420 protein-coding genes, 8 pseudogenes and 2 riboswitches (2 of these 430 cut by a window edge) are annotated in these 454,180 nt (G+C 71.3%); of the genes and pseudogenes, 165 read left to right on the top strand and 263 right to left on the bottom strand.

The window, feature by feature from the left end; translation table 11 throughout:
• The 6 genes from O7601_RS20930 to O7601_RS20905 all read right to left on the bottom strand — a co-directional run.
• Window positions 1-934, bottom strand: partial view of a Na+/H+ antiporter subunit D gene (locus O7601_RS20930; RefSeq protein ID WP_281562788.1) — the 5' portion only. 638 nt of this gene lie to the left of the window's left edge; 934 of the gene's 1,572 nt are visible here — the first part of the coding sequence; its start codon is at window positions 932-934; the stop codon falls past the left edge of the window.
• Window positions 931-1,395, bottom strand: coding sequence for a Na(+)/H(+) antiporter subunit C (locus O7601_RS20925; protein WP_281562787.1), 465 nt, complete (start codon window positions 1,393-1,395; stop codon window positions 931-933). The genes O7601_RS20930 and O7601_RS20925 overlap by 4 nt, the downstream gene beginning before the upstream one ends.
• Window positions 1,392-4,217, bottom strand: a complete 2,826-nt coding sequence (locus O7601_RS20920; protein ID WP_281562786.1) for a Na+/H+ antiporter subunit A — start codon at window positions 4,215-4,217, stop codon at window positions 1,392-1,394. Before O7601_RS20920 ends, O7601_RS20925 begins: the two co-directional genes overlap by 4 nt.
• 105 nt (window positions 4,218-4,322) lie before the next feature.
• A complete protein-coding gene (locus O7601_RS20915) occupies window positions 4,323-5,252 on the bottom strand; it encodes an ion transporter (RefSeq protein ID WP_281562785.1) in 930 nt (309 codons plus the stop codon).
• Window positions 5,253-5,366: 114 nt separating this feature from the next.
• Window positions 5,367-6,398, bottom strand: a complete 1,032-nt coding sequence (locus tag O7601_RS20910) for a PHB depolymerase family esterase (protein ID WP_281562784.1) — start codon at window positions 6,396-6,398, stop codon at window positions 5,367-5,369.
• A gap of 179 nt (window positions 6,399-6,577) precedes the next feature.
• On the bottom strand, window positions 6,578-6,703 hold the full coding sequence (locus O7601_RS20905) for a hypothetical protein (RefSeq protein ID WP_281562783.1): 126 nt from the start codon (window positions 6,701-6,703) through the stop codon (window positions 6,578-6,580).
• 10 nt (window positions 6,704-6,713) lie between these two features.
• On the opposite strand from O7601_RS20905, the gene O7601_RS20900 reads away from it, so the two are divergent.
• A complete protein-coding gene (locus O7601_RS20900) occupies window positions 6,714-6,890 on the top strand; it encodes a hypothetical protein (RefSeq protein ID WP_281562782.1) in 177 nt (58 codons plus the stop codon).
• Window positions 6,891-7,049: 159 nt separating this feature from the next.
• Here the strand turns inward: O7601_RS20900 and O7601_RS20895 are convergent, their stop codons facing one another.
• The 3 genes from O7601_RS20895 to O7601_RS20885 all read right to left on the bottom strand — a co-directional run bounded on the left by O7601_RS20895 (window position 7,050) and on the right by O7601_RS20885 (window position 10,709).
• Complete coding sequence (locus O7601_RS20895; RefSeq protein WP_281562781.1) at window positions 7,050-7,745, bottom strand: M15 family metallopeptidase; 696 nt, start codon at window positions 7,743-7,745, stop codon at window positions 7,050-7,052.
• A 175-nt stretch (window positions 7,746-7,920) separates the two neighbouring features.
• Window positions 7,921-9,099, bottom strand: a complete 1,179-nt coding sequence (locus O7601_RS20890; RefSeq protein ID WP_281566991.1) for a serine hydrolase — start codon at window positions 9,097-9,099, stop codon at window positions 7,921-7,923.
• Between the two features lie 242 nt (window positions 9,100-9,341).
• The gene (locus tag O7601_RS20885) at window positions 9,342-10,709 is read right to left on the bottom strand and encodes a serine hydrolase (RefSeq protein WP_281562780.1); all 1,368 of its coding nucleotides are present in this window, start codon (window positions 10,707-10,709) and stop codon (window positions 9,342-9,344) included.
• Between the two features lie 312 nt (window positions 10,710-11,021).
• Here O7601_RS20885 and O7601_RS20880 point away from each other — a divergent pair, with 312 nt between their 5' ends.
• Complete coding sequence (locus O7601_RS20880; protein ID WP_281562779.1) at window positions 11,022-11,855, top strand: hypothetical protein; 834 nt, start codon at window positions 11,022-11,024, stop codon at window positions 11,853-11,855.
• Between the two features lie 186 nt (window positions 11,856-12,041).
• Here the strand turns inward: O7601_RS20880 and O7601_RS20875 are convergent, their stop codons facing one another.
• Window positions 12,042-12,764, bottom strand: a complete 723-nt coding sequence (locus O7601_RS20875) for a MerR family DNA-binding transcriptional regulator (protein ID WP_281566990.1) — start codon at window positions 12,762-12,764, stop codon at window positions 12,042-12,044.
• Window positions 12,765-12,946: 182 nt separating this feature from the next.
• Between O7601_RS20875 and O7601_RS20870 the strand changes: the two genes are divergently transcribed.
• The gene (locus O7601_RS20870) at window positions 12,947-15,220 is read left to right on the top strand and encodes an excinuclease ABC subunit UvrA (protein WP_281562778.1); all 2,274 of its coding nucleotides are present in this window, start codon (window positions 12,947-12,949) and stop codon (window positions 15,218-15,220) included.
• Between the two features lie 173 nt (window positions 15,221-15,393).
• On the opposite strand, the gene O7601_RS20865 is transcribed toward O7601_RS20870, so the two are convergent.
• Together O7601_RS20865 and O7601_RS20860 are read right to left on the bottom strand one after the other, a co-directional pair.
• Complete coding sequence (locus tag O7601_RS20865) at window positions 15,394-15,816, bottom strand: protein-tyrosine phosphatase family protein (RefSeq protein WP_281562777.1); 423 nt, start codon at window positions 15,814-15,816, stop codon at window positions 15,394-15,396.
• Window positions 15,817-15,890: 74 nt separating this feature from the next.
• The gene (locus O7601_RS20860; protein ID WP_281562776.1) at window positions 15,891-16,694 is read right to left on the bottom strand and encodes a DedA family protein; all 804 of its coding nucleotides are present in this window, start codon (window positions 16,692-16,694) and stop codon (window positions 15,891-15,893) included.
• Between the two features lie 79 nt (window positions 16,695-16,773).
• Here O7601_RS20860 and O7601_RS20855 point away from each other — a divergent pair, with 79 nt between their 5' ends.
• A complete protein-coding gene (locus O7601_RS20855; RefSeq protein WP_281562775.1) occupies window positions 16,774-17,469 on the top strand; it encodes a carbon-nitrogen hydrolase family protein in 696 nt (231 codons plus the stop codon).
• A gap of 40 nt (window positions 17,470-17,509) precedes the next feature.
• Here the strand turns inward: O7601_RS20855 and O7601_RS20850 are convergent, their stop codons facing one another.
• From O7601_RS20850 to O7601_RS20830, 5 genes are all read right to left on the bottom strand, one after another.
• Entirely contained in the window at window positions 17,510-19,039 is a 1,530-nt protein-coding gene (locus tag O7601_RS20850) for a serine/threonine-protein kinase (RefSeq protein ID WP_281562774.1), read from the bottom strand.
• A gap of 158 nt (window positions 19,040-19,197) precedes the next feature.
• Window positions 19,198-19,404: a hypothetical protein gene (locus tag O7601_RS20845; RefSeq protein ID WP_281562773.1), complete on the bottom strand. Its 207-nt coding sequence runs from the start codon at window positions 19,402-19,404 to the stop codon at window positions 19,198-19,200.
• Between the two features lie 2 nt (window positions 19,405-19,406).
• A complete protein-coding gene (locus O7601_RS20840) occupies window positions 19,407-20,462 on the bottom strand; it encodes a LacI family DNA-binding transcriptional regulator (protein WP_281562772.1) in 1,056 nt (351 codons plus the stop codon).
• Between the two features lie 268 nt (window positions 20,463-20,730).
• On the bottom strand, window positions 20,731-21,618 hold the full coding sequence (locus tag O7601_RS20835; protein ID WP_281562771.1) for a helix-turn-helix transcriptional regulator: 888 nt from the start codon (window positions 21,616-21,618) through the stop codon (window positions 20,731-20,733).
• 132 nt (window positions 21,619-21,750) lie between these two features.
• Window positions 21,751-21,990 (bottom strand): DUF397 domain-containing protein, encoded by a 240-nt coding sequence (locus O7601_RS20830; protein ID WP_281562770.1) that lies wholly within the window; start codon window positions 21,988-21,990, stop codon window positions 21,751-21,753.
• A 252-nt stretch (window positions 21,991-22,242) separates the two neighbouring features.
• Here O7601_RS20830 and O7601_RS20825 point away from each other — a divergent pair, with 252 nt between their 5' ends.
• Both O7601_RS20825 and O7601_RS20820 read left to right on the top strand, forming a co-directional pair.
• Window positions 22,243-22,890: a GGDEF domain-containing protein gene (locus O7601_RS20825; protein WP_281566989.1), complete on the top strand. Its 648-nt coding sequence runs from the start codon at window positions 22,243-22,245 to the stop codon at window positions 22,888-22,890.
• A 90-nt stretch (window positions 22,891-22,980) separates the two neighbouring features.
• The gene (locus O7601_RS20820; protein WP_281562769.1) at window positions 22,981-23,631 is read left to right on the top strand and encodes an NAD(P)H-dependent oxidoreductase; all 651 of its coding nucleotides are present in this window, start codon (window positions 22,981-22,983) and stop codon (window positions 23,629-23,631) included.
• Window positions 23,632-23,696: 65 nt separating this feature from the next.
• Here the strand turns inward: O7601_RS20820 and O7601_RS20815 are convergent, their stop codons facing one another.
• Window positions 23,697-24,179, bottom strand: coding sequence for a type II toxin-antitoxin system PemK/MazF family toxin (locus tag O7601_RS20815; RefSeq protein ID WP_093402297.1), 483 nt, complete (start codon window positions 24,177-24,179; stop codon window positions 23,697-23,699).
• A gap of 75 nt (window positions 24,180-24,254) precedes the next feature.
• Window positions 24,255-24,611: a DUF2267 domain-containing protein gene (locus tag O7601_RS20810; protein WP_281562768.1), complete on the bottom strand. Its 357-nt coding sequence runs from the start codon at window positions 24,609-24,611 to the stop codon at window positions 24,255-24,257.
• 380 nt (window positions 24,612-24,991) lie between these two features.
• On the opposite strand from O7601_RS20810, the gene O7601_RS20805 reads away from it, so the two are divergent.
• Entirely contained in the window at window positions 24,992-25,450 is a 459-nt protein-coding gene (locus tag O7601_RS20805) for a hypothetical protein (RefSeq protein ID WP_281562767.1), read from the top strand.
• Between the two features lie 17 nt (window positions 25,451-25,467).
• On the opposite strand, the gene O7601_RS20800 is transcribed toward O7601_RS20805, so the two are convergent.
• The 8 genes from O7601_RS20800 to O7601_RS20765 form a co-directional block, all read right to left on the bottom strand.
• Window positions 25,468-26,013 (bottom strand): hypothetical protein, encoded by a 546-nt coding sequence (locus O7601_RS20800; RefSeq protein ID WP_281566988.1) that lies wholly within the window; start codon window positions 26,011-26,013, stop codon window positions 25,468-25,470.
• Window positions 26,014-26,015: 2 nt separating this feature from the next.
• Window positions 26,016-26,765 (bottom strand): response regulator transcription factor, encoded by a 750-nt coding sequence (locus tag O7601_RS20795; protein ID WP_281562766.1) that lies wholly within the window; start codon window positions 26,763-26,765, stop codon window positions 26,016-26,018.
• A 183-nt stretch (window positions 26,766-26,948) separates the two neighbouring features.
• Complete coding sequence (gene pstB / locus O7601_RS20790) at window positions 26,949-27,812, bottom strand: phosphate ABC transporter ATP-binding protein PstB (RefSeq protein ID WP_281562765.1); 864 nt, start codon at window positions 27,810-27,812, stop codon at window positions 26,949-26,951.
• Window position 27,813: 1 nt separating this feature from the next.
• Window positions 27,814-28,728, bottom strand: coding sequence for a phosphate ABC transporter permease PstA (gene pstA / locus O7601_RS20785; protein ID WP_281562764.1), 915 nt, complete (start codon window positions 28,726-28,728; stop codon window positions 27,814-27,816).
• Complete coding sequence (pstC, locus tag O7601_RS20780) at window positions 28,725-29,717, bottom strand: phosphate ABC transporter permease subunit PstC (RefSeq protein ID WP_281562763.1); 993 nt, start codon at window positions 29,715-29,717, stop codon at window positions 28,725-28,727. Before pstC ends, pstA begins: the two co-directional genes overlap by 4 nt.
• A gap of 85 nt (window positions 29,718-29,802) precedes the next feature.
• On the bottom strand, window positions 29,803-30,879 hold the full coding sequence (pstS, locus tag O7601_RS20775) for a phosphate ABC transporter substrate-binding protein PstS (protein WP_281562762.1): 1,077 nt from the start codon (window positions 30,877-30,879) through the stop codon (window positions 29,803-29,805).
• 213 nt (window positions 30,880-31,092) lie between these two features.
• Entirely contained in the window at window positions 31,093-31,737 is a 645-nt protein-coding gene (locus O7601_RS20770) for a PhoU domain-containing protein (protein WP_281562761.1), read from the bottom strand.
• Between the two features lie 149 nt (window positions 31,738-31,886).
• On the bottom strand, window positions 31,887-33,248 hold the full coding sequence (locus O7601_RS20765) for a hypothetical protein (RefSeq protein ID WP_281562760.1): 1,362 nt from the start codon (window positions 33,246-33,248) through the stop codon (window positions 31,887-31,889).
• 104 nt (window positions 33,249-33,352) lie between these two features.
• Between O7601_RS20765 and O7601_RS20760 the strand changes: the two genes are divergently transcribed.
• The 7 genes from O7601_RS20760 (at window position 33,353) to O7601_RS20730 (ending at window position 39,240) form a co-directional block, all read left to right on the top strand.
• On the top strand, window positions 33,353-33,955 hold the full coding sequence (locus O7601_RS20760; RefSeq protein WP_281562759.1) for a class I SAM-dependent methyltransferase: 603 nt from the start codon (window positions 33,353-33,355) through the stop codon (window positions 33,953-33,955).
• 80 nt (window positions 33,956-34,035) lie between these two features.
• Complete coding sequence (locus O7601_RS20755; RefSeq protein WP_281562758.1) at window positions 34,036-35,781, top strand: ABC transporter ATP-binding protein; 1,746 nt, start codon at window positions 34,036-34,038, stop codon at window positions 35,779-35,781.
• Window positions 35,778-37,523, top strand: a complete 1,746-nt coding sequence (locus O7601_RS20750; protein ID WP_281562757.1) for an ABC transporter ATP-binding protein — start codon at window positions 35,778-35,780, stop codon at window positions 37,521-37,523. The genes O7601_RS20755 and O7601_RS20750 overlap by 4 nt, the downstream gene beginning before the upstream one ends.
• A 39-nt stretch (window positions 37,524-37,562) precedes the next feature.
• Window positions 37,563-37,898 (top strand): hypothetical protein, encoded by a 336-nt coding sequence (locus O7601_RS20745; RefSeq protein WP_281562756.1) that lies wholly within the window; start codon window positions 37,563-37,565, stop codon window positions 37,896-37,898.
• Window positions 37,899-37,901: 3 nt separating this feature from the next.
• Entirely contained in the window at window positions 37,902-38,162 is a 261-nt protein-coding gene (locus O7601_RS20740; protein WP_281562755.1) for a hypothetical protein, read from the top strand.
• Window positions 38,159-38,815 carry a hypothetical protein gene (locus O7601_RS20735; RefSeq protein WP_281562754.1) on the top strand — a complete coding sequence of 219 codons (657 nt, stop codon included), beginning with the start codon at window positions 38,159-38,161 and terminating at the stop codon, window positions 38,813-38,815. Before O7601_RS20740 ends, O7601_RS20735 begins: the two co-directional genes overlap by 4 nt.
• Window positions 38,812-39,240 (top strand): hypothetical protein, encoded by a 429-nt coding sequence (locus O7601_RS20730; protein ID WP_281562753.1) that lies wholly within the window; start codon window positions 38,812-38,814, stop codon window positions 39,238-39,240. Before O7601_RS20735 ends, O7601_RS20730 begins: the two co-directional genes overlap by 4 nt.
• Window positions 39,241-39,360: 120 nt before the next feature.
• On the opposite strand, the gene O7601_RS20725 is transcribed toward O7601_RS20730, so the two are convergent.
• Window positions 39,361-40,728 (bottom strand): hypothetical protein, encoded by a 1,368-nt coding sequence (locus O7601_RS20725; protein WP_281562752.1) that lies wholly within the window; start codon window positions 40,726-40,728, stop codon window positions 39,361-39,363.
• 141 nt (window positions 40,729-40,869) lie between these two features.
• Here O7601_RS20725 and O7601_RS20720 point away from each other — a divergent pair, with 141 nt between their 5' ends.
• From O7601_RS20720 to O7601_RS20710, 3 genes are read left to right on the top strand one after another with little or no spacing between them, the layout of a single operon-like run.
• Window positions 40,870-41,007, top strand: a complete 138-nt coding sequence (locus O7601_RS20720) for a hypothetical protein (RefSeq protein WP_281562751.1) — start codon at window positions 40,870-40,872, stop codon at window positions 41,005-41,007.
• On the top strand, window positions 41,004-42,188 hold the full coding sequence (locus O7601_RS20715; RefSeq protein WP_281562750.1) for a helix-turn-helix domain-containing protein: 1,185 nt from the start codon (window positions 41,004-41,006) through the stop codon (window positions 42,186-42,188). The genes O7601_RS20720 and O7601_RS20715 overlap by 4 nt, the downstream gene beginning before the upstream one ends.
• 50 nt (window positions 42,189-42,238) lie before the next feature.
• Window positions 42,239-42,424, top strand: a complete 186-nt coding sequence (locus tag O7601_RS20710; protein ID WP_281562749.1) for a hypothetical protein — start codon at window positions 42,239-42,241, stop codon at window positions 42,422-42,424.
• A gap of 41 nt (window positions 42,425-42,465) precedes the next feature.
• Here O7601_RS20710 and O7601_RS20705 read toward each other — a convergent pair whose 3' ends face one another.
• Both O7601_RS20705 and eccB read right to left on the bottom strand, forming a co-directional pair.
• Window positions 42,466-43,041: a dihydrofolate reductase family protein gene (locus O7601_RS20705; RefSeq protein ID WP_281562748.1), complete on the bottom strand. Its 576-nt coding sequence runs from the start codon at window positions 43,039-43,041 to the stop codon at window positions 42,466-42,468.
• A gap of 120 nt (window positions 43,042-43,161) precedes the next feature.
• On the bottom strand, window positions 43,162-44,538 hold the full coding sequence (eccB, locus tag O7601_RS20700) for a type VII secretion protein EccB (protein ID WP_281562747.1): 1,377 nt from the start codon (window positions 44,536-44,538) through the stop codon (window positions 43,162-43,164).
• 111 nt (window positions 44,539-44,649) lie between these two features.
• On the opposite strand from eccB, the gene O7601_RS20695 reads away from it, so the two are divergent.
• Together O7601_RS20695 and O7601_RS20690 are read left to right on the top strand one after the other, a co-directional pair.
• Window positions 44,650-45,369 carry a spermidine synthase gene (locus tag O7601_RS20695; RefSeq protein ID WP_281562746.1) on the top strand — a complete coding sequence of 240 codons (720 nt, stop codon included), beginning with the start codon at window positions 44,650-44,652 and terminating at the stop codon, window positions 45,367-45,369.
• A 111-nt stretch (window positions 45,370-45,480) separates the two neighbouring features.
• The gene (locus O7601_RS20690; RefSeq protein ID WP_281567097.1) at window positions 45,481-45,720 is read left to right on the top strand and encodes a hypothetical protein; all 240 of its coding nucleotides are present in this window, start codon (window positions 45,481-45,483) and stop codon (window positions 45,718-45,720) included.
• Window positions 45,721-45,836: 116 nt separating this feature from the next.
• Here O7601_RS20690 and O7601_RS20685 read toward each other — a convergent pair whose 3' ends face one another.
• Window positions 45,837-46,994: an acyl-CoA desaturase gene (locus O7601_RS20685; protein WP_281562745.1), complete on the bottom strand. Its 1,158-nt coding sequence runs from the start codon at window positions 46,992-46,994 to the stop codon at window positions 45,837-45,839.
• Window positions 46,995-47,010: 16 nt separating this feature from the next.
• Window positions 47,011-48,099 carry a ferredoxin reductase gene (locus O7601_RS20680; protein ID WP_281562744.1) on the bottom strand — a complete coding sequence of 363 codons (1,089 nt, stop codon included), beginning with the start codon at window positions 48,097-48,099 and terminating at the stop codon, window positions 47,011-47,013.
• 84 nt (window positions 48,100-48,183) lie between these two features.
• Between O7601_RS20680 and O7601_RS20675 the strand changes: the two genes are divergently transcribed.
• Complete coding sequence (locus O7601_RS20675; RefSeq protein ID WP_281562743.1) at window positions 48,184-49,431, top strand: helix-turn-helix domain-containing protein; 1,248 nt, start codon at window positions 48,184-48,186, stop codon at window positions 49,429-49,431.
• Window positions 49,432-49,475: 44 nt separating this feature from the next.
• Here the strand turns inward: O7601_RS20675 and O7601_RS20670 are convergent, their stop codons facing one another.
• From O7601_RS20670 to O7601_RS20630, 9 genes are all read right to left on the bottom strand, one after another.
• The gene (locus O7601_RS20670; protein WP_281562742.1) at window positions 49,476-51,050 is read right to left on the bottom strand and encodes a Na+/H+ antiporter; all 1,575 of its coding nucleotides are present in this window, start codon (window positions 51,048-51,050) and stop codon (window positions 49,476-49,478) included.
• Between the two features lie 84 nt (window positions 51,051-51,134).
• Window positions 51,135-51,923, bottom strand: a complete 789-nt coding sequence (locus O7601_RS20665; RefSeq protein ID WP_281562741.1) for an IclR family transcriptional regulator — start codon at window positions 51,921-51,923, stop codon at window positions 51,135-51,137.
• Complete coding sequence (gene pcaC / locus O7601_RS20660) at window positions 51,920-52,300, bottom strand: 4-carboxymuconolactone decarboxylase (protein WP_281562740.1); 381 nt, start codon at window positions 52,298-52,300, stop codon at window positions 51,920-51,922. Before pcaC ends, O7601_RS20665 begins: the two co-directional genes overlap by 4 nt.
• Entirely contained in the window at window positions 52,300-53,079 is a 780-nt protein-coding gene (gene pcaD / locus O7601_RS20655) for a 3-oxoadipate enol-lactonase (protein WP_281562739.1), read from the bottom strand. Before pcaD ends, pcaC begins: the two co-directional genes overlap by 1 nt.
• Complete coding sequence (pcaB, locus tag O7601_RS20650; RefSeq protein WP_281562738.1) at window positions 53,076-54,500, bottom strand: 3-carboxy-cis,cis-muconate cycloisomerase; 1,425 nt, start codon at window positions 54,498-54,500, stop codon at window positions 53,076-53,078. Before pcaB ends, pcaD begins: the two co-directional genes overlap by 4 nt.
• The gene (gene pcaG, locus O7601_RS20645; protein WP_281562737.1) at window positions 54,475-55,044 is read right to left on the bottom strand and encodes a protocatechuate 3,4-dioxygenase subunit alpha; all 570 of its coding nucleotides are present in this window, start codon (window positions 55,042-55,044) and stop codon (window positions 54,475-54,477) included. The genes pcaB and pcaG overlap by 26 nt, the downstream gene beginning before the upstream one ends.
• Window positions 55,037-55,753: a protocatechuate 3,4-dioxygenase subunit beta gene (gene pcaH / locus O7601_RS20640; protein WP_281566987.1), complete on the bottom strand. Its 717-nt coding sequence runs from the start codon at window positions 55,751-55,753 to the stop codon at window positions 55,037-55,039. Before pcaH ends, pcaG begins: the two co-directional genes overlap by 8 nt.
• Before the next feature lie 130 nt (window positions 55,754-55,883).
• On the bottom strand, window positions 55,884-56,648 hold the full coding sequence (locus O7601_RS20635; RefSeq protein ID WP_281562736.1) for a CoA-transferase subunit beta: 765 nt from the start codon (window positions 56,646-56,648) through the stop codon (window positions 55,884-55,886).
• A gap of 76 nt (window positions 56,649-56,724) precedes the next feature.
• Window positions 56,725-57,543 (bottom strand): CoA-transferase, encoded by an 819-nt coding sequence (locus tag O7601_RS20630; protein ID WP_281562735.1) that lies wholly within the window; start codon window positions 57,541-57,543, stop codon window positions 56,725-56,727.
• Between the two features lie 343 nt (window positions 57,544-57,886).
• On the opposite strand from O7601_RS20630, the gene O7601_RS20625 reads away from it, so the two are divergent.
• From O7601_RS20625 to O7601_RS20615, 3 genes are all read left to right on the top strand, one after another.
• A complete protein-coding gene (locus O7601_RS20625) occupies window positions 57,887-59,347 on the top strand; it encodes a benzaldehyde dehydrogenase (protein WP_281562734.1) in 1,461 nt (486 codons plus the stop codon).
• Between the two features lie 17 nt (window positions 59,348-59,364).
• Complete coding sequence (locus O7601_RS20620; RefSeq protein WP_281562733.1) at window positions 59,365-60,534, top strand: 4-hydroxybenzoate 3-monooxygenase; 1,170 nt, start codon at window positions 59,365-59,367, stop codon at window positions 60,532-60,534.
• A gap of 212 nt (window positions 60,535-60,746) precedes the next feature.
• Window positions 60,747-62,609, top strand: coding sequence for an adenylyl cyclase (locus O7601_RS20615; RefSeq protein ID WP_281562732.1), 1,863 nt, complete (start codon window positions 60,747-60,749; stop codon window positions 62,607-62,609).
• 46 nt (window positions 62,610-62,655) lie between these two features.
• On the opposite strand, the gene O7601_RS20610 is transcribed toward O7601_RS20615, so the two are convergent.
• The 5 genes from O7601_RS20610 to O7601_RS20590 form a co-directional block, all read right to left on the bottom strand.
• Window positions 62,656-63,174 (bottom strand): GNAT family N-acetyltransferase, encoded by a 519-nt coding sequence (locus tag O7601_RS20610; RefSeq protein WP_281562731.1) that lies wholly within the window; start codon window positions 63,172-63,174, stop codon window positions 62,656-62,658.
• Window positions 63,175-63,394: 220 nt separating this feature from the next.
• Window positions 63,395-64,339 carry an AMP-binding protein gene (locus tag O7601_RS20605; protein WP_281562730.1) on the bottom strand — a complete coding sequence of 315 codons (945 nt, stop codon included), beginning with the start codon at window positions 64,337-64,339 and terminating at the stop codon, window positions 63,395-63,397.
• Window positions 64,336-64,800, bottom strand: coding sequence for a MaoC family dehydratase (locus O7601_RS20600; protein ID WP_281562729.1), 465 nt, complete (start codon window positions 64,798-64,800; stop codon window positions 64,336-64,338). Before O7601_RS20600 ends, O7601_RS20605 begins: the two co-directional genes overlap by 4 nt.
• On the bottom strand, window positions 64,797-65,969 hold the full coding sequence (locus O7601_RS20595; RefSeq protein ID WP_281562728.1) for an acyl-CoA dehydrogenase family protein: 1,173 nt from the start codon (window positions 65,967-65,969) through the stop codon (window positions 64,797-64,799). Before O7601_RS20595 ends, O7601_RS20600 begins: the two co-directional genes overlap by 4 nt.
• A 24-nt stretch (window positions 65,970-65,993) precedes the next feature.
• Complete coding sequence (locus tag O7601_RS20590; RefSeq protein ID WP_281562727.1) at window positions 65,994-67,142, bottom strand: acyl-CoA dehydrogenase family protein; 1,149 nt, start codon at window positions 67,140-67,142, stop codon at window positions 65,994-65,996.
• Window positions 67,143-67,231: 89 nt separating this feature from the next.
• Here O7601_RS20590 and O7601_RS20585 point away from each other — a divergent pair, with 89 nt between their 5' ends.
• From O7601_RS20585 to O7601_RS20575, 3 genes are read left to right on the top strand one after another with little or no spacing between them, the layout of a single operon-like run.
• On the top strand, window positions 67,232-67,897 hold the full coding sequence (locus O7601_RS20585; protein WP_281562726.1) for a TetR/AcrR family transcriptional regulator: 666 nt from the start codon (window positions 67,232-67,234) through the stop codon (window positions 67,895-67,897).
• A gap of 43 nt (window positions 67,898-67,940) precedes the next feature.
• On the top strand, window positions 67,941-69,359 hold the full coding sequence (locus O7601_RS20580; protein WP_281562725.1) for an aldehyde dehydrogenase family protein: 1,419 nt from the start codon (window positions 67,941-67,943) through the stop codon (window positions 69,357-69,359).
• A complete protein-coding gene (locus O7601_RS20575) occupies window positions 69,356-70,432 on the top strand; it encodes a zinc-binding dehydrogenase (protein ID WP_281562724.1) in 1,077 nt (358 codons plus the stop codon). The genes O7601_RS20580 and O7601_RS20575 overlap by 4 nt, the downstream gene beginning before the upstream one ends.
• Window positions 70,433-70,484: 52 nt before the next feature.
• Here the strand turns inward: O7601_RS20575 and O7601_RS20570 are convergent, their stop codons facing one another.
• Window positions 70,485-70,766, bottom strand: a complete 282-nt coding sequence (locus tag O7601_RS20570; protein ID WP_281562723.1) for a hypothetical protein — start codon at window positions 70,764-70,766, stop codon at window positions 70,485-70,487.
• A pseudogene (locus O7601_RS29515) lies at window positions 70,763-71,146 on the bottom strand (hypothetical protein). Before O7601_RS29515 ends, O7601_RS20570 begins: the two are co-directional and overlap by 4 nt.
• Before the next feature lie 502 nt (window positions 71,147-71,648).
• Here O7601_RS29515 and O7601_RS20555 point away from each other — a divergent pair.
• A complete protein-coding gene (locus O7601_RS20555) occupies window positions 71,649-73,070 on the top strand; it encodes a helix-turn-helix transcriptional regulator (RefSeq protein WP_281566986.1) in 1,422 nt (473 codons plus the stop codon).
• Here the strand turns inward: O7601_RS20555 and O7601_RS20550 are convergent, their stop codons facing one another.
• The 3 genes from O7601_RS20550 to O7601_RS20540 form a co-directional block, all read right to left on the bottom strand.
• A complete protein-coding gene (locus O7601_RS20550; RefSeq protein WP_281562720.1) occupies window positions 73,071-73,637 on the bottom strand; it encodes an NUDIX hydrolase in 567 nt (188 codons plus the stop codon).
• A gap of 172 nt (window positions 73,638-73,809) precedes the next feature.
• Window positions 73,810-74,412: a hypothetical protein gene (locus tag O7601_RS20545; protein WP_281562719.1), complete on the bottom strand. Its 603-nt coding sequence runs from the start codon at window positions 74,410-74,412 to the stop codon at window positions 73,810-73,812.
• A gap of 81 nt (window positions 74,413-74,493) precedes the next feature.
• Window positions 74,494-75,780 carry an MFS transporter gene (locus O7601_RS20540; RefSeq protein ID WP_281562718.1) on the bottom strand — a complete coding sequence of 429 codons (1,287 nt, stop codon included), beginning with the start codon at window positions 75,778-75,780 and terminating at the stop codon, window positions 74,494-74,496.
• Window positions 75,781-75,924: 144 nt separating this feature from the next.
• Here O7601_RS20540 and O7601_RS20535 point away from each other — a divergent pair, with 144 nt between their 5' ends.
• Genes O7601_RS20535 through O7601_RS20515 form a run of 5 tightly spaced genes read left to right on the top strand, consistent with a single transcriptional unit; the run spans window position 75,925 to window position 77,735 of the window.
• On the top strand, window positions 75,925-76,293 hold the full coding sequence (locus tag O7601_RS20535; RefSeq protein ID WP_281562717.1) for a Rieske 2Fe-2S domain-containing protein: 369 nt from the start codon (window positions 75,925-75,927) through the stop codon (window positions 76,291-76,293).
• Window positions 76,206-76,487 carry a hypothetical protein gene (locus O7601_RS20530; RefSeq protein ID WP_281562716.1) on the top strand — a complete coding sequence of 94 codons (282 nt, stop codon included), beginning with the start codon at window positions 76,206-76,208 and terminating at the stop codon, window positions 76,485-76,487. The genes O7601_RS20535 and O7601_RS20530 overlap by 88 nt, the downstream gene beginning before the upstream one ends.
• Window positions 76,484-76,711 carry a hypothetical protein gene (locus tag O7601_RS20525; RefSeq protein ID WP_281562715.1) on the top strand — a complete coding sequence of 76 codons (228 nt, stop codon included), beginning with the start codon at window positions 76,484-76,486 and terminating at the stop codon, window positions 76,709-76,711. Before O7601_RS20530 ends, O7601_RS20525 begins: the two co-directional genes overlap by 4 nt.
• Window positions 76,708-77,466 (top strand): ferredoxin reductase, encoded by a 759-nt coding sequence (locus tag O7601_RS20520; RefSeq protein ID WP_281562714.1) that lies wholly within the window; start codon window positions 76,708-76,710, stop codon window positions 77,464-77,466. The genes O7601_RS20525 and O7601_RS20520 overlap by 4 nt, the downstream gene beginning before the upstream one ends.
• Window positions 77,391-77,735 (top strand): IclR family transcriptional regulator C-terminal domain-containing protein, encoded by a 345-nt coding sequence (locus tag O7601_RS20515; protein WP_281562713.1) that lies wholly within the window; start codon window positions 77,391-77,393, stop codon window positions 77,733-77,735. The genes O7601_RS20520 and O7601_RS20515 overlap by 76 nt, the downstream gene beginning before the upstream one ends.
• A 21-nt stretch (window positions 77,736-77,756) precedes the next feature.
• On the opposite strand, the gene O7601_RS20510 is transcribed toward O7601_RS20515, so the two are convergent.
• Complete coding sequence (locus O7601_RS20510) at window positions 77,757-78,224, bottom strand: MarR family transcriptional regulator (protein WP_281562712.1); 468 nt, start codon at window positions 78,222-78,224, stop codon at window positions 77,757-77,759.
• Window positions 78,225-78,307: 83 nt separating this feature from the next.
• Here O7601_RS20510 and O7601_RS20505 point away from each other — a divergent pair, with 83 nt between their 5' ends.
• From O7601_RS20505 to O7601_RS20490, 4 genes are all read left to right on the top strand, one after another.
• A complete protein-coding gene (locus O7601_RS20505; RefSeq protein WP_281562711.1) occupies window positions 78,308-79,234 on the top strand; it encodes an SDR family NAD(P)-dependent oxidoreductase in 927 nt (308 codons plus the stop codon).
• Between the two features lie 24 nt (window positions 79,235-79,258).
• Window positions 79,259-80,140 carry an amidohydrolase family protein gene (locus O7601_RS20500; RefSeq protein WP_281562710.1) on the top strand — a complete coding sequence of 294 codons (882 nt, stop codon included), beginning with the start codon at window positions 79,259-79,261 and terminating at the stop codon, window positions 80,138-80,140.
• A gap of 16 nt (window positions 80,141-80,156) precedes the next feature.
• A complete protein-coding gene (locus O7601_RS20495) occupies window positions 80,157-80,609 on the top strand; it encodes a MaoC family dehydratase (RefSeq protein ID WP_281562709.1) in 453 nt (150 codons plus the stop codon).
• A 110-nt stretch (window positions 80,610-80,719) separates the two neighbouring features.
• Window positions 80,720-82,246, top strand: coding sequence for a long-chain fatty acid--CoA ligase (locus tag O7601_RS20490; RefSeq protein ID WP_281562708.1), 1,527 nt, complete (start codon window positions 80,720-80,722; stop codon window positions 82,244-82,246).
• Here O7601_RS20490 and O7601_RS20485 read toward each other — a convergent pair.
• The 16 genes from O7601_RS20485 to O7601_RS20410 all read right to left on the bottom strand — a co-directional run bounded on the left by O7601_RS20485 (window position 82,243) and on the right by O7601_RS20410 (window position 100,962).
• Window positions 82,243-83,124 (bottom strand): PaaX family transcriptional regulator C-terminal domain-containing protein, encoded by an 882-nt coding sequence (locus O7601_RS20485; RefSeq protein WP_281562707.1) that lies wholly within the window; start codon window positions 83,122-83,124, stop codon window positions 82,243-82,245. The two genes, O7601_RS20490 and O7601_RS20485, sit on opposite strands and share 4 nt — an antisense overlap.
• Before the next feature lie 37 nt (window positions 83,125-83,161).
• Window positions 83,162-83,962, bottom strand: coding sequence for an ABC transporter ATP-binding protein (locus O7601_RS20480; protein ID WP_281562706.1), 801 nt, complete (start codon window positions 83,960-83,962; stop codon window positions 83,162-83,164).
• The gene (locus tag O7601_RS20475; RefSeq protein WP_281562705.1) at window positions 83,955-84,779 is read right to left on the bottom strand and encodes an ABC transporter permease; all 825 of its coding nucleotides are present in this window, start codon (window positions 84,777-84,779) and stop codon (window positions 83,955-83,957) included. Before O7601_RS20475 ends, O7601_RS20480 begins: the two co-directional genes overlap by 8 nt.
• Complete coding sequence (locus O7601_RS20470; protein WP_281562704.1) at window positions 84,776-85,576, bottom strand: ABC transporter permease; 801 nt, start codon at window positions 85,574-85,576, stop codon at window positions 84,776-84,778. Before O7601_RS20470 ends, O7601_RS20475 begins: the two co-directional genes overlap by 4 nt.
• Before the next feature lie 66 nt (window positions 85,577-85,642).
• Window positions 85,643-86,614, bottom strand: a complete 972-nt coding sequence (locus O7601_RS20465; RefSeq protein ID WP_281562703.1) for an ABC transporter substrate-binding protein — start codon at window positions 86,612-86,614, stop codon at window positions 85,643-85,645.
• Between the two features lie 184 nt (window positions 86,615-86,798).
• A complete protein-coding gene (locus O7601_RS20460; protein WP_281562702.1) occupies window positions 86,799-89,717 on the bottom strand; it encodes a LuxR family transcriptional regulator in 2,919 nt (972 codons plus the stop codon).
• A gap of 65 nt (window positions 89,718-89,782) precedes the next feature.
• Window positions 89,783-90,394, bottom strand: a complete 612-nt coding sequence (locus O7601_RS20455; RefSeq protein WP_281562701.1) for a TetR/AcrR family transcriptional regulator — start codon at window positions 90,392-90,394, stop codon at window positions 89,783-89,785.
• Window positions 90,395-90,579: 185 nt separating this feature from the next.
• Window positions 90,580-91,860: an ABC transporter substrate-binding protein gene (locus tag O7601_RS20450; protein ID WP_281562700.1), complete on the bottom strand. Its 1,281-nt coding sequence runs from the start codon at window positions 91,858-91,860 to the stop codon at window positions 90,580-90,582.
• A 64-nt stretch (window positions 91,861-91,924) separates the two neighbouring features.
• Window positions 91,925-93,031: a branched-chain amino acid ABC transporter permease gene (locus O7601_RS20445; protein ID WP_281562699.1), complete on the bottom strand. Its 1,107-nt coding sequence runs from the start codon at window positions 93,029-93,031 to the stop codon at window positions 91,925-91,927.
• Entirely contained in the window at window positions 93,028-93,906 is an 879-nt protein-coding gene (locus tag O7601_RS20440) for a branched-chain amino acid ABC transporter permease (RefSeq protein ID WP_281562698.1), read from the bottom strand. The genes O7601_RS20445 and O7601_RS20440 overlap by 4 nt, the downstream gene beginning before the upstream one ends.
• A gap of 16 nt (window positions 93,907-93,922) precedes the next feature.
• Window positions 93,923-94,642: an ABC transporter ATP-binding protein gene (locus tag O7601_RS20435; protein ID WP_281562697.1), complete on the bottom strand. Its 720-nt coding sequence runs from the start codon at window positions 94,640-94,642 to the stop codon at window positions 93,923-93,925.
• Window positions 94,642-95,424 (bottom strand): ATP-binding cassette domain-containing protein, encoded by a 783-nt coding sequence (locus tag O7601_RS20430; protein ID WP_281562696.1) that lies wholly within the window; start codon window positions 95,422-95,424, stop codon window positions 94,642-94,644. Before O7601_RS20430 ends, O7601_RS20435 begins: the two co-directional genes overlap by 1 nt.
• 87 nt (window positions 95,425-95,511) lie before the next feature.
• Window positions 95,512-96,633, bottom strand: coding sequence for an acyl-CoA dehydrogenase family protein (locus tag O7601_RS20425; protein WP_281562695.1), 1,122 nt, complete (start codon window positions 96,631-96,633; stop codon window positions 95,512-95,514).
• Window positions 96,630-97,787 (bottom strand): acyl-CoA dehydrogenase family protein, encoded by a 1,158-nt coding sequence (locus O7601_RS20420; RefSeq protein WP_281562694.1) that lies wholly within the window; start codon window positions 97,785-97,787, stop codon window positions 96,630-96,632. Before O7601_RS20420 ends, O7601_RS20425 begins: the two co-directional genes overlap by 4 nt.
• 116 nt (window positions 97,788-97,903) lie before the next feature.
• Window positions 97,904-98,752 (bottom strand): alpha/beta hydrolase, encoded by an 849-nt coding sequence (locus O7601_RS20415; RefSeq protein WP_281566985.1) that lies wholly within the window; start codon window positions 98,750-98,752, stop codon window positions 97,904-97,906.
• 176 nt (window positions 98,753-98,928) lie between these two features.
• Window positions 98,929-100,962 carry a cellulose binding domain-containing protein gene (locus tag O7601_RS20410; RefSeq protein ID WP_281562693.1) on the bottom strand — a complete coding sequence of 678 codons (2,034 nt, stop codon included), beginning with the start codon at window positions 100,960-100,962 and terminating at the stop codon, window positions 98,929-98,931.
• 403 nt (window positions 100,963-101,365) lie between these two features.
• Here O7601_RS20410 and O7601_RS20405 point away from each other — a divergent pair, with 403 nt between their 5' ends.
• Window positions 101,366-102,448, top strand: a complete 1,083-nt coding sequence (locus tag O7601_RS20405; protein WP_281562692.1) for a glycoside hydrolase family 19 protein — start codon at window positions 101,366-101,368, stop codon at window positions 102,446-102,448.
• A gap of 45 nt (window positions 102,449-102,493) precedes the next feature.
• Here the strand turns inward: O7601_RS20405 and O7601_RS20400 are convergent, their stop codons facing one another.
• The 4 genes from O7601_RS20400 to O7601_RS20385 all read right to left on the bottom strand — a co-directional run bounded on the left by O7601_RS20400 (window position 102,494) and on the right by O7601_RS20385 (window position 106,003).
• Complete coding sequence (locus O7601_RS20400) at window positions 102,494-104,122, bottom strand: isovaleryl-CoA dehydrogenase (RefSeq protein ID WP_281562691.1); 1,629 nt, start codon at window positions 104,120-104,122, stop codon at window positions 102,494-102,496.
• Window positions 104,119-104,718: a TetR/AcrR family transcriptional regulator gene (locus tag O7601_RS20395; RefSeq protein ID WP_281562690.1), complete on the bottom strand. Its 600-nt coding sequence runs from the start codon at window positions 104,716-104,718 to the stop codon at window positions 104,119-104,121. Before O7601_RS20395 ends, O7601_RS20400 begins: the two co-directional genes overlap by 4 nt.
• Before the next feature lie 142 nt (window positions 104,719-104,860).
• Window positions 104,861-105,742, bottom strand: coding sequence for a helix-turn-helix domain-containing GNAT family N-acetyltransferase (locus O7601_RS20390; protein WP_281562689.1), 882 nt, complete (start codon window positions 105,740-105,742; stop codon window positions 104,861-104,863).
• Between the two features lie 30 nt (window positions 105,743-105,772).
• Window positions 105,773-106,003, bottom strand: a complete 231-nt coding sequence (locus O7601_RS20385; RefSeq protein ID WP_281562688.1) for a hypothetical protein — start codon at window positions 106,001-106,003, stop codon at window positions 105,773-105,775.
• A gap of 232 nt (window positions 106,004-106,235) precedes the next feature.
• On the opposite strand from O7601_RS20385, the gene O7601_RS20380 reads away from it, so the two are divergent.
• On the top strand, window positions 106,236-108,980 hold the full coding sequence (locus O7601_RS20380; protein WP_281562687.1) for a beta-L-arabinofuranosidase domain-containing protein: 2,745 nt from the start codon (window positions 106,236-106,238) through the stop codon (window positions 108,978-108,980).
• Between the two features lie 322 nt (window positions 108,981-109,302).
• On the opposite strand, the gene O7601_RS20375 is transcribed toward O7601_RS20380, so the two are convergent.
• Complete coding sequence (locus O7601_RS20375; RefSeq protein WP_281566984.1) at window positions 109,303-110,298, bottom strand: LacI family DNA-binding transcriptional regulator; 996 nt, start codon at window positions 110,296-110,298, stop codon at window positions 109,303-109,305.
• Between the two features lie 213 nt (window positions 110,299-110,511).
• On the opposite strand from O7601_RS20375, the pseudogene O7601_RS20370 reads away from it, so the two are divergent.
• Window positions 110,512-110,757, top strand: a pseudogene (locus tag O7601_RS20370) (RICIN domain-containing protein); the annotation flags it as partial.
• Window positions 110,758-110,960: 203 nt separating this feature from the next.
• On the opposite strand, the gene O7601_RS20365 reads toward O7601_RS20370, so the two are convergent.
• From O7601_RS20365 to chvE, 12 genes are all read right to left on the bottom strand, one after another.
• Window positions 110,961-113,057 (bottom strand): RICIN domain-containing protein, encoded by a 2,097-nt coding sequence (locus O7601_RS20365; RefSeq protein ID WP_281562686.1) that lies wholly within the window; start codon window positions 113,055-113,057, stop codon window positions 110,961-110,963.
• 380 nt (window positions 113,058-113,437) lie between these two features.
• Window positions 113,438-114,940: an L-arabinose isomerase gene (araA, locus tag O7601_RS20360; RefSeq protein WP_281562685.1), complete on the bottom strand. Its 1,503-nt coding sequence runs from the start codon at window positions 114,938-114,940 to the stop codon at window positions 113,438-113,440.
• A gap of 27 nt (window positions 114,941-114,967) precedes the next feature.
• Window positions 114,968-115,957 (bottom strand): galactofuranose ABC transporter, permease protein YjfF, encoded by a 990-nt coding sequence (yjfF, locus tag O7601_RS20355; protein WP_281562684.1) that lies wholly within the window; start codon window positions 115,955-115,957, stop codon window positions 114,968-114,970.
• Window positions 115,958-116,033: 76 nt separating this feature from the next.
• The gene (locus tag O7601_RS20350; RefSeq protein WP_281562683.1) at window positions 116,034-117,107 is read right to left on the bottom strand and encodes an ABC transporter permease; all 1,074 of its coding nucleotides are present in this window, start codon (window positions 117,105-117,107) and stop codon (window positions 116,034-116,036) included.
• Window positions 117,104-118,645: a sugar ABC transporter ATP-binding protein gene (locus O7601_RS20345; RefSeq protein WP_281562682.1), complete on the bottom strand. Its 1,542-nt coding sequence runs from the start codon at window positions 118,643-118,645 to the stop codon at window positions 117,104-117,106. Before O7601_RS20345 ends, O7601_RS20350 begins: the two co-directional genes overlap by 4 nt.
• Before the next feature lie 174 nt (window positions 118,646-118,819).
• The gene (locus O7601_RS20340; protein WP_281566983.1) at window positions 118,820-119,812 is read right to left on the bottom strand and encodes an ABC transporter substrate-binding protein; all 993 of its coding nucleotides are present in this window, start codon (window positions 119,810-119,812) and stop codon (window positions 118,820-118,822) included.
• A gap of 129 nt (window positions 119,813-119,941) precedes the next feature.
• Window positions 119,942-120,634, bottom strand: a complete 693-nt coding sequence (locus O7601_RS20335) for an L-ribulose-5-phosphate 4-epimerase (RefSeq protein ID WP_281562681.1) — start codon at window positions 120,632-120,634, stop codon at window positions 119,942-119,944.
• Complete coding sequence (gene araB / locus O7601_RS20330; RefSeq protein WP_281562680.1) at window positions 120,631-122,301, bottom strand: ribulokinase; 1,671 nt, start codon at window positions 122,299-122,301, stop codon at window positions 120,631-120,633. The genes O7601_RS20335 and araB overlap by 4 nt, the downstream gene beginning before the upstream one ends.
• A 118-nt stretch (window positions 122,302-122,419) precedes the next feature.
• Complete coding sequence (locus O7601_RS20325; protein ID WP_281562679.1) at window positions 122,420-123,745, bottom strand: ROK family transcriptional regulator; 1,326 nt, start codon at window positions 123,743-123,745, stop codon at window positions 122,420-122,422.
• Window positions 123,746-123,828: 83 nt separating this feature from the next.
• Window positions 123,829-125,076 (bottom strand): multiple monosaccharide ABC transporter permease, encoded by a 1,248-nt coding sequence (gene mmsB, locus O7601_RS20320; protein WP_281562678.1) that lies wholly within the window; start codon window positions 125,074-125,076, stop codon window positions 123,829-123,831.
• Window positions 125,073-126,620: a multiple monosaccharide ABC transporter ATP-binding protein gene (gene mmsA / locus O7601_RS20315; protein ID WP_281562677.1), complete on the bottom strand. Its 1,548-nt coding sequence runs from the start codon at window positions 126,618-126,620 to the stop codon at window positions 125,073-125,075. The genes mmsB and mmsA overlap by 4 nt, the downstream gene beginning before the upstream one ends.
• Window positions 126,621-126,700: 80 nt before the next feature.
• Window positions 126,701-127,831, bottom strand: coding sequence for a multiple monosaccharide ABC transporter substrate-binding protein (gene chvE / locus O7601_RS20310; protein WP_281562676.1), 1,131 nt, complete (start codon window positions 127,829-127,831; stop codon window positions 126,701-126,703).
• A gap of 678 nt (window positions 127,832-128,509) precedes the next feature.
• Here chvE and O7601_RS20305 point away from each other — a divergent pair.
• Window positions 128,510-128,971 (top strand): VOC family protein, encoded by a 462-nt coding sequence (locus tag O7601_RS20305; protein ID WP_281562675.1) that lies wholly within the window; start codon window positions 128,510-128,512, stop codon window positions 128,969-128,971.
• Window positions 128,972-128,982: 11 nt separating this feature from the next.
• Here O7601_RS20305 and O7601_RS20300 read toward each other — a convergent pair whose 3' ends face one another.
• Together O7601_RS20300 and O7601_RS20295 are read right to left on the bottom strand one after the other, a co-directional pair.
• Window positions 128,983-129,783 carry an inositol monophosphatase family protein gene (locus tag O7601_RS20300; RefSeq protein WP_281562674.1) on the bottom strand — a complete coding sequence of 267 codons (801 nt, stop codon included), beginning with the start codon at window positions 129,781-129,783 and terminating at the stop codon, window positions 128,983-128,985.
• Between the two features lie 81 nt (window positions 129,784-129,864).
• Window positions 129,865-131,013, bottom strand: coding sequence for a serine hydrolase domain-containing protein (locus O7601_RS20295; RefSeq protein WP_281562673.1), 1,149 nt, complete (start codon window positions 131,011-131,013; stop codon window positions 129,865-129,867).
• A gap of 272 nt (window positions 131,014-131,285) precedes the next feature.
• Between O7601_RS20295 and O7601_RS20290 the strand changes: the two genes are divergently transcribed.
• Both O7601_RS20290 and O7601_RS20285 read left to right on the top strand, forming a co-directional pair.
• Window positions 131,286-132,311 (top strand): LacI family DNA-binding transcriptional regulator, encoded by a 1,026-nt coding sequence (locus tag O7601_RS20290; RefSeq protein ID WP_281562672.1) that lies wholly within the window; start codon window positions 131,286-131,288, stop codon window positions 132,309-132,311.
• Between the two features lie 74 nt (window positions 132,312-132,385).
• Window positions 132,386-132,598, top strand: a complete 213-nt coding sequence (locus O7601_RS20285) for a hypothetical protein (RefSeq protein ID WP_281562671.1) — start codon at window positions 132,386-132,388, stop codon at window positions 132,596-132,598.
• Between the two features lie 58 nt (window positions 132,599-132,656).
• On the opposite strand, the gene O7601_RS20280 is transcribed toward O7601_RS20285, so the two are convergent.
• Complete coding sequence (locus tag O7601_RS20280; RefSeq protein WP_281562670.1) at window positions 132,657-133,871, bottom strand: low temperature requirement protein A; 1,215 nt, start codon at window positions 133,869-133,871, stop codon at window positions 132,657-132,659.
• A gap of 359 nt (window positions 133,872-134,230) precedes the next feature.
• Here O7601_RS20280 and O7601_RS20275 point away from each other — a divergent pair, with 359 nt between their 5' ends.
• A complete protein-coding gene (locus O7601_RS20275; RefSeq protein WP_281562669.1) occupies window positions 134,231-135,427 on the top strand; it encodes an epoxide hydrolase family protein in 1,197 nt (398 codons plus the stop codon).
• Between the two features lie 26 nt (window positions 135,428-135,453).
• Here O7601_RS20275 and O7601_RS20270 read toward each other — a convergent pair whose 3' ends face one another.
• The 8 genes from O7601_RS20270 to O7601_RS20235 all read right to left on the bottom strand — a co-directional run bounded on the left by O7601_RS20270 (window position 135,454) and on the right by O7601_RS20235 (window position 143,043).
• Complete coding sequence (locus tag O7601_RS20270) at window positions 135,454-136,527, bottom strand: oligopeptide/dipeptide ABC transporter ATP-binding protein (protein WP_281562668.1); 1,074 nt, start codon at window positions 136,525-136,527, stop codon at window positions 135,454-135,456.
• On the bottom strand, window positions 136,524-137,507 hold the full coding sequence (locus O7601_RS20265) for an ABC transporter ATP-binding protein (protein ID WP_281562667.1): 984 nt from the start codon (window positions 137,505-137,507) through the stop codon (window positions 136,524-136,526). The genes O7601_RS20270 and O7601_RS20265 overlap by 4 nt, the downstream gene beginning before the upstream one ends.
• Window positions 137,504-138,394 (bottom strand): ABC transporter permease, encoded by an 891-nt coding sequence (locus O7601_RS20260; protein ID WP_093402188.1) that lies wholly within the window; start codon window positions 138,392-138,394, stop codon window positions 137,504-137,506. The genes O7601_RS20265 and O7601_RS20260 overlap by 4 nt, the downstream gene beginning before the upstream one ends.
• Window positions 138,391-139,335, bottom strand: a complete 945-nt coding sequence (locus O7601_RS20255; protein WP_281562666.1) for an ABC transporter permease — start codon at window positions 139,333-139,335, stop codon at window positions 138,391-138,393. The genes O7601_RS20260 and O7601_RS20255 overlap by 4 nt, the downstream gene beginning before the upstream one ends.
• Window positions 139,336-139,353: 18 nt before the next feature.
• The gene (locus O7601_RS20250) at window positions 139,354-140,889 is read right to left on the bottom strand and encodes an ABC transporter substrate-binding protein (RefSeq protein WP_281562665.1); all 1,536 of its coding nucleotides are present in this window, start codon (window positions 140,887-140,889) and stop codon (window positions 139,354-139,356) included.
• Window positions 140,890-141,222: 333 nt separating this feature from the next.
• Window positions 141,223-141,843 carry a M23 family metallopeptidase gene (locus tag O7601_RS20245; RefSeq protein ID WP_281562664.1) on the bottom strand — a complete coding sequence of 207 codons (621 nt, stop codon included), beginning with the start codon at window positions 141,841-141,843 and terminating at the stop codon, window positions 141,223-141,225.
• Between the two features lie 43 nt (window positions 141,844-141,886).
• Window positions 141,887-142,351, bottom strand: a complete 465-nt coding sequence (locus O7601_RS20240) for a universal stress protein (protein ID WP_281562663.1) — start codon at window positions 142,349-142,351, stop codon at window positions 141,887-141,889.
• Between the two features lie 236 nt (window positions 142,352-142,587).
• Window positions 142,588-143,043, bottom strand: a complete 456-nt coding sequence (locus O7601_RS20235) for a MerR family transcriptional regulator (protein ID WP_281562662.1) — start codon at window positions 143,041-143,043, stop codon at window positions 142,588-142,590.
• Window positions 143,044-143,084: 41 nt separating this feature from the next.
• Here O7601_RS20235 and O7601_RS20230 point away from each other — a divergent pair, with 41 nt between their 5' ends.
• Complete coding sequence (locus O7601_RS20230) at window positions 143,085-144,257, top strand: MFS transporter (RefSeq protein ID WP_281562661.1); 1,173 nt, start codon at window positions 143,085-143,087, stop codon at window positions 144,255-144,257.
• A gap of 93 nt (window positions 144,258-144,350) precedes the next feature.
• Entirely contained in the window at window positions 144,351-144,806 is a 456-nt protein-coding gene (locus O7601_RS20225) for a GNAT family N-acetyltransferase (protein ID WP_281562660.1), read from the top strand.
• A 612-nt stretch (window positions 144,807-145,418) separates the two neighbouring features.
• Here the strand turns inward: O7601_RS20225 and O7601_RS20220 are convergent.
• From O7601_RS20220 to O7601_RS20175, 10 genes are all read right to left on the bottom strand, one after another.
• Window positions 145,419-148,214, bottom strand: a complete 2,796-nt coding sequence (locus O7601_RS20220) for a DEAD/DEAH box helicase (RefSeq protein WP_281562659.1) — start codon at window positions 148,212-148,214, stop codon at window positions 145,419-145,421.
• A gap of 222 nt (window positions 148,215-148,436) precedes the next feature.
• Window positions 148,437-149,423 carry a zinc-dependent alcohol dehydrogenase family protein gene (locus tag O7601_RS20215; protein WP_281562658.1) on the bottom strand — a complete coding sequence of 329 codons (987 nt, stop codon included), beginning with the start codon at window positions 149,421-149,423 and terminating at the stop codon, window positions 148,437-148,439.
• Window positions 149,420-150,262, bottom strand: a complete 843-nt coding sequence (locus O7601_RS20210) for a carbohydrate ABC transporter permease (RefSeq protein ID WP_281562657.1) — start codon at window positions 150,260-150,262, stop codon at window positions 149,420-149,422. Before O7601_RS20210 ends, O7601_RS20215 begins: the two co-directional genes overlap by 4 nt.
• Complete coding sequence (locus O7601_RS20205; RefSeq protein ID WP_281562656.1) at window positions 150,259-151,191, bottom strand: sugar ABC transporter permease; 933 nt, start codon at window positions 151,189-151,191, stop codon at window positions 150,259-150,261. The genes O7601_RS20210 and O7601_RS20205 overlap by 4 nt, the downstream gene beginning before the upstream one ends.
• A 59-nt stretch (window positions 151,192-151,250) precedes the next feature.
• On the bottom strand, window positions 151,251-152,618 hold the full coding sequence (locus tag O7601_RS20200) for a sugar ABC transporter substrate-binding protein (RefSeq protein WP_281562655.1): 1,368 nt from the start codon (window positions 152,616-152,618) through the stop codon (window positions 151,251-151,253).
• 55 nt (window positions 152,619-152,673) lie between these two features.
• A complete protein-coding gene (locus O7601_RS20195) occupies window positions 152,674-153,435 on the bottom strand; it encodes a DeoR/GlpR family DNA-binding transcription regulator (RefSeq protein WP_093402455.1) in 762 nt (253 codons plus the stop codon).
• Between the two features lie 222 nt (window positions 153,436-153,657).
• Entirely contained in the window at window positions 153,658-154,440 is a 783-nt protein-coding gene (locus tag O7601_RS20190; protein WP_281562654.1) for a hypothetical protein, read from the bottom strand.
• Window positions 154,440-154,949 carry a sigma-70 family RNA polymerase sigma factor gene (locus O7601_RS20185; protein ID WP_281562653.1) on the bottom strand — a complete coding sequence of 170 codons (510 nt, stop codon included), beginning with the start codon at window positions 154,947-154,949 and terminating at the stop codon, window positions 154,440-154,442. Before O7601_RS20185 ends, O7601_RS20190 begins: the two co-directional genes overlap by 1 nt.
• A gap of 90 nt (window positions 154,950-155,039) precedes the next feature.
• Complete coding sequence (locus O7601_RS20180; protein ID WP_281562652.1) at window positions 155,040-155,714, bottom strand: hypothetical protein; 675 nt, start codon at window positions 155,712-155,714, stop codon at window positions 155,040-155,042.
• Between the two features lie 286 nt (window positions 155,715-156,000).
• A complete protein-coding gene (locus tag O7601_RS20175) occupies window positions 156,001-156,414 on the bottom strand; it encodes a hypothetical protein (RefSeq protein WP_281562651.1) in 414 nt (137 codons plus the stop codon).
• A 393-nt stretch (window positions 156,415-156,807) separates the two neighbouring features.
• Between O7601_RS20175 and O7601_RS20170 the strand changes: the two genes are divergently transcribed.
• Both O7601_RS20170 and O7601_RS20165 read left to right on the top strand, forming a co-directional pair.
• Window positions 156,808-157,161 carry a DUF4212 domain-containing protein gene (locus O7601_RS20170; RefSeq protein ID WP_210936938.1) on the top strand — a complete coding sequence of 118 codons (354 nt, stop codon included), beginning with the start codon at window positions 156,808-156,810 and terminating at the stop codon, window positions 157,159-157,161.
• A complete protein-coding gene (locus O7601_RS20165) occupies window positions 157,158-158,843 on the top strand; it encodes a sodium:solute symporter family protein (protein WP_281562650.1) in 1,686 nt (561 codons plus the stop codon). The genes O7601_RS20170 and O7601_RS20165 overlap by 4 nt, the downstream gene beginning before the upstream one ends.
• Before the next feature lie 535 nt (window positions 158,844-159,378).
• Here the strand turns inward: O7601_RS20165 and O7601_RS20160 are convergent.
• Window positions 159,379-160,410 carry a transposase gene (locus O7601_RS20160; protein WP_281562649.1) on the bottom strand — a complete coding sequence of 344 codons (1,032 nt, stop codon included), beginning with the start codon at window positions 160,408-160,410 and terminating at the stop codon, window positions 159,379-159,381.
• 341 nt (window positions 160,411-160,751) lie between these two features.
• Here O7601_RS20160 and O7601_RS20155 point away from each other — a divergent pair, with 341 nt between their 5' ends.
• The 3 genes from O7601_RS20155 to O7601_RS20145 all read left to right on the top strand — a co-directional run bounded on the left by O7601_RS20155 (window position 160,752) and on the right by O7601_RS20145 (window position 163,088).
• Window positions 160,752-162,029, top strand: coding sequence for a multidrug effflux MFS transporter (locus O7601_RS20155; RefSeq protein ID WP_281562648.1), 1,278 nt, complete (start codon window positions 160,752-160,754; stop codon window positions 162,027-162,029).
• Window positions 162,030-162,117: 88 nt separating this feature from the next.
• Window positions 162,118-162,516, top strand: a complete 399-nt coding sequence (locus tag O7601_RS20150) for a sigma factor (RefSeq protein WP_281562647.1) — start codon at window positions 162,118-162,120, stop codon at window positions 162,514-162,516.
• Window positions 162,495-163,088 (top strand): hypothetical protein, encoded by a 594-nt coding sequence (locus tag O7601_RS20145; RefSeq protein WP_281562646.1) that lies wholly within the window; start codon window positions 162,495-162,497, stop codon window positions 163,086-163,088. Before O7601_RS20150 ends, O7601_RS20145 begins: the two co-directional genes overlap by 22 nt.
• 83 nt (window positions 163,089-163,171) lie before the next feature.
• Here the strand turns inward: O7601_RS20145 and O7601_RS20140 are convergent, their stop codons facing one another.
• The 3 genes from O7601_RS20140 to O7601_RS20130 form a co-directional block, all read right to left on the bottom strand.
• Complete coding sequence (locus O7601_RS20140; RefSeq protein WP_281562645.1) at window positions 163,172-165,433, bottom strand: catalase; 2,262 nt, start codon at window positions 165,431-165,433, stop codon at window positions 163,172-163,174.
• Between the two features lie 103 nt (window positions 165,434-165,536).
• Window positions 165,537-166,034 (bottom strand): SRPBCC family protein, encoded by a 498-nt coding sequence (locus O7601_RS20135; protein WP_281562644.1) that lies wholly within the window; start codon window positions 166,032-166,034, stop codon window positions 165,537-165,539.
• Window positions 166,031-166,393, bottom strand: coding sequence for a metalloregulator ArsR/SmtB family transcription factor (locus tag O7601_RS20130; RefSeq protein ID WP_281562643.1), 363 nt, complete (start codon window positions 166,391-166,393; stop codon window positions 166,031-166,033). The genes O7601_RS20135 and O7601_RS20130 overlap by 4 nt, the downstream gene beginning before the upstream one ends.
• A 171-nt stretch (window positions 166,394-166,564) precedes the next feature.
• Between O7601_RS20130 and O7601_RS20125 the strand changes: the two genes are divergently transcribed.
• From O7601_RS20125 to sthA, 6 genes are all read left to right on the top strand, one after another.
• Window positions 166,565-166,879: a hypothetical protein gene (locus tag O7601_RS20125; protein WP_281562642.1), complete on the top strand. Its 315-nt coding sequence runs from the start codon at window positions 166,565-166,567 to the stop codon at window positions 166,877-166,879.
• On the top strand, window positions 166,879-167,838 hold the full coding sequence (locus O7601_RS20120; protein WP_281562641.1) for a TIGR03557 family F420-dependent LLM class oxidoreductase: 960 nt from the start codon (window positions 166,879-166,881) through the stop codon (window positions 167,836-167,838). Before O7601_RS20125 ends, O7601_RS20120 begins: the two co-directional genes overlap by 1 nt.
• A 98-nt stretch (window positions 167,839-167,936) precedes the next feature.
• A complete protein-coding gene (locus O7601_RS20115) occupies window positions 167,937-168,329 on the top strand; it encodes an SCO5389 family protein (protein WP_281562640.1) in 393 nt (130 codons plus the stop codon).
• Window positions 168,319-169,464, top strand: a complete 1,146-nt coding sequence (locus tag O7601_RS20110; RefSeq protein ID WP_281562639.1) for an LLM class flavin-dependent oxidoreductase — start codon at window positions 168,319-168,321, stop codon at window positions 169,462-169,464. The genes O7601_RS20115 and O7601_RS20110 overlap by 11 nt, the downstream gene beginning before the upstream one ends.
• A gap of 21 nt (window positions 169,465-169,485) precedes the next feature.
• Complete coding sequence (locus O7601_RS20105) at window positions 169,486-170,460, top strand: ATP-binding protein (RefSeq protein WP_281562638.1); 975 nt, start codon at window positions 169,486-169,488, stop codon at window positions 170,458-170,460.
• Between the two features lie 131 nt (window positions 170,461-170,591).
• The gene (sthA, locus tag O7601_RS20100) at window positions 170,592-171,995 is read left to right on the top strand and encodes a Si-specific NAD(P)(+) transhydrogenase (RefSeq protein WP_281562637.1); all 1,404 of its coding nucleotides are present in this window, start codon (window positions 170,592-170,594) and stop codon (window positions 171,993-171,995) included.
• 339 nt (window positions 171,996-172,334) lie between these two features.
• Here the strand turns inward: sthA and aceB are convergent, their stop codons facing one another.
• Both aceB and aceA read right to left on the bottom strand, forming a co-directional pair.
• A complete protein-coding gene (gene aceB / locus O7601_RS20095) occupies window positions 172,335-173,945 on the bottom strand; it encodes a malate synthase A (protein ID WP_281562636.1) in 1,611 nt (536 codons plus the stop codon).
• Window positions 173,942-175,213: an isocitrate lyase gene (aceA, locus tag O7601_RS20090; protein WP_281562635.1), complete on the bottom strand. Its 1,272-nt coding sequence runs from the start codon at window positions 175,211-175,213 to the stop codon at window positions 173,942-173,944. The genes aceB and aceA overlap by 4 nt, the downstream gene beginning before the upstream one ends.
• 217 nt (window positions 175,214-175,430) lie before the next feature.
• Between aceA and O7601_RS20085 the strand changes: the two genes are divergently transcribed.
• A complete protein-coding gene (locus O7601_RS20085; RefSeq protein ID WP_281562634.1) occupies window positions 175,431-176,825 on the top strand; it encodes a short-chain fatty acyl-CoA regulator family protein in 1,395 nt (464 codons plus the stop codon).
• 78 nt (window positions 176,826-176,903) lie between these two features.
• Complete coding sequence (locus tag O7601_RS20080) at window positions 176,904-177,749, top strand: endonuclease/exonuclease/phosphatase family protein (RefSeq protein ID WP_281562633.1); 846 nt, start codon at window positions 176,904-176,906, stop codon at window positions 177,747-177,749.
• A 12-nt stretch (window positions 177,750-177,761) separates the two neighbouring features.
• On the opposite strand, the gene O7601_RS20075 is transcribed toward O7601_RS20080, so the two are convergent.
• The 3 genes from O7601_RS20075 to eda all read right to left on the bottom strand — a co-directional run bounded on the left by O7601_RS20075 (window position 177,762) and on the right by eda (window position 180,444).
• On the bottom strand, window positions 177,762-178,619 hold the full coding sequence (locus tag O7601_RS20075; protein WP_281562632.1) for a DUF4253 domain-containing protein: 858 nt from the start codon (window positions 178,617-178,619) through the stop codon (window positions 177,762-177,764).
• 86 nt (window positions 178,620-178,705) lie between these two features.
• Window positions 178,706-179,803: a sugar kinase gene (locus tag O7601_RS20070; protein ID WP_281562631.1), complete on the bottom strand. Its 1,098-nt coding sequence runs from the start codon at window positions 179,801-179,803 to the stop codon at window positions 178,706-178,708.
• 2 nt (window positions 179,804-179,805) lie between these two features.
• Window positions 179,806-180,444 (bottom strand): bifunctional 4-hydroxy-2-oxoglutarate aldolase/2-dehydro-3-deoxy-phosphogluconate aldolase, encoded by a 639-nt coding sequence (eda, locus tag O7601_RS20065; protein WP_281562630.1) that lies wholly within the window; start codon window positions 180,442-180,444, stop codon window positions 179,806-179,808.
• Between the two features lie 46 nt (window positions 180,445-180,490).
• Here eda and O7601_RS20060 point away from each other — a divergent pair, with 46 nt between their 5' ends.
• Window positions 180,491-181,267, top strand: a complete 777-nt coding sequence (locus tag O7601_RS20060; RefSeq protein WP_281562629.1) for an IclR family transcriptional regulator — start codon at window positions 180,491-180,493, stop codon at window positions 181,265-181,267.
• A 123-nt stretch (window positions 181,268-181,390) separates the two neighbouring features.
• Here O7601_RS20060 and O7601_RS20055 read toward each other — a convergent pair whose 3' ends face one another.
• From O7601_RS20055 to O7601_RS20045, 3 genes are all read right to left on the bottom strand, one after another.
• Window positions 181,391-182,767, bottom strand: coding sequence for a glycosyl hydrolase family 18 protein (locus tag O7601_RS20055; RefSeq protein ID WP_281562628.1), 1,377 nt, complete (start codon window positions 182,765-182,767; stop codon window positions 181,391-181,393).
• Between the two features lie 263 nt (window positions 182,768-183,030).
• A complete protein-coding gene (locus tag O7601_RS20050) occupies window positions 183,031-184,404 on the bottom strand; it encodes an endo-1,4-beta-xylanase (protein WP_281562627.1) in 1,374 nt (457 codons plus the stop codon).
• A 242-nt stretch (window positions 184,405-184,646) separates the two neighbouring features.
• Window positions 184,647-186,326: a cellulose binding domain-containing protein gene (locus O7601_RS20045; protein WP_281562626.1), complete on the bottom strand. Its 1,680-nt coding sequence runs from the start codon at window positions 186,324-186,326 to the stop codon at window positions 184,647-184,649.
• 562 nt (window positions 186,327-186,888) lie between these two features.
• On the opposite strand from O7601_RS20045, the gene O7601_RS20040 reads away from it, so the two are divergent.
• From O7601_RS20040 to O7601_RS20005, 8 genes and pseudogenes are all read left to right on the top strand, one after another.
• A complete protein-coding gene (locus O7601_RS20040) occupies window positions 186,889-187,488 on the top strand; it encodes a DUF4956 domain-containing protein (RefSeq protein ID WP_281562625.1) in 600 nt (199 codons plus the stop codon).
• Window positions 187,485-188,315, top strand: a complete 831-nt coding sequence (locus tag O7601_RS20035) for a polyphosphate polymerase domain-containing protein (RefSeq protein WP_281562624.1) — start codon at window positions 187,485-187,487, stop codon at window positions 188,313-188,315. The genes O7601_RS20040 and O7601_RS20035 overlap by 4 nt, the downstream gene beginning before the upstream one ends.
• A gap of 125 nt (window positions 188,316-188,440) precedes the next feature.
• Window positions 188,441-188,734: pseudogene (locus O7601_RS20030) on the top strand (chitobiase/beta-hexosaminidase C-terminal domain-containing protein); the annotation flags it as partial.
• A 12-nt stretch (window positions 188,735-188,746) separates the two neighbouring features.
• On the top strand, window positions 188,747-190,426 hold the full coding sequence (locus O7601_RS20025) for a CotH kinase family protein (protein ID WP_348650269.1): 1,680 nt from the start codon (window positions 188,747-188,749) through the stop codon (window positions 190,424-190,426).
• Between the two features lie 171 nt (window positions 190,427-190,597).
• Window positions 190,598-191,380, top strand: coding sequence for an SDR family oxidoreductase (locus O7601_RS20020; protein ID WP_281562623.1), 783 nt, complete (start codon window positions 190,598-190,600; stop codon window positions 191,378-191,380).
• Between the two features lie 131 nt (window positions 191,381-191,511).
• A complete protein-coding gene (gene nudC / locus O7601_RS20015; protein WP_281562622.1) occupies window positions 191,512-192,453 on the top strand; it encodes an NAD(+) diphosphatase in 942 nt (313 codons plus the stop codon).
• A gap of 88 nt (window positions 192,454-192,541) precedes the next feature.
• Complete coding sequence (locus O7601_RS20010; protein ID WP_281562621.1) at window positions 192,542-194,218, top strand: ABC transporter ATP-binding protein; 1,677 nt, start codon at window positions 192,542-192,544, stop codon at window positions 194,216-194,218.
• Window positions 194,215-195,966, top strand: coding sequence for an ABC transporter ATP-binding protein (locus O7601_RS20005; RefSeq protein ID WP_281562620.1), 1,752 nt, complete (start codon window positions 194,215-194,217; stop codon window positions 195,964-195,966). Before O7601_RS20010 ends, O7601_RS20005 begins: the two co-directional genes overlap by 4 nt.
• Window positions 195,967-195,983: 17 nt before the next feature.
• On the opposite strand, the gene O7601_RS20000 is transcribed toward O7601_RS20005, so the two are convergent.
• From O7601_RS20000 to O7601_RS19955, 10 genes are read right to left on the bottom strand one after another with little or no spacing between them, the layout of a single operon-like run.
• Window positions 195,984-196,967, bottom strand: coding sequence for an LLM class flavin-dependent oxidoreductase (locus tag O7601_RS20000; RefSeq protein ID WP_281562619.1), 984 nt, complete (start codon window positions 196,965-196,967; stop codon window positions 195,984-195,986).
• Window positions 196,964-197,290, bottom strand: a complete 327-nt coding sequence (locus O7601_RS19995; protein WP_281562618.1) for a TIGR04076 family protein — start codon at window positions 197,288-197,290, stop codon at window positions 196,964-196,966. Before O7601_RS19995 ends, O7601_RS20000 begins: the two co-directional genes overlap by 4 nt.
• Window positions 197,287-197,661: a nuclear transport factor 2 family protein gene (locus O7601_RS19990; RefSeq protein WP_281562617.1), complete on the bottom strand. Its 375-nt coding sequence runs from the start codon at window positions 197,659-197,661 to the stop codon at window positions 197,287-197,289. The genes O7601_RS19995 and O7601_RS19990 overlap by 4 nt, the downstream gene beginning before the upstream one ends.
• A 5-nt stretch (window positions 197,662-197,666) precedes the next feature.
• Window positions 197,667-199,340 carry a DUF885 domain-containing protein gene (locus O7601_RS19985; protein WP_281562616.1) on the bottom strand — a complete coding sequence of 558 codons (1,674 nt, stop codon included), beginning with the start codon at window positions 199,338-199,340 and terminating at the stop codon, window positions 197,667-197,669.
• Complete coding sequence (locus tag O7601_RS19980) at window positions 199,337-200,575, bottom strand: amidohydrolase family protein (protein WP_281562615.1); 1,239 nt, start codon at window positions 200,573-200,575, stop codon at window positions 199,337-199,339. The genes O7601_RS19985 and O7601_RS19980 overlap by 4 nt, the downstream gene beginning before the upstream one ends.
• A 10-nt stretch (window positions 200,576-200,585) precedes the next feature.
• The gene (locus tag O7601_RS19975; RefSeq protein ID WP_281562614.1) at window positions 200,586-201,554 is read right to left on the bottom strand and encodes an ABC transporter ATP-binding protein; all 969 of its coding nucleotides are present in this window, start codon (window positions 201,552-201,554) and stop codon (window positions 200,586-200,588) included.
• Window positions 201,551-202,531, bottom strand: coding sequence for an ABC transporter ATP-binding protein (locus O7601_RS19970; protein WP_281562613.1), 981 nt, complete (start codon window positions 202,529-202,531; stop codon window positions 201,551-201,553). Before O7601_RS19970 ends, O7601_RS19975 begins: the two co-directional genes overlap by 4 nt.
• Window position 202,532: 1 nt before the next feature.
• Window positions 202,533-203,450 (bottom strand): ABC transporter permease, encoded by a 918-nt coding sequence (locus O7601_RS19965; protein ID WP_281562612.1) that lies wholly within the window; start codon window positions 203,448-203,450, stop codon window positions 202,533-202,535.
• Window positions 203,447-204,532: an ABC transporter permease gene (locus tag O7601_RS19960; RefSeq protein WP_281562611.1), complete on the bottom strand. Its 1,086-nt coding sequence runs from the start codon at window positions 204,530-204,532 to the stop codon at window positions 203,447-203,449. The genes O7601_RS19965 and O7601_RS19960 overlap by 4 nt, the downstream gene beginning before the upstream one ends.
• A gap of 10 nt (window positions 204,533-204,542) precedes the next feature.
• Complete coding sequence (locus tag O7601_RS19955) at window positions 204,543-206,150, bottom strand: ABC transporter substrate-binding protein (protein ID WP_281562610.1); 1,608 nt, start codon at window positions 206,148-206,150, stop codon at window positions 204,543-204,545.
• Window positions 206,151-206,460: 310 nt separating this feature from the next.
• Between O7601_RS19955 and O7601_RS19950 the strand changes: the two genes are divergently transcribed.
• Together O7601_RS19950 and O7601_RS19945 are read left to right on the top strand one after the other, a co-directional pair.
• Window positions 206,461-206,997, top strand: a complete 537-nt coding sequence (locus O7601_RS19950; protein WP_093402122.1) for a cupin domain-containing protein — start codon at window positions 206,461-206,463, stop codon at window positions 206,995-206,997.
• 68 nt (window positions 206,998-207,065) lie between these two features.
• Window positions 207,066-208,121 (top strand): acyltransferase domain-containing protein, encoded by a 1,056-nt coding sequence (locus O7601_RS19945; protein ID WP_281562609.1) that lies wholly within the window; start codon window positions 207,066-207,068, stop codon window positions 208,119-208,121.
• Between the two features lie 16 nt (window positions 208,122-208,137).
• Here O7601_RS19945 and O7601_RS19940 read toward each other — a convergent pair whose 3' ends face one another.
• The 5 genes from O7601_RS19940 to rpsD all read right to left on the bottom strand — a co-directional run bounded on the left by O7601_RS19940 (window position 208,138) and on the right by rpsD (window position 213,832).
• Window positions 208,138-209,361: a low temperature requirement protein A gene (locus O7601_RS19940; RefSeq protein ID WP_281562608.1), complete on the bottom strand. Its 1,224-nt coding sequence runs from the start codon at window positions 209,359-209,361 to the stop codon at window positions 208,138-208,140.
• A 98-nt stretch (window positions 209,362-209,459) separates the two neighbouring features.
• Window positions 209,460-210,056 carry an AAA family ATPase gene (locus O7601_RS19935; RefSeq protein WP_281562607.1) on the bottom strand — a complete coding sequence of 199 codons (597 nt, stop codon included), beginning with the start codon at window positions 210,054-210,056 and terminating at the stop codon, window positions 209,460-209,462.
• Between the two features lie 103 nt (window positions 210,057-210,159).
• On the bottom strand, window positions 210,160-211,041 hold the full coding sequence (locus tag O7601_RS19930) for a hypothetical protein (protein WP_281562606.1): 882 nt from the start codon (window positions 211,039-211,041) through the stop codon (window positions 210,160-210,162).
• A 112-nt stretch (window positions 211,042-211,153) separates the two neighbouring features.
• Window positions 211,154-212,968 carry a copper resistance CopC family protein gene (locus tag O7601_RS19925; RefSeq protein WP_281562605.1) on the bottom strand — a complete coding sequence of 605 codons (1,815 nt, stop codon included), beginning with the start codon at window positions 212,966-212,968 and terminating at the stop codon, window positions 211,154-211,156.
• Window positions 212,969-213,223: 255 nt separating this feature from the next.
• Window positions 213,224-213,832 carry a 30S ribosomal protein S4 gene (rpsD, locus tag O7601_RS19920; RefSeq protein WP_281566981.1) on the bottom strand — a complete coding sequence of 203 codons (609 nt, stop codon included), beginning with the start codon at window positions 213,830-213,832 and terminating at the stop codon, window positions 213,224-213,226.
• A 39-nt stretch (window positions 213,833-213,871) separates the two neighbouring features.
• Between rpsD and O7601_RS19915 the strand changes: the two genes are divergently transcribed.
• The 6 genes from O7601_RS19915 (at window position 213,872) to O7601_RS19890 (ending at window position 218,748) form a co-directional block, all read left to right on the top strand.
• On the top strand, window positions 213,872-214,591 hold the full coding sequence (locus O7601_RS19915; RefSeq protein WP_281562604.1) for a DUF2470 domain-containing protein: 720 nt from the start codon (window positions 213,872-213,874) through the stop codon (window positions 214,589-214,591).
• Between the two features lie 37 nt (window positions 214,592-214,628).
• A complete protein-coding gene (locus tag O7601_RS19910) occupies window positions 214,629-215,444 on the top strand; it encodes a hypothetical protein (RefSeq protein WP_281562603.1) in 816 nt (271 codons plus the stop codon).
• Between the two features lie 123 nt (window positions 215,445-215,567).
• Window positions 215,568-215,990: a helix-turn-helix domain-containing protein gene (locus O7601_RS19905; protein ID WP_281562602.1), complete on the top strand. Its 423-nt coding sequence runs from the start codon at window positions 215,568-215,570 to the stop codon at window positions 215,988-215,990.
• Window positions 215,991-216,019: 29 nt separating this feature from the next.
• On the top strand, window positions 216,020-216,766 hold the full coding sequence (gene modA / locus O7601_RS19900) for a molybdate ABC transporter substrate-binding protein (protein WP_281566980.1): 747 nt from the start codon (window positions 216,020-216,022) through the stop codon (window positions 216,764-216,766).
• A 21-nt stretch (window positions 216,767-216,787) separates the two neighbouring features.
• A complete protein-coding gene (locus tag O7601_RS19895) occupies window positions 216,788-217,606 on the top strand; it encodes an ABC transporter permease (RefSeq protein ID WP_281562601.1) in 819 nt (272 codons plus the stop codon).
• Between the two features lie 23 nt (window positions 217,607-217,629).
• Window positions 217,630-218,748 (top strand): ABC transporter ATP-binding protein, encoded by a 1,119-nt coding sequence (locus O7601_RS19890; protein ID WP_281562600.1) that lies wholly within the window; start codon window positions 217,630-217,632, stop codon window positions 218,746-218,748.
• A 70-nt stretch (window positions 218,749-218,818) separates the two neighbouring features.
• Here the strand turns inward: O7601_RS19890 and O7601_RS19885 are convergent, their stop codons facing one another.
• Both O7601_RS19885 and O7601_RS19880 read right to left on the bottom strand, forming a co-directional pair.
• Window positions 218,819-222,034, bottom strand: coding sequence for a HEAT repeat domain-containing protein (locus O7601_RS19885; protein ID WP_281562599.1), 3,216 nt, complete (start codon window positions 222,032-222,034; stop codon window positions 218,819-218,821).
• Between the two features lie 53 nt (window positions 222,035-222,087).
• Window positions 222,088-223,032 (bottom strand): DUF4062 domain-containing protein, encoded by a 945-nt coding sequence (locus O7601_RS19880; protein WP_281562598.1) that lies wholly within the window; start codon window positions 223,030-223,032, stop codon window positions 222,088-222,090.
• A gap of 212 nt (window positions 223,033-223,244) precedes the next feature.
• Between O7601_RS19880 and O7601_RS19875 the strand changes: the two genes are divergently transcribed.
• Window positions 223,245-224,288: an SCO2521 family protein gene (locus tag O7601_RS19875; protein ID WP_281562597.1), complete on the top strand. Its 1,044-nt coding sequence runs from the start codon at window positions 223,245-223,247 to the stop codon at window positions 224,286-224,288.
• On the opposite strand, the gene O7601_RS19870 is transcribed toward O7601_RS19875, so the two are convergent.
• From O7601_RS19870 to O7601_RS19840, 7 genes are all read right to left on the bottom strand, one after another.
• Window positions 224,289-225,257: an SCO2522 family protein gene (locus O7601_RS19870; RefSeq protein ID WP_281562596.1), complete on the bottom strand. Its 969-nt coding sequence runs from the start codon at window positions 225,255-225,257 to the stop codon at window positions 224,289-224,291. It abuts the gene before it with no gap.
• A complete protein-coding gene (locus O7601_RS19865) occupies window positions 225,257-226,186 on the bottom strand; it encodes an SCO2523 family variant P-loop protein (RefSeq protein WP_281562595.1) in 930 nt (309 codons plus the stop codon). The genes O7601_RS19870 and O7601_RS19865 overlap by 1 nt, the downstream gene beginning before the upstream one ends.
• On the bottom strand, window positions 226,187-228,028 hold the full coding sequence (locus O7601_RS19860; protein WP_281562594.1) for an SCO2524 family protein: 1,842 nt from the start codon (window positions 228,026-228,028) through the stop codon (window positions 226,187-226,189).
• Window positions 228,029-228,224: 196 nt separating this feature from the next.
• A complete protein-coding gene (locus O7601_RS19855) occupies window positions 228,225-229,019 on the bottom strand; it encodes an SCO2525 family SAM-dependent methyltransferase (RefSeq protein ID WP_281562593.1) in 795 nt (264 codons plus the stop codon).
• Between the two features lie 228 nt (window positions 229,020-229,247).
• Entirely contained in the window at window positions 229,248-229,925 is a 678-nt protein-coding gene (locus O7601_RS19850; protein WP_281562592.1) for a hypothetical protein, read from the bottom strand.
• Between the two features lie 116 nt (window positions 229,926-230,041).
• On the bottom strand, window positions 230,042-232,405 hold the full coding sequence (locus O7601_RS19845) for a tetratricopeptide repeat protein (protein WP_281566979.1): 2,364 nt from the start codon (window positions 232,403-232,405) through the stop codon (window positions 230,042-230,044).
• Between the two features lie 188 nt (window positions 232,406-232,593).
• Window positions 232,594-233,214, bottom strand: a complete 621-nt coding sequence (locus tag O7601_RS19840) for an L-threonylcarbamoyladenylate synthase (protein ID WP_281562591.1) — start codon at window positions 233,212-233,214, stop codon at window positions 232,594-232,596.
• Window positions 233,215-233,299: 85 nt separating this feature from the next.
• Here O7601_RS19840 and O7601_RS19835 point away from each other — a divergent pair, with 85 nt between their 5' ends.
• The 15 genes from O7601_RS19835 to O7601_RS19765 all read left to right on the top strand — a co-directional run bounded on the left by O7601_RS19835 (window position 233,300) and on the right by O7601_RS19765 (window position 247,071).
• A complete protein-coding gene (locus O7601_RS19835; RefSeq protein ID WP_281562590.1) occupies window positions 233,300-233,698 on the top strand; it encodes a hypothetical protein in 399 nt (132 codons plus the stop codon).
• A gap of 209 nt (window positions 233,699-233,907) precedes the next feature.
• Window positions 233,908-234,594: a helix-turn-helix domain-containing protein gene (locus O7601_RS19830; protein WP_281562589.1), complete on the top strand. Its 687-nt coding sequence runs from the start codon at window positions 233,908-233,910 to the stop codon at window positions 234,592-234,594.
• A complete protein-coding gene (locus O7601_RS19825; RefSeq protein WP_348650207.1) occupies window positions 234,591-235,250 on the top strand; it encodes an arsenate reductase ArsC in 660 nt (219 codons plus the stop codon). The genes O7601_RS19830 and O7601_RS19825 overlap by 4 nt, the downstream gene beginning before the upstream one ends.
• Window positions 235,251-235,272: 22 nt before the next feature.
• On the top strand, window positions 235,273-236,016 hold the full coding sequence (locus O7601_RS19820) for an MIP/aquaporin family protein (protein ID WP_281562588.1): 744 nt from the start codon (window positions 235,273-235,275) through the stop codon (window positions 236,014-236,016).
• Between the two features lie 55 nt (window positions 236,017-236,071).
• Window positions 236,072-236,479 (top strand): arsenate reductase ArsC, encoded by a 408-nt coding sequence (locus O7601_RS19815; RefSeq protein WP_281562587.1) that lies wholly within the window; start codon window positions 236,072-236,074, stop codon window positions 236,477-236,479.
• A 130-nt stretch (window positions 236,480-236,609) separates the two neighbouring features.
• Window positions 236,610-237,020, top strand: coding sequence for a DUF1330 domain-containing protein (locus O7601_RS19810; RefSeq protein WP_281562586.1), 411 nt, complete (start codon window positions 236,610-236,612; stop codon window positions 237,018-237,020).
• Window positions 237,021-237,051: 31 nt separating this feature from the next.
• On the top strand, window positions 237,052-237,627 hold the full coding sequence (locus tag O7601_RS19805) for a GNAT family N-acetyltransferase (protein ID WP_281562585.1): 576 nt from the start codon (window positions 237,052-237,054) through the stop codon (window positions 237,625-237,627).
• Window positions 237,628-237,727: 100 nt separating this feature from the next.
• A complete protein-coding gene (locus O7601_RS19800; protein WP_281562584.1) occupies window positions 237,728-238,441 on the top strand; it encodes a siderophore-interacting protein in 714 nt (237 codons plus the stop codon).
• A gap of 25 nt (window positions 238,442-238,466) precedes the next feature.
• Window positions 238,467-239,636 (top strand): siderophore biosynthesis protein, encoded by a 1,170-nt coding sequence (locus O7601_RS19795; RefSeq protein WP_281566977.1) that lies wholly within the window; start codon window positions 238,467-238,469, stop codon window positions 239,634-239,636.
• The gene (locus tag O7601_RS19790; RefSeq protein ID WP_281562583.1) at window positions 239,633-241,255 is read left to right on the top strand and encodes an IucA/IucC family siderophore biosynthesis protein; all 1,623 of its coding nucleotides are present in this window, start codon (window positions 239,633-239,635) and stop codon (window positions 241,253-241,255) included. The genes O7601_RS19795 and O7601_RS19790 overlap by 4 nt, the downstream gene beginning before the upstream one ends.
• Complete coding sequence (locus O7601_RS19785) at window positions 241,252-242,919, top strand: IucA/IucC family protein (protein ID WP_281562582.1); 1,668 nt, start codon at window positions 241,252-241,254, stop codon at window positions 242,917-242,919. Before O7601_RS19790 ends, O7601_RS19785 begins: the two co-directional genes overlap by 4 nt.
• A complete protein-coding gene (locus O7601_RS19780) occupies window positions 242,916-244,043 on the top strand; it encodes an alanine racemase (protein WP_281562581.1) in 1,128 nt (375 codons plus the stop codon). Before O7601_RS19785 ends, O7601_RS19780 begins: the two co-directional genes overlap by 4 nt.
• Window positions 244,044-244,176: 133 nt before the next feature.
• Complete coding sequence (locus O7601_RS19775) at window positions 244,177-245,274, top strand: iron ABC transporter permease (protein ID WP_281562580.1); 1,098 nt, start codon at window positions 244,177-244,179, stop codon at window positions 245,272-245,274.
• Between the two features lie 25 nt (window positions 245,275-245,299).
• Window positions 245,300-246,289: an ABC transporter substrate-binding protein gene (locus tag O7601_RS19770; RefSeq protein WP_281562579.1), complete on the top strand. Its 990-nt coding sequence runs from the start codon at window positions 245,300-245,302 to the stop codon at window positions 246,287-246,289.
• Window positions 246,286-247,071: an ABC transporter ATP-binding protein gene (locus O7601_RS19765; protein WP_281562578.1), complete on the top strand. Its 786-nt coding sequence runs from the start codon at window positions 246,286-246,288 to the stop codon at window positions 247,069-247,071. Before O7601_RS19770 ends, O7601_RS19765 begins: the two co-directional genes overlap by 4 nt.
• A 173-nt stretch (window positions 247,072-247,244) precedes the next feature.
• Here O7601_RS19765 and O7601_RS19760 read toward each other — a convergent pair whose 3' ends face one another.
• The 6 genes from O7601_RS19760 to metH form a co-directional block, all read right to left on the bottom strand.
• Complete coding sequence (locus O7601_RS19760; RefSeq protein ID WP_281566976.1) at window positions 247,245-248,240, bottom strand: ribonucleotide-diphosphate reductase subunit beta; 996 nt, start codon at window positions 248,238-248,240, stop codon at window positions 247,245-247,247.
• A 35-nt stretch (window positions 248,241-248,275) separates the two neighbouring features.
• Window positions 248,276-250,603 (bottom strand): ribonucleoside-diphosphate reductase subunit alpha, encoded by a 2,328-nt coding sequence (locus tag O7601_RS19755; RefSeq protein WP_281566975.1) that lies wholly within the window; start codon window positions 250,601-250,603, stop codon window positions 248,276-248,278.
• A 187-nt stretch (window positions 250,604-250,790) separates the two neighbouring features.
• Window positions 250,791-250,997, bottom strand: a riboswitch (cobalamin riboswitch).
• 130 nt (window positions 250,998-251,127) lie between these two features.
• Entirely contained in the window at window positions 251,128-251,460 is a 333-nt protein-coding gene (locus O7601_RS19750) for a hypothetical protein (RefSeq protein WP_281562577.1), read from the bottom strand.
• Window positions 251,457-251,669, bottom strand: a complete 213-nt coding sequence (locus tag O7601_RS19745; protein WP_281562576.1) for a hypothetical protein — start codon at window positions 251,667-251,669, stop codon at window positions 251,457-251,459. The genes O7601_RS19750 and O7601_RS19745 overlap by 4 nt, the downstream gene beginning before the upstream one ends.
• 53 nt (window positions 251,670-251,722) lie before the next feature.
• A complete protein-coding gene (locus O7601_RS19740; protein ID WP_281562575.1) occupies window positions 251,723-252,865 on the bottom strand; it encodes a helix-turn-helix transcriptional regulator in 1,143 nt (380 codons plus the stop codon).
• A 228-nt stretch (window positions 252,866-253,093) separates the two neighbouring features.
• Window positions 253,094-256,609 carry a methionine synthase gene (gene metH / locus O7601_RS19735; RefSeq protein ID WP_281562574.1) on the bottom strand — a complete coding sequence of 1,172 codons (3,516 nt, stop codon included), beginning with the start codon at window positions 256,607-256,609 and terminating at the stop codon, window positions 253,094-253,096.
• Between the two features lie 303 nt (window positions 256,610-256,912).
• Here metH and O7601_RS19730 point away from each other — a divergent pair, with 303 nt between their 5' ends.
• Both O7601_RS19730 and O7601_RS19725 read left to right on the top strand, forming a co-directional pair.
• Complete coding sequence (locus O7601_RS19730; RefSeq protein WP_093402074.1) at window positions 256,913-257,782, top strand: PAC2 family protein; 870 nt, start codon at window positions 256,913-256,915, stop codon at window positions 257,780-257,782.
• Between the two features lie 128 nt (window positions 257,783-257,910).
• Window positions 257,911-258,702: a GntR family transcriptional regulator gene (locus tag O7601_RS19725; RefSeq protein ID WP_281562573.1), complete on the top strand. Its 792-nt coding sequence runs from the start codon at window positions 257,911-257,913 to the stop codon at window positions 258,700-258,702.
• Between the two features lie 473 nt (window positions 258,703-259,175).
• On the opposite strand, the gene mshC is transcribed toward O7601_RS19725, so the two are convergent.
• The 4 genes from mshC to O7601_RS19705 all read right to left on the bottom strand — a co-directional run bounded on the left by mshC (window position 259,176) and on the right by O7601_RS19705 (window position 262,756).
• The gene (mshC, locus tag O7601_RS19720) at window positions 259,176-260,465 is read right to left on the bottom strand and encodes a cysteine--1-D-myo-inosityl 2-amino-2-deoxy-alpha-D-glucopyranoside ligase (RefSeq protein WP_281562572.1); all 1,290 of its coding nucleotides are present in this window, start codon (window positions 260,463-260,465) and stop codon (window positions 259,176-259,178) included.
• Window positions 260,466-260,530: 65 nt separating this feature from the next.
• Complete coding sequence (locus O7601_RS19715) at window positions 260,531-261,349, bottom strand: SCO1664 family protein (protein ID WP_281562571.1); 819 nt, start codon at window positions 261,347-261,349, stop codon at window positions 260,531-260,533.
• On the bottom strand, window positions 261,346-261,927 hold the full coding sequence (locus tag O7601_RS19710) for a DUF3090 domain-containing protein (protein WP_281562570.1): 582 nt from the start codon (window positions 261,925-261,927) through the stop codon (window positions 261,346-261,348). Before O7601_RS19710 ends, O7601_RS19715 begins: the two co-directional genes overlap by 4 nt.
• Before the next feature lie 118 nt (window positions 261,928-262,045).
• Window positions 262,046-262,756 (bottom strand): histidine phosphatase family protein, encoded by a 711-nt coding sequence (locus O7601_RS19705; protein WP_281562569.1) that lies wholly within the window; start codon window positions 262,754-262,756, stop codon window positions 262,046-262,048.
• A 469-nt stretch (window positions 262,757-263,225) separates the two neighbouring features.
• Here O7601_RS19705 and O7601_RS19700 point away from each other — a divergent pair, with 469 nt between their 5' ends.
• Window positions 263,226-263,816: a hypothetical protein gene (locus tag O7601_RS19700; RefSeq protein WP_281562568.1), complete on the top strand. Its 591-nt coding sequence runs from the start codon at window positions 263,226-263,228 to the stop codon at window positions 263,814-263,816.
• 289 nt (window positions 263,817-264,105) lie between these two features.
• On the opposite strand, the gene O7601_RS19695 is transcribed toward O7601_RS19700, so the two are convergent.
• Window positions 264,106-264,942 carry an undecaprenyl-diphosphate phosphatase gene (locus O7601_RS19695; protein WP_281562567.1) on the bottom strand — a complete coding sequence of 279 codons (837 nt, stop codon included), beginning with the start codon at window positions 264,940-264,942 and terminating at the stop codon, window positions 264,106-264,108.
• Window positions 264,939-265,991 carry an LLM class F420-dependent oxidoreductase gene (locus O7601_RS19690; RefSeq protein ID WP_281562566.1) on the bottom strand — a complete coding sequence of 351 codons (1,053 nt, stop codon included), beginning with the start codon at window positions 265,989-265,991 and terminating at the stop codon, window positions 264,939-264,941. Before O7601_RS19690 ends, O7601_RS19695 begins: the two co-directional genes overlap by 4 nt.
• A gap of 139 nt (window positions 265,992-266,130) precedes the next feature.
• On the opposite strand from O7601_RS19690, the gene O7601_RS19685 reads away from it, so the two are divergent.
• Window positions 266,131-267,102: an aldo/keto reductase gene (locus O7601_RS19685; RefSeq protein ID WP_281562565.1), complete on the top strand. Its 972-nt coding sequence runs from the start codon at window positions 266,131-266,133 to the stop codon at window positions 267,100-267,102.
• A 55-nt stretch (window positions 267,103-267,157) separates the two neighbouring features.
• On the top strand, window positions 267,158-267,349 hold the full coding sequence (locus O7601_RS19680; protein ID WP_210935797.1) for a DUF5703 family protein: 192 nt from the start codon (window positions 267,158-267,160) through the stop codon (window positions 267,347-267,349).
• A gap of 70 nt (window positions 267,350-267,419) precedes the next feature.
• On the opposite strand, the gene O7601_RS19675 is transcribed toward O7601_RS19680, so the two are convergent.
• Both O7601_RS19675 and O7601_RS19670 read right to left on the bottom strand, forming a co-directional pair.
• Window positions 267,420-268,073 (bottom strand): hypothetical protein, encoded by a 654-nt coding sequence (locus tag O7601_RS19675; protein WP_281562564.1) that lies wholly within the window; start codon window positions 268,071-268,073, stop codon window positions 267,420-267,422.
• Between the two features lie 34 nt (window positions 268,074-268,107).
• Window positions 268,108-269,436 (bottom strand): M20/M25/M40 family metallo-hydrolase, encoded by a 1,329-nt coding sequence (locus O7601_RS19670; protein ID WP_281562563.1) that lies wholly within the window; start codon window positions 269,434-269,436, stop codon window positions 268,108-268,110.
• Between the two features lie 114 nt (window positions 269,437-269,550).
• On the opposite strand from O7601_RS19670, the gene O7601_RS19665 reads away from it, so the two are divergent.
• From O7601_RS19665 to O7601_RS19655, 3 genes are all read left to right on the top strand, one after another.
• Complete coding sequence (locus O7601_RS19665) at window positions 269,551-270,150, top strand: hemerythrin domain-containing protein (RefSeq protein ID WP_281562562.1); 600 nt, start codon at window positions 269,551-269,553, stop codon at window positions 270,148-270,150.
• A gap of 77 nt (window positions 270,151-270,227) precedes the next feature.
• Window positions 270,228-271,226: a LysR family transcriptional regulator gene (locus O7601_RS19660; RefSeq protein ID WP_281562561.1), complete on the top strand. Its 999-nt coding sequence runs from the start codon at window positions 270,228-270,230 to the stop codon at window positions 271,224-271,226.
• A 19-nt stretch (window positions 271,227-271,245) separates the two neighbouring features.
• Complete coding sequence (locus tag O7601_RS19655; RefSeq protein WP_281562560.1) at window positions 271,246-271,482, top strand: hypothetical protein; 237 nt, start codon at window positions 271,246-271,248, stop codon at window positions 271,480-271,482.
• A gap of 61 nt (window positions 271,483-271,543) precedes the next feature.
• Here the strand turns inward: O7601_RS19655 and O7601_RS19650 are convergent, their stop codons facing one another.
• From O7601_RS19650 to O7601_RS19640, 3 genes are read right to left on the bottom strand one after another with little or no spacing between them, the layout of a single operon-like run.
• Entirely contained in the window at window positions 271,544-271,894 is a 351-nt protein-coding gene (locus O7601_RS19650; RefSeq protein WP_281562559.1) for a DUF3140 domain-containing protein, read from the bottom strand.
• The gene (locus O7601_RS19645; protein ID WP_166458402.1) at window positions 271,894-272,058 is read right to left on the bottom strand and encodes a hypothetical protein; all 165 of its coding nucleotides are present in this window, start codon (window positions 272,056-272,058) and stop codon (window positions 271,894-271,896) included. Before O7601_RS19645 ends, O7601_RS19650 begins: the two co-directional genes overlap by 1 nt.
• Window positions 272,059-272,072: 14 nt before the next feature.
• The gene (locus O7601_RS19640; RefSeq protein WP_281562558.1) at window positions 272,073-274,619 is read right to left on the bottom strand and encodes an ATP-dependent Clp protease ATP-binding subunit; all 2,547 of its coding nucleotides are present in this window, start codon (window positions 274,617-274,619) and stop codon (window positions 272,073-272,075) included.
• Between the two features lie 114 nt (window positions 274,620-274,733).
• Between O7601_RS19640 and O7601_RS19635 the strand changes: the two genes are divergently transcribed.
• From O7601_RS19635 to O7601_RS19615, 5 genes are all read left to right on the top strand, one after another.
• Window positions 274,734-275,123 (top strand): hypothetical protein, encoded by a 390-nt coding sequence (locus O7601_RS19635; RefSeq protein WP_281562557.1) that lies wholly within the window; start codon window positions 274,734-274,736, stop codon window positions 275,121-275,123.
• 147 nt (window positions 275,124-275,270) lie between these two features.
• Window positions 275,271-275,531, top strand: a complete 261-nt coding sequence (locus tag O7601_RS19630) for a hypothetical protein (RefSeq protein WP_092379879.1) — start codon at window positions 275,271-275,273, stop codon at window positions 275,529-275,531.
• 8 nt (window positions 275,532-275,539) lie between these two features.
• Complete coding sequence (locus O7601_RS19625; RefSeq protein ID WP_281562556.1) at window positions 275,540-276,490, top strand: hypothetical protein; 951 nt, start codon at window positions 275,540-275,542, stop codon at window positions 276,488-276,490.
• Window positions 276,483-279,152, top strand: coding sequence for an FtsK/SpoIIIE domain-containing protein (locus O7601_RS19620; protein WP_281562555.1), 2,670 nt, complete (start codon window positions 276,483-276,485; stop codon window positions 279,150-279,152). Before O7601_RS19625 ends, O7601_RS19620 begins: the two co-directional genes overlap by 8 nt.
• Window positions 279,149-279,817: a hypothetical protein gene (locus O7601_RS19615; RefSeq protein WP_281562554.1), complete on the top strand. Its 669-nt coding sequence runs from the start codon at window positions 279,149-279,151 to the stop codon at window positions 279,815-279,817. The genes O7601_RS19620 and O7601_RS19615 overlap by 4 nt, the downstream gene beginning before the upstream one ends.
• Window positions 279,818-279,917: 100 nt before the next feature.
• Here the strand turns inward: O7601_RS19615 and O7601_RS19610 are convergent, their stop codons facing one another.
• Window positions 279,918-281,231 carry a cupin domain-containing protein gene (locus tag O7601_RS19610; RefSeq protein WP_281562553.1) on the bottom strand — a complete coding sequence of 438 codons (1,314 nt, stop codon included), beginning with the start codon at window positions 281,229-281,231 and terminating at the stop codon, window positions 279,918-279,920.
• Between the two features lie 9 nt (window positions 281,232-281,240).
• Window positions 281,241-281,483, bottom strand: coding sequence for a hypothetical protein (locus tag O7601_RS19605; RefSeq protein ID WP_281562552.1), 243 nt, complete (start codon window positions 281,481-281,483; stop codon window positions 281,241-281,243).
• 201 nt (window positions 281,484-281,684) lie between these two features.
• Between O7601_RS19605 and O7601_RS19600 the strand changes: the two genes are divergently transcribed.
• A complete protein-coding gene (locus O7601_RS19600) occupies window positions 281,685-282,422 on the top strand; it encodes a PIG-L deacetylase family protein (protein WP_281562551.1) in 738 nt (245 codons plus the stop codon).
• A 71-nt stretch (window positions 282,423-282,493) separates the two neighbouring features.
• Here the strand turns inward: O7601_RS19600 and O7601_RS19595 are convergent, their stop codons facing one another.
• From O7601_RS19595 to O7601_RS19575, 5 genes are all read right to left on the bottom strand, one after another.
• Window positions 282,494-282,922 carry a DUF2267 domain-containing protein gene (locus tag O7601_RS19595; RefSeq protein WP_281562550.1) on the bottom strand — a complete coding sequence of 143 codons (429 nt, stop codon included), beginning with the start codon at window positions 282,920-282,922 and terminating at the stop codon, window positions 282,494-282,496.
• 466 nt (window positions 282,923-283,388) lie between these two features.
• Entirely contained in the window at window positions 283,389-284,264 is an 876-nt protein-coding gene (locus O7601_RS19590; protein WP_281562549.1) for a DUF72 domain-containing protein, read from the bottom strand.
• Window positions 284,265-284,305: 41 nt separating this feature from the next.
• Window positions 284,306-284,704: a TraR/DksA C4-type zinc finger protein gene (locus tag O7601_RS19585; RefSeq protein WP_093402778.1), complete on the bottom strand. Its 399-nt coding sequence runs from the start codon at window positions 284,702-284,704 to the stop codon at window positions 284,306-284,308.
• Between the two features lie 122 nt (window positions 284,705-284,826).
• Window positions 284,827-285,468, bottom strand: coding sequence for a uridine kinase (locus tag O7601_RS19580; RefSeq protein ID WP_281562548.1), 642 nt, complete (start codon window positions 285,466-285,468; stop codon window positions 284,827-284,829).
• A gap of 55 nt (window positions 285,469-285,523) precedes the next feature.
• Window positions 285,524-286,135 (bottom strand): winged helix-turn-helix domain-containing protein, encoded by a 612-nt coding sequence (locus tag O7601_RS19575; protein ID WP_281562547.1) that lies wholly within the window; start codon window positions 286,133-286,135, stop codon window positions 285,524-285,526.
• A 380-nt stretch (window positions 286,136-286,515) separates the two neighbouring features.
• Between O7601_RS19575 and O7601_RS19570 the strand changes: the two genes are divergently transcribed.
• A complete protein-coding gene (locus O7601_RS19570; protein WP_281562546.1) occupies window positions 286,516-286,905 on the top strand; it encodes an ankyrin repeat domain-containing protein in 390 nt (129 codons plus the stop codon).
• Between the two features lie 94 nt (window positions 286,906-286,999).
• Here O7601_RS19570 and O7601_RS19565 read toward each other — a convergent pair whose 3' ends face one another.
• From O7601_RS19565 to secA2, 4 genes are all read right to left on the bottom strand, one after another.
• Window positions 287,000-287,755, bottom strand: coding sequence for a class I SAM-dependent methyltransferase (locus tag O7601_RS19565; RefSeq protein ID WP_281562545.1), 756 nt, complete (start codon window positions 287,753-287,755; stop codon window positions 287,000-287,002).
• Window positions 287,756-287,860: 105 nt separating this feature from the next.
• Entirely contained in the window at window positions 287,861-288,361 is a 501-nt protein-coding gene (locus tag O7601_RS19560) for a DUF2231 domain-containing protein (protein ID WP_281562544.1), read from the bottom strand.
• Between the two features lie 80 nt (window positions 288,362-288,441).
• Window positions 288,442-289,182 carry a GAF and ANTAR domain-containing protein gene (locus O7601_RS19555; protein ID WP_281562543.1) on the bottom strand — a complete coding sequence of 247 codons (741 nt, stop codon included), beginning with the start codon at window positions 289,180-289,182 and terminating at the stop codon, window positions 288,442-288,444.
• Between the two features lie 190 nt (window positions 289,183-289,372).
• Window positions 289,373-291,667: an accessory Sec system translocase SecA2 gene (gene secA2 / locus O7601_RS19550; protein ID WP_281562542.1), complete on the bottom strand. Its 2,295-nt coding sequence runs from the start codon at window positions 291,665-291,667 to the stop codon at window positions 289,373-289,375.
• Between the two features lie 319 nt (window positions 291,668-291,986).
• Here secA2 and O7601_RS19545 point away from each other — a divergent pair, with 319 nt between their 5' ends.
• The 3 genes from O7601_RS19545 (at window position 291,987) to ctaD (ending at window position 295,877) form a co-directional block, all read left to right on the top strand.
• Entirely contained in the window at window positions 291,987-292,970 is a 984-nt protein-coding gene (locus tag O7601_RS19545) for a glucosyl-3-phosphoglycerate synthase (protein ID WP_281566974.1), read from the top strand.
• An 85-nt stretch (window positions 292,971-293,055) separates the two neighbouring features.
• Window positions 293,056-293,784, top strand: coding sequence for an ATP-binding protein (locus O7601_RS19540; protein WP_281562541.1), 729 nt, complete (start codon window positions 293,056-293,058; stop codon window positions 293,782-293,784).
• 89 nt (window positions 293,785-293,873) lie between these two features.
• Entirely contained in the window at window positions 293,874-295,877 is a 2,004-nt protein-coding gene (ctaD, locus tag O7601_RS19535; protein WP_281562540.1) for a cytochrome c oxidase subunit I, read from the top strand.
• A 64-nt stretch (window positions 295,878-295,941) separates the two neighbouring features.
• On the opposite strand, the gene O7601_RS19530 is transcribed toward ctaD, so the two are convergent.
• From O7601_RS19530 to O7601_RS19515, 4 genes are all read right to left on the bottom strand, one after another.
• On the bottom strand, window positions 295,942-296,883 hold the full coding sequence (locus O7601_RS19530) for a SigB/SigF/SigG family RNA polymerase sigma factor (protein ID WP_348650206.1): 942 nt from the start codon (window positions 296,881-296,883) through the stop codon (window positions 295,942-295,944).
• A gap of 153 nt (window positions 296,884-297,036) precedes the next feature.
• On the bottom strand, window positions 297,037-298,407 hold the full coding sequence (locus tag O7601_RS19525; protein ID WP_281566973.1) for a hypothetical protein: 1,371 nt from the start codon (window positions 298,405-298,407) through the stop codon (window positions 297,037-297,039).
• 134 nt (window positions 298,408-298,541) lie between these two features.
• Complete coding sequence (locus tag O7601_RS19520; protein ID WP_281562538.1) at window positions 298,542-299,711, bottom strand: thiamine pyrophosphate-binding protein; 1,170 nt, start codon at window positions 299,709-299,711, stop codon at window positions 298,542-298,544.
• Between the two features lie 22 nt (window positions 299,712-299,733).
• Window positions 299,734-300,852, bottom strand: a complete 1,119-nt coding sequence (locus O7601_RS19515; RefSeq protein WP_281562537.1) for a Vms1/Ankzf1 family peptidyl-tRNA hydrolase — start codon at window positions 300,850-300,852, stop codon at window positions 299,734-299,736.
• A 147-nt stretch (window positions 300,853-300,999) separates the two neighbouring features.
• On the opposite strand from O7601_RS19515, the gene O7601_RS19510 reads away from it, so the two are divergent.
• Window positions 301,000-301,539, top strand: a complete 540-nt coding sequence (locus O7601_RS19510; protein ID WP_281562536.1) for a hypothetical protein — start codon at window positions 301,000-301,002, stop codon at window positions 301,537-301,539.
• A gap of 74 nt (window positions 301,540-301,613) precedes the next feature.
• Here O7601_RS19510 and O7601_RS19505 read toward each other — a convergent pair whose 3' ends face one another.
• The gene (locus tag O7601_RS19505; protein ID WP_281562535.1) at window positions 301,614-301,958 is read right to left on the bottom strand and encodes a DUF3817 domain-containing protein; all 345 of its coding nucleotides are present in this window, start codon (window positions 301,956-301,958) and stop codon (window positions 301,614-301,616) included.
• A gap of 87 nt (window positions 301,959-302,045) precedes the next feature.
• Between O7601_RS19505 and O7601_RS19500 the strand changes: the two genes are divergently transcribed.
• Together O7601_RS19500 and O7601_RS19495 are read left to right on the top strand one after the other, a co-directional pair.
• Complete coding sequence (locus O7601_RS19500) at window positions 302,046-303,524, top strand: glutamate--cysteine ligase (protein WP_281562534.1); 1,479 nt, start codon at window positions 302,046-302,048, stop codon at window positions 303,522-303,524.
• An 85-nt stretch (window positions 303,525-303,609) separates the two neighbouring features.
• Window positions 303,610-304,731 carry a hypothetical protein gene (locus tag O7601_RS19495; protein ID WP_281562533.1) on the top strand — a complete coding sequence of 374 codons (1,122 nt, stop codon included), beginning with the start codon at window positions 303,610-303,612 and terminating at the stop codon, window positions 304,729-304,731.
• A gap of 140 nt (window positions 304,732-304,871) precedes the next feature.
• Here O7601_RS19495 and bla read toward each other — a convergent pair whose 3' ends face one another.
• Window positions 304,872-305,732: a class A beta-lactamase gene (gene bla, locus O7601_RS19490; protein WP_281566972.1), complete on the bottom strand. Its 861-nt coding sequence runs from the start codon at window positions 305,730-305,732 to the stop codon at window positions 304,872-304,874.
• A 257-nt stretch (window positions 305,733-305,989) separates the two neighbouring features.
• Between bla and O7601_RS19485 the strand changes: the two are divergent.
• The 4 genes and pseudogenes from O7601_RS19485 to O7601_RS19470 form a co-directional block, all read left to right on the top strand.
• Window positions 305,990-306,337, top strand: a pseudogene (locus O7601_RS19485) (serine hydrolase); the annotation flags it as partial.
• A gap of 151 nt (window positions 306,338-306,488) precedes the next feature.
• Entirely contained in the window at window positions 306,489-306,917 is a 429-nt protein-coding gene (locus O7601_RS19480; RefSeq protein WP_281562532.1) for a hypothetical protein, read from the top strand.
• A 23-nt stretch (window positions 306,918-306,940) separates the two neighbouring features.
• Window positions 306,941-307,135, top strand: a complete 195-nt coding sequence (locus O7601_RS19475; protein WP_348650268.1) for a helix-turn-helix transcriptional regulator — start codon at window positions 306,941-306,943, stop codon at window positions 307,133-307,135.
• Window positions 307,132-308,124 (top strand): NAD(P)-dependent alcohol dehydrogenase, encoded by a 993-nt coding sequence (locus O7601_RS19470; RefSeq protein WP_281562530.1) that lies wholly within the window; start codon window positions 307,132-307,134, stop codon window positions 308,122-308,124. The genes O7601_RS19475 and O7601_RS19470 overlap by 4 nt, the downstream gene beginning before the upstream one ends.
• 26 nt (window positions 308,125-308,150) lie before the next feature.
• On the opposite strand, the gene O7601_RS19465 is transcribed toward O7601_RS19470, so the two are convergent.
• The 3 genes from O7601_RS19465 to argG all read right to left on the bottom strand — a co-directional run bounded on the left by O7601_RS19465 (window position 308,151) and on the right by argG (window position 311,237).
• Window positions 308,151-309,131 carry a hypothetical protein gene (locus O7601_RS19465; RefSeq protein ID WP_281562529.1) on the bottom strand — a complete coding sequence of 327 codons (981 nt, stop codon included), beginning with the start codon at window positions 309,129-309,131 and terminating at the stop codon, window positions 308,151-308,153.
• Window positions 309,132-309,326: 195 nt separating this feature from the next.
• Window positions 309,327-309,671, bottom strand: coding sequence for a hypothetical protein (locus O7601_RS19460; protein ID WP_281562528.1), 345 nt, complete (start codon window positions 309,669-309,671; stop codon window positions 309,327-309,329).
• Between the two features lie 117 nt (window positions 309,672-309,788).
• The gene (argG, locus tag O7601_RS19455) at window positions 309,789-311,237 is read right to left on the bottom strand and encodes an argininosuccinate synthase (RefSeq protein ID WP_281562527.1); all 1,449 of its coding nucleotides are present in this window, start codon (window positions 311,235-311,237) and stop codon (window positions 309,789-309,791) included.
• 414 nt (window positions 311,238-311,651) lie between these two features.
• Between argG and O7601_RS19450 the strand changes: the two genes are divergently transcribed.
• Both O7601_RS19450 and O7601_RS19445 read left to right on the top strand, forming a co-directional pair.
• Window positions 311,652-312,266, top strand: a complete 615-nt coding sequence (locus O7601_RS19450; protein WP_281562526.1) for a GNAT family N-acetyltransferase — start codon at window positions 311,652-311,654, stop codon at window positions 312,264-312,266.
• A gap of 126 nt (window positions 312,267-312,392) precedes the next feature.
• On the top strand, window positions 312,393-312,743 hold the full coding sequence (locus O7601_RS19445) for a UBP-type zinc finger domain-containing protein (protein WP_281562525.1): 351 nt from the start codon (window positions 312,393-312,395) through the stop codon (window positions 312,741-312,743).
• Window positions 312,744-312,797: 54 nt separating this feature from the next.
• Here O7601_RS19445 and O7601_RS19440 read toward each other — a convergent pair whose 3' ends face one another.
• Window positions 312,798-313,706 (bottom strand): LysR family transcriptional regulator, encoded by a 909-nt coding sequence (locus tag O7601_RS19440; RefSeq protein WP_281562524.1) that lies wholly within the window; start codon window positions 313,704-313,706, stop codon window positions 312,798-312,800.
• An 81-nt stretch (window positions 313,707-313,787) separates the two neighbouring features.
• Between O7601_RS19440 and O7601_RS19435 the strand changes: the two genes are divergently transcribed.
• A complete protein-coding gene (locus O7601_RS19435; protein ID WP_281562523.1) occupies window positions 313,788-314,744 on the top strand; it encodes a DMT family transporter in 957 nt (318 codons plus the stop codon).
• 87 nt (window positions 314,745-314,831) lie between these two features.
• Here the strand turns inward: O7601_RS19435 and O7601_RS19430 are convergent, their stop codons facing one another.
• Entirely contained in the window at window positions 314,832-316,607 is a 1,776-nt protein-coding gene (locus tag O7601_RS19430) for a cellulose binding domain-containing protein (RefSeq protein ID WP_281562522.1), read from the bottom strand.
• Window positions 316,608-317,040: 433 nt separating this feature from the next.
• On the opposite strand from O7601_RS19430, the gene O7601_RS19425 reads away from it, so the two are divergent.
• Entirely contained in the window at window positions 317,041-317,790 is a 750-nt protein-coding gene (locus O7601_RS19425; protein ID WP_281562521.1) for an inositol monophosphatase family protein, read from the top strand.
• Here the strand turns inward: O7601_RS19425 and O7601_RS19420 are convergent.
• Window positions 317,777-318,904, bottom strand: a complete 1,128-nt coding sequence (locus tag O7601_RS19420) for an IS701 family transposase (protein ID WP_281566971.1) — start codon at window positions 318,902-318,904, stop codon at window positions 317,777-317,779. The genes O7601_RS19425 and O7601_RS19420 overlap by 14 nt on opposite strands.
• A 99-nt stretch (window positions 318,905-319,003) precedes the next feature.
• On the opposite strand from O7601_RS19420, the gene O7601_RS19415 reads away from it, so the two are divergent.
• Complete coding sequence (locus O7601_RS19415; RefSeq protein WP_281562520.1) at window positions 319,004-320,299, top strand: hypothetical protein; 1,296 nt, start codon at window positions 319,004-319,006, stop codon at window positions 320,297-320,299.
• 65 nt (window positions 320,300-320,364) lie between these two features.
• On the opposite strand, the gene O7601_RS19410 is transcribed toward O7601_RS19415, so the two are convergent.
• From O7601_RS19410 to glgX, 4 genes are all read right to left on the bottom strand, one after another.
• Window positions 320,365-320,988, bottom strand: coding sequence for a hypothetical protein (locus O7601_RS19410; protein WP_281562519.1), 624 nt, complete (start codon window positions 320,986-320,988; stop codon window positions 320,365-320,367).
• Window positions 320,989-321,503: 515 nt separating this feature from the next.
• Complete coding sequence (treZ, locus tag O7601_RS19405) at window positions 321,504-323,228, bottom strand: malto-oligosyltrehalose trehalohydrolase (protein ID WP_281562518.1); 1,725 nt, start codon at window positions 323,226-323,228, stop codon at window positions 321,504-321,506.
• A gap of 16 nt (window positions 323,229-323,244) precedes the next feature.
• Window positions 323,245-325,530, bottom strand: a complete 2,286-nt coding sequence (gene treY / locus O7601_RS19400) for a malto-oligosyltrehalose synthase (protein ID WP_281562517.1) — start codon at window positions 325,528-325,530, stop codon at window positions 323,245-323,247.
• Window position 325,531: 1 nt separating this feature from the next.
• A complete protein-coding gene (gene glgX / locus O7601_RS19395; RefSeq protein ID WP_281562516.1) occupies window positions 325,532-327,649 on the bottom strand; it encodes a glycogen debranching protein GlgX in 2,118 nt (705 codons plus the stop codon).
• Between the two features lie 358 nt (window positions 327,650-328,007).
• On the opposite strand from glgX, the gene O7601_RS19390 reads away from it, so the two are divergent.
• The gene (locus tag O7601_RS19390) at window positions 328,008-329,417 is read left to right on the top strand and encodes a glycosyltransferase family 4 protein (protein ID WP_281562515.1); all 1,410 of its coding nucleotides are present in this window, start codon (window positions 328,008-328,010) and stop codon (window positions 329,415-329,417) included.
• A 113-nt stretch (window positions 329,418-329,530) separates the two neighbouring features.
• Here the strand turns inward: O7601_RS19390 and O7601_RS19385 are convergent, their stop codons facing one another.
• A complete protein-coding gene (locus O7601_RS19385) occupies window positions 329,531-330,016 on the bottom strand; it encodes a DinB family protein (protein ID WP_281562514.1) in 486 nt (161 codons plus the stop codon).
• 185 nt (window positions 330,017-330,201) lie between these two features.
• Between O7601_RS19385 and O7601_RS19380 the strand changes: the two genes are divergently transcribed.
• The 5 genes from O7601_RS19380 (at window position 330,202) to O7601_RS19360 (ending at window position 333,809) form a co-directional block, all read left to right on the top strand.
• A complete protein-coding gene (locus O7601_RS19380; protein WP_281566970.1) occupies window positions 330,202-330,771 on the top strand; it encodes a hypothetical protein in 570 nt (189 codons plus the stop codon).
• Between the two features lie 190 nt (window positions 330,772-330,961).
• The gene (locus O7601_RS19375) at window positions 330,962-331,618 is read left to right on the top strand and encodes a response regulator transcription factor (protein WP_281562513.1); all 657 of its coding nucleotides are present in this window, start codon (window positions 330,962-330,964) and stop codon (window positions 331,616-331,618) included.
• Between the two features lie 148 nt (window positions 331,619-331,766).
• Window positions 331,767-332,753, top strand: coding sequence for a M14 family zinc carboxypeptidase (locus O7601_RS19370; RefSeq protein WP_281562512.1), 987 nt, complete (start codon window positions 331,767-331,769; stop codon window positions 332,751-332,753).
• A complete protein-coding gene (locus O7601_RS19365; protein WP_281562511.1) occupies window positions 332,726-333,055 on the top strand; it encodes a hypothetical protein in 330 nt (109 codons plus the stop codon). Before O7601_RS19370 ends, O7601_RS19365 begins: the two co-directional genes overlap by 28 nt.
• Window positions 333,056-333,140: 85 nt before the next feature.
• Entirely contained in the window at window positions 333,141-333,809 is a 669-nt protein-coding gene (locus O7601_RS19360) for a fasciclin domain-containing protein (RefSeq protein ID WP_281562510.1), read from the top strand.
• 80 nt (window positions 333,810-333,889) lie between these two features.
• Here the strand turns inward: O7601_RS19360 and O7601_RS19355 are convergent, their stop codons facing one another.
• The 9 genes from O7601_RS19355 to O7601_RS19315 all read right to left on the bottom strand — a co-directional run bounded on the left by O7601_RS19355 (window position 333,890) and on the right by O7601_RS19315 (window position 345,387).
• Window positions 333,890-335,173: a citrate synthase gene (locus O7601_RS19355; RefSeq protein ID WP_281562509.1), complete on the bottom strand. Its 1,284-nt coding sequence runs from the start codon at window positions 335,171-335,173 to the stop codon at window positions 333,890-333,892.
• Between the two features lie 248 nt (window positions 335,174-335,421).
• Window positions 335,422-337,551 (bottom strand): sulfatase-like hydrolase/transferase, encoded by a 2,130-nt coding sequence (locus O7601_RS19350; protein WP_281562508.1) that lies wholly within the window; start codon window positions 337,549-337,551, stop codon window positions 335,422-335,424.
• Window positions 337,548-339,053, bottom strand: a complete 1,506-nt coding sequence (locus O7601_RS19345; protein ID WP_281562507.1) for a class I SAM-dependent methyltransferase — start codon at window positions 339,051-339,053, stop codon at window positions 337,548-337,550. The genes O7601_RS19350 and O7601_RS19345 overlap by 4 nt, the downstream gene beginning before the upstream one ends.
• 10 nt (window positions 339,054-339,063) lie before the next feature.
• Window positions 339,064-339,213, bottom strand: coding sequence for a hypothetical protein (locus O7601_RS19340; RefSeq protein ID WP_216592457.1), 150 nt, complete (start codon window positions 339,211-339,213; stop codon window positions 339,064-339,066).
• Between the two features lie 274 nt (window positions 339,214-339,487).
• Entirely contained in the window at window positions 339,488-340,711 is a 1,224-nt protein-coding gene (locus O7601_RS19335; RefSeq protein ID WP_281562506.1) for a dolichyl-phosphate beta-glucosyltransferase, read from the bottom strand.
• Window positions 340,712-340,716: 5 nt separating this feature from the next.
• Window positions 340,717-342,825, bottom strand: a complete 2,109-nt coding sequence (locus tag O7601_RS19330; protein WP_281562505.1) for a glycosyltransferase family 39 protein — start codon at window positions 342,823-342,825, stop codon at window positions 340,717-340,719.
• A gap of 45 nt (window positions 342,826-342,870) precedes the next feature.
• Window positions 342,871-344,307 carry a HAMP domain-containing sensor histidine kinase gene (locus tag O7601_RS19325; protein ID WP_281566969.1) on the bottom strand — a complete coding sequence of 479 codons (1,437 nt, stop codon included), beginning with the start codon at window positions 344,305-344,307 and terminating at the stop codon, window positions 342,871-342,873.
• A 17-nt stretch (window positions 344,308-344,324) separates the two neighbouring features.
• The gene (locus tag O7601_RS19320; RefSeq protein ID WP_281562504.1) at window positions 344,325-345,071 is read right to left on the bottom strand and encodes a response regulator transcription factor; all 747 of its coding nucleotides are present in this window, start codon (window positions 345,069-345,071) and stop codon (window positions 344,325-344,327) included.
• A 91-nt stretch (window positions 345,072-345,162) separates the two neighbouring features.
• Window positions 345,163-345,387, bottom strand: coding sequence for a hypothetical protein (locus O7601_RS19315; RefSeq protein ID WP_099846198.1), 225 nt, complete (start codon window positions 345,385-345,387; stop codon window positions 345,163-345,165).
• Window positions 345,388-345,551: 164 nt separating this feature from the next.
• Between O7601_RS19315 and O7601_RS19310 the strand changes: the two genes are divergently transcribed.
• From O7601_RS19310 to O7601_RS19300, 3 genes are all read left to right on the top strand, one after another.
• Window positions 345,552-346,499 carry a serine/threonine-protein kinase gene (locus tag O7601_RS19310; protein ID WP_281562503.1) on the top strand — a complete coding sequence of 316 codons (948 nt, stop codon included), beginning with the start codon at window positions 345,552-345,554 and terminating at the stop codon, window positions 346,497-346,499.
• Window positions 346,500-346,558: 59 nt separating this feature from the next.
• Window positions 346,559-346,981 (top strand): OsmC family protein, encoded by a 423-nt coding sequence (locus O7601_RS19305; protein ID WP_093402731.1) that lies wholly within the window; start codon window positions 346,559-346,561, stop codon window positions 346,979-346,981.
• 336 nt (window positions 346,982-347,317) lie between these two features.
• Complete coding sequence (locus tag O7601_RS19300; RefSeq protein WP_281562502.1) at window positions 347,318-348,172, top strand: hypothetical protein; 855 nt, start codon at window positions 347,318-347,320, stop codon at window positions 348,170-348,172.
• A 40-nt stretch (window positions 348,173-348,212) separates the two neighbouring features.
• Here O7601_RS19300 and O7601_RS19295 read toward each other — a convergent pair whose 3' ends face one another.
• The 3 genes from O7601_RS19295 to O7601_RS19285 form a co-directional block, all read right to left on the bottom strand.
• Entirely contained in the window at window positions 348,213-348,659 is a 447-nt protein-coding gene (locus tag O7601_RS19295; protein WP_281562501.1) for a response regulator, read from the bottom strand.
• 204 nt (window positions 348,660-348,863) lie between these two features.
• Window positions 348,864-349,910, bottom strand: a complete 1,047-nt coding sequence (locus O7601_RS19290; protein ID WP_281562500.1) for a cobalamin-dependent protein — start codon at window positions 349,908-349,910, stop codon at window positions 348,864-348,866.
• A complete protein-coding gene (locus O7601_RS19285) occupies window positions 349,907-351,661 on the bottom strand; it encodes a PP2C family protein-serine/threonine phosphatase (protein ID WP_281562499.1) in 1,755 nt (584 codons plus the stop codon). The genes O7601_RS19290 and O7601_RS19285 overlap by 4 nt, the downstream gene beginning before the upstream one ends.
• 255 nt (window positions 351,662-351,916) lie before the next feature.
• Between O7601_RS19285 and O7601_RS19280 the strand changes: the two genes are divergently transcribed.
• A complete protein-coding gene (locus O7601_RS19280; RefSeq protein WP_348650267.1) occupies window positions 351,917-352,258 on the top strand; it encodes an STAS domain-containing protein in 342 nt (113 codons plus the stop codon).
• A gap of 64 nt (window positions 352,259-352,322) precedes the next feature.
• Window positions 352,323-352,667 carry an STAS domain-containing protein gene (locus O7601_RS19275; RefSeq protein ID WP_281562497.1) on the top strand — a complete coding sequence of 115 codons (345 nt, stop codon included), beginning with the start codon at window positions 352,323-352,325 and terminating at the stop codon, window positions 352,665-352,667.
• A 278-nt stretch (window positions 352,668-352,945) separates the two neighbouring features.
• On the opposite strand, the gene O7601_RS19270 is transcribed toward O7601_RS19275, so the two are convergent.
• Both O7601_RS19270 and O7601_RS19265 read right to left on the bottom strand, forming a co-directional pair.
• Window positions 352,946-353,527, bottom strand: coding sequence for an HD domain-containing protein (locus O7601_RS19270; RefSeq protein ID WP_281562496.1), 582 nt, complete (start codon window positions 353,525-353,527; stop codon window positions 352,946-352,948).
• Window positions 353,524-354,651, bottom strand: coding sequence for a helix-turn-helix transcriptional regulator (locus tag O7601_RS19265; RefSeq protein WP_281562495.1), 1,128 nt, complete (start codon window positions 354,649-354,651; stop codon window positions 353,524-353,526). Before O7601_RS19265 ends, O7601_RS19270 begins: the two co-directional genes overlap by 4 nt.
• A gap of 171 nt (window positions 354,652-354,822) precedes the next feature.
• Here O7601_RS19265 and O7601_RS19260 point away from each other — a divergent pair, with 171 nt between their 5' ends.
• Complete coding sequence (locus O7601_RS19260) at window positions 354,823-355,236, top strand: hypothetical protein (protein ID WP_281566968.1); 414 nt, start codon at window positions 354,823-354,825, stop codon at window positions 355,234-355,236.
• A gap of 387 nt (window positions 355,237-355,623) precedes the next feature.
• On the opposite strand, the gene O7601_RS19255 is transcribed toward O7601_RS19260, so the two are convergent.
• Window positions 355,624-355,920 (bottom strand): hypothetical protein, encoded by a 297-nt coding sequence (locus O7601_RS19255; protein WP_281562494.1) that lies wholly within the window; start codon window positions 355,918-355,920, stop codon window positions 355,624-355,626.
• A gap of 214 nt (window positions 355,921-356,134) precedes the next feature.
• Between O7601_RS19255 and O7601_RS19250 the strand changes: the two genes are divergently transcribed.
• Entirely contained in the window at window positions 356,135-357,112 is a 978-nt protein-coding gene (locus O7601_RS19250; RefSeq protein ID WP_281562493.1) for a DUF2267 domain-containing protein, read from the top strand.
• A gap of 62 nt (window positions 357,113-357,174) precedes the next feature.
• Here O7601_RS19250 and O7601_RS19245 read toward each other — a convergent pair whose 3' ends face one another.
• The 5 genes from O7601_RS19245 to O7601_RS19225 form a co-directional block, all read right to left on the bottom strand.
• Window positions 357,175-358,476 (bottom strand): NAD(P)/FAD-dependent oxidoreductase, encoded by a 1,302-nt coding sequence (locus O7601_RS19245; protein WP_281562492.1) that lies wholly within the window; start codon window positions 358,474-358,476, stop codon window positions 357,175-357,177.
• 125 nt (window positions 358,477-358,601) lie between these two features.
• Window positions 358,602-358,880 (bottom strand): DUF6510 family protein, encoded by a 279-nt coding sequence (locus O7601_RS19240; RefSeq protein ID WP_281562491.1) that lies wholly within the window; start codon window positions 358,878-358,880, stop codon window positions 358,602-358,604.
• Window positions 358,881-358,893: 13 nt separating this feature from the next.
• Window positions 358,894-359,616 (bottom strand): ferredoxin reductase, encoded by a 723-nt coding sequence (locus tag O7601_RS19235; RefSeq protein WP_281562490.1) that lies wholly within the window; start codon window positions 359,614-359,616, stop codon window positions 358,894-358,896.
• An 8-nt stretch (window positions 359,617-359,624) separates the two neighbouring features.
• Entirely contained in the window at window positions 359,625-360,224 is a 600-nt protein-coding gene (locus O7601_RS19230; protein WP_281562489.1) for a sulfite oxidase-like oxidoreductase, read from the bottom strand.
• 78 nt (window positions 360,225-360,302) lie between these two features.
• On the bottom strand, window positions 360,303-361,316 hold the full coding sequence (locus O7601_RS19225) for a TerC/Alx family metal homeostasis membrane protein (protein ID WP_281562488.1): 1,014 nt from the start codon (window positions 361,314-361,316) through the stop codon (window positions 360,303-360,305).
• Between the two features lie 242 nt (window positions 361,317-361,558).
• On the opposite strand from O7601_RS19225, the gene O7601_RS19220 reads away from it, so the two are divergent.
• A complete protein-coding gene (locus O7601_RS19220) occupies window positions 361,559-362,725 on the top strand; it encodes a CaiB/BaiF CoA-transferase family protein (protein ID WP_281562487.1) in 1,167 nt (388 codons plus the stop codon).
• A gap of 129 nt (window positions 362,726-362,854) precedes the next feature.
• Here O7601_RS19220 and O7601_RS19215 read toward each other — a convergent pair whose 3' ends face one another.
• Window positions 362,855-363,265, bottom strand: coding sequence for a DUF2267 domain-containing protein (locus O7601_RS19215; RefSeq protein ID WP_281562486.1), 411 nt, complete (start codon window positions 363,263-363,265; stop codon window positions 362,855-362,857).
• 145 nt (window positions 363,266-363,410) lie between these two features.
• On the opposite strand from O7601_RS19215, the gene O7601_RS19210 reads away from it, so the two are divergent.
• Window positions 363,411-363,683: a DUF2795 domain-containing protein gene (locus O7601_RS19210; RefSeq protein ID WP_210825339.1), complete on the top strand. Its 273-nt coding sequence runs from the start codon at window positions 363,411-363,413 to the stop codon at window positions 363,681-363,683.
• Window positions 363,684-363,909: 226 nt separating this feature from the next.
• Here the strand turns inward: O7601_RS19210 and O7601_RS19205 are convergent.
• Together O7601_RS19205 and O7601_RS19200 are read right to left on the bottom strand one after the other, a co-directional pair.
• Window positions 363,910-364,170, bottom strand: a pseudogene (locus tag O7601_RS19205) (hypothetical protein); the annotation flags it as partial.
• 123 nt (window positions 364,171-364,293) lie between these two features.
• Window positions 364,294-364,836 carry a TetR family transcriptional regulator gene (locus O7601_RS19200; RefSeq protein WP_281562485.1) on the bottom strand — a complete coding sequence of 181 codons (543 nt, stop codon included), beginning with the start codon at window positions 364,834-364,836 and terminating at the stop codon, window positions 364,294-364,296.
• Between the two features lie 66 nt (window positions 364,837-364,902).
• Between O7601_RS19200 and O7601_RS19195 the strand changes: the two genes are divergently transcribed.
• The gene (locus O7601_RS19195) at window positions 364,903-366,021 is read left to right on the top strand and encodes an alpha/beta hydrolase (protein WP_281562484.1); all 1,119 of its coding nucleotides are present in this window, start codon (window positions 364,903-364,905) and stop codon (window positions 366,019-366,021) included.
• 67 nt (window positions 366,022-366,088) lie between these two features.
• Here O7601_RS19195 and O7601_RS19190 read toward each other — a convergent pair whose 3' ends face one another.
• The 4 genes from O7601_RS19190 to O7601_RS19175 all read right to left on the bottom strand — a co-directional run bounded on the left by O7601_RS19190 (window position 366,089) and on the right by O7601_RS19175 (window position 371,052).
• Window positions 366,089-367,060: a pirin family protein gene (locus O7601_RS19190; protein WP_281562483.1), complete on the bottom strand. Its 972-nt coding sequence runs from the start codon at window positions 367,058-367,060 to the stop codon at window positions 366,089-366,091.
• 227 nt (window positions 367,061-367,287) lie between these two features.
• Window positions 367,288-367,920, bottom strand: coding sequence for a hypothetical protein (locus O7601_RS19185; RefSeq protein WP_281562482.1), 633 nt, complete (start codon window positions 367,918-367,920; stop codon window positions 367,288-367,290).
• 13 nt (window positions 367,921-367,933) lie between these two features.
• A complete protein-coding gene (locus tag O7601_RS19180) occupies window positions 367,934-369,718 on the bottom strand; it encodes a DUF4012 domain-containing protein (protein WP_281562481.1) in 1,785 nt (594 codons plus the stop codon).
• An 80-nt stretch (window positions 369,719-369,798) separates the two neighbouring features.
• Window positions 369,799-371,052, bottom strand: coding sequence for a glycosyltransferase family 4 protein (locus O7601_RS19175; RefSeq protein WP_281562480.1), 1,254 nt, complete (start codon window positions 371,050-371,052; stop codon window positions 369,799-369,801).
• A 162-nt stretch (window positions 371,053-371,214) separates the two neighbouring features.
• On the opposite strand from O7601_RS19175, the gene O7601_RS19170 reads away from it, so the two are divergent.
• Window positions 371,215-371,769: a low molecular weight phosphatase family protein gene (locus O7601_RS19170; RefSeq protein ID WP_281562479.1), complete on the top strand. Its 555-nt coding sequence runs from the start codon at window positions 371,215-371,217 to the stop codon at window positions 371,767-371,769.
• Here O7601_RS19170 and O7601_RS19165 read toward each other — a convergent pair.
• Window positions 371,750-373,216 (bottom strand): polysaccharide biosynthesis tyrosine autokinase, encoded by a 1,467-nt coding sequence (locus tag O7601_RS19165; protein ID WP_281562478.1) that lies wholly within the window; start codon window positions 373,214-373,216, stop codon window positions 371,750-371,752. The genes O7601_RS19170 and O7601_RS19165 overlap by 20 nt on opposite strands.
• Window positions 373,217-373,587: 371 nt before the next feature.
• Between O7601_RS19165 and nhaA the strand changes: the two genes are divergently transcribed.
• Window positions 373,588-374,919 carry a Na+/H+ antiporter NhaA gene (nhaA, locus tag O7601_RS19160; RefSeq protein ID WP_281562477.1) on the top strand — a complete coding sequence of 444 codons (1,332 nt, stop codon included), beginning with the start codon at window positions 373,588-373,590 and terminating at the stop codon, window positions 374,917-374,919.
• 13 nt (window positions 374,920-374,932) lie between these two features.
• Here nhaA and O7601_RS19155 read toward each other — a convergent pair whose 3' ends face one another.
• From O7601_RS19155 to O7601_RS19115, 9 genes are all read right to left on the bottom strand, one after another.
• Window positions 374,933-375,220 carry a DUF1622 domain-containing protein gene (locus O7601_RS19155; RefSeq protein WP_281562476.1) on the bottom strand — a complete coding sequence of 96 codons (288 nt, stop codon included), beginning with the start codon at window positions 375,218-375,220 and terminating at the stop codon, window positions 374,933-374,935.
• Window positions 375,221-375,222: 2 nt separating this feature from the next.
• Window positions 375,223-375,573 (bottom strand): DUF1622 domain-containing protein, encoded by a 351-nt coding sequence (locus O7601_RS19150; protein ID WP_281562475.1) that lies wholly within the window; start codon window positions 375,571-375,573, stop codon window positions 375,223-375,225.
• A gap of 95 nt (window positions 375,574-375,668) precedes the next feature.
• Window positions 375,669-376,256 (bottom strand): TMEM165/GDT1 family protein, encoded by a 588-nt coding sequence (locus tag O7601_RS19145; protein ID WP_281562474.1) that lies wholly within the window; start codon window positions 376,254-376,256, stop codon window positions 375,669-375,671.
• 269 nt (window positions 376,257-376,525) lie between these two features.
• Window positions 376,526-377,491, bottom strand: coding sequence for an L-histidine N(alpha)-methyltransferase (gene egtD, locus O7601_RS19140; RefSeq protein WP_281562473.1), 966 nt, complete (start codon window positions 377,489-377,491; stop codon window positions 376,526-376,528).
• A 54-nt stretch (window positions 377,492-377,545) separates the two neighbouring features.
• Window positions 377,546-378,292, bottom strand: a complete 747-nt coding sequence (egtC, locus tag O7601_RS19135) for an ergothioneine biosynthesis protein EgtC (protein ID WP_281562472.1) — start codon at window positions 378,290-378,292, stop codon at window positions 377,546-377,548.
• A 22-nt stretch (window positions 378,293-378,314) separates the two neighbouring features.
• Window positions 378,315-379,649 (bottom strand): ergothioneine biosynthesis protein EgtB, encoded by a 1,335-nt coding sequence (egtB, locus tag O7601_RS19130; protein WP_281562471.1) that lies wholly within the window; start codon window positions 379,647-379,649, stop codon window positions 378,315-378,317.
• Window positions 379,646-380,881 carry an ergothioneine biosynthesis glutamate--cysteine ligase EgtA gene (gene egtA, locus O7601_RS19125; RefSeq protein ID WP_281562470.1) on the bottom strand — a complete coding sequence of 412 codons (1,236 nt, stop codon included), beginning with the start codon at window positions 380,879-380,881 and terminating at the stop codon, window positions 379,646-379,648. The genes egtB and egtA overlap by 4 nt, the downstream gene beginning before the upstream one ends.
• A 286-nt stretch (window positions 380,882-381,167) precedes the next feature.
• Window positions 381,168-381,923, bottom strand: a complete 756-nt coding sequence (locus tag O7601_RS19120) for a hypothetical protein (protein ID WP_281562469.1) — start codon at window positions 381,921-381,923, stop codon at window positions 381,168-381,170.
• 19 nt (window positions 381,924-381,942) lie between these two features.
• Window positions 381,943-382,572 (bottom strand): RNA polymerase sigma factor, encoded by a 630-nt coding sequence (locus O7601_RS19115; protein WP_281562468.1) that lies wholly within the window; start codon window positions 382,570-382,572, stop codon window positions 381,943-381,945.
• Between the two features lie 475 nt (window positions 382,573-383,047).
• Between O7601_RS19115 and O7601_RS19110 the strand changes: the two genes are divergently transcribed.
• Both O7601_RS19110 and O7601_RS19105 read left to right on the top strand, forming a co-directional pair.
• Complete coding sequence (locus tag O7601_RS19110; RefSeq protein ID WP_281562467.1) at window positions 383,048-384,421, top strand: serine/threonine-protein kinase; 1,374 nt, start codon at window positions 383,048-383,050, stop codon at window positions 384,419-384,421.
• A 105-nt stretch (window positions 384,422-384,526) separates the two neighbouring features.
• Window positions 384,527-385,789: a nucleotide sugar dehydrogenase gene (locus O7601_RS19105; RefSeq protein ID WP_281562466.1), complete on the top strand. Its 1,263-nt coding sequence runs from the start codon at window positions 384,527-384,529 to the stop codon at window positions 385,787-385,789.
• 20 nt (window positions 385,790-385,809) lie between these two features.
• On the opposite strand, the gene O7601_RS19100 is transcribed toward O7601_RS19105, so the two are convergent.
• Complete coding sequence (locus O7601_RS19100; protein WP_281562465.1) at window positions 385,810-386,517, bottom strand: DUF305 domain-containing protein; 708 nt, start codon at window positions 386,515-386,517, stop codon at window positions 385,810-385,812.
• Window positions 386,518-386,656: 139 nt separating this feature from the next.
• Here O7601_RS19100 and O7601_RS19095 point away from each other — a divergent pair, with 139 nt between their 5' ends.
• Both O7601_RS19095 and O7601_RS19090 read left to right on the top strand, forming a co-directional pair.
• Window positions 386,657-388,114 carry a hypothetical protein gene (locus O7601_RS19095; RefSeq protein ID WP_281562464.1) on the top strand — a complete coding sequence of 486 codons (1,458 nt, stop codon included), beginning with the start codon at window positions 386,657-386,659 and terminating at the stop codon, window positions 388,112-388,114.
• Window positions 388,115-388,251: 137 nt separating this feature from the next.
• A complete protein-coding gene (locus O7601_RS19090) occupies window positions 388,252-388,473 on the top strand; it encodes a DUF2188 domain-containing protein (RefSeq protein WP_164447321.1) in 222 nt (73 codons plus the stop codon).
• Between the two features lie 75 nt (window positions 388,474-388,548).
• Here the strand turns inward: O7601_RS19090 and O7601_RS19085 are convergent, their stop codons facing one another.
• The 3 genes from O7601_RS19085 to O7601_RS19075 all read right to left on the bottom strand — a co-directional run bounded on the left by O7601_RS19085 (window position 388,549) and on the right by O7601_RS19075 (window position 392,006).
• Entirely contained in the window at window positions 388,549-389,367 is an 819-nt protein-coding gene (locus tag O7601_RS19085; RefSeq protein WP_281562463.1) for a MerR family transcriptional regulator, read from the bottom strand.
• A gap of 68 nt (window positions 389,368-389,435) precedes the next feature.
• The gene (locus tag O7601_RS19080; RefSeq protein WP_281562462.1) at window positions 389,436-391,046 is read right to left on the bottom strand and encodes an asparagine synthase-related protein; all 1,611 of its coding nucleotides are present in this window, start codon (window positions 391,044-391,046) and stop codon (window positions 389,436-389,438) included.
• Between the two features lie 3 nt (window positions 391,047-391,049).
• Complete coding sequence (locus O7601_RS19075) at window positions 391,050-392,006, bottom strand: DUF5715 family protein (RefSeq protein ID WP_281562461.1); 957 nt, start codon at window positions 392,004-392,006, stop codon at window positions 391,050-391,052.
• A gap of 324 nt (window positions 392,007-392,330) precedes the next feature.
• Here O7601_RS19075 and O7601_RS19070 point away from each other — a divergent pair, with 324 nt between their 5' ends.
• Entirely contained in the window at window positions 392,331-394,031 is a 1,701-nt protein-coding gene (locus tag O7601_RS19070) for a DEAD/DEAH box helicase (RefSeq protein ID WP_281562460.1), read from the top strand.
• Between the two features lie 107 nt (window positions 394,032-394,138).
• On the opposite strand, the gene O7601_RS19065 is transcribed toward O7601_RS19070, so the two are convergent.
• The 3 genes from O7601_RS19065 to O7601_RS19055 all read right to left on the bottom strand — a co-directional run bounded on the left by O7601_RS19065 (window position 394,139) and on the right by O7601_RS19055 (window position 396,935).
• A complete protein-coding gene (locus O7601_RS19065; protein WP_281562459.1) occupies window positions 394,139-395,155 on the bottom strand; it encodes an ABC transporter substrate-binding protein in 1,017 nt (338 codons plus the stop codon).
• Between the two features lie 108 nt (window positions 395,156-395,263).
• A complete protein-coding gene (locus O7601_RS19060; protein ID WP_281562458.1) occupies window positions 395,264-396,148 on the bottom strand; it encodes an ABC transporter permease in 885 nt (294 codons plus the stop codon).
• Window positions 396,126-396,935: an ABC transporter ATP-binding protein gene (locus tag O7601_RS19055; protein WP_281562457.1), complete on the bottom strand. Its 810-nt coding sequence runs from the start codon at window positions 396,933-396,935 to the stop codon at window positions 396,126-396,128. Before O7601_RS19055 ends, O7601_RS19060 begins: the two co-directional genes overlap by 23 nt.
• A gap of 738 nt (window positions 396,936-397,673) precedes the next feature.
• Here O7601_RS19055 and O7601_RS19050 point away from each other — a divergent pair.
• The 4 genes from O7601_RS19050 (at window position 397,674) to O7601_RS19035 (ending at window position 402,730) form a co-directional block, all read left to right on the top strand.
• Window positions 397,674-398,579, top strand: coding sequence for a LysR family transcriptional regulator (locus tag O7601_RS19050; protein ID WP_164447332.1), 906 nt, complete (start codon window positions 397,674-397,676; stop codon window positions 398,577-398,579).
• 233 nt (window positions 398,580-398,812) lie between these two features.
• Window positions 398,813-399,919, top strand: coding sequence for a glycerate kinase (locus O7601_RS19045; protein WP_281562456.1), 1,107 nt, complete (start codon window positions 398,813-398,815; stop codon window positions 399,917-399,919).
• 210 nt (window positions 399,920-400,129) lie between these two features.
• Window positions 400,130-401,530 (top strand): hypothetical protein, encoded by a 1,401-nt coding sequence (locus tag O7601_RS19040; protein WP_281562455.1) that lies wholly within the window; start codon window positions 400,130-400,132, stop codon window positions 401,528-401,530.
• 117 nt (window positions 401,531-401,647) lie between these two features.
• The gene (locus tag O7601_RS19035) at window positions 401,648-402,730 is read left to right on the top strand and encodes a tartrate dehydrogenase (RefSeq protein WP_164447335.1); all 1,083 of its coding nucleotides are present in this window, start codon (window positions 401,648-401,650) and stop codon (window positions 402,728-402,730) included.
• A 69-nt stretch (window positions 402,731-402,799) separates the two neighbouring features.
• Here the strand turns inward: O7601_RS19035 and lon are convergent.
• Window positions 402,800-405,144 (bottom strand): annotated as a pseudogene (lon, locus tag O7601_RS19030) (endopeptidase La).
• Between the two features lie 265 nt (window positions 405,145-405,409).
• On the opposite strand from lon, the gene O7601_RS19025 reads away from it, so the two are divergent.
• Window positions 405,410-405,757, top strand: a complete 348-nt coding sequence (locus tag O7601_RS19025; protein WP_281562454.1) for an Lsr2 family protein — start codon at window positions 405,410-405,412, stop codon at window positions 405,755-405,757.
• 143 nt (window positions 405,758-405,900) lie between these two features.
• Here O7601_RS19025 and O7601_RS19020 read toward each other — a convergent pair whose 3' ends face one another.
• Together O7601_RS19020 and O7601_RS19015 are read right to left on the bottom strand one after the other, a co-directional pair.
• Complete coding sequence (locus O7601_RS19020) at window positions 405,901-407,148, bottom strand: hypothetical protein (RefSeq protein ID WP_281562453.1); 1,248 nt, start codon at window positions 407,146-407,148, stop codon at window positions 405,901-405,903.
• Between the two features lie 299 nt (window positions 407,149-407,447).
• Window positions 407,448-408,320 (bottom strand): DUF2726 domain-containing protein, encoded by an 873-nt coding sequence (locus O7601_RS19015; RefSeq protein WP_281562452.1) that lies wholly within the window; start codon window positions 408,318-408,320, stop codon window positions 407,448-407,450.
• Between the two features lie 204 nt (window positions 408,321-408,524).
• Between O7601_RS19015 and O7601_RS19010 the strand changes: the two genes are divergently transcribed.
• The 3 genes from O7601_RS19010 to O7601_RS19000 all read left to right on the top strand — a co-directional run bounded on the left by O7601_RS19010 (window position 408,525) and on the right by O7601_RS19000 (window position 410,529).
• Complete coding sequence (locus O7601_RS19010) at window positions 408,525-409,250, top strand: helical backbone metal receptor (protein ID WP_281562451.1); 726 nt, start codon at window positions 408,525-408,527, stop codon at window positions 409,248-409,250.
• Between the two features lie 165 nt (window positions 409,251-409,415).
• Window positions 409,416-409,985, top strand: a complete 570-nt coding sequence (locus O7601_RS19005; protein WP_281562450.1) for a hypothetical protein — start codon at window positions 409,416-409,418, stop codon at window positions 409,983-409,985.
• Window positions 409,986-410,148: 163 nt separating this feature from the next.
• Entirely contained in the window at window positions 410,149-410,529 is a 381-nt protein-coding gene (locus O7601_RS19000; RefSeq protein ID WP_281562449.1) for an FKBP-type peptidyl-prolyl cis-trans isomerase, read from the top strand.
• Window positions 410,530-410,623: 94 nt separating this feature from the next.
• Here O7601_RS19000 and O7601_RS18995 read toward each other — a convergent pair whose 3' ends face one another.
• The 5 genes from O7601_RS18995 to pdhA form a co-directional block, all read right to left on the bottom strand.
• Window positions 410,624-410,974 (bottom strand): anti-sigma factor antagonist, encoded by a 351-nt coding sequence (locus O7601_RS18995; RefSeq protein WP_281562448.1) that lies wholly within the window; start codon window positions 410,972-410,974, stop codon window positions 410,624-410,626.
• A gap of 193 nt (window positions 410,975-411,167) precedes the next feature.
• Window positions 411,168-412,427 carry an Ig-like domain-containing protein gene (locus O7601_RS18990; RefSeq protein WP_281562447.1) on the bottom strand — a complete coding sequence of 420 codons (1,260 nt, stop codon included), beginning with the start codon at window positions 412,425-412,427 and terminating at the stop codon, window positions 411,168-411,170.
• A gap of 296 nt (window positions 412,428-412,723) precedes the next feature.
• Window positions 412,724-414,136 carry a dihydrolipoamide acetyltransferase family protein gene (locus O7601_RS18985; RefSeq protein ID WP_281562446.1) on the bottom strand — a complete coding sequence of 471 codons (1,413 nt, stop codon included), beginning with the start codon at window positions 414,134-414,136 and terminating at the stop codon, window positions 412,724-412,726.
• The gene (locus O7601_RS18980; RefSeq protein WP_281562445.1) at window positions 414,133-415,149 is read right to left on the bottom strand and encodes an alpha-ketoacid dehydrogenase subunit beta; all 1,017 of its coding nucleotides are present in this window, start codon (window positions 415,147-415,149) and stop codon (window positions 414,133-414,135) included. The genes O7601_RS18985 and O7601_RS18980 overlap by 4 nt, the downstream gene beginning before the upstream one ends.
• On the bottom strand, window positions 415,149-416,315 hold the full coding sequence (pdhA, locus tag O7601_RS18975) for a pyruvate dehydrogenase (acetyl-transferring) E1 component subunit alpha (protein WP_281562444.1): 1,167 nt from the start codon (window positions 416,313-416,315) through the stop codon (window positions 415,149-415,151). The genes O7601_RS18980 and pdhA overlap by 1 nt, the downstream gene beginning before the upstream one ends.
• A 104-nt stretch (window positions 416,316-416,419) precedes the next feature.
• On the opposite strand from pdhA, the gene O7601_RS18970 reads away from it, so the two are divergent.
• On the top strand, window positions 416,420-416,926 hold the full coding sequence (locus tag O7601_RS18970; protein ID WP_281562443.1) for an Lrp/AsnC family transcriptional regulator: 507 nt from the start codon (window positions 416,420-416,422) through the stop codon (window positions 416,924-416,926).
• Window positions 416,927-416,931: 5 nt separating this feature from the next.
• On the opposite strand, the gene O7601_RS18965 is transcribed toward O7601_RS18970, so the two are convergent.
• Both O7601_RS18965 and O7601_RS18960 read right to left on the bottom strand, forming a co-directional pair.
• Window positions 416,932-417,903, bottom strand: coding sequence for a DNA primase small subunit domain-containing protein (locus O7601_RS18965; RefSeq protein ID WP_281562442.1), 972 nt, complete (start codon window positions 417,901-417,903; stop codon window positions 416,932-416,934).
• 43 nt (window positions 417,904-417,946) lie between these two features.
• Window positions 417,947-418,816, bottom strand: coding sequence for a metallophosphoesterase (locus tag O7601_RS18960; protein ID WP_281562441.1), 870 nt, complete (start codon window positions 418,814-418,816; stop codon window positions 417,947-417,949).
• A 91-nt stretch (window positions 418,817-418,907) separates the two neighbouring features.
• A riboswitch (ZMP/ZTP riboswitch) is annotated at window positions 418,908-418,997 on the top strand.
• A gap of 18 nt (window positions 418,998-419,015) precedes the next feature.
• Between O7601_RS18960 and O7601_RS18955 the strand changes: the two genes are divergently transcribed.
• Complete coding sequence (locus tag O7601_RS18955; protein WP_281562440.1) at window positions 419,016-420,452, top strand: glycine hydroxymethyltransferase; 1,437 nt, start codon at window positions 419,016-419,018, stop codon at window positions 420,450-420,452.
• 51 nt (window positions 420,453-420,503) lie between these two features.
• On the opposite strand, the gene O7601_RS18950 is transcribed toward O7601_RS18955, so the two are convergent.
• The gene (locus tag O7601_RS18950) at window positions 420,504-420,764 is read right to left on the bottom strand and encodes a hypothetical protein (protein WP_093402670.1); all 261 of its coding nucleotides are present in this window, start codon (window positions 420,762-420,764) and stop codon (window positions 420,504-420,506) included.
• 85 nt (window positions 420,765-420,849) lie between these two features.
• Window positions 420,850-421,959, bottom strand: coding sequence for an alpha-hydroxy acid oxidase (locus O7601_RS18945; protein WP_281562439.1), 1,110 nt, complete (start codon window positions 421,957-421,959; stop codon window positions 420,850-420,852).
• Between the two features lie 129 nt (window positions 421,960-422,088).
• Between O7601_RS18945 and O7601_RS18940 the strand changes: the two genes are divergently transcribed.
• Window positions 422,089-422,499 (top strand): MmcQ/YjbR family DNA-binding protein, encoded by a 411-nt coding sequence (locus tag O7601_RS18940; RefSeq protein ID WP_281562438.1) that lies wholly within the window; start codon window positions 422,089-422,091, stop codon window positions 422,497-422,499.
• 589 nt (window positions 422,500-423,088) lie between these two features.
• On the opposite strand, the gene O7601_RS18935 is transcribed toward O7601_RS18940, so the two are convergent.
• Both O7601_RS18935 and O7601_RS18930 read right to left on the bottom strand, forming a co-directional pair.
• Complete coding sequence (locus O7601_RS18935) at window positions 423,089-423,319, bottom strand: hypothetical protein (protein ID WP_281562437.1); 231 nt, start codon at window positions 423,317-423,319, stop codon at window positions 423,089-423,091.
• A 917-nt stretch (window positions 423,320-424,236) separates the two neighbouring features.
• A complete protein-coding gene (locus O7601_RS18930) occupies window positions 424,237-424,563 on the bottom strand; it encodes a hypothetical protein (RefSeq protein ID WP_281562436.1) in 327 nt (108 codons plus the stop codon).
• Here O7601_RS18930 and O7601_RS18925 point away from each other — a divergent pair, their 5' ends adjacent.
• Window positions 424,564-425,493: a sialidase family protein gene (locus O7601_RS18925; protein WP_281562435.1), complete on the top strand. Its 930-nt coding sequence runs from the start codon at window positions 424,564-424,566 to the stop codon at window positions 425,491-425,493.
• A 379-nt stretch (window positions 425,494-425,872) separates the two neighbouring features.
• On the opposite strand, the gene O7601_RS18920 is transcribed toward O7601_RS18925, so the two are convergent.
• Genes O7601_RS18920 through O7601_RS18880 form a run of 9 tightly spaced genes read right to left on the bottom strand, consistent with a single transcriptional unit; the run spans window position 425,873 to window position 433,877 of the window.
• On the bottom strand, window positions 425,873-426,196 hold the full coding sequence (locus O7601_RS18920; RefSeq protein WP_210935969.1) for an antibiotic biosynthesis monooxygenase family protein: 324 nt from the start codon (window positions 426,194-426,196) through the stop codon (window positions 425,873-425,875).
• A complete protein-coding gene (locus O7601_RS18915) occupies window positions 426,196-427,443 on the bottom strand; it encodes a beta-ketoacyl synthase N-terminal-like domain-containing protein (RefSeq protein WP_281562434.1) in 1,248 nt (415 codons plus the stop codon). Before O7601_RS18915 ends, O7601_RS18920 begins: the two co-directional genes overlap by 1 nt.
• A gap of 37 nt (window positions 427,444-427,480) precedes the next feature.
• On the bottom strand, window positions 427,481-428,755 hold the full coding sequence (locus O7601_RS18910) for a beta-ketoacyl-[acyl-carrier-protein] synthase family protein (RefSeq protein WP_281562433.1): 1,275 nt from the start codon (window positions 428,753-428,755) through the stop codon (window positions 427,481-427,483).
• Complete coding sequence (locus O7601_RS18905) at window positions 428,752-429,150, bottom strand: cupin domain-containing protein (protein ID WP_093402661.1); 399 nt, start codon at window positions 429,148-429,150, stop codon at window positions 428,752-428,754. The genes O7601_RS18910 and O7601_RS18905 overlap by 4 nt, the downstream gene beginning before the upstream one ends.
• Window positions 429,143-429,916 carry an SRPBCC family protein gene (locus tag O7601_RS18900; protein WP_281562432.1) on the bottom strand — a complete coding sequence of 258 codons (774 nt, stop codon included), beginning with the start codon at window positions 429,914-429,916 and terminating at the stop codon, window positions 429,143-429,145. Before O7601_RS18900 ends, O7601_RS18905 begins: the two co-directional genes overlap by 8 nt.
• The gene (locus tag O7601_RS18895; RefSeq protein WP_281562431.1) at window positions 429,913-431,292 is read right to left on the bottom strand and encodes an acetyl-CoA carboxylase biotin carboxylase subunit; all 1,380 of its coding nucleotides are present in this window, start codon (window positions 431,290-431,292) and stop codon (window positions 429,913-429,915) included. The genes O7601_RS18900 and O7601_RS18895 overlap by 4 nt, the downstream gene beginning before the upstream one ends.
• A gap of 13 nt (window positions 431,293-431,305) precedes the next feature.
• Window positions 431,306-431,863: an acetyl-CoA carboxylase biotin carboxyl carrier protein gene (gene accB / locus O7601_RS18890; RefSeq protein WP_281562430.1), complete on the bottom strand. Its 558-nt coding sequence runs from the start codon at window positions 431,861-431,863 to the stop codon at window positions 431,306-431,308.
• Entirely contained in the window at window positions 431,860-433,554 is a 1,695-nt protein-coding gene (locus tag O7601_RS18885) for an acetyl-CoA carboxylase carboxyltransferase subunit alpha (protein WP_281562429.1), read from the bottom strand. Before O7601_RS18885 ends, accB begins: the two co-directional genes overlap by 4 nt.
• A complete protein-coding gene (locus O7601_RS18880; protein ID WP_281562428.1) occupies window positions 433,551-433,877 on the bottom strand; it encodes a TcmI family type II polyketide cyclase in 327 nt (108 codons plus the stop codon). Before O7601_RS18880 ends, O7601_RS18885 begins: the two co-directional genes overlap by 4 nt.
• Window positions 433,878-434,276: 399 nt before the next feature.
• On the opposite strand from O7601_RS18880, the gene O7601_RS18875 reads away from it, so the two are divergent.
• The 6 genes from O7601_RS18875 to O7601_RS18850 all read left to right on the top strand — a co-directional run bounded on the left by O7601_RS18875 (window position 434,277) and on the right by O7601_RS18850 (window position 439,582).
• The gene (locus O7601_RS18875; RefSeq protein ID WP_281562427.1) at window positions 434,277-435,119 is read left to right on the top strand and encodes a BTAD domain-containing putative transcriptional regulator; all 843 of its coding nucleotides are present in this window, start codon (window positions 434,277-434,279) and stop codon (window positions 435,117-435,119) included.
• 91 nt (window positions 435,120-435,210) lie between these two features.
• Window positions 435,211-435,558 carry a TcmI family type II polyketide cyclase gene (locus O7601_RS18870; RefSeq protein ID WP_281562426.1) on the top strand — a complete coding sequence of 116 codons (348 nt, stop codon included), beginning with the start codon at window positions 435,211-435,213 and terminating at the stop codon, window positions 435,556-435,558.
• 12 nt (window positions 435,559-435,570) lie between these two features.
• On the top strand, window positions 435,571-436,920 hold the full coding sequence (locus O7601_RS18865) for an NAD(P)/FAD-dependent oxidoreductase (protein WP_281562425.1): 1,350 nt from the start codon (window positions 435,571-435,573) through the stop codon (window positions 436,918-436,920).
• A 220-nt stretch (window positions 436,921-437,140) separates the two neighbouring features.
• Entirely contained in the window at window positions 437,141-437,905 is a 765-nt protein-coding gene (locus O7601_RS18860) for a helix-hairpin-helix domain-containing protein (protein ID WP_281562424.1), read from the top strand.
• A gap of 177 nt (window positions 437,906-438,082) precedes the next feature.
• The gene (locus tag O7601_RS18855; RefSeq protein WP_281562423.1) at window positions 438,083-439,288 is read left to right on the top strand and encodes a low temperature requirement protein A; all 1,206 of its coding nucleotides are present in this window, start codon (window positions 438,083-438,085) and stop codon (window positions 439,286-439,288) included.
• 87 nt (window positions 439,289-439,375) lie between these two features.
• Window positions 439,376-439,582, top strand: coding sequence for a hypothetical protein (locus tag O7601_RS18850; RefSeq protein ID WP_281562422.1), 207 nt, complete (start codon window positions 439,376-439,378; stop codon window positions 439,580-439,582).
• 84 nt (window positions 439,583-439,666) lie between these two features.
• Here O7601_RS18850 and O7601_RS18845 read toward each other — a convergent pair whose 3' ends face one another.
• The 5 genes from O7601_RS18845 to O7601_RS18825 form a co-directional block, all read right to left on the bottom strand.
• Window positions 439,667-441,238 carry a hypothetical protein gene (locus O7601_RS18845; RefSeq protein WP_281562421.1) on the bottom strand — a complete coding sequence of 524 codons (1,572 nt, stop codon included), beginning with the start codon at window positions 441,236-441,238 and terminating at the stop codon, window positions 439,667-439,669.
• Window positions 441,239-441,427: 189 nt separating this feature from the next.
• The gene (locus tag O7601_RS18840) at window positions 441,428-443,518 is read right to left on the bottom strand and encodes an amino acid transporter (RefSeq protein ID WP_281562420.1); all 2,091 of its coding nucleotides are present in this window, start codon (window positions 443,516-443,518) and stop codon (window positions 441,428-441,430) included.
• A gap of 55 nt (window positions 443,519-443,573) precedes the next feature.
• Complete coding sequence (locus O7601_RS18835; protein WP_281562419.1) at window positions 443,574-443,969, bottom strand: hypothetical protein; 396 nt, start codon at window positions 443,967-443,969, stop codon at window positions 443,574-443,576.
• A 335-nt stretch (window positions 443,970-444,304) separates the two neighbouring features.
• The gene (locus tag O7601_RS18830; protein ID WP_093402648.1) at window positions 444,305-445,093 is read right to left on the bottom strand and encodes a DUF5995 family protein; all 789 of its coding nucleotides are present in this window, start codon (window positions 445,091-445,093) and stop codon (window positions 444,305-444,307) included.
• A gap of 105 nt (window positions 445,094-445,198) precedes the next feature.
• Window positions 445,199-448,072: a LuxR family transcriptional regulator gene (locus O7601_RS18825; RefSeq protein ID WP_281562418.1), complete on the bottom strand. Its 2,874-nt coding sequence runs from the start codon at window positions 448,070-448,072 to the stop codon at window positions 445,199-445,201.
• Here O7601_RS18825 and O7601_RS18820 point away from each other — a divergent pair.
• Window positions 448,071-449,390 (top strand): annotated as a pseudogene (locus O7601_RS18820) (adenylate/guanylate cyclase domain-containing protein); the annotation flags it as partial. The gene O7601_RS18825 and the pseudogene O7601_RS18820 overlap by 2 nt on opposite strands.
• Window positions 449,391-450,107: 717 nt before the next feature.
• Here O7601_RS18820 and O7601_RS18815 read toward each other — a convergent pair.
• Together O7601_RS18815 and paaI are read right to left on the bottom strand one after the other, a co-directional pair.
• A complete protein-coding gene (locus tag O7601_RS18815; protein WP_281566967.1) occupies window positions 450,108-450,674 on the bottom strand; it encodes a dienelactone hydrolase family protein in 567 nt (188 codons plus the stop codon).
• A gap of 190 nt (window positions 450,675-450,864) precedes the next feature.
• Window positions 450,865-451,227: pseudogene (gene paaI, locus O7601_RS18810) on the bottom strand (hydroxyphenylacetyl-CoA thioesterase PaaI); the annotation flags it as partial.
• A gap of 279 nt (window positions 451,228-451,506) precedes the next feature.
• Here paaI and O7601_RS18805 point away from each other — a divergent pair.
• Together O7601_RS18805 and O7601_RS18800 are read left to right on the top strand one after the other, a co-directional pair.
• Window positions 451,507-452,265, top strand: coding sequence for a class I SAM-dependent methyltransferase (locus O7601_RS18805; RefSeq protein ID WP_281562416.1), 759 nt, complete (start codon window positions 451,507-451,509; stop codon window positions 452,263-452,265).
• Between the two features lie 204 nt (window positions 452,266-452,469).
• Complete coding sequence (locus O7601_RS18800) at window positions 452,470-453,114, top strand: MBL fold metallo-hydrolase (protein ID WP_281562415.1); 645 nt, start codon at window positions 452,470-452,472, stop codon at window positions 453,112-453,114.
• Between the two features lie 19 nt (window positions 453,115-453,133).
• Here the strand turns inward: O7601_RS18800 and O7601_RS18795 are convergent, their stop codons facing one another.
• Together O7601_RS18795 and O7601_RS18790 are read right to left on the bottom strand one after the other, a co-directional pair.
• Window positions 453,134-453,469 carry a hypothetical protein gene (locus O7601_RS18795; protein WP_093402817.1) on the bottom strand — a complete coding sequence of 112 codons (336 nt, stop codon included), beginning with the start codon at window positions 453,467-453,469 and terminating at the stop codon, window positions 453,134-453,136.
• A 120-nt stretch (window positions 453,470-453,589) separates the two neighbouring features.
• Window positions 453,590-454,180: the 3' end of an MFS transporter gene (locus tag O7601_RS18790; protein WP_281562414.1), read on the bottom strand. Its footprint extends 663 nt past the window's final position; only the last 591 of its 1,254 coding nucleotides appear in the window; the start codon falls outside the window, past its right edge; the stop codon is at window positions 453,590-453,592.

The raw sequence follows: 454,180 nt of genomic DNA, 5'->3' as shown, positions 1-454,180 counted from the left end.
TGTAGCCGATGTGGCTGATCAGCGTGAACGACAGCAGCCGCTTGATGTCCGACTGGGCGACCGCGCCGAGGATCCCGACCAGCATGGTCAGCACCGCCGTCACCAGCAGCAGCGTGGCCGTGCGGCCACCGGGGAACAGCAGGGTCTCGGTACGGATGATCGCGTACACGCCGACCTTGGTGAGCAGGCCGGCGAAGACCGCGGTGACCGGTGCCGGTGCCGTCGGATAGCTGTCCGGCAGCCAGGCCGACAGCGGGAAGACCGCCGCCTTGATGCCGAAGGCCAACAGCAGCATGCCCTGCAACAGCAGGCGCAGATCGTCCGGCAGGGTGTCCAGCCGGTCGACGAGTTGGGCGAGATTGAGGGTGCCGGTCGAGGCGTAGACCAGGCCGATCGCGATCAGGAAGATCACCGAGGAGAGCAGGCTCACCACCACGTAGGTGGTGCCGGCGCGGATCCGGTTCTCCGTGCTGCCCAGGGTCAGCAGCACGTAGCTGGCGACCAGCAGGATCTCGAAACCGACGTAGAGGTTGAACAGATCACCGGAGAGGAACGCGTTGCAGACACCGGCGGTCAGCACCAGGTAGGTCGGGTGGTAGACCGACAGCGGCGTCTCCTCGTGGCCGTCGGCCATACCCTGCCCGATCGAGTAGACCAGCACGCAGAGCGTCACCGCGGCCGAGACCACCAGCATCAGCGCGGCCAGCTGGTCGGCGACCAGCACGATGCCCAACGGGGCGACCCAGCCACCCACCTCCACCACCAGTGGGCCGTGCAGGCTGGACTGCACCAGCAGCGCCGCCGACACCGCCACGGTGGCGACGAGCACGGTGAGGCTCACCCACCGCTGGGCGTGTGGACGGCCGAGCAGCAGCAGCGTCAGCGCCGCGCCGAGCAGTGGCATCACCACCGGCAGCGGTACGAGGTAGGTCATCCGGCCCGCCCTGCTTGCACCACGTCGGCGACCGGCCGGGCATCGTCGGCCGGCCCGTCGTCGCCGTCGCCGACCTCGGTGTCGGCGGTGCCCGGTCCCTCGTCGCGGATCGCGAGATCCATGATCCGGCGGTCCTCGACGTCGTCCTGCACCTCGTCGTGCCCGTTGAGGTGCCAGCTGCGGTACGCCAAGGCGAGCAGGAACGCCGTCATGCCGAGGGTGATGACGATGGCGGTGAGAATCATCGCCTGAGGCAGCGGATCACTCATCTGTTCCGGCTCGGTGGTGCCGACGATCGGCGCTCCACCGGCCCGTCCGCCGGTCAGCAGCAGCAGGTTGGCGCCGTTGCCGAGCAGGATGACGCCCATCAGCACCCGGGTGAGGCTGCGTTCCAGCAGCAGCGTCACGCCGGCGGCGACGAGCACGCCGACCACGATCACGTAGGTGAGGTTGGCGCTCACACCAGCTCCTTTTCCCGGCTCTCGGCGGTCTCGGTCTCGCTCTGTCGGTCCATCTCCGCGCCGAGGCTGCGCAGGATGTCCAGCACCAGGCCGACGACGATCAGGTAGACACCGATGTCGAAGAAGACCGACGTGACGAAGTGGACGTGTCCCAGCACCGGCAGGTGGAAATCGAGGACCGCGCTCTGGAGGAACTCGCCGCCGAGCAGCATCGCGCCGACGCCGGTACCGACGGCGACGAAGAGCCCGGCACCGAGCACCAAGCCGGCGTCGACGGGCGCGGCGCCGTTGAGTTCGGTGCGCCCGCCGGCCAGGTAACGCACGGCCAGCGCGAGACCGGCGACCAAGCCGGCGGCGAAACCACCACCCGGGGCATTGTGACCACTGAACAGCAGGTAGATGGAGAAGAGCACGATGGCGTGGAACAGCAGCCGGGTCACCACCTGGAGGACGACCGACTGTGCCCGGGTGGTGGCACCGCCTGTCAGCCAGCGGGGCCGGGCGGACTCCGCCCGGCCGCTGCCGGGAATGTCGGCCCGCCGGTGCAGGTCACCGGCCCGCCGGAAGATCAGGCTGGCCACTCCGGTGGCGGCCACCACCAGCACGGCGATCTCACCCATCGTGTCCCAGGCCCGGATGTCGACCAGGGCCACGTTGACGATGTTCTTCCCGCCGCCGTACGACACCGCCTCGTCGGGAAAGCCCACCGAGATCGGAATGGCCTGGCGCGAACCCGTGGCGACGTACGCCATGCCGGCGGTGACCGCGCCGACGGCGACGCCGATCGCGACGCGACCGCGCCGGCTGGCGCGGATCGGCCGCTCCGAGAACTTGACCGGCAGGCGACGCAACACCAGCACGAACATGACGATGGTAACGGTCTCCACCAGAAACTGGGTCAGCGCCAGATCGGGGGCGCCGTGCAGGATGAACAGCAGCGCGGTGCCGTAGCCGGCCACGCCGACCAGGATCATCGCGGTGAGGCGGCGCAGGGCGCGGGCGGCGAGCACCGCCGCCACGATCACCACGGCGGCGGCCACCCCCTGGAGCGGGGTGTCCCAGACGTGGAACCGCTGCGGCCAGGGCGCACCGATCAGCAGCGCCCCGCCGGGCAGCAGCACCAGCACCACCAGGATGACGCCGAGGTAGAACGGCAGCGAACCACGTTGGGTGGCACCGGTCAGCTCCACCGCCAGCCGGTCGACGGCACCGATGACCCGTGTGTAGACGGTGGCGCTGTCGAAGGGCAGCCGCAGCGCGGCAGGCACCCGTTCGCGGCGGCGCAGCAGGTGGAACAGCCCGGCACCGCCGGCCACCGCCAGCACCGACAACCCCAGCGCCGGGGTCAGCCCGTGCCAGAGCGCCAGGTGGTAGCCCGGCTCGGCGCTGGGGAACCGATCGGCGTACGGGGCGAGCAGCCGGTCCACCGCCGGGGCGAGCAGTCCGGCCGCGGCGCCCGCGAGGGCCAGCGTCGCCGCCGGGGCGAGAAACGGCCAGGACACCGTCGCCACCTCGGACGGCGCGAGGTCGGGCTTGCTGGCGAAGGCTCCCCAGAGGAACCGCAGCGTGTACGCGACGGTCAGCGCCGAGCCGAGCACCACAGCGGCCAGCACCGCCAGGTCGAGCCCGCCGCCGTGCAGCAGCGCCTCGACGGCGGCTTCCTTCGCCACGAACCCGACCATCGGCGGCAGGCCGGCCATCGACGCCGCCGCGAGCGCGGCCACCCCGGCGAGCGCCGGTGTCCGCCGACCCAACCCACTGAGTTCGCGCAGGTCCCGGGTGCCGGCGGCGTGATCGATGAGCCCGACGGTGAGGAACAGGGTGGCCTTGAACAGGGCGTGCGCGAGCACCATCGCCGCACCGGCCAACGCGGTGTCGCGGGTGCCGGCGCCGAGGATCACCGTCAGCAGGCCGAGCTGGCTGACCGTGCCGTACGCCAACAGCAGCTTGAGGTCGGTCTGGCGCAACGCCGCCCACCCGCCGAGGAACATGGTGACCACGCCGGTGGTCAGCAGCACCGGTCGCCACGGGGTGACCTCGGCGAGCGCCGGACCCAGCAGGGCGACCAGGAACACGCCGCCTTTCACCATCGCGGCGGCATGCAGGTACGCGCTGACCGGGGTCGGTGCCTCCATCGCACCCGGCAGCCAGAAGCTGAACGGGAAGATCGCCGACTTGCTGAGCGCGCCGAGCAGGATCAGCACCACGGCGACAGCGAGGTAGCCGCCGTCGGGCAGGTTGCCGGCGATCTCGGACCAGCGGTAGCTGCCGGCGTGCCGGCCGAGCATGACGAACCCGGCGAGCATCGCCAGGCCGCCCAGCGTCGTCACCAGCAGGGCCTGCATGGCGGCCCGCCGGCTGGCCCGCTTTGCCGGGTCGCTGCCGATCAGCAGGTACGAGAAGACGGTGGTCAGTTCCCAGAACACGTACAGCAGCAGCAGGTCATCGGAGACGACCAGGCCGAGCATCGCGCCGGCGAAGGCGACGAACACGGCGGCGAAGCGGCCGAGACCAGGGTCGTCGGTGTGGAAGTAGCGGGCGCTGTAGGCCAGCACCAGCGCGCCGACCCCACCGACCAGGACGACCATCAGCCAGGACAGCGTGCCCATCCGGAGGGCGAGTTCGAGCCCGAGTTGCGGCACCCACGCCACCGTCTCGACCACCGGCACACCGTCGCGTACCCCTGTGGTGTGCGTGAGCGCCCACACCAGCGTCGCGCCCGGCACCAGCGCCACCAGGTAGAGAGCGTTGCGCCCGCACAGCCGCACCAGACCCGGGGCGATCACCGCTGTCAGCGCATGGACCGCCACCAGTGCCAGCACACAGCCTCCCCAGAGATCATCAGACGGTGTAACGACCCTATCCGGTGACGCCCGTTATCGGCGACCGTCGTGATCATGATCAAACGCGGACGCGAGGGCGGCTGGTCACTCCTTGCCGGCCCGGCGGAGTCTGCCGTCGTCGCGGTCGATGCGCAGCTCGCGTTCGAGCTCGACGACGAGCGTACGCAGGTCGTCGAGGCGTTGACTGATCGCGATCCGGTCCACCTCGTCGGGCACGCCGTCACCGTCGGAGTCGTAGCCGGGGCCCAACCCTTCGGTCATCTCCAGCCGGCGTGCCTCCTCCATCGAGTTGACGAAGACCGCGATCAGGATGTTGAGCAGCAGGTTGACGGTGATCACCACGTAGCTGCCGTAGTACAGCACCGTCCAGGGCGACAACTCCATCCCCTGCTCGATGAGGTCGGGCAGGGTCTCCAACGACAGCAGGACGAACAGCGTCAGCAGGGAGCGGCCGATGTCGCCGTACTGCTCCGGATAGACCTCGCCGAAAATCAACCAGCCGGCCATGCCGTACACGTAGAGCGTCACCACGGCCAGCGCGAAGAAGCCACCGATGCCGGGCAGGCTGCGCCACAACGCCGAGACGATCGTGCGCAGTCCGGGTGAGAACCGCACCAGCCGGACGATCCGCAGCACCCGGACCACCCGCAGCAGCGCCGAGTCGCCGTGCAGGCCGGGGACGAAGATCGCGGCGACCACCAGGAAGTCGAAGACGTTCCAGCCGTGCCGGAAGAAGTCCTGCGGGCGGCGACCGTACGCCAGGATCCGAATGGTGATCTCGGCGACGAAGACCGTCCGGAAGCCCCACTCCAAAGCGCGCAACGCGGTGCCGGCCGGGCCCAGGTCCGGGTACGTCTCCAGGCCGAGGACGATCCCGTTGGCGAGGATCACCACGACGATGGCGATCTCGAACGCGCGGGACGCGGCGAGCCGGGCGCAGCAGGCGAACAGCGCCTTGCCGCGTGGGTTGCGGGCCGACCCGCCTCGCGGAGCCGGCACGGGCGTACCACTCATCGTGCGACCGGCCCCGGTGCGGACACCAGGGCCGGCACGGCCACCCCGTGCGTCATCGGCGTGCTGACGTACGGCAATCATGGACGACAGCCTACGGTGCGACGAAGGCCACGCTCAGCCGCCCAGCCGGCGCACCATGTTCATCACCGTCTCCACCTGGGCACCGCCCTTGATCGGGTAGTTGGTGGCACCGAGGTAGCCCCACCAGTCCCAGCATCCGTTCGGGTTGCTGGCTGCGGTGATGGCCTGCGGGTACAACACGATCGTGGCGTTGGTGTCGGCGTACTGGTTGAGGTTGGCCCGGTCCACGAACGCGGTGCCGACCCGGCTGTGGCCCTGTAGGCAGCCGTGCAGCGCCACCAGCAGCCGGCAACTCGCGCCTGAGGCGCAGGACGACGGGACGTAGGCGAAACCGTTCGCGTCCATGCTCAGGCCGTTGGCCCAGCCACCCGGTGCGAAGCTGTTCTGGCTGAACCGCACAAGCGTGCCACCGAGCGGCCCGGTGTTCGGCGGCTGGACCGACCCGAAGAGTTTGCGCAGGAAGGTCTGCTGGGGATCGGTGCCGCAGTCGTTCAGGTACGGCGCGGCCGTGGCCGTGCAGCCCACCGTGCCGTAGGGCGTGACCCAGCCGTGCCCGGCGGCCGAGCCGCTGTCGTACTGGACGCTGGCGCCGAAGTGCCGCTGATAGCGGACCAGGTCGTCACTCACCGACCGCTTCACCGTGCCGTCGGAGCCACCATGGAAGACGTAGACCGGCTCGCCGGACAGCCCGCTGACCGGGTCGACCCAGCCGTATCCGGCCCAGGTCCGGGTGTACGCCTGCAACGCGCTCAGGTATGTCGGGTAGATGTTGTCGCCGCAGCCGTACAGCGCCTGCGCGACGTTGTTCTGGGCGCAGTAGTAGGGGCCGGCGGCGAACAGCGCCGCTCCCCTGATCCGCTGCGAGTAGGCCACCTGGATCTGGTTTGCCAGGTAGGCGCCGGAGGAGACACCGGCGACGTACACACCCGAGATGCGGTACGTCGACAGGCTTCCGGACACGGGACTCTTGGTGTGTGGGGTGCCGGCGGCGTGGGCGGGTGCCACCGGTATGAGCAGCAGAGCCGCGACGGCGGCGGCGAGCAGCCGCGAGACAGGTCTGATCATGACGCTCCCTGGGGGTCGGTGAGCGCCGGCGGTGGTGTCGGCGTACGGCGACGCTAGCGTGACCTGCGTCACCGCCGACATGAGAGCAACCCACACCTCGCCGCGCCACAGAGTGGTGCCGGCCACCGTCCCACCCCCCACCGGTCGCCGCTGATCAGCCTGGCGAGCGCGATCAGCGATCAGGCGGTGGTGCCGAGCCGCAACCAGAACCGAACCCGCTCGGCGACGTGGTCCCGCCCGCCGAGGGCAGCGCGGACCTCGGCGGTGAACGCGGCCCGGCCCGGTGCCGGGGGCAGCCGTGTCACGGTCCATGAGGTGGACAGCGACGGCGACGGTCGACGCGCCGACCGTCCCTTCACCGAGGAGCCGGTCCAGCGCGGGCAGATCCCTGTCGCCGCGAGCCATTCTGCCGACGGCATAGCCCACCCCGCCACGCACCATCCATACAAGACCTTGGACATTTTCCGTTGGCGGCTGACTGTTGGCGGCTGACGGAAAATGTCCAAGATCTCATAATTCGCTTCTCAGCTACCGGGACAGAGACTCGGCTCGGTCGGTATGCCCGCGTCGCACTCGTAGACGAGACCCCGGGTACGTCGTCAGCACCGAGGGCTGAGCCGTGCGTGATGGCTCGGGCGACCCGTGACAACGTCAGCCGGCTGAGGAACGGGTCACCGGCAGGTCGAAGTAGGTGTCGGGCCAGGGTTCGTCGCGGTAGCGGAAGTGCCACCACTCCCGGTCGTAGCCGACGAAACCGCCCTCGGTCATCAGTTGCCGTAGCTGTCGCCGGTTCTCCCGCGCGGTGCGACCGACGCGGTCCGAGTCGGTGTGCGACAGCGGGTCGAAGCAGTCGAAGCCGGTGCCCATGTCGACGCTGTTGTCGGCGAAGCGCTGCGCACGCGGGGCAGTGCAGGACACCAACGGCTGTCCGGGGCGATATGGAGCATTCTCGGTTGCCGGCACGTCGACAAGCGTGAGGTCGACGGCACTGCCCCTGCTGTGTGCGCTCGGTGCGCCGAGGTAGCCGCGGTCGACCAGTTCCGCCTTGGCCACCCGAGGGTAGAACTCGGCCCTCATGGTGTCCTGCCCCGGCTGGCCGGCCCACTCCAGGAAATCCTCGGTGGCCCGCTGTGGGCGGTAGCAGTCGTACACCTTGAGGCTGCGCCCGACCGCGAGCGCCGCGTCCTGCACCCGGCGCAGCGCCTCAGCGGCGCGCTTGGTCAGCAGGCACAAGGGTTCCTGGTAGCCGGCGACGCGGCGGCCGACGAAGTTGTACGCCGTGGCGTACCGGATGTCGGTGCGGATGCGATGGTCGACATCGGACAGCACCACGAGGCCCGGCGACACCGACGGCGACGATGGTGGAGGAGGCGTCGGCTCCGGTTCGTCGCCCCGTCCGCAGGCACCGGCCATGACCGCCAGTGTGACCGTCAGGCTCACCCGTGCGAGGCAGCGCGACGATGCCGAGCCCGGCGGCGTCCGCACCGGGCCACCCCTCGGCCAGCGCCGTCGCCGCGTCACCTCAAGGCCGGCCGGTGGTGCGGTGCCGCCACCGACGGCGGCCGATCAGGCCGCCCGCGAGCAGCGTCACCCCGACGGCGAGGCCGATCAGGGAGGCCGACCGCAGGCGACCGGCCAGGGCCGCCGAGCGCGATGTCTCCGCCCCGGAAGCGCCGCCGGGCAACGCCTGCGGGGGCACGGCGGCCGGTGGGGCCGAGGCGGTGGCCGCACCCGGGCTCACCAGCACCCCGACCGATGCCGCCGGAGGCAGCTCGAATCCCCAGTCGAGCAGGGCGGCGCCCTGTTGCCAGCCCCGCTTGTCGATCACGTCCGCACCCAGCAATGTCACCACGAGCCGGCGTCCGCCTCGCTCGGCCATCCCGACGTAGGTGTGTCGGGCCAGATCCGTGTAGCCGGTCTTGCCGCCCAACGCGCCGGGATAGTGGTGGAGCAGCTGGTTGTCGTTGTCGATGGTGAAACCCTTGGCGCGCTGTCTCGGCTGGGCCGGAATGGTCGCCTCGCGGGTGGCCACGTAACGCCGGAAACGCGCGTCGGCGAAACAGGCCCGGGTGATCAGAGCAAGATCGTACGCGCTGGTGAACTGCCCGGGACCGTCCAGTCCGGAGGGCGTCGCCGCGTGCGTCTGGTACGCCCCGAGCAGTCTCGCCTGCTCGTTCATCGCCCGCAGCCCGCCGGTCATGCCGTCCGCGCCGCCACCGAGCCGGGCCAGCGCGTTCGCCACCTCGTTTCCCGAGCGCAGCAGCAACCCCAGCCAGAGCGTCTCCACCCGGTACCGGCCGCCCGCCACCAACCCCACCGCCGAACTGCCCGGCTCGATGTCAAGATCACCCGCGGTAATGGTGACGACGTCACCCGGGTCGAGTTTCGCCAGCATGGTCGCGGCCAGCAACAGCTTCTGCACGCTGGCCGGGGTCGCGTACTCGTGCGGACCGCAGCCACCCAGCACCTCGCCGGTGTCCAGGTCGGCCACCAGCCAAGAGGTGGCGGCCACCTTCGGCGGTTTCGGTACGCCCGGGGGCACCACCAGACCGGACGTGGCCAGTCGAGGCCCGCCGACGGCCCGCTGCACCGGGTCCGGGGAGGGTGTCGCCGCAGGGGTGGGACCGGGAGCCGGCGGCGCCGAGCGCGGACACGGGACCGGCGCTGCCGCGTGGGCGTCGACGATGGGCACCAGTGGCATCGCCAGCAGCGCCACCGCCACCGCCACCGTAACTGCGGAAGCTCTCACAACAGGCGACACTATCGGGTGAATTCCGACGAGTCCCGCGAATCGACCAGCACCACCCCGCCGCCCGCACCACCCACCTCCCAGTTCCCCGCTCCGGGTTCCCGCCACGGGGTTCCCGACGGGCGTGGGGTCAGGGAGGGCGTGGGGTGGGTCAGGGATGGCCGGAGGTGGCGACAGGGCCGAGGGAAGCGCGATCAGGGACGGGGTCCAGCGGTGTCAGGGGCGGCGGGAGGGCCGGAGGTAGGGGTGGGGGCGGGGACAGCGGCGGACGTGGTCCGGGATCGCCGGGTGGCGATGACCGCCAGGGTTATCGCGAGCGCTCCGACGGCCAGCGCCAGAACCATTCCCGCGCCCGGCCCGTCGTCGACCGCAGCGGTGCCGGCCGGGCGAGCGGTGCCGACAGGCAGACCAGTGTCGGCCGGCCCGGGCGGCGTCGGAGACGGTTCGGCGTCCACCTCCCCCGGCGCCACCAGGCGGCCGACACTGGCCTGCCGAGGCAGCGCGAAGCCCCAGTCGAGCAACGCGGCACCTTGCTCCCAGCCGCGTTGCGGTCGCGGCTCGGCACCGAGCAGCGTGACGACCAGTCGGCGACCATCCCGCTCGGCCGCACCCACGTAGGTGTGCCGGGCGTAGTCGGTGAAGCCGGTCTTGCCACCGAGCGCACCGGGGTAGCGGTACACCAGTTGGTTCTCGTTCTGGATCTCGAAGCCCTTGCCCCGCAATGCCTTCTGCGCCGGAATGCGGGCGCGCTCCGTGAGCACGTACCGCCGGAAGGCCGGATCGGCGAAGCAGACCCGGGCGATCAGGGCCAGGTCGTACGCGCTGGTGAACTGGCCGGGGGCGTCCAGCCCGGACGGGGTGACCGCGCGAGTCTGCCCCGCACCGAGTCTGCGGGCCTGCTCGTTCATCGCCCGGACGCCACCGGCCGCGCCGTCGGCACCACCGCCGAGGCGGGCCAGCGCGTTCGCCGCCTCGTTGCCGGATTGCAGCAGCAACCCCAGCCACAGTGTCTCCACCCGGTACCGGCCGCCCGGCAACAGCCCGACGGCCGAACTGCCGGGGGCGATGTCCAGATCCTCCTTGGTGACCGTGACAACCCGGGCCGGATCAAGTATGGGCAGCATGGTCGCGGCCAGCAACAGTTTCTGCACGCTGGCCGGGGTCGCGTACTCGTGCGGACCGCAGCCACCCAGCACCTCGCCGGTGTCCAGATCGGCCACCAGCCACGAGGTCGCCGTCACCTTCGGCGGGGCCGCCGCGCCGGGCGGCACGATCAATCCAGAGGTGGCGAGCGCGTCTCCGCCGACCACCCGGTGTTCCGGAACGGGCGGCGGCGGCGTCGGTCTCGGCGACCGGGTCACCTTCGGCGCCACCGCCTTCGGGCAGGGCACTGCCATCGACGCGGCGGGCCCCGGCGCGGATGACGGCGCAACGACAGCGGCCGGTAGAGCGGCCGAGCCCAGCGATCCGGAACCGCCAGTGATCGCCGCGACACCATGAGTCGCCGGAATCGTCGCGGCAGCGAGGGCGGCACAACCGGCGGCGAGGGCCCGGATTCTCATGAACACGCAGACTAACGGCAGGATCCTCGGTGCCGCCCACCCCGCCCGGCCGGTTCGGGATGGGCGGAGGGCAGCGGTCGTCGCTGGAAGACGTTGAACCGATCGCTCGCACCCCCCGTATCCACGACCGAACACATGAAACGCCCGGACCTGCGACGGGAGCGCTCCCGCAGTTCGGTCCGACGTCATCCGTGAGAGTCCTCGGTATGCGGGGCGGGGGCCGGCCGCCGCTGCCGATCGGCTTTCCGGGCATCCCATTGCGCGTCAGCCGACGGGCCGACCCGTCGGGCGGTCAATCATGAGGAGAGAAGCATGGTCAGGCGTACGCAGCGGCACCGCAAGCACGCTGCCCTGAAGCTCGGCGGCGTCGGTGTCCTGGCGGTGGTGCTCCTGGGCGGCGGTCTGACGCTGGCCTCCGCCAACGACGCAGCCGGGCCGCAGACGGCAAACTGCCCGACGGTACGGGACAAGCTGTCCAACGTGCCCGCCGCCGCCGTTGCCGGAGTCGAACAGGAACTGGCCAACCTCGACAAGCAGATCGCCGAGGCGAACGCCCGCCTCGCCCAGCAGGCGGCCAGCCCGCAGGGCGGCCCCAACTTCATCCAGAACGCCATCCTCGGCCCGCTGGCCAGCAAGCGAACGGCGGCCCTGGATCGCATCGGCATCAACATCAACCGCGTCGGCGGCCAACGCCCCGATCTCGCCAACCTCGCCACCTGCGGACTCAACGCCGCAGGGGTGCCCAGCGCCGTCAACGGGAGCGCGGGCAACGGGAGCGCGGGCAACGCCGGTGACGGCAACGGCAACGCCGGTGACGGCAACGGCAACGCGGGGGCCGGCGTGGCGCAGCGGGTGAGCTGCCCGACGGTGGCCGACCGGCTCCCGGCCGTGCCGGCGCAGGCCGCAGCGGAGGTGCAGCGGGAACTCGCCAACCTGGACAGCCAGATCGCCGACGCCGACGCCCGCCTCGCCCGGCAGGCGGCCAACCCGCAGGGCGGCCCGAACTTCGTGCGCAACGCCATCATCGGCCCGCTGGAGGACCGGCGTGTCGCCGCGATCAACCGGATCGCCACCGCGATCGGCCGGGTCGACGGCAACCGGCCCGCCGATCTGGTGAACCTGGCCCGGCCCTGCTCGGCGGGCTGACCACCTGACCTACCCGAGGAGAGCGGGCCGGGTGGTGACACGGCTGGTCCACCGTCGAACACCACGTCGACCCGCAACGCCCCGCCCGTTGCCGTCAGGGGATTGCCTTGAGGCGGTGATGTCACGCAGATACGAAACGTCTGAGTGACATCACCGCCTTTGGTCCATGTGCCTACTTCAGTAGTGTCAGCCGGCCAGGTGGCACAGATAGTCGTGCAGGGTCGCCGAGGCGGCCAGCCGTCGCCGGCTGCGGTGGTGCAACTCCTGCTCGCGGCGGGCCAGCTCGGCGCGGACCCGCTGAGGGCTACCGGTGGTCCGCATCTCATCGAGCACCGCCGTGATGATCTCGAACTGGTACGCGCCCCGGCGTAGCAACGCCACCACCTGTGCGGCGCGCTGCTCGGCCTCGTCGTACACCCGGTAGCCGGTGCCCGCCTCGCGAGCCGGACGCAGCAGGCCGCGATCCTCCCACGAGCGCAGTTGCGAGGTGCGGACGCCGACCAGGTCGGCGACGACGCCGACCCGTACCGCCCGGCGTGGCACGGCGGTGTGCCGGCGCGGACTGGACACCACGGTCTCGAACGCGCCGAGCACCGTCCGGATCTCCGCCCGTTCGCGGTCCAGTTCGGCATGGCCGGCGTCCAGCGACGCCAGCGCCGTCGGCACGTCACCCCGGTGGACCGCCGCCATGATCTCCCGGGTACGCGTCCAGCCGTGTCCGTCGGCCACCGCGCGGGCCACCGTCAGCGCCCGCGCATGCGCGTCGGTGAAGATCCGGTAGCCGCTCTCGGTGCGGTCGACCGGGGGCAACACGCCAAGATCGACGTAGTTACGCACTTGCTGAACGGAGACACCCGCCCGCGCGGCGAGATCCACCGCGCGCAGCCGCCCGCTGCCCCGACGATTCATCACCGGTTCCGCCTAGCCTCTCACGTCCGTTTGAGACTTGCCGCCATCTATCGGACCCACTTCACGCTCGCTTTGTCGCAAAAGTCTCCACGTGCAGGTTAATGCGACAATTGAACCTTGGCCAGGCCACCGGAAGCCAGTTCCCGGGCGGGAATCCGTCCACGATCTCGCGAAGGGTTCGCATGCAGCAGCCAGCACGGTCCGCCGCCGACAGCCACGACATCATCGAGGTACGCGGGGCTCGGGAGAACAACCTCGATGACGTCTCGGTCGACATACCCAAGCGTCGGCTTACCGTCTTCACCGGCGTCTCCGGGTCCGGCAAGTCCTCGCTGGTCTTCGGCACCATCGCTGCCGAGTCCCAGCGACTGATCAACGAGACCTACAGCGCCTTCCTCCAGTCGTTCATGCCCAGCCTCTCCCGGCCCGACGTGGACTCGCTGCGCAATCTCACCCCGGCCATCGTGGTCGACCAGGAGCGGATGGGCGCCAACTCGCGCTCCACGGTCGGCACCGCCACCGACGCGTACGCCATGCTGCGCATCGTGTTCAGCCGGTTGGGTGAGCCGCAGGTCGGCGGGGCCGGCGCGTTCAGCTTCAACCTGGCCGAGGGGATGTGCCCCACCTGCGAGGGCCTGGGCCGGGTCTCCGATCTCGACGTCAACGAACTTGTCGACGTGGAGAAGTCGCTCAACGACGGCGCGATCACCGTGCCGAACTTCGCCGTCGACACGTGGTACTGGCAGGCCATCGTCGGCGCCGGCCTGTTCGACCCGGACGTCAAGCTCCAGGACTTCACGCCGCAGCAGTGGCAGGACTTCCTGCACAAGCCCGCCACGAAGATCAAGGTGGGTGGCACCAACCTGACCTACGAGGGTCTGATCGTCAAGGTGCGCCGGCTCTATCTCGCCAAGGACCGGGAGTCCATGCAGCCGCACATCCGGGCCTTCGTCGATCGGGCGGTCACCTTCACCACCTGCGCCGGCTGCTACGGCACCCGACTCAACGCGGCAGCGCTGTCCTGCCGCATCGCCGGGCGCAACATCGCCGAGTGCGCCGCCATGCAGATCAGCGACCTGGCCGAGTTCATCCGCAGCATCGACGACCCGTCGGTCGCCCCGTTGACCGTCAACCTTCGGGAACTGCTGGACTCGCTGGTCGAGATCGGTCTGGGATATCTCAGCCTCGACCGGGAGTCGGCCACCCTCTCCGGTGGTGAGGCGCAGCGGGTCAAGATGGTCCGGCACCTCGGTTCCAGCCTCTCCGACATCACGTACGTCTTCGACGAACCCACCGTCGGCCTGCACCCGCACGACATCGCCCGGATGAACGACCTGCTGCTGCGGCTGCGGGACAAGGGCAACACGGTGCTCGTGGTCGAACACAAACCGGAGACCATCGCGGTGGCCGACCACGTGGTCGACCTCGGTCCCGGTGCCGGCACCGCCGGTGGCCGCATCTGCTACACCGGCGACGTGGCCGGCCTTCGCCGTTCCGACACCCTCACCGGACGACACCTGGACCATCGGGCGCGACTGCGGGAACCGGTCCGTACGCCTCGGGGGCATCTCGCGATCCGGCACGCCGACCTGCACAACCTGCGTGACGCCAGCGTGGACATCCCGCTCGGCGTGCTGACCGTGGTCACCGGGGTGGCCGGCTCCGGCAAGAGTTCCCTGGTGCACGGCTCACTGCACGGCCGCGACGGTGTGGTGGTCGTCGACCAGGCGCCGATCCGTGGCTCCCGGCGCAGCAACCCGGCCACCTACACCGGCCTGCTCGACCCGGTGCGCACCGCCTTCGCCAAGGCCAACGGGGTCAAGGCCGCCCTGTTCAGCGCCAACTCCGAGGGCGCCTGCCCCACCTGTAAGGGCATCGGGCTGGTCTACACCGATTTGGCGATGATGGCCGGCGTCGCCTCCGTCTGCGAGCAGTGCGAGGGTCGCCGGTTCACCGACGAGGTGCTGACCTACCGGCTGCGCGGGCGCAACATCAGCGAGGTGCTCGGCATGTCGGTGGCCGAGGCCCGGGAGTTCTTCCCCGGCGGACCGGCCCGGGTGATCCTGGACCGGTTGGCCGACGTCGGGCTGAGCTACCTCACCCTCGGTCAGCCGCTGACCACGCTCTCCGGCGGCGAGCGGCAACGGCTCAAGTTGGCCATCCACATGGCCGACAGAGCCGGCACCTACGTGCTGGACGAGCCCACCACCGGGCTGCACCTGGCCGACGTCGACCAGCTGCTCGCGCTGCTCGACCGGCTCGTCGACGCCGGCAACACGGTCATCGTCATCGAGCACCACCAGGCGGTGATGGCCCACGCGGACTGGCTGATCGACCTCGGTCCGGGCGCCGGTCACGACGGCGGTCGGATCGTGTTCACCGGCACCCCCGCCGACCTGGTCGCGCGCGGCGACACGCTCACCGCCCGCCACCTGCGCGACTACGTCGCCGCCTGACCACCGCCGGAGCCGGTACGCCCGCCGGCCGGCTCCGGCACCCGTGGTCCGACCAGGGGTGCCGATCGCCGGGCGTCGACGCCGCGGAGACGACGCGCCGGTCACCGCCACCCGGCGTCTGCGGTTGTCGGATCGCCGCCGGTGCGCACCGGACATCTGCGTGATCGGTCCCGCTACGCCGCCGACAGCCGACGCAGCCAGCGCCGTTGCCAGGGAGTCTCCACCGCACCCGGCCGGTAGGCGGCGCGTACCCAGGCGACCGCGTCCTCGGCGGGTAGCCCGTCGAGGATGGCCAGCGCCGCCAACGCGGTGCCGGTCCGTCCCGTGCCACCCCGGCAAGCCACCTCCACCCGCTGACCGGCGTACCCACGGCGCAGCGCCTCGCCGAACGCGTCCAGTGCGTCGGCCCGATCCAACGGAACCCAGAAATCCGGCCATCGGACCCGCCGGTACGTCCAATCGGGCATCGGCCCGGGAGCGAGCAGCAGGCTGAAGTCGGCAGGTGGGGCGGGGTCACCGATCCGGCGGCCCCGCATCCGCACCCCACCGGGCAGTTCCACCACACCGATCTCGTCCGCCCAGTCTGATCCGCGCACCGCACCTCCTCGGGAGCAACCGACACCTTCGGCGCCGCTGCGGCGGGCGGGTCGTCCACACCGCCGAGCAGGAATCAGCGCCGGAGTTCCTGATCGCTCGGTGGGTGGCCGTCCGACCAGACGCTGCGGTAGATGGTGCCCCGCCCGTCGGGATCCGGCACCCCGGCGGGCGTCGCGTCGGTCAGGCCGGCGCCGCTTTCGTTTGACCGCAGTCCGCCGGCTCGACGCGAGCGGCGCAACCGGGTGACGACGAACCAGACGACACCCACCGCCGTGGCGGCGATGACCACGTTCTGCAGGATGCCGGCGTACCCCTCGACCAGGTGCCAGTTGTCGCCGAGCAGGAAGCCGGCCATCACGAAGGTGGTGTTCCAGATCAGGCTACCCAGCGTGGTGTAGATCGCGAAGGTGAGCAGCGGCATGCGTTCCACCCCGGCCGGGACGGAGATCATGCTCCGGAAGATCGGGATCATCCGTCCGAAGAAGACTGCCTTGACACCGTGCCGCAGGAACCACTCCTCGGTCCGGTCGATGTCGCGGAGTTTCACCAGCGGCAGCTTCGCCGCGATGGCCCGCGTCCGCTCCCGGCCCAGCGCGGCGCCGACCCAGTAGAGCGCGAGCGCACCGAGCAGCGAACCGAGTGTCGTCCAGAAGATGGCCCCGACGACGCTCATCCGTCCCTGCGCCGCGACGAAACCGGCGAGCGGCAGGATCACCTCGCTGGGGATCGGGGGGAACAGGTTCTCCAGCGCCACGGCCAGCCCCGCCCCCGGGCCGCCGAGCCGCTCCACCAGATCGGTGACGAAGCCGACCAGGCCGTCCTCGGGTGGTGCGGACTGGCCGACGACCGAGGGCGAAGCGTACCGGACATGCGTCATGTCCCACACGCTACGAACCTCAGCTGAGAGTCGCCGCACCGGCGTCGACTTTCCTGACTGCGGAGCCTAGGCTGCGCGGGTGTCGCGCCCTTCGCTGGCCATCGCCGTTGCCCAACCCCAATGCCTGGCGTACGACGTCGACACCAACGTGGCGACGCACGCGGCGATGGTCCGTACCGCCGCGGCCCGGGTGGTGATCTTCCCGGAGCTGTCGCTGACCGGTTACGAGCTCGACGCCACGCCTGTCGACCCGTCGGACCCCCGGCTCGCGCCGCTGGTCAGCGCATGTGCGGCCACCGGGACGCTCGCGCTGGTCGGGGCACCGGTGGCCGGGGAGTACATCGCCACCCTCGCCGTGGACGGCGTCGGGACCCGGGTGGCGTACCGCAAGATGTGGCTCGGAGATGTCGAGGCCCGCCGGTTCCGCCCCGGACCGGCACCGGTCGTGCTGGACGTCGACGGCTGGCGCATCGGCCTGGCGATCTGCAAGGACACCGGAATCGCGGAACACGCGGCCCGCACCTGTACTGTCGGCGTCGACGTGTACGCGGCCTCGATCGTCGACCACGCAGCCGAGGCGCACGTGCCGGACCAGCGGGCGGCGCGAATCTGCACGACCCACCGGATCGTGGTCGCGGTCGCCAGCTTCGCCGGCGCCACCGGCGGCGGCTACGCCGAGACGGCCGGACGGTCGACGATCCGGGCGCCGGACGGTTCGGTCCTCGCCCGCGCCGGGACCGCAGCTGGCGAATTCGTGCGGACGACCCTGACCTGATCCGGGCTGAGCGGCGGTGCCGGTCGACGCCGGATGGGGATCAGCTTTCCGGCAGGTTCGCCTCGAACCGGTCCAGCACGTCGTCCACCCGGTCGGCCAAGTCAGCCGGGAGCCGGCCGCGGTCCACCTCGTCGTCGAGACGCTTGCGCAGATCCTCCAGCCGCTTCTCCTGGTCCTTTGGCTGGCCGCCGGCCAGTTCGGTCAGCTCTTTGCGCAGCCGGTCGGCGGCCTTACGGTCGATCTCTCCGGTGAGCTGCGCCTCGGTGAGCAACGCGATGAGTTCGACCGCCGCCCGTCCCAGGCTCACCGGCTCCGGCCGGTTGGCCGGCGAGCTGGCGGCGGGTCGTGGTGAGGCGGGCGCGGAGGAGGTCGGCGGGGCGGCAGGCGGCGTGGTGGGACTCGCCGTCGGCTGCCGGTCGCCGCGGTCGCCGAGGACGATGGCCACGCCCATCCCCAGGAGCAGGACCAGCGCGAATGTGACCAGCGCGCCCACCGGCGGGCCGCTGTGCCCCCGTCGGCCCGGCGGCCGTCCGGGTGCCGGCCGGGGTCGGCCACGGCCAGGCGGTGCTCCGCGCGTCGCGGATCGTGGTGCGACGCCGGACACGGTCTCGGGCCGGATGGTCGGTTCGATCAGGGTCGGTGGATGCTGGTGCACCGGCCGGGTCTCCGCCGCCTGCTGCCCGCCGACGCCCGGCCCGTTGACCGGTACGTCGACCGTGGCCGCCGTCGCCCCGACGGCAGCGACGCGGAACCGGGTGGCCAGTCGGCCGGCCGTGGGGCGTCGTTCCGGATCGGGGTCGAGGCAGGCCAGCACCAGATTGGCGAGGTCGGCCGGCAGGCCCGGCACCCGCGGGGGTGCGACGGCAGGCCGGTTGGCGTGCACCCTGACCGCGTCCGGCCAACTGCGCACGGGCAGCGGGACGTCACCGGTGAGGGTGCGGTACAGCAACGCTCCGAGGGCGTACACGTCGCTGGCCGGATGGGGCGGGTCGGCGCTCAACCGTTCCGGCGCGAGGTAGGCGGGCGTACCCATCAGCGGGCCGCCCGCCGGGCGGGCGCCGGGCGATGGCACACCGGCGAGCGCGGCGATGCCGAAGTCGAGCACCTTGGCACCGTTGTCGGTGAGCATGACGTTGCCCGGCTTGATGTCGCGGTGCACCACACCCAGACGGTGCGCGGCGGCCAGGGCGGCGGCCACCTCCGCGGCCATCCGCAGGGCCGGCCGCCAGGGCAGCGGCCCGTCGGCCAGCCGGTCGGCGAGATTCCGCCCGTCGACCAACTCCATCACCAGGTACGGCACGACGTTGCCGTCGGCCAGAGTCGCCTCGCCGTAGTCGTACACCTGGGTGACGTGCGGGTGGGCCAGGCGTGCCGCGGCACGGGCCTCCCGCCGGAGGGTGGCTCGTAGGTCCGGGTCGACGGCGAACGTCCCGGCGAGGACCTTCACCGCGACCGACCGACCCAGGACCTCGTCGTCGGCGCGCCACACCTCGGACATTCCGCCGAGGCCGATGCGATCGTGCAGCACGTAGCGGTCGTGCAACCGCAGGCTGGGGGTGAACGGCGACATGGGCCTCCAGTCTGCCTGCTGCACCACCCGGCGCACCACCCGTCCTGGTCGCGGGCCGGTCGTGCGGCGAGTGGACCGGGTAGGGGCGGACGCCGGCAGCCGCCCGCCGACGAGCCTCGACGCCCCTGGCTGGTCTGGCCAGGGGCGTCGTTTCCGCCCTACGTGCGGCAGGCGGGCCGGGCGGGCACGGGACGCGGCTGGATACGGTCGGCGAGTCGGCGCAGCGCCCCGGCGGCGAGCCGGCGGGTGACCACCAGCCGCGCCGGCCGGGGTACGTCGGGTCGGACCGGTGCGTCCGGCCGGGCGGACATGACATGACGGGTCACCGCGTCGACGGCCATGACGAAGCCAGTGGGCTGTTCCATGGTCAACTCCTCGGGGCAGGTCCGGAGCTGCTCCGGACGACGAGCGTGGTGGGTAGCAGAATCTGGCCCGCGGCGGCGTCAGCGGGCGGGTCGAGCAGCAGCGTGGCGGCGCTTCGGCCCTTCGCCTCACCGGGTTGGCGGACGGTGGTCAGGCCGGCCGGAGCGGCCTCGGCGACGTCGTCGAAGCCGGTCACTGAGACTCGCCGCCCCCGCTCGCCGTCGGCGCTCAGGGCGTCGAGCGCACCGAGGGCGAGCACGTCGGAGCAGGCCAGCACCGCGGTGGGCGGTTCGGGCAGCTGCGTCAGCGCGCTGACTGCGTCGGCACCTGCGGCCCGGGTGTTGTCGGTCGCGGTGAGCACGGTCAGGTCGGGCCACGTGACGCCTACCGCGGCGAAGCCGTCGGCGAAGCCGGCCAGCCGGTCCCGGGTGGTGGGGTGCGGCACGTCGGCCACGTCGGCGACCCGCAGCGGTCCGGCCGGCGCGCCGGGCAGGACGTCGTCGCCGAGCAGGGCGACCCGGCGGTGACCGAGCGCGGTCAGGTGTGCCGCGGCGGACCGGGCGGCGGAGCGCTCGTCGATGCCGACCCAGAGGTCCCCGGCCCGGGGCCGCGACGAGGTGGTGACGAAGGGCAGCCCACGGCCGCGAATCGTGTCGATGATCCGCTCCTCGTCACCGGCGCAGTAGACGCAGAACGCGTCGACGGCGGCGTTCTCCACCGCCGTACGCGCGCCGACCGCATCGTCGGGCAGCGGTATCAGCAACAGGTTGCTGTCGTGGCGTTCGGCCGCCTCGGCGACGCCGGTCAGGAAACGGACGGCGAAGGGGTCGGTGAACGCGTACGACAGCCGGGAGGTGAACAGCACCCCGATGGCGCCGACGAACCCCCGCCGCAGCGACCGCGCGGTCGGGTCGGGCCCCGGGTAACCCATCTGCCGCGCGGTCTCCAGGATGCGCTCACGCAACTGCGGTGAGAGCTGATCCGGGCGGCCGTAGGCGTTGGAGACGGTGCTACGCGAGACACCGACGGCCTCGGCCACGGCCCGCAAGGTCGGCTTCATCCGCACACCCCTGTTCTGGATCGATCCAGCAACTGGATCGATCCAGACACTAACCCCCACACCCCCACCCCCGTCAACCCCCACCCCCACCCCCGTCAACCCCCACCCCCACCCCACCCCACCCCCACCCCACCCCACCCCCACCGCGCGTTGATCATGAAGTTATCGCCCGGGCAAGCGCTTACCCGTCGCAACAACTTCATGATCAACACGGATCCGGCGGGGGGGCACCAGGGGGCGGTGGGGGGTGGGGGGGTGGGGGGGTGGGTCAGTTGGGGGCGAGGTCGGCGATCATTCGCTCGAGGATTTCCGGCGTACGCTCCGGCGGCTCGGCCTCGACACAGAGGCGCTCCATGGCCACCGCGTAGAAGTCGAGGTCCTCGCGCTTGTCCAGGTAGATGGCGCTGGTCAGCTGCTCGATGTACACGATGTCGGGCAGATCCTGATCACCGAAGCGCAGGATCGTGAAGGCGCCACCAGCGGCGGCGTGCCCACCGGCGGCGAACGGGATCACCTGGAGCCGCACGTTCGGCGTACGCGTCGCCTTGAGTAGCGCCTCAAGTTGGCCGCGCATCACCCGGGGGCCACCGATCGGCCGGCGCAGCGCCGCCTCGTCGACGACCGCCCACAGGCGCGGTGGGCGCGGCCGGGACAGCAGTTCCTGCCGGCGCATCCGCAGATCCACCCGGCGGTCGATCTCGTCGGGACCGGCCGTGCTGTGGCCGAGCAGCACCACGGCTCGGGCGTACTCCGGGGTCTGCAACAGTCCCGGGACGAACTGGACCTCGTAACTGCGAATCAGGGCGGCCGCCGCCTCCAGGCCGAGGTACGACTGGAACCACGACGGCAGGACGTCGCCGTAGCGGTGCCACCAGCCCGGGTTGTTCGCGTCCCTGGCCAGTTTGAGCAACGCCGCTCGCTCCTGCTCGGCGGTGACGCCGTAGAGCGTGAGCAGATCGGCGACGTCGCGCTCCTTGAAGCCGACGCGACCGAGCTCCATCCGGCTGATCTTCGACTCGGAGGATCGGATCTCCCAGCCGGCGCTCTCCCGGGTGACCCCCCGCGACTCCCGCAACCGTCGCAGTTGAGCCCCGAGCAGCATCCGCAGCACGGTCGGGCCGGCCGCCGGGCCCTCCTCGGCGGAAACCATGGTCACCTACCGTCCTCCGCATGCTGTAAGCGGCCGAACCGGTGGACCGACTCGACCGACGTGTAAGCATGCCATGAACCGTCAGTGAGGTGAACCGCCCATCCCGTGCGAGAAGAATCCCGTCGATGGGATGCGGGGTCAGCCGATCAGGTGATCGAAGTCACCATCCCGGGCGCCAAGCACGAACGCGGCGATCTCGTCCACCGTGTAGATCAGCGCGGGTCCTTCCGGGTGCCGGGAGTTACGCAGGGCGATGCCTGCCCCACCCGGCAGCTCCGCCAGCTCGACACAGTTCCCACTGGGATTGCTGCGCCGACTCTTCTGCCAGGCGAGGGGAGGCAAATGGTTGACGGAAACACCGTTGGGCGGCTGCTGCATGAGGGGCTTCTGTTCTCTCCGATTGGCGCCGGTGCCGTGGGAGGAGCGGTAGCGGCTTGACGGATGTCGGCTCGTTATGCACGTGCATCTGCTATTGCATCTGCAATGGACACCGGGGATGATAACGCACGTGCGTGATGCCTACCTGCTCACGTTCTGTCCCGCGAACCTGACAACCATCAGGGGAAACGAGGTGTCTGGCAGCATCCGCCGATCGGTGTCGGGCGCGTGTCGAGGAGAGGGGAGATGGTGGTGCCGGATCCGCTGACCGTCGCGTCCGGCATCTGCGCCGCAGGAGCCTTGCTCTCCTCCTGGCAGTTGGGACGCCGGGCCGTGCGGGCCGAGGCGGAGATCGGGCGTCTCCAGGCGGAACTCACCGCCGAGCGACACGCCGCCAGCCACGACCCGCTGACCGGTCTACCGAACCGACGGGCCTTCTACCGCCTCGCCGCGACGCTGCTCACCGACCGCTCCGGCTGCCACCTGATCGCCGTGGTCCTCGATCTCGACGACTTCAAGCAGATCAACGACCGGTACGGACATGCCGCAGGCGATCAGGTCCTGGTCAGCGTCGCCGAGCGACTGGCCACCTTCGCCGGCGACAACCTGGTGGCCCGCCTCGGCGGTGACGAGTTCGCCGGGCTGTTGACCAGCCCGACCGTCGACCGACGGTGGATCGACCACGCGACCCGGCGGCTGTACGACATGCTGGCCGCGCCGATCCCGATGGGCGCCGTAACCCTCCGGGTGACCGCCTCGGTCGGTCTGGCACCCGTGCAGGACAGCCAGCTCACCGAGGCGCTCAACCGCGCCGACGCGGCGATGTACGAGGCCAAGGCGCTCGGCAGCGGCCGACCGGGTCGGGCCCTGCGCGACACCGCGTACCTCGCCGAGTGCTGACGCCGCCCCGGTCGCGGCGCCGGCCCAGGCGTCACCGGTCCACAGGTGGGTACTCCACCCGGATCAGGCTCGTACGGCGGAGGGAAGATCATGGCGGACATCCGGGCGTTGGTCCTCAGCTGCACGCTCAAACGCTCCCCCGCCCGGTCCAGCTCCGAGGTGCTGGGCCAGGAGGTGCTCGACGCTCTCGGCGAGCAGGGGGTCACGGGCGAGCTGATTCGGGTGGTGGACCACGACGTCCGCTTCGGTGTCTCCACCGACGAGGGGGATGGCGACGCCTGGCCGCAGATCCGGGCGAAGCTGATGGCCGCGCAGATCTTCGTGATCGCCACGCCGATCTGGCTCGGTCAGCCGTCGAGCGTGTGCAAGATGGTCCTGGAACGGCTCGACGCCGAGCTCAGCGAGACCGACGACCAGGGCCGGCTGGTCACCTACGGCAAGGTCGGCGCCGTGGCGGTGGTCGGCAACGAGGACGGCGCGCACCACACGATCGGGCAGGTGCAGCAGGCGCTCAACGAGGTCGGCTTCACCTGCCCAGCGGCTGGCGGGACGTACTGGGTCGGCGAGGCCCTGCACAAGACCGACTACATCGACGTGCGCCCCAAGCCCGACACCACCGGTCGGGCCACGAAGGCGCTGGCGCTCAACAGCGCCCACCTGGCACGGTTGCTCGCCGAACAGCCGTACCCGCCGTCGGACGCCCGCGACGCCGCGGTCGACCCGGCCCAGCGATCCGGCTGAGGCCACCGGTCCGGCCCGGGCCAGCGGTCGGACCGACACCACCGGCTCCGCGGCGAGTCGGCCGGTCAGCGCCAGCCGTACCCGGCGCGCAGGGCTTGGCCCACCCGGTCGAACCGGGCCCGGTCCAGCACCGCGCCCTCGCGCCGGATGCTGTCCTCCCGCATGGTCAGCACCCGGTCCAGGCGCACCCAGCTCGGCCGCCGGTCACGGTCCCAGTCGCCCGGCCCGAGGGCCAGCCAGTGCCGGTCACCGTGTCGGTCCTGCTGGCTGGAGAGCATCAGCCCGAACAGGGTCCGGCTGTGCCGGCCCACCACCAGCACCGGCCGGTCCTTGCCCTGCCGAGGGTCGTCCTCGTAGGACACCCAGGTCCAGACGATCTCCCCCGGATCGGCCTGGCCATCGGGCTCCGGGGCGTACGACAACTCGCGGCGCTGCAACGCGCTGACCTGGCGCCGCCGCGCGAGCCTGGCCGGGGACGGACCGGCCGCGCGCGGCCTCGGGATGACCGCGCCGACACGGGACGCCATGCTCCTGAACAGACCTGCCACGGCGGCAGCCTATCCGCTGCCACCGGTCCCCCGGCCGGCAGGGAGTGCGCCCTGAGCCGCGCGACGGCCGGGGCCTCATCCGATGATCGGGTCACTGCCACCGCCAGCGGTGCGCATCCGTCCCACCATCTCCTGGAACTCACCGACGGTCACCGTCTCGCGCAGGGTGGCGAACACGGCCGCGGCCCCGGCAGCCGCCGTGCCCTCGTCGACTCCGGCCCGCTCACCGACCCGGCGGAGGAAGTCCGCCGGCCCGCCCGGCGGCACCGCGTCGGTCAGCTCGGCCGGCAGGTACCCGGTCGGGTCCGTCGGCGGCGAGCCGGTCATCCGCTCCACGACGGTCTGCAGAACCGCGCGCGCGACGCTGGCCGCGGGTTCGGGCGCCAACCCGGATCGACGGGACACCGCGGCGACGAACAGCGGAAACCGCACGGCGCCCTCCTGTCGTCGGCGGCGCGCTGGTTACCCCCGCCGGCACCCGACAAACTCCCGCCCCGGATGCCCGGGTCGGTCCGGTGCGATGCCCGGGCGGGCCCGCCCGGAACCGACCAGGTGCGAGGCCGGCGGGACGAGCGCCGCCCGGAGGTCCCTCGGCCACCGGGTACGGCTCGCAGGCACACGTCGCGCCCCCGTTCGCCACCACGTGTGCCTGCCCGAAAGACCATGCTGGCAACCCGCCGGGCCGGAGCTGTCCGGCCGCTGGGGTTGCCAGGCGAATGCCATCGTACGCGTACAGTTAGGAGTCCTGTCAATGCTGGATTCCATGTCCAGCCCTCGTGTAAATATGGTGTTCCGCCGTGCGAGGAGCCTCCATGCCTGAGGAGCCGGACCACCCCGGCGAGACCTTTGCCGACCGTCTCGACTGGCTGTTCCGCACCACCGCGGACCCGACCGGCAAGCCGTACAGCGTCCGCCATGTCGCCGCCGAGTTGACCCGGCGCGGCTGCCGGATCTCCCACACCCACCTCAACAACCTGCGCCAGGGCCGGGCACCGGACCCGCGACGGTCCGTGGTGGAGGCGATAGCCACCTTCTTCGGTCGCCCGCCATCGTTCTTCACCGGTCGGCCGGTCGACCGGGAGCTACCCGACGACGACCTCATCCACCTGCTGGCCGACCCGTACCTGCGGCAGGTGGCACGGCGGCTGGTCGACGCCCGCCTGTCGCCGGAGGGACACGCCGTCGTGGTGGCGGTGATCGAGCAGGTCCGCCGGCTGGAGGCCGCGGCCGGGAACCGACGCGGCGCAGCCACCCCCGTCGCCCGAAGCTGAGTGGCGCCGGCCACCGGTCACGGGTCCGGCTGCGCGCTCACTCTTGCGGCTGTCTCCGGGCCTCGGTGCCGTGCCTCCCGCCAACGCGCGGCGCGTACCCGGTCCATCGTGTAGCACAGCTCCCGAGGGGCCTCCGGCCGGCCGGGCACCCGGTCGAACGGGAATCCGCGACCGGCGTAGTCGTAGTGGGCCTTGAGCAGCCGGGTCAACCCCGCCATCGCACCGATGATCTTCTTGCGGGGCCGTCCCGTGGCCTCGGCCAGGTCGCCCACCGTGAACAGCCGCTCCGGCTCGGCGGCGAGCGCGTCGAGCACGGCGGCGACCGTGCGATGGGTGGCGCTGCGTCCTTGGCTGAGCCGGCGCAGATCCTCGACCGTCCAGTCCGACTCCGCCGGGCGGGGCATCGGGTCGGCCCGCCGACGGGGCACCGGCCCCACCCGGTGCCGGGCGTCGAGGTCGGCCAGCAGACGGGCCACGTGCGGAACGTACGCCAGCGGGACCGCCACCAGCACCATCCCCTCCGTCGGCGTCCCCGACGGCGGGTACGACGGCAGCGCCGGCATGTTCACGACGTCGACGGCGTTGCGGTGGCCTGGGCGGGCACGAACCGATAGCCCAGGCCGCGTACGGTCACGATCATCGGTGCCCGGTCACCGTCCAGCGCCAGTCGCCGACGCAGCCGCTTGATGTGCACCGTGAGGGTGTTCGACGTGTCGTCGGAGATACCACCCCAGACGGCGGCGAGCAGTTGCTCGCGGGTGACCGTCCGCTCCGCGTGGCTCATGAAGAAGTAGAGCAGTCGGAACTCCTTCAACGGCAGGGCAACCGTCCGGCCGTCCAGGCTCACCTCGAACGTCGCCGGATCCACCCGCAGTCCGCCCAGCTCGATCGGCGGATCGAGCGCGCCGGCGGTCTCCGGGCGGATGGCCCGCAGGATCGGCAGTACCTCCTCGGCGCGGTAGGGACGCCGTACGCAGGCGGTGGCACCGGCCTTGAGCGCGGCGGCGGCCACCCCACCGTCCTCGTCACCCACCCCGACCACCGTGGGGATGCCGGCTCGGCGGGCCAGCAGCCGCACCATCTCGGTGCAGCTCATGGTGGACAGGCCGGCGGCGACCACTGCCGCGTCCGGTTGCAGCGCCCCGGCGGCCAGCAGCGCCTCGGCGGCGTGCGCGAAGTGGTGGCCGCGTACCCGGTGGTCGGCCAGCTGGGCGACCAACGCGGCACCGACGCTCTCGTCGTCGTCCACCACGAGCAGCACGAAACGCCCGTCGGATCGATGGTCACCCCTGGTGGCCTCGACGAGATTGTTCATCGCACACCGGCTCCGGTTCAGTTCAGGCCCGCCGCGACACCCTCGGTCGCGCAGGGCGATCCCCCGCACTACAGGTCGACGACGGTCGGCAGGACGCGGCTGAGCGTCACGACGAGCCAGCCACAACCCGGTGGGTCACCCTTTGAACAACGGCGACCCACCGTCGACCGTCGCGTTCGGCACTCAGCCGAAGCGACCGGTGATGTAGTCCTCCGTACGCTTGTCGGCGGGGTTGGTGAACAGCTTGCCGGTCTGGCTGAACTCGACAAGCCGCCCGTGCCGCTCCTGCGCCTCGTCGACCTCGGCGGTGAAGAAGGCGGTGTAGTGGCTGACCCGGGCCGCCTGCTGCATGTTGTGCGTGACGATCACGATGGTGTAGTCGTTCGTCAGCTCGAAGATCAGGTCCTCGATCTTCGCCGTGGCGATCGGGTCGAGGGCCGAGCAGGGCTCGTCCATCAGGATCACCTCGGGCTTGACGGCGATCGTCCGGGCGATGCAGAGCCGCTGCTGCTGGCCGCCGGAGAGCGCCAGAGCGCTCTTGCGCAGCTTGTCCTTTACCTCGTCCCAGAGCGCGGCCTTGGTCAACGCCTCCTCGACGTGGTCGTCGAGCCGGCCCTTGATGCCGTTGATCCGCAGCCCGTACGCGACGTTGTCGTAGATGGACTTGGGGAACGGGTTGGGCTTCTGGAACACCATGCCGATGCGGCGGCGCACCTGGATCGGGTCGACGTCCTTGGCGTACAGGTCCTGGCCGTGAAACAGGACGTCGCCGCTGACCCGGGCACCGGGGATCGGGTCGTTCATCCGGTTGAGCGCCCGCAGCACCGTCGACTTGCCGCAGCCGGAGGGCCCGATCATCGCGGTGACCTGGTTCTGCTGGATCGGCATCGTGGTGCCGCGGACCGCCTCGTAGCTGCCGTAGTAGACGCTCACGTCGCGCAGCTGCATCACGGACGCGTTGGCGGACTCCGCGCCGGAGACGGTGGTGCCGGGAGCGTGCACCGCCACGGACGGGCGGGTGGTGAGGTTGGTGTCGTTGCTGGCCATGTCAGCGCTCCTTGATGGCGAACCGGCTGGAGATGAATCGGGCGATGATCGTGAAGCCGAGCACGATCACGATGAGCGTCAGCGCCGCACCCCAGGCCCGGTTCTGGGCGGCCTCGAACGGCTGGCTGGCGTTGCGGAAGATCTGCGCCGGCAACGCCGTGTTGGAGCCGTCGAAAAGGTTCCAGTTGGGCGAGAAGACGATTCCGGTGACGATGATGATCGGTGCGGTCTCGCCGGCCGCGCGGGCGACGGCCAGCAGCGAGCCGCTGGTGATGCCGGAGATCGCCGCCGGCAGCACCACGGTCAGCGTGGTCTTCCACTTGCGGGCACCGAGCGCCATGCTGGCCTGCCGCAACTCGTCGGGGACCAGCCGGAGCATCTCCTCGCTGCTGCGGATGACGACCGGCAGCATCAGACAGGCCAGCGCCAGCGCGCCGGCGAAGCCGGTCTGCTCACCGACCAGCAGCACCCAGGAGATGTAGATGAACAGGCCCATCACGATCGACGGCACGCCGGTCATCACGTCGGACATCAGCCGGATGATCCGGGCCAACGGCCGCTGCTTGCCGTACTCGTTGAGGTAGATCGCGCCGAAGACGCCGAGCGGGATCGCCATCAGCGCGGCCATCCCAGTGATGAGCAGCGTGCCGACGATCGCCGGGCCCATGCCTCCGCCGTCACGGCGGTAGGAGTTGGGGATGTCCTCGTTCAGGAACGACAGGCTCATCACCCCACCGCCCTTGGCGATGACCGTATAGGTGACCAGGGCCAGCGGGATGACGGCGAGCAGCACGGCGACCCAGATCGCCGCCGTGGCGAGGTGATTGGTGAACCGGCGGCGGCCGGAGAGCGCCGCCCGGGTCAGGTCGGGCCCGCCGGCGGCCGGGCGGGCGGCGGGTGGTGCGGTGAGAGTCACGCGACGCTTCCCTTCATCCGGGCCTCGGCCCGACGGACGACCACCTGGGCGAGCACGTTGATCAGCACCGTCATCGCGAACAGCACCACGCCGAGACCGATGAGCGCGGCGGTGAAGGTGCCGGTGGACTCGCCGAACTGCTGCACGATGACGGCGGCCATCGAGTTGCCGGGGGCGAAGAGGTTGGCGGTGATGTTCGTGGCACCGCCGATGACCAGCGCGACCGCGATCGTCTCGCCCATGGCCCGGCCCAGGCCGAGCATCACCGCGCCGACCACCCCGCCGAAGCTGTGCGGGAAGACCGCGCCCCGGATCATCTCCCAGCGGGTGGCGCCCAGAGCGAGGGCCGCGTCCTTGTCGGCACGCGGCACCGTGCTGAACACCTCGCGGGTGATCGAGGTGATGATCGGCGTGACCATGATCGCCAGGATCAGGCCGGCGGTCATGAAGTTGCGGCCGCTGCCGACCGGGCCGAAGAGGCGGCCGAGCAACGGGATGCCGCCGAGGACGTCGTGCATCCACTGGTAGATCGGGACCAGCGCGGGCGCCACGACCAGAATGCCCCAGAGGCCGAAGACCACCGACGGCACGGCGGCCAGCAGGTCGATCACGGTCACCGCGGGGCCGCGCAGCCGGCGCGGGGCCAGCTCGGTGAGGAACAGCGCGATGCCGACCGAGACCGGCACCGCGAACAGCAGCGCGATAAGCGACGAGACCGCGGTGCCGTACGCGAACGACAGCGCACCGAAGATGGCGTCGCCGGTGGCCGGGTTCGGGTCCCAGACCCGCTCGGTGATGAAGCGCAGGCCCATCGCGTCGAACGCGGGCCAGGCCTCCCGGACGGTGGTGATCAGGATCAGCCCGAGGATGGCCAGCACCAGCAGGCCGGTGGCGAGCGTCCACCAGGAGAAGACGCGGTCGCCGAGGGCGCTGCTGCCCCGCTGGGTCAGCGTCGGCTTGGCTGCCGGGGGATTGTTCGTCAAGGTCATCTTCACTCCAGCTCAGGTACCCCGCTAGGGACGGGATCGACGTGATCCCGTCCCTAGCTGGAACGCCCTAGCGATCTTGATTTGATCAGCCCTGGATCTTCTCGACCTGGGCCAGTGCCTTCTCCTTGAGCGAGGCCGGCAGCGGTGCGAAGTCGACCTCCTCGGCCAGTTCCTGGCCGTCGTTGAGCAGGAAGGTGAGGAAGCCCTTGACCAGCGCGGCCTTGTTCGCGTCGTCGTAGGAGGTCTTGACGATGATGAACGTCGGCGCGGTGATCGGGTAGGCGGAGGCACCGGCGGCGTTGAGCGGGTTGTAGCTCAGGTCCTCGGCGATCTCGGCACCCTCCAGGCCGGCGGTGGTGCCCTCCAGCGACGGCTCGACGAACTGGCCGTCCTTGTTCTTGATGGCGGCGTACTTCAGGCCGGTGGCCTTGGCGTCGCTCAGGTCGACGTACCCGACGGCGCCGTTGGTCTGCTTGACGATCTGCGCGACACCGGTGTTCTTCTCGCCACCCTGGGTGCTGGCCGGCCAGGCCACCGTGTCACCACTGCCCAGCTTCCAGGTGCCCGCCGCCGCGGCGTCGAGGTACTTGGTGAAGTTGCTGGTGGTGCCGGAACCGTCCGAACGGTGCGCAACGGTGATCGGCGTGTTGGGCAGCTCGACACCCGGGTTGTCGGCCTTGACGGCCGCGTCGTCCCAGGTCTTGATGTCGGTCTGGAAGATCTTGGCGAGCGTCTCCGGGCTGAGCTGGAGCTTGTCGACGCCCTCAAGGTTGTAGGAAACCGTGATCGGGGCCGCCACCGTCGGCACGTACATGAACGAACCGGCGGTCACGCCGTCGGTGTCCTTCACCAGGCTGTCGGTGCCGGCAAAGTCGACCAGGCCCTCACCGAACTGCTTTTTGCCGGTGCCGGATCCGGTCGCGTTGTAGGTGACCGTCACGTCGGATGCCTCGGCCTTGAAGGCTTCGACGACCTCTTGGTAGTAAGCGTCCGGGAAGCTGGCGCCCGACGCCTTCAACTCGCCGGACAGGTCGGCGTAGGCGCCGTCGCCGCCACTGCCGCCCGGCTCCGAGCTGCTGTCATTGCTACCACAGCCGGTAAGCGCGAGCGCGGCAAGCGCGACGCCGGCAAGGACGCGCCGCGAAAGCACGTTGCGGTTCACCAGGTAAGCCTCTCTATCGGGGTGCATCAGCCCGTCCGGGCCGTACGCGAGTCAAGCTAGGAGGCCCAGGTAGCCGGACTCCCGGACCCAGGTGAACGAAAAGTGAACTTGCCGGCTTGGTGGGGGCCAACGGGAAGCCGGGATGTGACGTTGCGGACGCGGCGTACCGGATGTCCGGAAAATTGGCCCGGCCGCCGGCCGTCGCGTACCGCGTCAGAGCCGGATGGTGCCGGTCACCAGGTAGACGACCTGGCGGGCGACGTTCACCGCCTGGTCGGCGTAGCGCTCGTAGTAGCGGCCGAGCAGGGCCAGGTCGATAGCGGACTCCACCCCGTACGGCCAGCCGGAGACCAGCAGCGACAGCAGGCGTTCCTGCGCGGCGTCGACCTCGTCGTCGTCCAGCCCGAGCTGCATCGCGTCGAGCCGGTCCCGGGTGGCCAGCACGAGCGCGCACTTGTCCGCCACCCGCGCCGCCGCCTCGGCCAGCGCCGTCATCACCGGCATCGCCGGCTCCGGGACCACCCCGATCGGGTGCCGACGCAACGCGACCTTCGCGACGTGCACCGCGAGGTCGCCCATCCGTTCCAGGGCACCGGCGATCCGCAACGCGCACACCACCAGGCGCAGATCCGAGGCGACCGGCTGGTGCCGCACCAACACCTCGGGGATCATCGCCTCCACCTCGGCCCGCCGGGCGTCCAGCACGGCGTCACCGGCGAGCACCGTCTCGGCCGCGCCCCGGTCCACCGCCAGCAGCGCGGTGCTGGCCCCCCGGATCGCCGCGCCGGCGTCCCGACTCATCAACGCCAGGACACCGGTGAGCCGGTCGAGCTGCTCGTCGAAGCTGTCCCGGCTCATTGCGCGTCCCTCCCGTCGGGTCACCCGGTCACGGTGACGCCCGAGACCGGCGCGGCAGCCGGCCGATCCTGGACAGCAACCTACCTGCCCCCGGGCAGCGCCACCCGCCGCGCCACCCGGAGGCCACCGGCAGGTCTCGCCGCACCGGGTCAGTCGGCCAGCACGTCCAGGAGCAGGGCCGCCGTCCAACTGAACGCCGGTGAGCCCAGGCCGGCGCCGGTGTCCGGGTGAAAGTACTCGTGGCAACCGGCCGCCGCGACCAGGTCGATCATCGAGGAGCGCAGCCCGGCCGCCAACCGGTCGTGTCCGTGCCGCACCAGTCCATGCCGGACCAGCCAGGTGATGTTCATCCAGCTCGGGCCGCGCCAGTAGCGCAGCGGCTCGAAGTCGGCACCGGTCCGGTCGTGGCTGGGCAGTGGTCGGGTCATCCGGGCGGCGAGACCGAAGCGGGCCGAGCGGGCCTCGGCGAGCACCGCGTCGACCTGTCGCGCCGGCAGGCCGGGCAGGATCAGCGGGGTCAGGCCGAGCACCGTACGGGCCGGCGTCAATCGGCCGGTCCGCAGGTCACGCGGATGGAAGGTGCCACTGTCCGGGTCGTACAGCCGGGTCACCACAGCCTCGGTGATGGCGACAGCCCGCTCCCGGTGCGGGCCCGGGTCGACGCCGATCACCTCGGCGATGCCGGCGAGCGCCACCTCCGAGGCGCCCATTGCCGCGTTGAACAGCGGACACTCGACCAGGAACGGATGCCGGTCGGCCAGGCTGTCGTCGCGGTAACCGCCCGCCCGGTAGGCGGTGACCATGGTGACGTACCGCGCGTAGTCCAGGTCGGTGGGTCGGTGGGCGGGATCGGCGTGCACGGTGTCGCGCCGCCGGTACGCACGCATCACCGCCGCCTCCGCCGGCACCGCCGACATCGGCCCGTCCCAGGCCGGGCTGTTGTCCAGTCCGGACTCCCACGGGTGCACGATGCTGGCCAACCCGCCACCAGCGACATCGCGACAGGTGGCGAGGTAGCGCTGCTGCGCCACCAGGCGCGGATAGAGCCGTCGCAACGCGACGCGGCTCGCCTCCGACGGCACGCGACAGTAAGCGTGCCAGGCGGCCAACGCGTGCACGGGCGGCTGCACCAGCCCGGAGGTGGCCACCGGCGGTGTCCCCTCGACGGTGTTCGACGACCAGAACCCGGCGCCGGGAAAGTAGGCGCCGCCAGCCACCGCCGGGTTGAACACGATGTGCGGCACCCGACCGTCGCCCCACTGGGCGCGGAACAGGGTGTCCAGCTCCGACCAGGTGCGGTCGGGGCGGAGTTGGGCCCAGCCGATCGAGATGAAGGCCGAATCCCAGCTCCACTGGTGCGGGTACAGGGTGCGCGACGGCACCGTGTGGTCGTGTTCCCAGTTGCCGTCGAGAGTGCTCCGGGCCAACTCCCACAGCCGGCCGTGCTCACCGACGGCATCAGCGGCCACAGCCGGGCTCGGCCCGGCCGGCGGAACAGTTCGGTTCACCATGAGTCACGACATGGTAGCGCGCGAGTTGGTCTCCGGACACCTGCCGTTGGTCCTGTTCCGGCGGTCGGACGGCTGCCCTGAGCCGGTCCGGATACGGTGCAGACATGACCAACAGGACCCGATGGGCCACCGACACCGGTCCCGAGCACTCGCAGTGGTACGTCAACCGGTTCCGGCAGTTGGCGGCCGAAGGCGCGGATCTGGCTGGTGAGGCCCGGCTGCTCGACACGCTGGTGCCGCCGGCCTCCCGGATCCTCGACGCCGGCTGCGGCACCGGTCGGGTCGGCGCCGAGTTGGCGGCGCGTGGTCACACGGTGGTCGGGGTGGACGCGGACCCGGTCCTGATCGACGCGGCCCGGGCCGACCACCCCGCGCCCAGTTGGCTCGTCGCCGATCTGGCCGAGTTGGACCTCGCGGCGGCCGGCGAGAGCGAGCCGTTCGACGCGGCGGTGCTCGCCGGCAACGTGATGGCCTTCGTCGCCGCCGGCACCGAACGCCAGGTGCTCAGCCGGGTCGCCGCGCACCTGCGCCCGGACGGTGTGGTCGCGGTCGGATTCGGCACCGACCGGGGGTATCCACTCACCGACTTCGACGCCGACGCGGTCGCCGCCGGACTGCGCCTGGAACACCGCTTCGCCACCTGGGACCTGCGCCCGTGGCGCGAGGACGCGGACTTCGCCGTGACCATCCTGCGCCGCCCCGCCTGATCGCCACTCCCCCGCCGTCCGCCGCGCCGACGCCCGATATTGCCGTGGAAGCGCTCCGAGCCGGACCGTAGCCTGGAACGATGCCCCCACAGCTCCCTCATGCCGAGCCGGGCACGCCGGACACGAGGGGGCCACTGAGATACATCTGGTGGCTGGTCCGCTGTCAGCCGTGGCGGGTGCTGCGTGGCGGCCTCATCGGCACCGCCTGGATGCTCGGGTTGTCGGTCCGGCCATACCTCGTCGCCCGCGCCATCGACGACGGGTTACGGCCCGCCGGCCACCGGGCGCTGCTGTGGTGGGTGGCCGCGATCGTCGTCGCCGGGTTGGGCCTGGCCTACCTGGGCATCATGCGGCACCGCACGATGACCTTCGTCCGGGAGGACGCCTCGGCCCGGTCCGCCGCCGTCCTGCTGCGTCACCTGTCCCGCATCGGTGCCGTGCTGCCTCGCAGGCTCGCCGCCGGCGAGGTCGCCACCGTGGGCGGCGCGGACATCATCCACACCTCGGGGGTGCTGACGATGACCGGGCCCGGCGTCGGGGCCGTCCTCGCGTACGTCTTCGTCGCCTTTCTCCTGTGGTCGGTGTCTCCGATGCTCGCGGTGTTCGTGCTGCTCGGCGTGCCGACGGTGGTGCTGCTGGTCGGGCCGCTGCTGCGCCGCCTCGAACGGGTCGAGTCGGTCTACCGTCACCAGCAGGGCCTGCTCACCACCCGGGCCGCCGACATCGTGGCCGGGCTGCGGGTGCTCGCCGGGGTCGGTGGGCGGGGACTGTTCGCCCGCCGGTACACGGCCCGCTCCCAGCGGCTGCTGACCGAGGGGTACCGGGTCGGCGCCGTGAACAGCTGGATCGAGTCGCTGACGATCGTCATTCCGGGCGTGTTCCTGGCCGCCGTGGTGTGGCTGGCGGCGCGGATGGCGGCAGCGGGTGACATCACCATCGGGCAGACGGTGGCCGTCTACGGGTACGTGGCGGTCCTGATCGTGCCGGTGTGGTTCCTGCTCGAAGGCGGTTACCAGGTGATCCGGGGGCGGGTCGCCGCCCGCCGGATCATCGCACTGCTCAACCTCAGACCGGACGAGGCCGGTCCACCGTCACCGGCCGGCGGGACGCAAGCCGCGCCGGACCGACCCGCCGACCTGCATGATCCCGCCACCGGGCTGACCGTACCCGCCGGACGGCTGCTGGCCGTCGCCGCCGACGACCCGGCCGAGGCCGTCGCGCTGGCCGACCGGCTCGGGCGGTTCGTCGCCGGCGAGGTGACCTGGGGTGGCGTGCCGCTCACCAGCATCGCGCTGGACGAGGTGCGGGCGCGGATCCTGGTCGCCGACCACGACTCCTATCTCTTCGCCGGAACACTGCGCGAGATCCTGCGCGTCCGGGCGGACACCAGCGACGCCGACCTGTTCACGGCGTTGCGTACCGCGTCGGCGGTGGACGTGGTCGACGCCCACCCGGACGGGCTCGCGATGCCGGTCGGTACCCGGGCCCGGACCCTCTCCGGCGGCCAGCGGCAACGCGTACGCCTGGCCCGCGCTCTGCTCGCCGAGCCGGACGTGCTGATCCTCATCGACCCGACGTCGGCCGTGGACGCGCACACCGAGGCGCGCATCGCGCGGCGGCTGCGGGCGGCGCGGGCCGGACGGACCACAGTCGTGCTGACCACCTCACCGCTGCTGCTCGGGCGCGCCGACCTGGTCGCACACCTGCGCCACGGCCGGATCACCGCCGCCGGCAGTCACGTCGAACTGCTCGCACAGGATCCGAGCTACCGGGCCCTGGTGTCCCGGGACGGCGAGTCCGTCGACGCCGACGGGTCACTGCGGTGACCGGGCTGCCCGTCGCGGACCGGAAGGTCGTCCGTCGCGCGGCGCTGGGCCTCATCGCCGCGGACCGCCGCGCGGTCGCCGTCGTCCTGGTGCTGCACGGCGCCGCCGCGGTCGCCGGGCTCGCGCCGCCGTGGCTGTTGGGCAGGATCGTCGACGAGGTCACGGCCGGTGCCGGCGCCGCCGCCGTGGACCGTCTGGCCCTCGCGATCGGCGGCTGTGTGCTGGCCCACGGGCTGCTCGCCCGCTACGCCCAGTACGTCGGCCACCGGTTCGGTGAGCGCGCCGTCGCCCGGCTCCGCGAAGCATTCGTCGCGCGAGCGCTGGACCTGCCCATCTCCGTCATCGAACGGGCCGGCACCGGTGAACTCGCCACCCGCAGCTCGGTGGACGTGACGACCGTCGGGACGACGGTACGGGACGTGATGCCCGTCATGGTCATCGCCGGGACGCAGTTGTCGCTGCTCTTCGGTGCGATCTTCCTGCTGCATCCGCTACTCGGCCTGGTCGCCCTGACCGGGCTGCCGTCGATCGTCGCGGTCACCCGCTGGTATCTGCGTCGCGCCAGGCCGGCCTACCTTGCCGAAGGGGCCGCGACCGCCGAGCTGACCGAGGCGTTGACCACGACCGCCGAGGGTGCCCGCACGGTCGAGGCGCTCCGCCTCGGTGCCGACCGCATCGCGTACGGCCGGCAGCGCATCGGCCGGGTGTGGGCCACCCGTCGGGCGACCCTGGCCCTCCGGTCGGTCTTCTTCCCGGTGGTGGAGGCGAGCTACGCGCTGCCGATCGCGGTGGTGCTGCTGTTCGGCGGCTTCCTGCTGGACCGTGACCTGGTGACCCTCGGCGAGGTGGTCGCGGCGGCGCTCTACCTTCAGCAGGCGATCGAGCCGCTGGATCGGCTGCTGCAATGGATGGAGCAGGCCCAACGCGGCCTCGCCTCGTTCGCCCGGGTGCTCGGTGTCGGCCAGCAGACCGAAGCCGCAGCCGGCACACCGCGACCACGCGTGCCGGCCCCCGCCCGGTCCGGACGGCTCGTCGTACGCGGAGCCCACTTCTCGTACGCCGACGGTCCCGACGTGCTGCGCGGGATCGACCTGGTGGTACGCCCCGGCGAACGCCTCGCCATCGTCGGCCCTTCCGGGGCGGGAAAGTCCACGCTCGCCCGGCTGCTCGCCGGAACCGACGTGCCGCGCGAGGGTGTGGTGAGCCTCGACGGCCTGGCCGTCACGGACCTCGACCCGGCCGAGCGTCGTCGCCGGATCGCCCTGGTCACCCAGGAACACCACGTCTTCATCGGCACGCTGCGCGACAACCTCGCCTTCGCCGCCCCCGACGCGTCCGACGAGCAGATGCGCGCCGCACTGGTCGCGGTGAGCGCCGACTGGTACGCCGACCTGCCCGACGGACTCGACACGCAACTCGGTGACGGGGCTCGTGAACTCAGTGCCGCCGACGCCCAGCAACTCGCGCTCGCCCGGCTCGTGCTCGCCAACCCGCAGATCCTGATCCTCGACGAGGCCACGGCCGCGCTCGACCCGACGACCGCCCGGCGTACCGAGCGGGCCCTCGCCGCCGTGGCCAGCGGGCGTACGGTCATCGCCATCGCGCACCGGCTCAACACCGCGCACGACGCCGACCGGGTGGCCGTGCTGGAGGACGGCCGGATCACCGAACTCGGCGGCCACGACGAACTCGTCCGCACCGGTGGCGCCTACGCCGCGCTCTGGCGGTCCTGGCACGGCTGAGCCCGTCCCGCCCGGCCGCAGGGCTGCGGAGGACGATTCATGTTGGATAGTGTCTGCCTCGCCACGAAACGTGACCGACCAGCAACCCGTACGGTGGACCGGAAGGACGGCATGGCCAGCATCGAGCAAGTGAAGGCCGAGCTCGCCCAGGCAGCCGAGCAGTGCAACGCGACGACGAACCAGATCCGGTCCGCCATCGACGGCACCGAACAGGTGATCTCTCGGCTACGCGCGGTCGCGGCCGGCACCGGTCATCCCGCCATCGCGGAGGCGATCAACCGGGCTGAGCAGAGCAAGCAGCGGCTGGTCGAGGCGGCGACGGTGCTCCAGGGCAGCACCCAGGCGGCTCGACAGTACATCAGCATCCTCGGGTGACCTATGAGCATCGGCGAGGTCAAGGCCGCCCTCGATGAGGCGAACCACCTGCTCGACCAGGGCAGGGCCACGATCGAAGGCGTCGGCGCGGCCCTGGACGAGGTATCCGGGCTGGTGCTCGCCACCCTGCACGACAGCCGACGGGCCGAGGCGGAACAGGCCCGTACAGCGATCGCGGACGCCATCCGCGAGGTCGCGTTGATCCTGCGAGTCATCGGCGCGGCCCGGGAGAACGGCAGCGCATACCGGAAGCTGCTGGGATGAGCGGCCTGCTCGCTCAGGTCATCGCCCAGCTCAGATCCGCAGTGGACCAACTGGACGGCCTCGCGGTGCAGGCGACCCGCGCCGCCACGGACGTGGCCGGGGCGAACACCCGTTACGCGACGGCCGGCAAGGGCTCCGACCATCCGAGCATCCGCGCGGCGGTGAGCCACAGCCGCACCGGTGTCGACAAGGCCCACCGGCTCGCCCGGCTGAGCAGCGAGGCCGCCCGGAATGTCACCGCGTACCTGAACGCCATCGCCCCCGGGTCGGTGCCGCAGACGACAACCGCCACGTCCGGCCCACCCTCCGGCGAAGACCTCCTGTTTGACAGCGACCGCCGCGACCTCGGCCGCCAACGGATGCGGGGAGTCCTGAACCGGTCCGTACGGAAGGCGGACGAGCTACAGGACAACGCCGCCAACGCGACGGACGCCGCACAGCAAATGGTCAAGTTGCTCCGGGGCCCCAAGGGCTCCGACGGGACGCACTCCACCGGGACCAATGTCCTCACGATCCGCAACCAACCAGCACGACCGAAGATTGACAGCGCAGAGGCCGCCGGGAATCTTGTGATAGTCGGCCTGCTGGTAGGCGTGGGCGCGCGATGGTTCGCGAGGACGATCGGCAAGACGATAGCGAGGTTGAAGCGTTGACAGTCCAGGCGCTGAGCGATCTGATCCGGGCGTTGGCCCGAGCTGACTGGGATGCCGCCGAGGCTCTCGTCGCCGAGATCGGCCGGGGTGGCTGGGTCGGCGGCCTCCAGGTCATCGGAGCGGCATTCACCCTCGCCGTCCATCGGCACTTTTCTACCGAGGCCACTCCCAGCGATGTGGCCGCCTGGGTGTCCGTGACCCGGGCCCGCTATCCGGACGGGGACACACTGCCGGCCCTGGAGATGGAGGGTCTGATCCGCGCCGCCCTCGGCGAACCGGAGCTGATCGACAACATCCCCGCCGAGACCATGCTCGCGGCCGAGGTCTTCGTCCTCGGACAGCTTCTGCTTGAGCGGCGGCTGACGCCCGCAGAGCTCGACGAGTTCGTGGCAGAGGCGAAGGAAGTCGCGGCAGAGTACATGTAGACCTACCGCGCGGGGCGTCTCTGCGAGGGATCTTGGTCCGATCCTGCCCACTGATGGGCGATTTCGGACCAAGAATCGCACGTTGACAGGTCGCGGAGCTCAGCAGGTTTCGCTGCCGCCTCACGCGGAGATGAGTTGCCTGGCGTCCAGGCAGAAGCGACGGACGGCGGGGGTACGACGATAGGGAGTGAGGGCGCCGACCAGATTGCGTACGTGTTTGGTGCACCTGGCGGAGGTGACCTGACCCGTGAGCGTTTGGACGGCCCGCTCGCCAAGAGCAAGTGCCTTGTCGAGGTCGGGCTGCACCTGCCGCACGTAGGTGGTGGCGAGCAAAGCGTTGCGCAGGGCAGCTTCCCGGCTGTACTCGCTGCTCTGTAGCCGCAGCGCTGCTCGCAGGTGCTCCCGTGCACGGGACCAGTGTTCGAGTTTGACGTAGCAGTATCCAGCCTGCGCGTGAGCCTGCGCCTCGTTGATCCAGTAGGACCAGTCCGGGTCGCCGTACTCCGGTGGGCTGTCCGTCAACCGGTCGAAGGCGCTGTCGAGCGCCCGACGGGTGTCGGTCACCGACTGGTTGTTGGCGTACGCCTCCGCAGCCCTCAGGTCGAGAATCGTCGACACCTTCGGGCTCGATTGCGGATAGCTCGCTCGCGCGGTCTCGGCAAGAGTGATGGCCTGACGGAGTTGACCGAGGTCTTTGGCCTGGCAGGACATGAACCCGAGGATGTTTGCCCCGAGGCCGCGGTCGCCGGCCGTATGGGCCTGGTAGAGCCCGGCGATCCAGAATCGCTGGGCCTGGCTGTGATGGCCACCGTCGAACGAGAGCCAACCAGCAAGCCGCAGCAGTTCCCCCGCGGTGGAGTGGAGGCGTCGGCCGACGCTGTCGGTGTAGCTGCGATCGCGCAGCACATCGACCACCGTGCTCAGCTGCTGGCGGACCATGCCGAGGGTCTGGCCGCTGCCGAGATGATCGTCCATGCGACGGAGGCTGGCGGTCACCGTGTCCAGGTGGTCGACAACCTCGCCGGAGATCGGTCGGCCTCTGGACGACGCCACTGCTCGCGGAGGTTGGGAGATCAGCCATTCGTGCGCAGGTGAGGTCAGTGCGGAACCGAGCAGAGTGAGAAACATCCGTCGGTGCATCATCCCCTCAGGTTCGTTCACCACCTCGGCGGCCCGCAAGGCCCCGGCTGGGCACCAGGGCAGTTCCAGACCGGCCGAGGCGGGTACGGCCTCGAAACCGTCATCGGGCCAGCCCAGCTCATCGCGAGTGATCGTCCGTTGCAACTGCTCGGACAGCAGGGCGGCGGTCAGCGAGGGCCAGGGGTTACGAGGCGCGTCGCCCTTCTTCCATTTGTACGGAGTCTTGACATGCAACCGCTCCGTGCGGCCATGCCGTTCGGCGCACTCATTCAGACGTCGGGCGAGTTGTTCGGGCTGCCAGCCCACCTCGGCCAGCAGCCGGGTGATCGCCTCTCCGCTGGATACCACACCTCACCCCTCACCTGCGACGGTCGTCACACGGAGAGTAACGGAGGGGTGCGGACGAAAGCGCCCTCGCCACCGGTCCGCACCGGTAGGCACCCCCACGCACCTCCTCAGATGACTGTCGCGATCGGCTGAACTGACCACATGAGAGTGGCGATGATGGTGCTCGGCGGCGTACTGCTGGGGTTTCTCGCCGGGCTGTTCGCGTTCAAGGTGAAGGCGCGGTGGTGTCCGCGCTGCGGAGCGTCCACCGAGGCGATCGGTCCGGCGGCGCGGCGATGACCGGCGGTGGCCGGCAGGAGTTGCCGATCGGGCGGCGCATCGCGCAGCTCCGGGTCCGCCGTGGGATGAGTCAGCAGGTCTTCGCCGACCGGATCGGCAAGTCGAAAAGCTGGGTCGACAAGATCGAACGGGGTGCCCGCCGGCTCGACCGGCTGTCGGTGATCGAGACGGTCGCCGAGGCGCTCGGGGTCGCCACCGGCGTGCTGGTCGGCCGGGACACCCCGCCGCCGGCGGTCACCGAGATGAGCGTCGCCGTGGAACGGCTGCGCGAAGCCCTGACCCGCTACGGACCGGCCACCGCCGGCGTCACCCCGGCGGGCCTTGGCCGTCAGGTCGAATACGCGCTCGCCGCGTACCGGCACGCCCAGTATCCCCAGCTGCTTCGGATCCTGCCCGACCTGCTCGCCGACGCGCGACACGCCTCGGGCGTCGGCATGCCGGCGTCCACTGACGACCTGCTGGTGCGGGTGTACCGGCTGACCGCGCAGGTCCTGGTCAAGCTCGGTGAACCCGACCTGGCCTGGCTGGCCGCCGACCGCGCGATGACCGCTGCCGGCGACGACCCACGGCGTACCGCGATTGCGGTGGTCGGCCTGGCGCAGGCGCTGCGTGCCGTGCGGCGCGGCCGGCTGGCGCTGGCCGTCACCCGTACCGCCCTGCACCGGCTCGACCCGACGCCCTCCCCCACCAGCCGACCGGATGACGTCGCCCCCGCCGGCATTCTGCTCCTCGAAGCCGCCCTCGCCGCCGCCACCTGCGGCGAGGCGACCACCGCCGGCAGCCTCACAGACCAGGCCGCCCGCCTCGCCCACCGGCACGGCCATGGTGGCGGGTTCGGGCCGATTGTGGTCGACCTCGCCCGCGCCCTGGTTGCCACCGGCCTCGGTGACAACGGCCTCGCCATCGCCACCCACAAACTCGCCGTCAGCAGCGATGCCTGGCATCGGCTGCCCGCCGAACACCGCGCCGGTCACCTGATCGACATCACCCGCGCGCACCTGGCCCTTGGCGACCCTCAGGCCGCCGGACGCGCCCTGACCACCGCCGACCGCATCGCTCCTGCCGAGACCCGCGTGCGGCCTGCCGGACGCGCCGCGCTCACCGCCGTGCTTCGCGCGGGTACCTTCCCAACCGACGTCATCCGGCTCGCCACACTCGTCGGCCTGACCCGACAGCCGTGACCCGCGCCCCGTCCGGAGACCCACATGGTGCACGAACAGCCGAGGAGCAGTTGCGCGCCCGCATCGATGCCGACCAGGTGGATGTCGCCGCCCGCCGGTGGCGACACGACCATGTTGCCCGGGCGCTCACCACCTTCGCCGCCGTGACCGGCGCTCATCTCGTCGACGCGTCGCAGCCGCCTGAGCAGGTGGCCGAGGCCATCACCATGAGCGTCCGGTCAGTGCCCAGCCGCTGACCCGCCTCGGTTACCGTCCCACCGGCGGGCCGGTCGGCTGGTCAACGGGCGATGTCGTAGACCAGCTTCTGGATGCCGTTGGCGTAGGACTCGCTCTCGACGAGCTTGAGGTTCTGCTTGTCCCGGTCGGTGTCGCTGAAGAGCCGCTTGCCCGCACCGAGCAGCACCGGAAAGACCAGCAGGTGGTAGCGGTCGATCAGGCCGGCGTCGGATAGGTTGCGGTTCAGCGTGGCGCTGCCGTGGATGCTGATCGGGCCGCCCTCGGTCTGCTTGAGCGCGGCGACGTCGTCCAGCGACCGGAGAATGACGATCTCCCCCCAGTTGGACACCAGGTCCTGCTCCTTCAGGCTTGTCGACACGACGTACTTCGGCATCGCGTTGTAGCCGGCGAACTCCTCGGTCATCTTCGGCCACACCGGCGCGAACGCCTGGTAGCTGACCCGGCCCAGCATCATCGCGGTGGCCTCGTCCTGCTCACGGCCCTTGATCTCGTAGGCCGCCTCGTCGAACGCGATGTCGTTGAAGGTCCAGCCCGAGTTGCGGTAGCCCGGTTCTCCGCCGGGGGCCTCGATGACGCCGTCGAGCGAGACGAACGCGGTGGCGATCAGGGTACGCATCTGGTTGCTCCTTGAGGTCGGTCTGACGTGCCGTCGTCAGTGCGACGAGCGAGAGTCTCCGGATTCGACAACCCACGCCAAGAAATTTCCTACCACTTCCGGGGCGGGTGTCCGAGCACGTCAGGCGGGGGTGGCGCGCTGACGGGCCACGCCCGGGTCGAGCGGCGCGCCGGCGGGTACGAGGCTGACCACGCCGGCGGGCAGCCGGACGGGTCGCACGTCCGCGTAGCCGAGCATGCCGGTCACCTCGGGGCCGGCGAGCGCGTACCGGCGGCCGAGGTCGGTCACCACGGAGATCGCGCCGCCGGTGGCACCCGGCATGGCGACCGATTCGACGAGCGCGCCCCGCCCCGGCTCCACCACCACCTGGTCCGCGGTCGTCGACTCGGCCGGCTGTTCGGGGCCGGAGGCCAGCGTCGGCAGTTCCACACCCCGCCGCACCTCCACCGCGCCGGTGTCATCACCCACCCGTACGCAGATCGTGGCCGGCTCCGGCGTGGCCAGCCGGGGCGGAGCAACCGGCGGCGCGTCGGGACCGGCGGGGACGAGGTCTGGCACCTGGGGCAGGGCGGCGAACCGGCCGAGGCTGATCTGCTCCGGCTCCCGCTGACCGGTGCGGGCGAGCAGCAGACCGGCCTGTAGCTCGGTGATGCCGGCGAGCCCGTCACGCAGCACCACTGCGTACTGCCGCCCGCCGCCGGAGTTGCTCACCACCAGGACGTCACCGATTCGGGCGCCGGCGACCAGGGTGGATCGCCGACCCAGGTCGGGCGGTTCCGGTGGGGCCAGGTCGAGACCGGCCGGCACCGAGTTGAGCAGCGCGGCGGCCACCGGGACGGACCGGGAACGGGTGGTCACCAGCGCGGCCAGCACCCGGTCGGTGTCCCGGATCAGGTGTCGCTGCTGCTGCCATAGCAGGTGCAGCCGGCCGTCGGGAGCACGCAGCAGCAACGCGTCCCGGCCCAGCGGCTGGCCGCCGGTGCCGCCGGTGCCCACCAGCAGCACCGAGCGTGCCGCCGCTGCGGGCTCGGTCGGGGGCACCGAACAGACCGACCACGGTGCGGTGGCCAGCCGGGCCGCCGGGGGCAGCGAGTCGGGAGCGTCGCGGATGCCCAACGGCAACCCCCTCGGCACTCCGTCGATCGACCGCCGGGACACCAGCACGGTCTTCGGCCGCTGCGCGCCGATGATGAGCAGCGCGGAGGCGTAGTTGAGCACCGGATGCAGCTTTTCCTCCCGGTAGACGAACCGGGCGCCGGACTCCTTTTCCACGATGACCACACCGGCGTCGCGCCACTTCACGCCGCCGCCGGTGAAGAGGCCGTACAGCGCGGCGGCCCCCAACCCGATGACCGCCACCAGGACGCCGGCCATCCCGGCTCCGGCGAGCCGGCGCATCGGGGACTGCGCCGGATCGGTCTCTCGCGTCACCAGCGCGGCCACCGTCCGCTGGACAGTGAACTGGTACGAGTGCAGCTGATCCTGCCGCGACGGCATCGCTTCCCCTCCGGCGAGACGAACCGGGCACAGGATATGCGTTGCGTCGATGTCCCGGGGACCGGGCGTCACGCCGCTCGCGGCAGCTCACCGGCCGGTAACATGCCGGCGGTGAGCGTACGTTTCGAGGAACTGGCCTGGCGTCCGACACCGATCGGCGAGATCAGTCTGCGGCGGCGTCGCGATCCCCGGCTCGGCCTGGAGGTGTACGAGGTCAAGCTCGGCGACGAGTTCCTGATGTCCAGCCTGTTCACCGCCGGTGAGGTCGAGCTGGCCCGGTTGGGGTTGGCGTCGCTGGCCGGTGACCGTCTCGACGTCGTCGTCGGCGGGCTGGGCCTGGGCTACACCGCCCGCACCGCGCTGGCGGACGATCGGGTCGCCTCCCTGCTGGTGGTGGAGGCGGTCGAGGACGTCATCGACTGGCATCGGCGCGGCCTGCTGCCCTTCGCCGCCGGACTGGCCACGGACCCGCGTACCCGGCTGGTGCGGGCCGACTTCTTCGCCCGGGTGGCCGGTCCGGAGGGCCTCGACCCCGACGACGCCGGGCGTCGCTTCCACGCGGTGCTGCTCGACGTCGACCACTCTCCCCGGCATCCGCTGCATCCGAGCCACGCCGCCTTCTACCGGCCGGAGGGGTTGCGCCGGCTGGCGCGGCTGCTGCATCCGGGCGGCGTGTTCGCCCTCTGGTCGGACGATCCTCCGGACCCGGAGTTCGCAGCCCACCTGGCCGCCGTCTTCCCCACCCACCACAGTCACGTGGTGCGGTTCGCCAACCCGCTTACCGGCGGGGCGTCGGCCAACACCGTCTATCTGGGGCAGCTCCCCGACTGAGCGCTGCCCCGATCACGCTCCTCGGGAACCTCCGCCGCGTTCCCGAGCACCGTGCGCGGTAGCACGCCCAGGGCGGCCGGGTTGGGTACCCACACAGATGGCATCGTCCGGGTGGAAACGGGTAGCCGGTTCGGCAACGCCCGGACCGGCCGGGCGGCCGGTTGGGAGGTAAAGATGCGCGCCCTGCTCTGGGTCGTCGGCGTGATCGCCGGTGCGCTGGTCCTGCTCGGGCTGCTTCTCGAAGCGGTCCGCTGGCTGGTCATCATCGGCCTCATCGCGCTCGCCGCGGTGATCGTGCTGGCCTTCGTCAAGGGCCGCCAGTCCACCCACAACTACCCCAACCGTCGCTGACCCACCCCCGCCTCACCCCGAGGGACGCCCCTGGTGAGCAACTTCAGGGTTGTAGTTGGGTCAGCGGGGCTCTCAGCCAGCAACAACCCTGAAGTCGCACGAGGTTGGACGCGGGGTCAGGCGGCGATGAGGGTGGGGGTGGGGTGGTTGGCGGAGTCGTCGAGCGGGGTGGCGGGGGCGGCCGGCTGGCGGCGGTTCGGCAGGGCGAGCCGGAAGACCTTCTTCCACGCGGAGAAGACCTGCCGGGGCAGCGAGCCGGTGGTGTACTTCAGCCCGTACCTGTCGAAGAGCGCCCGCACCTCCGGCGCGATCTCCTGGTAGCGGTTGCTCGGCAGGTCGGGGAAGAGGTGGTGCTCGATCTGGAAGGACAGGTTGCCGGTCATGATGTGCATCAGCCGGCTGCCGCTGATGTTGGCCGAGCCGAGCATCTGCCGCACGTACCACTCCCCCCGGGTCTCGCCCTCGATCGAGGTCTTCTCGAAGGTCTCCACCCCGTCCGGGAAGTGACCGCACATGATCACCGAGTGGCTCCACAGGTTGCGGATCAGGTTCGCGGTGAAGTTGGCGGCCAGGGTGTGCAGGAACGACGGGCCGGACAGCACCGGGAAGAGCAGGTAGTCCTTGAGGAACTGACGGCGGATCTTTCGGCCGACCGCGCGGAGCCTGGTCCGGAACTCGGGGTCCTTGTGCCCCCCGTTTTTCAGCTTGTTCCCCAGGTCGAGGTCGTACGCGGCGATGCCGTACTCGAAGAAGCAGGCGTTGAGGAAGTTGTAGAGCGGCTGCCCGAGGTGCGCCGGGTGCCAGGGCTGGTCCTCGTCGACCCGCATGATGCCGTAGCCGAGGTCGTTGTCCTTGCCGACCACGTTGGTGTACCTGTGGTGCAGCTCGTTGTGCGACTGCTTCCACTGGTCGGCCGGGGCGACGTGGTCCCACTCCCAGCTGGTCGAGTGGATCTTCGGATCGCGCATCCAGTCCCACTGGCCGTGCAGGACATTGTGCCCGATCTCCATGTTCTCCAGGATCTTCGCCACCGACAGCCCGGCGGTGCCGACGATCCAGGCCGGCGGGAACAGCGAGAACAGCAGCACCACCCGACTGCTGATCTCCAGCTTCCGCTGGGTCGAGATGACCTTACGGATGTAGGCGGCGTCCCGTTCGCCCCGGGAGGCGATCACCCGTTCCCGGATGGCGTCGAGTTCCTTGCCGAGGGTCTCGATGTCCTCGGCGGTGAGGTGGGCGATCGGGTTGTCGGCCTTCTTCTGCATCACGGTCACGGCGGTCGGTCTCCGATCAGATCTCGAGTTCGCACGGGCCGGCGGCGGCAGACACGCAGGTCTGCACGCGTACGCCGTCGCCCGGCAGGGCGGTGGTGAGCTGGCCGTTACGTAGGTCGCGGACCGCGCCCTGGCGCAGCGGCAGCACGCAGCCGAAGCAGATGCCCATCCGGCAGCCCGACGGCATGAGCACCCCGGCACTCTCGCCGGCATCCAGCAGCGGGGTGGCGCCGGCGGCCGCCACGGTCACCGACGAACGCGTGAAGGTGACGGTCCCGCCGTCACCTGCGGTGATCACCGTGGGACGGAACCGCTCGGTGTGCAAGCTGGCGGCGTGCCCGCGAGCCGACCAGTGTTCCTCAGCCGCGTCGAGCAGCCCGAGCGGACCACACGCCCAGGTCTGACGTGCCAGGTGGTCGGGGACCAGGGTGTCCAGCTCGGCCACGTCCAGCAGGCCCTCGACCTCGGTGTGCCGCTCGATCAGTCGGATGGCACCACGCTCGGCCAGGCCGCGAAGCTCCGCGCCGAAGACCACGTCCGCGGCGGTGGGCGCCGAGTGCACCAGCACCACGTCGCTGCCGGCCAGGGCACCCGAGCGCAGCATCCCGGCCACCGGGGTGATGCCGCTGCCCGCGGTGAGGAACAGCACCCGCGACGGTACCCGCTCCGGCAGCACGAAGTCGCCGCGCGCCTGGTCGAGCTGCACGATCGTGCCCGGTCGGATGCGGCGGACCAGATGGTTGCTGACCACGCCGTCCGGGATCGCCTTCACCGTCACCGAGAGCGGCTCGGTGCGCCGGCCGGGGGCCGAGGTGACCGAGTAGGCGCGCCACTGGCGCACCCCGTCGACGTCCACACCGAGCCGGATGTACTGGCCGGGGACGTGGCCGCGCCAACTACGGCCGGGTTGGATCAGCAGGGTCGCCGCGTCCGGGGTTTCCGGATGCACGGCGACGATCCGGCCGCGCAGGTCGGCCCCGGCGCGAAGCGGGGCGACCAGGTCGAGGTAGTCGCTGGGCAGCACCGGTGTGGTCACCGTCTCGGCGAGCCGCCACAGGCGGCGCCGAAAAGATCTCGTGTCCGGTGGCGGGACGGTGGTGGTCATACGACGATGGTCGCGGCCCGCTGGCATAAACTCTTGGTCTGCGAAGGTAAAGCGATCCACCCCATTTGTGCGGAGAGAACAACCGTGGCGGAACCATCCGGAACGACCAATCGGGCGGCCCGCATCGAACTGGACCAGCGGGTGGCCCGTGAACTGCGCGACCGGCTGCCGCTGGTGGCCGGGCAGACCGTGACCGCGATCACGGCCGAGGTGCCCAGCTACTCCGGCACCCTGACCGGACAGATGCGGGACAAGATAGAGAACGCGGTGCAGATCGCGTTGGGCACCTTCCTGCAACTGCTCGAACAGTCCCAGGCCGCCGACCGTTCGCAGGTCAACGACCCGAGCACGCCGCTGGTCCCGGCGCTGGAGGCCGCGTACGCCCTGGGCAGCGGCGAGGCCCGGTCTGGCCGCAGCGTGGACGCGCTGCTGGCCGCGTACCGGGTGGGTGCCCGGGTCTCCTGGCGGGAGCTGGCCACCGCCACCGTGGCGACCGGGCTGCCCGCCGCCACGGTCGCCGAGTTCGCCGAGTTGATGTTCGCCTACATCGACGAGCTTTCCGCCGCCAGCGTCGCGGGTCATGCCGACGAGCTGGCCAGCGTGGGCCGGGCCCGACGGCGCAACCTGGAACGGCTCACCCAGCAGTTGCTCGCCGGTGAGGCGGAGGACGTGCTGCTGCGCAGCGCCGAGCGGGCCGACTGGCCGGTGCCGCAGACCCTCACCGTGGCGCTGTTGCCGCAGGCGAAGCTGCGCGGAGCGCTCGCCCTGCTGGGCGAACACACCCTGGAGAGCACCGAGGAAATGCCGGCCGGCGAGCCCGGCGAGGAGACCGCGGTGCTGCTCGTACCGGACATGCACGGTGACCGGCGCCGGCAGCTCGCCCGGGTCTTGCACGGACGTCACGCGGTGCTCGGGCCCTGCCGTCCCTGGGCCCGGGTCAGCTCGTCGTACCGGCGGGTGGTGCGGGTGGTCGCGCTCGGTATCGACCGACCCGCCGACGGTGAACCCCTGGACACCGAGGCGCACCTGGCCGAGCTGCTGCTCAGCGCCGACGTCGAGGCGCTCGCCGATCTGCGTGCCCGGGTCCTGCAACCGCTCGCCGCGCTGCCCGCCGCCACCGCCGAGCGGCTCACCGAGACGCTGCGTTCCTGGCTGCTGCACCAGGGACGGCGGGACGACGTCGCCGCCGACCTCTTCGTGCACCCGCAGACTGTGCGCTACCGGATGGGTCAACTGCGCCAGCTCTACGGCGACCGACTCACCGACCCACGCAGTCTGCTCGACCTCACGGTCGCCCTCGCACTTCCGGCGGGCGGGGCCGCAGCCGGCTGATCGGGGCGGCGGCCAGCTGCGCGAGCCCGCTGGCCGCGCAGCTGTCACTCGGAGGCCATCGGGCCGAGCAGTCGGATCTCCTCGACGTCCAGCCGGGCCTGCAACTCCTGCAACACGGTATCGTCGATCTCCCGCCGGTCGCGCATCGTGGTGATCTCGCGTCGCTTGTGTTCGAGGGCGGCCAGGCGCAGTTGCCGCTCGACCTCCCGGTCGGTGAGCGACTCGTCCTCCGGCTCGGCCTGCATCGCGTTCAGATGACCCGCGTACTCGGCCCGGAGCCGGTGCAGGATCTCCGCCTCGGCACCCACCCGGTCGGCGAGGTCCGGCAGCGCGTCGAGGGTGGATCGGGTGGCATTCAGCTGCGCCTGGCGCGACTCCTCGACCCGTTCCGGATCACCGCGCAGTCCGGCCCAGGTCATCAGGAACGGCAGGGTGGTGCCCTGCACGAGCATGGTCACCAGGATCACCGTGGCGACCGCGAAGATGATTAGATCCCGTTCCGGCACCGGGCTGCCGTCCTGCGCGGTCAACGGCACGGCGAGCGCCGCCGCCAGCGAGACCGCCCCCCGGAAGCCGGCCCAACCGGCTACCGTACGCACCCGCCAGTTGACCTGGCGGGCGAGCTGCGACTCGCGCCGCTCCACCAGCCGGGCCAGGCCGGCGATCAGGTGCAGCCACAGCATCCGCACCGCCACCAGCACCCCGGACACCACGAGCGCGATCACGACTGCCCGGCCCAGGGAGACGCTCGTGACGTTCTCCACCGCACGCGGAATCTGCATGCCGACCAGCACGAAGAGTCCACCGTTGACGAGGAAGGTGGTCAGGTCCCAGAAGGACAGTGCGAGGATCCGGGACCGGGCCCGGATCACGCGGGGACTGGCGTAGGAGAGCATCAGACCGGCGACCACCACCGCGAGCACCCCACTCTCGTGGATGCTGTCGGCGAGCAGGAAGGCGGCGAACGGGGTGAGCACACTCAGCGCGCCCTCCCGCAGCGGATCGTCGATGCGCTTGCGGATCAGGATCACCACCGTGCCGACCACCATGCCGGCGGCGATGCCGCCGAGGAAGGACAGGCCGATCCGCTCGACGAGTTCGAAGGCGTTCGGTGCGGCGCCCCCGCCGAGCAGACCGAGCGCGATGGCGAACAGCACCAGGGCGGTGCCGTCGTTGACCAGGCTCTCCGCGCGCAGGGTGGTCAGCAGCCGGCGAGGCATCCGTTTGGCCAGTCCGGCCACCGCCGCGGCGTCGGTCGGGGCGAGCACCGCGCCGAGCACCCAGGCCACCGCCGGGTCGACGCCGAAGCGCTGCACGACCAGCGACACCGCGACCATCGTGACCCCGACCAGGCCGACCGCCAGCAACGCGATGACCACGATGTTCGCCCTGATCTCCCGCAGGCTGGTGACCAGGCTCTCCCGGTACAGGATCGCCGGCAGGAACAGCAGCAGCACCACCTCGGGTGCCAGGACCACGTGCGAGAACGGGGGCAGCAGCGCCACCAGGGCACCCAGGCTGATCAGCAGCACCGGTGGGGCGACCCGGTACCGGCCGCCGATGGTGGTGCCGACCAGCACGACGACGCCCAGCGTGATGACCAGCAGCAGCTCGCGCACCTCGCCCCCCCGTTCGTCGTCCCCCACATGGTGGTACGCGGACGGGCCGCCCCGGGCCGATTCGCCGTAGCGCACGGACCGGGGTCAGCGACCGGGACCGGCGCTCAGGTCCTCCTCGATGCGCTTGGCCGTGGCCAGCAGCGGTGGCAGCAGCTCCTTGCGGATCATCTCGAACGAGCCGCGGCTGGCATGGGCGGAGACATTTACCGCGGCCACCACCGAGCCGTTGTCGCCGTGGATCGGCGCGGCCAGCGACCGCAGCCCCTCCTCCAGCTCCTGGTCGACGAGGGCGTACCCCTGGTTGGCGATCCTGGTCAGGAGGTCACGCAGCTTCGCCGGATCGGTCACGGTGCGCCGGGTCAGCGGACGCAGCTGCGCCGTGGCGAGATAGTCGTCGAGCCATCGGGGCGGCTGCCCGGCGAGCAGCACCCGGCCCATCGACGTGGCGTACGCGGGGAACCGGGTGCCGACACTGATCCCCACCGTCATGATCCGTTTGGTGGGCACCCGGGCGACGTAGACGACCTCGTCACCGTCGAGGACCGACACGGAGCAGGACTCGTGCACCTGCGCCACCAGCGCCTCCATGTGCGGCTGGGCCACCTCGGGCAGGCTCAGGCTGGACAGGTAGGCGTAGCCGAGGTCGAGAATGCGCGGACGCAGGGAGAACAGCCGCCCGTCGGTGCGTACGTAGCCGAGTTCGACAAGGGTGAGCAGGAAGCGGCGGGCGGCGGCCCGGGTCAGCCCGGTGGCCCGGGCCACCTCGCTGAGGGTCAGCTGCGGATGTTCGGCGTCGAAAGCCCGGATCACCGCCAGACCGCGCTCCAGCGACTGGACGAACTCGCCGGGTCGGGCCGACGCCTCGTCGTTCACGGGGCCTCCTGCCGCAGCGTCTCCTGGGCCACCTTGAACGCCCGGTTCGCCGCCGGCACACCAGCGTAGACGGCCACCTGGAGCAGCACCTCCTTCACCTCGTCGGGGGTGAGGCCGTTGCGCAGGGCGGCGCGTACGTGCATGGCGAGTTCCTCGTCGTGGTGCAGGGTGGCCAGCACGGCGAGGGTGATGCAGCTGCGGGTATGCCGGTCCAGCCCCTCCCGGGTCCAGATCTCACCCCACGCGTACCGGGTGATCAGGTCCTGGAAGTCGGTGGTGAACTCGTCGGTGCCGGCGATGGCCCGGTCGACGTGGGCGTCGCCGAGCACCTGCCGGCGTACCGTCATGCCGGCCTCGTACCGCTGCTGGTCGGTCATCAGCTCACCGCGCCTTTCGGGTCGAGGTGGTCCACGAGCAGTCGGGTTACCGCCTCGGGTTGCTCGACGTTCGCCAGGTGCGCCGCGCCGTCGAGCACCACCAGGCGGGCCGACGGGATCCGCTCGGCGATGGCGGCCGCCTGCTCCGGCGGGGTCGCCGGATCGTCGGCCGCGCCGACCACAAGCGTCGAGGCCCGTATCGCGGCCAGGTCCGGCCGCAGGTCCATCGCGGCGATGGCCGCGCAGCAGCCGGCGTACCCGGCGGCGGGCGTGCTGACCAGCATGTCCCGGTAGGCGGCGACGGTGTCCGGGTGGGTCGCGGCGAAGGCGGGGGTGAACCAGCGCTCGACGATCGCGTCGGCGATGCTGTCCAGCCGACCGGCACGGACGGCGGCGGCCCGAGCCCGCCAGCCGTCCGCCGGCCCGAGCAGTGCGGAGGTGCACAGCAGGGCGAGGCGGTCGATCCGCTCGGGGGCGTGCGCGGCCAGCCACATGCCGACCATCCCGCCGAGGGAGAGCCCGGCATAGTGGACCCGGGTCACGACCAGGTCGTCCAGCAGCCGTAGCACCTTCCGGCCGAGCAGGTCGATGGTGTACGGCCCGGCCGGCACCGCCGAACCGCCGTGGCCGAGATGGTCGTAGCGGACCACGCGGTACCGCTCCGCCAGCGTCGCCACCTGCGGCTGCCACATCGCGCCGGTGGTGCCCAGGGAGCTGCCGAGCAGCAGCACCGGCGCGTCCGGCGGGCCGTCGACGGCGTAGTGCAGCGCGCCGGTCACGGCTGCGTCTCGCGGTGCGGTCCGGCGGTCGCGGTCGGGCCGTGCCACGCCTCGCGGTGCGGTCCGGCGGTCGCGCTCGGGCCTCGGATCGCCGCGCGGTGCAGGTCGAGGGCGCGGTCGATCAGCTGACCGGTGCTGCCGAGCCAACCGGCCGGGTCGAGGGCGGCGTCGACGTCCGCCACGGACAGGTGGGCGCGCAGTTCCGCCTCGGCCAGCAGCGCTGCCCGGAAGTCGGGGCGGCCGGCGGCGCGGCGGACCAGGTCGTGGGCGGCGGCCCGGCCCAGGGCCGGTGCCAGCCGGGCGGCGACCGCCTCGGCGAGCAGCAGACCGCCGGCGGCGTCCAGGTTGGCCCGCATCCGCTGCGGACGTACGTCGAGACCGGCGAGCATCCGCGCGGTACGCGCGGCGGCCCCGCCGGCGAGGTGCGTCAGGTCGAGCAGGGGTTCCCACTCGGCGTGCCAGCCACCGGCGGCCCGCTCGTGTTCCTGGCCGGCGGCGGCGAACAGCGTGCCGACGAGCCCGGGGCCACGCCGAGCCGCGGCGCAGACCAGCACCGAGTCCACCGGGTTCCGCTTGTGCGGCATCGCCGACGAGCCGCCCCGCTCCACGCCCCCCTCGACCACCTCGCCGACCTCGGTCTGCGCGAGCAGGCCCACGTCGAGGGCGATCTTGCCGGTGGCGGCGAGCAGCCCGCCGAGGGCCGCGGCCAGGTCGAGCAGGGGCTGACGACGGGTGTGCCAGGGCAGCGGGCTCGCGGCCAGGCCCAGTCGCGCGGCGAACCGGTCGACCATCTCCGGCCCGGCCGTGCCGTAGGCGGCGAGGGTGCCGACCGCCCCGCCGAGCTGCGCGGGCAGACCGGCACGCGCCCTGGCCAGCCGGCTGCCCGCCTCGACCAGGCCGACCAGCCAGCCGGCTGCCTTGAGCCCGAAGGTGGTCGGTGCGGCCTGCTGGCCGAGGGTACGGGCGGGCATCAGGGTGTCGCGGTGGCTCCGGGCCAGCGCGGCGGCGGCGTCGGCGGCGTCGGCGAGGTGCCGCAGCAGCGGCTCGGCGGCCCGGGCCGCCACCAGCGACAGGGCCGTGTCGAGCACGTCCTGGCTGGTGGCACCGTGGTGCACCCAGGGCCGGGCCGGCTCGGCGACCGCAGCGGTCAGCTCCCGCACCAGCGGGACGACGGGGTTGCCGGCCGCCTCGGCCGCGGCACCGAGGGCGGCCGGGTCGTACCGCTCGGCGCGGCACTGGCGGACGATCTCGTCGGCGGCCGGTGCGGGCAGCAGCCCGACGTCGGCGCCGGCCCGGGCCAGGGCCGCCTCGGCGTCCAGCAGCGCCCGCAGCAGGGCGTGGTCGCCGAGTTCGGCGTCGACCTCGGGTGTGCCGGAGAGCCCGCGCAGCAGTGCCTCAGACGGCGAAGAAGACGGTCTCATGCTCTCCCTGAAGGCGGATGTCGAACTGGAACCCGTCCGTGGCCGGCCGGGCCAGCAGCGTGTCACGACGCTGCGGGTCGACGGTACGCAGCACCGGGTCGCTGGCGTTGGCCGCCTCGCCGGGAAAGTAGACCCGGGTGACGAGACGGTGCAGCAGCCCCCGCCCGAACACCGACAGCGTCAGGTGCGGTGCCTCGGTGTCGCCGTCGAAGGTGGGCAGCGGCCCCGGCTTGACGGTGTGCAACGCGTACCGGCCCTCGGTGTCGGTCTCGGCCCGGCCGAAACCCCGGAAGCCGGGGACCGACGATGGCCGGGCGCCACGCGGATCGTCGGGATGGTCGAAACGCCCGTCGGGATCGGCCTGCCAGCTCTCCACCATCGCGTCGACCACTGCCGCGCCGGTGCCGTCGACGATCCGGCCCCGCAGCCAGAACGCCCCGGGCGTGCCCTCCGGGACCACGTACGGCCCGTCGGGCCAACGCAGGCCGATGTGCAGGTACGGCCCGACGGTCTGGGCGGGCGTGACGCCCAGGGGCTCACTCATCGTCGTCCTCGTCCTCGAACACGGTGGCCGCCCGGCCCCGCAGCACGATGTCGAACTCGTAGGCCAGCGCCCACTCGGGGCGGGTGGCGGTGTGGTCGTAGCGGGCCACCATCCGTTGGCGGGCCCGCTCGTCGCGGACCGAGTTGAAGATCGGGTCCTGGAAGAACAGCGGGTCGCCGGGGAAGTACATCTGGGTCACCAGACGCTGGGTGAAGGCGCGGCCGAAGAGGGAGAAGTGGATGTGCGCGGGCCGCCAGGCGTTGTCGTGGTTGCGCCACGGGTAGGCGCCGGGCTGCACGGTGACGAAGCGGTAGCGGCCGTCCGCGTCGGTCAGGGCGCGTCCGACGCCGGTGAAGTTCGGGTCCAGCGGCGCCGGCCAGGTGTCGGCGGCGTGCCGGTAGCGGCCGGCGGCGTTGGCCTGCCAGATCTCGACGAGGGTGTACGGCACCACGCGGCCGTCACCGTCGAGGACCCGGCCGTGCACGATGATCCGCTGCCCGAGGGGCTCCCCGTCGTGCTGGCGGGTCAGGTCGTGGTCAAGTTCGCCGATGCGGCCCTCGCCCAGCAGTGGGCCGGTCACCTCGGTGAGCCGCTGCGGCAGGTAGGTGAGCGGCTGCTGCGGTGCCCGCCCCACCGTGGACAAATAGCCCGCACTGAGCAGCGGCGGGTGAGCGTCGACGTCGTCGCGCCGGTAGCTCGGCAGGATCATTTTCCGCTCGGCGTCCTGGGTCAAGGCCGCTCCTCCCCTTCAGTAGATCCGAGTATCCGCGACCCGAAGGATTCGAGCGGGTGCCCGCCGACGACCGCACCGCCCGGCGGTTCGGGCTGAGGCTGGCCGGTCATGCCGCCGCCCGCATTGTCGCTTCGAGGGCGCGCAGCACGGTGAGTTCCTCGGCGGTCGGTGGCTCGTTGGTGCTCAGGTCGCCGGCGACGGCGAGCGGCCAGCCGGTGGCCTCGCGGACCCGCTCGACGGTGACGCCCGGGTGCAGCCGGGTGAGGGTGAGTTCGCAGCTGTCCGGGTCGGCCTCAAGGACGCCGAGGTCGGTGATGACGGTGCGGGGTCCACCGCCGCGTAGACCGAGCCGTGCCCGGTCGCCGGGGCCGCCGCCGTAGCCGACCGAGGTGACGAAGTCGACGCGCTCGGTGAAGGTACGCCGGCTCTGCCGGACGATCACCACCACCTCGCCGCAGGAGGCGGCGATCTCGGGAGCGCCACCGGCACCGGGCAGGCGCACCTTCGGGTCGGTGTAGTCGCCACCGATGACCGTGGTGTTGATGTTGCCGTACCGGTCGAGCTGCGCGGCGCCGAGGAACCCGACGTCAACGCGCCCGGGTTGCAGCCAGTAGTTGAACACCTCGGGCACCGGGATCACCGCGTCGGCGGTGTCGGCGAGCACGCCGTCACCGATGGAGAGCGGCAGCCGATCGGGTTTGGCGCCGAGACAGCCGGACTCGTAGATCAGCACCAGGTCGGGCGCGTGGGTGGCGCGGGCCAGGTTCGCCGCGGTGCTGGGCAGGCCGATCCCGACGAAGCAGGCGGTGCCGTCGCGCAGTTGCCGGGCCGCCGCCACTGTCATCATCTCGTCGGCGGTGTACTGACTCATGCCGGCCCTCCGCTGCGCTGCGGGCCGACATGAGGCACCGACGCACTGAGTTGATGATTCGCTCGCTGACGCTCGCTCATGCCTTCGCCCCCGCGTTCTGGACCTGCCGTTCGATCCAGTCCTGGAAGGTGGCACGGTCCCGGCTGATCTCGTCCCAGGCGACGTAGCAGGCGTTGTCCCGCACCGAGTAGCCCTGCGCGTACGAGGGATGGGCACCCCCGGGGACGTGCGCCACGGCGGTGATCACCCAGCCGGGTAGCACCACCTGACCGGGCACCGGGGTCAACTCGTCGACGATCTCCTCGACGGTGACCAGGGACCGGCGGGCGGCCAGCACCGCCTCCTTCTGCACGCCGGTGATGCCCCACATCTGCACGTTGCCGGCGCGGTCGGCGCGCTGGGCGTGCACCACTGTCACGTCGGGGTTGAGCGCGGGGACCGCGGTCAGCGTCTCCCCGGTGAACGGGCAGTCGATGCTGCGGATGTTTCTGGTGTGCCGGGGCAGGTCGGTGCCGGTGTAGCCGCGTAGCACGGCGAACGGCAGGCCGGAGGCACCGGCGACGTAGCGGTTGGCCATCCCGGCGTGGCTGTGTTCCTCCAGCTCAAGCGGGACGGGCCAGGAGTTCTGCACGGCGTCGCGGAAGCGGTGCAGCGACCCGACGCCGGGGTTGCCGCCCCAGGAGAACACCAGGCGGCGGGCACAGCCGGCACCGATGAGCTGGTCGTAGATGACGTCGGGGGTCATCCGCACCAAGGTCAGGTCGCGCCGCTCCTGCCGGATGATCTCGTGGCCGGCGGCGAACGGGATCAGGTGGGTGAATCCCTCCAGCGCCACCGTGTCCCCGTCGCGGACCAGCTCTGCGATGCCGTCGGCCAGCGGGACGAGCTTCGCCATGGGCCTCCCTGCCTCCTGTGTCACGCACCCACCGACCGCTGTTCGGCATGCGGACCGGCGTACTTATCTCGAACGTAATCGGAGTCGACGACGTTCGTCAACGCGCTCCCGGCCGGCCGGATCAACCGGTCCGACCTGCCGCAGAAATGTTGCGGTGATCCGTTGACGCGAGCCGAGTCCCGTGCAAATGTCCTTGATGAGAACGCTTGTTCGGCAGGCGAACATGCGACGTGTGTAGTCGGCCCTGGCTACCGCCGGGCCGTCGCACGTACCAGGCGTGGCCGGAACCACCCCGCTGGTCACCGCCCGTGGCTGTCCCACCTGCGACGCAAGGAGGATCACCATGCCACTGCTCGACACCGACACCTGGCACGGCCGGATCTACAGCGACGGCTGGGTGCGGGCCTCCGGCGGCACCGCCACCGTTCGCGCCCCCGCCACCGGGGAGGAGATCGGCCAGGTCGGTGTGGCCGACGCCGACGACGTCGCGCGGGCCAGCATCCGGGCCGCCGCCGCGCAGCGGGCCTGGGCCGCCACCAGCTACACCGAGCGGGCCGCCGTGCTGCGCCGGGCCGGCGCGTTGTGGGAGCAGCACGCCGCCGAGGTCGGCGACTGGGTGGTCCGCGAGTCCGGGTCGATCCCGCCGAAGGGCGGCCTGGAGACCGGCACCGCCGCGCAGGAGTGCTACGAGGCAGCCACGCTGCCCTCGCAGGCGCTCGGTGAGATCATCCCGAGCGCCCAGCCCCGACTGAGCCTGGCCCGCCGGCTACCGGTCGGCGTGGTGGGCGTCATCTCGCCGTTCAACGCTCCGCTGATCCTGGCGATCCGCTCGGTTGCCCCGGCGCTGGCGCTGGGCAACGCGGTGGTGCTCAAGCCGGACCTGCGTACGGCGGTCTGCGGTGGGCTGTCCATCGCCCGGGTCTTCGAGGAGGCGGGGCTGCCCGAGGGCCTGCTGCACGTGCTGCCGGGCGGCGTCGCGACCGGCGAGGCGCTGGTCGCCGAGCCGCGCGTACGGGTGATCAGCTTCACCGGGTCGTCCGCCGCGGGCCGCAAGGTCGGTGAGGCCGCGGCCCGGCACCTGAAGCGGGCGCACCTGGAGCTGGGTGGCAACTCGGCGCTGGTGGTGCTCGACGACGCGGACCTGGACCTCGCCGTCTCGGCCGGCGCCTGGGGTTCCTTCCTGCACCAGGGGCAGATCTGCATGACCACCGGCCGGCACCTGGTGCACAAGAGCCTCGCCGAACGGTACGTCACCGAGTTGGCCGCCAAGGCCGACCGCCTGCCGGTCGGTGACCCCGCCAAGGAGCAGGTGGCGCTCGGGCCGATCATCGACGAGGCGCAGCGCGACAAGATCCACGCGCTGGTCACGTCGAGCGTGGACGCGGGTGCCCGGCTGGCTGCCGGTGGCAGCTACGAGGGGCTGTTCTACCGGCCCACCGTGCTCGCCGATGTCACCCCGACCACCCCGGCGTACGCGCAGGAGGTGTTCGGCCCGGTCGCCCCGGTCCTCGCCTTTAGCGACCTGGACGAGGCGGCGGCGCTGGCCGGCGCCAGCGAGTACGGGCTGTCGCTCGGCATCCTCAGCCGCGACGTGATGAAGGCGATGGCGTTGGCCGAGCGCATTCCCAGCGGCATCGTGCACATCAACGACCAGACCGTCAGCGACGAGGCGGTGGCGCCGTTCGGCGGGGTCGGCGCGTCCGGCACCGGTTCCCGCTTCGGCGGTGCGGCGGCCAACGTCGAGGCGTTCACCGAGACGCAGTGGCTCACCGTGCAGGGCGACATCACCCGCTATCCCTTCTAGGCCCCCAGGAGGCATGGATGCGCACCCAGGTCGGCATCGTCGGAGCGGGACCGGCCGGTCTCATGCTGTCGCACCTGCTGCACCGGCACGGGATCGACTCGGTGGTGCTGGAGAGCCGCAGCCGGGAGTACGTGGAGCAGCGGCTACGCGCGGGCGTGCTCGAACAGGGTTCGGTCGACCTGCTGCGGGACACCGGCCTGGGAGCGCGCCTGGACCGGGAGGGGATGCGGCACGAGGGCATCGAGCTGCGCTTCGACGGCGAATCGCACCGGGTGCCGATGACCGAGCTGACCGGCCGGGCGATCACCGTGTACGGCCAGCAGGAGGTGGTCAAGGACATGATCGCCGCCCGGCTGGCGGCGGGCGGGACGATCCTGTTCGAGGCACCCGCCGACCGGCTGTCCGGGCTGGACACCGCCCCCGTGATCCACTTTCGGCACCAGGACCGGGCCGAGGAGCTGCACTGCGACTTCGTGGTCGGTTGCGACGGCTACCACGGGATCAGCCGACCGACGGTGCCCGACGGGCTGCTGACCACCTACGAGCGCACCTACCCGTTCGCCTGGCTGGGCGTGCTCGCCGCCGCCCCGCCCGCGGTGGAGGAGCTGATCTACGCCCATCACGAGCGCGGCTTCGCCCTCTACAGCATGCGCTCGCCGCAGATCTCCCGGCTGTATCTCCAGGTGCCGGCCGAAGAGGACATCGCCGACTGGCCGGACGAGCGGATCTGGGCCGAGCTGCGGACCCGGTTGGAGACGGTGCCGAACTGGACGCTCAACGAGGGGCCGGTGCTGGAGAAGTCGATCACTCCGCTGCGCAGCCTGGTGGTCGAGCCGATGCAGTGGCAGCGGCTGTACCTGGCCGGCGACGCGGTGCACATCGTGCCGCCTACCGGGGCCAAGGGCATGAACCTGGCCCTCGCCGACGTCGCGTTGCTCGGTGACGCCTTCGTCGCCTGGTACGCCGACGGCAGCGGCGACCTGCTGGACGGCTACTCGCGTACCGCGCTGCGCCGGGTGTGGCGGGCACAGCAGTTCTCCTGGTGGATGACCTCGATGCTGCACCGACTCAACGCCGACGACCCGTACGAGGCGAAACTCCAGTCGGCGGCCCTGCGGTACGTCACCACCTCCCCGGCGTACGCGACAAGCCTCGCGGAGAATTACGTCGGCCTTTCCGAGGTCTGAGATACCTCTCCGTCGGGGGGCGCCGGAACGGTGTCGATCGTGGATTCACCCGCTCCGGGGCATGGCGCGCGGCGGCGTTACGGGGTAGAAACATCTGGACCCCGTTTCTTCACACCGTGATACAAGTCCGCTCGATGAGAGAGCGCTCTCACGAATTGGTCCATCGTGTCGTCGGGCTCGCCATCGATCGGCCCGACGGGAAGGACGAAAGCATGCCGACCCCATCACCGCACCGACGACTCGGTCGGGCACTGGCCTTCGGGCTGGCGCTGACCACCGCCGCGGTCGCCACGAACACCCCGGTCAGCGCGGGCCCGCCCCGACCAACCCAACCCACCTTCGGGCCCAACGTCACGATCTTCGACCCGAGCATGCCGGTCAGCCAGATCCAGGCGACCCTCGACGCGGCACACGCCGCACAGGTCGACAACGAGATGGGCACCACCCGGCACGCCTACCTGTTCCGGCCGGGCCACTACGGCACCACCGAACAGCCGCTCCAGATCAAGGTGGGTTACTACACCGAGATCTCCGGCCTGGGCGCCTCCCCCACCGACGTAGTGATCAACGGCAAGGTCGAGGCGTACAACCGCTGCCTCACCGAGGGCGGCACCGCCAACTGCATCGCGCTCGTCAACTTCTGGCGCACGCTGAGCAACCTGTCGCTGCGCATCAACGCCGCCGGCCAGGACGACTGCCGCGCCTCGGCCAACTTCTGGGCGGTGTCCCAGGCCGTGTCGATGCGCCGGCTCGACATCAGCGGCGGCGGGCTGTCGCTTATGGACTACTGCACCAACGGGCCGCAGTACGCCAGCGGCGGCTTCATCGCCGACTCCCGGCTGCCGGCCACCACAAACGGCTCACAGCAGCAGTGGCTGACCCGCAACAGCGAGGTCGAGAGCTGGTCCAACGCCGTGTGGAACCAGGTGTTCGCCGGGGTGGTCGGCGCACCCGACGACACCGGCTTCCCCGACCCGCCGTACACCACGCTCGACACGACCCCGCTGAGCCGGGAGAAGCCGTACCTTTTCGTCGACGCCAGGGGGAAGTACCAGGTTCGGGTGCCGACCGTGCGCCGCGACACGCGCGGCATCACCTGGGGTGCCCGGATGACGCCGGGACGGACCATCCCGATCAGCGACTTCTTCGTCGCCCGGCCGTCCGACCCGGTGCACGTCATCAACCGGGAACTCGCCCGGGGCCGGCACCTGCTGCTGACCCCCGGGGTGTACGATGTGGCCCGCAGCATCGAGGTCCGCCGGCCCGACACGATCGTGCTCGGCATCGGGCACGCCACCCTCACCGCGGTCAACGGCGCGGTGCCGCTCAACGTCGCCGGGGTGCCCGGCGTGGTCGTCGCCGGGGTCACCATCGACGCGGGTCTGAAGGAATCACCGGTGCTGCTGCGGGTCGGTCGCGAGCACGGCCGCAACCACAGCACCCCGCGTAACCCGATCACGCTGTCCGACGTGTACTTCCGGGTCGGCGGCCCGCACATCGGCAAGACGGACACCGCGCTGGAGGTCAACAGCGACCACGTGCTGATCGACCACACCTGGGTGTGGCGGGGCGACCACGGTGTCGAGGGCTTCACCGAGGGCGTCAACGGCGACACCGACCGCTGGCGGACCAACACCGGTCGCTACGGCGTCGTCGTCAACGGCGACCACGTCACCGCCACCGGCCTGTTCGTCGAGCACTTTCAGCGGTACAACACGGTGTGGAACGGTGAGCACGGCACGACGATCCTCTACCAGAACGAGCTGCCCTACGACCCGCCCACCCAGGCGGACTGGCACAACGGCAAGGTCAACGGGTGGGCCGGATACAAGGTCGGCGACCGGGTCCGCCACCACACGCTGCACGGTGGCGGGGTGTACGTGTTCAACCAGAACAACCCGTCGATCCGTACCGAGAACGGCTTCGAGGTGCCGGTACGCCCCGGCATCCGGCTGCACCACATCATGACGGTGAACCTCAGCGCCGGCACCATCGACCACGTGGTCAACGGCGTCGGCGAGGCGGCCGACATGGACCGGGTCGGCGCTCCGGTCTACCTGGAGCAGTACCCGTAACACCGCAGGCGGGGGCCGGCCGCTCGCCGGTCCCCGCCGACGCGGTTCAGTCCACCACCGGGCTGCGGCGCTCCAGCAGGACGACGTCGCGCCAACGGCCGTGGTGACGGCCCACCCGTTCGCGGGTGCCGACCACCCGGAAACCGGCCCGCCGGTGCAGCGCCAGGCTGGCGGCGTTCTCGGGAAAGACGCCGGACTGGATCGTCCAGATGCCCGCCGCGTCGGTCGACTCGATGAGCGCGTCGAGCAGCAGCCGGGCCACGCCCCGCCCCTGGGCGACCGGGTCGACGTAGACGGAGTGCTCCACCACCCCGGCGTAGACCGCCCGCGCCGAGGTCGGTGACACGGCGATCCAAGCGATGAGCGTCCCGTCCCCGTCGACCGCCACCAGCCGGTGGGCCGGCAACCGGCCGGCGTCGAAGTCGGCCCAGGACGGCGCGACGGTCTCGAAGCTGGCGTTCCCGCCGTCCAGCCCGGCCTGGTAGATCGCCAGTACCCGGTCGGCGTCGTCCGCCGTCATCGGGCGCAGCCGCACCTCGGCCGGCACCAGCTCGTCTCGGATCATGGGCGAATCGTAGGCGAGGACGCCGGGACGGCCCGCACGCCGATCGGCACCGCGCCGCAGCACCGCCACCTCGGCCGCTGTGCGAGATCGACCTCGACGCACTCTGGGCCAGGGTGTGCCGGTTCTGGATCACCGTCGAGCCGTACTGCCCGGACCGGTCGCGGGTCGAAGCACCACTCGCCGCTCGTGCCCGACCCGGCGACCGCTGCGGGCCACCGCACTAGCTTCCGGGCCCTCGCCGGTACCGCTCGCCGGGGCAGCCCAGTCGGCGCGAGCGGAGCCGCCGAGCGGTACGCACCCGGCCGGTGGACGCATCCGGCCTCCCGGACGAGTCGTGCTCCCCGTCCGCCACGTGGACGACCGCGTCGAAGGTGCTGGTGAAGCGCTGCCGCAGGGACGGTGGCAGGGGTGCCCGGCTGACCCAGCGGCGCAGCCGGGGCAGCGAATCCCGGCCCCGGGCCGCGTCGAGCAGCGCCGCGTACATCGCCGACGTGCCGTGGAAGACGGTGACCTGCTCGCGCAGCATGAGATCCAGCGCCGCCGGGCCGGTGAAGCGGCCCAGCAGCACCAGGGTCGCTCCCGCCCGGAAGGTGCCGGTCAGCGTGACGGCCTGACCGAACCGGCCGCCCAGCGGCAGGCAGCCGAGCACCACGTCGGTGTCGTCCGGATCGGCCTCGGTGCGGCCGGCGGGGTCGAGGTCGGTGTCCGCGAGCCCGCCGGTAGGGCCGGGTGGGACGTCGCCGAGATCCTCCAGCCGGGGCACGTCGGACGGGCCCCGGCCGGGACCGACCGTGAGCAGCGGGACGCCGGCCCGTACGCTGATCCGCCGCCCGGCGGCCAGGTGCGAGGTGTGGCAGACCAGCAGCCGCGCCGCCCGGGCCAGGTGGACGGCCTGCGGACCGACCGGCACGCCGACCGGTACGGCGACCGCACCGGCGGCGAGGGCACCGAAGTAGACCCGGGGGAAGTCCACCACGTTCGGCGCGAGCAGGGCCACCGCGTCGCCGTTGCGCACCCCGGCGGCCCGCAGCCCGGCGCCGTAGCAGCGGGCCTCCAACCACAGCTCGGCGTACGTGACCCGGACCCGGCCGTCGATCACGGCGACCGTGTCGGCGTGCCGGTCGGCGGAACCGGCCAGCACGGTCGCCGGGGAGAGCGCGGTCATCGGGGCGGGTCCGTGTACAGCCGGCTGACCGTTTCGGCCACGCAGACCGGCTTGCCACCGCCGTCACCCGCCACGGTCGCCGTGGCCACCAGCTGCGCTCCGCCCTCGAACGGGCTGACCTGGTCGATCGTCGCGACGACCCGCACCGAGTTGCCGACGCGCACCGGTGCCGGGAACCGGACCCGGTTGAGGCCGTAGTTGACCCCCATCCGCACCCCGTCCACCCGGTACAGGCCGCCGACCAGGGCGGGCAGCAGGGCGAGCGTCAGGTAGCCGTGGGCGATGGTGCCGCCGTACGGCCCGGCCGCCGCCCGTTCCTGGTCGAGGTGGATCCACTGGTGGTCGTCGGTGGCGTCGGCGAACCTGTTGACCCGGCGTTGGTCGATGGGGAACCACGGGCCCGGCCCGAGTCGCTCGCCGACCGCGCCGGCCAACTCGTCGATGCTGGCGAAGCGCCTCATCCCAGGTGCCCTCCGAGCTTCGTGTAACCGCGCAACAGGTCGCGGGAGATGATCAGTCGCTGCATCTCGTCGGTGCCCTCGAAGATCCGGTACAGCCGCACCTGCCGGTACCAGCGTTCGATCGGCAGCTCGCGGGTGTAGCCCATCCCGCCGTGGATCTGCATGACCCGGTCGACCACCCGGTTGACCATGCCGGCGCCGTAGAGCTTCGCCATCGAGGAGGCGTGCCTCGGGTCCAGGCCGGCGTCGACCGTCCAGGCCGCGCGCAGGATCAGCCAGCGGGCCGCCTCCAGCTCGGTCTCCGAGTCGGCGATCATCCACTGGATGGCCTGGTTGGTGCCGATCTTCGAACCGAAGGTCTCTCGGGTGTTGGCGTGGTCGATGGCCATCCGCAGCGCGCGTTCGGCGATGCCGACGGCGTGTGAGGGGATCGTGTAGCGGCCCTTGCCGATCCATTGCATGGCGAGGGTGAAACCCTGCCCCACCTCGCCGAGGATGTTGCGGTTCGGCACCCGTACGTCGTCGAAGAACAGCGAGGCGGGCCCGCCCTCGCCCATGGTGGGGATGAACTCCGACCGCCAGCCCATCGCCCGGTCCACCAGGAACGCGGTCGCCCCGCCGTCGCGGGCCCCGCGCTCGGGGTCGGTGACCGCGATGACGATGGCGAAGTCGGCCTCGTTGCCGCCGGTGATGAAGGTCTTCTCGCCGTTGAGGATCCAGTCGTCGCCGTCGCGGCGGGCCCGGAACCGGATGTTCGCCGCGTCGGAGCCGGCGCCCGGCTCGGTGATGGCGAAGCAGGAGTTCCGCTCCCCCTCGATGGTGGGCAGCAGGAACTCCTGCCGCTGTTCCTCGGTGGCGTGGAAGAGGATGTTGTCCGCCTCGCCGCCGAAGCGGAACGGCACGAAGGTGCGGCCGATCTCCGTCCAGATCAGCGACTGGACGACGGCGGGCAGGTCCATGCCGCCGTACTCCGCCGGCGTGGCCAGCCCCCAGAAGCCGAACTTTCGGGCCTTGAGCTGCAACTCCCTCAGCTCGGAGCGTTCCAGGCCGGGCTGGTGGGCCCGCTCGCGGCGCAGCAGCTCCTGCTCCAGCGGCATGACCTCGCGGGTGATGAAGTCGCGGGCGGTGTCGCGGATGGCCCGTTCCTCGTCGGACAGCCCGAAGTCCATGTGCTCACGGTTCCTCTCCCGAATTCAGAAGGCGTTGACGCCGGTGAGCGCCCGCCCGATGAGTAACTGCTGGATCTGGCTGGTGCCCTCGTAGAGGGTGGTGACGCGGGCGTCGCGCAGGTACTTGCCGACCGGGTACTCGTCGATGTAGCCGTACCCACCGAAGACCTGGATGGCGTCGTTGGCCGCGCGGACGGCGGCCTCGCTGGCGAACAGCTTGGCCATCGACGCCTCGGTGGCGAACGGCTGGCCCCGGTCGATCAGGTCGGCGACCCGCCAGACCAGCAGCCGCGCCGCGGCGGTGTCGACCGCGATGCCGGCGAGCAGCTGCTGCACGAGCTGGTGCCCGGCGATCGGCTTGCCGAACTGCGTGCGGGCTCCGGCGTAGCCGACGGCCGCGTCCAGGCAGCCCTGGGCGATGCCGACGCAGCCGGCCGCTACCGACATCCGTCCCTTGGCGAGGGTGGCCAGCGCCAGCTTGAAGCCGGCACCCTCCGCGCCCAGGCGGGCGGTGTCGGGCACCCGGACGGCTTCGAGGACGAGTTCGGCGGTCGCCTGCCCACGCAGGCCCAGCTTGCCCTTGATCTCCGACCGGGTCAGGCCAGGGCTGTCGGTCGGCACCAGGAACGCGGTGATGCCCCGGTGGCCCGGGCCGCCGGTACGGGCGAAGAGCAGCGCCACGTCGGCGGTGGTGCCGTTGGTGATGAACGTCTTGCGGCCGGTCAGCAGCCAGTCGTCGCCGTCGCGGACCGCGCGGGTGGTCAGCGCCGCCGCGTCCGAGCCGCTGTCCGGTTCGGTGAGCGCGAAGCAGCCGAGCGCGGCGCCGGAGCAGAGCGCCGGCAGCCACCGTTCCCGCTGCTCCGGGCTGCCGTGGCTGGCGATCGACTTGGCGACCAGGCCGAGCGAGACCGACACGATGCCCCGGACGGCGGAGTCGCCCCGGCCGAGTTCCTCAAGCACCAGGCAGTACGCGAGGTGGTCGCCGCCGGATCCGCCGTGCTCCTCGGCGATGGTGAGGCCGAGGAAGCCGACCTCGCCGAGCTTGCCGACGATGCCGGGGTCGACCGCCTCGCGTCGGTCCCAGGCCGCCGCGTGCGGCACCACCTCGCGGTCGACGAAGTCGGCGGCGAGCGCCCGGACCGCGACCTGCTCGGGCGAGAGGTGAAGGTCCATGGCAGTAAACTAGCGGTGCAAGTTTTATGCTGTCCAGACCCCGGTGTGGCAAAGTTCCCCGCGAGCCACCCACCAGAAGGAGGACGCCCATGCCCCGGCCGCGACAGGCCCTGCTCAGCCGGGAGCGGATCGTCGAGGCCGCCGCCGCGTTGATCGACGCCGAAGGGCTCGACGCGTTCTCCACCCGACGGCTCGCCGCCGCGCTGGGCGTGCGCGGGCCCTCGCTGTACAACCACTTCGCCACCAAGGACGAGATCCTCGACGCGGTCGCGGACAGCATCACCGGCCAGGTCGACGTGTCGTTCTTCGGTGAGGTCGACTGGCGCGAGGCGTTGCGCCGCTGGGGGCACTCCTACCGGGCCGCCCTCGCCGCCCATCCGAACATCGTGCCGCACCTGGCGCGCGGACCCGGTCGACGCCCGGCGGCTCTGGCCATGGCCGACGCCGTCTACGGCGGGCTGGTCGCGGCTGGCTGGCCACCCGCCCGGGCGACGCACATCGGCGCGCTGATGCGCTACTTCGTGATGGGTTCCGCGCTCAGTTCCTTCGCCCAGGGCTTCGTGGAGGATCCGGGGCTCTACGCCGAGCAGTACCCGCACCTGAGTCAGGCCCACCGCCTGGCCGAGCACCAGCACCAGGTCGACGAGGGCGCCTTCACCCTGGGCCTGGAGGCGCTGATCGACGGGCTGTCACAGACCTACGAAGGCGTCGTCGGCCCGCTGCCACCCCTCCCGCCGGGCGGCCCGGCGTACTAGAGTCCAAACTTGCACCGCTAGTTTTAGTCGAGGTGAGGAGCCCATGGAATCCGTACGGACCGACTTCTACCTCGACGGCAGTTGGGTGCGCGCCGAGGGCGGCCAGCCGCTGGAGGTGCACAACCCGACGACCGAGCAGGTCATCGGCACCGTCCCGGCCGGCACGGCCGAGGACGTCGACCGGGCCGTGGCCGCCGCGCGGGCCGCCTTCGAAGGCTGGGCGGCGACCGACCCCGCCGACCGGGCCGCCCACCTCGACCGGCTGCACGCCGCCCTGACCGCCCGCGCCGACGACATCGCGCACACCGTCGCCACTGAACTCGGCACCCCACTGAAGGTCGCCACCCGCGTCCAGGCCGGGCTGCCGCTGACCGTGCTGCGCAGCTACGTCGACCTGGCCGCGCACCCGCCCGCGCCGCAGACCGTCGGCAACTCCCTGGTGGTACGCGAACCCGTCGGCGTGGTCGGCGCGATCACCCCGTGGAACTACCCGCTGCACCAGATCGTCGCCAAGCTCGCACCCGCCCTGGCCGCCGGCTGCACGCTGGTGCTGAAGCCGAGCGAACTGACCCCGCTCACCGCGTACCTGCTCTTCGACGCCATCGACGAGGCCGGCCTGCCGCCCGGCGTGGTCAACCTGGTCACCGGCACCGGGCCGGTGGTCGGCGAGGCCCTCGCCGGGCATCCCGGCGTGGACCTGGTCTCCTTCACCGGCTCCACCGCCACCGGCCGGCGGATCACGCACCTGGCCGCCGACCGGATCGCCCGGGTGTCACTGGAGCTGGGCGGCAAGTCGGCGAACGTGGTCCTCGACGACGCCGACCTGGCCGGCGCGGTCAAGGTTGGCGTCGGCAACGCCTTCCTCAACTCGGGGCAGACCTGCACCGCCTGGACGCGGATGCTGGTGCACCGGGACCGCTACGACGAGGCCCTCGACCTGGCCGCCAAGGCGACCGACGGCTACCGGCTCGGCGACCCGCTCGACCCCGCCACCCGGCTCGGCCCGCTGGTCTCCGCCCGACAGCGCGACCGGGTACGCGACCACATCACCCGGGGCCTCGCCGACGGCGGCCGGCTGGTGGCCGGCGGCCCCGACGCCCCGGTCCCGCAGCGGGGCTGGTTCGTCGCCCCGACAGTCATCGCCGACGTCGATCCCGACAGCGCCCTCGCGCAGGAGGAGGTCTTCGGGCCGGTCCTGGCGGTCATCCCGATCGACGACGACGACCACGCGGTACGGGTCGCCAACAACTCCCGCTATGGGCTGGCCGGCGCGGTGTGGTCCGGCGACGAGGAGCGGGCGCTGCGGGTTGCCCGCCGGCTGCGTACCGGCGCCGTCGACATCAACGGCGCACCGTTCAACCCGCTCGCCCCGTTCGGCGGCTACAAGCAGTCCGGCCTCGGCCGTGAGCTGGGTGTGCACGGGCTTGAGGAGTTCTGCGAAGTGAAGGCGATCCAACGGTGAGGGGCCTGGTGGTCCGGGGCGTCGGCACGCCACCCCGGGTGGAACAGGTCTCGCCGCCTCCCATCGGCCCCGGCCAGGTACGGGTGGCGGTCCGAGCGGCCGGGGTCTGCCACTCCGACCTGTCCATGGTCGACGGCACCATCGCCGCGCCGTACCCGCTGCTGCTCGGCCACGAGGCCGCGGGCGTGGTGGTCAAGGTCGGCGCCGACGTCGACCGGATCGCCGTCGGTGACCACGTGGTGCTCGACTGGGCTCCCCCGTGCCGGTCCTGCTGGTACTGCGGGCACGGCGAACCGTGGCTCTGCGAACGCTCCGGCATCCCCGCCGCCACCGTCGGGCACACCATCGACGGCGAGCCGCTGCACGTCACCCTCGGCCTCGGTGCGCTCGCCGAGCAGGTGGTGGTGCCGCAGCAGGCCGTTGTCGCCGTACCGCCGGACCTGCCCTTCCCCACCGCCGCGCTGCTCGGCTGCGCGGTGCTCACCGGCGTCGGCGCGATCCGCCGTACCGCCGACGTGCGGCCCGGCGACTCGGTCGCCGTCATCGGTCTCGGCGGCGTCGGCCTCTCCGCGGTCGCCGCCGCCCGCGCGGCAGGTGCCGCCCGCGTCATCGCCGTCGACGTCGCACCCGCCAAGGCCGAACTGGCTCACGCCGCCGGCGCCACCGACTTCCTACTCGCCGACGACACCCTCAGCCGCGCGGTACGGTCGCTCACCGACGGCCGGGGCGTCGACCACGCGGTCGAGTGCGTCGGCCGGGCCACCACCATCCGCGCCGCCTGGCGGGCCACCCGCCGTGGCGGGCAGGTCATCGTGGTCGGCATGGGCGGCAAGGACGACATGCTCGCCCTCAGCGCCCTGGAGATCTTCCACTCCGCCCGCACCCTGCGCTCCTCGGTGTACGGCTCCTCCGACCCGGACCGCGACGTGCCCGAGCTGGCCCGCGCGGTGCTCGACGGCACCTTCGACCTCGACTTCCTGGTCACCGACCGGATCACCCTCGACGACGCGCCGGAGGCGCTGGCCCGGATGGCCCGGGGCGAGGGCGCCCGCACAGTGGTCCTGTTCGACTGACGCGTGCGGTGCGGACTCTCCGGACGCCGGCCTGATCGGGCGTCGTCCGAGATCATCTGGCCCGGTCTGGTTTGGCTGGCACAGTTGCGGTACTCCGCTGGGGCACGTCCGGCGGCTGTCTGGTCCAGCCGATGAAGCGGCGGTGCAGTGCGCCAGCCGGCGCCCAGGGCATGTCCTCGGCTGCCTGCACGAGATAGCCACCGAGGTAGAGGGCCAGCGACACCGGAGCATCCGCGTACTCCGCGCGCAGCTCCCGCCGCCGGGTCGGACACGGCCAAGGCAGGTCGCAGCCGCCGCAGCTCCAGATCGGCAGCACCGGGCCGTGGGTGCTCACCGCACACCGCCCAGGAACCGGGCGACGCTCACGTGGGCCTGCCGGCTGGTCGCCCACTCCACCTGCCAGCAGGGGTACGGGGCAAGCCGCGACCACCACGCCCGGCAGCCGATGCACATGCCGTCGAGCCCGCGCACATGGACCGCAAGGATCGCCTGCTCCGGGCCGCCGATCACTGCTCACCCTCCTGCGGCCAGTGCCCCCGATTGATCGGAATCCGATGCCGGGCACGACACGGCAGATCGGCACCACAGCGACAGGTACGCCGCCACAGTTGCCAGGACCAGACCGGCCGATGCCGGCGGGCGAACGTCAACGCGGTGGCCGACAGGTACTCGTCGTACGAGACGCGCCGACTGCTGGAAGTTGACCGGCTGAATGAATCCGCCATCGCTCGGCTCACCGAACTTTCCCTGGCTCAGGCCTGCTGGCTGGCTTGCCGGGCGTTTCCAACGCCGCCTCAGGGCTGCCGTCGGGCCGCAGGCGTGCCGCATGGTCGAGTAACCGTTGCTGCGCTGCCGCCTGCTCGACGTCCTGGTACCGCTGGCCGGTCCCCGGCGGTGGTGGCGGTTCAGGACGCCGCAGCAGCCATCGCATCAGCCCATACAGGTGCGATCGGAGGGTCACAGTCCCCCCTCGCTCAGGGTCACGAGGGCGGACCGGGTGAGAGCTTCTGGGCCGTGGAGGGTGCCTTCCCACACCAGGCCCGGCGCGTGGTCGGCGTCGAAGTTCATGTGCGAGACGATTCCGCCGGACTAGCTGCGGCGGCCATGTCGGCTGGTCATGTCACGGTGATATGGGCTGCCTCGACCAGCCCGGAGAACGACCATAGGCTCCACGTTGAGCACCATGAGTAGTCGACTCACGACGCTGGGAGCCGCTGTGCTGCTCGACCATCTTCGGATTCCTGATGACCTCTGGTCACGCGAGGACGTACGTACGGCACTGGCTACCCGCGATGTTGGCGCACTGTTTCGGCTGTTCTCCCGGCACACCGGGGCGAGCCAGACGCGCATCGGTGCCGCCGTAGGCCTGGAGCAGGGTTACGTCAGCCGGATCATCGCCGGCCGGCGGGTGACCTCCATTGAGGTGCTGGAGCGAATCGCCGACGGCTGCGGTATGCCCGACGAGTCACGGATGACGCTTGGTCTCGCTCCGCGCCGGCGGTCATGTCGCCCTGACATGGTCAATCGTCGGGACGGCCGGCAAAGTGATGTGCCGGCCAACCGCTCCTGGCGTGAGGATGTGCGCGCTGTCGCGCAGCTATGGGAAGGCGACGTGAACCGTCGAGAAGTACTCCGCCAGACCGTGTTCAGCTCCGCCGCGTACACCTTGCCAGCGCTGCGTTGGTTCACCGCCACCAGCCCGCAACCCGTCGCGCAGGAGGGCCGCCGAACGGTCGGTAAGCCCGACATCGACACCATCCGCGAGATGACCGCCACATACCGACGGCTCGACAACCAGTACGGCGGCGGCCACGCCCGCGAGAATGTAACCCGCTACCTTCACCAGGAGGTCACGCCCCTGCTGACGGAGGGCCGATACGACCCGCAAACCGGCCGCAAGCTGCTCACCGCCGTTGCCGAGTTGACGCAGCTCGCCGGCTGGCAGGCGTACGACATGGCCGAGCACGGCCTCGCCCAGCGATACCTCACCCATGCCCTCGACCTGGCCCGCACCGCCGACGATCCCGGCTTGGGTGCCGAAATCCTCGCCGCGATGAGCCACCAAGCCACCTACCTCGGCCACACCGCCACCGGCATCGACCTCGCCCGGGCAGCCCGACACACCGCAGACCGCGCCGGAATCACCGTCCTGACCGCCGAAGCGCTGGTCATGGAAGCCCACGCCCACGCCGCCTCCCGCGACTCGGCCGCCTGCGCCACCGCACTGCACCAGGCGGAACGAGCCCTCGACCGAGCCGACCGCAGCAGCGACCCGCAGTGGCTCGGCTACTTCGACGAGGCGAATCTGTCAGCCAAGTTCGGCCACTGCTTCACCGCACTCGGCCATCACCGCCATGCCGAACGCTTCGCCGCCCGCTCGCTGCTGATGGACGAACTCTACGTACGCGGCAAAGCCTTCAACCTCGCGCTCCTGGCCACCATCCAGGCCCGCCACAGCGAGCCCGACCGCGCCAGCGCCATCGGCGGACAAGCCCTCACCCTTACCACGCAACTGAAGTCCGCCCGCGCCGTCCGCTACGTGCGTGACCTGCAATCGGACCTCATGGCACACCGCCGCCGACCAGCAGTCCGGAACCTCATCACCCGCATCGATGCTGTCCTCGGGCAGCGCCGCTGACTACAACTCGCCGTGAGCCTTACGCGCGACCAGTTCCAATACGGCAATGACCGTACCGGCACCCACGATCTCGCCCTGGGAGACGAGATGCCGGGCCTCCTCAAGCGGGATCCAAGCCACCCGCTCGGCCTCGTTCACGTCCACCGGCGCGCCGATGTGCTCCGCATCACGGGCAAGAAACAGCAGGTTCTCCGCGTCTGCGGTCGCCACCCACGGCTGGAACGACAGCAGCGACTCCACCGCACCCGGACGCCAACCGGTCTCCTCCTCAACCTCCCGGACCGCACACGCCGCCGGGTCCTCCCCCTCATCGACGTAGCCACCGGGCAGCTCCCACACCCACCGATCAAACACGAACCGATGCCGCCGCATCAGCAACAACCGCTCCTGACCGTCAAGCACCGCAGCCATCGCCGACCGAGGCGCCCGGATCACGTACTGCTCGAACCGCACCCCATCCGGCAACTCCACATCAGCGATGCTCAACCGCGCCCGCCGGCTACCATCCACCACCCGCTCACCGTGGATCGTCCACCGCGTCGACCCGATGCACTGTTCCTCCACCATCCGGCCAGTATCCGCGACCAACGGGGTGGAACGCTGCCGTCCGGCGTGTTGCTTGGCTAAGCGTGAGTGCAACTTCCCTGTTGTTGTCGTCTCCGTTCGCTTCGAGGCGACAGTTTCCCCGTTGTTGTCCTATCCGCAGGGCCAGTGGCTACGGCCGGCACTGGTCTTGGCACTAGTTGCCCCCGACACCGACGCATGATCGATCCACCGATTCCTGCCAACGAGTGTGCTGAAGTGCCACGGGGATCGACACTTGGCTGAACCGTCCGTCATCGGTCTGAACCACTATCTGGAGCGCAACGGGCTCAGCCGGAATGCCGATGGCACAGTCCAATGTCGCGGTGACGTCAACTCTCAACCAGGCGGCGGGTTGGATCCACCGTTGCTTCTCGATGGCCCGCAGGGTGAGCCCTTGCTGGTCCCCCGTCAGATCCTGGACATTGATCGACCGCGGACCGGCATTCACGACCGCCATCTGCCCGTCGACACGCACTCGCTGCCCGTCAACACCAGCCGTCATCAGACCTGTCGTTTCGGCGAGCACCAACACCGAAATGTCCGAAGCCTCCGCCTGATCCTGCTGCGTGAGAACCCACTCGTGCGTAACGGTGCCCCCAATCACGCCTCCCAGTAGGAACAAGCCCAGCGCGACCAGGACCGGCACCCGGGCGGATACTCCCAACCGCCGCCACCAGTACCGCGGTCCGCCGCCGGACCGGAGCGACCGCTCGCCGATCACGTCCAGGTCGATCACCCGCTCCTCGGACCCTTTCACTCGGGCACTGTACCGATCGTGCATGGATCTCGATCCGAGTCTCGCTTACCGCCGGCTCCAGCGCCCCATCGGACCGCAGGATCAGCGCGCCTCGTCGCGTTCGGCGGCGTCTCTCTCGGCGGCGTCGATGTTGGCGTCGGTGACGACGAACATGCCGAGCAGCAGGGTCAACGTCAGCGACCCCAGGATGGCGAAGACCGCGCGGAGGCCGAACGCCTCGGCCAGCAGACCCCCGACCAGCGCGCCGGCCGGCATGCTTCCCCAGGCCAGCATGCGGTAGCCGCTGTTGACCCGGCCGAGCAGCCGGTCCGGGGTGATGCGTTGGCGTAGCGAGATGGTGATGACGTTCCAGGTGGCGAGCAGGATCCCGCCCACGAAGAAGACCGTGCCGATCACGAAGGGGTTGGTGCTCAGCGCCGGTACGCCGACGACGGCGGCCATCGCCAGCACGGAGAGCGCCAGGGTGCGGGACCGCCCGAGCCGTTGTTCGATCTTGGCGGTGGCGACCGAGCCGAGCACGATGCCGGCGGCGATGGTGGTGAGCAGGACCCCGTACCCGGGTTCGGTGAGGCCGATGGCCGAGTCCGGGCCGACCGCGTAGAGCACCAGCACGGCGAAGATGCCGCTGGTGATGAAGTTGCTGGTCCCGACCATCGTGGCCAGGGTGCGCAGCAGCCGGTGCCGCCAGAGGAAACGCAGCCCCTCGGCGATGTCGGCCCGCATCGTGGTCGGGGCGTCGCGTTCGATCCGGAACCGGCCGGCGACCAGGAGCAGCGCGGCGACGGCAAGCGCCCACAGCACCGCCGGCCCGGCGAGCGCCAGGGCCACTCCGGCGGCGATCAGGAAACCGGCGAGTGGCGGGCCGATGAACTGGTTGGCGGCGAGTTCCACGGCGGCCAGTCGGCCGTTGGCCCGGGGTAGCTGGTCGCGGGTGACCACCTGGGGCAGGATCGACTGGGCGGAGGTGTCGTAGAGGGTCTCGGCGACGCCGAGGCCGAGTGCCACCAGGTAGATCAGCCAGATCGACCCGGCGTCGAAGGCCGCCGCCAGCGCCAGTGCGCCGATGAGTGCCGCGCGCAGGGTGTTGGCGGCGAGCATCACCCGCCGCCGGTCGAGCCGGTCGGCGAGGGCGCCGGCCGGCAGCGCGAACAGCAGCCAGGGCAGGCTGTACGCGGTGGCGACCCCGGCCACCAGCAGCGGTGAGCGGGTGTAGCCGACGGCGACCAACGGCAGCGCGATCTTGACGATCCCGTCGGCCAGGTTGGACACCGCCGACGCCGACCAGAGCCGCCAGAACCGAGCCCCCAGGCCGCCCTCGTCCGGGCGGGGAGCTGCATCCGTACGCACTGGTTCCTCGACCCCCGTCACGCCGACGATCATCGCAGCGTCGCGGCGACCGGCGAAAGGCCGCATGGCCTTTCACTGAGTGAAATAGGCGCTGCCGGTCACCGGTCGGGTCACGGGATCATCCGACCGCGCCCCCGGTCCGTCGGCGAGAGAGGTGGGGTCACCATGGCGTTCGCCCGCAACCAGTGGTACGTGACGGCCTACCGCAACGAGGTCGGGCGGGACCTGCTCGCCCGCACCGTGCTGGGTGAGCCGCTGGTTCTCTACCGCACCGAGTCCGGGGAGGCCGTGGCGCTCGCCGACAGGTGCGTGCACCGTCGCTACCCGCTGTCGGAGAGCCGCCTCGACGGCGACACCATCGTCTGCGGCTATCACGGTTTCACCTACGACCAGGCCTCTACCCGCCCGCCGAGGGCGAGGACAGCGACGCCTTCCACGCCGAGATCGTGTACGCCATCACGCCGTCGACGGAGCACACCACCTACGACTTCTGGGCGGTCGCCCGCGACTTCGCCATCGACGACGAGTCGGTGAGCGAGTACCTGCACCAGAGCAACCGCACGGTGGTCATGCAGGACGTGACGGCGCTGAACATCCTGGAGCAGGTGATCGCGTCCGAGCCGGACAAGTACCAGGAACTCAGCATCAACATCGACACCGGCGGGCTCGCCGCCCGACGGCTTATCGCCCGGATGGTCGATGCGGGGACGGTGGGGGCGCCCCGATGACCGAGCCGGCCAGCATGCTCACCGGCGACCGGATCTACCGGATCCACTGGATGCCGGGCACCGACACGCTGCGCGGAATCTGCCACTGCGGTGCCGAGCGCGTCGCCGAGGAACCTGTCGAGCTGTGGGAGTGGCTGCTCGCCCACCCGTACGGTCATCAGCCGCCGGAGGCGGTCGCACCGACCCCGCACGCCGCACCGACCCGGTCGGTGGTGCCGGCATGACCGCCGACGAGTTGGACGGCGCGGAGCTGGTGGTGGCCGAGCGGGACCGGCCGGCGGAGGGTGTCGCCGTGCTGGGCCTGTGCCGCCCCGGCGGCGGTGACCTGCCCGCCTGGTCGCCGGGTGCCCACCTCGACCTGGAACTCGGGCCAGGGCTGGTGCGCCAGTACTCGCTCTGCGGCGACCCGGCCGACCGGGCCACCCTGCGGGTCGCGGTCCAGTTGGAGCCGCAGGGGCGCGGTGGCTCACGGCACGTGCACGAGCGGCTCACCCCGGGCGCGACGGTCCGGGTGCGCGGGCCACGGAACAACTTCCCGCTGGTGGCGGCGGCGCGCTACCTGTTCGTCGCCGGTGGCATCGGCATCACCCCGATCAGGCCGATGGTCGCCGACGCCGACGCCGCAGGAGCCGACTGGCGACTGGTGTACGGCGGACGCAGCCGCGCCACGATGGCGTTCGCCGACGCGCTGCGGGAGAAGTACGGCGACCGGGTGCGCCTGTTTCCCCAGGACGAGACCGGCCTGCTCGACCTGGACGAGCTGCTGGGACAGCCGGTCGACGGGCTTGTCTACTGCTGTGGGCCGAACTCGTCTTCATCGAACGGATCGCCGGGCGGCACGCGGTGCCGGTGCTCACCCGGGTCGGGGGCCGCTTCGCGTTGCACGCCACCGGCGTCGGGCTGGTGCTGCTCGCGTACGCGCCGGCCGAGGTGCAGGAAAAGGTGCTGGCGACGCCGTTGGAGCGGTACACCCCGCTGACCGTCACCGATCCCGGGCGACTGCGACGCGGGCTGGCCGAGGTGCGCCGCACCGGGTACGCGGTCAGCGACCGGCAGGTCACCATGGACGCCCTCTCGGTCGCGGCGCCGATCTGCGGACCGGAAGGCTCGGTGGTCGCCGCGATCTCACTCGTGGTCGCCCAGCACCGGGCGGACCCGGTGGCGCTGGCGCCGCTGGTCCAGGCGGCCGGCCGGACCATATCCCGATCCTTCGGCACCTCGTACGGTTCGCGGCGGTCTGCCGGGTAGGTCGGTACGCCCCGACGGCGCTCAGTCGGGAAACGCGAGCAGGCGCAGCAGACCGGCCAGCCGCTCGTGCTCCTCGGGGGTCACCGTGGCCAGCAGCCCCAACTCGACGGCACGGGCGGCCTGCTGGGCACGGGAGAACAGATCCCGGCCGGCGTCGGTCGCGACGACGACGTTGGCCCGCCGGTCGGCGGGATCGGTGCGGCGCTCCACCAACTGACGCTTTTCGAGCCCGTCGACAAGCGCGACGACCTGACTCGGGTCGAGGCGGAGGAACTCGGCCAGCTCCCGCTGGGTGGGCCGAACCCCGTCCGCGGCCAGCGCGAGCACGGAGTAGGACCGCGCCTTGAGCCCGTGCTCGGCGAGCGCGGCGTTGGCCGCCGCGAGCGTGAGCGCGTTGGCGCGGGCCAGCAGAAAGACCAGGTCACCGCCGAGCACGCTGTCCCGCAGGGCGTCCCGCCCCGGCGTCCGGGTCTTCCCGCTAGCGCACATGGCGACGATGGTAGCGCGTTTCACCAATGATTGACATTTTCAACGGTCCGTGCTCAGATCGGGTGAACACGAAGGAGTTCCCCATGTCCCTGGACGGCAAGGTCGCCATCGTCACCGGATCCGGCCGCGGTCTCGGCCTCGCGTACGCGCAGGAGCTCGCCCGACAGGGCGCCGCAGTGGTGGTGAACGATGTAGACGCGCAGGCCACTGCCGACGCCGTCGCGTCGATCGAGGCGCTCGGTGGCCGGGCCGCCGCGGTGGTCGCTCCGGTCGGCCCGACCGAGACCGCCGAACGGTTGGTCGCTGCCGCCGTCGAGACCTTCGGTCGACTCGACATCCTGGTCACCAACGCCGGGGTGCTGCGCGACACCGTGCTGTGGAAGATGACCGACGAGGACTTCGACACCGTCATCAACGTGCACCTGCGCGGCACCTTCACCACGGTGCGCGCGGCGGTGCGACACATGCGGACGGCCGGCGAGGGTGGCCGCATCATCTGCATCGGCTCCCCCACCGGCCAGCGGGGCAACTTCGGCCAGACCAACTACGCCGCCGCCAAGGCGGGCATCGTCGGCATGACGCGCACCTGGGCACTGGAGCTCAAGCGGGCCGGCATCACCGCCAACACCGTGGTTCCGGTGGCCGCGACCGCCATGACCGCAACGGTTCCCTATTTCGCCGCCGCCGTGCAGGCGGCCGAGCAGGGCGAGCCGATGCCGGCGTTCTTCCGGCACGATCTCGGCTTCGGCACGGCGGACGACGTCGCCGGGCTCGTCGCGTTCCTCGGCTCCGACGCGGCCGGCGGGGTCACCGGGCAGGTGATCGGGGTGGGCGGCGACCGGCTCCAGGTCTGGACCCACCCGGAGGCGGCGCTTACCGCTCACCGCGAGGGCGGCTGGACGTACGTTGCTCTGCTCGAAGCCTGGCCGGTGACGTTCGCCGGGGCGCTGCAGAGCGTCGGCGAGCGGTTCCCGGAGCTCCCAGAGGAGTTCAAGACCGCAGGCTCCTGACCCGCCGGACGAAAGTTCCCCATCATGTACCAACCCGCCATCGACCTCGACGCCATCAGCGCGATCGACATGCACGTGCACATCGAGGTCGACGAGCACGGCCACAATTCGCTGCCCGACGACCTGGTGGCGGCGGTGTCGAAGTACTTCAAGGCCGACGGGCCGCGCCCGGCGATCGAGGCGGTGGCGCAGTACTACCGGGAACGCCAGATGGCGGCAGTGGTGTTCACCGTGGACGCCCGCACCCAGTTGGCGCACCAACCGCTGTCGAGCGTGGAGATCGCCCGCGCCGCGACGGAGCACGCCGACGTCCTGATCCCGTTCGGGTCGGTCGACCCGCGCACCGGGACGGCGGCGCTCGACCTCGCCAGTCGGCTGATCGAGGACGAGGGCGTACGCGGCTTCAAGTTCCACCCCACCGTGCAGGGCTTCGATCCGAGCGACGAGCAGTACGCCCCGTTGTGGGGTCTGCTCGAAAGGGCCGGCGTGCCGGCGCTGTTCCACACCGGGCAGACCGGCATCGGCGCCGGGATGCCGGGCGGCTACGGCTTCCGGCTCGGCCTGTCGAACCCGATGCTGCTCGACCCCGTCGCGGCCGAGTTCCCGGACCTTCAGATCATCATGGCCCACCCATCGGTGCCCTGGCAGGACGAGGCGCTGTCGGTGGCCACCCACAAGCCGAACACCTGGATCGACCTGTCCGGCTGGAGCCCGAAGTACTTCCCGGCCGAGCTGGTGCGGTACGCCAACTCGCTGCTCAAGCGCCGGGTGCTGTTCGGCACCGACTACCCGCTGCTCACCCCGGACCGCTGGCTACGGGATGTGCGCGCCACCGACCTCAAGCCCGAGGTGCTCCCCGGCATCCTGAAGGGCAACGCCGTCCGGCTGTTGCGCCTGTCCAGCTGACGACGAGAGGACTTTCATGACGACGACGATCACCTACGAGCAACTCGCCGACCTTGCCGGTACCGACCTCGGTTACACCGACTACCGGACGGTCACCCAGGATCAGGTGAACCTCTTCGCCGACGCCACCGACGACCACCAGTGGATCCACGTCGACCCGGAGCGGGCGAAGAACGGCCCCTTCGGCGCGCCGATCGCCCACGGCTTCCTCACGCTCTCGCTGGCGGTGCCCTTCTGGACCGAACTGCTCGACGTGAAGGGGGTCACTACGAAGGTCAACTACGGCCTGGACAAGGTGCGTTTCCCGGCCCCGGTCACGGTCGGCTCGCGGGTCCGCATGACCGCGACGGTCGCCGAGGTCGTCGAGGTGTCCGGCGGCTACCAGATCGCCGTCGACCAGACGATCGAGGTCGACGGCGGCACCACGCCGGCAGTGGTGGCGCGCGGCCTGTACCGCTTCTACGCCTGACCGCCAGCGGCACGCCGGCAAGGCCAACCGCCACCGGCACGCCGGCCGACCAGCGGTAGGCCGACCGGCCACGCATCGACGCACCATCCGCCACCATCGGGAGACCGCTGATGCACGAACAAGGGATCGGTGCCTGGCTGGCCAAGCGCCGGCTCAAGTCCCCCGACAAGCTCGCCCTCGTCCACTGCGAGGGCTTCACCGTGACGTACCGCCAGTTCGCCGACGGCACCGACCGGGTCGCCGCGCTGCTGCGGCGGCTCGGCGTCGGCAGGGGCGACGCGGTGGCCTACCTGGGCGAGAACAGCCCGGATTTTCTCCAGGTGATGTTCGGCGCGGCGCGGCTGGGTGCCGTCTTCGTGCCGGTCAACACCCGGCTGGCACCGCCCGAGGTCGCCCACGTGCTGACCGACTGCGGCGCGCGGGTGCTGATCCACGATCCCGAGTTCGCCGAGCGGGTGGCCGCCGCCATCGGCACCGGGCCGTCCCCGCGCGTCGTCGTCACCGGCGAGGGTACGGCCGACCGACCGGGACTGACCCGGCTGCTCGCCACGAACACCGCGGACGCCAGCGCCGCCGTGGCGGTGAGCCTGGACGACCCGGCCGCGATCATCTACACCTCGGGCACCACCGGGCGGGCGAAGGGTGCCGTGCTGACCCACGGCAACCTCACCTGGGTCGCGCTCAACTGCGTGGTCGACTACGACGTCGTGTCGACCGACGTCGCGCTGATGATCTCGCCGTTGTTCCACGTCGCTTCCCTCGGCATGGGGGCGCTGCCGGTCATCCTCAAGGGCGCCACACTCGTGCTGGAGAAGGGCTTCGAGCCGGGACGCGCGCTCGCCCAGATCGAGCGGCACGGCGTCACCATGCTCAGCGGTGTGCCGACCACCTACCAGCTGATGGCCGACCACCCGACCTGGGCCACCACCGACCTGTCGACGCTGCGCAAGCTGACCTGCGGCGGCTCGGCCGTGCCCACCCGAATTCTCAACGCCTACGAGGAGCGCGGTCTGTCGTTCTCGCAGGGCTACGGCATGACCGAGGCGTCGCCGGGCGCGACGTCGCTGCCCCCGGCGATGACCCGCGCCAAGCAGGGCAGCGTGGGCCTGCCGCACTTCTTCACAAGCGTGCGGATCGCCGACGAGTACGGCGCACCGATCACCGGCGACGGCATCGGTGAGATCCAGGTCTGCGGCCCTAACGTCTTCCCCGGCTATCACCTGCTGCCGGCGGCGACGGCCGAGGCGTTCACCCCGGACGGTTGGTTCCGCTCCGGCGACCTCGGTTACCTCGACGCCGACGGCTACCTCTACATCTCGGGCCGACTCAAGGACATGATCATCTCCGGGGGCGAGAACATCTACCCGGCCGAGATCGAGGTCCTGCTCGGCGAGATCGACGGGGTGACCGGGGTCGCGGTCATCGGCGTACCGGACGCGCGATGGGGCGAGGTGCCGTGGGCGATCATGACGGTGCGCGAGGACGCCACCGTCGACGTGGCCACGGTCCAGCAGTTCCTCGACGGCCGGGTCGCCCGCTACAAGGTGCCCAAGAACGTGGTCATCGTCGACGAACTTCCCCGGACCGCGTCTGGGAAGGTGCGCAAGGGCGACCTGCGGCGCCGGTTCGCGCGTTAGGCCCGGCTGCGCCGTGCCGGATCGCCACCCGCCCTCGCCGCGACACCCCCGACGTTCCTGGCCACCGCACCGGTGCCACCGGCGACGAGGGCGGCGAACTCCTCGGCGGAGGCCGCGGCCAACCGCTGGTGCATCCGCCGGTAGACCTGCGTCGACCGCCCGGCCGGCCACTGCTCGTCCATGAACTCGCGGGGCAGCCTCGGGTCCGCGCGCAGCAGCGCGAGCCAATCGGCCACCAGCATGGTGCGGGTGGTCAGCGCGCTCGCCGCCTGGGTCGCGGCGCCTGGGTCGCCCCACACCTCGATGAACGCCAGATGTTCCCGCCGGATCGCCTCGATGTCCCAGGCCGCGCGGACACTGTCGGCGATCGGAAACCCGGCGAGTTCCCGGGCGTGGAAGGCGATTACCGTCTTGGGGGGAAGGTCCTGGCACAGCGGCTCCAGCGACCCGGCGAGGTCGACCTCACCGGGTGCCAGCCAGAGCCCGTCGCGCAGCGGCGCGAACCCTTCCCAGGTGAGGGTGGAACGCAACCGGTGGCGCAGGGTCCGCTGCCCCTCGGGAATCGTGAACGTGACGAGGGTCCAGCCGGTGCCCTGCGGATCGAACGGGCGCGGGCCACGGACGCGGGCGGTGGCCTCCCGCAACACCGCCACCCCGTGCTCGGTGAGCGAGAACAGGATCTCCCGGCCGCTCTTGCTGCGGTCCAGCATGCCGGTCTGCACCAGCCGGTCGAGGGTCGCCCGCGTCGCCGGCGCGGCGACGCCGGCTCCTTCGAGCACCCCGATCAGGACGCTGGCGCGAATCGGGCCGACCGCGTCGTCGACGACGTGCTCGCCGAAGAACGCGAGCAGCAGCTGCTTCGGCTGACGACTGCGCACAGCTTTCCCTCTCGAGCGAATCCACCCCTCGGCACGGTCACGGGGCGACGGTCTGCCCGCGCTTCGCACGCTGGATCTGGTCGTAGACATGCGTACGCAGCTCCGTGAAGCGCGGTAGCGCCCGAGTGCTGATCTGGTCGCGCTCCGGCGGGAGGTCGACCGTCAGATCCTCCTGTACCCAGGTCGGCGACGCGGACAACACCAGCACCCGTTCTCCCAGGTAAACCGACTCGTCGATGTCATGGGTAACGAAGAGAACCGAAATCTTACGGCTCGCGTGCAGCTCGCGGACGAGGTCCTCCAGGTCCGCGCGGGTCTGCGCGTCGACCGCGGCGAACGGCTCGTCCATGATCAGCACCTCGGGCTGGTACGCGATGGCCCGCGCGATCGCCACCCGTTGCTGCATGCCACCGGAGAGCTGCCACGGGTGGCTGCGGGCCGCGTGCGCCAGCCCGACCGCCTCGATGGCGTCGGTGACGAGCTTGTCGCGGGCCTGGCGCGACAGCCGCTTGTGGCGTAGCGGCAGCTCGACGTTGCCCCGGACGGTCAACCACGGATAGAGGCTGCGACCGTACTCCTGGAAGACGACGGCCATCGCCGGGCTCGGGCCGGTCACCGGCGCCCCGTCCATCTCGACCAGGCCGCTGGTGGGCCGCAGCAGGCCGGCGAGACATTTCAACAGGGTCGTCTTGCCGCAGCCCGACGGCCCGACGATGCAGACCAGCTCACCGGAGCGCATGGTGAAGCTGATGTCCCCGATCGCCTCGACCTCGCCGTTCGCGGACTCGTAGACCTTGCGCAGGTGCTCCACCCGCAGCAGGGTGCTCCGGTCAGGCACGGTTGACCTCCCTGATTCCGTGGTACCAGCGCAGCACCCGTCGCTCGACGACACCGAAGGTCGCGGCGAGGAGCACGCCGACGAGGCCGAGCAGGAGAATGCCGCTCCACATCTCGGCGATGAGGTAGTTGCGTTGGAAGTAGGCGATCCGATAACCCAGTCCGGCGGACGAGGCGAACATCTCCGAGATGACCATCAGGATCAGCGCGACCGAGAGCCCCTGCCGGACCCCGGTCATGATCCGCGGGCTGGCGGCCGGGAGCACGAGGAACCGGAGCCGCTCCCACCAGGTGATCTGGAACGAGTCGGCGGTCTCGGACATCACGCTGTCGGTGGCCCGGACACCGTCGATCGTGTTCAGCAGGATCGGCCAGACCGCGCCGGAGACGATCACCACCACCTTCATCGTGTCGGTGATGCCGAGCAGCAGCATCACGACCGGGATCAGCACCGGCGGCGGGATGGCGCGGAAGAACTCCAGCAGCGGTTCGAGCAGTTCCCGTAGCCACTGGAACAGCCCGATGAGCGTGCCGGCGGCGACGCCGATCACGATCGAGGCGGCGATGCCGAGGGCGAGCCGGTAGAGGCTCGGCAGCACGTCGTCGACGAACGCGGGGCCGATCCAGGTCTCCCGGAAGGCTTCGAAGATCGTGAGAGGGCCGGGGAAGAACCTGTTGGTCGACGAGGTCGACGCCAGTCCCCAGATCACCAGCAGCAGGAGAGGCAGTCCGAGTGGGTAGAGGAAACCCGCGGCGACGCGGCGCCCGAGGCCGCGCCCGCGCGAGCGCTGGGCGATCCGGCCGCTGTGCACGGTCACAGGACCTCCTCACCGCGTACGGACTGGTGCCACGACAACGAACGCCGCTCGATGAACCGGAAGACGAGATTCACCACGAGCCCGAGCAGGCCGGTGACCACCACGAAGGCGTACAGGCCGACCGAGTCACCGGCGGACCGGGACAGCTCGATCATCCGCCCCAGACCGGGATTGCCGATCACCATCTCGGCGGTGATGGCCAGGATGAGGGCGACCGCCGCGGCCAGCCTGATGCCCGTCATGAGGTACGGCAGGGCGGTCGGCAGCACCAGGTACGACAACCGCTCGCGGCGGGTGAGTCCGAAGCTGCGGGCGGTGTCCCGGGCGACCGCGTCGACGTCGGCGACGCCGTAGATCACCTGCACGAAGACCTGCCAGAACGACGCGTAGATGATGATGAGCAGGGCCGCCTGCATCTGGATGCCGAACAACAGCACGGCGAGGGGGATGAGCGCCACCGACGGGATGGGCCGCAGGAACTCCACCACCGTGTGGGTGGCGCGGCGCAGGAAGGGCACCAGGCCGACGATCGTGCCGAGGACGACCGCGGCGGCGGTGGCCACGGCCAGCCCGATCGCCCAGGAGGTCATGGTGTACCCGAGCCGACGCCAGAAGGCGAGGTCACGGAACTCCTCGGCGAGCCGGGCGAGCACGTCCGTGACGTACGGCAGGTACTGCGAGTTGATCAGGCCGAGGGTCGGTACCAGCTGCCAGATGACGAGGAACCCGGTCAGCCCGACAACGCCCAGCATCACCTTGCGCAGCGAACGGGTACGCCGCAGGGACAAGACGTGCATGTTGCTCCCGTGGTCGGCGGCGACGCCCTTCCCGGCCGGTCACCGGGAAGGGCGGGACCGCGCCGGCTACTGCTGTTGGATGAGGCGATCGAAGTTGGGCTGCTGGTCGAGCACCTGGTACTTGCCGGCGAGCGTGGCCAGCGACTCCAGGCTCGCCCGGTCCAGCTCCCAGCCGAACTCCGGCAGCTTCACCGAGTCCGCGACCGCCTCCGGAAGCTCCAGGTTGTCCTTGATCGCCTGGCGGACGGCCGCCTCGTTGGCGGAGTCCTGCGCCCACGCGAGGGTCTCCTTCATCGCCGCGGTGAAGTCGGCGACCAGTTCGGCCTCGGAGTCCATCTGCTCCTTCGTCGTGATGGCGGTGAGCGTCGCGAGCCCGGGGACGACCGCCTGGTACGGCGCGACGACGAAGGTGTCGCCACGGTTACGCAGCTGGGTGACGAAGGGCTCCGGCACCCAGGCGGCGTCGATGTTGTCGGCTTCCAGCTGCGCCGGGACGTCGGGGAAGGCGACCTCGACGAACTTGATGGTGGAGGGGTCACCACCGTCCTTCTCCACCGCGGCCATGATCGTCACGTCGCCCGCCGCGCCCAGGCTGTTCACCGCCACTCGCTTGCCGGCCAGCTCCGCCGGCCTGGTGATGCCCGACTTGGCCGAGGCCACCACGGCGTTGATGTCGTCACCCTCGGCGTAGGACGACGCATAGTTGCCGATGATCACGACGCCGAGATCCTGTAGGTCGGCCCGGAACGGGCCGAACGGCTGACCGATGGCGAAGTCGATGTCGCCGTTGATGAGCGCGGGGATGGCCTGTGCGCCGCCCTGCGCGGGCAGCACCTCGACCGACAGCCCGTGCTTTTCGAAGATCCCGGCCTTCATGCCGCCCCACAACGCGGCGGTCTCGGTGATCGGCAGGGCCGCGACACGAATCTGGCGAAGTTCGCCGCTGTTCTCTCCCGAGGGGGTGGCATCCGAGTCCGTACATCCAGCGAGCGCGATCGCGACGCTGGCGATCAGCCCGAGCGTGAACAGCTTCTTCATCGACAAGGCCCTTCCTGGAGCGGGAGTGGTGGGCGCGTCAACACCGACAGGTGCCTTGGGACCTGCGGCGGGCTCGATGTGAGTGAGATCACCCGGCCGTGTTGGCCATCGTGGGTCACCCACCCTTAAATGTCAAGAAACCCTGACGCTCGTCATGGATCAGTTGAATATCGGTTTTGCCACGTCAGCCCAATGCACGGACCAGCTCGGTGCGGGAGCGGATGCCGAGCCGGTGGTAGATGTTGCGCAGGTGATGGTCGACGGTCCGGGTGGACAGGAACATCTGCCTGGCCACCTCCTGGTTGGTGGCACCGGAGGCGACCAGGTGGGCGACGCGCAGCTGCTGACCGGTGAGCAGCCGCACGGCGCACGGGTCCGGCGTGCCGACGGACTCCCCCGCCGCGCGTAGCTCCACGGTGGACTGCCGGGCCCACGCCTGCGCACCGAGCAGAACGAAGGTCTGTCGGGCCCGGTGCAGGTGACCGCGAGCCTCGCGGGGACGGCGGGCGTGGCGCAGTTCCCGGCCGAAGAGCAACTCGGTACGCGCCCGCTCGAAGGTGGCGGCATCGCACGGGTGCAGGGACAGCGCGGCGCGGAAATGCCGCTCGGCCTCGGCGCTACCGCGCGTGGCCAGCAACGCGTGGCAGCGGGCCGACAGTGCCCGGCGCAGCGGGCTGGCGGTGCTGCCGGCCCAGCGGTCGAAGACGGTGAGCGCGGCCCGCGCCCGGGCCTGCCGGCCATCGTGCGCGGCGGCCTCCACCAGGTACGGCGTGGCCATCACCTGGACGAGAACCTGGCCACGCCCGGTACCGGGGCGAGCCAGCGCGGCCAGCCGGTCTGCCGCGTCGGCGTACCTGGCGTCGACCAGGTCCAGCATCGCGAGTGCCCACTCGGCGAGGGCGTGCGGGCGACTGCCCGGCACGGCGACGTCGCCCAGCTCAGCGACGTGGCCGAGACTGGCCTCGTGGTCGGACCGCACGGCCGCGAGCACGGCGAGCAGGCCGAGATGGACACCGGCGCTGGTGTGCTGGCCGGCGGCCCGCGCCACCCGCAGCCCTTCCCGGCAGCTCTGTGTCGCGGCCTCGTGGCGGCCCAGCCAGTACTCGCTCATCGCCCGTAGTTCGAGCGCCCTGGGCAACAGGGACATCTCGCCCCGGTCGGCCGCCAGCTCGACGGCGCGGTCGGCGAGCCGGTACGCCGCGGCGTCCACCGCGACCAGCAGGCCGGCCACGGCCGCGCCGGTCAACGCGGTCGGGGTCACCGCCGCATCTGTCAACCGCCCACCGAGCACCACCGCCCGGCGCAGCAGCGGTCCGGCGTGGGCGTGGTCACCGCGCAGCGTGGCGGCGACCCCGACGACCAGGGTGGTCAGCAGGTCCGCCCACGGTGGATCCCCGTCCCGGCGCAGTGTCGCCATCCGGCGGGCCACCTCGGCGTAGCGGTACTGGTCGCCGCAGAAGCAGACGGCCTCACCGGCGCGGACCAAGGCGACCAACGCCGACTCACGGTCCACCTCGGCCAATGCGCTGGCGGCGGACAGCAGGCTCGGCAGCGCGGCCGGCGCCGACCCGCAACGCAGTCGAATCTCGCCACGCAGCAGTTCGGCGAGTCCCCCGATGGCGGTGGCCAACCCCCGGTCGCACACCGCCGCGCTGCCGGCGACCCGCCCGGCCGGCGCGGGCGGGTCACCGTCCGGCGGCGCACCGGCCACGATGTCGCGCCTGACCGAGGTGGGTGACCCCCCGTCCGGCAGTGCCGCTGTCGGGCCGGGCGCATCAGCGACGCGGTGCAGCAACGCGCGGGCCCGGCCGGGATCGCCCGCCTGCCAGGCGTAGCGGGCGGCGGTGACCTGTCTGCTGGCGGCGAGCACCGGATCGTCGCTGAGGTCGGCAGCCCGGGCCAGCGCCGTCGCCGCGGTGAGAGGGTCCACGCGGTCGTCCACCGCGTCCGCCAGTTCCGTGGCCAGCGCCGGTGCCGGTCCATCGGTCGCCGCCGCCAGGTGCAGGGCCCGCCGCAGTCGGGCCCCGGTGCCGTCGAGCGCGGCGGCGAGCAGCAGATGAGCCTCGCGGCGCGCGGTTACCGAGGCGGTGGCCTCGACCATGGCGCGGGTCAGCGACCGGGGAAATGCGGCGCCACCCGGCGCGGTGAGTCGGATCAGGCCGGCGGCCTCGGCCGGCGCGAGCGCCGCGAGACTGTCGCCGACCGCGCGCAGCGCCCGGCCCAGGGTCACCGGGTCCGCGACGTCGGCCTGCTCGGAAGCGGCGGGAGCGGTCGCGGCGAGCGCGGCCAGCAGCAGCGCGCGCCGCGTGTCGCCGGGCAGGCGGAAGAGCACGCCACGGTAGGCCCGGACCAGGCCGCCGTCGGCCGGCGGGGTGGTGGGCAGCGGTTCCGCACCGTGCCACTGGCCCTGGGTCAGCGAGTCCGCGAGGTCGACCAGGGCCTGCGGGTTGCCAGCGGCGAGGGCGTTCAGTCCGGCCAGCACCGGGCCGGGTGGTGGCGGCCCCGGGCGGCGCGCGGCCAGCAGGGCGTGACTGTCCGGTTCGTCGAGCGGCAGCAGCCGGCGGCCGGGTATCGCGTCCGCCCCGCTGTCGCTGCCGGCGGTGAGCAGCAGGACGACGGGCAGCTGCGGCAGTCGCCGGGCCACCAGGGTCAGCAACCGCGCCGTCGGCGCGTCGCCCACGTCGACGTCGTCCATGGTGCACAGCAGCGGACCATCGTGGGCGGCCTCGGCGAGCAGCCCGAGTACGGCGTGGGAGAGCACCAACTGGTCCTGGTCGCGACAGCCTTCACCGGCCACGGCCCGGCGCAGCACCTGCCGTTGCCGCTCGGGCAGCGCGCCGTCGCCGTCGAGCACCGGATCGAGCAGCCGCTGCAACCCGGCGTAGGGCAGCATCGCCTCGTCGGGCAGGCCGGTGGCGGCGAGCAGCCGGCGGCCCCGGCCGTGCCGGTGGGCGTACGCCAGCAGCGTGCTACGCCCGGAGCCGGGTTCGCCGTGCAGCAGCAGCGCCTTGCCGGCCGGTGCGGCGAGCAGACTCCGGATCTCCCGGCACTCCGCCTGCCGGCCCCGTAGCACAGCTATTTGCACCGTCGATGCATTAATCATGCATCGAGTTTCGCCTATCCGTCGGCGCTTGAGAAGAGGGAATTGTCGGGGTGGTTCCGCCGAGGTCAGCCGTCGGCCGGCTCGGCGAGCAGCGCGCCGACGGTGCGGGCCATCACCGCGCGGGCGGCGTCCACGCCCAGCCCGAGCCCGTCGCGCAGGGTCGACCACGCCGGCCAGGTGCTCGCCGCCACCACGGCGTTGACCACCTGGGTCCGGGCCGACCCGGCGCGGGCCAGTTCGTCGGCGAACAGCTGCTCGACCTCGTCGCGTACCCGGGCGATGTGTTTGAGCCGGTTACGGCGCAACTGGGCGGAGACCGGCTCGCGCATCTGTGCCGCCCGAGCCGACGGCGCGATCAGTTGCAGCAGCTTCGCCCGCTGCCGGCAGAACGCGTCGACCCGCTTGGCCAGCGGCAGCGTGGGCGAGATCGGCCGCCACGCGGCGTCCTGTTGGCGCAGCAGCTCCGCCCCGCTGGCCTCGAACAGGGTCTCCATGTCCTTGAAGTTGGTCCAGAGCGTACGCAGGGAGATGCCGGCCCGCTCGGCGATGCGCTCGCCGGTCGGGCGCAGGTCTCCCTCCGAGATGAGCGCGAGATGCGCCTCGACGATCGCCGCCCGGGTGCGCTCGGCCCGGGCGGTGCGCCCGTCGACCCGGCCGGCCGCCTCGGCACTGACCATCCCCGCCGTCCCCCTCACCCCTGGCGTCGCGTTCGTGCGAGCCGAGTCTAGGCGTTCGCTGAGACCCTGCCCGGACGTGCCTGACCGATCGCGGCGGTGTCGCGGCGGGCCGGCGCGGGCTGGCTCATCTCGCCGGTGTGCGCCGCCCGGAAGCCCGGGGCCCGGGCGGCGCACACGCGAGCGGATCAGGCGGTCGGCACGCCGTTTGCCGGTGGCGGCACCGGCGGCGTGGTGTACTCGTTGACCGGCCCGTCGGACTCGTCGGTCTCGTACGTCGGGCCGAAGTAGCGCTGCTCTCCCCCTTCGACCCGGCTCAGCCGGCCGCCGCCGTAACCGGAGTGGTCGGTGGCGGAGAACCGCAACGGCGCCACGCCGGGCCCCTGGTAGCCGCCCTTGCCGACGGCCTCGACCAACGACTCGCGGGTCAGATCCTTGCCGGCAGCCTGGAGCACCTGCACGAACAGGTAGCCCACCGCCATACCGTAGACCGCGTTGCCGTCGAACTCCGCACCGCCGTTGTGCTCTTGGTTAATCTTGGTGAACAGCTGGATCCACGGATCGTCGCTGTCCCCCTGCATCGGCAGGTAGTTCAGGCCGATCAGGCCCTCCAACAGTCCGGCGGCGTCGCCGAGCTGCCGGGACAGCGTCGGCAGGTCCGCGCCCACGTTCGACACCACCCACTGCGGCCGGAAGTCCAGCCGGGCCGCGGTGCCGACGGACAGGGCGGTGAAGCCGGGCACCGTGGCCAGGATGACCACCTGGCAGCCGGCCGCCTTGAACGCACCGATCTGCGGCGCAACGTTCGTGTTGCTGGTGACGTACGTCTGGCGGGCCGCCACGCCGTCGGCACCGAGCACCTTCTCCACCCCGGCCAACGCGTCGCGGCCGAAGTCGTCGTCCTGCCCGAGGAAGCACACCGTGCGCCCGGGCAGGGCGGTCTTCACGTGATTTGCCAGGATCTTGCCCTCGACCGTGTAGTCGGGGTTGAAGCCGAAGGTGTTCGGGTAGCGGTCGGGCTGGTCCCAGCTGCGGCTGCCGGAGGCGACGAAGAGATCGGGTACCCGGTTGGTGTGCAGGAAGTCCAGCACGCCGGTGTGGGTCGGCGTGCCGAGCCCGTTCAGGATGGCGAAGACCTTGTCCTGGAGAACGAGCTGCCGGACGACCTGCTGGGTCGTCGCGGGGTTGTAGCCGTCGTCCATGATCTTGTAGCTGATCTTGCGGCCGTGCACGCCGCCGTTGGCGTTGACGTAGTCGAAGTACGCCTTCGTCGCCGGGGCGATCTTCGAGTAGCCGGCGGAAGCCGGACCGGTCAGCGGCATGTGGGTGCCGACGACGATCTCCGTATCGGTGACGCCGGGCACCGGCGCGCCCGCACCGGGACCGTCGTCGGAGCCGCAGGCGGCGGAGGTGAGCAGCAGGGTGAGGGTGGTGGCGATCACGAGACCGCGCCGTGCCGTGCTTCGCATGGGACACCGACCTTTCATCGGTCCGGTTGTGCGAAATGGATGGTTGGGTGAGTAGGTGCGACGGTTACGACCGCCCGACCGGCCGTCGGGCGCGCAAGGCCCGGGCCAGCCGGGACAACAACCCCTGTACACCGCCCGGCGCGACGATCATGACCGCGATCAGCGTGCTACCGAAGATCGCCAGCGGCAGATTGCCCTCCAGTCGCTGCGCCGCGGCCGGCGAGAGGGTGAACAGGTTGGTCAGGGAGTGCGTCAGATCGGGCAGGGCGACCAGCAGGAAGGCGCCCCAGGCCGCCCCGGCGATTCGACCGAGACCGCCGATGACCACGGCCATCAGCAGGAACAGCGACAACGTCAGGCCGAACGCGCCGGGTGACACGCTCTGCGCGAGCATCGCCAGCAGGGCGCCGCCGAGGCCGGCGCTGGCCGCGCTGACCACGAACGCGACGACCTGGGTACGCGCCACGTGGATCCCGGCCAGCCGGGCGGCGACCTCGTCGTCGCGTACCGCCCGGAACGAGCGGCCGTAGCGGCTGCGGACCAGGTTCGCCAGCAGCACCAGGCAGACCAGAGCCGCCGCGGCGGCCACCCAGAGCTGCCACCGCTCGTGCGGGAAGTAGCTGCCCAGCGCGGCCGGGGCCGGAGCCACCGGCACCGCCAGGCCCTGCTCGCCGTTGAAGACCCCGTCGAAGGTGACGGTCAACGCCGGCACCACCACCGCCACGGCCAGGGTGAGCCCGGCCAGGTACGGCCCGCGCAGCCGGGCGGCGGCGACCCCGACGACCGCGCCGACGACGAGGGTGGCCAGCACCGCCACCACCAGCGACACGACCAGCCACCCGCCGGCGGTGAGGCCCCGCTCGGCGAAGGCGTTCTGCACCAGGGCGAGGGTGTACGCGCCGGTGGCCATCAGCGCGCCGTGTCCCAGCGAGAGCTGCCCGCAGAGCCCGGTCAGGACGGTCAGCCCGGCCGTGGCGCAGAGGTAGGCCGCCACGGTGGCCAGTTGGAAATTGCGGAACGAGTCGAGCTGGTAGCTGACCATCAGCACCAGCAGGGCGACGCCGGCCGCGACGGCGAGGTGACGGACCAGGGTCGGCAGTGACCGGCCGGGCCGGGCGGCATCGGCGGCGGCGTGCCGGGCGGACGGCGTCGCCGCCCGGGTGGCGCTCACACCCGCCTCGCGGTGACTGCGGCGAACAACCCGCCGGGCCGCAGCAGCAGCACCGTCAGCAGCAGTGCGAGCACCGCGAGCGGGATGAGGTCGCCGCCGGCATACCCGCTGACGTAGGACAGCAGCAGGCCGACGCCGAGACCACCGACGACCGCGCCGGGTGGACTGTCCAGCCCGCCGAGCACCGCGGCGGTGAACGCGGAGACGAAGACCAGGTCCATCGCGTGCGGATGCAGGCCCAGTCCGGTGGGGATGACGAGCATCGCGGCCAGGGCGCCGACACCCGAGGCCAGCGCCCAGCCGAGGGTGAGCATGCCGCCCACGTTCACCCCGAGCAGCCGGGACACCTCGGGTGCGAACGCCGCGGCGCGCATCCGCAGCCCGATCGCCGTCCGGGTGAACACCCAGACCAGGGCCGCGCCGACCACCCCGACGGTGGCGAAGACGAACAGGTCGTACGGGGACAGCACGGCGGTGCCGCCGACCGTCAGCGCGGTCCGGCTGAACGGTGTCCGGGCGGGTAGGTACTCGTTGCCGTACACCATCCCGAGGATCGCCTGGATCAGCAGGACCAGCCCGAGCGCGACGATCACCGGATTGAGCGGTGACCGGTGGTCCACCAGCCGCATCACCGCGACGTCCACGACCGCGCCGAGCAGCAGCCCGGCGAGCAGCGCCGCGCCGAAGCCGAGCCAGTACGAGCCGGTCACGGCGGTGACGCTGTACGCGACGTACGCGGCGGCCACCGCCATCGCGCCCTGGGCGAAGTTGACGATCCGGCCGGCCCGCCAGATGAGCACCAGGGCGAGGGCGAACGCGGCGTAGACCGCGCCCCTCGACAGGCCGTCGAGGGTGAGGAAGAGGAAGCGGTCCACGGTCCTCCTTGTCGCTTCAGAATCCGAGGTAGGCGTGGCGCAGGTCGGCGTCGTCGCGCAGCCGGGCGGCCGGGGCGGCCAGGACGACCCGACCGAGCGACATCACGATGCCCTGGTCGGCGACGGCCAGGGCGCTGCGCACGTTCTGCTCGACCAGCAGCACGGTCAGCCCGCTGTCGTCGCGCAGCTGACGCAGCAACGCCATGGTCTGGGCCACCACCCGTGGTGCCAGACCGAGCGACGGCTCATCCAGCAGCAGCAGGCGGGGCCGGCCGACCAGGGCCCGACCGAGGGCCAGCATCTGCCGTTCGCCACCGGAGAGCTGGTGGCCGAGGTGTCGCCGCCGCGCGGCCAGCGGCTCGAACAGCTGATAGACCTCGTCGAGGGCGCGCGCGGCGTCGCTGCGGTCCCGCCGCCACAACGCGCCGAGGCGCAGGTTCTCCTCCACGGTGAGTTCGCCGATCACGCCGCGTCCCTCCGGCACGTGCGCCACGCCGCGCCGCACGAGCTGCTCGACCGGGGTGCCGCGCAGGTCGCGGCCGTCGAGGAGGATCCGACCTGCGGTCGGACGCAGCATGCCCGACAGGGTGCGCAGCAGGGTGGTCTTGCCGGCGCCGTTGGCCCCGATGACGGCGGCGATGGTGCCGCTGGGCACCCGCAGGTCGACCTCGTGCAGCACCGGGATCGGCCCGTAGCCGGCGGCCAGGGCCTCGGCGGCGAGCAGGTCGGCGCCCATTACGCGGCCTCGTCGAGGCTGGCACCGAGGTAGGCGTCCACCACAGCCGGATCCTCGCGGACCGCCTCGGGCGGCCCGCTGGCGACGACCCGCCCGAAGTCGAGCACCACGATCCGGTCACAGACCGCCATGACCAGGTCCATGTGGTGTTCCACCAGCAGCACCGCACAGGGGTCGGTGGCCCGGTGCGGCAGCCCCCGGATCAGCTCCGCGAGGCTGTCCACGTCATCGGCGCCGAGGCCGCCGGCCGGCTCGTCGAGCAGCAGCAGCCGGGGACGGGCGGCCAGCGCGCGGGCGAGCGCGACCCGCTGGCGTACCGCGAACGGCAGGGTGTCCGGCGCGGCGTCGGCGTACTCCGTGATGCCCAGATCGGCCAGGACGGCGCGGGCGTGCTCGCGCAGCCGGCGCTCGTCGCGGTCGCTGCGCGGCAGACCCAGCAGGGCCGGTATCAGCCCGGTCCGGGCGGTGTGGGTGGCCCCGGCCATCACGTTCTCCAGCACGGTGAGCCCGGCGAACAGGCCGGTGCCCTGCAACGTCCGGGCGATGCCCAGCCCGGTCAGCCGGTGCGGCCGTGGTCGAAAGGGCCGGCCGTCGAGGGTGAGCGTGCCGGTGTGCGCGGTGGCGAAGCCGCAGACGACGTTGAACAGTGTGGTCTTACCGGCCCCGTTGGGACCGATCACCCCGACCACCTCGCCCGGCCCGACCGTCAACGAGACGTCGTCGAGGGCGATGAGGCCGCCGAAGCGGACGCCGACCTGGTGCAGTGCGAGACCGTCCGCCATCAGCCCGCTCCTCGCCTCGCCGCCATATTATTACACTCGGAGTGTACGTTTCTCGCGTGTTTCGTCAACACCCTCGATGCCTGGTTGTTACCTGTCGGTACAGCGATTCGTGACGCGGTCGGTGGCGCCCGGCGCGGGCAGGTCGACCAGCCGGGCCAGGGCGGCCCGGTGCCGGTCGGCGGTGCCGAAGGCGATCGCGGCGCTCTTGGCCCGCTTGAGGTAGAGATGGGCCGGGTGTTCCCAGGTGAAGCCCAGGCCACCGTGCAACTGGACGCAGGTCTCCGCCGCCCGGACCGCCACCGGGCCGCAGTACGCCTGGGCCAACGCGGCTGCCAGCGACGCCTCGGAGCCGGCGGCGTTGCCGGCCGCGTACCGGGCCACCGCCCGAGCCTCGGTCAGCTCCACCCAGAGGTCGGCCAGCCGGTGCTTGACCGCCTGGAACGAACCGACCGGTCGGCCGAACTGTCGGCGCTGCCGCACGTAGTCCACCGTCGTGTCCAGACACCACTGCGCCACCCCGACCTGCTCCGAAGCGAGCAGCGCCGCCCCCGTGGTCAGCGCCGCCCGCACCGTCGTGGCGGCCACCTCGCCCGCCGCGACCCGGCGGGCGGGCGCGGCGGTGAACTCGATGTCGACAAGCGGCCGGGTGGCGTCCAGCGACACCACGGGAGTCGTCCGCACCGCCGGATCCGCGGCGTCCACCGCGTACAGCCCGTCGCCGGTCGGGACCAGCAGCAGGCCAGGCGGCGCGGTGTCGGCGACGCCGGCCACCCGGCCGGACAGCGTCGGCCCGGGGCCGGCGGTGACCGCGCCGGGAGCCGCGTCGGGCGCGGTGGCGAGACCGACGGCCAGCGCCACGTCGCTTTCGGCGGCCGCGATCTGGCGCAGCAGCGTGGACTCGCCGCAGGCGAGCAGCGCCCGGGTGGCCACGACGGTGCCCAGGAAGGGCACCGGCGCGACCGCGCGGCCCAGTTCCTCCAGCACCACCGCGACCTCGCGGAACCCGGCTCCGGCGCCACCGTGCTCGGCCGGCACCACCAGGCCGGTCACCCCGGTCTGGTCGACCAGCCGACGCCACAGCGCCGCGTCGTACGGTGCACCGGCGTCGACGGCGGCGAGGGTGCGCTGCCATGGTGCGTGCGTGGCCAGCAGGGCGCGGACGCTGCCGCGCAGCGTCTCCTCGTCGGCGTCGTAGAGCAGGTCGGTCATCGGTCCACCCGGGGCTCGGCGGGCAGCCCGAGCACCCGCTCGGCGATGATGGTGCGCAGGATCTCCGACGTGCCGCCCTCGATGGAGTTGCCCCGGGCGCGCAGGTAGCGATAGGTGGCGGTGCGACCGAGCAGGTCCGGGGCCACCGGCCGACGCATCGTCCAGTCGTCGTGCCGCAGCCCCTCGGCGCCACGCAACTCAACCTCCAGGCCGCTGATCCGCTGACTGAGCTCGGCGAAGGAGAGCTTCACCGCCGAGCCCTCGGGGCCGGGTTGGCCGGCGGCGATCAGCTGGCGCAGCCGCAGCGCGGCCAGCCGGGCGGCCTCGGCGCGTACCCACGCGCGGAGCACCTCCTCGTGCAGGCCACCGGTGCGCAGGTCCGGTCGCTCCCGCCAAAGCCGGGCCAGCACCCCGACCATCCCGCCCTCCCGCGGCAACGGCCGGCCGCCGATGGCGACGCGTTCGTTCATCAGGGTGGTGCGGGCGATCCGCCAACCGTGCCCGACCTCGCCGATCCGATGGGCGTCGGGTATCCGGACCCCGGTCAGGAAGACCTCGTTGAACTCCGCCTCGCCGGTGGCCTGCCGCAGCGGCCGGACCTGCACCCCCGGCGCGGTCATGTCACAGACGAAGTAGGTCAGCCCGTGATGCTTGGGTACGGCCGGGTCGGTGCGGGCCAGCAGGATCGCCCAACGCGCCTCGTGGGCCAGCGACGTCCACACCTTCTGGCCGTCGACCACCCAGCCGTCGCCGTCGGGCACCGCCCGGGTACGCAGGCTCGCCAGGTCGGAGCCGGCATCGGGCTCGCTGAACAGCTGGCACCACACCTCCTCGCCGGTCCACAGCGGTCGCAGCCAGCGCTGGCACTGGGCCTCGCTGGCGTGCCGCAGCAGGGTGGGCGCGGCCATGCCGAGCCCGATGGTGTTACGCCGGGGCTGGTTGTCCGGCGCGCCGGCCTCGGCGAAGGCGTCGTCCACCACCGCCTGAAGGTGCGGCGGTGCGCCCAGGCCACCGCGACCGGGCGGGTGGTGCACCCAGGCCAGTCCGGCGTCGAAGCGGGCGCGCAGGAAGCCGGTGCGGTCACCGCTCGGGTCGTGCGTCCGCAGGAACGCGGCGACCAGCCCGCGCAGCCCGTCGGCCGTGTGGTCGGACACCCGCCACCTCCAATATTATTGCACTGCTAATGCAATATAAGGCCGCCGGTCCAGGGGACGGAAGACCGGCGGCCGGACGGCCGGGGCGGACGCGACGCGACCGCCCCGGGCCAACCTCAGTGCGGGCAGGTGTCGCGGTACTCCTCGATCGCCAGACCGCTCGGCCCCGGGCAGAGGAACTGCTCGTACCGGGTGTCGTCGTCGACGAACCGCTTCAGCCAGGCCACCATCTGCTTGGCGGTGGGAGTGTTCACCGTGTTGGGAAAGAAGTGACCCTCGCCGTTCAGTTCGAGGTACGCCTTCTCGGCCGACGCCGGGATGCTGTTGTAGAACGGCTCGGAGTGCGACGAGACCGAGGCCACGGTGTCGTACTCGCCGCCGACGATCAGCGTCGGCACCCGCAGGTTCGACCAGTTCTTGTCCAGGTTCCACGGCGCCAGCGGCACCGCGGCCTGCAACGACGGCCGGCTCGCCGCGGCCTCCAGGCTGCCGCCGCCACCCATCGAGTGTCCGGCCACGGCCAGCCGGCCGGCGTCGATCCGGCCGCGCACCGAACTACGCTCGGTCAGGTAGTCCAGCGCGGCCAGCAGCTGCCGACCCCGACTGGCCGGTTGATCGAACCGGCTGATGGTGTCGATGCCGATGACCACGAAACCGTGCGAGGCGATCCGCGGGCCCAGCCAGTCCAGGCTCGACCAGGAGGCGGTGTAGCCAGGCGAGATGGCCACCGCGCCAAAGGTGCCCGCAGTGGTGGTGGTCGGGTAGTAGATGACGCCGCCGCCGAAGCCGCCGACAAGCGAGGAGACGCTCGTCGACGAGGTGGCGAAGGGGCCGCGGCTGGCCTCCAGGATCGCGTTTGTCGGCGCCGGACCCCGCTCGTACGGGTTGGCGGCCTGGACCGGGGACGAGGCGGCGACGACGCCACCGGTGGCCACGACGGCGGCCATCGCCAGCCGGGCCAGCATTGAGAGGGAACGGGGACGGGTGGTGGTGGTAGATCGCACGTCGGATACTCCCTTGGGTTGGAGTGGTATCGACTGCGATCAGTCTTTGGGGCGCCCCACCAGCCCCGCATCGGCAAAATCACCAGTCCCGGCGTCGTCGGTGGGGCGCACTGCCGCCACCGACGACGCCGGTGGCCTCACAGGACGTTGCAGAGGGTGCCGTTGAGCCGGAAGGCGGTAGGTGTGACGTTCGGCCCGCTGTACTCTCCGACGAAGCCGGCACTCGTGCCACCTCCGGCGGGTATCCGGCGGTTGTCGTCGGTGCTGGTGGCCCGGACGGCGGTGTCGACCTGCTCCCAGTTCGCACTCCAACCGCTGCCCACCCGCTGCCACGTCGTCGGCCAGGCCCAGGTAAGCGTCCAGCCGTCGATGTCGGTGTCGGCGTTGTTGACGATGTCGACGTTCGCCACGTAGCCGTTGCCCCAGTCCGTGGTGCGGGTGAAGCGGATGCCGCAACTGCTGCTGGCCGGGCCACCGGTGGTGAAGGTCAGCGGCGGCGACGCCCACGAGACCCGGCCCGCGGTGTCCCGGGTCAGCACGTTGACCGTGTACCTGCGCCCGGGGACGAGGTTGTCGACGGTCAGCGAGGTGCCCGAGGTCTCGCCGAACTGCTCACTGACCGCGCCGTGCTGCCGGTACACCTCGTACTTGGCGATCGGGCTCGCGCCCCGGGTCGCCGCCGGCCAGGAGATCGTCGCGGTCCGGTCGGTGACGTCGGTGGCCGTCGGCTGCCCGGGTGCGCCGGGGCGCCCGGTGGCCGGGGCAGCTGACTCCACCACGAGCGTGGTCAGCGAGTACGGCGGCAGCGTCCGACTCGTCGCGCTGCCGGACCGGCTGGTGGTGATGGCGGTGGCGCCGTTGGTGTGGGTGTGCGCCGTCGGCACCCCGCCCGACGGGGCGAAGCCGGCATAGTCGATGGCGACCTCGTGGGCGTTGTCCGGATCCCGGTTCACCAGCAGCACCGCGACCTCGCCGTTGGCCCGGCGCACCGCGTGCGCGGCGACCAGCGGCTCGTCGCTGGCCGCCCGGATGAACTGGTCGCCGGTGCGGGCGAAGCGGCTCATCATGGACAGCCCGTGGTACGCGGCGAAGGGCGTGTTCAACGGCGGCTCGCAGACCGATCCGTCCGAGGTACAGGTGCCGCTGGAGAGCATGCCGAAGTCGCCGTAGTCGGTCTGCCCGGCCACGGTCGACACCTGCCCGATGCCGTTGCGCACGTTCCACCAGTGGACGGTGAACACACCGTTGGCCAGCAGCCCGCTGTACGCGTCGGCGAGGAACAGCGCGGCCGGCTGGCTGGTCATCCCCTGGGAGGTGACGTTCACCTCGGTGAGGCTGATGCCGATGCGACCGGCATCCGGGCCGGCATACCTGGTGATCTGCTCCCGGAGCAGGTGAACCGCGTCGGTGATGTGGCTGGTCCGGGACAGCGACTCGGCGGCGCTGCCGCCCGGGTACCAGTGCACGTCGACGAAGTCGATCTTCTGGCCGGCGATGTCCAGCACGGTCTGGTTCCACGGGCCCGGGTCGTCGCCCGCGGTCAGGCCGTCCGGCCAGTTCGCCGGCATGGTGAGCACCGCGCCGACCTTGATGCTCGGGTCCACGGCCTTCATCGCGTCCGCGTACTCGACCACCAGGTTCGCGTAGTAGGTGGCGCTCTTGTCGGGGTGGTGGTCGGCCTCCCACGCCGACCCGTAGTGCCCGTTGCCGTAGTTCTCGTTGCCGACCGTCCAGTACCGGGCGTCGTAGCCCTTGGTCACGTTGGCGTACCGGACCCACTCGGCCGCTTCCTCCGGGGTGCCGGTGCCGTAGTTGGCGATGATCATCGGCTGGGCGCCGGCCCGCCGCACGCCGGCCATGAAGGTGTCGAAGTCGGTGCCGGGGGCGACGTAGCCGCCGGGGGCGGTGTGGTCCCGCCAGTGGTAGATGTCGGCGTAGGAGCCACCGGGATAGCGCATCATCTGCACACCGGCCGCCCGCAGCAGGTCCGAGGTCTCGGTGGTGCCGAGCTGCGAGTCCCAGATGGCGTGGTTGACGCCGAGAGCGGTGCCGGGCACGGTGGCCAGCCCGGCCCGCGCGTTCACTGTCACTTCCACCGGCGCGGTCGCCGCGACGGCGCTGGGCTGGTCGATGCCGACGAGTGCGGCGCTGCCGAGCAGCAGACCCAGCACGACAAGGGCATGCCCGCGTCGGGCTGATCGCCTGGGTTTGGCCAGGGGTCGAACGCCGTGCCTGTCCGAGATCTTCATGATCTTCCTTCGTTGGTCACGCGGAGGTCCGCCGGCCCCGAGCCCGACGTGCCGGGCTCGGGACCCGCGAAACAGAGACGAATCCCCTCTTCGGCCGTCGTCCCCCCGGAACCAGTGGTGGCTCCGGCTGCCCATCGGGTGACGGCCATTCACACGCGCGACAACGCATCGGCGTCCAAGAATCCCACAGCAACCGGCCCGGCTCAACGCCCGGTTCACTGCTCGGAATTATTAGTAAGGTTTATGAACAGTTGGTGTTACCATCATGTCCGTCGATGAGCGTTCCGCCCTTCGACGTCCCCTCCCTTCGGAAAGGAGTGATCGCATGTCGAGATGGCGCGCCCTGGCCGCGTTCGCGGCACTGACGCTCACCGGCGCGCTGCTGGCGGTCATCCCGTCGACCGCCGCCTCCGCCGCAGCCTGTGCCGCCGGGTGGCGGTCCACCGCGGTCTACACCTCAGGCATGCAGGTGTCCCACAACGGCCGCAACTACCAGGCGAAGTGGTGGACCCAGAACGAGGCGCCGCCCGGCACCACCGGTGTCTGGCAGGACCTCGGCGCCTGCGGCGGCAGCACCCCGCCGCCCACGGGCGGCACCTGCAACCATCCGAACTGGACCGCCGGCACCTGGTACCCGGCCGGCAGCATCGTGCGGTACACCAACGGCCAGTACTACATCGCCGAGCACGACAATCCCGGCTACGACCCGATCATCAGCACCTGGTACTGGGACCCGTACACCTGCTCGGGTACGCCGCCCACCAGCAGCCCGCCGCCGACCAACCCGGGCGCCTTCGTGGTCAGCGAGGCCCAGTTCAACCAGATGTTCCCGGGCCGAAACCCCTTCTACACGTACTCCGGCCTGATCAACGCGCTCAGCGCCTACTCCGCGTTCGCGCGTACCGGCGGTGCCACGGTGCAGCGCCAGGAGGCGGCGGCCTTCCTGGCGAACGTGTACCACGAGACCGGCGGCCTGGTGCACATCGTGGAGCAGAACACCGCCAACTACCCGCACTACTGCGACAGCGGCCAGCCGTACGGCTGCCCGGCCGGCCAGGCCGCGTACTACGGTCGGGGGCCGATCCAGCTGAGCTGGAACTTCAACTACAACGCGGCGGGCAACGCCCTCGGGCTGCCGCTGCTGACCAACCCGTGGCTGGTGCAGAACGACGCCGCCGTGGCCTGGAAGACCGCCATCTGGTACTGGATGACGCAGAACGGGCCCGGCACGATGACCGCGCACACCGCGATGGTCACCGGGGCCGGCTTCGGGCAGACCATCCGCAGCATCAACGGCTCGATCGAGTGCAACGGCGGCAACCCCGCCCAGGTGCAGAGTCGGGTCACCCGGTACCAGCAGTTCGTGGGCATCCTCGGGGTGCCCGCCGGAGCGAACCTCTACTGCTGATCCTCGGCTCCGGCGTCGCCGCCCACCGCGGCGGCGCCGGACCGGTCAGCCCACCTTCGGGGTGGCCCGGTCGATGATCGCGGCGAAATCGACGCCGGCCGGCAATGTGCCGTACGCATGCCCCCAGTCACCGCCGAGCCGGGAAGCGCAGAACGCGTCGGCCACCGCCGGGTGACCGTGGCGCACCAACAGCGCCCCCTGCAACACCAGCGCCAACTGTTCGACCACCCGACGGGCGCGTACCTCCAGATCGGCCGGATCGGCCAGGGCGGCCCGGACCTGGCGGACCGCGGCGTCGAGCCGGGCGTCGGCGCCCGTGGCGGCGTCCACCTCCGACTGGAACGCCGCCATCACCTCGGGCTGGCCGGTCAGCGCCCGCAGCACGTCCAGCGCGGCGACGTTCCCGGAGCCCTCCCAGATGGAGTTGAGCGGCGACTCGCGGAACAGCCGCGGCATCCCGGACTCCTCCACATAGCCGTTGCCGCCCAGACACTCCAGGGCCTCCGCGGCGTGTCCGGGCCACCGCTTGCACACCCAGTACTTGCCCACCGCGAGGGCGATCCGCTTGAACGCCGTCTCGGCCGCGTCGCCCCGCGCGGACCGGTCGGTCGCCCCGGCGAGGCGCATCATCAGCACGGTGGCGGCCTCGGACTCCACCGCCAGGTCGGCCAGGACGTTGCGCATCAGGGGCTGGTCCACGAGGTAGCGGCCGAAGGCCCGGCGGTGGGCGGCGTGATGGGCGGCGGTGACGACACCGTGCCGCATGCCGGACGCCGCACCGATCACGCAGTCCAGCCGGGTCAGGTTGACCATGTCGATGATGGTGCGCACGCCCCGGCCCTCGTCGCCGACCCGCCAGGCCACCGCCTCGTCGTACTCCACCTCGGCGGAGGCGTTCGAGCGGTTGCCCAGCTTGTCCTTCAGCCGCATCAGCCGCATCGGGTTCCGGGTGCCGTCGGGAAGCACCCGCGGGACCAGGAAGCAGGTGAGCCCGCCCGGCGCCTGGGCGAGGGTGAGGAAGAGGTCGCACATCGGTGCCGAGGTGAACCACTTGTGCCCGACCAGCCGGTAGCTGCCCTCGGCCGTCGGACGTGCCGTGGTGGTGTTCGCCCGCACGTCCGACCCGCCCTGCTTCTCGGTCATCGACATGCCCGCCAGCAGCCCCTGCTTGCCCTGCGGTGCCCGCAGCCCGAAGTCGTAACCGCGGGCGGTGAGCAGCGGTTCGTAGCGGGCGGCCAGGTCGGGAGCGTGCCGCAACGCGGGCACCGCCGCGTACGTCATCGAGATCGGGCAGCCGTGCCCGGCGTCGGGCCGCCAGACGTGGAACTTCGCGGCCCGGGCCACGTGCGCGCCGGGCCGCTCGTCGCCCCAGGGCGCGGCGTGCAGGCCGTGCGCCACGGCGGTACGCATCAACTCGTGCCAGGAGGGGTGGAACTCCACCTCGTCGACGCGGTTCCCATAGCGGTCGTGGGTACGCAGCACCGGCGGATGTTCGTTGGCCAGCCGGCCGTGCTCGATCGCCTGCTCGGTGCCGGCCAGCCGGCCGAGTTCGTGTACTTCAGCCGTGGCCCAGGCGGCCTCCTCCCGAGCCAGCGCGTCGAGCAGGGCGGGCTCGTCCGCCGTGTCGTGGCCGACCAGCGGCGGCACCTGGTTGAACACCTCGTGTGTGCTCACGACGGGACTCCCAACGCGCGGTGGATGAAGGTGATCAGGCCGCCGATGGTGTCCGGGCCGGCGACACCGGCGGCCAGCGGGCCCACCATCGCCTCGGCCAGCGCGCCGACCACGGCGGTGGAGGTCAGTTCGGGATTCTGCGCCGGCAGTTCACCGCCGGCCACGCCGTCGGCGATGTAGCCGGCCAGCAGCGCCGCGTGGGCGCGCCGGAACGCCAGCCGCTGCTCCTCCACCGCCGGGTCGACCGGCTCGGCGAGCAGGGCGTACGCCAGCCGTGGCGACCGTAGGGCCCGGCCGGCGAAGGTCTCGATGACCGCGCGGACCCGCGCCGCGGCCGTACGCTCGGCCGCGGCGGCCCGGGTGACGGCGTCGATCTCGCGCTGGCTGGCGGTGCGGAACACCTCGGCGAAGAGGTCGGCCTTGGCCGGAAAGTGGCGGTACACGCTGCCGGTCGCCAGCCCGGCCCGCGCGGCGACGGCGGCGACCGAGCAGCCGGAATAACCGTGTTCGGCCAGGATGCCGGTCGCGGCGGCCACGATGCGTTCCCGCGAAGCGGTCAGCCGCGCCTGCACCCGCTCCGTGCTCCGGTAGACCACCAAAGGATTGAACCATCATTCATTTCTTGCCGGCAAGCACCCGCCCCGGGTCGGATGGCTGGCGAGCAGTGCCGCGTGCTCGCGGATGGTGAACCGCGGTTACGGACCGCCGAACTTGAGCGGGTGCGTGCCAGCGCGCGTCTCAGCGCAGCGGCTTGGCGAACCAGTGGTGGGCGTACGGGTTGTCGTTGTAGCGCGGGATCTCCTGGTAGCCCTGGGCGCGGTAGAGCCGCATCGCCTCGGTCAGGGTGCGGTTCGTGTCGAGGCGGATGCTGGCGGCGCCGGCCGCCACGGCATGCCGCTCCAGCTCACCAAGCAGGCGACGCCCGACGCCGAGCCCGCGCACCGAGGCCGACACCCAGAGGCGCTTGATCTCGGCGGGCTCACCCGGGGACAGCCGTAGCCCACCGCAGCCCACCGCCTCGGTCGAGATGGTGGCGATCAGGAACAGCCCGTCCGGAGGCACGTACTCCTGCTCGTCGGTGCCGCCCTGACCCAGCTCGAAGCCGGCGTCGAACCGGGTAGCGAGTTCCCGCGCGTACGCCCGCAGGCAGGCGCGGGCCCGCGGCTCGCCGGGATGGCAGGGTTCGATGGTGACCAGCGACGCCATCAACAGGCGCTCGACCTCGGCCATGGCGCAGGTGAGCCGGGTGCGTTGGCCGTCGCTGAGCGGCGCGAGGACCGACCAGGCCAGCTCGTCGGACCTGCCGTCCAGCAGGTGCCACTCGGCGCGCCCGGCGTCGGTGAGGCGAACGGCCCGCACCCGACCATCCCCCTCAGCTGGCCCCACCACGACGAGGCCCGCGCCCTCCAGCGTCCGTAGCAACCGGCTGAGGTAGCCGGCGTCGAGATCCAGCCGGGTCCGCAGGGCCGCGACCTCGGCACCGTCGGGGCCGACCTCCCAGAGCAGCCGCGACTGCGCCAGGGGCCGGTCCCGAGCGAGATAGCTGTCGTCAAGCGCGCCGACGCGCTGGGTCACTGTGCGGTTGAAGCGCCGCACCACGTCCACAAGTACACGATCCACGATTGCTGACTTTAGTCAGCTATTGCGGGGTCAACAGTCGCCGGGGCACTCCGGGTGCGACGAACGGCGCAAAGTCCGCCCGGCCAGGGCCACCAGCCGTAGCAGGACCCGCAGCGCGACGGCGGCGGCGCCCAGTGCCATCGCCGCGACGACCGCGCCGGTCGCCGACGCAGACCAGTCCCGTTGCGGGGCCAGCAGGGGCACCAGGAGCGCGCCAACCGGCAGGAGGAACCCGACGGCCTCGACCGGATCGAGGGCCAATCCCGGTCGCCCGCAGCCCACTTGTCGACGTCTTGCGGTAGCCATACAGAATCGCGTATGTTAACGATAACATCGATGGGCTTGGCGCAGCCGCCACCGCAGCAAGCGCGCCGGGTCCGGTCGTTGCGCGCCGCGCGCCGCGCATCGACCTCATCGCACCGCTACTCGCCGCCCCGGTCGGCCACCACCAACAGGTCGGGCGGCACTCCCCCATGCCACCACGGAGGTCGTGATGCCCTACCCGTCCCTCAACCGTCGACACGTGCTCCGGGCCGCCGGCGCGGCCGCCGTCGCCGCCGCCGTCGGCCCCGCACTGGCCAACGGCACCGCCAGTGCGGCGCTACCCCCGGCGCGACCCGACCTCGGCGTCGCCGCGTACGCATTCGAGCCGGGCCAGGTGCGGTTGACCGCCAGCCGCTGGCTGGACAACCAGAACCGCACGGTCAACTATCTGCGCTTCGTCGACGTCAACCGGCTGCTCTACAACTTCCGCGCCAACCACCGGCTGTCCACCGCCGGCGCCGCGGCTCTCGGCGGCTGGGAGGCACCCAACTTCCCGTTCCGCACCCACTCCCAGGGCCACTTCCTGAGCGCCTGGTCGTACCTGTGGGCCGTGCTCGGCGACACCACCTGTCGGGACAAGGCCAACCACATGGTGGCCGAGTTGGCCAAGTGCCAGGCCAACAACGGTGCCGCAGGCTTCAACACCGGCTACCTCAGCGGCTTCCCCGAGTCCGACTTCACCGCGGTGGAGAACCGCACGCTCAACAACGGCAACGTGCCGTACTACGCCATCCACAAGACCCTGGCCGGGCTGCTCGACGTGTGGCGGCACATCGGCAACAACCAGGCCCGCGACGTCCTGCTGGCGTTCGCCGGCTGGGTGGACTGGCGCACCAGCCGACTGAGTTCGGCGCAGATGCAGGCCATGCTGGGCACCGAGTTCGGCGGGATGAACGCCGTGCTGACCGACCTGTACCAGCAGACCGGCGACGCCCGTTGGCTGACCACCGCCCAGCGGTTCGACCACAACGCCGTGTTCAACCCGCTCGCGGCCAACTCCGACCAGCTCAACGGGCTGCACGCCAACACCCAGGTACCGAAGTGGATCGGCGCGGCCCGCGAGTTCAAGGCCACCGGCACCACCCGGTACCGGGATATCGCCAGCAACGCGTGGAACATGACGGTCAACGCGCACACCTACGTCATCGGCGGCAACAGCCAGGCCGAACACTTCCGGGCGCCCAATGCCATCGCCGGCTACCTGCGCAACGACACCTGCGAGGCGTGCAACACGTACAACATGCTCAAGCTGACCCGGGAGCTGTGGCTGCTGGACCCGAACCGGGTCGCGTACTTCGACTTCTACGAGCGGGCACTGCTCAACCATCTGATCGGGGCGCAGAACCCGGCCGACAACCACGGCCACATCACGTACTTCACCCCGTTGAACCCCGGCGGGCGGCGAGGCGTCGGACCGGCGTGGGGCGGCGGCACCTGGAGCACCGACTACAACTCCTTCTGGTGCTGCCAGGGCTCGCAGCTGGAAACGAACACCACCCTGATGAACTCGATCTACTTCCACAACGACACCACGCTCACGGTGAACCTGTTCATGCCCTCGGTGCTGACCTGGTCGCAGCGCGGCATCACGGTCGCCCAGAGCACCACCTACCCGGTCAGCGACACCACGACCCTCACCGTGACCGGCGACGTCAGCGGGTCGTGGACGATGCGGATCCGCATCCCGGCCTGGACGCAGGGCGCGACGATCAGCGTCAACGGCGCAGCACAGAACATCACCACCACCCCGGGCACGTACGCCACCCTCACCCGATCCTGGACCTCCGGCGACACGGTGACGGTACGGCTACCGATGCGCGTGATCGTGCAGCCGGCCAACGACGATCCGAACGTGGTGGCACTGACCTACGGGCCGGCGGTGCTCTCCGGCAACTACGGCAACACCGCGCTCTCCGCTCTGCCCGCCCTGGCCACCACCTCGGTCAACCGGACCAGCACCTCGGCACTGGCCTTCACCGCCACCGCCAACGGCGCCACGGTCAACCTGATCCCGTTCTACGACGCGCACGGGCACAACTACACCGTCTACTGGAACGCCAGCGGCCAGTCCCCGGACACCGGGACGGCGACGTTCCGACTGGCCAACGCCGCGAGCGGCCTGGTGCTCGGCATCGAGAACATGTCCACCGTCGACGGGGCGCCCGCGTTGCAGTGGGACGACAACGGCACCGCCGACCACGACTGGCAGCTGGTCGTCGACGGCAACGCGGTCAAGTTCCGCAACGCCAACAGCGCCAAGGTGCTCGGCGTGCAGAACATGTCGAGCGCCGACAACGCACAGGTCCTGCAATGGTCCGACACCGGCACGGCCGATCACCGGTGGACGATCGTGGACGTCGGCGACGGGTCACACAAGATTCGTAACGGGCACACCGGCAAGCTGCTCGCCACCCTCAACGGTTCCACCGCGCAGGGCGCCCGGGTCGTCCAGGATCCGGACAACGGCACGCCGGACAACCAGTGGCGGTTCGTGCCCAACGGCGCTCGCCGGATCCAGAACCTGGCCACCGGTCTCGTGTTGGGCGTGCAGGACATGTCCACCGCCGACGGTGGCCTGGTGATCCAGTGGGGCGACACCGGCACCGCCGACCACCTCTGGACCGCGATCGTGGACAGCGGCGGCTACCTGCGGCTGCGCAACTCCCACAGCGGCAAGGTGCTCGGCGTGGAGAATGGCAGCAGCAGCAACGGCGCCCGCGTGGTGCAGTGGGCCGACAACGGTGCGGCCAGCAACCGATGGCGGCTGCGGTACGCCGCGAACGGCTACTTCCGGATCCAGTCCGCCAACAGCGGGCGGGTCCTCGGCGTCACCGGCGCCTCGTCCAGCCAGGGTGCCCAGATCGTGATTTGGGACGACAGCGGCGCGGGCGACCACCGTTGGCGCTTCATCTGAGCCTGACCGCTGTCACCGAGGCCGCCGGGCACGACCTACCGCGGGGTCGTGCCCGGCGGCCTCGCCCGTTATCGCATCCACCGCCATAGCTTGAGCATGTTATCGATAACATGCTAGGGGCAGGGAGCCACGGGCACGCTCCTGTTCCAGGTCACCGACCACCGGGCCGAGGCAGCCATCGCGCCGACCCGCCTGGCGGCTTGTCCGGGTCGGCATCCGCGAGACGCCGCGCGCTGTCTGTCCGCGCGGAAGGGCACGTCGATGAAATCCAGAACCGGAGGCACCAAACTTCTTGATCACCCCCCGAGGGGTTCGGGGTGGGTCAGGGGCGGGGGGCGGGGGGTGGGGCGACGCTGCGGCGGGCCACCAGGGTCGGGGCGATGGTCCGGCGCAGGGCACCACCGCTGACCGACTCGATCTGGGTGAGCAGCATCTCCAGGCTCGCCCGGGCCACCGCGCCGAAATCCGGTCGCACGGTGGTCAGCGGCGGAATGAAGTAGGCGGCCTCCGGTACGTCGTCGAAGCCGACAACGCTGATGTCGTCCGGCACCCGGCGGCCGTGCTCGTGCAGGGCACGCAGCACCCCGAGGGCCAGGTGGTCGTTGGCGGTGAAGACCGCGGTGACGTCGGGCATCCGGGCCAGCATCTGCCCGCACCGGTAGCCGGCCGCCGCAGACCAGTCCGCCGGTACCAGCGGCGGGATCTCCGCGCCGGCCGAGGTCAGCGCCGCCCGCCAGCCCTCGATCCGGCCGGCACTGTCGAACCAGTCCGACGGACCGGAAACGTGCCAGACCGTACGATGGCCGGCGTCGAGCAGGTGCTGGGTGGCGGCCCGGGCACCGGCCGCCTGGTCCACCGTCACCAGCGGCATCGGCCGGTGCGGATCCCCGTCCACGGTCACCAGCGGCACGTCCTTGGGCAGGCGCTCCAGCGCCTCGCCGGCCGACTCCACCGGCGCGATCACCACGATGCCGGCGACCCGGTGGGCCAGGTGCCGCTCCACCACCGCCGAAATGGATCGATGATCGAGGTCACGCACGCTACCGACACTCACTGCGAAACCGGACTCGGCGGCCGCTTGCTCCAGCGCGGCCAACAGCGAGGCCGGACCGTAGAGGGTGGTGTTCTGCGCGACCACCCCGATCACCTGCGACCGGCCGGTGACCAGCGCGCGAGCCGCCCGGTTCGGTCGGTAGCCGAGTTCGGCGATGGCCGCCTGGACGCGCAGTCGGGTCTGTTCGCGTACGTTCGGGTGCCCGTTGAGCACCCGCGAGACCGTTTGATGGGAAACACCGGCGAGGCGGGCCACGTCCGTCATCGCAGGATCGCGTACGGCCATCTCACACTCCCCGCAATCCAGTCGCTCGCCGCAGCCCGTCGGCGATGACTGGAACGGCTCAGGTACAAAGATCCCCTCGCGCGGTGCCCACGCCGGCCCGTGCCGTCCCGGGTGGAGAGCGCTAGATCACGCACAGTCTAGCGCCAGCAGCCGCCCCGGTGGCCGCCGGGCCGTCCGCGTACGCCGCACAGCGGCAAATGCGTCGACGTGCGCGACGTCTCCACGGCCGACGGGGCGCAGATCATCCGGTGCACCTGCCACGACGGCCTGAACCAGGTCGTCAGCTGGCGATCGACCGCTGACGGCTACCACCAGCTGGTCAACCTCAACAGCAACAAGTGTCTGAACGTGACCGGCGGATCCACCGCTCCCGGTGCCGCCCTGGAGCAGCGCACGTGCGGCTCCGCGTCCAGCATGCAGCGGTCCCGCGCCGCCTGAGCTGCAGGTAGCTGCGGGCCGAACGGGCGCCGGGTGGGGATGTCTCCCACCCGGCACCCGCATGTCCCCCGGCTGCCGGCGGCGGCAATCGCCGGACCGGAGGAGGGGCCTGCCGCCCGCTCGGCGGGTGGGCGACAGGCCCGGTCTCTGTGGGTGTCGAACGGTCCGGCATCGGTACGGTGCCGGACCGGTCAACCGTCATCTCATGGCGTGGCCAACTCGAAACGGCGCACCGTCACCGATCCGCCCAACGCCTGGGTGGCGTAGTTGAAGATGGCGAACCGGTAACCCATGAAGAACCTCCAGCTGTTGTTGAGCGTCAGGGCGGTGCCCAGCGGGACGAAGGTGACCCCGTCGGTGCTGTAGGAGAAACGCGCCTGCCGACCGGAACCGGGCCGGATGTCGGCGTTTGCCCGCAGCCAGATCCGCCCACCGGAGACCGCGGCGCTGGCGATCTCGCTGCCGGTGCTGCTGGTGTCCCAGTCGCTGTTCATGTTCAGCCCGTTGGTCATGACCACCCGGGTGGCGCCGTTGTCCCGCCGTACGCCGATCCACGCGGAGACGTCGCGCAGCATGGCCAGGCCGGTGCGATCACCGTCACGCATCGTCGAGTAGTCGATCTCGACCGTTCCGGTCGAGGTCGGTCCCTGGATGCGGTGGGTGATCGTGTTCCGTGCCCGGTAGAGGTCGTTGGTCACGGTCGCGGTCTGCAACCGCAGCCCGTTGTTCACCGACCACCGGCTGTTGTCGGGGTTGTGGTTCCACTCGTACCGCGGGCCGAGGGTGGTGCCGGCGAACGTGTCGACGCCGGTGAGCGGCTTGACCGGGCGCAGGGGCAGCGGGTTCGGGTAGTTGACCCCCCAGGCGCCGTTGACCGTCTGCACCTGCGGCCAACCGTCAGCGGTCCAGGTGATCGGCGCGAGAGTCGGCATCCGGCCACCGGGGTACGCGTCGGTGAAGGCCATGTAGTACCAGGAACCATTCGGCAGCTGCACCAGCCCGCCCTGGTGGGGCACCCCGCCGCCGGAGATCGGACCCCGCATGTCGAGCAGCACCTGGCGCTGCTCGTACGGGCCGAAGGGACCGTTCGTGGACTTGAGCACGTACTGGCCGTTGGCCGGGCGGGTCAGCCAGATGTAGTACGCGCCGTTGCGCTTGTAGAAGCGCGCCCCCTCCAGGGTGCCGATGCTCGACGGGGTCTGGTACACCTGCTGGGCCCGGACCTGGCTGCGCCCGTCGGCGGAGAGCTGAGCCACGCTGATGGTGCCGTTGCCGTACGCGACGTACATGGTGTCGTTGTCGTCGATCAGCATCCCGGCGTCGTAGTAGCACTGCGGCAGGGTCGCGTGCCGGCTCCAGGTACCGTCGACGGCCGTCGCGGTGTAGATGTGGGTCTGGGCGAAGTTGATGCATCCGGCCCAGTAGTAGGTCTGGTTGCTCGGCCGGTAGTTCAGCGTGGAGGCCCAGATGCCCTCCACGTACGCCTGTTGTCCGGCGGGCAGGTCGTACTTGGTGCCGAAGTCCAGACGGGGTACGGAGTGCCCGGCGAACTCCCAGTTCACCAGGTCGTACGAGCGCAGGATCGGGGCGCCGGGCGAGTAGTGCATGGTGGAGGCGGTCATGTAGTACACCTCGCCGACCCGGATGACCTCGACGTCGGCGAAGTCCTGCCAGACGACCGGGTTGGTGAAGCTGCCGCCGGGGGGCGGGTCGGTGGGGGTGCCGCCGTTGCCGACCTGGACCAGTTGCCACTGCTGGTTGGCGCCGCCCCAGTCGTCGTACTGCACGATGTTGCCGCCGTCGGCGGTCGAGGCGTTCTGCACTTCCATCACCTTGTTGGAGTTGCGGTTGATCAGCCGGACGTGACCACCCGCCGAGTCGGCCAGCCGGAACTGCTGGTTGGTTCCGTTGTGGTCGCTCCACTGCACGATCGACGCACCGTTGGCCGTGGAGAAGTTGTAGACGTCGAGCACCTTGCCGGAGTGCCGCGAGCGCAGCCGGTAGTAGCCGCCGCCGGAGTCGACGAACTGCCACTGCTGCCACGCGCCGTCGTTGCGCGCCCACTGGGTGATCCGCGCTCCGTCGTTGGTGGCCATGTTGTAGACGTCGAGCGCCTTACCGCTGTTTCGATTGACCAGCACGTACCAGGCGTTGGTGTCCACCGTGGCCGCGGCCGCGGGCGATGGCGCCACCGCGGCGAGCGAGCCGCCCACCACCATCGCCGCCAGGATGGCCGCCGCGCGCGACAGCCAGCCGCGCCGGCCCGGCGCGGTCCGTGGGACCTCACCATTGGCAATCATGATTCTCCTTCGGGATGTGAGCAGAACGAACAGGACGGTCCCTCTGCGGCCCACGCCGTCGCCAATCCGGTGCAGAGTGTGATCGCTAACATGGCCGCTCTGCCCAGGGAGAAGTCAGGTGACCACCAGCTTCGGAGCGATGTGGCGCGTCCCGGACGCCCACAGATATCGTCCGTCTTCGTTATGACTGTGAGCGATAACACGGCCTTCGTCAAGACGTAACATCGACGACGCCGTACGGCTCGCAGCAACCTGCTCGCGGTCCCCGGCCGACGGGGTGGCGCACCGGCCGGGGACCCTGCCACGCGCAGGCGCGGGCAGTCGCTGGCATGGCGTACGCGGCCCCTCCGGCCGTCGGCAACGCCAGCACCGGATGGCGGTCAGAACCCCCGCGCGAGCCGGTAGTACGCCTGGTTCCAGCGCAGCTCGTCGGCGAACCGCCGGGGATCGGTGTCGGCGTCGATGACGACGAGTTCGGTACGGCTCATCTCGGCGAGGTCGTGCAACTCCTCCACGCCCAGCGCCTGGGACAGCACGGTGTGGTGGGGGGCACCCGCGGTGATCCACGCTTCGGCGGAGCCGGGCAGGTGCGGTTGCGGCCGCCATACCGCCCGGGCGACCGGCAACCGACGCAGTGGTTGCGGTGGGGAGACCACGTCGACCTCGTTGGCCACCAGCCGGAAACGCTCGCCCATGTCCGCCAGGCCGAGCACCACCGCCGGCCCCGGCGCGGCGTCGAAGACCAGCCGGACCGGGTCCTCGCGACCGCCGATGCTCAGCGGATGGATCTCCACGTTCGGTACGTCCCCGGCGATCGAGGGACACACCTCGAGCATGTGGGCACCGAGCACCAGTTCCTCGCCCGGGGTGAGGTCGTAGGTGTAGTCCTCCATGAACGAGGTGCCACCCTCGGTGCCGACGGCCATCGCCTTGAGGGTGTGCACCAGCACCGAGGTTTTCCAGTCCCCCTCACCACCGAAGCCGTAGCCGTCGGCCATGAGTCGCTGCACCGCGATGCCGGGCAGTTGACGCAGCCCGCCCAGGTCCTCGAAGTTGGTGGTGAAGGCGCGGAAGCCACCGGCGTCCAGGAAGGTACGCAGCCCCAGTTCGAGCCGGGCGGCATACCGCAGCGAATCGTGCCGCTCACCGCCGGGCCGTAGCTCGGCGGCGACCCGGAAGGTGTCGTCGTACTCCTTGACCAGGTCGTCGATCTGCGCCTCGGCCACCTCGTCGACCACCCGCACCAGGTCGTTGACCCCGTAGGTGTTCACCGAGACGCCGAAGCGCAGCTCCGCCTCGACCTTGTCCCCCTCGGTGACGGCCACGTCGCGCATGTTGTCGCCGAATCGCGCCAGCCGCAGCGAACGCATGGCCGACCAGCCGATCGCCGCCCGGGTCCAGGCACCGACCCGGGAGACCACGCGGGGATCGGAGACGTGCCCGGCGACCGTCTTGCGGGCCACCCCGAGCCGGGTCTGGATGTACCCGAACTCCCGGTCGCCGTGCGCGGCCTGGTTGAGGTTCATGAAATCCATGTCGATCTCGTCCCACGGCAGCAGGACGTTGGCCTGGGTGTGCAGATGCAGCAGCGGCGTCTGCAACGCGTCCAGGCCCGAGATCCACATCTTCGCTGGCGAGAAGGTGTGCATCCAGGCGATCACCCCGACCGCCCCCTGCGACGCGGCATCCCGGCAGGTCCGCAGGATGTCGGCGCTGGTGGTCAGGACCGGCTTCCAGACCACCCGGGCGGGAATGTGCGGCGATTCGTCGAGCAGAGCGGCGATCTGACGGGACTGGTCGGCCACCTGCCGGAGCGTGTCCTCGCCGTACATTGCCTGGCTTCCGGTGAGGAACCAGACCTCGGGTTCAGGGTGTGTTGCCATGGGAGTTGCCTTCCGCGAGAGGGGCGGTCACTTGTAGCGGATGCCGATGAGGCGCTGGAGCAGGATGAACGCGAAGAGCAGGCCTCCGATCACGATCTTGGTCCACCAGGAGTTGAGGCTGCCGTCGAAGGTGATCAAGGTCTGGATCACGCCGAGTACCAGCACACCGAGCACCGTGCCGAAGATGTACCCCGAGCCACCGGTGAGCACCGTGCCACCGATGACCACGGCCGCGATCACGTCGAGTTCCATCCCGATGGCGATCAACGGGGCACCGGACAGCGTGTAGAAGGACAGCAGGATCCCGCCGATCGCCGCGCACAGGCCACTGATGGTGTAGACCGCGATCCGGGTCCGGCCCACCGGCAGCCCCATCAACAGCGCCGACTGCGGGTTGCCGCCGATCGCGTAGACGTTGCGTCCCAGTCGCGTGTACGCCAGCACGTACGCGGCGATCAGGACCACCGCGAACGCGACAAGCACGCTGATCGAGACGAAGTTGCCCCGGGGATCGCCGATCCGGTGCTGCGACATCGTGGTCCAGAACCCGTCGGTGATCGGAATCGACGCGTTGCTGATGAACGTGCACATGCCACGGGCGAAGAACATCCCGGCCAGGGTGACGATGAAGGGCTGGATGTCGAAGAAATGGATCGCGCAGCCCATCAGGAACCCGAGCGTCGGCCCGATCAGCAGAGCGATCACCAGCACCAGCAACGCGGGCAGGCCGGATTGCAGCAACCAGGCCGAGACCATCGCGGTCATCGCCGCCACCGAGCCGACCGACAGGTCGATACCGCCGGTGAGGATCACGAAGGTCATCCCGACCGCGATGACGAGCAGGAAACCGTTATCGATGAAGACGTTGAAGACCACCTGGATGTTCGAGAAGGCCCGGTACTGGGACACACCGATGCCGTACATCACCAGCAGCAGCGCCAACGTCGCCAGCACCGGCATGTGCCGCCGAGGCAGCTTGGCCCAACCCGGGCCGGTGGAGATCGAGAGACTACTCATGCCGGCACTCCGCTCCGCTCCGTGCCGCCATGAGGCACCAACACCCTGAACTGACGATTCGCTCGCTGACGCTCACTCATGCCGGCACCTGCTCCTTCTGCCGCTGCGGAGACGACTGGGGCGGCGGCGGTGTCCCGGGCCGTCGACGGCGGAACTTCGCCCGGAAGGCCGGCGCCTGGATGAGGCAGACGGCAATGACGACGACCGCCTTGAACAGCAGTGCCGTCTGGGGTGAGATGTTCATGGCGTACACCGTGGTGGTGAGGGTCTGGATGATCAGGGCGCCGAGGATGGTGCCGCCGAGGTAGAACCGGCCACCGGCGAGCGAGGTACCGCCGATCACGACCGCGAGGATCGCGTCCAACTCCACCCACAGGCCGGTGTTGTTGCCGTCGGCGCTTGAGACGTTGGCGGTCATCATGAACCCGGCGATCGCGGCGCAGACGGCGCTCACCACGTAGACGAGGAAGACCACCCGACCGGACCGGATGCCCGCCAGTCGGCTGGCCTCCCGGTTGCCACCCACCGACTCGACGATCATGCCGAGCGCGGTACGGCGGGTGAACGCCGCGACGAGCAGGGCCGCGGCCAACGCGATGAAGATCGCCAGAGGCAGGGTCAACAGGTGCCCCAGCCCGATCGCCCGGTACGGACCGGAGTTGATGGTGATGATCTGGCCCTCGGCGATCAGCTGTGCGAGACCCCGGCCGGCCACCATCAGGATCAGGGTGGCGATGATCGGTTGGATGCCGATGACGGAGACCAGGACCCCGTTCCAGGCACCGAGCACCAGCGCGACCCCGAGTGCCATCGCGAGCGCGGTCAGCACGGTGACCAGATTGTCCTGGTCGGGCGCCCGGCTGATGTAGAGACAGGCGATGGCGCCACTGATCGCGCAGGTCGAGCCGACCGACAGGTCGATGCCGCCGGTGGAGATGACAAGGGTCATCCCCAGCGCGACCAGGATCAGCGGAGCGCTCAACCGCAGGATGTCGATCGGGGTGCCGTACAGGTGCCCGTTGTTGACCTCGATGGCCAGGAACCCCGGACGGTAGATGGTGTTGGCCGCCAACATGACCACGAGCACAGCGACCGGCCAGAACAGCCGGTGGCCGAGCATCGTACGGAAGCGGTTCCCGGCGTCGCTCATCGGCTCGCCTCCTCACGCTCGGTTCCGCTGGCGATGGTCTGCATGACGCGGTCGGCGTCCACCGTGTCGTCGTTGTCCAACTGGGCGACCAGCTCCCGGTCGCGCATCACCGCGATCTTGTGGCTCAGGCGCAGTACCTCCTCCAGCTCGGCGGAGATGAACAGCACCGCCATGCCCCCGTCGGAGAGCTGCACCACCAGCCTCTGGATCTCGGCCTTCGCGCCGATGTCGATGCCCCGGGTCGGCTCGTCGAGGATGAGCAGTCGCGGCTCTGTGATCAGCCAGCGGGCCAGCAGCACCTTCTGCTGGTTGCCGCCGGAGAGGTTGCGCACCGGCATGTCCGGGTTGGCCGGACGGATGCTCAACGCCTTGATGTACCGGTCGACCAGTTCGTCCTGACGGCGACGTGGGATCGGGCGCAGCCAGCCCCGGGCGGCCTGCATGGCCAGGATCATGTTCTCCCGGACCGACAGATCGCCGATGATCCCCTCCGCTCGACGGTTCTCCGAACAGAAGCCGATGCCCTGCTCGATCGCCTGCACCGGGTTACGCAGGCCCGTCCGGGCGCCGTTCACCTGAACCTCGCCACGGTCGGCCCGATCCGCACCGAACAACAGCCGCGCCACCTCGGTACGACCGGAGCCGAGCAGCCCGGCCAGGCCGACCACCTCACCGGCATGGATGGTCAGGCTGAACGGGGCGACCGCGCCCCTGCGGCCGAGCTGCGACACCTCAACGAACGGAGCGCCGCTCTCGATCGCCGACGTCGCCGGCCGGGGCTGCTCGTCGATCCGTTCGAGGACATCGAGCTCCTTGCCGATCATCTTCTCCACCAGCGCCAGCTGCGGCAGCTCGTCGATCGGGTACTCCCCCACCAGCGTGCCGTTACGCAACACGGTGATCCGGTCGGCGATGCCGTAGACCTGGTCGAGGAAGTGGGTCACGAAGAGGATGGCGATGCCCTCGTCACGCAACTGCCGCATGATCCGGAACAGTTGCGCGACCTCGCCTGCGTCCAGACTGGAGGTCGGCTCGTCGAGGATCAGCACCCGGGCCTGTACGTCGATCGCTCGGGCGATCGCGACCATCTGCTGCACGGCCAGCGAGTAACTCGCCACCGGCGCGGTGACATCGATGTCGAGGTCCAGGCGGGCAAGCAGCTGTCGGGCGCGCCGCCGCACCTCGCCCCAGCGCACGGCGCCGAAGCGGCGCGGCTCCCGGCCGATGAAGATGTTCTCCGCCACGGACAGGTTCGGACAGAGGTTGACCTCCTGGTAGACCGTGCTGACCCCGGCCGCGGCGGCCTGCATCGGTCCGTTGAAGGCCACCTGCTCGCCGTCGAGGGTGACGCTGCCCTCGTCGATGCCGTAGACGCCTGTCAACACCTTGATCAGGGTCGACTTGCCGGCGCCGTTCTCGCCCATCAGGGCGTGCACCTCGCCAGGAAGGAGCCGGAAGTCGACATTGTGGAGTGCGCGCACCCCGGGAAAGGACTTGCTGATCCCGGTCATCGTCAGGACCGGACGACTATCCGTCATCCCATCGATCCTCTTCTAAATTCTATCGGCGCGGAAGGGCCAGTGGTCCCGGCACGCCGCCCGGCCAGCGGGCCGGCCGGGCGGCGTGGCGTGGGACGTCGGGCCGGACGCCCAGTCCGTCGGAATGGGCGACGCGGCGGGGCCGCCACGTCGGTGCGGCGGCCCTCTGCGTCATCAGTACTTGCGGTTGGGCAGGGCCTCCTTGGCCTGCTCCTGGGTGAAGGTGGTCTCCTCGGTCTCGATCCGCGGCGGCACCTCCTCGCCGGCGTCCACCTTCTTCGCGAGGTCCATCAGCTGTGGGCCGAGCAGCGGGCTGCACTCCGCGATGAAGTTGAACTTGCCGTCGGCCAGGGCCTGCATACCGTCCTTGACCGCGTCGATGGTGATGATGGTGATGTCCTTGCCGGGCTCCTTGCCCGCTGCGGTGATCGCCTCCAGCGCGCCCAGACCCATGTCGTCGTTGTGCGCGAAGAGCACGTCGATCTTCGGGTGAGCCTTCAGGAACTGCTCCATCACCTGCTTGCCGCCCGCACGGGTGAAGTCGCCGGACTGGGAAGCGATGACCTTCAGCTTGGGGTCGGCCGCGATCGCCTCGGCGAAGCCCTTCTTCCGGTCGTTGGCCGGGGCCGAGCCGGTGGTGCCCTGCAACTCGACGATGTTCACGTCGCCGGTCGCGTCCTTCTTGTTCTCCACCAGCCACTCACCGGAGAGCCGGCCCTCCTTGACGAAGTCCGAGCCGAGGAAGGTCTTGTAGAGCGACTTGTCGGCGGAGTCCACCGCCCGGTCGGTCAGGATGACCGGGATGCCGGCGTCCTTGGCCTCCTTGAGCACCGTGTCCCAGCCCGACTCCACCACCGGCGAGAAGGCGATCACGTCGACCTTCTGCTGGATGTAGTTGCGGATGGCCTTGATCTGGTTTTCCTGCTTCTGCTGCGCGTCGTCGAACTTCAGCTCGATGCCGGCTTCGGCCGCCGCCTCCTTGATGGAGTTGGTGTTGGCCGTACGCCAGCCGCTCTCCGCGCCGACCTGGGAGAAGCCCAGGACGAGCTTGCCGTCGTCGCCGTCGCCGCCGCCGGTGTCGCTGTTGCCGCAGGCTGCCACGCCGCCGGCGAGCAGCACGGCGGCGACGACCGCGATGGCGCGCCGACGCGCCATGGGCATTCGCATGTTCCTCATCGGATCTCCTCGGGTGGGGTGCGGTTGACCACGCGGGCCGCAGAGGTGCACGAGCAGCCAGCGCTGGTGGTGCGGAATCTGTGCGTCAGGTGGTGCCAGGCAACCCGGATCATCGGGCGGTCAGGAGTTCGCCGGAGGCGAAGAACGTTGGCCGTAGACGTTCTGGTAGCGGTCGTAGAGGGCGTCGATGTCGGCCTGCGCCATCGGCACCGGTTGCCCGAGCGCGCGCGCCAGGTGCGCGGTTCGGGCGACGTCCTCACACATCACCGCGGCCTTGACCGCGGCCCGGGCGTTGCGCCCGATGGTGAAGACGCCGTGGTTGCGCATCAGCACCGCGGGCGAACGGTGCCCGGTGAGGGTGCTGACGATCCCCTTGCCGATGTCGTCGCCGCCGATCAGGGCGAACGGACCCACGGGGATCTCCCCGCCGAACTCGTCGGCCTGCGCGGTCAGGTGGCACGGGATCGACTCACCCCGCGCCGCCCAGGCGGTGGCGTACGTGCTGTGGGTGTGCACGACACCGCCCACCTCGGGAATGGCGCGGTAGACATAGGCGTGCGCCGCGGTGTCGCTCGACGGCGAGAGTTCCCCCTCGACGGGCACGCCGTCGAGGTCGCAGAGCACCATGTTGTCGGCCGACAGGTCGTCGTAGTCGACGCCGCTCGGCTTGATCACCATCAGCTCGTGGCCGGGTACCCGGGCGGAGACGTTGCCGGCCGTCCAGGCGACCAGACCGTACCGGGTCAGCTCGCCGTGCAGCCGGGCCACGCTCTCGCGCAACTCGCTGATCTGTCGGCTCACTTCGACGTTCACGCGAAGACCTCCTGCGGCGACGTCGCCGAGTCCACGGCCGCGTTGCGGATCGCCCGCAGGCGCAGCATCACGTCGTTGGCCCCGCGACCGAAGTGGTCGTGCAGCGCCCGGTACTCGGCGTAGAGGGCGTCGTAGGCGCGTACCCGGTCCGGGTCCGGCTGGTAGACCGCCGCCGAGATCCGCCCCATCGCCTGGGACGCGTGATGGATCGAGGGGTGGGCACCGGCGGCCACGGCGGCGTGGATCGCCGAGCCGAGCGCCGGCCCCTGCGCGGAACCGATGATGCCCAACGGCCGGTTGGTGACGTCGGCGTAGATCTGCATCAGCAGCTCGTTCGAGGTGAGGCCACCGGCGATCACCAGGTCCTCGACCGGCACACCGGCCTCGACGAACGCCTCGATGATCATCCTGGTGCCGTACGCCGTCGCCTCCAGCAGGGCCCGGTAGACGTCCTCCGGACGGGTGGCCAGGGTCAGTCCGACGATCAGGCCGCTGAGGTCGTGGTTGACCAGCAGCGACCGGTTGCCGTTCCACCAGTCCAGCGCGACCAGGCCGTGCGCGCCCACGGGCTGCGCGGCGGCCAGCTCGGTGAGTCGCTCGTGCGAGTCCACGCCGGCCGGGGCGGCATGCTTGACGAACCAGCCGAAGATGTCGCCGACACCGCTCTGCCCGGCCTCGTAGCCCCACGCACCGGAGCTGATGCCACCGTCGACCACCCCGCACATGCCGGCCACCTCGGCGAGATCGGTGCCGTTTACCACGTGGCAGGTTGAGGTACCCATGATCGCCACCAGCCGGCCCGGATCGAGCGCCTGGGCGGCGGCCGCGGTCACGTGCGCGTCGACGTTGCCGACCGCGACGGCGATCCCCTCCGGCAACCCCGTCCAAGCCGCGGCACGGGCGGTGAGTCCACCGGCCCGGGCGGCAAGCGGCATCAGCGGGCCGTCCAGTTTGGCCACGAAGTCGTCGAAACCGGGGTTGAGCGCGGTGAGGTAGTCCGCCGACGGGTAGCTGCCGTCCTGGTGGATCCCCTTGTAGCCGGCGGTGCAGACGTTGCGGGTCTCGACACCGCACAACTGCCAGATGATCCAGTCCGCCGCCTCGATGAACCGCTCGGCCCGGTGGTAGACCTCCGGATCCTCCTCCAGGATCTGCAGGCCCTTGGCGAACTGCCACTCGGCGGAGATCTTGCCGCCGTAGCGACCGATCCAGGGCTCGCCACGTTCGTGGGCCAACGCGTTGATCCGGTCGGCGTGCGGCTGGGCGGCGTGGTGCTTCCAGAGCTTCACCCAGGAGTGCGGACGCTGCCGCAGCTCCGGCACCTCGCACAACGGCGTACCGTCGGCCAGCGTCGGCAGCACGGTGCAGGCGGTGAAGTCGGTGCCGATGCCGACGACGTCGCCCGGGTCGATCCCGGCGGCGGCCACCGCCGCCGGGACGGCGTGGCGGAGCACGTCGCGGTAGTCCTCCGGGTCCTGCAACGCCCAGTCCGGCGGCAGCGGCGTACCCCCATCCGGCAGCGCTGCGCTGATCACCGCGTTGCGGTACTCGTGCACCGCGGTCCCCAGCTCGGCACCGTCGCGGACCCGGACCACCAGGGCCCGCCCCGACAGGGTGCCGTAGTCGACGCCGACGACGTACTTGTCGCCCGCTGCCACACCGCTCATCTCCACCTCCGGCCGATGACGGACCTCAGTGTTAACGCTCACATCCGATGTCGTCAAGACACCTCCCGGCAACAGCTCCGTAACGGACTGCATGGTCGCAGGCCCACCCGCTCATCGGCTACCCCATGCCACCGCCCCCGACCGCGTCGTCGGCACCGGCCGCCCTGCTCAGGTTTCCTGCCGCCGGCGGAAACCCGGCACCGGCTCGGACGTCGACACGCCAGCCCGCGCCCGGCGTCAAGGCGGTCAGCACCGCCAGCGGATCATCGAGTAGCCGGGCGAAGCCGAGTTCCGCCGCGCCGACCAGGGTGGCGTCGTCGCCGAGGGCCGCGATGCGCAGCCGGACCGTCTCCCGGGCCACCGGCAGCACGTGACGTGCGATGCGCCCGCGCACCTGCGCGGCGGCGCCAGGGTACAGGTCGCACAGCATCCCGCCGAAGACCACCAGGCCCGGATTGAACAGGTTGATCAGGTTCGCCACCCCGATGCCGAGCCAGTCACCGATGCGGCGCAACGCCTCCCGCGCCGCCGGATCCCCACGGTCGGCGTCGTCGGCCACCGACCGGACGGCGGCGCGCCCGAACAGCTCGGCGGGCCGACCGGCGGCGTCGAGCAACGCCCGCTCCCCGACCTCCGCCTCCAGACAACCGTACGAGCCGCAGCCACAGGGCCGGCCGTCGTACGGGTTGACCACCATGTGCCCCAACTCGCAGCCGTAGCCACTGTCGCCGCCCAGCAGCCGCCCACCCACGATGATCCCGCCGCCGACGCCGACGTCACCGTGCAGGTAGACGAGGTCGTCGAGACCGACACCCGCGCCGCGCTGCTGCTCCGCCTGCGCGCCGAGGTGGGCCTCGTTGCCCACCGTCACCGGTAGGCCGATCCCGAGGCGACGCCCGAGTTCGTCGCCGAACGCCTGATCGACCCAGCCCAGGTCGGGCCCGTACCGCACCATCCCGTCGCCCGGGCGGATCATGCCGCAGTACGACGCGCCCACACCGACGCAACGGGCGCCCGGCGGTGCCGCCCGGTGCAGCTGACGGCCGAACCGGGCGAGGACCGCGACCACGTCGTGCAGGTCCGGCCCGGCGCGCGGACGCACCGCTTCCCGCCGGTCGAGGATCCTCCCGCCGAGCCCGACCCGGGCGGCGACCACGCGGTCCACGGCGACGTCGAAGGCCAGGACGTAGCAGCTCTTGGACGCCGGTCGCACCACCAGCGACGGGCGACCGGCGCGGCCGGTGTCCACCGGCGACTCCTCGCCGACGAGGTCGAGCCGGCTCAGCTCGGTGGTCAGCGCCATGATGGTGCTGCGGTTCAGGCCCATCCGTTCGCCCAGCTCGGCCCGGGACAGCGGGCCGTGGAGATGCACGTGCCGCAGCAGCGTGCCGGCGTTGCGCCGACGAATCTCCTCCTGGACCAATCCGACCTCCGGGGTCGGCACCGCGCGACGCGGAGCCGACCCGAGGAAGTGTTTCCACACCGTGACCCGACGTCAAGCGCAGGGCCTTGCGCTTGACGTCCGGCTCAGCGGCTCGCGCCGGCGCGGCGCTTGTTGTAGACGTCGAAGGCCACGGCGACCAGCAGCACGAGGCCCTTGACCACCGACTGCAACGACTGGTCCACACCCATCAGCTGCATCCCGTTGCTCATCACCGCCATGATGAGCCCGCCCACCATCGCACCGACGACCGTACCGACGCCGCCGGTGACCGCCGCGCCGCCGATGAACGCGGCGGCGATCGCGTCGAGCTCGAACATGTTGCCCGCCGCGGGCTGGGCGCCGTTGGAACGCGAGGAGAAGATGATGCCGGCCACCGCGGACAGGAATCCCATGTTCACGAAGATCCAGAAGTTCACCGTGCGGACCTTGACGCCCGACAGCATCGCCGCGGACAGGTTGCCGCCGATCGCGTAGACCTGCCGACCGAAGACGGTACGCCGGGTGAGCAGCCCGTAGACGAGCACCAGCGCGGCCAGGATGATCAGCACGATCGGCAGACCACGCGCGTGGGCCAACTGCCAGGCGAACCACATGACCACGGCACCGACCAACGCCAGCCGGGCGACGAACAACGCGAAGGACTCGACGGGCTGCTGGTAACGGACGCGGGCCGCCCGGGTGCGGAAGCCACTCACCACGTATCCGGCCACCGCGATACCGCCGATGAGCAGGGTGAAGGCGTCGTAGCCGTCACCACCGATGAGTCCGTTGAGGAATCCGGCCGCGATCCGGTTGTACTCCGCCGGGAACGGCGACAGCGAGATGTTGTCCAGCACCCGCAGGGTGAGGCCGCGGAACAGCAACATGCCGGCGAGGGTCACGATGAAGGCCGGGATGCCGACGTACGCCACCCAGAAGCCGTGCCAGGCGCCGACCGCGATCCCCACCGCGAGGGCGGCCAGCACGCCGACCCACCACGGTTGTCCCTGCCGGATCACGACCACGGCGGAGACCGCGCCGGTCAACGCCACCACCGAGCCGACCGAGAGATCGATGTGCCCGCCGATGATCACGATGACCATGCCGATGGCGAGCACCAGGATGTACGAGTACTGAAGGACAATGTTGGTGATGTTGCCCGGGCTCAGCGAGAGACCGTCGGTCAGGAACGCGAACAGGGCCACGATGACGACGAGGGCGACGAAGATGCCGCTCTGCCGCAGATTGTTCAGGATCAGCGTACGTGGGTCGCTGGTGCCGACGTGCAGTGCGGCGGCGGAAGCGCTCTCGGCCGACTTCCGATCGGTCGAGGAGGGCTTGGTGCTGGTCATCCGACGCTTTCCTTGTCCTTCGCCATGAGTTCCATGAGCTTTTCCTGGGTCGCCTCGACGACCGGCACCTCGCCCGTGATGCGTCCGGCCGACAACGTGTAGATGCGGTCACACATGCCGAGCAACTCCGGCAGTTCGGAGGAGATCATGATGACGGCCTTGCCGTCGGCCACCAACCGGTTGATGATCGTGTAGATCTCGAACTTCGCCCCGACGTCGATGCCTCGGGTCGGCTCGTCCAGGATCAGCACCTCCGGGTCGGTGAACAGCCACTTCGACAGCACGACCTTCTGCTGGTTGCCGCCGGAGAGTTTGCCCACCACCGACATCACGCTCGGCGCCTTGATGTTCATGTCGCGCCGACTGGACTCGGCGACCTTGATCTCCTCGTTGTCGTTCACCCAGCCCAGCCGGGCGAGCCGGCGCAGCCCGGCAGCCGAGATGTTGCGCCGGATGTCCTCGATGAGGTTCAGGCCGAACCGCTTGCGGTCCTCCGTCGCGTACGCGATGCCGTTGCGGATGGCCTCCGCGACGGTGCGCGCCCTGACTTCCCGGCCGTGCACGAACAGCCGGCCGGTGATGTCACGCCCGTACGAGCGCCCGAAGACACTCATCGCCAGTTCGGTACGGCCGGCGCCCATCAGGCCGGCGATCCCGACCACCTCACCGGCGCGCACGTCGAGGCTCGCGCCGTCGACGACCAGGCGGTCCTGGGTCGGGTGGCGCACCGACCAGTCCTCGATGCGAAGCACCTCCTCCCCCGGCGTGGAGACCCGGTCGGGGTAGAAGCTGTCGATGTCGCGGCCCACCATCCCTCGGATGATCCGCTCCTGGGTCACCTCGCCGGAGGCCATCTCGAGCCGCTCCACCGTCCGCCCGTCCCGCAGCACCGTGGTGGAGTCGGCGATGGCGGTAATCTCGTTCAGTTTGTGCGAGATCATGATGCAGGTGATGCCCTCGTCACGCAGGCGTCGCATCAGGTCGAGCAGGTGGGCCGAGTCGACGTCGTTGAGCGCGGCGGTCGGCTCGTCGAGGATGAGCAACCGGACCTTCTTGGAGATGGCCTTGGCGATCTCGACCAGTTGCTGCTTGCCCACGCCGAGCTGCACCACCGGCGTCATCGGGTTCTCGGCCAGCCCCACCGAGGCGAGCAGTTTCGCCGCCTCGGCGTTGGTGCGGTTCCAGTCGATCAGCCCGCCGGGCCCGCGCTGTTCGTTGCCCAGGAAGATGTTCTCGGCGATCGACAGGTACGGCACCAGGGCGAGTTCCTGGTGGATGATGACGATGCCCCGCTGCTCGCTGTCGCGGATGCTGCGGAAGTGCACCGGTTCGCCGTCGAGGAGGATCTCCCCGTCGTAGCTGCCGGAGGGGTAGACCCCGGAAAGCACTTTCATCAGGGTGGACTTGCCGGCGCCGTTCTCGCCGCAGATGGCGTGGATCTCCCCACGGCGTACGGCGAGGGTGACGTCCTGGAGCGCGGCCACGCCCGGGAAGGTCTTGGTGATGCGACGCATCTCAAGGATGTTGTCGTCCGTGCTCACCATCCTGAGCCTCCAGATCGTCGGGGGTGTCGAGGGTGGTGCCGGGCTCGGCCGCGGTTGCGCCGCCGAACCCGGCGGTGCCGTCAGCCGGCCTGGCCGGCGGCGACCTCCTCGGCGGTGAAGTAGCCCGAGTCGATCAGGACCGGCTTGATGTCGTCCTTGAACACCGTCTGCACCGGCAGCAGGTACGACGGGACGACCTTGACACCGTTGTTGTACGTCTCGGTGTCGTTGGCCTCCGGCGTCTTGTCGGTCAGGAACGCCTCAGCGGCGATGACGGCCTGCTCGGCCAGCAGCCGAGTGTCCTTGAAGATGGTGGAGCTCTGCACCCCGTCGTCGATCAACTTCACCGAGGCGATCTCGGCGTCCTGGCCGGTCACCACCGGGAAGTCCGCCCCCTTGTAGCCGGCGTTCTGCAGGGCGGTGATGATGCCCCGCGACAGGCCGTCGTACGGCGACAGCACGCCGTCGACCTTCGTGCCGCTGTTGTAGCTGGAGGTCAGCAGGTCCTCCATCCGCTTCTGCGCGGCCTCCTGCTGCCATCGCAGGATCGCCACCTGCTCGATGTTGGTCTGCCCGGAGGTCACCTTCAGGGTGCCGTCGTCGATGAACGGCTTGAGGGTGTCCATCGCCCCGTCGAAGAAGAAGTGGGCGTTGTTGTCGTCGAGCGACCCGGCGAACAGCTCGATGTTGAACGGGCCCTTCGCCTCGCCCCGCGCGCCGTCCTTGGTCTGCACCCCGAGGCCGACCAGCAGTGCGGTCGCCTGCGCGACACCTACCTTGTAGTTGTCGAAGCTGACGTAGAAGTCGACGTTCGGGCTGTCCCGGATGAGCCGGTCGTAGGCGATGACCGGGATGTTCGCGTCGGCCGCCGCCTGCAACTGCCCACTCAGCGCCGTGCCGTCGATCGCCGCGACGATGAGCACGTCGGCACCCCGAGTGATCATCTGGTCGACCTGCTGGGACTGGGTGGGGATGTCGTCGCCGGCGTACTGGAGGTCGACCTGGTAGCCCTTGGCTTCGAGCTTCTCCTTGACCGAGTTGCCGTCCGCGATCCACCGCTCGGAGGTCTGGGTCGGCATCGAGACGCCGATGGTCAGATCGGCGGGCTGGTCGCTGTCGTTTCCGCCACTGCCGGCGCCCTCGCCGCTACAGGCCGCCATGCTCAGCGCCAGGACGGCGCTGCCGAGAGCGGCCAGGACTCTTCTGTTCACTGGCTTCCCCAATCTGGAACTCGCGCCGTCGCACCGGCTGCGCGGGTCGCACTTGGGGGCAAGTGTTAGCGCTCACAATGCCTAGGTCAACACCTTGTTGGAAATACTGCGGTCACGGTCTCGTAACGAACGCCACGCTCCCCCATCTGGCCGAATCGTCGCAGGCCAGGACGGCGATCACGAGGTGCGACCAGGGCGTCGCGCGGACCGACCGGACGGCGCTCATCGACGCCAGAGAATACGGCAAGCCAGGGGCGACGAGAACCCCAGGGCCGAATTCCGTCCACACCCGACCACGGCCGTCGGGTGGACGGCGGCGAACCGGCGATTCGCCCGGTGATGGGAACACTCGGTTTCGACGCCGTTACCAAGGCGGCCTCGACATCAGCCCAACCGACGCCGGCGGCCTCGTCGTACCAGAGCGCCAGGTCACCGGCGGCCAACACCTGTGGCGGTGCCACCGAGTCCGCTCGGGCCGCGGCGGTCCACGGCAGCGGCAGCAGGGCTCCGCCCGCACCCGCAGCACCAGGCTTGCGGGCCTGCCGTCGAGTCAGCTCTGACATCGATCAGGCGAATTCGAGCCGCCAGCGTCATCGCCGGACACCACGGTCGCGCACCGAGATGTCGGTCCTGCCTGGCACATTGGTCGCCCTGACGTACACCGATTGGAGCTGCCCGATGAGCCGCCAGATCCAGGTCACCTTCGACGCCCACGACCCGACGGCGCTGTCCACGTTCTGGCGGGACGTACTGGGCTACGTACATCCCGGCCCGCCCGGAGTTGACCTTCCCGAGGGTGCCGACCCGCTTGCCGCGTGGGACGACTTCCTCGCCCACATCGGCGTACCGGCGGAGCAGCGCAACACCAGGTCGGCCATTGAGGACCCGGACGGGCACGGCCCACGGCTGTTCTTCCAACAGGTGCCGGAGGACAAGATCGTCAAGAACCGGGTGCACCTCGACGTGCGGGCCGCGCCCGGGCTGACCGGAGCGGAACGGATGGCAGCACTACAGGCCGAGTGTGATCGGCTGGTCGCGTTGGGTGCCACGCAGGTGCGCCGGGTCGAGCCCGCGCCGCCACTTGAGGCCGGCTTCATCGTGCTGACCGATCCCGAGGGCAACGAGTTCTGCCTCGACTGACCGGGCCGGCCTTACGCCGACTCCCCCTGCTCCGCGATCAGCGCCAACAGGTCGGCGTGCGTGGCCGCATCGGCCGCCGCGACGAGCCCGCCCAGGCCGCTGCGCCAGGGTTGGCCGTCGAGCCCGGTCACCACGCAGCCGGCCGCCTCACAGAGCGCGATGCCGGCCGCGAAGTGCACGCAGTCGTGCAGTCGGCCATCCGTGACGTACGCGGCGCGCCGACCGGCCGCAACCCAGGCCAACGCCAACGTGGTCGACACGACCCGGGGCCGGAAGCGCTCGATGAACCGTTCGTCAGCCAACAGCCGGGCGGCCCGGAACACCCGCTCGTTCGGGTATGGCGGATCGAGGTTCACGTCCACCAGCCCGGAGGCCGCTGACGGCGTGAGTTGCTCGTCGGCACCGGCGCGCCGCACCCGGGCGTCGGTGCCGTCGGTCCAGAAGACCTCCTGCGCGAACGGGTCCACGACGGCCGCCACCACGACCTGCGCGCCGACCCGCAGGGCCACGTTGACCGAGACCAGCGTGGTGTGTACGGCGAAGTTCAGCGTCCCGCAGAGCGGATCGACAAGCCAGACGCGCCCGTTCCCGCCTGAGCCGCTGCGTCCGCTCTCCTCGGCCAGCACGGCGTCGTCGGGTCGCGCGGACCGCAGCACGCCGAGGATGGCCTGCTCCGCCTCAACGTCGGCGGTGGTGGCGAAGTCCCCACCCGACTTCGCGAACTGGGCCACCGCTGTGCCGTGGTGCGAGCGCACCACCTCGGCACCGGCCTGCGCCGCCCGGATCGCGAGATCAGCATCGACAAGCGACATCCGACCACCGTACGGCGATCCCGGTCGCGGGTGTGCCCCGGCTCAGCCGAGCGGCTTCGCCGGGGCCACCCCGTCGGTCACCTATCGCCCGAGGCAGTCCCGGACGGCAGCGGAGAGCAGGTTGGCCCGCTCGTCGTCGAAGCCGCCCATCTGGTTGACCACATAGCCGAAGCCAACCTGGTAGGCGTCGTCGCCGAAGGCCAGGTGCCCACCGGCGCCGTCGTGCCCGAAGCTGCGTACGCCGAGCATCGGGCGGGGCACCGAGTGCACCAGGAAGCCGGTGCCCCAGCGGTGTCCCGCGTCGGGCAGCCCGTAGACCTGCTGGCCGCTGACCCGGACCGTGACCGCGTCGTCGACGGACCCGGGGCTGAGCAGCCGCGGCACACCCACCTCGGAGACGCAGGCGGCGTAGAGGCGGGCCAGGCTCTCGGCCGTGCTGACCGCGCCCGCGCCCGGGATCTGGGCGGCCTGTATGGCCGGATCGTTGAAGCTGACCAGGCCGTTCTCGTCGGCGGGGAAGGCGAAGGCGCCGCCCATGGTGATGCCGCGCTCGGCGACCGGGTCAGCGGCCGGGACGGGTTCGCCGATCGGCGCCAGCATCCAGGCGACCGCGTCGCGTTCGGCGGCCGGCAGCCCGATCCAGGTACGCAGACCGAGCGGTTCGCCGAGGGCCCGGGCGAAGTAGGCACCGGGCATCTCACCGGTGATCCGCCGGACAACCTCGCCGATCAGCCAGCCGTAGGTGATCGCGTGGTAGCTGTGCGCGGTACCCGGCTTCCACAAGGGAGTCTGCGCCTCGATGGCCTTGATCACCGGCTCCCAGGCGAGCACCTCCTCCCGGGAGAAGGGCTTGTCGAGCGCCGGCAGGCCGGACTGGTGGGTGAGCAGCCACCGAACCGGGATCTCCGCCTTGCCGTGCTGGCCGAAATCCGGCCAGTAGCGGGTGACCGGCGCATCGAGATCCAGCCGCCCCTCCTGCACCAGCAGGTACGTGCAGATCGCCATGATCCCCTTGGTGCAGGAGAAGACGACAGCGGGCGTGTCCGCGCTCCAGGGGCGTCCCGAGCGGACGTCGGCCAGGCCGCCGTACAGGTCCACGACCTTACGGCCGCGCAGGTAGACGGCGACCGCCGCGCCCACCTCCTGACGATGGGCGAAGTTGTCCCGAAACACGTCGGCGACCCGGCCGAAGCCCTCGTCGATGTCGCCGTGGATCTGGCTCTCGCTCAACCCGCTATCCCTTCACGGAGCTTTGCAGCAGGGCCTTGATGAACTGTCGCTGAAAGATCAGGAACACGATGAGGGTAGGCGTGAGGATGCGCAGCGAGCCAGCGCAGAGCAGCACCAGATCTGTGCCGAACCCGACTCGCGGTTCGCGGTACCCAATATGACGCCGAAAGGCGCTAAGGCGTCCACCGCCGCCGGTGACCACGGAGGTGACTCGATCCAGCAATGATGGGACGACAACGGGGTAGGGACGGCCGCCGTGATCGGAGGACGCAATGGGCCGCGAGAGAGCGACACTGGCCGACGTGGCGCGACGGGCCGGTCTGTCCAAGACCGCCGCGTCGATGGTGCTGAACGGGCGCGAGGGCACCCGGCTCTCCGCCGAGGCGCACCAGCGGGTCTTCGCGGCAGCGGAGGAACTCGGCTACCGACCGAACGTGGCCGCCCGCAGCCTGCGGACCCGCAAGACCGCCACCATCGCGTTCGTCTCCGACATCGTCGCCACCACCCGGTTCGCCGGTGGCCTCATCCGCGGGGCGCTGGACGCCGCTCGCGAGCGCGACCACGTCCTGCTGATCACCGAGACGCAGGGCGACGCGACGTTCGAGCGGTACGCCATCGAGGCCATTCTCGACCGCCAGGTCGACGGCGTGATCTACGCGGCGATGGCGACCCGCCGACTGGCGGTGCCTCCGGCCATCCTCGGCGGCCCGGTGGTGCTGCTCAACGCGACAAGTCCGGAGCCGTTGCCCTGCGTGCTGCCCGACGACGAGGGCGCTGGCGCGATGATCGCCGAGACGCTGCTCGCGCAGGGCCACCGGGACCGGATCGCCCTGATCGGGCGCAACCGGCAGAAGGAAGTCGACCCGGAGATCTCGCTGGCCGCCGACGCTCGGCTACGCGGCATCCGGAGCACTCTCGCCGCCGCCGGTGTCGCGCCGCTCACCGAGGGCTTCTGCCCGGAGTGGCTGCCGGAGCACGGCTACGCCGCCATGCGTACGCTGCTGGACCGCCCGACCCGGCCCAGCGCGGTGATCTGCATGAACGATCGACTCGCCTTCGGCGCGTACCAGGCGCTCGGCGAGGCCGGCCTGAGCATTCCCGGCGACCTTTCGGTGATCTCCTTCGACGACGACCCGATCGCCGCGTGGCTGCGGCCGGGGCTGTCCACGGCGGCGCTGCCACACGAACAGATGGGCCGCCGCGCGGTGGAGGTGCTGCTCGACGGGGGTGACGGCGGCGCGTCGTTCGTGCCGATGCCGCTGCTGCGGCGGCGGTCCGTGGCCGCCCCCGTCGCCTGAGCCCCACCGCCTCCTCGGCCGCACGATTGAACCCGCTCTAGTCGCTAAACCGGTTCACTGGCACGTTTCCGGCCATGCTTCGACTGCCCGACCACGAGCTGTGGTACGAGCAGACCTGGCGTGACCCGTGGGTCTTCCCGGACCCCGACGGCGACGGTTGGTCCCTCATCGGCTTCGTCGAGCACGCCGACGGCGAGTTCGTCGGGGAACTCAGCGATCCCGTTCCGGTCCGCTACGACCCCACCGTCGGGCTGGTCGCCCGGCAGCCGGCACCCGTCGGTAGGTGAGCTGCCGTCGGCCCGCGTCGACCGGGCGGTCACGGTACGCCGGGGTCCGGCTCACCGTTCACCTGCCGGTCGGTGAGGACGCCGGACGCCGCCCGGCCCGCGCGTACGGCAGCAGGACCAGGCCGACCAGGTAGGTGGCGAGCACGCCGATGGCGACCAGGGCCGGCAGTGCCCGGCCGACCGGCAGCAGGAGCAGCGGTGCGACGGCGACGACCAGCTCACCCATCCGAGCGCCCCGGCCGGACAGGTACCGCACCAACAGGGTGCCCAGCAGGTACAGCGCGGCGCCGCCGTAGAGCGCCACCGCCCCCGGCCACCCCAGCGGCTCCCCACCGGGCGTATGGGCGGCGGAGAGCGACGCCAGCACGTCCTCGAACCCGAGCGCCGTGTAGAGCACCCCGGCGATCAGCGGCAGATGTCCCAGCGAGTAGGCGTCCGCGCCGATCCGGTCCCGCCGCTCGCCGCGGGCCCGCAACAGCGCCTGCTCCGCGAGCGGACTGACCCGGTCGAAGTGGACCGACCACAGGCACGCGATCAGGATGAAACCGATCACCGCTCCGGCTAGCACCGGAAGCTTGGTGACCATGGTGCCGACGCCCACCCCGGCGGCGAGGAACGATTCGCCCAGCGCGATGATCAGCACCAGTCCGTGCCGTTCGGCGAAGTACTCGGGGCTGCGCACCGGCCACCCGCCCAGGCGACTCTGCACCACCCCGCGCTGCCCGCCGATCTCGACCAGGAAGGCCAGGGTCCACAACCAGGTCTGCGCCCATCCGCCGAGCACGGCACCGGCCAGGAGCGGAATCCAGGCCAGCACACTCGCCACGGCGAACCGCCGAATCCGCAGCCGCAGCAGCGGCTCGCCCGCCCAGTGGTAGAGCGCCAGGTGGACCGCGCGCAGCAGCACGTACGACAGGGCCAACAGCAGCGGCCCGTCCAGACCCGGCGCGCTGTCCCAGGCGCCCGGCATGACCAGCGCGGCGACGAAGAACCCGGCCATCGCGGCAAGCACCAGTACGCGTACCGGCGGTCGATCGACGCGGGTCTGATTGCCCAGCCAGAGATACCCCGACCAGGCGAACCAGAGCAGCATCAGCAACAGCAGCCCGCGGCCCATCGCCACCGGATCCGGTGGCTTCCCCATGAACGCGACGATGCGGGTGAGGGTGAAGACGAAGACCAGGTCGAAGAAGATCTCGAACGGCGTGACCATCGGCAGGTCGCGGCCGGTAGGGCGTACCCGCCACCACCGCCACTGCGTCGGTCCCGGCACTCAGTCGCGTGGCGTCGGTCGCAGGACCGGGTCGCCGTACCAGTCGTCGGCCATCACCGCTCCCACTTTCCGACCCGGTCTGCCCTGCCCACGGAGATAGACCCTAGTGCGACGTCCGGGGCAGGGAAGTCGAAATCATGACCACCGTCTTCGCCAGCTTCGTGCTGCACACGTCCCGCGCTGACCCGGCGGGCGTGTCGATCAGCGCGAGCCAGGGCTGAGCCGGCGGACCGGTCGGGCACCAGGCGTGCCGCCGACAAATCCTGTTCCGGTCACCCGGTCACCCCGCCGATGTGAGGATGAACGCGTACGGCTCGGCCGGGACGGTTCCGCTCGATTCGACCCGACAGGTGGTGAGCATGTCCCACGACGATGGGATTCGTCCCTTCCGTCTCGACACGCCGGACGAGGCGCTCACGGACCTGCGTCGCCGGATCACGGCCACCCGCTGGCCCACCCGGGAGCTGGTCGCCGACCGCTCCCAGGGCGTGCAGTTGACGACGATCCAGGAGTTGGCCCGTTACTGGTCCAGCGAGTACGACTGGCGCGCGTGCGAGGCCAGGTTGAACGCCCTGCCGCAGTACACGACCGAGATCGACGGCGTGACGATCCACTTCATCCACGTACGGTCGTCGCACGAGGACGCGCTGCCGCTGATCATGACGCACGGTTGGCCGGGCTCGGTCGTCGAACTGCTCGGGGTGGTCGGCCCGCTCACCGACCCGACGGCGCACGGCGGGCGGCCCGAGGACGCCTTCCACCTGGTGCTCCCGTCGCTACCCGGCTACGGCTTCTCCGGCGAGCCGACCGAGGCCGGCTGGGATTCCGCCCGGATGGCGCGGGCCTGGGCGCAGCTGATGGAACGCCTCGGCTACTCACGCTATGTCGCCCAGGGCGGCGACGTGGGCGCCTCCGTCACGGACGCGATGGGCCGTCAGGCACCTGACGGGCTGGTCGGGATCCACGTCAACCTGCTCGCCGCGGCGATCGGTCTCAAGGACCAACTGCCGGCGAAGTCAACGCCGGAACGCGCGGCGCACGACGCGCTCACCACGTTCAGCACGGACGGCTTCGGCTACTTCCTGGAACAGAGCACCCGACCGCAGACGATCGGCTACTCGCTGCTCGACTCACCCGTCGGGCTGGCGGCCTGGATGTTGGACCACGACACGGACAGCTACTACAAGATCTCCCGCGCCTTCGTCGACGGCGAGCCGGTGGGTGGTCTCACCCGGGAGACCGTCGTCGACAACATCACCCTCTACTGGCTGACCGGCACCGGTGCCTCGTCCGCCCGGTGGTACTGGGAGTTCGGGCGTTTCCAGGCGGCCGCCGACGCGGCCGGCCAGCCGCCGCCACCGGTCGCGGTCCCGGTCTGCTTCACGGCGTTCCCCGACGAGATCTGGGCCGCTCCCCGCAGCTGGGTCGAGACCGTCTACCCCGGAGTCGCGTACTTCAACGAGGTGGATCGTGGCGGCCACTTCGCGGCCTGGGAGGAGCCGGAACTCTTCGCCACCGAGGTGCGGGCCGCCTTCCGGCCGCTGCGGCAGCCCTGACCCGCCAACTGCCGGCGGCACCGGGGTCACGCCGACCGCATGGCTCGCACGGCCTCCTTGGCGAACAGGCACGCTGCCCGGTGGTCGGGGTCGACCTCGGCCAGCACCGGATCGGTCTCGGCACATTCCGGCCGGGCCTGCGGACAGCGGGTGCGGAATCGGCAGCCGCCCGGGGGGTCCACCGGGCTGGGAATGTCGCCGCTGAGGATGATCCGGCGACGTTCCCGTTCGACCTGCGGGTCGGCGACCGGCACCGCGGACAGCAGCGCGGCAGTGTACGGGTGGGCCGGGTCGCGCCAGATCTGCGCCGGGGTGCCGCTCTCCACGATCCGCCCCAGGTACATCACCGCCATCCGGTCGCTCATGTGCTCCACGGCAGCCAGGTCGTGGGCGATGAACAGGTAGGTCAGGCCCAGGTCCCGTTGCAGCCGGCGGAGCAGGTTCATGATCTGCGCCTGCACGCTCAGGTCGAGCGAGGCGATCGGTTCGTCCAGCACGATCAGATCCGGTTCGCCGGCCAGGGCACGGGCGATGCCGACCCGCTGCCGTTGCCCGCCGGAGAGTTCGTGGGGATGCCGGTCGGCCAGGTCGCCGCGCAACCCGACCATGTCGAGCAGTTCGTCGACCCGGCGGCGACGGGCGGCACCGCCGTCGGTGAGTCGGTGCACGATCAGCGGCTCGGCGATGCTCGCCCCGATGGTGAGCCGGGGATCCAGGGACGCCTGCGGGTCCTGGAACACCATGGCCACCCGGCGACGCAGCGCCCGCAACCGTCGCCGGGACCACCGGGTGACGTCCTGGCCGCCCACCCGGACCGTGCCGGAGGTGGGATCCACCAGCCGGAGCAGGGCCAGCCCGGTGGTGGACTTGCCGCTGCCGGACTCGCCGACCAGCCCCAGCGTCTCCCCGCGCCGCACCCGCAACGACACGCCGTCGACGGCGCGCACGACACCGGCCGGGGTCGGGAACCACACCGCCAGATCGTCGAGTTCGGCCACCACCTCGCCCGCTTCCCGCTGCTTCGGCACCCCACCGTGCGCCGCGCCATCGGCCGGCACGACCGGGCCGAGCTGATGATCCGCTCGCTGCCGCTCGCTCATCGGCGCTCCCCGTCGCTCGGCTGCGGATAGAAGGTGCGGACCTGGTGCCCGGCCGAGACCGGTACCAGCGGCGGCAGTTCGTGCTCGCAGCGGGCGTCACCCCGCACCGGGCAGCGGGGCCAGAATGCGCAGCCCGCCGGCAGGTCCAACGGGCTGGGCGGCGCACCGGCGATGGTGACCAGTTCCGCGCCGCCGGCCGCCGGGTCCGGACGGGCGGCCAGCAGAGCCGCCGTGTACGGGTGCGACGGCGTGCCGAACACGGCGTCGACCGGCCCCTGTTCGAGGATCCGGCCGGCGTACATGACCGCCACGGTGTCGGCGATGCCGGCGACCACACCCAGATCGTGGGTGATCCAGACGACCGCGGTGCCGAGGCGTCGTTGCAGGTCGGCGACCAGCTCGACGATCTGCGCCTGGGTGGTGACGTCGAGGGCCGTGGTCGGCTCGTCGGCGATCAGCAGGTCCGGCTCGCAGGCCAACGCCATGGCGATCACCACCCGCTGGCGCATGCCGCCGGAGAACTGGTGCGGGTACGCGTCCACCCGCTGCCCCGCTGACGGGATGCCGACCATGTCCAGCAGTTCGACGGCGCGGGACCGGGCAGCCCGCCGGGTCAGCCCGAGGTGTTCCTCGGCGGCCTCGGTGACCTGCCGGCCGACGGTGAGCACCGGATTGAGCGAGGTCATCGGATCCTGGAAGACGAACCCGATGTGCCGCCCTCGCAGTCGCCGACGGCGTTCCTCGGTCAGCCCGGTGAGTTCCGTGTCGAGCAGGTGCACCCGCCCGGTCACCCGCGCGGTGCGGGGTGCCAGCCCGGTGGCCGCGAGCACGCTCATGCTCTTGCCACTGCCCGACTCGCCGACCAGCGCCAGCGTCTCCCCGGGCTGCACCGCCCAGTCGACCCCGGCGACCGCGTGGGCCGGCCCACGCCGGGTGCCGATGGTGACGGTGAGGTCCTCGACGGCCAGTACCGGCTTCATGCGGTGCTCCTCCTGGCTTCGCTGACGGTGAGCTGGCGGGGATCCAGCACGTCCCGCAGCGCGTCACCGACCAGGTTGAAGGCCAGGACCGTGAGGAAGATCGCCGCACCGGGGAAGAAGCCCAGCCACCAGGCGTCGGTGACGAACCCGCGCCCGTCGAACAGCATTCGGCCCCAGGCCGGATCGGGTGGCTGGACACCGAGGCCGAGGAAGGACAGCGCCGCCTCGGAGAGAATCGCGAAGGCCAGGGAGAGCGACGTCTGCACGATCAGCGGTGCCGCGATGTTCGGCAGCACGTGCCGCCGCATGATCCGCAGGTCGGACGCGCCGACCGAGACCGCGGCCCGGACGAAGACCTGTTCTCGGACCGAGAGCACGCCGGCCCGGGTCACCCGGGCGAAGATCGGCGTGTAGACCACCCCGATCGCCACCATCGCGGTGACCAGTCCCGGGCCGAGCACCGCCACGATCGCCACCGCCAGCAGCAGCACCGGGAACGCGAACAGCACGTCCATGCAGCGCATCAGCACGTTGTCGAGCCAGCCGCGGTAGTAGCCGGCGAACAGCCCGAGGGTCGCCCCCACCACCAGTGCGATGCCGACGCTGACCAGGCCGACCTGCAACGACACCCGGGCGGCGACCATGACCCGGCTGAGCACGTCGCGACCCAACTCGTCGGTGCCGAACGGGTGGGCCCAGCTCGGCGGCTGAAGCATCTGGTCGACGTTCACCTCGTTGATGCCCGACGGCGCCAGCCAGGAGCCGCCCACGCCGACCACGACAAGCACCACCAGCACCAGGCTGCCGGTCAGGGCCAGCGGATCGCGCCGCAGCGCGGCGAGCACCCGGCGCAGCTGCCCCTCATGGTTGATCGTCTGCTCGCTCATTTGACCGTGATCCTCGGATCGAGACGGGCGTAGAGAATGTCGACCAACAGGTTGACCAGGAGGAACAGCGCCGCGACCAGCAGCACCGCCCCTTGCAGGACCGGATAGTCCCGGGCCGCGACGGCGTCGTAGGTGAGCCGCCCGATGCCGGGCCAGGCGAACAGCACCTCGATCACGATCACCCCTCCGAGCAGGCTGGCCATCTGCACCGCCACCACGGTCACCACCGGGATGAGGGCGTTGCGCAGCACATGCCGCAACACCACCACCCGGGTACGCAGTCCCTTCGCCTCGGCGGTACGCACGTAGTCCTCGGAGAGCACCTCCAACATCGACGAGCGGATGAACCGGGTGAGGATCGAGGCGGTCACCAGGCCGACCGTGGCGGCGGGCAACGCCACGTGGGACAACCAGCGCCCCGGATCCTCGGTGAGTGCGACGTACCCCGACGGCGGCAGCCAGCCGAGCACCCCGGAGAAGAGCAGGATGCCCATGATTCCCATCCAGAAGTCCGGCACCGAGACACCGAACTGACTGAACACCCGGGCCGCATGGTCGACAAGCGAGCCGCTGCGGATGGCCGAGACGATCCCCAGTGGAAAGGCGACCGCCATGGCGAACACCACCGCGGTGACCGCCAGCGACAGGGTCGCCGGCAGCCGCTCCAGCACGATCGCGGTGACCGGGCGTCCACTGCGGAAGCTCACCCCGAGGTCGCCGGTCAGCGCCCGCCGCAGGTAGTCAAAATACTGCACCACCAGCGGCTGGTCCAGCCCCGCCCGGGCCCGCAGCGCCTCGTAGGTCTGCGGGTCGAAGCGAGTGCCGAGGGCGACCCGGACCGGGTCACCCGGCACCAGTTGGAGCAGCAGGAACACCACGAGGGTCACACCGAGCAGCACGATGGCCGACTGCAGCAGCCGACGGATGACGAAGCGGGCCACCTGAGGTCCCCCGCCGGATCACCGGGCGAGAGCCACGTCGCGGAACCGGATCGCCCGGTCCGTGCGTACCTCGTAGCCACTGAGCTGCTTGGACCAGCCCTGTGCCACATCGGGGTTGTAGAGGTAGATGTAGCTGGCGTCGTCCACGATCTGCTTGGCCACCTGCTCGTACTGCTGCTTGCGGGCGGCCTGGTCGGTCTCCGTCCGGGCCTGGTCGAGCAGCCGGTCGACGTTCGGGTTGGCGTACTTGTGGAAGTTGAACGTGCCGTCGCTGTGGTGCTGGGCGTAGTAGAACTCGTCGGGGTCGATGTTGCCCAGCCAGCCGAGCATGAACGAGTCGAACTTGCCGGCGCCCTGCTCGTCGAGCCACTGCGCGAAGTCCAGCGTACGAATCTCGACAGTGATCCCGACGGCCTCCAGTTGCGAGGCGATGACCTGGGCGGCGGTGACCGTCTCCGGGTACTCGCTGGTGACCATGAGGTCCATGGTCAGACCGCTCACCCCGGCCTGGTCGAGCAGCTGCTTGGCCTGGTTGACGTCGTGGGTGTACGGCGCGTACTCGTAGTAGAAGGCACTGTTCTGCGGGATCGCCGTCTGGTTGACCGTGGCCAGCCCGAACTTGGCGGCCTTGGTGATCGCCTCCCGGTCCAGCGCGAAGGCGATGGCCCGGCGGACGTTCACGTCGTCGTACGGCTTGCGTGCCTGGTTGAGCGCGAGATACCAGTAGTCGGTCGACGGCACCGACTGCACCGTCGGTTCGTCCCCGTCGAGCAACGCCGGCACCTGCTGCGGTGGCAGGTTGTCGGTCCAGTGCACCTCGCCGCCGCGCAGGTTCTGCAGGGCGACGGTGGGGTCGCTGACGAAGGTGAACCGGACGCCGTCCAGCTTCGGCTTCTCGCCCCAGTAGTTGTCGTTGCGAACCAGCCGGATGCTGTCGCCGGAGCTGTAGTTCTCCACGGCGAACGGACCACTGCCGACCGGCTTGGTGGTGATCTCACCGGATTCCACGTTGGCCTTCTGGACGATCGCCACGCCCTTGAAGCCACCGAGGTTGGCCAGCAGGTTAGGGGTCGGCGCGTTGAGGGTCACCACCACGGTCTTCGGGTCGGTGGCCTCGATCGACTTCACGGTGCCGAACTTGTACGCGTTGTTCAGCTTCTCGTCGATGATCCGGTTGTAGGAGTAGACGACGTCCTCGGCGGTCAACGGCGAACCGTCGGAGAACTTGACGCCCTCGCGGAGGGTGAACGTCCAGGTCAGCTGATCCTCGCTGGTGGTCCACTCGGTGGCCAGGGAAGGCTTCATCTCCAGGTTGGCGTCCGGCTCGACGAGCGTGTCGAAGACGTTCTCCAGCACCTGGAAGCTGTAGTAGGCGGAGGTCTTGTGCGGATCGAGCTGGTCGGGCTCGCCGCCGATCGCGGCGTTGAGCACGCCGCCGGCGCCCGCCGTGTCGTTGCCGTCGACGTCGACGCCCTCGCCCCCACTGCATCCCGCCACGGCGGCGAGCATCAGGGCGATCGTCGCGCCGGCCAACCTGAATCTGGTCCTGGACATGGTCCTCCCCCTGGATTCTTCCCCGGCAGTCGAAAGATCTTGCGAGTCTGGTCCCCCGACCTAGCGATGTCAACACAAAACGTGGCAAATTGCCCTGGTCGCCGCCTCCCTGCTCGCCCACGCTAACCGCAAACCCGCCGGCCGGCAGGGCTCAGCCCGGTGGGCGGACACGTTCGCCGTCAAGCTGTGACCCGGGCGGTCAGAGGCAGCACCAGCAGTAGAGGTGGTGACCGGCGGCCCGGGCGCGGCGGGACAGTCTTCCACGGCGCGAAAGTAGTCATCCAGAACACCCACGGGACGTACCCCATCAGGTGGGTACGACAGCACTTCGCGCTACGGACAGTTGTTGCTGGTCAGCCGCAGCGTGTACTCGGCATCGTCGTTGGTGATGCCCGACGGGGCGCCGTCGAAGTAGGTCTCCACCTTCTGCCAGCCGCGCCGCTGCTCGTAGTGCAGATGCGGGGCGCCGGAGTTACCGGTGCTGCCGATCCGGCCGATCTGCTGGCCCTGGACGACCCGCTGGCCGACCTGCACCAGCGGCGGCTCCAGCAGGTGCAGATACTGGGTCTCCCACCGGCCACCGTGGTCGATCTTCACCCAGTAGCCACCGCCACGACCCCGGGGGCCGTCCGGATTGTCCGGGGTACGACCACCCAGCGATCCGTTGATCCCGGCCACGGTGACGGTGCCCTCGTACGAGGCGAGCACCGGTTGCCCCCACGGGTCGCCGGAGAGCGGGAAGAAGTCCACGTCGTAGTCGCCGTGCCCCGGATAGGTACCGACCTGCCAGGTCTCACCGCAACCGACCGGCATCTGGAACAGCGGACGGGGCCCCGGCGGGCGCAGCACGATCACCGCCGCCACGACCAGGGCGATCACGATGCCGAGGCTGAACAGGAGCCCGAACCGGGTACGGCGGGCGCGGCGGTGGGAACGGGGGTGGCCGGTCGTCACGGCCCAGAGCATGTCAGAGACCGGCAACCCCCGTCGGTCGCGGTCAGGCCGGCACCGCCGGCACGGCTGGACCGTCCGGAGCCGGAACCGGCACCGGGAGCACCACCACCGGGCAGGTCGCCTTACGTACGCACTCCTCGCTAACCGAGCCGAGCACGGTGTGCCGCAGCCGGCCATGCCCGTGGCTGCCCAGCACCAGCAGGTCGGCGCGACGTGCGGCGGCGGTGAGCATGTCGGCCGGCCGGCCCTCGACGACCTCGGCCGAGACCGGCGCCGTCGACGTGCCCCGCGTGACCTTGCCGATCTCCCGGGACAGCAGGGCGTTGGCCCGCTCCTCCTCCTCGATCGGGTTGGGCGCGACCATGGCACCACCTTCCAGGCCGTCCCACCGCCAGGCGGTCACCGCCTGTACGGTCCCGTTGCGCTCGGCCGCCTCCCCGACCGCCCACCGCAGGGCACGTCGCCCACCGTCCGAACCATCGACGCCAACGACGATCAGGTACGTCATCGTCCTCACCTCTCTCCGTCCTGCCTCCAGTGCACCCTGCGGACGTGGAGCCGACCAGCGGCCGGAGTCCCCTCCGGACAGGCCGGACGGCCCTGCGCCGCTCAGGACCTGCGACCTGGTTCGCGTACCTGGCCAGTCCACTGTCCGGGGCGACCACCGGCAGCGTGCTCGCCGTCGATGGCGGCATGCACGGCCTACGCCTGCCGACGCCGCCGAGCCAGGGCCGGAGCGGCAGCTCAGCGGGCGAGACCGACCGCCGGGCCGGCCTTGCGAACCGACCGACGGGCCACCCCGCCGCCCGGGTCACCGGGTTTGCCCGGCCCCACCACGTCACCGCGTACGTCGGCGACGATTGTGGCGAGCAGGTCCCGGCTGGACCGCAGCGCCTCGACCTTCTCGGTCAGCAGGTCCAACTCGCCCTGAAGGGTGTCGGCCAGCCGGGCGCGGTCGGTCGGCTCGTCGGGGATCGCGGCCCGGCCGTCCAGGAGGAACCGCAGCGCCTGTCCGACCACTCCGGACGGCAGCGCGGCCGACAGCATGCACCGGATCCGGGCCACCCGGTCGACGTCGGACTCCTGGTAGATCCGATAGCCCGACTCGGTGCGTACCGGCGTCAGCAGACCCTGCTCCTCGTAGTACCGCAGCATCCGCACCGACGCGCCGGTCCGCGCGCTCAACTCACCGATCCGCATCGCTTGACTCTAACGTCGGTGTGAGGCTTTAGCGTCCCTCTGTGATCATCTACGTGCTCCTCGTCTGCTCGTTCGCCGTGGCCACCGCCGAATTCGTGCTTGTCGGCCTGCTCACCCAGGTCGCCACCGACCTGGACGTGTCCGTTGCCGCCGCCGGCCAACTGGTCACCGCGTACATGATCGTGGTCACCGTGGGCGGTCCGGTCGCCACCGTGCTGACCCGCCGGCTGCCGCGCCGGGAGCTGCTCGCCGGCACCATGGCGCTGGCCACGGTGTCCGCGGCGGCCAGCGCCATGGCCACCTCGTACCCGATGCTGCTGTCGGCCCGGCTGGGCTCGGCGCTGGCGCAGGCGCTGTTCATGGCGGTGGCCTCCCAGGTGGCCATGGCCTCGGTCCCGCCGCGGCGGCAGACCGTCGCGGTGGCCCGGCTGTTCGGCGGATTCGCCCTGGCCACCGTGCTCGGCCTGCCGCTGGGCAGCCTGATCGGTGAGGCGTACGGCTGGCCGGTCACCTTCGTGGCCGTGGCCGGCATGGCCGCGCTGGGGCTGCTCGGCGTGCTCGTCTTCTGCCCCCGCATCCCCACCCCGCCGCCGGCCGGGGTCCGCGACAGCATCGGTGCGCTGCTGCGTCCCGGCATCTACGCCGGGCTCGGCGTCACCCTGCTGGCGTTGACCGGCTTCGTGGCCGCGTTCACCTACGTCGCGCCGATGCTGCGTACCGTCACCGGCCTGAGCCCCGGCTGGGTCAGCGTCGGCCTGGTCGGCTACGGCCTCGGCACCATCGCCGGCAACCTGCTCGCCGGCCGGGTACGCCCCCAGGCGATCACCCGCCGGCTGCCCCTTGCCGTCGGCGCGCTGACCGCGCTCCTGCTGGTGCAGCCAGTCCTGCTGCCGGTCGCCCCGCTGGCGCTGGTCGGGCTGGCCCTGCTGGGCGCGACGGCGTTCCTGGTCGTGCCGCTGGTCCAGACCTGGCTGATGGGTCAGGTCGACGCGGCCACCACCGGTCTGGTCGCCGCAGTGAACATCTCCGTCGCCGGTGCCGCCGGAGCCCTCGGCGCAGCGCTCGGCGGCACGGTGCTCGCGGTCGGCCTCGGCCCGGCCTGGATCGGCCCGGTCGCCGCCGTCTCCGTCCTGGCCGCCACCCTCGTCGCCACCCGCCTCCACCGGATCTCGTCGGCGCGCGGGCCTTCGCCCGAGGCGTTGGTTCAACGGTGAGGCGAGCGTCTGCCGGCTCGGCGGCACCCGGGGCGTGCGGGGCCGGTGAAACGGGGTCGCCAGTGCCGTCACCAGCCCGCTACGGTCCGCCCTATGCGGTTGGAAAGGATCACGCAGGAGAACTACGAGGCGGCGCTGGCGCTGTCCGTGCGCCCGGACCAGGAGGACCTGGTCGGACCGGTGGTCAAGTCGCTCGCCGAAGCGTATGTCTTTCCCGACAACGCCTGGCCGAGACTGATCTACGACGGAGACTCGCTTGTCGGGTTCCTGATGGCCTTCCTAAACATCCAGTGGAACTCCGGTCGCGATCCCGACGACCGACGGTCCGGCCTCTGGCGGCTGAACATCGCGGCTGACGCCCAGGCACGCGGCTATGGTCGCTTCGCCGTGGCAGCCGTGTGTCAGGAGATCCGGGTCCGGGGCGGCACGCGGGCGTACGTGACCTGGAAGCCTCGGGCCGGCGGCCCGGAAGCCTTCTATCTGAAGCTCGGTTTCCGGCCTACCGGCGAGCAGAGCGGCGGCGAAACGGTCGGCGTGCTCGACCTCTGAGCACAGGTCTCGTCTCGGGCACTGGTCACAGCGCTGCTTCCGCGGCGACATTCGCGGCCAGCGACGTCCGGAGCCATGTCTCTGGTACCGGCTCACGGATGGCGGTCGCCGCCGCGGCGATCGGAGGGGTGCTCGCCCTGGCGACGGTGGTGGCTGCGGCCCTACGTGATCGAGGTCCAACTCCCCAGCAGGAGGTGGCCAGCGAGGGCGTACGGATCTCGGTGCCAGCGCAGTGGCCACGCAATGCCCTCAAATGCGGTACGCCGATGCGCGACACCTACATCGTGGACCTCGATGTGATCGCGGGCTGCGCCGTGTTGCCGGATGGCCGGACGCGGCAGGTGGTGGTGATCCCCGACCAGCAGGTATCGGGCAGACCGACCTCGACGTGGCGCGCATGTCGCTGTGCGGGGCGCTGCTCGTGCAGGCGGCGCTCGCGGCGGCCCGGCGCGGTCGTCGCGCTGGCCGCCACCCTCGGGGGTGGCCCGCGGATGACCGCGCCCGTTTGCGGACCCGCTGGGCCGGGGCGGTGACACTTTCGGTCCGCGGCAGTGGAGGTAGTCGACACGCCGGGCGGTTGACACCTGCACTGCCACGGTCCGGCGACGTGGGTCATGAAGGCGCGTGCTGGGATGGGAGGTTGGGCGCGGGGGCGAGGAGGCGTTCGCGTTCGGCGGCCACCACCTCCTGGACGAGTTCGGCCTCGGACAGGTCCACCGCCTCGGGGCTCGCGTCGGCCGTGTCGCTGACCCGGGCGAAGTCGTCGAAGATGCGACGCTTGCCCGCCAGCAGTTCGGTGATCCGCTGGTCGACGCCCTCCTCGGAGAGCAGCCGGTGGACCTGCACCGACTGAACCTGCCCCATCCGGTGCGCCCGGGCGATGGCCTGCGCCTCGGTGGTGGGTTTCAGCTGCGGTTCACAGATGACGACAACGGATGCGGACTGGATGTTGAGCCCGACGCCACCGGCCACGATCTGGGCCACCAGGACGGCGCCGTGACGGGCGGCGGAGAACTCGTCCACCATCCGCTGCCGGTGGTGGGCGGGCACCGAGCCGGTCAGCGGGCCGAAGACCGGGCCGGGAAGGGTACGGGCGACCAGTTCGAGCACCTCCCGGAAGTGGGAGAAGACGATGACGCGGCGCTCGTTCTCGGCCGCCTCGCGGACAATCTCGACGAGGCGCTGCACCTTTGTGGAATCGGCGGCCGGAAGCATCGCCGCCTGGCGCATCTGCATGAAGTTTGCCCGCTCGACCGCCTCGCGGTAACGCGTGGTGTCCGCCGAGGACATCGGCAGCCACTCCTCGACCTCGATGAGTTCGGGCAGTTCGTCGAGCACATCGTCCTGGTTGCGGCGCAGGTACGCCGGGGCGATCTGCCGCCGGAACCGCGCGGGTGACAGGTCGGTGGCGTCGACGGTGAGGTCGGGGCGAACGTAGGAGGCGAGGTTGCGGAACTCGTCGACCTTGTTCTCAAGTGGTGTACCGGTGAGCAGGATGGCCCGGTCGGCGCGCGCGACGATTTCCTTCGTCCTGATCGACCGCTGCGCCTGTGGGTTCTTGACGTAGTGGGCCTCGTCGACCACTACACACGCCAGGTCGGGGACCTCCCGCAACTGCGGCACCCACCAGGCGAGGGTCTCGTAGGTGGTGACCGCCACGCCGCCGTCCCGCAGCCAGGCGCGGGCCGCGGCGTCGCGTCCCGGGCCGTGCACCCGGTGTGGGCGCAGCTCCGACTTGCCGCTGATCTCGCGGACCCAGTTGGTCACCACGGCGGCGGGACACACCACCAGGAAGTGGGTGCTTCCCCTGCTGCGCAGGTGCGCCAGGACCGCTATCGCCTCGACGGTCTTACCGAGGCCCATCTCGTCCCCGATGATGACCTTGCGCTGGACCAGGGCGAAGCGCGCCGCGAAGCTCTGGTAGCCGCGCAGGGAGGCGGTCAGGTGTGCGCCGTCGAGTGCCTGGTCGCGTACCGCCTCGATGATCTCGTCCGGGAGATCGCCGTGCACCGTGTTCCCGTCACCGCTGGAGAATCCCAACTCGGAGAGCATCGCGAAGTAGTCGGCGGGACGGCTGAGGAAGTCGTCCCACGGGTCGGCACCAAGGTTCCGTCGACCGGGCGCGGTCGACCTGCCGAGCAGCTCGGCTCGCCGTCTGACGATCTCGATGCTTTCGCTGAGCCCGCTGGCGGCGAGCCCTCGGGTCGGCACGACCAGCAGGTGGCTGGTCCTGCGGTCGATGGTGCCGCCCAGCGGGGCGAGTTCAGCCGCGCGTTCGAGGTCGGCTGCCGCGCCACGGGTGCGTCGGCGCGCGTCCCACTCGGCGAGCCGCCGCAGCAGCAGGGTGGTCTCCGGGTGGCGGTGTTCGACCTCGATGCGGACCGGCGTGTCGTCGTACGTGGTCTGCCAGAGGGTACGGGCCGCGCCGAGCAGGCGACGGGCGGTGGTCTCCCCGACCCCTGGAAGCGACTGAAGCGACGGGCCGTGGTGCAGCACGTCCTGCACGGTGGTGATTCCGGCGTCGGTCAGCGGTCCGAGGCGGAACCGGTCGCGGGTGACGGTTCGCAAGGTCTCCACCGACATGTCCCGCAGGATGCGTTGCACCTCAAGATGTCTGACCTTCTCGCCCGCTGCACGTGCCGCCGACCGGTACGGGGCTTCGCCGGCCACGACCTTGTCGATGGTGGCCAGTGCCGCCGGCAGCTCCCCGAAGACCGACCGGTCCATCAGCTCCGGCTCCGGGCCGGTCCACCCCGCCGGCTTCCGCCGCGGTGCGATCCGCCCGGCAGACCCGCGCTCCTGCCCCGTCCGTTCGACAGGCTCGGGCGCCCGGCCGGTGCGCTCGGCGATCAGCGCGAAGCGGAGGGACGGGTCGAGCAGGTCGCGGACGCTGTCCCGGACCGGGGCGGAGGGCGCGGTGGGGACGCCGAGTTGCCCCAGGCGCTCGGCGCTGTCGGCGGCGATGACCTCCGCATGCCGCTCACGCAGGAACGTCGCGGCGGTGGCCGCCGTCTGCTTCCTGGCCGGCCCGACGAGGTACCGACGTACGTCGAGCATGGGTGCGAGGTCGGCGACGGCGCGGGGGGCGTCATCGGTGAGCAGGCGCAGCAGCGCGTCGTCGGTGGCCGTCGTCGCGGGCAGCGTGGCCCGCTCCTTCAGGCACCGGACGACGTCACGGTCGTTCGCCCGCAACGCGAGCACCCGCCACGCGGCCTGGCCGGAGCGCTCGACCACGACGCTGCGGTCCCGCAATTCCCCTTCGGCGGCCGTGGCCGCCTGCTGGACGGCCCGGTGCCAGTGCCGCACGTCCTGGGCGAGTCGATCCCATCGCCTGAAGTCCGCCACGAGCCGACGGAGTTCTTCACGCTCAGCCTTGTCCATCCGCACCCCGGCCCGGTACCCCGACACCCACCCGACCATGCCGCATAGCTGACCACGCCGCCTGCCCGCACGCCATCTGCCCCGCCCTGCCGCGTCCCTCGCCCGCCGCGTGCCCGACCGCCATGAGGGGGGCAGCACCTTCCCCGATGTTGCTGTCTCGGGCGCCCGTGAGGGAACAACATCGCCGATGTTGCTGCTTCCCGGGTCCCTGTCGGGGCGAGGTTCCCAGTGGGTGGCGGGTGGGCGGGGTCAGGTGATGAGGAGTTTGCGGCCGATGCCGGAGCGGAACTGCGACATCGCGTCGGCGTAGGCGGCCAGGGGGAAGCGGTGGCTGATGAAGACCTGCGGGTCCAGCACGCCGGCCGCGAACAACTCGGCGGCGCGGTCGAAGCTGTGCAGGACGGCCATCGAGCCGGTGACGGTGATCTCCTTGTTGTAGATGCGGTACGGCTCGACCGGTACCCGGGTGGCGTACTCGGAGACACCGAACTGGAGGAACGTGCCGGCGGGAGCGACCCGGGTCAGGCCGTCGGCGATGGCCGGCTCGACGCCGGTGCAGTCGATCACGACGTCCCAGCCGCGCGGGCGGTCCAGCTCGTCCGCGTTGGCGGCGCTCGCCGAGCAGCCCAGCTGGACGGCGGTGGCGAGGCGGTCGGGGTTCGGGTCGACCACGCTGACGGACGCCGCGCCGCAGCGTTTCGCCAGCTCCAGCATCATCAGGCCCATGGTGCCGGCGCCGTAGATGAGATAGTGGTCGGCCAGCCGGCGGGGCAGCACGTCGAAGCCGCGTACCGCGCAGGAGAGCGGTTCGATGAGGGCGGCGTCGGCCGGGGCGACGCCGGACGGCAGCACCACGCAGTTGCGTACCGGGGCGAGCGCGTACTCGGCCGCGCCGCCGGAGACGGTGACCCCGATGGCGTTCCACCGTTCGCAGAGGTTGCCCCGGGCCCGGCGACACTGGTAGCACTCACCGCAGTGCAGCGACGGGTCCACGGCCACCGGATCGCCGATGCCCACCTCGGTGACGTCCCGCCCCACCGCGACCACGGTGCCGGCGAACTCGTGGCCCGGCACGATCGGGTACGCGGGCGCGAACTCACCGTCCATGATGTGCAGATCGGTGCCGCAGATCCCGCAGCCGGCGACCTCGACCACCACGTCCCGAGGGCCGGGCGTGGGGTCCGGTACCGACTCGACGCTGATCTGGCCCGGTGTGACGATGACTGCTGCCTTCACTTGACCGCCCCCATGGAGAGTCCTCGGACGAGTTGTTTCTGGGCGATCCAGCCGGCCAGCACGACAGGTAGCGACACGATGGTCGCCGCCGCGCAGAGCCGGGCCAGGAACAGCCCTTCGGACGTGATGAAGCCGACCAGGAAGATCGGCGAGGTGCCGGCCCGGGTGGCGGTCAGGTTGACCGCGAAGAAGAACTCGTTCCAGCTGAAGATGAAGCAGATCAGCGCGGTCGCGGCCAGGCCGGGCGCCACGAGCGGCAACAGGATCCGCCGGATGGTGACGAGCAGGTCGGCGCCGTCCATCGCCGCCGCCTCCATCAGCGCCGGCGGCACCTCCAGCATGAACGACCGCATCATCCACACGGCCAACGGCAGGTTCATGGCGGTGTAGAGCACGATCAGGGTCCAGACGTTGTCCAGCATGCCGAGGTCCTGCACGAGCAGGTAGATCGGCAGTAGCGCGGCGACCACCGGCAGCATCTTGGTGCTGATGAAGAAGAACAGCACGTCACGCCAGCGTGCGACCGGCCGGATCGACAGCGCGTACGCCGCCGGGGTGGCCAGCACGAGCACCAGCAGGGTGGACAGCACGCTGGCCATCACCGAGTTGAGCAGGTACGGGGTGATGTCGCGGTCGAAGACCTGCCGGTAGCCGTCCAGCACCGGCGTGAAGAACCAGGACGGCGGGTTGCTGGCGGCGTCGACCTCGCGCTTGAAGCCGGTGAGCACCATCCAGGCCACCGGCAGGAAGAACAGCAGCCCGGCCAGCCAGGCCAGGACGGTCCACGCGGCCCCGGTGCGGCCCGCGCTGCGCCGGGCCGGACTCGCGGTACGGGTCATCGTGCGTCCTCCATCCGGAACAGGCTGGAGATCACCCGCAGCGCGAAGGTGGCGACGATGATGGTGCCGATCACCACCACGACGCCGGCCGCGGCGGCCTCGCCGTACTCGAACTTGCGGAAGGTGGTCAGGTAGATCTCGTACGGCAGGTTCGTGGTGGCCCGACCCGGGCCGCCCTGGGTGATGGTGAAGACCGCGTCGAAGGTCTGCACCAGGTAGATGGAGCCGAGCAGGGCACCCAGTTCGAGGTAAGGCCGCAGGTAGGGCAGGGTGATCCGGGTGAAGGTCTGCCACGGGCCGGCGCCGTCGACCCGGGCTGCCTCCAGCGTCTCCAGGGACTGACTCTGCAGGCCGGCCAGGATGATCAGCATCATGAACGGGGTCCACTGCCAGACCAGCGCGGCGACCACGGAGACCATCGGGTACTGAGACACCCAGTCGGTGCTGCCGCCGAGGATGCCGTTGATCAGGCCGTAGGACGGGTTGTAGATCGCGTGCTTCCACAACAGCGCCGCCGCCATCGGCATCACCAGGAACGGGGTGATGAGCAGGGTGCGGACGACGCCCCGACCGGGGAACTTACGGTCGAGCAGGATGGCCAGGCCGAGGCCGAGCAGTACGGAGGCGAGCACCGACGAGGCGGTGAGCACCACCGTGTTGAGCAGCGCGGCACGCAGTCGACCGTCGGTGAGCACCGTGGCGTAGTTGGCCAGGCCGATGAACTCCTGACTGCCCGGCCGCAGCGCGTTCCAGCTCTGGGTGGACAGGTAGAGGGTGAACAGGAAGGGCAGTTGCGTCACCACGATGGCGAAGACCAGGGCGGGCAGCAGCGGGGCCCGGCGGGCCCAGCGGTGCCGCCGGTCGGGGCGAGTGGGACGGACGGTGGGGCGCGGGGGCGCGTCCGCACCGGTGGTGCTGGTGGTGGTCATCGTTCCGCCTCGGAGGCAGGGCCGGGGCCGGCCGGTCGTCGACCGACCCCGGCGGGCGGCTACCGGTGGTTGCTGGCGGCTTCCTCGGCCAACCGCTGGCCGTCGGCGAGCGCCTGTTCGACGGTGGTCTGGCCGGCGATCGCGGCCGACACCTCCTGCGACACCTTCGTACCCAGGTCGGCGAACTCGGGGATGCCGACGAACTGCACACCGAGGGCGGGCCTCGGCTGCACCCCGGGGCTGACCGGGTCGGCCTCCTGGATGGACTTGAGCGTGATGTCGGCGAACGCCTCGGCGGACTGCCGGTACTCGGCGATCTCGTAGGTGGACTGACGCTTGCCCGCCGGCACCCGGGACCAGCCGAGTGACGAGCCGACCAGCTTCTCGTACTCCTTGCCGGTGGCCCAGGAGATGAACTTCCAGGCCGCGTCGGCGTTCTTGGTGGTCTTCGGCATGGCCAGGGCCCAGGCCCACAGCCAGCCGGAGGACTCGGTCTGGTTCACCGGCGCGTACGCGTAGCCGACCTTGCCGGCGACGGTGCTGGCGTTGGGGTCCTCCAGGGTGCCGGCGGCGGAGGTGGCGTCGTACCACATGGCCGCCTTGCCCTGGCCGAAGGTGTTGAGGCACTCGGTGAAGCCGGACTGCGGCGCGCCGGGCTGGCCGTGCTCCCGCAGCAGGTCGACGTAGAACTGGGTTGCCTCGGTGAACTCGGGTGCGTTGACCTTCGGCGTCCAGTCCTGTTCGAACCAGGTGCCGCCGAAGGTGTTCACCACGGTGGTCAGCGGGGCGAACAGCTCACCCCAGCCGGGCAGTCCGCGCAGGCAGATGCCGGAGACGCCAGAGGCGTCGTCGTCGAGTTGCTCGGCGAGTTCGGCCACCTGCTGCCAGGTCGGTCGCTCCGGCATGGTCAGACCCTCGGCGGCGAAGAGTTCCTTGTTGTACATCAGGAACGACGACTCGCCGTAGAACGGGGCGGCGTAGAGCTTGCCGTCGGTGCCGGAGAGCGAGGCGACCATCGGCTCCAACAGGTCACCCTTGTCGTACGCGGTGTCGGCGTCCGCGTACGAGTTGAGCTCGTGCAACCAGTCGTTCTGCGCCCAGATCGGCGCCTCGTACGCCCCGATCGTCGCCACGTCGTACTGGCCGCCCTGGGTCGCGACGTCCTGGGTGACCCGGTCGCGCAGCTCGTTCTCCGGCAGGATGGTGAACCGCACCTCGATGCCGGTGTCCTTGGTGAAGTTGTCGGCGGTGATCTTGGCTAGGTCCTCCATCAGCGGGTTGCCGACCATCAGCACGGTGATGGCGGTGCCGTCGCTGGAGGAACCTCCGCCGGCTCCGGAACAGGCGGTGGAGCCCAACGTGACGGCGAGGACGGCGGCGAGCGCGGCAGGCCCACGCCGTCGACGAGGAGTTCGTGTTTCAGGCACAGCGAACCTCCGTGGTGGTGTGGTGGTGAGGGAAAGGTGGGTCGGACGGCGGCGCTCAGACGCGCAGCACCACCGGGCCGAGCAGTGAGTAGCGGTGCGCCTCGGACGCCGGCAGTGCCGTGTCCGTGACGATGGTGTCGACGTCCGCGACGTCGGCGAAGCGGCAAAAGCTGTGCCCACCGAACTTGGTGTGCACCCCGGCGAACACCACCCGTCGGGACACCGACATCACCTGGGCCTTGACGGCGGCCACCGCCGGGTCGGGCGTGGTCAGCCCGTGCTCGCGGGAGATGCCGTTGGCCCCGACGTAGGCCAGGTCGATGACGAATCCGGCAAGCATCCGGGTGGCCCAGTGGTCGACGGTGGCCAGCGTCCGACCACGGACCCGGCCGCCGAGCAACAGCACGGTGAGGCTCGGGTACGCGGCCAGCGCCGCCGCGGTGTGCAGGGAGGCGGTCACCACCGTCAGTGGGCGGTGGGTGGGCAGCGCCTCGGCGATCAGTTGCGGGGTGTAGCCCTCGTCGATGAACACCGATTCGGCGTCGCCGAGGTGTTCCACCGCCGCGGCGGCAATCCGTCGCTTCTCCACGACCATCCGGGTGGCCCGGGTCTCCAGGGTCGTCTCGAAGCGGGCCGTCTCCACCGGGTACGCCCCGCCGTGGGTGCGGCGCACCAGCCCCTGCTGGGCCAGCAGGCTCAGGTCGCGTCGAACGGTTTCCGGCGCCACGCCCAGGTCGGCGGCGAGCTTACGCACGTCGACGTCGCCCTGACGGCGAGCCAAGGTGAGGATGTGCTGCCGGCGCTGGGTCGGGTCCACCTGCACACCTCCGTTCGGCTCGGGTGCTTTTTTGTAACACCGATGAACGGCAGGTGACCCCGGTCACCTGCCGTTCAATCCAGTGGATTTGGTGACCGGCTGCCACCGCCGAACGGGCAGCCCATAACGGTCACAGGTGGCAAACCGCCGCAAGTACGCTGCCCATTTGCTGGCACCGATCGCCCGATCGGCACCCGGGCTGCCCGCTCGGGCACCGGCCGGTCATCCCGGCGCGGCCCCGTTGTCGACCAGCCGGAACCTCGTCGTCAGTGGTGCGTCGCCCAACTCCTCCAGGATCAGGCCCCGGGTCGGCGAGTTCTGCAGGTAGGCCGAGTGGCTGCTTATTGCGTACGTCGGCTCGCCGCCGCGTTGCCCGTCCCGGACGATGGTGAACTGCTGCCTCGGCTCCTCCGGCGAGCAGGTGGCCGCCACCACCCGCAGCGGCTGGCTGCCCGACGACCGGACCTCCCAGCAGGTGTCGGCCGGTTCGTCGCCCCGCTCGGCGGCCCTGACCAGATAGGTGTCGGATCCCTGGGGTGTGACCACGAACAGCTGGCGGCCCTCGTCGCCGTCGACCTCGGCGAGGCGACCGTCGGCGAGCAGGGAGAGCCCGCCGCTCTGCTCGGCTGCCCGGACGATCGTCACCTGCCGCCGCCCCGACAGCAGCGGATCGTTGCTCGGCGGACCGGAGTTGCCGGCCGGGTCGGGACTGCCCGACGCCCCCGTCGGGCCGGACGTGCCGGTCGGGTCGGGACTGGCCGATGCCGCCGTCGGGCCGGCCGGCCCGATCGGCAGTGGGTCCGGGCCACCGGCGGGCCGGGCCAGGACCACGCCGGCCCCGAGCAGACCGACGAGTACGGCGCCCAGCGCCGTGGTACCGGCCCGTCGGCGCCGACGACGACTGTCACCCCGGCGACGGATGTCGACGGCGGCCGGTACCTTCGCCTGCCGGCCGTGCCCGGCCAACGCTCGCAGGGCCTCGTCGAGCTGGTGCTCACCACCCATCACTGCCTCCCCCCGCCGGTGGTCTCGTATGCGTCGTCGCTCAGGTGGGCGGCGAGGGCCCGGCGTCCCCGGGCGAGCCGCGTCTTGACGGTGTTCACGTTGCTGCCGATCTCCGCCGCGATCTCGGTCACGCTCAGCCCGACCAGGTGGTGCAGGACCACCACCCGCCGCTGCTCGGCGGAGATGCGGCGCAGCGCCGACACCACCGCCACGTGGTCGACCGAGGTCGGCTCGACCTGCTGGCCGGCCATCTCCCGACGGTGGGCACGAAGCCGGTTCACCGTCTTGCGCCAGGCGCTCACCGCGATCCGGTACGCGACCCGGCGCACCCACGCCTCCGGGCTGTCGCACTCCCGTACCGACGCCCAGCGGTCCCAGGCTCTGGCGTACGCCTCCGCCACCGCGTCCTCGGCCTCGGCCCGGCTGCCGGTCATCGCCGCCAGGTGGCCCAGCACCCGCTGCGCCGAGGCCGAGTAGAAGGCGTCGAACTCCTCAGCGTCGCGTTTCACTCACGTTCCCACCCGTACTGTCGCTGCTGGTCGTGGTCCCGGCCCACGGCGGACGGACGCCCCGGGCCGGGACCGGGGCGGCACCGCGTCCTACCTTCGGGGTGCCGGCCCGGTGTCGGTGAACCGGAAGCTACTCGCCGGCGGGGCATCCCCCAACTCCTCCATGATCAGGCCGAATCGTGCGGAGTTCCGCAGGTAGGCCCACCGGTTGCTGATCAGGTACTCGCGGGGGCCACCGTCGGCCACGGCGGTGATCTCGAAGCGCTGGGCCGGGTCGTCGGCCCGGCAGGCGGCGCCCCGCACGTACAGCGGCTGGGTGTCGCCCGGGTTGCGTACCTGCCAGCAGACCGGCTGCCCGGCGCCGCCGCTGTGGTACGCCTTGACGAGGAACTGTCCCGAACCGACCGGCGTCGGCACGAACACCTGTCGGCCCCGGTCGTCGTCCACCTCGGCCAACCGACCGCCGTCGAGCAGCGCCAGCCCCGACTCGAAGGCACCGACCCGGACCATGGTGATCCGACGCTTGCCGGACAGCAGCGGGTCCGCCGCCGCCGTGGACGGTGGTGTTGCTGCCACCGCCGCGCCCGCCGTGGCGTCACCGGGCAGTGGCGTCCGTCCCGCTGTCACCCCCGCCGGTGCGTCCACGGGCGTCGCCCCCGCGCGCGCCGGCCTGTCGCCGGAGGCCGGACCCATGGTGTAAACCGCGACGGCGGTGCCGGTCAGCACCACCAGGCCCGCAGCGGCGAGCCACCTACCCAGCGACACGATTCCTCCCGAGCTGTTCGGCACCGGGGCCAGCCGCCGGGTGGCGGGCGATCCTCGGTCGATTCAGCGGGATGACGCGTACGGGCGGCGGAAGGTTTCACGGCCCGGCCGGATCTCTCGCCTCCGGCGCGGCGTGACGGGCAGGGCAGCGCCGACGGCTCGGCGCGGCGTGACCGGCGGGGGCAGCGCCGACGGCTCGGCGCGGCGTGACCGGCGGGGGCAGCGCCGACGGCTCGGCGCGGCGTGACCGGCGGGGCAGCGCGGTCGGCTCGGCGCGGCCGGCCCGTCAGCTCAGTTTGACCAGGCGCATGCCGGTGCGGATCAGGACCACCGCGCCACCGGCGGCCATGACCAGGCCGATGCCGGGCATCAGTTGCCCCCAGGCACCGGTGCTGGCACTGAGGCTGATCAGGCGGGCCACCTGCCATCCGACGATCGCGGCGACGACCAGCCCGGGGATCAGGCTGTGTGCGATGGCCACCTTGCGGTACGGCAGCAGCGCACCGGCAACGGCCAGGAACGCCATGCTCAGCGTCCAGAGACCGGGACCGGCTGCGCCGGAGAGCGAGCCGAACGGCGTGATGACCCAGGGCAGCAGCGAGCCGACCAGCGCGAGCACGCCGCCGACGATCATGCCGAGACTGCCGGCGTGGAAGACGCGCCGGCGAACCGGGGCGGCGGTGGATGCGGTGTCGGCCATGTCCGGATGCTAGGCGCTCCGCACCGTTGATCGAACGGGCCGATCGGTGAGCGGTCGGGCGGGGTCGGTGGGCGGACAGGCCGGGGGCGCAAAAACCGCGAAACTGGATGATCCGGCGCTCCGGTCCGGCCCACTCGACCGTTCGCGGGGTCCAACGGACCGCTCAGCGACCCGAGGCCGCACCTGACGGATCAACTCTTGCCTGGCCAGGCTGCATCACGTTCGCTTCCCAGACCAAAGGTGTGACCGACCGCACAGCCACGTCGAGCAGTACGGCGACGCGGCTGGGCGGGTCGGGCCACGGCACCAGCACCGCGTCACCACCAACCGGGCGCCGTGTCGCAGGCCCCTCGCCGGATCTACCGGTTCCATACCGACTAGGAGGCTCCAGACATGACCGAGGTAACCCCCGACAAGGAGACCCGTGGCGGTGAACCGCCACCGGCGGCACCACCACCGGCTTCCCCGCCGGACAACAGCTGGCGCAAAGAATACTGGAGCCGCAATCTGCGGCTCATGGTGATTCTCCTGGCCATTTGGTTCGTCGTCTCGTTCGGCTTCGGAATCCTGCTCGTCGAACCGCTCAACAACATCGTCATCGCCGGATTCCCGCTCGGGTTCTGGTTCGCCCAGCAGGGATCGATCTACGTCTTCGTGATTCTCATTTTCGTGTACGCGAAGATGATGGATCGCCTCGACAACCAGTTCGGTGTTGACGAGCAGGAGACCGAGGGGGCTGACAAATGAGTCAGATCCAGATCTGGACCCTCATCTTCATCGTCGGCTCGTTCGCCGTCTACCTCTACATCGCCTGGCGTAGCCGGGTGAAGGAGACCGCCGGCTTCTACGTCGCCGGCCAGGGCATCCCCACCATCGCCAACGGTGCGGCCGTGGCCGCCGACTGGATGTCGGCCGCGTCGTTCATCTCGATGGCCGGCCTGATCGCGTTCCTCGGCTCCGACGGCACCATCTACCTGATGGGCTGGACCGGCGGCTACGTGCTGCTGGCCCTGCTGATCGCCCCCTACCTGCGCAAGTGGGGCAAGTTCACGGTGCCCGAGTTCGTCGGTGACCGGTACTCGGAAACCGTGCGCACCATCGCCGCGGTGGCCGCGATCATCATCTCCTTCACCTACGTGGTCGGGCAGATGCGCGGTGGCGGCATCGTCTTCAGCCGGTTCCTGAAGCTGGACGTGACCCAGGGCGTCATCCTCGCCGCGGTGATCATCGGTCTGTACGCGGTGCTCGGCGGAATGAAGGGCATCACCTGGACCCAGGTGGCGCAGTACACGGTGCTGATCGTCGCCTACCTGATTCCCGCCTTCGCGGTGGCGCAGCAGATGACCGGAATCCCGATCCCGCAGGTGTCGTTCGGGCAGATCCTCGCCGAACTCGACGCGATCAGCGTCGAGATGGGGTTGAACCAGTACACCGAGGCGTTCGCGGCCCGGCCACAGATCGACGTGTTCCTGGTGACGATGGCGCTGATGATCGGTACGGCCGGTCTGCCGCACGTCATCGTCCGTTTCTACACGACGAAGACCGTACGCGGTGCCCGCTACTCGGCGTTCTGGGCGCTGTTCTTCATCGCCCTGCTCTACACCACCGCCCCGGCGGTGGGCGCCTTCACCAAGCTGAACCTGCTCCAGGACGTCAACGGTGTCTCGGCCAACGCGCTGCCCAGCTGGATCGAGAACTGGGCGGCGACCGGGCTGGTCACGGTCAGCGACGGCGCGACGACCATCAACACGGTCAGCAACAGCCCGACCTCCGGCGCCGACCTGATCGTCAACAACGACATCTTGGTCCTCGCCAGTCCCGAGATCGCCGGCCTGCCGGCGCCGATCGTGGGTCTGGTGGCGGCCGGCGGCATGGCCGCCGCGATGTCCACGGCGGCCGGCCTGCTGCTGGTGATCTCGTCGTCGTTCTCGCACGACCTGTACTTCCGCCGGGTCAAGCGGGACTCCACCGACAAGCAGCGACTGCTCGCCGGTCGGATCGCCATGGGCCTCGCGGTGCTGGTCGCCATCTACGCCGGCATCAACCCGCCGGCGTTCGTGGCGCAGGTGGTCGCCTTCGCCTTCGGCCTGGCGGCGTCGACCTTCTTCCCGGCCATCGTGCTCGGCATCTTCTGGAAACGATGTAATGCCACCGGCGCGGCGGCCGGCATGGTGACCGGCCTGATCTTCACCGCCAGCTACATGATCTACACGCTGCCGGTGTTCGGCACCGCGGCCAACCCGCACATCTTCGACATCAGCCCGGAGGGAATCGGCGCCATCGGCGCGATCGTCAATTTCGTCGTCACCATCGTGGTGTCGAAGATGACTTCGCCACCGCCGGACGACATCGTCGAGATGGTGGAGAGCATCCGCTACCCGGCCACCCGGCGGGAGGTGACCGCCGGCACCGCCGCCGACGCCGCCTGAGCCACCCCTCCCACATCGAGGAAACCACAGGTCGCCGGCCCCACCATCGACGTTGGGGCCGGCGACCGCCCCGTTCCGGAGAACCTGGGTCCGCTCAAGATCCGCGCAACATCGGGGAAACTGCTGCCTCAGGCCGGGCTGGCGATTTAACGCTTCGTGCGTTTGCGTCGCTTGATGATCGTTTTGTGGCGTGGGGTTGGTTGCTGGTTGCGGCTGCCTCTTGGTCGTCCTGGTCCTGGTCGGGAGGGTTTCGGTGGCTTGGCTGGTGTGGGTAGGTGTGGGTGCAGGCTGCGGAAACCTCGTCGGACCCGGAACGGGGTCAGGGTGGTGGTGGTCAGGGGTCGTTCCCAGGGCAGGCGTTGGTCGGCGATCAGGGTTCGAGCGAGGCGGAGTTGGGTGTGTGCCGCCGCGACGATCCAGGTCCACAGGTCTGCTTGGCTGGGGTGACGCACCGCTGGGGTGGTCCAGGCGAGGTGCTGTTTGATGAACCGGTTGGTGTGTTCGATGGCGAACCGGCGTAGGTAGGCCCGCCAGATCAGGTCAAGGTTGATCGGGTCGGGGCCGGCGGTCCACAGCCACAGGGTTTGTGGGTGCCGGCCTCGACCGTTCGGGTCAGGCTGACCCGAACGACGGTGCCGCGGATGATCGGGGCGGCCAGGCCCTTGGTGTTCTTCGCCGCCCACCGCCGTCGGGGACCCGGCTTGGGGTGCAGGCCGGTCCACGCTTGGACGTGGATCGGGCCGTAGGTGTCATCGACGGTGTGCACCTCGTGGGTGGGCTCCGGCCAGGTCGTGGGGTCAGCGCAGGCGAATCGATCGCCATGCTGTTTGGGTCGGCCGGGGCTGCCGGGGGTCTTGGCGGGCGGGTCGGCGTAGAAGACCCGGTCCCGGCGGATCCGACCGATGATCCGGGCGGGAGCGTGGGGGTCGGACGCCACCCGAGCTGTCGCGGTGATCGGGCAGTAACCGGCGTCCAGGCAGAACACCGGCACCACACCCGGCCGGTGACGGGCCAAGCCCCGCACCAGGCCGCTCATCTGGTTGCAGGCCACCTCGGTGGCGTTGTCCTCAGGGTCCACCCGCACGACATCGACCGGCGCGGTCCAGGAATCCGGCGTCGCGGACACCTGACAGACCCACTGGTAGGCCCAACCCGGCACCATCCGCCCCCGCCGATCGCCACCCGGATCAGGCACTCGACACATCCCCCGCCGCGGCGAACACCCCGCCTCCGGGCGCGGCCACGCCGTCACGTCCACCGCGAACACCGGCCACCACCCCGGCAGAACGCCGATCAGCAGGTCACGCACCGCGGTGACATCCACCCGCCCCTTCGACAAGGACGCGTACACACTGCCCCACCCCCGGCGCAGCGCCGGCTCCAACGTCAGATACGGCAGCGATGCCACCGGACCCGGCGTGGTCAACACCGCATCCGTGACCTCGAACAACGTGTCCGCCCACCGCGTCAGGCACTGATACCAACCCTGACGGAACTCCACCAACCGGTCATGGTCACCGCGCGTCGCTTCCCCACCCATGCCCGCATGACCCACAATGACGGCCACGGCCACCGCCTCACATCGAAGATCTTGGTCGATCCCGATAATCAGGCGGTGGCCGCTCCACGTCACGCCAACACGCCGAACGAACCAGACGCCACCTGCACCACCCCGACCCACGAGTTAAATCGCCAGGCCGGGCTGAGGCAGCAGTTTCCCCGATGTTGTCCCCCTCGGCCGGTGTCGTCGTCGGGAGGGGCGTGCTGGGGGGGTGGGTGGGGTGGGTGGGGTGGTGTGAGGTGTGTTACCGGTGTTGTGGGGAATCAGGTCGGCGGCTGCGGGTTGGAGCCAGGTATGACCATCGCACCACGATCCGCCCCGGCTCCGGCCCGGCGGGAGACCTTCCGGTGAGCGCCGTCGACGACGCCGCGCCGCCGGCCGCGCTGATGCCGGGCGACCTGATGAGCCGCCGCCAGCGCCTCCGTCTCATCCTCGTCCTCGGCTCGCTGATCGCGGTGGGCCCACTGACCATCGACATGTACCTTCCGGCGTTGCCCTCGATCGTCGACGACTTCGGCACCACCTCGGCGGCGGTCCAGCTGACGCTCACCGGCACGCTGATCGGCCTCGCCCTCGGACAACTGCTGATCGGTCCGCTGTCCGACGCAGTCGGTCGGCGGACACCGCTGATCGCCGGCACCGCGCTGCACATCGTCGCGTCCGTGAGCTGCGCCCTCGCCCCGAACATCACCGTGCTCGGCGCGCTGCGGGTGGTCCAGGGCCTGGGCGCGGCGGCGGCCGCCGTGATCGCCATGGCCGTGGTCCGCGACCTGTTCAGCGGTGCGGCCTTCGCCCAGCTGCTGTCCCGCCTGTTGCTCGTGATGGGCGCCGCGCCGATCCTCGCGCCGACCCTCGGCAGTGAACTGCTGCGGTGGACGCAGTGGCGCGGCGTGTTCGCCGCCCTCGCGGTCTTCGGCGTACTGCTGCTGCTCATCGCGATGCTGGGCCTGCCCGAGACGCTGCCACCGCTGCGCCGCCAACGCGGCGGTGTGCTGCCCACCGTCCGGCTCTACGGCTCGCTGCTGCGTGACCGCGCGTTCGTCGGACTGGTGCTGGTGGCCGGGCTGGCCATGGCGGCGCTGTTCGCCTACGTCGGTGGCTCGTCGTTCGTCCTGCAGGAACGGTACGGGCTCGACGAGCAGCAGTTCGGGCTGGCCTTCGGGGCCGGGGCGGTGGGATTGATCGCGGCCACCCAGGGCAACGTACGGCTGCTGCGTCATTGGTCCCCGCAGCGGATCCTGGTGACCGCCCTGATCGTGGGCTCCGCCGCCAGCGTGCTGCTGCTCGGCCTCGCCGCGACCGGGATCGGCGGCCTGCCGGCCCTGCTCGCGTCGCTCTGGGTGGTGCTCGCGGCGGCCGGCCTGGCGCTGCCGAACGCTCCCGCGCTGGCCCTGACCCGACACGGCGAGGCGGCCGGCACCGCCTCCGCGCTGCTCGGCGCGGTGCAGTTCGGCATCGGGGCGGTGGCCGCTCCGCTGGTGGGTGTGCTCGGCACCGGGGCGGTGGCGATGGCCCTGGTGATCGCCGGTGGGATGGTCGCGGCATTGGTCGTGCTCGTCGTGGTGGTCCGCCCCGGCCGGCTGGCCGTGCCGGAGCCGGAGACGGTGCTAGTCACGGCCCACTGATGGTCACCGGAGGATCTCGTTTGCTCAACAGAACCGGGACCGCTTGAGTGTCGCGGCAAGTTCTTGGCCCGCTCGGACATTACCTGGTGTGGAACGCGACGATTCAGCCAAGCAGCAGGAGCAGCGTCTCGTCACCCTGTGGACCGAGTACGCACCCCGGGTGATGGCGTACGCCCTGCGACACGTGGATCCGGACACCGCCCAGGAGGCGGTGTCGGAGACGTTCCTACTGGCCTGGCGACGACTGGCGAGGGTGCCGGACGACCCCCTGCCCTGGCTGCTGGTGGTAGCCCGCAACACCATCGCAAACCTGCGCCGCTCGGCGCGCCGACAGTCCCGGGTGGCCGTCGAACTGGAGCGCTTCCGGCACGTCGCCGAGCCAGCGACCGCCGCCGACGTGCTCGCCACCGCACGCGCGGAGGTGCTGACCCGGCTTGCCGCGCTGACTCCCACCGAGCGGGACGGATGCTGCTCACCGCCGCGCTGACCGTCGGTTTCGTGGCCTCCAATGCGGGTGTCGCCGCCGCCGGTGGGCTGCTACCGGAGTCGTTCACCGGCCCGCTGTCGTTCTGGTCCACAGAAACGAAAGACACGGTGAACGCTCAACAGGCCCGGCGGGTGGCCCAGATGCCAGGCCCCGACGGCCTGGTGCTGTCGGTCTGGTCCGCCACCGCCCCGGACGGCACCACCTGCATCGCCCCCTTGTTCGAGCCGCCAGGCGACCTGGACCTTCCGGCGCCGGTGAACTCCACGCTCGCCGGTGGCCAGTGTGCCCGGCCCGAAGACTCGGAGCCGTTCGCCAGCACCAGCGCCTCGACCGACGAGAACGACCGGCACACCATGTGGGCCAACGCCGGGAACGCGGCGCGGGCGGAACTACCGCTCTCCGATGGGACCGTCCGGCCGGCGATACTTACGGAAGGCTTGTTTGTCTTCTGGTACGTGGCCAACAGGACCATTGATCCACCGACGCTCGTCGGTTACGACGCGACCGGCACGATGATCGCGGAACGATCGCTGCCCGACCTGACCGGCCTCGAGCCGCGTGTGGTCCGCTGACACGAGCGAATGCATGTGAATCTTGGTCCGTGAGCGCCCTCCTGGGGGCGCTCACGGACCAAGATCTTCTGATGTGGAGGAGGTCAGGCGACGGTGGCGGGGAATCTTTCCCAGACGCGGTGGTTGGCCATCAGCTGCTGGACGGCGGTCAGAACCTCACTTGCGGAGTCGGCGGTGACCACGCCGGGCGTGCCGGTGACGCCGGCCTGTTCCAGCACCCTGACGCCGGTTCCCCAGGCGCCGATGGCCTTGGCGTGCCGCCAGCACTCCTCCACCATCAGCAGCACCCGGGGGTCGACGGTGGCCGAGCCGGCCGCGCCCGCCTTGGCGTCGCGGGCCGGCAACGCGTCCGGCGCCGGTGCGGGCGCGGTGGCGAGCAGGAGCGCGTCGAGTTCGACCGAGCGGCCGGTGGCGAAGCTCCGCTGGGCGGGCAGGTCGCCGATCGTGCCGCCGTGCGGCGCGATCAGCAGCGGCACCATGTCGGCGGCGAAGACCGCCGCGCGGACCGCCCGGACGCTGTCGAGGTCGGCCTCGGGGTCGACGACGATGCCCACCATCCGCCCGTCGGCCGGCCACTGCCGCCCCACCTGGGACAGCGCGGGGCTGGGCTCGACGTCGGCCAACGGTACGGTCGGCTCCGGTGCGGGCAGGCCGAGGCCAGCGGCGACCTGTGCGCAGAGCACCGGGTCGACGTTGGCCAGGCACTGGAGCTGCCGTTCCTTGATCGCCTGGTGGTAGCACTTGCCCAGCTCGAAGGTGTACGCCCGGATGATGTGCTCCCGCTCGACCGGGGACATGCTCAGCCAGAACAGGCGTACCTGGCTGAAGTGGTCGTCGAACGAAGCCGGGTTGGCGCGTACCTTGGGGGCCGGCGCGACCTGCACCGGCACGTCGACGAACGCGTTGTCGTCGTCGCCGGCCGGGAACGGGTTGCCACCGTCCAGGGAGTTCGGCCGGTACGGTGCCACGCCCGCGTGCACGGCCTGCTGGTGGAAGCCGTCGCGCAGCATGTCGTTGACCGGGGCGTGCGGCCGGTTGATCGGGATCTGGGCGAAGTTCGGCCCGCCCAGGCGGGTCAGCTGCGTGTCGACGTACGAGAAGAGCCGGCCCTGGAGCAGCGGGTCGTTGGTGACGTCGATGCCCGGCGGCAGGTGCCCCACGTGGAAGGCGACCTGCTCGGTCTCGGCGAAAAAGTTCGTCGGGGTGCGGTTCAGCGTGAGCTTGCCGACCGGCTGCACCGCTGCGAGTTCCTCCGGCACGATCTTCGTCGGATCGAGCAGGTCGATGCCGGCGAAGGTCTCCTCGGGCGTGTCCGGGAAGATCTGGAGGCCGAGTTCCCACTCGGGAAACGCACCGGCCTCGATGGCGTCGTAGAGGTCACGCCGGTGGAAGTCCGGGTCGATGCCGCCGAGCAGCTGGGCCTCCTCCCAGACCAGGGAGTGCACGCCCAGCTTCGGCTTCCAGTGGAACTTGGCCAGCACCGTCTCACCCGCGGCGTTGACCAGTCGGAAGGTGTGTACGCCGAAGCCCTCCATCGTCCGGTAGGAGCGGGGGATGCCCCGGTCGGACATGTTCCACATGGTGTGGTGCTGCGCCTCGGTGTGCAGCGAGACGAAGTCCCAGAAGGTGTCGTGCGCGCTCTGGGCCTGCGGGATCTCGCGGTCGGGGTGCGGCTTGCCGGCGTGGATGATGTCGGGAAATTTGATGGCGTCCTGGATGAAGAAGACCGGCATGTTGTTGCCGACCAGGTCGAAGGTGCCCTCGTCGGTGTAGAACTTCGTGGCGAAGCCCCGGGTGTCGCGGACGGTGTCGGCCGAGCCCCGGGAGCCGAGCACGGTGGAGAAGCGGACGAAGACCTCGGTGGTCCGCCCCTTGGCCAGGAAGCCCGCCCGGGTGACGGCCTCGGCGGTGCCGTACGCGGTGAACTCGCCGTGCGCACCCGCGCCACGGGCGTGCACCACCCGCTCGGGGATCCGCTCGTGGTCGAAGTGGGTGATCTTCTCCCGCAGGTGGTGGTCCTGGAGCAGGACCGGCCCGCGCGGGCCGGCCTTGAGGGAGTGATCGGTATCCCGCAGCCGCGCGCCCTGCGCGGTGGTGAGGAAGGCACCCTGCTGACCGTTGGCGGTGGCCGGCGCGCCGGTCTCGGCGCCGGTCGGCGTACGGGTCTGCGGGGCGCCCTGCTCGGGCTTGGGCGGCAGCGGCTCGTGCGGCGTCGTCGGCTCGTCACGCGGCGGCGGAGCGCTGCCCGGCGCTCCAGGCACCTGCGGGGTGAGGGCGTCGGTCACCTTCTCCGCCGCGGCCTCCACGACATTCCTTACCGCCTCGGCGGGGTTGCGGGCGTTCATCTCGACAGGTACCTCCCTGGGACGCGAGAGCCAGATGACCAGGGCGGTACCCGGGGTGGACCGAGCAAAACGGAGCGAATGGCGCGGATGTGGGTATCTTCGATCACTCTGGCCGCAGCTGCTCGTAGTACGCCTTCATCGGCGGGTGGTAGTCGTCGAACGACGGCAACGCCGTGTCGTCGCGGGCAGCCACCAGACAGTCGAGGTAGTACTCCCAGCCCGGTCCCACCTCGCCGATGCCGTCGGCGTTGTCGAGGTGATGGACGAAGCGCAGCTCGGTCCGCTCGCCGTAGGCGGTCAGCAGCAGCTCCAGCACCCAGTGGCCGTACTCGTCGCGCATGGACACGGCCAGCCGCCGGGGCGGCTCACACGCGTCGATCCGCAGATCGGACCAGGGCGCATCCTCCTCCAGGGCCATCTGCACCCGGATGGTGCGGCCGGGCGCGGCGTCGCCCTCCCACGGGCCGAACCATCGCGCCGTGCGTTCCGGCTCGGTGAGGCTGGCCCACACGTCGTCGATGGGCGCGCGGAACGTGCGGGTCAGAACCAGATCGACGCCGTTCTCGGCGCCGAAGAGTCGGCCGGTCGGGATTCGGGTCATGCGGTGCGCTCCTGTGGGGCGGATGGCGAGTCGCCGGTGCGGCGGTCGCGGCGGGCACGGTAGACCTCGGTCTCCAGGGCGTCGAAGCGACGTTCCCAAAGGTCGGTCCGGGTGAACGGGGTCAGCCACCGCACCAGCTCGGCGAGCCGGGTCGGATCCAGTTCGTAGACCCGCTGGCGGCCGACGACTGTGTCGCGGACCAGGCCGCAGTCGCGCAGCACGCGCAGGTGTCGGCTGATCGCCGGCCGGCTGATCTCGAACTCCTCGGCGATCCGCCCGGCCGGCAGCCGGCGCTCGCGCAGCAGTTCGAGGATGCGCCGCCGCACCGGGTCCGCGATCGCGGCGGCCACGTCGTCCACCGCCAAAGCGTAACCGATGAGTTACGTTTTTGTCCGGCACACGGTGGCGCGAAACCTACGGCGATCGGTGTACGGCCTACTCCATCTGGGGTGGGCAGCGGAGACCACGTCGAGACGACGCGCCCACCACGCTCCTCGCCGTAGCTTCGGTCAACCGACGAGGAGGTACCGATGCCCGTTCCCGACCCGCAGAACACCACAAGCGAGCCAGGCCGACGGCGGGGCGAACGGCTCGCCGCCGACGTCGCGCTCGTCGCGCTGCTCCTGCCCGTGACCGCCATCGCGGCGGCCGACGCGGTCAACCCGCAGTGGAGCTGGATCGAGCACATGGCCAGCCACTTCGTGCACGGCCGAGCCGGCTGGCGCTATCAACCGGCGTGGTCGCCCCGTCACTGCCCGCCGCGATGTCCCAGGATTAGCCCTCCAAGCGGGCGAACTAGTGCAAAGGTGGCAGGGACCGGCAGGGTTCATGATCGGGAGATCTGATGCGGATCGGATACAAGCTGTCCAGCGAGGGCTTCGGGCCGAACGAGATCATCCGGCAGGCGGTGCGCGCCGAGCAGGTCGGGTTCGACTTCGTCGAGATAAGCGACCACTTTCACCCCTGGTTGGACAGCCAGGGCCACTCGTCGTTCACCTGGACCGTGCTCGGAGCGATCGCCGCCCGGACCGACCGGATCGAACTGGCGACCGGGGTCACCTGCCCGAGCGTGCGCTACCACCCGGCGATCATCGCCCAGGCCGCCGCCACCCTCGCCCTGGTCTCCGACAACCGGTTCACCCTCGGCGTCGGTGCGGGCGAGCGCCTGAACGAGCACGTGGTCGGCCAGGGCTTCCCCGGCGCGCGGGGGCGACACGAACGGCTCCGCGAGGCGCTGGAGATCATCCGGCTGCTCTGGTCCGGCGGCTACCGGTCGTACGAGGGCAGGCATCTCCAGTTGGACGACGCCCGCGTGTTCGACCTGCCCGAACAACTGCCCGTCATCGCCGTCGCCGCCAGCGGCGAGGCGTCCGCGACCATCGCCGCGGAACTCGGCGACGGGCTGTTCGCCACCGAGCCCGAGGCTGATCTCGTGCAGACCTACCAGCGACTCGGCGGGCAGGGCCCCCGCTACGCCGAGGTTCCGCTCGCCTGGGCTCCCGACGAGCAGCAGGCCGTGCGGGCGGCCTGGGAGACCAGCCGCTGGTCGGTCACCGGCTGGAAGGTGATGAGCGAACTGCCGAACCCGGTGAACTTCGACGCGGCGTCGCGCACCGTCACCGAGGACGACATCCGGCAGCAGTTCGCCGTCGGCCCCGACCCCGACGTGCACGTCCAGGCGGTCCGGACGTACGTCGAGGCGGGCTTCGACCACGTCGTGCTACAGAACGCCGGCCCCGACCCCGACGGCTTCCTCGACTTCTTCCAGGACACCCTCTCCGCGCGGCTGCGCGCCCTCGGCTGACCGACGCCGAACCGACGGCCATTGACACTGCCGACAGTGACGTGATGTGCTCCCAACGTAGCGGTAATGACAACCGTGATCGTTAGCCGAGGAGGAGCATGTCTCTCACCGTGCCGCCGAGCCTGCTGCGGGCCGCCGAGTCCGGCCCCGTTGATGACGAGGCATTCGTGGCCTGCGTCCGCGAGTCACTGCCGTACGCCTGGCAGACCGTCAGTCGGGTGGCGTCGGAGCTGGCGTCCTCCGACGCCGAGTTCGCCGACAACCAGGTGCCCCCGCCCAGCGAGGCGGAGCGGGGCCAACTGTTGCGCGCGTTGGCCAGCGACGCCATCCGGTCCAGTCTGGAGCGCCACTTCGGCGTCAAGCTCGCCTTCCAGAACTGCCACCGGATCGCGGCGTTCCGACCGTCCGCCGTCGACTCCGACCTCTACCGCCGATTCATCTCGGTGCGGGGCCAGCTGCTGAACCAGTCTCCCGAGCTGCGTGACTGCTGATCCGGGTGAGGCCCGGCGGGCCGGTCGGGGCGTACGCGCGCACCTGTTCCTGCTCGCCGGGCAGCGCCCCGGCGAATCGCACGCCGAGGCGCTGGCGACCGCCCACCGCTACGGCCACGCGGCCGAGGCCGCCGGCTTCGCCGGTGTGTGGATAGCCGAGCACCACTTCATCTCCTACGGCGTGTGCCCGTCGGCGATCACCTTCGCCGCGCACCTGCTCGGTGCCACCCGCCGCATCGAGGTGGGCACCGCCGCGTGCATCCTGTCCAACCGGCACCCGGTGGCGCTCGGCGAGGAGGCAGCGCTGCTGCACGAGCTGTCCGGTGGACGGTTCCGGCTCGGTGTCGGTCGGGGCGGACCCTGGGTGGACCTGGAGGTCTTCGGCACCGGAACCGACCGCTTCACCCACGGCTTCCAGGACTCCCTGGAACTGCTGGCCCGGTGGCTGTCCGGGGCACCGACCGTGGCCGGCAACGATATTTTCCCGTTCCGTCCGGTCGCGGTGGTGCCCCGGCCGCGCGGCCCACTGCCCGTCTGGGTCGCGGCGACCTCGACCGGCACGGTCGATCTCGCCGCCCGGCACGGCCTGCCGCTGCTGCTCGGCCTGCACGCCGATCTCACCGAGAAGGCGGAGCTGCTCGACCGCTACACGCGGGTGACCCAGGCGCACGGCCACGATCCCGTCGGTGTCGATCATGCCAGCGCCCATCTCGCCCAAGTGGCGGAGAGCGATGCGGCGGCGGCCGGGCTGGTCACCAGCGGCCTTCCCCCGCTGCTGGCCGGCACCCGGGAGTACGTCCGCCTGGACGGCACGCCGGCCGGACGGCGAGATCCGGCCGGCTACGTGAAGCATCTGATCGACATCCATCCGGTGGGCGCGCCGCTGCGCTGCCGGCAGGCGGTCGCGCGGGCGGCGGCGTTGCCCGGCGTACGCCACCTGCTGTTCCTGGTGGAGGCCGGCGGGGGGCTCGAAGTCGGGCTGGCCAACATCCACCGGCTGGCCACCGACGTGCTTGATCTCGTACCGGTCGGCGATGGCGGGCGGGACACACCGATGCCGGTGAGTCAGGTGGGTTCGGCGTCGGAGGACGCGACGACCCGCTACTATGCGCCTCATGGAAACGGTTACCGTTAGCAGCTGGGTGGAGGGGTGTCGATGAAGATCGCCTTTGTCGGCAAGGGCGGCAGTGGCAAGACCACTCTCGCCGCGCTCCACGCCCGCCATCTCGCCGCCGAGGGCCACCCGGTGCTGGCCATCGACGCCGACATCAACCAGCACCTCGCGGTGGCCCTCGCCGGTCCGGCAGCGGCGGCGGGCACGAAGCGCCCGTTGAGTGAGCACCTGCCGGCGATCAAGGAGTACCTGCGCGGCGGCAACCCGCGCATCGGCTCGGCTGCTCAGATGGTCAAGACGACTCCACCGGGACGAGGCTCGCGACTGCTGCGGGTGACGGAGGAGAACCCGATCTACGCGGAGTGCGTCGGCACCGTCGGCGGCGTACGGCTGGCGTCGACCGGCGAGTTCAGTGCCGAGGATCTGGGAGTGGCCTGCTACCACTCGAAGGTCGGCGCGGTGGAGTTGCTGCTGAACCATCTGCTCGACGGGCCCGGCGAGTACGTCGTGGTGGACATGACCGCCGGTGCCGACTCGTTCGCCTCGGGGCTGTTCACCCGCTTCGATCACACCTTCCTGGTCTGCGAACCGACCGTGCGCAGCGTCAGTGTCTACCGCCAGTACGCCGGCTACGCGCGTGACTACGGGGTGGCCCTGTCGGTGATCGGCAACAAGGTCGAGGATGCCACCGATGTGGACTTCCTCCGCGAGCACGTCGGCGCGGACCTGCTGACCTGGATGAGCCGCTCGGCATATGTGCGCCGCGCCGAGCGTGGCACGGTCGGCCCGCTGCACGACCTCGAGGACGCCAACCGGGCCGTGCTGGACCGGATGGTCGAGGCTGTCGACGGCACCACGCAGGACTGGGCGGCGTTCACCCGGTGGGCCCACGAGTTCCACCGCCGCAACGCCGAGGCGTGGGCCAACGACCGCGCCGGAGTCGACCTCACCACCCAGATCGACCCGGACTTCCGCATGGGGCCAGCCGCGCTGGCCGGGGCCGTCCCCCACGCCTGAGGCCCCGCGCTGCCGGGCCGACTCGCGTCGTGCCCGGCGGCTCACCGCCTTTGTTCCAACCTGGTTAACGTCACCTGCCGCCTACCCGACAGGTCTGGCGCCGGCCGCGACATCTTGCGACGCTGGTGATCGTGTATGACTACGACCTGTTGGTGCTGGGCTCCGGGCCCAGCGGTCAGAAGGCCGCCATCGCCGCCGCGAAGCTGGGCCGGCGGGTCGGTCTGGTGGAGCGGCGCGACATGCTCGGCGGGGTGTGCATAAACACCGGCACCGTGCCGTCCAAGACCCTGCGTGAGGCCGTGCTCTACCTGACCGGCCTCAGCCAGCGAGACCTCTACGGCAGCAGCTACCGGGTCAAGGACGAGATCACGGTGAGCGATCTGGCCGCCCGGACCCAGCACGTCATCAACCGGCAGACCGATGTCATCCGCAACCAACTGGCTCGCAACCGGGTCGCGATCATCACTGGTACGGGACGGTTCGCCGACGACCACGCGGTCTGGGTGGACGGCGACTCCGGACGCGAGTCCAAGGTCACCTTCGACAAGGCCATCATCGCCGCCGGCACCCGGCCGGCCCGCCCCGACAGCGTCGACTTCGACGACCGGACCATCGTGGACTCCGATGGCGTCATCAACCTCCAGGCCGTGCCCCGCAGCATGGTCGTGGTCGGCGCGGGCGTGATCGGCATGGAGTACGCCTCGATGTTCGCCGCGCTGGGCACGAAGGTCACCGTGGTGGAGCGCCGCGAGCGGATGCTCGACTTCTGCGACGAGGAGGTCGTCGAGTCGCTGAAGTACCACCTGCGGGACCTGTCCGTCACGTTCCGCTTCGGCGAGGAGGTGGCCTCGGTCGAGAAGCACCAGACCGCTGCGCTCTGCGTCCTCAAGAGCGGCAAGAAGATCGTTGCGGACACCGTCATGTACTCGGCCGGCCGGCAGGGCCAGACCGACGGGCTGGATCTGGCCGCGGCCGGATTGACCGCGGACCGGCGAGGTCGCATCGAGGTCGACGCGAACTACCGCACCGCGGTGGCGAACATCTACGCCGTCGGCGACGTGATCGGTTTCCCGGCGCTGGCCTCGACTTCCATGGAGCAGGGACGGTTGGCCGCGCAGCACGCCTGCGGTGAGCCGGACCGCCCGATGCACGAGTTGCAGCCGATCGGCATCTACACCATCCCGGAGATCAGCTTCGTCGGGAAGACCGAGGAGGAGCTGACCGACAGCGCGACGCCGTTCGAAGTGGGCATCGCCCGCTACCGCGAGCTGGCGCGCGGCCAGATCGTGGGTGACTCGTACGGCATGTTGAAGCTGCTCGTCTCGCCGGGGGACGGCCGGTTGCTCGGCGTGCACGTCTTCGGCACCGGCGCCACCGAGATCGTCCACATCGGGCAGACGGTGATGGGCTGCGGTGGCACGGTGGAATATCTGGTCGACACGGTGTTCAACTACCCGACGCTCGCCGAGGCGTACAAGGTGGCCGCCCTGGACGCGTCCAACAAGATCCGCAACATCACCCGGATCGACGGCTGACATCTCACCCTCAGTGACAGCGGGCGCGATCCGGAACAATCACTCGGCGTGACAGCCACGCGGACCCGGCCACTTCCCCTCTCCGTACTTTGCTCTGCTTCAACCAACGCAGCAGCGGCTGAGCTGGGCGAACTCCAAGCGGACGTAGTCGCCCGGCTCGACGATCAGTCACGTCGGGTAATCGATGCGTATGTTGAAGCAGAGCAAAGCAGGCGGGGTGGAGGTAGGTGGGCGGGAGGCGGATACGGATGGTGAACGGCCGGCGCGCGGCTGCTGCCGGCCGGATGCCCGTCGCGGTCCCCGGCCGGCCCACAGCCAGCCAGGGACCGTGACCCAGACCTAGACAGCTGCCAGGGCCGGCTCCCGGGTGGGCCTCAGGTGCCGGGCGTACGCGCTGGTGGTGAAGAACGACGGCAGGTCCTCGCCGAGGGCGGTCTCCTCGACGATCCGGGCGGCCTGCTCGGCGCGTTCCCGCTCCGCCTCCGCGCGCCCCTCGGTCACCGTGGCCAGCTCCTCGGCGAGCATCGAGCGGACCAGTTCCTCGGTCACCGACCCCCCGCCGGCCAGCGGGGTGCCGTGGTGCAGCCACTGCCACAACTGGCAGCGGGCGATCTCGGCGGTGGCCGCGTCCTCCATCAGGTTCCACAGCGCCACCGCGCCCGCACCGCCGAGCCAGGCGTCGATGTAGCGCAGCGCCACCGCGACGTTGGCCCGCACCCCCGCCTCGGTGACCTGTCCCGGCGTCTTGTCCACCGAGAGCAGCTCGGCGGCGGTGACCGTCACCTCGTCACGGCGCCGGTCCAGCTGGTTCGGGCGGTCGTCCAGCACCCCGTCGAAGACCTCCCGGCAGGTCGCCACCAGGCCGGGGTGGGCCACCCAGGAACCGTCGAAGCCGTCGCCGGCCTCGCGCTGCTTGTCCGCCCGCACCTTGCGCAACGCGTTCTCGTTGACCTGCGGGTCGCGGGCCGGAACGAAGGCGGCCATCCCGCCGATCGCGTGCGCGCCGCGCCGGTGGCAGGTCCGCACCAACAGCTCGGTGTACGCGCGCATGAACGGCACGGTCATCGTCACCTCGGCACGGTCCGGCAGGACGAAGTCCGGCCACTGACCGAAGTTCTTGATGATGCTGAAGATGTAGTCCCACCGCCCGGCGTTCAGGCCCGCCGAGTGCTCGCGCAGCTCGTAGAGGATCTCCTCCATCTCGAACGCGGCGGTGATCGTCTCGATCAGCGTGGTGGCACGGATGGTGCCCTGCGGCAGCCCGAGGTAGCGCTGGGCGAAGACGAAGATGTCGTTCCACAGCCGCGCCTCGCGGTGGCTCTCCAGCTTCGGCAGGTAGAAGTACGGGCCCTTGCCGGCGTCGAGCTGCCGGCGGGCGCAGTGGAACAGGTACAGCCCGAAGTCGACCAGGCTGGCCGAGATCGGCCGCCCGTCCACCACGATCCCCTTCTCCACCAGGTGCCAACCACGCGGCCGGACCACGATCGTGGCCAACTCCCCGCCGAGCGCGTACCGCTTGCCACGCGCGTCGGTGAAGTCGATCCGGCGGTCCAGTGCGTCGATCAGGTTGAGCTGACCGCCGACGACGTTGTGCCAGGTCGGCGCGGTGGCGTCCTCGAAGTCGGCGAGCCACACCTTGGCGCCGGAGTTCAACGCGTTGATGGTCATCTTGCGGTCCGGTGGCCCGGTGATCTCGACTCGCCGGTCCTCCAGACCGGGCGCGGGCGCTGCCACCCGCCAGGTCGGGTCGTCGCGGACCGCGGCGGTCTCCGGCAGGAAGTCGGGCAGCTGGCCGGTGGCGTAGCGGTCGCGGCGGGCGCGGCGGGTGTCCAGCAGGGCCACCCGGCGAGCCGCGAACTCGCTGTCCAGCGCGACCAGGAAGTCCAACGCCTCGCCGGTGAGGACCTCGTCGAAGCGTTCGGCCATCGGGCCGATGATCTCGTATCTCATGCGAACTGCTCCTCCTCCGTGGAGCCACGCAGCGCGGTGGTCTCGGCGGCCGGGTTGAGCACCGTGCTGATCAGGTCGAAGTAACCGGTACCCACCTCGCGCTGGTGCTTGACCGCGGTGTAGCCGGCCGGCTCGGCCGCGAACTCCCGCTCCTGGAGCGAAACGTACGCCGACATGCCGTCGGCCGCGTAGCCCCGGGCCAGGTCGAACATCGAGTAGTTGAGGGCGTGGAAGCCGGCCAGGGTGATGAACTGGAACTTGTATCCCATGTGGCCGAGCTCCCGCTGGAACTTGGCGATGGTCGCGTCGTCGAGGTGCTTGCGCCAGTTGAACGACGGCGAGCAGTTGTAGGCGAGCAACTGGTCCGGGTACTGCTCCTTGATCGCCTCGGCGAAGCGCCGGGCGACCTCCAGGTCCGGCGTGCTGGTCTCCATCCAGAGCAGGTCGGCGTGCGGCGCGTACGCCAGGCCGCGGGCGATGCACGGCTCGACGCCGTTGCGGACCCGGTAGAAGCCCTCCGCGGTGCGCTCGCCGGTGACGAACGGCTGGTCCCGCTCGTCGACGTCGGTGGTGAGCAGCGTGGCGGCCTGGGCGTCGGTGCGGGCGATGACGACCGACGGCACGCCCGCCACGTCGGCGGCCAACCGTGCCGCCTCCAGGGTGCGGATGTGCTGGCCGGTGGGGATCAGCACCTTGCCGCCGAGGTGACCGCACTTCTTCTCGCTGGCGAGTTGGTCCTCCCAGTGCACCCCGGCGGCGCCGGCCGCGATCATCGCGTTCATCAACTCGTACGCGTTGAGCACGCCGCCGAAGCCGGCCTCGGCGTCGGCGACGATCGGCGCCAACCAGTCGATGCCGGAGGTGTCCCCCTCGGCGGTGGTGATCTGCGCGGCGCGCAGCAGGGCGTTGTTGATCCGACGCACCACCGCGGGCACCGAGTTGGCCGGGTAGAGGCTCTGGTCGGGGTAGGTGTGCCCGGCCAGGTTCGCGTCGGCGGCCACCTGCCAGCCGGAGAGGTAGATCGCCTTGAGCCCGGCCCGGACCATCTGCACGGCCTGGTTGCCGGTGAGGGCGCCGAGCGCGTGGATGTAGTCCTCGCTGTTCAGCAGGCGCCACAGCCGGTTCGCGCCGTGCCGGGCCAGGGTGTGTTCCTCCTGGATCGCGCCACGCAACCGCACCACGTCCTCAGCGCGATAGCTGCGCCGCACACCGCGCCAGCGGGGGTTGGTGTCCCATTCGTGCTGCAACTGCTCGACCGCGGTAACCATCGTTGCTCATTCCCTTCGAATTCCGTCGTCACCTGGTGACGCTGCGCGAGACGCCGGGTCGCCGGGTGTGCTGCCCACGGTCACACGGCCCGCAGGAGGTGGTCGAGGGACGGAAAAAGCCAATTATTGGAAAGTCGACGGGCGATTCTGCAAAGTTGTGAATGCGCCTATTCGCAGCAGTGCTAATGTGGCCCGATCAGGTCGCCGGATCAGGGAGGTGAGGGCCGTCGCCAGGACCTTCGCCGGGGCCCGGCTACGCCGGATGCGCGAGGAGCGTGGGCTGAGTCAGACGGAGCTGGCCCGGCACCTCAGCATCTCGCCGAGCTATCTCAACCAGATCGAGCACGACAACCGGCCGCTGACCGTCCCGGTGCTGCTGCGCATCACCGAACTGTTCGGCGTCGACCCGACAGTGTTCGCCGCGCACGACACCCCTCGGCTGGTCGCCGGACTGCGTGAGGCGCTGCCCGGACGCGCCGGGCTGACCGAACTCACCGAACTGGCCAACCGGCTGCCGGAGGTCGCCGCGGCGGTCATCGAGCTGCACCGTCGCTACCAGCAGGCCGACGAGCAGCTCGCCGAACTGGTCGGCGACCGCGAGCGGATCGGTCGTAGCCCGCACGACCAGGTCACCGAGTTCTTCTACCGGCGGCAGAACTATGTACCGGATCTCGACGAGGAGGCCGAGCGGCTGGCCGGGCGGATGGCGCTGCGTCGCGGCGAGGTCCGCGCCCTGCTCCGCGACCGGCTGGCGCAACGGCACGGCGTGCACGTCACCCGCGAGGACGCCGCCGCGCTCGGTGGCGAGCTGCACCGGTACCGCCCGCAGACCCGCACCCTGCACCTGTCCACGTCGCTGCGCGCCGGGCAGGAGGCGATGCGGATGGCGGCCCAGATCGCGCTGCTGGAGTTCGCCGACGTCATCGACGAGATCGTCGAGTCGGAGGAGTTCGACGACGTGCAGACCCAGATCCTCACCCGGGTCGGCCTGGCCAACTACTTCGCGGCGGCGCTGATCCTTCCGTACGAACACTTCCTGGCGGCCGCCGAGCAGCGTCGGTACGACATCGACCTGCTCACCCAGCACTACGCGATGGGATGGGAGACGGTCTGCCACCGGCTCAGCACGTTGCAGCGGCCCCGGGCGCGCGGCGTGCCGTTCTCCTTCGTCCGGGTCGACCGGGCCGGCAACATGTCGAAACGCCAGTCGGCCACCGGCTTCCCATTCTCGCGCACCGGCGGCACCTGCCCGTTGTGGACGGTGTACGAGGCGTTCGGCGCGCCAGGGCGGGTGGTCACCCAGGTCGCCGCCATGCCGGACGGGCAGCGCTACCTGTGGATCGCCCGCACCATCACCCGCCACCACGGCGGCTACGGCCAACCCGGCAAGGTGTACGCCATCGGGCTGGGCTGCGAGGTGCGGCACGCCAGCCGGCTGGTCTACTCCACCGGGATGGATCTGCACGCGGCCGAGGCGGCGACCCCGATCGGGCCGGGCTGCAAGACCTGCGAGCGGATGACCTGCCCGCAGCGGGCCGCCCCGCCGATCAGCCGGCAACTGGACGTGGACGAGAACCGCAGCACCTTCATCCCGTACCCGTTGCGGACCTGACCCCGACCCGCCGCCCGCCGCCCGCCGCCCGCCGGTACGGATACACTTTCAGCCCCTCCGCGAGCCCAGGGCTGGTGCATGCTTTCTCGTCCGACATCTTCCCGACCGCTGGTGGCCGCCGTCGCCCTGGTCTCGATCGCCGTGCTGTTGGCCGGCTGCTCGGTCGTCGCACCGGTCGCGTCGGCACCACTGCGGGTGCTCCAGCTGAACCTGTGCAACAGCGGCATGGCCACCGGCTGCTACACCGGCCGCTCGGTGGCCCGGGCCGCCGAGGTGATCCGGGCTGAGGCCCCCGACGTCGTCACCCTCAACGAGATCTGCTCCGGTGACATGGACACCTTGGAACGGGTGCTGACAGACGTGCACGCCGGCACGGTGGTGGCCGCCTTCCAGCCGGCGCGAAACGGCCGCACCGGTGAGCCGTACCGCTGCGTCAACGGGCAGCAGTACGGTGTCGGGGTGCTGACGCACATCGCGGCGCCGGCCGGCGAGCACGAGGTGCACGCCGGAATCTACCCGGCCCAGGATCCGGCCGACCCCGAGCAGCGGGCCTGGCTCTGCGTCGAGGCCCGCGCCCTCTTCTTCGCCTGCACCACCCACCTGGCGTACACCAGCTCGACCCTGGCCCTGGCCCAGTGCGCGCACCTGGTCGGCATGGCGATCCCGCAGCTGCACGCCGACGGCCGCTACCGGCCCACGGTGGTCAGCGGCGACCTCAACCTGCGGCAGGGTGGCACGCCCGACGTGCGGTCCTGCGTACCGGAGGACTACCGCCACCGGCACGACGGCGGGGTGCAGCAGTTCATGGCCACGGCGGACCTGAAGATCGAATCCACCAGATCGGTGAGCATGGAACGCACGACCGACCACGCGGCCTTCCTGGTGACGCTCACGCTGCCAGCTCAGGGCGACCCCGCCCACTGAGGGCCACCCGGGTCAGTCCCACCAGAACGCCCAGGTCGGCGCGTCGACGATTCGCTCGGCGTAGGCGGCCAGGGTGCACGGCCGCTGCCCCTGCCACACGTTGTCGGGGCAGAAGGCGAAGTGCTCGGCGGCCACCCGCAACGCCTCGCTGGTCTCCTTCGGAGGCGCCGCGACGCTGAGATACAGCTCGGCGAAGCCGACCCCGATCACCCGGACCCCGAACCGGTCCTCCCAGCTGCGCAGCACGGCCGACAACCGGCCGGGATCGTTGGTGTGGTTCACCGCGCCCAGCCAGCCGAGGACGGCCAGGGCGTCGCTGCCCAGCTCGGCGGGGACCAGGCCGAGACGCATCGCCGGTTGGGCAAGCGACAACTGCTCGGCCCAGTGGTCCGCGTGCCGCTCCGGCGTCGTCCACGGCTCACCGGGAGGTGCCAAACCCGGCCAGTCCCGCCCGTACGGGGCGGTCACGGCGATCCGCCGGTCGTTGGACAGCTGGTCGTCGCCGTCGTAGGGGGTCGTCTGGCTGGCCCACCAGCCGGAGAGCAGCCGCTCCGGATCGTGCTCGGTCGGCGACGACCCACGCTCGGGCCAGAACTCGCCATCGTCCCAGGGTCGCGTCGGCTCACCGTCGTAGCCGTCGAACAGCAACGGCCACAACCCCGACTGCGGGTGCGCCGCGTGCAACCGCGACCACAGCGCGGCCGGAGCCGGGTCGTCGCTGAGCCACAGCGTGGGCCGGTCGGCGTCACCCCCGTCGCCGCGGATGGTCCGGCCGGGCGGCAGCGGCACGGACAACGTCCGGGGGCGCGCCGCGGCGTCCACGAACAACTCCAGCAGGTCAGGCGGCATCTCGTTCAGCTGTGCGGTCACGACGCGTGAGGATAGCGGCCAATTCTGACAATCCTCCGCGACGAGCCGGTCGCGTCGCCGGGCGGAGCGGATCGGTCCAGCCGGGGTCAGCGTTGCACGCGGGCGCCGGCGCCGCCCATCAACGCCTCCACCTCGGCCAGGCTGGCCATGGACGTGTCGCCCGGAGTGGTCATGGCCAGCGCGCCGTGCGCGGCGCCGTACTCCACCGCGAGCGCCAGGTCGCCGTCGCGTTCGAGCAGGCCGTAGATCAGCCCGGAGGCGAAGCTGTCGCCGCCGCCGACCCGGTCCAGGATCTCCAGGCCGGGTCGGTGGGTGGCCTCGGCGAACGCGCCGCCAGCCCAGGCCACCGCACCCCAGTCGTTCACGGTCGCGCTGCGTACCCCGCGCAGGGTGGTCGCCACCACCTTGAAGTTGGGGTACGCCTGCACCACCGCCTCGATCATCGCCTTGAAGTTGCCGGCGTCCAGCGCCCCGCTGTGGATGTCGGTGTCCGGCACCGGGAACCCCAGGCAGGCGGTGAAGTCCTCCTCATTGCCGATCATCACGTCCACCAGGCCGGCGAGTCGGGTGTTCACCTCCTGCGCGCGGTCCTGGCCGCCGACGGCCTTCCAGAGGCTCGGGCGGTAGTTCAGGTCGTACGACACGAGGGTGCCGTGCCGACGGGCGGCGGTCATCGCGGCCTCGGCGGTCCGCGCGGCCGTCTCCGACAGGGCGGCGTAGATGCCGCCGGTGTGCAGCCAGCGCACCCCGAGCGTGCCGAAGAGGTGATCCCAGTCGACGTCGTCCGGCTTGAGCTGGCTGGCGGCGGAGTGGCCCCGGTCGGAGGTGCCGACCGCGCCGCGCACGCCGAACCCACGCTCGGTGAAGTTCAGTCCGTTGCGGACGGTACGGCCGATCCCGTCGTACGGCAGCCAGCTGATCAGGCTGGTGTCGACGCCGCCCTGGAGGATCAGGTCCTCCAGCAGCAGGCCGACCTCGTTGCGGGCGAACGCGGTGACGACCGCGGTCCGCAGACCGAAGCAGCGGCGCAGGCCCCGGGCGACGTTGTACTCGCCGCCGCCCTCCCAGACCCGGAACTGGCGGGCGGTGCGGACCCGGCCCTCACCGGGATCGAGCCGCAGCATCACCTCGCCGAGCGAGACCAGGTCGTAGCGGCAGTCGGCCTTCGGCCTAGGGTTCACCACGCTCACACCGCACCTCCTGCGACGGCCAGCGCCTCCCGGGTGCGGGCGGTGATCTCGTCCCACTGCTCACCGGCGATCAGGTCGGCCGCGACCATCCAGCTTGCTCCGACCGCCAGGACCGCCGGCAGGGCCAGGTAGTCGGCGATCACCGCGGCGGTGATCCCGCCGGTGGGAATGAAGCGGACGTCGCGGAACGGTGCCGCGAGAGCCTTGATCATGCCCGCCCCGCCGAGTTGCTGGGCGGGGAAGAACTTGACCACGTTCAGACCGGTGTCGAGGGCCATCTGGATTTCGGTGGCGGTGGCCGCACCGGGCACCACCGGCACGCCGGCCCGTTGGCAGGCGTGGACCACGGCCGGCGCGAAGCCGGGCGTCACCACGAACCGGGCACCGGCCCCGACCGCCCGCTCGGCCTGCTCGACGGTGAGCACCGTGCCGGCCCCGACGGTCAGGTCACCACGGGCGGCGAGCGCCGCGATGGCGTCCAGCCCGGCGGCGGTACGCAAGGTCACCTCGACGGCGGTCAGGCCCCCCTCGACCAGGGCGTCACCGAGCGGGTCGGCGTGCCGCGCCTCGTCGAGCACCACCACCGGCAACACCCGGCCGATCGGCAACTGTTCAAAAGCATGAACGTTGGTCACGTACGTGACCTTACTGGAGGGGTGCGCCCTTCGCTAGAGTGGCCCCGTGTCCACCGCGCCTGAGGACTTCCAGCCCGTGAAGTCGGCCGGGCGCACCCTCGACCTGCTCGAACTGCTCGCCGATCAGCCGCAGACCTGGGCTCTGGGCGACCTGGCCCGGGCCCTCGCCATCCCGAAGAGCAGCCTGCACGGCCTGCTGCGCACGCTCGTCGGCCGCGGCTGGGTCCAGACCGACGAGAGCGGCACCCGGTTCCGACTCGGCCTGCGCGCACTGCGGGTCGGCGCCGCCTACCTGGACGGGGACGACCAGGTAGGCCTGCTGTCCGGCGTGCTGGACGAGTTGTCCCGTCGCTTCGGCGAAGCCGTGCACCTCGGTCGGCTCGACGGCGACCAGGTCGTCTACCTCGCGAAACGGGAGTCGGTGCACCGCCTACGGCTCTACAGCGCGATCGGCCGCCGGCTGCCGGCGCACGCCACCGCACTGGGCAAGGCCCTGCTGGCCGAGCACCCGGACACCGATGTCGATCGAACGCTGACCTGGCCGCTGGCCCGGCTCACGCCGCACACGGTCACCGACCGCGAGGCCCTGCACGCCGCCCTGGCGATGGTGCGGACCAGCGGGCACGCCGTCGACCGGGAGGAGAACGCCGAGGGCATCCGCTGCGTCGCGATGGCCGTACCGCTGGCCCGCCCGGCGCTCGACGCGGTGAGCGTCTCGGTGCCGGTCAGCCGGCTGAGCCCGGGACTCGAAGCGGCGATCGTCGCGGCGCTACGGGAACTGGTCGGTGGACTCGCCCAGGCCCGGAGCATGCTGACCACGTAGGCCGACCCCCGTCCGCCCTCCCCGCCGTCACGGGCATCCAAACCGCAATACAGGGAGGTTGTCGTCTCGTCCCGCCGCCCCTGCCCCCACAGGGGTGCCCGAGCGGCGGGACGAGACGACAGCTCAGGCCGGTAGGCGCCAGACCTGGTTGGCGCCGCCGAAGCAGTCCCAGATCTGGAGCCGGGTGCCGTCGGCGGAGCTGTTGCCGGTGGCGTCGAGGCACCTGTTCGACGCCGGGTTGCGCAGCGTACCGTTGGACTGGGCCTGCCAGACCTGGGCGCCGGTGCCGTTGCACTCCCAGAGCTGGATCGGGGTGCCGTTGGCGGTGCCGGCGCTGGTCACGTCCAGGCATTTGCCAAGGGCCCGCAGGGTGCCGTCGGTGGCCACGGTCCACCGCTGCGCGTTGGTGCCGTTGCAGGTGTAGAGCTGGATGGCGGTCCCGTTGGCGGTGGCCGCGGCGGCGACGTCGACACACTTCCCGGCGATGCCGGTGATCTGGCCGGTCCGACCGGTCGGCGGCGGGGAACCACCCATCACGGTGTCGTAGATCGCACTGACCAGCGACGTCGCGCCACCGGTGTCCTGGGTCAGTTCCCAGTTCATCATGCCGCCGGCGTTGGCCATCGTCCACTGGGTCTTGCGCTTGACCGTCGGTACGCCGTTGTAGCACTGCTGAGCGCCGCCGACGGTGGTGCAGTCCCGATTGGCGTTGGCCGGGTCCATGCCGACCAACTGGGTGTACGTGTAGTAGCCCGGCCGGCTGTAGAACGGCACCCCGAGGATCGCCTTGCTGGCCGGCAGGCCGCGAGCCTTCCAACCGTTCACCGCGTTGATCGACCAGTCGTAGTTGGCGTGGGGACTACCACCGTCGTACGCCATGATGTTGAGGAAATCCACGTAGTTGAAGACCGACGTCGGCACGCCGTCGCGGTAGTAGCCCTCCGCCACCACCGCCGCGGTGAGCAGCTTGCCCTGTGGGCGCAGTGCGTTGCTCAACTGCTGCATCAGCAGGGTGAAGTTGTTGGCCGAGGCACCCGGGTCCGGGTACTCCCAGTCCATGTCGACGCCGTCGAGGCCGTACTGGTTGACGAAGCTGACCACGCTGTTGACGAACGTCGTGCGGGTGCCGGCGTTGGCCGCGAGCGCCTCGAAGGCGGAGTCGTCGCCGTCGTTCCAGCCGCCGATGGCGATGGAGACCTTGACGTTGTTCGCCCGAGCCAGCGACACCAGCGAGCTGAGCTTGCTCGGGTTCTCCACGGCGCGCAGGGTGCCGTTGCTGTTCGGCAGCACGAACGCGTAGTTGATGTGGGTGAGCTTGGTGTACTGGACCGAGTTGACGTTGCCGGTCCAGGACGGCAGGTAGCCCACGCTCTTGAAGTTGTTCGGCAGCACCACCGCCTGCGCGGCGGTCGGGGTGACGGCGAGCGTGGCACCAGCGGTGACCAGCGCGAGCAGACCGGCGGCGAGGGCCGAGCGCGGCCGGGGACGTGGTGAGGACATCGAGGACCTTCCCGTGGCAGGTGAGGGTGCCGTGCCGCCACGGCCGGTCGTTGTGGAGCCGCCGATGACCGGCCGTGGCGTACGGGTGCTGGGTTCCTCGAGGCAGCCAAATCTTAAAGAGTGTTAACCGTAACGGTCAATGATGTTCTTCTATCCAACCTGCTGCCGGCTCGGCCGAACGGACACCGCGACGACCCTCGCCCCGACGAACGAACACCGGCCGTGCGGGGCTTGCCCCGCACGGCCGGTCCGGCTCGACTCGGTCAGCCTGCGGTGCAGGACCTGATCTGCGGTCGGGCGCTGGAGTTGCCGTTCATCATCGTGGTGAAGCCGAACGTGTTGCCGCTGCCGTTGGAGCGCATCGTCATCACGTTGCCGCTGCTGTCCCAGGTGGGGCTGCCGCTCCAGGTGGAGGAGATCCGCTGCGGCGGGGTGATGGCGACGACCACCGACCAGGTGCTGGCACCGCTTACCGTCACGGAGGTGTTGTAGCGGTCACCCCAGACCTGGCCGGGGGTCACCGTGGCGGTGCAGCCACCACCGGGCGGCGGAGTGGTCGGGTTGCCGGTGGGCGGCGGAGTGGTGGGGTTGCCGGTGGGCGGCGTGGTGCCGTTGTTCAGCGCGGCGAGCACGGCGTCGTACGCCGGCTTCTTCTGGCCACTGCCGTTGAACAGCAGCGGGTTCTCGCTGGAGCGCCACGAGTCGGAGTCGCGGATGCCCCAGACGGTGATGCCCTTGCAGCGCGCGACGGCGAGGCAGTCGTTCACCACGTTGCGGTACGCATCGGACGGGGCGTTGCGGATGTCCAGCTCGGTGATGTGCACGTCGACGCCGAGAGCGGCGAAGCTGGACAGCGTGGTGCGGTAGTTGCTGGGGTAGTTCGAGCCGCCGGTGAAGTGCGACTGCAGGCCGACGCAGTCGATCGGCACGCCACGGCTCTTGAAGTCCTGGACCATCCGGTAGACGGCCTGGGTCTTGGCGTCGCTCCAGTTGTCGATGTTGTAGTCGTTGTAGCACAGGTCGGCGTTCGGATCGGCCTGCCGAGCGGCGCGGAAGGCCGCCTCGATCCAGTCGTTGCCGGTGCGTTGGAGGTTCGAGTCACGCCGGGCGCCGCTGCCGCCGTCGGCGAACGCCTCGTTCACCACGTCCCACCACTCGATCTGACCCCGGAAGTGAGTGGCGACCTGGGTGACGTGGTTGAGCATGGCGTTGCGCAGCGTGGTGCCGGACATGTTCTGCATCCAGCCGGGCTGCTGCGAGTGCCAGGCCAGGGTGTGCCCGCGGACCAGCATGCCCTGGCTGCGAGCGTGCTGGACGAGCCGGTCGGCGTTGCCGTAGTTGAACTGGCCCTGGTTCGGCTGGAGCGCGTCGATCTTCATCTCGTTCTCGGCGGTTACCTGGTTGAACTCACGGTTCAAGATGGTCGTGTACGCCGAGTCATTGAGCCGGCTCACCGCGACGGCGGTGCCGAAGTAACGACCTCGCTCGGCCGCAGAGGCACCGAGGGTGCTCGCGGCGCTGGCGCTGCCGGGCAGGACCACGGCGCCCGCGGTGGCGAGCAGGCCGACGGCGGCGGAAACGACGAGCGCGGCGCGCAGTCGCCTCGACCGTCCGGGTGCTCGGGAAGAGTTGGCCATGACGCTCCTTCCGGGTCCGGTGGCCCGAACTGGGCAGCATGAATCCGGACTTATGGGTGCGGAAAGGGTTGACCGTGCACACCCCGACCAAAGGGTCGCATCGGCCTTACTGGGCCGAAGTATTGCAGCGAGATTTCACACACGTCAATGATTTCCGGAAGTTCTACGGAAGTTTCGGAGCGTCACTGGGCATGACGGCCCTTCGCCGCCATGCCCAGTGACCCGACTCGCCGCGTCGAAAGCTACCGGGCGGCGCAGGTGGGGGTCATCCCGCTGCCGGTGCCGGTGCCCTGGAAACCGAACTCGGTCGACTGCCCGGCGGCGACGGACCCGTTGTAGCTGACATTACTGAAGGTGACCGCTCCACTGGAGCCGCTGCGTTGGGCGTTCCAGGCGTTGGTGACGCTGGCGCCGGAGGGCAGCGTCATGGTGACCGCCCAGCCGTTGAGGGCGGCCGAGCCGGCGGTGACCCGTACGGTGGCGACGAAGCCACCCGTCCACTGGTTGACCGACACCGACGCCGAGCACGCGCCGCCCGCCGGTGGCGTGGTGGGGGGCGTCGTCGGAGGCGTGGTGGGCGGGGTCGTCGGCGGGGTCGTCGACGGGGTCGTCGGAGGCGTGGTGGGCGGGGTGGGCGGCGTGGTCGGGCCGTCGGCCAGGGTCGGCGTCTGCCAGTCCCGCCACTCGGAGAGGTTGCCAGCCTTACGGCTGGAGACCCGGAAGACGCCCGCCGAGTTGCCCGTCTTGAGCAGGAACTTCTGGATGTTCTGCTGCAACGGGACGCGCCACTCCGGCCGGGAGGCGCAGTGCGTGCCGTCCTGGACGTCGGACCAGTAGCTGATGTTGTCGCCGGCTCCGAGTGCCCGGTAGACCTCCGCTCCGGCCAGCGCGGCGACGCTGGAGGACCGGGCGGCCAGCCAGTCGATGTGCGGGTTGTCCATGATGAGCAGTCCACGCGGCGCCACCATGGCCACGGTCTGGTGAGTGTCGATCGGCAGGCTCGCCGGGTTGCCGGTGTACGAGCCGAAGGCGTCACCCAGCCACGGCTGCTCGCCGTACGCGCTGCTCAGCGGTTGGGCACCGGACTCGCCGGGGATGCCCCGGAAGATCGGCGAGCCGGCGCTGCCCGACTCGATCGGCATGGTCAGGGCGATGCGCTGGTCGAAAGCGCCCGTCACGAAGGCACCCTTGCCGTAACGGGAGCACCCGGTGACACCTGTCGCGTCCGCGCGGAGGATGTTTCCGCCCGACTGCTCGATGACGTCGATGATCCGGCTGACGCCCCAGGCCCAGGCGACCAACAGCCCGCTGCTGCTCGACGAGCCGTAGATGCTGTAGAAGGCGCCCTGCTTGTTGTTGCGGGGCGTGCCCTCCCGCCCCACGGCGAGCGGGTCATAGCTGATCACGGCGGCACCGGCGGACCGGATGGTCGCGGTGTCCGCGCCGAACCCGCCCAGTACCACCACGGCAGGGTAGGGCCCACTGCCACCGCTGGGCAGTTGCACGCTCGCGGAGAAGCTGGCGGTACGGCCGTTGTGCGCCACGTTCACCGTGATGCTGGTGTTCGAGACCGTGCCGCTGACAGTCTGCGGTTTCGCCGGCTTGTCGCCGTAGACGTACCGCTGCGCGAGCTGCTTGGTCGCCGCACGCTGACAGCGCCAGTCCGACTTGGCCGAGATTCGGCTCCCGTCGAGCCTTCGGAAGGGGTCGGGCAGTCTGGGGTTGGCCGACGGCGTACCCGGATTCGGCGTCGGACAGTCGACGCCGTCGTCCTCCACCGAGGAGACGACCGCGAGGCCGTCGGCGGCCCGGGCCACGCCCACCTCCGCCACCGTCAGTGTCGTTGCGGCGAGGGCGAGCGCCGTCACCGCCAGTACGACGACCACCGACCGGCCCCCTGGGCGGGCAAGCTTCGTAGTCACTCCAGACCTCCTCCAAGTAGACGCCGAAGAGGACGATATTGATCGAGATGCATCGACCGTCATCCGCCGGGTAAGTTTCGATCCGCGAAACGAAACATGTCAATATAGTTTCGGTGATTATCGGTAGGCAGCAGCGGCGGGGCGGGCATCCAGCCCGCTGACATCAGGTCGCGCCGGGTGACCCACGAGGGCGGTCACGGCCGGAGCGGCGGTCACAACCACCGGCCGGCGCGAGCGGCCACCCCGCGGTGAGCGGCAACCGCCTGAGGTTGTTTACCCTGGGTTCACCACCGGTCCACACCTGGTCCACTCGCGCACGAATCGCGCCCCGACCAGCCGACCGACCCGAGTCAGACGCTCACGGAAGCGCCCGGCGCGCGCCAAAAGTCCAGGTTGGCGCAACATTGCCATTGACCCGGTTCGATGCGTCCGACTACTATTTCCCGAAATAGTTCCCGCAAGTTTACCGAGACTTTCGGTTGCGTTCGATCACTCTGCCGCAGCTCGTGCCGACGAGATGAGACGGGGCCGGCGCGACAGCGACCCAGGAGGAAAACACCAGATGTCGCAGCTCATCCTGTTCGCGATCGACATCGGCGCGGTGGTGCTGCTCGTCTTCGGGCTCTACTTCCCGAGACACCGCCGCCGCGACCTGGTGGTCGCCTACCTCGGCGTCAACGTCGGTGTCCTCGCAGTGGCCAGTGCGCTCAGCGCCAGCAACGTCGGCGCGGGCCTCGGGCTCGGGCTGGCGCTGTTCGGCGTACTGTCGATCATCCGCCTGCGGTCGACGGAGCTCGACCAGCACGAGGTCGCCTACTACTTCTCCGCGCTGGCCCTGGGCATCCTCGGTGCGTTGAGCACCACCTCGGTATGGCTCAGTGCCGGGCTGATGGGCCTCATCCTCGTGGTGATGTTCCTGGGCGACCATCCCCGGCTGCTCCGCCACTACCGGCACCAGATCATGGTGCTCGACTCGGCCGTGACCGACCACGTGACCCTCGTGGCCCAGCTGGAGCAACTGCTCGGCGCACGTGTGCACGTCGCCACCGTGCAGCGACTTGACCTGGTCAACGAGACCACCGTCGTCGACGTCCGCTACTCGGTGAAGGGCCGGGCGACCAGGACCACCGCAACGCAGGCCAAGGCGGGAGCCGCCCGATGATCATCCAACCGATCACCGCGCCCCTGGCAGCCATGGACGCCATCGGGTTGACCGAACTCATCGACCGGGCCGCCCTACAGACCAGGGTGGACCGCAAGTACCTCGTCCCGCTCGACCGGTTGCCACTCCTGCTCGACCAGCTCATCCCGCACGCACGGGTGCTGGAGATCGACGGTGCGCGAAGCTTCCGCTACGAGTCGGTCTACTTCGACACCCCCAGGTTGGCCAGCTACCACTGCGCGGCCTACCGGCGACGACGCCGCTTCAAGGTGCGCACCCGCACCTACCTCGACTCGGCCCTGTGCTGGCTCGAGGTCAAGATCAGCGGAGCGCGCGACAGCATTACCAAACACCGGTTGCCATACGATGCGGGTGACCGCACGACCGTACGACCCGGCCGTGACTTCGTTGACCAGGCGCTCGCGCGGGAGGCTATCTGCCCACCCGCCGGCAGCGCCCTCGATCCGGTGCTTGTCACCAGTTACCGCCGGGCGACGCTGCTGCTGCCGGTGACCGCCAGTCGGGTCACCATCGACACCGGGCTCGCCTGGCAGGCGGGCGGCACCTCACTGCATCTGCCGGATGTGGTCGTGGTCGAGACCAAGACCAGCGCCGCCGCATCGCCGGCCGACCGGCTGCTCTGGCAGCTGGGGCTGCGGCCCGCCCGCATCTCCAAGTACGCCACCGGACTGGCGGCGTTGCGTCCGGACCTGCCGGACTCGCCCTGGCGTAGGACACTGCGCCGCCATTTCCGCACCACCCCGTCGGTGGGCACGGCACCGACCGCCACCACCCACCGTCCCGTTCAGGAGGCATCGTGCGTCTGACCGACCGCAGCGTCGGCACCTCGGCGGCACCCCAGCGCATCGCGGGGATCGCGGCCGTCGCCGCGCTGGTCACCGGGTTCCTCGTCCCTTCGCCGGCACCGGCCGGTGCCGAGCCCCTTGCCGGCATGTCCGGTTCCACCATCCCGGTCGACCGGCCCGCCGGTTCCCGCACTGCCGCGGCTACCGAGGCCGCCGAGGACCTGGTCGGCGACATCGGCTTCTCCGTACCCAGCGGCACCTTCACCGGCGAGGTCTTGGTGTCGTTGAGCACCACCGTGAGCGGTGCCCAGATCCGCTACACCACCAACGGCCGCCTGCCCGACGCGCAGTCGCCGCTCTACTCCGGCACGGCGCTGCGCTTCACCCGTACGACGCAGCTGCGGGCCCAGGCGTTCGTCGGGCAGACCGCGTCGGGCGCACCCGGCACCGCCATGTACGCCGCCCGCAACACCAGCACCGCACACGACCTTCCGGTCGTGCTGATCGACTCGTACGGCGCCGGGCGGCCTGACCGGGAGTACTTCGACGCCACCACGATGATCTTCGAGCCGGGCGGCGGCAGCACCTCCCTGGCCGCCGCACCCACCGTGGCCACCCGGGCAGGTTTCCGGCTGCGCGGGCAGTCGTCGGCGATGTTCGCCAAGACGCCGTTCCGGCTGGAGTTCTGGGACAACGAGGACGACGACGCCGACTACCCGGTGCTCGGCATGCCGGCCGACTCCGACTGGGTGCTGCGCGGGCCGTTCAGCGACAAGGCGCTGATCCGGGAGGCGTTCGTCTACGACCTCGGGCGGCAGATGGGCCTGCCGGCCCCCCGGTACGCCTTCGCGGAGTTCTACCTGAACACCGACGCCGGCCCGGTCGGCGCCGACGACTACATGGGCGTCTACATGCTCGTCGAGACGATCAAGAACTCCAAGGACCGTCTCGACCTCAAGCAGCTACGTGAAGACGACCGGAGCCTGCCGAAGATCACCGGCGGCTACATCTGGAAGTTCGAGTGGATGGCCGCCGAGGAGCCGACGTTGCCCTGCACCGGGCCGGCGGCGACCTGCTGGAACTACCTTGAGGTCGCCGACCCGTCGCCGTTGCAGCCAGAGCAACGCGACTGGTTGCGCAACCACATCCAGGAGTTCCACAACGTGCTGCGGGCACCCAACTTCGCCGACCCGGTCAGCGGCTACCGGGCGTACATCGACGTGCCCTCCTTCATCGACCAGCTCATTATCAACGAGCTGAGCCGGGAGATGGACTCTTACATCCGCAGCGCGTACTTCTACAAGGACCGCGACACCAAGATCTTCGCCGGCCCGCTCTGGGACTACGACCTCACCTTCGGCGTGGGCGGCTTCTTCCAGAACGACCAGACCGCCGGCTGGCAGTACCAACAGATCCGCCAACCGCTGGCCAACGACTGGTACACGCAGTTGATGCGCGACCCGGCCTTCGTCAACGAGGTGCGGCTGCGCTGGCAGGCGCTGCGCCGGGGGCCGCTCTCCGACGCGTCGTTGCAGTCCCGCATCGACAGCCTCAGCGCGCCGCTGACCGCCGCCGCGCAGCGCAACTTCCAGCGCTGGCCGAACCTGAGCACCCGAAACGTCGGGCCCTTCATCACGCCCACCGCGCCGACCTGGCAGGGGCAGGTCCAGTTCATGCGGGACTGGATGCTGCGCCGCGCGGCCTGGCTGGACTCGACCGCCGGCTGGGGTGGATCCACCACGCCGCCACCGACCAACCCACCGCCCACGACCCCACCGCCGACCACCCCACCGCCCAGCACGCCGCCGCCCACCACGCCGCCACCCGGCGCAGGCGGCTGCACCGCCACCTACACGGTGACCAATCAGTGGTCCGGCGGCTTCCAGGGCGAGGTACGGGTCACCGCGGGCGGCTCGGCGATCCGCGGCTGGACCGTGACCTGGACGTACCCGGCCGGGCAGACGGTCACCCAGGCATGGAACGCCACAGTCACCAGCCAGGGATCGGCGGTGACCGCCCGCAACGTCAGCTACAACGGCAACCTCGGCGCGGGCGCCAGCACTACGTTCGGTTTCCTCGGCTCGACCACCGGCGCACCCAGCACACCCACGCCGACCTGCACGGCGAGCTGATCAAAAAGCGACCGTCCGGCACCGGTCCGTCCAGCGGACCGGTGCCGGACGTCCGGGTGGCAGGACGACCGTCCCGTGAGCCCGGTTGGTCGTGCCGTCGTCCCTGGCCGCCCGGTCGGGCCGGAGCTGTAGCGCGCCCACGCAAGATCCCGGTTCGGCAGAATGGCGGGCATGCGAATAGATCTTGCTGGCCGCACCGCGCTCGTCACCGGTTCGACCCAGGGCATCGGCCGGGCCATCGCCGCCGGGCTGGCCGCGGCCGGAGCCCGGGTGGGGGTCAACGGACGCTCTGCCGACTCGGTGAACCGCGCCCTGGCCGAGCTGGGCGAGGGTGACTTCGTCGCGGTACCGGCCGACGTCGCCACGGCCGACAGGGCGCTCGCGGCCGTCGAGGCTCTCCCCGACGTCGACATCCTGGTCAACAGCCTCGGCATCTTCGGCGCCCAGCCCGCCATGGAGATCACCGACGACGACTGGCGGCGGTACTTCGAGATCAACGTGCTGGCGGCGATCCGGTTGACCCGGGCGTACCTGCCGGGGATGCGCGAGCGTGGCTGGGGTCGGATCCAGTACATCGCGAGCGACTCCGCGGTGGTGATCCCGGCCGAGATGATCCACTACGGGGTGTCCAAGACCGCCCTGCTGGGCGTGTCCCGAGGCTTCGCCAAGGAGGCCGCCGGGTCGGGGGTCACGGTGAACAGCGTCATCGCCGGGCCCACCCACACCGGCGGGGTCGAGCAGTTCGTCCGCTCACTGGTCGGCGACGACCTGCCCTGGGAGGAGGCGCAGCGGGAGTTCATGCTCCGGCACCGCCCGCAGTCGCTGCTGCAACGGCTCATCGAGCCAGCCGAGATCGCGAACCTGGTCGTCTACCTGTCGTCGCCGCTGGCCTCGGCCACCACCGGCGCGGCGGTACGAGTGGACGGTGGTTACGTCGACGCCATCCTGCCCTGACAGCACGGCGGGCCACGGCGGGCCCTGGGTCGAACACCGACGCTCGCTTACCTCTTGTACTACGACCATAGTGCATTTACTCCGTCGAGCCGGTGACCGCGCCACCAGAGGCGTCCGGCACGATCGGCAGCATGGTGTTTCACGGTCTCGCGTACACCGCGACAACGCACGACCGGGCGGCGAGCCTGCGCGCCGACCCGGCTCGGGTCGCCGACCTGCTCGACCGCGACGACAGCCAGGTGCTGCCCATGTGGCGCGACCGGCCACTGCTGACGGCCGACGGCAGGCCGGTGCGGCTCACCGGTCCGCCCGCACGCACGCTAATGGCGGCGGCCGGTCAGACCGCCCTGCTCGGCCTCGACGGCGCCAGGGCGAGCTTCGCCGCCGACCTCAGCGAGGTCGAGGAGACCGAGGCACTGCGCCTGGCTACCGCGCACGGCAGCGCTGACCTGCGCGCGCTGGCCACCACCCTGCCCGAGCCACTCGCCGCGACCCTGGCGTACGCGCGCGGCCTGCTCTACTGGAACCGGCACGCCAGATACTGCGGCACCTGCGGCGCGACCACGGCCAGCGCCGACGCCGGTCACCTGCGGGTCTGCCAGGGCCCCGACTGCGGTCGCCAGTTGTTCCCCCGCATCGAACCCGCCGTCATCGTGCTGGTGGAAGGCCCCGGTCCGCAGCCACGCTGCCTGCTCGCCCGGCATCACGGCGCGGGCTCGAACGCCTTCTCGCTGCTCGCCGGCTTCGTCGAGATCGGCGAGAGCCTGGAGGGCGCCGTCCGCCGCGAGGTCGGCGAGGAGGCTGGTGTGAAGGTGGGCACGGTCACCTACCAGGGTTCCCAGGGATGGCCGTTTCCCGCCGGCCTCATGGTCGGCTTCGTCGCCCGGGCCGTCGACGAGGCGATCGCCGTGGACGGGCGCGAACTCGTCGAGGCCCGATGGTTCACCCGAACCGAGATCGTCGAACGCGTCCTCGACGGTCCCGGCTCGGGGCCGGTGGATTCCATCGGCGGTCGACTGCTGCGTTCCTGGGCCGGGCTCGACCGCCCGCCACTTCCGCATGCCGAGGTCTGAAACCTGGCCAGCACGGCGCACCCGCGAATGGCGTTCGGCGAGGACAGCGGGTTAGCCTGCCCTAACTCAGTGAACGTGAGGCGGGGGCATGACACAGACCACGGGACGACTGATCCGTCGGATGTTCTGGCGGCAGCGTCGCGACACCGCCCTGTGCGCCGCGTTCTGGTCACTGCACCAGCTGTGTGAGGCCCTCGTCCCGGTGGCCATCGGCCTGGTCATCGACCAGGCCGTCGGAACCGGGTCGACCTCGGCGATGGCCTGGTCCGTGCTGGGCATCTTCGCGCTGTTCACCGCCCTCACCATGGGCTGGCGGTCGGGCTTCTGGTTCCTGTCCCGCGCGGTCACCGAGCAGTCGCACGAGTTGCGGATGCGGGTGGTCCGGCGCGTGGTCGGTGGTCAGGGCGTGCGGACCAGCCGCCAGAGCGGCGAGCTGCTCTCGATCGCGACCTCCGACTCCCAGTCCGCCGCCGAGTTGCTCGAACTGGGCAGCCGGGGGGTGAGCGCACTTGTCGGGTTGGCGGTGTCGGCCGTCGTGCTGCTGCGGATCGACTGGTCGCTCGGGCTCGGACTGGTGCTGGGCGTGCCGGTCCTGGTGCTCGGGCTCAACGCGCTGGGGCCGGTCGTGGGCCGCCGCACGTCCGCCCAGCAGCAGGCGGTCGGTCGGGCCGCCGCCACGGCGTCGGACCTGCTGCGTGGGCTGCGGCCACTGCGTGGGTTCGGTGGCGTCGACGAGGCCGTCGGCCGGTACCGCGCGGCCAGTCGTACGTCGCTGCGCGCCGGCATCGGGACGGTCAAGGCCGGCGCCACGTTCATCGGTGCGTCCACCTTCACCACCGGCCTGCTGATCACCGTCGTCGCCGCCCTGGCGGGCTGGTACGCCCTGGCGGGGCGGATCACGGTCGGCCAGCTCATCACGATCGTCGGGCTGGCCACCTTCCTCACCGATCCGGTGCTCAACCTCGCCGACTGCGTCTTCCGGCTGGCCACGGCGCGGGCCAGCGCGGCCCGCGTGGCCGAGGTGCTCGCCGCACCGGAACGGGTGCCCGCCGGGACGCGTACGGCCCAGCCGGGAACGCTGGCCCTCGACGCCGTGCACGCGCCGGGTCTGGACGGCGTCGACCTCGCCGTGTCCCCCGGTGAGCTGGTCGGCATCGTCACCGCGGAGACCGGCACCGCCGACAGCGTCACCGAGCTGCTCGCGGGATCGCGGTCGCCGGACCGGGGCGAGGTGCGGCTGGCCGGTACGCCGATGCGGGAGCTGGATCTCGCCTGGCTGCGTCGGACCGTGCTGGTCGAGCCGCACGGCGTCGACCTGTTCGGCAGCACCCTGCGGGAGGTGCTCCAGACCGGCGACGACCGGGACGACGCCGCCCTGCGCACCGCCATGACCTCGGCCGCCATCGGTGATCTGCTCACCGACGGCGTCGGGTTCGACCGGGAACTCGTCGACCACGGTCTGAACCTTTCCGGCGGCCAGCGGCAGCGGCTCGCCCTGACCCGCGCGCTGCTGGCCGACCGGCCGGTGACCGTCTTCCGCGACCCGACCACGGCGATCGACGCGGTCACCGAGCATGCCATCGCCGATGGCATCCGCGCCTACCGGATCGGCGACGGCCGGGCGACCGTGCTGGTCACCACCAGCGCACCACTGCTCGACCGGTGCGACCGGGTGGTCTTTCTCCACGCCGGCCAGGTGGCGGCGGTCGGGCGGCACCGCGACCTGCTCGCCGACTCGTCGTACGCGGAGGTGGTGCTGCGATGACCCCCGGCGCGACAATTCTGCCGGTGGCGACCGGCCGCGCGGCGTTCACCGCCTTCTGGCGTGCCCTGCGGCGCTATCCGGCACTCGCCTGGATGTCGGTGACCACGGCCACAGCGGCGAGTGTCGCGGCCGTCGGCGTGCCGATCCTGCTCGGCCGGCTGGTCGACCTGGTGGTGGCCGGTGAAACCGTCGGCGCACTGCTGCTGACCTCGGCGCTGATCCTCGGCGCGGGCCTGGCCGCCGCGGTCCTCACCGGCGCCGCCAACTGGCTGGTCACCGAGTGGGGCATGCGTGCCTGCGCCGATCTCCGCGAGGAGGTGCTCGATCGGGCGCTGCGGATGGAAGCTACCCGGCTGGAGAGCGCCGGTTCCGGCGACGTGGCGTCCCGGGTCACCGAGGACGTGGAACGGGTGACCGACTCGGTACGGCTGGCGGCGGGAATCTTCACCGCACTGGTCACCGTCGTCATCACCTTCGCCGGTTTCGCCACCCTCGACTGGCGCATCGCCGCCGCGTTCCTGGTCGTCTTCCCGGTGTACGTGCTGAGCCTGCGCCGTTTCGTGCCGCAGGCGAAACGGTTGTACGCCGCCGAGCGGGAAGCCGCGGCGGTGCGTACGCAGAGCCTGCTGACCACCTTCACCGGTGCTCGGACGGTGCACGCGTACGGTATGCGGGACCGCCAGAGCCGACGGGTCGAGCAGACCTCCCGGGACGCGGTCGACGCCCGCCTGCGCGCGGTGCGCGGTTTCCTCTGGTTCGCCAACACGATGAACTACGCGGAGGCGCTCGGACTGAGCGCGGTGCTGCTCACCGGCTTCCTGCTGGTGCGCGCGGGCGACAGCACGGTCGGCGACGTCACCGCCGCGGCGTTGCTGTTCCACCGGCTCTTCGGTCCGCTCGGCCTGCTGCTGATGTCGTTCAACGACATCCAGTCGGCCGGTGCGGCGCTCGCCCGGCTCGTCGGCATCTCCGGACTCGACGTACCCACGACGCGGCCGGCCGGGCCGGTCTCCGGGTGGTTGCCCACGAGCATCACCGCCAAGTCGGTGTGGCACCGCTACCCCGGCGGCCCCGCCGTCGTGCAGGACGTCTCGATCGAGATCGCCGAGGGTGAGTCGTTGGCGATCGTCGGCGAGAGCGGAGCCGGTAAGACGACCCTCGCGGCCATCCTCGGTGGCGTCTTCCCCGCCGCCGAGGGCGAGGTGTGGCTGGGCGACCGTCGGATCGGCGAGCTGGATCCGGCCGAGCTGCGCCGGACCGTCGGCGTGGTCACCCAGGAGGTCCATGTCTTCGCCGGGACCCTCGCCGACGACCTGCGGCTGGCCGCTCCGGGTGCCTCGGATGAGGACCTGCACGCCGCGTTGCGGCTGGTTGGTGCCGACGGTTGGGTCACCGCCCTGCCCGACGGGCTGTCGACCCGGGTCGGCGACGGCGAACACCCGCTCACGGCCGGTCAGGCGCAGCAGGTGGCGCTGGCCCGGATCGCCCTGCTCGATCCACCGATCGTGGTCCTCGACGAGGCCAGCGCCGAGGCCGGCAGCGCGGGAGCCCGACAGCTCGAACGGGCCAGTGCCGCCCTGATCCGGGGCCGCACGGCCGTGGTGGTCGCCCACCGGCTCAGCCAGGCACACACCTGTGACCGGATCGCGGTGCTGGCGCACGGCCGGATCGTGGAACTCGGTACCCCGGACGAGCTGGTCGCGGCCGGCGGCCGGTACGCCGAACTCTGGTCGGCCTGGCGGCGCTGACCCGGCGGGATCGACGGTCAGTCGCGCAGCAGCGGCAACACCCGCCGGCCCAGCAGGTCGATCCCGCGCTGCGGGGTCAAGCCGTGCGGGGTGCCGAACTCCACCCGGCTCGCCCCGGCGTCGAAGACCGCTGCGGCCTGCGCGGCGACCTGCTCGGGCGTACCGGAGAACGCGAACAGGTCGAGCAGGTCGTCACCGATCAGCGCGCCGGCCAGGTCGTCCTCGCGACGGGTGACGTGTCGCTGGATGCGGGCCAGCAACTCCGGGTCGACCTCGACGGTGGGATCGAGGGCGGCCACCACGGCGAGGTACATGGCGACCTCGGTGCGGGCCATCCGGCGAGCCAGCGCGCCGTCGGTGTCGACCACGGTGACCGCGCCGAGCACCACCCCGGTGTCCCGGCCCGAGGCCGCCTCGTCCAGCCACGCCCGCATCGTCTTGGCCATCGCGGGATTCGCCGACCCGCCGACCTTCACCTCGTCGGCGTACGCGGCGGCGGACCGCGCGGTCTGCTGGCCCCAGGTGCCCACCAGCACCGGCACGTCCGATCGGGCCGGGGTGTACCGCAGCGCGGTACCGGGCGCGACGGTGAACTCGCGGCCGACGAAACCACTGTCGTCACCGGCGAGCAGCCGCCGGACGATCTGCACCGTCTCGGCGATGCGCCGCAGCGGCCGGGCCTGCGCCACCCCTACCTGCTGGAGCCAGGTGCCCCGGGCCAGGCCGAGGTACGCGCGGCCGTGCGAGGCCAGGTCGAGGGCGGCCACCTGGCCGGCCACCTCCACCGGGTGCAGGGTGAACGGGTTGAGGCAGGCCGCGCCGAGCCGGATCCGGCGGGTGTGCCGGGCGGCCACCAGCAGCGGGAAGAGCGGCGGCTGGTACATCAGGTCACCGAAGACCGACAGCACGTCGAAGCCGTGCCGTTCGGCCAGCTCGGCCAGCACGGCGTACTCGTCGGCGGACTTGTCCGACTGGAGGCCGACACCCACCAGGCGGGTCACGTCAGCTCCTCGGTGGGGATCTGCCGCCGTCCGGTGCGCTCGATGCGCATGATGAGCCGCTCCTCCGGGTCGGGGCAGGCGACGTGGCTGTCCCGGGCCATCCAGTCCCCGTCGTCCAGGGCCCGCTGCTTGGCCGGCAGCAGCGGCAGGCACGCGGCGAGCGCGTACAGGCAGAAGTGCTGGCCCTCGGGAATGCGCAACCGGCACGATTCGGTCAGCTCCACGTGGTCGCCCGGCTTCATGCCGCACACCGAGCGTCCCTCGATGCGCTCCACCACGACCCGCAGGTCGTAGACGTCGGTGGTGGGCTGGTCGTCACTCATCGCACGGCCTCCGCGTGGTGGTGCACGATCCGCCAACCCGCGTCGTCGCGCCGCAGCACGTCGGTGACCCGGAAGCAGACGTCCGCTCGGTCGTCGGCGTGCCGGGCCCGCAGCACGTACCGGACCAGCCCGGTGTCGTCCCACGACTCGGCGTGCAGCTGTTCCGGGGCGACCGTGACCGGTGCCGGTCCGGTCGCCTCGGCGGCCCGGCGGTCGCGCAGCGCGTCCAGCGCGGCCAGCCCGGTGAGCAGCCGATCGGCGTCGGACTCCCAGATGGTCAGGTCGGGGTGCAGGTGAGCGTCGAAGGCGGACCGATCCCCCAGTGATCGGTACATGTCGGTGATCGTGCTGGTGAGTTCGTCGATACTCATCGGGGTCACTTCCGGTCGAGGGAGGCGGCAGCGGGTCGGAACGTCTCGGTGAGGCGCTCACGCAGCGGATCCAGGCCCATCGGCCCGAGCGCCAGCGCCGCGTGGTGGAACCGTTTGCGGTCGAAGGTGGGGCCGGCACGGCGCTCGGCGTCCCGGCGGGTCTGCTGCCACAGCCGCGCACCGACCTTGAAGGCGAGCGCCTGCGCCGGCCAACCGAGATAGCGGTCGACTTCGAACCGGGCGGTGGCGGCGTCCAGCCCGGCGACCCTGGTGAGCAGGTCCACGGCCGCCGGGTGGCTCCAGCGGGACGCGTCGGTGAAGCCGTTGTCGGCCGGAATCGGCAGGTCGAGGTGCAGGCCGAGGTCGATGACCACGCGGGCGGCCCGCCACATCTGCCCGTCCAGCATGCCGAGCCGTTCCGCCGGGCCGGCGTAGAGGCCGAGTTCGTCGGCGAGCCGTTCGGCGTAGTGCGCCCAGCCCTCGGCGTACCCGTGCACGTGGCACAGCGTGCGCTGCCACGGGTGCAGGTCGGCGGTGGTGAGCGTGATGGCGTGCTGGAGGTGGTGACCGGGCAGCCCTTCGTGGCAGAGCGTGCCGACGTGCCGCCACACCGGCACCGTCGACTCCCCCGACGGCACCGACCACCAGATGCCGCCCGGGCGGGTCAGTTGCGCGTCGGGTGGGGTGTAGTACATGACCCCGGAGGTGGCGGGACTGATCCGGCACACCACCCGGCGGGTGGCGGCTGGGATGTCGAAGTGTGTCCCGTCGAGCAGATCGGTGGTCAGCGCGGTCCGCCGGGTCAGCCAGTCTTCAAGGGGCGGACCGACCGGTACCCGCCCGTCCGGGTCGGCATCCAGCGCCGTCCGGGCGGCAGCCACGTCCGGGTGACCGCAGTCGGCCGCCGCCGCCCGCAGTTCGGCGGCGGTGCGGGCCAGCTCCGCCCAGCCGTACGCGTACAACTCGTTCAGGTCGACTGTGGCGCCGAGGAAGGCGCGGGCGGTGATCTGGTAAAGGTCGCGGCCCACGCCGTCGACTTCGGTGGCGGCGGGAGCCAGTTCGGTACGCAGGAACATGGCGAACTTCGCCGTGGCGGCGGTGGCCCGCCGGGCCCCCTCGATCAACCGCCCGGCCAGCGGCCCGCTCGGGTGCCCGGCGAGGAGTTTGCCGAAGAAGTCGGCGTCGACCCAGGCGGAGCACTGAGCGGCGACGGTCAGCACCTGCCGGCGGGCGACCACCTGGCCACGCTGGGCCGAGCGGCGCAGCGTGGCGGCGTACTGGTCGAGGGTGGTGGGCAGCCGGTGCAGGTGATCCGCGACCACGGCCCAGTCCCCGGTGGTGCTCCGGGGCAAGTTGTCGAAGACCTGCCGGGCCAGGTGCACCGGAGTGGCCAGCGGGGCGAGCAGCCGGGTGGTGAAACCGGCGTCGTGCAGCGCCACCTCGCTGGCCAGCCGGTCGGCCAGGGCACCGGCGAGAGCACGGTCGGCCGGGCCGGTGACCGTGGCGGTAACCACGGCGGTCGCGGTCGCGCGGGCCAGCTCGACGCGGGCGTCGAAGCCGTCCGGCGACAGGTCGGTCAGCCGCCATTGCGGCGTACGCCCGGCCGCCTCGGCGGCCTCCGGGTCGAGCGTGGCGAGGGCGCTCAGGTACCCGTCGGCGACCGTGGTGATGTCGGTCATCGGGGCACCCGGACGCGGTGGTGGTCGTCGCGGTAGACGACGCCGCCCTTGATGACCGTGTGCAGGGTGCGCAACGCGGAGACGGAGCGGGTCGGGTCGTCGCGCAGCACCAGCAGGTCGGCGTGCTTGCCGGCCTCGACGCTGCCGAGCGTGTCGGCCTGGTCCAGCCATTCCGCGGGGCGGATGGTGGCGGCTTTCAACGCGTCGGCGACCGACATCCCGGCGTCCACCATGAACTCCAGCTCACGCACGGTCGCGCTGGTCTCGTCATAGCCCGCGTGCGGTGGCATGTCGCTGCCCAGGGCGATCGGCACCCCGTTGCGGATCGCGTGCTGAAGGCTCTCCCAGTGTCGGGGGCCGGCGGCGAGTGCCCGGTCCATCAACCAGCCGGGCACTCCGGAGTCGCGGAAGAACTGTTCACAGCGGCTCACCACGATGGTGGGCACGTACCAGACGCCCCGGTCGGCCATCAGGCGGGTGACCTCGTCGGTCAGCTCGTAGCCGTGTTCCACGCAGTCCAGGCCGAGTTCGACGGCCCGGCGTACGGTGTCGGCCGGGCCGGCGTGCGCGGTGACCTTACGCCCCCAGTCGTGGGCGACCCGGATGACGGCGGCCATCTCGTCGTCGAGCAACTGTGGGGTGTCGATCGCCTCGAACTGACCGGCGATCCCGCCGGAGACACAGACTTTGATCAGGTCGGCGCCGGCCCGGATCTGGGCCCGGGTGAGCCGGCGGAAGCCGTCGGCGCCGTCGGCCTCCAGGGCGTCGGCCTCCCAGCCGTGGCCGCCGGTGCAGCACAGCGCGTGTCCGGCGGTGAAGATCCGGGGACCGTCCACCGCCCCGGCCTCGATGCCCCGGCGCAGCGCGAAGTCGGCGTAGCGTCCCTCGCCGACCAGCCGGGCGGTGGTGACCCCGGCGTGCAGGGTGCGTCGGGCCGAGTCGGCCATCAGCAGCACCAGTTCGGCCAGGTTGGACCGGTGCACCGTGTCGGCGAGGTGACCGGGCAGCCCGAGGGAGAGATGCACGTGCATGTTGGTCAGGCCGGGCATCACCACGTCGCCGCCGAGATCGACCACGCGGGCGTCGCCGGCCTCGGAGAGCACGTCGTCGACGGCTCCCACAGCTTTGATCATTCCGTCGGCGCCGACCCGGACACCCCGGTCGGGTTGGAGGTCGTCGGCGACGCCGTCGTAGAGCGCGAGGTTGACCAGGACCTGTTCGGTGGCGGTGTGCATGACGACGTCCTCAGTTCGCGGGCACGGTGGCCAGGGCCATCGTGGGATCGTTGAGCCAGCAGGCGGCGCTGCGTCCGCCGAGGTCGAGGGTGGGTGGCTGGTCACCGCAGGGGGCGAAGGCGTGCGGGCAGCGTGGCCGGAACCGGCAGCCGGCGGGGGCGTTGGCGGGATCGGGCACCTCACCGGCCAGGGTGGCGGGCAGCTGTGGGATGGGGCCGATGCGGGGCACCGCGTCGATAAGCGCCCGGGTGTAGGGGTGTCGCGGATCTCGCCACAGCTCCCGGGTGGGCGCGCTCTCCACGATGCGGCCCAGGTACATCACGGCGGTGATGTCGGCGATCTCGTGCACCAGGGCGAGGTCGTGGGAGATGAACAGCATGCCCATGTCGAGGTCGCGGACCAGACCGACGAGCAGGTTGACCACCTGCGCCTGGGACGAGGCGTCCAGCGCGGTGACCGGTTCGTCGGCGATGATCATCCGTGGTTGCGGTGCGAGGGCCCGGGCGATGGCGAGGCGTTGCCGCTGCCCGCCGGAGAACTGGTGCGGGTACCGCTCGGCGGCGGTGGTCGGCATGCCGACCCGATCCAACAGCTCCCGCACCCGGTCCCGGCGGGCCGTCGCGCCGGTCACCGTCGCCGGGATGCCGTCGAGCAGTTGCGCGCCGATGGTGCGCCGGGGATTCAGCGAGGCGTACGGGTTCTGGAAGACCATTTGCAGGCCGATCTCGGTCTCCGGCCGGCGTCGCCAGCCCAGCGGCGTGACCGGCTGACCGGCGAAGCGGACCGCCCCGGCGCTCGGCGGAGTCAACCCCACGGCGACCCGGGCCAGCGACGACTTGCCGCAGCCGGACTCGCCGACCAGGCCGACGATCTGCCCGGCCGCCACGTCCAGGCTGACCCCGGCGACCGCGAGCACCCGGCCACGCCCCCGCGAGCGGTACTCGACCTCGACGTCGCTGATGTCCAGCAGGCCGGTCATCGGGCTGTCACCTCCAGGTGCGGGCGGACCACGCAGGCCACGGACCGGTCGACAGCCGCCGGCGCCAGAGGTGGCGGCGCGGTGCCGCAGGCCGGTTCGGCGTACCGGCAGCGGGGTTGGAACGGACAGCCCGGCGACCCTTCTCCCGGTGCCGGCGGGGCACCGGGGATGGGCCGCAGCGTGCCGACGGCCTGGGTGCCGTGCGGCCGGGCACCGAGCAGCGCCGCCGTGTACGGATGGCTGGGCTCGGTGAGCAGCGCCCCGGTGGGGCCGGTCTCCACCACGCGACCGGCGTAGAAGACGTAGCCACGGGTGGTCAACGCGCTGAGCACCCCCAGGTCGTGGGTGATGAAGGCGACGGCCAGCCCGGTCTCCGCGCGAAGCCGGTCGAGCAGGGCGAGGATGCCGGCCTGCACGGTGACGTCCAGGGCGGTGGTCGGTTCGTCGGCGATCAGCAGTCGGGGGCGGGCGGCCAGGGCGATGGCGATGGCCGCCCGTTGCCGCATGCCGCCGGAGAACTGGTGCGGATAGGCGCGCAGGGCCCGTTCCGGGTCGGGGATCCTGACCTGGTCGAGCAGTTCCACCGCGCGGCGGGTCGCGGCCCGCCGGTCCATTCGCAGGTGCACCCGCATGTGTTCGGTGAGCTGACGACCGACGGTGAGCATCGGGTGCAGGGCGGCGGTCGGGTCCTGGAAGACCATGGCGATGCCCGCGCCCCGGATCCGCTGCCAGCCACGGTTGTCCAGGCCGAGCAGGTCGGTGCCGGCGAACCGCGCCGTGCCGGTGACCTTGGCGCCGGCCGGCAGCAGGCCGAGCAGGGTCTGTGCGGTGAGGCTCTTGCCGCAGCCGCTCTCGCCGGCGATGCCGACGAGTTCACCCTCGTCGACGCTGAGCGACACGTCGTGCAGGATCGGCAGCGGCCCGCGCGGGCCGGGCAGGGTCACGGCGAGGGAGTCGACGTCGAGCAACGGCGCCATCTCAGCGTCCCTTCGCGTAGCGGGGGTCGAGCCGGTCGCGCAGCGCGTCGCCGAGCACGTTGAAGGCCATCACGACGGTGAGGATGGCCAGGCCCGGGAAGACGCTGACCCACCACATCGACAGATCCTGCGAGCCGAGCGCGACCATCGAGCCCCACTCGGCGGCGGGTGGGCGGGGTCCCAGCCCCAGGAAGGAGAGCGCGGCGAGCAGCAGCACCGCGTTGCCCAGTTCCAGGGTGGCCAGCACGATCGCCGGACCGATGCTGTTGGGCAGCACGTCGCGACGCAGCGCCCGGACCGGTCCGACACCGAGCAGTCGGGCGGCGTTGAGGTAGTCGTCGCCGCGCATGCTGAGCACGGCGCTGCGGATCACCCGGGCGTAGACCGGCCAGGAGACGATGACCAGCGCCAGCACCGCGTTGCGGGTGTTCGGGCCGAAGGCGGCGGTCACCGCCATGGCCAGGATGATCTGCGGGAAAGCGAAGACCAGGTCGGTCAGCCGCATCAACGCCTCGTCGGCGAACCGGCCCAGGTATCCGGCGATCAGCCCGAGCAGGCCGCCGATCAGCAGGGCCAGCGACACGATGGCCAGGGCCAGCGGGATCGACAACCGCGCGCCGTGCACGACGCGGCTGAAGATGTCCCGGCCGAGGGAGTCGGTGCCGAACCAGTGCGCCGCCGACGGTGCCGCGTAGGTGTCGGCGCTCTGCGCGAGCGGGTCGTAGGGAGCGACCAGCGGGGCGAGGATCGCCACCAGCAGCCAGCCGCCGAGAATGGTCAGCGCCACCACGGCGATCGGCTGTCGCCAGACCGGCCGACCGGCCGAGCCGCCACGCAGCCGGCCCAACCAGCGACGGCGGGTCAGCGCCCGGTCCACCTTCGGGTCGGGGGCCACCGGATCGGGTGCGATCGTCGTCATGACAGGCGGATCCTCGGGTCGATGAGCCCGTACAGCAGGTCGACGGTGAGGTTGACAAGCGTGTAGACCAGCGCCACGAACAGGCTGACACCGAGGATCGCGGGCAGGTCGAGGGCGGTGGCGCTGCGGTAGGCGTACTGACCGACGCCGGGCCAGCCGAAGATGCTCTCCACCAGCACCGTCCCGGACAGCAGCGAGGCGAAGGCCAGGCCGGAGACGGTGACCACCGGGACCAGGCCGGCGCGCAGCAGGTGCCGGCGCAGCACCACCCGGGCCGGCAGGCCCTTGGCGTACGCAGCCCGGATGTAGTCCTGCTGGAGCACCTCCAGCATTGCGGAGCGGACGAAGCGGACCAGCAGCGCCACGGTCAGCGAGGTCAGCACCAGCACCGGCAGGGTGAGGTGCTGGGCCGCGTCCCAGGCCACGTCCCACTGACCGGCCAAAGCCGCGTCGACGGTGTACATGCCGGTCACGGTCGGCGGCGGGCTGAAGCCGGTGGAGAGCCGTCCACCGCTGGGGGCCAGGCCGAGCTGGTAGAAGAAGACGTAGAGCACCACGAGCGACAGCCAGAACGGCGGCGTGGAGAGGCCGAGCAGCGCGCCCACCCGGACGAGTTGGTCGGTGACCCGCCCGTTGCGGACCGCCGCCAGCATGCCGATCCCGGTGCCGATCACCAGCGCCAGCACCATGGTGGGGATGGCCAGTTCCAGGGTCGCCGGCACGTACCGCACCAGGTCGTCCAGGACCGCCCTACCGGTCTGCTGGGAGATACCCAGGTCGCCGCGGAAGAGGTTGCCCAGGTAGTGCAGGTACTGCTGCCAGAGCGGCCGGTCCAGCCCCCACTTCTCGCGGAAGGCGGCCACCGTGTCCGGGTCGTTGAGCGCCTGGTCGGACAGGTTGGCGGTGACCGGATCACCGGGTACCACGTTGACCAGACCGAACGTCACCACGGTGACGCCCAGCAGCAGCCCGGCGGTGATCGCCAGCCGCTTGGCCAGGAACGCGAGCAGCGGGTGGGACCGGCGGGGCCGGGGCGCGGTCGTGGTGACCGCGCCCGGCTCGCCGTTGTGGACCGTCGTCATGGTGCTCCGACTACCTGCGGCCGACCGCGGCGACGTCGATCTGCCAACCGGCGGCGGAGTAGTCCGCGCCGGTCAGGTCGGCGGTCGCCACCACCGTGGAGGAGTTGCTGGCCAGCACGATGTACGGGGAGGACTGGTTCATCAGCCGCTGCCACTCCTGCATGGCGGTGGCCCGGGCCGCGAGGTCGAGGGTCTCGGTGACCTTCTCACCGGCCGCGACGACCGCCGGGTCGGCCCGCTCGACGGTCCAGCCCGAGCGCAGCGCGGTGGCCTGTCCAGGTGCCATGTTGTTGATCAGCGAGTCGGCGACCGGGTAGTTCAGGCTCTGCGGGGTGAAGCCCAGGGGCGACTTGCCGCTGCGCATCTCGTCGAGGAACGTGGTCAGCGGCTGCGGGTTCAACTCCAGCGTGATGCCGGCCTCGGCGGCGTCGCCCTGCACCTTGGTGGCCACGGTGCCCAGGTCCACGCCCTTGTAGGTGATGGCCGGGTAGTTGAACCTCACCGTCGGGTTGGTGAGCCCGGCCTCGGCGAGCAGGGCCTTGGCCTTCGCCACGTCCCGGGTGGACGCCTCGCTCGCCGGCAGGGTGCCGGGGAAGGCCGGCGCGACCAGGCCGGCGCCGGGCGCGGCCCCCGCGCCGTACAGGGCGGCGATGCCCTGGTAGTCGATGGCGGCGCGCAGCGCCTGGTTGAACTTCGGATTCGCGGCCACCGCCGAGACCGCCGGGTCGGCGTTGAGGAAGAGGAAGTAGACGGTGTCCTGCACGCCGGAGGTCTGCAGGCTCTCCGGCAGGCCGTCGAGCAGCTTGCCGGAGATGTCCAGCGAGATCTCGGCGCTCTCGGCGCGCTGCATGGTCAGCTTCTGGGTCTGCACGTCCATGTTGCGCAGCACCACCCGCTCGAACTGCGGCTTGTCGCCCCAGTAGTTCGGGTTGGCCTCCAGCACCACCTGCGACTCCGGCTCGTAGGACTTGAGCACGTAAGGGCCGCTGCCGATCGAGTTGGTGTCGAGGTACTGCTGGGCGGTGTCACCCTGCGCGGCGTCCGCGCCGTCCTTGGCACCGTTGTCGCGGGCGACCTCGGCGTTGAGCACACCGGTGGACGGCATCGCCAGCACCACCGGCACGTTCGGGTTGGGCGTGGCCGAGGTGACCACGACGGTGCTGTCGTCGGTCTTGCTGACGCTCAGCTCGCTCACCGTGACCGCCGGGCTGCCCTTGATGTTCTTCAGCCGGTTGAGGGAGAACACCACGTCGTCGGCGGTGAGCGGGCTGCCGTCGGAGAAGGTCACGCCGGAGCGGAGCTTGAAGGTGAAGGTCTTCGCGTCCGGGGACGCCTCGTACGACTCGGCCAACGCCGGTACGGGGGTACCGACGTCGGAGCCCTCGAAGGTGAGCAGGGTGTCGTAGAGGGCGTGCACGGCGGTCAGGCCGGTGGCCTCGTAGACGCGGCCAGGGTCGAGGGTCTTGAGCACGAACGACGTGTTGACGGTGAGGGTCTGGGCCTCGCCACCGTTCGCGTTGCCACCGCTGCCGCCGGCCGTGCAGGCGGTGGTGGAGATGATGGCCAGCGTCGCCAGAGCGAGCGCTCCGGCGCGGAGCCGGCGGGGGGACACCGACATGCTGTTCCTACCTTCGTATGGCGCGGCCCGCTGCGCGGGACCCGCTGGGCAATCGACGTCCGGCGGCACCACCACCGGCCCGGGCCCAGACGGCCAATGCCGGTGTTCCGGGTTCTCGGGGTGCGTCGGGTTCTCGGGGTGCGTCGTCGCAGGGTTGGATGTAGCCGGACTCGCATTCGTCCGGTTCATGTCTGGACGCGGCGTGTCCACCAGTACCAAACAGCGCCGCCCTCGTGTTTGACCACCCTAAACACGGCCGTGTAGCTTGGTCAAACATTTTTAGCCACACTGTTATCGGATCGAGGTTCAGATGCTCGGTGACCGGCTCCGCGTCCTGCGCCAGCAGCACTCCCTCACGCTGCGGCAGCTCGCCACAGCCGCCGACGTGTCACCCGCCCTGCTGAGTCAGATCGAGAACGGGGCGACCGATCCGAGCCTGGCCACCCTGCGCAAGCTCGCGCAGGTGTTCGACACCTCGATCGCCGAGCTGTTCTCCGAACCGGAGGCCCCGGCGGTGCACATCAGCCGGGCCGGCAGCCGCAGCCTGCTCACCGCGCCCCCGGGCCAGATCACCTACGAGCGCCTCACCCCGGGGCGCGGCGATCTGGAGGTGCTCCAGGCCCATCTCGCCCCGGGCGACGCCAGCTCGGCCGAGCCGTGGGCACACCCCTCGACCGAGTGCGCCATCGTCATCAGCGGCGAGGTGGTCGCCGACATCGGCGGCGAGGCGTACACCCTCACCGCCGGTGAGGCTGTCACCTTCGACTCACGCCTGGCCCACCTCTACCGCAACGCCAGTGACCAGCCGGCCCATCTGATCATCGCAGTCACGCCGCCCAACCCCTGAGCGAGCTGCGAGGCATCGCAGAGCCGGGCACTGGTGCGGCGAACGCACCGATCGCTACTGTCGTCGGCGTGGATCTGCACGACATCGCCACCCGGCTCGGCGTACCCGTCGAGGACGTCGACCGCGTGCACCGGCTGGCCGGCGAACACCCGTCCGCGCCGGTGCCCGCCAGAGCCGACGCGCCCGCGCTGCTCGACCGGCTCGCCGTACGGCCGGACGACGCCGCCGAGATCATGGCGGGCTGGCCCGACCCCGACTCCACGCAGTGGACCCCGGAGCTGCGCTGGCTGCTCGACCGCTCGATCGCCCTGGTCCGCGCGGATCTCGGGGGTCACGAGTGGCTGCCGCCCGGTCCGGCGCTACCGCGCGAGCGGGGCCCCGCCTGGCGGCACCTCTACGTCTACGCGTACCTGGCCCTGGTCGACGTGGCCAGGGAATATCACCGTGCCCACGGCGTCCCCGACACCGTCTCCTGGGTGACCCTCGCTGACCTGGGTCGCAACCTCGCAATCGACCGGCGGATGAATCGCGAGGGCTGGTCGGTCATGCAAAGTTGGCTGACGCTGCACTCGCGCGGCGCGGTCTACGAGCTGGGCCGGCTCCAGCACCATCGCGGCGGCACCGCCATCGACCTGCACATCCCCGACTCGGGGCCGATGACCCCGGCGGCGGTCGAGGCCTCCCTCGACGAGGCACGCGAGTTCTTCCCGCGCCACTTCCCCGACGAGCACTACACAGCGTTCGCCTGCGGCTCGTGGCTGCTCGACCCGCAGCTGCGGGAGTACCTGCCCGAGAAATCCAACATCGTCCGCTTCCAGCGACGGTTCGAATTGGAGCCCTATCAGGAGCCGGAAGGGCTCGACGCCGACGTCGAGGTGGTGCGTTTCGTGTTCCGTACCCTGACCACGCCGCTGGACAAACTGCCGCGCGACACCGTGCTGCAACGCGCCGTCATCGACCACCTGAAGGCCGGCCGCCACTGGCAATGGCGCCGCGGACGTTTCCCGATCGAGCCGGTCCGGCGGCGGCCACCGGCGCAGGGACGCGTCCAGTCCCCTCCCCGTGTGCTGCCAGCCCCAATCGGACCGCCCGGCCACCCTGTCTCGACAAAAATGGACCCGTAAGTCCAGAAGTGAGTGCCTAGCGTGACCCCGTGTCGTGCCTGGTGACCGCAGTGGCAGGGTGGACGGCACGGCCGGCACCGAAGGCGCGCTCGTAGCCGACGAGCAGCACGAGGAAGGTGGCGAGCAGGCCGAGGGCGACCAGGCCGGGCAGATATCGCCCGGCCGGCAGCAGCGCCAGGGCCACCACGGGTGCGAGCAGTTGCGCCGGGGCCACCGATCGGACGCTGAGCCCACGGAACAGCACCTCGCCCGCGAGATACAGCGCGACCCCGCCGAACAGCGCGACGGCCGAGGGCCAGCTCAGGCTCGTCTCGGCGGCCTGCCAGGGTTGGTGATGCGCCAGCGGGGCGATCACCTTGTGGATCCCGAGCGCCAGGTAGATCGTTCCGGCGATCAACGCGAAGTGGCCGCCGCTGTAGGCATTGGCGGCGAGCCGATCACGCCGTGCTCCGCGCTCGGCCATCAGCGCCTCACCCGCCGGCACCGAGTTCAGCATGTACAGCCGGAACAGGCAGACGGTGACGACAAGAGTGAAGAGCGTGGCCAGTAGGGTCGGCCTGTTGATCATTTCGGATCCGATTCCGGCGCCGACCGAGATCAATGTCTCGCCGAGCGCGATGATCACCACAAGGGCGTGCCGTTCGGTGAAGTGCTCCGAACTACGCAACGGCCATCCGCTCAGCATGGACGCGACCAGCCCGCCGGCGAAGTCGACCGCGACCGCCGACGTCCAGAGCAGTAGCTGCGCGTCACCGCCGAGAACGGCACCGAGGACCAGCGGGATCCAGGACAGCGCCGTGGTCACGGTGTAGATGCGCAACGTACGGTGCAGCCGCCGATCGCCCTCGGCCGCCCGGCGGTAGAGCACCAGGTGGACCGCCCGCACGACGAGGTACGACAGCACCAGGATCAGGCGCGAACCCAGGCTCGATTCCCACACGTTCGGGATGACCACGGCGATGAGAAAGATCGGCCCCATGACGGCGGTGGTGCCGGCCCGGATCAGCCCGATGTCGGCACGGGCCTGGTTGCCCAGCCAGGCGTAGATCAGCCAGGAGATCCACAGCAGCAGCAGGACGACCAGGCCCTTGAGCAGGGTCAGTGGCGAGGCGTCATCAGCCATGTAGGCGGTGATCCGGGTCAGGGCGAAGACGAACACCAGATCGAAGAAGATCTCGTACCGCGTCGTGCGGTGCGTCTCCGTGGTCGTCTCGACGCGCCCTCGGAGGAACCGCCCCATGGTCCCATCTTCATCGCTGCGACCGCCGCAGTCGTGACGATTGACCAAGCTCGACCCGGACTAGTGCGGTACCTGTCGCAGGTGGTGATCCGGAGCCTTCACCGGGGTGACAGGCCGGCCAGCCAGCGTTCGAGGGCTTCCGGCGAGTCGAGCAGCAGCACCGGCGGACCGGTCGGGTCGGCGTGCCAGGCCCGTAGTCGACGCCGTTCCCGGCCGAACTCGGTGAGGTGCCATACCAGGACCGACTCGGTGGACAGCACGCTGCCCAGTGACTCACGGTTGCCGTTGCAGATCTCCTCCCCCGTCGACAGCCGGCGCAGCGTACGCCGCAGCAGCCAGCGGAAGGACAGCCCGCGCGGGTAGTCCAGACCGATGATCAGGTCCGCGCGGGCCAACGGCACGTCCCGCCAACCGTGGTACGCCCCGTCGAGAATCCAGCGGTCCCGGCGGCAGATCGCCTCGATCCGGCTACGTTGCAGCGCCACCGGCACCTCGACCCAGTTGGGCTCCCAGAGCAGGTCGTCGACCGGGTGCCAGGGCAGCCCGAGCCGCTCGGACAGCCGCTGCGCGAGGGTGGATTTGCCGGAGCCGTGAACCCCGTAGACGAGGATGCGGGACAGCGCGGCGGCTGTCGGACGACCGCCCCGCCCGGACTTCGCCCCGCTCACCCCGGGGTCTCCCGACTGCCTGCTCATCGCGCGGCAGCCTAACCGGCCGGCGCCACCGGCCGTTGAACAGCGACCCCGCGCCATCCGGTGGCCCGCTGGGCGGCCGGTGACCGGCCGCCCAGCGCCAGCATCAGCGGTCGGCGGTCAGGTCGCCGCAGTCGGTCTCGTCGGGCAGCAGCGGTCGCAGGGTCACCGTCCACCGCTTGCCGTCCGAGACCCACGGGGTGGCCGCGTTCGCCGCCGCCGCGGCGGTGAGCACCTGCTGCGCCTCGTCACCGGTCGCCGTGACACAACCCAGACCCAGGCCCTCGCCGATCTCGGCACCCGGCAGCGCCGGACCGGGCCAGGCCACCTCGGGCTGCTCGCCGGCGTCGGCGTTGGCGACCCAGGGCTCGGCCACGGCGGCGACGGCGGTGGGCACGTACGGCTGCGGATCCGTCTGCGCGGCGGCGAGCGGGCCGCCCTCGGCGCTCAGCGAGTCGGCGAACTCCCGGAGGGTGTCCCGTTTCGCCCGTTGCTCGGCGGTGAGTCCGGTCTGCGCTCCGCCGGATTCGGCCAGGGCGTACACGTCGAGTTCCTCGACGCCGTTGTCGCCGAGCACGGTGAAGCGGGTCGTGGGCGCGTCGGCGACCGGCGGCGTGCCGAAATCCGCCGGGCCGCCCACCCCGGCGGCGCGGGCCGCCTTGAGCAGTTCCTCCACCTCGGTGGCGCTGATCATGCCCACCTGAAGGTTGGGCAACGCCGGACCCGGATAGATCAACGGCACCGGCCCTTCGGTGATCACGCGGCCGTCACCGTACACGCTGACCGTGGGCAGGCGGGTGGCCAGCATGGCCGGCGTGACGAAACCCCCGGTGTGCTCCATCCGGAACACCACCGCGTCGGCGGAGTAGGACCGCTCGGGTGAGTCCGCCTCTCCCGACCCGACGCCACCGGTCTGCTGGCCGCAGGCCGCGGCCGTCAGCAACAACAGCGGGACGACCGCCAGTTGCCCACTTCGACGAATGCTCATACCGATCGGACGTCGGCGGGCACCGACTGGTTCCGTGCAACCGGCGTCGGCGCGGTCCGCCGCAGGACCCGCGGCGGCGAGCTGACGGCGGATGTCCGGCTGGACGAGGACGTCAGGCCAGATTGATCGTGAACGCCGCGGTGTGCACCTTCCCGTCCACCTGGAAGTCGAAGAACGCCCGGTAACGGCCGGCACTGGGCGCGGTCAGCCAGAACTTCACCTCACCATCGACCAGTTCCGGCTCCGGATGGACGTGCAGGAAACCCAGGTCCCCCTCGCGCACCACCACCAGGTGCCCGTACGCGCCCAGGTAACGCTCCAACTGCACCGGCCCGATCGCCGCGTCCCGGTCCACCCGGAGGGTCAGCGGAACGGTCATCCCGATGGTGGGCGTGCCGGCCATGGACACCGCGTACGGACCGGTCGTCGTCTGCGGCTGCGGCGGGGGCAGTCCGGCCGGTTGGTAACTGCCCGGCACCTCGTGGTCGACGCCGAGCACCAGCGGCACCCCCTTGCCGTCGACCGTGGTCACGGTGAAGTCCGCGTAGATGCGGTAGCCGCCGGGTCGGGTGAGTTTCAGCGGCACGCTCCAGGTGCCGTCGGCCCCCATCGTCGGGTGCAGGTGCTGGTATCCACCGAGGTCACGGCCGACCACGATCATGTGCAGCGGCTTGTCGTGCACCACCGCGAAGCGGGTCACCGGCTGCCCGTCGACCCCCACCACCCGGAACCGGTAGTCGGTCGTCGCGCCGGCCTCCTGGGAGCGCAGCACCGGCTTCAGGGTGTACCCGGCGGCGCTGACGGTCGTACCGGTGGCCTGGTCCTGGCCGTCACCCGGATGCGTGTGCGGGCCGGTTCCCGGCCCGTGCTGATGCCCGTCACCGGCCGACACCGCCTGCGCCGCGTCCCGGCTGCCACCGCCCGGTGCCGAGCCGAGTGGCGTGGTGATGGTGGGTTCGTCGGCGGTGCCGATCCGGCCGAGGGCGAACCCGGCCAGCAGCGTCAGGACGAGTCCACCGACCAGCAGCGCGAGACGCGTGTCGCCGATGCGATGCCACCCACCCGTCGACCCGGATCCGTCCGCCGGGCGTCCACCCCCCGTGGCGCGGCGCCCCTTGGTCTTCGCGGTCGGCTTGGCGCGAGGTGGGGTGGCAGCGGACCGGCGTACCGGCTTGCGACTCCGCTCGACGCGGGCCGCACGGCGTTGCCAGGCGAAGAAGCCGGCGACGGCGACCACGGCCACTACCAGGCCGGCCCAGCCCAGCGGGCCGATGCCGCCCGAGTCGTCGGAGGCGGGTGGCGCGGCGGCGACCGACGGGACCGGTGCCGTGGGGGCGACGGGGGTGCTGTCGCCGGGCGCCGGCTGCGATCCGGTGCCTCCGTGCTGCTCGGCGGCGGCGAGCAGCGACGGATCCGGCTGACCGGTGGGCGGTTGCCAGTCCGGCGGCGCGGCCGTCGGCTTTCCGGTGTACCGGAAGGTGACCGTGCCGCGTACCGGGTCACCGTCGGAGGCCACCGACAGGTAGCTCACCGAGTACTGGCCGGCGGCGGGCAGATGCGCGAGGGCCACCACCGCGGGAAAACCGGTGTTGTACTCGCGCGGCTCGAACACGCCGTCGACCAGGAAGTACTCCCGCACCGGACGGTCCAGTGTGCGGGGTTCGCCATGCGTCCACCCGTTGTCGACCCGGGCACCGCCCGGCGCCGTGACGGTGAAGTACGCGTCCTCGCGGACCCGCTCGGTGAAGTAGAGCTGCACGGCCGTCACGGCCTCGTCGACGGTGGCGCCCTCGGCCGGTGTGGACATCGCCAGGGTGCCGTGCGCTGAGGCGGGCGTGGCCGGCCCGAACAGAATCACGCTGGCGGCAAGAGCCAGAGCGAGCAGACCGGCGGCGACACGGCCGTGAGCCCGAGGGAGATGACGCATCGAACCATCCTCGCGATGACACCGCTTTCTGCAATAGGTCGCCATCTTTTTGTTCAAATAAGAAAAGTTCTCGTCGTCCCGATCGATACCGGGATGGTGGTCCACCGCCGCCGCCCTGATCAGTCGGCGGCGCGTACGGACTCGCGGCCCTCGGCACGGGCCAGGCCGAACAGCTCGCTCGCTCACCCGCACCCGCATCCGGCCGGCTCCGCCGCCAGTGAAGGCGGGAGCCGGCCGGACGGTGACGCCCACGGCTCAGCGCGAGTAGTACTCCACGACCAGTTGCTCGTCGCAGCGAATCGGCACCTCGGCGCGTTGCGGCAGTCGGGTCAGCCGGGCGGTCAACCCGGACAGGTCGACGTCGAGGTACCCGGCCGGGTGCTGCGGGGAATGGGCGCCGGCGGCGGCGATGACGAAGGGCGTCTTGGCCCGGCTGCCCTCGCGCACCGCGAGCACGTCGCCGGGCACCAGCCGAGCGGACGGTCGGTCGACCCGCTGGCCATTGACGTTCACGTGCCCGTGGCTGACGGCCTGGCGGGCCTGGTAGATGGTGCGGGCGAAGCCGGCCCGCAGGACGAGCGCGTCGAGACGACTCTCCAGGTCGATCACCAACTCCTCGCCGGTCTTGCCCGGTCGACGCACCGCCCGGTCGAACGCCCGCCGGAGCTGACGTTCCCGCAGGTCGTACTGGGCCTTCAGACGCTGCTTCTCCAGCAGGCGGACCTTGTAGTCGCTCTCCTTCGTGCGCGAGCGACCGTGGACGCCCGGCGGGTACGGCCGTCGCTCGAAGTAGCGCACGCACTTGGGAGTCAGCGGGATGCCGAGCCGGCGGGAGCGCTTGATCTTAGGGCGGGACTGGTTCATCATCACCTCTCTAGTAAGGTAAGGCTAACCTAAACGGAGGTGGGAACGTTGGGCAAGGCACTGCCGGCCGGAACGACCGGCACCCCGGCGGAACGGCTGCGTACCCTGCTCGCCGGCACCGGGTCACTGACGCTGCGTACCCCCACGCACCGCGCCGACCTGGTCGGTCTGCACACCGTCGCCGCTGACGGGCGGCTGCGACTCGCCCTGCCCGCCCGGACCGAAGTGGCCCGGCAGTTGCTCGACCTGGGCGAGACACCAGCACAGATCGAACTGACCGATCTCGTGCCGCTTCCCCTACGCGACCGGGTCCGTGCCCGCGCCACCCTGACCGGCTGGCTCACCCTCGACGAACTCGACGGTAACGAGGTGACCGCCCGACTCGACCTGGCCAGCGCCGAGCTCGTCGACCCCGACGGCGATGCCGGCGTGGACCCGGACGCACTGGCCGATGCGCGCCCCGATCCACTCGCCGCGCACGAGGCGGACCTGCTGCGCCACCTGCACCGGCATCCGGACGCGCTGCGACGCCTGGGCCGACAGGCCGCCGCCGGCCTCGGCGTCGATGCCCGCACCGTTCACCCACTACGACTCGACAGGTACGGGATCGTGCTGCGCCTGGAGCTGCCGACGCATCACCGGGACGCGCGGATCGCCTTCGCCAGTCCGGCCAACGGACCCCGGGACGCGGCGGCACACCTGGCCCGCCTGATCGGTGCCCACCCGTCCTGCCGGGCCTGCGTCACCCCCCGCCGCTAGTGCGGTGTCCCGAACCACCTTCGCGAACGGAGCCTCCATGCAGCCCAGCCGAGCAGAACTGGCCCGTACCCTGGTCAGCAGCACCACCACGGCGACCGTCGTCGCGGAAGATCTTCCCGCCGCCGTCGCCGACGTACGGCACGGCGCCGACGACGACGGCCGCGTCCTCCTGCTCTGTCACCGCGGCGACCCGCTCGCCATCGGGCCCCGCGACGTGTCCGTCCGAGTCGCCGACGAACCACCCCTGCCGTTCTCGCCCAGTTGGGGCCAGGTCCGGGTGAGCGGTCGGGCAACGCCGCTGGGAGGGGACGCGGCCCGGGCCGCCGCCGACTCGATCGCCGTCACCCTGCCCGATCCCGACCTGCTCGACGTCGGCCACCACACCGTCATCGTCGAGGTGGCGCCGAGCCGCGTCACGCTGCTCCCCCGTCGGGTCGAACCGGATGAGGCCCTCCGATCGCATACGCCCTCACCCTCCGGCGGGCCGACTGCCGACGGCCCGTCGATCGGTTGGGACGACGAACTGGCGATCGATCTCGCCGACTACCGCAGCGCCGACCCCGATCCGATCGCATCGATGGAACGCTCGTTCCTCGTCGATCTGGTCGATCATCACGGCCCGCAGCTCTACCCGTTCCTGCGGCGGCAGCTGGTCGCCTCGGGTGTCGGCCTGCCGGCCGATTGCCTGCCGTGCCCGCTACGGCTCGATCGGTACGGACTGCTCGTCTCCGTGCCCGACGGTGACGCGACCGCCTGTTACCGGCTCTGCTTCACCCCGCCGCTCGATGGCCAGCAGGATCTGCTGGACCGGCTGCATCCGGTGCTGTTCCACCACCAGTGCGACCACCACTGACGAAGTCAGCACGCCGAACGTTTGCCCCGATCTCGCAGCTGCGGCTCGATTACGAATCTGAGGCTGCATATTCGAGCCACGCTGCGCTTCGAGGCTCGCGGCTGCATGGCGTACCGTAGCCCCGTGACGGTGTTTCGGATGGGCGAGGCGGCCGAGCTGCTGGGGGTCAGCGCGGACACGGTGCGGCGCTGGGTGGATGCCGGTCGTCTCGCCGCCACCCGCGACGAACAGGGACATCGATTGATCCACGGTGTCGATCTGGCCGCCTTCGTCCGGACTCAGGCCGGCGATCCGGACGACCGGGCCGACGGGTCCTCGGCCCGTAACCGGCTCCGGGGAATCGTCACCGCCGTGCTCAAGGACGCCGTGATGGCCCAGGTGGACATCCAGGCCGGACCATTCCGGGTGGTGTCGCTGATGAGCCGCGAGGCCGTCGACGACCTGGGACTGTCGGTCGGCTCGGTGGCGATCGCAGTGATCAAGTCGACCACCGTCGTCGTGGAGCGACCGCCGACCAGCGCGGGCATCAGGAGTGACGACTCGTGACGACCCGACTTCTGGTCGTGTTCGCCGCCATGGTGACGGTCGCGCTCGCCGGCTGCCACAGTGGCGAGACCACCGACCCGCCCCCGCAGGGCGGTGCCCTGACCGGTGACGTCACGGTGTTTGCCGCCGCGTCGCTCACCGAGCCGTTCACCCGGATCGGCAAGGACTTCGAGGCGGCGAATCCCGGCGTACGGGTCACCTTCAGCTTCGCCGGCAGTTCCGCCCTCGCGAACCAGATCAACCAGGGCGCCCCGGCGGACGTCTTCGCCTCCGCCTCCCCCGCGAACATGACGACCGTGATCGACGCCGGCAACAGCGGCGGCGACCCGCGCGTCTTCGTGCGCAACCAGCTCGTGATCGCGGTGCCGGACGGCAACCCGGGCGGGGTGAACGGACTGGCCGACCTGACGAAGCCGGACGTCAAGGTCGCGCTCTGCGCCGAACAGGTGCCCTGCGGCGCGGCGGCGGCGCAGGCCCTGGACGCCGCCGGGACCGAACTCATCCCGGTCACGCTGGAACGGGACGTCAAGGCGGCCCTGTCCAAGCTACGGCTGGGCGAGGTCGACGCGGCGCTGGTGTACCGCTCCGACGTACGGGCCGCCGACGAGGACGTCGATGGCATCGAGTTCCCCGAATCGGCCCGCGCGATCAACGACTATCCGATCGTCGTGCTGGGCAACGCACCGAACAGGCCGGCCGCCCGGGCGTTCGTCGACCACGTGCTCTCCGGGCCGGGCCAGGCCGTCCTCGCCGCCGCCGGATTCCAGGCCCCGTAGCCGATGCCCCGGCCTGACGACGTGACCACCCGGTCCGGGCCACCGCCACGATCCAGGCGCACCGGTCGGGTACCCGTCGCGTTGCTGCTGCCCGCTGCTCTCGGCCTGATCTTCCTGCTGCTTCCACTGGCAGGTCTGCTGGTCCGTACGCCGTGGAGCACCCTCCCACAACGCTTGACCGAGCCGGGGGTGCTCGCCGCGCTGCGGCTGTCCGTGCAGGCCGCCACCCTGGCCACGCTGCTCTGCCTCGCCCTCGGGGTCCCCCTGGCCTGGCTGCTCGCCCGCGCCGACTTTCCCGGCCGCCGCCTCGTGCGTGCCCTGGTCACCGTGCCACTGGTGCTTCCGCCGGTGGTTGGTGGCGTGGCTCTGCTGCTCGTCTTCGGCCGGCGGGGCATCCTCGGCGGCTGGCTCGACAGCACCTTCGGATTCACCCTGCCGTTCACCACGGCCGGTGTGGTGCTCGCCGAGGCCTTCGTCGCGATGCCGTTCCTGGTGATCGCCGTCGAGGGCGCGTTGCGCGGCGCGGACGTCCGCTACGAGGAGGCGGCGGCGACCCTCGGCGCGGGGCGGTGGACCACCTTCACCCACGTCACGCTCCCGTTGGTCGCCCCGGGCATCGCCGCCGGAGCGGTCCTGTGCTGGGCTCGGGCGCTCGGCGAGTTCGGCGCCACCATCACCTTCGCCGGCAATTTCCCCGGCCGTACGCAGACCATGCCGCTCGCGGTGTACCTCGCCCTCGAAACCGACCTGGAGGCGGCGATCGTGCTCAGTCTCGTCCTGCTCACCGTCTCGGTGGTGATTCTGGCCAGCCTCCGCGACCGCTGGCTCGGCAGCTCGTGACCGCCGGCTCGAACGCCCCCGGCGTGGATTCGAGCCCGCCGGGCGAGCCATCCCCCGACCGTGCGGTGCTCGACGCCCACCTCGTCGTGGACCGTGGCACCTTCCGACTCGACCTGCCGCTGACCATCCGCCCCGGCGAGGTCGTCGCTCTCCTCGGACCCAACGGGGCCGGCAAGACCACCGCGCTGCGCGCCCTCGCCGGTCTGCTCCCCCTCACCGACGGGCACCTCAGCCTCGTCGGCCGCCACCTCGACCATCCCGGCCGACGGATCTGGGCCCCGACCGAGCAGCGCCCGATCGGCGTCGTCTTCCAGGACTACCTGCTGTTCCCGCACCTGACCGTGCTGGACAACATCGCGTTCGGGCCGCGTCGGCAGGGCCTCGACCGGCGGCGGGCCCGGCTACGGGCCGCGGACTGGCTGGCCCGGGTCGGGCTCGCCGAGCATGCCCGGCGCAAGCCCCGGCACCTGTCCGGCGGGCAGGCCCAACGGGTGGCCCTGGCACGGGCCCTCGCCGTCGAACCGGCACTGCTCCTGCTCGACGAGCCACTCGCCGCCCTCGACGCCCGTACCCGGCTCGACACCCGCGCCCAGCTCCAACACCACCTCGCCGGCCATTGCGGCGCCACGCTGCTGGTCACCCACGACCCGATCGACGCCGTCGTGCTGGCCGACCGGCTGATCATCATCGAGGAGGGACAGCTGGTGCAGGAGGGCGACGTCGCCACCGTCACCGCCCAGCCACGCACCGACTACGTCGCCCGCCTGGTCGGTCTCAACCTCTACCGGGCGCGCGCGGACGGGCACCGCGTGCTGCTCGCCGACGGGTTCCACCTCGTCACCGGCGACCAGCACGAGGGCGGCGTCTTCGTCGCCTTCGCGCCGTCGGCCGTGGCGTTGCATCCCCGTCGCCCCGACGGCAGCCCCCGCAACACCTGGCCGGCCACGATCACCGGGATGCAGCGCCACGGCGACAACCTGCGGGTGCAACTCGACGGCCCGATCACCGTGGCGGCCGACATCACTGCGGCCGCCGCCGCCCAGCTGCGACTGGCACCCGGGCGGACGCTGTGGGCCGCCGTCAAAGCCGCCGAGACCCGCGTCTATCCGGCCGTCGTGGCACCCGCCGACGCCGGGCCGTAGCCCGACCGGTCGCGGGACAGCGTCCGCGTCGTCGACCGGCGACATCGAGCACGGGCGACCGGACCATCGGTCACGGGAAATCGTCCGGGCCGGTGCCGGGTAGCGCTGCCAGCAGTTGACCGGCGAGACCCCGAACCGTGGGGTCGGGCTGGCTGGCCAGTCGGACGAGCAGCGGCCTGGTCCGGTTGTCCTCGCCGTAGTGCCGGGCGAGCGCCAGCAACGCGGTTCGGCGGATCTCCCAGTCCTCGTCGTCGACCAGCCGCATCAGCAGTTCCCGTACCCCCGTCCGGTCGGCCAGGTTGGCCGCGAGTTGCTCCGCGGCGCGGCGGCGTACCTCCAGCGCCGGATCGTCGCGCACCAGACCCACCAGCAGCACCCGGACCTCCGGGTCGTTGCCGAAATGTTCGCCGAGCGCGGCCGCGATGCGGGCCCGGATCGCCGGATCCCGATCGGCCAGCCGGCGCATCAGCCGCAGCGTCACCGCCATGGCGGTCTCGCCTCGCGCGATCAGGCAGCACACCGCCGCGTCGAAGGCCGCCGGGTCGGTGTCGGACTCGATGCACTCCAGCAGCACGTCGGTCACCACGTCCGGGCCGCCGTACGCGCTGAGGGTCTCCACGGCGGCGAGTCGGATGCCGGCGTAACTGTCCCGGCGTGCCCGCCGCGACAGCGTCTCCACCAGCCCTTCGTTGCCACCGTTGCGGGCCAGCGCCTGCGCGGCCGCCCGCAGCACGTTCGGATCGGGATCCCGGCGGACCTGCTCGGCGAGACACTCCACCACCGCCGCGTCGAGCGGCTCGCCGAGGCGGGCCAGGCTACGGGTGACGCGGAGTCGGACGATCGGATCCCGTTCCCGGGCCGCCCGGCTGATGAGCAGCTCCTGCGTGGCGGGCCCGAGCGGCGGCCGACCGGTGAGCAGGTCGACGGCGGCGAGCCGGACCCCGGCGGTGGGATCCTGGCGGGCCCGCTCCAGCAACAGCTCGCCGGTGCGGTGATCCGGGTACGCCTCGGCCAACGCGCGGACGGCGGCGAGTCGCACCATGCCGTCGTGGTCCGTCCGCGCCGCCTGCGCGGCGACCGCCCAGCCGCTGTCGTCGACCCGGTACCGGTCGGTCAACGCCGCCACCGCCGCCGCCCGCACCGACGCGTCCTCGTCCTGCTCGATCCGGTCGACCAACCGGTCCCGGCACCGCCCGTCCGGGTCGTTGACCAGCACCAGTCGCTGTACGGCGACCGCGCGGACCCGTGCCGAGGCGTCCGAGCCGGCAAGTTTCAGCAGGAGCTCGGTCCCCTCCGGGTCGCCCTGCCCCGGCAGCAGCTCGCACACCAGGCAGCGCCGCACTCCGTCGTGGGAGTCACCGGCGATCCGGGACAGGGCACGCCCTCGGGCCGTCTCGCTCTGCTCGGGGAGGGTGAGCAGGCAACGCAACGCGGACTGCACCACGCCGGGGTCGGGGTCGGTGGCCAGCAGTCGGTGCAGCGTATCGGTGACGTCGGGCAGGTCGAGACAGCGTGCGGCGAGCACCGCCACAGCGGCCCGCCGCACGCCGGTGTCCCGGTCCTCGGTCGCCCGCGTCAGCAGCAACCGTCGAGTGTCCTCGGCCAGTTCGGGCCGCCCGCCGAGGGACTGCAGGGCGAGGGCGCGGACCGCCGCGTCGGCGGAACCAGCGAGTTCGGTAAGCGCCACGACCAGCTCGCCGCCGGCACCGAAGTTGGCGACCAACGCGCGTACCGCGGCCTGGCGGACTGCGGTCGAGCCTTCCGCCCGGGCCTGCGCGAGCAGCAGCTCCTGGCACTGGCGGCGACTGCGGCCGGTGGCGTCCAACCTGCCGGCGGCCTCCGCCAGGCCCGCGACCAGCGCGATTCGCGCCTGCCGCTCGCGGCCCTGCCCGAGCTCCCGGACCAGCAGCTCCTCCAGCTGCTCCTCGGCGGTGGACAGTACCGCCGCCGACCGGGTGGCGAAGGTCGAACCGGAGCGCCAGCTGGTACGCACCCCGCGGCGGCGGTACCAGTGCAGGAAGACGGACCGGCCGGGCCACTGCGGCCCGAGCGCCCGGATCGAGGAGAGCAACTCCTGCTCGGTGACCTCGACGAGGTTCGGATCGACGGCGGAGATGCCGTGCTCGATCAGCAGCACGACCTGGCGTAGCACCGCCTCGCCGGACCCGGCCAGCCCGGCCGGCCGCGGTGCCTCCGCCACGCACTGCGCGGCCAGCACCAGGTTCCACGGTGGGCTGGGCAGGTTCAACGGCGGCCACGGTCGGTTGACCTCGGTGGCCAGCAGGGTCACCAGCTCGTTGGCGACCTCGGCGGGCAACGCGCTGGCGACCAGCCGCAGCACCTCGCGCCAGGACGGATCCGCCCAGTGCTCGCGGAAGAGCGCACGCAACTGGTCGATCCCCCAGGTGTCCGGGTCATGATCGAACCTGTCCACGATCTCCTCGGCACAGAAGAACTCCAGAAACGTACGGTGCACGAACCCGAACAGGCGCAACCCGTACCGTTCCAGGATGAAGCTGCGCTGGCGCAATTTGTCAATCATCGAGTACGCCATGGCGTGCGCGCGTTCGTTCTCGAAACCGTAGAACTCCACCAGGTGGTCCCGGAAGATGCGCGACAGTTCATCTGCCTCGATGTAGTTGCCGGCCGGCCCCGACTCCCGGCACTGCATCCAGAAGGCCAGGTGGCGCAGCAACCGCAGCTTCGCCTGCGGATCCAACGGCGGCACGTCGCCGTGGCTTTCCCGCAGTTGCTTGGTCACGTCCCATTCGGAGATCAGCACGTCCGTGACGTGCGCGTAGAGCCGGCGACGGTTGCGGGGCAACGGGCGGTCCCGACCGACGATCGCCATGAGCATCAGCAGCAACGGATTGCCGGCGATCTCGTGCATCGCCCGGGATCGCCGCACCACCTCGAGGATCTGCCGCCGCTGACGGTCCGCCTCGACCGACGGGGTCGGCACCACGTACTGGTACCAGTTGCCGAGGAACCGCGCGATCCGCTCGTCGTCGAGATCTTCCAAGGTGAAGTGGTCGAATCCGGCGTTGGCGAAGGTGTGCCGAAGGTAGCCGGCCGTCCGAGAGGTGACCACGGTGCGTACGCCCGGATACTCGTTGGCGAAGGTGGCGATCTGCCCGGCCATCTCCTCCCGTTGCGCCGGGTCGAACACCTCGTCCAGCCCGTCGAAGAGGAACAGCGCCTGCCCGCCCTGCCGCAGGTATGCCTCCAGCACGTCCCGGTCGATGCCGGCCAGCCCCTGCTGGTGCCGGTGGCCGACGTAGTCCAACAGCCCGTCGCACCGGCCGTCCCCGCGATGCGCCGCATACGATCGCAGCTCGATCAGGACGGGGAGGTACCGGTCCAGCGCCGCCAGCCGAGGCTCCTCACAGACCCGGCCAGCGCGAGGGCGAGGTAACGTGCCGCCGCCGACTTCCCGGAGCCGGGGTCGCCGAGCAGCACGATGGCCCGCCGGGCCGGATCGCAGACCACGTCGAACAGCGCCGACGCGTCCTTGGCCGCGTACTCCTCCCAGAGCCGTTCCACGTCCCTCGGGTCGACCACCCCGGGCAGCGCGCCGGCATCGCCGTCCGGCCCGGAGCCCGCCCAACGCCACCAGGCCAGCGGCATCTCCGGTCGGGCATCCTCATGCACCCGAGGCTCGACGAACACGTTGGACAGGCCGACGGTGAGGTAGCCGATGGTGGGCCGGGGCGCGACGGCGTCCAGCGGCACCGCCTGGTACCGCAGTCGGAGTTGCTTGTGGTACTGGCTGCGGACCGCCTCCGGCAGGTCGGTGTCGGGGTCGCCGGGCTCACGCGCCGGTGACCGGCCGCTGCGCACATCGGCCAGCGCCACGGTGACCTTCGCCGACAGATCGTCCACGCTGGAGAAGAACGCGCACAGATGGCGTTCCTTCAACTCGTTGCGCAACGCCACGATCTGCTGCCAGTCGCCGTTGCGGTCGATCATGTCGACCGGCCAGGGCGTGTCCTCGGCGAGCAGAAAGATCAGGCACGGCTTGCCGCCGGCGAGTGCCTCCCGGTATTCGAGCTCCGTGATGGAGGATTCCTGGCCCGGCGGCCGGTAACCGTAGCGCCAGGCGAAGAGCCCGACGTATAGATCGCATCTGCGTACGTCGGTCAGGCAGCGTTCCAGGGGTGGGCGGACGTCGGCCCCGTACGCCTCCATGGCGACGTCCTCGATCTCCAGGCGACGTGCCACCGCGTGTACGGCCGCACGGTATTCCAGCAGGTCCTTTTGGGTGGCCGAAATGTAGACCTTCATCGACGGCAAACTCCAGGGGTGGCTGGCGACCGCATTCTTCAAAATATCAGTCGTCGTCACATCCATCCGGCCCGTGACGGCCGCACCACCGGTCACATATCGGCCTTCCCGCCACGGATGGGCCTATGATGGCCGCGGGACGGATTCGATCCGGTCACCGGCCGCAGGTCCATGCCCGCCGGTGTCCCCCGTGGTGCCGATGCGGAGGAACCATGCTCACGGTGGGCGAGGTGCACACCAGCCTGCTACAGCACAGCACGGCGCTGGCGCAGGAGCAGAGCGCCGAGGTACTCAGCCTGGTGGAGGGCGAGGCGGTGCTGACCTCCCGGCGTCCGTCGCTGTACGCGGTCTCCCCCGACGTCCGTACCGGGGTGGACTGCTGGCTGCCGAGCGCGAAGAACCGCCAGCTGCGGGGGGTGGGCGCGGTGGTGACCCGGGCCGTCATCACCGGCGGTCGAATCGTGCAGGCGTCGTCCATCATCCAGGTCGTCGCCGGGGAGCGTCGCCGGCCGTGGTCGCACTACCTGGCCAACTCCGGGGTGCTGGAGACGGTCGGCAAGCTGGACGCCGACGACCTGACGGGTGGGTTTCTACACGGCAACGCCGCCGACGTGCTGAACCTGGACGCGATCACCGGCCGGGTGCTCGACAGTGTGCAGATGTCCGACCTGCTGGACCGACGTCCGCCACTGCGTGCGGCCCGCACCCGGTTGCGGTGGACCGCCCAGGTGCATCAGCAGCCGGGCGAGAACGCCACGGCGGACGTCGCGGTGGACTCACCGACGCTGCGCACCGTACGACTCACGGTGAGCCCGCAGGACGTGCCGGCGGCGGTCGCCGGCCTCTGCGAGGATCTCGCCCTGCACGACTGGCTGCTCACCATGCTGTCCGCCCTGGTGGAGGCCGCGGTGACCCGTGCCGGCTCGACGCAGGAGCACATCGAACGGCTGCGGCCGGTGCTGGAGCACCTGTTGCATCTGTGGCTGCCCGGTGCCCGGGTCGACCCACGGCTGCGGCCGATCTGGGACCGGCTGGAGCAGGTGCCAGGGTTCAGCCGGCAGTGGCAGTCCTCAGTGAACTGGATCCGGGATCAGATCACCGTCGGCAACATGGCCATCCTGCGCGACCTGGCCGCCCGGGCGGTCGGCCAGCCGTGTGGGCCCGGCACGCTCACCGAACCGCTCTCGACCGCGACCGCCGGCCGGGGCCCGTCGGACCGCAGGCGCAATCGTGGTGCGCAGGCACCACGCGGCTGATCAGTCCCCGATGAACACGTAGCTCAGCCGGTCGACCAGTTCGTCGGGCAGTTCCAGGCCCTCGCTGCCGGCCCGCTTGGCGACCTGCCGCGCGACCGGGGGTGGCACCGCCACCTGCCCGAGGATGGTCCGCACGGCCAACTCGACCGGCAGGTACCGGGTGTCCATCATCGTCACCGTGCGGTAGCCGCAGAACGGCGTGGCGTCCGGGTTCAACTGGACGATAGCGGGGAGGCGGTCCCAGTCGGTCGGCAGCGGCTCGTCGGCGGAGAGGCGGTACGGCTGGGTGATCGTCTGCCCCCGGTGCCGCAGCACACCCAGCCGGGTCATCTGCCACACCGAGGCGAGCAGCGCACAGGCCCACACCCGACGGTCCGGCTCGTCGGACCACAGTTCGATGTCGACGAAGATGGAGTGCGGCGCGTCGCCGGACTGCAACGGTGGGGACCACGGCATCGGCAGCGTCATCGCGGGCGCGTCGGCGTGCCCCGGCGAACGCTTGCCGTTGGACAGCCAGCCCGACTCGCTCAGCGGTGGTCGGCTGCCCGTGGTGTTGCGTGGTGGCTCCACGACCAGGGTGTCCACCACCAGCCGGGCCAGTTCGACATCGTCGTAACGGGCGAAGCTGGACTCGCGGGCCACATAGTCGAGCACCAGCCCGTGCTCCGCCGCGGCTTGCTGCACCTGCGGGATCACCTCGCGCGGGGTGGCGAACCGGTGGAAGTAGTCGTCGACGAGGAAACACGTGCTGATCCTGGGTTGCCGATGGGGGCGCAGCCCTCGGCGGGCCAGCGCCGGGATCGCCTGCGCCCAGTCCGCGATCCGGGCGAACTTGCGCCGCAGGTCGCGGCATCCGTCGCCGAAATCCTCGGCGTAGACGTGCCCCAACTCGACGGACAAGTGCGAGTACGGCACGCTCTCCGTCCGGCGTACCGCGGCTGCCTCCTGAAACCTGACGTCCACGCTCATCACACGGTCTCCCATGCGGTATCGTCGAAGAGATTCTTGGTCAGCTCCACGAAGGCGTCCACGGTCGCGGCGTTGGCGATCTTGGCTTGCACGTCACTGTCGGAGATCAGCTGCTCACGCCATTGCAGGAGTGGGTCCAACGGCACCGCGCCGAGCAGTGTGGTCTGGCCGAGGCCCCGCTTGCTGGCCTGTTCTTTCAGTTCCGCGTGGCATTGGCGCAGGAACGCCTGCTGGGCCAGGTCGAGATGGCCGACCTCCGGCCCGCGTGAGTCGATCACCGCGGTCCGCACGAACCGCAGTGACTCCCGTAGCCGGTCCGGCTCGTGGCCGTACTCCTTGCCCATCGCCAGGATCCCGCCGGCCTCGAAGGCGAGATCCGCCGCCGCCGTGACGTGCTGCGGTGTCCAGCGGTGGAAGACCAGCCACCGCACCGTCACCTTGCGCAAGGTCCGGTTGGCGGTGGCCGCCAGCGCGATCTGGCTGGCGTACGAGCGACCGGCGCTGAGATCCACGAGGGTCAGATCGAACTCCTCCTCCAGTCGAAGGAAGAGCTCGGCGCAGCGCCGACCGATGTCGGCGGTGAAGCCGAACTCGCTGCCGTTGCGCTGCCCGGGCAGCAGCACCAGCGAGCTGGAGCGGGGCGGTCGTTGGCGCAGGCTGACCCGCTCCGAGGTGCTCCACACGTCCAACTGCTCCGGGGACGGGATCTCGCCGCGGAGGTAGCGGTGCAGGCCGCCGCCGTTCGGGCCGGCTCCCTCGATGCCGTTGGTGGCCTGGGGGATCTGGAACGTGATGCCGGCCGTCGGCGAACCGAAGTCGTAGTCCAGGTAGCAGGTGGAGCGGCCGGAGAGCGCGCTGCGGTAGGCGATGTTGGCCGCGGTCACCGAGCGCCCGGTGCCACCCTTGTGTGACGTGACAAAGACCAGCATTCAGATCCCCTCGCTGGCCTTCTGTTGGCCGGTGGTGATGTCGTTCAGCTGTAGCAGCAGGGTGCTGGCCAACGCGGCGGCCGTGCCCGGCTGATCGTCCACAAGCGACTGAGCGCGGCGCAGCGTCGCCCGAATGCTGCGCATGCTGCGCTGCATGGCCTCGCCGACGAACGTGCCGCTCATCAGCTCGCGGTCGAACACGTACTCGGCCTCGTCGATCAGATCCTGGGAATAGGCGGCAAGGTTGACGGCGCGGGGGAACGGCCGCTCCCAGAGCAGCTGACCGGCGTTGACCAGGGCCTGCACGACCCGCTCGGTCAGGTACCAGGAGGGCGCCTCGGGCAGCGGAGCCAACCCGGGGAACGCGCCACCGGCATGATCCCACAGCCCTCGGTGCCGACCGTCGGGAATGCGCCGCAACAGGAGGTGCTCCCACACCTCGTCCGCGAGTTCGAGCAGCTCGCTACGGTGTCGGGCATTGTTCAACAGCCCGGCGACGGTGGTGGCCCGCTGGAGCAGCACCGTGGAGAACTCGTTGACGTTCCACGTCATGATTGGTTTCGAGGTGGCGTCGTTCAGCGTCACCTGCTTGCCCGGGGCGTGCACGACCAGCGCTGCCTCTTTCGGCGAGGCGCGCCGGGTGATCCGACCCCGCTGCGCCAGCTCCACCAGCACGTTGCCGATCCGCCCGAACTCCTCGTCACCGCCGCGACCGCTGGCGACCAGCCCCTTCACCGCCAGCGACGTGGCCTGCAGGGTGTAGTAGTCGGTCCGGTCGCCGTCGGTGGTACGCCAGGGAATGTCCTCGATCGGCCACCGTCGTCGGTTGCCGAAGGTGGCCACCGTCGCCCAGTACCTGCGGGTCAACTCCCAGCGCAGTTGCAGGATCCGGAACAGTCGCTGCTGTTCCTCGTTGAGTAGACCGAGCAGACGGGTCCGTTCGGAGTTGAGGTCGTCGATGGCGTCCACCGCGATGACGGTGAAGTACAGGTAGGGAGCGTTCTCGGCCGAGCCCTCGCGTTGCGGGCCGATCGGTTCGGTCGTCGTCACCTCCTCGGCGCCGGCGATCGTCCCCCACGACCAGCCGCACTCGAAGAGCATCTCGCTGTTGTCCAGGTCCTCGGTGACCTGACCGGAACCGACCACCACGTTGCGCAGACTCGCCATGGTGTCCCGCAACTGTGCCCGTAACGCGGTCACCACCTCACGGCGCGGCACCTCGTCCTGGTTGACCATGTCACAGAGCCGGATGCCGAACTCGTCCGTCGCGGCGAAGACCGACGTGCTGAAGCTGCGTAGCAGCCCGACCATGGCCGCGGTCAGCCGGATGCTCGCCATCTCCTCCAGCTTGCTCAACTGGGCCCGCAGGTCGGCCCGCTGAGTGGAGGGGCGGTAGATCTTGACGAAACCGATGGTCGCCAGGGTGAGCGTGACCGACACCGCGAACGAGTCGACCACGTCCATCGAGCGCTGCTCGTCGGTGAGGTCCGGACCACCTTCGACCGGGGTGAGGTAGCTGCCACCACCAAAGGTCGGCGCGCCGCTGTCGTCGGTGTAGCGGACGAAGTACTCGGTCATGATCTTGACCAGTCGGCGGGGAATCTCAATGGCGCCGCCCATCGCGCCGAACGCCTCGATGACCTCCTCGTCGATCCGGTCCGGATCGTCAAGCGACAGCACCGGGATCTTGGTCGCCGGCAGCAGCAGGGTCAGCAGTTGCTCCGCGTCACTGATGGAATTGGACCCGCTCCGACCGCCCCAGTCCCATTCGCCGTTGCGTAGACAGCTACGCACCGTGGCCCGCCAGATGTCGAGAATCTCCTGGCGCGGCTGCATCCGCATGGTCCACCACCGTCTGCTGTAGTCGTCGAAACGGAGCTGCTGAGGTTGCCTGACCCACGATGATCCACGATGACGTGCACCCATCATCGTATCCCTGCCGGAGCGTGACCTGAACGGCCGTGCGTACCGATGTCTCGGAGAAATCAGACCGGCCAAGTGTCCAGGTGAGAGGGCGCGAGGGCGGCAATGTGTGAGGTCAGCCGCGGCTACGTCCGGTGACCAGCAGCATGCCCAGATAGCCGTCGCGCAGCGACGGCGTGGGACGCACCTCGTGCATGTCCACGTCGTACGCTCCGGCCGCGATGCTCGCCACCACTTCGGCGCGGTGCAGTTGCACGGCCGGAAACCAGTGCTGTCCGACGCGGTAGCCGTTCGAGCCCAGCATGAATGCCGCAGCGAACGGCGAGCCTGGAAGCAACGCCCCCAGGAACCGGCCGATCGCGCGCTCCGCCTCGGCCCGGTCAGCCGAGATCGAGCAGGCGACGAAGAACATGGTGCCCGCACCCCAGACCCGTCTGGGCAGGTCGAAGACGCTCAGCTGCGACACCCGACCCACCCGGGCCAGGTGGCTGCGGGGGTCGGTCAACGCCGCGTAAGCAGTGTGCTCCGCACACACCCGCCAGTACGCGTCCCAGCACTCGTCATAGCCGCCGATCTGATCACGCAACCAACGCACATTCGCGGTGGAATATTCGCAGAGTTCGACGCTGCGCGCGAATGGCAGAAGCGACAGTGTCGGGTAGAGGTTTGCGCCCGAGCCGACGTCGACACAGTGTGCGCCGGAAATCTTCGCACCCGCGAAAAAGTCTCTTATCCGACAGAGAATTTCGCGATCATCATCGCGCAGGACCGAGTAGTTGTGCTGGACGTAGGCGCCCGGGTCGAAGCCGTCCCACTCGACCTCGGAATTGACCGTTCCCGGGGACTCAACTCGTGGCGGCGGGGTCGACGGCTCACTACAACCTGCACCAGCCGCCGGAATCAATGCCATGGAGGTGCCTCCATTGAAGTCGGCAGATCACTGTGGTCGTTGCCCGACGCACGCAGCCCGTCGCCCATTATGCATCGGATGCGATACCGATTCGCAAGTGTCGACCTTGCCGACTCGATCATCGGTCGGTTTCGTCCCGCCGCCGACGATGATTGATCGGCGTCGACCACAGCGGTTCCGGCGGTCGTGGTGGACCGCGATCAGCAACCGGAGAGCGGCTGAATGCGATCAGCCGCCGGCGCCCTCGGCCGAGCCGTCCGGACCGAGCGCGCCCTCCACCTCGCCGACGTCGAGATGCACATGCTGGTGGCCCTGCCCGGCGTCAATGTTGACCTGGTCGAGCTGGGTCGCGGCCACGGACCACGTGGTGACGGCGAGGGTGGCCTGCCGCGCGGCCAACTGCATCCGCTCGGCACGCCCACTGGCCGGACCGGCCAGCGCGAGAGCAACCGCGTCGACCGCGACGGCCACCTGGTCGACGGCGCTACGCAGACCGCCACGGGCGACGTTGGTGGCGGTCATGCCCGACGGCGGGTCGGCGAACTGGGCGACCAGCCGCCCTACGGTCTGCTGCCACTGGTCGACCTTGGCCTGCTCGGGCGTGCGCCCCGCCTCGGCGTCCTGGCGGACGGCGCGAATGATCGGCGCGAGTTCCTCACCCGTCCGGCGAGCCATCTCGGTGAGCTCGACGATCTGCTGCGCGTCCCGCTCGGCGTCGGCCTGGCGCATCTTCGCCACGCTCGCCTCCGTCGGGTCCGGTCGACCGACAGCATGCCCGACCAGCCCGCCGGCCGGGGCCGCCACCAGGACCGCAGCCGCGGCGGTGGCGACGATCCACGTCCTCTTCCGGTGCTGCCCCGCGGGCGAGGCAACCAGGTAGGAGGGCCTTCCGGTTCGGCGGGACATGTCACCCCTCGCATCGACGGCTGTTGCCTGGGAGCGTAGCCCTTACCCCGAGCAACGTCGATAGTTTCCGAACCGCAGACCGAACTTTCGCCCACCTATACGAAAGCCCCTTCGGTCTACCCCTCGGCCGGCACGCCCAGCCGGGTGAGCGCGCTACGGGCGCGGGCCTGTTCCTCGGGTCTGTCGATCTCCGTTGCCAGGGTCAGCGCCTCGACGTGCCGTGCGACCGCCTCGTCGCGTGCGCCCTGGCCGGTCAGCGCCCGCCCGAGCCCGTTGAGCACACAAGCCTCGCCGTAACGCTCCCCGATGTCGCGGAAAAGGGCGAGGGCCGGTTCGTAACACTCGACGGCCTCCGCGAACCTGCCCAGCGCGACGTATGCGTCACCGAGGTTGTTCAGCGCGGTCGCCTCGCCGCCGAGATGCCGCAGCTCACGAAAGATCGCCAGGGCACGGCTGTTCTGGTCGACCGCGGCACCGGGGCGGCCCAACCGTTCGTGGACGGCGCCAAGGTTGGTAAGGGTGTTTGCCTCGCCGACCCGGTCGCCGATCTGGACGAAGCGGTCGAGCGCCAACTCGTGGTAGCCACCGGCGCGCTCCCAGTACCCGGCGGCGCTGTGCACGACACCGAGGTTGCCCAACACCCGGGCCTCACCGCGACCGTCACCGGCCGCGCGGAACAGCGGCAGCGCGCGCTCCAGATGCCCGACGCCCTCCGGGTAGCGGCCCAACTGCCAGCACACCACCCCCAGATTGGTCAGCGCGGTGGCCTCGGCGACGGTGTCGCCGAGCAGCCGCGCCGCATGCTCGGCCTCGGTGTGCACGGTGATCGCATCGGCCGGGTAACCGCCGTTGTCGAGATAGACGTAGAGGGTGCCGGCGAGCCACACGGCGTGCTGCGGCCAGCCGTTGCGGGCCGCGTGCACACACACCGCCACGAGGGTGGCGCGTTCCGCGTCCAGCCAGCGCAGCGCGGTCCTGGGCTTGTCGAGCACCGGGACGGCCGGGGGTGGCTGGGGCAGTGGCGGCCGACGGTGCCGCTCGGCCGGATACAGCGTCTCCATCGCCGCCGCCGCACTGTACAGGTAGTGGTCGAGCAGGCGGGTCAGGGCGGCCCGCCGGTCCGCCGGTCGGTCCTCCTCCCGGCCGCGCTCCCCCGCGTAGGCACGAACGAGGTCGTGTAACGCGTACCGCCCGGCGACGGGCTGCTGGACCAGATATTCGGCGGCCAGATGACGCAGGTCGGCCGCGGCGGAGGCCGGGTCGCTGTCCAGCAGGGCGGCGGCACCGTGCTCGTCCAGGTCCGCGCCGGGATGCACGGCCATTCGCCGCAACAGCGTCTGCCGCTGGTCCGGCAGATGCTGGTACGACAGGTGCAGGGCCAACTCCACACCACTGTCGAGTCGGCGGTGTCGGTGACGCTCGTCCAGCAGGTCGGCGTGGTCGGTGACCGTCCACCCGGGCCGCGAGGCCATCTGGCCGACGACCACACTCAGCGCCAACGGCAGGTACCCGCAGCGCAACGCGACTCGCCGATGCGCCGACGGGTCGCTGCCCACCGCCACGCCCGGATTCGAGCGGACCAGCAGCCTCTCCGCCTCCTCCGGCGTGAACAGGTCGAGGTCGAGCTGCACCGCCTCGTCCAGGTCGGCGAGCCGGCGACGGGAGGTGATCAGTGTCAGGGTGCCGGCCGAGCGCGCCAGGAGGGGGCGTACCTGCTCCGCGCCGGCCGCGTTGTCGAGCACGACCAGCACCCGTCGACCCGCGAGCCGCTCGCCGAACGCCGCCGCGCGCTGCGCCATGCCGAACGGGATCTCGTGACCGGACATGCCCAGCAGGCGCAGGAATCCGTCCAGCACCGCGCCCGGTTCGGCCGGTGGCTGCCCGGGATCCGGATGATAGCCCCGCAGGTCGACGAAGAGCGTCGTATCGAAGTGCCCCTCGCCGACCAGTGACTGGCCGGCGTGTACCGCGAGGTGGGTCTTGCCGACCCCGGCCATCCCGGCGAGCACGCAGACCTCCGCGCCGACCCCGTCCGGGTCGGGCTCGGCGGTCAGCACGGCCAACTCCCTGAGCCGGACGAGTTCCGCCTGACGACCAGTGAAGGCCCCCGCGTCGTCGGGCAGCCGGTCGAGCACCCGCACCTGGGCGGCTGCGGTCGTCTCGGCGAGACTCACCCGCAGTGCCTGTCGCCAGTGCGCGAGGTAGCCCGTCTCGTCGTGCAACGCCTGCACGACGGCGAGCATCAGGTCGGCGTTGATCCGCCGCCGCCCGGTCTTGAAGCAGTCCACCACGGTGCCCCGGCGAGCCATCTCGTCGACGGGACGACCGTCGGCCCGCCACCGCTCGTTGACCCGCCGGGTGATCGTCTCGTACGACGGATCACCGGCCCAGAGCTTGAGCGCCCGCAGGCAACCGATCAGTTCGTCGAGGCTGTGGGCCGTGCCCGGGTCGGGTGGCCCGTTGGACACGGCAGCCTTCATGACACCCACGAGTTGCGACGATAACAATCGATCCCACGCCACCCCGTACGGAATCGTTTGGACTTCGCCGGCGGGTGCGACGGACGTGTTGGGATCAGGCGGGGTGACGGCCGCCACGGGGTACGGGGGCGTGGCGGCCAGCAAGCGTCAGGCCGCCCCCGGCGCAGTCGGGCGGACCTTCCGGAATGTCAGGCGAAGCGGGCCGGGTCACCGGCACCCACCCGGACGATCTCGGGCTCGCCGTCGGAGAAGTCCACCACAGTCGTCGGTTCGGTACCGCAGTCACCCGCGTCGACCACGGCGTCGACGGCATGGTCGAGGCGTTCCTTGATCTCCCAGCCCTGGGTCATCGGCTCCTCGTCACCGGGCAGCAGCAGGGTGCTCGACAGCAGCGGCTCGCCGAGCGCGTCCAGCAGCGCGCGGGTGACCGGATGAGCGGGAATGCGCACCCCGACGGTCTTCTTGCGGGGGTGCCACAGCCGCCGGGGCACCTCCTTCGTGGCGGGCAGGATGAAGGTGTAGCTGCCGGGGGTGGCCGCCTTCACCGCCCGGAACACCGCATTGTCCAACTGCACGAAGTGACCGAGCTGAGCGAAGTCGCGGCACACCAACGTGAAGTGGTGGCCGCTGTCGAGGTGGCGGATCTCCCGGATCCGGTCCATGCCGTCCTTGTTGCCCAGCTGGCAGCCCAGGGCGAAGCAGGAATCCGTGGGGTAGGCGATCAACCCGTCTCCGCGAACGATCTCGACCACCTGACCGATGGTGCGCGGTTGCGGGTTGTCCGGGTGCACGTCGAAGTACCTCGCCATGGGCGAAGCTTAGAGCGATCGCATCCGCTGTCGCGTTGCCGACAGTGACACGCCCACTCAGGCGTCGACGCCCATCGTTGTCTTCATGGTCGTACGCGCACCCGGCGGCGGCTACGGGGACAAGCTCCGGCCCCCCACGACGCCAACCCCGGTCCGGGTCACCGTGCTCGCGTTCGCGCTACTGTCACTGCTGTTCGCGCTCGCGACGGTGCACCGGTCGCTGGCCGCGAAAGGTTCCCTCGGCGCCGTCGTCTTCTTCGCCGTGATGGCCGCCGCGTGCGCCCTGGTCGCGGTCAGCCTGGCGGCCCGCCGCCGCTGGGCGCCATACCCCGCGTACGCCCTGGCGGGTCTGCTGGCCGCCGCCGCGCTGGGACTCTTCGGCCCGATCACGATCGTCGGCCTGGGCCTGCTCGCCTGGGTGGCGGTGGCGCTGAACACCCGGTCCTCGCGGGACTGGTTCGGCCGGCGCGGTCGGCTGCGCTGACCGTCTGGTCCCGGGTGCGCCACCGACCGGCGTGCCGGCCCTCGACAGGGACCCCAGCGGTGTCATCCGGTGCCTGCTGGCGGATGGCCCGGCAGGCGATCAGGCTGCACCGGAGCCACTGGCCGACTACTTTCCCCGCGAGTTGGGCTGATCAAGGGCCGCCGGCCGACGCCTTGACGGGCGAAGATTAGTCAGTAATAGTTGAGTCTATGCAGGTTGAGCTTTTTTCGCTGGCGGCGCGGGCGCGTACCCACGCGGCACTCGGCGACCCGGCGCGCCTGGCGATCGTGGACGCGCTCACCCTCGGTGACGCCTCGCCCGGCGAAATCGCCGACCGGCTCGCCATGCCGACCAACCTGGTCGCCCATCACGTCAAGGTCCTCACCCAGGCCGGCCTGGTGGTGAAGGTCCGTTCCGAGGGCGACCGGCGGCGCACCTACCTCCAGTTGCGCCCCGAAACACTCGCCGCCCTCGCCACCCCCCGGCTGACCGGGGTCGGTCGGGTGGTCTTCGTCTGCACCCACAACTCGGCCCGCTCGCAGCTGGCCGCCGCGCTGTGGCGGCACCGCACCCGTGGTGCCGCCGCCTCGGCCGGCACCCAACCGGCGGCCCGGGTCCACCCCCGCGCGGTCGCCGTGGCCCACCGCCACCAGCTCGACCTCGACCCCACCGGCACCGCCCACGTCGCCGACATCGTGCGCAGCGACGACCTCGTCATCGCCGTCTGCGACAACGCCCACGAGGGACTGACCGACCAGCTACGCCCCCGGCTGCACTGGTCGGTGCCCGACCCGGTCCGGGTGGACACCGACGAGGCGTTCGAGTCCGCCTACACCGACCTCGCCGACCGGGTCGCCCGGCTCGCTCCCGCCGTCCTACCCGGAGACCCACGATGACCCACCTCGCCCGCAGTCCCCGCCCAGACCTCTCGATCGATCAACGTCTGGCCCTGCGTACGGCCGCAACCCGCCTCGCCGACGAGTTCCACGGCACGTACGGCACCGAGACGATCGAACGTTTCCTGCACAGCAGCTACGACCAGTTCGCCGTCGACGGTCGGATCCCCCACTACCTGCCCCTGCTCGCCGAACGCTTCGCCCGCCAGCGGCTACAGGCACTGGCCCGCGTCGAAGGCCATCACCGTGACGGCCGGCCCGTCGTCCTGTTCCTGTGCACCCACAACGCCGGCCGCTCGCAGATCGCCCTCGGGTTTCTCACCCACCTGGCCGGCGATCGGGCCGTGGCCTGGTCCGGTGGCAGCGAACCGGGCACCGAGATCAATCCCGCCGCCGTGGCGGCCATGGCCGAACGCGGTATCGACATCTCCGACGAGTTCCCCAAGCCCTGGACCGACGAGGTGGTCCGCGCCGCCGATGTGGTGGTCACCATGGGCTGCGGCGACGCCTGCCCGGTCTTCCCCGGCACCCGCTACGAGAACTGGGACCTTGCCGACCCTGCCGGCCTCGACGTCGACGACGTCCGGCCGATCCGCGACGAGATCGAGCGGCGGGTACGGCGACTCCTCGACGAGTTGAACGTTCCCACCCGATAGCCATCGAGGAGAAGCACAACCGATGACCATCGCACTTTCGCGGCGTCTGCTGGCCGAGTTCACCGGCACCGCCCTGCTGGTCACCGCCGTGGTCGGCTCCGGCGTCATGGCCACCGACCTGTCCCCGGACGACGTCGGCCTGCAACTGCTCCAGAACTCGATCGCCACGGCCTTCGCCCTCGGCGTACTGATTCTGATGTTCGGGCCGGTCTCCGGCGCTCATTTCAATCCGGTCGTCTCCGCCGCCGACTGGCTGCTCGGCCGCCGCTCGGGCGCCGGCCTCTCCCCCCGGGAGCTCGCCGGCTACGTCGCGGCGCAGGTGACCGGGGCCGTCGCGGGGTCGGTGCTGGCCAACCTGATGTTCGGCCTGGGCGCGGTCAGCCTCTCTGTCCGGGAGCGCGGCGGTGGCAATCTGTGGCTCGGTGAGGTCGTCGCCACCGCCGGACTGGTCCTGCTGATCTTCGCGCTGGCCCGGTCCGGCCGCGCCACCGTGGCGCCGGCCGCCGTGGGCGCCTACATCGGGGCCGCCTACTGGTTCACCTCGTCCACGTCGTTCGCCAACCCCGCCGTCACGGTCGGCCGGGCGTTCACCGACACCTTCGCCGGCATCGCCCCGGCCTCCGTACCGGGCTTCGTGGTGGCACAGGTCGTCGGTCTCGCCGTCGGTGTCGGCCTACTGGCGGCCCTCTACCCGGACGCCGGTGCCGCCGCCGACCAGGTGGTCGTGCCGGCCGACGACCAGGCGACCCCGAGCCGACACCCATGACCTCCACGCACGGCAGACCGCCAGCCACGACCCCCGCACCGCAGAAAGGCACCTCGTGACCGACAAGCCCAGCGTCCTGTTCGTCTGCGTACACAATGCCGGCCGTTCCCAGATGGCCGCCGGCTGGCTGCGCCACCTCGCCGGTGACGCCGTCGAGGTCCGCTCCGCCGGCTCCGCGCCCGCCGAGACGATAAACCCGGCAGCCGTGGCGGCCATGCGCGAGGTGGGCATCGACATCACCGACCAGACCCCCAAGCTCCTTGAGTACGCCACCGCGGAGTCCTCCGACGTCATCGTCACCATGGGTTGCGGTGATGCCTGCCCGGTGTTCCCCGGCAAGCGCTACGAGGACTGGAAGCTCGATGACCCGGCCGGCAAGGGCGTGGCGGCGGTCCGCCCGATCCGCGACGAGATCCGTACCCGGGTCGAGAGGCTGCTGGCCGACCTGCGGACAGCCGGCTGACGCCTGCCGCGCGCCCGGACGGGCGCAGTCAGAAGCATGCACCGTGAGTGCAAAATCCCACTGCCTTTTCGTTGACGGGCCTGACCTCGATGCCGGAATACTGCTTCCAGTCCCGAGATCGGAGGCAACGATGACGGCGGACCCACACGGCGAGCTTCCCCCCGGGTTTCTCGCCGCCGGACCTGACGAACCGGTGGTCATGCTCAATCTGCTGCGGTTCGCCGACGGCGGCCGCGCGCGGTACCAGCAGTACGCGAAGGCTTTCGCCACGACCGTCGCGCCGCACTACGGAGTCGAGGTCGTCTACGCCGGCGACGGTGACGACGCCCTCATCGCCGCGGCGGGTCAGCAGTGGGACGCGGTCCTGCTGGTGCGCTATCCGACCCGCCGGGCGTTCAGTCAGATGATCGCCGATCCCGCGTACCAGCGGATCGCCCACCTGCGGCGGGAGGCGCTGCGCGAGGCCGTGCTGCAACCCACCCGCCCGTGGGGACGGACGCCACGACACGGAGACTTGCCCGAACGCCGACCGGCTGGTTAGGTATGCCTAACCAAAGTTCGGGAGGAGTTCAATGTCGTCGCTCACCGCGTCCGAGGCGATCGACGGTCTGGACAGTGCCGTCGTCACCACCGACCAGGTCGACATCCCGGCGCTGGCCGAGGTCTACCGCCGCGTGCACGCCGCCGACCTGCACCTGGTCGACCACACCGTGCCGACGGTGGAGGAACGCCTCTGGTGGACCGCCGAGGCCCCCGGTTTCGAGGCGGCGCTCGGGTACGTCGACGGCCGGCTCGTGGGGACGGTCATGGGTTGCCCGCTACCACCGGAGACCCTCTGGTGGCGTGACCTGACCTCCGTCAAGGATCCCGACCTGGCGGTCGAGTGGCCGGGCCGCACCTTCGCGGTCTGCGAGGCGTTCGTGCTGCCCGAGTACCGCCGCCACCGTCTCGGGTTCCGGATGACGGTCGAGTTGCTGGCCCGACGGCGCGAGGAGCGGGTGTCACTCGCCGTCGCCGAGACCAACACCCGGGTGTGGCACGCGCTGCAACGAACCGGGTTCGACCACGTCGGCGACCTCGTGCCGTTCCCCGGCTGGCGCTCGCACCGGATGTTGGTGCGGGCACTGCCACTGGCCAACCGGCCCTGAGCCGACGCCCACGCCCGCCCGTCGGCAGTCGCCCAGGGACGTGCCATCGAGGGTCGGCAGGCTCTTCGTCACCCGAACCGCATCCACAGTGGAGAACCGTGTGAAACGCAACTGGGAAGCCCTCGTACTCAAGGCGTTCGGGGGCCGGAACTTTGAGCTGACCGTCCTGGAGAACGAACCCGTCGGAGACCGCTACCAGCGGCTGCTCGTCGACGGGGGCGACCTGCTGCGTACCTGCGGTGTGCACCCCACCATGTGGATCCGGCTGTGGTTCGACAACGAGGGTCGACCCCACCAACGGGCGTACACCCTTGTCGACCCGGACGCGGACAGCGGGCGCTTCCAGCTCGTGTTCGCCCTGCACGACGGCTGCGCGGCGCGCTGGGCCACGACAGCACGGCCCGGAGACACCATCGAGGCGACCGTGCAGGGCAGCTCCTTCACGCTCCCCGAACCGGCGCCCGGCCGGCTCTACCTGATCGGCGACGCGGCGTCCCTGCCCGCGGTCAACAGCCTGCTCGACGCCGCCGGGCCGGTGTCGGCCAGCATCTGGCTCGAGTACGCCCACGATGGCGAGCGGAACCTGCCGCTGCGTACCCGGCCACACGACGAGGTGGTGTGGGTGCCACGCCGCGACGAGGGCCAACACCTGGTGGACACCGTCACCACCGCCCTGACCGCCGCTCAGGAGGACGGCCTGTACTGGGTGGCCTGCGAGGCGGCCAGCACCCGCAGCATCGTCAAACACCTGCGGCGAGGGCTGGGCGTCGGCAAGGAGCAGGTGGCGGCGCTGGCCTACTGGCGCGCTCGGTGACGGCTCATCACCGAGCCGGCTCGTGATGCTGTACCTGACCGCTCTCAATCCGACCGACTCCGTGCTGGACGGCCTGCTGCCGGCCGCCGACACGCTCGGCGTGCCGGTCACCGTGCTGACCGACCGGCCCGACGACTGGCCCACGACGGTGCCGACGCGGAGCTGCCCGGTGCGGGACCCCCAGGCTGTCACCGAGGTGGTCCGGAACGGGCCAGCCGCGGTGGGACTCTTCTCCAACAGCGATCACCTACAGGCCCCGACGGCGCTCGCCGCCCGTCGTCTCGGCCTGCCCGGTAAGGATCCCGAGTCGGCGCGACGCTGCAAGGACAAGGCCGCCACCCGGCAGGCCGTCGCCGACGCCGGTCTCGACGTGGTCCACGCCCAGCGCCTCGCGCCGGGGCAGCCACCGACGTCCGACGTCTTCCCCGCTGTGGTCAAGCCGCGTGACGGCGTCGCCAGCGAGGACGCCTACCTGGTCACCGACGCGGACGAGCTGGCCCGGCGGGTGACCGAGATCCGCCGTCGCCGACCGGACGCGGCACTGGTGGTGGAGGAGTACCTGCCGGGCGAGGTCCGCACCCACGACACCCTCGGAGACGCCGGGACGCTGGCCGTGCTCGGTGGCTGGCGTACCACGCTCGGCCCGCCGCCCACCTTCACCGAGCTGTGCCTGGAATGGGCACCGGCAACTCCGGCGACGGCCGAGCGGCTGCGGGCTCAGCTGGACGCGCTCGGGGTACGGTTCGGCCCCTGCCACACCGAGTTCGTCATGCACCGGGAGCGACCTCGGCTCATCGAGGTCAACGACCGGTTGATCGGTGACCGGATGGATCTCATCCTGGCCGAGCTGCTCGACGTGCCGCTGTTCGAGTACGTCATCCGGCTGCACCTCGGCGAATCCGTCGCCGACCTCGGTCTGCCCGACCCGGCCGCGATCGAACAGACCGCCCGGGTGGAGTACGTCTGCGCCGAGCGCGGCGGCACCCTCGTCGCCGCCCCCGGTCCGATCGACGCGGTACGCGACGGGGTCCGGCTCGGCTGCCGCCCGCTGCGGCCGATCGGGACCACCGCCGAGCACACCGGCACCAACCGCGACTACCTGGCCGTCCTGCACGCCATCGGGTCGGATCCGGCCGTGGTGCGCCGCGCGCTCGTCGAGTTCCGCGCCGGACTGGACTGGGTGATCGACACGTGACCGATCCGGTGGAGCAGCAGCTGTTCCGCCGGGTGCTGGACGCCCTGCTGCGCGAGGACCACCTCGGCCTGAGCAGCGGCGGCGGCCCCGACGGCCCCGGCTGGTGGCAGGCACCGCACCGCGCCGGCCGATTACGCCTTCCGGTCCGTCCCGACGGCTTCCAACACGCCGTCCGCCTCGCCCACGCCGAACTGCACGTGCACCCGCCCGGTCGGGCGCCACACCGGGTGGACACGCTGGCGGGCCTGTTGGAGCTGCTCGCGCCGTACGACGACGTCGAGGCCGAGCAGGGGTGGCGCGCCTTCACCGACGAATGCCGGCAGGACCTGCTCGCCCGCCGGCTGGCCGAGACCACCCGGCCCGACACGTACGCCCGGATCGCCGCCGCCCGGGTCGACCCGCTCACCGGCTTCGGCGGCGCGCTCCTCGACGACGTGCTCGCCGCCCACGCCGGCCATGCCGTCTACCCCACCGACCGGTGCCGGCACGGCCTGGACGAGACCGAGCTGCTCCGGTACGCACCCGAGCACGCCCCCACGTTCGCCCTGCGTTGGCTGCCCGTACCGGCCCGGGCCCTGCGGCTCAACGGGCGGCTGCCCGCCTGGTGGCCGACGCCACGCCAGAACGGGGAGGTGCTGCTGCCGGTGCACCCGCTGACCGCCGACCGGTCGGGCCTGCCGGTGCTCGACGTACCGGAGATCACCGTGCGACCCACCCTGTCGATGCGTACCGTCGCCCTGGACAGCGATCCGACGACCCACCTGAAACTGCCGCTGCCGACCGCGACTCTGGGTGCCCGCAACCGCCGTACCCTCGCACCGGACGCGCTCTCCGACGGCGCGGCGGTGGCCGCGCTGCTCGACCGCATCGCCGCGGAGCAGCCGCGCTTCGCCGACCGGATCACACACGCCGACGAGAGCGTCTTCGGTCACTGCGACGACGACGAGCTGCGGTCCTTTGTGCTGCGCCGGCTACCCGCCGGGCTGGAGCGGGCGACCGTGGTACCGGTGGCCGCGCTCGCCGCGGCGGATCCCACCGCCGGCACTGTCGCCCAGCGGATCGGCGGTGCCGACCCGACTCGCCTCCTCGGGTCCTATCTGGATCTCCTGCTCGACTGGCACGTGTGCCTGTGGTTACGGTACGGAGTGGCGTTGGAAGCACATCCGCAGAACATCCATCTGGTCCTACCGTCCGACGGTTCGCTCCGGCTGTTGTACAAGGACAACGACGGCGCCCGGCTGGACCCCCGGCACGCGGGCACGGTCCGACTGCGCGATCAGCGGATGTGGATCCGCCATCCCGGGGAGCTGGCCGACATGTTCGTCACGATCACCCTTCACCTGGCGGCGGCGGCCCCCCTGCTGGCCCTGGCGGACCAGGGGGTCGCCGTGCCCTCACCGGCCGAGGCCCTCGCGCCCCGGCTGCGCGCCGCCCGCGACCGGTGGGGTGACACACCCGCCGCACGAGAGCTGGCCGACCGCGTCCTGGCCGCCGACCGGTTGCCGGTCAAGGCGATGCTGACCGCCGGCACGCTGCTGCCCAAGCAGCGGATCGGCTGCACCGACGTGAACAAGTTCTACCACCGCACCGGACCCAACTACCTGCGGAACGCCGCGTGACGCCGCAGACCGCCGAGGCCACCGCCGGGCCGGCGGAACGCGCCGCCGATCTGGCCACCACGCACACCCTGCTCTCCTGCTACCTGCGGGAGGTGGCCGCGCCCGACGGTGCGGCCGAGACCGTGGGCGGGCAGCTCCGGATCCGGTTGCCGCACCTGGGGCTGACGCTCTCCTGCCGGCTGGCCCGGCTCTCCCCCGTGCTGGCGCACCGCTACGTCGGCCCGGTCCACTGCCGGCCAGCGGCGACACCGGTCGCCCACCACCACCCGGCCGTGCCGGATCCGCCGGCCGCCGACAGGCTGGGCGACGGCTCGGCGGACGCCGACGTGCCGGTCGACGGCGCACAGCTCGCCCGGTTGCTCGCCGCCGAGCTGACCGCCCGCACCGCGCTGCCTAACGACGAGTTCGTCGAACAGGTGCTCGGTAGCCGGAACGCGTTGGCCACCCTGTTGCGGCAACGCCCGTCCAGCGACCCCACCCCGACCGGGGACCCGGCGGTCGACAGCTATGTCGACTCCGAACAGTCCCTCGTACACGGCCACCCGCATCACCCCAGTCCGAAGTGGCGCAGTGGTGATCCGGCGAGCTGGCGTCGCTACGCCCCGGAGCTGCGCAGCACCTTCCGGCTGGACTGGCTCGCCGTGCCCGCCGACCTGGTGGCGGGCGACGGGCCGGTCGACGAGCTGATCGCGCCGCTGGATCCGCCGGACGCGCCACCCGGTCACCACCTGCTGCCGGTGCACCCGTGGCAGTTGGACCTGATGCCACCTACCGATCCGAGGTTGCGCCGGCTCGGCCCGGCCGGCGTACCGGTCCGCCCGACCGCGAGCGTCCGTACGCTCTACGCCCCCTCGGTCGACCTGTTCCTCAAGACCAGCCTGCACGTACGCATCACCAACTGCCTGCGCAAGAACGCCCGCTACGAGTTGACCGGAGCGGTGGCGTTGACCCGGTTCCTGTCCGGTGTGCCGCTTCCCGCGCGGGTCGGATTGCTGCGGGAGCCCGGCTACCGGACCGTCGACCTGCCCGGGGCGGACGAGGCGTACGGCACCATCCTGCGGACCGGGGTACGCGAGCATCTGCGGCCGGGCGAACGGGTGGTGTTGGCGGCGGCACTGGCCAACGCGCCGCTGACCGTGCCGGACCCGTTCGACTGGTGGCGGGCCTACGTCGAGCTGCTGGTGCCCGCAGTGCTGCGCCTGTGGCTCGGCCACGGCGTGGTCCATGAGGCCCACCTGCAGAACGTGCTGGTGGTGCTGGATCCGGATGGTCGCCCGGTCCGCCTGATCCTGCGTGACCTCGAAGGGCTGAAGCTCGATCTCGGACGGTTGGCCGTTTGGCCCGATCGGGTTCCCCGGCAGGCCGCCTACACCTCCGCACAGGCGGCCCGGCGCGTCGTCTACTGCCTGTTCGTCAACCATCTCGCCGGTCTCGCCGGTGCGCTCGCCGACGGCCACCCCGGCACCGAGCCACGGCTGTGGCAGACGGTCCGGCGAGCCGTCGAGACGGCGTACGCGCAGCTGGGTGAGCCGGCCGAGCTGACCCCGCTGCTGCACGGCGCTCCGCTCGCCGCGAAGGCGAACCTGTTGGTCCGCTGGCACCGGGCCGCCGACCAGCAGGCGACCTACGTCGAGGTGCCCAACCCGCTCGGCGGTGCCGAATGACCCGACCGACGTACGTCTACGATCTCGCCGCCCTGGCCACGCACGCGGCTGCCGTCCGGGCGGCCCTGCCGGAACGGGTCGAGCTGCTCTACGCGGTCAAGGCCAATCCCGACCCGGGGATGCTGCGCACCCTGGCGGCCACGGTCGACGGTTTCGAGGCGGCCAGCCGGGGCGAACTGCGGCACCTCGCGGGTGTGCTGCCCGGGCGGCGGGTGGCCGCCTTCGCCGGGCCGGGCAAGACCGACGCGGATCTTTCGGCGGCGCTGGCCGCCGACGTGCACCGGGTACACGTCGAGTCCGTCGCCGAACTGCACCGGCTGGCCGCCCTGGCGTGGGCCGCCGGGCGTACCGTCGATGTGCTGCTGCGGGTGAACCTGCCGGTCGCGACGCCGGGCGCGGTCCTGGTGATGGGCGGACAGGCGAGCCCGTTCGGCATGGACCCGGCGGAGGCGGTCCGGCTCGCGGCCGACCCGCCGGACGGGGTCCGGGTCCGTGGCGTGCACGCCCACCTGGCCAGCGGGCTCGACGCGACGACCGCCGCCGGGGTGGCGCGCGAGGTGACCGACTGGGCGGTGCGGCGGGTACGCGCCGAGGAGGTCAACGTCGGCGGCGGCATGGCCGTCGACTACCGCCGCCCGGAGCACCGCTTCGACTGGCCGAGCTACGGTCGGCTGCTCGGCGAGGTGTCGGACGCCTACCCGGGAGTTCGGCTCCGGATCGAGCCCGGCCGCGCCGTGGCGGTCTACTGCGGGTCGTACGTCACCGAGGTGATCGACGTGAAGCGGTCCCACGGCCAGTGGTTCGTGATCGTGGCCGGCGGCACCCACCACCTGCGGACTCCGGCGGCCAAGGGGCACTCGCAGCCGTACACGGTGGTGCCCCGGGGCGGCGACGGGCCGCGTACCGACGGTGGCCCGGTCAGCGTCGTCGGCCAGCTCTGCACGCCCAAGGACGTGCTGGCCCGCGACGCCGACAGCGACCCGATCGCCGTCGGGGACCTCCTCGTGTTCGGGATGGCCGGCGCCTACGCGTGGAACATCAGCCACCGCGACTTCCTCATGCACGATCCGCCCGACTTCACGACCGGTGACCCGCTCGCTGTGGCCCGTGGATGGGGCCGCTAGCGGGCCGCGTTCCGGCGACGACGTCGCAGGTCGCGAGGCGATCACGTGGTGAACAACGACTCATCCGCTTTCCGCTGCCCTGATCTTGCTGGTAGCTTCCTGCCAAATCTTTGCAAGAGCAAGGGGAGTGCAGATGGGCGAGGTGACCGCCACCGCCCAGCCCGAGAGCCGGCCGGACCTGCTCGGTCTCGCGGCGCAGCGCCGCCGTACCGGGATCTGGCTGGTCGCGCTGACCGTCGCGCTGGTCCTCACCGGGGTGGCCGCGGTCGGGTCCGGCGCGATCGGCATCCCGCCGGCGGCGGTGGCGCGGATCATCGGGCATCACCTCGTCGGCCTGCCCGGCGAGGTGACCTGGACGCCGCCGCAGGAGGCGATCGTCTGGCAGGTTCGGCTGCCCCGGGTGCTGCTCGGCATGCTCGTCGGTGCCGGGCTGGCCGCCTGCGGGGTGGCGTTGCAGGCCATGGTGCGCAACGTGCTCGCCGACCCGTACCTGCTCGGGATCAACTCCGGCGCATCCAGCGGGGCCGCCGCCGCGATCCTGTTCGGCGCGGGCGCCGGCTTCGGGCAGTACGCCCTGTCCAGCAGCGCCTTCCTCGGCGCGCTCGGCGCGTCGCTGCTGGTCTTCCTGATCGCCCGCAGCGGCGGACGGGTGACCTCGATCCGGCTGCTGCTGTCCGGCGTCGCCGTCGGCTACGCCCTCTACGCCACCACCAGCTTCCTGATCTTCGCCTCGGGGTCCGCCGAGGGAGCCCGCTCGGTGATGTTCTGGCTCCTCGGCTCCCTCGGGCTGGCGCGGTGGAACGCCCTGCTGCTGGTCGCCGCGGTCGTGCTCTGCGGCATGATCGGCTACCTGACCATCGTCGGACGACGGCTCGACGTGCTGGCCATCGGTGACGAGACCGCGCAGACGCTCGGCGTGTCGCCCGACCGGTTCCGCCTGCGGCTGCTCGTGCTGGTGTCGCTCAGTGTCGGCGTGCTGGTCTCCGCCGCCGGCAGCATCGGCTTCGTCGGCCTCGTCGTGCCGCACCTGGCCCGCCGCATCGTCGGCGCGCCACACGTCCGCGTGGTGCCGGTCGCCGCGCTGCTCGGCGCCATCCTGCTGGTCTGGGCGGATGTGCTGGCCCGGGTGCTGCTGGCCCCCCAGGAGATCCCGATCGGCATCATCACCGCCCTGCTCGGCGCCCCCTTCCTGCTGGTCCTGATCCGTCGTCTGCACGCCACCGGCGCCTGAGCGCCCGATGAGCCGAGGAGCACCGATGAAGGCAACCCGTGTCGCCGTCACCGCGGCCACGTCCACTCTCGCGCTGCTGGTCGCCGGCTGCGGCGGTTCCGCCGCCGACGAGCCGACGGCGACCGGTCCGGGGTACCCGGTCACCGTCACCAACTGCGGCGTCGAGGTGACCTTAGACGCCGCGCCGGAGCGGGTCGTCCTGCTCAAGAGCGCCGCCGTGCCGTACCTGCACGCGCTCGGCGTGCTGGACCGGGTCACCGCCCGGGCCGGGCAGTACCCCCGCGAGTACTACGACGCCGAGACCCTCGCCGAACTGGACCGCATCCCCCTGCTGACCGACAAGACCGACACCAGCGGGCACCTCCAGATCTCCAAGGAGGTGGTGATCAGCCAGGAGCCCGACCTGGTGCTCGGTGAGGTCGACAACCTGTCCCGCGACACCCTCTCGGCCGTGGACATCCCGCTGCTGGAGGAGCCGGCCATGTGCCCGGACAACACCGCCACCCCCAGCTTCGACGACATCTACCGGCAGCTGGAGACCTACGGTCGGGTGTTCGGCCGCGAGGCGCAGGCGGCCACGGCGGTAGGCGCGCTCAAGGACCGGATGACCACGGTCCAGGCCGCAGCGGGCGCGGCCTCCGGTCGTACCGCCGCCGTGCTGTATCCGACCGTCGGCGGCGGCACCACGTACGCGTACGGCGCCGCCAGCATGGCCCACCCACAGCTGGCGGCGGCCGGCTTCCGCAACGTCTTCGGCGACACACCGGAACGGGTCTTCGAGGTCACCGTCGAGGAACTGCTCGGCCGTAACCCCGACGTGCTGATCCTGCTCTACAGCGACGGCGATCCCGCCGCGGTCGAGCAGGGCCTGACCGGTCTTCCCGGGGCCGAGAAGCTCAACGCGGTCCGTGCCGGCAACGTGATGACCCAGCTGTTCAACTTCACCGAGCCGCCCACCCCGCTGTCGATCGACGGCCTGGAGCGGATCGTGCAGCGGTTCGGGGCCGACTCGTGATCCAGGCGACCCAGGTTTCCTGGCGCTACGGCGCCAACCCGGTGATCGACGGGGTAAGCGTGACCGCGCGACCCGGCCGGGTCCTCGGCCTGATCGGCCCCAACGGCAGCGGCAAGACCACCCTGCTGCGGCTGCTCTACGGCGCGCTGCGCAGCGGCACCGGACGGGTCGCCGTGGACGGTGACGACCTGGCCACGCTGCCGCCACGGGAGGCGGCGCGCCGGCTGGCCGTGGTGGTTCAGGAGACCGGCGGCGAGACCGCCCTCACCGTGGCCGAGTTGGTGCTGCTGGGCCGCGGCCCGCACCTGAACACCTTCCAGCGCACCGGGCGGGCGGATCACGAGATCGCGGCGGAGTGCCTACGCCGGGTCGGCGCCGCCCACCTGGGGTCACGGGCGTTCGCCGGCCTCTCCGGCGGCGAACGCCAGCGGGTGCTCATCGCCCGGGCACTGGCCCAGCAGGCCACCCACCTGCTGCTCGACGAGCCGACCAACCATCTCGACATCCGCTACCAGCACGAGATCCTGCGGCTGGTACGCGACCTCGGCACCTGTGCCGTCGTCGTGCTGCACGATCTGAACCTCGCCGCCCGCTACTGCGACGACCTGGTGCTGCTCGGCCGGGGCGGGATCGCCGCGGCCGGCAGCACCGAGGAGGTCCTCGACCCCGCCGTGCTCGAATCCGTCTACGCCATCGGCATCCAGCGCCTCGACCTCGACGGCACCATCCACCTGCTGTACCACCCGACCGACCAGCCCGCCGTCGAAAGGACCGCCGCATGAGCGAGCGAAGCGGAGTGCCGGCATGAGTGAGCGTGCCGCCACGAGCAAACAGGAACGCCGACACCCGGGCCTGGTCGCCGGCCGGGTCTGAGACGACCTGCGGGCCGGGGCGGCCCGGCGATGATCGACACGATCAGCGCCGAGCCGGACCCGGTCAGCGGATGTGACCGCCGTCAGAAGTCGTCGTCGAAGGCGACAGTGCCGGTGACTCCGACCTGATAGGCCGACACCCGCCGTTCGAAGAAGTTGGACAGCTCCTGCACGTCCTGCAACTCCATGAAGGCGAACGGATTCTTCGACCCGTACAGCGGTTCGATCTCCAACTGTGCCAGCCGGCGGTCGGCGACGTGCTGGAGATATTCGCGCATGTCGGCCAGGGACAGCCCGGACACGCCCTGTTCGAGCAGGTCGGCGGCGAACTGCACCTCGCACTCGACGGCCTCGGCCAGCATGTCCCGGACCTGCTGCTCCATCTCGGCGTCGAAGAGGTCCGGCTCCTCGGCGCGTACGGTGTCGACCACGTCGAAGGCGAACGCCATGTGCATCGACTCGTCCCGGAACACCCAGTTGGTACCCGAGGCAAGGCCGTGCAGCAGGCCCCGGGACCGGAGGAAGTACACGTAGGCGAAGGCGCCGTAGAAGAACAGTCCCTCGATGCAGGCGGCGAAGCAGATCAGGTTCAGCAGGAACGACCGCCGGTCCTCGCGGGTCCTCAACTCCCGCAGCTCAAAGATGGAGTCGATCCATTTGAAGCAGAACTCGGCCTTGCGGGCGATCGACGGGATGTTCTCCACCGCCGCGAACGCCGCGAACCGTTCCCGCTCGTCCGGCACGTAGGTGTCCAGGAGGTTCAGGTAGAACTGGACGTGCACCGCCTCCTCGAACAGCTGCCGGGACAGGTAGAGCCGTCCCTCCGGCGAGTTGACGTGCTGGTAGAGGTTGAGCACGAGGTTGTTGGCGACGATGGTGTCGCCGGTGGCGAAGAACGCGACCAGTCGGGACACCAGGTGCTGCTCCGCCGGGGACAGCTTGGCCAGGTCGGCGAGGTCTGAGTGCAGGTCGACCTCCTCGACGGTCCAGGTGTTCTTGATGGCGTCCTTGAACCTGTCGAAGAACTGCGGATAGCGCATGGGCCGCAGCGTCAGGTCCATGCCGGGGTCGAGCAGCATCTGTCGCTGGCCGGTGTCGGGTTCGGAAACAGTGGTCACTGGCACGCCTCGCAGCTCTCGGGGTTTTCCAGGGAGCAGGCCAGCGCCTCGTCGTCGCTGACCGCGACGATCGGCTTGACCGTCGGGGTGACGGCGACGGTGGCCTGCTGGATCCGGGTCGCCGGACGCGACCGCAGGTAGTAGGTGGTTTTCAGCCCGGCCTTCCAGGCGTACAGGTACATCGAGGAGAGCTTGCCGATGGTCGGCGCGCTCAGGAACAGGTTCAGCGACTGCGACTGGTCGATGAACGGAGCGCGGGCGGCCGCCAGGTCGACGAGCGCCCGCTGCGGCAGCTCCCACGCGGTGCGGAACAGCTCCCGCACCTCCGCCGGCAGCTCGGCGATGCCCTGCACCGACCCCTCGGCCCGCTTGATCTGCTCCCGGATCGACGCCGTCCACAGTCCGCGTGCCTTCAACTCCCGGACCAGGTACGTGTTGATTTGGAGGAACTCGCCGGACATCGTCTCCCGCTTGAACAGGTTGGACACCTGCGGCTCGATGCACTCGTAGCACCCGGCGATCGACGCGATCGTGGCGGTCGGCGCGATCGCCACCAGCAGCGAGTTGCGCAGGCCGTGGCGGGCGATCTGCTCCCGCAGCGCGGTCCACCGCGACGCCTGCGTCACCTCCGCGCCCCACAGGTCGGGATGCAACTCACCCTTCGCGGCGCGGGTTTCGGCGTACGCCGGATGCGGGCCGAACCGCTCCGCCAGCCCGGCCGACGTCTCCAGCGCGGTCAGGAAGATCTCCTCCTGCACCCGGGTGGACAGCTCCCGCGCCGACGCCGAGTCGAACGGCAGCCGCAGCGTGAACAACGCGTCCTGCAGACCCATCAGCCCGAGCCCGACCGGACGCCAACGCGGATTCGACACCGCCGTCTGCTCGGCCGGGTAGTAGTTGATGTCGATCACCCGGTCGAGGAACACCACAGCCGTGCGTACCGTCGCGCGCAGCTTCTCCCAGTCCACGCCGTCGGCGGTGACGTGCGCGCCCAGGTTCACCGAACCCAGGTTGCACACCGCCGTCTCGGTGTCGCTGTTGACCTCCAGGATCTCCGTGCACAGGTTCGACAGGTGGATCGTGTTGCCGGGCGCACCGGTCTGGTTGGACAGCCGGTTCGCCGCGTCCTTGAACGTCATCCACCCGTTGCCGGTCTGCGCGAGCGTACGCATCATCCGGCCGTAGAGATCGCGGGCCTTGACCGTCCGGACGGCCTTCTTCTCCGCCGCCCGGTACGCCTCGTCGAACGCCTCGCCGAACAGGTCCGGCAGCTCCGGCGCGTCCGACGGGTCGATCAGCGACCAGTCGCCGTCGGCCTCGACCCGCCGCATGAACTCGTCCGGAATCCAGTTGGCCAGGTTCAGGTTGTGGGTACGCCGGGACTCCTCCCCGGTGTTGTCCCGCAGCTCCAGGAACTCCTCGATGTCCGGGTGCCACGGCTCCAGGTACACGCAGGCCGCGCCCTTGCGCCGGCCACCCTGGTTGACCGCCGCCACCCCGGCGTCGAGGGTTTTGAGGAACGGCACGATGCCGTTGGAGCGGCCGTTGGTGCCCCGGATCAACGCGCCGCGTCCCCGGACCCGTGACCAGGAGATGCCGATGCCGCCGGAGAACTTCGACAGTTTCGCCACCTGGTGGTAACGCTCGTAGATCGAGTCGAGTTCGTCGCGCGGCGAGTCCACCAGGAAACACGACGACATCTGGGTGTGCCGGGTGCCCGAGTTGAACAGCGTCGGTGAACTCGGCAGGTACGCCAGACTCGACATCAACCGGTAGAACCCGATCGCCTCACCCGGTGTCTGCGACAGCCCGCAGGCCACCCGCAACAGCCAGTACTGCGGCGTCTCCACCACCTCGCGGGTCTGCGGATGCCGCAGCAGGTACCGGTCCGCGACGGTGCGCAGCCCGAAGTACTCGAACCGCAGGTCACCGTCCGGGTCGACCGCGTCGTCCAGCTTGCGCGCGTTGCGGGCCACGAACGCGGCGGTCGCGTCCCCGATCAGCCCGAGGCCGTGCGCGTACCGGATGGACTGGCTGAAGCTGGCCACCTGCTGCCCACGGACCTCCTTGTCCACGTACGCGGCCAGCAGCCGCGCCGCCAGCTTCGAGTACTGCGGCTCCGCACCGATCAGCTCGGCGGCCGTCTGGATAGACAGCTTGTCCAACTCGGCGGTGGTGGCACCGTCGTACAGTCCGCTGATGGTCTTCGTGGCCACCCGCAGCGGATCGACCTCGTCCAGGTCGGCCACCCACCGCTCCACCGCACGGACGATCTTGTTGACGTCAACCGGCTCGGCGTCCCCGTTGCGCTTACGGACCTGCATCACCTGCCGGCGCTGCTCCGACACACCTGGGTCGGAGTCCGGCTTCTCCCGCACGACCGTCACGTCTCTCTCCTCGCGCCGTCTACCGAGGGCCTCGGACACGCGGGAGGACGCCACGGGATCCGCGCAGGCGGCACGGCCCGTCCATGGCGTCGGCCGTCCCACGCGGCCTGCGGCCGCCGCCCACGAGTGCGGGCGGCGTGCTGGCAGGTCTTCGGACTCGTGGGCGTGCTCTCGCGCTCCTACTGGCCGTCGCTTCCCAGGCCGGAACCCAGTGCTGTGTGACGGCTGTCGTTCCCACTCACCGCTGCGGGGCAGCCCCGGATTTCCACCAGGTTCCCTCTTGCCTCGACCGCCCCGGATGGGCGCCCGAACCAGCTACGAGTGACACCATATATGGGCGGCCCGCGAACGCAAGACACCAGATGGTGTGTCGGCGTGTCTCACAACGGATGTCACACGCAGCTCCGAACAACTCACCGAAGTCGCCTACCGGAACGCCACGCTGAGGAAACGGCGGCATACTACGGCGGCCCGCAGGAGCACCGCGTCCAGGCGGTGAACCGGGTGGTGAGTTCGCCCGGATCGGCGGCCGGCATGTCATCCAGCGCGGCCGTGAGCAGCGCGCCCACGTACATCGACAGCCCGATGCGATCCCGGCCGTACGCCTCACCGAGCCGTACCCGCGCCGGAGCGCACGGCCATACCGGTTCGCCGTCGCAGGTGCCGCACGTCCACTGCGGCCGGCGCGGTAGGTGTTGGTCGCAGAGGCGGCCGGGCAGGGCGTCGACAGCGCGGCCGATCCGGATCGCCTCAGCGGCCATAGCGTCGCGGTAGCGCACGGGTCGCCCGGTCATGCCGGCCACCGCGCGTTACGCCGCGCCTGATCGAGCAGGCGTCGCCGGGCCGCGTCCTGCTCGATTTCCTGCCACCGTTGCCCGGTGCCGACCGGCGGCACGGACCGCCGCCGCAGCCACCACCGAAATCTGCGCCACACGCCCACCGCCGCCACCTCCGCCAGGTCGTAAGGGGCTGACGGCGCTGCACGGGGGAACACCACCGCCACCCACAAACAGCGTGCGATGACGGCGTGTGCCCAGGTCAGAGGCTTGGTGTCCGCTACGGGTTGACGGACAGACCCAAGTCGCGGACAGCTGCGTCAACCTGTCCGGCCAGGCGTCGTGAGGCCGTTGACACCGCGATGGACCGTGCCTCCTCCAGCACCCGCTGCGCCGAGCCACTGTCCCCGGCCCGGCCGTGGGCGATGGCCAGGTGCACGAGGTGCCCGCCGTGCCAGTCGGCGCTCTCGGCCGTCTCGTCCACCCCCGTTGTGCCTGCGGTCAACAGCTCGACGGCCCGGTCGTTGGCCCGCGCGTCACGATCGCCCAAGTACCGCCACACGATGCCCTGCTGTACCGCGTAGAAGGCCGGGGTGTACCAGTATCCCCACGCGGGCAGTGGCGTCTCTGCCGCCTCGGTGGCCAGGTCGGCGGCTTGCGTGAGCATCTGCCGCACGTCGGTCGGGCACGCCCCAGCCATGGCCAGCCCACGCGCCTCCTGGCCGGCGGAGTACGCGCGCAACGCCGTGTTGGCTCGTGGATCATCCCGGGCGGCCCGGGACAGCCCGATCATCGCTGGCAGGTCGCCGCGGCCCTCCGCCCGGTGCCCCTGGAAGGACAGCACGGTCGCCGTCAGGTCGGCGTTGCTGGCCTCTGTGGACCACTGCAGACTGCGATCCAGCCACACGCGGGCGGTTCGGTCGTCACCGTTGGCGATACCGAGCCAACCGGCGAACTGCGCCCATTGCGCAGCCATGTCGACCACCGCCGGCCGCACCTGGTGGCCAGCCTCGCGCAGCAGCGACACGATCGTGTCGAGTTGGACGCGTACGGGCGGTAGGACGGCTGCGGCGCCGATGGAGTCCTCCAGCCGCCGGTATCCGGCGAGCACGTCGCCCAGGATGCGAACCCCGGCCAGATCTACACGGCCCGGATGCGCGGCGACGTAGGCAGCCCGCCGGTCGCCGTCGGGAACGTCAACGACCATGGCGGCGAGCGCACCACCGGCGGCCAGCGCGTCATCGAGGCGGACGGCGACGTCGACGGCTGGGCGGGTCTGCCCTGTCTCCAGCTGATGAATGACGCTCTTGCCATGGCTCACCGCTGCGGCCAGCTGGCGCAGCGACAGGCCACGCTCACGGCGTAGCCGGGCCAGCTCAGCTGGGAATCGCGGGTCGACGATGGTGGGTGCGCGTGGTGGCATGGTGTTGCTCCCGCGTGGAGGACCACGGCTGGCCAACCGTCCTCAATACCGGCGGGCCGCCACAGTCGACATTACTCAGCAGCGGCACGCCACGACAGCGGCCGACACGCGACCGGGCCATGCCGGCGAGGCGACACCACCCATCCGCCCCGGCAGAACGGATGATGTCGGCGGTGGAGGCCGACCGCAACAGAGTCTGCTCCTGGCCGGCCCGGCTGTCCTGTACGGCTACTTGGCGTTGAAGTAGCTGGCCTCGGGGTGGTGGACGACGATGGCGTCGGTGGCCTGCTCCGGCATCAGCTGGAACTCCTCCGACAGCTGCACCCCGATCCGTTCGGCACCGAGCAGCTCCACGATCTTCGCCCGGTCCTCCAGGTCGGGGCAGGCCGGGTAGCCGAAGGCGTACCGGCAACCCCGGTAGTCGGTGCGCAGCAGGCCGGCCAGGTCGGCCGGGTCGTCGTCGGCGACGGTACGGCCGTCGGGCAGCCGCAGCTCGGCCCGGACCCGCTTGTGCCAGTACTCGGCGAGGGCCTCGGTGAGCTGCACCGACAGCCCGTGCACCTCCAGGTAGTCGCGGTACTCGTTGCGGGCGAACAGCTTCGCCGCGTACTCGCTGACCGGCTGGCCGACGGTGACCAGCTGCAACGCGACCACGTCCAGGTCGTCGCCGCGCGGGCGGAAGAAGTCGGCCAGGCAGAGCCGGCGCTCCTGCCGCTGCCGGGGGAACGTGAATCGGGCCCGCTCGGCGTGCCCGTTCTCGTCCAGGACGACCAGGTCGTTGCCCTCCGAGTAGGCCGGGAAGTAGCCGTACACCACGGCCGCCTCCAACACCTGGTCGGCGATCAGCCGGTCCAGCCAGTAACGCAGCCTCGGCCGACCCTCGGTCTCCACAAGTTCCTCGTACGACGGGCCCTTGCCGCCGCGCGCACCGCGCAGCCCCCACTGGCCCATGAAAGTGGCCCGCTCATCCAGCAGCGCCGCGTAGTCGGCCAACGGCACCCCCTTGACCACCCGGGTGCCGTGGAACGGTGCGACCGGCACCGGAACGCCGACCGCGACGTCGGAGCGTACCGAGGTGTCGTGCAACTCCGGCAGCGACTCGGCGACGACCGCGCGCTGCCGTTCCCGGCGGGCCCGCCGGGCCGCGAGGGCCGCCTCCCGCTCGGCGTCCACCACCGGGGCACCGCCGCGCTTCGCGGCCATCACCCGGTCCATCAGGGACAGCCCCTCGAAGGCGTCGCGGGCGTAGTGCACCTGGCCGGGGAACATCGACCGCAGGTCGTCCTCGACGTACGCCCGGGTCAGCGCCGCGCCGCCGAGCAGGACCGGCCAGCGCTCCGCGACCCCGCGCGACGCCATCTCGACCAGGTTCTCCTTCATGATGACGGTGCTCTTGACCAGCAGGCCCGACATCCCGATGGCGTCGGCGCGGTGCTGCTCGGCGGCGTCGAGGATGGCGGAGATCGGCTGCTTGATGCCGATGTTCACCACCTCGTAGCCGTTGTTCGACAGGATGATGTCGACCAGGTTCTTGCCGATGTCGTGCACGTCGCCCTTGACGGTCGCGAGCACGATGCGGCCCTTGCCGCCGTCGTCGGCCTTCTCCATGTGCGGTTCGAGGTACGCCACAGCGGTCTTCATCACCTCGGCCGACTGAAGCACGAACGGCAGCTGCATCTGACCGGAGCCGAACAGCTCACCGACGACCCTCATGCCGTCCAGCAGGATGTCGTTGATGATGAGCAGCGGAGCGGTGCCGGCCGCCATCGCCGCGTCGAGGTCGGCTTCCAGGCCGTTGCGCTCGCCGTCGATGATCCGCCGCTTGAGCCGCTCGTTGAGCGGCAGGGCCGCCAACTCCTCGGCCCGGGTGGCACGCGCCGAGGCGGCGTCCACGCCCTCGAAGACCTCGATGAACCGCTGCACCGGGTCGTAGCCCTCACGCCGCCGGTCGTAGACCAGGTCGAGGGCGATCTCGCGCTGTTCGTCGGGAATCTTCGACATCGGCAGGATCTTGCTGGCGTGCACGATCGCCGAGGTGAGCCCGGCCTGCACGCACTCGTGCAGGAAGACCGAGTTGAGCACCTGCCGGGCCGCCGGGTTCAGTCCGAACGAGACGTTCGAGATGCCCAGGGTGAAGTTCACCCCGGGCCAGCGACGGGCGATCTCCCGGATCGCCTCGATGGTCTCGATGCCGTCGCGGCGGGTCTCCTCCTGACCCGTGGCGATCGGGAAGGTCAGCGCGTCGATGAGGATGTCCGAGCGGTGCATCCCCCACCGACCGGTGAGATCCTCGATCAGCCGCTCGGCCACCCGTACCTTCCACTCCGCCGTGCGGGCCTGCCCCTCCTCGTCGATGAGCAGCGCGACCACGGCGGCGCCGTGCTCGGCGACCACCGGCATCACCCGCGCGTACCGGGAGTCGGGGCCGTCGCCGTCCTCGAAGTTGACCGAGTTGACCACGCACCGGCCACCGAGCATCTCCAGGCCGGCCTCGATCACCGCCGGCTCGGTCGAGTCCAACATGATCGGCAACGTGGAGGCGGTGGCGAACCGGCCGGCCAGCTCACGCATGTCGGTGGTGCCGTCCCGGCCGACATAGTCGATGCAGAGGTCCAGCAGGTGCGAACCGTCGCGGGCCTGACCTCGGGCGATCTCCACACAGGACTGCCAGTCGGCGGCGAGCATCGCCTCCCGGAACGCCTTGGAGCCGTTGGCGTTGGTCCGCTCCCCCACCATCAGCACGCTGGCGTCCTGCGCGAACGGCACGTGGTGGTAGATCGAGGAGACACCCGGATCGGTACCCGGCTCACGGGCCACCGGCCGGGCCCCGCCCAGCCGTTCGGCGAGCACCCGGATGTGCTCCGGGGTGGTGCCGCAACAGCCTCCGACCAGGGAGACGCCGTACTCGGTGACGAAGCGTTCCATGGCGTCGGCCAGCTCCACCGGGGTCAGCGGGTAGACCGCGCCATCCGCGGAGAGCTGCGGCAGGCCCGCGTTAGGCATCACCGACAGCGGCACCCGGGCGTGCTGCGAGAGGTAGCGCAGATGCTCGCTCATCTCGGCCGGACCGGTGGCGCAGTTCAGGCCGATCAGGTCGACCCCGAGCGGCTCGATCGCGGTCAGCGCGGCACCGATCTCGCTGCCAAGCAGCATGGTGCCAGTGGTCTCCACGGTGACGTGACAGATCAGCGGGATCCTGCGACCCAACTCGGTCATCGCCCGCTGCGAGCCGATGACCGCAGCCTTGACCTGAAGCAGGTCCTGGCAGGTCTCCACGATCAGGGCGTCCGCGCCGCCCTCGATCAGCCCGGCGGCGTTCGCCTGATAGGCGTCGCGCAGCGTGGCGTAGGTGGCGTGCCCGAGGGTGGGCAGCTTCGTACCGGGACCGATGGACCCGAGCACGAACCGGGGCCGCTCAGCCGTCGAGTACGCGTCGGCGGCCTCCCGGGCGATGCGGGCACCGGCCGCCGACAGTTCGCGGATGCGGTGCTGGATGTCGTACTCGGCGAGGTTGGGCAGGTTCGCGCCGAAGGTGTTCGTCTCCACACAGTCCGCGCCCGCCGCCAGGTACGCCTCGTGCACCCCACGTACGACGTCCGGACGGGTGACGTTGAGGATCTCGTTGCACCCCTCCAGACCGTCGAAGTCGTCCAGGGTCAGGTCCGCAGCCTGCAGCATCGTGCCCATCGCCCCGTCGGTGACGAGGATCCGGTCGGTCAACGCGTCGAGCAACGAAGTACGCACGACCTCAGGTTAGTGCGGTCGGCCGGGCCCACACCCCTGCGTACCGTCCGATCCCACATTGTGTCATCGGGATCACGTTGCCCGTTTTGGTGCCCATTGCCCAGCACCGTGGACGGCCGGCCGGTGTCCGCGCACTCCCACTCCGGTGCCGACGCCCGCCCCATCCGGCGCGGCCGACGGGCCGGGCCCGGGGCTGGCACGTAGGCTGACTGACGTGAAGGACTACAGCGACACCGCCACGCACCGTGGGCGGACGACCGGGACCATCTCCCGGGCCGCCGGTGACGAGCAGGAGGTGACGGCGTGACCGAGTTCGACGGGCTGCCGGTGCTGCGGTCCCCGGTCGCCATCTGCGCCTTCGAGGGGTGGAACGACGCGGCGGACGCATCCACCGCGGCGGTCGAGCACCTGGAGCAGGTGTGGGAGGCCCGGCCCGTCACCGAGTTGGACCCGGAGGACTTCTACGACTTCCAGGTCAGCCGGCCCACGATTGCCATGTCCGACGGCGCCACCCGCCGGGTGGAATGGCCGACCACCCGGTTCACGGTCGCCAGCCCCGCCGGCACCGAGCGGGACGTGGTGCTGATCCGCGGCATCGAGCCGAGCATGCGGTGGCGGACCTTCTGCGAGCAGGTGCTGGAGATCTGCCACAGCCTGGAGGTCGAGCGGGTGGTGCTGCTCGGCGCCCTGCTGGCCGACGTGCCGTACACCCGGCCGCTGCCGATCAGTGGCAGCGCCTCCGACGCCGACGCGGCGCGCCGCTACCAGCTCACCCCGACCCGGTACGACGGGCCGACCGGCATCGTGGGCGTGCTGCACGACGCCTGCACCCGCGCCGAGGTCGACGCCGTCTCGTTCTGGGTCCACGTGCCGCACTACGCCAACAACCCGCCCTGCCCGAAGGCCACCCTCGCCCTGCTGCACCGGGTCGAGGAGGTGCTGGACCTGCCGGTGCCCATGGCCGACCTGGCCGAGGAGGCCGCCGAGTGGGAACAGCGGGTACGCAGCGCCGCCGAGCAGGACGCCGAGCTGGGCGAGTACGTCCGCGAGCTGGAGGAACGCGTCGGTGACGCCGGCATCACCCCGTTGACCGGGGACGAGATCGCCCAGGAGTTCGAGAAGTACCTGCGCCGCCGCGGCGGATCCGCCGGCCCCACCGCCGGTTCCTGGTAGCCCTCCCTTCGTTCGCTCTGTAGACCCCGGGTCGTTCGTCGGCCCGGGGTCTCGTCGTGTGTGTCGGGGTGGCGGCACAAACGACCTGTACGGCATCCTAGGAACCTAGCTGAAAATGAGGAGGCGGGATGCAGATCAACCCGGGGGCGGCCGAATTTCCGCACCGGCAGATCGCGGCGCAGCTCAAGAGCCAGATTCGGCGCGGCGACTGGGCACCGGGCGAACGGCTGCCGTCCATCCCGGCCATCGCCGAGATGTTCGGGGTGGCCAAGCAGACCGTCCAACGCGCCGTGGACCAGCTGCGGGTCGAGGGCATTCTGATCACCAAACCCGGCTCCGGTACGTACGTGCGGGGCACCCGGCGGCGACTCAACCGGCTCTCCCGAGGCCGCTACGGCGGCTTCCGCGGCTACCACACCGACCTGGCGGCCCGCTATCGCCAGCAGCTCGTCTCCGTCGGCCGCTCCCCCGCGCCGCCCGAGGTGGCCGACGCGTTCGGCGTACCCGACGGCACCGAGCTGCTGTGCCGCCGCCACCTCGTCCGTACCGAGGACTCACCGGTCGAGGTGGGCGCCTCCTGGTTCATGCCCACCGACACGGCCGGCACCAGTCTGGAGCGGGTAGAGGCGTTCGGCCGCCCGCTCTACCAGGAGGCAGAGGAAGCCACCGGCCGCCGGTACGCGACCGCCACCGACACCATCACCGCCCGCCAGCCGAGCCGCGAGGAGTCGGAGATCCTCCAGATCCGGCCGGACACCCCGGTGCTGCACCTGCTGCACGTGGCGTACGACCCGCAGCGCCGCCCCATCGAGGTCGCCCAGGCCACCTGGCCCGGCCCGGTCACCACGCTGACCGAGGAGTACCAGATCCCCGCACCCACCGCCGAGCCCGACCCCGACCCCGGCCTCGTCCTCGGCTGACCCACCCCCACCACCCCACGTCCGCCTCCCATGGGGACCGCACCCCGACGGGGAACAGCAAGCAGCAACATCAGCGATGTTGTCCCCTCACGGGCGTCCGAGACAGCAACATCGGGGAAGTTGCTGTCTCAAGGCGTCCGGGCAGGGCGCCCACAAGGACAGGATCGGGGACGTTGTCCTGCGGCGTCCGAGACAGCAACATCGGCGAAGTTGTCCCCTCACGGGCGTCCGAGACAGCAACATCGGGGAAGTTGCTGTCTCAAGGCGTCCGGTCAGGGCGCCCACAAGGACAGGATCGGGGACGTTGTCCTGCGGCGTCCGAGACAGCAACATCGGCGAAGTTGTCCCCTCACGGGCGTCCGAGACAGCAACATCGGGGATGTTGTCCGCTCGGGCGGGAGGGGGCACGGCGCGGGAGGGGGCACGGCGCGGAAGGGGGCACGGCGCGGGACCGAAGACGTTGCCGGCTCGGGTCAGAGGCGGATGCCGAGCAGGGCGTCGACGGTGTCGGCGAAGAGGCGCGGCGCGGCCGGGTCGTCGGCGGCACCGGCGGCACCGGCACCGGAACCGGAACCGGAACCGGAACCGGAACCGGAACCGGCTAGGGTCCGCTCGGCCCACTCGTCGGCCAGCCGCAGGGCACCGAGGGTGTCGAGATCGTCGGTGAGTCGTTCGCGTACGCCGGCCAGGAAGGCTGACCCGGACGGCCCGGCCGTGGCGGCGGCGGCGCGCCGCCAACGGCGCAGCCGCTCCTCGGCGACGGTGAGCAGATCGTCGGTCCAGGACCGGTCGGTGCGATAGTGACCGGAGAGCAGCGCCAGCCGGACCGCCATCGGATCCACCCGGTCGGCGCGCAGCCGCGAGACGAAGACCAGGTTGCCCCGGGACTTGGACATCTTCTCGCCGTCCAGCCCGATCATGCCGGCGTGCACGTAGTGACTGGCGAACGGGGCCGCGCCGGTCAACCGCTCGGCGTGCGCGGCGGAGCACTCGTGGTGCGGGAAGAGCAGGTCGTTGCCGCCACCCTGCACGTCGATGGTGGAGCCGAGCAGGCCGAGGGCGATCACCGCGCACTCGATGTGCCAGCCCGGTCGGCCCGGGCCGAGGTCTCCGCCCCGCCAGGACGGTTCGCCGTCTCGGGCGCCGCGCCAGAGCAGCGGGTCCAGCGGGTCGCGCTTGCCGGCGCGGTCCGGGTCGCCGCCGCGCTCGGGGAAGATCTCCAGCATCTCCGCGCGGGAGAGGTTGGACTCGTAGCCGAAGCTCGGCGCGGCCGAGATGTCGAAGTAGACGTCGCCGGTACCGTCGTCGAGACGGTACGCGGCACCGTCCTTGAGCAGCACCAGCACCTTCTCGGCGATGTCCGGGATCGACTCCACCGCGCCGACGTAGTGGGCCGGCGGGATGATCCGCAACGCCTCCATGTCCTCCCGGAACAGTGCCGTCTCCCGCATCGCCAGGACCTTCCAGTCCTCACGGTCGCGTTCGGCCCGTTCCAGCAGCGGGTCGTCGATGTCGGTGACGTTCTGCACGTACCGGACCTCGTGGCCGGCGTCGCGCCACATCCGCTGCACCATGTCAAAGGTGATCATGGTGGCGGCGTGACCGAGGTGGGTGGCGTCGTACGGGGTGATGCCGCAGACGTACATCGTGGCGGTGCCGTCCGGGTCGCTCGGCTGCACACTCTCCCGCGCCGAGTCGAACAACCGCAACGGCTCGCTCCGGCCCGGCAGTCGCGGCACCTCGTGCCCTACCCAAGACTCCATGACCGTCAGCCTAGCCAGCCGTTGGGCGACGTCACGCCGGCCCGAGAGTGATCAACGCGACAGGCTCAGATCGGCGGCCAGGGCACCGCCGGCCAGTCCTGGGACGGCTGCGGAAAGCGACGGCTCTCGCACAGCCGGTCGATCCGGGTGGCCAGCTCGGCGATCTCACCGAAGGTGAGATGCTCGGCCAGGTCCTCGCCGAGCGGGCCGGCGAGCTGACGGGACAGGCGGCCGAGTATCTCGACCGCGTCGTCCGGCAACGAGCCTCCGGCCCAACCCCAGAGCACCGTACGCAGCTTCTCCTCCACGTGGAAGCTCACCCCGTGGTCGACCCCGTAGACCCGGTCGTCCGGGCCAACCAGGACGTGGCCACCCTTGCGGTCCGCATTGTTGATCACCGCGTCGAGCACCGCGAGTCGGGCCAGCCGCGGGTCGTCGGCGTGGGCCAGGGCGTACGCGGTGCCGTCGTCGTCGCGGGCGGCCGCGATCGGGAACCAGCGGGGTGGCACCGAGTCGGCCGGTACGAAGCCCACAAGTGGCTCGGCGTCGGACGGCTCGTCGATCCACAGCTGGCAGGAACCGGGACCGAACGGCCCGTCCCGCAGCACCGTCGGCGGTACCAGATCCCATTCCGTGGCGGCGGAGACCAGGTAGGCGGCCACCTCACGGCCGGCGAGGGTGCCGTCCGGGAAGTCCCACAGCGGTCGCTCGCCGCGCACCGGCTTGTACACGCACCGCGCCGAGGCCCCGTCCAGGCTCAGCACGCCACGCAGGGTGGTGTTCGAGGCGTCGACCAGCCGTCCCTCGACGGTCAGTTCACCGTCACGCAACAGACGCAGCGCGGCACCCCCGTCCTGCCGGGGTGCCACGCCAGACGAGGTCACCGGTGGTAGCCGTTGTTCCGGGGGCAGAGATGGCCGGCCGGGTCGAGGGGCTGGCCGCAGAGCGGGCACGGCGGCCGGCCGGCGTTGACCACGCGCCGGGCCCGTTCGATGAACGCGCGGGTCGCCTCAGGAGTCAGCCGGACCCGGAGCCGGTCGAGATCCTCGTCGGGCTCGACATCGTCGGGGTCTTCCTCCTCCTCCGACTCGCCAAGCTCGATCTCGGTCTCCGCCTCGCCGACCGCGATCGCCTCGATAACCACGGTCGCGCTGTCCGCGTCGAAGGCCAGGCCCAGCGTGCCGACCCGGAACTCCTCGTCCACAGGTGTCTCCAGCGGGTCGTTGTCACCGACCGGGACGGCAGCAGCCTCGGGCAGTTCCACGCCGAACCGACGCTGGGCCTCGGTGAGTAGTTCCTCCAGCTTCTCGGCGAGCAGGGAGACCTGGACCTTCTCCAGCGCCACGCTGACCAGCCGGCCCCCGCCGCGCGCCTGGAGGAAGAACGTGCGCTCCCCCGGCGGCCCGACGGTCCCGGCGACGAACCGCTCCGGCGGCTCGAAGGCGTGCACCTGGTGGGTCATACCCACGACCCTATCCGGCGGCCCCACACAGCGCGCACCCCACCGACCCGAAGAGCGACGCCGCCGATCCCGTGTCTCCCGCGCACGGCACGCGCGGCGGCATGCGGCGTCGGGCGGCTCACCGGGACGCCCCCGCGCCACCGCCGACCGCGGCGTCCGAGTCTGCGGGTCGGCGGGCCCGCCGACGCCGCCTGCCCGGCGGCGGCACCAGGCTGGCCAGGTCGCCGCCGACGTCGTTGAGGCGTACCAGGAAGGGCCGCAACGGGGTGTAGCGGATCGCGGTCACCGAGGCCGGGTCCACCACGATCCGCTGAAAAAGATCCAGATGTACGCCGAGCGCGTCGGCGACGATTGCCTTGATCACATCCCCGTGGCTGCATGCCAGCCAAACCGCCTCCGGACCGTGTTCGGCACTCAGCCGCGCGTCCCAGGCCCTTACCGCCGCGACCGCTCGGGTCGCCATCTGCGCCATCGCCTCGCCGCCGGGAAACACGGCAGCGCTGGGATGCTGCTGCACCACCGGCCAGAGCGGCTCCTTGGCCAGCTTCTTCAGTGGCTGACCCTCCCAACTGCCGTACCCGCACTCGATCAGGCCGTCGTCCACCACCGGCGACGCCTCGGGCAACGCCAGTTCCAGAGTCTGCCGGCACCGGATCAGCGGGCTGGTCACCACGGCCGTCAACGGCACCGCCCGTAGGCGTTCGCCAACCGCGGTGGCCTGTGCGCGGCCGGTCTCGTCCAGCTCGACGGGCTGCCGGCCGGCGAGGCCGCCGTCGGCGTTCGCGGTGGTGCGTCCGTGCCGCAGGAGCAGAAGTGTCGCCACCCGCACAACCCTAGGCCCTCGCCTCACACCCGTCGGGGCGGTACCAAATCCCCCGACCGGCCACCTGGAACCACATCCGCCACCGGTCCGCCACTGCCGGGACGAACGATCTGGGGTGAAAAGCACCGGACGGGCGCAGTGTCCGGTTTTCGGCGGCCACTGGCGGCTGATCGGATGGAATCATCGGCCGGGGGCCGGCGTTGAATACGGTGGCTGATCAAGTAGTACCCACCCCGGCACCCCGGCCTGGGCCTGCGGGAATGACCCGCCCCGGCCGGTCGTTGAACATGGTCCCGGCGCGCGATGTGCCCCCGCACCGCGCCTCCGGAAGTAACCCCGGACCAACCTGAACGCCCGGCCCCGCCCTTGGAGCCGATGTTTTCCGCTGTCTTCTGGCGCTCGACCGCGCCCGGCCTCACCCGCCACCCCCTTTCGACGGTGGGCGGGGCCTACCCCCGACGCGAAGGAGCCACCAATGAACACCACGCTGCGCAAGAGCATCCTCGGCATCGCCGGCCTCACCGCCGCCGCCGGCCTCGCGGCCGGCCCCCTCAACCACTCCACCACCAGCAACGAGCCCACCCCGACCACCCCCATCGCCGCCGTCCAGGCTGACAAGCCGGACGCCAGCAAGCTGCTGCCGCACGGCGTCCCGTCCAACCAGTCGCATGTTGATCTGAATGATGAGCAGGTCGGTAATGTGAAGGCGATCATCGCGGCGACGAAGAAGGCCGGTATGGACGAGCGGGCCGCGGTGGTGTCGATCGCGACCGCGCTGCAGGAGTCGAAGCTGGAGAACCTGGGCCACCTGGGTGACCGCAACGACCACGACTCGCAGGGCCTGTTCCAGCAGCGCCCCTCAAGCGGCTGGGGCACGGTGGAGCAGATCACCGACCCCGAATACTCGACCCTGGCCTTCCTCAAGGCCCTCAAGCAGGTCGACGGCTGGCAGGACATGCCCCTGACCCAGGCCGCGCAGACGGTGCAGGTGTCGGCCTACCCCGACCACTACGCCCAGTGGGAGCAGCAGGCCGCCGACCTCGTCGCCCAGCACTGGACCAGCTGACCACCACCAGCCAACAACCGAAGACATTCCTCCACAGGGGGAGCAAGAACCGCTGGCCGGCACCCGATACCCGGGTGCCGGCCAGCGGCATATCCAGCAACAGCAGACAGCAGGATCCTGGGCCGGCTGGCCTACCTTCGCGCGCAGGCGGACCAGGTCAGGCTGGGGGCGACCGTGCCCGGCGCAGGGATCAAGCCTGACCGCCCGGAGCCGGGCACGGTCGCCCCCAGCCCCAACCGCAACCACCCCAGAGCCAGCACCCCAGAGCCGGACACCCCAGAGCAGAGGCTCAGGTGGCGCTGATGGTGCCGGTGAGCAGCAGGGCCAGGACGAGCGTGCCGATCGCGACCCGGTAGAGCACGAAGATGTACAGGGTGTGGTGCGCGACGTAGCGCAACAGCCAGGCGATGGCCGCGTAGCCGACACCGAACGCGATGAGCGTGGCGACGACCATCTGCGCGACGGTGGGCACCGAGGTGCCGGGCGCCGCCGGTTCGAAGACGTCACCCAGGCTGAACACCCCGGACATCACCACAGCCGGGATGGCCAGCAGGAACGAGTAGCGGGCAGCGGTTTCCCGGGTCAGGCTCAGGAAGAGACCAAAGGTGAGTGTCGCGCCTGAGCGTGACACACCGGGGATGAGCGCCAGTGCCTGGGCGAAGCCCATCACCACGCCGTCCCGCATCCGGAAGTCCCGCAGCGTACGGGTCTGCCGGCCCCAGTACTCGGCGAAGGCGAGCACGAAGGCGAACACGATCAGGGTGGTGGCCACCACCCACAGGTTGCGGGCGGTTTCCCGGATCTGGTCCTTGAGGAGGAAGCCGAAGAGGCCGATCGGGATGGAGCCGATGATCACGTACCAGCCCATCCGGTAGTCGAGGCTGGAACGGACGGACTTGTCCCAGATGCCGACCACCCAGGTTCGGCCGATACGCCAGATGTCCTTCGCGAAGTACAGCAGCACCGCCGCCTCGGTGCCCAGCTGGGTGACCGCGGTGAAGGACGCTCCGGCGTCCTGTTCGAAGAAGATCGCAGAGGTGATCCGCAGGTGACCCGACGAGCTGACCGGAAGGAACTCGGTCAGGCCCTGGACGATGCCCAGGACGATGGCTTCGATCCAGGTCACTCCCCGACTCCCGAGAGGTCCAGCGCCTCGGCGACGGTCCGCAGGGTCTGCACACCCGTGTCACGGTCGGCGGCGAAGAGGGTCACCGACAGGGTGCTCACTCCCGCCTCGGCGTACTCCCGCATCCGCTCGGCGATGCGCTCCTTGGGACCGAGCAGCGAGGTCCGGTCGATGAACTCCATCGGCACGGCGGCGGCGGCGTCGCGCTGCCGCTTGGCCAGGTACAGCTCCTGCACCTCGCGGGCGGCGTCGCCGTAGCCCATCCGGGTGGCCAGTTGGTTGTAGAAGTTCTGCTGGCGGCTGCCCATGCCGCCGACGTACAGCGCCGCGTACCAGCGGACCAGTTCGGCGCAGGAGTTCAGGTCGTCGCCGACCACGACCGGCACGGACGGCACCACGTCGAAGCCGGCCAGTTCCTTGCCGGCCCTGGCCCGGCCGGCACGCACCGCCGCGAGCTGCTCCTGGGCGAACTCGGGCGCGTAGAAGACGGCCAACCAACCGTCGGCGATCTCACCGGCCAGTTCCAGGTTCTTCGGGCCGACCGCGGCCAGGTAGATCGGGATGTGTTCGCGCGGCGGGTGGAAGCCCAGCCGCAGCGCCTTGCCGGGGCCGTCGGGCAGCGGCAGCGTGTAGAACTCGCCGTCGTAGGCGACCTCCTTGCGGCCCACCGCCAGCTTGACGATGTCCACGTACTCGCGGGTGCGGGCCAGCGGCTTGCCGAACCGGACGCCGTGCCAGCCCTCGGAGACCTGCGGGCCGGACACCCCCAGGCCGAGCCGGAACCGTCCCCCGGAGAGCGAGTCGATCGTGGCCGCGGTCATCGCGGTCATCGCGGGCGTCCGGGCGGGGATCTGCATCACCGCGCTGCCGATGTCGATTCGCTCGGTCTGCCCGGCCATCCAGGCCAGCATGCTCGGCGAATCGGAACCATAGGCCTCGGCGGCCCACACCACCGAGTAGCCGAGCCGGTCCGCCTCCTGAGCCAGGGCCAGGTGATCGGCCGGCGTGCTCCACGCTGTCTGGTATCCGAGGCTTAGCCCGAGTCGCACAGAGTCCTCCCCCATCCGCAGTCGCATCAGGTTACGCGGTGTCGGTGGGCGGGACGATCACCGGCTCACCCCGATTCGCGGGCAGACTCGACGGGAGCGAGGATATCCGTCCGGCCCTGGTTCGAAATAAGGTTCACCCATGCAGCAGCGACCGCTCGGCCGCAGCGGGCTGGCGGTTTCCCGGCTCGCGCTCGGCACCATGACCTGGGGCCGGGACACCGACGCCGACGACGCGGCCGCGCAGTTGAAGAGCTACCTCGACGCCGGTGGCAACCTGATCGACACCGCCGACGTGTACGGCGACGGCGACGCGGAGTCGGTGATCGGCTCGCTGCTGGGCAGCCTGGTGCCCCGTGAGGAATTGTTGATCGCGACGAAGGCGGGGCTCCGACCGGGCGGCAGCCGACGCCGGGACGGCTCCCGAGGCCACCTGCTGCGCACGCTGGACGCGTCGCTGCGACGGCTCGGCACCGACCACGTCGACCTGTTCCAGGTGCACGGCTACGATCCGCAGACCCCGTTGGAGGAGACCCTCGCGGCACTTGATCATGCAGTGGCCAGTGGCCGGGTCCGCTACGTCGGCGTGTCGAACTTCTCCGGCTGGCAGACCGCCCGGGCGGCGGCATGGCAGGCGGCGTGGCCCGGGCGGGCACCGGTGGTGGCCGCCCAGGTGGAGTACTCACTCCTGGAGCGGGGGGTGGAGCGGGAGGTGCTGCCCGCCTGCGAGGCACTCGGGTTGGGGGTGCTGCCCTGGTCCCCGCTTGGTCGTGGCGTGCTGACCGGCAAGTACCGGCACGGCCGGCCGGCGGACTCCCGGGCGGTGTCGCCGCATTTCGAGCGTTTTGTCGCCACTTACCTGGAGCCGCGCTGCTCCAGCATCGTGGAGGCGGTCGCCACGGCCGCGAGTGGCCTTGGTGTCTCCCCGCTGGAGGTCGCGCTGGCCTGGATCCGGGATCGGCCGGGAGTGACCGCCCCGATCCTCGGCGCGCGCACCTCGGGACAGCTGCTCGGGGCACTCCAGGTGGAACGGATGACCCTGCCCGACGAGATCACCACGGCGCTGGACGACGTTTCGGCGCTGGAGGTCGGCTATCCGGAACGCGATGGTTGAGCATCACCAGGTGAAGGGTGGCGCTCCAGGGGTCCAACTGGGCAGCATAGGCCCCATGGACTACGAATACGCGCCGCTGCGGTTACCGCCGAACGTCGATCGGTTGACCGCCGCGGCGCAGCTGGCGATTCAAGCGGAGTACTCCGGCTGGGAACTGGCCCGGGTTCGGCTGTTCCGCGACGGTACGCGGCAGGTGGTGCTGCGCCGCCGACGAGTCAACCAGCCGCAGCCGGGCCTGTCGTACTGACCGGCGGCGGTGGCGCCGATCACCGGGCCGACCGTTGCGGCCGACCCGGTGACCGACGGTACCCGCGCCGTCAGTGCACGTGGTCGTGCTCGTCGTCGAGTTCCAGGAACGGATGCTCGTCGAGGCGGCCGACCAGACGATCGTCGGCGCCGGGCTGGAACGGGCCGGCCGGGTCGTCGTCGGCGAACGACTCCAGGTCGACCGGGGTGCCGACCTCGCTGACCATCACCACCCCGTCGAGCGGTTCGAGCTCCGGCACGTCGAGCGCGCCGAGCGACCCGTCGCCGCTCTGCAGCAGCTCCAGCACGGCCTCGCCGACACCCTCCACCGGCGGCACCTCCTCGTCGCCGGGCACGCCCTCGCGACGGGCGGCCTCGGCGACGCGGATCAGCGCGGCGACGCTCGGCACCCGGTAGTCACGCCGCTGGCGTACCGAGATCACCTGCGGGTGCGGGTCGGTCGACTCGACGCCCTCGCCACCGGCGAAACGCTGATCGGCCTCGTCCGGGTCGATGGACTCGACGTCCCACGGGGTGACCTCGCCGAAGGCGTCCATGAGTTGCTCGTCGTAGGCGAACGACGCATTGTTCAGCGCGACGTACGCCTGCCAGACGTCGTCGTCGTCGATCCGGCCCTGCGCGGCCCGGACGGCGGCCAGGTGGTGGCGGGCCGCTTCGATCACGCGCTCGAGAGCGGCGTCCAGCTCACCGTGCTGGTCGGTCATGTGAGGCGTCCCCTTCACGAAGAATCAAGGATGTCTAGCAGGTACGCAGGAACCGGTCGAGAACCCGCACGCCGAACTGTAGTCCGTCCACCGGGACCCGCTCGTCGATGCCGTGGAACAACGCGGAGAAGTTCAGGTCGGCCGGCAGCCGCAACGGCGCGAACCCGAAGCAGCGGATGCCCAACTGCGAGAAGGCCTTGGCGTCGGTGCCGCCGGAGAGCATGTACGGCACGGGCCGGGCGCCCGGATCCTCGGCCCGCAGCGCGGCGCCCATGGCCGCGACCAACTCGCCGTCGAAGGTGGTCTCCAGCGCCGGCTGCCGTTGGACGTACTCGATGGCGATGTCCGGGCCGACCAGCTCGCGCAGCTGCCGCTCCAGCAGCTCCGACTGTCCAGGCAGGCTGCGGCAGTCGATGGTGGCGCTGGCCCGACCGGGGATCACGTTGTCCTTGTAGCCGGCGGCGAGCCGGGTCGGATTCGCGGTGTTGCGGATGGTGGCGCCGACGATGTTGGCGATCGGGCCGAGCTTGGCGATGGCGGCCTCCGGGTCGTCCGGGTCCAGCTCGATCCCGAGAACCTCGGAGACCTCCTCCAGGAAGGCGCGCACGGTGTCGGTGACCACCACCGGGAACCGGTGCCGGCCGATCCGGGCCACGGCTTCGGCCAGCGCGGTGACCGCGTTGTCGTCGTGCACCATCGAGCCGTGCCCGGGCCGGCCCTTGGCGTGCAGCCGCAGCCAGTCGATGCCCTTCTGGGCGGTCTCGATGAGGTAGAGCCGCCGCGACGGGTCCACCGTGTACGAGAAGCCGCCGACCTCACCGATGCCCTCGGTGCAGCCGTCGAAGAGTTCGCGGTGCCGGGTGGTCAGGAAGTGCGCGCCGTACTCACTGCCCGCCTCCTCGTCGGCGGTGAACGCGAGCACGATGTCCCGCGGCGGGCGCACCCCCGTACGCTGCCAGTTCCGTACGACCGCCAGGACCATCGCGTCGAAGTCCTTCATGTCGATGGCACCGCGGCCCCACAGGTAGCCGTCGCGCAGCTCGCCCGAGAACGGGTGCACCGACCACTCGTCGGCGTCGGCCGGCACGACGTCCAGGTGCCCGTGCACGAGCAACGCGCCCCGGCTGGAGTCGACGCCGGGTATCCGGGCGACCACGTTGGCCCGGCCGGGCGCGGACTCGTGAATGACCGGAGTGATGCCGACGTCGGTGAGCTTCTCCGCGACGTACTCGGCCGCGCCGCGTTCGCCGACGCTTGTGGCGTTGTCGCCGGTGTTCGTGGTGTCGATGCGCAGCAGGTCCCGGCACAGCTCGACGACCTCGTCGGTCGGCGCGGGGAGGGCGGCGTGGGCGTCGCTCGTCATCGTGCCTTCATATCAGCCTAGAGTTTCGGTTCGGGCGGCTGCGGGTACTGCCGCGCCTGCCCGATGCCCGTCGAAGCCACCTCGTCGCTCCGCCCGCCCGCCCAGGAGGCGACCATGTCCGTCCATCTGCCGCCGCTGCCACCCACCCCCGGGGACGCCTACCAGCCGCCCGGGCGCAGTATCGCCGACCTGGTCGCCGAGGAGCACCGGCAGTTGCTGCAGTTGACCCGGCGGCTGATCGAGCCCGGGCCGGACCCGGAGCACGGCCGCGACGTCCTGGTCGCCGCCCTGTCCCGGCATCTGTCCGGGGAGGAGCAGTACCTGCTGCCCGCCGTCCGGCATGCCGTCGAGGGAGCGAACCCACTTGTCGACGAGGTGTTGACCGGCGACGTCGAGCTGCTGCGCGCCCTGCGGGAGCTGACCGACGACGCCCTGCCCGACATCGCCGCCCTGGTCGAGGCGCACGCCCGTGCGGTCGACCCGCTGATGCAGCGGCTGTGTGCCGCCGCCACCGAGGAGGAGCTGATCCGGCTCGGCAACCGACTGGAGATCGCCGAGGAGGCGGCACCGACCCGCCCGCATCCGGCGGTGCCGCACAATCCGCCGTGGAACCGGATCGTCGAGCCGGCGGTCGGTGTGGTGGACAAGGTTCGGGACGTCCTCGCCGGCCGGCACACCCAGTTGGGCGAGCTGACCGAGCCGCCACCTCGATGAGAGACCCACGACACGTTCATGGTCGTTGATCCGTCCAGGCACTACCGCCAGCTGCGTCGTGGCCCTACCGTCACGCTATGAACCTGGAGTTGCGCCACCTGCGGGTGGTCTGCGCCATCGCGGAGACGGGGAGCGTGACCAAGGCGGCCTCGACGCTCGGCCTGGCCCAGCCGGCGCTGACCGCCCAGCTCCAGCGGATCGAACGTACCCTCGGTGGACCGCTGTTCGAACGGGACCGGCGCGGCGCGCGACCCACCGCCCTCGGCGAGCTGGTGCTCGCCCGGGCCCGGGTGCTGTTGCCGGCGATGAAGGGCCTGCAGGACGAGGCGGCCCGGTTGGCCGGCGCGGGCGACGCCCCCCGCCGGTACCGGTTCGGCGGGGTGAACAGCCCGATCCTGGGGCGGCTGGTGCACCGGCTGGCCGCCGAGCAACCGCAGGCGCAGATCAGCACGCACGCCTCCTGGTCGGTCGACGAGCTGGCCCAGTTGGTCGCCGGCGGCCGGCTGGACTACGCGCTGACCGGGGTGTGCGGTGACTCGACACCGTCGGCGGACTACGGGCTGAGCTGGCGGGAGGTCGCGGTCGACCCGGTCATGGTGCTGCTGCCGGAGACCCACCCGCTGGCCGGGCGCGACGAGGTGGACCTGGCCGACCTGCGGCACGAGCAGTGGGTGGCGGCCCCGGGGGACGGCTGCTTCGGCGACTGCTTCGCCGCCGCCTGCGCCCGGGCCGGGTTCACCCCCCGCAAGGTGTACGAGGCCGACGTGCGCAGCTGCATCGATCTGGTCGACGCCGGTGAGGCGGTGGCATTGTGCCAGGCCACGTTCCGGCCGGTCGCCGGTCTGGTGACCCGCCGGCTGGTCGAGGCGCCGCTGAGGTGGAGGCTGATGCTGGGCTGGCATCCGGACTCCGCCGCGGCCCGCACCGCCGACCTGGTGCTGGAGACCGCCCTGGTCGCATACACCGATGCCCTCGCGCCGCATCCGGCATATCTGGCCTGGCTGCTGCGGAACCCGGCGTTCGGCGTCCGGCGACCGGCGCCGGTGGTGGCGGCTCACCGGGTGCGAACCGGCTGAGCGCGGGTAAGGGGCGGGTATGACCGACCTCTATCCCGCCGCCGACGACCGCGAACTGCTTCGTCGGGCCGCCGCCGCGCACACCGCCGCCGTCCGCGAGTGCGAAGCGTTCCTGCGCCGGTTGCCGGAGGTGCCCGACCCGGCCGACCTGGCCGAGTACGCCAACCTGCTCACCCGTGAGGAGCAGACCCGCGCCGACCGGCAGGCCGCCGCCGACGTCGCCGGGCTGGCCATCGGCAGCCTCGAAGCGGAGTAGCCGCCAGCAGGTACGGCCGTCCCCGACGCGACGCGGCGGCGCCGGGGACGGCCGTGGCGGTTCAGCGTTCGACGAGCACGTCGTGGCCCAGGTCGAGCAGGCTGTGCCGCCATTCGTCGTCGGCGTTGCCCCGGCCGGGCTTGGCGGCGGTCAGCGAGCGGATCCGCTCGATGGCGTCACGCATCACGTCGATGTCCTCCGGGGTCAGGTCGACCTTGCGTTTCCGCAGCACGGCGAGGATCTGCCGGCCCGGCTCCGGCAGGTTCAGGTCCGGGTCGGGGCCGAACGCGCTCTCGCCGGAGCCGCGGGTCAGCAGCCACTGTCGCAGTTGTTCGGACGGCACGTTGACCTCGGCGTGGAAGTCCTCCCAGAGCACTTCCACCTCCGGGTCGAGTCGCTGTTCGCGTACCATCAGCCCTCCTCTGCCGGCGGCGACCCGGACTCCTCCGGGTGCCCCTCGTCGGTCTGCCCGCCCAGCCCTTCCGGCGGCACCTGCACCCGGGCGGGGTTGGCCGTCGGTGGCGCCAGGATCGCCTCGGTCCGCTCGTCCTCGCGGGCCTCGTCCGGTTCGGTCATCAGTACCCTTCCGGTCAGCGGGGATGCGAGGTCGTCGCCCTGGCGTGCCCCCGACCGGCCGAAACGTCGAAGGCCAGCCGGTCGTCCCGGGCGTCGACGGTGACCCGCTGACCGGGTGAGATCTGCTGCTCCAGCAGCATCCGGGACAGGTGGTTGTCGACCTCCCGCTGGATCACCCGGCGCAGCGGCCGGGCACCGAACTCGGGCTGGTAGCCGTGCTCGGCGAGCCAGTCGACGCCGGCGGTGGTGAAGTCGACCTCGATGTCCTGGGCGTGCAGCCGGCGACGGGTCTCCTCCAGCAGCAGCTCCGTGATCTGGCGCAGCTGCTCGGCCTCCAGCCGACGGAAGATGATCACCTCGTCGATCCGGTTGAGGAACTCGGGGCGGAAGTTCTCCTGCAACCGGCGCATCAGCCGCTCCCGCAGCTCGTCGCTCTCCTGCCCCGGCTCGCCGGCGCCGAAGCCGACCGCGCGCTGAGTGCCGGTGATCAGCTCGGAGCCGAGGTTGCTCGTCATGATGAGTACGGTGTTCTTGAAGTTGACGGTGCGGCCCTGGCTGTCGGTCAGTCGCCCGTCGTCGAGCACCTGCAACAGCACGTTGAACACGTCGGCGTGGGCCTTCTCGATCTCGTCGAGCAGCACCACCGCGTACGGGCGGCGACGGATCGCCTCGGTGAGCTGGCCGGCCTCCTCGTACCCGACGTAGCCGGGCGGCGCCCCGACCAGTCGACTGACCGTGTGCCGTTCCTGGAACTCGCTCATGTCGACCCGGACCATCCGGTCCGCCTCACCGAACAACGCCTCGGCCAACGCCCGCGCAAGCTCGGTCTTGCCGACGCCGGTGGGGCCGAGGAAGAGGAAGCTGCCCATCGGCCGGTTCGGGTCGGCCAGGCCGGTACGGGAGCGACGGACCGCCTCGGCTACCGCGGTGACCGCGTCGTCCTGCCCGACGACCTTCTCGTGGAGTTGACCCTCCAGCCGCAGCAGCCGGTCGCGTTCCTCCTCGGTGAGCTGGCTGGCCGGGATGCCGGTGGCCCGGGACACCACCTCGGCGATCTCCTCCGGTCCCACCTCCGGCACCTGGCTGCCGTTGCCGTCGTCGCCCCGGGCCCGGTGCACCTGGCTCTCCAGTTCGGCGACCCGGTCGCGCAGGGCGGAGGCACGTTCGTACTGTTCGTCGGCGACCGCCTGCTCCTTGTCCCGCCGTACCTCCTCCAGCTGTTGTTCCAGGTCGCGCACGTCGGCGTCCGGGGTCCGGGTGCGCAGCCGGACCCGGGCGCCGGCCTGGTCGATCAGGTCGATGGCCTTGTCGGGGAGGAAACGGTCGGTGATGTAGCGGTCGGACAGCTCCGCGGCGGTCACCAACGCCTCGTCGGTGAAGCGCACCTGGTGGTGTGCCTCGTAGCGGTCCCGCAGCCCGCGCAGGATGGCCACGGTGTCCTCGACTGTGGGTTCGGGTACGAACACCGGCTGGAAACGTCGGGCCAGCGCGGCGTCCTTCTCGATGCTGCGCCGGTACTCGTCCAGGGTCGTCGCCCCGATCACCCGCAGTTCGCCACGGGCCAGCGCCGGCTTGAGCATGTTGGATGCGTCCATGCCGCCCTCGCTGCCCGCGCCGCCCGCCCCGACCAGGGTGTGGATCTCGTCCAGAAAGATGATCAGCTCCTCCCGGTGCGCCCGGATCTCGTCGATCACCTTCTTCAGCCGTTCCTCGAAGTCGCCCCGATACCGCGTTCCGGCGACCAGCCCGGCCAGGTCGAGCTGGATCACGCGCTTGCCGAGCAGCGTCTGCGGCACGTCGCCGTCGCAGATCCGCTCCGCCAGGCCCTCGACGATCGCGGTCTTGCCGACGCCGGCCTCGCCGATCAGCACCGGGTTGTTCTTGGTACGCCGGGACAGGATCTCCACCGCCTGCTCGATCTCGTCGGCACGCCCGATCACCGGGTCGATCTGGTCGTTGCGGGCCAGGTCGGTGAGGTCCTGGCCGTACTGGTCGAGCGTCGGTGTGCCCCGGTCCGGTCGCGGGCCGCCGGCCGGACCGCGTTCGGCGTTGGCGGCCTGCAACGACTCCGGCTGTATACGCCCGGCGGCGAGCATCCGGCCAGCGGGCGACTCGGGATTCAACGGCAGGGCCATCAGGATGTGTTCGGGCCCGATGTAGTTGGCGCCCATCGCCCGGGACAACTGGTGCGCGTCGAGCAGCGCCCGCTTGGCCGCCGGGGTCAACGACAGGTTCGGCGGCACCTCACCGTGCGGGGCGCCGTCGCCGCGGCCACCCAGGGCGTTGACCAGGGTGTCCGGGTCCGCGCCCGCCCGCCGGACCAGGTCACGCAGCGGCTCGCGTTGCAGCGCCGCCCACAGCAGGTGGTCGGTGTCCAGGTCGTTGCTCTGCTTCTGCGCGGCCCGGCGCGCCGCGTCGGCCAGCATCTCCCGCGCGTCCGCGGTCATCAGGCGGGTGATGTCGACCCGATGCGCCGGGCGTCGCCCGCCCTCGCCCCGACCGAAGTACCGCGCCAGGAACTCGTCCCACGGGTCGGAGCCGAAGTCACCGGGTCCAATCATGTCTGTCCTCCGCGGTCGGGCGAGACGGTCGGCACGGGCTACCCAGGCGCCGGCCGGACAAACGCCACGAAGGGGCAACCAGCCGTTGCCGCCGCCGGATGGCAGGCTGAACGGATGGAACCGACACCGCTGCTGATCGTGGACGCGGCCAACGTGGTGGGCTCGCGCCCGAACGGCTGGTGGCGCGACCGGGCCGGCGCCACCGCCCGACTACGCGACACGCTCGTTCCGCTGGGTGGGCGGGGTCTGCCGCCGGACCTGCCACCCCCGGTCGAGGTGGTGCTGGTGGTGGAGGGTGCGGCCCGCGACGTGCCGGGCGTCGAGGGAGTACGCGTGGTGTCCGCCGCCGGCTCCGGCGACGATGCCGTGGTCGAACTGGTGGCCAGCACCGGGCACCGGCGACGGGTGGTGGTGACGGCCGACCGTGAGCTGCGCCAGCGGGTCACCGCGTACGGCGCCGAGGTGCGTGGACCACGGTGGCTGACCGGGGATGGCGGTGGGTGAGCGCCCGCCCACAGGTCCCACGAATCGGACCCGAGGCGTGTTCGGTCGACAACCGGTCAGCGGGGCAGGAACACTGACAGGGCGGTTGTTCGGTCCCCTAACGGCATAGGCTCTAATGGAGTCCTCCCCGCCCCCAGGAGGTTCCGCGTGGCGAGCGTCGCCGAGCTCAAGGCAGCCATCGATGTCGCACTTCAGCAGATCGGTGACGGTCAGAGCGCCGTGCAGGCCGCCGGCGAGAAACTGGCCGAGGCGCAGCAGACCCTCGCCGGAGCGCTGGAGGGCAGCGGTCACACCACGGTGGAGGCGGCGCAGGCGTCGCTGACCCAGGCCAGCCAGGAGCTGGAGGAGTGCCTCGCCGCGACACTCGTCGCGGTCGAGCAGGCCCAGCAGTACGTCTCGACGCTGTAGGGGCGGGCGTGTCCATCGTCGAGGAGGTCGGCGCGCAGGTCCGCGCCGCCGCCGAGGAGTTGCCGCTGGGTCTGCTCGGGCAGGCGCTGGAGAAGTTCGGCCTGGCCAGTGAGCGGCTGCGCTGGGTGCGTCAGGAGTCGGCCAACCCGATGGGGGTACCGGAGCTGTCCACCGCCACCGAGCACGCGGAGACCGCCGGCTACGCGTTGCGGCTGGCCCAGGAGCAGCTGACCGCGTACCTCGCCGCGATCGGGCTGGCCCCCGACGGCGCGCCGCCGGCCCCCGGGCAGCCCGAGCGGCGGCCGGCGCACGACACGCCCGGTGCGGCCGAACCGGTGCTCGCCGCGCCCGAGCCGGCCGGCGAGGTGCGGCTGCGTCGCTGGTGGTCGGTGCGGGTGGCCGAGCTGACCGGCGGGCGGGAGGGTCCGGCGGAGCCACCTGACGAACGCATCGCCGACTCCCGGGAGCTGCTGCACCGGGTGGTGCGCGGCGTCCGGGCCGGTGATCGCGACCGGCTGCACCGCGACCTGCGTGGCGCGCACGCCGATGTCGGTCTGGGGCTGGCCGCCGTGGCCCCGCCGCTGCTGCGCGACCTCGCCAGCGAGCTGCTCGGTCATCCACCGCGCGGCGACGACCTCGCCCGGCTGCACCGCGAACTGGACGGCCGGGTCCGCGACCTGCTCCCCGGCCTGCCCGCCCCGGTGCTGGACACCCTGCTCAGCCGGGTCTGCCGGATGCCTCCGCCGCGCCGGGGCGAGGGCGAGGGCGAGCAGCCGCACGCCGCCGACCCGGCGGTCACCGCCGGGGTGCTCACCGGCGTCCTGCTCGACCGTCTCGGCCGCGACCTGCCGCCCGAGCCCGCCGACGGCGACCGGCCCACCAACGGCGGGGCGGCCGGTGGTCGGATCACCTCCCACGACGGGCTCGTCGCCCGGCCGAGGCGCGGGATCGATGGCTGACCGGCGCAATCAGCTGGTCACCCGCGTCCGGGAACTGCTCGCCGAGGCGCTCGGCGCGTCCCGGGAACGGTCGGCCACGGCACAGATCACCCTCTCGGCCGCCCACGATCGGGCGGTGCGGGTTCGTCGGGCCGCCGCCGCCGTGCCGGCGCGCGTCGGCGCCGAACGCGACCGCCGCCTCGCCGAGATCGACTCCCGGCACGCGGCACGGTTGGCGGTGCTGGCCCGGGAGGCGGCCGAGGCCGCGGCACGGGAGGCGCCCGGCGCGGGTTCGGCGGACTGGCCGGGCTGGCGTCCCACCCCGGCAGAGCGGGCCGAACCACCGGGAGCGACCCGGATCGGCACCGTCCGGCTGGCCGGCACCGAGCCGGTACCAGCGCTGGTCCCGCTGCTCGATGCCGGGCACGTGACGCTGGACGGGGACGCCGACGGCTGCTCCGCCGTGGTCGCCGCGCTGCTGCTGCGCAGCCTGGGCCGGGCGGCACCGGGCAATGTGCGGCTGGTCGGCTACGACCCGGACCGGCTCGGCGGCGGACTGGCCGGATTCGCCCCGCTGGGTCCGGCAGGGCTGCTCACCTTCGTCGGCCCGGGTGGGCTGGGCCGGCTCCTTGACGACCTGGTGGAACAGATCCGCCGGATCAACGAGACCGTCCTGGCCGGCGAGCACGCGTCGCTGCGCGACCTGGCCGCCGCGACGGGACGCCGCCCGGAGCCGTGGCGGGTCGCGGTGCTGCTCGGCGGCGACGAGCTGTCCCGGCACGAGCGCGGCCAGCTCGACCGGGTAGTCCGTGCCGGCGTGGCCTGCGGCGTCCACCTGATCGTGCGGGGTGTGCCGGTGCCCGACCAGGCGGCGGTCACCCGGGTGACGGTGACCGCCGACGATGCGCGGATCGGTAGCCTGCCGGTCCGGCTCGACCCGCCCCCGCCGGCTGCCCTGGTCACCGAGACCTGCCGGGACATCGCCTCCGTGGTCAGTGCCGGCCCCGCGCCCACCCCGTTCACCGACCTGCTGCCGCCGGCCGACCAGATGTGGCGGGAGGACTCGGCGACCGGGTTGACCGCGCCGATCGGTGAGGGACCGCAGGGCCGGCCGGTGCTGCTCACCCTCGGCGACTATCCACCGCACGCGTTGATCGGGGGGCCCTCGGGCACCGGCAAGACAAACCTGATCTTCGCCTGGATCGGCGCCCTCGCGGCCCGCTATTCCCCCGCCGAGCTGGAGTTCTACCTGTTGGACTTCAAGGAGGGGGTGTCCTTCGCCCGGTTCGCCCAGGGCCGGCGGGATCCGAGTTGGCTGCCGCACATGCGGCTGGTCGGCATCAACGTCAACACCGACCGGGAGTTCGGTCTGGCGCTGCTGCGCTTCCTGGCCGAGGAGTTGCGCCGGCGGGCGGACGCGGCCAAGAAACACGAGGTCACGAAGCTGGCCGAGCTGCGCGCGGTGGATCCGACCGGGCACTGGCCGCGCATCGTCGCGGTGGTCGACGAGTTCCAGATGCTGCTGGCCGGCCGGGACGCGGTCGCCCGGGAGGCGGCCGACCTGCTGGAGGACCTGGCCCGCCGGGGCCGCTCCCAGGGCATCCACCTGGTGCTGGCCTCACAGGACGTACGCGGCATCGAGGCGCTGTGGGGCCGGCCCGCGCTGGTGGCCCAGTTCACCCTGCGGATCGCGTTGCCGAAGGCGCTGCGCATCCTCGCCGAACGCAACGACGCCGCCCAGTCGTTGCCGAAGTTCCACGCCGTGGTCAACGCCGAGTCGGGCCTGTCCGAGGGCAACCAGGTGGCCCGGATCCCGTCGGCCAGCGACTGGGAGACGTGGAGCGACCTGCAGCACCGGCTGTGGCGGATGCGTCCGGCGGAGGCTGCGCCCGCCCGTCTCTTCGACGGCGACGCCGTCCCCCGGCTGGCCGACGCACCGGACTTCCGGGCGCTGCGGGCGCCGGAGGTCGGCACGCCCCGAGGGCCGCTCGCAATCCTCGGCGAGATCATCGACGTGCAGGCCCGCTCGGCGGTGCTGCGCCTGCCCCGGGCACCGGGCCGCAATCTGGCCGTGCTGGGCACCCGGGTCGACGAGGCGTGCGCGGTGCTGGACTCGGCGGCCCGCTCGCTGGCCCGGCAGCACCGCCCCGGCAGCGCCCGCTTCTCGATCGCCTGCCTGGATCCGGATGCCGACCCGGCGGCCCGTGCCCTGTACGAGGATCTCGCCGACGACGCCGCCTGGTACGACGAGGAGACCGTGGCCGAGCTGATGGCCGAGACGGCCGACGCCCTGGGTGCGCCCGGCGCCACCGGAGCACCCCACTATCTGCTGCTGTTCGCCGTCGACGCGGCGGCCGGGACGCTCGCCGCGCGTACCGGCCGGGCCACCGGGCTGGAGAGCCTGCGCCGGATCCTGCACGACGGCCCCGAGCGGCGCACCCACGTGCTGGCCTGGTGGCGTGGGGTGGCCCGGATGCGCGCCGACCTGGGTGGCACCGGTGCCCGCACCGATCAGATCGGCGCCTGGGTGGCGCTGGACACCCACGGCGGGGAGCTGGGCCCGTCGTTGTACCCGGGCAGTGGTGGGCCGGACTGGTACCCCCGACCGTGGCGCGGGCTCTTCTTCGACCGGGCGGTGCACCGGACCGGGCAGACCATCATTCCCTACGGGCCGGCACGATGAACGAACCGGTCACCAGCCAGACCTACACCGCCCAGCTGCGACGGCTCGCCGAGCTGGCCGCCCGGGTGCGCGAGCAGCGCGCGGAGGCACGGGACTGGTACGACCAGCAGTGCGCGGCGGCGGACCGGGCGGTGGCCGAGTCCGCCGACGAGGTGAACCAGGCCGAGCGGGAGCTGGCCGCCGCGCGCGAGGCGCAGGAACGGGTGGACGCCGAGGTGGCGGTGCTGTGGCAGGAGCTGAACAGCCGCCTGGGCGGTGGTGGACGACGTGCCGGTGCACCGCCGATGCCCGCGCCGGAGGCGACCGGCGATCCGGTCGCGTTGCTGGAGGGCGTACGCGATCTGCTGCGCCGGACCCGTCAGCCCGGCGAACTACCGGGCAACCTCAATCCGCTGTTGGCGTTGTGCGGTGTCGGCGGTGGGGTGCTGGCGTACGTGTTGGGCGCCGTCGCCCGCGCCCTGGCTGCCCGCAACGACGGTGACCTGGCCGTCGGTCTGCCGGTACTGGCCCTGGTGGTGACGCTGCTCGGCCCGGTGCTGGGGCTGATCCCGGCGCGTCTGATCGCCGACCGTCGCCACGCCGTGCTGAGCCCCCGCCCCGTCCTCATCGTCGTCATCACCGGCCTCACCACCACCCTCCTCCTGCTGGCCCTTCCCCTCCCCTGACGCACGCGCCCGCGGGCCCTTATCGATCAAGAGGTTCGCGCCGGAATCCCGCCGGGCGGGGCCAACGCAAACCTCTTGATCGCGCTGGGCGGCGGTCCGATCAGGCGGGGGTGAGGGCCGCCTCGCGGAGCAGGCGGCGGGTGAGGGTGAGGCGGTCGGCGTCGGTGTCCAGGCCGGGAAGGTCGCCGACTCGGATCGGCGGGCCGGTGAGCAGGGCACGGACGGCGGGTCCACACTGCGCGGGCAAGGTGACCGTACGGTCGAACAGGCGCAACGCCAGCCGTTCGCCCTCGGGGACGAGCTGCCAGCGCAGGCCCGCACGGACGGTGACCCGGCTGTCGGCGGTCAGCGCGGTGATCGCGGCGGCCTGCGCCAACGGCCGGATCGGCGCCGGACGCGACGCCGACCAGGCCCGCTGCCGCAGCCGGGCGGCCACCGCGGCCGGGTCGGCCCGCAGCAGCCACTCCCGCAGCGCCTCGACCGTCTCGGTCAGCTCCGGTTCGATGGCGTCCGGATCGGCCACGTCGGTGCCGAACGGCAGGGTCGCCCGCAGCCGCTGGTCCTCGGCGGCCAACGCGAGCAACTCCTCGACCAACGCGTACCGGGTCAACGCCCGTACGCCGACGGTCAGGTGCAGCGAGCTGGACTCCTGCGCCTGGGCGCTGTGCAGCCAGCCCCGGGGCAGGTAGAGGGCGTCACCCGGTTCCAGGACGAAGTCCAGCGCGGCGGCCCCCTGTGCGGTCGCGGCGACCTCGTCGGCCCGGCCGCCCCACGGTTGCCGCTCAAGCGGGTCGGGCAGCACCGGTGGATGAATCCGCCAGTGCTTGTGGCCGTCGACCTGCAACACGAAGACGTCGTGGGTGTCGTAGTGAGTGGCGAAACCCTGGCTGTCCGGCGGAGTCAGGTAGGCGTTGACCTGCAACGGCTGCCCCACGGCCAGGCTCAGGTCCCGGGTGAAGTCGATCAACGCCGGCCAGGTGCGGTGCAGACCCTGCAGGACCAGGGTGGCGCCGTCGGCGTACAGCTGGAGGATCCTCTCGTCGAGGACCTGGTCGTCGATCTCGGCGCCGGCACCGCCACCGCCGGTGTACCGCGCCGCGGGCAGCACCTGGCCGTCCTTGGCGACCCGCAGGAAGGGGGTACGCAGACCCCGCCGGCTGAGCAGTTCGTCGGCGTCGGCGGGGCCGAGCAGATCGGTGAAGCCGGCCGGGTTGGGCAGTTCGGCGGCGCGGGACAACAACGGAGTACGTCCCCAGTGCGCGGCGGCGAACTTCGCCGCTTCCACGCTGACGCAGCGGGCCAACGCGGCCGTGGCCGAGACCAGTTCGGCAGGCTCGTCGAGGCCGGACGGCATGGTTGCCGAAGACGGAGCCGCCGGGCGGCCGTGGCCGCCCGGCGGTTCGAGATGCGTCATGGCGATCCGTTACCGAGCTGCGCCGTCGGCGCCGCCGTCCTGCTGACCGGGGGTCGCACCACCGTCGGCCGGACCCTCGGCGCTACCGTCCGCGCCGCCGTCGTGCTGACCGGGGGTCGCACCACCGTCGGCCGGACCCTCGGCGCTACCGTCCGCGCCGCCGTCGTGCTGACCCGGCGTGGCACCGCCGTCGGCCGGACCTTCGGCCCCGCCGCCGCTGCTGGTCTGCATGTCATCGTCGTTGAGTGGCATCGTGCTCCCTCGGATTGACCCGCCCCCGCCACCATCGGTCGGGTGCGTCCTGCCGCGGGTGGTACCCCGCTCCCGATCTTCTCTAACCACACACCTCGTCCCACCGTAATCGTCCGATCCATCCGGCATGACCCGTTCGCCGATGCGGGCGGGCCGACGCCACGGGTGGCAGGATTGCCGAACACACCGACGGAGGTACCGATGACCGAACCACTTGAGCCGGTGACCGAGGAATGGCAGCGCGCCCTGGCGATCGTGGCCCACCCCGACGACCTGGAGTTCGGTGCCGCCGCCGCCATCGCCCGCTGGACCGGGCAGGGCAAGCAGATCGTCTACTGCCTGGTCACCAGCGGCGAGGCGGGCATCGACGGGATGCCGCCGCCGCGTGCCCGGGAGGTACGCGAGCAGGAGCAGCGGGAGTCGGCAGCCCTGGTGGGCGTGGACACCGTCGAGTTCCTCGGCCTGCCCGACGGGGTGCTGGAGTATGGCGTGCCGCTGCGCCGGGAACTGGCCGCGGTGGTCCGTCGGCACCGACCGGACATCGTCATCACCAACAACTTCCGGGCCACCTGGGACGGCGCTGACGTGCTCAACCAGGCCGACCACATCGCGGTGGGCCGGGCCACCCTGGACGCGGTCCGGGACGCCGGCAACCGTTGGATCTTCCCGGAGCAGCTGACCGACGGCGTCGAGCCCTGGGGCCGGGTACGACAGGTGTGGGCGGCCTCGTCGCCGCGCGCCCGGCACGGTGTGGACACCACCGACACGTTCGACCGGGGGGTCGCGTCGCTGCTGGCCCACGACGCGTACCTGACCGGGCTGGGCGACGGCAGCTTCGACGCCGAGGAGTTCCTGGAGGGTGGCGCGCGGCCGGTGGGTGCCCGGCTGGGCGTGCGCTACGGCACCTCGTTCGAGGTGTTCCACTTCGACCTCTGGTAGGGCCGGGGTCCCCGGCCTGGGTACGTCGGCCCACCCCACGGCGCGCGGGGCGGGTCACGACGGGCCGCGGATCAGGGCATGATCCGGGCGAGATCGGTGGGCATGGTCTCCTTGACGTCCTCCCACTCGCCCTGGGTGATGTGCCGACGCAGGGTGTCCAGCACCACCTGGACGATCCGCTCCGGGCCGCCGGCCACGTCGTACGGGAAGCCCTGGCGGACCTCGTAGAGGAAGTCGTCCCGGTTGAGCTTGATCGGCACGTCCTGTGGCTGCCAGCCGTCGAAGTAGATGCCGCGCACGACTACCGGCAGCTGCGCGGAGAACTCCACGCTCTCCTGCACCGGCATCCGGTCGCGCAGCAGGTGCAGCACGGTACGCAGCGCGGCGTACGACTGGTTGCGTTGCTCCTTCGGCCAGCCGTACGCCTGCTCGATGTCCCTCAGGATCAGGTTGGTCTTGTCCATCGAGGACTCGATCGCGGACTGGAACTGCTCAGCCATCTGTCCACCCCCGTAGGTCGGTTTCCCACCGTCGGTCGTCGTGACGTCGCGGCGGACCCACCGGGCCGCGCCGGTACCGGATCGGGCTGTCGCGTCCGGCCCGGGCGGCCCGTCGAGGCTGCTCGGACGCTCCGACAGTGCGCAGGACGCCGTTTCGCCGCCGATGCGGTACGACCCGAACGGTCATCGCGGTCACCTCCGTGGTGTCGATTCCGCGCGGACGATCGCCAACGGCGCGTCGCCCGCTCGACCCCATGCTCGGTCGCAGCCAGGTGAGCCGCCCTCACCCCACCCGGGTGAGAACCGTCCGGGCATGTCACCACTCGAATCGCCGGCGGTCGGGCGCGGGGATCTTACGGATAGTGGCCGCTGCTGCCCGTGCCCAGCAGCCGGGTTGCGCCGGGGCCGGGCCGCCGCGGTGGCATTCCCGGCTCTGCACCGGCTGCCGGGCACAGTGGCGGGGACGTCAGCCGGTCTCGCCGAGCAGGGCCTGGAGCTGCTGGGCGTTGGTCTGCGCATAGTCCCGGTAACAGTTGTTCATGAGAACGTGCGTCTGTTCGGTCTCGCCGGCCAGCTCGCGGAGCTTGGGTGCCCAGTCCTTGAGCTCCCGTTCGGAGTAGTGGTAGCCGAACTTCTCGTGAATGTCCTTGCTGGTCCACTTGTCGCTGTGCCCGTGAAAGCGCACCACCGCGAGGTCGGAGGTGGCGGCCAGCACCGGCGGGACGGACGAGCGGTGCCCCTGCGGCATGTCCACGCTGACGTACGCGAGCCGGTGCGTACGCAGGAAGTCGAGGGTCTCGGTGGCGTTGTCGCCGTCGAACCAGGAGGCGTGTCGGAACTCGAAGACCGGGCGCAGCGGCGCGCAGCGCCGTGTCACCTCAAGCAGGTACTGCTTATTGTCCCGCCGGATGGTGAACCAGGGCGGGAACTGGAACAGCAGCGCGCCGAGCTTGCCCGCCTCGACCAGAGGGTCGAGGGCGCTGAGGAAGCGCGTCCAGATTTCCTCGTACGCCTGCGGCGGCAGGTCGTCGGGGTAGAGGTTGCGCTTGTTAGTCTCCGGTCTCAGCTCCTTGTAGATCGCAGTGACCCGGGTGGGGTGGCCGGTGAGCAGGCTGAACGCCTTCACGTTGAAGGTGAAACCGGCCGGGGTCCGCTCGGCCCACAGCCTCGCCGTACGCTCCGCGGGCGGCGAGTAGTAGGTGGCGTCGACCTCGACCAGCGGAAACTGGCGGGCGTAGTAGGCCAGCCGTTTCTCCGGGTTGTCCGCGGTCTGGGGATACCAGCCGGAGTCCAGCAAGGTCCGGTCGGTCCAGGACGCGGTGCCCACCTTGATCTCGCCCATGGGTGGAGTCCACCGGATCCCGGACCAACCGGCAACGCGGGTCAGGCCGCCCGACGCTCGCGCGTCTGCTTGCAGGTGACGCAGGTGGTGGCCGACGGGAAGATCTCCAGCCGTTCGACCGGGATCGGCGCGGTGCAGCCCTCACAGAAACCGTAGGTGCCCTCGGCGAGCCGGGCCAGGGCGTGCTCGTACTGGGCGCGACGGTCCAGGATGGTCCGCAGCAGCGACTGTGCGGTGTCCCGCTCGGCGGTCTTGGTGCCGCTGTCGGCCTGGTCGTCGCCGGCGGTGTCGCCGACCTCGACGAGCCGCAGCACCTGGCTCTGCTGCACCGCCTGCTGGTACTCCTCGGTCAGCTCGTCGTGGCGGGCCTGCAGGGAGAGCCGGATCTGGTCGGTCTCCGCCTGGGATCGGCCGGTGCCGACCGTGTCGTGGACGAGCATCGCTGCCTGCCTTTCCTGGGCCTTGTCGTCTCCGCGGGCGGGTCGGTCCACACCCGGCCATACCGCCCAAGCCATCGCACCCGGACGCTGTGAGCCCCGCGTTTACCCTCGCTTTCGACGACTCAAACCGGCCCGTCGACGGATTCCACCAGAGCCGGGCGACGCGGGTCGTCGACCCGGACCACCACGTCGGCGAAGCTGGCCGGGTCGACCTCGGCGGCGTACCTGTCGAACGCCGGCAGGGTCCAGACCAGGTCGGTGTCGGTGCGCCGGCGCAGCGCGGCGGCCGACATCTCCAGGTGTACGACGACGTCGAAGGCCAGCCCGCCGCCGAGCAGGAACGCGCCGCTGACCAGTACCACCCCGCCGGGCGGCAGGTCGACGTAGGCGGCCCGGCTGGCCCGGTCCGTCCGGGCGTCCCAGAGCGAGGGCAGCACCCTCCCGGGCCCGTCCGGCCCCGCCGGGTCCAGCACCTCCCGCCGCAGACCGGCCTCGTCCACCCAACTCTCGTAGTACGAATCCGGGTTGGTCCGGCCCCGTTCCAGACGCAGCGAGGCGGGGCGCAGGAAGTCCTCGGTCCGCACGTGCAGCGCCGGGTGGCCGAGGGCGCGCAGTGGATCGACAAGGGCGTCGGCCAGGTGCTCGGGGCGGGCGGCCGGCGCACCGTCCACCGCGACCCGCAGCCGTCCGGTCGACATCGCGCCGGCCAGCCGCTCGGTCAGCTCGCTGACCAGGAGCGGCGGGGAGATGGGACGTACGCGCATCCAACCATGGTGCCCGCTGGGCCGCAGCGAGCCGGGCCAGGCCGGCGCGACGCGGTCAGCCGGCGCGGTCGAGGGTGACCCGGGCGTCGTCGGCCAACCGGTAACCGACGCCGTAGACGGTGGTGACCAACGGAACGTCCACGCCGACCTTGCCGCGTAGCCGGCGAACGTGCACGTCGACCGTGCGTACGCCGGCGTGCTCGTAACCCCATACGGCGTTGAGCAACTGGAGCCGGGTGAAGACCCGGCGGGGATTGGCGACCAGGTGCAGCAGCAGATCGAACTCCAGCCGGGTCAGCGGCAACGGCTCGCCGTCACGCAGCACCGACCGGGAGGACGCCAGGATGTGCAGGGCGGGAATGGCGGGCGCGAGCTGTCGCGACGGCGCACGACCCGCCGGCACGGTCTCGCCACGGCGTTCCGGCACCACCGGACCGACGGTGGTGATGGTGCCCTCGCCTCGCTCCAGCATCTCCCGCGCCGCGTCGAGCAGCCGCCGCGCGGCCGGCGTCAGCGACTCCTCACACGCCAGCGGGATGGACAGGGTGACCGTCAGGACTGGCGCGGCGGTGTTGGCGGGACGACGCTGGCCGCCGGGGGGTCGACCGGGCACCGCGGGTTGGGACGTATGCCATCCGGCGCGCGACGAAGCGGGGCTGACCGACATGGTCCTCCTTGGCTGGTCCGGGTATTCCCCACGGCCCCGGGACGCCGCCTTATCGATGCTTCCCGGCGCCCGTGCGAGGGTCAAGGGGCGGCTGCGTTGCATGAATGTGACAATTGACCGACACATCGGAGCCGTCCGCTCGCTCTGCGTACGAGGCCAGATGATTACAGCAGAGTCGCCAAGTTGACCTGATACGGGGGGTGGTCCACGCCGTTCGCGGCCTTCGGGACGGGATGTCCGTACCCGGCGTGACGTCGGCTGTTCGCGCTCCCACACCGCGACCGTCACGCGGACGGGACACCCGGGGTCCAGTCGCCACTCCAGCACGTTGCTCGGCTGGCGGTCGCGACCGGTGCGACGGCGGCGACTAACCTGGACCGGTGAGCGACGAACTCGACACCGAGACCCTGGAATTCGCGCACCGGATGTTCGACCTGGCGCGTGATGGCGCGACCACGGAACTCGCCGGGTACGTCGACGCGGGGCTACCGGTCAACCTGACCAACCAGAAGGGTGACAGCCTGCTGATCCTGGCGGCGTACCACGCCCACCCCGAGACGGTGCGTGCGCTGCTCGACCGCGGCGCCGATCACTCCCGCGCCAACGACCGGGGCCAGACGGCGCTGGCCGCGGCGGTGTTCCGCAGCAACACCGAGGCGGTACGCGCACTGCTCGGCGCGGGCGCCGACCCCGAGGGCGGCAACCCCTCGGCGGTGGCCACGGCCGAATTCTTCGACCTGCCTGAGATGCTCGCCCTCCTCCGCGCCTAGGTTCCACGGTTCGAGGTCTCGCCCGAGCCGCCGAGGCGCACGTGGTGCCCGCGCGGCACCTGCCGCACCGGCGGCCCGGCTGGGCGGGCGCTGGCTATGCTCTGGCCTCGACGAGGAAGCGGCGGGCATGGGCGACGAAGGGACCCTCGGCGCGGATCCGATCGTGCAGACGCCGCAGCGCGGGTCGGTGCGCCGCCACGGTGAAGTCGGGCACGGTCCAGATCACCTTGCGCAGGAACCAGACCACCGCACCGACGTCGTGGAAGACCGTCCGCAACGTCGCCTCACGCAGGTCCACCACGGTCAGACCGGCCGCCTGGGCGGCGGCCACGGCGTGTTCCGGATGACGGTGCGCCGGCGGCGGCAGCGGGCCGAGGATCGCCTCGCTGAGTTCGCGTACGGTTCCCGGGCCGATCTGCTGGGACAGGAACGTGCCGCCCCGGCGCAGCACCCGGGCCACCTCGGGCCAGTCGGTGCGTACCGGATGCCGGCTGACCACCAGGTCGAAGGTGGCGTCACCGAACGGCAGCGGCGCGTCGGCGTGCACCGCCACCACGCTCGCCCCGAGTGGTGCCAGGTTGGCCCGCGCCACCGGTACGTTCGGCGGCCACGCCTCGGTCGCGACCAGCAGCGGTGGTGGGTGGGGCACCTCGGCCAGCACCTCTCCCCCGCCGGTGTCGATGTCCAACGCCGCGTGGGCGCGCGCCATCCGCGCCGCGACCAGCCGCGCGTAACCCCAGGGTGGGCGTTCCTCGGTGGCCCGCCCGGCGAGCCAGTCGAACGCCCACCCGTCGACCGGGGCGGCGACGCCCTCGGCGATCAGATCCTCGAAGCTCGTCTCTGCCGGCACGGGTGTCAGGGTGTCCGGCCGGGACGGCTCCGGCAACGCGTTATCCGACGCGCCCCGACGCAGCGTCGGCCGCCGACACCGTCGGGCGCAGCAGCACCCGGACGGCTACGGACGCGGGCGTACGACCTCGACGGTGGGGCCGTCCACGCCGCGCACGAGCTCGACGCTTGTCGTCTCGGGCCGGGTGGTGTCGAAATGGCGCATCAGCCGCGCGCCGAGGTGGACGCCCACCCCACCGACGGCCAGGCCGAGCACTTCGACGACCAGCAGCGCCGGGGTGGCACCGCGGTTCGTCGCGTCCGCCCGAACCAGGCAGGAGAGCAGGAACAGCCCGGCCATTCCGGCGTTGACGACGTTGAAGCTGATCGCCGTGCGGCGAGTCCGGTCGGGCGGTACGTCCCACAGGTCCACCATCCCGGCCACCGCGGTCAACGCCGCCGTCACCAGCGCGGCCACCGCCGTCCAATAGCCGACCTCGCCGAGGAAGACCGGGCCGCCGGCCACGTCGGCGAGGTCGAAGATGACGGCACAGACGAAGAGCCCGTACGGAAAGGTCACCAGCATCGGTTGGATGGGGTGTCCCTGCACCCGCAGCCGGCTCTGCATCGTGGTCCCCCTGGATTAGGTTCGGTCCATCAGTCCAGGGTGCTACCCGGGCGCCACCCGGGCGAAACGACACGCCCCGGTCAGTTGTCCCGGGGCCGCGAGACCGTGCTGACGAGCCGCTCCGCCACCTCCCGAAGCGGGATCGACAGCGACGATGCCGCGCTGCGCAGCACGTCGAGGGCGTCCTCGGCGGGGCAGCCGCGCTGGGTCATGATGACGCCGACCGCCTGACCGATCACGCCGTCGTTGAGCAGCGCGCTGTCCTGCTGTCCGATCAGCGCGGCGCGCTTCTCCCGGTCGCGCACGGCCGCCAGCAGCAGGCCGGCGTGCTCGGCCAGCAGCATCGCGGTCAGCTGGTGGCCGGGGGTCAGCGCGTCGGGCTGGGCGGCGTACAGGTTGACCGCGCCGATCACCTGCTCGTCGATGTCGACGGGGGCCGAGATGACCCCGCGTACGCCCAGTTCGCGGGCCTGCGGTGTCCAGTCCGGCCAGCGCGTTTCGATGTCCAGTTCCTCCGCGCCGACCATCTCCCGGCGGCGGATCGCCTCCATCGCCGGGGTGTCCGGACCGTACCGCAGGTCGTCCAGGCCGCTGAGCCGGGAGTCGGAGGCGGCCACGCCGGCCGGCTCGCCGGCCCGCAGGGCGGTGAACCCGCACCAGGCGATGCCGCCGAGGGCATCCCGGGTGATCCGGACCAGCGCGGACAGCGCCGCGTCGAAGTCGTCCACGGCGATCAGCCCCGCGGTCAACTCCCGCAGCAGGGCAGCCGTCTCCAACACGCCGAGCGTCTCCGCCAGCGGGGTACGCGTCTCCAGGTTCACGAGCCCGCGGCTCCCGTACGCCCGGTCAGCGTCGTCACCCGTATCCTCCTCGACTGGGCCCCCCGTGCCGGAGCCGCCCTGGACATCACGATCGCCCTACTACCCGCGCCCACAACGGTCGAAGCGGCGCATACCGGGGCCCCTCCCAGGGTACGGGTGCCGCCGGCAGGGGTGGGCCGGACCGGACTACTCAGCGGGAGCCGGCCCCGCTGAGCCGCCGCCCGACCGAGGCGATCAGCCGGTCCAGCTCGGAGCCGAACGGGTTGTCGTGCACCAGGTACGTCCAGGTGGCGCTCGGGCGGACCAGTTCCGCCGCGTCGGGCTCCCAGTCCTCGTCGAACTCGGTCTCGGCGAAGGTCGCGAGCGTACGCGCCTCGATCGCCGGCACCAGCTCGGTGAAGGCCGGTACCGCGGCCCGGTGGAACTCGTCGAGCGGATCGAGTCGTCCCAGGGCCCGCAGGTGCACGCCCTCGCGGACCTCCGACAGCTCGGCCAGGTGCGACGCCCACAGCCGGTCGAGGTGGTAGAGGGCGATCGACCGGGCCACCTGGGCCAGCAGGTCCTCGTCCATCTCGCCGGCCTTCTCCGGCATCTTGTCCAGCAGCATCAGGGCCGCGACATCGCTGGTGAGCAGCCGCTCCCGCCGCTCGGCGAGGGCCTTGCGCTGCTGCTCGATGACCACGCTGTAGCGCCAGGTGTTGCGGTGGATCTCGTGGTTGACCCCCTCCGCGACCCGCTGGGCATGCTCGACGGCGTAGTCCACCTGCGGGTCGGTGACCAGGCCGTCGGCGTTCATCCGGGGTGACGGCGGCACGGTGTCACCGGCGTGGCGGACGACCAGGTCGTCCTCCAGGCTGACGTAGAAGACCGAGCCACCGGGGTCACCCTGACGACCGGCCCGGCCACGCAGCTGGTCGTCGACGCGGCGGCTGTCGTGCCGGCCACTGCCGATGACGTAGAGACCGCCGAGCTCGGCCACCCGCTCCCGGTCGGCCTGGTCGCTGCCGCCGAGGCGGATGTCCACACCCCGGCCGGCCATCTGGGTGGAGACGGTGACCGCGCCGTACGCGCCGGCTTCGGCGATGATCGCCGCTTCCTCGTCGTCGTTCTTCGCGTTGAGCACCACGCACGGCACCCCGGCGGCGTTGAGCCCGGCCGCCAGCTGCTCGGACTCCTTGACGTCCAGCGTGCCGACCAGCACCGGGCGCCCGTCGGCGTGGCAGCGCCGGATCTCGTCGACCAGCGCCTCCTCCTTCTCCGCCCGGGTGGCGTAGATGCGGTCCGGCTCGTCGACCCGCACGCACGGGGTGTTCGGCGGGATCACCGCGACCTCCAGGCCGAAGAACTCCCGCAACTGGTCGCCGACGAGCACCGCGGTGGCGGTCATCCCGCAGACCACCGGGTAGAGCCCGACGTACGCCTGCACGGCGATGGTGCCCAGCACCTCGCCCTCGGCCGTGGCGTCCAGCCCCTCCTTGGCCTCGACCGCCGCCTGGAGCCCGTCGGGCCAGCGGCGGCGCTGGGCGACCCGCCCCCGCATCTCGTCGATCAGCTCGACCGTGTTGTCCCGGACGATGTAGTCCACGTCCCGGTGCAGCAGGGCGTGCGCGTGCAGCGCCACGTTGACCGCGGAGAGCTGCTCCACGTTCTCCTCGTCGTACAGGTCGATGCCGAGCTTGGCCTCGACGGCGGCCAGACCGGTGGCGGTGAAGGCGACGCTCCGGCCGTCCTCGGCCACCGTGTAGTGCCTGCCCTTGCGCAGACCGCGCACCAGCGCCGCGGCGGCGTGGACCGGGTCCTGCTCGCCGGGCACCGAGCCGGCGAGCACCATCGGCACCCGGGCCTCGTCGATCAGGATCGAGTCGGCCTCGTCGACGATCGCGGTACGCAGCGGGCGCTGCACCCGGTCCTCGATGTCGGTGACGAGCTGGTCGCGGAGAAAGTCGAAGCCGGCCTCGCTCACCGAGACGTAGGTGACGTCGCAGGCGTACGCGGCCCGCCGCTCGATCGGGGTGGACGCCTCGTTGACCCAGCCGACGGTGAGCCCGAGCAGGGTGTAGATCGGCTCCATCCACTGGGCGTCGCGGCGGGCCAGGTAGTCGTTGACGGTCAGCACGTGCACCGGCCCGTTGCCCAGCCGGACGTGCCCGTACGCGGCGATCGCCGCGGTGAGCGTCTTACCCTCACCGGTGGCCATCTCGGCGACCTTGCCGGAGAGCAGCGACATGGCGCCCAGCAGCTGGACATCGTACGGACGCTGGTCGATGCCGCGGCGGGCCGCCTCGCGGCCGAGCGCACAGATCTCCTCGTAGCTCGACGCCGCGGTCGCCGCCTCGGTGAGTTCGGCGTCGTCGAACGCCGAGATCTCCTCCTCGCGGGCCTCGATGACCGGCAGCAGCTTCTCCAGCGGGGCCAGATCGACCGTGGTCCCCGGGCGCTGGAGGAACCGACGAAACCTGGTCTTCAACCGTTGCGACACACCCATGAGCCGCAACGGTACGCGACCAGACCGATCTTGAACGTCCCGCCCGCCCCCCGAAACCTCACAGATCTTGCACTTTCCGTCTCGACATAAGGGACACCGCAGGCATCAAACCGACCAGAAGTGCAGGATCGCGAAAATTGGGATGGCCGACGAGGCGCAATCAGAGGTTCATCAGCCGGGAACGTGGACGGAGCACGCTTGTGATCAAGCTGGGGGACCGATCCGGTTAGCGTGCGGGGTGCTGGGAAATCCATTTCCCGGTCTTCCCGCCGACGAGGGGGTGCCTGTGCGCAAGAACGAATCTCTGGTCTCGCCGGTGGTGGAGGCCTGGGCCACCTATCGAACCACCTCGGCGGCCGACTGGCCGACCCGACGACTCCTGCGGGCCAAGGGTGACAGCCGGGTCAGCGTGGTGCTGCCGGCGCGTAACGAGGAAGCCACTGTCGGGGCGATCGTGGCGACCATCCGCGAGCACCTGATGGACCGGGTGTCGCTTGTCGACGAGCTGATCGTGGTCGACTCGCGGTCCACCGACCGCACCGCCGCGGTGGCCCGGGCCGCCGGCGCCGAGGTGGTCGGCCAGGACGCGATGACCCGTGGGCTGCCCCGGCTGACCGGCAAGGGAGACGCCCTCTGGGCCGGCCTGGCCGCGGCGGAGGGCGACGTGGTCGCCTTCGTCGACGCCGACCTGCGCGAGTTCCGGCCGCACTTCGTCACCGGGCTGCTCGGTCCGTTGCTGACCGACCCGTCGGTCGACTTCGTCAAGGGCTTCTACCACCGGCCCCTGGTCAGCAGCAGCGGGGTGGAGGCCGACGGCGGCGGCCGGGTGACGGAGCTGATGGCCCGGCCGATGCTGAACCTGTTCTGGCCGGAACTGGCCGGGTTCGTGCAGCCCCTCGCCGGTGAGTACGCCGGCCGCCGGGAGGTGCTGTCGCGGGTGCCGTTCGTCTCCGGCTACGGCGTCGAGACCGCCATGCTGATCGACCTGCTCGAACTCGTCGGGTTGGACGCGCTGGCCCAGGTGGATCTCGGCGAGCGTAAGCACCGGCACCAGGACACCGCCGCGCTGGGCCGGATGTCCGCCCAGATCATGCTCACCGCCTGGTCGCGCTTGCAGCGCCGGGGCTGGGCGAATTCGGACATGCTGCCCACCGCCCTGCTGACCCAGTTCCGCCGCGGCGGCTCGGACGCGCTGCCGAACCTGGACCGGGAGATCGTGGTCAGCGACGTCGCCGTGGAGGAGCGGCCCCCGCTGGCGGAGTTGCAGCACCAGCTGCCGCGACGACAGGTAGCCGCGGCATGACGTGTCCGGCCCCACGGCGGCGTTTCACCCGGTGGAGGGCCGGGTACCTGCCAGTCTCTGCGAGACCGCCGAGACGAGGGTGGAAATGGCGAGCCGGATCACCTGCCAGGTGCACGACGGAGCACAGATCACCGTCGTACGCCTGGCCGGCACCCTCGACATGATCTCGATGCGTGAGGTGTACGCGCACCTGGAGCAGTGTCTTGCCCGGCAGCCCGACGCGCTGGTGGTCGACCTGACCGAGCTGACCGTGCGGGAGCGGCTGGCGGTGGCCGTCTTCGCCGCCGTGGCGCGTCGCGCCGCGGACTGGCCGGTGGTGCCGCTGGTGCTCTGCGCGCCACATCCGGAAGCCGCCGCCCTGCTGACCGGCTCCACGGCCTGCCGGGTGGTGCCGATGCGGGACAGCTGCGACGAGGCGAGCCGGTTCGCCGGCGCATCCGCCGTGACCCGGCTGCGGCTGCGCCTGGACCCGGTGGCGGCGGCCTGTCGGCGGGCCCGGGAACTGGTGGTCGACGCCTGCGCCCGGTGGAACCTGCCCGAGGCGGCCGGCCCGGCCTCGGTGGTCCTCAGCGAGCTGGTCGGCAACGTGGTCCGGCACGCGGGTACCCCGATGCAGGTCACGGTGACCCTGCGCCGGCCCTGGCTGCACCTGGCCGTGATCGACGGCAGCAGCGCGGCGGCCCGGCCCAGCGCGGCCGGGCAGCGCGACGAGGGCGGCCGGGGGCTGATGCTGGTACGCGAGCTGGCCGATCGCTGGGGCAGTGCCCCGGCCGGCGACGGAAAGGCCGTCTGGGCCACGCTACCGGCGAATTGACCGAAATTACCGCTCTCGCCTGGTTACATGGTCGACGGGGTGGGTAGCCACGCCCGTCCTTATCCGTCGTCGACCCAGGGTGAGTGCTCATGCCCAAGCGGGTAACCACCGAACCCGGACAGGACCGGGGCCCGGCGATCCTCGCCCCGGCCCGCTTCGGCGGCTACCCCGGACCGCTGCGCAGGCCGCTTCCGGGCGGAAAGCTGGTCAGGTTCCTGGCCACCACCGACCACAAGCAGATCGGCCTGCTGTACCTGCTGACCTCGTTCGGCTTCTTCGTGCTGGCCGGGATCGAGGCCATGGTGATCCGCGCCGAGCTGGCCCGGCCCGGTCTACAGTTTCTCGCCCCGGAGCAGTACAACCAGCTCTTCACCTCGCACGGCGCGGTGATGCTGCTGCTGTTCGCCACCCCCGCGGCGTTCGGTTTCGCCAACTACATCGTGCCGATCCAGATCGGCGCCCCGGACGTGTCGTTCCCCCGACTCAACGCGCTGGCCTACTGGCTCTACCTCTTCGGCGGGCTGATGGTGGTCGGCGGCTTCCTGACCCCCGGCGGCTCGGCCGACTTCGGCTGGACCGCGTACACGCCGCTGAGCACCGTCGAGCACTCCCCCGGCGTCGGGGCGAACATGTGGGTGATCGGCCTGGTGGTCTCCGGGCTTGGCACCATCCTCGGCGCGGTCAACCTGATCACCACGATCCTGACCCTGCGCGCGCCGGGCATGACCATGTTCCGGATGCCGATCTTCACCTGGAACATGCTGTTCACCAGCGTGCTGGTGATCCTGGTCTTCCCGCTGCTGGCCGCCGCGCTGCTGGCGCTCAGCGCCGACCGGCTGCTCGACGCGCAGGTGTTCAACCCCGACACCGCCGGACCGATGCTGTGGCAGCACCTGTTCTGGTTCTTCGGCCACCCCGAGGTCTACATCATCGCGCTGCCGTTCTTCGGCATCATCACCGAGGTCATCCCGGTCTTCTCCCGTAAGCCGATCTTCGGCTACACCGGTCTGGTGCTGGCCACCATCGCGATCACCGTGCTGTCGATGACGGTCTGGGCGCACCACATGTTCGCCACCGGCCAGGTGCTGCTGCCGTTCTTCAGCATCCTGAGCTACCTGATCGCGGTGCCGACCGGGGTGAAGTTCTTCAACTGGATCGGCACCATGTGGAAGGGACAGCTCACCTTCGAGACACCGATGCTGTTCGCCATCGGCTTCCTGGTGACCTTCCTGCTCGGCGGGTTGACCGGCGTGCTGCTGGCCAGCCCGCCGGCCGACTGGCACACCCACGACAGCTACTTCGTGGTCGCCCACTTCCACTACGTGGTCTTCGGCACGGTGGTCTTCGCGCTCTTCGCCGGCTTCTACTTCTGGTGGCCGAAGATGACCGGGCGGCTGCTCGACGAGCGGCTCGGCAAGCTGCACTTCTGGACCATGTTCATCGGCTTCCACGGCACCTTCCTGGTGCACCACTGGCTCGGCAACGAGGGCATGCCGCGCCGGTACGCCGACTACCTGCCCACCGACGGGTTCACCACCCTGAACACCATCTCCAGCATCTTCGCCTTCGTGCTCGGCGCGTCCACCCTGTTCTTCATCTGGAACGCCTGGAAGTCCTGGCGCTACGGCGCCGAGGTGACCGTGGACGACCCCTGGGGCTTCGGCAACTCCCTGGAGTGGGCCACCACCTGCCCGCCACCGCTGCGCAACTTCGACCGGATGCCCCGGATCCGTTCGGAACGACCCGCGTTCGACGCCAAGTACGGCGAGCTCGTCTCCGATCTGGGCCGCGATCTGCCACAGCGGACCACCCGGCCGCCGCAGGAGTTCCGCGACGAGATCCACCGGGAGGCGCACCCGCCCGAGTCGCCGGCCGCCGAGGGCGCCCACGGCGCACGCGAGGCGGAGGCGTACCAACCCGCGCCGCAGTCCGGCGCCCGACCGGTCGACGTGCCGGAGCCGGAGCAGGTACGCCGGCCGAGCTTCGAGGAGACCGACGAACCGGAGGAGAACCCGCTGGGCGCGCAGCGCGACCCGCAACCCAACGACCGCTGGCGGCATCCGCGTGGGCGCGGTGACACCCCGCAGAACTGACCGACGCGTACCGGTCGGGGCGGCACCCACCGGGTGCCGCCCCGACGACGTCGCGGGTGGTCGGTCAGCGTCCGCGCACCGGAGCCGCGGCGCGCGGCTGGTTGGCCGGCTCGGACTCCGCAGACCCGTTCTGCCACGGTGGCGGCGCGTCGGCGAGCATCGCCTGGCGCAGCCAGGTCAGCGCCCGCGACAGCAACCGGGACACGTGCATCTGGGAGATGCCGAAGCGGGCCGCGATCTCGGCCTGGGTCTGATTGCCGTAGAACCGCATGGCCAGGATCCGCCGCTCCCGCCAGGGCAGCCGGTGCAGCAGCCCGCTGACGGTCACCCGGTCGTCGACCGACTCCAGCGCGATGTCCGACTCGCCGACCAGGTCGCCGAACTCCGCCGAACTCTCCCCGCCGACCGGCGCGTTCAGCGACGCGGGGCTGTAGCCGGCCGCCGACTCCAACGCGGCGAGGATCTCCTCCTCCGGCGTCTCCAGCCGCTTCGACAGTTCGGCCACCGTCGGTGCCCGGGACAGCTCACTGGTCAGCGCCGCCGTCGCCTGTCCGACCTCCAGGATCAGGTCACGTAGCCGGCGGGGCACATGCACACCCCAGGTGCGATCCCGGAAATGCCGCTTGATCTCACCCACGATGGTGATTGCCGCGTACGCGGTGAAGGAACCCCGTTCCGGGTCGTACCGGTCGACGGCGTTGACCAGCCCCAGGCGGGCCACCTGTTCCAGATCCTCCAACGGTTCCCCACGCCCCCGGTAGCGGCGGGCCAACCGGCCCGCGAACGGCAACGCGAACCGGACCAGGTCGTCACGGGCCTCCTGGCGACGCTCCGGCGGTAGCCCTTCGATCCGCGCCGCGTACGCCAGCGCCGCGGCGTCGAGATCCTCCAGCCCACGATCGGTGGGTGGTGGTGTGCTTGTGGTGGTCTGTCCGAACATCCGCGCCTCCCTCGGGAAGGACCCCGCCCGGATTCGCCGACACCGGGCACGCGCGTAGGCACGCACGGGCCTGTGACTGGGTTACGTGACTGGGATGCCAGCGGGCGACGGCGCCGCGCCACGCAAGGTGATCAGCCTGTCGCAGCCGGCGGTGTTCCCGCTCCGTAGGTACTCAATCACGGGATCACGGGTTCGCGAGGATGTTTCGTCAGCCCGGTCTCAACAGATCAGCAGGCCGTGGTGGCGCCCGCCGTCGCGCAGCGCGGCCAGGGCCTCGCCGGTCGTCAGCGGCCCTGGATTGGGCAGGTCGTAGGGCTGGGCGCGGAGCACCTCGGTGGCCCTGCGGGTGGGCACCGAGGTGACCGGGTAGCCGCGCGCCGAGGTGCGGTCCAGGGCCCGCCGCCGCCGGCCGAAGCCGGCGACCGCCAGCCACTGCGGCAGCCCGGCCAACGCCGGTGAGCGTACGCCGGGTGGCTCCGGCAGCACGTCGACCGAGGTGAACGACTCGCTGCCGGCCAGCCACCACTCCACCTGCTCGACGCTGCGCCGGGTGGCGTTCTCGCACCAGTACGGCACCAGCCCGGCCCGGAGCACCTGCCACGGGTCGAGCAGCCGCCCGCACTCGACCACCAGGCGGTCACCGGTCTTGCCGGCGGCCCGCAGCCAGCGCCGGTACAGGTCGGCGGTGGCCGCGCTGAGCGCCTCCGGCGTGGGCACCAGGACCTGGTGCAGCGGATGTCCGTGCCGGGAGGTCCAGTCCCGTACACCCTGATCGAAACCGGACTCCACGCCGTGTTCGGCGGCGGCCGGCGGGGCGGAGATCTCCGGCGGTTCCCAGTGCGCGCTGTCGCCGCCGGCCGAGCGCAGCACCTGCCGCAGCGCGTGGCTGTCGGGATGGAAGTCCACCGGGTCCAGGCCGCTGGCCGGGCAGCCGAGTTGGAAGCTGTGCCCGTCGGCGGCGTCGACCACCGGCCAGGTCCGGGTGTCCCGCAGCACCAGCACCGGCGCGCCGGGCGCCAGCCGGTCGGTCAGGAAGCCGCGGTACGCCGCCGGTAGCGCCCGCCAGCGGCCGGTCAGCGCCACCGTCGCCCCGGCCAACGCGCCTCGGCTGGCCGGGCAGTGCACCTGCCGGACATGCAGGTCCGGGTTGCCGGCGAGCAGCCGCCCGGCGAGCGCCGCGCCGTGGTCCAGGGCGGCGCGGGGCCGGTCCACCGCGCCCTGCGGCCAGTGCGCGATCATCTCGAACCCGGCGGGCAGCCAGGGCATGCCCAGCGCCACGGCCAGATGCGCGACGCCACCGTGCGGGGAGCCCAGCAGCACCCCTGGATACCGGCGCCGCGGGTACTGGTCGACGAACCACCGGGCGACCCGCTCCGCGTCGACCTCGGCGGCCTGCCCGGCGGTGAGGGCGATCCGGCCGGCGGAGCGGATCGCCGCCGCCCGCCGCACCGGCTCGGGCGTACCGGCGAAACGGGACACCGGTCCGGCGTGCCCGAGGTCGGCGCAGTCGCTGCCACGCAAGGCGCGGGCGGTGGCCGCGAGCAGGATCCGGGCGGTGCTGCCGGTCGCGACGACCCGGTCACCGGCCATGCCGGCCCCGGCCGCCGTCAGTCCGGGGCGCACCTTGCGCACCGGCCCCACCTTGCCTCGATCGCTCACCACGCGGCCCGGCTTCCCGCCACGATGCGGCTTAAACAGACCATTCCCCCACCAGACGGCATCAATCAGCGAATCGCACCGTTGCCGCCCAGCAACATCGGGGATGTTGCTTTCTCGCCGTCGCTCGGGGCAGCAAAATCCCCGATGTTGTCGCATCCCTGCCGGTTGCACCAGGCGAGGGTCAGGGCGTGCGTGACCACCTCCAGCACGTACGGGCGGTCGGCGGTCAGGGCCTCGTCCCAGGCCGGGCCGAGCAGCTCCGGCCGGTCTACGCGCACCCCGTGCAGGCCGAGCAGCCGGGCCCAGCCGGCGTACGGGACGTCGTCGGTGACCGGCCCGGCCGGGTCCAGGTGCCGGGGATGACCGGACCGGGTGTTGCGCACCAGCACCACCAGACGCGGGTCGGGCCACGTCGAGCGCCGTCGCGCGATGGTGACCAGCTCGGACAGCCCGTGCGAGCGCATCCCGTCGTCGGTGACCAGAGCGATCATCGGCCGGTCGGGCGCGGCCACTTTCGCCGCGAGAGCGTACGGCAGCGCGCCCCCGGGCAGCCCGGCCGGTCCGATGACAACCTCGGCCGGCGAACCCAACGGGTTGGCGAACCCGACACTCGGCCCGGTGCCATCGACGGTCACCACGCTGTTCGGGGGCAGCCGGCTGGACAGCTCGTCGAGCACCAGCCGGACGTCGATGCCGGGGCCGGGCTCCGCTACCCGCATCGCGCCGTGCGCCACCGAGTGCGGCACCACCAGGCCCACCGGGCCACGGGCGCGCGTCGCGGCGCGCAGCGCCTCGTCCACCAGCTCCGGTGCCCGCGCCGGCTCGGCGACATACCGGAGGCGGTGGCACACCTCGGCGAGCTGTCGGTGGATGACCCGGGCGGCCTCGGACGCGACGACGCCGGGCTCGGCGACGACGGCGAGCACCGGCAGGCCGGCTCCCCGGGCGGCGTCGAGGCCCGCGAGCAGGCCCGCGGCGGCTATCCCGCCGGCCGCCAGGCAGACGCCCGGCCCCCCGGTGAACCGGGCGTGCCCGGCCGCCATGACCGCGGCGCACTCCGCGTTCCGCACGGGTACGAACTCCGGGTCGTCCCCGGTGGCGTCGAGCGCCTCGACCAGTGCCGCGACGGCCGCCTCCGGATGGCCGAAGACCCGCGGAATCCGCCAGGCCAGCAGCCGGTCGACCACCGCGTCAGCGACGCTGCTGGTCTGCCGGATCTCGTCGCGCCGCGCCAAGGCCGGCGGAGATCCGTGCGGGTCAGGCACCGCCCCGTCCGGGGGTGACCGGGTCGACGTAGCGCAGCACCGCGCCCACCCCGTCCACCAGGTCGGGCGCCTCGTCGGCACCGAGGACGGTCAGCTCGGCGTCGGTGCCCACCAGGGCACGCACCAGCGCCGCGTCGGCCCGCACCCGCTCCGGTTCGGCGACCGCGGCCAGTTGATCCGGCTCGGTGGCGATGTCGGTGGCCGCCGGGCCGATCCAGAGCTGGCCGTCGGCCGACGGGTCGTCGACGATCAACATCGTGTCGACCTGGTTGCGCTGCAACGCGGCCACCACCGCGTCCAGCCCGGCGCCGACGTCCTCCTGCGTGCCGAAGCGGTCGAGCGCCGCGTTCACCCGCTGGTCGGCCACCTCGGCGATGGTCTGCACGGTCAGGTCGTCCAGCAGGGTTTGGTCGGCACCGCCGGCCCGGGAACCGGCGTCGGTGCGTACCACCAGGTCCTGCCAGCGATCCGGCATCTGGGCGGCGATCATGCCGGTGGCGCGGACGTCGCCGGCCACCACCACCACCTCGGCACCCACCCGCTCGGCCAGCTCCACGGTCGCGGCGGTGACGTCACCGGCGTTGTGATGCCATGCCTCCATCGCGGCCCGCTGGTAGCGCGACTGGGACCAGCCGCCGGGCTGGACCCGACGTATCTGGTAGCTCTCCCGGCCCACGACGTGTGCCCGGCGCGGCACTCCGCCGGCGCTTACCGACATCGCGTCGGCGCCGGTGCGGTCGGCCAGTACCCGCACCCACGCCACCTGTTCGCCGCGCTGCGCCAGCAGCGGCATCACGTGCGGCAGCGGGGCGTACGCGGCCAGATCCCGTCGTGGCGGGGCGGACAGGTACTCGGAGAGCACCACCTGTCCGTGGGCACCGAACACGGCCAAGCCGTAGTCACCGGGCATCGGGTCGTGTCCCCGGACCACCCGCTCGATGGCGGCGATCGTCGGCTCGTCCGCCCCCTGCTCGGCCAGTTGCCGTTGCAGGCCACGCCACCGCAGATCGAGTGCCGCGTGCGCGTCCTCGGTGTCCAGGGAGGCGTCCAGGTAAACCGAGCACCACGGACCCGGACGCTGGTACAGCGGGCGCAGGAAGGACAGCTGCATGCTCGACCCCTTTCCAGCTCGGCCCACCGCTTACCCGCGTCAGCGTGGTTGTCACCTGCCGGCAACCGCGTGACCGGTTTTCATTCACGTCGTTCAACCTCGAGGATCGATACGATCCGTATGCATAAGCGGACTCTGGGTGGTGGAATGGACGCGACATCGTATTCCCGGCGCAGCCTGCACCCCACCGGGCGGATCCTCACCGCGCAGATCGTGCGCCTGATGGACGGCTACCCCCGAGAGGTGCGGGTGGGGCAGCCGGTGCTGGTGGTGGTGCTGGCCGCAGCCAGCGTGGCGGGCCTGTTGGCCAAGCTGGTACGAGCCCTGCTCTCGGCTGGTTCGGGGACGGGCCGGCGCAGCTTCAAGGAGCTGAAGAAGGGCCCCGAGTACCTGGTCACCCCGGTGCGCCTGCGGGATGCCGGCGGCCGGCTATACGAGGTGGAGTTGCACGGGCATCTGCCGCAGAGCGCCCTGCATCCGGCCGACCACGTCCAACTGACCCTGCGGGACCAGGGTGATCCCGACCTGGCACCGAAGATCGAACGGATCGTCAACCTCACCACGGGGCAGCTGCTCCGGCCACGTACGGCCACCATGTGGTCGCACCTGGGGCCTCCGCTGCTGCTCCAGGCGATGCTGGGCGTGCTGGTCCTCGCCACGGTGGCCGCCTGCACGGCGGTCACCTGAGGCGGCTGCCCGGCAAGGCCGACGGCGCGGGTCGGCCACCGGGTTCAGGCGTCCCGGGGTCAGGCGTCTCGGGTTCAGCCGACGGGAGCGGGCTGCGGTGCCGGCTCGCTGACGTCGAGCATCCCCCGACGCCGCGCCCAGCGCTCGAAGACCACGGTGGCGAACGGCGGCACCGCGCAGGCCAATGCCACTAGCGTGGCCAGCAGGCTCCACCGGTGCACCCGGGCCACCGCCAGCACCAGCACCCCGTAGACGACGAAGAGCGCGCCGTGGATCGGCCCGAAGACCTGCACCCCCAGCTCGTTGCCGGGCGGGCCGTACTTGACCAGCATCCCGGCCAGCAGCCCAGCCCAGGAGATCGCCTCCGCGATCGCCGCCACCACGAACAGTCGGGTCACCTTGTCACGCACGACGGTCATGCTACGGACCACGCGACCGGTCCCGACTTCCGCAGGTGGCATGGACGTGCGACGTTTGGGGTACCAGCGGTGACAGGGTGGTGACCTATGGGCGAGGAAGTCGGCGTAAAGACGTTCAGCCGCCAGGATCGGGCTCGCTACCGGGACAAGGTACGCCGCTGTCTCGACGTCTTCGCCGAGATGCTGCGCGAGTCCCGGTTCGACGTCGACCGGCCGATGACCGGGTTGGAGATCGAGCTCAACCTGGTCGACGCCGACTCGATGCCGGCGATGCGCAACGCCGACGTGTTGCGGGCGGTGGCCGACCCGAGCTTCCAGACCGAACTCGGCCAGTTCAACGTCGAGATCAACGTCGCGCCGCGACGGCTGGCCGGCACCGGCACCGCCGAGTTCGAGGAGCACGTCCGCGCCGCCCTGAACTCGGCCGACCAGCGGGCCCGCACCGTCGGCGCGCAGCTGGTGATGATCGGCATTCTGCCGACCGTACTGCCGGAGCACCTGACCGCCGCCACCCTGTCGGCCAATCCCCGTTACGCGCTGCTCAACGAGCAGATCTTCGCCGCCCGGGGTGAGGATCTCCGGATCGCCATCAACGGGGTGGAGCGGCTGGCGGTCACCGCCGACACGATCACGCCGGAGGCGGCGTGCACCAGCACCCAGTTCCACCTTCAGGTCGGGCCCGGCCAGTTCGCCGACTACTGGAACGCCGCCCAGGCCATCGCCGGGATCCAGGTGGCACTCGGCGCGAACTCGCCGCTGTTCTTCGGCCGTGAGCTGTGGCGGGAGACCCGGATCCCGCTGTTCCAGCAGGCCACCGACACCCGCCCCGAAGAGATCAAGACCCAGGGCGTACGCCCCCGGGTCTGGTTCGGCGAGCGCTGGATCACCTCGGTGTTCGACCTGTTCGAGGAGAACGTGCGCTTCTTTCCGGCGCTGCTGCCGGTCTGCGATCCGGAGGATCCGTCCGAGACGCTCGCCGCCGGCGGGGTACCGACCCTCGCCGAGTTACGGCTGCACAACGGCACCATCTACCGGTGGAACCGGCCGGTCTACGACGTGCTGCGGGGCCGGCCGCACCTGCGGGTGGAGAACCGGGTCCTGCCGGCCGGGCCGACCGTGCTGGACACCATCGCCAACGGGGCGTTCTACTTCGGACTGGTCCGGGCGCTCGCCGAGGCCGACCGGCCGCTGTGGTCGCAGATGTCGTTCAGCGCCGCCGAGGAGAACTTCAACACCTGCGCCCGGCACGGCATCGACGCCCACGTCTTCTGGCCCGGTCTGGGTTATCTGCCGGCCGCCGAGTTGGTGCTGCGCCGCCTGCTGCCGCTGGCTCACCATGGTCTGGACCGTTGGGGTGTCGAGCCGGACGAGCGGGACCGGCTGCTCGGCATCATCGAGCAACGCTGCCTGACCGGCCGCAACGGCGCCACCTGGCAGGTGGCGACGCTGCACCGGCTGGAGTCGACCGACCAGCTGGACCGGCCGGACGCCCTGCGCCAGGTGGTCCGGCACTACGTGGAGCTGATGCACAGCAACCGCCCGGTCCACGAGTGGCCGATCCCGTGACCACCTCCCGACACAACGCGTGACGATTCCGTCGCAACCGCTACCGTGAGTGCATTTCGTCCGCCGGGTGGAGAGGATCCCGCCGATGCCGCGGTCATCACGTCACGCCATCCCACTCACCGTCGCCCTGCTCGTTGTCAGCCTGCTGCCCGCCGCCGCGAGCCCAGGGCTCGCCCGGTCCGCGGCCCCGCACGCCACCACCGCCGCGCCGTCCACGTCCACGTTCGCCGTCGCGTCGTACCGGGAGGAAGCCGGTCGGACCACTGTCGACACCACTCCGGGCGAGGTACGAACCACCTTGCGCGACCGAGCCACCGGGGCCGCCGTACGAGGGTGCGTGTCCCTGGTCCCCGTCGACCGCGACCAGCTCACCGTCGTATTCCAGGGCGAGGCGCAGGACGGCCGGCACGGCGGCTGCACCGGCGTCGACGGTGGCGACGTGCTCGCCAGCAACGTGCCACCTGGCCACTATCACCTGCTCGCCGAGCCCTACGACAACGCGCAGTACGGCATGCAGTGGGTCGGTCGGCACGGCGGCACCGGGCAGCGGGAGCGCGGGGTGACCATCCGGATGCGGCCGGGCAAGACGGTAACCGCCCCGACGGTCCGGTTCGACCCACCGGGCACCGTCACCGGTCGGGTCACCCGCGCGGCGGACGGCACCCCGGTCTACGGTGGATACGTCCTGACCCTGCCGGTGGTCCCGCATCCCAAGTACGGCGACTACGGCCCCATGACCGATGAGGACGGCCGCTACACCGTCACCGGCCTCGGCCCGTACCGCTGGCCGCTGTACTACACCGGCTACTTCCTGGCCAGCCAGTGGTCCGGCGGGGTGGCCGACCGCAGGAAGGCCGACACCGTACGGGTCCGGTCCGGCACGACAGTCACCAGCAACCAGCAGCTCGTCGCGGGCACCGTGGTCAGCGGAACCATCACCGTCGACGAGATGCCGAACTACTCCCAGGTGATCGCCTTCCACGCACGCACCGGCGACATGGTGGGCGTGATCGACGTCGGCGCCGACTACACGCTGCGGTTGCTGCCGGGGCAGCGGGTGCTGCTGCGGTGCGACTGCACGTTCGTGCCCAGCCGCTGGTTCCCGAACGCCGGGCAGGTGTCCGAGGCACAGCCGGTGCGGATCGGGCACACCCCGGTCACCGCCAACTTCGACCTGACCGGCCCTGTCACGGTCCCGACCCCCTGACGGTCGCCCGGTCCGGCCACCGAGCCAACGGTCGGCGCGAGCGGGACCGGCCACACACGGACCCGGCCACCGACCGGGCCCGGCCACCAGAAACGACCGTCATCGTCGCCCGGTGGCCGGTCCCGGTTTCGAGGGCCGGCTCAGCTCAGCGCGTCGAGGGTGAGCTCGGTGGCCCGGGCGAGCAGGGCGTCGTCGCGCTCGGCGTCGGGCTCGGCCCGATCGGAGAGCACCGCCAGCACGATCGGTGCCCGGTCCGGCGGCCAGATGACCGCGATGTCGTTTCGGGTGCCGTGGTCGGCCGAACCGGTCTTGTCACCCACCGCCCAGCCCTCGGGCACGCCGGCCCGGATCGTCTTGTCGCCTGTGGTGTTGCGCTTGAGCCAGTCGACCAGCAGGTCACGATCGTCCGGGGTGAGGGCGTCGTCGACCGCGTACGCCCGCAGCGTGGTGGCCAGGGCGCGGGGCGTACTGGTGTCGCGGGGATCACCCGGGACGTACGCGTTGAGTTCGGTCTCCCAGCGCACCGGCTCGGTCACCTCGTCGCCTACCTCCCGCAGCGCCTGCTTGAAGCCGGCGGGGCCGCCGAGCTGTCTGAGTAGCAGGTTCCCGGCGGTGTTGTCGCTGTGGCGCACCGCCGCGTCGGCGATCGCGCGCAGCGACAGGCCGGTGTCGACGTGCCGTTCCGTGATCGGCGAGTAGGTGACCAGGTCGTCACGGGAGTAGCTGACGACCCGGTCCAGCTCCGCGTCCGAGGTCGCGGCGAGCACCGCGCCGGCGGCGAGGGCCTTGAAGGTCGAGGCGTACGCGAAACGCTCGTCGGCCCGGTGTGTGACGGTGCTGCCGCTGCCGGTGTCGATCGCGTACACGCCGAGCCGGGCGACGAACTCCCGTTCCAGCGGGGCGAAGTCGACGGTGACCGGCGCGGCGGACGCCGTCGGGATCGACGCTGTCGGCGTCGGCGTCGGCGCAGACGGGGTGCCGGCGGAGCAACCGGCGAGCAGGCCGAGTGTCAGCGCGAGCGCGACGGCACGGGTACGGCGGTTGGTACTGGTCACAGCTGGGTCCTTCCCTAGATCAACCGGTCTACCGGACCTCGTCCGGGCAACCGGCACCCAGGTTCGCAGCGCCGTCCCATGCTGTCGAAGACACCGACGACGGTACCGATGCCGAATCGGCATAGACTGCCGGCGTGGATCTGGTGGCGGCCTGCCGGGCCTTCGTGTCGGTCGGCACCCACGGCAGCTTCACCGTCGGCGCCTCCGGCTCGGCCCGGGCCTTCGTCGAGCTGCTGCACGCGCTGTGGCGCCCGTCGCGGATACCGGCCACGGTGGCCGCCCGGGTGCGCGAGCTGATGGGTGACAACCTGCTACGACAACGGCTCGCCCCGGACTTCAGCTCCGACAGCTCCCGCTGGTGGTCGAAGACCGGCACGCTGCTCAACCTGCGGCACGAGGTCGGCGTGGTGGAACACGCCGACGGGCAGGCGTACGCCGTGGCCGCGCTGAGCGAGTCGATGGTGCCGGCGGCCGTGCAGCCGCAGGCCGAGGCGGCGCTGGCGCAGGTGGCGCGGGAGCTGCACGACGCGCTGCGCGCCGCCCGACGCTGACCCCAGCTGACAGATCGCGACCACCCGGCGACCCCGCTCCGCTCGCCCGCCGGCAGCCTCCATGCGACACCCGATGTAAAACTTTCTGGACATGATGTCAAAGACGCCTTACTCTCATGATGTCAATGATTCTTTACATCGAGGAGTCGTCGTGACGCACCAGGAGAAGCGGGCCTGGATCATGCTGGTGGTCAGCGCGGTCGGCTATGCCGTCTACGTGGCCGTGGTCCTGAGCCGGGTCGGCGACGGGCGACTGTCCGCGACGCCGTATGCCGGCGTGCTGCTCTGGACCGTTGGCGGTGCCATCGCCGCCAGCATGCTCCTCGAGATCGGGATCGGCGTGGTGAACCCGCGCGCCTCGCGGGTCAGCGACGTCCGCGACCGGGAGATCGGGCGGTTGGGCGACCACGTCGGGCAGGCGTTCGTGGTGATCGGGGCGGTGTCGGCGATGCTCATGGCGCTGGCGCAGTGGCACTGGTTCTGGATCGCCAACGTGATCTACCTGTGCTTCGTGCTGTCGGCGGTGGTCGGCTCACTGGCGAAGGTGATCGTCTACCGCAGGGGCGTGCCGCAGTGGTGAAGCCGACCCGCGTCACCAACAACATCCGGGCGCTGCGTTTTGGCCGGAACGAGATGACCCAGGCCGAGCTGGCCGAACGACTCGGGGTGACGCGGCAGACCGTCATCGCCATCGAGCAGGGCCGCTACTCCCCCTCGCTGGAGATGGCCTTCCGGATCGCCAACGTGTTCGGTGTACGGCTCGACGACGTGTTCCAGTACCCCGAGGAGGCACCGTGAAGGCCATCGTGTACGACCGCTACGGCCCGCCGTCCGCGCTGCGGCTCCGCGACATCGACCGTCCCGGCGTCGGGAATCGGGAGGTGCTGGTGCGGGTCCGCGCCGCCGGTGTCGACCCGGGAGTGCTGATCTTCCTGGCCGGACGCCCCTACCTGGTCCGACTCGCCGCCGGGCTGCGCCGACCCCGGGTACCGGTCCTCGGCCGGGACGTGGCCGGCGTGGTGGCCGAGGTCGGCACCAGGGTGACCCGGTTCCGGCCCGGCGACGAGGTGTACGGCACCTGCCTGCGCGGATCGTACGCCGAGTTCGCGGCCACCCACGAGCGGCGGGTGGCCCACAAGCCCACGAACCTGACCTTCGCCCAGGCCGCCGCCGTACCCGTCTCCGGAATGACCGCCCTACGCGCGGTCCGCGACACCGGACGGGTCCGGCCCGGCCACCGAGTGCTGGTCATCGGCGCTTCCGGCGGCGTCGGTTCCCAGGCTGTGCAGATCGCCAAGGCGTACGGTGCGACGGTCACCGGCGTCTGCGCCCCGACGAAGTCCGATCTCGTTCGCGCCCTCGGTGCCGACGACGTGCTCAATTACACCCGCGAGGAGATCGACCGGGACGGCCCGGTGTACGACGTGGTCATCGACACCGGCGGCAACCGTCCGCTGTCGTTGCTACGACGCGCGCTCACCCCACACGGGACGCTGGCTCTGGTCGGTGGCGACTGGACCCGGGGTGCGCTGCTCGGCGGCTACGGCCGGCAGATGTTCGGAGCGCCGCTGTTGTCGACGGTCGTCGGCCACCGGCTGCGCGCCGTCAGCGCCTCGGAGCGCATAGAGGATCTCGACGAGTTGCGCGACCTGATCGAATCCGGTGCGCTCACCCCGCCGGTCGAGCGCAGCTATCCGCTCGCGGAGACGGCGGACGCGCTGCGCCACTTCACCGACGGGCGCCCGGCCGGCAAGCTCGTCATCACCATCTCCGCGCCGGAAACATAGCCGGTCACCGTCGCTCGGCGGGCGCGCTATCGAAAAAGCGTGGCGCGCCCGGCCCGGCTCCCCACCAGGCGATTCCGGGAGTCGAGGTCATTGACCACGTCCGTGGCACCCAGCCCAAGGGCGGTCAGGTCGACGGTGCGCCCGACCCACCACAGGACGGGCCGTCGGACACCGGCGGCGGTGTCGGCGCTGCCGAGGACCACTCCCAGGTCGTTCACGGCGGTCGCCCGGCTCGTCGCGCCGCCCAACGTGCCCAGGTCGGCCAGCACCCCGGCACGCCAGCGGAAGGCCCGGCCACCGTCGACGCCGACCACGTCGCCGAGGTTGTTGATCGCCGTCGCCTGGTCGCCGACAGGGGTGAGGACGCCGTCCCGCAACCGGCCACCCACACAGGTGCACGGGTAGTCGTACGGCGGGACGTTGAAGGTGCCCACCACGTCGCCCCGGTTGTTGAACCCGGTGGTCAGCTCGTAGAAGTCCTGCCGGCCCAGGTCGGTGATCGCACCGTCCCGCCAAACGACCCGGTGCGGGATGTCGGTGGCCGGGTTGCTCAGGCCGAGCACCTGCCCTCGGTCGTTGACGGCGACCGCCTCGCTGTAGTCGCCGCCGAGGGTCCCCAGGTCGATCATCTGGCCATTTCGCCAGAGCACGGCCCGGGTGATCAGCTCAGGGCCGGTCGAGGTGCCGACCACCTCGCCGCGCTCATTGATGTCGACAGCGGTGGACTCCAGGTGCCCCGGCAACACGCCCAGGTCGGTCATCACCCCGTTGCGCCAGACGAACGCGTGCCGGGCGCCGTCGGCCGTCAGGCTCCAACCGACGACCGCGCCACTGTCGTTCGTCGCGGTGGCGGCGCTGGCGGCACCGCCCAGTGTGCCCAGGTCGACGGCGTGGTAGGCGAGCGCGGCCGGGGCGGCGGAGGCGGCGACCGCGGGCAGGACGGTCAACGCGGACGCGACGAGCACGGTCACGGACGCGGCGGCGGACAGGCCGGTGGGATACCTCAACGGGTCCTCCTCGGGAAGCGAACAAGACCGACGCCACCCCCCATCCCGAAACGGGGCGCGATCGGTCGGCTACGCAAAGTAGAGCGAACTTCCGGGAAGGTCACCTCGGTCGATCGGCCACGGATAGATGGCCGTGCGCTGCCCGCGACCGCTCACGGACACCAGGCGGCGACGCGCCGGTCGGGTGGTCGACGGTCAGCCGCCCGCCTGCCACACCGCCCACAGGCCGTAAAGGGTCGCGACGCCCAGCGCCACAGTTCCCAACGCGACCGACCGGCGGTACTGCCCGCCCGGACGGACCCGGACGGCGACGACGACAGCCACGTGCAGCACCGTCACGATCGTCGTCCAGAGCCACGCGGCCGAGATCCGCGCGTCGACCCGACAACCGGCCGGCGCGGGATGCACCGCAGGGCAGACGTCGAAGCGGGGCAGGGCCAGGTACCAGAAGCCGGACCAGGCCAGTACCGTGACGGCCGTCGCCACCGCGACCACCTGCCAGGGTCGTACGCCGGCCAGCACCGCCACCTCCTTCCGCACCTCCGAAGGCGGCAAGCGTACCGGCCACCGATCGGCAGGCCGGAGACGACACCGCCCGCTGCCGGCGGTGGGTAACAGTCGGCGGCGGGCGGGTGGGCCTGACCCGAGCCGGTCGCCTCAGTCGACGCCGAACTCCATCGCGGCGCGGTCGAGCGCCTCGTCCTCGGCCGACGGGACGCCCCGGGAGGCGATCGCCTCCGCGCCGCCCTCCGGCATCGCGCCGATCAGCCCGGTCGAGGCCGCCTGGGCGGCACCGACCACCCGCTGCGGAGCGCCGCCGACCATTCCCAGGTGCGCGTACTGCTCCAGTTTGGCCCGCGAGTCGGCGATGTCGAGGTTGCGCATGGTGAGCTGACCGATGCGGTCGGCCGGACCGAAGGCCGAGTCCGTCGTACGCTCCATCGACAGCTTGTCCGGGTGATAGCTGAAGGCCGGTCCGGTGGTGTCCAGGATGGAGTAGTCCTCGCCCCGGCGCAGCCGCAGCGTCACCTCGCCGGTGACGGCGGTGCCGACCCAGCGTTGCAGTGACTCGCGCAGCATCAGCGCCTGCGGGTCCAGCCACCGGCCCTCGTACATCAGCCGGCCCAGTCGGCGACCCTCGTTGTGGTAGTTGGCCAGGGTGTCCTCGTTGTGGATGGCGTTGACCAGCCGCTCGTACGCCACGTGCAGCAGCGCCATGCCGGGGGCCTCGTAGATGCCCCGGCTCTTGGCCTCGATGATCCGGTTCTCGATCTGGTCGGACATGCCCAGCCCGTGCCGGCCGCCGATGGCGTTGGCCTCCAGCACCAGGTCGACCGCGGTGCCGAACTCCTTTCCGTTGATGGTCACCGGCCGGCCCTGGTCGAAGCCGATCGTCACGTCCTCGGTGGGGATCTCCACCGCCGGGTCCCAGAACCGGACGCCCATGATCGGGTTGACCGTCTCGATGCCGGTGTCGAGATGTTCGAGGGTCTTCGCCTCGTGGGTGGCACCCCAGATGTTCGCGTCGGTCGAGTACGCCTTCTCGGTGCTGTCCCGGTACGGCAGACCCCGGGCCAGCAACCATTCCGACATCTCCTTGCGGCCACCGAGGTCGCTGACGAAGTCGGTGTCCAACCACGGCTTGTAGATGCGCAGCTGCGGGTTGGCCAGCAGTCCGTAGCGGTAGAACCGCTCGATGTCGTTGCCCTTGAAGGTCGAGCCGTCGCCCCAGATCTGCACGTCGTCGGAGATCATCGCCCGCACCAGCAGCGTGCCGGTGACCGCGCGGCCCAGCGGCGTGGTGTTGAAGTACGCCCGCCCGCCCGAGCGGATGTGGAAGGCGCCACAGGTCAACGCGGCCAGGCCCTCTTCCACCAGGGCCGCACGGCAGTCGACGAGCCGGGCGACCTCGGCGCCGTAGCTGAGTGCCCGGTCGGGCACCGAGGCGATGTCGGGCTCGTCGTACTGGCCGATGTCGGCGGTGTAGGCGCACGGGATGGCGCCCTTGTCGCGCATCCACGCGACCGCGACGGAGGTGTCGAGGCCGCCGGAGAAGGCGATGCCGACACGTTCACCGGTGGGCAGGGAGGTCAGGACCTTGGACACAAGGAAAAGTATGCACCACAACGTATGGTCATGCAAACGGTTGGTCGGTGTTTCCGGCCGGCCTGTCACGGCGTCTCGCCGGCCGAGCGTGCTGACCGCGCCGAGCCGGCGTGGACGCGGCTTCGCCCGCACCGTCGCCGCTGCGGCAACGGCGGACAGCCTGGCCCACGGGTTGTTGCCCCAGTGGCGGGCTCGACCGACAGCCTCCCGTCGGGTGGCGCGGGCACGGTCAGTCGAGCCGATGAGCCGCGTCTCGGCGTGGCAGTTCTCGGCGGGCTTCCTCGCCCGGCAACTGGGTCACCCTGGGGGTGGCGGGGCGGCGCAGCGGTCGGACGGGCATCCGGGCCGCGCCGCTGCTCGGGGCGAGGCGAAAATCCCGCGTCGTGCGGTGCCGGGTCGTGCGATCGTGGCCCGATGCCGCAACCGATTCTGCGTACCGATCGTCTGCTGCTGGTCCCGCTCGCCGACCGGCACCTCGACCTGGAGGTCGAGTTGGACTCCGACCCGGAAGTGTTGCGCTACCTCTACGGCCGGGCCCGCAGCAGAGACGAGGTGGTCGGGTCGCACGCGAATCGGATGACGCTGGCCGAGAAGGTGAACGGCCTGGGCTACTGGATGGCGTTTGGCACCGACGGTGGGGCGCGCGGTTCGACGCCGCCGACGACCGAGGACGAAGGCGAGTTCGTCGGGCTGATGATGCTTCCGCCGGCACACGGCCCCGACCAGCCGGACGACCCGACGGTCAGCGATCTCGGCTACCGTCTGCCGCGCCGGCACTGGGGCAAGGGTCTGGCCAGTGAGGCCAGCCGGGAACTGCTGCGGCACGCCTTCGAGACTGTCGGCCAGCGTCGGGTCATCGCGCAGACCATGACCGTGAACACCGGATCCCGCCGGGTGATGGAGGCCGTCGGCCTACGCCACATCCGCACCTTCTTCCCGTCCTGGGACGACCCGCTGCCCGGGACGGAACAGGGCGAGGTCGAGTACGCGATCACCGGCGATGAGTGGCAGCGAACCCGACCCGGGTGAGCCGCCCGACCGGGGACCGTGCGGCGGGGAACCAGGGTATGACCCGCCCGGCCGGGGGTAGAGTTGCCGGCTGCCGGCGCGCGGTTGCCCGCCGCCGGGCGGACCGCCTGACGGAGAGGACACGCCATGGAAGGCATCGACCCCGAGGTGCCGCCGAGCGGCCCGGGCTGCGCCGACTGCATGGCGGCCGACCCGCCGGGCTGGTGGTTCCATCTGCGGCGGTGCGGCCAGTGCGGTCACGTCGGATGCTGTGACTCCTCGCCCAGCCAGCACGCCAGCGCCCACCATGCCGCGACCGGGCACCGGTTCGTCCGTAGCTTCGAGCCGGGCGAGGAGTGGTTCTGGGACTACGACGAGCAGGTCCTCTATGACCAGGGACCGTCGCTCGTGCCGCCCGTCAGCCGTCCGCCGGAGCAGGGCGTTCCTGCTCCGGCCGAGCGGGTGCCCGCCGACTGGAAGCGGCAACTGCACCGCTAGGAACGTCGGCGGTGTCGCACGCGGAGCCCTGGATCCGATCTGACCCACGGACCGTCACGGGGTGACCGGGATGGGGGCCGAGTGGGCGGCGTGTCGCAGCGCGGAGACCGCCAGCCGGGCCGCCGGGGTGTGCTCGACCGCGTCGTGCACCACCACGTGGATCGACCGGGTCGGCGTCGGGCGGAGCAGCCGCACACAGGTCACGCCCTCGGGCAGGTGTGCCGCGCCGAGCGCGGGCAGCACCGTGAGGCCGATGCCGGCGGCAACGAAGGCGAGTGCCGTCCGGTAGTCGTGCGCCTCGACCCGGAAGGCCGGGCGGAACCCGGCGGCGGTGCAGGCCTCCAGGAGGTGGGCGCGGCACCAGCCGCGGGCGAAGTCGTTGTCGACCCAACGCTCGTCGGCGAGGTCGGCGAGGTCCGTCTCCGGCCGGTCGGCGAGGCGGTGCCCGGCCGGCACCACGGCGACGTACGGGTCGTCGAGGAGGTGGTGGGCGGTGAAGCCCGAACCAGGGTCGAAGCCGGTGCCCGCCACAACCACCTGCACGTCGGCGCGCTCCTCCCGGCTGTCCGGGATGTGTTCGCGTAGTTGCAGGTCGAGCCGCACGCCGGGGAGTTCGGTGAGAATGGACCGCACCACGTGCGGCATCCACGCCGCGCCAACCGACGCGAAGTACGCGATGGACAGGGTGCCGGTCCGGCCGGAGCGCAGGTCCGCGATAAGCGATTCGGCCGCACCGACCCGGGCGAGCACCCGATCGGCTTCGGCGGCGAGGGCGTGCCCGGCGGCCGTGGGCCGCAACCCTCGCCCTGCCTTGGCGAGGAGAGTGAGACCCGTCTCGCGTTGCAGTGCGGTGAGGTGCTGACTGACGGCGGAGGGGGTGTAGCCCAGGTTGGTGGCGGCGGCCTGGACCGACCCGGACGCCACGACGGAACGGAAGACCCGGAGGCGGTGAACGTCAAGCACCACTCAACGATAAAGCGCGGCTTAATCGTTGTGAAGGAACAGTCGCTGGTGCTGAATCATTGGGCGGCCGAGAATCTCCTCATGAACAGCCCGCCGATGACCGAGCCCGCCGCCTCGATCCGAGCCGTGCCCGCGTACACCTGGCCGGAGGACCGGCCCCGGTCATGGCCGATCGTCGCCGCCGCCGGGACCACGGTGCTGCTGTGGGCCTCGGCGTTCGTGGCCATCCGCTTCGCCGGGCACGACTACTCCCCCGGCGCCATGGCGCTGGGCCGCATGGTGGCGGCGTCCGTCGCGCTGAGCGTGTTCGTCGCGGTCACCGCCCGCCTGCGGCGCACCCGAACGACTCGGAACGCCCTGCCCCGTGGTGGCACGCTGGGACTCGTCGTGCTCTGGGGCGTGGCCTGGTTCGGTGGGTACAACGTGGCGCTCAACGCCGCCGAGCGGCTGGTCGACGCCGGCACGGCGGCCCTGCTGGTGGCGGTCGCGCCCATTCTGGTCGCGGTGGCCGCGGTCCTCGTCCTGGGCGAGCGGCTCACCCTCCGGCTCGGTGTCGGGGTGGCGGTCGCCTTCGTGGGCGTGGCCCTGATCGCGGCCGGCGGCTTCACCGGGCACGTCGACAAGGTCGGCGTCGCGCTGGCGGTGCTCTCCGCCCTGCTGTACGCCTTCGGCGTACTGCTCCAGAAACGCCTCCTGGCGCGGATGGCCGCACCGACGATGACCTGGCTCGGCGCGCTGGCCGGGACGGCGGCCCTGTTGCCGTTCGCCCCCACCCTGCTGGCCGAACTCGCCGCAGCCCCGCTGGCGGCCACCACGGGCGTGCTGTTCCTGGGGGTGTTTCCGACCGCGATCGGCTTTCTCACCTGGGGTTACGTGCTGTCCCACTGGACGGCCGGGCGCACCAGCGCCGCCACCTACCTGGTCCCGCCGGTCACCGTCCTGCTGTCCTGGACGCTGCTGGGCGAGGTGCCGGCACCGCTGGCCCTGCTCGGCGGCGCGCTCTGCCTTACCGGCGTGGTCTTCGCGACGCGCCGCTGACGGGGTTGGACACCCGTGGCGACCAACCGTGGGGCGGTGCACGCCAGGCGGGGCCGACGTGCACCGCTTCCGGTGCGGACGGGCTACTCAGCCGCAGGCGGTGCCGTTGAGGGTGAAGCCGGTGGGTGGGGCGGCATTGCCGCTGTGCGTGGCCTGGAAGCCGATGGTGACGGAGGCTCCTGGCGGTATGGAGGGGTTGTAGCTGACGTTCGTCGCGGTCACCTGACCGCTGGTTGGTGAGTAGGTGGCACCCCAGCCGGAGGTGATCGTCTGCCCGGGAGCGAGGGTGAATCGCAGCGACCAGCCGTTGACGGGGCTCGTGCCGGTGTTGGTGATGGTGATGTTGTCCACCAGACCGTTGTTCCACGCGTTGACCGCGTTGGTCACCCGACACGTCCCCGTGGGCGGTTCGGTGGTCGGAGTCGGAGTTGGGGTCGGGGTCGGGCTGACCGTTGGCGTCGGCGTCGGGGTGACCGTCGGTGTCGGTGAGGCGGACCCCTCGGTGAGGACGATCGTGGAGATGCTCCGGGCGGGGACATTCACCGTCGCCTGGCCCCCGCTGACGTTCACCGCCTGCGGCTGGGCGCCCGAGGTTCGGGAGGTGACGGTGTATTCGGCCGCCGAGATGTTCTGCGGCACCTGGACGACGGCGTCGTTGACCGCGTTGTTCGACCGGTTGAGCAGCACCAGCACCACCTTGCCCCGGCCACGGTAGGCGGTGACCTCCAGCCCGGAAGCCCGCGAGCTCTTCGACACACCCACTCGGCGGTCGCCGGGACGGACGTACTTGGCGTACTGGGAGAAGGCGTGGCCGCGCCTGAGGACGGCGCCCTTCGTGGTACCCCACTGCGCGTCGCCGTCACCGATGAAGGAGTAGAAGCGGCGGCCGTACCACCAGATGTAGGCGCTCCAGTTCGCCTCCATCGACCGGTGCACCGTCCGCATGATGTCGTCGAGGGTCTCGTTCCAGACCGCCGTGTTGCCCGGGTCTCCCCAGATGGTCGAACCGCTGCCGTCGGCCGCGTGCAGATTCCACTCGGTCATCCACTGGTTCTTGCCGTACTGGGCGGCGAGCGGGTACGGGGAAAGATTTCCGCTGTTCTCGGCGTCGTAGAGGTGGCCGCCGACGTAACCGATGTTGTTGCGCGCGGCGGCATCCTGCAGGGTGGGGTCGGAGTACTGCCGTGCGAACCGCAGGGATTCACCGACCATCAGACTGGTGTCCCTGACCCTGGCACCGTGGTCACGGACGAAGTTCCGCATCTCGGCGCCGGTCCAGTCCATCGAGTCGTAGTCGGGGTGCCAGTCCGGCTCGTTCTGGACCGACGTGACGTCGACGGTGACACCCCGACCCTTCATGAACTGCACGTAGCTGTTCAGATGCTCCGCATAGTCGTCGTAATAGTCGGTCCTCAGCTTGCCGCCGTTGACCCTGCTGTTGTTCGTCTTGAAGTGGGCCGGTGCCGTCCACGGCGAGGCGAGGATCTTGACGTCGGATCCGTAGGACTTCGCCGTTTGCAGGCTGGCCGCGTACAGACCCCATTCGCTCGTCACGGGCGACACCACGGTCCGTACGATCGACAGGCCGAGCTGTCCCGGCCCCGTACCGACGAGGGTCTGGGTTTCGCTCGTCGTCCACGGGTCACCGGAACCCCCGAAGATCGGAGTCGCGGCGCCGAACCCGTCGATCGTCTGATAGCTCGACGAGGTGTTGACGGTGATGTCGGGTGTCGCGGCCAGCGACGGTGGCGCGGTCAGGATTCCCGCCACGGTGACCAGCGAAGTTGCCGCCGCGAGCACGGTGATCGCGACGGCTCCCCGGCGGCGGGACGGTGGGATGTTGTCAGGATGGGCAAGCCGCATCGGGCTTCCTCTCTACCGCCACCGCGTCGCAGTGGCGGCACCTCGCGCAGCTGGGCACGGCGGGCCAGCCCGAGTGGCGGCAGCGGACCAGCCGCCATTCGTCGTATCCAGCTACAAGTCGATCAGGAATTCCGCTCCCGGCCGTTGCCCTCGGCTCGGGTGACCATCGCTGCCGCTCCCGGGCACCACATAGACGGTCATCTTGCCAGCCGAGCCCAGCGTCCTGCAATCGTTTGCCGTCCCCCACCCCGCCCGCCCTGACTCGATCACGCGCTTGCCGCTTGCCGCTGCGGCAGACCTCGTGGGCATCACGACCGGGCCGGCCGACGCGGTCGTGGCGAGCCGACAGACTCGGCCGACGAACACCAGCGTGGAATGATGGGCACATCGATCGAGGGCGGTGCCGGAACCGGTCGCGAGGAGTGCCGAGTCGATGAATCTTGACCCTTTGTGGTCCGACCTGACGACGGAACTGTCGGGCGTCCTTGCCGCGTACCGATCCCGGCTAGCGGAGCTTGACGTGCGGGAGAAGGTCGATCACACCCTGCTCACCGAGGCCGACCTCGCGGTCGAGGACATGGTGATCAGCAACATCCGGGCGGTGGACCCGGATGCTCGCGTGCTGGCCGAGGAGTCGGGCAGTGGCTCCTGGCGGCCCGGTCACGACGAGGAGCCCGAACGGATCTGGGTGATCGACCCGATCGACGGCACGGCCGAGTTCGTCAATCCGCGCAGCACCGAGTTCTGCTCGGTGGTCTGCCTACTGGAACGACGCGAGCCGGTGGCCGCCCTCATCGTCGCGCCTGAACTGGGCGACGGCGGCAGCCCGGTCGTGGTGGTCGCCAGCCGGGCCGACCGGACGATCACAGTCAACGGCAGACCTGCGACGTACCACCGCGCACCGGTTCGTGTCGCATCCCTGACCCGCAGCGCCCGATCGGAAGCCCCGCCGCACGAGACCGGGATGGCCGAGGCGGGCTACGCCCTGAAGACGCGTACCACGTCACAGACCCTCGACATGCTGCGTACCGCTCTGGACATCACCGCCTTCGCGACGGACGCACCTCGTTTCGATCTCTTCTACCGCCCTCGGCAGAAGGTCTGGGACGGCTTGGCGGGCTTGTGCCTCGGTGAGATCGTCGGTCTAATACTCCAGCCGGGGATTGTGATCACGGCTCGATGAGGGCTTGTCGGGCGTAGTGGCTGGTCATGGCTCGCGCTTGGTGGCGCCGTCGGCGGATCGACCAGAGCAGCGGGTCGGTGTGGCGTCGGGTGGGTTCGATGATCAGGATGTTGAACAGGTGGCGTAGCTCGTTGACGGTCATCGGGATCAGCCCGGTCGGCTGGTGGCGGTGGCCGGCGGTCGCGGTGGCCAGGAACGCGTGGGCGAGGATCGTCAGGGTGGTCCAGCGGTGCCAGGAGGTCCAGAGGCGGTGTTGGTGCTGGTCCAGGCCGAGGCCGGTCTTCGCGGCTTGGAACGACTCTTCGATCTTCCAGCGGCGCCCGGCCACCAGGACGAGGGTGCGTAGCGGGACGACCTCGGGTGACCAGCAGCGGTAGAAGGCCAGTTCACCGGTGCGGCGGTTGCGGCGGATCAGTAGCCAGTGGTGCCCGCCGTGGGCGTCGATGGACTGCGGCAGGGCGGTGAAGGACCAGTCGTAATAGCGATAGCCTTTTGCGCCTCGACCGGCGGACCTTCGCTGCCAGGCGGTGGCGGGAAGACCGGCGGCGAGCGCGTCGACGCGGTAGACGCCCGAGCCGGTGGTGACCTGATGCGAGCAGGCCACGGCCAGGACGTAACCGAGTCTGAGGTGACGCAGTCGGGCGGCCAGGCGAGGGTCGTTGCCGTAGGCCTCGTCGCCGGCCACCCACCGACACGGCAGCTCGGCGGCGACCGCCTCGTCGATCATCCGGGACGCCAGCTGCGGCTTCGTGGCGAACCGCACCCGTTCGGGAACGCCGGCCTCAGCCCGGCGTTCGGGGTCGTCGCACCACGACTTGGGCAGGTAGAGGGCCGCGTCGAGCATCGCGTGACCACCCTCGGTGGCGTAGACGAGGTGCACGGCGAGCTGACAGAGATGCTCGCCGACGAACGCGCGGACATCGGCACGAACCGCGCCGTCGTCCCACGTCACCCGGGTCAGCAGGTCCTGCATCCCGTCCGGGTTCGCGTCTCCGGCATGCTCGGCGATCGTCCAGCAGTTCTTCCGCGGCAGCGGCGCCAACAGACCCCGCACGAAGTCCCGCACTCGCCGACGCGGCTCCGGCCTGCGGAAACGCTGCCCGACCGTCAACATCAGGTCGTCGAACAACACCCGCCACCGTTGGGCGTCTACCCTGTATCCGGCAGCCACCGCTGCGTCATGGTCAGTCCACACAACCGTCCATGATCGACGGTGGCTGCCTTCGTCTCCGCATCGGTACTGGCCCGCAGCTCAGCCGAGGTCAACATCCCCGGCTGGAGTACTAATGTCCACAGACGTGAATGGGAAACGGCATTTGCCGGTGCCCATGGAAACGCTCGCCCAGCCAGAGCCGACTTTCGCCAGCACCGTGATGGGTCGCCCGGAGGCCGTCAAGTGGTTCGTGGAGCTAGCCCGGGACTCCCCCACCGAAACACCGAAGTCCTCGTAGACGTCACGTCGATCATCAGCGCGGAGGAATTCGTCGTTGCGCAGAACCGCGGAACTCGGCCCGACGACCCGTTCGCCCGACAAGCGTTTGTCGAACTGATCCAATCGCTGATCTTCATGGAACGGGTGTGGGTGGCCCATCCGGTACTCGCCCGCCCCAGGGCCGTCGACTTCGGGGCCAGGCCCTATCTCCTCCGGGCGCTGGCCGGCGCGGGACTGCTGCATCCTCTGCAACTGACCGATGACGAAACCGGTCGGGTACGCGAGGCCGAGGAAGCGGCGCTGCACGAGTTGCAGAGCTGGCGCGGCAACCAGGTCCTCGGTCAGTTCATCGGGCAGGCTGTCGCCTGCGACGATGCCCTGCCCGATGCGCGGAACTCGCTGTCGAAGCGGATTCACGGCTGGTGCGCCTTCCAGGCGGCGAACGTGCGGGTCGCCGGTCATCACACGGATCGCATCAACACCTCCGACGGGGTCGAGGACGACCCGTTCGGCACCTGGGCACGAGCGGCCTCGATCGTGCTACGTGGCCCGCTACGGCTGATGGCACCGCCCGGCGAGGAGGTCTACGTCGCGGCGACCCTGGCACGTGGGTTGAAGTATCAGGCGCGCGCGGACGGCACCAGCCTGTCCTATCAGGCCCATCCCGTCCGGCGCGACTTCCTGCTGACCTTCGACCTCTCCACCGAGGGTGCGACGGAAACGGTGGTGCTCGACGTCATCAGGGCCATCCGGGGAATCCATCAGTCGCTCGTGACGGCTGCGGACGACAGCGACACGCACCGCGTACAACTTCTCGAACTCGAACTTCCGCTATTGGGCGGCCGCCTCTGGCAGGCGGAACGGCTCGGTCTACGCCGGGTGGCGCTATCACCGGTCGAGCAGGAGCTGGTCAACGGGGTGGCATCGGTGACCGAGTCGGTGCCCGGCGTGCCCAAGGTCGCCGGCATATGGATCGGCGCACGGGCGCTCGGCAAACAGGTCTCCGCCACCGGCACCCCGGTGCAGCGCTTCCTCTACAAGGAGTTCTACCGCGCCTGGAAACGCGCCGGCCGCTGACGTGTGGAATTCGTGGCAGTGTAGGCACTCGACACGCCGACCCGACGCTACCCACACTGCCACAATCAGGCCGTCCGCCAGGAGGGTACGTGTCGACGGCCGCGCCCGGACCTCGGCCGGTGCGACACCATCGGCCGCCACCAGCATCCGTCCCGCACCGGCCAGGTCACCGCCCAGCAGGTACGCCCGCGCGGCGTCCACCAGGTAGGCACCCCGATACTCGGCGGGCAACTGCCGCCACCCGTCTCGCCGGACACCAGCTCGTGTCGACCGAGCGCCTCGCCCAGGTCGCCCCGCTCGACGGCCACCACCACCCGTGTGAACTCGACGGCGACCGCCCCGAAACTCGTACGCTGCGGGTCTTCTGCGACCTCGAACTGGTCCGCGAGGTCGGCGGCCCGGCCGAGCAGCGCCTCGGCCTGCCCAGGATCGCCGCAGCTCGCGGCGGCGAGGGCGGCTTGGAGCAGCAGCGTCCCACCCACCGCCAACTCCTGCGCCCGCCGACTCGGGGGCGCTGTCCCGCCTGCGGACGGCCGAGGTGTGGTCAGTCGCTGCGCGGCGGCGACGGTGGCCGCCAGCGCCAACCGTTCCCGGCCGGCGAGCCGCAACGCCTGCCCGATCGAGATGGCCGCCGTACCCGTCAACACCGCGTCCCCGCCCGTCGCCGCCACCGCCCGATCGGCGGCCAACCACCCAAGGTCGGCCTCCCCACAGTTTCACCAGCACCGCCGAGGCGATCCGGTACGCCTGCACCGGCAACTCCTCGTGCTCCATCGCGGATGACATCCGCACGGCATCCAGCAACCCGGGCAGTGCCCGCACCACCTGCGCATACCGCCCATGCTGAAAGCTCAACCAAGCGTGCCCCACCTGCCGACGCAGCACCCCCGCCGACCCCGGAGACACCGCCTGGCACACCCCGTACCGGGGCAAGCGCCGCCCGTACCCCATCAAGCCCGTCGGGTACGTCGACACCGGCCGACGGCGTCGGCAAACAACATGATGGCTATTGCGAGTCGCTATCACACATCTGGCACGTCACCGCAATCCCCGGGAGACCGAAGACAAGTGTCAAAATATTCGACAGGGTATTCACTTGACCGCCGTCAGCAAGATTATCGACATGCGCAATTGTTGGTGCGTAGTGACGGCGGCAGTCGGGCACAGGTAGACAACGCCCGGAAGGTCTCGCCTTGATCTTTAGTCACAAGGCCACGATGGCTGCTGTTTCCGCCGGTAGTTCGATGCGGTCGCGTTGCACGGTGACGCCGTCGCCGGTGGCCAGCAGGACTCGGCGGGCAACCCCGGGCAGGGTGACCCGTTGCGGTTTGCCGGCCAGGTTCGCCGCGACCAGGCAGCCACCTCGACGCATCACCAGGAACTGGTCACCGTGGCGTACGTCGACCGCGAACAGGTGCGGATCCGACAGGTCCGGGCGGGACTTGCGCAACGCGATCAGGCGGCGGTAGAAGTCGTACATCTCGCGGTGTTCGGGTTTGTCCAGTTCGGCCCAGTCGAGCCGGGAGCGCAGGAACGTCTGCGGGTCCTGCGGGTCCGGCACGTCGCCGGGTGGCCAGCCGTGCGCGGCGAACTCGCTGCGACGGCCGGTGACCACGGCGGTGGCCAACTCCGGCTCCGGGTGGGACGTGAAGTACTGCCAGGGCGTCGAGGCGGCCCACTCCTCGCCCATGAACAGCATCGGCGTGAACGGTGCCGTCAGCAGCAGCACCGCTCCCACCCGCGACAGCGCGGGTGACAGTGAAGCGGAGAGGCGGTCACCGACCGCACGGTTGCCGATCTGGTCGTGGTTCTGGAGGTAGGCGACGAAGCGGTGGCCGGGCGTGCGCTGGTCGACCGGGCGGCCGTGTTGGCGGCTGCGGAAGCTGGACCAGGTGCCGGTGTGGAAGAAGCCGCCGGTGAGCACCTCCACCAGGCACTCCATGGTGCCGAAGTCACCGTAGTAGCCCTGCCGTTCCCCGGTGAGCAGGGTGTGCAGGGCATGGTGGGCGTCGTCGTTCCACTGGGCGTGCAGGCCGTGGCCGCCGGCCTCCCGGGGGGTGATGAGTCGGGGGTCGTTGAGGTCGGACTCGGCGATCAGGGACAGCGGGCGGCCCAGATGCGTCGAGAGCGACTCGACCTCGACGGCGATCTCTTCGAGAAGGTGCACGGCGCGGGTGTCGGGCATGGCGTGCACGGCGTCCAGGCGCAGCCCGTCGACGTGGTAGTCGCGCAGCCACATGAGCACGCTGTCGATGATGAAGCGGCGTACCCCGTCGGAGTGCGGCCCGTCCAAATTGACGGCCTGCCCCCAGGGGGTGTGCCGCTCCCCCACATAGGGCGCGAACTTCGGCGCGTAGGCCCCGGAGGGCCCGAAATGGTTGTAGACGACGTCGAGGATCACCCCCAACCCCTTGGCGTGGGCGGCGTCCACGAAACGTTTCAGGCCGTCCGGTCCGCCGTAGGGTTCGTGCGGGGCGTACCAGCAGACGCCGTCGTAACCCCAGTTGTGTTCCCCGTTGAAGGCGTTCACCGGCAGCAGCTCGATCAGGTCCACGCCCAGGTCGACCAGGTGGTCGAGTTTGCCGATGGCGGCGTCGAAGGTGCCCTCCGGGGTGAAGGTGCCGACGTGCAGTTCGTACAGGATGCTGCCGGGCAGCTGCCGGCCGGTCCAACCGTCGTCGGTCCATCCGAACGCCGCGTGGTCGTAGATCCGGCTGGGCCCGTGCACGCCGGACGGCTGCCACGCCGACCGGGGGTCGGGCAGCGGCTGGTCGTCGTCGTCGAGCAGGAACGCGTAGTCGGTGCCGGCGTCGGGTACGTCGACCCGCCACCAGCCGTCCCGGCCGGCCCGCATCTCGTGGTCGGTGGCACCGGGCAGGTGCAGCCGTACCCGTTCCGCCTCGGGTGCCCAGACGGTGAACTCGGTCATGACGCAGCCTCCCGGGTCAGGTGGTGGGCACCAGCAGCGCGACGGGATAGGTGGTCAACAGGTCGGCCAGGCGGACCTGAGAGCCACTGTAGACCCGACCGGTGAACAGGCACGACATCTCTTCAACGGGTAGTGACAGGCTACTGTCCCGCCAGCCGCCGGCCGCCGCCAGGCGCAGCGGCAGCCGGGTGGCCACGGCGACCGCGCCGCCCCGGTCGAAGGCCACGGCGTGCCGGGCCGCCGGACCGTGCACGATGAGCGGCTGGTAGTCGCCGAACAGTTCCGGGTGGTCGCGACGCGCCCGCAGGGTCCGTGACACCACGAGCAGCTTCGCCGCGCCGGTCTCGTCCACCGCCGGCTGCCAGCCGGCGTCGAGCCGGGCCAGCAGTTCCCGGCGTACGGCGAAATCGACCGGACGGCGGTTGTCCGGGTCGACCAGGGAGTTGTCCCACAGCTCGGTGCCCTGGTAGGTGTCGGGCACCCCGGGCATGGCCAGTTGCACGAGTTTCTGCCCGAGCGAGTTCGACCAGCCGGGCGGGGTGATCTCGGCGGCCACGGCGGCCAGTTCCGAGGCGACGGCCGGGTCGTCGTACATGGCGTCGACCAGGGCGTGCATGGCCCGTTCGAAGTCCGGTTCGGGGTCCGTCCAGCTGGTCGAGGCCGCCGCCTCCCGGGCGGCCTTCTCCGCGTACGCGTGCAGGCGCTCGCGCTCGATGGGCCAGGCACCGACGGCGGTCTGCCACAACAGGTGCGCCAGGGCGGCGTCGGGCAGCGGCACCGCGGCCATCCAGCGGGTGACCGTCTCGGCCCAGCGCTGCGGCAGTTCGGCGAGGACGGCGAGGCGGGCGCGGACGTCCTCGCCCCGTTTCGTGTCGTGGGTCGACAGGGTGGTCATGCTCGCCGGCCAGCGCTCGTGGCGGGCGGCGGCGAAGCGGTGGAACCGGCCGGGCAGGGTACCGAAGTGGGTGGGGCTGCCGCCGACCTCGTTGAGCGCGATGAACCGGCTCCACCGGTAGTAGGCGGTGTCCTCGACACCCTTGGCCATCACCGCGCCGGTGAACTGCGGGAAGCGGCGGGCCAGTTCGTCGTCGGGGTCGCGGAGCCGGCTGGTGATCTCGTCCAGCACGCCGGTCAGGTCGGTGCGGCGGCGTCCGGCCTCGGCGCGGGCGTTGGCCAGGTGCCGGGCCCCGTCGGGCGGGTAGCCCCGGTAGACGGCGAAGGCGGCGGCGAGTTCGGCCAGGGCCGCGCGGGCCGCGTCGGGCTCGACGTCGGGGGCCAGCGCGGCCAGCCGGTTCAGCTCGGCGGCCAGCAGTCGGGTGGCGGCGCCGAGTTTCGTGTCGTGGGTGAGGTCGGCCCACGAGGTGGCCCGGCCGGCGAGGCGGGTGTCCAGGGCGGTGAAGTCGGCCTCGGCGTCGCCGTCGACGAAGAGCCCGCCGACGGCGCCCAGCGCGTCGTAGCCGGTGGTGCCGTCGACCGGCCACGCCGGCAGTTCCTCGCCGTACTCCAGGATCTTCTCCACGATCAGCCACGCCTCGGGGGCGGCTTGCCGTAGCCGGGCCAGATAGCCGGCGGGGTCGCGCAGCCCGTCGGGGTGGTCGACCCGGATGCCGTCGACCTCACCGGCCGCCGCCCAGGCCAGGATCAGCTCGTGGGTGGCGGTGAACACGTCCGGGTCCTCCACCCGCAGCCCGGCCAGGCTGGAGACGGCGAAGAACCGGCGGTACGTCAGCTCGGCGTCGCCGCGTCGCCAGGACACCAGCTCGTAGTGCTGCCGGTCGTGCACCTGCCGGGCGGTGCCGTCGCCGGTGCCGTCGGCGATCGGGAAGCGGTGCTCGTGGTAGCGCAGCTCCCCGTCGGCGATCTTGAGATCGTCGAGGGCGTCGGGGGTGTCGGCGAGCACCGGCAGCAGCAGCCGACCCCGCTGCCAGTCGATGTCGAACCAGCCGGCGTACGACGAGTCCCGCCCTCGGCGCAGCACGTCCCACCAGGCCGGGTTGGCCACCGGCACGGCCACTCCGGCGTGGTTGGGGACGATGTCCACCACCAGGCCGAGGCCGGCGTCCCGCAGCGCCCGCAGCAGCCGCTGCCGGCCCGCCTCACCGCCAATCTCCGGGTTGACCTGCCGATGGTCGACGACGTCGTAGCCGTGCGCGCTGCCCGGGGCGGCGGCCAGCAACGGCGCGCTGTAGAGGTGGGTGACGCCGAGGTCGGCGAGGTAGCCGGCGAGGCCGGCGGTGGCGTCCAGGTCGAAGCCGGGGCGTACCTGCACCCGGTAAGTGGCGCCGACGGGCTTCGCGGGCATCTCAGGCCACCCTCTCCAGCACCACCAGGGAGCGGTCCGGTACGCAGAGCGTGCCGCCGGCCTCCACGGTGCTGCCCTTGTCCTGGTCCGGTTCGGCGGTGCTGATGACCAGCTCCCAGTGGTGGCCGAACTCGGCCGGTGGGAGGGTGAAGTCCAGTGGCGCATCGTGGGCGTTGAAGCAGAGCCAGAACGACGCGTCGTGGTGGCGTTGGCCGTACTGGCCGCGTTCGCGGATGCCCTCACCGTTGACGAACAACGCCACCGAGCGACCGAAGTCGTTGCCCCAGTCCTCGCCGGTCATCTCCCGGCCGTCGGGGGTGTACCAGGCCAGGTCGGGCAGCGGCTCGTCGACCTCGCGGCCGCGCACGGCCAGGCCGGTGAAGAAGCGGCGACGCTGGAACACCTGGTGCTGGCGGCGGAACTCGACCAGCCGGCGGGTGAAGTCGAGCAGTTCGGTGTCGGCGTTGTCCCAGTCGATCCAGGCCAGTTCGCTGTCCTGGCAGTAGGCGTTGTTGTTGCCCCGCTGGGTGCGACCCAGTTCGTCGCCGTGGCCGATCATCGGCACCCCCTGCGACAGCAGCAGGGTGGCGATGAAGTTGCGACGCTGCCGGGCACGCAGGCCGAGGACGCCCGGGTCGTCGGTGTCGCCCTCGACGCCGCAGTTCCAGGAGCGGTTGTGGCTCTCGCCGTCGCGGTTGTCCTCGCCGTTGGCCTCGTTGTGCTTGTCGTTGTAGGACACCAGGTCGTTGAGGGTGAACCCGTCGTGGCAGGTGACGAAGTTGATGCTGTGGAAGGGGCGGCGGCCGTCGTCCTGGTAGAGGTCGGCGGAGCCGGAGATGCGGGAGGCGAACTCGGCGAGGGTGGCCGGTTCACCGCGCCAGAAGTCGCGGACCGTGTCGCGGTACTTGCCGTTCCACTCGGTCCACTGCGGCGGGAAGTTGCCGACCTGGTAGCCGCCGGGGCCGACGTCCCACGGTTCGGCGATCAGCTTCACCCGGCTGACCACCGGGTCCTGCTGCACCACCTCGAAGAAGGTGGAGAGCCGGTCCACCTCGTAGAACTCGCGGGCCAGGGTGGCGGCCAGGTCGAAGCGGAAGCCGTCGACGTGCATCTCGGTCACCCAGTAGCGCAACGAATCCATGATCAGTTGCAGGGAGTGCGGGCTGCGGACGTTGAGGCTGTTGCCGGTGCCGGTGTAGTCGACGTAGTAGCGCCGGTCTTCCTCGGAGAGCCGGTAGTAGCTGGGATTGTCGACGCCCTTGAAGCTCAGCGTCGGCCCGAGGTGGTTGCCCTCGGCGGTGTGGTTGTAGACCACGTCGAGGATCACCTCGATGCCGGCGGCGTGCAGCGCCTTGACCATGCCCCGGAACTCCTGCACCTGCTGGCCGAGGTGACCCAGGGCCGAGTACGCGTGGTGCGGCGCGAAGAAGCCGATGGTGTTGTAACCCCAGTAGTTGCGCAGGCCCAGGTCGGTCAGGCGGTGGTCGTTGACGAACTGGTGCACCGGCATCAGCTCGATGGCGGTGATGCCGAGCCGGGTCAGGTGCTCGATCATCGGCGGCGAGGCGATGCCGGCGTACGTGCCGCGCAGCTCCTCGGGAATGCCGGGCAGCCGCATCGTCAACCCGCGTACGTGGGCCTCGTAGATGACCGAGTGGTGGTACGGGATGCGCGGCGGCGCGTCGTTGCCCCAGTCGAAGTACGGGTTCACCACCACCGACTTCGGCATGAACGGCGCCGAGTCCTCGGTGTTGATCCGCTCCGGGTCGCCGTGGGTGTAGTCGTAGACCGCCGGATCCCAGCGCACGTCACCGTCGATGGCCTTGGCGTACGGGTCGATCAGCAGCTTGGCCGGGTTGCAGCGCAGCCCGTTGGCCGGGTCGTACCGGCCGTGCACGCGGTAGCCGTACCGCTGACCGGGCCCGATCCCCGGAATGTAGGCGTGCCAGACGTACGCGTCGACCTCCCGCAGCTCGACCCGGCGCTCGTGGCCCACGTCCCACTCGTCGAAGAGGCAGAGTTCGATCTTCTCCGCCACCTCGGAGAAGATCGCGAAGTTGGTGCCCATACCGTCGTAGGTGGCCCCGAGGGGATACCGCTCGCCCGGCCAGACCTGCATGTCGCTCCTTCGGCCCACATGTCATGAGCGCGCCCGCACCATGAGCGCATCCGCCGGGCAACCCGGTGACGCGCGCGGCGGTAATGCCCCGCACGGTCCACCGCCAATCCATCCGATCGGGTGAATGCCCGGTATCCGCCCGACTGAGCTGAGATGAACCCTGCGGTGTCGTCGGTCACTGAGGCCCTCTTCGAGATGCGGGATCGGCCGTCATGACGTTTCCTTAGCATGGGCGCGTTGTCCGCGCGCCTACCAGATCCTCGCACCGTCGGCGCGTTCACGCGTGTCCGAAACCCAACCCTGCCCGCTCGCCGCCACCGATGTCGGCGCGTTCCTCCCTGCACGGACGGAGACTGATGTGACCACCCTGCGGGTTGGCGGACGTGCCGCCACCGCTCCGGACCGCGTCCACCGCCCCACGCTCACCTCGCGACCCCAGGTTCCGACGCCGTCGGGTCCGACCGCCGGGTCGCAGACCCGGCGCATCCTGATGCTCTCGTGGGAGTACCCGCCGGTGCTCGTGGGCGGCCTGGGTCGGCACGTGCACGCCCTGTCGGTGGCGCTGGCCGCCGCCGGTCACCAGGTCACCGTCGTCACCCGCCACACCGACGGCGCACCCCTGGAGGAATACGTCGACGGCGTCCGCGTCGTCCGCGCCGCCGAGGACCCGGTCACCTTCCCCCTGGCCACCAACTCCCTGCTGGCCTGGACCATGGCCTTCAACCACACCCTCACCCGCGCCGCCCTACGCGCCGCCGCCACCGACACCGACACCTACGACGTCATCCACGCCCACGACTGGCTCGTCGCCCACACCGCCATCACCCTGCGCGACCACCTCGACCTCCCCCTCATCACCACCATCCACGCCACCGAAGCCGGCCGACACCAAGGCTGGCTACCCGAGGACATGAACCGCACCATCCACGGCGTCGAACACTGGCTGGGCGGCGAGTCGAACCGGGTCATCGTCTGCTCCCGATACATGCGTGACGAGGTGACCGGCCTGTTCGGTGTGCCGAACGGCCGGATCGACGTGGTGCCCAACGGAGTCGAGCCGCACCGCTGGCGGGTCTCCGCCGCCGCCGTGGCCAAGGCGCGGGCCCGGTTCGCCGGGAACGGCCCGCTTGTCACGTTCGCCGGCCGGCTGGTGTACGAGAAGGGCGTGCAGCACCTGATCGCCGGGCTGCCCCGGCTGCGCGAGCGGCACCCGGGGCTGCGTGCGGTGATCGTCGGCGATGGCCCGTACCGGGGTGAGCTGGAGGCCGACGTGCACCGGCTCGGCCTCACCGACACGGTCAGCCTGCCCGGCTTCCTCGGCGGCACCGACCTGCCCGCGGTGATGGCCGCCTCGGACTGCTTCGCCGTGCCCAGCATCTACGAGCCGTTCGGCATGGTCGCTCTGGAGGGCGCCGCCGCCGGTGCGCCGCTCGCGGTCGCCCAGACCGGTGGGCTGGCCGAGATCGTCGAGCCGGGCGTCACCGGCGTGACCTTCCGGCCGCACGATCCGGACGCGCTGACCGACGCGGTGCACACCCTGCTCTCCGACGCCGAACGCGCCCGGACGCTCGCCCGCCGGGCCCGCGCGATGGTGCACGAGCAGTACGGCTGGGCCGCCATCGCCAGCCGCACCGCCTCGACGTACGCCTCGGCGATCGCCCAGGCACCGACGTTCACCGCCGAACGCGCGGCGCAGCAGATGGCGCACGGACGGGCCCTCCCGGCGATTCCGGAGGGCAACCTGCTCGCCGCCGCCGGCCTGCGCTGACCGCTGCCTCCGTTGACGCGCTTCCTGACCGCTCGCAGTCGCCCCGACCTGGTCCTCAGCCGGTCGGGGCACTGAGCCGGCCAGGGGTTGGGCGGCGCTGACCGGATAGGCGGCTATCGGGGCCCGAGGCCGGTCCTGCCGTCGAGCAGCTCGCGCGCCGCGTCGAGATGACCCGCGTGTCGTGCGGTCTCCTCGATCATGTGCAGGACGACGCGCCGCAGGTCGGTGATGTCCTCTCCGAGCGGACCGGGGTGCCGCTCGCGCACCGGGGCGGACAGCGGCGTACCGGCGAGGACGGCGTCGGACCGCTCGCACTGGGCACGGTAGAACCCCAACACCACCGACGGCGGTCGGGGCGTGGTCAGCGGCGCGTGGTCGTCGTCGGGCCAGGCCAGCGGCACGGCCGAGCCGAACATGATTTCCTGGAACCAGTGCCGCTCGGCGTAGCCGAGGTGCTCCACCAGACCCAGCGGTGTCCACCCGGAGGGCAGCACGGCGGTGGTCAGGGCCGTCACGCCGAGCCCGTCGATGATCGCGAGGACGCTTGCCCGCTGCGCCTTCAGGAACATCGACAGCGCGTCCTTCTCCTCGTCGCCCATTGCGTGCCTCCCCCTCTTGTCAGCCGGCGGCCCCTGCGGGACGTGTCGCCCAGATCGGCCCCAGCGAATGCCGGACGGTAGCAATCCCGACCGACAGCATTCGCTCATGGCGACCGGCGACAGCCCCGGATCAGCCGCAGCCGCCGGCCGGCAGCGCGACTGGCAGCATGGTGGACATGACGGGGATGGACGGTGGCGAAGTCGAGCAGGCGGTAGCCGAGATGGTGTGGACGCTCACACCGCACATGTCCCGGGACTGGCGGGCGCACCGGGCGGGCATGCTGGACTGGAGTTGCTGGACGACGGCGGTCCACGTCGCCCACGACCTGCTGGCGTACGCGGGTCAGGTCGCCGCCCGCCCGGATGAGGCGTACCTGCCGTTCGACCTGGTCGTCCGGGACGACGCCGCGCCGCACGACGTCCTCGCCGTGGTCACCGCCTGCGGGCGGCTGTTGAGCGCCGCGGTCGGTGCTGCGAAGCCGGCCGCCCGTGGTTGGCACTGGGGGCCGACCGACCCAGGTGGCTTCGCCGCACTCGGGGTCAGCGAGACGCTGGTGCACACCTGGGACATCACCCGGGGGCTCGGGATCGACTGGCGGCCACCGGCGGCGCTGTGCGCGGCGGTGCTCGTCCGGCTCTTTCCGCAGGCCCCGGCGGGGGATCCGGTCGATGTGCTGCTCTGGTGCACCGGCCGGGCCGAACTGCCGGGCCGTCCACGCCTGACGTCCTGGGTGCTCAAGGCCGCCGTCGGCTGACCCGCGACGTCGACGACGTGGCCCGGGCAGGGCAGGGCGGCGTTCGCACGAGCGGGCTCGCACGGGGCCACCAAAACCGTCCGGACAGTCCGATCTGCCGTTACGATCTTGTATCCACACTGGTCGGCGGCGCTGCGCATCCGACACACTCGCAGGCATCCGGCGGCGGTGCGGTCCGAGGAGGGCGCGGGTGCGGGTGCTCCTGGTGGAAGACGACCTGCGCGTCTCGGCGGGGCTCGCCTCGGCGCTGCGGCGGCGGGGGCATCACGTGGTCCAGGCGGTGACGGCCGCCGAGGCGGTCGAGGCCGATCCGGTCGATCTGGTGCTGCTCGACATGAACCTGCCCGACTGTGACGGTCTGGAGGTGTGTCGCCGGATCCGACAGCACGACGAGGGCGTCGCGATCATCGCGGTGACCGCCCGGGCCGAGGAGCACGACCGGGTGGCCGGGTTGCGGGCCGGTGCCGACGACTACGTGGTCAAGCCGTTCTCGATGGTGGAGTTGCAGGCCCGGATCGAGGCGGTGATGCGGCGCACCGCCCGTACCGTCCGGCCGGCGACCACGTTGCAGGTCGGTGCGCTGCGGATCGATGTCGACGCCCGCCGGGTACGGATGGGCGACCGCGAGATCAGCCTGTCCCGCAAGGAGTTCGACCTACTGGTGGCGTTGGCCCGGCAGGCGGGCACGGTGGTGCCCCGGGACCGGTTGCAGCTCGAGGTCTGGCAGACCACCTGGGCCACCCGGCACAACCTCGACGTGCACGTCGCCGCGCTGCGCGGCAAGCTCGACGACCCCGGTCTGGTGGAGACGGTACGCGGAGTCGGCTACCGGCTGCGCGTCGTCTGACTGGCCGGTCAGTCCCCCGGAACCTCAGAGCATCCTCAAGAATCCCAGCTCGTGACCCCGTGGCCGAGCAGGTGCGGGTGTGCTGTGCGTACCCAGCCATCCCTCCTGTTTGGAGATCCCCTTGAGATATAGACGGACAACGGCCGGTGTGTTCTCCGCTCTGCTCGCCGTCACCCTCGCGGCGACCGCACAACCCGCCCAGGCGACCAGGGCGGCCGAGCCGAACCAGGTGCAGGGCCTCACGGTCGTGCCGGGCGACGGGTACGCGACCCTGGCCTGGACCCCGGTCGACGGGGCCAGCGACTACCAGATCGAGCGCACCCCGGTCGCCGAGGACGGCAGCGTCACCGGGGCCGCGACGATCGTCGGTGTCTGGCGACCCAACCGTCAGATCAACAACGCGGCGCCGACCTTCGCCGACGCCGGGTTCGCCCCCGGCAACCGGTTCCAGTGGCGGGTCCGCGCCCGCCTCGACGGCACCGCGCAGCCCTACTCGAACCCGGTCAGCGACATCACCCGGGGGCACTGGGGCAACCCGGACGTGCCCGGCCAGGGCCTGCGTACCCAGTGGGAGACCACGCTGGGCGCGCAGTACACGAACGACGTCAACGAGTACGCCTACACCGCGGCGATCGACGAGTTGAGTGACCGGGTTCGGGTGGTGGAGATCGGCCGTACCGTGCAGGACCGGCCGATCAACATGTTCGTCATCGGTCACCCCGCCCCACCGGCCACCCCGGAGGCGGTGGCCGCGACGAACCCGCTGGTGGTCAACTGCAACGTGCACGGCAACGAGCCCGGCGACCGCGAGGCATGCCTGATCATGGCCCGGCAGTTGGCGTTCACCGACGACCCGACCACGCTCGGCCTGCTGTCGAGGACCACCATGCTGATCGTGCCGACGATCAACGGTGACGGTCGGGCGGCCAACAGCCGGGGCAACTCCACCGGCCAGGATCTCAACCGGGACTACTCGCTGATCCGCCAGCCGGAAACCCAGGCGTTCGTGGAGATGGTCCGCGACTACCGCCCGATCGCCAGCTACGACGGGCACGAGTACGGCAACTCCAACACCGGTGACCTGCCGATGCTGCCGTTCGGGGTCCGGTGCGGGTCCGGCCCGGCGCCACTCTGATCGTCAACGGTGGCTCGATCAGCGGCCCGGTGGACGCCAGTGGCGCGGCCGGATTCGTGCTTACCGACAGCACCGTCGACGGCCCGGTGAACGTCACCGGCACGACCGGCCCGGTCCTGCTGGTCGGAAACCGGATCAGCGGCCCGGTCAACGTGGTCAACAGCACGGGCGTGGCCCCGCTGCTGGCCGGCAACACCGTCAACGGTCCGCTGGGCTGCACCGGCAACGCCGCAGCCCCGGTCAACATCGAGGTCGCCAACGCGGTCAGCGGCCCACGGTTCAGCCAGTGCGCGCGCCTGTGATCCGCCGAGCCTGACCCCTGCGTACCGGCGGGCCGGACAACGCGCCCGGCCCGCCGGTACACCCCGACGCCGGAGTGGAGCAACCGTGACCGACACCAACTCTGCGACCGCGAGGTCCGCGCTGCGCCGGATCCTGCCGATCGCCGGCGCGACCCTGGCCGCCGTGCTGCTCGTCCTGGTCGGCAGCACGGCCGGGGGTGGCGACGGCGCGGCCGACGCCGGACCGACCGGTACCACCGTCACCGGGCCGCTGTGCGATCTACTGCCGGCCGGCAGCGAACCGGGCAATCCCGCCTCGCTCGCCGACCAGCCCCCCGACCAGGCTCTACAGTGGATACCGGTGCTCACCACCTTCGAGGCGGCGGTACGCGCCACCGGCCTCGCCGCGGAGCTGAACCGGGAGGTGACGATCCTGGCGCCCACCGACGACGCGTTCGCCGGCAGGTTCTCCCGGACCAATCTCGACGAACTGCTGCTGCGCGACACCGACGAGCTGCGCGGGTTGCTGCGCGAGCACCTGGTCACCGGGGCGTTGCCGGTGGCCGAGCTGGTCGCCGCCGGCACGGTGACCACCGTCGCCGGCACCAGCCTCACCGTCACCGGCGTCGGGCCGGGTGCCCGCCTCGACGACCGGGCCGAGACGGTGTGCGCCGACTACCGGGCCGGCGCCGCCCGCATCCACGTCATCAACGAGGTCCTCGGCGACCTGCCCACCACGGCGGGTCAGGACGACGACGGTCATCCGGCGCACTGAAGGTGGCACGACGACGGCCGCCGCACCCGTGTTCGGGTGCGGCGGCCGTCGTCGTGCGGGAAACGTCAGGTCGCTCGCGGTCAGCGCTGCTCGACGGGAAGGTAGTTCCGCTCGGCCGCGCCGGTGTAGACCTGCCGCGGACGGCCGATCTTGGTCTCCGGGTCGTTGATCATCTCGCGCCACTGGGCGATCCAGCCCGGCAGCCGCCCCAGGGCGAACAGCACGGTGAACATCTTCGTCGGGAAGCCCATGGCCTTGTAGATCAGGCCGGTGTAGAAGTCGACGTTCGGGTAGAGCTTGCGCGAGACGAAGAAGTCGTCGGCCAGCGCGATCTCCTCCAGCTGCATCGCGATGTCCAGCAGCGGATCCGGCTTGGCCATGCGACCGAGCACGTCCTGGGCCGCCTGCTTCACGATCGCGGCCCGCGGGTCGTAGTTCTTGTAGACCCGGTGGCCGAAGCCCATCAGCTTGACGCCGTCCTGGCGGTCCTTCACCTTGCGGACGAACGACTGCACGTCACCGCCGTCGGCCTGGATGCGCTCCAGCATCTCCAGCACCGCCTGGTTGGCGCCACCGTGCAGCGGGCCGAACAACGCGTTGACGCCGGCCGAGACCGAGGCGAACAGGTTGGCGTTGCTGGATCCCACCAGCCGCACCGTCGAGGTGGAGCAGTTCTGCTCGTGGTCGGCGTGCAGCACGAAGAGCATGTCCAGCACCCGGGCGATCACCGGGTCGACCTCGTACGGCTCCGCCGGCACGCCGAACGTCATCCGCAGGAAGTTCTCCACGTAGCCCAACGAGTTCTCCGGGTACAGCAGCGGCTGCCCGATCGCCTTCTTGTACGCGTACGAGGCGATGGTCGGCACCTTCGCCATCAGCCGGACCGTGGACATCTCCACGTGCTCGGCGTCGAACGGGTCGAGGCTGTCCTGGTAGAAGGTGGAGATGGCGCTGACGGCGGAGGAGAGCACCGCCATCGGGTGGGCCTCCCGGGGGAATCCGTCGAAGAAGCGCCGCATCTCCTCGTGCAGCAACGAGTGCCGACGGATCCGCTCGGTGAACTCGGTCAGCTCCTGAGTCGTCGGCAGCTCACCGTAGATCAGCAGGTAGGAGACCTCCAGGAAGGAGCTCTTCTCGGCCAGCTGATCGATCGGGTAGCCACGGTAACGCAGGATGCCCGCGTCACCGTCGATGTAGGTGATCGCGGACGAACAGGCGGCGGTGTTGACGAACCCCGGGTCGTACGTCGTCAGCCCGGTTTCCTTCAGCAGCTTGCTCACACCGATTCCGGCGGGGCCCTCGACCGCGGAATGTACCGGCATCGACAGCTGCCCGCCGGGGTGATCGAGCTTGACTTCCGTCATGTGGTTCCTCGCTTCGCCGGCAGATCTACGTTGAATTGCCTTCGCTTCTACCGTAATTGCGGTTGCGGCAACACCGCCGCTCGTGGTTCGGCGGTGAGGCATGCGTCACCCGATTCCCGACCGAAGCGCCGGGAAACCCCGACGACCGGGACGGACAGGCATGAAAGGCGCACGTAGTGTGCAAAGAGGCGGGACGAGGAAGATCGCGGACCGGCGGGCGTGCCGCCCTCGGCGGCTCGACGGACCGGTCAGGAGATCGACAGCTGACGAAGCCGACCGTCCTGGTCGACCAGGTAGAGGTCGAGGCGGTTGGCGCCGGCCCGGAAGTGCCGGTCGTCGGCGAGCAACGCCGCGAAGCGTCGGCCGCCGGGGTCCGGGGCGACCACCGGGACCACCGCCGCGACGGTGCCGTTGACGGCCACCGCCAGTTCGGCGCCGTCGGGGATGTCGTCATCGACGGTGCCCCAGATCATGCCGGGCAGCACACCCTCGTCGGGATCGACGGCGCGGAAGGCGTCCCGCCCACCGACCCGGGCGCTGCCGGCGGTCGGCACCGCGCCCACGGCGGTGCCGACCAGCCGATGCGGTGCCGCCGGTGGCGGCGCGGCCGGCACTCCGCCGCTGATCGGCATCGGTTGGGACGGCCGGTCGTAGAAGACCTTGCCCGCGTCGGTGCGGGGCGCCTGCCGGGCGGAACGACCGTCGACCCGCCAGGGCAGCCGGATGGCGGTCTCGTCGGCGACCGTCGGCAGCAGGTCGACGTGTTGCCAGTTGCGGTCGTCGACCCGCCCGCCGCGCTGGCCAGGTGTCTTGACGAACAGCGGCACCCAGGCCACCTCGTCGGCGGCGGCCCGGATCGCGTCCTCGCCGCGTCCCTGCACACCCTTGGTGAAGCTGACCCCGTGGTCGGCGGTGACCACCACGAGCGCCTCGTCCCACAGGCCGCTGGCGCGCAGCGTACGCATCGTCTCGCCGATCAGTCGGTCGGTGTAGCCGAGCTGGGCGAGATGCCGGGCGCGGGCCAGGTCCACCCAGCCGTCACCCTCGTTCGGGAAGTCCTCCGGTGCCTCGTACCGCGCCCCGGACGGCAGGAACGCCCACGGCGAGTGCGGCATCAGCAGGTGCAGGAAGTGCAGGGTAGGTCGTGCCGACGGGGTCAGGCCGGCGAGGAAGCTGGTGAACCGGGCCGGTTGGTTGACGTTGAGGCTGTCCCAGCGGAACTTCGGGTCGGTCGGCACCGGCTCGGCGGCGTCGATGCCGGCCTCCTCGGCGGTGCGTTCACGGTAGGAGTCCTCCGGGTCGATCCGGCTGTCGTGCGGCGCGGTCACCTGGCGCAGCAGCTGTGCCGTCTCGCGGACCAGCACGCCGATCCCCTGTTCCGGGGTGACCGGCTGCTCGCAGCGGCTCGGTGGGCAGAGCCGGGTGATGCTCTCCTCGGCGCGGATGTCGTACAGCCCGCCGAGGGCGGTGAAGAGGTTGTCCGGATAGTGCGAGTAGTGCGGGGCGTACGGCTCCGCCGGGTAGCGGCCGGTCAGCATCGCCGGCAGCGCGTACGGGGTCCATCCGCTGACCCCTGTCGCGTTGCGGTACCAGGTCGAGGCGGCGGCCAGCTCGGCGAAGTGCGGGAACCGCGTCGCGTCGACGCCACCGGCGGCGTCGAGCAGGGAGACCAGCGGCAGCTCGTCGAGGATCAGCATGATCACCGGCGGGTGTCGGTTGCCGGTCGCCGTGCCCGCCACGCCGCCGTCGCCGAGCGGCAGCACCACCGGCCCGGTCGGCGAGGCGAACAGGAACAACCCGACGAAGATCGGCGGACCGACGGCCGCCAGGCGCAGCACCCGGCCGGGGGCCGTCCAGCGGCGGTGGGCGATGGCCGCGGCGGCACCGATCGCCAGCGCCACCAGCAGCAGCGGTACGCCCCGCAGCGGCATGGTGTGCCGGCCCACCTGCACCGCCAGCGCGGCGACCAGCAGCCCGAGCAGCAGGCTGTGGGTGACCGTCCGCACCGCGACTCCGGCCAGGCCGGCGAGCAGGCCCAGCAGCCCGAGCGCCACCGTCGGCAGCACCGCGACCAGGGCCACCAGCAGCAGAATCTCGCCCCGATCGGCCCGGTGGAACAGGAAGAAGTCCGGACTGCGGCCGAGGATGTCCAGCAACGGCTGAGTGATCACCAGCCCGACCAGCGCGGCCACCTCCAGCAGCCGCCGGCTCTCGGCTCGCCAGCCGCCCGGACCCCACCACCGCCGTACGCGGCGGGCCGGCTCCCCGGCGGCCGGGAGCCCGGATCCGTCAGGCGTCGGATCGCCGTCGGCGGTGCCGCCCGGCCGGGCGGCACCGCTGCTGCTCGCCTCGGCTCCGGTGCCGGGGCGATCGGTCACGGAAGCGCCACCCGGTACAGGGTGCGGGTACCCGAGGGCAGCTCCAGCCGGTCCTCGACGGTGCCGTGGCCGGCGAGCAGCGCCTCGAAGGCATCCCGCCGGTAGTCGGGGAAGATGCCGTCGGGCTTGTTGGCCAGCAGCCGGGCCGCCATCGGGTCGTCCGGGTGGACGAACTCGACCACCAGCCGGCCGCCGGGTGCGGCGAGACCGGCGAGGCAGGTCAGCACCTCCGGCAGCGGCACGTTGCGTCCGATCGCCAGGTGGTGCACCAGGGCCAGGGCGAGCACGGTGTCCGCGTTGGCCCGGTCGGCGAACGAGGCCCGTTCGATGCCGCGCCAGCCACCACCGGGGGACGGATCGGCCAGATCCATCACCAACGGCAGCACCTGCCGTTCGCCCGCGCCCCGCAGGGTGCGGTAGAGCCGGTCGACCACCGCCGGGTCCTGCTCCACGGCGACCACGTAGTCGGCATGCCGGGCGGCGAGGCGGGCGTACCGTCCATCGTTGGCGCCCAGGTCGAGCACGAGCCGGCGGCGACCGCCGGCGTTGAGCGCGGCGACCACGAAGCGCTCCTTGCCCGCCCGGTCGTCGCCGGAGTAGCCGCAGGTGTGCTGGTAGTCGACCCAGTGGGTGGCGGCCGGCTGATGATCCAGGCGGCGGACGAGCTTCTCCAGCCCCCGCACGGTGGCCACGGCCAGCTCACGGGTGTATCCGGCGTCGCGCAACTGGGCGCGTACGTCGGAGGTGCTGGTGGCGGCGCTGCGGCGCTGCACGGAGCCGTGCAGGTGGACGTGGGTGAGCACGCCGGGCAACAGCCGACGGGTGCCCCGGAACAGTGGTCCCATCTGCTCCGGCTCGACGCCGTCGACCTGGGCCCGCAGCCACGGGTGGAAGGCCAGCCCCAGGTGGGCGCCGAGCATCAGCGGGTAGAGCAGCGTCTGGCAGAACTGACGGTAGCCGGCCCAGGGTTCACCGTCGCGCAGCCGGGTGAAGGACCCGATGTCGATGAAGACCGGATCCGTGCCGCGCCACTGGAGGTTGTACGCCGAGCCGTCCTTAGTGGTGAAGCCCGCCGGCAGGGCGGCCCGGAGGATCTCCAGGTGCAGCAGCGCGGCGTCGCGCAGCATGGCGAAGGACCATTCGTACGGGTGTGAGACGAACGGAACGCGCTCGTGCCGAAGCACCGTCGCCCAGCCCGAGGACGCCGGACCGGTCGGCAGCTCCCGCAACGGCGATTCCGCCGGCAGTTCCTCGGTGCCGCAGACCTTGCCGGCGGCGAGCAACGGCGGAAAGAAGCCGCTGTCGGCGAGGGCACGCCAGTCCTCGGCGGCGCTCCGGTCGAGCGCGCGCAGCACGTCGTCGCCGGCGTGGAACACCCGGTTGGCCGGGTCGCGGAACGAGCCGGGCTCCGGCCGAGGGCCGACATGCAGCGGGGCCGGTCGTGCGCGAGCCGGGTGGGGCGGCGGGCCGGCGGGCGACCGGCCAAGGTCCGGGATCACCATCGGCTCGGGGTCAGCTCTGGTCGGTGGGCTGGCGGCGGAATCGGCTGACGAGCCTGCGCCAGTAGAGCTTGGCCGCCACCGCGATCCCGGCGATCCCGCCGACCACCGCCTGCACGATCAGGCTGCCGGATCCCGCGTCCAGGTAGGCCAGGTGGTTCACCGACCGCTCCTTCCTCTGCCGTCATAAACCGACACCAACCGCCATAAGCTCACATCGAGGATTCGGGCGGCCTGGCCGGACCTATGCCACCGTACGCCGCTCATCGCCTCCAGTCGGGCACAACCGCCCACTTCCCCCACCCCATTTCCCACCCCACCCCCTCCCCCACCGCCTCACCCACAACCCCGCCCCACCCTGTTGATCATGAGGTTGGCGGCAATTTCGATCTTGAAAAGTGCCGCCAACCTCATGATCAACAAGGGCTGACCGGGTGTTAGGGGTGGTGGTGCATGGCTAGGCGGAGGAGGGTGAAGCGTAGGACGGTGGCGGCGAGGTTGGCCGTCAGGAGCACGGCTAGTTCCACCGAACGGGCCGGGGTGGCGGCAGCGTGCAGGATGGCCAGCGACCCGCTGGTGAGCGCGAGGCCGAGAGCGAACGCCAGCAGTCCCTGCACGTGGTGCCGGCTGACGTGCCGGCGTCCGGTGATGCCGAAGGTGAGCCGCCGGTTGGCGGCGGTGTTGGCCACCGCGGTGAGCAGCAACGCCAGCAGGTTCGCCGGCTGCGCACCAAGCGCACCCCGGGTCAGCGTGAACAGCAGCAGGTACGCGCAGGTGCTGGCCACCCCCACGGCGGCGAACCGGACCAGTTGCCGGGGCAGCCCGGCCGGCACCTGCCCCGGCGGCACCGCAAGCGGTGCCCGACCGAATTGGGCGCGCAGGTCGGCCAAGGGCAGCGCTCCGGTCAGCAGCGCCCGGCCGAGGCGACCGATGCCGCGCAGATCGGCCACGGCGGTGGCCACCACGTCCACCCGGCTGTCCGGGTCGTCGACCCAGTCGACCGGCACCTCGTGGATGCGTAGTCCGGCCCGCTGCGCCAGCACCAGCAACTCGGTGTCGAAGAACCAACCGGTGTCCTGCACCAGTGGCAGCAGCTCGCGGGCCACGTCCGCCCGGATCGCCTTGAACCCGCACTGCGCGTCGGAGAACCGGGCCGCCAGGGTGCCGCGCAGCAGCAGGTTGTATGTCCGGGAGATGACCTCCCGCCGGGCACCGCGCACCACCCGGGCGGCACGCGCCAGCCGGGTACCGATGGCCACGTCGGAGTGACCCGAGATCAGTGGCGCGACCAGCGGCAGCAGCGCCGCGAGATCGGTGGAGAGGTCGACATCCATGTATGCCAGCACCGGCGCTTCCGACGCCGACCAGGCCGCCCGCAGGGCCCGCCCGCGGCCCTTGGCGGACAGGTGCCGTACCCGAACCTCGGGCAGCTCGACGGTGAGGGCCTCGGCGACGGCCAGGGTGCCGTCGATGCTGGCGTTGTCGGCGATGGTGATCCGGAACGGGTACGGGAAGTGCTCGGCCAGGTGGGCGTGCAGTCGCCGGACGCCCGGGCCGAGGTCGACCTCTTCGTTGTAGACCGGGACGACGACGTCCAGTACCGGGTTCGAGGCGCCGGGCCGGGCCTGTACGGCGGCGCGGGAACCGGTCGAGGTGATCATCGCGGTCACCCCTGCCTTCCGCTGCTCAGGTCGTAGAGGGTGACCCCGTCGACGGTCTGCGCCGGGAAGTTCGCCGCGACCCAGGCGGCGATCTCCGAGGAGGCGGAGCTGCCGCCGTTGGTGCCCCGGAAGCCACCCCCGCCGAGGAACCAGTGGATCCTGCCGTCGGCCACGTACCGCTGGAACTGCGCGAGGGTGGGCGACGGGTCGCTGCCGTTGAAGCCGCCCACCGCCATCACCGGCCGGCCGGTGGCCAACTGGTAGCCGGAGGCGTTGTTGGAGCCGACGGTGGCCGCGATCCAGGTGTAGTCGTCGCCGTCGCGTTCCAGCAGCTCCCGCAGCTCCGCGCTCGGCGTCCGGGAGTCGAGCAGACCACCTGGGCCGCCACGGTTCGCTCCGGTCCGCCCGGCTGCCTCCGACCCCCCGGGAACCTGACCACCGAAGGCCGCGCCGCCGGGTATCTGGCCCACAGGCGGGCGCCCGGCGGTACCGTCGCCGCCGCCCGGCGGGCCGAAGCCGGACCGGCCATCGCCGGGTCGACCGGTGCCGTCGAAGCGGCCGGCGTAAGGGCCGTCGGCGAAACGTCCGCCCCCGCCCGGCCCGATACCGCCGCGCGCCTGCGGACCGGCGGTCGGGATGGCGCCGGTGTGCGGGGTCGCTGCGGTCTGCATCGCGTACGCGGCCGGCCCGGCCAGCGCCACCGCCGCGCTGACCAGCAACGCCGGGACGGCCGCGCGGCGGACCAGCCGGTGGGCCAGCAGCAGCGTCGACACCGCGATCAGCCCGCCGACCAGTACGGCGGTACGCAGCCACGGATACCAGTCGGAGGTACGGTTCAGCAGCGTCGCCGACCACACCGCGGTGACGACGACGGTGCCGGCGAGGACCAGGGTGGACGCGATCCGGCGTCCCCTCGACGCGACGGCGCGGGCCTGCCAGAGCAGGGTCGTGCCGATGCCGACCAGCGCGGCGACCGCCGGTGCCAGCGCCACCGTGTAGTACTCGTGGAAGATGCCGGACATGTAGCTGAAGATCCCGCCGGTGACCAGCAGCCAGCCGCCCCAGAGCAGCAGCCCCGCCCGCGCCCGGTCGGTACGCGCCGCCCGGCCGGCCAGCACCAGCCCGGCCACCAGCAGGATCAATGCGGCCGGCAGCAGCCAGGAGATCTGCCCGCCGACCTGCCCGCCGAACATGCGCAGCGGGCCGGCCTGCCCGGAGAACGGGCCGCCGCCGCCCGGCCCGCCGCCACCGCCGACGCTGCCCACCTCGTTGCCGGTGATCCGACCGAGACCGTTGTAGCCGAGGGTCAGCTCCAACACGCTGTTGGACTGCGACCCGCCGATGTACGGGCGGTGCGCGGCGGGCACCAGCTCGACCACCGCCACCCACCAACCGGCGGCCACTACCACAGCCAGCCCCGCGATCAGCACCTGCCGGAGCCGGCGGCCCGGCGTGGTCGGCGCAGCGATCAGATACACCGCCGCGAGGACCGGCAGCACCAGAAACGCCTGGAGCATCTTGGTCAGGAAGCCGAAGCCGACCAGGGCGCCGGCCAGCACCAACCACCGGGTGCTTGCCGTCTCCAGGGCGCGGACCGTGGCGTACGCGGCGGCGACCAGCAGCAGCACCAGCAACGCGTCCGGATTGTTGAACCGGAACATCAGCGTGGCCACCGGCGTCACGGCGAGCACCCCGCCGGCGATCAGGCCGGCGATCGGCCCGTACCAACGGCGCACTGCGGCGTACAGCAGGCCGAACGTGGCCACCCCGCAGAGCGCCTGCGGCACCAGCAGCGCCCAGCTGTTCAGACCGAACAGGCGTACGGAGAGCGCCATCAGCCACAGCGAGGCGGGTGTCTTATCGACGGTGATCGAGTTGCCCGCGTCCGACGAGCCGTAGAAGAAGGCCGTCCAGTCCTGCGAGCCGGCCTGCGCCGCCGCGGCGTAGTAGGAGTTGGCCCAGCCGGAGGCGCCCAGGCCCCACAGGTAGAGCAGCCCGGTGGCCAGCAGCAACGCGGCCAGGGCCGGCCGTACCCAGGCGGTCGAGGGGGCCGAAGGGTCGGCTGAGGCGGTGGGTGCCCCGGACGGGTGCGACGGATTGCGTGTGCTGTCCATGCCGGCCAGCCTCGGCCGGGGAGCTGTCGTGCCGCCGTGCCTCGCCTATGCGTCGGCTGTGGAGTTGGGTAGCCGGACGGTGAAGACGGTGCGGCCCGGCCGGGAGTCCAAGGCGACGGCGCCGTGGTGCGCCTCCACCACGGCGGCGACGATGGCCAGGCCGAGGCCGGTGCTGCCGTGCGCGCGGGACCGGGAGCTGTCGCCGCGGGCGAAGCGTTCGAACACCTCGGGCCGCAGCTCGGGAGGTACGCCGGGGCCGTCGTCGGTGACGCTGAGTTCGGCGGCGTCGCCGGTCTGGCGCAGGCTGGTGGTGACGGTGCTGCCGGGTGGGGTGTGCACCCGGGCGTTGGCCAGCAGGTTCGCCAGCACCTGGTGCAGCCGCACCGGATCACCGGGCACCCGGATGACCGCCCCGGGCAGGTCGAGCTGCCAGCGGTGCTCGGGGCCGGCCACGTGCGCGTCGCTCACCGCGTCCACCACCAGTGCGGTGAGGTCGACCGGTTCGACCGCCAAGGGTCGGCCCGAGTCCAGCCGGGCCAGCAGCAGCAGGTCGTCGACGAGGCCGGTCATCCGGGTGCTCGCCGATTCGACCCGGCGCAGCGCGTGGGCCACGTCGGGCGGCACCTCGTCGCGACCCCGGCGCGCCACCTCGGCGTAGCCACGGATCGCCGCGAGTGGCGTACGCAGTTCGTGGCTGGCGTCGGCGACGAACTGGCGTACCCGGGTTTCGCTGGCCTGCCGGGCGGCGAGCGCGGCGGCGACGTGGCCGAGCATCCGGTTGAGCGCGGAGCCGACCTGCCCGACCTCGGTACGCGGGTCGGTGTCGGCGGCCGGAACGCGTTCGGAGAGCGCCACCTCGCCCCGGTCCAGCGGTAGTTCACTGACCCGGGCGGCGGTGGCGGCGACCCGGCGCAGCGGACGCAGCGTGGCCCGGACGATCAGCGCCCCGGCGGTGCCGGCGACGAGCAGGCCGATGGCGGTGACCCCGGCCTGCGCGGCCACCATCGCCCAGACGGTCTCCTGCACGCCGGCCAGCGGCACACCCAGCACCCGCACCGTCCCGGTGGCCGACTGCCGGGCCACGACCCGGTAGCCGCCCCGGTCCCCCAGGCTCAGGCTGTGCGCCCGGCCGTCGGTGGGCACGTCGGCCAGCTCGCCCACCTCGCCGACCGGTACCGGCTGCTCCTGCCGGCCGACCAGGGTCCACGCCTCGGTGACCCGGCCGTGGACGACCTGGGCGCTGATCGTGCCGGGCGGGAAGCCGCGCGGTACCCGCACGTCGCCCCACGGGCCGGTGCCCGGGCCGGGTTCCCACGGGGCGCTGGGCCGCCCGCCGGGCGTGAAGCGCAACTGCTCGTCCACCCGGGAGATCAGGAACTGCCGCAGCGCCACGGTGGTGAGGCCGCCGATGGCCAGGCTGACCACGGCGAGCAGCGCGACCAGGGTGATCACCAGGCGGGTCCGCAGCGACCAGCCCGCCAGCCACCGGCGCACTCCGCTCACTCCGCCGGCTTGAGCAGGTACCCGGCCCCGCGCAGGGTGTGGATCATCGGCTGGCGGCCGGCGTCGATCTTCTTCCGCAGGTATGAGATGTACAGCTCGACCACGTTGGCCTGGCCGCCGAAATCGTAGTTCCACACCCGGTCGAGGATCTGCGCCTTGCTCAGCACCCGGCGCGGGTTGCGCATCAGGTACCGCAGCAGCTCGAACTCGGTCGCGGTGAGGGTGATCAGCCGTCCGTCCCGGCGTACCTCGTGGCTGTCCTCGTCGAGGGTGAGGTCGCCGACGGTGAGCACCGCGTCCGGGCGGGCGGCCACCGCGAGGCCGGAGCGGCGCAGCAGCGCGCGCAGCCGGGCGATGACCTCCTCCAGGCTGAACGGCTTGGTCACGTAGTCGTCGCCGCCGACGGTCAGCCCGGCGACCCGCTCCTCGACCGCGTCCCGGGCGGTCAGGAACAGCACCGGCACGCTGTCGTTGTCCGCCCGCAACTTGCGCAGCACCTGGAAACCGTCCAGGTCGGGCAGCATCACGTCGAGCACCACCGCGTCGGGTTGGAACTGCCGGGCGGCACGGACCGCCGCCATGCCGTCGGCCGCCGTCCGCACCTGCCAGCCCTCGTAGCGCAGCGCCATCGACAGCAGGTCGGTCAGGGTCGGCTCGTCGTCGACGACCAGCACCCGGACCGGCTCACCGTCCGGTCGACGCAGCTCCACCCGGCCCGGCGCGGCCTCGCCCTCGATCCTCATGGCTGCCATGGTGGGGCCGCGCACTTGGGGCCGCTTGTGCGGTTGCTGTGTGCCAGCTGTGCGGCCACCACCGGAGGAGGTCGGCACGGGGTCACTCGGTCACGCCGACCGGGTCGGTCCGGACGAAGCGCATGGACCAGGTTCCTGACCCGTCGGGTCGTTGCCGCACGTAGAGATGGTCGGCTGCCGGCGTCGGCGCCTCCTGTGGCCGGCGCAGCACCCACAGCCGCGGCGGGGTGCCGTCCGGGCCGGCCGGCAGCGACCGGACCAGGTCGTGGGCCGGACCGCCGACGAAACGTACGGTCACCTCACTCATCACGATCCGCCTCCAGCCCGCCCGGCGCGTCGGGCGTCCCGGCTCGCACGCTAACGCACCAGCCGCCGTCCGAGGCGGGTTTGCCCTGATCGGAGCTGGGGTACCGTGCCGGGGCCACGGCCTCACGTGTCGCGGCGGAGCACCACGAGGGTAGGGGGCGGTCGATGCGTACGCTGGACGGGCGCTACCGGCTCGAACAGCGCATCGGCATCGGTGGGATGTCGGAGGTGTGGCGGGCCTACGACACCGTGCTGGATCGGTCGGTCGCGGTGAAACTGGTCTCGCCCGGTCAGCCCGACGGGACGGCCTCGGTGGAGCGAATTCGCTCCGAGGCCCGCTCCGCAGCCCGCCTGGTCCACCCCAACGTGGCCAGCGTGCACGACTTCGGCACCTGCGACACCGGGTTGGGGCACGAGCTGCCGTACATCGTGATGGAACTGGCCGAGGGGCAGACCCTCGCCGCGCACCTGCGCACCGGCCCGCTGGACTGGCGAATCGCCGTGCGGGTCTGCGCGGAGGTCAGCGCCGCGCTGGCCGCCGCACACTCGCACGGCATCGTGCACCGCGACATCAAGCCGGCCAACGTGATGCTCACTCCCGTAGGGGTGAAGGTGCTGGACTTCGGCATCGCCACCCCGGCCGGGGCCGCCGACACCGCTCCCGACGGCGTCGTGGTCGGCACGCCCGCGTACCTGGCGCCGGAGCAGCTGCACCGGGCTCCGGCGACCCCGGCGGCCGACATCTACGCCCTCGGCGTCCTGCTCTACTACAGCCTCTCGGGACGCCTGCCGTACCCGGCGGACAGCGTCAGTCAGTTGCTCGGGCGGGAGCCACGCCGGGCACCGCGGGCGCTGCCGGAGTTGCCCGGACTGCCCGCCGAGGTGGCTGACCTGTGCCGGCGCTGCCTCGCCGAGGACCCCACCCGGCGGCCGAGCAGCCTGGTGGCCGCACTGCTGCTGGCCGAGGCGGTCGACGCCCGGGTGTACGTGCCGATGCACGAGCCACTGATGCCACGGCAGCGGCCAGCGGCGGTGAGCCCGTGGACGGAGCGGGCAGCGGCGGAGGTCACCGAGGCCGCCGCCGTGGCCCAGTGGAGTCGGCACGGCGGTTGATCCCCGGTTTCACGCGTCCGGCCCCGGGTAGCCGGGCGGGGAGTGACGGGAGGAACGCGATGCCGAGTTCCTGGCTGAACGAGGTTGCCGCCGCGACCGCCGAGGGCGGTCACATCCACACCGACGACGAGGCGCTGTCCACCGCCCTCGCCTCGCCGCTGGCGCCGCACTGCACCGGGCTGACCCCGTCGCAGCTGCTGGCCGCCGCGTTCGCCTCCTGCCTGCATCACGCGGCGGTGGAGGCGGCCGGCGGGATCACCGACGAGGCGCACACCGTGCAGGTACGCGCGGAGGCGAAGCTGGGACGGGACGACGACGGCCGGTACCGGGCCGACGTGCACGCCTCCATCTCGTCGGTCGGGCTGAGTCGACAGCAGCTCGCCGAACTGGTCGAGCACGCCGACCGGCTGTGGCCGTTCTCCAGCGAGGACGGCGGCCGGCACCGGCTGACCGTCAGTCCGGCGGAGAACGGCCGACACTGACCCGCTGGTGAGACCGGGACCGGCTGAGGTTCCCGCGGCGTACCGACGCCGGGAGAGCCCCGCGTGGTCCGACCGCCCCACGAGCCGGCTCGATTGGGTCGAGCACAGCCTCACCCGTTCGGAGGAGGCAGCCAAAGGTGCCGATAGACGCCTACAAGATCCCGTTTCCGCCCTGTTTTATACGCTGATTTCCGACATTTACTCCCCGACGGATAGGGCCATTCGGAGCGCTATGTAGGCTTGCGTGGAGAATGACCCGGCGGATAGCCGCGAATTGTGACGCATGCCATCAACCGGGCCGATGGCAGACGGCGCTTGGCTTTCTAGCCTCGGCGGGTGCATCCCGACGACGACTTCGACCAGAAGCTGACCCCCGGGCAACCGGCGAGCCTTTCGGCCGACGAGACATCATCCGAATGGGTGATGGGGCGACATCGCGCCGTGCCGACACCGCGCCGCGGCGTTCGCGCGGTACTCGTCTCCACCCCGGTCCGGGTGGCCCTGGCCACCGGCGTGACCTGCTGCCTCGGCGCTACCGCCATCGTGGCCACCCGGCACGACGACGAGGCACCCCCACCCCCGGTGACCGAGGCGCTCACCGACCGCGCGCTAGCCGCCCAGGAGAAGGCGGCCTCCCGGTCCTTCGACCGCAGCCCCACGCCCGCCCCGGCCAGCCCTACCGCCTCGCCCAGCGCCGAGCCGTCGCCCACCCCCAAGCCGAAGCCGAAGAAGAAGGCCGCCACCAAGCCGGCGCGCCCCCGACCCGTCGCCGGGCTCACCCAGACGCAGATGGACAACGCCAAGGCGATCGTGGACGTCGGCGTCGACATGAAGATCCCCCGCCAAGGGCTGGTGATCGCGGTAGCCACCGCGATGCAGGAGAGCACCCTGCTCAACTACGCCAGCGGCGTGCTGCCCGAGTCGCAGAACTACCCGCACCAGGCCGTCGGCTGGGACCACGACTCCGTCGGGTTGTTCCAGCAACGCCCCAGCAGCGGGTGGGGCAGCGTACGGGATCTGATGCGGCCGGCGTACGCGGCCCGCGCGTTCTACGAGGCGCTGCTCCAGGTGCCCGGCTGGCAGCAGATGAGCCTGACCCTGGCCGCCCAGGCCGTGCAGATCTCCGCCTTTCCCTACGCCTACGCCCAGCACGAGGACCGGGCCGCCACCGTGGTGGCGGCCCTGACCTGAGCCGGACGCAGGCCGGGTCAGGCCCGCCGGCAACGGCGGGTCAGGCCCGCTTGGGCAGCACGACCACTCGACCGAAGAACTCGTCGATCCGGTGCACCACGTCGTTGAAGTCGTCCAGGTCGATCGGCTTGGTGACGTAGGCGTTGGCCTGGAGCGTGTAGCTGCTGATGATGTCGGTGTCCGCGTTCGAGGTGGTCAGCACGACGATCGGGATCGTCCGCAGGTCCTCGTCACCCTTCACCTCGCCCAGCACCTGACGCCCGTCCTTGCGGGGCATGTTGAGGTCGAGCAGGATCACGTCCGGGCGTTGGGCGTCGCCGTGCCGGCCCTCGCGGCGGAGAAACTCCATCGCCTCCTGACCGTCGGCCACCACGTCTATCACCTTCTCGACGTCCGAGGTGGCCAGCGCCTCCTCGATCATGAGCACGTCGCCCGGGTCGTCGTCCACCACGAGAATGCGAACCGGAGCGAGGGTACGTGCGCCCATCTCTACCTGCCTCAGGTCGGCCAGGACGGGACCTGCCGGCCCCGCGCTGGCGGAAATCTAGCCCATCGCCGGACGGTCGGCGACCGCCGGGTCCGCGAAGTCGCGGCGTACCTCCAGCACCCTGGCCTGGCCGGCCACGGTCAGCACAGATGTTTGCTGCGCGACAAGTATAGGGACTCTTGGACGGGCGGCATCAGCTCGCGGTCAGGCGGCTTGCCGGGCGACAACCGGCAGTACCTCGCGGCCCCGCCGGAGATAGTCCACCGCCCGGGGAAAGTCGTGCAGCGACCGGCCGTAGTGTGCCAGCGACGCGTCCACCGTCACGGCCGGTACGCTCCGACTGCCCAGGATGGTCACCAGCCACTCGATGAACTCGGTGAACAGCGAGCCGTCGTCGATGTAGAGGGCGGCGGCCAGGAAATCCAGGATGTATCCGAGGTCGCTCACCGTCGAGTCCAACTGGGCCGGGGTGTGGTCGCGAATGGCCGGAAACCGCTGCGCCAGGTCGGCCAGGGCGCTGTCGATCAACTCGCCGCGCCGGTTCACCAGGCTTGCGTACTCGTCGTCGGCCAGGTGCGCCAGGTCGACAGACGCCGCCGCACGCAGGGTCCGCTCGTCGCCGAGCAGTTCGGCAGCGGCGGGCGCGTTGCCGGCCCAGGGCACCCCGAGCCGTCGAGCCCACCGGCCGTCCACACCGAAACCCCGACCACCCACCAGCACCGGCACGTCCGAGCGCCGACACGCCTCGATCATCCGGTGCGCGTGCGGTAGCCGCATCGGCAGCGCGGAGGCCAGTGCCACCGCGTACGCGTCGTACCGGTGCAGGTAGGACACCAGGTGCGCGGCGGGAACGCTGGCGCCCAGGAAGGTGACCTGCCAGCCGCGTAGCCGCAGCACCTCGGCGACCAGTCGCGCCGGCAGCGCGTGCCACTCCCCGTCCATGCAGGCCACCACGATCCGGGGGCGGGTCGGGCGCACGTCGGCGTACCCGGCGACCGCCGCCACGACCCGCTCGCTGATGTGCGTCGCCGCGTGCTCCTGGGCCACGCTCCACTCGTTGCGCGCCCATCGCTCCCCCACCTCGGCCTGCGCCGGCGCGACCAGATCCAGCAACACCCGCTCGGCCGCCACGCCGCCGTCGAGCAGCCCGCACGCCACCTCGACGGCGGCGTGCTCGTCGGCCTCGGCGAGACAGTGCAGGTATTCCGGGTAGACAGCTTCGAGCGAGGTGTCTTCCGTCGCGGCGGTCACCGGGCCGCCGCCCCCTCCGGGTCCGGCCCGGTCACGGTCGGCACGGCGTGCAGATGCCGTTGCGGGCGGTTGGCGACGCCGGTGGCGCGCAGCGCGAGCACCGCGATGTCGTCGTGGTCACGCTGGGCCAACCAGTCGCAGGTCACCTGCTCGATCCGCTCGGCCAGCGCCGGCGCCGGCATCCGGTGGCACCCGCTGAGCGCCTGCACGAGACGGTCGGCGCCGAACAACTCCTCGCCCCGCCGGCCGCCGCGCGCCTCGGTGACGCCGTCGCTGTAGAGCAGGCAGGTTTCGCCAGGGGCGAGCCGCGTGGAGACCTGACCGATGCGCGGATCCGGCACCACGCCGATGAGCATGCCGTTCAACGGCAACTGCTCCACCTCGCCTGAGGCACGCAGCACCACCGGCGGCAGGTGCCCGCCGCCGGCCAGCGTCAGCCCCAGGCCACCGTCGCGGTGCGGACGGACCACCCCCAGCACCATCGTGGCAAACCGGCCCTGACCATGCGCCAGGGTCGTCTCCAGCAGTGCGTCGTTGAGCAGCCGCAGCAGCCGGGCAGGCTGCTGCTCGACCCGGTGCAACGCGTGCAGGCACTGCCGCAGCTGCCCGGTGAAGACCGCCGCCTCGACACCCTTACCGGAGACGTCGCCGAGGAAGAACACCGAGCCGCCGTCGGGCAACCGGTGGGAACCGTAGAAGTCACCGCCGATGCGCAGGCCGGCCTGAGCGGGACGGTACGCCGTACCCCACTGCACGCCCGGTGCCGCGGACGGCTCGACCGGCAACAGGCTGGCCTGCAACATGTCGGCCACCTCCGCCTGTTCGCGGTAGAGCAGCGCGGTGGTCAACGCCGCGCCGGCCCGGGCGGCGAACGCCCGGACCAGGTCGAGGTCGTTCTCGCCGTACCAGCCGCCCGTCCCCCGCGCGACGAGCAGCACCCCCGCAGGCGAGTCCCGGCCCGGCAGCGACACCAGACGGGCAGCCACCTCGGTGGCGGCGACACCGGGCAGCCAGCCCGCGTCGACGACCTGCTCGACCAGCCAGTCGACGGCATGCGGCTGGTTACCCCGCAGGCTCTCGGCGATCGCCGGCGGCAGCGCCGTCGCGGCGATCACCCCGCGATCGACTGTGGGTGTCTCGTCTGCGGTCTGGCTGGCCCGCCACCAGCGGGCCCGTCCGGAGCGGGGCGCCAGCACCAGCACCGCCACCTCGGCGAGGGTGGGCACGGCGAGGCGGACCACCGCCGCGGCGGCCCGGTCCGGGTGCAGCGGGTTGCCCAGCTTGTCGCCGGCCATGGTGAGGAAGGCCGATCTGGACCGCTCGGCGGCCAGTTCCACGGAGCGCTGCTCGCTGTCGCTGACATCCTCGACGTACCAGCAGCTACGCCCGGCGGACAGCGGGACCCGACGCACCCGCAGCCGTCGGCCGTGATGGCGCAGGTGTTGATCGGACGCGGCCAGCCGCTCGACCGCCTCGACCGTCCCGCCGACGACCACCTCGGGCAGCAGACGCTGCGCGACCGGGCTGACGTGCCGTACGGTTCCGTCCGGACCGCACAGCACCACGCCTTCGCGGAGATGCTCGGCGACCTCGGGCCAGTCGACGGCGAGCTGGCCCTGCGCCCGCTCCAGCGCGGACAGCGCAGCGACCGACCGGGAGTTGGTCGGACGCCAGGCGGAAACCCGGGTGGCGCTCGGCGTGGCAGACCGTCCGTCGCCGGGGTCGAGGTCCCTGACGTCGGCACCTGTCACCAGCTTGAGCCTCGCTCCTTGTCGAAATCCGCAGCCGCTTCGAGCGGCATGCATGGTCACGTTCCCTGACACCCAGCCTACGCGGGTCTGCCGGTGCCGCCACCCGAGCAACCGTCCGTCGAACGCCCACGGCCGCCCGACAGGCGGGCCAACTCGGTGGTTGTTACGATCCGAACGCCCCTACCCGCCCGCCACCCGCGGAAGGCGTGATCGTTGCTGTCCCACGGTCGCAGACCCGAGACGCCGCCGCTGAGCATGTCCGTCGACCGGTCGGATCCTGACGCGCCCGTGATCACGGTCGTCGGTGATCTCGCCTACACGAGCGCCGCGCCGCTGCGGGCCGAGGTCGACCGGCTGATGAGCGCCGCCCCCGCCACTCTGGTGCTCGACTTCGGTGGCCTGAAATTCATCGACAGCACCGGGCTCAGCGTCATCGTGCACGCCTGGCGCGAGGGCCAGCAACGCGGCCTCCGACTGCGGCTGACGGCAGTCCCCCGGTTCCTCGAGACGATCCTCGACATGACGGGGGTGACCGGCCTGCTGGCCCGCGAGCCGGCCGGCAGCGAGCCGGACGGTCAGTCTCCGGTCACCGCGTAGCGGTTGTCGAAGAACTTCTCACCCCGCGACTTGCGTCTGGCCGCCGTACTGGCAGCATGGGGTCATGTCGGCACCGCTGTTGGTCATCGAGGTCGACCGGCACGACGCGGGGCAGGCCGAGTTGCGGTTGACCGGCGACCTCGACTTCGACAGCGCGCCGGAGCTGATCGACGCCGTGGCCACCCTGCGGCGCGACGGCTGTCAGCGGTTCGTCATCGACCTCAGCGGTGTGGTGCTGTGCGACTCCTCCGGGTTGAGCGCGCTCGTGGTGGCCCACCGGGGTGGCTCGGTGCCCCTGCGGTTGACCGGCGTCAACCCCACCCTGCGTCAGCTGCTCGACCGCACCGGTCTCGCCGAGTTGCTGGAACTCTCCCTGGCCGCCGGGGACGACGTGCAGGCGGCCGGCTGATCCGTCCAGGCCGCTGAAGACGCCGCTGGACCAGCGCCCGGATTTGTTGCCTGGGGGTTAAGGAGTCACCGGGGCGCGAACGGGTGGCCCGGTTGCTGTCGGCAGCAACGGTGACAGCAGCAGGGCCGGTTTCCGGAGGGTGAAGTACGGCGGTCTGCGGATCAGCGTCAGAGGCGTGCGCGGACGCGCATGGACGGAGCGCCCAGAACTTGCAAGCGAGGGGTCGTCCCAGTTGGAGTGATCCGCCTTGGTGATAGGCCTGTGCTTGGTGCTGGTGGTTATGCCGGTGGTGCGGGAGGGGTGAGCCAGGCGAGGGGTTGTCCAGTGAGGGCGGCGTCGGCGAGGCGGTGGGCGCTTGTGGTTTTGAGTGCCGCGCGTGAGCTGTCGATCCAGCGTTGGACGTTGTCTATGCCCTGGTGGCGGTACTCGACTGCTTGGACGAGGCATTCCAGTTTGTCAGCGTCGCGGGCGACGATGGCCTCTGGTGTCTCACCCGCTTCGTACTCTGCGACGGCGTTGTTGATGAGGTCAGCGACCTCGGGCGGGCAGGCGGCGACCTGGTCGGCGGTGACGGTGGTGTTGGGTGCGGCGGTGAGGTAGCGCTTGGCGATGTGTGGGATGTCGGTGATCCGGGTTTCCTGGGTGTCGTGCAGAACGCACAGCATCGATACGCGTGCCGGGTCGACACCTTCCATGGCGGCGAGCATCATCCCGATGAGCGCGGTTCGGAACGAGTGTTCGGCGATGGATTCGGGGTGCTTGATGCCGGCGAACCACCAACCGGTGCGGGCGGCGCGTTTGAGTACGCCGGCCTCGAAGATGAAGCGCATGGCTCCGGCGGCGTCGTGGTCGTCGTTCATCTGCCCGTCCCTGTGCCGGTGACTCCGTCTGCTCGCAGGCTGTAGACGATAGAGGCTAGTTCCTGCCGGGATTGTGGAGAGATGTGGTCACTGTCCAGGATCCGGGTACTGCGTTCGAGGAGCGCGCGGCTCTCGGCGGGGTTGTCGAGGGTGAGTCTGCGGCGTACGGCGAGCAGAGCCCAGATGTTGTGGACGTTGAGGTCGACGAAGGGATGCGTCGGGTCGAGGCGCTGGACCAGGTGCCGGAAGAGAACCGAACCGTGCCAGTCCGCGATCGGTGCCGGCATGAATGAGTCGTCGTGCTGGCGGTACGGGATCTCGCCGACCCAGTAGGCCGAGTAGTTGAGGGCTGCTCTCTCGCAGGCGTCGTCCGGATGCGCGCGGGCGAGGAAGTCTCGTAAGGGCTCCGGGTCGCCCTGGTTCGCAAGGGATGTGACGACGGAGCGGGCGTCAGGCCACAGCGGTGACCAGGTTCGGAACGTGATCGCCCTGGGGGTGCGGGTGGTGGTCTGGGAGAGCCATCCGGCGGCTGTCCTGGTGGGGTCCATGCCCGCGAGAAAGCACGCTTGTCGATGCAGCAGAACGCTCGGGTCACGTCCGGCGGCTGCCCGTTCGGCGAGTACGTGAAGCCGGGTGAAGAACGCGCGTTGCTCGTCGGCGGGCAGGGCCGGCCCCGATGCCACCGGACCTCGCCGGGCAGGGGCGACGGGTATGCCTTTGGCGAAGGTCGGTGTCTGCCCGAGAACAGCCCAGAGGATCAGATCGGTCAGGCGGTGGGTGAGTACGCACCAGCCGAGCGGCTGTTCGGCGATGTCGCACCGATCCACCTGGCCGTCCAGGACTGCGGCGAGGATGAAGTCTGCCTCGGCGGCGTCGTCGAGTGCGGCGAGCAGGGTCACGTTCGCTCCGAGCCGACCGAGCCTGCGCCGGACGGCGAACGCCTGCCCGAGCGGCACCGCCGTGAATGGCCGGCGCCCGGACTCCCAGCTCTGCACGGTCACACGGTCGACGCCCAGGTCGGCGGCAAGTTGCTCCTGCGTCAGCGGAACGGACTCCCGGATCAACTTGAGCAGGTAGCCGGTCACCTCGCCCCGCTGCGGTGCTGATCGTCCGCGACCTGCCATGCGTCATCCCTACGTTGACCGGTGGTCGACGTTTCCGCCTTGACTCAACCGCTGCGGCTGACATGTGGGCTGCTCACTCGTACTGCGGGTGAGTCCCACCGTCGTCGTGGTGATCGTAGCGTCGCAGTTACCGAACGTTCTAGATCCGGTCCCGTGGCTTGGGGGTCGGCCATGGGGCGCTGCCCGGCGGAGGGGGCCAGTAATGCGGGACAGGACGCCACCGGGGCGACGAGTGTCCTACGACCAGTACCTGATCGCCGTAGCGATGACCTTGGCGCGGCGACACCGACCGGCATGGTCGTGGCGCAAGTGGAGGTGGCTGTGCCGGTGCGGGGCCGACCTGCCCTGCCGGAACCGACACCGCATCCCGATCAACCGCGGGCACTGGCCGACCGAGGAGGAGCAATGACCAACGGCGCGGAGCAAGCCATCCTCGCGGTCCACCTTCGAGGGCTCGACGGCATGTGCGCTGGCTGCCGGGCGTGGTGGTCGCGGCTGTCCCCGTACCCCTGCTGGCAGGTGGACTGGGCGACCAGCCGGCAGGCCCCCGCGAGCGTCGCCCGGTTCCTGGACGGTGTGCGGTGACCACCCACGGGCCGGTGCTGCCGCTCTGGAGCTGCGGCGGCTGCGACCTGCCGTGGCCGTGCCCGACCCGACGGCGGGAGCTGCGCGCGGAGTACGCCGACGCGCCGGTGTCGCTGGCCCTCTACCTCGGTGCCTATCTCGTGCAGGCCGCCGAGGACATGCCCTGGGCGCCGGCCGGCGCACTGCACCGCCGCTTCATCGGCTGGACCCGGCAACCTGCGGAAGTACCGCAGCGAAGTACCGCAACCGTGCCAGTCAAACCCGGCCGGGACGGGCGTCACCAGGCCGGATCAACCCGCATCGAGCTCACGCCGACCGGAGTGCCAGGGACACGCAGAAGGGGTGGCCCCCGACCCTGGGACCAGGGGTCGGGGGCCGGAGGATGGCTCAGGAGGCCGGGACCGGATACCGGCCCGTGCGGTGGGTGGTCGGCTCCGCGTCCTCCGGCGGACCCGAATCCGGCGTCTTGAACAGATAGCGGACGAACTCCGCACCTGTCCCGTCGTCCTGCTCTCCGGGCCACTGGCCGGCGCAGTCGACGCCGATTACCTCGCGACCGCCGCCGTCGGCCTCTTCCAACAGCGCCCACAGGCTCACCGGGTAACAGCGGGTGCGCTCAGGTGCCAGCCGCCACCGGGCGTACCAACCGGGTCGAGCGGGGACGATCTCGACTATCCGCTTCATCACGACCTTCCCTTCCGCCGTGCCTCGGAAGATCTCCGGTCCACCGCGATCGTCGGCCCCGCCCGGGTGACGAGCCCTCACCCCGGCCGGATGAAGCCGCACCGATGTCGGCGACCGGCGCCCGGCCCACGCCGACCTGATCGTTTCGCACCGGCGAGGGCCGGGAAGGCCATCGACGAAGCCAGACAACACCAGCGGAAGCGAGGTGTGCACCATGCGTAAGCAGATGGAGGGCGACAACCAGCGCCGCCGGGCACTGGCCCGCCAGGCCCGGGAACGCGGCATGCGGGCCGCCGACACCGGCGCCAGCCTGAGCGCGTCCAAGCAACTCACCCACCTCGACCAGAACAAGCGGGCCGGCCCCGCACCGGCCGGCAGCCGCAAACCGGACACCACGCGGGGCGGTCCCGCTCCCCCGTCAGCCGGTCTCCCGCAGACCCCTCGGCCCCGTCCAGAGCCAGGTGTGCAGGCACCGGGCATCACCACCATGGGCTACCGCGACCTGGTCGAGGACGTCGTCCGCCGCGCCGGGGTCGACTTCCGCACCGCCAAGGTCGGGGTCGAGTCGACGGTGCTCGTGCTGGCCTGGGCCCTGGAGGCCGGCGAACGCCGCCGGCTGCTGGAGGCGGTGCCCGCCTCGCTGCACGACGTGGTCCCGGTAGACGGCATCGAGCGGCGCCAGGACCTCAGCGGCTTCCTGTCCGAGGTGGGTCGGATCAGCGGTCGAAGCCCGGAGCAGGCGCGCTATCAGGCCGAGGCGACCTTCGCCGCACTCGCCGAGCACGACGGCGACCTGATCGAGTCGCTGCACGTACCGGACGAGCTGCGGCAGTTGCTGGACCAGCCGGCGGCCGGCGGCGGCGTGGTCGGTTCGGTCAGCGCGCTGCCGCCGTTGTCGGCGGCCGAGTTGCGCGCGGCCCTGGCCGACCTGCCCTACTGGTCCGGTGACGGCACCGGGCTGTCCCGAACCCTGGAGTTGCCGCCGGGCAACCTGGACCGGGTGTTGGACCGGCTCGATCAGCTGCGCCAGCAGACCGGCCGCGGACCACGGATCGGCCGCGCCGACCCGACGACCGCCGTGCTGACTGTGACCTCAAGTAACGCCGGGGCGGTGACCGCGATGGACATCGACCTGGCACGCACGGTCGATGACGCCATCGACGAGGCCGGGGCGGGCATCGCCGCCGGCTGAGCCGCAGACCAACTCGTGCGGTCGTGGGATGTGCGCCCACGACCGCACGGCCGCCGGGCTCGTCAGCGGGCCCGCGCCGGCATCTCGGGCGACGAACTCTCCAGCGGTACGGCGGTGGCGGAGATCAGTCCGAGCTGCGCCGCCGACCGTTGTAGCGCGGCGTCGAGGAACCAGTCCGCGCTCACCCTGGCCCGGTTGCCGGGCATCGCGAGCAGGTGGTAGCCCCGGGTGACCGCCTTGGCGGGTAGACCGGACAGCGGCACCTTCAACGGATTTGCCGCGGCCTGCTTGCCGCCCAGGTCGACCACCCAACCGAGGTCGTGGTGCTTGTACGGCCGGCGGCGTCCCTGTCCGTACGAGGCGGCGATGTTGTGCGCGGCCAGCTTGCCCTGCCGCTGCGCGTGCTGGGCGGTCATCGTGCAGATCTCGCCGGGCCGGGTCAGGTCGGGCACCGCGGCGGCATCGCCGCAGGCGTAGACCTCGGGGAACCCGGGGACGTTGAGGTACTCGTCGACGACCAAACGTCCCTTCTCGGTCCGCAGACCCAGTTCCGCCACGAACGGGTCGGGGCGTACGCCGACGCACCAGACCAGCGAGCAGGTGGGCACGTACTCGCCGTCGGTGAGCTTGACCCCGTCGGAGGTGGCGACCGCCACCGAGGTGCCCATCCGTACGTCGACTCCGCGCCGCCGCAGCACCTTGTCGGCGGTGACCGACATCCGCCGGTCCAGCTCCGGCAACACGCGTGGGGCGACGTCCAGCAGCAGCCACCTCGGCCGGATCTTGAGCCGGGGGTGCTGGGCGGCCAGTTCGTCGGTGAACAGGATGCCGTGCGCGGCCACCTCGGTACCGGTGTAGCCGGCACCCACCACCACGAACGTGGCGCGTGCCTGCTGCTCCGCCGGGTCCTCCGCCTGCTCGGCCAGCTCGATCTGCCGGACCACATGATCGTGCAGGTAGAGCGCCTCGGGCAGGCCGCGGAAGCCGTGGGCGTACTCGGTAACGCCGGGAATGGGTAGCAGCTTGTTCACGCTGCCGACGGAGAGGACCAGCCGGTCGTACGCCAGCCGATTGTGATCGCCCTCCGGCTGGGTGAAGCCGACCCACCGGTTCTGCAGGTCGACGCTGTCGGCCTCGCCGATGACCACCCTTACGCCGTCCAGGGTGCCGGCCAGCGGCACCGCGATCCGGCCCGGCTCCACCACCCCCGCCGCCACCTCCGGCAGCAGCGGCAGGTACAGGAAATAATCTGTCGAGTTCAGCAGGACGATCTCGGCTCGGCCGCGGGCCAACCGGCTCAACGTCTTCGCCGCGTGGTACCCGGCGAACCCGGCCCCCACGATCACCACACGAGGCTTCGTCATTTCGGCCCGGTTCCCGTCATCTCCGCCCGCAAACGTCCACTCCCGCCGTCGATCTTGCACTTCTCGTCGGGTCAAACCGGTATAAAGACGGCAAAATGGCGACCGGAAGTGCAAGATCGCGGAATCTAGCGGGGTTGGAGTGGCATCGGGAACTGGAGGAAGGTGGCGCCGCGTAGGTCGAGCCAGGCGCGGTCGGGCGCGCGTACGAGTCGCAACATCACCTCGACGCAGGTGGGGCAGCGACCCACCAGGCCGGGCGCGTGCGAGTAGACCCGCAGCCCGGCCACCGGACCGGGGGTGCCACAGTTGGCGCACCGGGCGGTGGCGCTGCTCAGGTCGACGGCGAACACCTCCCCCAACGGACCGTCGAGCATGTTGCCGTCCACGTAGGGCAGCGCGGTCATCCGCGGTCTCCTCTCAACCGGTCGGGCCGAAACGTTCGGTGCGTACCCGCCGTGCCGGGTGGCCCAGCCCGACGAGCAGGTCGGAGACGGTCTCCACGAAACCGGTGGGCCCGCACACGTACACCAGGGGCTCCAACTCCGGCGGCCAGCCGTGTGTGTTGACGTCGGCGAGACCGAGCCGGTGCGGCTCGCCGCGCCAGCCTTCGGGCGCCTGCCGGGTGTACACGTAGGCCACGTCCAGACCGGCGTCGTCGCGTACCCGTCGCCGCAGCTCGTCGGTGTAGAAGGCGTCGTCGGGAGTGCGGACGGAGTAGATCAGCCGGAACGGCGCCCGGCTTCCGGCCGCCCGCCGGCCACGGATCATGGCCATCAACGGCACCACCCCCGATCCCCCGGCGACCAGCAGCACCGGTTCGGTCTGCTGGGGCCGCCAGACGAACCAGCCGCCGATCGGGCCGCGCACCTCGACCGGGTCACCCTCGCGGTAGGCGTCCACCAGGAACGGCGACACCTCGCCGTCGAACACACGCTGGACGGACACCTCGATCCGGTCACCGTCGGCGGGGGCGGCGAGCGAGTACGACCGGGCCGCCTGGTACCCGTCCGGCGCGGTCAGTCGAATGTCGACGTGCTGGCCAGGCAGGTGGGCCGGCCAACCGGGTACCTCCAGCACCAGGGTCCGCGCCGTCGGCGTCTCGGTCCGGTGTGCCACCAACCGGGCCGCCCGCCAGCTCATCCGGCCGCTCAATCGCCCTGGTACCGCTGCTCACGCCACGGGTCGCCGTAGTCGTGGTAGCCGGCGGTCTCCCAGAAACCCGGGGTGTCCTCGACGGTGAGATGGATGCCCCGCACCCACTTGGCGGACTTCCAGAAGTAGAGGTGGGGAACGATCAGCCGCGCCGGCCCGCCGTGCTCGGCCGGCAGGTCGTCACCGTCGTAGGTGTGCACCAGCCAGGCCTGCCCGTCACGCAGATCCTCCAGCGGGAGGTTTGTGGTGTAGCCGCCGTAGGAGTGCGCGAGGGCGTAGTCGGCGGCGGTGTCCACGCCGTCGAGCAGCGTGTCCAGCGAGACGCCCCGCCAGGTGGTGCCGAGCTTGGACCACCGGGTGACGCAGTGGATGTCCACGGTCGGCGTCTCCTGGGGCAGCGCCATCATCTCGTCCCAGCTCCACCGGTGCTCCATGCCGGTCTCGGAGCTGATCACGAACTCCCACTGGTCCCGGGGCACCCTTGGGGTCGGGCCGGCGGAGAGCACCGGAAAATCAGGCGTCAGGTACTGGCCGGGAGGCAGATCCGGGGCGTCGGCGCGCGGCCGCCCCTGGAAGCCCGGTGTGACGATACCCACCGCTCAGTCCTACCACGGCGAGGACCGCCGCGGGCGGGTTCGACCGGCCCGGGATCGGCCACCCGGGCCGGCAGGCGCTCACTTGCGTTCGGTGACGACTTCCTTGGCGCCCGGCACCACGTTGCGGGTCGCCCGCAGGCTGGTGAACGTGACCACGGCCAGCACGCCGACGATGACCAGCAGCGAGGCCACGGTGGGGATCTCCGGGACACCGTCCCAGACACCGTGCGCCCAGTGCAGGCCGAGCTTGATGCCGATGAAGGCCAGGATGATGGCCAGGCCGTAGGTGAGGTGGACCAGCCGGCTCAGCGCGGCGTGCAGCACGAAGTACAGCGCCCGCAGGCCCAGCAGGGCGAAGGCGTTGGTGGCGAAGACGAGGTACGGGTCCTCGGTGATGCCGTAGACCGCCGGCACCGAGTCGACGGCGAAGACCACGTCGGTGGCGAACACCGCCACCACCACCAGCGCGAGCGGGGTGAGCGCCCGCCGCCCGTCGACCCGGACGGTCATCTTCGTGCCGTGGTACTCGTGCACCACCGGCATGAACCGGCGCAGCAGTCGCACCGAGCGCATGGTGCCGATGTCCACCGTCTGCTCGTGCCCGGTGAACGCGTCGCGGAGCAGCTTGGCGGCGGTGAAAAGCAGGATCAACGCGAAGATCAGGAAGGCGAAGTCCAGGGTCTGCAGGGCCGCGGCGCCGAGGGCGATGAAGGTGCCGCGCAGCACCAGCGCCCCGGTGATGCCGAACAGCAGCACCCGCTGGGCCAGCACGGCCGGCACCGCGAAGGCGGCCAACAGCAGCATGAAGACGAAGAGGTTGTCGACCGACAGCGACTTCTCGACCAGGTACCCGGTGAGGTACTCGAAGCCACGCTCGGAGCCGTAGCGGTGCCAGACCCAGGCCCCGAAGGCCAGCGGCAGGGCTATGTAGAAGGCGGTCCAGCCGAGTGCCTCCTTGAGCGACACCTCGTGCGGGCGTCGGGTCACCAGGAAGTCCAACACCAGCAGGGCGAGCACGCCGAGAATGGTGATTGCCCACAGCGAGGGCGTGCCCACCGACTGTAGGTCCGCCGCGACAGACAATTCGGACATGGGGCCTCCTCGAACACCGTGTCATGTTCGAGGTCTCCTTCACCCACGTTTCGTGGGCAACCACCCGAGGCGCGCTCCGGGCGCGCCGTACTGACCGGCATGGTTCGTGGGAAGTACTCCCCTCGTGCTGACAAGGTTAGGACAGCCGAATTACGCCCGCCAGGCGGGGCGTTGTCGGGCCCGGTGGCTTCGACCACGGCGGGCAGCCGACCGCCGCCGAGGTGAACGCCTATCGTGACCCGGTGAGCGCAGACCTGGCGACCGGCCCGCTGGCCGGCGTACGCGTGGTGGAGCTGGCCGGGATCGGCCCCGGGCCGTTCGCCGCCATGATGCTGGCCGACCTCGGCGCCGACGTGATCCGGGTGGACCGGGTCACCGAGGTGGACACCACGACCTTCGGCACCCCGCACCCCGATCTGCTCAACCGGGGGCGCCGCTCGATCGCGGTCGACCTGAAGTCCACCGACGGACGCGAGGTGGTGCTGGCGCTGGTCCGCGACGCCGACGCCCTCATCGAGGGGTTTCGGCCCGGCGTCACCGAGCGGCTCGGCATCGGCCCGGCCGAGTGCCACACCGTCAACCCGGGACTGGTTTACGGCCGGATGACCGGCTGGGGCCAGGACGGCCCGAACGCCCCGTACGCCGGGCACGACATCGACTACCTGGCGCTGACCGGTGCGTTACACGGCATCGGACGGGCCGGTGAGCCGCCGGTGCCACCGATGAACCTGCTCGGCGACTTCGGCGGCGGCGGGATGATGCTCGCCCTGGGTGTCGTCGCCGCGCTGTACGCGGTGCGCGGGGGCGCCACCGGCCAGGTCATCGACGCGGCCATCGTGGACGGGGTCGCGGTGCTCAGCACCCAGATCCATGCCCTGCACCAGCTCGGCATGTGGCGTAACCCGCGCGGAGTCAACCTGCTCGACGGCGGTGCCCCCTTCTACGACACCTACGAGTGCGCTGACGGGCGGTATCTCGCCGTCGGCGCGCTGGAGCCGCGCTTCTACGACGAATTGGTGCGGCTCACCGGCTTCCCGCTGGCGCCGGACGAACCGATCGACCGGACCGACCCCGCGAACTGGCCGGCGTTGCGAGCCGCCTGGGCGCGGCTGTTCCGCACCCGTACCCGGGACGAGTGGGCCATGCTGCTTTCCGCCTCCGATGCCTGCGCCGCGCCGGTGCTGGACTGGCGGGAGGCGCCGCGGCACCCACACCTGGCCGCCCGGAACACGTTCGTGCTCCGCGACGGGGTCGTCCAGCCGGCACCGGCACCCCGGTTCTCCGCCACCCCCGCCGCGATCCGCCGGCCGCCGCCCTGGCCGGGCGAACACACCGACGAGATTCTCGGCGAGGCCGGCTTCGACCGGGACCGGGTCAGCCGGTTGCGCGCCAGCGGAGCGATCGGCTAGGCCCCTCTCGATCAGGTCGAAGCGAGACGCAGCCTGACCGACGGGCCAACGCGCACGACGGGCCAGCGCTCACCGCGGGCCAACGCACACGGCGGGCCAGCTCTCACGGCGGGCCGCGTCGACAGCCTGTCAGCCGCGCCGCAGCGTCGCGCCGGGCGCCAAAGCGGGCTCGACCATGTCGCGGTAGTCGCGGGGCAACTGGACCACCAGTTCGTCGAACTCGCCGCCGGTAACCGCCTCCCGAAGCGTGGTGAAGACCGCGCGGACCGCGTCCCTTGCGGCCGGCTCGGCCACCCCGGCGCGGACCGCGACCCGGGCGACGAACTCGGCGGCGCCGAAGCGCTCCGCCGCCTCGATGTCCGGTGTCGGGCGCATCGGTAGCCGCAGCGGGGCGGGCAGCTGCACGGCCAGGTCCAGCACCTCGCCACCGGTCAGCCGCTCGGCCAGCGTTTCCAGCGTCGCCCGGATCAGCTCCACCGCCCGCGACGACGACGTGGCGGTGCGCTGGGCGACCTGGTCGACGAACGTGTCGTAGTTCATCGCGTACCCCCTCCGGCCGGCGCTTACCCACCCGCCCGGTGCGGAAACGGCGATTGCTTTTCCGTCGGCCTCGGCGCGTGAGCGGCCCCGGGCCGGGTATCCGCGCCCGGTTGTGCCGGACCGAAAGCCGGGAGGAGCCGACATCATGGCGAGTTACGCCGACGTCCTGCAGTACCTGTCGAGCCTGGACTACCCCGCCGGAAAGGACGAGGTGGTACGCGAGGCCGAGCGGGAAGGGGCGCCGCCGGACGTGCTGCAGGCCCTGCGCGCCCTGCCTCCGGTGGACTACGCCAACGGCAACCAGGTGGCCCGGTCGGCCGGCATCGACGCGGCTCCGGAGATCACCGACGCGCAGCGTGGCGCGCAGGGACGCGACAAGCGGCACCAGCGAGTGTCACAGCACCTGCGTAGTATCTGAGGGCTGGCCCACCGGGTTTCGACCGCCGGTGGACAGGGAGGCGCCCCGGCAGCGAACCGCTGCCGGGGGCGCCCCTGCGTCACCGCCTGCCCTGGCAACGGCGCACCCGAACCGGGTCGCGGCCACCAGGCGGCCGACAGCCACCCGAACCGGGTGGCTGCGTCTTACTGTGGCGAGCTTACCGTACGCCATCAGTCGAACGGACAGCGGGTGCCGACGAAGGGCCTCATTCGGTCAGCTCGGCGTAGCGCCCCTCCAGGTCGACCCGGGCGAGCGCACCGACCAGCCAGGCAAGCCGCTCCGACTCGCGACCACCGGCCAGCCCGGCGAGATCTTCGGCGGAGCGGCCCAAGCCGAGCCGCCGAGCCGCCGTCAGGGCCCGCCGGTCGGCCACCGGCGCAACCTCGCCCGACAGCGCCTGCACCTCACGCAGGAACAGGTCTGCGACCTGGTCGTCGACCCCCGGAAGGGCGGTGAGCAGCGCCCGGGCCGGCGATGAAGCCGTCGAGGGTGGTCGCGACGTAGTAGGTGAGTCGGCGCACGGGCTGTCCATCACAGAAAAGGTCGACTGCCGGATCGGTGGTCCTCGGCTGGTCCGGCCGGGTCTGGGTCACCCGGTGCCTACGATTCTCACGAGCGTGCGTTCCAGCTCGGCTCGGCTGCGTTGCTGCCTCTCGGTCGCGGTGAGTTCGGCCAGGAGCAGGCCATCGACGAGCGCGAGCGCGGCGTCAGCCACCTCCCGTGGGCTCGTCACGCCCTGCTCGCCGAGTCGCTGCTCGATGGCAGCACGCACCCGGCGCGTGCCGACGGCCAGGAACCCGCGAAGTTCGGGACGGCGAACGGATTCGAGGGCCAGCTCGTAGCGGGCGAGGAGCCGCTCCCGGTCGGAGCCGAGCAACTGGTCGGCCACCCGCGCGAGATCCGCGGCGAGCGTCCCGCCGGCGGCTGGGGCGATGGCCGCCTCGTCCAGCTCGGCCAGCCGGTCGACGGCCGCGCGGAGCAGGTCCGCCCGGGTGCGGAAGTAGTAGGAGGTCGAGCCGATCGGAAGCCCCGCCTGCCTGTCCACGGCCCGATGGGTGAGCCCACGTCCACCCGCCCTGGCCAGCGTGGTGATCGCCGCATCCGCGATCACGCTCCGGCGCTCGGTCACCATGACCTTCCCTCCCTGCTGCTCTACAAGTGTAGAGTAGCATTCCTCGACATATGTAGAGGAGGAACCATGCCGAACGACTACCTGGTGCACGTCCTCGTGCTCGGCCTGGCCACCACCGCCGCGTTTGCCCCACCCGCTCGACCACGCCTGTTGGCGCGGGCCGCCTTCCTGGCCGGGATGGTCGTGAACGAGGTGCCTCACCTGATCTTGGCGCTGCTTGCGGCGTCGACCGGCGCGGCGATCTGGAGCGGAGACCTGCGCCGCGACGTGTTGTCGGGCGTGCTGCTGGCGGGCGCGGCGGCGACCGCAATGATGCTTGTCGCGTTGACCCGCCGGGCCGCCCGTTCCAGGTCCGTCGCCGGTGCCGCGCTACGAGCGGCCGGCATAGACCGCACCCGGGGGCGACGACGCTGGTGGCGTACCGCACTCACCCCGATTCCGATCCGACCCCGATCCGTACAGCGGCTACGCAACCTGCGCTACGGCGACCACCGGCGCCAACGCCTCGACGTGCTGCGACGCCGCGACCGGCCCACGGGTGGCCCGGTGCTGGTCTACTTCCACGGCGGCGGCTACTTCTCGGGCAGCAAGAACTGGGAAGGTCGTGGCCTGCTGCACCACCTCGCCGCGCGCGGCTGGGTGTGCGTGAGCGCGACGTACCGGCTCCGCCCCGGGGCCGGCTTCGAGGAGCATCTCGCCGACGCGGAGGCCGCGATGGCCTGGGCGCGCGCGCACGCAGGAGAGTACGGCGCGGACGCGACGACGGTGGTGATGGCGGGCAGCTCCGCAGGCGCTCATCTGACCTCTCTCTACGCGCTGCGCGTGACGCCCGACGAGCGCCCTGCCGCGGCGGTCTGCCTCTACGGCTACTACGGCCGTTACTACGGCCGCAGCACCGACGAGGTGGTCACGTCGACCCCGTTCGCACTGCCGGCATCCGACGCACCGGCCTTCCTCATCGCGCACGGCAGCCTCGACAACTACACCTCCGCCACCACGGCGCGCGCCCTGGCGGACAAGCTGCGGGCCGAGTCGTCGCAGCCGGTGGTCCACGTCGAGTTGCCCGGCGGCCAGCACGCGTTCGACTTCGTCTCCTCCTGGCGGCTGACCGCGGTCATCGACACCCTGGACGCCCTTATGGCTGACATCCGCGTGGGAGCGGCACGTCGCCTGGAGGCGTCGTGAAGGTGCTGATCGCCGCCAGGGGGTGTCGCCGGTGCGCGACCTGGATCACCCCGCCTGACTGACCCGCCTAGGCGTGATAGCCGCCGGATCGGTCGCGGGCCTTGAGCCGGACGGTCGGCAACGCCGGCGCGGGCAACGGCGGGTCCGGGTCGTCGGCCACGACGCCGAACCGCCGCCCGGCCATCCAGTCCTCGCGGGCGGCGACGATCTCGTCGTGGTCCCGGCCGACGAAGTTCCACCACATCACCAGCGGCTCCTCGAACGGAGTGCCACCGAGCAGCATGAACCGGCTACCCGCCTCGCCGCTCAGGTGCAGCGCGTCCCGCCCGGCGCCGAGCCAGAGCAGCGCCCCGGGCGCCAGCGGCAAACCGTCGACCTCGCCGACGCCGTCGAGGGCCAGCAGCGCATGCTCGAAGTCCCGCCGCAGCGGCAGCCCGGCCACCGCCGATCCGGCCAGTTCCAGTTGCGCGCCGAGCAGCGGGGTGTGCACCCGGGCCGGCGAGCGTTCCCCCGCGTGTTCCCCGACCAGCAGGGTGATCTCAAGGTCCCCGTCGCGCCACCGGGGCAGTTCGGCGTGGTGGGCGAAGTCGGCCGCGCCGGCTCGGGCCTCGTCCGGCAACGCCACCCACAGCTGCACCCCGTGCATCAGGGGCGGATGCCGCGCCGGCGAGCGTTCGGAGTGGGCGATGCCGTGACCCGAGGTCATCACGTTGAGTTGGCCGGGACGGATCGGCTGCTGGTTGCCGAGGCTATCGCGGTGCAGGATCTCGCCGTCGAGCAGCCAGGTCACCGTCTGCAGACCGGTGTGCGGGTGCGGCGGCACCTCCATGCCGGGCCGTTGGGCCACATCGTCGGGGCCGAAATGGTCGACGAAGCACCACGCCCCGACCAGTCGGCGGGTGCGCTGCGGCAGCAGCCGACGCACCGTGGTGTAGCGCCCCAGCGGCACGTCGTGGCCGGGCAGCAGCACGCTGCCGGGATCGACCGTCGCCACACCGGGCGGACGGGTCTCGGCAGGCATCGCTTCGGCACGCTCCACGGGTCGACTCTACGCCCGCCCCGGCCGCCCGCCCCGCCGTCGGCGAGCGGGCACCCCCGCAAGAAGGTCCCACGACCGTCGGTGCACCGACGGTCGTGGGACGAACCGGATCCGTCGCAGGCCGGCGAAGATCCGCTAGGGCCGGACGCAGACAGGTACCGGTGCCCGTCGGAGGGAGCGTCGGGCACCGGTACCTTCGTGTTCCGGGCACTGCCCGGAGTCATGGATCAGTTCGCGCCACCCGCACCGAAGCGGTTGCGCCGCCGCCAGGCCAGCGTGCCGAGCAGCAGGACCGCGCCGGCGGCGACGAGTCCACCGCCGACCTTCATCGGCGTGTCCAGGCTGCTACCGGTTACCGGCAGATGCGGCTTCTTCTTGGGCAGCACCCGCAGCTGGGTCGAGGCGGTACGGCCGGACTCCCGCCCGGTCGCGGTGAAGGTGAGCAGGCCGGTGACCGACGGGGTGTACCGCCGGGTGAAGACCCCTTCGGAGTTGGTCCGGGCGGTGAAGCTCAACGGCGCGCTGGCCTGGAAGGCCACCGGCGTCATCGCGACGGTGCTGCCGTCGCTGCGCCGGGCCGTACCGGCGGCCGGCGCGGCCAGCGGCGCCACCGAGACGACGATGTCCACCGTCTCGTTCGGCCCGAAGTTGCGACCGGTCAGGATCACCGTCTCACCGAGGAAGATGGTGGGTCGGTTCACCGTCAGCGACGCCAGCACCGGCGGATACGGCGGCGGCTGGGGCGGATCGGTGACTGTCGGCGACGGCTGCGGCTGCGGTTGCGCCGCCCCCGCCGCGGTCGGCACGGCCACCACGGCCAGACCGACCGTGAGCGCCATGATGATGCGGGATAGCCGCATGGTTCGTTCCCTCCTACTGAGAACAGCTTGGTGCGGTAACAACATGGGTGGTCCATGGGGTGGCGGTCGGGGTCAGCCACAGCTCGGCCGCTCCGCTCTCCGTCTTGCCGGTCAGCAGCGAGACCTCCAACGTGCGGGTCCCGCCCGGTCCGATCTCGACGTTCACGGTGGCTACCTGCCGCCGTCGTTCGGTGCCGTTGCCCACCGAGGTCTCGGCACCGTCGAGGCGGGTGTCGAGCACCGCCCCGCCGGCCGGGCCGTACACCGACACGAGGGTCCGGGCCGTGTAGGGATCCCCGGCCCGGCCGAGGCCGAGAACCGACTCGCTGAGCCCCGAGGCCGGTGCGGTGGACCGAAGCGTCACCCGCAGGCTCAACTCCCGACGGCCGTCGGCGTGGCAGTCACCGACCATCAGGTCGGCGGTCTGCCGGAGGTAGTAGCCGAGCTTCGCGCCACTGCCGTCGTTGAGGAACACGCCGACCGTCGGCACGGTGTCCTGCTCCGGAAGCGTCCCGGCCATCCGGCTGTCGCCGAACGTCCGCTGCTCCTCAGGTCGGGCACTCCAGAACAATATCCGACGTTCTTGCATGGACCGGTCAAATGCGGACAACAACCCATTAGGGTGTACGTTACGGGCGAAAAGCGTGTCGAAGACTGTAGCTGCCGCGCCCGCGAAGAAGCCGTCCTGCTCTTCCGGGCTCATCCGCTGGTACGTGTCGCTGAGCAGGGTCCGGACCGCGTTCTCGGCACTCAACGCCGCCCCGCCCGGAACCCGCACCGGCCCGGTCGCCTTCAGCAGGTACGACAGCACCACCGGGTCGACGGCCAGGACGCCGTCCACCCGCTCCCCGCTGTACCGCCGGTACATCTCCCGGTACAGCGCGGCGGCGGTCGGGAAATGCGGGCTGAGGTTGACGTCCGCCGGATAGATGCCGGGCAGTTCCCCCCACAGGGCACGCATCTCGGCGGGGATCTTCAAGGGCTGCTCGAAGCGGCCGAGGTTCGAACTGCTGCCCTGGGCGCCCATCTTGACCCGGCCCTTGTTCGCCTCGATCACCGCGAATGCGCCGAACATGCCGCCGGTCGCGCGCAGTTCCGCGGAGTTCTGTGACACCAGCAGATAGCGTCGCGGTCCGTCGACGCCCAGCAACGGCGGCAACAGGCGGCTCGCCCGCTCCGCCGCCGAGGTCATCGCGGCCAACCGGTCGATCTCGCCCCGCAACTCCGCCAGGGCATGCCGGACCTGCCCGACCAACCGGTCGCCGGAGATTTCGGCCAGGTCCGTACGGGTCCGCTGCACCGTGGCGTGCACCGCGACCAGATCGTCGGCGACGGTACGCAGCCCGTTGAGGTCCAGTCGACCCTCCTGGGGGATCAGTCCGCCGAGGTCGACGCGGAGCAGCGCCGGGAACGCCTGGCGGGCCAGGTCGTCGATGGTGATGGCGATCTGCCGGACCGCGGTGAGGTTCGCCCCGGCCACGGGGGCCTGCCGGCCGAGCCACCAGCCGGGGTCCCCGGTGGCCCGCCGCGCCGCGCCGGACTGCTCCTGCAATGCTGCGAGGGTCCGCTGGGCGCGGGCGGTGTCGCCACCGACCAGTTGGGCGCTCAGCTCACCGGCCAGGCCGGCGGCGTTTACCAGATGGGCGCGCGCCTGCCAGCCGCGCAGGCCGACCCACCCGGCGAGGCCCAGCAGCAGCGAGCCGACCACCAACGCGGTCAGCAGGATGCGACGCCTTCGGGCGTGCCGCCGACGGCGGGATCGGCTACGCCGCCGTCGAGGGCTTTCGCTCTCCGACACGTCACACCTCTTCCCGAAACGGACAGAAGACCACATTGTTCTTAACACCTAACGGTGAGTTCGGTGTGTTAATGACGGGATCAGACGTTACGAGAGGTTCGTTCGGGTCTCCCTGAACGTCCGCTGTCGACGGCCGCCGCCTCGCGCAGCAGTTCCTCGATCCGATCGACGCCCGACGGCAGCGACATCTCCCGCAGGTACGCCTCCCGGCCGCGCCGACCCATCTCGGCCCGCGCCGGGACGGGGATCTGCGCCGCCAGCCACAGCCGGTCCGCCAGGCTGGCCCAGTCCTCCGGCGGGCAGGACAGCCCCGCCCGAGCCCGTTCGACAAGGGTCGCGGTGTCGCCGCCGGCCGAGGCGACCACCGGTGCGCCGCAGGACAGGGCCGCCTGAAGCTTGGCCGGCACGCTGCTGCGCAGCTCCGGTAGATCGCGCGCCATCACCAGTTGGTAGTCGGCGGCGGCATACAGCTCGGGCATGTCCAACGGGGAGCGCCGGTCCACGAATCGGACGTTGTCGGCTCGCAGTTCGACGGCGAGTCCCCGCACCCGCCGCTCGTCGGAGCCCGAGCCGACCAGGACCAGGTCCACCGTCTCACCAAGGGCCGCCGCCGCGCGTACCGCCGTGTCCAGTCCCTGTCGCACACCGATGGTGCCGGCGTGCATCACCACGCACCGCTCGTCCCGGCGGACCAACCTCCGGGCGGCCGGACTGGCCGAGACCGGACGGAAAATCCGCTCGTCGGTCCAGTTGAGCACCACCCGGACCCGCGCCTGGTCGATCCCGTCCGCCACCACCGCGTCCCGCAGTGACGGCGTGGTGACCGCGACGTGGCTGGCGGCGCGGTAGGTCCGTAGGGTGGCCGCCCGCACCCGCGCCGCCCACCGTCCGTCGTCGACGGCCTCGGGGACCTGTTCGGCCCAGACGTCCGGCACGTGCAGTACCAGCGGCACCGGACCGAGCAGGCGCAGCAGGGCCGCCGAGGCGAACGCGGCGGCCGGCGGCTGATGCACGTACAGCACGTCCACACCGGCCAGGAACCGGCGACCGACCAGCGCCGCGCTGCCGGCGAAGGTCAGCCAGGAGGTCATCCGGCCACGTACGGTGACGTCGCCGGTGCTGTAGCGGGGTACCCGGCGCACGGTCAGCCCCCGGCTGCGGGTCTCGTGGTGCCAGCGCTGCCGCCATCCCGGATAGACGTGCCCACCCGGATAGTCGGGGAACCCGGTGAGGACCCGCACCTCGTGCCCCCGCCCGGCGAGTTCCTCCGCGAGGCTGCCGGGGATGAACGCCGGCTCCGGTGGAAAGTGGTATGTCACCATCCCGATTCGCACCCGGACACCTCCGTCCCCGCGCATCGGTTCGGCGCGCCGTCCGGTACCGGGGACGCGACGACTGCGTACGATCTCGACATCCCCTCACCGGGCGGACGCCGCCGGCGACCGTCCCACGTCGCGGTGCCACCGCCCGCGACCGCGTCGTCCAGGGGGTTCCACATGCTCAGCGGGGTGCTGTTCGTCTGCCACGCCAACCTGTGCCGGTCACCGATGGCCGAGTACGCCGCCCGCCGCCTGTTCACCGGGCGACCGGTGACCGTGGCCAGCGCCGGCACCGACGCCGTCGAGGGCCTGGCCATGCATCCGTACGCGGCGGCGATCGCCGCCGAGACCGGTGACGACCCGGCCGCCTTCCGCAGCCGGCGGCTGCTGCCGGAACACCTCACCGGGGCGGTGCTGGTGCTGACCGCCACCCGGCGCCAGCGCTCCATCTGCACCGCGTTGGCGCCGGGGGCGCTGCACCGGACGTTCACGCTGCGCCAGTTCGGCCGGCTCGCCGCGGCGGCCGAACCACCGCTGGACGAGCAGGACGATCCGGTACGAGCCGCGGTGGCCGCCGCCGCGCTGGCCCGGGGGCGGTTGCAGCCCGCCCCCGCCGATGCCGACGACCTACGTGACCCGGTGGGTGGCACCCCGGAGGACTTCCGACGCTGCGCGGAGGAGATCGACCGGGCGCTGCGCCCCCTGGCCACGCTCATCGGGACAGCCGGGTGAGTTCCTGCGTGTGGTCGCTCGACTCGCCGGTGTGGGCCCCCTCGGCGTGCCGGCCACTCCTGCTGCGGTCCGCCGGCGCCGACTGGCCACCGGCCGCGGCAGCGACCACCCGGTAGGCCTCGTACTGGTACGCCTCGGTCTTGGGCACCCGGGCCATGTTGAGCACGCAGCCGAGCATCCGCACCGAGACCGAGTGCAGGGCCCGGGCGGCAGCCGCCACCTGCGCCCGCGAGGTACGTCCCTGCTGGGTGACCAACAGCGCACCGTCGGCCTGCACGGCGACCACCACACCATCGGTCACCGCGAGCAGCGGCGCGGTGTCGATGATCACGATGTCGGCGGACTCACGCAGCGCGAGCAGCAGATCCGACATGGCCTTCGAGCCGAGCAGCTCGCTCGGGTTGGGCGGCGCCGAGCCGCTGGGCAGCACGAGCAGCGACTTGTCGCCCCAACGCTGGACCACGTCGCCGACCTGCACGTCGCCGACGAGCACGTCGGTCAGCCCCACCCCCGGGTCGATGCCCAGGTAGTCGCCGACCTTCGGACGACGCAGGTCGGCGTCGACCAGCAGGACCCGCCAGCCCGCCTCCGCCAGGGCGATCGCCAGGTTGCACGACAGGGTGGTCTTGCCCTCCCCCTGCAGGGCACTGGTGACCGCGATGACCCGGGCCGGCTCGTGCACGTCGACGAAGCGCAAGTTCGTCCGCAGTTTGCGGACGGCCTCGGCCCGCGCCGAGGTGGCGGCGTCGCCGACGATCAGTGGGGCCGACCGCGCACTGGGGTCGATCGGGATCTCGCCGAGCAGCGGGCTGCCGGTCACCCGCTGCAGTCCGGCCGCGTCGCGCAGCCGCACATCTGCCATGCCGCGCAGAATCGCCAGACCGACGCCGGCCAGCAGGCCGAGCAGGGCGCCGATCGCGGTGTTGCGGGCCGGCTGCGGCGACACCGGCGTCGGGGTCACCCGTGGCCCACTGACCACCTCGATCCTGATCGGCCCCGGGCTGCCGTCCGGCCGCGTCTCGACCTTCTGTACGAGTTCGACAAACTTCGCCGAGAGCGCCTCGGTCACCCGCAACGCCCGGGTCTGGTCGGTGTCGGTGACCGACGCCCGCAGCAGCACCGTGCCGGTCTCGGTGGAGGTGCTGACCCGACGCTGGATCTCCTCGGCGGTCAGTCCGAGCTGGCTGTCGGCCACCGCGGCCTGCGCCAGCCGATCGCTGGTCAGCAGCTCCGCATAGGACTTCACCCGCTGCTGAAGGAAGAGCCCACCCTGGTAGGCATCGGTAACACCCTGGCTGGGCGTGGTGACGAAGAAGGTGACCGAGGCGACGTAGCGGGGCTGGGCCCGCACGGTGACCAACGCGGTCACGCCCAGGGCCACCATGAGGGTGACCAGGACGATCCACCAGTGCCGGCGCACCAGGCGTAGTTGGCGGTACAGGTCCATCAGACGGGCCTCCGTACCGGGCCGGTAACGCCAAAGAACTTCACGAAAACCCCCAAGGTCGACTCAATCTCGTGAAACCATTAAAGCGGGCTCATGCGGCTTATGTCCGGAGTTAGGTATTTTCTCAATGGCGGACCGTGCCCGCAGTGACCAACCGGACCGGAGGTCTGTCGGAATCGCTCCGGCTCGGAAAAAATGTGATGTCGTCGCCGAGGGCTTCGGCCGACTCGTCGCCCGGCTGTGGGAAGAGTCGCGTTCGCCCCGCTCGCGACGACCGTCGGCACTGGATAGGGTCTTGCACGGGTGTGCCGGGAAGCCTGGTCGGCGATTGGTGCCGTGCTGCCCTTCGACCGACGAGATGGACCTCACGTATGACCGACCAGACCCCGCGCCCTGAGCGCCGCGGCGTGAGCCGCCTCTTCGCCCGTACCTCCTGGCCGGAGGCGCGGTTCCTGGCCGACGTGCTGCGCACGGAGACCGTCGGTGGCGCCCTGCTGCTCCTCGGTGCCGTGATCGCGCTGGTCTGGGCCAACTCGCCGTGGGGTGACGCCTACGCGGAACTGGGACGGTGGGTGCCCTGGTCGGGCGGCGAGGCCTTGCACCTCGATCTCGACCTGGCCACCTGGGCGGCCGACGGCCTGCTGGCCATCTTCTTCTTCGTGGTCGGGCTGGAGCTCAAGCGCGAGTTCGTCGCTGGCGAACTGCGCGACCCGCGGCGGGCAGCGCTGCCGGTGGTGGCAGCGGTGGGCGGCATGGTCCTACCGGCGCTGTTCTACCTGGGCGTCAACATCGCCGGTGGTGGCGACGGGCTGCGCGGCTGGGCGATCCCGACCGCCACCGACATCGCGTTCGCGCTGGCGGTGCTGGCCGTGATCGGGGCCTACCTCCCGCAGGGGCTCCGCGCTTTCCTGCTCACCCTGGCCGTGGTCGACGACCTGCTCGCCATCACCATCATCGCGATCTTCTACACCGACGACTTCAGCCTGCTCCCACTGCTCGGCGCCCTGGTACCGATCGTACTGTTCGGTCTGCTGGTGCAGCGTCGCCGCACCTGGTGGTGGGCGCTCATCCCGCTCGCCGTGGTCGCCTGGACGCTGGTGCACTCCTCCGGAGTGCACGCCACCGTGGCCGGCGTGCTGCTGGGCTTCACCGTGCCGGTGTTGGCCGGCAAGAGCGGCCCCGGCGGTCGCCCGCTGCCCGGCCTCGCCGAGCACCTGGAACACGTGTGGCGCCCGGTCTCGGCCGGCTTCGCGGTACCGGTCTTCGCGTTCTTCGCCGCCGGCGTCTCGCTGCGCGGCGCGGACCTCGGCGCGCTGATCACCGACCCGATCGTGCTGGGCATCGTGCTCGGCCTGGTCGTCGGCAAGTGCGTCGGCATTCTCGGCTCCACCTTCCTGCTGGCCCGGTTCACCCGGGCCAGCCTGGACGAGGACATCAGCTGGTCGGACCTACTCGGCGTGTCGCTGCTGGCCGGTATCGGCTTCACCGTGTCGTTGCTCATCGGGGAGCTGGCCTTCGGTTCCGACGGCACCGAGGGCGACAACGTCAAGGCGGCGGTGCTGGCCGGCTCGTTGATCTCGGCGCTGCTGGCCACCGTGGTGCTCCGGCGGCGCAACAAGGTGTACCGGGCGATCGCCCTCAAGGAGCAGGTCGACCAGGATCAGGACGGCGTCCCGGACGTCTACCAGAAGCCCGCCGGCTGACGACGGTCTCCGCTCACCCACCTGGGAGCGCCCGGCCGACCCGATCGGCCGGGCGTTCCGCCGCTCTCGACCGCCGCCGGAAGTCCGCGGTGAGCGCGGTACGCACCAGCAGGCGCAGTGCCACGATCGCCACCAGTACGACGATCTCCGTCCAGGACTGCTCCCCGGTCAGCCGCAGCAGGCCGGCGGCGAGCAGCATGTCGAGCAGCACCCCCAGCGCCGTCGTACGGGAGCCGGTGGTCAGCAACGCCACCGTCGCCGCTAGTACACCGAGCGCCGTGATGACGGCGGACAGCAGCATCCTCATCGATTGTCGACCTGCCGCTGCTCGTGTTCGATCTCGCGCCCCAGCACGTAGTTCAGCACCGTCCGGATGGCGGCGATGGCGGCGAGCTGGCCGATCTGCGCGAAGGTCGGCGACAGCGCGGTACGCAGGATGTCCGCCGCCAGTTGGAACTCCAGGCCAAGGGTGAGGAAACGCCCCAGGGACAGCCGGATCCGAGTGAACACGGCGGCGTCGCGGTGGCGCAGGCCGTCGATCACGAACCGCAGCGCGGCCAACGTCGCACCGACGACGATGACGAACGCGCCGACGAGTTCCACCGCGGTCACCAGCAACTCGTGGCCCCGTTGGAGGATCGCCTCGACGTCCACCCCGGCGCCTTACCCGGCCTGCCTCCGGGTAGTCGGCACCGGGCCGCACGACGTCGGGCCGGTCGGCGCGGTCCTCGGGCAGGCGACGACGGAGGTCAGCGCAACTGAATCACCGCGTCGACGACGAGCCAGACACCACTGACGGCGAAGAGCGTGGCGGCGCCGTACCTGATGGTCCGTTCCGGCAGTTTCCGGCCGAGCAGCCGACCGGCGATGATCGCCAACGCGTCCGCCGCGACCATGCCGATCGTCGAGCCGATCCAGGTGCCGAACCAGCCGTACTGGGTGGCCAGCGTGATGGTGGCCAGCATCGTCTTGTCGCCCAACTCGGCGAGGAAGAAGGCGACGCCGACGGTGATCACGGCTGATCTGCCGCCGCGGGCGGCACGGCGCTCGTCGTCCTCCGTGAGCCGGTCGCCCCGCAGCGTCCACGCGCCGAAGCCGAGGAAGGCCAGACCCGCCAGCAGCGAGATCCAACCGGTCGGCAGGGCCGCGCCGAGGCCGTGGCCGATCGCCACCGAGGCGAGGTGCACCGCCGTGGTGGCGACGGTGATGCCGATCAGCACCGGCGCCGTGCGGTACCTGGTGGCGAAGGCCAAGGCCATGAGCTGGGACTTGTCTCCCAGTTCGGCGACGAAGATGACGCCGAAGCTGATCACCAGCGCGGCGAGGAACCCGTCCATGATGTCCTTCCCGGATCAGGCCGGGAGAAGGTGTGGGGACGCCCTCGACCCGGCCGCAACAGCCTGGGTCGAAGGTCTCGCCCGCCTCGCCGCAAACGAGGCCGGGTGGCCGGATGCATGACGCACCAGTATGTCGACCACGGCGTTATGGGCTACTCCCCTTCGCAGCGCCCAGCCTAGCCGATCGTTCCTGCCCGGATCACCGGGGTCCGGCGTGACGGCCGCCGAACCCCGGTCCCGAGCCGATCAGCTCCGCCGACGGGCAGCGCTCATTCGGCGCGCGCGAGGGTCACCCCGAACAGGCCACCCGGATCGGTCCAGAACCGCTCGGTACGGAAACCACCGGCGGCCAACTCCCCCGCGATCCCCTCCGGGCGGAACTTCGCCGACACCTCCGTACGCAGGTCCTCACCGGCGGCGAAGTCGACGCCGAGGTCCAGCACCGTCACCCGCATGGACCGTTCCGCCCGCAGCCGCATCTCGATCCACTCCTGTTCCGGATTCCAGAGCGCGACGTGGGCGAACCCCGCCGGATCGAAGTCGGCGCCGAGTTCCCGGTTGAGCACCCGCAACACGTTGCGGTTGAACTCCGCGGTCACCCCTGCCGCGTCGTCGTACGCGGGCACGATCACCGCCGGGTCCTTGACCAGGTCGGTGCCGACCAACAGCCAGTCACCCGCCTCCAGCGCGGCCCGCATCCCGGCGACGAACTCCGACCGTTCCTCCGGCAGCAGGTTGCCGATGGTGCCACCGAGGAAGATGACCAGCCGCCGCCCGCCGGTCGGCAGGTGCGCCAGGTGGCGCGTGAAGTCACCGACTATGCCGCGCACCCGCAGCCCCGGGTAGTCGGCGGCGAGGGCGGCGGTGGATCCGGCCAGCGCACTGGCCGAGACGTCCAGCGGCACGAAGGTGCCGAGCCCTCCGCGCTCGGTGAAGGCGTCCAGCAGCAGGCGGGTCTTCCCCGAGGAACCGGACCCCAGCTCGATGAGGGTCTTCGCGCCGGTCAGCTCGGCGATCTCCGTCGCCTGCGCGGCCAGGACGGCACGTTCGGCCCGGGTCGGGTAGTACTCGGGCAGTCGGGTGATCTCTTCGAAGAGTTCGCTGCCCCGGGAGTCGTAGAACCACCTCGGCGGCAGCCACTTCGCCGCGGCGGTCAGCCCGACGCGGACGTCCCTTCGCAGGCTGCGGCCGATGTCCCGGTCGTCGAGGTGGATCTCGAGCGGCTCAGCGCCCATCTGCGTATCCCTTCCGTCGTGTCTGACAGGTGCGTACGGACCCGGACCGTCTTCTCACCAGGCCGCCAGTGCCTGCTGGCGCAGATCGGTCGCCGTGGCCCGCACGAGTTGCCCGTCTGGCACCTCGCGCCAGCCCGGTCCGTCGTCGTGCGGTTCGGAGGCCAGCAGCACCGACGCGGGCGTGGCCCGCAGTGACAGGGCGTGCCCGGCCGCGCTGGCGACCACCGTGCGCCCGTCGGTGAGCAGCAGATTGAGCCGGGAGCCGGGCGCCGCCGCAGCCACCGAGGTCACCGTCTCGGCGACCGCCCGGGCCGGCGCGACACCGGCACGCAACCGGGCACGGACCAGTGCCCACAGCAGTGCCGAGTCGGTCGTCGCGTCGAGGGTGAGCAGGTCCCGTACGGGTAGCTCGGCGGCGAGCGGGACCATGGAGTCGGGCCAGCCCCGCACCACCCCGTTGTGGCTGAACAGCCACGGCCCCTCGGCGAAGGGCGCGGCGGCGGCATCGACGATCGCCATGCCGACGGTGGCCGAGCGGACGGCGGCCAGCACCGCGCCGGAGGAGGTGACCGCCGCCAACTCGGCGATGGTCGGGTCGCTCCAGATGGGCTGCGCCCGGCGGTACCGCACCGGCGTCTCGCCGTCCGGGTACCACCCGACGCCGAACCCGTCGGCGTTGATGGTCCCCCCGCCGCGCATGTCGCGTGGGGCCCAGGACTGACGCAGCAGCGAGTGCGGCGGATCGAACAGCAACTCCCGCAGGGTCACCGGTGGCCCCAGATAGGCCAGGTGTCGACACATCAGGCGACCGGCTTCCCGGCCGTCACCGATGCGCCTCGTCGGGCCGGGCGTCCCGGGCGCAGCGGAAGCCGCTGAAGATCTGCCGCCGGATGGGGTAGTCCCAGTTGCGGAACGTGCTGCGGCAGGCCGCCTGGTCGGTACCGAAGGAGCCGCCCCGCAGCACCTGGTAGTCGTCGCCGAAGAAGACCTCGGAGTACTCCCGGTAGGGGAAGGCGGCGAAGCCTGGATAGCCCCGGAAGGGGGTGGCGGTCCATTCCCACACGTCGCCGACGAGTTGGTGCGCCCCGAGCGGCGACACCCCTGCCGGGTAGGCGCCCACCGGTGCCGGCGACAGGTGTCGCTGGCCCAGGTTGGCGTGCGCGGAGGTGGGGTCGTCGTCGCCCCACGGATAGCGCCGGGATCGGCCGGTCGCCGGATCCCACCGGGCGGCCTTCTCCCACTCCGCCTCGGTGGGCAGCCGCTTGCCCGCCCAGGTGGCGTACGCCTGCGCCTCGTGGAAGCAGACGTGCACCACCGGCTCGTCGTCGCGGACCCGGTCCCACCTGCCGAACCGCAGGTAGGCCCAGTCGTCACCGTCCCGTCGCCAGTGCATCGGCGCACTGAGACCGTCCTGCCGGCGGTGCCGCCAGCCCGCCGCGGTCCACCAACGCGGGTCGTCGTAACCCCCGTCAGCGATGAACGCACGGTACGCACCGTTGGTCACCGGTGCGGCGTCGATGACGTACGCGGGCAGGTCCACCCGGTGGGCGGGGCGCTCGTTGTCCAACGCCCAGGGGTCGGTGTCGGTACCCATCACGAACGGGCCGGCGGGCACCAGCACCTCGGCGGGAACCCGTACGGCCGGCTCCGGTGGCGGCGGCGCGTGCAGTGCCACGGGACCGGAACGCAACTGGTGGGTGGCGAGCATCGTCTCGTCGTGCTGCTGCTCGTGCTGCACGATCATGCCGAAGGCGAAGCCGTCGGCCACCAACCGATCACCGTCGAAGGTGACACGATCCAGCAGGTCGTACACCTTTTCCCGGACCGTGGCCACGTACGCCCGGGCCTCCGGCGGCGGCAGCAACGGCAACGAGGGGCGGTCCCGACGTGGCTGCTTGAACGCGTCGTACAGGTCGTCGATGTCGCACCGGACCGGCTCCCGCCCGCCGACGTCGCGCACCAGCCAGAGCTCCTCCTGGTTGCCCACGTGCGCCAGGTCCCACACCAGCGGGGACATCAACGGTGAGTGCTGACGCATCAGGTCGGCGTCGTCCACCGCCTCGGTCAGCCGGGCGGTACGGGCGCGGGTACGCGCCAGTTCCGAGGCGATCCGGCCGCGCAGCCCTTCGGCGTCGCGGTCGATGCCGGTGTCGGTCACGGCTGACTCCTCTCCGCGGCGTCACGTCGCCGCCGTAATCCGTGGTCGATATCCCGGTGCAGGCCGGGCGGCAGATCCAGCCGCGGCAGCGCGGTCCGGGCCAGGTCGAACAGCTGAGCGGCGGCCCGGGCCAGGGTGACGTCCCGCAGCCCGTACCGCGCGGCGCGGTGCCAGCCGTCGGCGGCGGACGCGGTCACCGCCATCGCGGCGGCGATCGTGTCGGGGCCGCTGAGCAGTGCGCTGAACACCGCCAACGGCAGGATCCAGCTCCGTCCCGGTTGGGCGTCGAGGTAACGGATCTCCAGGTAGCCGCGCGGCCGCACCGGCGGGAAGAGCGTGCTGACGTGGTATTCCAGGTCGTCGACGCGGGGCGGTCGGTGCAGCGCCCCGTCGACCCAGTCGGCGAACGTGACGTCCGGCGGTGCTGTCCAGTCCGGGCCGTCGCCGCGGACGCAGAGCAGCGGCGCGGCCAGGACGTAGGCCGTCCAGGCGGCGACCGGATCCCGGTCGGCTTCGGCGGGCGTCCAGACCGGGGCGGTGCGGGCGGGATCGATGCGCCACCACGCGCCCATCCGGGCCGACGCCCAGCCGGTGTCACGGCCGGCGTGCCGGGTGGCGGTTGCGAAGGCGGCGAGCAGGGGCGGCCCGACCGCGTGTACCAGTTGCCAACGGGCCGGCATCTGCTCGGGCTGCCCGGCGTCGAGACAGATCTGCAGACCGGCCGTGCTGTACATCATCGTCCGCCCGTCGGATCCGCGACGGTCGAAGACCTGACGCATCGCGCGGTAGCGGGGAGTGTCGATCACCGGCCGGGGGTGTCGGTGCGGGTCGATACCGGCCCGGCCGAGAGTCAGGCCGGCGGCGTGCAGAAGTGTGGTGGTTTGTGCCACGTCGGACTGGGTGGCCTCGATCAGCGCGGCGACACCGGTTCGCGGCGGGGTGGAGATCTCCAGTTGGCCACCGGGTTCGACGGTGATCGCGCCGCCCTGGAACAGGCGCAGGGCCGGGCTGGTCGGGTCCAGCGTGGTGGGGCCGTACGGCCCCAGTGCCGCGCGTAGCCGCGCGGCGTCGACGGAGCGCACCGGATCGACGGCGTCGTGGACCGTCCATTCCAGCTCGACCCCGGTGAGGGTGGGTGGCCCGGTCTTGAAGCAGATCCGGGCGAGGTGCCGGGCCGCGGCGGCACGGTCCCGCAGCACCGGGATCCGGTCCACCTCGGGTGACATCACCATGCGTGGCGCCCCTTCCCGATCGATCCGCCGCCACGGTAGCCCACCCCGGTGACATCGAACCCTTGTGAACCTGAACCGCACGGTGCTGCCGCACCGGCTCCGAACGCCGGACACGTCGCCCTCGACGGGCAGGTTGACGAGGCGATTCACCCGGGGTCGGAGTCGGCGATTCCGCCACCACCTGTGTAGCAGGGGGCGACCGTGCGTCGAAGAGATTTCACAATTCGGTCGAATTCGGCGCGGAATGGAGGTGGTGCATCTTCGCGCGGACCGCCGGATGTGTGACTCAGCCGACGGCGCTTTCGGTCGGCTCCGGGTCCGGGTCGGCCAGCAGGCCGTGGCAGTACTCCTCGACGTGTTCCGCGCCGCGGGCCGCGACCACGAGTTCCTCGAAGGCCGGCGTGCGCAGGGCCTTCTCCCGCTGTCGTGCCGACTTGGCCAGATAGGCCCGACACAGGCCCGGACGGTCGGTGGTGTTGTCCGAGTTACCGGGGCCGACGTTCCCGCTGGCCCCGGGACCCGGCGTCACCGAGGCGCTCGGCGGCCACACCGACGCGCTCGGCGACTGCGCAGGTGGGGAGGCCGCGTCACCTGTCGGACCATCGGTCGGGGCTGCGGTGGCCTCGCCGGTGGGGACGGCCTCCCCGGACGGGGTGGCCTCGGTGCTGGGTGCCGGCGCGGCGGGGCTGGTGACAACCGGCGCCGAGGCCGGGCCGGGGCCGTCCAGACCGGCCGCCGCGAGGGCGACGCCCGCGGTGGCGGTGGCCGCCAGCCCGGCGATCCAGGCCACCACCCCGACGGTGAACCGGTTCCGTCGTCGCCCGGGCGTCGACGGAACCGTGCCGCGGTGGCGGGCGGTGCGGAATGCCGCGACGGCGGCCTCCTCGCCGGCCAGTTCCCGCTCCCGGGCTGGACCGGCCGCGGCCCGCAACAGGTCGGCGAGCGGGCCGGTTGAATCCGGCGTCGCCATCCGGGTGGGTCGGGCGTGCGGGGCGGCGTCCAGCAGCCGCTCGTGGTCGCCGCGCCGCGAACGGCTCAGCATCACTCGGAGTCCACGCATGTCAGCCGTCCACCGGTTCGGTCTGTGGCGGCAGGCCGGCGCGTCGCCGAGCCCGGATGTCGGCCGCGGTCGGGACATCGTCGGGTGCGGTGCTGGCAGCTCGCTGGTTTAGCAGAACGGCCAGCCGGCGCAGGCCACGGTGGGCGGCGGTACGCACCGCACCGGCCCGACGGCCGAGCACCCGCCCGGCGGTCTCGGCGTCGAGCCCGATCACGGCGCGCAGCAGGACCGCCTCGGCCTCCCGGGGCGGCAGGCTGGCGATCATCGCGAGCGCGGCCTCGGTGCCGAGACTCTCGCCCGCCCGTTCGGCGGTGTCCGCGTCCCCGGCCAACTCGCTCAGTTCCTGCACGGGCACCGACAAAGCTGGGCGACGGCGCTGCCGGCGCAGGTGGTCCATCGCCCGGTTCCTGGCGATGGTGACGGCCCAGGCACGAAACTCGCCGCCGGTGAAGGTCGGCAGGTCGCGGGCCACCTGCAACCAGGTCTCCGACGCGACGTCCTCGGCATCCGCACCGACCAGGGCGGTCAGGTAGCGCAGCAGCCCGGGCTGCAGGTTGCGGTACAGCTGGCGGAAGGCGTCCTCGTCACCGGCCCGAGCGGCGGCCACCAGCTGGTCCAGCTCACCGGTCACGGTCGCACCGCCGACGCTTCCGGGCGGCGGCACGCGTCGGCTCGGCCCACTCCGCGCCCCGCACCCCACCCCCGTCGACTTGAACGAACCGGGCTCGTGCGTGCGGCCCGGTAGCGGATTCTCGCCGACAACGCCGAGGACCACAACCTGACCGTGCGCCGGTCACCGGCGACCGGATCGGAGCTGACGTTTCGAGCGCCGACGCCGCCGGACAGCGCGGGACGGATGCACCCGCAGTGAGAATTGTCTACCCGCGCCACCGCGGTTCGCCGTAACGCGGCGCGGGCCCACGACGCTACGGACAGTCGTATCGGACCGATACCGACCACAACGTGGCGCCCTGTGCCGCCATGGTCACCCTGGGACATCCGTGGTCAGTGGTCGACGGTTGCGTCGACCGCGACACCGCGACGGCCATCGGCACCGCCCGACCCGCCGACGCGCCGTCCGAGCCCACTGTGGGTACGGTAATGCGGTGTTGTCTTCGGAGGTCGTACTCAGCGGCCGTTACCGCTTGGACGAACGTGTCGCCACCGGCGGCATGGGCGATGTCTGGCGGGCGACCGACCTGATCCTCGGACGGCAGGTCGCGGTCAAGGTACTGCTGCCCTCGCTCGTCTCCGATCCCGACTTCATCGCCCGGTTCCGCGCCGAGGCGCGGATCATGGCGGCACTGCGGCACCCGGGCATCGTGCAGGTCTACGACTGCGGTGAGGACGACCTGCCCGATGGCGGCCGGGCCGACTACCTGGTCATGGAGTTCGTCACCGGTCAGCCGCTGTCCAAGCGGATCGAGGCCGAGGGTCGCCTGGATGTGGGCCTGACCATGTCGGTGGTGGCACAGTCGGCCCAGGCGTTGCACGCCGCGCACGCCGGCGGGATCGTGCACCGCGACGTCAAACCGAGCAACCTGCTGATCCAGGAGGACGGCACGGTCGTCCTGGTCGACTTCGGCGTGGCCCGTTCGACGAACGTCACGAGCATCACCAGCACGAACGCCGTGCCGGGCACCGCCCTATATATGGCGCCCGAGCAGGCCGCCGGGCGACCGGTCTCCGGCGCGACGGACCTGTACGCGCTCGGCGCCGTCGCCTACTGCTGCCTGACCGGCAGTCCGCCGTTCACCGGCGACAACCCCCTCCAGGTTGCCGTCCGGCATCTCGACGACCCGCCACCGGAGCTGCCGCACGACATCCCGGAAGCGGTGCGGGTGCTTGTCGACCGGGCTCTGGCCAAGGACCCGGCGGACCGGTTCAGCAGCGCCGCGGCGATGGCGGAAGCGGCACGGGCGGCCGTCTCCGAGGGCGCCCTGCCGACCACTGTGGTCCCGATGACCACGCCACTGCGCGACGCCGGGCCGGACACGCGCACCGGACTGCCGGTGGTCGACGCACCGCCACCGGGGCGTCGGCGACGCGGCAAGCTGGTAGGTGCGCTGACCGCCGTGCTGGTGGGGATGACGGCGCTCGGCGCGGCGCTCGGCGCCACCCAGGAGGCGGACACCCCGGCGGTCAAGCTGCCGACCACCGCCCCGACGGTGCAGTCCACCGACGGGGAGGCGGCACCACCGAGCCCGCAGGAGAGCGCACCGGCGCAGGCGCCGTCGCTGCGTCCGGCCGGTTCGACGACCCGGCCGACCGACTCCCCGTCGCCCGAGCCGTCCTCGCCGCAGCCCAGCGAGTCGAGCGAACCCGCGCCGCCGGAGCCGAGCGCGTCAAGCTCCGACGCCCCCGAGCCGACGGGCTCGTCCAGCGCCCCCACTCCGTCGGTGTCGCCCCCATCGTCGCCGCCCAGCACACCGCCCGTGGTAGACCCGCCGCCGGACACCGACGACGGCGAGGGCGGCTGACCTCACCAGCCACAATCTCCCCGGAATTCCCGAAACGGACGTACGGCACCAGACCGCGCTCTAGGCTCCTCACCAGCAGTTATCTCCTACGGTGCGGGAGTTCGGGTGAGCGTGGAGAAGTTGGTCGTCGTCGGCCAGGGTTACGTAGGTCTGCCGCTGGCCATGCAGGCCGTCGAGGCCGGACTGGACGTGGTCGGCCTCGACGTCGACGCCGACCGGATCAAGCGCCTCGCCTCGGGCGAGTCGTTCGTGGCGGACATTCCGGCCGACCGGCTCGGCCGCGCGCTGGCCACCGGTCGGTACCGCCCGAGCACCGAGTACGCCGACGCGAAGGACTTCGACATCTGCGTCATCACCGTGCCCACTCCACTGCGCGACGGCACGCCCGACCTGAGCTTCGTGGAGCAGGCCGGTAGGGGAATCGGACCGTACCTGCGGCCCGGCTGCACGGTGGTCCTGGAGTCCACCACCTACCCCGGTACCACCGAGGAGCTGCTCCGGCCGCTGCTGGAGGCGGCCAGCGGGCTGCGCAGCCCGGGAGACTTCCACCTCGGGTACAGCCCCGAGCGCATCGACCCGGGCAACCCGACCTGGCGGCTGGCCAACACCCCGAAGGTGGTCTCCGGGGTGGACGCCGCCGCGCTGACCCGGGTCGACTCGTTCTATCGACGCCTGGTGGAGCGGACGGTGCCGGTGGACTCGACTCGGATCGCCGAGCTGACCAAGCTGATCGAGAACACCTTCCGGCAGGTCAACATCGCCCTGGTCAACGAGCTGACGATGCTCTCGCACCAGCTGAACATCGACGTGTGGCAGGCCATCGAAGCGGCCGAGACCAAGCCGTTCGGATTCATGCCGTTCCGGCCCGGGCCGGGCGTCGGCGGGCACTGCCTACCGATCGACCCCTGCTACCTCTCCTGGCAGGTCAAGCGCCGCCTCGGCCGGCAGTTCCGGTTCATCGAGCTGGCCAACGACGTCAACCACGAGATGCCCGAACACGTGACGCAACGGGTGATGGCCGGGCTGAACCGCTCCGGGCGGGCGGTCAAGGACGCCCGGCTGCTGCTGCTCGGGCTGGCGTACAAACGCAACACCGGTGACATGCGCGACTCGCCGGCCGTCGAGGTCGCCCGGCGGCTGCGGGAACTCGGTGCCGAGGTGCGGGCGGTCGAGCCGTACGCCGAGGCGCACCACCTGCCCGCCGGGGTGCTGACGGTGAGCCTGACCGAGCGGGAGCTGCGCGAGGCCGACGGCGTCGTGGTGGTGACCGACCACGACGTGTTCGACTACGACCTCGTGGTCCGGCATGCCCGATACGTCTTCGACACCCGCAACCGCTGCACCGGCCCCACCGTGGAACGTCTCTGACCAACGGTCCGCGAGCGCGGTCAGGACGGTAGAAGATCGCGCATCCGGGCGATCTCGACGGCCTGCTCGCTGGCCACGGAGGTGGCGAACTGCTCCACGGTCAGGTCGACCCCCACCTTCAACACATCGGTCGCCATCACCACCGCGCCCTCGTGGTGCTCGGTCATCATCCGCACGAAGAGACTGTCGAACTCGGCGCCTCGGGCGGCCGAGAGCCGGCGCATCGCCTCGGCCGACTGCATGCCGCGCATCGTGGCATGGTCGTGCCCGTCGACACCGGCGGAGAGTCCCCGCGCGGTCAGCCAGGCCCGCAGCACACCGATCTCCGGGCCCTGGCTGGCCCGGATCCGGTCGGCGAGGGCCCGCACCTGCGGTTCGGCGGACCGGTCGGTGGCCAGATCCGCCATCTCCAGCGCCTGCTCGTGGTGCGGGATCATCATCCGGACGAACCAGGTGTCCAGCCCGTTGTAGCGCGGTGGCGCGTCGTCGCGTACCTCGTCGGCGGGGCGTTCGACGGCTTCCTCGCCAGGACGGCCCGGCACGATGACCGGTGGCACGGAGGCGTCCGCCGGGCTCGGCGCGGGGCTGGCGGTGGAGGGCGCGGTGGCGGCGGCCGGGGCCGGATCGTCCGACGTGGAGTGACCAGCCCGCAACGCGAAGCCGCCGATGGCGAGCGCGACGACAATCGATGTGACGGCGGCAAGTAGCCGTCCGCGCCGAGTGGTCATGCCACACCTCCTCCGGGTCGAGGTCGCTGCGATCGTAACCATTCACATTAGACGTGAATTGTGACTTGGATCACATCGATGAAAGTCGTCTGCGAGTAGGGTACGGCCAACGTCACTACCCTTTCGAAGGGCGTCGCCGATGGTCGGATTGACCCTGCCACGGGGGCGGCAACTGCGTTTCGTCAGTGTGGCCGCCACCGGGCTCCTGTTCGCCAGCATCGCCGTTGCCTCACCCGGTAACGCGCAGGCCGTCGCACCGGCGGCCAACCAGTCCGCCGCAGCCGTCGAGGCACCGCTCGGTGTCGACGAGATCGCCAGCAGCCCCAACCTCAAACTGATCGCCAACCTGCCGAAGCAGGCGCCGTTCGACACCACCGCGGCGTTCGGCACCGACATCGCCTTCCAGGGCAGGTACGCCTTCGTCGGCAACTACGACGGCTTCGTCATCTACGACGTCGCCAAGCCGAGCAAGCCGAAGATCGTCTCTCAGGTGCTCTGCCCGGGCGCGCAGAACGACGTCTCCGTCTACGGTGACCTGCTCTTCCTGTCGACGGACTCGTCCCGCAACGACGACTCGTGCAGCAGCACCTCCCAGTCCGCCACGAACAAGGAATCGTGGGAGGGCATCAAGATCTTCGACATCAAGCACAAGGCCAGTCCGCGGTACATCAAGGCGGTCGAGACGGCCTGCGGCTCGCACACGCACACGCTGGTACCGGCGAAGGACAAGAAGTCGGTCTACCTGTACGTCTCCTCGTACAGCCCGAACGCCGCCTTCCCGGACTGCCAGCCGCCGCACGACTCGATCAGCATCGTCAAGGTGCCGCTGAAGAAGCCGACCGACGCGGCCGTCGTCGCCACGCCGAACCTCTTCCCCGACGGTGGCTACGAGGGTCGTACCGGCGGCTCGGCGACCACCGGTTGCCACGACATCACCGCCTACCCGACGAAGGACCTCGCCGCCGGCGCCTGCATGGGTGACGGGGTGCTGCTGGACATCAGCAAGCGGGAGGCGCCACGGGTGCTGCACACCGTGCGGGACACGACCAACTTCGCGTTCTGGCACTCGGCCACCTTCAACAACCGCGGCACCAAGGTCGTCTTCACCGACGAGCTGGGCGGTGGCGGCGGCGCCACCTGCAACGAGACCGTGGGCCCGGAGCGCGGCGCCAACGCCATCTACGACATCACCGGTCGGGGCGACCAGCGCAAGCTGGAGTTCCGCAGCTACTACAAGATCCCCCGGACCAACGGCGACACCGAGAACTGCGTGGCCCACAACGGCTCGCTCATCCCGGTCCTCGGCAAGGACATCATGGTCCAGGCCTGGTACCAGGGCGGCGTCTCGGTGTGGGACTTCACCGACTCCCGCAACCCCAAGGAGATCGGCTACTGGGAGCGCGGCCCGCTGTCGGACAGCCAGCTCATCCTGGGCGGCTCCTGGTCGGCCTACTACTACAACGGGCACATCTACTCCTCCGACATCCAGAAGGGGCTCGACGTGCTCGCGCTCAACGACTGGCGGACGTGGACGGCCAAGCTGGCCCACTTCCGCGAGCTGAACGTGCAGACCCAGCCCAGCTACCTGAGCTGGTAGGACCCAGCACACCGACCGGGCCCGGTCGCTCCCGTACGGGGGTGGCCGGGCCCGGCCGCGTCACAGCCGCATCGGTTGCCGCGTTTCCTACCGCCTGTCCCGGGTACCACGTCCGTCACGCAGGAAGGGGTGTTGAGATGACGCGCAACGAGTACCACGTGGTGCCCGACGGCACCGGCTGGAAGGTCGAGCAGGGCAGCACCGTGGTCGGGACGTACGACACGAAGCAGCGGGCGGTCGAGGTCGGGCGCGAGACGGCGCACGGCAACGAGCCCAGCCAGCTGGTGGTGCACACGGCCGACGGGAAAATCGAGACCGAGTACACCTACCAGGACGACCCGTACCCGCCCGCCGGCTGACCGGGCAGCACCCGCGGCGGCCTGCCGACACCATCCACCCGGGTGCTGTCGGCAGGCCGCCGTCGCCGGTCCGGTTCAGATCCGGCGTACCGGCAGCTGCAACTCGGTGACCCCCTTGTCGGCCTCCTCGGGCCAATAATCCACGTAGAGCTCGCGCGCGTAGCCGTCCGTCCGCCAGTCGTTCTCCTCGATCCAGCGGGCCAGCACCTGCATGCTGCGGTCGGCCGTGTCCATGGGGCCGTGGTGGATCGTCGTCGCCGCCGTGATCGCCGGCAGTTCCACCACGGCGACGCCACCGGCCGCCGCCTCGCCCTCGATACCCACCCCGGCATGCACGACCACGCCCTCGCCGTCGGCGGCCCGGTCGTACCAGGCAACGGCCGGCCCGGCCGGGTTGACCCCGGCTGCCTCCAGCCTGCGGAACAGCTCCGGGTAGAGCGGCGTCAGTACCGGACCGATGTCCGCGGGCTCGTAGCTGCGGGCAACGGCACTCAGCTCCGCGACCCGGATCGGTGGCACCTGCTTGAGCACGACATCCTGGCTGGTCATCCGACCCTCCGTCTCGATCATGTGGAGCCTCGCCTCGACACTGGACAGTCGAGTGGTGTCCGCCGCCACCTGGGCGGCCAACTGGGCCCGGCGCAGCCGTAGCATGCCCCGCAGCTCACCCAGGTCGACAGTCTCGTCGAGGATCGCCCGGACCTGGGCCAGGGTCAGCCCCAGGTCCTTCAGGGCGATCACCCGGTTGAGCCGACCCAGCTGGGCGGCGGTGTAGTAGCGGTAGCCGCTGTGCGGATCGACGACGGCCGGCGGTAGCAGCCCGATGCTGTCGTAGTGCCGCAGCATCCGTACCGACACCCGGCCCAGGCGGGCGAAGTCTCCGATGGTCAACATGGCTCCCCCACGATCGGCGCTGACACGGTGTCAGAGTCAAGCCCGGGCCACCGGACGCCGGCAACGGCTCAGCCGGGCAGTGGGGCCTCGTCGCCGCGGTTGCGGCGTGGGGACACCAGCCGGCGCATGATCGGGGTGGCGTTCCACTTCGCCGCGCCGACCAGGTCCCGGGCGTGTTCGAGCACGGTGTAGTCGGGCCGCACCCGCCCGGCGGCGAGCGCGGCGTCCAGGTCGTTGCCGCACCGCATCAGCACGCTGTCGAAGTCGCGGCGGACCGGCTCCAGCAGGTGATAGCCGAACGAGCGGTGCAGGCGTGCGAAGAGCGGCTTGTACAGCCGGGCCCGCTCGTGCAGCCCGGAGGAGTACGACATGGGGTTCTTCGGCCGACGCCGGATGTAGTCGGGCAGCACGTCGGCGAAGGCCCGCCGCACGATCCACTTCTCCTGGCCGTCCCGCAGCTTCAACTCGATCGGCAACCGCATCGCCAACTCGACGAGCGCGAGGTCGAGGAAGGGCACCCGGGCCTCGACGCCGAAGGCCATGCTGGTCCGGTCGACCCGTTGCAACTCCGTCCGGCACAGGTTGCGGATCTTGTGTAGGAAGAGACGCCGGGACGCCTCCGGGCCGACCTCGTGGTACATGGGGTAGCCGCCGAACAGCTCGTCCGACCCGTCTCCGGTGAGGACCACCTTGACGCCCAGCTCCCGCAGCCGCCGGAAGATCGGCACGGAGACGACCGCGTTGATGATGTCCCCGTACTCGGTCAGCTCGGAAATCCGGATCGCCTCCCGTACGTCGGCGAGCCGGATGTCGCGCGGGCGCAACTCCACCACCTCGTGTGCCACGCCGAGTTCCCTGGCCAACCGCCGGGCGTACACCAGATCCGGGCTCTCCGGCACCCCGACGGTGACGGCCACGCAGTCCGGGTGCAGCTGAGCCGCGTGCAGCAGCGCCAGCGAGCTGTCCAGTCCGCCGGAGAGCACCACGCCCACCGTCAGGTCGGTGTCCATCCGCACCCGGAGGCTGTCGGTGAGGGCGGCACGGACGAGCAGGGCGGCCTCGTCCGGGTCCGCCACCACCGGCCGGCCCGCGCCGAGGGCGAGCAGGTCCACGTACGGTCGCAGCTGCGGGTCACCTTCGGCGTCGGCCCAACCGTGGTGCCCCGGCGGCACCTCGCCCACCGGCGCGCCCAGCCGGACCAGCGCCTTGACCTCGCTGGCGAGGTGCAGGCATCCCGGTGTCCGCGCCCAGTACAGGGGCTTCACGCCGAGCGGATCCCGGACCAGGTACGCGCGCCCGGTGGCCCGTTCCACCACGACGAAGGCGTACTCGCCACGCAACCGGGTCACCACCCGCTCGCCCCAGTGCTCGAACGCGGCGAGCACCACCTCGGTGTCGCTGCCGCTGCGGAACCGGTGACCGAGGGCGGTCAGCTCGGTCCGCAGCTCATGGTGGTTGAAGACCTCGCCGTTGTAGCAGAGCAGCCAACGCTCGTCGGCGGAGACCCAGGGCTGCACGGCCCGCTCGCGGTCCACCACCCGCAGCCGCCGGGTGCCGGCGAGCAGACCGCTCTCGTGTCGGGTCTCGGTCACCTCGCCCCGTGGGGCGAGCGTGCCGAGCATTCGTCGGAAGATCGCCGGGTCCGCCTCCGGGCCGATGCTGAGCATGATCCCGCACACGGGTCAGCTCCCCATCTCGGCTTCGTACGCCCGGCGCAGCCGCAGCGTCGCCGACGGCGCGAGGCAGACGTGCCACGCCTGGCCCTCGTCCACCACGTTGATCTCGCCCGTCCGTTGCCGGTTCAGCAGCACCTCGGCCAGGGTGTCCCGGGTTCCGAAGCGGCGGTGCCACTCCATCTCCACGTCCACCGCCCAGCCCAGGCAGTGGCCGCTGGGCACCATCGCGGCGTACCCGAGGCGCCGCAACCGGTACTGGTGTTCGGCGCTGCGGACCAGGCTGGTCACCCACAGCGGTGGGGCACCCGCCGGGGTGGCGGCGGCGAACTCGCGACCGATCTCGTTGAGCAGGGCGATCACCTCACGACGGGCCCGGCGGAACAGCAACCCGGCGGTACGCGGCGTGGCGTCGGGCACCATCCGGCGGCGCAGCGCGCGCACGCCCCGGCCGACGACCGTGCGGGGCTGCTCGGTGTACTGGAACCGGAGCAGCCCTCGCCGCCGCAACCACTCCAGGTCGACCAGTTCGGCGCTGTGGTTGACCTCCGCGTCGGTGAGGAAGGTGGCGGCGTCGCGCCACCACATCACGTCGACGCGGGACAGCAGGTAGATGCGCACCAGCGCGGCCAGGTCAGCGGCGGAACTGCGCTCGTTCGGCTGGTACCGGGCCATCTCCAGCAGCAGAGTCTCGCGGGCTCCGATCAGACCCTGGGACGTGGCGTCGAGGACCTGCATGATGGCCGGTTCCCGCAGCCGCTGGTCGATCAGCACCTGACGCGCCTTCGCGCTGCTCACCCCGGCGAGCGCGCTCACCTCGACCAGCAGTTCGGCCACGGCGTCGCGGTAGGCCGCCAGGTCGGGCGGGGCTGCGGTGAGCGGGCGCACGGTACCCGGCGGGCGTCGACGGGCCGGGGTGACGGGGAGACCGGGTCGGTGTCCCGGGCTTCGGCTGGGCACTCGCATGATCGGTCCTCTCTGCCGCCGCGACGGTCGCCTGTGACAGAAAGTAATCGCACCAATCCGGATGAGCACGAGCAATACTCCTGTATCCCCCTAAGGCGTGCCAACCGCGCGGCCGGCCGCGCGGCCGGCGTACGCGGGCACCGTTGGCGGCGAAGGACGCGATGACCCGTCGCAGACGGCCCTCCTGCGGACCGCAGGTCGGCACGGTGACTGTCACGACCCGATGCTGGGCCCGGTGTCCGGGCACGTCGCCCTCGGCGACGCCGCGCACATGTTCGGGTGGTCGCCGCAGCGGACCGGGGAGCGTGATGAAAGGCTTGACCCATGAGTTCCACGCCCGTACTGCCCGACCCGTCCGCCGAGCCGCCCGCCTTCACGGAACTCGGCCTACGACCCGAACTGCTCGCCGCGCTCGCCGCGCTTGGGTACGAGGAGCCCACGCCGATCCAGCGGGAGGCGATCCCGCCGCTGCTGGGCGGCCGGGATCTGCTCGGGCAGGCGGCGACGGGCACCGGCAAGACGGCGGCGTTCGCCCTGCCGCTGTTGCAGCGGATGCCCGACGACCGGGCGGGCGACGACCCGCACGCGCTGGTGCTGGTGCCGACCCGGGAACTCGCGGTGCAGGTCTCCGAGGCGTTCCACCGCTACGGCAAGGATCTCGGTGCGCGGGTGTTGCCGATCTACGGTGGGCAGCCGATCGGTCGGCAGTTGCGGGCGCTGGACGCGGGCATCGACGTCGTGGTGGCCACTCCCGGCCGCGCTCTGGACCACATCGCCCGCGGCACGCTGCGGTTGGGCAACCTCGCCACGGTGGTGCTGGACGAGGCAGACGAGATGCTCGACATGGGCTTCGCCGAGGACATCGAGGCGATCCTGGAACACACCCCCGAGCAGCGGCAGACGGTGCTGTTCTCGGCCACCATGCCGGCGCGTATCGACGGGATGGCCCGAGCGCACCTGAGCGATCCGGTGCGCATCCTGATCGCCCGCGAGCAGCCGGTGGCCGGTGAGGCGCCCCGGGTACGGCAGAGCGCGTACCTGGTGGCGCGGGCGCACAAACCAGCGGCGCTGGGGCGGGTGCTGGACGTCGAGTCGCCCACCGCGGCGATCGTGTTCTGCCGTAGCCGGGAGGAGGTCGACCGGCTCACCGAGACGATGAACGGTCGCGGTTACCGGGCGGAGGCGCTGCACGGCGGCATGAGCCAGGAGCAGCGGGACCGGGTGATGGGGCGGCTGCGCGCTGGCACCGCCGACCTACTGGTCGCCACCGACGTGGCGGCCCGTGGGCTCGACGTCGAACAGCTCAGCCACGTGGTCAACTTCGACGTGCCGTCGGCGCCCGAGTCGTACGTGCACCGCATCGGTCGGGTGGGCCGAGCCGGCCGGGAGGGGGTGGCGATCACTCTGGCCGAGCCCCGGGAACACCGGATGCTCAAGACCATCGAACGGGTCACCGGGCAGCGGATCACGATCGACAAGATTCCCACGGTCGCCGACCTACGGACCCGTCGGCTGGAGCTGACCCAGGCCGCGCTGCGGGAAAGCCTGCTGGAGGACGACCTGGACCCGTTCCGGGTGATCGTCGAGACGCTCAGCGACGAGTTCGACCTGATGGAGGTGGCGCTCGCCGCCGTGAAGCTGGCCCACGAGGCGACGCTGCCCGGTTCCGACGAGGCCGAGGAGGAGATTCCTCAGGTCGCGGTCCGCCCGCCCCGGGAAGGACGGTCGGCGGGGTACGAGGGCCGGGGCGAGCGCCGTCCGGCGCGGCCCCGCACCGCCGGCACCACCCAGGTCTTCATCGGGGTGGGCCGGCGGGCCGGGGTGCGCCCGCAGGATCTGGTGGGCGCGATCACCGGGGAGACCGGGGTCCGGGGCCGGGACATCGGCTCGATCGAGATCGCCGATCGATTCTCCCTGGTGGAGGTGCCTGTCACTGTCGCCGACGAGGTCATCGCCGGGCTGCGGGGAAGCACCATCAAGGGTCGCAAGGCCACCGTCCGCCGGGACCGCGACGAGCGCCGCTGACCGCAGCGCCGTCCGTTGCCGGTCACTGGGGCACGACGAGCCGTCGGCGGTCGCCGGAAGCGACCGCCGACGGCGAGGTCACCGCGCGGGATATACGGGTCGTGCTGTCAGCTGCCAGCACTCTCGTGGACGGTGGGGAAGGTGAGGTCCTTCCAGCTGCCCGGGGTCTTCGAGATCATTCCGATCTCCTTCATGAAACCGGCGATGTCCTGGAGACCGTGCGGTTCGGTCGTGTAGGTGATCGCCGGGTTGGTGAGGTACTTCTCGAAGCTCTCCGGCGAGGTCTTTCCGCCGGAGTTCGTCGAGAGGTCGTTCGCCGCCGCGGCCGGGTTGTCCGCGAGCGCGCCGATCTGCTTCTCCAGGATCGAATAGAACTTCGTCGAGAACTCGGTGTTCTGCTCGTAGTACTCGTTCATCATGAACACGCCGTTGAACATGATCGGCCCGAAGAGGTCACTGCTCTTCAGGACGACGCGCATGCCCTGATCCTGCTCGTCGAACTGGAACGGCGGTGAGGTCAGGTGCCCGGCGATCTGGCCACTGACCAGATTCTGCAAGCCGTCCGGGTGAGACATCGGCACGATGTTGGTGTCGAGCGCCTTGGCGTCACCGAGCTGCGCCTGGGCTCCCTTGCGGAGGACCAGCGCCTGGATAGACGTCAACGAGGGCATTGCGATCTTGTCGGAGCCGGTGAAGTCACTGAGAGACTTGAGACGCTCGTCCTTGGCCATCAGCCACAGCTCCGCGTCGTTGAGTGAGGCGAGGTACCGCCAGTCGACGCCCTTGTCCCAGGCCAGAATCATCTGCGCCGCGCTACCCGCGCCGACCTGGATGTCGCCGGAGATCATGCCGTCCTGCACTGCGGCGCTGGACGACAACTCCGTCCACTCGAACGTTGTGTTGGGGAATTCCTTCTCCAGGGTGCCGCTCTGCTTGAGCAGGATGAGCGGAGCGTATGACAGGCCCGGCTGGTACGCGATGGTGACCTTGGCCGGCATACCGTCACTGGCCTGCTCGGTGGCTTCGTCGGAACCGCACGCGGTCGAGGTCAGCAGGAGCGCGGCAAGTGCGGCGACGGCGGTGAAACGGGATCGCCGAGCGGTTCGAGGCTTGGTTGAAGTCATGAAGTGAACCCCACCTTGTCTTGCTGGTAGTGGACGGGGGTGTGCGGTGGACAGTTGCGTTCCACCTGCGGTGGTGGTCACCGGAAGGCCGACGGGTCGGCGAGCCGGCTACGTCTTCATGCCCCATCGCACGACGGTACGCCGCTCGATGAGAATGAACACCATGTCAATCAGGAGACCGATGACAGCGATCGTCACCAGGCCGGCGAAAACGTCGGGGATGTCGAGGTAGTAACGGCTGTTGTTGATGAAGTAGCCGAGGCCGCCCCCACCGCCAGCAACGCCGAACACGAGTTCGGAGGCGACGATGGTGCGCCAGCCGAACGCCCAGGCGGTCTTCACCCCCGAGATGGTGTGCGGGAGAGCGGCGGGAAAGAGCACCTCGGAAATCATGCGCCAGCGCTTGAGGCCGATGTTGCGCCCCACCGCCAGAATCGTGCGGTTCGCCGTCCGAAAACCGGTATTGACATTGATGGCAATCGGCCAGATGACCGCGTTGGCGACCACGAAGACCAGCGCCGTTTCACTCAGCCCGAACCACAGGATAGCCAGCGGCAGCACAGCGATCGATGGCAATGGATTCAGCATCGAGGAGAAGACGACGAGCACGTCCTCCCCGAAACGCGTCCACACTGCGAGAGTGGTCAGCACGACCGCGATCAGACTGCCGAAGAGCATGCCGAGCAGCAGGACCCGCATCGTGGTGCCGGTCGATCGGAGCAGCTCGCCGTTCTGGAATCCGGCGACCAGGGCCTTGCCCACGTCCGCGGGCGAGGAGAACAGCAGGGGGTTGACGCCCGACACCGTGACGTAGAGCTGCCAACCGGTCAGCAGCAGGACGACAACGAGCACCCGTCGCAGCCATACCGGCATCGATCCCCACCGCCAGTCCCGCACCCGCCGCGGCGCGGCGTCGGTGGTGGTCGTCGGCGGCACCGGAGTCCCCCCGGCCGGCGTGATCGTCTGTTGTTCAGTCGGTGAACTCAGCGACATCCTCGTCTGCCTCCTTACCATCCCGGTGCAGCAGGCTGCCCAAGTGTGTCCGCACGCTTCGGTACTGCTCTGAACCGACCACCTTCGCCTCCTCGGTGATCGTCACAACCTCGCGGACGACCGAGGGCGGGTCGGTCAGCACGACGACGCGATCGCCGAGGACGATGGCCTCTTCGATACTGTGGGTGACGAACAGGATGGTCACCCCGGTACGCTTCGCGATGGCGTTGAGTTCGGCCTGGAGGCGGGCGCGGGTGAGGGCGTCCAGGGCGCCGAACGGCTCGTCCATCAGCAGCATGACGGGCTCCAGCGCGAACGCACGCGCGATCGCCACCCGCTGCTTCATGCCACCCGAGAGCTGGTGCGGGTGGCGGTCGAGAGCACGGCTCAGCCCCATCATCTCCAGATAGCGACGAGCCTGTTGCTCCGCTTCGGCCTTTGTGCGGCCGTTGCGGCGCAACGGGTACGCCACGTTGTCCAGTACGTCACGCCAGGGAAACAGCTGGTCGAACTCCTGAAACACGACCGCGCGGTCCGGCCCGGGAGCGAGTGTGCGTCGCCCGGCGACGGTGATCGTGCCGTCGGCGAGGTCCAGGAATCCCGCGATGGTCTTGAGAAGGGTCGACTTTCCGCATCCGGACGGGCCGATCAACATGATCGTTTCGCCGGCGGCGACGTCGAAACTCACGTCTGCCACGGCTCGGGTGAAGGCGCCGTTGACCCGATAGCCGATCGACGCGTGAGACACGCGGAGCAGCGTGTCCGGTCGCTCGCCGGGGTGCGGCACGCTCCGTTCCGGCTCGGTACGCGGCGGGGACGGTTGAACCATGCAGGGACTCCCTTGGACTCGTCGGCTAGGCGACTGGCTCCGGTTGGTGGCCGTGGTGTTGGAACGGTCGGGTCCGTTCGTCGGCGCGCTGACACGCCAGTCGGGGCCGACCTGGACAGGTCTCGCGCCGCTTGCGTCCTAGCCGCAGGTTCCGCGGACGACGCCGTGCTGCGTCGGAGTCACCGACCGGACGGGCACGGGAGCGAGCCGGTCATGGCGATCCAACCTTCAGGGCACCTGACGCTCGCACGTCGCCCTGCATTTCGACAGGTCCAGTGGGGGTGGCGGGGATCGCGGCATCTGCTGTCTCCAAGCTGACTGTGTCCTGCAGCACAACAGTTAACTCGGCGGTCATAGTGACGTCCAAGACGCTGCATCGATCCAACCGATAGGTCGTGCCTATCGTTGCGGGGCTGACGCCCACCCGAGGGCGCTCACTCGTCCGTACGTCGGCGATGCAGAGCCGTCCGGCCGAGGAATCCTCGCCAGTAGGCGTCACCTATGTGATCCCTCGCGAACCGGCACTGGACCTATCGGCGTCAGCCTGGTTGCATGTCGGCAGGTCAGGAAGATCTGATCATGAACTTCGGCGAAAGGTGTGCGCGCATGACACACCGCAGGTTCACCATGGCTGTATCCGACGACGGCCGCCACCGACCACTGCGGCGTCGTAGCGGTGCCCGGCACTGACCGGCGATGGACGCCCGCCAGCTGCGCTACTTTCTCGCCGTCGTCGATGCCGAGGGCTTCGGCAAGGCCGCCGAACGGCTCTACATCGCGCAACCGTCACTGTCGCAGGCCATCGCCGGCCTCGAACGCGAGCTGGGCGTTGCCCTGTTCCACCGGGTCGGCCGCGGCGTGGTACTCAGCGACGCCGGCAAGCAACTGATCGGCCCGGCCCGACAGGTCATCCGGGACCTGGCCACGGCCCAGGCGACCATCGACGCCATCAAGGGAGTCGCCCGAGGCCGGGTCGAGATCACCTCGATGCCCTCCGCAGGCATCCAGCCGCTGGCACCGATCATGCAACGATTCGCCGCCGCCCATCCAGACGTCACCGTCAGTGTCAACGCCGCCTTCGTACCCGACGAGGTCATCGACGCCGTGCGGACCGGGGCCGTCGAGATCGGCCTGCTCGGTGCGCCTGACCTCGTCCGGGTCGCGGAGCTCGACATCGTGGCCCTGGAGGACCAGCCGCTGATGCTCTTCACCGCTCCCGGTGGCCCCTTTCACGGGCGTGACCATGTCACCGCCGACGATCTCGACGGTCACCGGCTCATCGCTTCGCAGCCCGGTTCCCTCATGCGGCAGCTCGTCGATCACATCCTGGCCCAGGGCAGCCAGGCCCGGCTGGTCGCCGAGGTCGCCCACCGTACGTCGATCCTGCCACTCGTCCTTGCCGGGGTGGCCGACGCGATCCTGCCCGCCGCCTGGAAAGATCTGGCCATCAGGGCTGGCGCTGACGTGCTGCCAATTCGCCCCACGGCGCATCTCCGGGTCGTCATGGTCAGTCGCCGCACCCAGCTGACGCCCGCCGCCCGAGCGTTCATCGACGTCGCCCAGGCGTACCGCGCCGAGAGACGTGATCGGCCGGTCGCCTGACAGACCGGATCGGCACCCGGGCCGGGCCTCGTCGGTCGCGTACCAAATCGACCCGACTCCGGTCCATCTCGCCGGAGCCAGTCCGATAGGCCCCACCTATGGGAGTGGTAGACCCAGCGTGTTGGACGCCGTACCGGGGCCAACCCAAGGTTGATGGGGCTACCGATCCGGCAGCCCATCGTGCAGCAGCAACCCCGGGAGGCACCGTGCCCACCAGCAGGACAACATGTCTTGTGGCACCGGACAAGTTCAAGGGCTCCCTGGACGCGACAGGGGTCGCGCAGGCTCTACGAGCCGGGCTGCAGGACGTACGTCCGGAACTCGACGTCGGATGCCGGCCGATGGCCGACGGTGGGGATGGCACACTCGCGGTCCTGACTGCCGCCGGCTTCGAGCGGATCCCGGTCACGGTCGACGGGCCAACCGGCTGCACCGTGCAGACAAGCTACGCGGCCCGTGACACGACCGCGGTGGTCGAACTCGCCAACACATGCGGGCTCAGCCGGCTACCCGACAACGTTCCCGCGCCGTTGGACGCCTCGTCGTACGGGCTCGGGCAGGTCGTCGCCGCAGCGGTGCGCAACGGCTGCCGGGATCTCGTCATCGGTCTGGGGGGCAGCGCCAGCACCGACGGCGGCGCCGGCCTGCTCCAGGCACTGGGCGCCCGGCTGCTCGACGGCGATCAGCGGGAGGTCCGGCGCGGTGGTCGCTGGCTCGCCGACGTCTCCTCCGTCGACCTGGACCCGGCCCGCGAACTGCTCCAGGGCGTCTCCGTGACGGTGGCCGCCGACGTGGACAACCCGTTGCTCGGTGCCCGGGGCGCAGCCGCGACGTACGGTCCGCAGAAGGGTGCCGACCCCGCGCAGGTCCACCACCTCGAACACGCCCTGACCCGGTGGGCGACCGTGGTGGAGCAGAGCACCGGTACGCGACTGGCCTCGTCGCCCTCGGCCGGCGCCGCCGGTGGGGTCGGATTCGCCGCCCTGGCCCTCGGCGCGAGCGTCCGCTCGGGTATCGAACTTCTCCTGGAGTTGACCGACTTCACCCCGGCCCTGGCCACCGCACGGCTCGTGATCACCGGCGAGGGTCAGCTCGACCGGCAGAGCCTCGCCGGCAAGGCTCCCGTCGGGGTGGCCGCCGCGGCACGCTCCGCGGGTGTGCCGGTCGTCGCGGTGGCCGGTCAGTCGACGCTCGACGCCGCCGAACTCGCCGCCGCCGGCTTCGCCGGTGTCTACCTGCTCACCAGCGTCGAACCGGACGTCCACCGATGCCAGTCGAACGCCGCCGAGCTGCTCACCGAGATCGGACGACGGATCGCTCGGGACCATCTCACCGGGTGACGTCGGCGGGCGGTGCTGTAGCTGCGAGCGTCGCGGCTGATCAGGCGCGACGCGACGACTCATAGGAGCGCGCTATCGCGTCCAGAGGACACCGGTCTTGGACGTGGCGGCGATCACATTGGTTGAGTGAGTCGATCTCAGCCCCACCCGCGAGCACCCTCACCTTCCCCGTCCCTACTCCGTGCCTGCACCAGGCAATGAGGAGAAGCAATGAAACGAAGGTTGTTCCTCGCCTCGGCCACCGCGGTGTCCGGCGTCGCCATCGGTTCGACAGTCGCCGCCGCCCCGGGTTTCGCCTCCCACCTCGGTACCAGTTGGGCACCGCTGAAGGGCGGCAGACGCCTCTCGGATGCCGGCATCGCCGCCCGGTTGCGGCTGTTCGGCCCGGAGAACGTCGATCCTCGGACCGGCGCCTTTCCCCAGGAACGCGTCATCACATCCTGGCTGTCCAACTCGTCGTTCGCCGTGGCGGTCGGCGGACGGCTCGTCTACCTCGACACGTTCATCAGCCGGCTGGAGGTGGAACGGGGCCGGACGCCGCTGGTGATCGCCGACCTCATCGATGCCCGCCCGGACGCCATCCTGCTCGGTCATGGGCATGGCGACCACGCCGACAACGCGGCGTACATCGCGGCGATGACCGGGGCGACGATCTACGCCTCGGAGGAGACCTGTGCCGTGCTGGCCGCCGACTTCGCCCGGCTGAAGGCTGACCCGCTGGTCAACGCTGATCAGAAGACCCGGATCCCCGCCGACGCCGTCCTCCGGACCGTGCCGGTCACCAGCGCCGACTCCGTTCCCGGCACCGAGATGATCCGGCTCGACGTGCTCGAACCCTACGCCCAGGTGGTGGCCTTCCGGCACCTGCACTCGGTCGCGGTGCCGCAGGACCCGCAGTACCCGCCACCGCGTACCGAGATCCTCGTCGACCCGCGCGACGCGGCGCTCTTCCCGTCCGGCACATCCCTCACTCCGGGTTCCAGCCCGCAGCCCGGGCAGATGAACCTGCGTACCGGCGGAGGCTCCGGCGGCACCGTGAGCATCTACTTCCACATCACCCTGCGGCACGGCAGCAACTTCAGCTTCGGGTGGCAGAACACCGCGGGTGCCCTGAAGGAGGGCATCGGCAACGGCTGGTCCGGCACTCCCGAGGACGGCGAGCGCATCCGTGGCCGCCTCGCGTCGCTTCCCCAGACCGACCTGCACCTGGCGACCGCGTCGACGGCGAACTACACCAACAACGGCCTGCGCGACCTCATCCACTACCAGTCGGTCCTTCACCCACGCATCTTCGTGCCGAACCATCTGACCTCGGGCACCCGGACGCGGGAAGGCTGCTCCCTGGCCGTGTACGCCGGCTACCTGGAACAGATGGACCTCATGGAGGTGCCGGACGCCGACCGGCCGCACGTGCGGTGGGTCATCGACCCGGTCGACTATCTGCAGCCGCTCGCCTTCGACACCGACGACGACACGTGGCGCGATAAGAGCAAAAAGGACAGGATCAAGGCCCTGGACCGGATCAAGCTGGGCCGGCCCCGCGCGGTCAAGGCGTTCGTGGGTACGCAGCGCATGACGGCCGGCGAGCACACCCACAGCTGCGAGGTGTAGTGCGGCGGGATTCATAGGCTGCGCCAATGCAACCGATCGGATAGCGGTGTTGGACGCCTATGGAACATCCGGGTTCACTGATTTGTGCCTACCAACTGCCACGAGGCCGGAGTTGCCATGAGCAATCAGCACCGTTTCCGTATCGCCGCCATTCCCGCCGACGGTGTCGGTCGCGAGGTAGTCGCCGCTGGACGGGACGTCCTCGACGCGCTGGAAGCGCGCTCCGGTGGCCGTTTCGGATTCCACTGGGAGGAGTTCCCGTGGGGCTCGGACTACTATGCCGAGCATGGAGTCATGATGCCCGATGACGGTCTGGAAAAGTTGCGCAACTTCGACGCCATCTATTTCGGCGCCGTAGGGTGGCCCACCGTGGCTGACCACATCAGCCTGTGGGGTCTCCGCCTGCGCATCTGCCAAGGCTTCGATCATTGGGCGAATGTGCGGCCGGTGAACTTTCTGCCGGGCATCACCAGCCCGCTGCGCAAGGCCGACACCGTCGAACTCGATTGGGTCGTCGTACGCGAGAACACCGAGGGCGAATACGCCGGCCTTGGCGGACGCAACCTCTCCGCCCGCGGTGCGGGCGGAGAGGTTGCCGTCCAGTCTGCCCTGTTCACGGAGGTCGGGTGCGAACGGATCATGCGGTTCGCGTTCGATCTTGCCCGGACCAGGACCCGCAAGAAAGTGGCCAGCGTCACCAAGAGCAACGCACAGCAGTACGGCATGGTCCTCTGGGACGACACATTCCGGAGGGTTGCCGCCGATTATCCGGACGTCGAGACCGAGAGTGTTCTGGTGGATGCTATGGCGGCAAAGTTCGTCCTGCACCCCGAGGACCTCTCGGTGGTCGTCGCATCCAACCTGAATGCGGATATCCTCTCTGATCTCGGCAGCGCCTTGGCGGGCAGCCTCGGCCTCGCCCCGAGCGCCAACCTCAATCCCGAACGTCGGTATCCGAGCATGTTCGAGCCGGTGCACGGGTCCGCACCCGACATCGCTGGAATGGGAATCTGCAACCCCATCGGCGCCATCGGCAGCGCCGCCATGATGCTGACCCATCTCGGCCTGCCCGACGAGGCAAAGAAGATAAACGCCGCCATCGAGGCAACGACCGCGCAGGGTCTACTGACGCGGGATATTGGCGGCAACGCCAGCACCAAGGCCGTCACCGAGGCCATCATCAAGAATCTGCCGGACTGATCGCCGTACTCCGCCGCACAATCCCCGTGGGGGCCTGGACCGACCTGCCCAGGCCCCCACGGGTGTGTCTCAGGCTGCGGTCAGACGCTGACCATCGCCGCCGAGCGACACCGCGTCGATGTCCACCGGGCGCAGCGCCAGCGCGAGCACGTCGGCGACGTCGGCCAGGGTGTGCACGGTCAACGCCTCGCGAACCTCGGTCGGCAGGTCGTCCAGATCCGGTTCGTTGCGGGCCGGGATGATCACCTCGGTCAGGCCGGCCCGGTGTGCGGCGAGGAGCTTCTGCTTCACGCCGCCGATGGGCAGCACCCGCCCGGAGAGGGTCACCTCGCCGGTCATCCCGAACTCGGGGCGTACCGGCCGGCCGCTGGCCAGCGACGCCAGGGCGGTGACCATCGTGATGCCGGCGCTGGGCCCGTCCTTGGGCACCGCGCCCGCCGGGACGTGCAGGTGGATCCGCCGCCCGGCGAGGGCGTTCGGGTCCAGGCCGAGACGACGACCGTTGGCGCGCAGGTAGGACAGGGCGATGTGCGCCGACTCCTTCATCACGTCGCCGAGCTGGCCGGTGAGGGTCAGCCCCGGCTCGCCGTCCATGCTGGTCGCCTCGATGAACAACACGTCTCCCCCGGCGCCGGTGACCGCCAGCCCGGTGGCCACGCCAGGTGTCGCGGTGCGTTCCGCCGATTCCGGCGTGTGCTTCGGCCGGCCGAGGTAGCGGACCAGGTCGTCGGCGCCGACGCGGACGGGCGTCGGGTCGTCGGCCAGGGTCACGGCCACCTTCCGCATGATTTTCGCCAGGGCACGCTCCAGTTGTCGCACACCGGCCTCGCGGGTGTACTCCCCGGCGATCCGCGCCAACGCCGCGGCGTCCACGTCGACCTCGTCGGCGGTCAGCCCGGCCCGCTCCCGCTGGCGCGGCAGCAGGTGGTCGCGGGCGATGGCCACCTTCTCGTCCTCGGTGTACCCGTCCAGGGTGACAAGCTCCATCCGGTCCAGCAGCGGCCCGGGAATGGCCTCCGCCACGTTGGCGGTGGCCAGGAACAGCACATCGGACAGGTCGAGGTCGACCTCCAGGTAGTGGTCCCGGAAGGTGTGGTTCTGCGCCGGGTCGAGCACCTCCAGCAGGGCCGCGGCCGGGTCGCCGGCGTACCCCACGGAGACCTTGTCCACCTCGTCGAGCAGCACCACGGGGTTCATCGAGCCCGCCTCGCGCAGCGCCCGGACGATCCGTCCGGGCAGTGCCCCCACGTAGGTACGGCGGTGTCCGCGGATCTCGGCCTCGTCGCGGATGCCGCCGAGGGAGACCCGGACGAACGTCCGGCCGAGTGCCCGGGCGACCGACTCGCCGAGGCTGGTCTTGCCGACGCCGGGCGGGCCGGCGAGGGCCAGTACGGCACCGGAGCCGCGACCGCCGACCACCCCGAGATCACGTTCGGCGCGCCGGTTGCGCACCGCCAGGTACTCCAGGATGCGGTCCTTGACGTCGGCCAGGCCGGCGTGGTCGGCGTCGAGCACGGCCCGCGCCGCAGCCAGATCCGTGTTGTCCTCGGTACGCGTGCTCCACGGCATCTCCAGCACCGTGTCGAGCCAGGTACGGATCCAGCCCGCCTCCGGCGAGGCGTCGCTGGCCCGCTCCAGCTTCCCGACCTCCCGCAGGGCTGCCTCGCGTACCTTCTCGGGCAGGTCGGCGGCCTCGACGCGGGCCCGGTAGTCGGCCGAGCCGTCCGGGGCGTCCTCGCCGAGCTCCTTGCGGATCGCGGCGAGTTGCTGACGCAGCAGGAACTCCCGCTGCGACTTCTCCAGCCCCTCGCGGACGTCGGAGTTGATCTGCTCGGTGACCTCCTGCTCGGCCAGGTGGTCCTTGACCCAGCCGACGAGCAGTTCCAGCCGGGCCGTGACGTCCGGGGCGGCCAGCAGTTCGGTCTTCTGCCCCAGGCTCAGCCACGGCGCGTAGCCGGCCGAGTCGGCCAGCTCGCTGAGGTCGGTCATCCGCTCCACCGCGTCGATGACCTGCCACGCGCCGCGTTGCTGGAGTACGGAGGTGACCAGAGGGCGCGGTACTCGCGGGCCAGTTCCCGGGCTTTGCCGGCCGGAGCCGGTTCGTCGATTTCGGACGCCTCGACCCACAGCGCCGCGCCGGGACCGGGCACCCCGGAGCCGATACGGGCGCGGGCGAGGCCGCGAATCACGGCGGCCGGTTCGCCGCTGGGAAGCCGACCGACCTTCTCGATGGTCGCGATCGCGCCGACTGAGCCGTACTCGCCGTCCAGGCGGGGCACGGCGAGCAGCTTGCGGTCGCCGGAGGCACGGGCCGCGTCGACCGCGGCCTGGGTGGTCGGGTCGAGGGTCACCGGAATGACCATGCCGGGCAGTAGTACGGCGTCGGTCAGTGGAAGTACCGGAAGAGTTGCCATCGAACACCTGCTATCGCATATGAGTTGAGCGTGTCTGGCTCAAGTCGCGCCGGGCCTCGGTTGTTCCGTCATGTGACCCAGCACACGACGCGGGTCGGCCGAGGCTCGCCAGGGGTGGACCTTGCCCACGCCGAGCAGATCCGAAATCGGGGATTTCGATGTCACGCAAAACGCGAACCGCCGCAGGGCGCGCTTTTGTTGCGTAATTGCCGGACGATCAGTCAAACTTTGAGCACACCCCGCCAGACACAGGGAGTAATCGACGATGGCCAAACAAGTAATCACGGTGCTGACTGACGACCTCGATGGCGGAAAGGCCGACCGTACGGTCGAGTTCAGCCTGGATGGCGTGGCGTACACGATCGACGTTTCCGACGAGAACGCGGGTGTCCTGCGGAAGGCGTTGGATCCGTTTATCAATGCCGGCCGGCGACTCGGCCGTGGTGCCGCCGACACGGGCCGTAACCCACGTCGTGGCATCGGTTCGGCCACGCCCGGAATGAACCGCGAGCAGAACCGCGCCGTCCGCGAATGGGCGGTCCGGAACGGCTACAAGATTTCCGAGCGGGGTCGCATCCCGGTCGAGGTGGTCGAGGCGTACAAGAACCGCTGAGCAGCGGGAATGTCGCTCTGGCGCGGTTAGGGATCGGGTCACGGCAGGATTGCGCCGGCTTTCCTACATGCAGCGGGGCCGCCCGGAGAATTCTCCGGGCGGCCCCGCTGTTCGGGCTCAGCCCACGACCGCAGCCATCGGCGTCAGTTGACCTGGATGCGCACCGCGTCGAAGGCGGGGGTCTGGTTGGCCCGCTCCGACATCGGGATGCGGTGCGAACCGTCGCCGGCCCAGACAGCGCACTGCGCGGTGCCGGAGTCCGGCAGGCCCGGGATCTGGATGGTGACCTGGTCCGGCTGGGCGCCGCCGCCGCCGTCCTCAGTGGCGACGAAGAAGGCCGGCACCGGCTCGGGCGCGGGCGCCTCATCCGTGTTGTTCAGCATCCGGCAGGCGGTGTGGAAGTGACCGCGGGTCAGGCCCTCACCGTTGAGCAGCGAGCTCTCCAGGTAGTAGCCGCCCTGGCCGGCCGGGAGGAACCGGTCCCGGATCAGGTTGCGGGTGCTGACCTGGATCGAGAAGCCCTCGTTGCGATTGATCTGCTGCGGGAAGTCGGTGATCAACAGCGACGGGTTGTTGGCCGCGGCACCAACCTCACCGAAGGCGGTGCTGATGCAGCGGTTGCCGTTCTGGAAACCGTCGTGCGCCTGGAGCTGGCTGTTGTCACAGTTGTTCGCCAGCACGTCGAGGCCGTTGTTGTTGCCGCCGTCGTTACCGCCGTTGTCACCGCCGTTGTTGTCACCGCCGTCGGTGCCGCCGTCGTTGTTGTCGACCGGCTGCACCTGGCAGGTGGCGAGGTTGCCGAGGCCGCGTGGCCGGGGGCCGAAGCGGTCGATGGCGATCGTGATCCGGCCCAGAGTCGCTCGACGCTTGCTGGCCAGCGGATTGAGGATGGCGTTACGAATGAACCCCTCACCGCGGTCACCCTCCGCGGCGAGCCGCTCGTCCGCCTCGGTGATCTGGGTCTGCAACGCGTTCAGGTTGCGGTCCACCTCGGCACGGGCCCGGTCGGGCACCTGCGGGAGTCGGCTGACCACGTCCGGACAGGCCACCGCGAAAGCGCCGGCGGTCGCGCCGTCGGTGCCGTCCCTGGTCTCCTGACACTCCTCGACGGTCTGCTGTCCGTCGCCCCAGTGGTTGACCACCCAGCGGCCGTTCTGCCAGGTGCGGGTCGTGGTGGCGCCCCGAGCGGCCGGCGCGGTGGCACCGGGGCTGGGTGCGACACATTCGGCCGCCACCGGTCGCTTCTGCTGGTGTGACCGTCGGTCACCGGCCGACGAGATCTGGGTCACGGCGACGACGCCGCCGAAGACAGCGAGAGTGGCGCCAACGGCCAGAAGTCGCTTGGTCCGCGCGTTACCGGTTGGTCGGCGCGACCGGGTTGACCTGCGCATCGAATTGCTCTCCTTCTCGATCCGGTTCCTGATTCGTGACTCGACGGACCGAACGGAATCTTGGTGGCGCGCTCGACGGGGACCGCCTGAACGCACCGGTGGCACGTCGACGAACGACGATGCCCTTTCCGCACCGTCTGCCGCACCTGCCGGTGCGGGTTGGGGAGATCCTGTCCATTCGCGGTGAGGTACGGGTGCGCTCCGACGGCGGTTCAAAGGCCGCCAACTTTTTTCCGATGTTTCTTTCCGCGCCCGGCCGGTCACCGTCCGCCCTTGGTCGACGAACGCTCAGGATGCGGTCACCGCTGGCAGAGATGGTCGTAGGCGAAATCGCCGACGAGTTCGTCGCGTCGGTCCCGCAGCCGCCGGATGTCGGCCAGCAGATCCCCGAGTGGCAACAGTGTCGGCACGCCGGCCTCGATGGTCCGCAGTCGCTCGCCTATCGCGAGGACGGCCAGGTCCTCGGCGAGCCGGGCGGGTTCGACGCCACAGGAGAGGCCGTACGCGTGCACGGTCACCCGCTCCACCAGCACCTCGCCCGAACGCACCTCGGCCCAACCCCAACCCTCGGCCGGCCCCCGCGTCCAGCACACGTGCAACCCGCGCAGGATCGGATCGGTCAGCCGACGTGCCACGTACGCCTGCACCGCTTCGGCGCGGGCGAGCGCGCCGAGGTCGTTGACCGCGCCCTCACGTCCGTCGGGTAGCCGGCCGACGATGTCCCGGAACCCGACGTCCGCCACGTCAGAACCGGCGGCACCGGCGGCGTACCGGCGGGCGTCGACGAGGTACCCGACGATCCGCGCCCCGTGTCCGGTGCCGGGCAGGGTGGCGGAGACGACCCGGAGCAACGGCAGCCCGATCGCGGCGGCGACCACCTCGGTGGTCCGCTCGGCCCGCCGAGCGGTGGCGTCGGTCGACGGCGACCGGAACTCGACGGCGAACTCGGGCCGTCCGGTCGCCGCCGTGCAGACCACATGGTCGAACAGCGTCCGGCTGGCCGTGTTCCACTGGCTCGCGGTCAGACCCGGCGGCCGACGCCGGACGATCTCGCCCAGGCGTAGCCCGACGTGTACCCGCTGCTCCGCCCGGATCAGCACGGGGCCACGCCCGGCTTCCTCCGGCACCTGCGACAGCACGCGATCGTCTTCACCGGTCATCGTCGTACCCATGAGTCCTCGTCAACCTCTCCCTGCCGGCCGGCAGCGGCCCGCACGGCCGGCCGACGGCGCGTGAGCAGCTCGACAACGCTCTCCTGCCGTCGGCCGACCGAGTCTAGGATGACGATCATGCCGGCGGCTCCCCCGACGGGCTGGCGGTGACCGGACGGTGGTCCACGCCGGACCACTCGGCAGCCGGGTCGAGGAGGTGGACGGGTGCGGGTGGTGTCCCTGGTGCCGTCGCTGACCGAGGCGGTGGCGGCGACCCTGCCCGGTCTGCTGGTCGGTGCCACCGACTGGTGCACCCACCCGGCGGACCTGGACGTGCCACGGGTGGGCGGCACCAAGTACCCGGACCTGGACCGGATCCGCGCGCTCCGTCCCGACCTGGTCCTGCTCAACGTCGAGGAGAACCGACGGGCGGACGCCACCGCCCTGGCCGCGGCGGGGATACCGACCCGGGTGACCTATCCCCGCACAGTGGATGGTGCGCTGACCGAGCTGACCGACCTTCTTCGTGAGCTGGGAACGGCAGCGGAGCCGCGGTGGCTGACGGAGGCCCGGCGAGCCTGGGCCGCGCTACCGGGCACGCCGGTCCCCCGACGCGCGGTGGTGCCGGTCTGGCGGCGACCCTGGGTGGTGCTCGGCGCCGACACCTTCGCCGGGGATCTGCTGCGCCGGCTCGGCATCGACAACCCGTACGGCGAGCAGCCGGAGCGGTATCCACGACCGACCCTGCCGCAGCTGCGGGACCAGACGCCGGAGCTCGTCGTGCTGCCGGACGAGCCGTACCGCTTCACCCGCGACGACGGGCCGGAGGCCTTTCCCGGCATTCCCTGCGCCCTGGTGTCCGGTCGGCACCTGACCTGGTACGGCCCGTCGTTGGCGGAGGCTCCCGCACTGCTGTCCGCCCAGCTCGCCGATCTCTACGTCGCCCGCTGACCGCCGCGACGGACGGTCGTGCGGATCCGGCACCGGTCACGGGTCCCGGTGAAGACGGGTCGAAGGTCCCGGCCGGCCACGGCCCGCCGGCCCTGATCGCCGCCCGCGTCCCGGGCGTCCAATGGAACTGCCACCGGAACACGCGGTGCGAAGCAGCGAAGGGACGTGGACATGATGACCGCGATGATCGAGCGGAACACCGCCGCCAAGACCCCGGTGGCCGAGACCAACCAGGAGCAGAACCTCCGCACCCGGGCCACCCGCTACCTGCTCGCCGGGCTCCGCCTGGCGCTCGGTTGGGTCTTCCTCTGGGCCTTCCTGGACAAGGTGTTCGGCCTGGGGTTCGCCACCGAGGCGAAGAACGCCTGGATCAACGGGGGCAGCCCGACCGAGGGCTTCCTCAGCTTCGGTGCCGCCGGCCCGTTCCAGGGCTTCTACAACGGCATCGCCGGCGCCGTCTGGGCCGACTGGCTCTTCATGATCGGCTTGGCCGCCATCGGTACCGCACTGCTGCTCGGCATCGGGGTGCGCGTCGCCGCCGCGACCGGCGGTCTGCTGCTGGTGCTGATGTGGACGGCCGTGCTGCCCCCGGAGAACAACCCCTTCATGGACGACCACCTCGTCTACGCCGGCGTGCTGGCCCTGCTCGCGGTGGCCAACGCCGGTGACACCTGGGGGCTCGGCCGCACCTGGGCCCGGCTGCCGATCGTCAAGCGGTTCGGCTGGCTCCGCTGACCCTGATCACCTCCCCCACGGCGGGCGTCACCTACGGTGGCGTCCGCCGCACCGTGTCCCGTCCGGCTCGGCCATTGCTGGCCCGCAGCGGTCCACGGGGCGTCGGGCCGTAGCATCCGGCAGGATTGTGCTGAGATGCAACCGACGCACCAGGAGAAGCCGCATGAACCAGGCAGCGAGCAAGCCCGAGATCGGCCCGATCGAGGGCGCCCCGCCGGCCGACCTCGTGATCGAGGAGATCACCGTGGGCGAGGGGCCGGAGGCCCAGCCCGGGCAGGTGGCCCGCGTGCACTACGTCGGGGTGTCCCACTCCACCGGCGCGGAGTTCGACGCCTCCTGGAACCGGGGTGAGCCGTTCGACTTCCCGCTCGGCGGTGGACGGGTCATCGCCGGCTGGGACCAGGGCGTGGTGGGGATGCGCGTCGGCGGCCGACGCCGGCTGACCATCCCGCCGCACCTCGGGTACGGCAGCCGGGGCGCCGGTGGCGTCATCAAGCCCAACGAGACCCTGGTCTTCGTGGTCGACCTGCTCGGCGTCCGCTGACCGCACGCGTCCGGCGCCGGCCCCGTGCCCGGCGCCGGACGCGCCGTTCGGACGGCGCACCGGTTGCGCCGCCGACGGGTGGCACGCCGACCGGTCACGCCGCGGCGAGCACCCGCTCCGGTGTCGTGCCGACGACCGGGATGACCCGCCCCAGGCCGGTGGCCCGGAGCACCCGCTCCACCAGCGGCGGCGGGTCGAGCAGCACCAGGTTGCCGCCCTGCGACCGCACCCAGAGCCGAGCCGCGACCAGGGTGCGGACCCCGGCAGCTGACAGCAGCCGGACGCCGGACAGATCCACCCGCAACTCGGTGCGGGTGGGGGCCGCCCAGAGCGCGGCGCGGAACGCCGCGACCGTGGCAATGTCGATCACACCGACCACGCGAACGCACACCGCGTCGTCGGACACGACGGTCTCGACGTGGAACCGTTCCTCGCGCTCTCGCATACGACGAACCTATCCCTCGCCACCGACACTTCCACCCTGCCCGAAGGCGGTTCCGGGTAAGCCCAGGGCATGACCCGCAGGCCGGCCGGGTCCACCCTAGGGACGATCCCCGGCCCCTGGGTGACCATCTTCCGGGAACCACCACGGGGCGCCGGGCCGACCCGCGGGCGGGTGGCCCGGCGCGTACGTTCGGTCAGCCGCCGCTCGCCGACGGCTGCGGTTCGGGCGAGCCTCCGGCGACCGCTCCCGGGTCCGGCGCCTGGGTCGGCGAGGGCCGCAGACCGGCCGGCACCGGCAGTGCGCTGCCCCTGGCGAACTGCTCCCAGCCGACGTTCCACGCCGTCCAGCCGTTGCCCTCGTTGAGCTCGACCTCGGTGCCCTTGACGGTCACCAGGTCACCGACCTGGGTGATGCCCATCAGCCAGTCCGCGTTGGCCGCCGACAGGTTGGTGCATCCGTGGGACACGTTTGTGTACCCCTGGTCCCCCTCCGACCAGGGTGCGCCGTGGATGAACTCACCACCCCAGGTGAGCCGCTGCGCATCCTCGACGTCCACCACGTACGGATCGGCCGAGCCCCGCGTGTCGAACGTGGTGAAGTCGTGCTTCTCCATGATCACCATCTTGCCGCTGGAGGTGGGGGTGCTCGGCTTGCCGAGACTTACCGGCAACTTGCGCAACAACTTGCCGTCCCGGATCACCGACATCTGCTTGCTCGCGTTGTCGATCTCCAACTCGACCTGCCGGCCGATCTTCGAGGTGGCCCGCCGGTCGGCGTCGCCGACGTGCTCCTTGCCGATCGGCAGGCCCTCCAGCGCCGAGCGGACCTTGATCGACGTACCCGGCCGCCAGAAATCGGGCGCTCGGTAATAGACCTGGCTACCGTCGGACACCCAGGACCAGGTGCCCGGTTGCGGCGGATCCGTTTTCACGAACAAACGGCGTTGCACATCCGCCCGCGCCTCCTCGGGAATGGGCGGGTCGAAGGCGACAGTTACCGGCATTGCCGTTCCGTACGTCCGATCACCGGCGAAATACAATGTGCTAACAATGGTTGGTTTGGATGATTTGGGCTGCGTGGTGAAGCTCGTCCTCCGGGTGACCGTCTTCCCGGAGTCGCCGGTCGCGGTGACCTCCGCGGTGTACGTCCGCTTCGGCTCCAGTGACCGGCTCGGCACCCACCCGGTGCCGTCCTCACGCGGCTCGGCCGCGACCGTCGTGCCCTTGTCGTCGGTGATCCGCACGGCGGTGACCCGCCCGTGCTTGACCACGGTGCCGACCTCCCCGGTGACCGGCACGTCGCGGGTTCCCTCGGCCGGTGTCACGGACAGTTCCGGGTTGGCTCGCGCCTCGGCGGGCTGCCCGGCCCTGCGGTCGCCGGTGCACGCGCCCAGCGCCAGCGGTGTCGCTGCGACACTCACCGCCAACAGCGTCAGTCGCCGCCTCAACATCATGATGCGTCCCCCCGTTTATCGCCGCTTCCTCCGCCACATTCTCCCCAGTTCGACACCGACGTTTTCGCGGTTTCGAGCAAGAGCATGGGCAAGGCACGGAGAAGCCTTTCCGTGATCGCACCCCCGACGAACGGAAGATGCCGGCGACGACGATTCGGGCGATACTCGGTCGACTGTCGCGCTATGTCCGGCGCCGTACCACTGATCCGGTCCGCGGGCCCAGCGGACGCTCGCTCACGGGTTCGCCGTCCCGACTTCGGACGGAACGGCGAACCCGCCCTGATTCACCTGGGCCGTCAGACCGTGGCGATCAGCAACGCGGGCTGCTCGACACAGTCCGCCACCTGCCGCAGGAACCCGCCGGCCACACCGCCGTCGCAGACCCGGTGGTCGAAGGTGAGGCTCAGCTGCGTCACCTTCCGGACCGCGAGCTGGCCGTCGACGACCCACGGCTTGTCCACGATGCGGCCGATGCCGAGCAACGCGGCCTCCGGGTGATTGATGATCGGGGTCGAGCCGTCGACGCCGAACACCCCGTAGTTGTTCAGCGTGAAGGTACCCCCGGTCAGCCGGGCCGGGGACAGTTCACCGGCCCGGGCCGCGGCGGTGGTGGCCGCGAGTTCGACCGCGAGTTCGGTGGTGGTGAGCCGCTCGGCGTCCCGCAGCACCGGCACCACCAGCCCCCGGTCCGTCTGGGCGGCGATGCCCAGGTGCACCCCGGCCGACTGGACGATCCGCTGGCCCTCGGTGTCGACCCGCGCGTTGAGCTGCGGGTAGCGGCGCAGCCCGGACAGGCAGATCCGCGCGAACAGGGCCAGGATGCTCACCGGGCGGTCCGGGCGGGCGGAGTTGATCGCGGCCCGGGTCTCCAGCAGGGCGGTGGCGTCGGCGTCCACCCAGATGGTCACCTCGGGGATCTCCCGCCGGCTGCGGGACAGCTTGTCCGCGATGGTCCGGCGGATACCGGTCAACGGGATGACCAGATCCTGGGCACCGGCCATGCCCGGGTCTCCCGGCGCCGGGTGCTGTCCCGTTGTCGCCGGACGGTCGGGAACTGCGGCGAGCCGGGCGCCGACGTCGGCCGACGCCCCGCTGACGTCGCGGGCCGCCGCCTCCACGTCGGCCCGGCGGACCACACCGCCGGGGCCGCTGCCGCGCACCGTCGTCAGATCCACCCCACGCTCCCGCGCCAACCGCCGCACGATCGGCGAGATGACCAGCGGCTGGGCCGGTTCGGGCGGGCCGGGCTCCCGGTCGGCCACCGCCACCGGCCGGCCGGCACCCGAAGCCGTCGGTGCGCCGCTGGCACCCGACGCGTCCCCGGCCGCGGCGAGCCGAGGCCGCCGACGACGGCGGGCACCGCCGTGCCCGGTGCCGTACCCGATCAGGACGTTGCCGGAGCCGGCCCGCTCCTCCTCGCGGTATACCGCGTGCCCGGTCGGCTCGCTGCCGTCGGCGTGCCCACCGACCGGCCCGGCGACGGTGATCAGGGGTTGGCCCACCGGACGCACCTCACCCTCGGCGCCGTGCAGGGCGACGACCCGGCCGGCGTACGGGCAGGGCACGTCGACGACCGCCTTGGCGGTCTCGACCTCGACCACGGTCTGGTCCACCGTGACCGTGTCGCCGACCGCGACCCGCCACTGCACGATCTCCGCCTCGGCCAGGCCCTCGCCGAGGTCGGGCAGGAGGAAAACCTTCTCGGTCATGCCGCACTGCTCTCGGTCAGCCAACGCCGGTCGGGCTGGTCGTCCCACTGCAACCGGGCCACCGCGTCCAGTACCCGGTCGACCGACGGCAGGTGGGTGTGCTCCAGCATCGGCGCCGGGTACGGGATGTCCAGCCCGGAGACCCGCAGCACCGGGGCGTGCAGCGCGTGGAAGCACCGCTCCTGCACCCGGGCGGCGATCTCCGCGCCGACCCCGGCGAAGCCCTGCGCCTCCTGCACCACCACGCACCGCCCGGTGCGGCGTACCGAGGCGGCGATGGTGGCGTCGTCGAACGGCACGATGGTGCGTACGTCGACCACCTCCAGGTCCCATCCCTCGTCCCGGGCGGCCTCGGCGGCCTCCAGCGCGACCGGAACCGCCGGCCCGTACGCGACCAGGGTGGCGTCGCGTCCGGGCCGACGCACGACCGCCCGGCCGAACGGCTCGGTGCGGGTCGGCAGCGCGGTCTCGGCGCCGGCGAAGTAGAGCTTCTTCGGCTCCATGAACACCACCGGGTCCGGGTCGTCGATCGCCTCCCGCAGCAGCGAGTACGCGTCGTCGACGGTCGCCGGGGTGACCACCTTCAGACCCGGGGTGTGCGCGTAGTACGCCTCTGAGGAGTCGCAGTGGTGTTCCACGCCGCCGATCCCGCCGGCGTAGGGCACCCGGATCACCATCGGCACGCTCAACGCGCCCCGGGTGCGGTTACGCAGCTTCGCCACGTGCGAGGCGATCTGTTCGAACGCCGGGTACGCGAACGCGTCGAACTGCATCTCGACCACCGGCCGCAGCCCGGACATGGCCAGCCCGACGGCGAACCCGACGATGCCGGCCTCCGCGAGGGGGGTGTCGAAGCAGCGTTTGTCGCCGAAGCGGGCCTGGAGTCCGTCGGTGATCCGGAAGACCCCACCGAGTTGACCGACGTCCTCGCCGAAGACGAGCACCCGCTCGTCGTCGAGCATCGCGTCGGCGAGCGCGGCGTTGAGCGCCTTCGCCATGGTCATGGTGGCCATCAGGCGTCCTCCTCCGCTGCCGCGGCCAGTTCGGCGCGCACCTGCTCCCGCTGCTCCACCAGTTGCGCGGTGGGTTCGGCGTAGACGTGGTCGAAGAGGCTGAGCGGGTCGACCGTGGGTTGGCTGTTCATCCGGTCCCGCAGGTCGGCCGCGTACGTCTCGGCCTGCTCGGCGATCTCGGCGACGGCCGCGTCGTCGAGCACGTCCCGGCCGCGCAGGTAGGTCTCCAGCCGGACCAGCGGATCGCGGTCACGCCACGCCTCCACCTCGTCGGCGTCGCGGTAGCGCGAGGCGTCGTCGGCGTTGGTGTGCGGCTCCATCCGATAGGTGTGCGCCTCGACCAGGAACGGTCCCCTGCCGGCGCGGGCGTGCGCGACCGCGCGGGTGAGCACCGCGAGCACGGCCACCGGGTCGTTGCCGTCGACCTGCTCGCTGGGGACGCCGTACCCGACACCCTTGTGGGCCAGCGTCGGGGCAGCGGTCTGCCGGGACAGTGGGACGCTGATGGCGTACCTGTTGTTCTGCACGAAGTACACGACCGGGGCCTTGAACACGGCGGCGAAGTTGACTCCCTCGTGGAAGTCGCCCTCGCTGGTGGCACCGTCGCCGATGTAGACCAGGGCCACCGTGTCGCGCCCCTGGTACGACTCCCCGTAGGCCAGACCCGCGGCGTGTACGCACTGGGTGGCCAGCGGCGTGCACTGCGGTGCGGTGCGCCGCTGCGCCGGGTCGTAGCCGCAGTGCCAGTCGCCGCGCAGCAGCGTCAGCACCTCGACCGGGTCGATGCCGCGGGCGGTCAGCGCCATCGACTCCCGGTAGGTGGGGAATACCCAGTCCTCGTCGCGCAGCGCCAGGACACCGCCGACCTGGCAGGCCTCCTGGCCCCGGGAGGATGGGTAGACGGCCAGCCGGCCCTGCTTGGTCAGCGCGGTGGCCTGCGCGTCGAAGCGCCGGCCGACGACCATCCGCCGGTACATCTCGCGCAGCGCCTCGACGGGCGGTTCGGGGTAGTCCGCGCGGGTCGGCAGCAGGGTGCCGTCCGGGTTGAGCAGCCGGACCGGTTCGGTCTGGGGCAGCAGGCCGGCGGCGGGGTCGGCCGCGGCCGGGGTGGCCGGCCGCCGCTTGCGCGGAGATGCCCTGCGGGCCGCCTGGGGGGTGGTGGTCACGGCGGAACCTCCTGGACGTGTGGTGGCCCTATGCTCCTGCTGTCGGATGATTGACTCAAGATGGCCGGTGAACGCGGGATGGATGGCACCCAGAGGAGGGTTCGATGAGCCAGGAGACCGCCGACGAGGCGGACCGGCGGGGCGGAACGGGACGTTCGGCAGTCGCCCTCGACGAGGTGGACCGGCGCATCCTCGACGAGCTGACCCGGGACGGTCGGCTCTCCATCCGGACGCTCGCCGAACGGGTGCACGTCTCACGCACCAACGCGTACGCCCGGGTGGAGCGGCTGCTGCGCGACGGGGTGATCACCGGGTTCTCCGCCCGGGTCGCCCCGGAGGTCGCCGGCCTGGGCACCTCGGCGTACATCGCGCTGACGATCAGGCAGAACACCTGGCGGGAGGTGTCGGCGGAGCTGGCCCGGGTGCGCTACGTCGAACACGTGGCGCTGCTCAGCGGCGAGCACGACGTGCTCGCCCTGGTCCGGGCGCCGGACAACGCCACCCTGCGGGACGTGGTGCTGGACCGGGTGCAGCGCATCGCCGGAGTGCTCGCCACCCGCAGCTGGCTGGTCTTCGAGGAGTACGACGGGACGCGCAGCCCCTGGGAGTGACCCGCTCAGCGTTCGGGCGGGGACTCCAGGCCCTCCCGGTCGGCCAACTCCAGTAGGGGTTCCAGCGAGAAGCGCCGCTCGTCCAGGCCCGCGTGCGGGTCGCCGCGATAGGCGAACCGACCCGGCATGGTGGTCACGTCGAAGTCCTCCGGCCGCGCGTCGTCCAGCTCCGCCCAGTCCAGTGGCGCGGACACCAGCGCGGCCGGCGTGGGCCGGATCGAGTACGCCGAGGCCATCGTGTGGTCCCGGGCCATCTGGTTGTAGTCGACGAAGACCGGCCGGTCCCGCTGCTCCCGCCACCAGGTGGTGGTGACCAGGTCCGGCCGGCGCCGCTGCATCTCCCGCCCGAGCGCCAGCACCGCCCGGCGGCACTCGCCGAAGCTCCACCGCGGCTCGATCGGGACGTAGACATGCAGGCCCCGCCCGCCGGTGGTCTTCGGATAGCCGGTCAGCCCCAGCTCGTCGAGGAAGGCGCGCACCTGCTGCGCCACGGGCACCACCTGGTCGAAGCCGACCCCGGGCAGCGGGTCGAGGTCGATCCGCAGCTGATCCGGCCGCTCCACGTCCGCCCTGGTCACCGGCCACGGATGGAAGCGCAGCGTGCCCAGGTTCACCGCCCAGATCACCACGGCCAGTTCGCCCGGGGCGACCTCGTCGGCGGTGCGTCCGCTCGGAAAGGTGAGGTGGGCCGTGCCCACCCAGTCGGGCGCGCCGGCCGGCACCCTCTTCTGGTAGAACGCGTCGCCCCGGTTGTCCTGCCGGGTGGCGATGGTCGCGCCCTCGAACACGCCCCGGGGCCACCGTTCCAGCATCGTCGGCCGGTCCCGCAGCGCGCGCAGAATGCCGTCGCCGACGGCGAGGAAGTAGCGCACCACGTCGAGCTTGGTCAGCCCCCGCTCGGGGAAGTACGGCTTGTCCGGGCTGCTGACGCGGACCGTCCGCCGCCCCACCTGGATCTCCTCCGCCGCCGTCGCCACACCTGAGAGGGTACGACGCCACACCCGGCGCCCAACCCCGCGTTCACCAGGCCGTTGGCGGCACCCCGTCCGGCGGCGGCAGGATCTGCCGCAGCCGGCCCGGGGGTACGCCTCGGGGCCGCCACTCCCGGGGGTAGCCCACCGACACCTCCTCGAACCGCACTCCGTCGTGCCAGGTGGTGCGTGGAATGTGCAGATGGCCGTAGACCACCGCGGCGGCGGCGAAGCGTACGTGCCAGTCGGCGGTGGCGTCGGTGCCGCACCACTGGGCGAAGACCGGGTACCGCAGGACCCGCGTCGGTTCCCGGACCAGCGGCCAGTGATTCATCAGCACGGTCGGCAGCGCGGGATCGCGCGCGGCGAGCCGGCGGGCGGTCTCGGCCACCCGCGCCGCGCACCACGCCGACCGGCTCTCGTACGGGTCGGGATGCAGCAGCACCTCGTCGGTGCAGACGATTCCGGTCCGGTACGCCTCGGCCAGCGCCGCCTCCGGCGTGTCGAAGCCGTCCGGCCGCCAACTGTGGTCGTACAGCAGCATCAGCGGCGCCACCGTCACCGGGCCGCCGGGGCCCATCCACACCGGGTACGGATCCTCGGGCGTGACCACGCCCAGTCCACGACACAGCTCGACCAGGTGGGCGTAGCGGGCCACGCCCCGCAACGTCACCGGGTCCCCGGGCGGCGTCCACAGCTCGTGGTTGCCCGGCGACCAGACGACCCGGGCGAACCGGCCGGCGAGCAGCCGCAGCGCCCACTCCACGTCGGCGACCGTGTCGCCCACGTCACCGGCGACGAGCAGCCAGTCCTGCGGCGTCCGGGGGCGCAGCCCCTCGACGACCGGCCGGTTCTCCGGGTGCCCGACGTGCAAGTCACTGATGGCCAGGAGACTGCCACCATCGTCCGTCTCCGCCATGCCTGCGATCGTAGTGAAGCGGCCAAGGGCGTCGATCCGCACCGCGCCCGGCGGCGCAGCGGCCCGCCGGGTGGGCGTACCCGGTAGGATCCCCTCGGGCCGTGACTGGCGCATGGAGATGGAGAACCATCGGGGAGCGGCCCCGTCACGAGGACGCATGCCGAGCGCCTGGGCCTTCCGCACGTCACCTGGAGGTCGCATGCCGCGCAACGCCGAATCCACCGCCTTTCGCAGCGCTCTTGAGGTGATCCGTGGTGTCGAGCCGCGGGTCGCCGACGCGATCGGGGCGGAACTGGCCGACCAGCGCGAGTCGCTCAAGCTGATCGCCAGTGAGAACTACGCCTCCCCGGCGACGCTGCTGGCGATGGGCAACTGGTTCAGCGACAAGTACGCCGAGGGCACCATCGGGCGCCGGTTCTACGCCGGCTGCCAGAACGTGGACACCGTCGAGGCCCTCGCCGCCGAGCATGCCCGGGAACTGTTCGGTGCGTCACACGCCTACGTGCAGCCGCACTCGGGCATCGACGCCAACCTGGTGGCGTTCTGGGCGATCCTGGCCGACCGGGTCGAGGCACCGGCCCTGCAGCGGGCCCAGGCACGGCACGTCAACGACCTCACCGAGGCGGACTGGTTCGCGCTGCGACGTGAGCTGGGCAACCAGCGGATGCTCGGCATGTCGCTGGATGCGGGCGGGCACCTCACCCACGGTTTCCGGCCGAACATCTCCGGCAAGATGTTCGACCAGCGCAGCTACGGCACGGACCCGGTCACCGGCCTGGTCGACTACGACCGGGTCGCCGAGGCGGCTCGGGAGTTCCGCCCGTTGGTGTTGGTCGCCGGCTACTCGGCGTACCCCCGGAAGATCAATTTCCGGATCATGCGGGAGATCGCCGACTCGGTCGGCGCCACCTTCATGGTGGACATGGCGCACTTCGCGGGCCTGGTCGCCGGCAAGGTCTTCGCCGGCGACTTCGACCCGGTGCCGCACGCGCACATCGTCACCAGCACCACGCACAAGTCGCTGCGCGGCCCGCGCGGCGGCCTGGTGCTGTGTGGCCCGGAGCTGGCCGACCAGGTCGACCGGGGTTGCCCGATGGTGCTCGGCGGCCCGCTGCCGCACGTGATGGCCGCCAAGGCGGTGGCTCTGGCGGAGGCCCGCCGGCCCGACTTCGCCGGGTACGCCCGCCAGATCGTCGACAACGCGCAGGCGCTGGCCGAGGGTCTGCTGCGCCGGGGCGCCAGGCTGGTCACCGGCGGTACCGACAACCACCTGGTGCTGATCGACGTCACCGGCTACGGGCTGACCGGCCGGCAGGCCGAGCAGGCGCTGCTGGACTCGGGCATCGTGACCAACCGCAACGCCGTGCCGCAGGACCCCAACGGCGCCTGGTACACCTCCGGCATCCGGATCGGCACCCCCGCGCTGACCACCCGGGGGCTCGGCACCGCGGAGATGGACGGCACCGCCGAGCTGATCCACACCGTGCTCAGCCAGACCAGCGCCGGGGTCGGTCCGGACGGCACCGCCTCCAAGGCGAAGTACGTCCTCGACCCGGCCGTCGCGGACAAGGTCAGCCGCCAGGCCAGTGAACTGCTCAGCGGTTTCCCGCTCTACCCGGACGTCGAACTGGGCTGACGACGCTCGCGCCGGGCCGGGGAACGTCCCCGGCCCGGCGCGATTCCGACCTCAGGCGATCGGACGTTTGAGGTGGTAACGGTGGACCTCGGTGCTGCCCTGCACGTTGTTCACGTCCTCCGCGGCGGAGACGAGTTCCCACCCGTCGCGTCCGGCGCGGTTGAGATGTGCGATGGCGGTGTCGCCGTACGCCGTGATGTCCTTGCGGGACCCGTCCGGGCCGTACCAGACGAACGAGACATGAAAATTGCGGCCCTGCCCCTGGTAGCGGCGGACCAGCAGGGCATACTCCCAGGCAACCATGTCGCCCATTATGACCGTCCACCCAGGACCACGGCAGGGCGGCGGTCACACGTTGCGAACCGGTGAACGCGATGAGTCGCCACCCCGGTACCGGTCAGTCAACCGGCACCGTGCGCAGTTCGCGGACGGTCGTCGGATCGGCGCAGCCGGCCAGGGCCAGCGCGTCCCGTAACTCGTCGGCGAGCAGGGCCAGCGCGGTGCTGGCCGCCGGGCGCCCACCGGCCGCGAGGGCCCAGAGCATCGGCCGACCGACCAGGACCGCGTCGGCACCCATCGCCAACGCGCGCAGCACGTCGACGCCGCCCCGGATGCCGCTGTCCAGCAGCACCTCGCACCGGTCGCCGACGGCCGCCACCACCTCGGGCAGCATGGTGGCGCTGGCCGGGACCCCGTCGAGTTGCCGACCACCGTGGTTGGACACGACCACCGCCTGCGCCCCCGCCTCGACCGCCCGCACGGCGTCGGCCGGATCAAGGATGCCCTTGACGACCAGCGGCAGGTCGCACCGCTCCCTCAGCCAGCGCAGATCCGCCCAGCTCAGCGCCGGAGCGAAGGGCGCATCGTGCGGCGCGGACAGCGGGGTGACGCCCGGCGTACCGCCGTGGGCCAGGTCGTCGCGACCACCCGGCAGATTCGCCGGGACCAGCTCCGGCGGCAGCCGGAAGGTGTTGCGCAGGTCCCGCAGCCGTCGGCCGAGCACCGGCACGTCCACCGTGACGACCAACGCCCGGCAGCCGGCGGCGCGGACCCGTGCCAGCAGGTCGGCCACCAGCGACCGGTCCCGCAGCCAGTACAACTGGAACCAGACCTCGGCGCCGGTGGCGGTGACCTGCTCGATAGGTGTGCTGCCGAGGATGCTGGCCAGGTACGGCACGTCGGCGGCGCGGGCGGCGGCGGCCAGCGCCGGCTCGCCGTCGGGATGCACCAGCCGCTGGTACGCCATCGGCGCCACCCCGACCGGCATCGCGTACTCCCGGCCGAGCAACCGGGTCCGCAGTCTCGGGGTGGTCACCCCGGTCAGCACCCTCGGCAACACGCCGACCCGGTCCAGCGCCCGGCGGTTCGCACCGAGGGTCACCTCGGCGCCGCTGCCGCCGTCCACGTAGTCCCAGACGTGCGGCGGCAGCACCGTCCGGGCCAGGGCGGCGAAGTCGGCCAGGCAGGCCGGCGGTGGCCCGGGCATGATCTCCATGCGGTCCACCATCGCCGACCCGGCACCTGCCACGCCACTGTCGCGCCGGAGGGTCGGCGCTGGGCGCGGCGAGGTGGCCGGGCGCAGTCGAACGCGCTCGGCGGGGCACACCGGGTGCGCCACCTGGCGTACCGTCGGGAGGTGGCCAGTTGGGACGACGTACGCCGGATCGCGCTGGGCCTGCCGGAGACCAGCGAGCGGCCCTCCTATGACGGCGTGGCCGCCTGGCGGGTGAAGGACAAGCCGTTCGTCTGGGAGCGCCCGCTCCGCGGCAAGGAACTCCACGACCTCGGTCCGGCCGCACCGGACGGTCCCATCCTCGGGGTCCGGGTGGCGGACCTCGGTGTCAAGGAGGCGCTGCTCGACAACGACCCCGGCCTCTTCTTCACCACGCCGCACTTCGACGGCTACCCGTCGGTGCTGGTCCGGCTGGACCGGATCGACGTCACCGAGCTGACCGAGCTGATCGTCGAAGCCTGGTACGCCCGAGCGCCGAAACGCCTGGCCGCGGCGCACCAGGCGCAGACGGCACCGCCCGCAGCGGGCGGGTGACGGCAACTCCCGCGTATTCCGGCACCCGCGAACAAGACCCAGGCCGTCACGCGCCGGCCGAGAGCGCATTTCCACCTCGGTTGCCCACCACCACGGGTGCCGGGGCGGTCCGCAGCCCGACCCTGATCACGAAGATGGCCCCGCCGCCCGGACTCATCGGCAGTTCCAGGGATACTGCTGCATCCGGCGTCGCTGGCGATTTAACGCTTCGTGCGTTTGCGTCGCTTGATGATCGTTTTGTGGCGTGGGGTTGGTTGCTGGTTGCGGCTGCCTCTTGGTCGTCCTGGTCCTGGTCGGGAGGGTTTCGGTGGCTTGGCTGGTGTGGGTAGGTGTGGGTGCAGGCTGCGGAAACCTCGTCGGACCCGGAACGGGGTCAGGGTGGTGGTGGTCAGGGGTCGTTCCCAGGGCAGGCGTTGGTCGGCGATCAGGGTTCGAGCGAGGCGGAGTTGGGTGTGTGCCGCCGCGACGATCCAGGTCCACAGGTCTGCTTGGCTGGGGTGACGCACCGCTGGGGTGGTCCAGGCGAGGTGCTGTTTGATGAACCGGTTGGTGTGTTCGATGGCGAACCGGCGTAGGTAGGCCCGCCAGATCAGGTCAAGGTTGATCGGGTCGGGGCCGGCGGTCCACAGCCACAGGGTTTGTGGGTGCCGGCCTCGACCGTTCGGGTCAGGCTGACCCGAACGACGGTGCCGCGGATGATCGGGGCGGCCAGGCCCTTGGTGTTCTTCGCCGCCCACCGCCGTCGGGGACCCGGCTTGGGGTGCAGGCCGGTCCACGCTTGGACGTGGATCGGGCCGTAGGTGTCATCGACGGTGTGCACCTCGTGGGTGGGCTCCGGCCAGGTCGTGGGGTCAGCGCAGGCGAATCGATCGCCATGCTGTTTGGGTCGGCCGGGGCTGCCGGGGGTCTTGGCGGGCGGGTCGGCGTAGAAGACCGGTTCCGGCGGATCCGACCGATGATCCGGGCGGGAGCGTGGGGGTCGGACGCCACCCGAGCTGTCGCGGTGATCGGGCAGTAACCGGCGTCCAGGCAGAACACCGGCACCACACCCGGCCGGTGACGGGCCAAGCCCCGCACCAGGCCGCTCATCTGGTTGCAGGCCACCTCGGTGGCGTTGTCCTCAGGGTCCACCCGCACGACATCGACCGGCGCGGTCCAGGAATCCGGCGTCGCGGACACCTGACAGACCCACTGGTAGGCCCAACCCGGCACCATCCGCCCCCGCCGATCGCCACCCGGATCAGGCACTCGACACATCCCCCGCCGCGGCGAACACCCCGCCTCCGGGCGCGGCCACGCCGTCACGTCCACCGCGAACACCGGCCACCACCCCGGCAGAACGCCGATCAGCAGGTCACGCACCGCGGTGACATCCACCCGCCCCTTCGACAAGGACGCGTACACACTGCCCCACCCCCGGCGCAGCGCCGGCTCCAACGTCAGATACGGCAGCGATGCCACCGGACCCGGCGTGGTCAACACCGCATCCGTGACCTCGAACAACGTGTCCGCCCACCGCGTCAGGCACTGATACCAACCCTGACGGAACTCCACCAACCGGTCATGGTCACCGCGCGTCGCTTCCCCACCCATGCCCGCATGACCCACAATGACGGCCACGGCCACCGCCTCACATCGAAGATCTTGGTCGATCCCGATAATCAGGCGGTGGCCGCTCCACGTCACGCCAACACACCGAACGAACCAGACGCCACCTGCACCACCCCGACCCACGAGTTAAATCGCCAGGCGTCGTCGAGGCAGCAGTATCAGCGAAGTTGCGGGCCAGCGCAGCGCGGGGCAACAGAGCCGGTGTGGCGGTGGGGGCGGTTCCGGTGGCGCGGCCCCGGTGCGGGCGGGGTGGGCGAGACGCCGCTCGCCGAGCGCCAGCACCAGGGCAACGGTGCTGTGCACGCCGTGGCTCGGCAGCGCGAGCCCGCCCACGAAGGCACCAGCGGTGATGCCGACGTTGGCGGCGATAGACCACCGCCGGGCCGTCGCGTTCGTCCGCTGTTCGTCCCATCGCCACACCGGCGTCGCCCGTGCCGCGTACCGTCGACGCACGTGATCATCCGTCCGGCGACCACCGAGGTGCGCGCGTTACGCCGTATCGGTGACACCGCCCCGCACAGCGCCTTCACCGACCTGGTCCGGTACGCGGGAAACTGGTTCTGCGCGTTCCGCCAGGGCCGGTCGCACCTGTCCGACGACGGCGTCCTGCGGGTGCTGACCTCCTCGGACGGTCAGTCCTGGCAGACCGCCGCCGTCCTCGCCCAGGCCGGGGTCGACCTGCGCGACCCACGCTTCGTGCCGCGCCCCGACGGACGGTTGCAGCTGCTCGCCGCCGCCGCGACCGGCACGCCGAAGCGGTTCCGGACCGTCACCGCGGTCAGCGACGACGGTCAGCGGTGGGACGAGCCACGGCCGGTCGGCGAACCGGACGTCTGGGTCTGGCAGGCCGCCTGGTGCGGCGACGCGATGTACGGCATCGGCTACGCCACCCGGGAACCGCGGTTCGTCCGGCTCTACCGCAGCGAGGACGGCTTCGACCTGCGACCGGTGGTACGGACGTTGTTCTCCGGCGGGTACCCGAACGAATCCGGGCTGGTCTTCGACCCCGACGGCACCGCCACCTGCCTGCTGCGGCGCGACGGCGGCACGGCAACCGCCCAGCTGGGCCGCGCCCGTCCGCCCTATCGGGAGTGGACCTGGACGGACCTCGGGGTACGCGTGGGCGGGCCGGCGCTGTGCCGGCTGCCCGACGGCACCCTCGTGGCCGGCGTACGCCTGCACGACGGTGCGGTGCGGACCGCCATCTGCGCCGTCGACGTGGCGCGGGGCCGGCTGCGGGAGTTGGTGACGCTGCCCTCCGGCGGCGACTCCAGCTATCCCGGCCTGGCCTGGCACGACGAGCGGCTGTACGTCAGCTACTACTCGTCACACGAGGGGCGCAGCTGCGTCTATCTGGCCGAGGTCGACCTGGGGTCGCGCTGAGGGTCCGGCGGCCACGTTCGCAGCCGTGGTGCGGCGCGGATCGGCAGCTCGGCGACGGGGTGCTCAGCGTTGCGGGTCGGCTGATCGGTGCGGGTCGGCGGGTCGGCGAGGGGTCGCGGATCGGCCTCACTCGGCGAGAACAGCGGTCCGGTCATGACATCCCCACCTCACCATCGACGTCGCCGCGGCGCGGACCGGCCGCAGGTCGCCTGCTCGGAGCACTGCCGGAACCCTACGGCAGGCACCGTGAACATTGCTTCATGCAAATGGATGTGGGAAAGGGCAACTGGCCGGATTGTCGCCAGGCCACCCGGCGAGGATGATCGATTCCGTGTGTCGACCTTCAGTGAGTAATCCGACACCGAGCGTGCGCCTTTGCTCATCCCGGCGTTCCGGCCGGCACCGGGGTCTGCGCGTGGATGTGGAAACGCAGGGACCGGGCGTCGGTGAAGCACTCCCGCATCGGCCGGACCAGTTCGCGATGCTCCGGGCTGCGCTCCCACGCCTCGAAGTCGGCCAGGCTGGTCCACTCGCTGGTGATCAACCACTGCTCCGGGTCGGTCGACGAACGGCACACCTGGTCGACCAGGTGGCCCGGCACGCCGTCGGCGACCAGGTGCCGGACCGCCTCGTAGGCCCGCAGGAAGTCCTCGGTGCGCTCGTCGGGCACCCGGACCAGGAACACCACCCGTGCTCGCGTCATCACCCCTCCTCTCCGGCCGGTGGCGCACCTCGCAACACCAGCGCACTGTTGAATCCGTCGAAACCCCGGGCGCAGACCAGCGCCAACCGGGTACGCGGGCGGCGGGGGGCCCGCAGGAAATCCAGCTCGCAGCCCTCGGCGACCACCTCCGGACCGGCCGAGGCGGGCAGTGTGTCGTGCGCGAAGGCGAGCAGTGCGGTGGCCACGTCCAGCGCCGACCCGCCCTGGTGCGCCCGCCCGGTCAGCTCCTTGTGGGTACTGACCGGCGGCGTGCGGGCGCCGAAGACGGCACGCAGGGCGCTCGCCTCGGCCCGGTCGTAGCGGGGCACCCCGAGCGCGTCGGGGACCACCACGTCCACCTCGTCCGCCTCGACACCGGCCCGACCCAGGGCCAGCCGCATCGCGCGGGCGTACTGGTGCGGGTCACCGGCACTGTCCGAGGTGGTGTGCGCCGCGTCGTGGGTGGCGCCCCAACCGGTCACCTCGCCGTAGCTGCGCGCGCCCCTCGCCTGGGCGTGGTCCAACGCCTCCACCACGAACACCGCGCCGCCCTCAGCGGGCAGGTAGCCGCTGGCGGTGGCGTCGAACGGCCGGTAGGCGTGTTCCGGATCGGCCACCTCGCTGAGCAGACCGGACCGTAGCTGACAGGCCAGCGCGTACGGGCTCAGCGGGCACTCGGTCGCCCCGGCGAGCACCACCGAGGCGCCGCGCCGCACGGTGCGCACCGCGTGCGCCAGGCTGTCCAGGCCACCGGCCGACTCCGCCACCAGCACCCCGCACGGCCCCTTCGCCTGATGCCGGATGGAGAGCTGTCCGACGCTGGCCGCGTAGAACCAGGCGATCGACTGGTAGGCGCCGACCGTGCGCGACGGTGACGACCAGAGGCGTTGCAACTCCCGCTGGCCGAACAGGTTGCCGCCGGAGGCGCTGGCCAGGGTCACCGCCCAGCCGTAGGGGTCGGCGGCCCGCTCCGGCAGGCCGGCGTCGGCCAGCGCCAGCGCGGTGGCGGCGAACCCGAGGTGCGTCCACCTGTCGGTCTGCACCAGAGCGCGGTTGTCGGCGTACCGGGCCGGGTCGAAGTCCGCCACCTCACCGCCGAGGCGGGTCGGGTACCCGGAGGCGTCGAAGAGGGAGATCGGCCCGGTACGGCGGCGGCCGGTCAGGACCGTGCGCCAGTGCGCGTCCGCGCCGACGCCGCTGGGCGCGACCACCCCGACGCCGGTGATCACGGCCCGCCCGCCGGTCACGCCGTCACCTCGACGACCGTCTCGACCCGACGGGTGCTCACGGCGTCACGTCCCGGGCCAACCGGCGGAACAGCATGGCCGACTGGAAACCGCCGAAGCCGCTGCCCACCGACAGCGCCACGTCCACCGGCACCTCCCGGGCCTCGTTGGGCACGTAGTCCAGGTCGCATTCCGGGTCCCGGGTGGCCCAGTTGGCGGTGGGCGGCACCACCCCGAACTCGATGGCCAGCGCGCAGGCGGCCATCTCGATGGCGCCGATGGCACCCAGTGAGTGCCCGACCATCGATTTGATCGAGCTGATCGGTACCCGGTAGGCCGCCGCGCCGAGCGACCGTTTGAACGCCGCCGTCTCGTGCCGGTCGTTCTGCCGGGTGCCGGAGCCGTGGGCGCTGATGTAGGAGACGTCCTCGGGCATCAGTCGGGCCTGCCGCAGCGCGTCGGTGATGGCCAGCCCCATCTCCAGGCCGTCCGGGCGCAGCCCAGTCATGTGGAAGCCGTTGCTCCGGCTGGCGTAGCCGGCCACCTCGCAGTAGACGTGCGCGCCGCGCCGCGCGGCGTGCCCGGCCTCCTCCAGCACCAGCACCGCCGCCCCCTCGGCCAGCACGAAGCCGTGCCGGTCGGCGTCGAAGGGACGGGAGGCGTGCGCCGGGTCGTCGTTGTCCGGGCTGGTGGCCTTGATCGCGTCGAACGAGGCGACGGTCACCGGGGAGATGGGCGAGTCGGCGGCCCCGGCGAGCACGATGTCGGCCTCGCCGTCGACCACGAGTTGGTGGGCGTACCCGATGGCGTCGATGCCGGAGGTGCAGCCAGTGGAGATCACCTGCGCCGGACCGTGCAGGCCGTGGCGGCAGGCCACGTCGGCGGCCAGGCTGCTGGGCATCAGCGCCGGGTAGAGGTACGGGCCACCGAGCGCCGCGTCGACCAACCAGCGTCGGCCGCTGTCGCTGACCGTCACGTACTCCTGCTCCAGCGCCATGGTGCCGCCGACCGCGGTGCCGAGCACCACAGCTGTCCGGTCGCGTTCGGCATCGGTGAGGTCCAACCCGCTGTCGGCCACCGCCTCGGCGGCACAGGCCAGCGCAAACTGCACGTACCGGTCGGCGCGCTGCCGCTGGGCGGGGGTCAGCCCGGCGGCGTCCGGGTCGAAGTCGCACTCCGCGGCGATCTGCGACCGGAACGGCGACGGGTCGAAGAAGCTGATCCGCCGGGTCGCCGTACGGCCCTCGGTGATGCTCTTCCAGAACCGGTCCCGGGTCACCCCGCCGGGGGCCACCACCCCGACGCCGGTGACCACGGTGCGCCGGCTGGTCACGACCGGTCCCGCTGTTCGACCAGTTCGGTGTCGACGTGGCCGAGCTCCGGACGCGGAGCCAGCGGTCCGAGGTGGAAGACCACCTCGGCGGGGAGGTGGCCGGTGTTGCGCAGCCGGTGCCGCACGTTGCGGGCCACGAACAACGCCTCGCCGGCCGCCAGCGGCACCGGCTCGTCGTCCAGGTCGACGGTGATGGCGCCACGGGCGACGTAGAGGAACTCCTCGCTGTAGGGGTGGTAGTGCTCGGCGATCCGCTCCCCCGGCGCCATGGTGGCCACGCCCATGAAACCCGAGGTGCTGCCGACGGTACGCGGACCGAGCAGGACGCGCAGCTCGCCACCGCGACGGCGATCGGCGGGCACGTCTCGGGCGGCCACCAGGGCGAGGTCACTCATCGTCGGCTCCTGTCGCGCTCGGAGCGGTCGACCCGGTCGCCGACGCGGTGCCCGTCAGGGTGGTCGTCCGGTGCCGGGCGAGCCGCTCGACGCGCTCCTTGATCACGGTCAGCTGCACCGCGCTGTTGGTGTTGATCCGTTCGGTCATGCCGGCGTTGTCCACCGGCGCGGTCGGCTTCATGGCGAAGTCCTGCACCCAGGTCATCCGGACACCGTCGGGTTCCTCGGTGTAGGTCCAGCGGATCCGCATGTACTCGAACGGCCCGGTCTCCACCCGGCGGGCCTGCACCTGGCGGGTGGCCGGGTCCGCGGTGCGTTCGCTGACCCAGCTCCAGGCCACGCCGTTCTCGTCGGGATGCATGGTGAGCCGGAACCGGACCGTCTCGCCGTCCCGGTCGAGGATCTCCGCCCGCGCGTACTCGGTGAACAGGTCCGGCCAGCCGGCCACGTCGTTCGTCACCGACCAGACCAGCTCCAGCGGCGCGGCGATGACGATGCTGTTCTCGGTGTGCCCGGGCGGGTCGGCCCGCCGGGCGACCAGGTCGGCCACGGCCGGAATGCTCAACTGCGCGGCCTGCTCCGGGATGCTCACCTGCCACCGGTCGGCGACCACGGCCGAGAGTTCGAGCAGGGCGAGCGAGTCCATGCCCAGCTCCTCCAGGGAGGCGGCCGGCGCGCGGGCGGCGGCATCCGGGTCGAGTCCGCAGTTGGTCACCAGGATGTCGGTTATCTCGGTGGTCAGCGAACCGCCGTCGGTGACGGTCATCGTTTCCTCCTCGGGTGTGCGGATGTCGGTGCGGCGATCAGGCGGTCCACCAGCCCGGTGGAGTGACGCCCCTTGCGGAACTCGGCGTCGTCGAGCACCCGCCGGACGAACGGGATGGTGGTCCGCATCCCCGGTCCGGAGATCTCGAACTCGCCGAGCGCCCGATCCAGCCGGTTCAACGCCAGGTCCCGGTCCGGGGCCCAGACCGCGACCTTCGCCAGCAGCGAGTCGTAGTGCGGACCCACCAGGTAACCGGGGTGGCCGTGGGTGTCGACCCGGGTGAACGGGCCGCCGGGTGGCACGAACCGGTCCAGCCGCCCGGGCGTGGGCGCGAAGTCCCGGTCCGGATCCTCCACGTTGACCCGGCACTCGATGCCCACCCCGGTGAACCGGACATCCTCCTGACGCCACCGCAAGGGGCTGCCGGCCGCGACGTGGAACTGCTCGTGCACCAGATCGATCCCGGTGATCATCTCGGTCACCGGGTGCTCCACCTGGATGCGACAGTTGATCTCCAGAAAGTGGAACCGCTCCTCGGTGTCGACCAGGAACTCCACCGTCCCGGCGCCGGTGAACCCGACGTCGAGCGCGCCGCGCAGGGCGGTGCTGGCGATGGCGTCCAGCGTCGCCGGGGACAGCGCCGGAGCGGGCGCCTCCTCGACCAGCTTCTGATGGCGGCGCTGCACCGAGCAGTCCCGGGTGCCCAGGTGCACGCCGTTGCCGTGCGAGTCGCAGAGCAGCTGGACCTCGACGTGCCGGGCATCGGTCAGGTAGCGCTCGACGTACACCCGGTCGTCGCCGAAGGCGGCCTGGGCGGCGGCCCGGGTACGCGCGTACGCCCGGGGCAGGTCCGCCGGGGTGCGGACCACGGCCATCCCGCGGCCCCCTCCCCCGGCGGCGGCCTTGATGATGACCGGATAACCCACCTCGGCGGCGATGGCCGCGGCCTCGGCGGCCGTCGGCACCGGCTGCACGGCACCCGGCGCCAGCGGTAGCCCGGCCCGGCTCATCAGCGCCCGGGCGGAGGACTTGTCGGCCAGCACGGACATCACGTGTGGCGGCGGGCCGACGAAGGTCAGCCCGTTGTCCGCGCAGATCTCCGCGAAGTCGGCGTCCTCGGAGAGAAAACCGTATCCCGGGTGTACCGCCTGGGCACCGACCTTGCGGGCGGCCTCCACCACCGCCGCGGCGTTGAGGTAGCTGCGCCGGCTGGCCGAGGGGCCGATCCGGACCGCCTCGTCGGCCAGCCGCACGGCCGCCGAGTCGGCGTCCGCGGTGGAGTAGACCACGGCGGTACGGATGCCCAGCTCCTTGCATGCGCGCAGGATGCGTAACGCGATCTCGCCCCGGTTGGCGATCAGCACCTTGGAGAACATCGACGCACCACCCTCACGCCGGATCCAGGGCGACCAGTGGCTGGTCGTACTCCACCGGCTGTCCGTCGGCCACCAGGACCTCGGCGACCCGGCCGGGCCGATCCGCGACGATCTCGTTCATCAGCTTCATCGCCTCGACGATGCCGACGACCTGCCCGGGCCGGACCAGGTCGCCGACGGCCACGAAGGGGGCCGCACCCGGCTGCGGCGACCGGTAGAAGGTGCCGACCATCGGCGAGTGGACGCTCATGCGGGTCGCGGGGATCGCCGCCGACGGGGCCGCGGACGGTTCGACCGCCGTCGTGAGCGGAGGCGCTGGTGCCGTACGAGGGCGGACCGCGGGTGCGGCCATGCCGGAATCGGTGGGGCCGGCCGGTACTCCCGAGCCGACCGGCCGATCCCACTCCACCTCCAGCTCGGCGTCGCCGAGGCGCAGCCGCAGCCGGCGCACCGGGTCGGCCAGTTCGACGATGACCTGCTGGGCGTGTCGGCGCAGTTCGGCCAGGGCGGCGTCGGCCGTCGGAAGCCGGGCGGGTTCCGGGGCGGCGGCGGCCGTGGGCACCGCGCTCATCGGGCACCCGCCCGGGTACCGGCACGGTCGGCGCCGAAGCGCCGGAAGCGCCGTCGGCGTCGTTGGACGAGAGTCACCGCCGGGACCTCCAGCAGCGGCAGCAGGTTCGCCAGCAGCGCCTGCCGGACGGTTCGCGCCGTCGCCTCGGGGTCGTCGGCGGCGGAGCCGTCCGGCTCGGGAACGACCTCGTCGACGATCCCGAGCCGGCACAGATCCGGCGCGGTCAACCGCAGGGCCCGGGCCGCCTGCGGAGCGGCGGTACGACCGGGCCAGAGGATCGCGGCGCAACCCTCCGGGCTGATCACCGAGTAGACCGCGTGCTGAAGCATCAGGACCCGGTCGGCCACCGCCAGGGCGAGGGCGCCGCCGCTGCCCCCCTCGCCGGTCACCAGGGTCACCACCGGTGTGGGCAGCGCGCTGAGGGTCAGGATGTTCTCCGCGATCGCCGCCGCCTGACCGTGCTCCTCCGCCTCGACGCCCGGATCGGCCCCCGGAGTGTCGACCAGGGTCACCACGGGTAGTCCGAGTCGGGCCGCCAGCCGCATCAGCCGCAACGCCTTGCGATGGCCCGCCGGGGTGGCCATGCCGAAGTTGCGGGCGGCCAGTTCGGCAGTGGTGTGTCCCTTCTGGTGGCCGATCACCATCAGGTGCCGGCCGTCGAGCCGCGCCAACCCACCGACCACCGCCGGGCAGTCGCCGCCGAGCCGGTCGCCGTGCAGCTCGGTGAAGCCGTCGAAGGTGGTCTCCAGGTAGTCAAGGGTGGTGGGGCGGCCGGGGTGCCGGGCCAGGCGTACCGTCTCCCAGGCGTCGCAAACCGGCGTCCGAGACGTCGGGAGCGGGCGGGCCACCTCGGGTGGCGGGGCGGTTGCGCCGGGCCGGTTCGTGGCCCGGCGGCCGGTGGCGGCGAGCAGGGTGGCCAGTCGGGCACGCAGCGCGTGCCGGGGCACCACCATGTCGACCTGGCCGTGTCGCAGCAGGAACTCGGCGGTCTGGAAGCCCTCCGGGAGCTTGCGTCCGGTCACCTGGCGGATCACCCGGGGGCCGGCGAAGCCCATCCGGGCGCCGCTCTCGGCGAGTACCAGGTCGGCGCTGGTGGCGAAGGAGGCCGCCACTCCGCCGTAGGTGGGATCGGTCAGCACGCTGATGGTGGGCAGCCCGACCTCGCGCAGCGCGGCCATCGCCTGGCTGACCGTGGCCATCTGCATCAGCGACAGCGCGCCCTCCTGCATCCGGGCGCCGCCGGAGGCGGTGACCAGGACCAGTGGCACGGCCAACTCCAACGCCTGCTCGGCGGTACGGGTGATCAGCTCGCCGACGGCACAGCCGAGGCTGCCGCCGAGAAATCGGAAGTCCATCACCGCGAGCGCACAGCGCGACCCGCCGATCGTGGCGGTGCCGCAGAGCACCGCCTCCGGCAGGCCGGTATCGGCGCGGGCGGCGGCGAGCCGGTGCGGGTACGGCAGGACGTCGACGAAGCCGATCGGGTCCACCTCGGCCGGCCGGTCCGGCAGCGGCCGGAACGATCCCGGGTCGACCAGTTGGCTGACCCGCTCGGGTGCGGCGAGTCGGGCGTGCAGCCCGCACTCGGGGCAGACGTCCAGATTGCGGCGCAGCCGCTTGCGGTAGAGCAGGGCGGCACAGCCGCCGCACCGGGACCACAGGGACTCGCCCGAGGGCGCGGTGGCGGTCACGGCCGACGCCCGTCGAAACGGTAGAAGCAGCGTGCCATGGCGTCCCGGGGCGAGCGCCAGTCCGGCCGGTACGGCGAGATGTAGGAGCTCAACCGGCTGCTGACCCGGACGAACTCCGGGTGCTCCCGCACGGCCTCCACGGCACCGTCGCCGGCCGACTCGGTTTCGATGAGATGCACGTACAGGTCGTGCAGGCGGTACAGCGAGCGATGCCGGACCCCCACCAGGCGGGGCAGTTCGGTCGTGTCGGACCCGGCGAAGATCTCGGCGACCGCCGACTCGGCGGTCGGGACCACCTTCGCGACGATCAGCGTTCGGTCCATGCTGGTCCTCCCCCGGTGAGGCTGTGGGACACCACCGGGTGTGCCCGGACGGCTGCCGCCACGATGCGCAGCACCGCGTCACCCAGGCGTCACAGAAACCCCCGAGATGAATGGCAACCGGTGACGCTGAGTTGACGTAAGCTGTGGTTCAGCTGAGCGGCGACGGCTGCCATGATCGGCGCGATTGACCAGTTCAGAGGCGGTTTCACACAAGCCGTTGAGTTGCGTTGCCGACAACATCGTTGACTCAGAGTAATTGCGATTGATAATCTTCACGACGGTCGTACCCGGCACCGCACCACCCGTGCGACGGCCCGACGAGTCGACAGTGGCGTCACGGCGGCCACGCCGGGACCCGACCGAGACCCGCAACCGACGCGTTCCGCAGGGGGTGCCGCCGTGGCCGCCGTTTCGCCCACGCCCACCACCGGCCAGCCCCACGACGCCGACATCCGGCTGCATCTGCTCGGCGGCTTCCGCCTGACCCACGGCGACAGCCCGGTGGTGGTGCCCCGCGGCCTGCAACGGATCATCGCGCTGATCGGGCTGCGACCCGGGGCCACCCGCACCCACCTCGCCGGTCTGCTCTGGCCGGAAGCCACCGAGGAACGGGCGCTGTCGTCACTGCGGACCGCAATGTGGCGACTGCGTCAGGATCCGTACTGCCCGCTGAGCACCGCCGCCGACACCGTCCGCCTCGACCCGCTGGTCCGGGTCGATGTCGACCTGCTCGTCGACACGGCCGGCCGGGTACGCGACGGCCACCCACCGGGCGACGCCCCGGAGGCCCTCGCCGCCGGCCGGCACGACCTGCTGCCCGGCTGGTACGACGACTGGGTGCTGGCCGACCGGGAACGGCTGCGCCAGCTCCGACTGCACATGCTGGAACAGGTCGCCGGCCAGCACCTGGCTGCCGGGCGGCACGGCGAGGCGCTGGAGGCGGCGCTGGAGGCGATGGCCGCCGAGCCGTTGCGCGAGACGCCGCACCGGCTGGTCGTGCGCATTCACCTCGCCGAGGGCAATGCCTTCGAGGCGGTGCACGCCTACTACGTCTACCGGGACCTGCTGCTGCGGGAACTGCGCCTGGAGCCGTCGCCGGCGATGAGCGCGCTGCTCGCGGAGACCCTCGACCCCATCCGGCGCGCCAGCCGGCCGAACAGCGGACCCCGCCGGCACCTGGTCACCCGCAACGCCGCCCCAGGCCCGTTGACGATGCGTCACCGCACCGATCCCGGACGTTGACGGGCAGGTGACTGCGCGGGCGACAGGGTGGGACGACAGCGGCCCGGCACCCGGTGTCCATCCGGGCCGAACCACCGGTGAGAGGGATCCGATGAGCCGTCTAGTGATCGTCAGCAGAGTCATCCCGGGCGCGGAGGGTCGCGTGGCGCAGATCTTCGCCGAGTCCGACGAGACCGAACTGCCCAGCCTGACCGGGGTCCGCCACCGGTCCCTGTACTGCCTGCACGACCTGTGCGTACACCTCATGGAGACCGACGACGTCGGCGCGGACGCCCTCGCGGCGGCCCGCAACCATCCGTTGTACCAGCAGGTCAACGAGCGGTTGTCCGCACACACCTCGCCGTACCTGCCCACCTGGCGCTCGCCCCGCGACGCGATCGCCAACTGCTTCTACCGCTGGGACGCCGCGGACGTTCCGGCACCGCGTGTGGCCGGCTGACCGGGCGGAAGCATGACGACCCGAGCACCGCACGTCCTGGTCATCGGCGCTGGCACCGGCGGCCTCTGCCTGGCCCACGGGCTGCGCCGGGCCGGAATCGGCGTGGCGGTCTACGAACGACACCGGGCCAGGGGCGAGGGACTGCTCGGCTATCGGGTGGGCATCGGTCCCACCGGCAGTCGGGCCCTGCGTGACTGCCTACCGCCGGAGCTGTTCGAGATCTACCTGGCCACCTGCGCCCGCTCGCCCCGCTACTTCAACGTGCTCAGCGAGAAGCTGCGCCACACCGCGTCATTTCCGCTGCGACCGGACACCCATCCGGTCGACACGGAACGGTCCGTGGCCCGGATGACGCTGCGCCAGGTGCTGCTGACCGGATTGGCGGACGTGGTGCACTTCGACCGCACCTTCACCCGGTACGAGCAGCACGACGACGGCACGGTCACCGCCCACTTCGCCGACGGTGGCACCGCCACCGGCGACCTGCTCGTGGCGGCGGACGGCACGCACTCGGCGGTCCGCCGCCAGTACCTGCCGCACGCGGTCATCCGGGACGCCGGCACGGTCAACATCGCCACCCGGGTACCACTCACCGCGCACACCCGGTCCCTACTGCCGGAGAGCGTGCAGCGGGGCATCTCGCTGATCTTCGGCACCGGCGGGGTGATGGGCGTACTGCACGTGATGGAGTTCAAGTGGGACCGCGACGGCCGCCTGAAACCGGAGACCAGCTCGGCGGACGCGAAACTGCTCACCGACTGGCCCGGGCTGCGACACGACCCGACCCGCGACAACATCAACCTGGTGGTGTGGAGCACGGCCCGCCGCTTCCCGTCCGACGTGCTGCGTCGCCGGGGCAGAGAGCTGATCGAGGTGGCCCTGGAGCTGACCGCCAACTGGCACCCTCACCTGCGAGAGCTGCTCAGCCTGGCGGACCCGGAGAGCGCCCTGCCGATCCGGGTGTCCACCTCGGAACCGGTGCCGCCCTGGAAGAGCAGCACCGTCACCCTGCTCGGTGACGCGATCCACACCATGACGCCGGGGCGCGGCGTGGGGGCCAACACCGCACTGCGCGACGCGAACCTGCTGCGGCGGCAGCTGATCCTCGCCGCCGCTGGCGACAAGAACCTGGTGCAGGCGGTGGCCGACTACGAGGCGGCGATGGTGCCGTACGGCTTCGCCCGGGTCGCCGACTCGCTGGGGCGCAGCGGCACCAACGGTGACGATCGCATGTACCAGCCGGTGTTCGGACGGCTCGCGCTGCTCGGTGCCCGTGGCTACTTCCGGGTCACCAGCCGGGTTCCCCGGTTACGGCGCAAGTTCATCGACGACTTCTACACCTACCGAGGTGAGCAGGACTGATTCTCATCGTGACCCCGGCACCCGACCCGGTGCCGGGGTCACGATATGTCCGCACCCGGCGACCACCGTACCGTCCGTCCCGTACCGGACACCTGCCGTAGCCTCCGCCGGTCCGGTACGGACTGTTACCTGACCTGCCTGTCGTCCCGGCCGCGCGTGTGCGAAGCTGCGGCGAGTTTTTCTCGCGACGATCCGGACGTGAACCTCAGGGAGGGTTACCGTGGGCGAGTCCTTCGGGAGCTGGCTGATACTGCTCGTGGCGCTGCTGGCGGGGCTGGCGGTGGGCTGGGTACTGCTGCGCGGTCGGCGGGCGGAACCACCCGCTGCGGCGGGCACCGAAACCACTAATTCGGCGCGGCCCGAGCCAACCGAGGCCGAGCCCACCCCGACCGTCGCTGAGCCGATCGGCGGCAGCACCGAGGTGCCGGCGACCGATGCCCCCGCCGAGGTGCCACGGGCCAGCGAACCGCTCACGGGCGACGTCGATCCGACGTCTGTCGACGAGGGACCGACGGCGGACGCGACCGCGCAACCGCGACCGACGGTCGCCACCCCGCCGGTCCGGCCCAAGGACACCACCGAATCCGCAGCGGCGTCCGGCGCAGCCGATCCGGTCGCCACCGAACCGGCCGTCGCCGCCGACCCGATCGCGACCGAACCGGCCGTCGCCGCCGACCCGATCGCGACCGAACCGGCCGTGGTGGCCCATCCGGTGGTGACCGAGCCGACCGGGGCGGTCGATCCGGTCGCGGCGGAACCGGTAGCCGCCCAGACCGACGACTTCCGGCGCATCCAGGGGGTCGGGCCGAAGATGGCGGCGGCGCTGCACGGCGCGGGCATCCGGACCTACCGGCAGTTGGCCGAGCTGGACGAGACCGCGCTGCGGGAGACCGTCAAGAACGCCGGGCTGCGCGCCACCGCCAGCCTGGCCACCTGGCCTCAGCAGGCGAAGGTGCTGGCCGCCCAGGCCGACAGCGAGTCCTGACGACCCCCGGCCGCCGGTCACGGAGCCGCCCTCGCGGGCCCCGCGACCGGCGGCCGCGTCGTACGCCATTCCGGTGACCGACCTCGACCAGGTCACGCTCCGACCGGAACCGCCGTTACGGTCGGTACGCCGGCCGAGCCGGCACGCCGCACTGTCGCCGGCTGCCGGGAGTCATCCGTGCCGTTCGCCCAGCAACAGCCCGACAACCCACGGCGACCTCCCACCCGCAGCTCCACCACGACCCGCCGGGTCACCCTCCTGGAACTGTTCTTCGACCTGGTCTACGTCGTCGCGCTGGCGCTCATCTCGCGCGGGCTGGCCGAGGAGATCAACTGGCACCAGGCCGGCCAGGCGCTGATCCTGCTGGGCGCGGTGTGGTGGACCTGGACGATCACCAGCCTGGTCACCGACCTGTACGACCCGGAGCGCACCGAGATCAAGGCCCTGGTGCTCGCCGTGATGTTCGGGGTGCTGCTGATGGCCAGCGCGATCCCCAAGGCGTTCGGCGATCGGGGGCTCACCTTCGCCGGTGCGTACGTCGCCATCCACCTCGGACGCGGGTTGTTCATCATTCCAGCGGTTCGCAACGACCCGCAGGTCCAACGACGGGCGGCCAGGATCTTCTGCTGGTTCACGCTGTCGGCGGTGCCGTGGATCGGCGGCGCGTTCGTCTCCGAGGATGCGCGAATGGTGCTGTGGCTGCTCGCCCTCGGCATCGACTACCTCGGGCTGCGGCTGTCCTACCCGGTACCCGGGCTGGGCAGCGTCCCCGCTGCGCTGTTCAAATTGACCGCCGAGCACCTGGCCGAGCGGTATCAGCAGTTCTACACCATCGCCCTGGGCGACGCGATCCTCGTCATCGGCATCGCCTACACCACGAACCACTCGGAGTTCGAGGACGCCATGGCGCTGCTGCTGGCCTTCGCCACCACCCTGCTGCTCTGGCGGATCTACGTGCACAAGGCCGGGGAGCTGCTGCCCGTCGCCATCAAGGCCACGAGGAGGCCGATCCGCTTCCTGAACACCTCCCCGTACACCCACCTGTTGATGGTCGCCGGGGTCGTCGCCACGGCGGCCGGTTTCGAGCTGGTGCTGCACACCTACACCCTGCCCGCGCGTACCCCGCCCGAATGGGCATCGATCATGCTCGGCGGCCCGGCGCTGTTCCTGGTCGGCCGGGCCCTCTTCGAACGCGAGGTGTTCAACCGGGTGTCGTGGTCCCGGCTCGGCGGCGTGGTGGCGCTGCTGGCCGCGGTGCCCGCGGTGCTGTTCCTGCCGGCGCTCAGTGCCGCGCTGGCCGCGCTACTGGTGCTCGCCGGGGTAGCGCTGGCCGACCTCCGCCACACCCGCAACCGTCCGCCTGAGGCACCCATGCCGCCGTAGGTCACGCCGGCCTCCGTTAGCCACTCGGCGCGTCTGGGTACAAGGCCCAAACCTTGCAACTCAACCCCCGAATCTGTGGAGGAAGCCATGCGTGGCACGTCGATATTCGGAGTCCTCGTGGTGATCTGGCTCGTCATCGGCGCCATCGCCGCCGGCCAGCGCGGCTACTACAGCGACGAGGAAGCCAACTGCGCCGAGGTCGGCACGATCCTGGTGACCATCGCCGCCGGGCCGTTGAACTACGTCGGCGCCAACCCGAAGATCGACTGCGAACTGCCCCAGCCCTCTCAGTGAGCCCGGTGACGCACGACCAAGGCCCGTGCCGGCTTCGGACACGGGCCTTGGTCGTCGGCGCGGATACCCGGCCGTACGTCCGGCTCAGCGGAAGCAGTGCGCCACCGGCACCTTGCTGCCCGCGCAGTTGGTCGGATTGTTCTCGATGACGACGCTGTCGTCATCGATCTTGACCTGGGCCCGCTCGGCCTGAATCCCGCCCGCCTTCACCGTGGACTGGTTGCCGGTCACGTGGCTGCGGTAGAGCGAGGTCGAGCCCGCCGTCACGAACAGCCCCGCTCCCTGCGACCGCTTGCCGACCGCGGCGTTTTCCTTGACGTCGCTGCCCCGCACGAGCAGGTTCGACCTCTCGGTGTGGATGCCACCGCCATTGCCGCGCGTGGTGTTCTCGCTGACCACGCTGTCGTCCAGTGGCAGCAGGCCCTGGAAGGTGGAGATGCCGCCGCCCTTGACGGTGGCGACGTTGCCGTGGACCGTCAGCTGCCGCAGCACCAGCACCGCGTCGGAGTTGGCCAGGCCACCGCCGATCTCGGCGCTGTTCTGCGCCACCAGCGTGTCGAAGACCTTGGTACGGGCGGAGAAGCTGGCCAGGCCGCCGCCCTGACCGGCGTTGTTCTGCACGAAGGTGGAGGAGTAGACGTCACCCGCGGCCCGGAAGTTGGCCAGGCCACCGCCGTAGCTGACCGCGCTGTTGTGCCGGAACTCGGTGCGGTGCATGGTCATGACGCCGCCGTTGAGCAGGCCCCCGCCCTTGCCCTGGGTGCCGGCGGCCCGGTTGCCGATCAGTTTGCTGTCGCTGATCTGGAGGTTGCCGTCGTTGAAGATGCCACCGCCACCGCCCTCCGCCGACAGCGAGGTGCTGCCGACGACGGTGACCCCTTCGACGACCGCCGTGGCACCGTGCACGACGTGGATGCTGCCACCCTCCGCCGCCGAGCGGCCGTTGCGCAGGGTGACGTCCCGGAGGGTCAGTTCGCCGCCGTCGCGGACGGTGAAGAAGCGGAAGTCGGGGGTGTTCACCCCACGGGCGATGGTCGCGCCGGAGCCCTCGATGGTGATCCCATGGTAGATCACCGGCAGGCCGGCTTTGTCGTCGGCGGGGTTGCGCGGTGGCGCCTCGGCGTCACCGGGGTTCTCGGCGGCGTCCGCGGCCTCCCGCGCGTCGCGGATGCCGCCGTCGTATTCGTCGGGCTGCTGGAACGCATGGGTCAACGTGTAGGTGCACTTCTCCGCCAGTCGCAGGGTGGCACCGCCCTCGGCGTTCGCCCGCACCAGCGCCGCGATGAGCCGGGCGGAATCGCAGGGCACGGGCACCACCGTGCCGTCCGGTGCGCGTCCGTGGTGACCGCTCGACCGGCCGGTCGCACCGCCCCGGTCGGGCTGGGTAGCGTCCGCGTCGTGTCGCCACTCCGGCCGTTGCCGGTCCTGCCCCCGGCGTTGCGGCGTCTCGTCGGCTCCGGGTACGTCATCCTGAAACATCGCGGCGGGCTGGCCCGGTTTCGGTGCCGCCGGGTCACGGTCGGCGGCCGAGGCGGTGACGGCGGTCAGGCCCGCCGCTCCGGCCACCAGGCTGCCCGCCACCAGGCCACCGGCCAGCAACCACCGGGACCGCCGACCGGGTCGGGTGGACCCACGGCTCCCTTGGTACGTGGACATCAGCGCTCCTGCCTCTCGTGCATGCGCAAACACGGCCGCACCGAATCGGGCGCGGGGTGACTGACATCGCCTCAGCCACCAGAGGCCACCGTACGGCGACACATGACGCAAATCAGGCATAAGTGAATGAGTAAGCCATTCGGCTTCACATGTGCCCGGAGCCGGCACCGAGGACATCGGTGGCGTCGCTCAACCCCCGACGTGGATGCCGGGACGGCGGGCGGGATCCGGCTCGGACTTGCGCAGAATCTCGCGTACCACCGGCGGGGTGTCCCCCCGCCCGAGAATGAGGTAGCGCAGCAGGTGAGCGATCGGGTTCCCCTCCGACCACTCGAAGTGTGCGTGCGGGCGTACGCCGGTGGCGTCCCGCAGCGCCAGTAGGATCGCCGCGATGGCGTTCGGTGCCGCCGGGCTGCTGGCCCGCAGCACCCGGTAGCCCCCCACCTCGACGCCGCACACCCGCAGCACGTGACGGAACCCGGACGGATCCACCACGTCGATCTCCAGGAAGAGCACGTCGGTCGCCCCCGGCACCGGGTTCAGGCCACGCTGCGCGCGCTCCTTGATGGTGTACTCCTTGATCGCCCCGCTGCGCCGCTTGTGGGCGATCACGTGCAGCCGCCCGTCATGGGCCACCGAGTCGGCGATGAACCGCCGCGCCGTCTCGTCGAACTCGACCCGCTCCGCCCGCAGTTCGGTGGTGCGGGACACCCGGGACACCAGCGAGACGGCGATGATGCCGAGGATGAACAGTCCGGAGATGGCGATCCCGTCCGGCTTCTCGATCACGTTCTCGACCAGCGCGTACAGCAGCACCAGGGTGAGCACCGTGAAGCCGGCGGCGACGCCGCGTTGCCGGCGGCCGGCGGCGGCGATGGCCACCGCCACGGCCGCCGACACCATCATCGCCAGGATCCCGGTGGCGTACGCCCCTGCCTGCGCGTCGACGTCGGCGCGGAACACGATGGTCAGCACGATGCAGACCAGCGTGTAGACGATCACCACCGGGCGCACCGCGCGCGCCCACTCCGGCGCCATGCCGTAGGAGGGCAGGTAGCGCGGCACGATGTTGATCAGCCCGGCCATCGCCGACGCACCGGCGAACCAGAGGATAAGCACGCTGCTCACGTCGTAGGCCGTTCCGAACGCCTCGCCCACCTGCTCGTGGGCGAGATAGGCCAGCGCCCGCCCGTTGGCGGCCCCGCCCGGCGCGAACGCCTCGGACGGGATGAGCACCGCGGTGACGAAGGTGGTCGATAGCAGGTAGACCGACATGATGGCCGCGGCGGTGGTGAGCAGCCGCCGGGTGTTGCGGATCCGGGCGGCCAGGCGGGCCGGCGCGTCGGGCCCCTTTCCCGCCACCAGCGGCATCATGCTGACCCCGGTCTCGAACCCGGACAGGCCCAACACCAGCAGCGGAAACGCCAGCGCCGCGGTCAGCGCCACCTGGCCCGGACCACCGCCCGAGGTCAGCGCCGCCGTCCAGTCCCCCAGCGGACGGGGATCGCCGGCCAGTTCGACGAGCGACACCCCCACGATCACCGCGTTCAGGCCGAGGAAGGCGGCCACCAGCGGGACGGCCACCGCCACGGCTTCCCGAAAGCCGAGCAGGAACACCGCGCCGAGAATCAGCAGCAGGCCCACGGTCACCCCGACGGCGACGCCGGTGCCGCCGAACCACTCCGGCAGGTACGGGTTCTGCAGCACGTGCACGGTGGCGTCGGCCGAGGAGAGCGTGATCGTGACGATCCACGAGGTGGCGACGAAACCGAGCAGCACCAGCACGAAAATCTTGCCGCGCCAGAACGGCAGCAGGCGTTCCAGCATCGCCACCGACCCCTGGCCATGCGGGCTGTCCCCGGCCACCCGGCGGTACATCGGCAGCATTCCGAACAGGGTCAGTGCCACGATCAGCAGGGTCGCCACGGGCGACAGCGCACCGGCGGCCAGGGCGGCGATGCCGGGAAGGTAGGACAGGGTGGAGAAGTAGTCGACGCCGGTCAGGCACATCACCCGCCACCAGGCGTGCGATCGGGCCTGTCCCTCGGCGGTCTCCGGCCCGACCGGCTGCACCTGGTGGACGAACAGCCACCGACGCAGCCGGCTCTCCGATCTCGCCGGGCCGGTCGGGACGGCCACCCGTTCGGGCACGGTGACCCGCCGCCCCGCCCGCTCCCCCTTGCGTGTCGGATCCCGCGCGGCACGCAACCCCGGTTCTGGTGCACCGGCCGCCGGACGACGGCGTTCCCGGCCCCGTCGCGCTCTCGTCTGGTCCCCCATGTCCCGCCTCACCGTTGTCGAACAGACCGTGGGTGGTGGTTCGGTCCGCTACCGGTCAGCCGCCGTCCGGAGCGGTGAGCGCCCGGGCCAGGTCGGCGGGGTCGGTCACGGTGACCGTCATCCCGGGATGCCGGGGCCACCGGCCGGGCAGCAGGGCGGGCACCGGTCGCACGAATCGGACGCAGAGCCCGGCGGTCGTGGTGGTGCCGAACGTGACGCCGGTGTCGGTGCCGGACAGGTGCGGGCCGACCACCCGCCACCAGCGGTACGGGCCGCCGATCTCCACACCGGCGACGTTCTCCCGCCCGGTACGCAGCTGCCAGGGGCCGAACCGGACCAGCAGTTGGGCGGAGTCCACCCGCACCCAGGCGGTGCCGGGCCGGACACCGATCAGCGCCAGCAGCCAGCGGAACCGCGACTCGAAGCGGAACTGGAAAACCTCGACCGTCATCCCCGGGCTCCGCGGCCGACGCGGTCTCCCGGCCGCGCTGGGCGGGGTGGGGCGGCGGGGCGCGGTCGCGGCCGGGCGGCAGGACGGTGCCGGGACACAGCGGTCATTGTCGCGGCGTACCCCGCAGGGGCCGGCCGACACCCCCCGGGCCGGCCGGCCCCTGTTTCCCCCCGTGGTCCCCCGCGTTCCCGTGGTCCCCCCGTGCTTCCCCCGTGGTCCCCCCGTGCTCCCCCCTGGTCCCCCCGTGACCACCTCCGGACGTCGCTCGTCCGGATCTCGGGCCGGATGCCCCCGCGCCCCTCAGCCGGACGAGGCGCGGGGACCCCCCGTCCCGGTTACTGCAGGAACGCCCCGAGGGGCGACAGCAGCAACCGACCGAGCGCGGCGGCCGTGTCGTCGAGCCGCCTGCGCTCGCGCTCGTGCTGGTGCGGGTCGTGCCGGCACCGCCAGATCCGCTGCGCGTTGCGCCAGGCGACATCGCGCGTGTAGTGGATCAGCTCGCCCTGATACCAGTCGTCGATCTCGCCGTTGAGCATGTCGATGAGCAGTTGCCACTGCTCGAGGTACCCCCGGCGCAGGCCGGGGATCTTGTCGGCGAAGATCTTGTTGATCTCCAGATAGTCACGGTGCTGGTCGCTGCCGTCGACCGGTTCGGACTCCAGGTGGTCGAAGGTGGTGACGAGCGCGAACGGCAGGTCGAAGTTGATGTGCGCGTTGACGCCGGCCGCCGCCGAGGGCAACGGCCGGGCGTCCGGACCGCGCATCCGCTCGAACAGACACGCCCAGGCCCGGGGCGTGCTCGGGCTGGCGTCGCTCCACATCCGCAACGCGTCGAAATAGCGGGCCGCGAACTCGACGTCCAGCCGGGACAGGAAGACCGGGTCGACGAACCGATCGGCGTACAGCCCGTCCAGGACGCTGGAGGTGATGGTGAGGTACAGCTTGTTGAAGTCCGCCAGCGGGCAGCTGTCCAGCAGCGGAGGCAACCGGACCAGCATGTCCTGCAGCTTGGTCAGATGGTCGACGACGGCGGGCACGTCGGTCGGATGATCGGCCAGCAGGTCGACGATGTCCCGGTGCACCGGCCCCCACGCCGGCTCACCACACCCACCGCGCTCGCTCATGTCCCCTCCAGGCTGCTCGCCGGCGTCGTCGTGCCCGTTGCGACGCCGGGCTCAGCCTTTCAGGCGTCCGCCGCGCGGACATCAGTAGAACGACGTATCCGACACCTACGCCCGACTACGCAGGAAGATGGCGCTCGCCTGCACCCGGGTACGTACCTGGAGTTTGTCGAAGATGTGGGACACGTGGACGCCGATGGTCCGCTCGCTGATGAACAGCCGCTGGCCGATCTCCTTGTTGGTGAGCCCTTCGGCCACCGCGGCCAGCACCTCACGCTCCCGCGCGGTCAGGGCGGCCAACTCCTCACCGACCGACCCGCCGGACGTCGCGGACTCGGCCGCGCCGCGCTCCTCCAACGCGACCCGGGCCCGCCCGGCGAGCGTACGGATCTCGTCGGTCAACGGCACCGCGCCCAGCGTCTGCGCCATCTGGTACGCCCGGCGCAGCAGCTTCCCGGCGGTGGCGGCCTTGCGGCGGCTGGCCAGCAGCGCCTCGGCCTGCCGCAGGCGGGAGTACGCCGCCGGGTACGGGTGGTTGCGGTGGTCCCACTCGGCCGCCGCCCGCGCCCAGAGCTCTGGATCGGCCCCGTCGAGCCGGCTCACCTCGGCGGCGCACAGCGCCAGGTAGCCGTCGATCACATAGCGCACCGGCCGGGCCGCCCGCTCGCTGCGCACCGCCACCCGGTCGGCGATTTCACGCAGCCGGCGTACCGCGTTGTCGTCGACGGCCACGGCGCGGCTGGCGTGCGCCTCCGCCTCGGCGCGCAGCCCGTGCCAGACCAGCACCGCGAGAATGACCAGGTCGTCGGAGCGGGTCTCGGTCAGACCCCGCTGCACCGCGTGCCGGGCCACATCGTGCCGCCCCTGCCACATGGCCAGCCCGGCGCGCAGGGTGAGCAACGGGATCACGTGCCGGGCGCCACCGCCGGCCAGGATGGTCGCCACGGCGTCCAGATCCCGGTCGGCCGCCTCGACGTCGCCGTAACCGACCGACAGCCGGCAACGGGCCAGCAGCAGCTCGACGGCGTCCGCGCCGGAGGGACGGTGCCGCAGAGCCGAGGCGACCACCTTCTCCGCTTCGGCCCACTGTCCTACCCGGAACAGTCCATTTGTGGCGATGGCCAGCAGCCGGGTCTCGTAGGACCGACCCAGCCCCAGCTCGGCAACCCGTTCGGCACCCCGCCGGGCGACCACCACCCCCTCCTCAAGGATGTTCAGCGGCCCGGTCAGTAGCTCGGCCAGGTGCAGGTAGGCCAAGGCGACGTCCTCCGGACGACCGGCCCGCTCGGCGGTGGCCAGCGCCCGCCGCAGCACCGCCAGGCCCGCGTCCGGATCCTGGCGGTACGCCTCGGAGAAGCCCAGCGCCGCGCTGGCCAGCACCACCTCGGTGGTCGCCCCGTCCACCTGCTCGGCCAGGGCCAGCGCCTCCCGCGCCCGCTGGCCCGCTTCGGCGTACCGGCCGAGTTGCAGCAGCAGCTCCGCCAGCCGGGCGGCGGCGGTGGCCCGCTGCCCGGGTGTGCAGTCGGCGACGGCGAGCGCCTGCTCGTACTCCGCCTCGGCCAACGCGGAACGGCCGGCGGCGGCCAGGTAACGGGCCCGCCGGATGTGCAGGTCGCAGGCCGGAAGGTCGGTATCGGCGCCCGCCAGTTCCTCGAGCAGGGTCAACGCGCGGGCGTACTCACCACAGTGGTGGGCCGCCTCGGCCGCCCGCCCGAGCAGCGTGGCCCGGTCGACACCCGGCAGCCCTTCGGCCGACTGCACCGCCACCGACCAGTGCCGATGCGCCTCGGCGTAGCCGTACAGCCGCTCCGCCTCCTCGGCGGCGGCCACCGCCGCCGGCAGCGCCCGCTCCGGCTCACCGGCCAGCCGCCAGTGATGGGCCAACCGGGCCTGGTGCAACTCCGCCGGTGCCGAGGTCAACGCCTCCGCGTAGCGGCGGTGCAGCAGTGCCCGCTCGGCGGGGAGCAACTCATCCTCCAGCACCTCGGCGACGAGCCGGTGACGTAGCCGATAGCCGTCGGCCGAGCCGACCAGCAGCCGATGGGACACCGCTGCCCGGACCGCGTCGAGCAGCTCGTGCTCCGGCAGCCCGACCACCCGGGCGAGCAGCCAGTGTTCCACCGGTTCCACTCCGGCGGCGACGGCGTGCACGGCACGGTGAGCCGGTCGGGGCAGCGCGTCCACCCGGGCCAGAAAGACCTCGCGGAGGGTGTCGGAGAGCCCGTCGCGCCCGTCGCGCAGCTCCCGGGAGAGCTCCTCGACGACAAAGGGATTGCCACCGCTGCGTCGCCACAGTTGCTCGGCCGCCTCCGGCGTCGGTGGTCGACGCATCACGGCGGTGGCCAACTCCTCGGTGCCGGGCCGATCCAGCGGGGCCAGGTCGAGCACCCGCACCGAGCGCAACCGGCGCAGCTCGGTGAGCACCCGACGCAGCGGATGCGCTCCCTGCAACGACTCCGACCGCACCGCCGCCAGCACCGACAGTTGCAGGTCACCGAGGCCGGCGAGCAGGTAGAGCAGAAGTTGGCGGGTCGTCCGGTCGACCCACTGGAGGTCGTCGAGCACCAGCACCAGCGGGCGGCCACCGGCGATCACGTGCAGCCCACGGGACACCCGCTCCAGCAACGCACCCGCGCCGTCCGGACCGGCCCGGTCCTCGGCGAACACCCCGAGCAGCGCGCGGACGGACGCCGCGGCCGGCGGGGCGAGGTCGGCGTCGAGGCGGCGTAGCGCCTGTCGTAGGGGATGCAGCGGCGAGGCGTCGCCGATGTCCAGACAGGACCCGGTGAGCACCAGGGCGCCATCGTGGCCCAACCGATCGCCGACCTCGTGCAGCAGGCGGCTCTTACCCACGCCGCTCTCACCGGTCAGGAACACCGCCGCCGTCTGCCCAGGCGTGACGTCGTCGAGCAGCGCGGATCGTACCGTCGCCATCAGGTCGTCCCGACCCACGAGCGGTGTGGTGTCCACGTCGCTGGCCATGGCTCGCAGCCTAGTCACAGGTCCCGTCCCCGTTCTACAGGTGCCTCGCGTCAGTCCTACTCATCGCGTCGACATTGCGACCAAAGGTTGCGTTCGGCCGACATACGTCGTTCTGCCGATCCGCCGTCAGACCAGCGGTGACAGGCTCCGGACATCGTCGGCGCGTACGGGGGGAGAGGCAGGTGCGATCTCCATGCCCAGTTCTGTTGTCGCTGGTCAGTCACTCGTCGAGCGGGTGCGTTGGCCCGTGGCGGAGGAGCGGCGGACCGTCACGGTCCTCTTCGTCGACATTGTCGGGTCGACCCGGTTGGTCGACCGGCTCGACCCGGAGGACGTCCGCGCCCTGCAACGGGCCTACTTCGGCACCGTCGCCCGGGTGCTGCGGCGGTGGAACGGCGCGGTGGAGAAGTACGTCGGCGACGCCGTGATGGCACTGTTCGGCGCCCGCCGCGCTGACGGGTGGGACGCGTACCGGGCGGTGCGGGCCGGGTTGGAGATCCAGCGGGCGCTGGACGGCCGGCCGCTGGCCTCGGCACCGGGCCTGCGGGTCCGGGTCGGCGTCGCCACCGGTGAGGCCGTGGTCGACCTGGCCGTCGACCACGACGGTGGGCACGGCGTGGCCAGCGGTGCGGTCATCACCCTCGCCGCCCGGTTGCAGGAGCACGCCCCACCCGGCGGGGTGGCGCTCTGCCCGGCCACGCATCGGGCCGTCGTCGGCCTGATCGCCCAGCGCCCGGTCCCGGCGGTGGCCGTCACCGGCAAGGCGCTGCCGGTCGACGTCTGGCACGCCGTCGGCACCGAGCGTCCCCGGCCGCCACGGCACGACGTTCCGCTGCTCGGCCGACGACGGGAGCTGGCCGTGGCCCGGGAGCACCTCGCGGAGGCGGTGCGCGGGCGCGGTGACCGCCGGGTGCTGCTGCTCGGTCCGCCCGGCAGCGGGCGCAGCCGCCTGTTGCGCGAACTCGCGCAGCGCACCCGCACGCTGGGCGGCGTCCCGGTGCGTTGGTGCTCGACGACCTGCCCGCCCTACCCGGAGGGGCCGCTGACGCCCGTCGCGGACCTGGTCCGCGGACTGGCCCAGGCCGGCGACGGCGACGACCCCGAGACGGTACGCCGCCGGCTCGTCGCCGCCCTGACGGGTCTGGTTCCGGCCGACCTGCTGACGCCCGCCCTGGACACGGTCGAGGACCTGCTTGGGGCGACGGTCACGCAGACCGGCACGGTGACGCACTGGCGGGAGGTGCTGCTGAGCCTGGCGCGACGGCAACCGGTAGTGGTCGCCGTCGACGATCTCGATCGTGCCGCACCAGCGCTGCGTCGCCAGTTGGCCGGGCTCGTGGAGCTGGCCGACCAGCGTGACCTCCCACTGGTGCTGGTGGCGACCGGCGCTCAGGAGCCGAGGCTGAACGCTCCCGATCCCGCGACGGCCAGGGTGCGCCTGTCGCCGCTCGACACCGTCACCACCGGCCGGCTCCTGCGCCGACTGCTGCGTCGAGCCGGCCAACCGGCCGACTTGGCGGCCCGGCTGATCCCCGTGACCGGTGGCATCCCCGGGCGGGCCGTGGCCTATGTCCGTACGCTCGCCGGAGGTGACAGCGGGACCCCGCCCGTACCGGAGGGTGTGCGTCGGGTGGTCGAGGCCCGGCTGGATCGTCTCGACGCCGGTGCGCGGGCGGTCCTGACGGCTGCCGCGCTCGCGCCGGGCCGCACCGGGGCGGAGCTGGCCGATGTGCTCGACTGGCCGCGGAGCCGGGCGGCGGCGGAGCTGGCCGCCCTGACCGACGACGGCCTGCTGGCGCTCCGGCCGACCGGCGGATACGACGTCGCCGATCCGGTCCTGCGGCAGGTCGCTGGCGCCCGGCTGCCCCGGGCGGTGCGCACCGTGCTCGCCCGGCGGATCGACCGGGTCATCCCGGCAGCCGGGAGGCCACCGAGCGGGGTGGCCCCGGCCGGCCGGGTCACCTCGACGACCGGGACGAGCGCGAGCCGGGTGGGGCGACGGGCCTGCCCCCTAGTCCCCCGGCCGGCGGCCCGGTCAGCGGTGCTCCATGAAGGCAAGCACCCGATCCCAGGTCAGCCGGGCAGCGCGCGGATCGTGGTCGGCAACGGTCGGGTCGGTGAAGAGGTGACCCGCCCCGGGATAGCGGTGCACCACGAGATCCGCTCCGGCCGCGATCATCTCCCGCTGCCACTGGTCGACCTCGTCCGGCGGGTCGTAGGCGTCCGGGTCGGCCAGGTGCAGGTGCACCCGGAGGCCGGGACGGACCGCCGTGGGGGAGCCTCCGGTGCCGTGCAACAGCAGCAGGCCAGCGGTGTCGGGGCGCTCGGCCAGCAGCGCGCCGGCCACCCCGGCGCCCATCGAGAACCCGGCGAGCACGGTGTCGGGCGGCAGCCCGTCGAGCGCCGCGCGGGCCCGGTCGAGAACCGTCTGCTGGCCGATCCGCTCCAGCAGGTCGAAGCCTGCCGCCACGGAGTCGACGGCGGGCACGCCGTACAGGTCGGGCGTGTGCGCCTGATGGCCGGCGGCGCGCAGCCGGTCGGCGGCCGCCAGCACCGCCGGCCGCAGCCCGTACACGGAGTGGAAGAGCACGACGTGTCCCATCGGGACATCGTGCCCGACGCCCGGGACCAGCACGGGGCGGCGCGCACGGGATCCGTCCCGGACGGCTGGTGGACCCGGACCGGCGGGAGCGGCGGTACCGGGTCCCCGATCAGCGTCCCTGGCCGGCTGTTGGCGCCCGGTCGTGCTTCCCCGGTTCCGGTCCGCCGCCGTCGGCGGAGGCTACCGCCCGCAGGGTCCGGCTCTGGCCACGGAACTCCGCGACCACCTCCCCGCCCTCGCGGCTGACGGTGACGTCGTAGATGCCGCTGCGGCCGTACCGGGTGCGTTCGCTGGCCCGGGCGACCAGCACGTCCCCCTGCCGGGCCGGGCGGACGAAGGTGATGTCGGCACCGGCGGCGACGGTGGCCGGACCGTGGCTGTTGCAGGCCAGCGCGAACGCGGTGTCGGCCAGGAGGAACACGAAACCGCCGTGCGCTATCCGGTGTCCGTTGACCATGCCGTCGGTGATCAGCATCCGGGCCACCGCGCTGCCGTCGGCGGCGCTGATCAGCTCGATGCCGAGCCGGTTCGAGGCCACGTCGGCGTCGAACATCTCGTGCGCGGCGGTGCGCTGGTGGTCCACGCTGCTTCCAGTCCGTTCCGGCCGGGCACCTCGCCCTCGCCACGGGACATCATGGCATCGCCGGTCGGCGGGCGTTCGCGGAGGCCGACCACCGGAGGACGGGCGCGGGTGCCGTGCAGACACGATCGGGCCGAACCGGGTCGTCCCGGTCCGGCCCGATCCGATCATCGCTCCACCATCTTCTCCTAGTTGCAAAAGGTTGGCAACAAGCCTGGACAGCTCGGCCGCCTAGTAACTAGCGTGCACGCTATGAGTCCTTACATCAGCAACGTCGCCGCCTGGCAGGAAAGTTGGGACCGCCAGCAGGAGGCGTACATGCCGGACCGTGAGCACCGGTTCACCGTCATGCTCGACACGGTCGACGCCGTCCGCGAGGCCGCACCGCTCCGGCTACTCGACCTGGCCGGCGGCACCGGCACCATCTCGCTGCGGGCCCTGCGGCGTTTCCCCGACGCCGAGGTCACCCTGGTCGACCTCGACCCGGCGCTGCTCGCCCTCGCCACCGCCTCGCTCGGCGAGCGGGCCACCATCGTCACGGCCGATTTGGGTCGGCCGGACTGGGCCACGGCGCTGCCGCACCAGCGCTACGACGCCGTGCTCACCGCCACCGCGCTGCACTGGTTGCCCGCCGACCGGTTACGCATCCTCTATGCGGAGATCCGCGACCTGCTCCGGCCGGGTGGCCTGTTCGTCAACGCCGACCACATGCCCGATGACGACCTGCCGGAGTTGACCAAGCGGCTGCTCGCCCGGGCCGAGGAGCACCGGGCGGCCCGGTACGCCGCCGGTGCCGTGCTGTCCTGGTCGCAGTGGTGGCAGCAGGCCGAGCAGGACCCGACGCTGGCTCCGTTCGTGCGGCAACGCCACGCCATCTACCCGTCCGGGCACAGCCCCGAATGGCTGCCCCCGGCCTCCTGGCACCTCACCGCCCTCAGAGAAGCGGGATTCACCGAGGTCGGCACCCTCTGGCGCGGCGCCGCCGACGCCGCCGTCGTCGCCACCCACTAACCCGGCCCCTCCCCTCCCCCGCCCTTCGCGATCATGCAGTTGTGGTCGTTGCTTGCTCCGCATTCGCCCCACTCGTCCGGTGCCACAACTGCATGATCGTCAGGGCTCGGGGGCGGGGAGTGGGGGTAGGGTGCGGTGGTGGTGGTGGCGTTCGGGCATCTTGCGGGGCGGGTTTGGCTCTGTCCGGGGCACCCCGATCCCGAGATGGTGCAGGCGGGCGTTGCGGTGATCGTCGACGAGCGGGGCAGCGTGCTGGTGGACGCGGGGCAGAGCCCGTCGCACGCCCGTGAGATCCAGGTCGCGTTGCGCGCCGCCGGTCTACCGGCGCCCCGCTGGCTGGTCTACACCCACCACCACTGGGACCACGTCTGGGGTGCCTGCGCCTGGCCGGAGGTGGAGATCATTGGACATGTCAGCGGCGCGGAACTGCTGCGCGCGGAGGCGACCCGGCCGTGGAGCGTCCGGTACCTGCGCGAGGAGGTGCTCCGCAACCGTCGGCTCGGGCCGAGCTACCGGGCTCGCGCGCTGGCCGTCGACTCCTGGGACGAGCTGCGGGTGCTACCGCCCAGCCGCGTCTTCACCGACGAGGTGGAGTTGCCCACCGGCGTGCTGGCGCGCCACGTCGGCGGCCGACACGCCCCGGACTCCGCAATCGTGTTGGTGCCCGACTCGAAGGTCATGCTGCTCGGTGACAGCTGGTATCCCCCACCGGCGCACCTGCGGACACCGGCGGACGAACCGGACCTCGCGCTGGTCGGACGGCTGCTCGACGACGACATCGGCTGGTACGTCTCCAGCCACAGTCCGCCGCTGACCCTCGACGAGGCCCGGGCGGCGATCAGCCAGTGAGCGGGGCGACCCGTTCGGCTCAGCGGGCACGACGCTCCGGATGTGCCCGGTTCCAGGCCCGCATCCGATCCGGGTACCCGACCTTGGCGGCCTCGTAGAGCGGGATGGCGTGTTTGCGGGCCAGGGCACCGGCGGCGCGCGGCGTGCCGGTGCGGCGGCGGATCCACTCGCCGTCGTGGGCGATGGCCATCACGGTGGTGTCGGTGGCGGTGGTCTCCGGCTCCAGGTAGAACTCCACCCCCTGCCGGCTGGTGGCGAACCGCTCCAGCGCGGCGAGGTCCTCGGGGGTACCTTCGCGGTCGAGTTTCGTCGGGGTGCCCTGCGCGGCCCGTGACCGCCGGCTGAACCAGCCCATGTCCGGCTCCTCTCCTCGGCGTGACCCCCAGTGCAGCACCGTCACCTGGCAGATCCCTGTGAGCCGGGTGAGAATCCCCCGTCGCGTAGGCCCGCCGACGGCGGCACGGCCACCGACCCGCTACGCGTCTGGCTGCGCCGAGCCCGCCCCTGTGCCGCCGGCGACGGGCGGGCGAGCCGCCGGGACGAGCAGGAGGGTCGGCAGCAGGAGCAGCGGTACGACCAGCAGCGCCTGCAGCGTGCCCACCTGGTCACCGAGCAGGCCCAGCAACGGCGGTCCGGCCAGGAACGCCGTGTAACCGATCACCGCGACCACGCTTACCCGTACGTGCGCGTGCTCCTCCTCGTCGGCCGCGGCGCTCATCCCCACCGGGAAACCGAGCGAGGCACCGATCCCCCACAGCGCCACGCCGACCACCGCGACCGGACCGGACCCGGCGAGCACCGCCAGGCCGGCGCCGAAGATGGCGAGCAGAATGGTCGTGGTCAGCACCGGCCCCCGTCCCCAGCGGTCCAGCGCCACCGTGCCGGCGGTGCGGCCCAGCGTCATACCGACCACGAAGACGCCGAAGACCGCCGCGCCGGCCGCCTCAGTGAAGCCGTAGCCGTCGATGAAGGCGACCGCGAGCCAGTCGTTGGCGCTGCCCTCGGCGAACGCCGCCGCCAGCACCAGCAGGCCGATGAGCAGGGTGCGCGGCTCCCGCCAGGCGGC

The sequence above is a fragment of the Verrucosispora sp. WMMD573 genome (assembly GCF_027497175.1).
Lineage (GTDB): Bacteria > Actinomycetota > Actinomycetes > Mycobacteriales > Micromonosporaceae > Micromonospora.
This window is presented reverse-complemented; position numbering and strand designations above follow the sequence as displayed.

Excerpts from the sequence above, each read along its gene's own strand:
- O7601_RS20915 (WP_281562785.1), bottom strand. The coding sequence starts at position 5,252 with ATGAGTGGTACGCCCGTGCCGGCTCCGCGAGGCGGGTCGGCCCGCAAC.
- O7601_RS20910 (WP_281562784.1), bottom strand. The coding sequence starts at position 6,398 with ATGATCAGACCTGTCTCGCGGCTGCTCGCCGCCGCCGTCGCGGCTCTG.
- O7601_RS20890 (WP_281566991.1), bottom strand. The coding sequence starts at position 9,099 with ATGCCACTGGTGCCCATCGTCGACGCCCACGCGGCAGCGCCGGTCCCG.
- O7601_RS20885 (WP_281562780.1), bottom strand. The coding sequence starts at position 10,709 with ATGAGAATCCGGGCCCTCGCCGCCGGTTGTGCCGCCCTCGCTGCCGCG.
- O7601_RS20880 (WP_281562779.1), top strand. The coding sequence starts at position 11,022 with ATGGTCAGGCGTACGCAGCGGCACCGCAAGCACGCTGCCCTGAAGCTC.
- O7601_RS20875 (WP_281566990.1), bottom strand. The coding sequence starts at position 12,764 with ATGAATCGTCGGGGCAGCGGGCGGCTGCGCGCGGTGGATCTCGCCGCG.
- O7601_RS20870 (WP_281562778.1), top strand. The coding sequence starts at position 12,947 with ATGCAGCAGCCAGCACGGTCCGCCGCCGACAGCCACGACATCATCGAG.
- O7601_RS20860 (WP_281562776.1), bottom strand. The coding sequence starts at position 16,694 with ATGACGCATGTCCGGTACGCTTCGCCCTCGGTCGTCGGCCAGTCCGCA.
- O7601_RS20850 (WP_281562774.1), bottom strand. The coding sequence starts at position 19,039 with ATGTCGCCGTTCACCCCCAGCCTGCGGTTGCACGACCGCTACGTGCTG.
- O7601_RS20845 (WP_281562773.1), bottom strand. The coding sequence starts at position 19,404 with ATGGAACAGCCCACTGGCTTCGTCATGGCCGTCGACGCGGTGACCCGT.
- O7601_RS20840 (WP_281562772.1), bottom strand. The coding sequence starts at position 20,462 with ATGAAGCCGACCTTGCGGGCCGTGGCCGAGGCCGTCGGTGTCTCGCGT.
- O7601_RS20830 (WP_281562770.1), bottom strand. The coding sequence starts at position 21,990 with ATGCAGCAGCCGCCCAACGGTGTTTCCGTCAACCATTTGCCTCCCCTC.
- O7601_RS20820 (WP_281562769.1), top strand. The coding sequence starts at position 22,981 with ATGGCGGACATCCGGGCGTTGGTCCTCAGCTGCACGCTCAAACGCTCC.
- O7601_RS20805 (WP_281562767.1), top strand. The coding sequence starts at position 24,992 with ATGCCTGAGGAGCCGGACCACCCCGGCGAGACCTTTGCCGACCGTCTC.
- O7601_RS20800 (WP_281566988.1), bottom strand. The coding sequence starts at position 26,013 with ATGCCGGCGCTGCCGTCGTACCCGCCGTCGGGGACGCCGACGGAGGGG.
- O7601_RS20795 (WP_281562766.1), bottom strand. The coding sequence starts at position 26,765 with ATGAACAATCTCGTCGAGGCCACCAGGGGTGACCATCGATCCGACGGG.
- pstB (WP_281562765.1), bottom strand. The coding sequence starts at position 27,812 with ATGGCCAGCAACGACACCAACCTCACCACCCGCCCGTCCGTGGCGGTG.
- pstC (WP_281562763.1), bottom strand. The coding sequence starts at position 29,717 with ATGACCTTGACGAACAATCCCCCGGCAGCCAAGCCGACGCTGACCCAG.
- O7601_RS20770 (WP_281562761.1), bottom strand. The coding sequence starts at position 31,737 with ATGAGCCGGGACAGCTTCGACGAGCAGCTCGACCGGCTCACCGGTGTC.
- O7601_RS20765 (WP_281562760.1), bottom strand. The coding sequence starts at position 33,248 with ATGGTGAACCGAACTGTTCCGCCGGCCGGGCCGAGCCCGGCTGTGGCC.
- O7601_RS20760 (WP_281562759.1), top strand. The coding sequence starts at position 33,353 with ATGACCAACAGGACCCGATGGGCCACCGACACCGGTCCCGAGCACTCG.
- O7601_RS20755 (WP_281562758.1), top strand. The coding sequence starts at position 34,036 with ATGCCCCCACAGCTCCCTCATGCCGAGCCGGGCACGCCGGACACGAGG.
- O7601_RS20745 (WP_281562756.1), top strand. The coding sequence starts at position 37,563 with ATGTTGGATAGTGTCTGCCTCGCCACGAAACGTGACCGACCAGCAACC.
- O7601_RS20740 (WP_281562755.1), top strand. The coding sequence starts at position 37,902 with ATGAGCATCGGCGAGGTCAAGGCCGCCCTCGATGAGGCGAACCACCTG.
- O7601_RS20735 (WP_281562754.1), top strand. The coding sequence starts at position 38,159 with ATGAGCGGCCTGCTCGCTCAGGTCATCGCCCAGCTCAGATCCGCAGTG.
- O7601_RS20720 (WP_281562751.1), top strand. The coding sequence starts at position 40,870 with ATGAGAGTGGCGATGATGGTGCTCGGCGGCGTACTGCTGGGGTTTCTC.
- O7601_RS20715 (WP_281562750.1), top strand. The coding sequence starts at position 41,004 with ATGACCGGCGGTGGCCGGCAGGAGTTGCCGATCGGGCGGCGCATCGCG.
- O7601_RS20705 (WP_281562748.1), bottom strand. The coding sequence starts at position 43,041 with ATGCGTACCCTGATCGCCACCGCGTTCGTCTCGCTCGACGGCGTCATC.
- eccB (WP_281562747.1), bottom strand. The coding sequence starts at position 44,538 with ATGCCGTCGCGGCAGGATCAGCTGCACTCGTACCAGTTCACTGTCCAG.
- O7601_RS20680 (WP_281562744.1), bottom strand. The coding sequence starts at position 48,099 with ATGACCACCACCGTCCCGCCACCGGACACGAGATCTTTTCGGCGCCGC.
- pcaC (WP_281562740.1), bottom strand. The coding sequence starts at position 52,300 with ATGACCGACCAGCAGCGGTACGAGGCCGGCATGACGGTACGCCGGCAG.
- pcaB (WP_281562738.1), bottom strand. The coding sequence starts at position 54,500 with ATGAGACCGTCTTCTTCGCCGTCTGAGGCACTGCTGCGCGGGCTCTCC.
- pcaG (WP_281562737.1), bottom strand. The coding sequence starts at position 55,044 with ATGAGTGAGCCCCTGGGCGTCACGCCCGCCCAGACCGTCGGGCCGTAC.
- pcaH (WP_281566987.1), bottom strand. The coding sequence starts at position 55,753 with ATGATCCTGCCGAGCTACCGGCGCGACGACGTCGACGCTCACCCGCCG.
- O7601_RS20635 (WP_281562736.1), bottom strand. The coding sequence starts at position 56,648 with ATGAGTCAGTACACCGCCGACGAGATGATGACAGTGGCGGCGGCCCGG.
- O7601_RS20630 (WP_281562735.1), bottom strand. The coding sequence starts at position 57,543 with ATGGCGAAGCTCGTCCCGCTGGCCGACGGCATCGCAGAGCTGGTCCGC.
- O7601_RS20625 (WP_281562734.1), top strand. The coding sequence starts at position 57,887 with ATGCCACTGCTCGACACCGACACCTGGCACGGCCGGATCTACAGCGAC.
- O7601_RS20620 (WP_281562733.1), top strand. The coding sequence starts at position 59,365 with ATGCGCACCCAGGTCGGCATCGTCGGAGCGGGACCGGCCGGTCTCATG.
- O7601_RS20615 (WP_281562732.1), top strand. The coding sequence starts at position 60,747 with ATGCCGACCCCATCACCGCACCGACGACTCGGTCGGGCACTGGCCTTC.
- O7601_RS20610 (WP_281562731.1), bottom strand. The coding sequence starts at position 63,174 with ATGATCCGAGACGAGCTGGTGCCGGCCGAGGTGCGGCTGCGCCCGATG.
- O7601_RS20605 (WP_281562730.1), bottom strand. The coding sequence starts at position 64,339 with ATGACCGCGCTCTCCCCGGCGACCGTGCTGGCCGGTTCCGCCGACCGG.
- O7601_RS20600 (WP_281562729.1), bottom strand. The coding sequence starts at position 64,800 with ATGAGGCGCTTCGCCAGCATCGACGAGTTGGCCGGCGCGGTCGGCGAG.
- O7601_RS20595 (WP_281562728.1), bottom strand. The coding sequence starts at position 65,969 with ATGGACTTCGGGCTGTCCGACGAGGAACGGGCCATCCGCGACACCGCC.
- O7601_RS20590 (WP_281562727.1), bottom strand. The coding sequence starts at position 67,142 with ATGGACCTTCACCTCTCGCCCGAGCAGGTCGCGGTCCGGGCGCTCGCC.
- O7601_RS20585 (WP_281562726.1), top strand. The coding sequence starts at position 67,232 with ATGCCCCGGCCGCGACAGGCCCTGCTCAGCCGGGAGCGGATCGTCGAG.
- O7601_RS20580 (WP_281562725.1), top strand. The coding sequence starts at position 67,941 with ATGGAATCCGTACGGACCGACTTCTACCTCGACGGCAGTTGGGTGCGC.
- O7601_RS20550 (WP_281562720.1), bottom strand. The coding sequence starts at position 73,637 with ATGGTGGAGGAACAGTGCATCGGGTCGACGCGGTGGACGATCCACGGT.
- O7601_RS20535 (WP_281562717.1), top strand. The coding sequence starts at position 75,925 with ATGGCGTTCGCCCGCAACCAGTGGTACGTGACGGCCTACCGCAACGAG.
- O7601_RS20525 (WP_281562715.1), top strand. The coding sequence starts at position 76,484 with ATGACCGAGCCGGCCAGCATGCTCACCGGCGACCGGATCTACCGGATC.
- O7601_RS20520 (WP_281562714.1), top strand. The coding sequence starts at position 76,708 with ATGACCGCCGACGAGTTGGACGGCGCGGAGCTGGTGGTGGCCGAGCGG.
- O7601_RS20510 (WP_281562712.1), bottom strand. The coding sequence starts at position 78,224 with ATGTGCGCTAGCGGGAAGACCCGGACGCCGGGGCGGGACGCCCTGCGG.
- O7601_RS20505 (WP_281562711.1), top strand. The coding sequence starts at position 78,308 with ATGTCCCTGGACGGCAAGGTCGCCATCGTCACCGGATCCGGCCGCGGT.
- O7601_RS20500 (WP_281562710.1), top strand. The coding sequence starts at position 79,259 with ATGTACCAACCCGCCATCGACCTCGACGCCATCAGCGCGATCGACATG.
- O7601_RS20495 (WP_281562709.1), top strand. The coding sequence starts at position 80,157 with ATGACGACGACGATCACCTACGAGCAACTCGCCGACCTTGCCGGTACC.
- O7601_RS20490 (WP_281562708.1), top strand. The coding sequence starts at position 80,720 with ATGCACGAACAAGGGATCGGTGCCTGGCTGGCCAAGCGCCGGCTCAAG.
- O7601_RS20470 (WP_281562704.1), bottom strand. The coding sequence starts at position 85,576 with ATGCACGTCTTGTCCCTGCGGCGTACCCGTTCGCTGCGCAAGGTGATG.
- O7601_RS20465 (WP_281562703.1), bottom strand. The coding sequence starts at position 86,614 with ATGAAGAAGCTGTTCACGCTCGGGCTGATCGCCAGCGTCGCGATCGCG.
- O7601_RS20460 (WP_281562702.1), bottom strand. The coding sequence starts at position 89,717 with ATGATTAATGCATCGACGGTGCAAATAGCTGTGCTACGGGGCCGGCAG.
- O7601_RS20455 (WP_281562701.1), bottom strand. The coding sequence starts at position 90,394 with ATGGTCAGTGCCGAGGCGGCCGGCCGGGTCGACGGGCGCACCGCCCGG.
- O7601_RS20450 (WP_281562700.1), bottom strand. The coding sequence starts at position 91,860 with ATGCGAAGCACGGCACGGCGCGGTCTCGTGATCGCCACCACCCTCACC.
- O7601_RS20435 (WP_281562697.1), bottom strand. The coding sequence starts at position 94,642 with ATGGGCGCCGACCTGCTCGCCGCCGAGGCCCTGGCCGCCGGCTACGGG.
- O7601_RS20430 (WP_281562696.1), bottom strand. The coding sequence starts at position 95,424 with ATGGCGGACGGTCTCGCACTGCACCAGGTCGGCGTCCGCTTCGGCGGC.
- O7601_RS20425 (WP_281562695.1), bottom strand. The coding sequence starts at position 96,633 with ATGACCGACCTGCTCTACGACGCCGACGAGGAGACGCTGCGCGGCAGC.
- O7601_RS20415 (WP_281566985.1), bottom strand. The coding sequence starts at position 98,752 with ATGCTGGCCCGGCTGGCGATGGCCGCCGTCGTGGCCACCGGTGGCGTC.
- O7601_RS20405 (WP_281562692.1), top strand. The coding sequence starts at position 101,366 with ATGTCGAGATGGCGCGCCCTGGCCGCGTTCGCGGCACTGACGCTCACC.
- O7601_RS20380 (WP_281562687.1), top strand. The coding sequence starts at position 106,236 with ATGCCCTACCCGTCCCTCAACCGTCGACACGTGCTCCGGGCCGCCGGC.
- O7601_RS20375 (WP_281566984.1), bottom strand. The coding sequence starts at position 110,298 with ATGACGGACGTGGCCCGCCTCGCCGGTGTTTCCCATCAAACGGTCTCG.
- O7601_RS20365 (WP_281562686.1), bottom strand. The coding sequence starts at position 113,057 with ATGATTGCCAATGGTGAGGTCCCACGGACCGCGCCGGGCCGGCGCGGC.
- araA (WP_281562685.1), bottom strand. The coding sequence starts at position 114,940 with ATGGCAACACACCCTGAACCCGAGGTCTGGTTCCTCACCGGAAGCCAG.
- yjfF (WP_281562684.1), bottom strand. The coding sequence starts at position 115,957 with ATGAGTAGTCTCTCGATCTCCACCGGCCCGGGTTGGGCCAAGCTGCCT.
- O7601_RS20350 (WP_281562683.1), bottom strand. The coding sequence starts at position 117,107 with ATGAGCGACGCCGGGAACCGCTTCCGTACGATGCTCGGCCACCGGCTG.
- O7601_RS20345 (WP_281562682.1), bottom strand. The coding sequence starts at position 118,645 with ATGACGGATAGTCGTCCGGTCCTGACGATGACCGGGATCAGCAAGTCC.
- O7601_RS20340 (WP_281566983.1), bottom strand. The coding sequence starts at position 119,812 with ATGCGAATGCCCATGGCGCGTCGGCGCGCCATCGCGGTCGTCGCCGCC.
- araB (WP_281562680.1), bottom strand. The coding sequence starts at position 122,301 with ATGAGCGGTGTGGCAGCGGGCGACAAGTACGTCGTCGGCGTCGACTAC.
- mmsB (WP_281562678.1), bottom strand. The coding sequence starts at position 125,076 with ATGACCAGCACCAAGCCCTCCTCGACCGATCGGAAGTCGGCCGAGAGC.
- mmsA (WP_281562677.1), bottom strand. The coding sequence starts at position 126,620 with ATGGTGAGCACGGACGACAACATCCTTGAGATGCGTCGCATCACCAAG.
- O7601_RS20305 (WP_281562675.1), top strand. The coding sequence starts at position 128,510 with ATGAGCCGCCAGATCCAGGTCACCTTCGACGCCCACGACCCGACGGCG.
- O7601_RS20300 (WP_281562674.1), bottom strand. The coding sequence starts at position 129,783 with ATGTCGCTTGTCGATGCTGATCTCGCGATCCGGGCGGCGCAGGCCGGT.
- O7601_RS20290 (WP_281562672.1), top strand. The coding sequence starts at position 131,286 with ATGGGCCGCGAGAGAGCGACACTGGCCGACGTGGCGCGACGGGCCGGT.
- O7601_RS20285 (WP_281562671.1), top strand. The coding sequence starts at position 132,386 with ATGCTTCGACTGCCCGACCACGAGCTGTGGTACGAGCAGACCTGGCGT.
- O7601_RS20275 (WP_281562669.1), top strand. The coding sequence starts at position 134,231 with ATGTCCCACGACGATGGGATTCGTCCCTTCCGTCTCGACACGCCGGAC.
- O7601_RS20270 (WP_281562668.1), bottom strand. The coding sequence starts at position 136,527 with ATGAGCGAGCGGCAGCGAGCGGATCATCAGCTCGGCCCGGTCGTGCCG.
- O7601_RS20265 (WP_281562667.1), bottom strand. The coding sequence starts at position 137,507 with ATGAAGCCGGTACTGGCCGTCGAGGACCTCACCGTCACCATCGGCACC.
- O7601_RS20260 (WP_093402188.1), bottom strand. The coding sequence starts at position 138,394 with ATGAGCGAGCAGACGATCAACCATGAGGGGCAGCTGCGCCGGGTGCTC.
- O7601_RS20250 (WP_281562665.1), bottom strand. The coding sequence starts at position 140,889 with ATGTCCAGGACCAGATTCAGGTTGGCCGGCGCGACGATCGCCCTGATG.
- O7601_RS20240 (WP_281562663.1), bottom strand. The coding sequence starts at position 142,351 with ATGACGTACCTGATCGTCGTTGGCGTCGATGGTTCGGACGGTGGGCGA.
- O7601_RS20235 (WP_281562662.1), bottom strand. The coding sequence starts at position 143,043 with ATGCGGATCGGTGAGTTGAGCGCGCGGACCGGCGCGTCGGTGCGGATG.
- O7601_RS20225 (WP_281562660.1), top strand. The coding sequence starts at position 144,351 with ATGCGGTTGGAAAGGATCACGCAGGAGAACTACGAGGCGGCGCTGGCG.
- O7601_RS20210 (WP_281562657.1), bottom strand. The coding sequence starts at position 150,262 with ATGACCCGTACCGCGAGTCCGGCCCGGCGCAGCGCGGGCCGCACCGGG.
- O7601_RS20205 (WP_281562656.1), bottom strand. The coding sequence starts at position 151,191 with ATGACCACCACCAGCACCACCGGTGCGGACGCGCCCCCGCGCCCCACC.
- O7601_RS20190 (WP_281562654.1), bottom strand. The coding sequence starts at position 154,440 with ATGGGTGGTGAGCACCAGCTCGACGAGGCCCTGCGAGCGTTGGCCGGG.
- O7601_RS20175 (WP_281562651.1), bottom strand. The coding sequence starts at position 156,414 with ATGGCCGACACCGCATCCACCGCCGCCCCGGTTCGCCGGCGCGTCTTC.
- O7601_RS20170 (WP_210936938.1), top strand. The coding sequence starts at position 156,808 with ATGACCGAGGTAACCCCCGACAAGGAGACCCGTGGCGGTGAACCGCCA.
- O7601_RS20165 (WP_281562650.1), top strand. The coding sequence starts at position 157,158 with ATGAGTCAGATCCAGATCTGGACCCTCATCTTCATCGTCGGCTCGTTC.
- O7601_RS20145 (WP_281562646.1), top strand. The coding sequence starts at position 162,495 with ATGCTGCTCACCGCCGCGCTGACCGTCGGTTTCGTGGCCTCCAATGCG.
- O7601_RS20140 (WP_281562645.1), bottom strand. The coding sequence starts at position 165,433 with ATGAACGCCCGCAACCCCGCCGAGGCGGTAAGGAATGTCGTGGAGGCC.
- O7601_RS20135 (WP_281562644.1), bottom strand. The coding sequence starts at position 166,034 with ATGACCCGAATCCCGACCGGCCGACTCTTCGGCGCCGAGAACGGCGTC.
- O7601_RS20125 (WP_281562642.1), top strand. The coding sequence starts at position 166,565 with ATGCCCGTTCCCGACCCGCAGAACACCACAAGCGAGCCAGGCCGACGG.
- O7601_RS20120 (WP_281562641.1), top strand. The coding sequence starts at position 166,879 with ATGCGGATCGGATACAAGCTGTCCAGCGAGGGCTTCGGGCCGAACGAG.
- O7601_RS20115 (WP_281562640.1), top strand. The coding sequence starts at position 167,937 with ATGTCTCTCACCGTGCCGCCGAGCCTGCTGCGGGCCGCCGAGTCCGGC.
- O7601_RS20105 (WP_281562638.1), top strand. The coding sequence starts at position 169,486 with ATGAAGATCGCCTTTGTCGGCAAGGGCGGCAGTGGCAAGACCACTCTC.
- aceB (WP_281562636.1), bottom strand. The coding sequence starts at position 173,945 with ATGAGATACGAGATCATCGGCCCGATGGCCGAACGCTTCGACGAGGTC.
- aceA (WP_281562635.1), bottom strand. The coding sequence starts at position 175,213 with ATGGTTACCGCGGTCGAGCAGTTGCAGCACGAATGGGACACCAACCCC.
- O7601_RS20080 (WP_281562633.1), top strand. The coding sequence starts at position 176,904 with ATGCTTTCTCGTCCGACATCTTCCCGACCGCTGGTGGCCGCCGTCGCC.
- O7601_RS20055 (WP_281562628.1), bottom strand. The coding sequence starts at position 182,767 with ATGTCCTCACCACGTCCCCGGCCGCGCTCGGCCCTCGCCGCCGGTCTG.
- O7601_RS20050 (WP_281562627.1), bottom strand. The coding sequence starts at position 184,404 with ATGGCCAACTCTTCCCGAGCACCCGGACGGTCGAGGCGACTGCGCGCC.
- O7601_RS20040 (WP_281562625.1), top strand. The coding sequence starts at position 186,889 with ATGTCGCAGCTCATCCTGTTCGCGATCGACATCGGCGCGGTGGTGCTG.
- O7601_RS20035 (WP_281562624.1), top strand. The coding sequence starts at position 187,485 with ATGATCATCCAACCGATCACCGCGCCCCTGGCAGCCATGGACGCCATC.
- O7601_RS20025 (WP_348650269.1), top strand. The coding sequence starts at position 188,747 with ATGTACGCCGCCCGCAACACCAGCACCGCACACGACCTTCCGGTCGTG.
- O7601_RS20020 (WP_281562623.1), top strand. The coding sequence starts at position 190,598 with ATGCGAATAGATCTTGCTGGCCGCACCGCGCTCGTCACCGGTTCGACC.
- nudC (WP_281562622.1), top strand. The coding sequence starts at position 191,512 with ATGGTGTTTCACGGTCTCGCGTACACCGCGACAACGCACGACCGGGCG.
- O7601_RS20010 (WP_281562621.1), top strand. The coding sequence starts at position 192,542 with ATGACACAGACCACGGGACGACTGATCCGTCGGATGTTCTGGCGGCAG.
- O7601_RS20005 (WP_281562620.1), top strand. The coding sequence starts at position 194,215 with ATGACCCCCGGCGCGACAATTCTGCCGGTGGCGACCGGCCGCGCGGCG.
- O7601_RS19995 (WP_281562618.1), bottom strand. The coding sequence starts at position 197,290 with ATGAGTGACGACCAGCCCACCACCGACGTCTACGACCTGCGGGTCGTG.
- O7601_RS19990 (WP_281562617.1), bottom strand. The coding sequence starts at position 197,661 with ATGAGTATCGACGAACTCACCAGCACGATCACCGACATGTACCGATCA.
- O7601_RS19985 (WP_281562616.1), bottom strand. The coding sequence starts at position 199,340 with ATGACCGACATCACCACGGTCGCCGACGGGTACCTGAGCGCCCTCGCC.
- O7601_RS19980 (WP_281562615.1), bottom strand. The coding sequence starts at position 200,575 with ATGCACACCGCCACCGAACAGGTCCTGGTCAACCTCGCGCTCTACGAC.
- O7601_RS19975 (WP_281562614.1), bottom strand. The coding sequence starts at position 201,554 with ATGACCGGCCTGCTGGACATCAGCGACGTCGAGGTCGAGTACCGCTCG.
- O7601_RS19970 (WP_281562613.1), bottom strand. The coding sequence starts at position 202,531 with ATGGCGCCGTTGCTCGACGTCGACTCCCTCGCCGTGACCCTGCCCGGC.
- O7601_RS19965 (WP_281562612.1), bottom strand. The coding sequence starts at position 203,450 with ATGACGACGATCGCACCCGATCCGGTGGCCCCCGACCCGAAGGTGGAC.
- O7601_RS19960 (WP_281562611.1), bottom strand. The coding sequence starts at position 204,532 with ATGACGACGGTCCACAACGGCGAGCCGGGCGCGGTCACCACGACCGCG.
- O7601_RS19955 (WP_281562610.1), bottom strand. The coding sequence starts at position 206,150 with ATGTCGGTGTCCCCCCGCCGGCTCCGCGCCGGAGCGCTCGCTCTGGCG.
- O7601_RS19950 (WP_093402122.1), top strand. The coding sequence starts at position 206,461 with ATGCTCGGTGACCGGCTCCGCGTCCTGCGCCAGCAGCACTCCCTCACG.
- O7601_RS19940 (WP_281562608.1), bottom strand. The coding sequence starts at position 209,361 with ATGGGGCGGTTCCTCCGAGGGCGCGTCGAGACGACCACGGAGACGCAC.
- O7601_RS19935 (WP_281562607.1), bottom strand. The coding sequence starts at position 210,056 with ATGAGCAGGCAGTCGGGAGACCCCGGGGTGAGCGGGGCGAAGTCCGGG.
- O7601_RS19930 (WP_281562606.1), bottom strand. The coding sequence starts at position 211,041 with ATGAGCATTCGTCGAAGTGGGCAACTGGCGGTCGTCCCGCTGTTGTTG.
- O7601_RS19925 (WP_281562605.1), bottom strand. The coding sequence starts at position 212,968 with ATGCGTCATCTCCCTCGGGCTCACGGCCGTGTCGCCGCCGGTCTGCTC.
- rpsD (WP_281566981.1), bottom strand. The coding sequence starts at position 213,832 with ATGAACCAGTCCCGCCCTAAGATCAAGCGCTCCCGCCGGCTCGGCATC.
- O7601_RS19910 (WP_281562603.1), top strand. The coding sequence starts at position 214,629 with ATGCAGCCCAGCCGAGCAGAACTGGCCCGTACCCTGGTCAGCAGCACC.
- modA (WP_281566980.1), top strand. The coding sequence starts at position 216,020 with ATGGTGACGGTCGCGCTCGCCGGCTGCCACAGTGGCGAGACCACCGAC.
- O7601_RS19880 (WP_281562598.1), bottom strand. The coding sequence starts at position 223,032 with ATGAAGGTCTACATTTCGGCCACCCAAAAGGACCTGCTGGAATACCGT.
- O7601_RS19875 (WP_281562597.1), top strand. The coding sequence starts at position 223,245 with ATGCTCACGGTGGGCGAGGTGCACACCAGCCTGCTACAGCACAGCACG.
- O7601_RS19870 (WP_281562596.1), bottom strand. The coding sequence starts at position 225,257 with ATGAGCGTGGACGTCAGGTTTCAGGAGGCAGCCGCGGTACGCCGGACG.
- O7601_RS19865 (WP_281562595.1), bottom strand. The coding sequence starts at position 226,186 with ATGCTGGTCTTTGTCACGTCACACAAGGGTGGCACCGGGCGCTCGGTG.
- O7601_RS19860 (WP_281562594.1), bottom strand. The coding sequence starts at position 228,028 with ATGCGGATGCAGCCGCGCCAGGAGATTCTCGACATCTGGCGGGCCACG.
- O7601_RS19855 (WP_281562593.1), bottom strand. The coding sequence starts at position 229,019 with ATGGCATTGATTCCGGCGGCTGGTGCAGGTTGTAGTGAGCCGTCGACC.
- O7601_RS19850 (WP_281562592.1), bottom strand. The coding sequence starts at position 229,925 with ATGTCCCGCCGAACCGGAAGGCCCTCCTACCTGGTTGCCTCGCCCGCG.
- O7601_RS19845 (WP_281566979.1), bottom strand. The coding sequence starts at position 232,405 with ATGAAGGCTGCCGTGTCCAACGGGCCACCCGACCCGGGCACGGCCCAC.
- O7601_RS19840 (WP_281562591.1), bottom strand. The coding sequence starts at position 233,214 with ATGGCGAGGTACTTCGACGTGCACCCGGACAACCCGCAACCGCGCACC.
- O7601_RS19835 (WP_281562590.1), top strand. The coding sequence starts at position 233,300 with ATGGTCGTACGCGCACCCGGCGGCGGCTACGGGGACAAGCTCCGGCCC.
- O7601_RS19830 (WP_281562589.1), top strand. The coding sequence starts at position 233,908 with ATGCAGGTTGAGCTTTTTTCGCTGGCGGCGCGGGCGCGTACCCACGCG.
- O7601_RS19825 (WP_348650207.1), top strand. The coding sequence starts at position 234,591 with ATGACCCACCTCGCCCGCAGTCCCCGCCCAGACCTCTCGATCGATCAA.
- O7601_RS19820 (WP_281562588.1), top strand. The coding sequence starts at position 235,273 with ATGACCATCGCACTTTCGCGGCGTCTGCTGGCCGAGTTCACCGGCACC.
- O7601_RS19810 (WP_281562586.1), top strand. The coding sequence starts at position 236,610 with ATGACGGCGGACCCACACGGCGAGCTTCCCCCCGGGTTTCTCGCCGCC.
- O7601_RS19805 (WP_281562585.1), top strand. The coding sequence starts at position 237,052 with ATGTCGTCGCTCACCGCGTCCGAGGCGATCGACGGTCTGGACAGTGCC.
- O7601_RS19795 (WP_281566977.1), top strand. The coding sequence starts at position 238,467 with ATGCTGTACCTGACCGCTCTCAATCCGACCGACTCCGTGCTGGACGGC.
- O7601_RS19780 (WP_281562581.1), top strand. The coding sequence starts at position 242,916 with ATGACCCGACCGACGTACGTCTACGATCTCGCCGCCCTGGCCACGCAC.
- O7601_RS19775 (WP_281562580.1), top strand. The coding sequence starts at position 244,177 with ATGGGCGAGGTGACCGCCACCGCCCAGCCCGAGAGCCGGCCGGACCTG.
- O7601_RS19770 (WP_281562579.1), top strand. The coding sequence starts at position 245,300 with ATGAAGGCAACCCGTGTCGCCGTCACCGCGGCCACGTCCACTCTCGCG.
- O7601_RS19760 (WP_281566976.1), bottom strand. The coding sequence starts at position 248,240 with ATGCTGCTCGACCCCGGCATGGACCTGACGCTGCGGCCCATGCGCTAT.
- O7601_RS19755 (WP_281566975.1), bottom strand. The coding sequence starts at position 250,603 with ATGCAGGTCCGTAAGCGCAACGGGGACGCCGAGCCGGTTGACGTCAAC.
- O7601_RS19750 (WP_281562577.1), bottom strand. The coding sequence starts at position 251,460 with ATGACCGGGCGACCCGTGCGCTACCGCGACGCTATGGCCGCTGAGGCG.
- O7601_RS19740 (WP_281562575.1), bottom strand. The coding sequence starts at position 252,865 with ATGCCACCACGCGCACCCACCATCGTCGACCCGCGATTCCCAGCTGAG.
- O7601_RS19725 (WP_281562573.1), top strand. The coding sequence starts at position 257,911 with ATGCAGATCAACCCGGGGGCGGCCGAATTTCCGCACCGGCAGATCGCG.
- mshC (WP_281562572.1), bottom strand. The coding sequence starts at position 260,465 with ATGGAGTCTTGGGTAGGGCACGAGGTGCCGCGACTGCCGGGCCGGAGC.
- O7601_RS19710 (WP_281562570.1), bottom strand. The coding sequence starts at position 261,927 with ATGACCCACCAGGTGCACGCCTTCGAGCCGCCGGAGCGGTTCGTCGCC.
- O7601_RS19700 (WP_281562568.1), top strand. The coding sequence starts at position 263,226 with ATGAACACCACGCTGCGCAAGAGCATCCTCGGCATCGCCGGCCTCACC.
- O7601_RS19685 (WP_281562565.1), top strand. The coding sequence starts at position 266,131 with ATGCAGCAGCGACCGCTCGGCCGCAGCGGGCTGGCGGTTTCCCGGCTC.
- O7601_RS19680 (WP_210935797.1), top strand. The coding sequence starts at position 267,158 with ATGGACTACGAATACGCGCCGCTGCGGTTACCGCCGAACGTCGATCGG.
- O7601_RS19675 (WP_281562564.1), bottom strand. The coding sequence starts at position 268,073 with ATGACCGACCAGCACGGTGAGCTGGACGCCGCTCTCGAGCGCGTGATC.
- O7601_RS19670 (WP_281562563.1), bottom strand. The coding sequence starts at position 269,436 with ATGACGAGCGACGCCCACGCCGCCCTCCCCGCGCCGACCGACGAGGTC.
- O7601_RS19665 (WP_281562562.1), top strand. The coding sequence starts at position 269,551 with ATGTCCGTCCATCTGCCGCCGCTGCCACCCACCCCCGGGGACGCCTAC.
- O7601_RS19660 (WP_281562561.1), top strand. The coding sequence starts at position 270,228 with ATGAACCTGGAGTTGCGCCACCTGCGGGTGGTCTGCGCCATCGCGGAG.
- O7601_RS19655 (WP_281562560.1), top strand. The coding sequence starts at position 271,246 with ATGACCGACCTCTATCCCGCCGCCGACGACCGCGAACTGCTTCGTCGG.
- O7601_RS19650 (WP_281562559.1), bottom strand. The coding sequence starts at position 271,894 with ATGGTACGCGAACAGCGACTCGACCCGGAGGTGGAAGTGCTCTGGGAG.
- O7601_RS19645 (WP_166458402.1), bottom strand. The coding sequence starts at position 272,058 with ATGACCGAACCGGACGAGGCCCGCGAGGACGAGCGGACCGAGGCGATC.
- O7601_RS19640 (WP_281562558.1), bottom strand. The coding sequence starts at position 274,619 with ATGATTGGACCCGGTGACTTCGGCTCCGACCCGTGGGACGAGTTCCTG.
- O7601_RS19635 (WP_281562557.1), top strand. The coding sequence starts at position 274,734 with ATGGAACCGACACCGCTGCTGATCGTGGACGCGGCCAACGTGGTGGGC.
- O7601_RS19620 (WP_281562555.1), top strand. The coding sequence starts at position 276,483 with ATGGCTGACCGGCGCAATCAGCTGGTCACCCGCGTCCGGGAACTGCTC.
- O7601_RS19615 (WP_281562554.1), top strand. The coding sequence starts at position 279,149 with ATGAACGAACCGGTCACCAGCCAGACCTACACCGCCCAGCTGCGACGG.
- O7601_RS19610 (WP_281562553.1), bottom strand. The coding sequence starts at position 281,231 with ATGACGCATCTCGAACCGCCGGGCGGCCACGGCCGCCCGGCGGCTCCG.
- O7601_RS19605 (WP_281562552.1), bottom strand. The coding sequence starts at position 281,483 with ATGCCACTCAACGACGATGACATGCAGACCAGCAGCGGCGGCGGGGCC.
- O7601_RS19600 (WP_281562551.1), top strand. The coding sequence starts at position 281,685 with ATGACCGAACCACTTGAGCCGGTGACCGAGGAATGGCAGCGCGCCCTG.
- O7601_RS19595 (WP_281562550.1), bottom strand. The coding sequence starts at position 282,922 with ATGGCTGAGCAGTTCCAGTCCGCGATCGAGTCCTCGATGGACAAGACC.
- O7601_RS19590 (WP_281562549.1), bottom strand. The coding sequence starts at position 284,264 with ATGGGCGAGATCAAGGTGGGCACCGCGTCCTGGACCGACCGGACCTTG.
- O7601_RS19585 (WP_093402778.1), bottom strand. The coding sequence starts at position 284,704 with ATGCTCGTCCACGACACGGTCGGCACCGGCCGATCCCAGGCGGAGACC.
- O7601_RS19580 (WP_281562548.1), bottom strand. The coding sequence starts at position 285,468 with ATGCGCGTACGTCCCATCTCCCCGCCGCTCCTGGTCAGCGAGCTGACC.
- O7601_RS19575 (WP_281562547.1), bottom strand. The coding sequence starts at position 286,135 with ATGTCGGTCAGCCCCGCTTCGTCGCGCGCCGGATGGCATACGTCCCAA.
- O7601_RS19560 (WP_281562544.1), bottom strand. The coding sequence starts at position 288,361 with ATGCAGAGCCGGCTGCGGGTGCAGGGACACCCCATCCAACCGATGCTG.
- secA2 (WP_281562542.1), bottom strand. The coding sequence starts at position 291,667 with ATGGGTGTGTCGCAACGGTTGAAGACCAGGTTTCGTCGGTTCCTCCAG.
- O7601_RS19540 (WP_281562541.1), top strand. The coding sequence starts at position 293,056 with ATGGCGAGCCGGATCACCTGCCAGGTGCACGACGGAGCACAGATCACC.
- ctaD (WP_281562540.1), top strand. The coding sequence starts at position 293,874 with ATGCCCAAGCGGGTAACCACCGAACCCGGACAGGACCGGGGCCCGGCG.
- O7601_RS19525 (WP_281566973.1), bottom strand. The coding sequence starts at position 298,407 with ATGGCCGGTGACCGGGTCGTCGCGACCGGCAGCACCGCCCGGATCCTG.
- O7601_RS19515 (WP_281562537.1), bottom strand. The coding sequence starts at position 300,852 with ATGCAGCTGTCCTTCCTGCGCCCGCTGTACCAGCGTCCGGGTCCGTGG.
- O7601_RS19510 (WP_281562536.1), top strand. The coding sequence starts at position 301,000 with ATGGACGCGACATCGTATTCCCGGCGCAGCCTGCACCCCACCGGGCGG.
- O7601_RS19505 (WP_281562535.1), bottom strand. The coding sequence starts at position 301,958 with ATGACCGTCGTGCGTGACAAGGTGACCCGACTGTTCGTGGTGGCGGCG.
- O7601_RS19500 (WP_281562534.1), top strand. The coding sequence starts at position 302,046 with ATGGGCGAGGAAGTCGGCGTAAAGACGTTCAGCCGCCAGGATCGGGCT.
- O7601_RS19495 (WP_281562533.1), top strand. The coding sequence starts at position 303,610 with ATGCCGCGGTCATCACGTCACGCCATCCCACTCACCGTCGCCCTGCTC.
- O7601_RS19450 (WP_281562526.1), top strand. The coding sequence starts at position 311,652 with ATGCCGCAACCGATTCTGCGTACCGATCGTCTGCTGCTGGTCCCGCTC.
- O7601_RS19445 (WP_281562525.1), top strand. The coding sequence starts at position 312,393 with ATGGAAGGCATCGACCCCGAGGTGCCGCCGAGCGGCCCGGGCTGCGCC.
- O7601_RS19435 (WP_281562523.1), top strand. The coding sequence starts at position 313,788 with ATGAACAGCCCGCCGATGACCGAGCCCGCCGCCTCGATCCGAGCCGTG.
- O7601_RS19430 (WP_281562522.1), bottom strand. The coding sequence starts at position 316,607 with ATGCGGCTTGCCCATCCTGACAACATCCCACCGTCCCGCCGCCGGGGA.
- O7601_RS19425 (WP_281562521.1), top strand. The coding sequence starts at position 317,041 with ATGAATCTTGACCCTTTGTGGTCCGACCTGACGACGGAACTGTCGGGC.
- O7601_RS19420 (WP_281566971.1), bottom strand. The coding sequence starts at position 318,904 with ATGTTGACGGTCGGGCAGCGTTTCCGCAGGCCGGAGCCGCGTCGGCGA.
- treZ (WP_281562518.1), bottom strand. The coding sequence starts at position 323,228 with ATGACCGAGTTCACCGTCTGGGCACCCGAGGCGGAACGGGTACGGCTG.
- treY (WP_281562517.1), bottom strand. The coding sequence starts at position 325,530 with ATGCCCGCGAAGCCCGTCGGCGCCACTTACCGGGTGCAGGTACGCCCC.
- glgX (WP_281562516.1), bottom strand. The coding sequence starts at position 327,649 with ATGCAGGTCTGGCCGGGCGAGCGGTATCCCCTCGGGGCCACCTACGAC.
- O7601_RS19385 (WP_281562514.1), bottom strand. The coding sequence starts at position 330,016 with ATGGGCGACGAGGAGAAGGACGCGCTGTCGATGTTCCTGAAGGCGCAG.
- O7601_RS19380 (WP_281566970.1), top strand. The coding sequence starts at position 330,202 with ATGGACGGTGGCGAAGTCGAGCAGGCGGTAGCCGAGATGGTGTGGACG.
- O7601_RS19355 (WP_281562509.1), bottom strand. The coding sequence starts at position 335,173 with ATGACGGAAGTCAAGCTCGATCACCCCGGCGGGCAGCTGTCGATGCCG.
- O7601_RS19345 (WP_281562507.1), bottom strand. The coding sequence starts at position 339,053 with ATGGTGATCCCGGACCTTGGCCGGTCGCCCGCCGGCCCGCCGCCCCAC.
- O7601_RS19335 (WP_281562506.1), bottom strand. The coding sequence starts at position 340,711 with ATGATCACCTCGACCGGTTCCCGCGCCGCCGTACAGGCCCGGCCCGGC.
- O7601_RS19330 (WP_281562505.1), bottom strand. The coding sequence starts at position 342,825 with ATGGACAGCACACGCAATCCGTCGCACCCGTCCGGGGCACCCACCGCC.
- O7601_RS19320 (WP_281562504.1), bottom strand. The coding sequence starts at position 345,071 with ATGAGGATCGAGGGCGAGGCCGCGCCGGGCCGGGTGGAGCTGCGTCGA.
- O7601_RS19315 (WP_099846198.1), bottom strand. The coding sequence starts at position 345,387 with ATGAGTGAGGTGACCGTACGTTTCGTCGGCGGTCCGGCCCACGACCTG.
- O7601_RS19310 (WP_281562503.1), top strand. The coding sequence starts at position 345,552 with ATGCGTACGCTGGACGGGCGCTACCGGCTCGAACAGCGCATCGGCATC.
- O7601_RS19305 (WP_093402731.1), top strand. The coding sequence starts at position 346,559 with ATGCCGAGTTCCTGGCTGAACGAGGTTGCCGCCGCGACCGCCGAGGGC.
- O7601_RS19295 (WP_281562501.1), bottom strand. The coding sequence starts at position 348,659 with ATGGGCGCACGTACCCTCGCTCCGGTTCGCATTCTCGTGGTGGACGAC.
- O7601_RS19280 (WP_348650267.1), top strand. The coding sequence starts at position 351,917 with ATGTCCGTCGACCGGTCGGATCCTGACGCGCCCGTGATCACGGTCGTC.
- O7601_RS19275 (WP_281562497.1), top strand. The coding sequence starts at position 352,323 with ATGTCGGCACCGCTGTTGGTCATCGAGGTCGACCGGCACGACGCGGGG.
- O7601_RS19270 (WP_281562496.1), bottom strand. The coding sequence starts at position 353,527 with ATGAACGACGACCACGACGCCGCCGGAGCCATGCGCTTCATCTTCGAG.
- O7601_RS19265 (WP_281562495.1), bottom strand. The coding sequence starts at position 354,651 with ATGGCAGGTCGCGGACGATCAGCACCGCAGCGGGGCGAGGTGACCGGC.
- O7601_RS19260 (WP_281566968.1), top strand. The coding sequence starts at position 354,823 with ATGGGGCGCTGCCCGGCGGAGGGGGCCAGTAATGCGGGACAGGACGCC.
- O7601_RS19255 (WP_281562494.1), bottom strand. The coding sequence starts at position 355,920 with ATGAAGCGGATAGTCGAGATCGTCCCCGCTCGACCCGGTTGGTACGCC.
- O7601_RS19250 (WP_281562493.1), top strand. The coding sequence starts at position 356,135 with ATGCGTAAGCAGATGGAGGGCGACAACCAGCGCCGCCGGGCACTGGCC.
- O7601_RS19245 (WP_281562492.1), bottom strand. The coding sequence starts at position 358,476 with ATGACGAAGCCTCGTGTGGTGATCGTGGGGGCCGGGTTCGCCGGGTAC.
- O7601_RS19240 (WP_281562491.1), bottom strand. The coding sequence starts at position 358,880 with ATGACCGCGCTGCCCTACGTGGACGGCAACATGCTCGACGGTCCGTTG.
- O7601_RS19235 (WP_281562490.1), bottom strand. The coding sequence starts at position 359,616 with ATGAGCTGGCGGGCGGCCCGGTTGGTGGCACACCGGACCGAGACGCCG.
- O7601_RS19225 (WP_281562488.1), bottom strand. The coding sequence starts at position 361,316 with ATGTCCGAATTGTCTGTCGCGGCGGACCTACAGTCGGTGGGCACGCCC.
- O7601_RS19215 (WP_281562486.1), bottom strand. The coding sequence starts at position 363,265 with ATGAACTACGACACGTTCGTCGACCAGGTCGCCCAGCGCACCGCCACG.
- O7601_RS19210 (WP_210825339.1), top strand. The coding sequence starts at position 363,411 with ATGGCGAGTTACGCCGACGTCCTGCAGTACCTGTCGAGCCTGGACTAC.
- O7601_RS19200 (WP_281562485.1), bottom strand. The coding sequence starts at position 364,836 with ATGGTGACCGAGCGCCGGAGCGTGATCGCGGATGCGGCGATCACCACG.
- O7601_RS19195 (WP_281562484.1), top strand. The coding sequence starts at position 364,903 with ATGCCGAACGACTACCTGGTGCACGTCCTCGTGCTCGGCCTGGCCACC.
- O7601_RS19185 (WP_281562482.1), bottom strand. The coding sequence starts at position 367,920 with ATGCGGCTATCCCGCATCATCATGGCGCTCACGGTCGGTCTGGCCGTG.
- O7601_RS19170 (WP_281562479.1), top strand. The coding sequence starts at position 371,215 with ATGCTCAGCGGGGTGCTGTTCGTCTGCCACGCCAACCTGTGCCGGTCA.
- O7601_RS19165 (WP_281562478.1), bottom strand. The coding sequence starts at position 373,216 with ATGGACCTGTACCGCCAACTACGCCTGGTGCGCCGGCACTGGTGGATC.
- nhaA (WP_281562477.1), top strand. The coding sequence starts at position 373,588 with ATGACCGACCAGACCCCGCGCCCTGAGCGCCGCGGCGTGAGCCGCCTC.
- O7601_RS19155 (WP_281562476.1), bottom strand. The coding sequence starts at position 375,220 with ATGCTGCTGTCCGCCGTCATCACGGCGCTCGGTGTACTAGCGGCGACG.
- O7601_RS19145 (WP_281562474.1), bottom strand. The coding sequence starts at position 376,256 with ATGGACGGGTTCCTCGCCGCGCTGGTGATCAGCTTCGGCGTCATCTTC.
- egtD (WP_281562473.1), bottom strand. The coding sequence starts at position 377,491 with ATGGGCGCTGAGCCGCTCGAGATCCACCTCGACGACCGGGACATCGGC.
- egtC (WP_281562472.1), bottom strand. The coding sequence starts at position 378,292 with ATGTGTCGACACCTGGCCTATCTGGGGCCACCGGTGACCCTGCGGGAG.
- egtA (WP_281562470.1), bottom strand. The coding sequence starts at position 380,881 with ATGGTGATGTCACCCGAGGTGGACCGGATCCCGGTGCTGCGGGACCGT.
- O7601_RS19120 (WP_281562469.1), bottom strand. The coding sequence starts at position 381,923 with ATGCTGAGCCGTTCGCGGCGCGGCGACCACGAGCGGCTGCTGGACGCC.
- O7601_RS19100 (WP_281562465.1), bottom strand. The coding sequence starts at position 386,517 with ATGACCACTCGGCGCGGACGGCTACTTGCCGCCGTCACATCGATTGTC.
- O7601_RS19095 (WP_281562464.1), top strand. The coding sequence starts at position 386,657 with ATGGTCGGATTGACCCTGCCACGGGGGCGGCAACTGCGTTTCGTCAGT.
- O7601_RS19090 (WP_164447321.1), top strand. The coding sequence starts at position 388,252 with ATGACGCGCAACGAGTACCACGTGGTGCCCGACGGCACCGGCTGGAAG.
- O7601_RS19085 (WP_281562463.1), bottom strand. The coding sequence starts at position 389,367 with ATGTTGACCATCGGAGACTTCGCCCGCCTGGGCCGGGTGTCGGTACGG.
- O7601_RS19075 (WP_281562461.1), bottom strand. The coding sequence starts at position 392,006 with ATGCGAGTGCCCAGCCGAAGCCCGGGACACCGACCCGGTCTCCCCGTC.
- O7601_RS19070 (WP_281562460.1), top strand. The coding sequence starts at position 392,331 with ATGAGTTCCACGCCCGTACTGCCCGACCCGTCCGCCGAGCCGCCCGCC.
- O7601_RS19065 (WP_281562459.1), bottom strand. The coding sequence starts at position 395,155 with ATGACTTCAACCAAGCCTCGAACCGCTCGGCGATCCCGTTTCACCGCC.
- O7601_RS19060 (WP_281562458.1), bottom strand. The coding sequence starts at position 396,148 with ATGTCGCTGAGTTCACCGACTGAACAACAGACGATCACGCCGGCCGGG.
- O7601_RS19050 (WP_164447332.1), top strand. The coding sequence starts at position 397,674 with ATGGACGCCCGCCAGCTGCGCTACTTTCTCGCCGTCGTCGATGCCGAG.
- O7601_RS19040 (WP_281562455.1), top strand. The coding sequence starts at position 400,130 with ATGAAACGAAGGTTGTTCCTCGCCTCGGCCACCGCGGTGTCCGGCGTC.
- O7601_RS19035 (WP_164447335.1), top strand. The coding sequence starts at position 401,648 with ATGAGCAATCAGCACCGTTTCCGTATCGCCGCCATTCCCGCCGACGGT.
- O7601_RS19025 (WP_281562454.1), top strand. The coding sequence starts at position 405,410 with ATGGCCAAACAAGTAATCACGGTGCTGACTGACGACCTCGATGGCGGA.
- O7601_RS19020 (WP_281562453.1), bottom strand. The coding sequence starts at position 407,148 with ATGCGCAGGTCAACCCGGTCGCGCCGACCAACCGGTAACGCGCGGACC.
- O7601_RS19015 (WP_281562452.1), bottom strand. The coding sequence starts at position 408,320 with ATGGGTACGACGATGACCGGTGAAGACGATCGCGTGCTGTCGCAGGTG.
- O7601_RS19000 (WP_281562449.1), top strand. The coding sequence starts at position 410,149 with ATGAACCAGGCAGCGAGCAAGCCCGAGATCGGCCCGATCGAGGGCGCC.
- O7601_RS18995 (WP_281562448.1), bottom strand. The coding sequence starts at position 410,974 with ATGCGAGAGCGCGAGGAACGGTTCCACGTCGAGACCGTCGTGTCCGAC.
- O7601_RS18990 (WP_281562447.1), bottom strand. The coding sequence starts at position 412,427 with ATGATGTTGAGGCGGCGACTGACGCTGTTGGCGGTGAGTGTCGCAGCG.
- O7601_RS18985 (WP_281562446.1), bottom strand. The coding sequence starts at position 414,136 with ATGACCGAGAAGGTTTTCCTCCTGCCCGACCTCGGCGAGGGCCTGGCC.
- O7601_RS18980 (WP_281562445.1), bottom strand. The coding sequence starts at position 415,149 with ATGGCCACCATGACCATGGCGAAGGCGCTCAACGCCGCGCTCGCCGAC.
- O7601_RS18970 (WP_281562443.1), top strand. The coding sequence starts at position 416,420 with ATGAGCCAGGAGACCGCCGACGAGGCGGACCGGCGGGGCGGAACGGGA.
- O7601_RS18960 (WP_281562441.1), bottom strand. The coding sequence starts at position 418,816 with ATGGCGGAGACGGACGATGGTGGCAGTCTCCTGGCCATCAGTGACTTG.
- O7601_RS18955 (WP_281562440.1), top strand. The coding sequence starts at position 419,016 with ATGCCGCGCAACGCCGAATCCACCGCCTTTCGCAGCGCTCTTGAGGTG.
- O7601_RS18950 (WP_093402670.1), bottom strand. The coding sequence starts at position 420,764 with ATGGGCGACATGGTTGCCTGGGAGTATGCCCTGCTGGTCCGCCGCTAC.
- O7601_RS18945 (WP_281562439.1), bottom strand. The coding sequence starts at position 421,959 with ATGGTGGACCGCATGGAGATCATGCCCGGGCCACCGCCGGCCTGCCTG.
- O7601_RS18920 (WP_210935969.1), bottom strand. The coding sequence starts at position 426,196 with ATGACGCGAGCACGGGTGGTGTTCCTGGTCCGGGTGCCCGACGAGCGC.
- O7601_RS18905 (WP_093402661.1), bottom strand. The coding sequence starts at position 429,150 with ATGAGTGACCTCGCCCTGGTGGCCGCCCGAGACGTGCCCGCCGATCGC.
- O7601_RS18900 (WP_281562432.1), bottom strand. The coding sequence starts at position 429,916 with ATGACCGTCACCGACGGCGGTTCGCTGACCACCGAGATAACCGACATC.
- O7601_RS18895 (WP_281562431.1), bottom strand. The coding sequence starts at position 431,292 with ATGTTCTCCAAGGTGCTGATCGCCAACCGGGGCGAGATCGCGTTACGC.
- accB (WP_281562430.1), bottom strand. The coding sequence starts at position 431,863 with ATGAGCGCGGTGCCCACGGCCGCCGCCGCCCCGGAACCCGCCCGGCTT.
- O7601_RS18880 (WP_281562428.1), bottom strand. The coding sequence starts at position 433,877 with ATGGACCGAACGCTGATCGTCGCGAAGGTGGTCCCGACCGCCGAGTCG.
- O7601_RS18870 (WP_281562426.1), top strand. The coding sequence starts at position 435,211 with ATGAGCCGTCTAGTGATCGTCAGCAGAGTCATCCCGGGCGCGGAGGGT.
- O7601_RS18865 (WP_281562425.1), top strand. The coding sequence starts at position 435,571 with ATGACGACCCGAGCACCGCACGTCCTGGTCATCGGCGCTGGCACCGGC.
- O7601_RS18850 (WP_281562422.1), top strand. The coding sequence starts at position 439,376 with ATGCGTGGCACGTCGATATTCGGAGTCCTCGTGGTGATCTGGCTCGTC.
- O7601_RS18845 (WP_281562421.1), bottom strand. The coding sequence starts at position 441,238 with ATGTCCACGTACCAAGGGAGCCGTGGGTCCACCCGACCCGGTCGGCGG.
- O7601_RS18840 (WP_281562420.1), bottom strand. The coding sequence starts at position 443,518 with ATGGGGGACCAGACGAGAGCGCGACGGGGCCGGGAACGCCGTCGTCCG.
- O7601_RS18835 (WP_281562419.1), bottom strand. The coding sequence starts at position 443,969 with ATGACGGTCGAGGTTTTCCAGTTCCGCTTCGAGTCGCGGTTCCGCTGG.
- O7601_RS18830 (WP_093402648.1), bottom strand. The coding sequence starts at position 445,093 with ATGAGCGAGCGCGGTGGGTGTGGTGAGCCGGCGTGGGGGCCGGTGCAC.
- O7601_RS18825 (WP_281562418.1), bottom strand. The coding sequence starts at position 448,072 with ATGGCCAGCGACGTGGACACCACACCGCTCGTGGGTCGGGACGACCTG.
- O7601_RS18815 (WP_281566967.1), bottom strand. The coding sequence starts at position 450,674 with ATGGGACACGTCGTGCTCTTCCACTCCGTGTACGGGCTGCGGCCGGCG.
- O7601_RS18805 (WP_281562416.1), top strand. The coding sequence starts at position 451,507 with ATGAGTCCTTACATCAGCAACGTCGCCGCCTGGCAGGAAAGTTGGGAC.
- O7601_RS18800 (WP_281562415.1), top strand. The coding sequence starts at position 452,470 with ATGGTGCAGGCGGGCGTTGCGGTGATCGTCGACGAGCGGGGCAGCGTG.
- O7601_RS18795 (WP_093402817.1), bottom strand. The coding sequence starts at position 453,469 with ATGGGCTGGTTCAGCCGGCGGTCACGGGCCGCGCAGGGCACCCCGACG.